The following is a 461,373-nucleotide window of genomic DNA, read 5'->3' on the forward strand; positions in this document are numbered from 1 at the left end:
TGTATTAGGCATGCCGCCAGCGTTCGTCCTGAGCCAGGATCAAACTCTCCAATAAAGTATTGAAAAGAGCGATAAGCTCATTTTGAAACTGACGATTCATTATGAATCAAAAGTTACTATCCATTTGTTCAGTTTTCAAGGAACTTGTTGTCCGTTTGCGTTGATGCTTGTCAACCGGACAGGAATTTTATCTTATCATGTTGACTAACTAACTGTCAACTCTTTTTTTCGTCAGCGTTCAAAGCGTTTCGACAATCATTCGTTTGAGGCGACAAGAAATAATATATCATGATCTAATTCATTTGGCAAGCACTTTTTAACAACCTTTATATAAATACTTTATAATCCACATCGCCCGCTAACTGAGACTCCTCTCAACTACATCAATCGACAGGTGGTTATATGAATCCAGAAGGTGATGTGTTCACCCTTCCTTTTGATGCAAGTGATCCAAACGCTCTATAATAAGGTATATATAATATAGAATAAGGAATGAATATGATACTCCCGTTCAGGTAGTCAATGACACAATAATCAATGTCAATGATACCTAATTCAGAACCCGCTCTCTAAACACAATCGGCTTCATTTATATCAAAGATGCTCTGATCAATAACCTATATGGGGTGAACGCATATGAAGCAATGGCTGAAGAACATTCGAAAGGGTTATGGTAAAAAACTCGTTTCCATTCATGCCTGGAATGCCTGGATTGTTGTCATCCTCGCGGTAACAGGCCTTATGTTGGTTGATGGTTTCTGGCGCGAGTTACTCGGGATTGGACGCGTATGGTTAAAGTGGCTACATATTATCGTCGGGCTAGCTATGCTGGCACCAGTGGTGTATTACTTAATTTTGGCCGGAAAGCACTGGAAACAACTTCGTAATAGGCCATGGCAGAGAGCAAATACAATCGTTGTTCTTGCACTGCTGGTAGGGTGGCTTTTATCAGGTATTGTGTTATGGCAGTTCAAGCTCGCTGGGCCGAGATGGTCGAATGCCGCGCTTCTGGTTCATGATTTGCTGACTTGGGTTGGCCTGCCTTATATTATCTACCACTCCATCACGAGAACGAGATGGTTAAAAGATCCTGCACGCCGTGCAGTAAAAACAACGACAGTTGTAGCAGAGGGTAGAAATATGGTGCATCCAACTGATGCTCCTGATGAAAATACGACACCTGCAGCGGTAGTTTCTACCGAATCTATACGTACCACTAAGGAAAGTCCTCTCCATCAAGAAGAGAAACCTCAACCCGTGTATACACGGCGGGCATTTATTCGGTCTGCTGTAGGCGTGGGGCTAGCTGTGACTTTGGGGCCTACTTTTATATCATGGGTTGGACGGAACCTCAATATAGACAACAGTATTGATAGCATGCTGGAGAACGATCCCAATCACATGGTGCCCTTACCACAAGCATTGCCTGCTTCTTCACCGCCAGTGGGAGGCGGAGCAGAAGGTCATTTTCGCGTATATACGGTAACACCGATACCTTCCTTTTCCAATGCAAACTGGTCATTCCGGATCGATGGGCTCGTTGAACGGGCGCAAGTATGGAACTGGGAGCAGTTCGTGCAGCTTGCACGTACCGTTCAGGTCAGTGACTTTCATTGCGTTACAGGCTGGTCTGTATATAAGAACACCTGGGAAGGCATATCTCTTAAGCAACTATTGACCCAAGCCGGAGTAAAACCCGAAGCGCACAGCGTCAAGTTCTACTCCGGCGATGGTGTATATACGGACGCCATTACGATGGATCAGGCACAGATGGAGGATATTATGGTAGCTGTCATGCATGACGGCAAACCGATCCCGGCAGATCTGGGCGGTCCGGTACGATTGGTCATTCCCCAGATGTATGCCTATAAGTCCGTCAAGTGGCTGAATCGTATTGAACTGATTGACAGCGAACATATCGGTTACTGGGAAGAACGAGGATACGACAAGGATGCATGGCTTACTGGTGCTTCACAGACGCGTTCCTGATTTGAGTTACTGCCGATATACAGTTGAGTTTAAATAAATGTGCAAACAAAAGACCCCCGTTCCACTTATTCGTGGCACAGGGGTCTTTAAGTTATCTATTACTTGCTCGAGTAACACTGCGATCTAATCATAGTCTACTCCACATTCACGATCTATCCCTGTTGATTCAAAAGACGTACAAGTTCGTCCTCATCCTCAATGGTAGGAATGCCGAGATCATGAGCTTTGGTCAGTTTAGAGCCAGCCTTCTCTCCGGCGATAACAAGGTCTGTTTTTTTGGATACACTGCCCGTCACCTTCGCTCCAAGTGCTTCCAGTCGTTGTGTTGCCTCTTCCCGCGTGAGTTGATGCAGCGTTCCAGTCAGCACGACCGTTTTGCCACTGAAGAAGGAATCTTCCACAATCGCTGCTGGTGCCTCAGGCGCCTGAGCTTTCACGCCCAAATTCAGCATCTTCTCAATGGCCGCCTGTGTAAACGGGTCTGCAAAGAAAGTCACAATGCTCTCGGCCACAATGCCGCCTACATCTGGAAGTTCAACGAGTTCCTCTGCCGTTGCATTCATAATGGCATGCAGGTCGCGGTAATGGTCAGCCAGCATACGTGTAGTCGATTTACCTGTATTCGGAATACCCAGTGAATATAGGAACGAAGCGAGGTCACGATCCTTGCTCTGCTCCAGTGCAGCAATAAGGTTGTTTGCTTTCTTTTCACCAAACCGCTCCAGCTTCACCAAATCATCGAATTGCAATGTATACAGGTCAGCGGGCTCACGCACGTTCAATTCATCGTACAACTGAATCGCCGTTTTTTCGCTGAATGTCTCGATGTCCATTGCATCACGGGAAGCAAAATGAGAAATCCGGGCCACCGTCTGCGGTTTGCACGCCAGCTTGTTGTTACAGAACAAATGCGCTCCACGCTGTTCCAGCGGGAATCCACATGCCGGACATTGCTCAGGGAACACAATTTCCTCGCCGTCACTCTCTTCAGTCACTTTGCCCAAGATTTCAGGAATGACATCATTGGAACGACGGATAAAGACACGTGTACCCAAGGCAAACTTCAGATTTTTCCGCTCAATGTCGCCCACGTTATTCAATGTACAGTTCTGTACCGTCACTCCAGCTAGCTCAACCGGTTCAACTCGAGCAAGTGGAGTCACTTTGCCGGTACGACCCACATTCCAGACAACGGAGTTCAGAACGGTCGTGGTCTCTTCCGCCTCGAACTTGTACGCTACCGCCCAACGAGGGAATTTATCCGTGTAGCCCAGTGCCTCACGGGTACGCATGTCTGTGATTTTGATAACAGCTCCATCAATGAGATAGTCCAGCTGACCTCGGCTCTCCTGTATCGCTGCAAGCTGCTCCATCACATCATCAAACTCATGGAAATACGTAATGGATGGATTAACTTTGAATCGATTCTCACGGAGAAAGTCCATCATCTCCTGATGGTTGGCAAACTGAATATCATCCGAATAACCTACATTATAGAAATAGGCATTCAACCGCCGCTCAGCAGTAGTCTTTGGATTCAGGTTGCGCAGCGCTCCTGCCGCGGCATTCCGGGCATTTTTGAGCGGCTCTGCTGCCGTTTCATTATATCGATTCAATACAGACAGGTTCATGATGCCTTCACCCTGGACTTCAATCGTGCCGCCTGTATACGGTATTTTGAGGGGAACCGACTTAATCGTTCTAACCTGAGCCAAAATGCCCTCGCCTACGGTTCCGTTTCCCCGCGTAGAGGCTTGAACTAACTCACCGTTTGTGTACGTTAGATTCAGGGTCAAACCGTCAAACTTCAGTTCAATCACATAGCCGGGTTCGAGCAACGGATTGTCCGGATTTTTGGTGTTGTAGTCATTGACCAGCTTGAGCACACGAGTATTCCAGTTTCGCAGCTGCTCTATATTCTGGGCTTTGTCCAGACTCCACAATGGGGATAAATGGCGATGCGGTGTAAACCCTTTGAGCAGTTCACCACCCACACGCTGTGTCGGAGAATCGGGCAGAACCATGCCACTCTCCTGTTCCAGCGCAACCAGTTCATCGTACAGAAGATCATACTCCTTATCGCTGATCTGCGGCTGATCCATCGTGTAGTACTGATAATTATGCTGGTTCAGCTCGGTAACGAGTTGCTCCATCCGGTGCATCGGGTCCATACAGGGCCATCCCTCCGTTATTATAATTTGGATCTATGTAGAACGAGCGTCAGAGCAAGCTCTGCGTTCGTTCATGAATATCTATTCCACTTTGGTAATTGGAGCAAAGCCTGCAAGCAGACGTTTTAGGCCAACCGGGGCAGGGAATGCGATCTGAAGCTCTGTGTCATTACCTGTGCCTTTCACCCCAACAATGGTACCTGTTCCCCATTTGCCGTGTTGTACTTTATCTCCGGCTTTGAATCCGTCAGAACCAGCTCCGGCAGCGACCGGTTTAGATGCCGACGACGGGGCAGGCGTGCTGGATGTGCTGGACGACGTACTCATGGTAACCCGTGAGGAAGTAACTGACGAAGCGGAAGAACCGCTTTGGCTTTGACGATCAAACAGCTTGCTTGCTCCGCCACCAAAGTTGCTCCCTCCACTGGCACCAAGTCCACGACCACCATATGATCCTCCTGCGCTGCTACCACGACGGTAGCGGTCACGAGCGATTGAAGTATCTTCTTTTAGCTCATCTGGAATTTCATCCAGGAAGCGTGAAGGCGGGTTCGCCGTTGTGCGTCCGAACAAGGTACGCATTTGCGCGCAAGACAGGAAGAGTTGTTCTTCCGCACGCGTAATGCCCACATAAGCCAGTCTGCGTTCTTCCTCCAGCTCCTCGTTATCCATAAAGGCGCGGCTGTGCGGGAAAACTCCTTCCTCCATACCAACGATAAAGACGACAGGGAATTCCAGACCTTTGGCACTGTGCATCGTCATCAGGGTAACTGCATCACTCTGATCCTCTTCATCATCGTTCATGCTGTCGATATCCGCAATTAATGCAAGATCGGTGAGGAACGAAACGAGCGTTTTGTCTTCATTATTTTTCTCAAATTCCATGGTAACGGACAGGAACTCATCAATGTTCTCCAATCGTGCACGGGATTCGAGTGTGTTTTCATTTTGCATCTCTAGTCGGTACTGGCTCATCTCGAGAATCTTCTCGGTCAGTTCGGTCACAGAAAGATATTCAACCATCTGATGCAGTGCGGCGATCATGTCATAGAACTCCACCAGCGCATTCCGCGTTCGACCGGCAAAACCAAGATCGTCGACGACCTGAAGTACACGGAATATTGAAATCCCCCGTTCTCCTGCCGCAGCTGCCAGCTTCGCTACCGTTGTATCACCAATGCTGCGTTTTGGTACATTAATAATCCGGGTAAGACTGATGTCATCGTCAGGGTTGGAAAGCAGACGCAGATACGCCAGAATGTCCTTGATCTCTTTACGATCATAGAACTTGATGCCGCCAACGATCTGATACGGAATATCAGACTTGATCAGAATTTCCTCTATAACCCGGGACTGAGCGTTTGTACGATACAAAATGGCATGATTCTGATAGGATTTGCCGTTCTTCACGTTTTTACTAATCTCGGAGGTTACAAAGTATCCCTCATCATGTTCGGAATCCGCACGGTACACCTTGATCTTTGAGCCACCCTCTTTGTCCGTCCACAGTTTCTTCGGTTTGCGCCCAGTATTCAGGCCGATTACCTCATTTGCTGCATTCAGGATATTCGAAGTGGAACGATAGTTTTGCTCCAGCAAAATCGTACTTGCTTCAGGGTAGTCTTTCTCAAAATTCAGGATGTTGCTGATATCCGCTCCACGCCAGCGATAGATCGATTGGTCACTATCCCCTACAACGCAGATGCGGTGGTGACTATCAGCGAGCATGCGGCAAAGCATGTACTGCGCACGGTTGGTATCCTGGTACTCATCCACGTGAATGTACTGAAATTTCTTTTGGTAAAAGTCGAGAACTTCCGGTACCTCTTTGAAAAGTTGAATGGTCGCCATAATAAGGTCGTCGAAGTCGAGCGAGTTGTTGGCTCTGAGCCGTTTCTGGTACATCTTATATACCTTCGCCACAATGCCTTCGAAATAATCAGCAGCCTGCTTCTCATATTGCTCCGGACTGATCAATTCATTCTTCGCGGTGCTCATCATCGATTGAACGGCTTTTGGTTCAAATTTCTTGGTGTCGATGTTCTGGTCTTTCATACAACTACGAATGACAGATAATTGATCAGATGAGTCCAAAATGCTGAAATTAGAGGTGAAGCCGATGCGTTCTATGTCACGGCGCAGAATACGCACGCACATGGAGTGGAACGTCGATACCCAAATGTCACGACCCTGAGAGCCACCAACCAGTTGGGATACCCGATCTTGCATCTCGCGTGCCGCTTTGTTCGTAAACGTAATAGCCAAAATGCCCCACGGGGGTGCTTTCCGTGTTGCAATAAGATAGGCAATCCGGTGTGTGAGCACCCGGGTCTTTCCACTGCCCGCTCCAGCCATTATCAACAGCGGTCCATCCGTCGCCTCGACGGCTTGCCGTTGAGGGGTGTTAAGCCGTGCAACGGCATCATGTATATTTACAGGTTGCATGCATGCATGCTCCTTTCGTTGGTTGAAATCGATATAAGTTGTACTAAGGGTTACACTCGTCACTACGATGACAGAATAATCTTCCGATCGCCGTTATTCCCGGATTTTTCGAGCTACTTTTTCAAAGTGAAAATCCGGTAATAAATGCGAGCACTTCGTTTTTCCAGCTTATTTCTGTCCTCTTCGTTCTCGTGTAAAAATTAGTTTAGCTTATATTTAAGGGTAGTTGAAATTACAATTGAACTGCAATTACTATCTTTCAGTTGTTGAAAGAGAGAACGCTCCGCTTCTTCAGATTGGTCCTGCTGTCTCCGTTGTAGTGTAAACAACATTACGTTTATACAACTTGTTTAATTAGTAAGGTCAAAGTTCTATTTTAACAGATCAGGAGGGGAAATTGGGGGAATGGTAAACTAAACCGATTAAACGGATTGTTTCACAGCTTGGACCGTCTCCAGCGCCTTGTGCAAATCACTGTACACAATGTTTCCAACCACAACGGTGTCTGCGACCTGAGCGGCTTGTCCAGCTTTCTCCGGACTATCAATCCCGCCGCCATAGATGAGATGCGCCTTGGTGAGTTGTCTGTGCGTCTCTCCAACCAGCTCCATGTCTCCAAATGTTCCGCTGTACTCCATGTATACGATAGGCAGGTTAAGCAAACGTTCCGCAGCCTGGGCGTAAGCAACCGCAGCATCAGTCGTCAACTCCGTATCCGCTCCGGTCATTCGGGCAACAGTGGAGTCGGCATTAAGGACAATATAACCTTCTGCAATAACTAGGTCCCATGGTATTAGATAACCGTAACGCTCGATGGCTTGCTGGTGCTGTCCAATCATCCATTTGCTATCCGTTGCATTCAGCACCATCGGAATCAGATATCCGTCAAAACCGGGCACAACTGCCTCCAGATCAGATACTTCAAGCACACAGGGCAGCTCGTAGCGACGTACTCTGGACATCAGGTCCACCGTGTTGTCATAGGTAATTCCCGAAGACCCGCCAACAATAATGGCATCGGTTCCCGACATGCAGATCAGGTCGAGTGCTTCATCCGTTATTTCCCGGTCAGGGTCTAGCTTAAATACATGTCTCCACTGCTTAATCATGTCTATCAACGAACATTCCTCCAGAGGTTCTTCTGCATCCTAAAAAGCTTGTAAACTAAGTCTAAGTCAGCAGGGAGTGAGTGTCAATGTTCGTATAAAAAGGGGAACAAAAAATCACAGACTTTTCCCTGGAATTGCAGGAGAAGCCTGTAATTTTAAAAGCTAGGGATGAGATGCAATAGAATTTAAGTCAGCGCCTGGTGCCAATACGAACACCCATATAATGAATAGAGCTCCAACGTCTCAAGTAGAGACCCTGCATCCCTTTGAATCATAATTTAATACTCACGGCTTCCAGGCAAAACGTGTGTTCATTTCATCCAGTTCCTGCTCGGTCAATACATCCGAATACACACCATACACGCCCCATTTCTCATAGTTCGCTACCTGGTCGGTGTCATTAATGGTATGCACGTAGGTGACGGCTCCTGCCTGCTTCAGCTTGGCAACGAAATTCTGGTTTACTTTATATTCCGGCATGGTTACGGCATCGATATCATTCTTTTGTACAAAATCAACAACTTGGGCTTCCGTATCCTGCGTAGCGTAAAGTGTATAGATAATAGAAGGAAACGCGTAGATTTCTTTCACGGTTTCGAGCATCGGCTCGTTATAGATCTGAACGACAACCCGATTAAGAATTGTAGGGTCATGTTTCTTTGCTGCGTCCACGAGTGATTTCAGCACCTGCTGAATATCTTCGTCCTTCTGTTCTTTTGTATCGGTTACGATATACATATCCGGGTACTTGGCCAATACATCCATAATGCCGTCAGCGTCCATGGGTTGGTACATGCCCAGAATGGGCGTATTCATAAATTCATCATGTGTCAGCGCACCAGCCTGTTTGTCTTCGGGTAACTCCTCGTCCTGTCCAAGCATTTTGCTCATGTTGGCGGTCCATTCATGTCTGGCTACTGCTTTGCGGTCCGAAGTCAGCATAAAGTCAATCTCAAACACACGTGTGCCCTTCTCATAATTGGCAATCATCGCCTCATAGGCGTTGGTGTAAGGCTGCTCACGGATACTTCCCATCGCATGGGCAATCAGTCGATAGGCCGTAAACCCATCGTGCTGCTCCTCACTTTGACTGTCATAGGCAAAAAAGAGTGTGCCCACGGTTACGATAAGTAGTGTAATGACGGCGGCAATTCGTTTCATATGGCGTTCACATCCTTAGTAGGGTGGTAGGAAAGAAAAAGAGTATGATGATCATGATATGACGAAGCATGTGCGCTTTTTCCTTTTTGATAGCTAACTACCCTGATTGGAGAGGTGTAAAACAAAAAGCCGCCCGAAGGCGGCTGTTAAATCTAGGGATGCAGTATTTCGGATGGATAAAAAGCCATCTATTCGGTTTGTTGTACACTCAATTCATTCAGAAATGCGATCAAAGCTTCTCGCCAAGCTCTCATGGGTGGCAGACCGTTTGTACGAATAGCGAGATGATCCATTACGGAATATTGAGGTCGAGGAGCAGGACGTGGGAATTGCTCGGTGGTACAAGGCTCGAGAACAGCACTCTGTTTGAATCCGGATTGCTTGGCTGCTTCTTCCGCAATGGCCTGTGCAAATTCATACCAGGTGCATGTTCCAGAATTAGAGGCATGGTAGATGCCATATTTTTCAGTTAATGAAAGGTTACTCACGAGTCTGGCTAAATCCACAGTATATGTGGGCGACCCTTGTTGATCATGAACCACCTGAAGTCGGGGACGCTTCTCCAGAAGATCCAGCATGGTTTTGACAAAATTACTGCCGTGTACTCCAAATACCCATGATGTTCGTATAATAAACCATCGCGTGCAGAGACTCTCGACCAGTCTCTCTCCAGCAAGCTTTGACTTGCCATACACAGTCTGCGGATTCGTTAGATCAAATTCCTGATAAGGTCTCGTTGCGGTGCCATCAAATACATAATCGGTACTAATATAAATCAGTTTGGCTTTCACTTTCTCTGCAGCAACTACTATATTTCTAGTGCCTGTTACATTGACTGTGTACGCCATATCCTCATCTGTCTCGGCCAGATCAACGGCTGTATAGGCAGCACAATGAACTATGATGTGAGGCCGGAAAGCGTTAATGGTTTCTCTGCATTGCTGTTGGTCGGTAATGTCCAATTGATCCCTGTCACAGGCCATAACATCATGACCACCTGCTTGAAATATCTTTACAACATCGTATCCGAGCTGTCCCGCAGCCCCTGTCACCATCACTCTATACTTCATTCTGTAGGATCACCCATTCGATCACCATACTGAAGTCTTACATAATCTTGATACGTACCTGATTGAATTCGTGTCCACCATTCCTGATGGTTCAGATACCACTGGATGGTTTCCTTAATCCCTGTCTCAAAATTGTGCACGGGCTTCCAGCCAAGCTCAGTATGCAATTTGGTCGGGTCAATTCCATAACGTCGGTCGTGGCCCAGTCGATCCTGTACATATTGAATCAAACTTGAAGGTTTGCCCAGTTGTTCTAGAATCTTTTCAACAATATATATATTGGTACGTTCATTATTTCCCCCGATGTTATATATCTCTCCAATCTTGCCATTATGAATGACCAGATCGATAGCACTACAGTGATCTTCCACATAGAGCCAATCACGAATATTAAGCCCATCGCCATAGACAGGAATAGTCTTATCATTTAATGCACGAGATATAATAAGCGGTATAAGCTTTTCCGGAAATTGGAAAGGTCCATAATTGTTCGAACAACGTGTAATATTTACAGGTAAACCAAAGGTTTCATGATACGCTCTTACAAGCAAATCCCCACCCGCTTTACTGGCAGAGTAAGGACTGTTCGGCATCAAAGGCGTCTCTTCTGTAAACAAACCTGTTGGACCAAGTGAGCCATATACTTCATCCGTAGACACCTGAACATATTTGGTAACCTGATATTTCTTCGCCGCATCCAGCAACACCTGAGTTCCGAGTACATTGGTGCGCACAAAAATATCCGGGAACAGAATGCTGCGATCCACATGAGACTCAGCCGCAAAATTGACGATTACATCGATCCCTTGGGAGATAATTTGTTCCATCTGCTGAACGTCAGTGATATCCGCTCGGATAAACGTATATTGAGAATTCGATTCTACGGATTGCAAATTCTCAAGGTTGCCCGCATACGTTAAGGAATCCACGTTAACAATTTCATAATCAGGATGCTCACGAAGCATATACATCACAAAGTTGCTGCCAATGAATCCAGCCCCTCCAGTAACGAGCAGTTTCATGTTATCTCTCTCCTTCTGCCCCCAGATACTGTACGATCCGAGAAGCCTGTTTTAGTTAGCCAAAATTCAGTTCCGCCCCTTGAAGTAAAGGGTGCTTCTGGTCTTTCTCGGAGAGAATGGGATCCGACACAGGCCAATCAATTCCGAGCGCTGGATCGTTCCACAAAATACCCCGGTCATGTTCAGGCGAATAGTATGCATCCACCTTGTATGTCACCTGTGTATGGGGCACCAGTGTACAGAATCCATGAGCGAAACCTTGGGGGACAAGCAACTGCCGCTGATTATACTCACTGAGAATGACACTTTTCCACTGTCCAAAGGTTGGTGACGAGGTACGAATATCTACAATAACATCATAGATGGCTCCGGATATAACTCTGACCAACTTGGTCTGTGCACTGGGCTGAAGCTGGTAATGAAGTCCGCGAAGAACCCCAGCTTCGGCGGACAGGGATTGATTGTCCTGAACAAACACATGATGTATACCATTTTCATACAGAACACGCTCATTATAACTTTCCATGAAATATCCCCGATGATCGCCATAAACCTTAGGTTCCAATATAGCTGCGCCATCCATAAACAGCGGAATCACCTTCATGTTATCCCTCCGTTATTGCTATTAACAGCATTTCTTCATATTAATCTATGTATATGTAAAGCATCGGGCAAGTGATCGTTCATTGGCCTGGTTAAATCATGATATTTCAATACGTTGTTCCATAAAATAATCAAAACCCAGCCGTGTTTAACTTTCGGCTGGGTTTAATAATAGCGACTTCTCTATTTGTTCTGTACAATCTGCTCCAAATACTTCAACAAATCCTCCCGCAAATCCGGGCGCTGAAGGGCATAATGAATCGTGGTTTCAATAAAACCAAGTTTCTCCCCAACATCATGACGCAGGCCGTCAAAGTGATAGGCGAGAATCTGTCGTTGGTCGTTCAGACGGGACAAGGCATCCGTTAACTGGATTTCTCCACCCACGCCAGCAGACTGCTGACCAAGGATATCGAAGATATCCGGCGTCAGAATATAACGTCCCATAATAGCCAGATTGGAAGGTGATTCTTCCGTCTTCGGCTTCTCGATCAAACGACGCGCGCGGTACACACGATCTTCGGTGCGAGAGACCAATTCCCCGTCCACAATCCCGTAACGTGACACTTCGCTCCAATCAACTGGCTGTACACCTACGATCGGAGATTGCAATTCATCATAGACTTCGATCATCTGCTGAAGACAAGGATGATTGGACTCTACAATGTCATCCCCCAGCAGGACGGCAAATGGTTCATTTCCGATAAACTTGCGGGCACACCAGATGGCGTGTCCAAGACCCTTCGGTTCCTTTTGACGAATATAATGGATGTCTGCCATCTCGGAGGGCTTGCGAACCTCATTCAGCAGATCCCACTTCTGTTTACCAGCCAGGTTCTGCTCCAGCTCGAATGAATAGTCAAAATGATCCTCGATGGCCCGTTTACCTTTACCTGTTACGATAATGATATCCTCAATGCCTGAAGCCACAGCTTCTTCAATAATGTACTGAATCGTCGGCTTATCGACGATTGGCAGCATTTCCTTGGGCATCGCCTTCGTGGCAGGCAAGAACCGGGTACCGAGCCCGGCTGCTGGAATAATTGCTTTACGGATGCGCATGCTGAGCCCACTCCTTTGCTAGAGTCATAATTTAATATATTTAATGATGGCAGACTCCAATATGATTGGACTTCATTATACCATCAACAGCTCCCGAATATCCTGCTCGGATAAAGTAGTTGATCCCCCATCTCCGGGTTCAATGACTTCGGCAATCAAATCTTTTTTGCGCTGCTGCAACTCCAAAATCTTCTCTTCAATTGTTCCTTCCGTAACGAGGCGGATAACCTGTACGACTTGTTTCTGCCCCATACGATGGGCACGTCCGATGGCCTGTTCTTCCACGGCGGGATTCCACCACAAATCATATAAAATAACAGTATCTGCACCCGTTAAATTCAATCCGGTACCGCCAGCCTTCAAGGAGATCAGGAACAGCTCAGCTTCACCTTCGTTGAATCTGCGGCACATTTCTACCCGACTCTGGGCAGGTGTCTGACCATCCAGATAGAACAAATCTCTCCCCTGTGCAGCGAGCGTCTGTCGAATCAGATTCAGCATGCTAGCGAACTGGGAGAAGATGAGGATCCGCTTGCCAGCAGCCAGACAATCCTGGATCGTCTCCAGCAGCTGTTCCATTTTCCCGGAATCCCCTTGATAACCCTCCACAAAGAGAGCCGGATGACAGCACAACTGGCGCAGGCGTGTAATACCAGCAAGTATTTTAATACGGTTCTTCTGAAAACCGTTCTCTTCCATATCCTTGGATGTCTCATCTTGAAGCTGTGACAGGTACGCGGCATACAGTTTCTTCTGTTCGTCCTTCAGCTCGGAGCGCTGAACGGTTTCAATACGATCCGGCAGTTCTTCCAGCACATCTTTCTTCAGACGGCGGAGAATAAACGGACGGACCATTCGCGCAATGCGCTCAGGAGGCAGATCCCGGAATCTGCGATAGCTTGGGAACAAGCCCGGGAATACGGCTTCAAAGATCGACCATAACTCATCCAGTGAGTTCTCCACGGGTGTTCCTGTGAGAGCGAAGCGACGTGGTGCCTGAATCTGTTTAACAGCATGAGCTGTCTGGGAAGAAGAATTCTTGATCGCTTGGGCTTCATCCAAAATAAGCGTATGAAACGTTCTTCCGAGATATGTGTCCAGATCACGACGCAATAGCGGGTAGGAAGTCACAATAACATCTGCGTCATCCATACCTGCGAGCATACTTGCACGTTCGTCTTTTTGACCCGCTGCAATCAGAACTCGCAAATGCGGCGCAAATCGGGCAAATTCATTCGCCCAGTTGTATGTTAAAGAAGCTGGTGCAACGACGAGTACTGGAGGATGAGCAGTATGTTGGTCCAACAGTCCGACCTGTACTTCATCTGGGATGTTACTCCCGAAAGTTCCCTCATCGACAGTCTGACTCGCATCATCAAGACTGCTATTGTGCTGTTGCGGCTTTTCTTTCAGTTCTGCCGCGATATAGGCAATACTTTGCAGTGTTTTACCAAGTCCCATATCATCCGCCAGTATACCGCCAAATCGGTAAAATGCGAGTGTACGCAGCCACTGATATCCACTGGCCTGATAATCACGCAGCACAGGAGCAAGCGCATCCGGCAATGCAAAATCCATCCGCTCGGGGTCACGAAGATCATCCAGGAAACGTTTCAGGGAACCGCCCCACTTCACATGTCCCGAAACCTCGTCCCGGCCAGGAAGCTGCAACGCTCGAACTGCTGGCAGCCGAATATGGCTGTCCTTGATATCGCCCGACGCAAGTCCAAGCGAGTCCGCCATGTGTGCGAAGCTGTCCGCCCCTTCATTTTCGAGAGAGACAAACACACCGCTGCGCAAGCGGAAATACGGTTTCTTTTCCACAATGCTGCGCATAATCGCCTGAAGCTCCTGCTCGTCTACACCTTCCATCTCGAATGAGATCTCCAGCCAATCCAAGCCTTTGCCCAGATCTGCCCGAACTTTCGGCGGTGTCGGATAGGATTGCACCATGGCCTTCACCGCATTCGGGATATAGATATCCACCTGCTTCTCAAGCTCCGGCAGCAGATGATACATCACATCGTATATCGCATCTTCTCGTTCACTTGCCCATACACTACCATCCCGTTCCAGGAAAGAGCGATCTAGTCGGTCGATCAGATTACGCTCCGCATGACGGTCACGTACCAAAATCACCTTTTTCTCTTCCTCATCGATCAAATACTCGGCCAGCGGATTAATCACCATTACACCATAATCAAACTCCAGACGCGCGGTAATCCGTTCCCGGTAGAAATCGATATACAACTTTGGCGCAAGCTCCGGCTCTGCGATACGTTCTCTCACCTGGGAGTCGATGGACAGATGTCCAAGTGTACGTAGTTCCGGCACTACATGCTGCACAAATTCATCTACCTGTTGAGCAGAAATATCGATACTTTCCTTAATTCCATAAGAAGTGAGCGCTCTGCTCAAATCCTCCAGACTTCGCATCTGCATCGGCTCCAACATATGCAATTGCCCTTCCACCACGGCAGCATCATATGCTGGAAGAAGAATCAGCTCACGCAGTCCGGAGATTTCAAGCTGATAACCTTCATTAGTCCCCTGCGCAATACGGTAAAATAAAGGCAGTGCCCCCTCGCCCAAAGTGAGCGGTCCATTCGCTAACCCTGTTCCCTCCATCCGGCTATCTGCCTGAAGCAGCAAATCCAGTAGAGGCTTCCAAACCAGAGGAGCAATCAATATATCTCTTCCGTCTGAAGCTCCCAAGTAACCCGAGATGGATTCGCGGTATGCTTCCTCACTTTGCCTCATCCGAATAAGCATAGACAGGATCGCCTGATCCTGGGGACTAAAATAATGTATCGAAGGATCGTAGAAAAACAGCTTGGTAAACGACATCGGTTCACCATTCTCAATGCAGTTCAGGAATTGTTTCACTTTCTGAACTACATACAGGCGTTTATTTCCTACCTTCAGTTCAAGCGCGAGTTTGGCTCCGCCTTTGTGAACCTGCACAAGCTTGCATATAAATTGGAGCTGCAGCTCCTCCCGCAATGAAGACCGGGTTACAGGCGCAGTGTATTTACGATCATTTGCATGTAAGGGGCTGCGTTCTTTGGCAAACATGGAAAGAATCTGATCCGCTGTGCGGTACGAAGGTTTATCTGCTGATCTTCCCCATCCAGGGGCCGAGCTTGGACGACCAGCTTGAGCGAAATGTACGGACGGACGATCCAAATCCGAATGGTCATCAAGCTTGGAATTGGAAGGCAAAGGCCCCGCTGTAAAGGCGTGAGCAGATGAGGTCGAATGTGACCCCACATTCAATACTGAGTTGGTATTTGGAATTGAGTTTGGGCGCTCCCACTCATTCTCCTCCACCAGCGTTCCTACTCTGGAGCTGGAGCCACGATCAGGTTTAGACACCGGCTTGGACGATGTTTGAGGGCCCGTGTCGCGCTGTTCTCCCCATTCATGGACCGCCAGTAAAACGGCAGCCACATGTTTGCAATAGTCATAATATCTCCCATCGCCCGGACAACTGCATCCGGCAACAACCTCACCTGCATCATCCAGATCAACCGTTACTTTGTATCGTTCTGTACCTCGAACCACAGCTTCGTAATGACGTTCATCCTGACTGGCGACCAGATTGGTCACCCTGCCAGATTGGTTATACGCTTCTCCCCGTTTGAATGCCGTGACCCCGCACAGCAATTTGATATCCATCATCGTGAATGGCGCCACGGTCCTTCGCCTCCTATATCATGATGTTGTAGTTTTCTCGCAAAAATTTATAAATTTCACACACCGATACAAACTTTTCTCTGACAAACAAGATACCACATATGAATCTGATCTCGGTATAGTTCAAGTCTCTTTTATAGAAAAAACCCCAAGAGCTCCGTAAAGCAGAGATTGGGGTTGCTTCATACTTCATGCCTGTTGCTGTTTGTTCCGGTTTCGATCTATTATTTCACCAGTTGACCACGCGTTACGCCAAGCTGGTTCGTTGCTTTCAGTGTTTTCCAAACTTGTGTACCACTGATCTCGCCACGCAGAGCACGGTTATACAGATCAATAACCTCGCGCACCTGCTCTGGAGTTTCCTCCAGGAATTCCACACGGTAGCGGGATACACCTAAATCCATAAAGTTGGTCAAATATTCTGCACCGGATTGTTCCACTGCATTATACACGGTATTACGGCAGCCTTCGTCCACACGTACCGGATGGGACATGCCGATCCGGTCTTGCAAGGAAGCCCGGTGATCTTCACATGGACGTCCACAGTTCGTAAAGTCCGTTCCTTCACTCATAAACGTACAGTACACACAGTGCTCGGTATGGAACATCGGCAGATGCTGGTGAATAACGACTTCCGTCTGATTTGTACGGGAGTGTCCCAGCAAATCAACCATTTGCTGAATGTTCAGGTCATAAGAAGGCGTAATCCAGTCACAACCTGCTTCCAGGAACAGTTCCACTGCTTTGTGATTGGCAATGTTGAGTGAGAAGTCACCGATCAATTCCGGGTGCTTCGCATCTGGATTCTCCATCCGATGGCGCAAGTAGAAGTACAGTGCACCCGTATTACGTACAAGCACAGCATCCGGCTGCAAACGCAGGATGTTGTTGTGATACCCGTTCTCGCCAGGCATATGAATGCGTGGTGTCGCCAACGCAATCTTGCGACCTGCGGCGCGAACAGCTTCCACTGCTGCCGGGAACTGCTTGATAAACTCGAAGTCGGCGTAGATCATGCCGACACCTGCTTCCAGCGCTGCCTCCACTTGTGGCAGGCTGCGGCAGAGCGCGGTCAGCTCCGCATGACCGCGAGCAACTGGCGATGCCGGTTTAACCGCATCGCCGTAGACTTCCACCGCCCGTTTCACGTAGACGGGCGGTTTAGGGCGCTCGCCCGCGAGTTGTTCCACCGCCTGACGGCGAATGTTATTCAACTCGCGCATCGGAATGATGACGTCACCATGCAGGTTGACGTCCAACTCTTCCAGCTGGAACACAGTGCCGCCCAGACGTCCGAATTGCTCTTCGAGCAGTTCGTGCGTCATTGGACGCTTCTGGGCAATATCCAGTTCCATCTCGGAATTCACACGGACCGTCGTGCCCTTCTGCACGTCCGTCCACCATGTGCTAAGCGGCTGCCCTGGGCTGCCGATGACTTTTACGTTTACCGGGAAGATGCGATAAGGCTTCTCGGTTTCAAAGCTCTGACGCAGACGTTTATCCAATGCCGGATCATTCGTTTTCCATACTTTGTCGCCAACGTTCACGCGGCGCAGGTCCACGTCACTACGGCCTGGTACGACGTCCACGATCCAGCCTTCCTCCGCTTCGCCTTCAAGCTTCACGCCTTTGCGACGTACATCGTAGACACGTCCGCCTTCTTCCTTCTTCGTCGGATCTCCGGCATCAAATACGATTCCGTCTCCACGTTTCACTGGTGCATCGAGCTTCAGGACGACACCATCACGCAATACTTGGTCTACACGACCCAGATAGACACCACGGCTTTTCGGGAACGTACCGTCAACCAGTTGTTTATTGTTCGTTCCGTCCAGAAAACCATGCGTGAATCCACGAGAAAAGCTCTGCTGCAATTCACGAACTTCTTCTTTACTCGGCGGAGTGTTATCTCCATCAAAATAACGGTCGATCGCTTTACGGTATTTACTAACTACGTTCGCCACGTATTCCGGCGTTTTGAGACGTCCTTCGATTTTGAAGGAAGTTACGCCCGCTTCGATCAGTTCCGGCATCAAGTCAATCGCAGCCAGATCCTTCGGAGACAGCAGATACGCTACATCGCCCATCGGTTTATGCTCGCCATCCACCATCAGGTCGTACGGCAGACGACAAGCCTGTGCACATTCCCCACGGTTGGCGGAGCGTCCGCCCCACATTTCAGAAGTCAGACATTGCCCGGAATAGGACACACACAATGCACCGTGAACAAATACTTCCATCGGCAACTTCGCCTGTTCTCCGATCTTCTGAATCTGCTTCAGGTTGTTCTCCCGTCCAAGCACGACACGTTCCATATCAAACGGCTTCGTAAACTCCACCGCTTCCGGTGACGTAATCGTCATTTGGGTTGAACCGTGAATCGGGAAATCCGGCGAGATCTCGCGGATCATTTTGACGAGACCCAAATCCTGTACAATTACGGCGTCCACACCTGCATCGACACAAGCGTCGATCAGTTCTTTGGCATCCGTCAATTCATTTTCAAAAATCAATATATTAAAGGTCAAAAAACCTTTTACGCCATAACTGTGCAAAAACGCCATAATCTCCGGAAGTTCGTCCATACGGAAATTGTTCGCCCGTGCCCGTGCATTAAATTTTTCGACTCCGAAGAAAATCGCATCCGCACCGTTCGCTACCGCCGAACGCATACAGTCCCAGTCACCTGCGGGTGCCAGAAGCTCAACGTCTTCTCTTCGTATTGTTGCTGTTTTCATGTGTATCCTCCCCATAACCGGCATAGCCGGATTTCATCCCTATACCCTGTAAGCTAAATCCTGTTCCTTGATTCCATAAAGCCTGCATTGTCACTGTATCGCTATATCTATACATTATGTCTGTATTGCCTGATTCCCAAGCCTACAGTCATTCTTATTTTTCAGAACAGCAGTCATAACTCCTGAACTAGTATAGTGTACCACTTCTGCAACGACTCTTCTACGCTTTCCTGAAAAAACCGTTTACCATTTTCATTTCCATCTCCGCACCTATAGATGCACACTACATACATTGATCTAAAAAATATTACACTTGGCACTCCGAGAACAGAACAACCTTCCGATCACTGTTATCCCCAGATTTTTTTGATTCCTTTATAAAGGTGAAAATCCGGGGGATAAAGGCGAACGCTTCGCTTCTTCAGGTTATTTCTGTCCTCTCCGTTCCAGTGTAAATGTTTGGTTCAATTTACATAGACCACTCCAGTTGCAGTATCTATATAAAAAATAAAAAACCGGAAGGTTTTGTGACCCTCCGGCAACATGCATCTCTGCTATTTCAGCCTTTGCATTATTTGATAAAAGTAAATGAGTTCACGGCTTTTTCCAGCGCTGCTGCCTGGACTTCCGTCTTGTTGGCGTCATTCAGCCCGCTCGTAATGGTATACGTCGTTCCGTTCTGTTCAAATACGATCTGTCGTCCGGTATACGGCACACCATTATCCACTTCATGATAGATGAAGGAAAACGCAGGTACACCCGCAAACGTCAACTCCTCACTGCTAAGCAATTTGAAGTTTTTACGCGTTTTGGTTGCTTCCGCATACGCCTCTCTAAGTTGACTGACGGTCATTTCAATGGATTTGTCCTCACTCGCGGCAATAGAGAATTGACCACCTGTGAAGGTATACACGACAGGAGAATACTCAAATCGATCATTGTATGGCGTCCAGTAACGCGGAATATCAACACTGTAATGATAACGTTTGGACGTTCGTGTCACGGCTTTTGTTTTATCCGTCAAATACGGGTCTTCATCCAGCTGTCCGAAATTATCAGATACGGTATCAAAATCAATCTCAACACTCTTCATGATACTCTTAAACCATTCACGGTCCTTTGTCTGCTCTTCAGGGAACGTATACTCTGCATAATAACGATAGCCATTTTTTTGCAAAAGAACATCGAACTCCGTCTGCCATCCATCGCCAAAGTTATAACGGAACTCATTCACCTCGGCAGTCTCGCCTGATACATCCATCGTATACGAACCTATCGGCTCATAACTTTCCGTCGTGAACGTCTCACGCATCCACTTGTCCAGTTGGCCGCTCCACTCTTTGACCGTCGCACCTTTCGGTGCAGATGTAACACGCAGTTGCAGATATGCACCATCCTTGGCTTCGTATATCATCTGGGTGTTGTCCATGGACCAGCCTGCTGGAATCTTCAGTTCAATGCCATAATCGTCATTCCAGGTAGAACGCATACCCTCATCCACGGTTGAAAGATCCTTGATTGTACGATCCGATTGAACGTAAGTAGGCTGGAATGAATTGAGCAGCGCTGCACGTTTGCTCAGATCCTTGTAATTCAGAGCTCCATAATCCGCGAGGTATACGTCATATTGGCGACCATCATTGATATATTGGCGCATTTCCCATAACACCCCATCCGCATCTTTAACCACAATCCGGGCATAAGGTGTCTTCCCTTTGGCAATCGATTCCCGATCGAGCACTGTATCTCCGTTCTCTTTCGCTTCCTGAACAAGTTGTTGCAACAAATCATCCGAATCCAGATTCACATCCTGGTCACTCACATACACTTCAAGATAATAACTGCTGTCCTCCGAGCCAAAAGTCATCATACGCTCCTGCTCACCCGTTTGCAGAATCATGAGGTCTGATGGATAATTAATGGACCAGCCGTAATAACTGTTACCAATTCTCGTTTTGCCTTCATCCAGATTAATGCCGCCCTCGTCGTCATCCGTCGATTCATCCGTTTGCAATAAACGAATGACCATTTCTCCTGAGCTGCTTGGGGCAAGTGTAGCGCCAATCCCCGCAGCTACCGGGCGGAGTGGTACCATGAGCACCCCATTCACCATTTTTGGGGCTGCGCCCATCTCCTTTTTGACTCCATCCACCCAGGCAATCGAACTGCCAATCGTTAAGGTGACAGTATGCGGACCTTCCTTAACTTTAACCACATCATTCTTCTCCAGTCGGATCTCGCTGCCAAAAGCCTTCTTGAATACACCGACAGGAACCATCGTAACCCCTTTGAATTTATATGGTTTGGCGATTGCCTGCTTGCTACCGTTGATGTAGGCGCTCGTACTACCTGCTGTGATCCGCAGCTCACTTGTCGTAAGATCGGATGCCCACGCAGGCAATGTCGCTCCAATGCTCAGCATCCCGGCTAACACACCCGTGCTTAGCACACGTAAAAATGATTTTTTCATTCCGTTCATTCGTCCTCTCTGGATCCGGATTGCTCGCCGGGCTTTATTGGTCTTCATCTACAGGGAACTGCTCATCTTCATCGTCTTGGATATCCGCTCGATCAGCAAGGACCACCGTACGAGTGACAATATCGCCGTCCGTTTGCATCAACAGTTTGACCTTTTGTCCTGGCACATACTTTTTGAGCAACTCATTGATATCCACCACAGAGGACACACGTGTGCCTGCCACACTGTATAACACATCCCCCTCTTTGATTTTAGCTTTCTTTGCTTGAACTGACAGCACGCCCGTAATCGTCAAAGGATCATCTGTAGGCAGGCCCACAATCGCTGACCAGCTCTCTTCCAGTTGCAGGCCAAGGCTTGCACGCTTGATTTTCCCGTATTCAAAGAACTGATTAATAATATACTGAACGGTATCTACTGGAATCGAAAATCCCATGCTCTCGATACCCACTGCTGAAAATTTCATAGAGTTAATACCGACGACTTCACCCTTGAGGTTGACCAGCGGTCCGCCGCTGTTGCCTGGGTTAATGGCCGTATCTGTTTGAATCAACCGATAGGTGGCCTCCACGCCCCGATTAAGACCACTGATTACGCCTACTGTCGCCGAGTTACGCAAAGAGAAGGAGATCGGTGTACCGATGGCAATGACGGTTTCTCCAACGGTGGTTTGTGAAGCTTTGGCGAAGGTCGCCGGTTTAAGAGATTTGGCATTAATTTTGATCAGAGCGATATCGCTTAGCGGGTCACTGTATGTTTTGGTGATTTTATATGTATTGCCATCGGTCGTCACGACCAACGGATTGATTAATCCATCAACCACATGGGCATTCGTCACAATCCAGCCGTTGGAGCGGATGATCACGCCTGTGCCATGAGCCAGGTTATAGCGATCGGATGTGACGCCATCCTGTGATTCGGTAGATTTGCCGATGATGCCTACAACAGACGGAGATACTTTTTCAATTACTTTCGGGACTGCTTCACTACCCTTATACTGAAACGTTCCGGATTTGGCGTCATATTGCCCACTACCTCCGAGCGCTTTGACCAAATCTTTTGAACTAACATATACTTGTCCATCTACCACTTTGGCTTGCATTCCTGATGAAGACTCCGCTGCTCCAGCCGTTGCTGCAACACTGATCGAGAGTACAGCAGCCATCAGCATGGCTACGCCCTTTTTCCCCAACACTCTCATTCTCTCACCTAACCCTCTCTACATATCCTCCGTTATGCAACCAAACGTTACGATCCATTGCTGAATCTCTTTCTCTATTATCTGCAATACCGGTATCCTCCAATTTAACATACAAATTATTCCTGCACAATCGCTTTAAGACCTAATTTCTATAGAGAAGACCGTATTATCCGAACTACTCTGCAAAACACAAAAAAACACCCTCCTTAACTCCCTGGAAAGTGTTTGTCTGTTCTTCTAATTGCTGTTTTCAAATAAGTTCAGCGGTGTCTCTACGAACCAAACCAACCGGTAATCATGGCATAGTCCGTCAAAAGGAATACCAGCAGACTGACCACTGCAAATCCGATAGCAAACAAATTCTTCTTCGGTGCGCGAATCAATCGGACCACTCCGATGAAAATCAGGATCGTAAACAAGATGACAAAAATATCAAACGCATTAAAATTCGAAGTACTCGCCGCGACAGCTTCTGCAAACAGCATGGATAGACAGACCTCCTCACCATAGTTGAACATGCACTTTGCATAAATCCAATGATTGAATTCCAATCAGCAAGAAGTAAATTGAGATGAGGCTCTCATTTACAACTTGTACCCAGAACCGATTCAAGTGATGCAAAATGCCGAATGCTAACGCATACCCTAATATCTTCCTCTATGTTATCTGTACCCTGCTTGTAATGCAAGCCCTATCATCCAGAAAAATGAAAAAAATCCAGTTTGGCAGTAGATTGATGGAATGCTTGCTCTACCGCATATGTAAACACTTTCACCGGGTATCATATTGAGATTGGCACAACGGCAAAATATCACAAAACCCTTCTCCTCGGAAGAAGAGGACATCAGATCATACATCGATGCCTCACACTTCGTAAAAAGAAGGGTTAGCTATTCACTTAGATATTCACAAGCAACCAGTAAACCGGAGCATTTACTCCGTTAATTGTAACGTCTTGCTTCGTTCCGTATCCCGCTCCAATACTGGTTTCAAGTACTTACCGGTATAGGAAGCTTCCACTTTAATAATATCCTCTGGCGTACCTGTTGCAACAATGGTTCCGCCACCACTGCCACCTTCTGGACCCAGATCAACGATATAATCGGCTGTTTTGATAACGTCCAGGTTATGCTCGATAACCAGTACCGATTCTCCGGAATCCACGAGACGGTGCAGGACGTTCAGCAAGCGATCAATATCATCCACATGAAGACCCGTCGTTGGTTCATCCAGAATATAAATGGTTTTACCCGTGCTGCGACGATACAGCTCGGAAGCAAGCTTCACGCGTTGTGCTTCACCACCGGACAAGGTTGTTGCAGGCTGCCCCAAGTTAATGTAGCCTAGACCCACGTCAAGCAAGGTTTGCATTTTGCGATGAATTTTTGGAATGTTCTCGAAGAACTGCGTTGCATCCTCTACCGTCATTTCCAGCACATCTGCAATATTTCTATTTTTGTATTTGACTTCAAGGGTTTCGCGATTGTACCGTTTGCCTTTGCAGACCTCACAAGGCACGTAGACATCTGGCAGGAAGTGCATCTCAATTTTGATAATGCCGTCCCCGCGACATGCTTCACACCGTCCACCTTTAATATTGAAACTAAACCGGCCTTTTTTGTATCCGCGTACTTTGGCTTCATTGGTCTGTGCAAACAGATCACGGATGTCATCAAATACGCCTGTATAGGTAGCCGGGTTGGAACGTGGGGTCCGTCCGATTGGTGACTGGTCAATATCAATGACTTTATCGATATGTTCCAGACCCCGAATCTCTTTATGCTGACCTGGGCGTACCCGTGCGCGGTTCAAATCACGAGCCAGCGTTTTATACAAAATCTCATTAATTAGCGTCGATTTACCCGAGCCAGATACACCCGTTACTGCGGTAAATACACCCACCGGAATTTTTACATTCAGGTTTTTCAAGTTATTTTCCTTCGCTCCACGCACTTCCAGCCAGCGGTCCCCGACACTACGGCGTTCGGTACGTACCGGAATAAACTTGCGCCCACTCAGATATTGACCCGTTAACGAGTTCTCGTCATTCATGATTTCTTCCGGTGTTCCCTGCGACATTATAGTACCACCGTGGATACCTGCCCCCGGACCAATATCGATAATGTAGTCTGCAGCAAGCATCGTATCTTCATCATGCTCAACCACGATCAGTGTGTTACCGATATCCCGCATATGAGCGAGTGCGGAGATCAGACGATCATTATCCCGTTGATGCAAACCAATACTTGGCTCGTCAAGAATATACAGCACGCCCATCAGACTGGAACCAATCTGTGTCGCCAGTCTGATCCGCTGGGCCTCACCACCGGACAACGTTCCTGCAGCACGGCTCAGAGTCAGGTAATCCAGTCCTACGTTTACCAGGAAGCCGAGACGGCTGTTGATTTCTTTTAAAATAAGTTTGGCGATTATTTCTTCTTTCTCACTCAATTGCAGCGAATCAAAGAAACGGCCAGCTTCTCCAATGGACAAACTTGTCACATACGCCATGTTGTGATCGTTAATCGTAACAGCAAGGCTTTCACGTTTCAGTCGCTGTCCTTTACATGTTCCACACGGCTTGGCACTCATATAACCTTCAATGAATTCACGGATACCTTCGGATGCTGTCTCACGGTAACGACGCTCCAGATTATTCACAATACCTTCAAAGGTAACCAGTGCTTCTTTCCGTTGTCCAAAATCATTCTCGTACCGGAAACGAATTTTCTCCGTACCTGTACCCTGCAAAAGCTTGTTCATTTGTTCAGCAGGGAGATCTTCTACAGGTACGTTTTGCGGAATGTTAAAGTGTTCGCATACCGACTTGAGGAACTGCGGATAATAGGTTGATGTGCCACCTGTCCACGCATCAAACGCACCGTCTTCAATTGTTTTGCTGCGATCCGGCACCAGTAGGTCCGGATCAACAATCATTTTGACACCTAATCCATCACAATCCGGGCAGGCTCCAAATGGGCTGTTGAACGAAAACATGCGCGGCGCCAGCTCTTCGATACTGAATCCGCACACCGGGCAGGCAAAGTTGGAACTGAAACGCAGTTCTTCTTCACCCATAATATCCACCAGCAACTGTCCCCCGGACAGATTAAGTGCAGTCTCGATCGAATCGGCCAAACGTGATTGCACATCTTCCTTGATCACAATCCTGTCAACGACGACTTCAATCGTATGTTTCTTGTTCTTTTCCAATTGGATATCTTCGGACAGATCACGTAATTCCCCATTCACCCGAACACGGACAAAACCTTGCTTGGAGATATCGGAAAACACACTTTTGTGTTCACCCTTACGCCCAGAGACAATCGGTGCCAAAATCTGTAGCCGGGTCCGTTCAGGGTATTGCATCACGCGGTCTACCATCTGCTCTACGGTCTGGGAAGTAATCTCCACACCATGATCCGGGCAATGGGGATGTCCCACACGTGCAAATAACAGACGCAGGTAATCATAGATTTCCGTAACGGTTCCGACGGTAGAACGCGGGTTACGACTTGTCGTTTTCTGATCTATGGAGATGGCCGGAGACAATCCTTCAATGGAATCAACGTCCGGTTTCTCCATCTGCCCCAGAAACTGCCGTGCATAAGCCGATAATGATTCCACGTAACGTCGCTGTCCTTCGGCATATATCGTATCAAAAGCCAGCGAGGACTTGCCTGAGCCACTCAGACCGGTCAATACGACAAAACGGTCACGCGGGATGGTGATATCAATGTTTTTGAGGTTATGCGCTCGCGCGCCTTTGATGACAATGTTCTCGCTCGCCAATGGTATTCATCCTTTCAAAATCAAAGTCTTTTTCGATCCCTCCCAAACCCTCCCTTCCAAGGGAGGGCCCCAGAGGGCGCAGCCCTCTGGACACCCGAAACAGGCGGTGCGTGGTGAATGGTCGGGTCTTGCTATGTGAAGGTTGTCGTGTACCCGCAGCCTCGTCCAAGATTCCGGCCGATTGCCGGTCTCTTGAACGGCCGCTCTACAACGAGAGGACGCTCACGGCTTCGCCTTGTTCGCGATGGTCGCCATTGCCTTTGGCTCGGCTCCCCTTAAACACCGGACGCTCACGACTTCGCCTCGTTCGCGAAGGTCGCCATTGCCTTCGGCTCGGCTCCTGGGTACACGACTTCCAATTGTTTTCCTATAAACCTTTTAACCAAATTCAACTATTCTATCAGTATAGACCTGATTTCAGGTTTTCAACATGTCTAATTATCGATAGATATCACTGATTTCTTTACTCAACAAGAGAACGGCCACCCGGCCGTTCTCTTGTTGCAGATCTATCCTTGCTGCGACACATTCATTACTGTGCCTCTATCTTATATCTCTACAGTCTGCCTTCATAAGCTTATTCTGCGCGTAGTTCCAACAATGCATCGCGAAGTTCAGCAGCACGCTCAAACTGCAAGTTTTTGGCTGCGTCTTTCATCTCTGCCTCTAGGCGCTGAATAAGCGACTGACGATCCTTCTTCGACATCTTCTCGGCAGCGCCTGTAAGATAGTCTTTCTTTGATTCGGCAACTTTGGTTGCTTCAATCACATCACGCACTTTTTTGCGAATCGTCTGTGGCGTTATACCATGCTCTTCGTTATATTCAATCTGGATTGCACGACGACGTTCTGTTTCCTTAATCGCCTTATCCATCGAATCCGTCACTTTGTCACCATATAGAATGACTCGACCTTCGCTGTTCCGCGCTGCCCGGCCAATCGTTTGGATCAGTGAACGTTCCGAGCGTAGGAAACCTTCCTTGTCGGCATCCAAAATGGCTACCAGAGAAACTTCTGGAAGATCCAGACCTTCCCGGAGCAAGTTGATCCCGATCAGCACATGGAAAACCCCCAGCCTGAGATCACGCAGGATCGCCATACGTTCCAACGTCTTGATCTCGGAATGCAGATACCGTACCTTGATTCCAATTTCCTTCAAGTAATCTGTCAGATCCTCGGACATCTTCTTCGTTAGAGTGGTAATCAACACACGCTCGTCTTTCGCAATCCGGTCGTTAATCTCACCAATCAGGTCATCGATCTGTCCCTTCGTCGGACGCAGTTCAATAATTGGATCAAGCAGACCGGTTGGACGGATAATCTGTTGTACCATCGTATCCGTATGCTCTATCTCATAGGGACCTGGCGTTGCCGATACATAGATAATCTGATCCATCTTGCCTTCGAACTCATCGAATTTAAGCGGACGGTTATCAAGCGCAGATGGCAGACGGAATCCGTGATCAACCAGTACAGTCTTCCGTGCTTGGTCACCGTTATACATCGCACGGATCTGTGGAAGAGTCACGTGGGACTCATCGACCACAATCAACATATCATCCGGAAAATAGTCCATTAACGTGTAAGGTGTATCGCCCCGTTCACGGAAGGTCAGCGGTCCGGAATAGTTCTCAATCCCCGAACAAAATCCAACTTCTTTCATCATCTCGATATCATAACGTGTACGCTGCTCCAGTCGCTGAGCTTCCAGCAGTTTACCCTGTTCGCGCAACACTTCAAGTCGCTCTTCCAGTTCACGCTCAATGTTCACCAGCGCAACCTTCATCGTCTCTTCTTGGGTTACAAAGTGAGACGCCGGGAAGATCGCAATATGTTCACGTTCGCCAACCAGTTCTCCGGTTAACACGTCAATCTCCGTAATTTTCTCAATCTCATCTCCGAACAATTCAACCCGAATCGCATGTTCACCCTTAGATGCAGGGAAAATTTCAATGACATCCCCACGAACGCGGAATGTCCCCCGCACAAAGTTAATGTCATTCCGCTGATACTGGATCTCCACCAGACGAGACAAAATCTGATTCCGCGGTTTCTCCATGCCTACCCGAAGTGACAGCAACATGCTGGAATACGAATGTGGTGAACCCAAACCATAAATGCAGGACACGCTCGCTACAATGATGACATCCCTGCGTTCAAACAATGAACTTGTAGCCGCATGGCGAAGCTTGTCGATCTCTTCATTGATACTCGAATCCTTCTCGATATACGTATCCGAGGAAGGAATATAGGCCTCTGGCTGAAAATAATCGTAGTAACTGACAAAATACTCAACCATGTTGTTAGGGAAAAAATCTTTGAACTCACTTGCAAGCTGCGCTGCCAGCGTCTTGTTGTGCGCAATAATTAGCGTCGGACGCTGCAGCTTGGCAATCGTCTGTGCAATGGTGAACGTCTTACCCGTACCGGTTGCACCCAGCAGCGTCTGATATCTCTTCCCCTCCTGAACACCCTTCACCAATTCTTCAATGGCTGCAGGCTGATCACCTTGGGGAGAAAACTCTGACTCGATTTCGAACGTTTTGTCGCTCATTATAATATCGCTCATTGCCGTATCTCACCCTATCGTCTAAAATAATAGTCACTATATATTGTCGAAGTTCCCCGAATTTACATATGGGAAAACTTATATTAATAGGAATATTTGTTCCCGTTTAATTATACCTCGTCTGTGCAAGTGATGCAATCGCGAAGTAAAGATAGGAGTGGGTTAATTTATGGATATTGCGACACTTATCGGCATTATTGCCGGGATTGCCGCAGTCATTAGCGGTTTTTTATGGGAAGGTGGTCAATTATCCGGTCTGATGCAAAAGACGGCTGCTCTAATTGTATTTGGTGGTACAATTGCCGCAGTTGTTGCCAGTTTCCCTGCACATCGGCTGCGTACGATTCCCGCTGCCCTCCGCATGGCCTTTGGGCGTAACAACAATGACTCAAGCCAGTGGGTTGAAGAACTTGTCGATATGTCTTCAATCGCTCGCCGCTCAGGCGTGCTTGCACTGGAACGAAAAGTGATGGACCATCCGCATCCATTTTTACAAGATGGTATTCAGATGGTTGTCGATGGCACAGATCAGGATGTTGTTCGCCAGATCATGGAGATGGAGATTGATTCCGTCGAACAAAAATATGAAGGTTATGCCAAAATCTTTGAATCAGCAGGCGGTTATGCTCCAACGATGGGTATCATTGGTACGGTGATGGGACTTATTCAGGTACTCGGCAGTCTGACCGATCCTACCGGACTCGGACCAGCAATTGCTGTTGCCTTTACCGCAACCCTTTATGGGGTCGCAAGTGCCAATCTTATCTTTTTACCCATTGCTTCCAAAATTAAATCCCGTGGAGCAGACGAAATTCAGACGATGGAAATGCTGCTCGAAGGCGTACTATCCATCCAAAACGGAGAGAACCCTCAGCTCGTGCGTAAACGGCTGGAGTCCTTCACACTCACTCACCGCCAGATCACACGTCCTGTAGTGAAGGAGGGATTGGATGAGTCGGCGCAGTAAACGGCGCGGAAAACGTGAACCTGGAGATCATCGAGATCGCTGGATGATTACCTATGCCGATCTCATTACCCTGCTACTGATCTTTTTTGTGATCATGTATGCCATGAGCCATCTGGATTCTGGTAAATATGATGTGGTTACTCAATCGTTGCAAAATACATTTAACCAATCCAATTCCCTGCTTGATCAAGGTGAAGGGATTGCTGGTACAGCAGGACAAGCCATTACCAAAAATCCACCTTCCGAGATTCAGGGAGAAGACCCCGGAGAAGGTGAAGGATCACCTTCCGGCTCCGAGACAGGTACGCCAGAAGATGACGATCAGCCACTTACGGAGCGGGAAGAGCAATTCAGATCACAGGAGCAGGAGCTGCAAAATCTGTTCAATGTGATTACCCAGTATATCGAGGACAATAAACTGGAAAATCAGATTTTTGTTGCGGACAAGCCGCAAGGCATCTCCATCACACTCAGTGACCGCTTCCTGTTTGATCAGGGAAAGGCCGCACTCAAAAGTGATGCCGCACCCACACTGAGCAAATTGGCAAGCCTGTTCCGTGATCTGAGCACAGTTGTCAGCATTGAAGGACATACGGATAACGTTCCTGTCGGGGCGAATGCTACCTATAAAGACAATTGGGAGCTTTCCGGTGCACGCGCACTGTCTGTATTGCGATTTTTTCTCGACAAAGAAAAGCTTGACCCTGACGGTTTTCAATATGCCGGATACGCGGATACCCGCCCAACTGGCGATAATACCACCGCCGCAGGGCGGCAAAAAAATAGACGTGTGGAAATCACCGTCTTGCGTCAACTCCAGCCTTAAAACTTCGATATTTCGTATGAAGCATCCTTGCTCTATTATAAAAAGCACGTTCTTACTGAATTTGATTCAGCAGAACGTGCTTTTTGTTTATAATTCTAATTTTTATTGCTAAACGACAGATCCCTTATTTTCTTCGTTTTACAATAATGGCACACGATGTGATTACCTTCATCATACAAACGATTTCACATATTATGCATCTACGCCTGGCTGGCTGGGACGAAGAATCACAGAGCCCACCGTCAGCAAAATGGCTGCCATGCCAAACAGAATCAGCAGCGGTAGTGCAATGTCCGACAACGTACCGCCAGCAGAGATTGTTTCCACCGCTTGAATTGCCCATTTTTGCGGAACAAAATTAGCGAGTTTTTGCATGTAATCCGGCATGATCGACAGCGGCCAGAAACAGCCGCCAATCATACACGTCGGTGTGATAATCAGTGAATTCAGCATGTTTGCATTTTTGGATTCACGAATCAAGCCGGCAACGGTACTCGCAATTCCCATGGAGACCAGCATGAATGCGGCCAGAATGAGAAGATGAATGCCAAATGGAATTCCCGCCTCATAATGAAGCACCCATCTGCTAATCCCCAGTACCAAAACAATTTGGATCAAACCGATCGCAAAACTCCCCAGAAAATTGCCCAGTGCGATTTCATAAGCGCGGACCGGAGCCGTGTAGATTCTTGTCATCGTACGCTGCCTGCGGTCTTCCATAATAACAGCAACTGTACTGGTCAATAGACCCATCATGAACATGATCGTAAATCCGGTCACATTGTTCAGACCCGGTTTGGGATACATCTGCAGCTCAGTTGCTTCACCCGAAATTTGATGTTTGCCCAGTTCAAGTAACAACTCTTTAAATTTTGCTTGGGCCAAAGCTGGATCACGAGTTTCACCCGAAGCCGCATCTGTCGCTGCCAATACTGCCGAAGCAGATTGATTCAGTCCCTCCGCCATGCCTTCAACCGCAGCTCTCAGCGTATAGGAGCTTTCACTGACACGAAGTTCTACCAGTTGGACTTCAGGCTGTTTGTCTTGCAGTAAGTTTTCCGTATAATGCGCTGGGATAACAAGTCCGGAACTCCCCCTTTGCTGCGCGATGGCTTCCTTCACTTCCGCAACGTTGTTCATGGGCTTGAGTAGATATTCCTCTTTGCGACCAAGCTCATCCAAGATCCATCTGCCTGCTGCACCCTGATCCTCATTTACATAAGGAATGACCGCACGTGTTCCCTCCTCGCTCCCAAACAGCGCAATTGTTCCTGTGACGACAAGGCAAGGAAGAAGAAAGAACGTGATGAAACCCCGTTTGCGCAATATCGTACGCCGGATCATCAACCAGGCAATATTCAGGCTATTCATAGCGATATCCCGCCTTTCTATAGATCAGTCCCGCTGCCGCCACCATTACCGCACATACCGCACCAAGCATCATGATGCTGTACATAATCTCACTTACGGGAGCGTTCAGCATCATCCGCAGAAAACTTTGCAGAGCCCAGTGATTTACTGTAAATTCGCTTATTCGCTGTACAAAACCAATGGCAATGGGTGTAAATCCACCGCTAATAAATGTCATGGCAATAATGATGCCTTGGAGAGCGGCACTTGCCGATGCGGCATTTTTGCAAACCAGGGCAACAATCACGCCGAGAGTCATGGAAGCCAGCGTAATCAGCACACAGATCAAAACAATTAGCCAGGGATGTGTGCCCCAGTTCACACCATATAACCAGTGCGTCATCAGTACAATGATGATGGCCTGCATGAAAGCAATCAGGCTGTTGCCTGCAATTTTCCCTGCAAAAATGATCTCATTGCCGATTGGAGCTGCCTGTAAGCGAGTTAACGTTTTTTTGTCTCTCTCACCAAACAGGCTGTTGCTGGTTGTCATGCCCGAGTAAAGCATGAACATGGCTAGCATGGAGGCCGCATAATATTGTGAAGCACTATAAGAGGTGCCCACTTCTCCGGGACTGCTGACAGCTATATATGAAGAGCTCGCGCTATTGGTCTGTGAACGCTCAGCCATTGCAGCCACTGCGTCAGGACCTAACACTTTCGCCGCAGCGACCTGTCTGTTCAGTTCATCCGTGAACCGCGTAAACAAAGTCTGACCCACGACATTGAGCGTTCCATCTTTCCCCAGTATCCATTGCAACCTTGCCTCTTCCCCTTTCATGATCCGCTTCTCCAGATCTGATGGGACTATTACGGCAAAATCCAGGTCACCACGTCGCAGGGCACTTACTGCCTCTTCTTCCGTAGGTATGTTCTGTACCTTCATCATTTCGGCTACCGCCGGAGATGTCACAAATGTATTTAAAGCTTTGCTGATCGCACCGGAACCGGAATTTCCTTCAGTCTGAATGATCCCTACTCTCACCGGGTCAGGAATGGCTTCTTTTGCCGTCCCCATTGTACTGGAAAGTGCAGTACCCAATATAAAAATGAGCAGCAGCGGCAGAATAAACAGATTCAGCAGAACCGAGCGAATTCTCAGAATCCGTCTCAACTCAAAGATGCAAATATGCCATATGTTCATCTGAGATCCTCCTAGTCCCGAAGCGTACGTCCGGTCAGATTGAGGAAGAGCGTTTCCAGATCAGGCTCTTCGACCTTGAGCGATTGAATAGAGATTTCATGTTTGCTGCAAATGAAGAGCATATCTTGCAGATCCTGCTGCGCGGAAGGCAGCGTAACGGTCAATGTATCTTCTGATACTTCTACCGCCCGCACACGGGGGTGAAGCTTTAGCTCCTCCACAACATCGGGACCAATGCCCGAAGTGGTGAGCACTATTTTTTCCTCAGATGCAACCCGTTCTCTCAGCTCTGCTTCGGTGCCGCAGGCAATGATATGCCCCTGATCCATAATCGCTACCCGGTGACTGATTGCAGCTACTTCCTCCATGTAATGACTTGTATAAATGATGGTTGATCCCATCTGATTAAGCGTACGGACCGACTCTAAAATATGATTCCGCGATTGCGGGTCAATGCCCACTGTTGGCTCATCCATAATGATTAAATCCGGCCGATGCATAATGGCACACGCAATGTTCAGCCTGCGTTTCATACCACCAGAAAAAGTCGATGGGGCATCCTTCGCTTTGTCCTGCAAACCTACAAATTCGAGGGATTCCTGCACTCTTTCTTTAAGCATTTTTCCACGGAGTCCATACAACCGGGCAAAAAAAGTTACATTCTCCGCAGCGGTCATCGTTTCGTATAGAGCCAGATCCTGTGGTACCAGCCCGATTTTGCGTTTCACTTCAAGCGGCCGCTCCTTGACCGATATGCCATCCAACCGAATTTCACCTTGATCCATATTTAAAAGACCGGCAATCATGCTAATGGTGGTACTTTTCCCTGCTCCATTGGGTCCAAGCAATCCAAAAATTTCACCTTTGCCTACACTCAGATTTAAATGATCCACCGACAGCTTGCTACCGTATCGTTTCACGACATGATCCACTTCAAGCATAGCCATAGATTATACACTCCTCTTCCGTCCAGCTTCCTGGGACTGGATTTCATATCTGTATTGTAACGAATTGTGATCTTCTGCGAAGGTACGAAAGGTCATGAAACAAAGGTGACTTAAGTCATCTTCGGTTGGGAAAACTGCCTATGATATAATCCACATAGATTACCGGAAGGTATACCTTCACTTCTAAAATAAAGGATGTCTCTGACATATGCCGATGCGGTTGCTGCAATACGGTTTACTCATAGTTCCTGCTGTCCTGTACGTTCTGGTGCTACCACTGGAACAAGAAGATAGCTATACTCTGTATATTATCATTGCAATTGGACTCGCGGTGTCGAAAGACTTCACCCGTTCAGGTATGCAGCGTTTGCTGATCGCGGCCGAAATTCTCTTCAGCTGCTGGCTGATCGCTCTATATGGCCCATTTATGTTTTTCCTCTCCTTATCTGCGCTCTATGTGTACATGTACAGACTGGATGGGGCCCAGCGCTGGTTAATGCTCGCAATTCAGCTTATCGCCAGCAATATCGCGTTACATTGGTATTACACCCCACCAGAGGAGCTTCATGCATGGCTTGCACTTCACCCAAACCCTGCCATTCCTTTTACCTTCACCCAAGAGACAATCGCTCGGGTTACAGGTAACTTGCTCCTGCTCATCACCGCAGCACTCTCTTGGCAGGGGTCTAGAACTGCAAGCAGCCGTGGGCAGCTTGAACAGGTGTATGATGAGCTGCGCAGTAAACATTACGAGCTTCAGGAGGCACGCGAACAATTGCTGCAATTCACGAAGCAACTTGAAGGGGCTGCACAGGTTGAGGAGCGTACCCGGATATCCCGGCAGCTTCATGATGATATCGGTCACCGCCTGATTCGCACCAAACTGATGTCTGAGGCAGCCCTTCTGACCCTGCCAATACATCCGGAACAGGGCACGGAAATGGTGAAGCAGATTCGAGATCAATTGGCTGCCAGTATGGATGACATGCGAACCACGCTCCACAAATTGCAGCCTAGCTCTTATATATCCGATGCCTACGCACTAGATCGTCTGCTTGAAGACGTTGGCCGGGAAACGGGTGTGAAGACGCGTTACGAAGTGCGTGGGCATTCACATGTACTCTATCCCAGTATGCAGATTGTCTTGTACAAAAATGCCAAAGAGGCCCTGACCAATGCCCTCCGTCATGGAAATGCCACTACGATTACTGTGGAACTGGCATTTGGAGAAAGAGAAATCTGTATGGCCATCAGCAACGATGGGAAGATCCATACCCTTTCCACCAAGGAACAAACGAAAGGAAGACATGAAGGATCTCGTGCTAACCAGAGCGTAAAAGCAGAGTCTACAGGACTCGGCATAGGGCTTGAAGGAATGCGCCTACGCACACAGTTGGTTGGTGGGAAACTGGAAATCAAGTCGGACTATCCCTATACGGTGATTACACGACTGCCCATGACGAACAAAGCTGAACTGATCTGAAAAAGGAAGTGATTTGCTCATGTCTGACCTGAATGAATTAAATAACTCGAGCCATTCTGTCCACCCTCAGTCGATTCGGCTGATGCTTGCGGATGATGATTCCTTTATCCGTGAAAGTCTCAAAGTCCTTCTCGGACTCGATCCCGGTATTAACGTTACAGGTACAGCTTCTAACGGACGAGAAGCTCTCGAACTGCTGGAGTCAGGAACACCTGCTGACGTTGTACTTATGGATATCCGCATGCCCGATTGTGACGGAGTTGAAGGTACCCGAATCATTAAGACACGTTTCCCTGACGTTCGTGTACTGATGCTTACCACGTTTGACGATGATGAGTATATTATCCAGGCTTTGCAAAACGGGGCCAGCGGTTATTTGCTCAAAAATGTGCCCCCTGACCGGATCATTCAGGGCATCAAGACTGTACATAACGGGGATATGTTGATTCATCCTGATATTGCTCGTAAGCTCGCAAGTCTGCTCCGTCCTGCTGCAGCACCTCAGTCACATGAACCCATTGATTCTTACGGATTAACCCGCATGGAACTGGCTGTTGCGGAGGCTATATCGGAAGGGCTGTCCAATAAAGAAATTGCCGCAAAACTATTCTTGAGCGAAGGCACGGTCAAAAACTATGTTACGGATATTCTCGGCAAGCTTAGTTTGCGTGATCGGACTCAAATCGCCATTTTCATGTTGAAAAAGTAGCAAAAAGGATATTTCCCTCGCCTGATATGGCGGAGGAAATACCCTTTTTTCATTACATCTCTATAGATCTTTGCTCCCCCGCTGGGGCGGGCGGCAGTGCTAGTGGAGCTTCAACATCAAGCTGATCTTTCCGACGTCGTGCGAACAACTTGAGACTTACGATATGAAACAGGGTGAGCGGACGTAAGCGGAGCGCCCAGGCTTCATGATTATCCGGGGCCATGAGTACCCCAAGCTGGTGATGCTCACCTTCATAGATCGCCCGTTGCATGAACTTGCTCTCACCCTGATGATTGCGTACTTCCAGCTTACAAAAGGCCGGATTCATACGCAAAGCGCGATGTAATTGCTCAGGCGAATGCACCAATACGCCATTCACCTTGTACAAGGTCTCCCCTGCTTCAATCCCCAGTTCTTCCGCAGGACTATCAGGAATGACGCCCAGCACCTTCAGGCCGTGCTCTGGGTGTACAAATAGCGGGCTGCGGTTTTGTTCCTCGAAGGCACTGTACCACACCAGGAATTCATGCCCAATGAAAGCAGCCAAGGCTGCGACAACCATGAGTGGAGACCACCACGCAGCCAGGAGGCTGAGTACAAGTAGCCCTGTCCCGTATAGCAGCAATCGCTTTGCGGAAATCTGCACCTTTTTCCCAGGGAGCATACTCTGCGTAACTTCTCCGAATCCCAGCATAATCGGCAGCGCAACCAGCATGTAGCCATTTCCTCCGCTGATCAGGGCGGTCCATGGCAATGTGGCCCCGCCCGTAACTGGAACTAGAATCAGCAGCGGAATCGGCCAGAAATGCTGCAACTGGTATCCTCCAACGAGCTTGCCGCGTTTACCCTCGAAGAGCAAAGGCGATGCCATGGATACCCCTTGCATGCGTACCATCAGTGCTTCACCGATATGTAATACAGCTGCGAGCACAAGAAGTGCAGGCATATCCAGCGCACGCAATGCTTCAGTGACACTTCCCATCCATCCTTCCGGCTGCCAGCCGGAAGCCATATTTAAACCAAACTGCAACACGCCAAGCAAACCTGCAGCATAAGCAAAACATAGATATCGGATACGGAATAATGCCAAGAATAACGTAGCTGCCCAAATACAGATCAGGCTGCCCAGTGTAAGATATGCCCCAAGAAACAGCGACACGACGGAGACCATTACACCGATCAGAATACCTCCAAGCACTGCACGAATGGTCTGTGTTATCGAGCTTTGCAGACGAACGTGGAACAATTTACGTTCCTGCAAGAGTTGACGATGATAAACGAGAGCAATCAAAATTACCGCAATATAATAAAACGGCTGAATAAACAACTGCAACAATGCTTCCCCTAATGTGGTCAACCATGGCCAAGCCCATTCCATTGTGGACGGTCACCCCTCTCCTTCAGCCGGTTCAGAAAAAAAGAAGGCTGAAAATCAGCCTTCTTTATGGCTTCGACACTGCGGACGAAATATCCTTTGAGACCTTTTCGATCGCGCGCTTCAGCTGTGCATCATATTGAGGATTGGCAATGCGTTCAATCAGAGCCGCTTCCAGTGATTCAGCGGTTTTCTCGTCAATCTGGCCTGTTGCCTGAATGCCTTTTTGTTTCTGGAATGCTTTGACCGCTTCTTCTGTCTTCTGGTCATAGTATCCGTCCACACGATCCGGCTTAAAGTCAAGTCCTCTCAGCATCGTCTGCGCACTTTTCACATCCGCGCTATTGCTGTCGTATTTCAAAGGTAATTTTTCTTTGTTGATTGGTGCCACCGAGAAGTAATCCGGCTGGTTCACCGCAATATCCGGTTTGATGCCTTTTTCATGAATCCAGTCCCCATTCGGAGTCAGCCATTTCGCGATGGTGATTTTCAGCAGGCTGCCATCACCCATCTGTTTGTCATAACTCGTCTGTACGGTTCCTTTACCAAAGGAATTTTCTCCAACCAGCGTTGCGCCTGCCGACTGTTGCAATGCACCGGCCAAAATCTCCGACGCACTCGCGCTTCCTTTGTTCATCAATACCGTAATTGGATAGGATTTACCTGATCCGTTCGATTTGCTTTGTTCCTTTTTACCATTCTTGTCTTCGACTTGAACAATAACTTTGCCTTTCGGAACAAATTGCTCTGCAATATCAATAACGACCTGCAAAACACCACCCGGGTCATTACGAACATCAATGATCAGGCCCTTCATGTTCTGCTTCTCCAGCTTCGCCAGTTCTTCTTTAAAGCGATCTCCTGTGTTCAGTGAGAATTGGGTGATTGTAATAACACCAACACCGTTATCCTCCATGTGGGCGTACACCGTCTCCAGATCAATGTCATCACGTACAATGACAAATTCAATCAGTTCGGAAGATCCGGCACGTTTGACCTGCACCTTCGCTTCACTGCCTTTTGGACCTCTGATTTTGTTAACGGCTTTGTTCAGTTCCAAACCTTGCAGGGATTCACCATTCACGGACATGATCATGTCTTTCGCGCGAATACCCGCTTTCTCGGCAGGCGATCCTTTGATCGGTGATACTACTACAACATTTCCGTCCTGTGAGGATACCTCTGCGCCGATTCCGGTAAATGAACCTTCAATCGACTCCTCGAACTGGGCTGCTGTTTCCTGCCCCATATAGTTGGAGTACGGATCACCAAGGGATTCCATCATGCCGTTGATCGCACCATCAATCAGTTTGGTTCGATCCACGTCTTTATAATAGTTGCTTGAGATCAAATCCATCGCGGTTTCAATCTTCTTCAAATCGTTCTTCTGCTGCGAACTGCCAGTAACGCTGGCGAGCAATCCTTCGCCAGGTGTCGTCTGTGCCAAACCAGGGGAGCTCATCAGCACCAGCGTAAGCAGGCTGCCTCCGAGAAGGGCTACAATGACAAGCAGCAGGGCCGATCTTTTCTTCATCATCCGTTTGTCACCGCCTTTAGTATTGAAGCGTGTCAAATTCAATTGTTCTGTGAATCATTCCCTGAACATGCCAGCTTAGTATATGCCTAGCTTGTACGGAATATGTTTGTTCCATTCCAACGGTTAGCTAAAAACTACAAATAGTTAAATGGATTCACTGCTGTTCCATTATCACGTACTTCAAAGTGCAAATGCGGCCCAGTGGAGTTGCCTGTATTGCCTGATTCAGCAATAATGTCGCCACGGCTTACCGTGTCACCCTTGCTAACCTTAAATCCGCCTTCACGTAAATGACCGTATAGCGTCCACAATCCGCCTCCATGGTCAACAATGACGGTGTAACCATATCCGCTATACCATTCAGCCATGATGACGATCCCGCCTGAAGCGGCATGAACGGATGTTCCTTGAGCAACAGCAAAGTCTACACCTGCATGCATTTTACCTACTTCACCCGTAATCGGGTGAATACGAGGTCCAAAACCGGAAGATACACGTGCACCTGATACTGGCATGCCAAAGATGCCGTTACCACTGGAGTATGAAGTGCTGCTACTGCTGTTGGAGCTGACCTTGGTCGGCGCCTTTGCAGCTGCCGCCGCACGTGCAGCAGCTGCTGCTTTTGCTTTGGCCGCCGCCGCCGCTTGCTGCTCACGCAATTTATTTTTCTCTTGCAGAAGGGCCGAACGCTTGCTGGCAATCTGCATCAATACGTCTTCCTGTTCTTGCGTCAGCTCTTCCGACTCTTCAATTTTAGCATCATAGGAAGCGAGAAGCACTTGCTTCTCCTGTTCCTTCTCATTTAGTTGGGACTTACGCTGTTTCTTCTGCGCATACAGACTCTTGGCTTCTGCATATTGCACATCCAGTTCTGCTTTTTTGTCCACGACGAGCTGCTTGTCCTTTTTGTGTTCATCCAGCAGATGCTGATCCTGATCCACAATCGTTTTTAGTGAATCGGCACGAGTCAGGAAATCAGAGAAGCTTGTTGAAGTTAACAACACATCGAGATAAGAAACGGCACCGTCTGTATACATCAGCCGTACACGTGATTCAAGCAATTTCTCTCTTGCAACGATACGTTCTTCTGCGGCTTGCAGATCTTTTTTTGTTGTCCGAAGATCCTCTTCCGTATTTTCAATCTGCAAGGATACGTTTGCCAGCTCATCACTAACCACATTGATCTGCTCCATGACTACTTTCAAGTAAGCATTGGTCTTGTTCTTGTAATGCTGGGCTTCCTTTTTGTTGCTGGCAGCCTTTTGCTGCTCCTTTTTGGCCGAAGCCGCTTTGCTCTCCAGTTGCTGAATCTGCTGATCAATGTCGCTAATGCTACTCTTGGCATATCCGTCAGAAGGTTGAAGCGTCAAACTGGCCAATAACGTTAAGGCCAGCAGCGAAGCTGTTTTTTTCAAAATGTGATCCCCCATCCTATGAATTCACAAGAAAGCAACCTGCACAGGTGGTGAACAGCATGTTCTTTGCTTTCTTTACCTAAAGGCTCCGTCTTTACTACATATCGTCAAACAGCGTTCAGTTGTGAACCTGCTTTGCCATTCTATTTCGATTAAACGTTAAGAGACTTGCGGATGGACAATGTACTTCCCAAAATACCAACCAGCACACCCAGTCCGATCAACAATGTTCCAAACAACAGCCAAATATCGCCGAGTGGAATCAGGTTAAGCATCTGCATGAATACATCCTGACCAATCGTGGCCATCAAGCGGCTGTAACCGAAGAATAGTACCGCTACCGTAATCGCCGAACCGATCAATCCAATCAACGCCCCTTCAACAAAGAAAGGCCAACGAATAAACGTGTTGGTTGCTCCAACCAGTTTCATAATACCGATCTCCCGGCGCCGGGCCAGAATCGTTACGCGAATCGTATTCGAGATCAGGAACATGGACATCAAACCCAGTCCCCCAACAAAAATAAATCCGATATTCCGGACAAGCTTCGTAAATTTGAACAACACTTCCACCGTTTCCTTGCCGTAGTTCACTTTCATGATCGGCTTCTCCGGGTGTTTATCGTTCAATGCTTCGATTTTTTGCGCCACAAAAGTGACGGTTTCCGGTTCAATGACCTCTACTTCAATGGTCTCCGGCAGTGGATTGTTGTCCACATCGAAACCGCTCAGCACATTGTCTGCACTTTCTCCGAGACGTTCACGGAACTCTTTGAGTCCTTCTTCTTTGGAGACAAAACGAATTTCACTGACTTCAGGCATCGCACTGATTTCCTGCTCCAGCGTGTTACGCAGGTTCTCATCCACGTTCAGCTCGAGAAACGTACTAATCTCGACCTGACTGTCCACTTGGTTGGCCATGGAATTCACATTGAGCACCAGCAGCATGAACACGCCCAGAATGAGCAGTGACACGATAATGGACATGATGGAGGCCACGGACATCCAGCCGTTGCGGAATACGTTTTTGAATCCCTCACGTAAATGGCGCAAGAGAGTACTAAAATTCATAACCGTATTCCCCTCTCATCTGATCCCGTACAATCTGTCCCCGTTCAATCGCAATAACCCGTTTACGCATCGTATTGACGATATCCTTGTTGTGGGTCGCCATGACAATGGTTGTCCCGCGAAAATTAATCTCATCCAGCAGCTGCATAATGCCCCATGACGTCTCCGGATCAAGGTTCCCCGTAGGCTCATCCGCGATAATAACAGACGGATTGTTCACGATGGCACGTGCGATGGCAATACGCTGCTGTTCCCCACCCGACAACTGTGAAGGTTCACGGTTCGCCTTACTGCGCAATCCCACCAGATCAAGCACTTCCATCACTCGTTTCTTGATGTGACGCTTCGGCGCTTCAATAACTTCCATGGCAAATGCCACGTTCTCAAATGCCGTCATGCGTGGCAGCAACCTGAAATCCTGGAACACAACGCCGATATTCCGGCGTACATAAGGAATTTTGCGTGGCTTTAACTTTCCGATATTAAATCCGTTAATGGATATTTGTCCTTTGGTCGGAACTTCTTCCCTGTACATCAATTTCATAAATGTCGATTTGCCTGCGCCGGACGGACCGACGATATAGACAAATTCATTGCGGTCGATCTTCACCGACACCCCTTGTAATGCGTGGGTACCATTGGCGTAGGTCTTCCACACGTCCTGCATTTCTATCACATCATCACTTCCCGTTGCATAGTTAGCCATTATCATTTCGACACAATCCCGGCATTTCCTTTAAAAAGACCTGAATTTCATCAGGGAAAATCCATTTCGCCCCTTTTTCGATGGTGAAGCATGGATTCATATGAATTTTATTGTAACAAATTTGTTACCTATTGAGTACCCGAAAGTTTTCCATCATTGGATCATATATATGGAAAGTGTTACGAATTGCGGAACAACAGAAGTACAAAGGAGCGTACGGATATGAAAAAAATACATTTGACGGTCATTGTGCTATTCTCCATCCTCTTTATCGGTTCCGCGTCCTATGGATTGCTGTATATGTACGTGAACCAACCAGCCCTACCGGAAGGTGTACGTATTGGGGAGTGGTCGGTTGAGGGCGTGAAACGCAAGGAGGTTCTACTGGCACTGGATGAACGATTAAAACAAATGGAGGCATGGCCGATCACCCTGGAGGTTGACGATCCTGCACCAAAAACGATGATGTTCACGGCCGCCCAGACAGGCGCAAGCTACAGTGCTGACGATTTCCGGACAGCTGTGCAGCAATTGGATGAAGGCAATCTGTGGGAGCGTGCTTACGCCCGATATCATTTCATCAAGGAGTGGTCCCTGAAGCTGAAGTACAATTCAAAATCACTGAGAGAGCAGCTTACCCCTGCCTGGGAAAAGGAAACCTTCGGTACACCCGCGAACGCTGTTCGCCGCATTACCGCAAGCGACAAGGTTCAGTACATCATGGAAAAGGGCGTCCGCCGGATCGCCTGGGATGAACTCGCGAGCCTGATGCAGGCTAAACTGCACCGGGATTTCGCTCCACTGGACCATGATGCGAAGCCAAACCCGCTGTTGGTTCAGCTGCCGTTGTATACGCTGCAACCCGAAGTAACACTCGATTCGCTGCGCCAAGAGGGAATTGACCGGAAGATCATTCAGTTCTCTACTGGCCTTGGAAACAGCAGTGCAGGCCGGATACATAACGTCAGCGCAGCAGCGCAAGCCGTTAACGGCATGATTTTGCCGCCAAATGGTACTTTTGATTATGAGAAGGTCATTCGTAAGGCCGAAGAAGACTATGGTTTCCGTGAAGCCCCGGTCATCGTGAATGGGCAGCTGACCCCTGGCATTGGGGGCGGCATCTGCCAGGTATCAAGCACGGTCTATAACGCTGCCCTGTTGACCGGACTGGACATTGTAGAGCGCCGCAACCACTCCCTGCCTGTCAAATATTTGCCGAAGGGGTTGGATGCCACGTTTGCCTCAGGTTCCATCAATTTTCGGTTCAAAAACAATACCGGCAAGTCTCTGCTCATTCATGCCAAAGTGGAAGGTGGAAGCTTAACGGTCAAATTTTTCGGCACCTTCCCGGAGAACGTCAGTTATGCACTGGAATCCCGTACAATCGAGACATTAAGTGCTCCCGTCAAATATGTATCGAGCAATGTACTGCCTGACGGTGCACAGCAGGTGCTCCAGGACGGTCAACCGGGATATATTGTGGAGACGCTGCGCACCAAAAAAGTGGATGGAAAAGTCGTCGAATCCAAGACCATTACACGTGACACGTACAAAGCCCAGAATCGCCTGATTGCCCGCTCTGGTCATACTAACCTGCCTGATCCTCAGGAACCTTCTATTGTGGAGGATGGCATCAGCGACACGAAGCAGCCTTAATCTTTCTTTCACTTACGTAGACAGGATAGGCAACTCAGCAAAAGTAACAACAAATAGAAAAAGACACATCTCCCTTTCCCATACTGGGTCCCCTGAGAGATGTGTCTTTGGTTTGTTTTATAAATATACATATTGTTTATTGATTAGACTGAAACCTTTTAATGTCCGCCTGTGTACTCTTTCTGCTCCTCGCCTATAACCATCTTCTCATTACCCATGAAGAAAGCAGCAATCAACGCGAGTGCAGCCGGGATCGCAGCCCAGGCAAAGAGTTGCACGATGGATGAAGACAACGCGTGCGTAATGGTGTCCAGCACCTGAGGCGGAATTGCCTTTCTCAGCTCTGGCGACAGCAACGCATGTGGATCGCTCAGATCCACTCCCTGAGGTACGCCGCCTGCAGGAGCACCAGCGCCCCCCGCTTCCGCCGCTGATCCAGCGAGGGCATCATTCATTTTGCGCGTAAATACCTGGCTCTGCACGATACCAAAGATCGTAATACCCATCGTCATCCCAAGTGAACGCAAGAAGTTAAGTGTGGAGCTAGCTGCTCCGCGTCTTTGCGGTTCAAACGCGTTCATGGCTGCATTGCTGAGTACCGAGAACGACGCCCCGACACCGAGACCAATCATCACCATGAATATACGTATCGTCCATAGAGACGAAGTTTCATCCAGCGTCGTCAGCAATCCAAGACCAACCACCAGCAAGGCCAGCGTAGGAATCATAATGTTGCGATACTTGATTTTGGTCATCAGTACCCCACCCATGGAAGCCGTCACAACGGACCCCAGCATCATGGGCAATAACACGAGACCAGAGTTGGTCGCTTTGCCACCGAGTACCCCCTGGATGAAGATTGGAATGTACACGGATGCTGTAATAAATGCCGCACCACTGAACATGCCAATAACGTTACTGGACCAGTAGACCCGGTTGCGGAACATCCCGAAGGAGATGATGGGCTCTTTGGCTCTCGTTTCTGCAAACAGGAAAAGCAGCGCTAGCACCACGAATCCGGCAAACAAACCGAGGATCTGCCACGAGCCCCAGGCATACGTTTTGCCACCCAGTTCAAGCCCGAAGATGAGACAGACTACCGCACCAATCAGTGTGATTGCACCCAGCCAGTCAATCTGTTGGGATTGATGCTGATGGGATTCCTTGTAGAAAAATGCAATAAACACAAACGCAATCAGACCAAGCGGCAGGTTGATATAAAATACCCATTCCCATGTCGCGTACTGCGTAATGTAAGCACCCAGCAGTGGACCAAATACGCTGGATAAGCCGAACACGGCTCCGAACAAACCGCCCAATTTACCCCGTGACTCTGGTGCGACCACATCAAACATGATCGTGAAGGCAATCGGCACCAGTGCACCTGCACCAATACCCTGAATAGCTCTGTACATCGTCAGCTCAACGATCGATGTTGCTGTTCCACATAATGCGGATCCGAGCATAAATACCAGTATTCCAAATACAAAAAACTTCTTCCGCCCATACATGTCGGATAACTTACCGAAGATTGGCATACCCGCCATCTCGGCCACCATGTAAGCGGAGGTCACCCATACGAACTTGTCGAGCCCACCCAGCTTCCCGACAATGTCGCCCATAGCTGTTGCCACGATGGTATTGTCCATCGAAGCCATCAGTATGCTCAGCAGTAGCCCTGCCAGCACCAATCCAATATTATTTTTACGTGTAGCCATTGTACTCAATCTCTCCCATTCACATCCGATTCATATGACTGAATTAGTATATCCGAAAAGTTACGGCGGATAATCAGTCCAAGGACCGATTGCTTTGCACCAAAACTTCCGATTGCGGATGAATTTGCAGAGAAGAGCGGTATTCCACTGTACCAATCCGGCAGCCTGGGCCAATTTTTATTTTATCTCCTCGTACAACCTCGGCCTCTGTGTTCTCAAGTTCAATTTCGTCACCTTCGATTAAGTTGGCCTTGAGAATAGACTTGTTTCCAGTGAACAAACCCTCCAGCAGTTTTCCCCGCGAACTCTTCACTGAAATGATGGAACCGCCCATTTCCCTGACCTCGGATGGACCCATAATTTTGAGTGTCATGTGTTCGGCACTGAGCATACCCGCTATCGTAAAACGGCCATTCAGCTTCATACTTTCCACCTGACAATCGCCTGATACATGAAGCTCGCCTACTACTTTCATATGTTCAGCTTTTGCATACAGGTTAGAAGCATAATTGCTCTCCTGGTCTTCGTCGCCAACAGAAGCCCGCTCTTTCAGGGTAAGGGTTCCCGTAGTTTTGATATCGGTTGATTCAAGAGATCCGTATATGACCGATGTGCCGGTGCATTTGAATTGATCACAGAACAGATTATCATTAAATGAGGAATCCCCCACTACCTTGATCTTGCCGTACACACCGCCAGAAGAACTGCCGTCGCCGATGATGCTAATGTCGTGTTTTTTATCCAATGAACCAGCAAAATGGTTATTCAAGTCGATCACATCCCTTTCTCTTCATATCCAAATTTAAATCCGCTGACTGCTGCCCACCTTGGCATCTGGATCAACCTCTAGTTCACCTGAATATTCAACCAACCTGATGTTACAGCCACGACCGATATGAACCTTGCTGCCACGAACAATATCAGCCTCGGTATCTTCCAGCACGATTTCATCCCCTTCAATCAAGGATGTCTTGAAGGATGGGGTACCGCCCAGGCCAATACTTTTCCAAAAACCAGTCTGTTCCTTACGACGAATATCGATGCGTTCCCCGCCGATCTCTTTGGCCGAAGAGGATGTATGCAGCCTGATCTCTACCGTTCCCGCATTCAGGAAGCCACTAATTTTAATATTGCCCTGTACGTTCAAAGACTCACATTGTACATCACCTTCAATATCGATCACGCCGCCAATATCAATCCGTTCCCCATCAACCCGTCCGCGTACAGTACATTTCCCGTTAACTTCGAGCTCAGGGCTTCGGAGGTCTCCGTTAATGGTTGTCAAACCATCCACACGAACACGAGAACTGATCAAGGGGCCGTTCAGCGTACACATACCGTTGATTGTTGCACTCTCTGCGCTCAAAGCTCCATGCATCTTCAATGTTCCATTCACATTCAGGGAGGTACAGTCCAGGTTACCGTTTACCTTAGCCATGCCATCAATGGATACCCGGTGAAAATTCCCGCCTGCCGTTTGGCTCATACCCGCTACGTTCAGATCATTGCGCAAATTACGTTCCTCCATATATGATCCTCTCCTTATCCCAATTTGAGTTTTAACTCTTCCATAAACGTCCCCATTGGCTGCCTGAGAACGACCTTCACACCATTGTCAAAATAAAGCTCTGTTCCTGCCGTTACCAGCATGAATGAAGGGATACCCATCTTGCGAATAAGCACCAGTTCGCTTGGTTTGCCTGTGAAACGATAATAATGCTCGGACATGACATCGATCAGTAACGTACCCTCCTGGCGGGTAATATCTCCGCTCATTAGCAGCTTATCGAGTACATAAAGCATCATGATCTGCTCCAAAGCATACAGCGGCCGCTCCCGTCCTGCTTCTTTCAACAGCTCAAGCGAAATGTTCGAAACAATGTTTCTCTCTAACAGCTGCTGAGCGGACATTTCCACTTCACCCAATGTTGGTGAAAACACGTCTGCCAGTTCATCCAGCGACAATCCGTCTTTCATATTGAGAATCTTGTCAATCCGCAGTAAAATCTGTTGCTTTGGAAAAAAAGTCTCTTGTCCCGTATAGGACGACTTCCGAATAAACCATTCCTCCGGAATGAGATTCTTCCGCTTCCAGCGGTACAACTGGCCGTAGGAGATGCCCGTCAGGTCCAGCAATTCTTTTTTGGAGATCAAATCATCCGTCATATATGGCCCCCCCTTTGTGTTGAAAACAGTGTAACATAACATTGTTACGCTGTAAAGAAGGTGAAAAACAGTGGTGAATCGAACCTCCGTTTTCTATTCATAAATATTGCTCTCATATAAAAATCTTCATATTTTCGGAAGCGTTTACTTCCTTCGTCCTTACAGCGAACCTTGTTGTTGCATCGGAAGAGATTTACGTATAACCTGTTTACTATAAACACTTTGGAGCCATGACGGCTCCAGATCCCATCCCTTGTATCAATCAGAACACTTCGAGAATGAATTATGAGAGGGGTTACTTAACGCATGGCACTTATTCAATGTAATTTTTACTCGGACACGCTTGGTTTAAGCACCAGCATGCATGTCATCCTGCCACAACAAACCCACAATCAAATTGGCATGGAGAACGTATCCGGCCAGGGATTACATCCCACGCTTTATTTGCTGCACGGTCTATCGGATGATGACTCTATCTGGTTGCGCCGCACATCCATTGAACGTTACGTCGCTGACTTGGGGATTGCTGTGGTCATGCCTCAAGTGCATCGCAGCTTCTACACGGACATGGTTGAGGGCGGATCTTATTGGACCTTCATCAGTGAGGAACTGCCGACAATCGCCCGCTCGTTCTTCCCCTTATCTCATCAAAGGGAGGATAACTTCGTAGCCGGCCTGTCTATGGGGGGCTACGGTGCATTTAAACTAGCTCTGAGTAAACCAGATCAATATGCTGCGGCAGCAAGTTTATCCGGGGCACTCGACATGACGGCACATCTGGATAATATGAATTCCAGCCCACTCTGGCGGGCCGAAATGGAACGTATCTTTGGGCCGAAGATTGCAGGCTCGCAGAACGACCTGCTCCAACTACTGAAGGATAACCAAGCGAGCAGCGGACCTCGGCCATTGCTCTATCAATGCTGTGGGACGGAAGACTTCCTGTATGATCAGAACCAATCCTTCCGTGAAGCCTGTGCGCAGACCGATCTCCAATTGACCTATGAGGAGGAACCCGGTGAACATGAATGGGGCTATTGGGATCAGAAGATTCAGAATGTATTGAAATGGCTGCCTCTGCGTGAGCGTAAATAAAAGAAATATCCGGTGGAACCCGCCAATCCATACTTAAGCGGAACCGTTCATTCACTGAAACATCGTTCGTAACATAACAAAAAAAGCAGGCCTGAGAAAATTCTCACTGCCGGCTTTTTTGGTTTTATTTCAAAAGGAAACCTTAAAATTAACCTCGATTGGTAATCCATTGCTCTGTAATTTCAAGCACCTTCTCACTACGCCCAATCGCCTCAGCCACTTGATTCGAAGCTGTTCCACCATACACATTACGGGCATTTACAACCGCTTCCGGTTGCAGCACGTCATAGATACGCTCATCGAACAGCGGAGAGAATTGACGGAATTCATCGATGGTCAGATCCAGCAAATATTTGCCGTTCTGGATACAGTACAATACTGTTTTTCCGATAACTTCATGCGCCTGACGGAATGGCAAACCTTCACCCACGAGGAAGTCCGCAATATCTGTAGCGTTTGAGAAATCCTGATTGACCGCTTGACGCATCCGTCCTTTGTTGACCGTCATTGTTGCAATCATCGGAGCGAACAATTGAAGTGCACCCTCCAGCGTCGCTACCGTGTCAAACATGCCTTCCTTGTCTTCCTGCATGTCCTTGTTGTAAGCGAGCGGCAGAGATTTCAGTACTGTCAGCAAACCGATCAGGTTGCCGTACACACGTCCTGTTTTACCACGAACGAGTTCCGGAACGTCCGGATTTTTCTTCTGTGGCATAATGCTGCTGCCCGTGCAGAATGCATCATCCAGTTCAACAAAACCAAATTCCGTGCTGCTCCACAGGACCAACTCTTCGCTCAGACGGGACAAGTGCGTCATGATTAGTGAAGCGGCTGCCAGGAACTCCACGATAAAGTCACGGTCACTGACCGCGTCCAAACTGTTCTCGTATACACCGTCGAAGCCCAGTTGTTCCGCTACAAAATGACGGTCAATCGGGAACGTTGTGCCTGCAAGGGCACCTGCACCCAGCGGCAGCACGTTAATACGTTTGTAGCTGTCCATAAGGCGCTCTGCATCCCGTTGGAACATCGATACATAGGCCATCAGGTGATGGGCGAACAGAATCGGTTGTGCACGTTGAAGATGCGTATACCCCGGTACAATTGTATCGAGATTATCTTTGGCTTGTCCGATCAGCGCTTCCTGCAACGAGTGCAGCATACCGACAAATCCAACCACGCGCTCACGCAAGTACAAGTGCATATCGGTCGCCACCTGGTCATTCCTGCTGCGTCCTGTATGTAATTTGCCACCTACAGGGCCGATGGTATCGATCAGGTTTTTCTCAATGTTCATATGGATGTCTTCATCCGATACGGAGAATTCTACTTCTCCTGCACGGATTTTATGCAGAACGGTGATCAAGCCTTCCTTGATCGTCTCTACATCCTCTGCCGGCAGAATGTCGCATTTGCCCAGCATCGTTACATGAGCCAGACTTCCTTGAATATCTTCCTCGGCCAACGCTTTATCAAAGTTGATTGACGCTGTGTATTCCTCAACCAGGTGATTGGTTTGTTTTGTAAAACGTCCTCCCCACAGCTTACTCACAGTGAGTACTCCCCTTTCGCTCATGGACAAAGCCGCTCCTGCCAGATGTGCAAGAACGGCCCGCCTTGTCAGTTATAATCGTGATGCTCTATATGCATATTGAAATTAGTTTTTGTTTTGCTCCACACCGGAGTTTACTTTCAAACGCAATGCATTCAGGCGGATAAAGCCCGTTGCATCCCCTTGATCGTACGCTTGCGTTGGATCAGCTTCCATCGTAGCAATGTCCGGATTGTACAGGCTGACAGGACTTTTCACACCTGCGCCAATGATGTTGCCTTTATACAGTTTCACACGAACGGTACCTGTTACATTTTTCTGGCTTTCCGTCACCAGTGCTTGCAGCGCCAAACGTTCCGGTGCGAACCAGAAGCCGTTGTAAACGAGTGTGCTGTAACGTGTGATCAGGCTATCACGCAAGTTCATAACTTCGCGGTCCATCGTGATGGATTCCATTTTGCGGTGTGCCGTGAACAGAATTGTTCCACCTGGTGTCTCGTATACACCACGGCTCTTCATGCCGACAAAGCGGTTCTCTACCATGTCCACACGGCCGATACCATGTTTGCCACCCAGCTCGTTGAGTTGCTCCATCACTTGCAGTGGGCTCAAGCGCTCACCATTCAGTGCAACACAGTCACCTTGTTCAAATTCAAGTTCAACATATTCCGCTTGATCCGGCGCATCTTCAGGTGCACTGCTGAGCAGGAACATGTCTTTGTTCTCGTCCGCACTCGGATCGAACCAAGGATCTTCGAGCACGCCGCTCTCATAGCTGATATGCAGCAGGTTACGGTCTGTGGAGTACGGTTTAGCCGCCGATGCGGTTACCGGAATGCCGTGTTTTTCAGCGTAAGCGATCATCTCGGCACGTCCTGGGAACTGGTTGCGGAATTCTTCCAGACGCCAAGGCGCGATGACTTGAATGTCTGGTGTCAGCGCAGCTGCGTTCAACTCAAAACGAACCTGGTCATTTCCTTTACCCGTAGCGCCGTGAGCAATCGCAGTAGCGCCTTCTGCACGAGCGATATCCACCATACGTTTTGCGATCAGTGGACGTGCGATACTTGTACCAAGCAGGTATTGTCCTTCATAAAGGGCACCTGCCTGAAACATTGGATAGATGAAATCTTTGGCGAACTCGTCGCGCAGATCGTCGATGTACACTTTGGAAGCGCCTGTAGCGAGTGCTTTTTCCTCGAGGCCATCCAATTCATCCTTTTGTCCGATATCCGCCGTAAATGCGATAATCTCAGCATCATATGTTTCTTTCAACCATTTCAAAATTACAGATGTGTCCAACCCGCCAGAATAAGCGAGTACGATTTTTTCCTTAGCCATGTTCAATGGTCCTCCCCAAGTTCAGTTGCGATAAGTTAAACAAGTTGTTCATCCACTGAGCACTACGAATACAGAAAACCTTTCGATCGCTGTTATCCCCAGATTTTCTTGATTCCCCTTCTAAAAGGGGCAAATCTGGTGATAAAGGCGCACGCTCCGCTTCTTCAGGTCTTTTCTGTATTCTCCGTTTTGGTGTATGTTTCAGTTTAACTTATTAAGATTTTATATTAAATCTATCATCGCGAAATCTGTGCCTAAAATCAACCCATTCAGGCAAACAGCATCTATTCGCTCATTAACGCAGCCATCAATGCTTTCTGCGCATGCAGCCGGTTCTCCGCCTGATCAAAGATCAGGGAGTTTGGACCGTCAATAACCCCAGCACTCACTTCTTCTCCACGGTGAGCTGGCAGGCAGTGCAGGAACATATAATCCGGCTTCGCGCCTTTCATCAGTTCCTCATCCACCTGATACGCAGCGAATGCTTGTTCACGAATCTTCTGTTCCTCTTCAAAACCCATGCTCGCCCATACATCCGTATACACGATATCTGCATCTTTCACAGCTTCCTGTGCACTGTACGTTACAGTCACCTGTGAGCCGCTCTCCTGTGCAATGCTGCGCGCCTGTTCTACAACTGCGCTGTCAGGCTCATATCCTTCCGGAGTCGCTACTGCAACATGCATACCCATCTTGGCTGCACCAAGCATAAGGGAATGCGCCATGTTATTGCCGTCTCCGACATAAGCCATTTTGAGACCTTCCAACTTGCCTTTGTGCTCCAGCACGGTTTGGAAGTCTGCGAGTACCTGGCATGGATGTGCTGCATCGCTCAGGCCGTTAATAACCGGGACATCCGCATGTTGTGCCAGTTCAGTCACATTATGGTGTCCAAAGGTACGAATCATGATGCCATCCAGGTAACGTGAAAGGACTTTGGCTGTATCATGTGTCGTTTCCCCGCGACCGAGTTGGATATCGTTTTTGCTCAGGAAGAGCGCGTGTCCACCCAGTTGGAACATGCCGACTTCAAAAGATACACGTGTACGTGTAGATGATTTTTCAAAAATAAGTCCAATCGTTTTGCCTTGGAGCGGCTGATACGGCACACCGTTTTTTTGTTTGCCTTTAATCTCAATCGCAAGGTCCAGCAAATAGCGGATTTCCTCCGCTGTATAATCTGTAAATTCAATAAAATCACGGCCTCTAAGATCGACCTTCTGTACCTTCTCCGTCTGTTGCGCTTGTGTCATGTTTATATTGTCCTCCTTATTTCCGGTTCCCTGCACCCGCATGGGCAGAAGAGTGTAGAAAATTGAGATTTTGCCATCCGGCTACTCACTTTCATCTTCCGCTAGTTTACCGCGCGGCTACAGGGATTCATGATTCATCTTTTTGTTCCGCTTCGAGGCCCATGAAGGCCCCGAGTCAGAATGGTTGTATATAGCCTTATTAGGCGTTCTTCGCAGCCACATGCTCTTCAATCAACGTAGCAACCAAGGATACCGCCTCATCGATCTCTTCCTTGCTCACATACAGATTCGGAAGCAGACGAATGACATTCGGTCCTGCGGATACAAAGAGAATGCCTCGCTTCTGACCAGCAAGCACGATATCGCCTACCGCTTCAGCACATTCGATTCCAACCAGCAGACCCAAACCCCGAACTTCTTTCACAAACGAATTACCAGCCAGACGCTCCCGCAGAGAGTTCATCAGGTAATCGCCCATTTCAGCTGCACGCTCTGGCAGGTGATCTTCGAGCATGGTTTCAATCGTTGCAATGACCACGGAGGAAGCGAGCGGCGTACCGCCAAACGTTGTTGCATGGCTGCCCGCAGTAAACGCATCCTTCAGATAACCTTTACCCAGCATCGCACCTACAGGGAAACCACTACCGATGCCTTTGGCTACTGTGAAAATGTCCGGTTCAATGCCATAATGCTCATGCGCGAACAGTTTGCCTGTACGTCCCATTCCTGTCTGCACTTCGTCTACAATCAGCAGCAGTCCGTGCTCTCCACACAGTTTCCGCACGTGGTGAACAAAATCTGGTTTGACCGGATGTACCCCACCCTCGGCCTGCACCATCTCCAGCATAATCGCTGCTGTATTGGGTCCGATCGCAGCTTCCAGAGCCGCTGTGTCATGCAATGGTACGGTTACGAACCCGGCTGGCAATGGCAAAAATCCTTCTTTTACTTTATCCTGCCCAGTTGCTGTCAAGGTTGCGAGTGTGCGTCCGTGGAAGGATTGGGCAAATGTAATGACTTCGTACCGCCCAGTGCCTTTTACCTTCTGGTGATAGCGACGCGCCAGTTTGATTGCTGCTTCATTCGCTTCTGCACCACTGTTACAAAAGAATACGGCGTCTGCGCACGTATTTGCTGTCAACAAAGCCGCAGCCTTTTCCTGACCGGGAATCTGGAACAGGTTAGATACATGCCACAGCTCATCAATCTGAGCTTTCAGCTTGGCTCCGACTTTCTCGGGTGCATGGCCCAGACTCGTTACAGCCAACCCGCACATGAAATCAAGATAACGATTGCCCTGATCATCCCATAGCCAGCTGCCTTTACCCTTGACCAAACTGATTGGATAACGCGCATACGTTTGGAAAAGAGAGCTTTCCGTTTGTGCCGCTGCACCTGTCGCTGCTACGCCCGCTACTGCTGTGCCAGAACCTGGCTGTTCATTGCCTTTTGCCATCACCTATCACACTCCTATTCCTTTGTATGAGTACACTAGGCAAACCATTTAAGCTAACCCTACTTTCCACAAGGCCACTCCGACTGCAGTACCATCTTCCGACCGCTGTTATCCCCGGATTTTTTCGATCCCCTTAATAGCGGGTAAAATCCGGGGATAAAGGCGGACGCTTCGCTTCTACAGATTGGTTCTGCACTCTCCGTTTTCGTGTCATGTCCAGTTCATCTTATATAAAAAATGCCGTGTACAAAATGTTGATTACTTAGTTATTACAAGATCGCCTTACTGCATACGGATAATTCGGGTTCCGATCGTTTCTCCGCCAAGCACACGGCTCAGGATCTGTGGTTCGCTGCCGTCTACGATGACGACCTCACGCACTTTGCCGTGAATACAAGCTATTGCTGCACGCACCTTTGGAATCATGCCGCCATAGATTTCTCCGGTTTGAATCATATCCTCGATCTCCTGTACGGAGACGGATGGCAGTACTTTTTTCTCGCCTCCTACGGTCTTCATAATGCCAGGGACATCAGTCACTACGATCATCCGACTCACTCCGAGATGGGAAGCTACCGCACCTGCGGCTGTATCCGCATTGATGTTATAACGCTGACCGGATGCATCTACGCCAACCGGCGCAATTACTGGCATATAACCCATGTCTACGATACCTTGAATAATCTCCGCATTAACGCCATTTACGTCACCTACCCAACCTATCTCTGCATGGTTGCTTACAGGTTTCGCCTGGATCAAACCACCGTCCACACCCGACAAGCCCAGCGCACGTCCACCGACACGTTGGATTAAGCGTACGATCTGTTTGTTAATACTCCCCGCAAGAACCATCTCCACAACGTCCAACACGGGTTCCGTTGTCTTGCGCAATCCGTTCACAAACTCAGTCTCAATGCCCAGCTTCGCCAAATTATCCGAGATCGCAGGGCCACCACCATGTACGATGACAGGCTGAGTTCCTTGGGACTGCAAGTCACGCAGATCTGCAAAAAAGGATTCAGGCAATGCCGCCAGCGTGCTGCCTCCGCATTTCATTACAAACGTCTGCTTCTCAGCACCTGCCTCAGTGCCGGTACTCTTATTTTGCAATGTTGAATTCATGAGGGCACTCCTTTCGTTTTAAAATTTTATTTAAACAGATTTAACACTTCATAGATGCTTGTCAGAAAGCGGCTGACCGTTCCGAATCCGGATCGTTCTTTTGATCGCTGTTGTCTCCAAGTTTTTTGGGATCCCCTTCTCTAAGGGGAAAACTCGGCGACAAAGGCGAACGCTACGCTTCTACAGAATCGATTCCGAATCCTCCACTGGCTTCGCCAGTTGTCAAACACCAAGGATGAGTTTAAATCTCATATATAATTTTCAACATATTTTACGAAGCAGCTACTCATAGGAAAGCTGCATTCTCCGTTAACGTGTAAATATCAATAGTTGCTTATTACGTGCGGTATGCCGCGTTAATTCGTACATAGTCATACGTCAGGTCACAGCCCCAAGCGATGGCTGTTCCCTCGCCGTGGTGCAGATCGACTACAATGCGTACGGTATCGGTCTGCAAGTAGGCCAGCGCCGCTTCTTCGTCAAATACGACCGGACGGGATTGTGCAAGTACAGATATCTCTCCCAGACGGATATCAACCGTCTCCGGGTTCACCGGCTGTCCTGCGCGCCCTACGGCTGCAATAATGCGTCCCCAGTTGGCATCAGCGCCGAACATGGCGGATTTCACCAGGCTGGAACCAATAACGGTCTTTGCAATAGCTTGCGCAGATTCATCACTTACTGCACCCGTTACCTGTACTTCTACCAGCTTGGTTGCTCCTTCACCATCGCGCGCAATGGCTTTGGCAAGCACTTCACACACATAAGTAAATCCGGCAGCAAAAGCTTCCCAATCCGGATGTTCCACAGTCAGTTCTTCGTTACCTGCCAGACCACTGGACATGGCTACCAGCATGTCGTTCGTGCTCGTATCTCCATCCACTGTAATCATGTTAAATGTATGATTGGTCGCCTGGCGCAATAAGCGCTGCAACGCTTCTGCGCCAATGACCGCATCAGAGGTCATAAAGGCCAGCATGGTCGCCATATTCGGATGAATCATTCCCGATCCCTTGGCAGCACCTGCAATCGTAATCGTTTTGCCGTTCACCTCAACGGAGACGCAGGCTTCTTTTTTCACCAAATCGGTTGTCAGGATAGCTTGGGAGAACTGTTCAGCCTCATTCACTTCGCTACCCAAACGTGCCGGAAGTGCGGTAATTCCCGAGTGTACAGCGTCCATCTTCAGCAGTTCACCAATGACACCTGTGGAAGCGACAGCAACGTCCTCTTCCGCTACACCCAATTCACGTGCAGCCGCCGTACGCATGGCGTAGGCATCCTCTTCACCTTGTTGTCCAGTACACGCATTGGCATTCCCGCTGTTCACGATGACTGCCTGAAGGCGTCCATTGCTCAAGCTCTCACGTGTGACTTTCAAAGGTGCGGCCTGGAACACGTTCGTTGTATACACCGCAGCTGCAGTTGCCGGAACGTCACAGCGGATCGCTCCGATGTCGTTACGAGAAGTTTTTTTCAACCCGCAGTGCAGTCCGCCAGCAGTAAACCCGCGCGGGGTTACAATCGTTCCGTTCTCAACTATAGTAAAAGCTTTTTGCTCTACATTCGTTCCCATATGTTATCCCCCGTTATGCGTTCGGCTGCATGCCGATTGTCCGCTTGCTTTGCCTGATCCGATCTACCCCACATGGTTTCGGAATTGCGTCTAGACGCTCTCCCAATGATTCAAACCTTATGGATATACCGGCGTCATGTTCAGCCCGAGGTTCTCCTCCCATCCCATCATCAGGTTCATATTTTGAATCGCTTGCCCGGATGCACCTTTTACCAGGTTGTCGATGACCGAAATAATGGTCAAACGACCTGTACGAGGGTCAGCTGCAAATCCGATATCACAATAGTTCGATCCGTACACTTCCTTTGTTGAAGGCCAGATCCCCGGCTCACGTACACGCACGAACGGGCGATTTTCATAATATTTGCGGTACAGATCAACGATTTCACGGTCACTGTGTTCGCCAGTTAGATTGGCATACATGGTACTCATGATCCCACGCGTCATGGGCACCAGTTGAGTTGTGAACGTTACTGTGACTGGTGTTCCAGTGATATTCCCCAGCACTTGCTCAATTTCAGGAATATGCTGATGTTTATTCAGTTTATATGCTTTGAAATTCTCATTCATTTCTGCATAATGATTCATCAGACTTGTTCCCCGTCCTGCACCCGATACGCCGGATTTTGCATCAATAATGATACTGGAAGGATCAATCCATCCCGCCTCAACAGCTGGAATCAATCCGAGTAACGTAGCTGTTGGGTAGCAGCCTGGGTTGGAAATAAAGTTCTTGCCCTTTACTTCGTCCCCATACACCTCTGCCATGCCGTATACCGCCTGTTCCAGCAATGAAGCAGATGGTGCCGGATGTTTATACCACTCTTCATACACCGTTCCATCCTTGAGTCTGAAATCTCCAGACAGATCAATGACCTTTAGACCTGCTTCAAGCAGGCTCGGAACGAGCTTCGCGCTTACACCAGACGGGGTTGCTGTGAACACCAGATCTGCACGACTTGCGATCTCAGCCGGGTCTACGCCGTCGAGTGGCCTCAGAATCACGTCCGTCAAATGCGGGAATCCATCTGCGATGGACTCACCACTGCTGGATGAAGAGATTACCGAAGTAATTTCAACCTGCGGATGGTTCTGGAAAAAACGAATCAGCTCCACCCCGCCGTAGCCGGTGGAACCGACGATTGCCACTTTTAATTTGTTATTCACTCTCGCTCCCCCAATCTTGTCGTATGCGCTACTTATACTGTTCTCCTGCTCCCAATGAGCCTTCATACAGCAATTCCGTCGCTTCTATGCATATTTGTGTATTATTATACGACTCTAGTTATATAAATACAACACTCTATCATCAATTTTACATGGATTCTCATCGCTTCCGAACATATCTTTCCAACATCTGCGGACGAACCCGGATACTTCTGCTAAAATACGTATTATAGGAAACATTACAACCATGGTCTAATTCATAATCAATCTACACGATGAAGGGTTTATGAATGGATTCATGATGGTCATTATGAGACATGGGGGACTACAGTGCATATCGAATCCATTTTACTTGTTGTACTCCTGGGCCTGAATATTATTTTCGCTGCAGCGGTCGTTTTCTTCGAACGAAAGGATGCGAGTGCATCCTGGGCTTGGCTGCTCGTCTTGAACTTTGTTCCGGTGTTCGGGTTTGTACTCTATCTATTAACAGGACAAAATCTGACGCGCTACCGGCTTTTCCAGTGGAAAGAGCGCAAGAAGCTCGGGCTTGAAGAACGAATTGCTGCCCAGCTTGAACAGCTTCAAGACAACCGAACACCGTTCCGTAATCAGGCGACAGAGAGTAGTCAGGACATGATTTATATGAACCTGAAGCAAAACGATGCTCTGTTGACCGAAGACAATGCGGTCGAGATTATTACTGATGGGACAGACAAATTTCAGCGGTTGCTCGATGATATCGAAGCAGCGCAGGATCATGTTCATGTGCAATATTACATTTATAGAGGTGACCGACTCGGTAAAAGAATCCGGGATGCACTCATCCGCAAAGCACGGGAAGGTGTCAAAGTTCGTCTGCTGTATGACGCGCTGGGATCACGGCGGGTATCCAAACGCTTTTTCAAAGAATTGCGCGAAGCAGGCGGTTTGGTTGAAGTCTTTTTCCCATCCAAATTCAGTCTGATCAACCTGCGTATGAACTACCGAAATCACCGCAAAATCGTCATTATTGACGGCAATCTTGGATATACAGGCGGGTTTAATGTAGGGGATGAATATCTAGGTTTGAATTCCAAGTTCGGTTACTGGCGCGATACTCATTTGCGTATTCAGGGGAATGCTGTTCATGCGCTTCAGACCCGTTTTCTCCTGGATTGGAATGAAGCGTCCAAGCAGCACGATACCCCGTACGTTCCGGCACATTTCCCTCATATTGAGGGCACAGGAACAACTGCCATGCAGATTGTATCCAGCGGACCGGATGCAGAGACGGAGCACATCAAGAACAGTTATTTGAAAATGATTAATGGAGCCAAACATTCGATTCTGATCCAAACGCCTTATTTTATTCCAGATGCCAGTGTATTCGAAGCCATTCGTCTTGCATGCCTGTCAGGAATCGATGTTCGCATTATGATCCCCAATAAACCGGATCACGCTTTCGTATATTGGGCTACGCTATCTTATATCGGTGAGCTGTTAAAAGTGGGGGCAACCGTGTTCATCTATGATAACGGCTTTATTCATGCCAAAACGCTTATTATCGACAGTATGGTCGCATCCGTGGGAACCGCTAATATTGATTACCGCAGTTTCCGACTGAACTTTGAGGTAAATGCATTTATGTATGACGAAGCGATTGCGACTACTCTTGTGCAGACGTTTGAGCATGATCTTCTTGTTTCCCGTGAGATGACGCTGGAGGAATACAATAAACGCAGTGTGAAGATCCGTTTCAAAGAAGCGATCTCTCGTCTGCTGTCTCCGATTCTGTAGATACAGTAGTACAGTGATTATCAGTCAAAAGACAAAACAAAAAGCAGCAGGTACTTCCTTTCCAGCCATGTCTGGTGGAGGAGTACCTGCTTTTTTAGATTATATTATTTACTTGCTTATAAGTTAAACGAATGACCTCTACACTGCTCCCGTTATCATTGAATGTTAAGTTCAATTATAGAGTTCCTCTACTCGCTGTACCTTACAATTCCCCACGCTTAAAGCCTTCACCCAGTACTTCATGCGCATTGCTAATAATGACAAAAGCCCCCGGGTCCACGGACCGGATCAAGGCTTTCAATCTCGGCACCTCATTCTGTCCAACAACCACCATCAGTACGGTTCGCTGATCGTCGGTGTAGCCACCTTTTGCCTCCAGCTTCGTCAGTCCGCGATCCAGATCATCCAGAATCACCTTCGTAATCGGTTCGGTCTGGTTGGAAATAATATAAGCAACCTTCGAGTTACCAAGCCCCATCTCGACGGCATCAATGACTTTTCCGGTAACGTATAACCCGATCAGAGCAAAGAGCGACTGCTCCAATGACAATACAAAGGCAGCCATAATAATGACCGTAGCATCCATAATTACCACGCAAAGAGAGTAACTTAGTCCACTATATTTTTGTACGATCCTGGCAAGAATGCTCATGCCCCCTGTTGAACCTCTACCCCGGTATACGATTCCAATCCCGAGACCAACCCCAATTCCTCCATAGAGTGAACCGAGCAGTGGATTCGTTGTTGGAATAGCCCAATCTTTCGTAAGATATACAAACAGTGGCAGTACAATGCTGCCGAGTACAGAACGTATTCCATACTGCTTGCCAATTAGGAGAAACCCTGCGATCAGAAGCGGAATATTAATAGCCCATTGGGTGTATGCAGGCTCAAGCCCAAGCCAATGTTTGCCCAATATCGATAACCCGGATACCCCACCTGAAGCAATCTGGTTCGGTAGTAAAAATAAATTAAAGGCCACGGCAATCAAAAACGAACCTAATATGATGGATACGGTATCTACAACGTTTCTCCATGGGCCGTTCAGGGGAATGAGAGTAGTTAGCCTCTTCTTGCGGTTATTGTGTAACTGCTGTTGCTGTTGCATGTCATCTTGCTCTCCTTTTTTGTATATATGCTCAAAAAAAAGCCCCTGTATACACCAGCATACGCCTACACGTATCGGGTCTATACAGGAACTTTTGATTAATCGGTATCTACTTTAATCTGGCTGCGCAAATAACCATCGATGAATCCATCGAGGTCGCCATCCATTACTGCTCCTGTGTTTCCAGTCTCTACGCTCGTACGGTGATCCTTTACCATACTATAGGGATGGAATACATAGGACCGAATCTGGCTACCCCACGCAATATCCGACTGTTCTCCTCGGATTTCGTCCAGCTGTTGTTTTTGTTCTTCAATTTTACGTTCATACAATTTGGAACGAAGCATCGTCATCGCTCGCTCACGGTTCTTAATCTGTGACCGTTCATTCTGACACGTTACAACCACACCTGTTGGAAGGTGAGTGATCCGTACGGCTGAGTCGGTGGTATTGATATGCTGTCCACCCGCGCCGCTCGCACGGTACGTGTCGATTTTTAGATCTTCTGTTCGAATGTCCAATTCAATCGTGTCATCAATCTCAGGCACCACATCGCAAGATACGAAGGAAGTATGCCGGCGTCCTGAGGAGTCAAAAGGTGAGATCCGCACCAATCGGTGGACACCTTTCTCAGCTTTCAGATACCCATAAGCATTGTGCCCCTTGATAGATAGCGTGACACTTTTGATTCCTGCTTCATCTCCTGCCAGATAATCCAGCACCTCAACCTTGAAGCCACGCTTCTCGGCCCAGCGTGTATACATCCGCATCAGCATCTGTCCCCAGTCCTGTGACTCGGTACCACCAGCACCCGGGTGAAGCTCCAGAATCGCATTCATCTTGTCATACGGCTGATTCAGGAGAAGCTGTAGCTCGAACTCTTCTACCTTGCTCACGATGGCTGTCACGCTGTTGCCGATCTCAACGGCCAGATCATCGTCGCCTTCTTCATCAGCCAGTTCTGCCATCATGACCGCATCGTCATAATCCTGCTGCAGCTTGGTGTATTGGTCCACAGATCCCTTCACCGCGTTCAACTCGGCGATTAAGGATTGTGCCTTATCATTATCATCCCAGAAATCCGGGGCGGACATCTTCACTTCGAAGTTCTCAATCATCTCTTGCTTCAGATCTAAGTCAAAGAGACCCCCTAAGATTTGTTAGTTTCTTGCCTATTTCACGCAGGTCCTGCTTAACGCTTGGATCGATCATGTGCAATTCCTCTTTTCATTAAGATAAGCTCCCCGCATCCAGGGCATTCCTCCAGATCAAGTATCCGATGCTTCACCTTGGAGTCTCGGTTACCTTTATATCGGCAATCCTCTTCTCCATAGTCATGGTCACATAGTTATAACTATGCACCAATTACAGGTTATGCATCCTTCACTTGATCATTTGGAATACCCGGCTGCAAGGAGCCGTTCATGTCATTCTATTTAAGTTGAGCTAAAGAATATTTACACTTGCTACTCCGATGACAGAACAACCTTCCGATCGCTGTTATCCCCAGATTTTTTGATTTCCTTTTTCAAAGGTGAAAATCCGGGGATAAAGGCGAAGCGTATGCTTCCGATGCAGCTTTCTTTCAGAAAGCTTTTAGCTCCGCTTCTGCACTCTCCGTTATGGTGTAAAAAATTCAGATCCAACTTATACACAGGGTATATAAGAGAGTCGTTTAACTACTCTTGGCCGTGACAGTGTTTAAACTTTTTGCCGCTACCACATGGACAAGCATCGTTACGACCGATTTGGTCAGACACTTTTACCGGACGTTTCTCCGTAGGTTCGCCGCTTGTGGAGATCTGACTTTCGTCAACAACCGCCTGACGCTCCTGATTGCTCTCGATTTGTGCTCTCATCACATAGGTTGCCACTTCTTCCTGAATCGAAGCAATCATCTGATGGAACATTTCGAAGCCTTCGAACTGATACTCACGCAGTGGATCTGTACCGCCGTAGGCACGAAGGTGGATACCTTGACGCAATTGATCCATCGCATCAATATGATCCATCCATTTGCTATCTACTGCGCGAAGCACAACCACTTTCTCGAATTCACGAACCATCTCTTCACCGATTCGCTCTTCACGTGCATTGTACTTGTTCTGAACTTTCTCAAACAGGTAGTCGATAATCTCTTCTGCTTCCTTGCCCCACAGATCATCCTTCGTTACTGAGCCTTCATCCAGCAATTTGCTGTTCATGTAGTCGGCAACTTCCTGCAGTTCCCAGTTTTCCGGAATATCGTCACTGCAATGAGCTTCCACAATGCGTTCAATGGAAGGCTTGATCATATCCATAACGATCTGTTTGATATTCTCGGACTCGAGCACCTCGCGGCGCTGTTTATATATAATTTCACGTTGTTGGTTCATGACATCATCATATTGGAGAACGACTTTACGTACGTCAAAGTTATTACCTTCAACCCGTTTTTGTGCCGACTCTACCGCACGGGTAATCATCCGGCTCTCAATCGGTTGGTCTTCTTCAAAGCCAAGACGTTCCATCATGTTCAGTACATTGTCTGCACCAAAACGTCTCATCAGCTCATCACCCAGTGACAGGTAGAACTGTGTAGAACCCGGGTCACCCTGACGTCCGGCACGTCCACGCAGCTGGTTATCAATCCGGCGAGATTCGTGACGCTCTGTACCGATGATATGAAGGCCGCCCACTTCAGCTACACCTTCACCCAGGATAATATCCGTACCCCGTCCAGCCATGTTCGTTGCAATCGTTACTGCACCCGCTTGTCCGGCTCCTGTGATGATCTCCGCTTCTTCAGCGTGATATTTGGCGTTCAATACTTGGTGACGGACACCGCGGCGTTTCAGCATATCGGAAATACGCTCGGAGTTTTCGATGGAGACCGTACCAACCAGAACCGGCTGGTTCTTGCTGTGACGTGCCACGATTTCTTCCACAACCGCTTTGAACTTACCATCAATGCTCTTGTACACCACATCAGCCATATCATCCCGTTTATTTGGACGGTTGGTTGGAATCTGCAATACTTCGAGACCGTAGATTTTTTTGAATTCTTCTTCCTCGGTCTTCGCTGTACCCGTCATTCCCGCAAGCTTGCGGTACATCCGGAAATAGTTCTGGAATGTAATCGTAGCAAGGGTCATGCTCTCATTCTGTACTTCAATGCCTTCTTTGGCTTCAATCGCTTGGTGCAATCCATCGCTATAACGACGTCCTGCCATCAGACGGCCTGTGAACTCATCGACGATCAGTACTTCTTCATCACTCACCACATAGTCCACGTCACGACGCATGATTACGTTCGCTTTCAGACCCTGTACGATGTGATGGTTGAGCGTAACATTGGCATGATCATACAAGTTTTCGATACCAAATGCTTTCTCCGCCTTGGCCACACCAGCTTCAGTCAACGCTACGGATTTCACCTTGATGTCCACCGTAAAGTCTTCTTCCGGAACCAGACGTTTCACGAAACGGTCAGCTGCATAATACAGGTCCGTCGATTTCTGAGCTTGTCCGGAAATGATCAGAGGTGTACGTGCCTCATCGACCAGAATGGAGTCCACTTCATCAATGATACAGAAGAACAATGGACGTTGTACCATCTGTTCTTTGTACAACACCATGTTGTCACGCAGATAGTCAAAGCCAAATTCGTTATTGGTTCCGTACGTAATATCACATGCATAAGCATGTTGTTTCAAAGCATGGTCCATACCGCTCAGGTTAACCCCTACCGTCATGCCCATGAATTCATAAATTTGTCCCATTTCCTGGCTATCCCGTTGAGCCAAATAATCATTGACCGTTACCACGTGTACACCTTTGGACGTCAATGCATTCAGGTATACCGGGAGTGTTCCTACCAGCGTTTTACCTTCCCCCGTCTTCATCTCTGAAATCCGGCCTTCATGCAGTGCAATGCCTCCGAGCATCTGTACGTCGTAGTGACGTTTGCCTAGTACACGACGAGATGCCTCACGTACAGTTGCAAATGCTTCTGGAAGAAGTTCGTCCGTTGTTTCTCCCTTTTCAATACGGGCACGGTATTCATCCGTTTTGGATTTCAGTTGTTCATCAGACAGAGCCTGAAATTGTGGTTCCAGTTTATTGATCACATCGACTGTCTTCATCAGACGTTTAACATCACGTTCGTTCATGTCGCCGAAGATCTTTTTGACAAGTCCTAGCATGGTATACCCCTTTCGTGCAAAACAGAATAGACCCCCTGCTGCCGCCACGCGACACCATCGGATGGATATGTATCCACTTACCCGGGGGTGACAAACGATATAATTTGAGCTTACTGAAGGTTACACTCCATTACTCAGCTGGCAGAATGTCCTTCCGATCGCTGTTATCCCCCGATTTCTTTAACTCCTTCTCAGAGGTAGAAATCTGGGGATAAAGGCGAACGCTTCGCTTCTACAGGTCATTTCTGCCCTCTTCGTCATCCGTGTAAAAATCAAATTCAAATTATATGAGAAATAATAATATAAGATGAATCAACTCCAGGCTTGCCAAGGTTCCCTCATGAAGCTGATTCGGTATTCAACCGGATCCGGTTATTAGAAATAAGCCGAATACCGAGCCTTATGAATCATGTTCATGGTGCTGTGCCTGTCATTGATTATGATTAGCGATCATTCGTTGACAATTCCCCATCAGGACAATGATTCTCTTGCATAAATTGTAACAGTTTGTAAGGGTCGCCGCAACACGCCACGGCACACTTCTTTGAACTTCTGAAGCCTCTCCGATGGAGTTTAAGTGCAAAAAATCATAGTCGTTAGCGGAAGCCCTAGATTCTATCGTTTCATTTTCCGGTTAGATAAGGCATGTTAACGAATTTTGGTGGTAAATTTGGATGAAAATCTCAATATAGAGAAAAAGAATACATCTTTAACGACTTCTCCGCAAGCACTGAAAATTTTGCATTCAATTTGCACGGATTTGTCTCATTCCTACTATCTATTAGACGCAGTAGCATAGGAAATAGTTTCACAAACTTGCTTCAGCGACTTTTTTCCAGTCCAACCACGCACAAAAGAGCCCCATCCCATAAAGGATGGAGGCTCTTGTTAGTTTAATCCAATACAGGAATCCAAAGCATCCCTGTCTTCATTCGTTATCATTAAGGAATCATTTTTCATTTCAATTCATTGGTTTAACCTTGTTCAATCAAACCGTATTTACCATCGTTCCGTTTGTACACAACGCTGACTTCTTCGTTCTCAATGTTAGAGAATACGAAGAAATTGTGGCCGACCATGTTCATTTGGAGGATGGCCTCTTCCACGTCCATCGGTTTCAACATAAACCGTTTCGTCCGCACCACTTCCAGATCATCATCGTCCGTATCCACGTCCAGTTCAGCAGTAGCTACTGTACCTGTCGGATCTTCAACGAAAAGTGTTTTCAAACTGCCTTCTTGACGGAACTTACGGTTAATTTTCGTTTTGTGTTTACGGATCTGACGTTCCAACTTGTCCACCACGGCGTCAATGGAAGCGTACATATCGTCACTCTCATCTTCAGCCCGGAGCACAATGCCTTTTAAAGGGATCGTCACCTCTACTGTATGCAAGCCTCTCGTCGTGCTCAGGGTAACAGCACCGTCAGAGTTAAGGGGTGCATCGAAATACTTCTCGAGTCTACTCAACTTTTTGTCGACATAATCCTTCAAAGCATCGGTAACCTCGATTTGTTGACCTCGAATACTTAAATTCATAGGGCACTCCTCCTTTTCCTTTGCCACTTCATTATAACACGAATGTAAGCGCCATGTAAAAACTCCCGGTGACCGAATAATGACATCTGTTCAAGCCACATCAGCCAACATAGGCTTACCGCCATATTTCGCGATATTTCACCATTTTGGGGCACAATCATTCATTAACATGGACTGTCTTATTAGGCGCTTGATGATGTAATTAACCGTTTCCGAGAGCCTTCAATCTATGATGTAAAATGAACTTCAATCTATGTCTTGAATCTACCAAATCCATACCAATATTATCCCTTAACAAATCCGCAAATCTCGAATCTATTAAAACAAAAAAAGACCCCGGAAAGTACCGGAGTCTGATGCTAGCGATAATTCAATTGGTAACCATCTAACCATATATGTAGGTCGGATTGTCCGGATGATTATAATTTGATTACGTTAGCTGCTTGCGGTCCACGTGCGCCTTCGACGATGTCGAATTCAACGGATTGACCTTCTTCCAAAGTTTTGAATCCTTCAGATTGAATTGCGGAGAAATGTACGAATACGTCGCCGCCGTCTTCAGTTTCAATGAAACCGTAACCTTTTTCTGCGTTGAACCATTTTACTTTACCTTGCATGCACTAACATTCCCTTCGTCATCAAATGAAGTGAAGCTTCGGCCTTAACCTTGCCCACAACTCAGATAATACCATCCAAAGTTATCCATTGTCAATTGGAAACGTAAATGTTTTCTTGGTATTTTTTGTAGATTATTGTTGCTTAATTTCTAGACGGATACTCCTTTAATGTTATAGCTCATATCTGAGCTCCAGTAACTCTCAACCATTACCACAGTAGTTAGTTTAAATCAATTTTTAATTAGTAAACTTAAATGTCCCATAGAAGAAAATTCTTTCTCAGTAAGAAAATCAATTATATTTTTCACATATACATTTGTATGTTCAGATATCTTAGTAAACGATTGAATAAGTTTTAGGACCTTATCTGTTGTTAATCCTTTATGTTTAATTGACATACCAATGAGAAGGAGCTTTAACAATACATAATGACTTACCAATACTATATATACCTTATAAACATTTTTGCTCTCACTCTTAGGGAATAAGTGTGAATAGATAAAGTTAACAGCATAATTTTCAAAAATATACTCATATTCATCCATGAAGGGTTTATAATAAGAATGATAACCCTTTTGATAAAAATTAACTAAATCTATTTTATCGTCTGAATCTTTGTGCTCATTGAGTCCATCCAAATAATCTTGCACACAAGAAGCAAATCTTGCATTTGAACCTATGCTTCCAAGATTTTTAGAGATAATATTGTTTAGTGCAATAAATTGAAATTCATGATCCTGGGGAAAAGTTCCATAGTCCTGTAACTCCGCATTGTTATTGATCATCTCTTTGAAATTTTCAATCAGACCTTTAATATCACTTTCACTTTCTAGGTTTTGATTGATTAACCGTTGCAGTTGTTCACAGAACAAACCCATTATGATTAACCTATGTGGAAAACTGTAATTCCTATTTTGAATAATTTCAATAGTGAAAATTCGGATATCCCAGAAAAAATTCATGAATGTGGGATTTGGCTGATCAGTAAAAACCTGACCTTTCGATTGAGCGTTTTTTTGCAGCATGGCCTCAGTATGTGTAAACTCCATTTTTTCAGGGTTCAACAATGCTAATCTGGCCGCTTCTGGACACGACATCACTGCAGAGATTTCCTGCTCGTTATTTACCCAGAATATATTACGTGGATATGTAGCACATATAGGCGCCAAATATCTCTCTCCAAGCGAAGCTTGTATAGTACATAGCTTTTGGTCGTCTAACATGGAACAACATCCGGTGTTACCATCCATTTTCATTCTTGCAAACTGTTCATTGGTTCTTGAAGGGGTTTCAACCTTTTCAATACCCGATTTAAAGCTATCCCTTAAAGCTTTTTGTGAAACACTCGTTAGATTGGTATAGGTTGTTTTATCAATTTGCACTTTCCATCCTATACAGCAACTATCCTCACAATCAGATCCAATACACTTAAAATCTAACATATATTTTGGAACAAGCGCAGCTGCAGTATTCATAATCATTCCACTCCCTAAATCACTTTTTTTTGATTATTATATTTGAAACAGGTTATAATTTATTTTGCAAATATTCAAAATTTCCTAGATATATTTGATAGCCTTCTTCCTCTTCTTCCTCTATGAGTTTAGTTTCAAATGAGAATTTGACTAATATAAAAACATCCAAAACCATTATTTAATATATCGGCATAAATGATCCAGAAAATTAACTCATTAGTATAGTAGAAAAATTAAAAAACCGAATTTTCTATGAAAATTCGGTTTTCGTTGTCACTTTCTGTCATCAATGAACAGGCTATCTGGAATGTAAGCTGTCTGATACGCAACTTGCTGAGCTTTAATTGCCCCCTGCTTCTCCAGGAAATTTGAAGCTTCGTTTTTAAAAAATTCCATACGAGATTTTATCAGAGGATCGTAACTAAGAATAGACACAATCTGATCCTTTTCATCTTCTGTCGGCTTCTCTTGGAGAACTAAGAGTTGTTGAACAAGTACTTCCCTCTCCCCAGTAAAGTTTTCCAACTCTTCATATGTCACTTCACTTAACTTAGCTACCATTTGGTCAGTTAATAAGGTTAATTTAATGAGGATTTGCTGGATACTCATGTTTAGCCCTCCGCTGTCATTCCGGGTGATCTGGCTGCCTCTGACCATGCCTCTCTTAGTTCAGAAAGATGCTCCAACACTTCCATAGCTATATCCTTGTTCTTTTTAATATTAGCTTCAACAAGTCTATTCATCATATACTCATATATAGACAACAAATCGGTAGAAATTGAGTAATTAAAGTTCAGAGAAGCAATTAATTCATTAATAATGGCCTGAGCCTTACAAAAGTTATTGTTAGCCTTCTCTATATTCCGTTCTTCCACACCCTCAATCCCTATATTGACGAAACGAATGGCTCCATCATATAACATAATCAGTAATTTGGGTTTAGAGGCCGTCTGCGCCTGCGTCTGTTGATACTTTTGATACGGTGAAGTAATCAATTATAAGCCCTCCTTATAATCAAGACAAGAACCTGGTAAGTGAGCCAGATACACTATTATACTTGTTAATCGCCACTTCCATGGCGGTGAATTGTTTATAGTACTGTGTCTCCTTCCTTGTCATAAGACTGTTCATAGTCGTAATTCGATTGTCAATATTTCTAAGTTCTACTCCCATCAAACTGGTAGCCAGAAATGATGAATTCAGATCACTGTTTGTTTTGGAAGTTCCCGCTTTTTGAGCCATGCTTTCTAAAGAAGTTGAAGAAATTTTCCGCAGTCTTGTATAAATACCATCCGTGGCATCATATCTTTGACTTGTTCCAGATGAACCAATTTTCCCTGAACTAAACGCATTAGCAACAATATTTGGGTCTGAAGCGATAGCCTGCTTTAATTTATCTTCATCCAAATAAAGCTTCCCTTTTTCAGACCAAGTTCCTGTAGTAATACCTAAATCGGTAAGATTTATTTTTTTTCCATTGCCAAGATCAATATCCTCGATAATTGAAGATCTCATGTCGGAAATTGCTTGTTTTAATATACTATCATTCTTCAGCATCCCGCTCTTGGCTTTATCTTCCCAGAGCTTGATCTCATCTTCTTTCATACCCTCTTTTTGTTCGGAAGTTAGCGGTGTATATTTCAAATACCTTTCTTCATCACTCTTGCTATTAAGTGCTGCCAATATTTCATTATATGCAGTCACAAATTGTTTAACGTTATCTACGATTTTATCAGTATCCTGTACCACTTCAATTTTGGATGATTGCCCAGTAGTGTGAACTCCTGTCAAGTTAATTTCTACACCATTCAATGTGAAACGATTAGATGATTGCTGCATACTAATTCCGTTAACTGTTAACTTTGCATTCTGACCACCCGATGGTGTTGCCAGATTGAATTTATCAATAATATCACCACTAAAACTGAGTTGTGCATCAGCTCCTGTGGCTTTGTTTGTTAAAGAAAGCTTGCCCAGTGTTGGGTCATATACAGCTGTCACCCCAGCTTCCTTGTTGTTATTGATTTTAGCGATCATAGAATCAATTGTATCTGTAGCATCAATGTTTATATCAATATCGTTTATTGTAATCTTCGTTTCAGTTGAAATGTCGGAAATGAGAGTGGATCCTGGTTTATTACCAATTCCAGTAGTACTTACAGTACTCGCCGCCTTAGCTAATTGTTGTACACTAATATCAAGTGAACCCGTGCTTGCCGATCCTGTGGCTGAAGCAGATAATACACCGGCCGTTCCACTAACTTCAGCCTTTTTCGTTTGAGTTGAGCTACTCAGACTCAAATTCATTAATTTCGTATTCGAGAATGTAATGAACTTTGAACTAATTTCTCTATAACCTTCACGTTTCCATTCAACCAATTGCTTTTGTTGATTAAGCTTATCTAATGGTAACCTTTGGGCTTTCATTAGTTTAGCTACCGTTGCATCAACATCCATACCTGAAGCAAGACCTGTGAGTCTCATAGTTTGTTATCCCCCTTAGATTTTCTCATCAATAATCAATCCCGTAATTTCCATCATTCGTGCTGCTAGATCCAAAATTTTTTCCGGAGGAACCTCACGAATCAAATCCCCACTTTCCTTATCCAACACTTTGATCATAATTGTGTGAGTTTGTTCATGCATAGAAATCTCAAATGCCTTCTGAGGCCCTTGAATTGCACGAATAGCTTTCTGAAGATCAGCAATTATTTTTTCTTGGTCCATAGGAGCATTGCCTGTAGTAGAGGTTCTAATCTTCTGGTTTTCCTTTGAATCAGAAGCAGGAGATCCAGTTGATGAAGCGGACGAATGGCCAATTGAGGGTATAGAATTTAATGAAGTTTGTGTTGATAATTTCGTATCCATATATCATCCTCCTATTATCATCATGGATTGATCTAAAAATGTGCCGGTATGTAGTTCCAATTACTATATATATCGGTTAAAGCTCGACTTAATTTAGGCTAATATAGAGAAATCCCAAAATTCATCTTTCAAGCACAACAAAAAAGAGGCCTTGAAAATCAAGACCTCTGAATTGATTGTAAATCTTAACGAAGCAAGGAAAGAACGCCTTGTGGTGCAGAGTTGGCTTGCGCCAGCATGGATTGGGAAGCTTGCAACAAGATGTTATTCTTGGACAGAGCAACCATTTCCTTAGCCATATCTGTATCACGGATACGGGATTCAGCTGCAGTCAAGTTCTCAACAGTAGTACCCAAGTTGTTGGAAGTGTACTCCAGACGGTTTTGAACAGCACCAAGTTTCGCACGTTCAGTGGAAACCCCTTTAATAGCTGTCTCAATATCTGTAGTAGTTTTAGCTGCAGTCAGTCCTTTGAACGTACTTGTATCAATCGTTCCAATAGCAATTTTTGTAGTACCGTCATCGCTAACGATGATATCCGCACCACCAGTGATCGCTTTACCATTGAATTTAGTCGTGTCAATGATTTGGTCGATCTGACCGGACAATTCAGTCAACTCTGAATCAATGTTAGCTTTATCTTCTGTACCATAAGTACCACTCGCTTTTTGAACATTCAGTTCTTTCATACGAGTCAGCATGGAGGATACTTCGTTCATCGCACCCTCAGCTGTTTGTACAAAAGAAATTCCGTCTTGAGCATTACGTTGTGCTTGCTCCAGACCACGAATTTGGCCACGCATAGACTCGGAGATAGACAAACCAGCAGCATCGTCAGCAGCACGGTTGATCCGCAAACCTGAAGCGAGTTTCTCCATGTTTTTGCTTGCAGCAGTGTTATTCAAAGTCATGTTACGGTGAGTGTTCAAAGCTGGTACGTTGTGATTGATAATCATTGTTTATTTCCTCCCTGAAATGGTTATATGCCCACATCCATGTGGTATTAGCGTCTTCACAGGTCGGCCGCCCTGAAGATTACCGCCTTAATATATATATCGACGACATGACATAATTTGTTTATAGTTATCTCAACTTTTTTTCTAATTTCTATCAAACATTTAGGATTGAAGTAACTTTTGAGTAGAATCATTTGTTTTTCCTAAACTCTTTTATCGATTTTTGCAGTGTTTCCAGATGCATCGCCGCATCTTGATTGTTTTGTTCAATCGCGTCGAGAACTTCCTTACGATAAATATCAATATCCTTCGGAGCTGTTATACCAAGTTTCACATTCTCTCCATCTACGGACAGCACCGTCAGCACGATATCATCTGAAACGACAATAGATTCACCCTTTTTGCGTGTAAGTACCAGCACTAGATGTCACCATCCTTGCTAAGAGAATCTTCATCTCCCCATAATGCATGTTTAGTTGTGTATTCTGTATTTTGCAGCACAATCTGTTTGCCCATTTTTTTTTGTTTATTGAACACAATTGGAGCCAGCAAGTTTGCGGTTGCGTTTCGAATCTCATCGTGTAGAGTGACAATACAACGAACCCCTACATCTCCTGGATCTGTTACGGCCAAATCTTCTACGTTTTCAAGAGAAAGTTCAAACTCATATTTCGGATGAAAATCGAATGGATTTACGGTTACAAAGGCTACAGCTGGTTCTTCAACTGAACTGAAGAGACTAAAAACTTCGTCATGCTGTAACAGATCAAATAATTTCAGTTCATCAAACCCTGGAATTCCTTTAGGAAACGTATAAGTTTCTTTTACGATCTGCTCTCCAGTTGTATTTACTTCATTTTTCTGTTTCATTTTGCCATCCTCCTAAATTAGTAAAAAAAGCTATGGACTGTTCTATGTCCATAGCTTACGGTGTTTCTATAATCAAAATCAAATATTACCTCATAAAGTCCATCAAGGAAGGTTGCATAATTTGAGCAGAAGATTTAAGAGCTGCTTCATAAATGGTCTGTGCGGACGAAGCCTGAATCATCAAGCTCGCAACATCAGCGTCCTCAACTTTTGATTGAAGAGTAGTAAAATTCAAGCTCCCATCGCTTAAACGATTCTGCACCAATTGAACTCGGTTACTACGAGCACCGACTTCTGATAAGCTGGATTGCATTTTTACTGACCTAGATTCTATGTTCTTTAGCTCTTGTTGTGCAGCGGCCTGGTTACCACTTGCTAACGCGGTCGAAAGATTATCAATAACTTTAAATATGTTATCAGCTTCACTTTTATCCCCAAAAAAATCTGAGCCAGAAGTGTTGATTTGAAAACTCACCTGCTCACTGATAGAATACATAACTGCTTCATTATCCGTCTCTACGTCATAATACTCTGTTACGTTAGAAGATAGTTCATAAGGCTGTTTATCATAAGTTTGTCCGTTAAAAATATACTTTCCACGAATTTGTGAGTTTCCAATTTCTACAAGATGTTTCTTTAATTCTTCAACTTCAAGATTGACGGCTTCGATTCCATTATCCGGAAGAGTACCATTAGAACCTTGGACAGCCAACTCCTTTAACCTTTTCACTACATCAAGCGCTTGCTGCATATTTGAATCCGTTGCATCCAGCCAGCTTACCGCTGCATCCGTGTTTGATTGATATTGCTCGTTGGCCGCCAACTCTGCACGGTAACGGAGCGCGTAAGTCACACCAACGGGATCATCTGATGGTTTATTGATTTTGCGACCGGTGGAAATCTGGTTGGACATGGTGTCCATACGATTCAGGTTACGGTTCAGGTTGCTTAGCATCTGTGTGCTCATCATGCCTGAGGTTACGCGTATAGCCATTATTGGTTACCCCTTTCTACGTCTTAGCGACCGACTACACCGGTGCTGTTAATGAGTTTGTTTAGCAATTCATCGTAGGCAGTCATAAAACGGGCAGCTGCACTATACGCATGCTGAAACTTAATCAAATTACTCATTTCTTCATCGAGAGATACGCCACTTACGGATTGACGATTTAAGTCGACCTGTTCCGTGAGAAGTTGAGCATTTTGGGTTTGACGTTTAGCCTCTTGGGTCTGGACACCAAGTTGTCCTACAATCGCTCCAAAAAAGTCATCTACCGTAGTCGGTTTGGACAGTCCTGAACCAAAATCGAATTTCACATCTTTTAAACCAGCCAAGGCCAACGCCAAGCCGTTATTCCCCAAGACTACACTCTCACTTGTACCCGTACCGGTAGTACGCATCGAAGTCGCGATGTTATTCGGATCTTTTTGGATATCTGTACTTAATGTAATATTCCCAGCCGTGATCGTTCCTGAACCGTCTTTGGTTGTGAAGAAGTCCCCGCCTGCTGTTGGAGTATTGCCGCTAAGCGTATAACCCAGTTTGTGCAGCCCATTAATACCCTGAACTGTAACTTTTAAATCTGACGTTAACGTCCTATTATTATTGGCATCGGAATACGTCACGTTGTTGAGAACCGTACCACTAGGCAATACGGATCCAGCAGGAATGGTAATCTCAATATCCCCGGTTGCGAGCGTATTAGCCAGTTGATTGATCTGATTGCGATAGTCTGCTACATATTGATCACGGGAATGGATCATTCCGTAGACTTCGCCGCCAGTTAAAGTCCCCGCTTGATATGCGTTCTCCAAAATATCAGCCGTAACAGGAACAACCGCAGCTCCAGTGACTGCTACCTGTCCTGCAATAGTTACCTGGTATCCACTATCCAGTTCTGTTATCTGAACGCCTGCAATCTTGGAAAGCTGATCTACGGCATAATCACGCTGATCACGCAAATCATTGGCATTGTCTCCGAGTTGCTCCACTTTTACAATGTTGTTGTTCAGATCCGCTATGGACTGCAGATAAGAATTGATTTCGGTCGTTTTTAACGAAACATTGTTCGTCAGGTCGCTAGTTAGCGCATCCAATTGAAGACTGATTTGATTCAAACCATCTGTTAACGCTAACGTTGTTTCCTTAACGATCTTGCGGTTGGTTACATCCTGCGGATCTTTGCTCAAATCTGACCAAGAGTTCCAAAAGTTATTTAGAACTGTACGAATCCCCGTATCTGAAGGCTCATTCATAATCGTCTCGAGCTTTTCCAATGTACTGTTCCGGACAGTCCATCCTCCAAGTGATGTATTCTCATTACGAAACTGGCCATCCAAAAAAGATTCACGAACACGCATAATCGAGTTGAACTCTACACCCGTTCCAAGCTGACCTGGTGCTGTTGTACGGTAAAATGCCACTGCATCAATTGGATCTGCTGCCGTCATGTTGACGACTTGACGTGAATAACCCGGTGTATTCGCATTCGCAACGTTATGTCCTGTTGTGTTTAAAGCGGCCGTTTGTGTAATCAGACTGCGTTTGGCCGTTTCAATTGAATGAAATGTTGAAGCCATATTGTTTTTCCCCCATTATTAAGCCCGTGTATCAAATAATCCAGAACGAGTCATACCATAGGGCTTCTCTGAAGGATTCTGATACGTGGCTTCTGATTCAGAATGAAATGACATTGTCTCAATAAAAAAGTCGATGTACGAGAGCGACTGCTTAATAAGCTGTTGATTGGCTTCATTAAGATATTTCACCCTTTGCAGCACATCTGTTAATGAAGTTTGAGCTTGAAGAAGTCTCTTTTTCTCTGCGGCATCAAAAACCAATCTCGTCAGCTCCCTAATGGTCAGATTTAACTTGGACTTAATACCACGCCCCTCCAGAAACTGGTGGACTGCCTGAAGTCTTTGCTGCTCGATCAACTCAATCCTTTTCAGCAGTTTGGATTCCTGATTAATTAGAGAGATCAGTATATCAACTTTGTTAGCAACAACAGCTTCCTTCTTCCGTTCTCCCAGCTCAAGCATATCCACATGTGCGGCTTCCAGCTGTTCAAGTACATCAATTATCGATTCAATTGCCATGTGTCCTCCTATTGATTAGGGAAGTTCTTAAAGTATGGAGCGAGCTTCTCGGCAAGCTTCTGGCTGTCTACTTGATAAGTTCCCGAATTTACCTGTTCCTTTAATTCCTGAATACGTTGTGTACGGCCTGCATCCTGTGTACGACCTTGTTCCTCAAGCATCTTCATCGCCTCCGGAGAAATGGATACTTCGTCCTTACGGCGGCTCTTTTTGGCATCAGCCTGCTGATTGGATTCAACGTTCCTCTGATAGGAATTGATAGCACCAATTCTATTCGGTTCATTGATTTTCATACGAACTACACTTCCTTCACCTTAGGATTTTTACATTATCATTATGTTAACGAACAATTAGGATAATAAAAAAAACCGATAATCTTTAATAAGTTTATCGGTACGTTCCAAAACATTTGTTATAGCAAAACCTGTATTTAAGCCCTCATTCCTATGAATCGCGCAGTTTGTCGACAGCATTGTAGGTTCGTCCGCCTATATTGCCGTTATCCTTCTGGCCTACCTCACGTGCTGCCCCAGCCAAGTCCTTCGTTAAGCGATTTCTACAAGAGTCACACATATGTCCTTCGCGTATCAACGTTCCGCATATTTCACAAGGATACATCATATTCGGGGCGTTTTCGATGGAAATCCGACCCTCCCGAATGAAGCGGGTAATTTGCTTAATCGAAATCTCCGTTGCATCAGATAATTCCTGTATATTGGTACCCTTATTCTCACGTAGGTAGTCTACACATGTCTGGTATTCCTGCTCAATTTCTTTGATACAGTTCGAACATACATCCCGAAAATTCAACGCATATAATCTGCCGCAGCGAGGACAATTACCCAGATTCATTGCTAAAACGCCCCTCTCAAACTTCTACTACGTATACTTTACTTTATAACGTCTTTTCAAGTCTACTTTTTAATATCATATCAAAAATATGAGAAAAAGGCTGCGTCAATGCGCAACCTGTTCCTCAAAATGGACTGTTTATTTTAATGTCTTCACGTTAAGTAACGTGGTCCAGTCACTTAAATTCGAACCGTTTATTGCGCGAATACGATACTTGTGTGCACTCGCCGCAACTAATCCAGAATGCACAAATACTTGTTCATCTGTGATCCCTGCGATATTCCCATCTGCTTCAATTTCATATAATGTAGCGCCTGGGACAGCAACCCACGTCAGTGTAATTGACGCATTCGTCTGATTCCCTTTTAATATCGGCGTTACAAGTTTGGTTAACCCCAATACTTGTTCGCTCCATGAGCTTACGCCTGCTGCATTTTTGGATCGGATTCGAAAAGTATGATCCGTGTCAGGTAGAAGATTGCTTTTAATATAGCTTGTACCGGATACAGAAACAGTAACGCCATCCACTTCTAAATCATACGCAGTTGCACCTTTAACAGCACTCCATTTTAGTGTTATGGATTTATTGGTAGAGGCAGTAACGTTTAATCCAGCTACAACGTCGGGATGCGTAACTTGAGAAACGATTCCCGTCCAAACACTATCGTTTGTATCACTTACAGCACGAATGCGATATTTATGGGACTCACCCGGATTTAAACCCTCAACAATGTACGTAGGATCAATAGATCTGCCAACTACGCTTCCATCCATCTCTATTTCATAATATGAAGCCCCTTTAATGAGTTGCCAAAATAATTGAGTGTCGTTTGATGATAAAGAACTTGTCTTAAGTACAGGGGTCGCTAATTGGGTCAAACCCAATACAGAATTGCTCCAGCTTCCTACTTCCAGTTTGTTTTTGGTTCTTACCCGGAAAGTATGCTGCGAATCAGGTGTAAGTCCTGTCTTCGTATAGGATGTGCCTGATACTGCAACTAATTTTCCGTCGATCTCCAGTTCATACCCCGTGGCACCACTCACAACCTGCCAACTGACTTTAATTTGGTTGGATTTAGCTTCTAAGATCTTCAAACCACTCTCATAATCGGATACAGTAAGTTGTGTATAGGTATTACTCCAAAGACTCTCGTTTTCAGATGAGAAGGCCTTAAGTTTATAGGAGTGTATGGACCCCGGAATCAAATCTACATGATCATATGAATTCGTATTATTCAGCTGAACCGGTTCATCCTCATCAATTTGCAACTGGTAGAAATCCGCATCTCCTATAGTTGACCATTGAATTGTATTTTTCCTTGCCACTGGAATAACGTTCAGAGAAGGCTTGCTTAATAATGTTTTTACTGAATAAGTATTACTCCATTCACTTACTCCAAACGAATTCACTGCTCTTACTCTATAGTCATAGAATGAGTTCGGATTCAAAGAATTATCAACCCACATATTTATGTACGATTGTCCTTTTATAATTCCATTCACTTCTATTTCATAAGCAGTTGCTTTATTTGATTTATTCCAACTAAGATCAACCGAACCATCACTCACTTCAGCTACCAATCCAGTCGGGATTTCAACTGGAATAGTAGGTTCTTCCACTTCTACTATTTCAGGAATAAACGAATAATTCTCCTCATTTGAATGATAGTATGGGTTAATGTTGGAAATCAAATCTACAACCTGACCTGTTTCCGCATTAATCACCAGACTCAAAGGTTCGACTTGCGTGTCATAAACATCAATCGGAGTCAGGTTTCCTAATGGATCCGTTTCAGAAAATACCCAATCTCCGTTTACAAAATCTACTTGGTGATATTCCTCCCAAAGTTTATTGAATTCAACAACAAAAGCATGCTTAACTTCTCCTGTATAAGTTGAATGGTATGTCCCAAAAGAAACTTGAGAAATATCGTTAGTCTCCCCTACAATTAACTGGCTTTTAAAGGAAGGTAACGTTGATGTTGGAATATTCTCAGATCTTTGCCACCTTAATTCAACTTGATTCACATTTGATTTTAATTTACCTTCTTGGACATACAGAACAAACTGAGAATCATTACTAGAAGAAAGTACACCTCCTTGAACCGTTGCGGCATGTGCCCGGTTCCCCCCGTACACGCCAAACTGTCCGAATACCAGTATTAGCACCAGTAAACGGACGGTCCATAAGTAAAACCCATTTTTTCTTTTTCCTGCAACCACCATTGTTCTCCCCTTCAAAAGATATGTTGTGCCACTCCCTGTGCTGTCACCTATGGTGAACGGCAGAACTATCTATTCTACACGGCAGAACCAATTCCTCTTTTTTACATGTAAAAATATTCTTGTATAATTCATGTTCATAATTTCGTCAAACAACCAATATACAAATCATATGTATGTATATGAAAATCCACAAAAGTGATAACGCTGTACATATAAGAACGTACCTTCCCTCCCTATATAGAAGTTATTAATTATTATCATCATATAACTTGAGTACGATAGTCATTTATTAAGTGCATATGCATATATTCCGGTCAGGATCTGGCCAAGGTCAGCGTGTAAATCTCGATAGGAAGGTTCATGGAAGATGCAGCATTCAAGATCACCTGTCCACAAGCATCCAAGGTGCTACCCGTTGTGTAAATATCATCGATTATTAGCAATCTTAAGGGAGGAATCTGCCAACCTTGTGAAGTTGGTCTGATATTCGAAGATACTTCTTGTCCAATCGCGTATGAATTTGCTGCTTGTGAATACAAGTTTTTTTGAATGGATTGAGAGGCGGCTTTATAGAGTCCAAGCATCATCTCCGTTCCACCTGGCTGAATTGCAAATGCATCCTGCATCGTCTGGATACGCTCGCCGCGTGTTTTGAAGCTTTGTTTGGTGGTGTTGATCCGACGCTGCAGCAGATCAACAACAGGCAGGCGGACGGCGGCGGCAAGTCCTGCTGCGAGCCGCTCGGCCTGGTTGAAGCCGCGCTCGGCAAGGCGTTCGTCGCTGACGGGGACATAGGTCACGGCGTCTGGCCGCCATCGCGGCTTATTGTTTTGGAGCAGCGACTGGCGGTGGCGCGTCGCTGCTCCGGGATGAGCGTGCGTGTAGTACGCGTCTGAGCTGTGGCTGTTGTGTTGCGCGTGTATATGCACGGGCGCTAACGCGGCAGGTAAGTGAACGGGCGCGTGTATTGTTGCGTGCCCGTCAGGTCGGTGAACGGGTGCGTTGGTTGACGCAATCGAGCCGGGTGGATGTGAATTGGCAGCCACCTGGTATTGAGCAGGCGTGGCGGGATGAGCCACGGGAGCCAGGGTTTCTTTTGCCAAAACAGGGTTGAGTTCTTCACTCATTGCTTGAAATGCTTGAATAATAAGTGCCGTTAAAAGTGGTGCATAGCGCTCGTGTCCTCTGAATTTGTACATCCCAATCCATTCCTTCATAAGAGCGTTATACTGCACGGCGCTGCGGTTGCATATGAATGAACGGTTTTGCATGTGAGGGCGGACGCAGTCCGGGCAGCCGATCCCTCGACCACAACGCATACAGCGGATGGAACGAATCCATGGAATTTGCTGCACACAACGCGGACAGATGCCGGGGTAAATCGGAGACAATATCGCACGTGTACCACAGGTTAGACAAGTCGCTCCGGGTGGGGCGAGTAATCCATGCAGGCGATGGGTGAGTTGGTGCAGGTGGTCAGTGATGCTGCTTAGCCAGTTCGACATTCGATTGTTGCCTCCCTCAGTATCTATTAATGTATTGGCGGGTGAAGGTAGCCTTTGCGGCGGGCGATGGTGTTCATCTTTTGGATCTGTGCCACCGCTTTTACCTGAGAACGTGTACGACGGGATGATGCAAAGACTACCCTTCCTGCAGGATCATCCATGGAGCGGCCTGCTCTACCCGCCATCTGTACCAGAGAAGCTTCGTCGAAGAGGCCGTTATCCGCATCCAAAATGAATACATCGCTGCGCGGAATGGTGACGCCCCGCTCCAAGATAGTGGTGGTTACGAGCAGACGTATGGTCCGTTCGCGAAAAGCAATAACTTTACTCGCACGATCAGGATCTTGGGATGATGTTCCTTCGATATGGATTTGCGGAAACATGCGACGCATGAGATTTACAAATGCCTCAATCTGAGCGATCCGTGTCACAAATACAAATACCTGAGCTTCGCGCAGCAAAGAGGTTTGGATGTTCTTTTTTAGAGTAGCGGGCAGTTCCCGCTTCCGAATACATTCAGCGACGGTAGGCATTTTCAGTAAACGTGGCACGGGCAAGGGATGGCGATGGAAACGTACCGGAACTTTGGCGTGAGTGAGTTTCCCTTGCGCTGCTTCCCGCTGCAGCCTAGCTGGTGGTGTAGCAGACAGATAAACAAAATGACCATCAGGCTTGCATGAAGACGCAGCTGCATGAGCGAGCATGGGATCATTGTGGTAGGGAAATGCGTCGAGTTCGTCGATAATGACCAGATCGAATCCCTGGTAAAAACGCATCAGTTGGTGCGTGGTCGCGAGTGTGAGCTGCGCGTCTTTCCAGCGCTCGGTGCTGCCTCCGTATAGCGTAGCAAGTGAGATGTCAGGAAACGCCTTCGCGAGACGAGGGGCAAGCTCCAGCACGACGTCCCGGCGCGGCGTAGCGACAAGCGCTCGTCCACCACGCTCCAATATGTATTGGAGCAGCGGGAATATCATCTCGGTTTTGCCGGCCCCGGTCACGGCCCACAGCAAAAACCGCCCCGGCCCATCCCCTGCGGATGGCCGGGCCAAAAACGCCAGCGCCGCGGCAGCCGCCGCGCTCTGCGCAGGGCTAAGCCCCCACCGGGCAAGTCCGCCCTCGGTGGGGACAACGGCCGTGCCACGACGCGGTGCTGCGCAGCAGCAGCGCACAGGCACGGCTGCGCCCCAGCGCGAGGCAAGCCTCGCAGTAGGCGCACGCCGCCAAGCCGCAGGCAGCGCAGGGCACGCGCTGCCCGGCAAAGCTGCCGCATCGGCGGCAGCGGGGCGCGCTTTGCGCGCGACCAAGCCACGCGAGGCGTTGCCGCCGCGTGGCAGTCCCTTCCAGGGCGGCTGCTATGATCAGCCGCCCACGCAGGTGTGCGAGCTGCGCAGCCGCGCGCCAAACCGAGGCAAGCTGCGGCGCCGTGTCCGCCAGCAGCGCCTCTGCCTCGGCCGCCAGCAATTGGCGGCCGAGAAGCCGCTCAGCCAGCAGGGCCGCGCCCCGCTCCAGCTGAGCCCACTCTCCGGCGGGATACGCCTCTGGCATCCCGCCCACCTCTACCCTCCCCGCAGTAACTCCCTCGTTGCCTCCAATCACTCCCCTGGCTTCTTGCTCGCCCGATGCCTTTTCAATCAAAACGAGTTTGCGCTGCATATACGCCTGCCAGTGCTCCTCTCCCCACTGATCCATCCCTCGCTCCATCTCAAAATTCTCTACCATCCACGAGGCCTGACTTAAAGGTAACTCCCTGCCTAACAACAACCATCGCAACACCCCTTGTCCGCTCACCCCCTCAAGCCACCACGCTACATCCACTCGGATATCCAGTGACAGCACCATCTTCCACTCTTCTCTCACTCGGCACACATACAACCCAACCTTCATCCGCTCTCCTCCCTCATCCTCCATGTCCCAAAACGCAAAAAAGCACATGCCAACCGACTATTCGTCGGAGCATGTGCTTCATGTCCATATCTCATTTATTCAATATCCATTTGTATTATCACTATATCAATTGTGGAGTCGTCCCACAAGTCGTTTAGTTTCCAAAAGCCCATTTTACCAATTCAATTAGTAGCGATAATCTTTCTTTGACCAATCGAAACTTTTTCCAATCTGCATCGTCTATACTTTTAACTTAAGAGTTCTGAATTCAAAAAGGTTCGTCCTGTCATCTCAACAAGGCTCCAACCGGGTCAATAACCATAGATTGCATAAAAACCCATATTTAATTTAACAGCAAGCTTGGCTACAATGACAAAAAAAGACTACAGCATCCGCTGTAATCTTCAACCTCGAACATATGGAATCCAAGCTTAACTCGGGCACATAGCACTACTGCTTTGGATCACGCAAATCGATAAGACGAATAGCACGGTTCCCGGTCTGAGTCACCTGTTCCATATCGGAAGGGACAGCAGACAGGTAGGATAGCTCCATTCCTTGCCTAAGCATAAGCTTTTCAATAATACGAACCGTTTCCGCTTCTGTACGATCAGCGACAACCGTCAATGTGAAGCTCTTTCCACGGTAAAATAATTCCCGGCAAAGCGCTCTTACAATGCCTTCAATCCGCTGCTCCTGATTGGAAGGAATGAGCATAATTTGCTCGTAGCCTTCGGGGTCCGGACGGGAAAGATGGCGCTGGTGCATGGCATGAACGGCCATTGCCGCCAGGAAGTATATGAGCAGAATCATAGTCAGATGAGCAACCATGGCAACTGCACCTCCTCGGAAGGTCATGCTCACCCATGGCGAACATCCCTGTATACAGCAGTATATGCTGCATTCCCCGAAGGGTTACACTTGCAAATTCTAAACGCGCATATTCCATTCTGATCGACACCGGACGAAGAAGACAGGCCAGGTCGTTCACTCATTCATGCCGAAGCTTGAACATAAGTTCTCCTAACTTCACACTTTGCTTATTTGCAGTAATAAAGTCCATTAACCCGCTAACCAGTCCAACATTTTGGAATGGGCGCGAGTAAACAGAATCCTATAATTGCTAAAATCAAACTGCATCTAAATACAATCGTATATTAGAGGGTAACCCAACCATATTTGATCGAGTTGATAACCGCTTGCGTACGATCGTCCACTTCCATCTTCTGCAGAATACTGCTGACATGGTTTTTTACCGTTTTTTCACTGATGAACAGGAACTCACCAATCATTTTATTGCTCTTACCTTCAGCCATTAGACGCAAAACTTCGGCCTCACGACGAGTAAGCGGATTATTGTCGCCAGCGACAAATTTAACGCCTGCTTCTTTCGAAGCGCCCTCACTCATTGCCCCTGTCTCATTAAGGTACGTCATCCGACGCAACTGCATGATCAGTTTGCCCGTTACTTTAGGGTGGATGAATGCATGCCCTTCATGAACGGAACGAATCGCATTAATCAGGGACTCGGCCTCCATATCTTTCAGCAGGTATCCGTTAGCACCTTTACGAAGTGTCTCGAACACATAACTCTCATCATCATGAATAGACAAGATAATCACTTTGACATCCGGGAACAGCTCACGCAATTTCTCCGTCGCTTCAACCCCGTTTTCCACCGGCATGTTGATATCCATCAATACGATGTCCGGTTTATCCTGATTACAGAATTCGAGCACCTGAATCCCATCGCCACATTCGCCGATGACCTCAATGTCGTCCTCCATATTTAAAATGCGTTTCAGACCTTCACGGAACAGCTGATGATCATCAGCCAAAAGAACTTTAATTGATGCCTTACCAGTATCACGGTTTTCCATCCTGCTACTCCTTTCCCTTATCCACGTTTGTCGGGATATGAATCACTATTTTGGTTCCTTGATTTTCCGCGGATTCGATCTCTATTCTTCCTTCTAACAGTTCAACCCGCTCTCTCATCCCAATCAGACCGAAGTGGGTATGATCCTTGCTCTTCTTCGCAAGAAGCTCCGGTTTGAACCCAAGCCCATTGTCCTGCACGACAATCTTAACGAGCTGAGCCTGGTATGTAATTTCCACTACAACATAAGTGGGATAAGCATGCTTTGCAGCATTGGACAGACCTTCCTGCACAAGGCGGTAGATCGCAGCCTCCATTGCCGAAGACAAACGGTGTTCCTTGCCTCTCGTTTCAAAAAGCGAGCGGATTTTTGTTTTTTCTTCAAAATCCTGCACGTACTTCCGAAGCGTTGGAATCAATCCCAGGTCATCCAGTGCCATAGGACGCAAATTGAAAATAACTTTTCTCATTTCTCCAAGACTCGAACGAACCTGGCCTTTCAAATCTACTATTTCGGCCTGGACCATCTTAAAATCCTGCTTTATGAGCATTCTTTCTACAATTTCCGTCCTAAGCACTAGATTTGCGAGCATCTGTGCAGGTCCGTCATGGATCTCACGGGCAATACGTTTCCGCTCTTCTTCCTGGGCCAAAATTATTTTCAAACCAATCATTTGTCGATTTTTGGCGGATTCAATGATGCGGGTCACTTGACCCAGCTCACCCGACAGATACTCCAGTACAACCCCCATCTGGGAACCGATCGTCTCGGCGCGCTCCACGGAAGCTTCCACATTCTTGGCACGCTTCTGCAGATCATCCCGACGGGCTTTCAGATACATTTCCTTCTCACGGTAAATCATTAGATCCAGCTGTAACTGCGTCGCTTTCTCATACGCCTGCTTGATATCATGCTCGGAATAACGGACGAAGTCACGACTAACCTCAGTTAGCCGGATCCGGGAGCGGCGGTAGTTGAGCTCCAATTGATCTACTTTCTCGATCGTTTCCGCCGTCTCCTTCAGAACCGACTTCAACTCCTCGTTCAGCGTTTTTAGCTCATTCCGAGTCGAGTCCATAATCTCAAACATTTGATATTTACTGTTTTCCATGACTTGTATGGCGTTTTTTATGACGCGGTCTATGGCATCGGCTTGTAAATCCACGTTTGTTCGACTCCATTTCTATCGTTTCCGGTATATATCATACCATATCACGATGAGATGGTAACGGTCTTCGTGTTCTGTTCCCATTTTACAATCAGTCCAAGCTGCTCTGAAACGAGTCTGAGAGGGACTAAAGTCCTACCACCAGATACGTAAGGTGCTACTGTTGCACTTTGTCTTTTGCCATTGATAATGAATTCTTTCTGGCCTACAACCAGATCAATCAGCTTGCCACCGCGCACGACGGTAACTCGTTGATTTTTGCTATCCCAGCTCGCCTGTCCGCCAAAGGCATCCAATACATGCTTGATTGGAACATATGTTGTACCATTTTTCAGTACTGGCGCAGAATCGATTGCCTTTTTCGTTCCGTTTACGGTCATAGATTTCTGTCCAAGCACCAATGAAGCAGTTCCTGTAGGCAAGCCCACTTCACTGGATTTGGATGGCATGGTGAAAGCAATGTTGTCAAAAGCAACCGTGCCTGCCTTCGAACGCTCATCCTGACCTTCTTCCACATTCACCACATAAACACGTTTCAGCTTCGCCGGATAAGAAATATTCAGCCCATTCAGGTCCACGTTTAGCTTTTTCCAACCATCCCAATCAATTGCCTTAGCGAGATCGGCATATACCGTTTTGCCATTGGCATCGGTAAATTCGGCACGCAGCCAGTTGAGGCTCTTATCTCCCATAACATCCATTGACATGGATGTCGCTGTTGCAGATACCTCTTTACCAGTGGAACCATTCAATTGGGCATAAGCATACATTTTACCTATTCCTGCGGTCATGTCATAGCTCAGCTGCAGCACCTTGGAGCCCGCTTTTTCACCTGTTCCAGCTGTCACGGAAGCCGATCCGGTTACACCTGCTGCGTTGGTCGTGAAGTTGATCGGGTAGCTTACATTCTCGAAGTTCTCCCATATCGTTTCACTTGCGGCAGCGGAGAGCACAACCACGGTACTGTAGCCGTCATAACGACCGATTGCGTAGCCAACTTGAGCGCCAGAGTTCACGGAGGATACGGTTAATTGGTCTGCAACCACTTTACCTTTGAAACCGATAAATTCCCAAGTCAGCGAGTCCGCCGGAACCGTTACACTTTGCCCGTCTTTGGTCTTCGCCGTTACCGGAATGGAAATCGTTGTGCCCGCTTGGAGCGATCCCAAGCCAGACCCTGCTGTCAGCGAAGCCAGTTCACTTCCGCCCAGCACGGTAACTTTAATGGAAGATGAAACACCGTTACTTGTTGCAGTCAGTGTCGCTGTACCTGGTTTCACACCTTTGATCGTTCCATTGCTCACACTCACGATGCCGTTGTTGCTCGATTTCCACGTCATCTTGATATCGCCTGTCGCAATCGGGTTGTAGTAGGTGTCATATCCTTTGGCTGTATACTTGCCCTCTTGCCCTACCAGCAACGTTTGGCTGCCACTCACGGCAAAGCCCTTCAGCTTGCCTTCCGGCGCCGTAGAGAACACGCCCAGCGTGTTTACGACCTGACGCTGCTCTGTACCGTACTCCGTGTTGAACGTAAGCCCTGCTGTCTCCTCGCCAAGCGGACGAGTTACCATCGTTGTGGAGCCGCCTCCGTCCAGATTCATGCCTTTCCATACACCAATGCTGGTCATGAAGGATTGCAGTTCAGTCAGCGACAAGCCGCTGCTGTTACTGTTTTTCTCCGCTGCAATAATGTAGACATACCGACCGTCCTGAGAGTAGCCGACCGCTGTTCTCGCACGAATGCCACCAATGCCGGAAGCAACAATATCGCGGGAGAAAGTAGCCGCCTTGCCACCATTTACCAGAATGGTATGACCGCCAATCATCATTTGCAGGTTGCTCGGATCAACGGTTTCCCCGGTTGTTTTGGCTTTTAGCTTGTAATCCGCATTCAGCGTCTGCCCAACCGCCAGGTGGGTCATAATCCATGTCGCTGCCGTTCCATGCGCACGCAAAATATACCCATCTGCCGGCACCGTCATGTTTAAGGCCTTTTTATCCGAAATTTGGGTGATCACACCGTTCTGCACAAGTACCTCGGTTGGTGTTGTGGAAGGATCATTAGGCCGCTTCGTGGACGTCCAAGCCGGTGTATAAATATACATCGAATTGGCGTGGCTGTATTTCACCGAGCTTGATTCAACTGTGTAGTCCTCTTTATTTATCCCACGCAAAGCAAACGTTGAACCATCATCCGCCTTCACAGTGCCATCGAATGAATATTCATCAATCATCGGCTTGCCGTCTTTGGTTACGGTGAGGGCATACATGCCTGACAATTCCGATGGTGTAGATACGAGGACCCCGTCAGAGACCTGTCCACCTATTGGGGCAAGTTCTCCGGATACATTAAAATAATCACCGTTCACGGCGGCTACTGCTCCGGTTTCCTTAGCCATGCCACCCGTGCTTTGTTTACTGTTCAGATTGCCGCCCTTACCTGTCATGACGTCCAGCTTCACATAAGGATTCTGCAAATCCACTTGAATGACGTCCGCCAATACGTTCACCTTCGAGCCGGAACGTGTCGTTGTATAACTGTATTTCATCAACTTCGCACCCGAAGTCAGAATTTCTTCACTCAGTTTGCTTGTCGTTGTAGATGCCGCAGCGGCTACTGACTGCCATGAACTTCCCGACCAGACCTGTTGTCCCGCTCCCAGAACCGGTGCAATCCAGATCACGCCTGCCAGCGTCACAATCGCCCATTTCTTCGCCTTGCTACCCTTAACGTCGTTCAGCCGTTTCCCTTGTTTCCCCAGCATGTTTGAAACGTCTCTCCCATCTTGTATATCAATCTTAGATATCACGATCTCTACCACATGGCAGCAGATAGCGAGATTTCTAGTATACTCTTCTATTAATAGACTACTTTTTGTGGAAAAAGTTACGCCCGGAGCCTGAATTCAGGTATTTATTGGGTTATGCGACAACTTATGATTATGTTATACGAATAACGTATAGAGCAAATAGACTTCAGCTATGCCTAGTTCAGCACAACAGAAGTCTACTTGGCTTAGATTTAATTTTTGAAACCAATCCCGGAACCCAATCAACTCTTACATGTAACTCCATTTGACATGATGCTATTATTCCCCTGACGATCTCGACATGATAAATTCACCGATAATTGTTGTTCCATCTTTCTCGTACACGGGTATGCTTTGATCCTTCTTTTGCTGGCTCTGCCACTGCAAAGCTTCTTCAGGGGTTTTGTGATCTGGACCCTGTAAATCAGACTCCAAAACATAACCAATAGCCCCATTAGTGGCTTCAGCCAATACCAGATCTGGACCTACAGGCTCCTTTCCATAATCGCCAGAATTCCCTCCGTACGTCTGACCTGCCTGATTTACTGGATAGGTGGTGTTACTTCTTTTCTCTCCATCTTCATTCTGTGCAGAATTAGCAGCGTCGATATAAACAGCCCCCGAAATACTTACTACTACGGCCATTATAGTTAATATAGCTATCAGTGATTTCTTTATTTTCATCTTATCTTTTGCCTCCCTAACGATTCCGTATGCCATCACAATGTAAATCTCATATTCTCTCACTATTGACTAGCGTACCACTCCAACTACAATAATGTAAACATTTTCCTCTTTCAAAATTAAAAAGGAACACCTCAAGAAATGAACTTTCTTGAAATGTTCCAACCTTGTTACATATCGTTACCTTTACCATTCCTGAATAAAATGAGTGCTATTAATATCTCGTTTTTACAAATATCCTAACTTATCCAGAACACGTTTCAGCATTACTGCTGCTTGTGCACGAGATGCATTCCCCTGAGGTTCAAATGTCTTTGAAGTCATTCCCTGAATAATGCCTTCCTGCACCGCTTTGGCGACAGAATCCTTGGATTGGATTTTTTTATTATCCTTAAACTTAGCTAATGTTGATGCAGCTGAAGAATTCAATGCAGTTGGCTGACCTCCATAATTCAAGGCACGGACCATCATGATTGCCATCTGCTCACGCGTAATTGGACGATCCGGCTTGAAGGTACCATCGGTATTGCCTGTAATGATTCCCGCTTCAGCTGCAGCACCGATATAGGCACTGGTAACACTGCCACTACGTACATCCCGGAAACGACTTGCTGCGTTTTGCTCTCCATTCAGCCCCAGACCTCTAGCTACCAATTCTGCGAATTCTGCACGTGAAATGTTCTCATTTGGCCGATAGAAGGAACCATTCGACGCACTAATAATCCATTTAGCAGAGAGCTCATTAATAACTTCACTAGCCCAGTGTGAATACGTATCCTGATAACTAACGATGTGGTTAACAGGAACTACTGATTGATTGCCATTCAGCTGTCCTTGGACAACCACACCCCCAGCAGTACTTTTAAAAGAACTTGGTACATTAGATAACATAAAGGTAACCGGATCGATATACGTAAATCCGGATGTTAATCTAGGTGTATTTGCAGACAATTGCATGGCCAACTGGCTTTTGATATTCTGCTCCACACGTTGATCAGCATTTCCATTACTAGCAAACACATATACATCCGTATAATTGCCAAGCTTCTGCGCCCCTGCACCTGCAATCAAACCTTCGATTGAACCGGATGAAGATACAGGAACCGTTTCTAACTGAACGTACAAGGATGGGGCTGCAGCTCCTGTCGTTGTACTTGTGTTGATTGGCGCCCCAACGTTCTGGCTCATAACTGCTAAATTCAGATTAGACAGCGGCACAGTCCAGAGCCGATCCCCATATTTTACACCGATTGTACCCGTTCGATGACTTGCCGCAATCTGAATAAGTGCATTCAATGGGAACCCAACATACGCAGAGGATTCGCTATCTGGAATCTCAATCACAACAGGCTGACTCATTTTCCCGACGGTTGAAGCATATTCAAAAGTCTGGATCAACTTGGTCGCATCCACATTAAATTGACGAGTCGAACGATTATTACGTGACACCGCAGATACGGCAGAAGCCGTATTGTTGTTCATCACAAGTAAAGACTGACCATAACTCGAAGAATCTAATTCCTCCAACCAGGCAGGACGTGTCCCCGTCTGACCACCACTACCCGAACTATTGCTCGTTTGTTGCAGCGTAAGAGGCCCGAATGCTGCTATAGTAACATTCGACGAGTCCCTTAATGGGACTGCACCAGGCATATAACTAACGGTTCCTGTCTGGCTAGCTGTAGTAGATGATGAAATATCTAATTTCAGTGTCACCACAGATCCAGAAGCTGAAGCCGACAATACAGTTGTGGATGAATTGCCAAGCACCACACTGAACTGAGCTACCGTTAATGCCGCCTGAGACTGAATTGCATCACGGAAGTTTATCTGAACGGTGTCTCCTTGGAGCGTGGCCGACAGAATTTTACCATTTCCGTAGGTGTACGTTACTGGAGTCAGATTGAGATAGCCCGCAGGGTTATTATTCAGATCCGTTAATCGCAGGGCTCCAGGTACATACGATAACGATATATTTTGTGTATCCTTCACGGCCGATGCCAGTGTCAACGTTACCAGATCATCTTCAATGATGGAATCCGTTACGTAGATTGGCTTGCCATCCACAAGAACAGAATATTGGCTATTGAGCGGCTTATTCGTCGTTTTCAGTGGTTCATTGTATCGAATCCATAATTTATTCCCACTGACCTCAGCGCTCTTGAACTCAGGCGGTTTGGTATCAATCGTATTTCGGACATAGAAGCCACTGAATCCAGCAAGAGCCTGTCCACGAGTATCTTTTACAGGCCATGAACCTGGCGTGTACGCAACACGAACGACTTCACCATCCGTAATAGACCGACTGAGATTCAATGTCACAACGGAACTATTATTGACCGATATGCTATTAATGCCTACAGCTGACTGATCGGCAGTTACACTGAATTGTCTCACTGCATCACTTGAGGTAATGTATACCGTCTCAGGGTAATACAACGTAATTGTACTGTAATATACACTACCTTCTCGCGGCTTGGACATGACGGAGTCCAAACTGTTCTCCACATCCCGTGCACCAAAAGCAGCTGCAGCATTCAGAGACTGATCTGTAAGCCGATTACCTGTACCAGGCGCATAAGTAATCCGCACGACCTGTCCTACCGCTACACCGGTATCCAATACAACATATACACTATCACCTGAAATATAGGTGGAACTAACGTTCCGATTCTCTCCATTTACGGTGACTGTATAACTGCTACTGAGTGAATTAGTGCTGTACAACCATTCATCGTACGTTAGACGAATAGTGTTATTGCTATGCATTTTCGCTGTCTTAAGTACAGGAGCCTTTGTATCCGGGCTGAGCGTCCGGAATGTCCATGACGTTGCGCCATTCAGACCAACGAACAAGTTCCCTGTCGTATCCTGCAAAGCCCCGCCTGCGATATCTACAGTATAGCTCGTATTGCTAGCCAAACTGGTGGTTGGGGTTATGCGCAGCTGCCTTTTGTTAGAACTGATAAATGAAGGAGTAGTCGCTATAATTGAACCATTAGCATTCTTCAGCGTAATCCGTCCAATAAAGCTCTGATCCAAGTCCTTGTTGAACGTTACAAGTAAATCGCCAGTTAAAGCAACGTTACTTGCTCCGTTGGCAGGGGATAAAGTCGCTACAGTCAACGCAGCCGGATCGGATTGGAATGCCGTAAAAGTCCATTCCCCCTGTTGGATTGCCGATACGTCATTGCCTTGTTTAAGGTCTCGTAATGCACCTTCTGGAACAATGACTGAGTATGTAGCCTTGTTTTCGAAGTTTTTGGACGGCGTAATTGTAATGGAACTATCACTTATACGAATCCGGTTGGAGTCCTTGACATTGAATTTCTCAAACAGGGTATTGCCCTGCATGATCTGGATTTCTCCTGCTCCAGCTCTAATCGGTTCACTGTATGTCAGTTGAATATTCGAAGCAAGAGGAACCGAATTAGCCCCTTTCGTCGGAGAAAACGCTGTTGCTTTCGCCGTACCTATTCCCTTTGTAGTAAACTTCCATAGGCGATTAGACGGAGAGCCTATTCCTATGGTGTTCGCTGCAGTGACGAAAGCTCCTACATCATACATCACATAATATGTACCACCTGGCAACTCTTTGTGTTTAATAGTCACCTCAGTCCCAGTTCCCTTACTGCTCGCAGGTATCGCCGGATCGGCAGAAGGGTCACGGATTAGAATATCCTCACTATTAATGAAGATCATTTCCTCTGCTTCACCATCTTGATAACGAAGGATATACAACTTTGTAAGGTCACTCTCTGCTTTTCTCACTGCTTCCTTAAAATGTATAACCAGCGGCTCCTTACCGTCTACTTCCTTAGCGTCAACTGCTGGAATGGTTGATTCAATAAATATCTCATCCCAACGCGGATCTTCTGCTGCATATGCCTTATTTTCCGCATTCAGGAATCCAAGACTGCCTTGGACTGCCAATAGTGAAACCAATAAGACAATCATGCTTTTACGAGCCAATCTTAATATGCTCACCTTTTTCTTCCCCCTCATCCGTATCAAATGTCCCTAATTTTATTATGTAGACCTCATTGTGTATATCGGGTTTAGGAGCGTTTTCCTTTAGTAATATGGAAAATAACGTAACAAAAAACATTTAATCGTAATGGTCAGCTAAGCACAAAAAAAAGCCTTAACCCCTTTTAAGGGATCAAGGCTCTTATTAATTTCAACCATTTTGAATTACAGACCTGCTTGCTCTTTCAAAAGGTCTGCTTTGTCCACTTGCTCCCAGGGTACATCGAGATCTGTACGACCGAAATGACCATAAGCAGCCGTTTGTCTGTAAATTGGGCGACGCAGATCCAGCATACGGATAATACCAGCCGGACGAAGATCGAAGTTGTTACGCACAAGCTCAACCAATTTCTCTTCGCTGACTTTGCCTGTTCCGTATGTATCTACGTTGATCGATACCGGGTTGGCTACACCAATCGCATAAGCGAGTTGGATTTCCACTTTGTCGGCAAGACCTGCAGCAATAAGGTTTTTCGCTACATAACGAGCCGCATAAGCTGCGGAACGGTCTACTTTTGTTGGATCTTTACCGGAGAACGCGCCACCGCCGTGACGTGCATAACCGCCGTAGGTATCTACGATGATTTTACGTCCAGTCAGGCCTGCATCTCCTTGAGGTCCGCCAATAACGAAACGTCCAGTTGGGTTGATGAAATATTTAGTCTGCTCGTCCAGCAATTCAGCTGGAACGACAGGCAAAATTACATGTTCTTTGATGTCTTTTTGGATCTGCTCCAGTGTGGTCTCTTCAGCATGCTGAGTAGACACGACGATTGTATCAACACGTACTGGTTTGTCACCGTCGTATTCAATCGTTACTTGAGTTTTACCATCCGGACGGAGATATTCCAATGTACCGTTTTTACGCACTTCAGCCAAACGGCGAGCGATACGGTGGGATAATGCGATTGGCAAAGGCATGAGTTCAGGTGTTTCGTTCGTTGCAAAACCAAACATTAGACCTTGGTCACCAGCACCAATGTTCTCTGTCTCGCGAGCCATTTGTTCCGGGTCACGGTTCTCCAGAGCTGCGTTAACGCCTTGTGCGATGTCAGCAGACTGCTCGTTCAGAGAAGTCAGGACTGCACAAGTATTATAGTCGAAACCGTATTTGGCACGAGTGTACCCGATTTCCTTAACCGTATTCCGAACGATGGACGGAATGTCAACATATTCAGAAGCAGAGCTGATCTCACCGATGACAAGCACAAGGCCTGTAGCTACGGAAACTTCGCACGCTACACGAGCATTTGGATCATTCGTCAGGAACGCATCCAATACGGCGTCCGAGATCTGGTCGCAAATTTTATCCGGATGTCCTTCAGTTACAGACTCCGATGTGAATAGATGTCGGCCTTTAATAGACATTGAAGTTTCAACCTCCCATAACGAGTAGTATGGCGATTGCCCGAACAAAACATTTACGTTGATTCGTTCACTGTACCCTCGAAAGCTTTCCGGGCGGAATAAGGACGCAGGTCCGCAGTTACGAAGATAAGGATTTTTCAGGTAATGGCCTCAACAAAAAATCAACCTTTCCCTAGCGGAAAAGGCTGCGTACCTCAAATGCCATCTTAACGTATTTGTCAAGACGTGTCAAACGATTGCGGATAAAGGAAAACACCCTATAAGTGCTGCTGTGCCTGGCGAATCAGCCTTTTCGTAATCTCTCCACCGACCGATCCATTCTCACGGGAAGTCAGATGGCCCCAGCCTTTATACTGTCCATAGGAGTGATCACTCACCTCACCCAGCTCAGAACCAAATTCAGTATCTGCACCAGCAAGACCTCTACCGCCATATCCCACATTCAGACCAAACTCAGCGGCAATCTCATACTTCATTTGATCCAGCATCTGACGACTTTCGGGTACCACTTTGCGGTTGTTTCTAGCCATGATTCCTGCACCTCCGGTTATTGGTTGTGTACAGTTATAGAGTGAGCAGGAACAAGGCTGGCTAGCCGTATTAATGTTTGTTAGAACTGGTTAATCTCAGCAATCTTATTACGTAATATTGAATAATTTCAGGTTATAATGCTCAAACTACTTCAAAGAATATCCACCGCGAACCATAACGGTCAGACTGTATTTGTTGCCATCGAGAACTGTAATGCCTCGACCATCCTTTGGAAAAGAGAGCAGGTGATTGTTCGGCGCTTCCTGACCATTCGTCAGGTCTACCCCGTCCGTCAGATCGGCTACACCATTCGTACCCTCACTGACGATCACAGCCTTACCGCTACGTACGATGAACTCCGCGCCAGTTGCACCAATCAACTGTTGACCCGGCTTCACCGTAACGATCTCAAGGGCATCTGAAGCACCGGATACTAGTGGAGGAAGCGTGGTATCGCCACCAGTGCTACCTGAGTTTCCATTTCCAGTTGAGCCAGTATTGCTACCATTGCCTGCATTACTGTCTGCACCACTACTGGTATTACCACTACCCGTGGAGATCTTGCCCCCCAGCGCCTGCTGAATTTGTTGGTCTACATAACTTTTAGTGACTACAGGATCATCTGCTGTTCCTGGTTGAATTGTGCCTGCACCTATTGCCGTATTGCTGTATACAGACCCAACCCACACGCCAACACCAATCGCGAGCGCAGCCAGGGATACTTTCATATAAGGTTTCATGTGATTTATTTTCCTCCTCTGGAAATCTATTAACTTTAACTATAGAGAAAAAATGTTGTGGGGACAAGCAAAACCTCGCTCCCGATTTCTCGGAAACGAGGTTAAGTCTGTATTCTGAGTATAGTAGTATAGAGAATCTATCTACTTATTATTTTGTATTGTTGTTCCCGGAACCCTCTTCCGGAAACTCTGGTTCTTCTTTTGGCAGTTTGGATACATCGTAACTGTACCCTTGTTCTGCAAGGCGAATCCGTTGTCCCTCGAACACATCATACAGGGCAACGCGATACGATCCACCTCGGATTTTATTAAATACCGTATCATCAATGCTCCAGTTCAGCGTCTGATTAATACCCGTTTTCAGATCGGTTCCCGGCGTGAGTTCTTTATCAAACACTTTACCCGATCCATCTGTGAGAGAAAGAATCAATTTGTGTCCGTATTCGCCGCTATCTACTGCTTCTTCCTGGGTTAACGAGTAGATCATCTCAATCTGTACCGATGTACCACCTGTGAGATACGCTCTGATATTGCTGCCAGAGAATTTGTATGGGTACAAGTCAATATCGTTCAGAGAAGTCAGCACTTGTAATGTTTTTGGCTGCACTTCAAATGCCATCGCATTAACATAAGCGGTAGCTTCTCCTTCACCGGATATAAATTTGTTGTCAGCTACACCTTCACCCACGATCAGTCGCATATCGGATGTTGACGTTACACTCTTCGGTACTTTGGCCCAGAAGGTCACAACACTCTTCTGACCCGGTCCTGGTACACGATCAGCCTGTTTAGCAGTTGCCTTGTAATACTGGCCATCTGCTGTTTTATAGTATCCTACCAATTTTGCGAGACCACTCTGACGCAATGATTTGTTCGTCATTTCGAACTCGGTATAGACAATATCGGACGAAGATCCCGGATATACATAGGTTCTGCGTACACCCAGCTCGGTTTCTTTTTCGGCAGTACCTTGAGTAAAGGTCTTCCCTGCACCTACATAAGAAAGTGGCTGGATTAAACCGGATGTACTGAGCGTAATCCAATCATTCGTTTCTTGTTCACTTACTTTCTCCAACAAAGTCACTTCCAGACGGCTCATGTTTAGATTAGATGGAATTTTCGTCAAGAGATAAGCTTCTGTTGTCATACCTGGGCCGAGCAACTTACCACCTTGTGCCCGAACCAGCTTCGTATCTCCATCAATCCGTGCAGAATCAATGGTAAACATGGCTTCCAATTCAGGCAACTGAACCGTTTTGGCCGATGCGTTACGAATGGTTACCTTGGCAGCAATAATATCACTGTCTGTCCATGGCAGGCGTTGAAGAGAGCCGACAGACACACCGAATGTTCCTTTGCTATTCTTAATTACCGTCTCTGTCGTAAGTCCATCCCCGCTTGTTACGGACTCAGGAATAGCGTAGATGCCTACCGGATAAGAAAACTCAAAACCGTTAGCACTTGCACCTGCGCCTGTTTCGCCTTCTTTGCTCTCATCCTTGGTCGTCGGTGTCATCACATATAGCTTGATTTTACTGGTATCCCCATCACCTTGAATGGTAGAGATTAGCTTAATGGTCTTCGTCGCACCTGGCTTCAGCTTCAGATCATCCAATGCCTTCGTCTCAATCGGGTAAGCTGTACCATCCCCTGTTCGAATCTCTAATGCATATTTAGGAACCTTAACTTCCTTCTTACCTTGGTTCTTAATGACAATTTGCATAGTCAGATCATACTCTTCATCCTCTGCACGAACACGTGCGGATTCCAGAAGGGTGGATACAGGTTGTCCATCAATTGAGATGATATTCGGTTGATTCGCTGCCGTATCTACATTCGTCTGCGATGCTTCTGGCAGTTGCAGTGCAGCCACCGGCAGGGCCGTCTTCTCTTCACCTTGTTCTTCCACAAGTAGCAATTCGGACCTTTCGAGTTTCAACGCTGTGGGCAAAGAGGCCATTAAGCTCAATGTTTTATTGGCCTGTGCCTGAATGCTGATGCCCGTACTATCTTTGTCCGGGGTTAATGGATAGTTCGTACCACTCGGTGTACGCAAAATCCATTTGATATTCGGATTATCCAACAACTTATAACTAATGTTATTGAGGTTCACACCAACTTTGACGTATTGCTTCTTATCTTCACCCGGATATACTTTGATTCCGGACACCTTAACCTTGACGGCTGAATCACTCAAACGAACGGTTTTTGTCTTGCCTACGGGTGTTGTAATGCTATATGAAGCAGGAACGTTGAATTTCCCCAATGTGCTTTCATAGTTGGGTTTACTGAAATCCCATTTTACGATGAGGAAGTTCAGGTCGCTTAGCTTCAATTCGTGTCCAACCTTCATGACGTATGTGAGATCTACGGTGGAACCCGGAGACACCGTCTTCTTCTCCTGATCCTTGGCGATCAGTTTGGGAGAGAAGCTTGTCCCTCCTTTGGTCTTCACTTTGCTCCAATAATCGAGCATCATCATAGGTTTGCTGTCATTATTTTGATACGTTAACGTATATGTCACTGTGTTCCCATCATCTTGAGACAAGATATTTACGTCAGTTAATTTCACGGTACTCCGCGCAGTGACTTTCACTGCTGGAACGTTGGCCAATGTATGTACTACTTTTGATACTGTGGATGTTTGTTCTTTCTTCGTTGTATTGTTAGTTGCATTGTTTTTCGATGTTTTATTTGAACTCGTCGACGTATTCGCAGCTGCTGCGATCCCCCCACTTGAACTAATGAATAACATGCTTGCCAACAAAGTCATCATGACCTTTTTATGATCCACTTCCAAACCTCCCATAAGTTGCTTGTTGCTTTATAGTATAAACGTTTGAGAGGGAGAGAAAGTTACGATGTTGTTGGTTTTTAGGCAAGTAAAATGAGGATCTGCTTATTCCTCTATTAATTGAACATTTCTTGTTGTCGTGAACACCTCTGACTGTGAAGCTGGAATTCCATTGGCACGAATAAAAAAGGAGTCCCTAACTTGTACGGAATACTCATCGGTGTAATCTACTAAAAAAGTTACAATTAATTTGTTACCTTCAACAGCACTAGTGTAGTCTACCATTGGTATCAATGTTGGGATATTTGTTTTCCCAAGTTGTTTGATCACTAGGTCATATGCATATAATTCTTGATTAGTGGTATCCAGTGCTTGTGTAAATGGTATTTCTATCTGTTTGTTGATTTGGGGGATTTCCGTTCCAATTTCAAGATTTACCTTAGGAGATTCCGCAATTACTGGATTGTTTCGTGTTGTTGTATACACCTCTGACTGTGATGCTGGGTTTCCATTTGCGCGAATAAATAAAGAATCTCTAACTTGTACAGCATATTCATCTGAATAATCTACTAAGAAAGTTACAATAATTCTGTTTCCTTCAACTGCAGTAGTATAGTCAATCATTGGAATCAACGTTGGGGTATTTGTTTTTCCAAGTTGTTTGATCACGAGGTCATATGCATATTGTTCTTGATTAGCTTTATCCAATGCTTGTGTAAATGGTATTTCGATCTGCTTATTGATTTGGGGAATTTCCGTTCCATTTTCGAGATTTACTTCTAAAGCATCCACGTTAATATTTTCTACATTTGTTTCATTCTTGGATGCGATCATACTCACAGAATAGGTTCTTGCCATGTTCTCAGATCTCTTCAGGATTGTATAACCGCCGTGTAATGAATCACCCGATACGCTATTCGTATTCGCAGCTGTTGCAATTTCTCCACTTGAACTGATCAACAACATGCTTGCCAACAAAGTCGTCATGACCTTTTTATGATCCACTTCCAAACCTCCCATAAGTTGCTTGTTTCTATATAGTATAAACGTTTGAAAGGGAGAGAAAGTTACGATGTTGTTGGTATTTGTATACTCATTTTAATACATAACAATCTTATATCCTTCATTAGCTGTTGTGAGAACATCAATATAATAGTAGCTCGATCTTTCCAAATCCTAGATCACCAAACCCTAGTTTCCTAAGATATACTCAACTTGAATAAAATATTTATAAACAGCAAAAAGGCTGAGGAGTTATCCCCAGCCTTTTACTGTAATTGCATGTTATTATTGAAGATTCAATGCGAAGCTTACAGTTTTAACAGAACCACCATCAGCAATATTGAACTGAATGTTTTTGTTATTCAGAGACGCCTTAGTAGCTGCAGCAGTATTCACTTCAAGTACAGAAGTACCAGCAACAGTGTTCAAAGTAGCACTATAAGTTACAGAACCGATAGTTACTTTGTAATCTGCAGGTGCAACACCAGTTGGATAATTAACAGCTTTGCTAAGTGTGAGTTTCAACTCACCGTTTGCTGCTGCCGCTCCACCAGTGAAAGTGAAAGGAGTACCTACAACAGCACCTTGAGCTGGAGCAGCATATGTTCCCTCAACTACAGCTTTATAAGGTAGAGCTTCAATGCCATTGATTACATCAGCAATAGCTTGAGCACTAGTTGCTGCATTAGTTACAATTGCAGTTGCAGTTGCTGCTACAGGAGCAGTTGCTGCAGAATCTTCTGTCCAAGTTACATTAGTTAAAGAAGTAGCTCCTGCATTTTTAGCAACCAATTTAATACCATTAACAGCAGCAGTTTCTGCATATGTTGCATCTGTAGCTGCAGCAAATGTAGTAGCACTTAATTTAACATCATCAACAACATTTCCAGAAGGAGCAACTACTGTGTAAGTGTCAGAATTAACAGCTTTTACAGTACTATTTGCTGCAACCAAGTATTTAGCATTCTCTACTTTTACTGTTAAATCTTTTTGGTCAAATTCTGTTGTTTGAAGTTCCACAGTTACTTTGTTATTAACAATAGCAGTTACTTTGTAATCTGTTCCTGGTTGCAAAGCAGGCGTGTTAGTTTTTGTAGCATCTCTAACAACTACATCACTAGTTACATCGCCAACCAAAGATGTTGCAGAAGCAACGTTGTTCACGAATGTGATATCAAATTGTTGTTTTCCACCTACTGTTGTTCTAGTAGAAACTTTGTCTACACGCGGTGCAACAGCATTACTAACGGTAACTGTTGTGTTGCTCGGCAAATTCAATTTAGTGTTGGAATAAGTCTCAATAGAGTTATTTGCAAACACTGTAACTGCTCCGCCACTAACTTGATCGCTAGAAGTTTTCAACGTTACAACGTTGTCGTCAATGCTCACGGAAGATGGATACACACCGTTAATTTGGAAATCTCCAACATTAGCATTAGCAATAACTTTGTTGAATGTCAATTCAAAAGTTCTAGCATCTGTTTGTTTAGTACCAGTCCATTGAACTTGGTTAGCAATTGCCGCATCCAATTTAGTAGTGTCCAAAGCTACAACTTGACCTGTTTTAGATCTCAATCCAGTAACATTTACTTCTTGGATAGAACCATTAGGACCAAATGTAATTGGTGTTCCATCAATATGTTCAGGGAATGTAAGTACAACAGACTTACCACCATTTACAGGATTAACAGTCACTTCATTTGGAATTGAGATAAAGTTAGCAGAACCACCTGTTTTTTGGAACTTCACATAGTAGTTACCTTTAACTTGAACTGTAGCAAGATCCATTTCACGACCGAAATTCAATGTCAGTTTACGGTTTGCTTGATTATAATCTGTAGAAGAAATAGATGGATTAGCAGTATCGTTAGCTACAAACGTACCATTGTATTCTACAAGAGTATTTTTCAAAGCAGTAGTATCTTGAACATCAGCTACTTTAAGGTTGTAAGTACCACTAGCAAGCGGGTTAAAGAAATTCACATAGAAGATTTTACCTGATGCATCAGCTTGTGAAACATTGCTTACTGGGATTACATCATTTCCTTTTTTAACTGTGAAGTATTTTTTGTCAGCTGCATTAACAGCTTTGTCAAAACGTACTGTCAAAGTATTAGCACGATCACCGAAAGTAGTTTCAACTACTTGTGGACGAACCAAGTCAACAGTTGCGTTGATTTTGTGTTCTTTAACAGCGTTAGCGTTACCGGAGTAGTCTTTCACTTCTACGAACAAAGTGGACTCATATCCTGGCAGACGGTTATCTGTGTTAAATACTACTTCATATACATTGGAAGCAATTTGAGTCACTGTTCCAGTCTTTTTGCTATCGCCATTCTTCCAGTAGAAGCTGTCGTTAGTTACAGAAGCTGGATCGATCTCTTCATCGAAAGTAACAGTTACTTTTTCCAAAGTAGCGGAGATTTCAGTCACTTTAGGACCTTCAGTATCAGCTGCTACAGTGAAGTCAGTAGTTGCTGCCAAAGATTTCAGACCAGCGAAGTCTTCAATCATGGAAGTTGTAAGTTTGTGAGCACCTTCAGAAATTGTTCCTGTGTAGTCACGCAGGATTACTTCACGTTGGTTAGCACCTGGAGTTACAGAACCGACAAATGCTTTGTCATCCAATTGGAAGTTGCTGCTTGACGGAGCTACAACTGGCTCAGAGAAAGTTACTTTGATAACTTTAGTTCCCAGAGCTTTAACTTCTGTTACGGTAGGCAGTACATTGTCAGCAGATGTGAAGGAAACCTCACCTTGTGGCAATACAGTACCTGTAGAAGACTTCACGTTTTTAACAACTACTTTGTAAGTTGTTCCTTGCGTGAATTTGCTGGATTCGTTCAACAACAGGCGAGCTGTTTTACCGTCAGCCAACAAAGTGATGGATTTGATTCCTTTAGAGTTGTTATCTACAGAGTAGTTATTTTTGTCAGTTGCAGTAGCTTTATCTACTTTACCGTCAAAAGCAACGTCTACTTCTTTCAAGTTAACAGAAGAAGCGGATTGTACTTTAGTTGCAGCTTCTACAACATAAGTAACTTTTTCAGTGAAAGATTTATCTTTGTAAGTAAATTTCACTTCAGTTTCTTTGTTAGCTTCAAGAGCTTTATCCAAAGTAACTTTTACAGTTTCGCCGTCACTGATTGTGAAAGTAACGACTTTACCGCCTTCACTTACTTCGTATTTTGTAACTTTCAAGCTTTGCGCTTGGTCAATTGCGTAAGCAGCGCCTACAAGCAATTCACGGGAAGCGTTAGCACCGAAGTTAGCTTTAGAATCGATCAAACCAGCGTTGATTGCTGCTTGAACGTAACCTTTAGCCCAATCAGCTGCATTGTTGTTAGTTTCAGCTGGGATTTCCAGGTCAAGTGCACGAGTCAAGATGGTAGCCATCTCGGAAACAGTTACTTTACCGTTGAAGTCGAAGATTTTCTTCTCAACGTTTTTACCTTCCATGATACCCGCAGCAGTTACTGCTTCGATGTAAGGTACAGCCCAGTTTTTAGCTGTGTAGTTTTTGTCAGTGTAAGAAAGAGTTCCAGTGATCTCTTTCAGACCGAGCAATTTAGTGATGACTTTAGCGAACTCAGCGCGAGTCATGTCTTTATCCAAACCTGCAGTACCATCTGGGTAACCAGAGAAGATACCTTTTGCTTTCAATGCATCAAACTGTTGTTGTGGTGAAACTGCTGTGTCACCGAATGCTACAGATGCAAACATCGAGAATGCCATTGCTGTAGACAATGCTACGGATAAAATTTTCTTCATAACCTTTTTTTCTCCTCCTTGGGTGTTCATAACATTTGAATTTTCTTTAATAGGGTCGCTCGTATTCCTCATATATTGTTGCACCCCCTTTCCAGAGTTGTGAGCAAGTTAATATAAATGATGTCTGTGAGCATATCACAGAAACTTGTAAACTAGGTTGTAAAGCAGAACCATACGAAAATAGAGTAGTTTCCTAATCCTACCTACGTATTATACAATGGGTCTTCCGAGTCGTAAAGCAATTTTTTCTAATAAATAGACAAGATTCTTCACGAGGTCAATCTTGGTAACAGGCCCAATGTTTTTGACTCTACATCTTAAACGCAGCAGATTTCAAAAAGTTGCGGATTACACAAAAAAAGTTTTGAATTTATTTATGTATAGCTACAGTGCGGGTGCGAAAGCCATTCAAAACCTTTTTAAAACATTGATCCTACTGCGTTCTTTCAAATGTAAAAGGTGCTTCTTCTATGTTGCCAACGTTTATTTATACCCAGAGTTTCACACTATGAAGCGACAAAATCCACAAAAAATAAAATAAAAAGCATCCCATTCTGGGATGCTTTTCGTACTATTCTGGTTATATAGGGTTAGCGAATTTTCATCGCAAGATCGATAATTTGAGCACGCATCTGCGGATCGCTGTTCAATCTCAGATACATATCATCGATTGGTTGTCTGTTCTCACGGTACGTTTTCTCATGCTTCATCGTCGTGTGAGACCATTCAATCAATTCATTCTCAGCCAGAACCAGATTGTTATACGCATCATGGAAGCCAGTAGTCTGTACAAGCCCTTCCATCACTTCCTGAGAGATCTCCTCCGTCTTACGTGTATCTTCCAACTTTTTCTCCAGAATGACTGCCTGCTTCTCGAACTGTGTCTTTGCCTTCATGTAGCCCAGCTGGGCTCTCGAATAAATCGGTTTCATTAGCTAACTTCACCCTCTAGATCATTGTGTATTTACCGTTATTGTATCTTAAACTCTAGCAAATTACAAAAATAGTTATTGGTAAAAAACAGATTCCTACTATTATAAAAGTGTTCTTTATCAGTTACATAACAGTCATAAAAAGAACCTGCCCCTTTAGCGCAAGGGACAGGTCCTTCCTAAAATGCATCGATGCTATCACATAAATTAACTCAAGTTTTTAGGGAATACTTTGGTACTCTTCTTGAGCAATTCAACCGCGATCTTACCTGCTTCTGCACGAGTCAGGTTTCCTTTCGGGTTAAATGCATACTGTGGTTTGCTTTGACCGGCAACTGTTACAGGAGATCCTTCCATGATCTTCGCTTTGGTAACGGCTTGCACAGCAGGACCCGCGTAGTTCTCCATACTGCCCGAGTCGATGAAAGACTTGGCCAATGCACTTTGGAGCTTGTTGTCATTTGCAGCTAACTTGAGCTCAAGTGCTCTCGCTATCATGACCGCTGCCTGTTCACGTGTGAGAGGACGATCCGGCCCAAACACACCATCGGTCAAACCTGTAATGATACCCGCTCTGGCGGCTGTCTCAATACTGTCATAATCCCAAGTAAATGAACTTGTTCCAGGCGCCACGTCTGTAAATGTTCTTCTGCTATCAGAAGTAATAGGAAGATTCAATCCTTTTACCAAAAGTGTGGCAAACTCTCCTCTGGAGGTACGATCATCTGTTCCAAATTGTTCAAAACGCAATGGTGCCATAAATCCTTTGGCGTATAATGCATTAAGAATATTTCTGGCCCAACCGTGGTTCGTGATATCGTTATAACTTCTTCTAAGCTTCATGACTTTATAGTACCCGAAATTATCGAACGGAACGGTTACTGTATGCTTCTTGGAATCCACTTCTCCACCAATGCGTTTCCATTCTCTACTTGAAGAGTAGTAGAATACCGAAATCGTGGAGCCCGCGTCATCTACCACATTAGAATCGTAAGTCAATGTCAATGTACCACGTTGTGATGGTTTGATTTTGCGCTCGGTAGGTGTTAATGGATTACCATACAATGAATCTATAGTGTATGGACCTATCCCATTTGTTGGCTCTTTGTAGTTGTCAGTGCCTCTTGTGCCCGACTCCCCTAAACCTCCACTAATCCAGTAAATGTCTGAAATCGGACTAAAGTTCACAGAATCTCCCGTGATCGCCGAGAACCTTCTGTAATAATCATCCGGTACGCTTAATGGATTGGGATCTCCATCTTCTGTTTTGAAGCCAACAATACTTCCGTAATCGTTACGACGTTCCACAATACCGGTATTCGGATCTGCAATACCAAACAACAGTTTGTTATTAGGATAAAACTTTGCGATTCCACTGGTGTCTAAACTTTCCATTACCGTCCCTTTCGGGAAGCTTAGCTCAAGCTGTTTATTGAAGGCAGAGTACTTAGTGGCTACTTTAGGAGCCATATACTGTGAATCCACTCCGGTAGCACTAGTATAGTACACTTCAATTGTATTCGTTGTTTTTACACCATTACGATCAATTGTTAGTTTAATTTTGTTCACTTTATCGGATTTGAGTCCGACATAATCAAGAGCAAAACGGTCCGTTTCTGTTCCTTGAAGCTTTTTAGCTGTCTCTTTATCAATAATAACGGAAGTTGCTCCCTCTGCCTCAATATCAAAATGAACAAAGTTTTTGTTGACAACAATTTGACTACCTGAAGTAGGTTGCGGAGCTATAATACGGTAACCTGCAGCTTCTCTGACCACTTCTACTTTCTGACTAGTTTTCGCACCTGTTTTGTTATACAGATCCAGTGTGTAGATGTATGTTCCTGGTGTCTCAGCTTTCAGGTCTCTCAATCGCACAACAAAGTCCTTCTGACTTCCGGCACGATCCACAATAACATTACCATTGTTCAGCGCATACTCAGGAGAAATTGTTGGGTCTTCCCAAGTTGTATTACCTGCCGATCCTTCTGGTATATTCACGTCAAAAATAGTTTGAGTACCCATACTCAGGCTCATTCGAGTAGCCCCTGCACCACGTATTGCCAAGTCAAAATTTTTAAGGCTGGTCGTGTATTTCTTGTCGGCAAATGTGAAATCCGTGGACAGGTTAAACAGGTTTTTCACCCATTGATCATCCGGGTTATACGGATCAAGAAATGTGGAGCGATTTTTACTTGGTGCCGGCTGAAAATTGCTGATTGTCGATACATTATTATCATTAATGTAAATGCGCAATTCTTTGGTTACTTCATTCAGCTGGCCTTTATCTCCAGTCCCTGTACCCGTTAATACGATACGGTTTTCCCCGAAGAATAGAGGTCCCTTGTCCCCGTCGATATCAATTTCAACGTCTTTGAAGCTTCCATCAGCGCCCAAAGTCAACTGTTTTTGAGTCGTGTTCGCTGCAGGATGTGTCGAATACACTTTTACACCGTTTGCGAAAATCTCTGCTACAAAGTAGTTGCTATCTAATGTTGCAAAGTCAACGTACTTACCTTCAACCAACAATTTATCTGTTTTTTTGGAGTTCATGTCATACGTCTGACCATCCGTCAGGTTGCTCACAAAAATATAGTTTTTGGATGCAAACGAGATCGTTGCGTTTCGGCTGGATGCTGATCCAGCAAATTTGAACTGAACGGTTTGATTTCCGTTTTTGAAGCCTTTGATTTGATAGATGTATTTAGTTGGCGATACTTGTATCGGTGGTGACAGTTCAATCGGGCTTGTGCTTCTTGGAAGATATTCGGCTGTCAACACACTTCCATTAGGATTTCTGCTGGTTTCTACGAGGATATAAAAATCCGCAGAAGTGACACTTGAACCCGAAAGAGGTACCCCTTCTGGTGCTACACCAGTACCACTGTAGTCTTTAAGATACCTTAAATCCGTAATGACCGTTTCATTCTCTAGATATTGAAAATTCATATTTACACTTGCTGTGTTTTTTCCATACTTCACACTCAACGAATGATTTTGCAAGCGATCGATCGTAGTATCAGGGGCAGTTCCTGATTCTGTAAACTTCAATGATGGAATTTCAAACGAAATCAGAGCATATGAAGACGTGTTGATTCCCACACTAGGAATGGGTTCGATTTTTGGAACAATGCCACTCAATGCGCCATCTACCGAGATTTCAGGAACAGCATTTGTTTTATCATCCGGCAAAAGTAATTCAACAGTCACACTGGCTTGTGAAGGGTCACCTCCATAAGTAGGTCTTTCCGAGAGCATACTCTGCGACAGTCCGCCTGAACCCTCCTTCAAATCCAGTTGAGAGAACGGATTTTCCTCATCATAGTAGAGCAGAGAATAAGTGTATTTATTTTTGTCTACGCCGCTTTCAATAGTGACGACAAGATCATTCTTGCCTGCCTTCAATCGAAGCATTGGCGAGAAAAATGTACCGTCTTGTTGAGACAGTGATGTTGGTAATGCCTCACCATTATTCAAAGTTACTGTTACTTTAGAGGAGTTGTGGGCTACACCTTGAATAGTCACATCACCCGTATCTACAACAACCTGTGATCCTTCATTCAGATCAAGGTTATCGGCTCCACCCAAAACTTGCAGCTTTTCAATGTATGGTACAGAGTCATACAAGATATAGAAGCTTTCAGAACGTTCGCTTGGTCCCTGGGAACCGGTAAACGTTACTTTGTTCATACCGGGAAACAAGGTAAGTGTTGCTTTAAAACGATTGTCTGGCCGATTTGGATCAACCGTTACAACCGCTGGTGCTACTCGCGTGCTGTCTGGAACCCAAGTGCCATCCTTCAGATTCATCAGTTGAACGTTGGCACCCAATGTAGAGCCTGTTACGTTAGTGAACGTACCCGTTACCGCCTGTTCACTGCTAGTTACAACAAACGCAGTTGAACGCGATAGCACATCCAAGCCAGTTCCACTCATTTTGAGACCTACTGTATCTTTCAATTGGACGTTCCCAGCATTATCAGGAGTAAAATAACTCGTCTGTCCTGCCGCCGATGCGACTGGTGCAAGGCCTGCTGGTATTAGAGATACAACCAGTGCCACCATCATCAGCCAAATCATCGGCTTCTTCGTACGCTGCATGCAATCATCTCTCCTCTTTTTAAGTCAGTTACCGTTATATATCGGCCGAAAGGTTCCAATTATTTAGTAAAAACAGCAAAATAAACAAAAAACCTTGTCCACGAGGGACAAGGTTTGGGCCTGAAAGAATATTCAATAATATCAGTAAACGAGCGTTTCTATTTAGGATTTCGAACGGGTTTCCGGGTTCATCTTGACGCGCATGCGCATTAGGAAGTTAATGACGGGCCTTCTGGTTTTGCTTACAAGTCCGATGACTTCTGCTCCCACCTGAAGGAAGAACATCATGATACAGATCACGACGAACGTTACCCAGTTGGCTTCGAACATCGCAGCAGACGATTGGATAATCGCAAGTATACCGAAGAATGCGGCAATACCGTAGATGATCAGTACCGTCTGACGGTGACTGAATCCAAGCTCACGCAAGCAGTGATGCAGGTGACCTTTATCCGGTGAGAAAATCGGTTTCCGTTGTACCGCACGGCGAATGATCGCGAAGAAGGTATCCGAGAGCGGCACACCGATAATGATCAGCGGTGTAATGAAGGACACGACAGCAATTTGTTTGAATCCAAGCATGGACAGCATGGCCAGAGAGAAACCAAGGAATAGTGATCCGGTATCTCCCATGAAGATCTTGGCCGGGTGGAAGTTGAAGAACAAGAATCCAACAATACTACCCAACAGCACAAGGCACATCAAGGCAATCATCATATTACCCATCAAGAAGGACATCACGGCAATGGTACCAATGGCAATACCGGATACACCAGCAGCCAGACCATCCAGACCATCAATCAGGTTAATCGCATTTGTTACACCAACAATCCAGAGAATCGTCAGCGGAATGGACACCCAAGCTTCCAGTGAGGAGTACGCATCCTGAAAAGGAATATTTACGAAGTCTACACGGATGTTAAATCCGAATACGACTACAGCAGCAGCAACAATTTGTCCAAGCAGCTTCACTTTGGCTGACAGTTCAAAACGGTCATCCAACGCACCAATCAGTACGATGATCGATCCACCAATCAGAAAAGCACTGACAAAGCTCATATCTCTTGTCGTAAACCATGCTGACACAAAAGGAAGCAATGCAGCAACCGTAATGATAAAGGCCAGGAAAATTCCTAGACCACCAAGACGTGGCATAATCCGAGTATGCACTTTACGCGCATTCGGCGTATCCATTGCACCGATTCTGACTGCGAACTTTTTGACAAGCGGTGTCAGGGCAAGAGCCAGTCCCATTGACACGATAAATCCAATGATAAAGATCGCTACCATTTGAACATTCGACCCCCAATTATAATACCTGTAAGAAATTATAAATCCCCTGATCTCTTTCTATATATAAAAAATTATTGTTAGTCATTTTTGAATACTTGTTACACGATAACGAAGAGAGCAAGGAAAACCTGAAGAAGCGAAGCGTTCGCCTTTATCACCTGATTTCACCCTTATAAAAGGGTAATAAAAGAAATCTGGGGATAACAGCGATCGAAAGGTTGCCTTGCTATCGTAGTTGCTCAGTGTAACGTTTTAATTCAAGCAGTACGACACATGTAATCCGGAATGAATTATACGCTGATCACAGGCGAAATGCCAACCTCAATTTTTAGCAAAAACGTGCATTTTACTCGTAATAGCCTAATTTTAACGGACTTTAGTCACGTTTTCTTTGTCCCGCATCACTTTGACAGCGAATTTCGGAAGCGCAAGCATTCGGCCAGCCCGACTAGGATCGCGAAGCAGGCGATAAAACCATTCCAGTCTTAACTTTTGGAACAGTTTGGGTGCCCGTTTGGTTTTGCCCGAAATCACATCAAAGCTGCCTCCAACCCCCATGGAAACAGGAACCTGAAGCGCATCTTTATACTTGTGAATCCAAGGTTCCTGCGTGTCTGCCCCACGTGCAACAAACAGTAGATCAGGTGCAGCTTCACGGATGGAAGCGACAACCTGCTCGTCCTCAGCCGGACCAAAATAACCGTCGCGATAACCTACAATTCGAATCGCCGGATATTGCTCTTGTAACCGAACTGCCGTTTCTTGAATCACCTCGGGTGTGGAACCGAGCAGATACACGCCCCACCGATAGTTTTCTCCAACACGCAGCAATTCATGTAAAAGCTCAAATCCAGGCACCCTCTCTGCCACAGGCTCCCCACAATAATTGGCAGCCCATACAACGCCTGTTCCATCGGGAACAATCATTTCAGCAGACTGCATAACCTTCATCATCGTCGGATTCTCCAGCGCGGCCATGACCATGATGGGATTGGCTGTAATGACCTGGTGCGGCTGCTTTGTAAGCACTGCTTCGCGTAGAACCTCCACCGTTTCTTTCATCGTTAGTTTGGAAAAAGGAATACCATAGATTGAAACGGTAGGTATTGGTCCGGTCTGATTCATCTTATTTCACCCTTTGCGGCCTAAATATTTAATAATTTGCTGAGCAGGCACTTTGGCTTCCTGCTTCAATTCGGTAATGCTTTCTTCATGTTCCTTCAGCCACTGTGAACGCTGATCCAACAGGCTAGCCACCGTCTTCGCCAGTTTATCCCCATCCAGCGCATCCGTACTGCCCACGGTTTCACTATCCAGACGCAGCATGAACTGATCAATCTTCGGATCATACGAGATACCAACGGGTGGAACATACTGTGATGCTGCATAGATCAGACTGTGCAGACGCATGCCGATAACGACATCACAATTGCTTACTTCCTGCAGCATCAGCTGCGGATCGGTGAGATCCTTGGTAATGCTGACTTCGCTACCTTTGTTCCCCAGATCACCGAGCATTTCCATGACAAACCGTGAAGCCTGCTCATCAATAGGCAAGTGAAATGGCATAAAGCGCAAGTGAACGGCCTTTTTGGAGCATAACTTCTTCAATCCGGCAGCAATGGCTGTAAGCTCTTTACGATCCGACTCCCAGAAACGTACGGAAACACCGATCACAGGGAGTTTGGTATGAACGCTTGCACCTTGAGCATTAAGCTTGAGCTTCTCGGAAGAAGATGATTGCTCAGATGATTCTTCAAATGGAGTTTCAGTTGAGTTTGAACGTTCAATGTTCGATTTCACTGAACTTACCTCTTCCGCTTTGGTTTCAGGCAACGGCAGACCCATCACCGGGTCAGGGACTACATGAATCTGATTCCACTGCAATCCGAGCCCACGCAAATATTCAGCGGATTGTTCATCACGCACAGATACATAATTACAGGCCTTGAAAACCGAACGAATCATTGGATTGAAAATTTTGCGATTTACAGGTCCAATGCCCTGCGCATAGATAAAAGTTGGTTTTTTCAACCATTGTGCCAGTTTGATGACACCCAGGTAGTAAGGGATGGATTTCAGTCCGGTTGCATCCTGCAACAGACTTCCTCCTCCGCTAATTAAACCGTCACTTTCCTTGATCGCTTCGCGAACCTCCTTCAATTTCATCCGATGTACTGAACGTACACCGTACATTGAAGTGGTCGACTCCGGGTCACCGGAGAGCACAATCGGCTCAATCGTGACATTCGATCTGAGACTCTCCTCTTCCAGCGCCGTCAAAATTGACTTTAGTACCGCTTCGTCTCCGCTGTTGCGGAATCCGTAATATCCCGAAATGACTAACTTTTGAGAAGTGGTGACCATTTTTTCCAACATCCTTCCGCTACTTGCCACACACCCACAGCAACGATACCGAAGATTAAGCCAAGTCCCAATCCCATCACTCCACGAATGAGTGACAACACAGCTGGCGTATGGATATGCGCGAACGTATCCACCATGGACAATTGTCCAATTGCTGCAATAATGAGCACAAAGATGACTTTACGATATTTTAAAGCGGCGAACACGCCAACGATAAACAGCGGGTGTCCCAGCATAAATTCTTTGAATCTTGGTCGCACACCAAACGTGTCTTCCAACACGACACGCAGGAACATCTCGAATGGTGTAACCGAACCCGAGTTGCCTGTACGGCTCAAATAATAGTATCCAACCACAGCAGCAACCAGTGCCAATACAACCATCAATACGTTAATCGGTGTACGAAGAATATCCTTAATTTGTTTAATGGAGAACGTACCCGAACCACGGTAAAACAAAATATAAATCGCAACAAGCCCCATTGGTGCAAAGTGTAGCAGACTTACGCCTCGGAACTGGTTGATGACCAGACTGTACGTAATGCTGTTAAGCAATGCGATGACAAAAGGCACCGCCAGGAACGAAAGAATCGATGTTCTTACATATAAGAATATCGTTTGTGCCAACCGGCGACCCGCAGAGGCGTCTGGCTGACGCTGTTGCTGATAGTTCACTGTACGAACCGCCAGCACCATCGCAATGGTTGGCGCGCTAATTGCGACCAGCAAGGCAATGCCTTGCTCCAGCAACGTCGGTTTGAGCAAGAATAATCCGGCACTTCCCACCAGAGCCAGAGCAAATACCAGCAATGTCAGCAGTGGAACAAAATAGGAAACCATAAGCGTAATCATTGCGATTGCACCAATCAGTGCAACCAGCTTGGCATAACGCTGAATGGAAGAATCTTTAACCGTGAACGCTTCAGCTTGTCCCAGTTCAAAGCCGTGTTTGCCCATACGTTCAATCGCATGACCTGGCTCACCCAAACTGTTGATCAGATTATCAATTGGATTGGTAATCATGGCTTTGGCCGTATTCCGACTTGGCGAAGCATTCATATAAAGCATACGAATGTTGCGGTCTTTGGTAGCCAAAACAAAACGGTCAGCAATGGTGTCTACATCCAGATTGGCATCCCCGTCACTTAAGGAGTACAGACGAGTTACATTGTAGTCAATTTTATATGAGAGAGTCTCAAAACCGGATTGCGGTTTCTTCAAATTCTCAATAGCAGCCAGTCCAATATGGTGCTTGTTCAGCAACTGGGCAAACATATCGAGACTCTTCATCTCTGCATTATCATTGTACCCTTTCACAGCATCGCCATCAAACAAGATGCGCTTTACCCCATTCTCTTCGAAGAAGGTAAGCAAGCGTTCCATGGATTCTTGATTGTAAGGAACACTGTCTGCAATCCGTGGCAAAATGTAAAATCCTTTATCACGCAGCATCTTCACGGCAACCGGATCTGGCTGCAAAGGCTGCATGTTCGCATTCTCCGGTGGAGTCTGCAATATTAAGCCGCTACGACCTTCATATTCCCATGGAACCACAGGTATCTCCCGATCGGCGAACGTTTGTTCAATGATAGGGGTACACGTTTGTGCATTTTCCTCATTTGTGAATAGCACATACGTGTAATTATCATTAGAAGGAATGACATTTTGGGTCATGTTTGCAAGGTCCTGCCCGCTATATACCATCAGACGGCGGGACTTCTTCAACTCATCCAGTGTACTTTCGAACACCGCCATGGTTGTCACTCCGGCATCTTTCAAACGAGTCAGTTGTTCATTCATGAAGTCTTGCGGATGGGCCTGATACGCCGAGATATCCAATAGACCCCGATAATTGAAGACAAGCTCCACCTTTTTGGCGGAAGATTCCGTCTGCACCCGATCACTGATGACAGGGATGGAAGCAATCAAACCAATAATGACAACAATCCACAGCCACTTCCGGGAAGCGGTATTCCAATAAAGCCATTTTTGACGCACTACATGTACCTCCTCAAGTGTTGGAACCAAATACACGTTCAGCTCATGATTTTCATTGCAACATAGTGAATAAATACCGGATACACACAGCTTGTGTTAACCAACGTGCATCTATCCGCAATTCATCCAAAATAGACGTAGACATTCACCCTTTTTACCTAAAAGAAAAGCCCCTCCGCCAACCAACCTTACGGTGCGGAGAGGCTTTCTCATGTTCTTGCTCAGTACTGCATTCGTATTTATTGTGCGTCTACACGCGTCATCACTGTAGTCGCCAGACGATCGATACGGCTTTCGGCGTCTTCCAGACTCTCTCCGCGCACGGCGAAGTACACTTTAATCTTCGGTTCTGTTCCCGAAGGACGCAGGCAGAACCATGATCCGTCTGCCAAAATATATTTCAGAACGTTCTCTTTAGGCAAGCCATCCAAGCCAAGGGAGTAATCCAGCACATCTTGTACAGCGATGCCGGCTACTTCTTGTGGCGGATTGGAACGCCAGTCGGTCATTTTCGCCTGAATTTGAGCTACGCCATCCTTGCCTTTCAGCGTACGGGACTCCAGCTTCTCGAGGAAGTATCCGAATTGGCTGTACAGCTCTTGCAGGACATCATAGAGCGTTTTGCCTTGGTTCTTATAATAAGCAGCTGCTTCAGCAATAAGCATTGCAGCAAGAACTGCATCCTTGTCACGAGCGTAGCTGCCTGCCAGGTAGCCGTAGCTTTCCTCATAACCGAACAAGAACGTGTGACTGCCGGTTGCTTCGAACTGATTCATTTTTTCACCGATATATTTAAAGCCTGTCAGGGTGTTCATTACTTCTGCACCGTAATGCTCGGCAATGACCGCCCCCATCTCGCTTGTTACAATCGTTTTGACAACCGCGCTGTTTTTCGGCAGTTTACCTGTCTCTTGCAAACGGCTCAACACATAATGCACCATGATGGCTCCGGATTGGTTACCCGACAGTACGAAATACTTGCCATCATTGTCTTTCACTACCGCACCCATGCGGTCTGCATCCGGATCTGTACCAATGAGAATGTCTGCACCCACGGATTCACCCAGCTTCATTGCGAGCGTAAATGCTTCTCGCTCTTCCGGGTTAGGGGATTTCACTGTGGAAAATTCAGCATCAGGCTGTTCTTGTTCTGCGACAATGTGAACCTGCTCAAAACCGATCTGTTCCAACACACGACGTACAGGCACATTACCTGTTCCGTGCAGTGGAGTGAAGACGATTTTGAAATCACGGCCGACGCCGGATTGAATCAGATCACGACTGAGACTTAGGCTAGCAACTGTATCAACAAATGCCTGATCTTCCTCTTCCCCAAGCCATACGAGCAATCCTTGGGCTTCGGCTTCTTCCTGCGTTAGCTTTTTCACATCCGCGAGGGAAGGAACTTCCTGAATGTATTGAATGACCTTCTCTGCTTCGTGTGGTACCAGTTGACCACCCTCGTGGTTGTACACTTTGTAGCCATTGTATTCAGGAGGATTATGACTCGCCGTCACCACAATGCCGCCGGTTGCTTGCAGATGACGTACACTGAAGGAAAGCTGAGGTGTAGGACGCAGGGAAGTAAACAACTTAGCCACAATACCATTTCCAGCCAAAACCAGGGCAGCATCCAGTGTGAACTCAGGTGAGAAATGACGGGAATCATGTGCGATCACTACAGAAGGCTTACCTTCTTTGTCGCCATGCTGCTCCAACAAATAACGGGCAAACCCTTGCGTTGCACGACCCACGGTATAACGGTTCATCCGGTTGCTTCCCGCTCCGATCACACCACGCAATCCACCTGTACCAAACTCCAGATTTCTGTAAAAACGATCCTCCAGCTCTTTCGGCTGATCCTGCAAATCACGAAGCTCCTGTTTCGTCGCTTCATCAATCGAAGCATCCTCCAACCACTGCTGCAATGTTTGTGCTGCTGTTGTGCTTAACTGTTCCATTCCTGCAAACCCCTTCCTTCTATATAAAATTCAATTGACTGCTGAACTATACAATCATTAGCTTGGGTCAGACAGTGCGAACATGATCTCGCCTTCAGCTACCACTTTATCGCCTACTTTGGCTGTAGCTTTGCCTTTACCAATTGAACCTTTGAGACGCGTAATCTCCACTTCCAGCATCAAGGTATCTCCAGGCACAACTTGTCCACGGAATCGGAAATTGTCCAGTCCCGCCAAAAAGCCGATTTTGCCTTTGTTGCCTTCCAAATTAAGAATGGCTACTGCACCGACCTGTGCCAGTGCTTCTGTAATCAACACACCCGGCATTACCGGATACTCTGGAAAGTGACCAATGAAGAAAGGTTCATTAATGGTTACATTTTTCAAACCAACGGCACGTTTGCCGTCCTCTAACTCTACAATCTTGTCCACCAGCAGAAACGGGGGACGGTGTGGAATAATCTCTTGAATCTGTTTGATATCGAGCACAGTATAATCTCCTCTCGGGATGTTTATATGAGGTTTCTCAATAATAGTTGGCCGTGTGTGCGGATGGTGGCCGTTACGGTTACGGATCGTTCTTTCGATCGCTGTTGTTTCCGAATGTTTACTGAACTATTTTTAAATGTATAACATTTGGAAACAAAGGCGAGCGCTTCGCTTCTTCAGAATCGATTCCGTCCCCTTCACTGGTTCCAGCGCTAAAATGGACACCCCTATTATGAAGTCGATGCTCATATAAATGGGTTTTAATTTTAATTTGTATGAAAAACACTTTTTGGGTTAACACTAGTTATATCCTTCATGACTGCAGTAGTGAAGGTTGAGATAAGGGGTCTCTCTTCGCGATGACGAATGTCTTTCGCAGGGGAGGCCTCTTTTGACGTCAAACGTCATCCATCATTATACTGTTTTCAACGCCAAAAAGAAAACTCCTGCCTGCGCAGGAGTTTTCGCATATATCGTTCATCTACGGAGCGAACACCAAATCATATACATGTTCCCATGTACTCCACTGCAATACGGAACCGATATCCTGTTTGCCCAGTACCACGTAGCCAGCCACCAATCCGCCAGCGAGGGCAAGAACAAGCAGGACCGGAACCAGAAACCATCTTGCGATGCGCCATCCACTCTTCTTCTTCTTGACTTTCGTCTTATCCGGCTTGCTGTTCTGCTGCTGTGTATCTGTCATCACATTCACCTTTTATGCTCTCATATTGTTGGCAAGACCCGCCATGGAATCACTGGATGTCAGCGCACGTGCCGCCAGTTGGTAAGTCCGCTGTCCTTGCATCAGCAAAGCCATTTCCTGTGTCAAATCCACGTTGGATTGTTCAATGTAGCCTGCATGGATCATGGCTGTCGCTTCGCGTGTAGCTGCATTGGCTCCAAATACATCATCCTCGGTTAGGCCCGCATTCAGACCAAACAGGTTATCCGCATACTGCACAAGCCCCTCCGGGCGCTCGATATCTACGAGTTGCAGTTGGGCTCCAATCGTTGCATTGGCTTCATTGCCACGACGGATCAACAGATTGCCTTTTTCATCAAAAGCAACCTTGCTGTTATTCGGTGCTGTAATGCGATTACCTTGACGATCCAATGCAAAGTAGCCTTCGCCATTGACCAATACCATCATATCTGGTGCATTGGGATTCGTTTTGGGTCTCGTGTCAGGAACAAAATGGAATGCACCCTGACGCGTCCACATTTTCTCACCATTTGCTTCAACGGCAAACATCGCATTGCCTTCAATCGCCAGATCGGTAGGATTGCCTGTCTCATTGAGCGTACCCTGAGTCATATCCTTTGTCACATCAGCCAAACGTACGCCAAACCCGAGGTTGTATCCCATCGGGGTCGAGCGTCCATCCAGCTTGTACTTGTCCGGCTGCTGCTGCACACGTGTCAGTACATCTTCGAAGGCTGCTTGCTTACTCTTATAGCCTGCCGTATTTACGTTGGCAATATTATCGGAAATGACATCCAGACGCTGCTGTATTCCGGTCATGGAGACCATTGCACTAATCATGGAATTATTCATACGGTGGTTACCCTCCCTGTTTTCACCCTCCCAAACCCTCCCTGGTAGGGAGGGCCCCAGATGGCGCTGCCCTCTGGACGCCCGAAACAGGCGGAGTGGGTGCGTGGGGTACGATCTTGCTAAGCGACGGTGGTATGTGTGCGCCGCGACTGCCCAGCTAATATTTACGCCATGGTTTAACATGGCTAAATATTAGCTGGGCACGCTCTTTGTGCGGCAGGTAGCTCCGCGTGGCCTCTCCTTGCTTTGCTCCGCAAAGGACTGTCGAGGCCGTCGCTGCGCTTGGGATAATGCTGCGCAATCCTCGCACAGGCTCGGCTGCGTCTACGCTTTTGCGCTCCGCGTGGTCTCTCCTTGCTTTGCTCCGCAAAGGGCTGTCGAGACCGTCGCTGCGCTTGGGATAATGCTGCGCAATCCTCGCATAAGCTCGGCTGCGCATAGTCTTCGCTTCACGTGAGCCTCTCTGCTTTGCTTCGCAAAGGGCGTTTGGCTCTCCGCTACGCGGCTATATGATTATGTCGGCGTTATACACGCCCAACTTCATTGACGGCTTTATCCAGACTGCGGTCGTAGAATTGTACGACCTTCTGGTTCGCTTCATATGCACGGAATGCTGCGTTCATATCTACAGTTGCCTGTGATGCATCCACATTCGAACCTTCCAGGTAGCCCTGACGGATCTGCACATTATCACCGGCAGCCATCATCCGAGCGGTAGCTCCATTCTGATCATTCAGGCTGAAATTACCATCGCCTTGACGTACCAGTTGGTTGGGTTGATTGATGACGCTGATTCCCAATGTAACTCCTGTGGGTGCACCCGTCTCAGCATTGACAAGACGACCTTGCTCATCCACTTTAAATTGGTCTACCGAGCCTGTCAACACAACAGGTTGTCCATTATTATCCAGAACTTGTGAACCTGTTGAGCTGAGCAGCTGTCCAGTTCCTGTAACCTCGAAGTGACCATCACGCGTATATCTTGTGTTGCCTTCTGCATCCTGTACCGTAAAATACGCCTGAGGTTGGTAGGTTACTGTGCCATCTGCTCGTACAAATTTGCCTGAACCGTCAAACGGGACAGGTTGTCCTGTCTGTGGATCATTCACGGCCAGATTGGACGAAATGGCAAAATCACTCTTTTGCCCACTTTCCATAATGGCTCCCTGCAAATTCATGGACAAACTTTCTTCAGCGAACACACCCGTGTTCAGCTTGCCCAGCCGCTTTGTCGGAAGATTGGCATCTCCGCCTACCAAAGTAATGAGCATTTCAGGGAAAGAACGGCTTACGCTGTTCACTTGTTTATATCCCGTTGTGTTCATATTTACAATATTCTGCGTTGCGGTGTCATGGCGGCGTTGTTGCGTTATCATTCCCGCGGTAGCGGTGTACAGACCTCTTAACATGAATTAACCCCTCTCCTCAAGCGCCCTGCATCACAGGATGGCTGCTTGTCCGTTCTGCTTCCCGAGCTTGGGCGAACCTTTGCTTTTTATATCGGCAGATTAGAACTTTTTCTTAACCACTTGATCCAAATTATTCAGCATAATGCCAGTCCCCTTCACGACACAATGCATCGGATCCTCTGCAACCCACACCGGTACATGCAATTCATTGGACAACAGTTCATCCAGTCCGTTCAGCAAAGCGCCTCCCCCTGTCAACACGACACCTCGATCAATAATGTCCGCCGACAATTCTGGTGGCGTCCGCTCCAATACCGACTTGGCTGCAACGATGATGGATTGCACGGAATCCCATAGCGCCTCCTGCACTTCATTTCCCGACACCGTTACGGTAACAGGCAAACCGGATACCATATCCCGACCGCGAATGTCCATCTCCGTTTGACGTCCGCCTGGATGCACGGAACCAATCGCAATCTTGAGATCTTCGGCTGTACGTTCACCGATCATGAGCTTGTATTTAGCTTTGATAAACTTGATAATCGCTTCGTCGAACTTGTCCCCTGCAACTTTAATAGAAGAGGCGGTGACTACGTCGCCCATTGACAGGACTGCAACGTCAGTCGTTCCGCCGCCGATATCCACGACCATATTGCCGCTCGGCTGAAAAATATCCATTCCCGCACCGATCGCTGCCGCTTTCGGCTCTTCTTCCAGAAATACTTCTTTGGCACCGCTGCGCTCAGCAGCTTCACGGATAGCCTTCTGCTCCACGGAAGTAATGTTGGTTGGTGCACAGATCAGAATCCGCGGGTGGCTGTACCAGCTTCTTGCTCCCACACGATTAATGAAATGTCTAAGCATTGCTTCCGTAATCTCGAAGTCCGCAATAACACCGTCACGCAGCGGTCTAATGGCAACAATGTTACCTGGAGTACGCCCCACCATACGACGCGCTTCTTCCCCAACAGCAAGGACCCGCTTCGTATCGCTTTCAATGGTCACGACGGAAGGTTCATCGAGGACAACCCCACTTCCTTTCACGTGAATAAGCACGTTCGCCGTGCCAAGATCAATACCGATATCCTTGCTAAACATAAAAGAGCCCCCAAAGTGATATTATTTGGTCAGCGTATCCTGTGAAAAAGAGTCCCTTATCACGTCACCGCTCGTTCGACAAAGTGCAACATATATATGTAAAAATCGGGCTGATAAGATGTCATAATTCGATCCTGTACCAGCTTTTAACATATCATACTTCAGGGGAGGGATTCAATGCATGTGTGAGCTTTTTGGCCTACGTCTTTCCGCAGGTCCCTACGATTTAGCGGAAGCCAGCACCTCGCGTTTTTTACCGCTTGTTTTTTTGTATTTAATTTTGGTCGCTTCACCGCCCCGCAAATGACGGATGGACTTGTGATACTCCAGAATGTGTTTCACCTGGTCAGCAAGATCAGGGTTAATTTCCGGCAGACGCTCCGTCAGATCCTTATGCACAGTACTCTTTGACACGCCGAATTCCTTGGCTATGGTACGGACCGTATTCCTCGTCTCAACAATGCAGCGACCAATTTTGATGGTCCGTTCCTTGATGTAATCGTGCACGCTCCCGCCTCCCTACTGTGTGGATAGTTTGGTACATTATATGAGGAGCATGCCTATATATTCGCGGTTTAAAGGTGTGACAAGCTTCGAAGGTCCCATTATTTTCTGAAAAGCACAAAAAGAGCAGAGGAGAATTCCCTCTGCCCGTCATGTTGCTGCGGTAAAAATCATTTATTTTTCCGGAAGATATCCTTGCGGGTTAACCGGTTGTCCGTCTTCGTAAACTTCAAAGTGAAGGTGATTGCCCAGCGTTTTTTCCAGTTCATTAACGCCAGCCGATGCAATTGCATCTCCTTGCTTCACTTCATCATCCTGCTTCACTTTGACGTCAGCTAGGCTTTGGTATACGGTCTTGAGGTTATCACTGTGTGTGATTTCCACAACTTGACCTGTCAGCGGATTTTGTTCGACCCGGGTAACTTTGCCGCCGAGTGCTGCTTTGACTTCGAACGTTTTGTTATCACCGCGTGCCAGATCTACACCCGTGTTCGGAATAAATGTGTCATTGTACTGCACCATCGCTGCTTCATGTTCCTCAGTTGAAGCTTCGTTGTCATAGAAAGGTTTTACTACCGAAATTTCTGACGGAACCGCTACCGGCCATACAAAATTCTCCGACTTTGCAACAACCTCCACACTTTCCTGTTCTCCGTTAACCGCTGTTCCTTCTGTACCCGATGCGCCCGTTTCTACTACCCCACTTGTAGGGTCGGAGTTCAGCGTTTTTTCGCCTGTGCCCTGATAGACCCACACTAAGGTTAGTATAATGCCTGCTGCTGCGATGTAGGCTGCCGGGAAGACCCAACGTTTGGACATTGCTCTTTTCCATGAAGAGGGCTGGCTAGCCGGTACTCCTTGAGTTGTTTTAGGAGTTTCTCCTTGGACTGTTTTTTTGTTTTGTTCATTCATCATGATCACCTCAGTAACAAGTGTTACCGGGTGCAACTCTTTTATACACGCGCGACTCTAATTATTTTCACGGAACTTTCAAAGAGTGCTATATAAGTTAGGAGATGCGCTCAGTTTGTGCGCCGCTTCGGGGCCAGAAAACCTTTCGACCGCTGGTTACTACCGGATTTCTTCTATTACCTTCTTCAAAGGTGAAATCCGGTAGTAAAGGCGGACACTTCGTTTCTACAGGTCTTTTCTGTCTCCTGCGCTCCCCGTACGTCTGGCACACTCTCCGCATATATAGCCAAGTCTTGAAAGCTCCGGAAGGGGTGGTGGACAGAAATACATGGATTGGATTTAACAGCCAATCCTTATAAATTGAGTTTGTTAGATTCAAAATGGCTTTATAGTTTTAAGTTCATTGGTAGAGCAAACGGTGGGTTTTGATTTTAGGTTAGCAACTTCATAGATTGCCTGCGATGCCTCGCTTTATATTATCAGTGACCCCATTACTGCTAATAGACTAACGTTTGGTCAAATCAAATGGCCTGGACGATACCGACTTCCATGTTGGCCTATTTGGAGGCTAGCATCTTGGATGCCTGTCCGAAGGAGATGCCGGTGTAGTAGTGTTTGAGAATCTGGGTCGCGGTGTGACCCTCCTGTGCCATGCCGTTGGCTCCCCATTGGCTCATGCCGACTCCATGACCATATCCATACGTTGTAATCTGGACCTCGTTTCCATCGGTCTTCCAGCTGAACTGGCTGGATCTCAGCCCAAGCAGCTTTCGAACCTCCGGCCCACTAAACGTTTTACCAGCAATCTGTATCTCCTTGATCCGATGGCCTTGCGTTGTAGACAATACTTCCATCCAGCCACCGTTCTGCTGCGCGCTCACAGGGATGGCATTCACCCCCAGATTCAACTTTTGGAGAATCTCACTGCGCTTCATCGTGATGGTTTCTTCAAAGCCCGGAGCCAGGTTTTTATCCCACGGACTCGCTACACTTTGTAAATAGGGTACAGGGTTCCCCCAGACATCCTCTGCATTTTCCGTATATCCATTACTTGTGGAGAAAAAGGATGCGGTAATCGCCTTGCCTTGATATGTCATGACGGCATCCTTACTTTCGCGGACAGCCTGTTGCAGCTTCTCCCATTCCTTCGCTTTCCCTAGACGCGTCCAGTCCGCTTTCACTTGTTCTGGTGGTATGAACACCTGATGACTCACGGTATCCGTTACATCAGCTTCTCCTGAAGGCACACCACTTGTATCGTTTGCTGCCAACCTTCTCACAATAAATGTCCTTGCAGCAATGGCCTGTGCCTTCAGAGCTTCCAATCTGAACTCAGCTGGCATCTCGGCAGCGACTACTCCGGTAACATAATCTTCAAGCGGAAGATTCATCGTCGTACCGGTTGCAGACAGGTACACCCTTACTTGAGGTTCAGGGTAGGTAACGGGTACAGCTGGAGAAGGTGCTGGAGTCGTTACACTGCCTGTACCTGGCGGGACAGGGATCGGCTTAATAGGATCATTCGTCCGCGGCCAGACCAGAATGGCGGGGATCAACAGCGCAAGCGCCAGTACTGCCGATACAGCCGCTGCTGGCTGCCAGCGAGTGTTGTTCTTACCCCATCTGCGACCTCGGCCGAACGTACGCATTCGGCGGCGCTTCACACGACGAAACTGGTCTAATTCAATGACAGGCATGTGTATCCGTGCCGCAGTGTGTTGAGCTGACTCCTGTTTCGAGCCAGGCCGTCTAGGAGATGTTGTTATGGGCTCTTCTGGAACAGTTCTGATGTTCGTTGAAGCAAGCTTGTCTTTTTCCACACCGAAATCACCAGCAATCTCTTCTGGTTCCTTCACTAGTGGACGAGGGACAAGAGGTACCTTAACCTGCACACGGGCTTCTTTCATTTTGATATAACCCTCCGTTGTCCATGGCCGGTCAAGCGCCGGTCCTTTTGTTCAAATCCATAGTTTAGGGTATGAGCTGGTTGGATCTGATAGAACCTGATTTAAGAGAAACGAAGGCATTCCATATGTGGCGATTTCTAACTTACTCCTGCTATGTATTATTGAAAAACGTTGATCTGTCGCGGAATCCCGTTCCATATGGAACCACCCGTCCCTCAAAAAGCATGCTCTTTCATTCTGTTCAGAATTGGTACAGAATACGATGTTATGCTATATAAGTTAGGACCAGCTATTAATAGAATCAGGTACTGATCCAGTTGATCGTTAAACACAAAAAAAGCCAAGCCGGATGGCTTAGCTTTTAATCTTTAATTACATGACAGTACGTATGCTCTCATATCCGCAATTCACAACTGATGTGCGATTCATACTACAAGAGCAACGTCCATTGTCCTATTCGAGGTTAAGCCCAAGTCGGTTGTACTTTGAAAAGCGGTACTTCTTCCCCGACTTTTTCATTCGATGCTTTAACTGCATCCAGCTTAGGCTCTTCAACCGAAATACGATAAATATCGGCTCCAAGACCGTTAAGCTTCTCAGCGAGATGTACGTAGCCACGGTCGATGTGATGAACACCGCCCACTTCCGTTGTACCTTCAGCAACAAGACCCGCGATAATAAGTGCGGCACCCGCACGCAAATCGGTAGCTGTTACTTTTGCACCCTTCAGCTTGGCATTGCCCGTGATGATGGACAAGCGTCCTTCAACTTTGATCTCCGCATTCATCAATTGGAATTCATCCACATGCATGAAGCGATTTTCAAAAACAGTCTCTGTTACAACACTGGTTCCTTCAGAGGCAAGCAAGAGCGCCATCATTTGGGATTGCATATCAGTAGGGAAGCCTGGGTATGGTAATGTTTTTACATCCACAGCCTTGAGCGGGCGATCCGCAATAACGCGAACGCCATTCTCGTCAGGATGAATGGTTACACCCATCTCTTCCATCTTCGCAATAACAGAACCCAAGTGGTCTGAAATCGCACCTTCGATATACACATCACCACCGGAAATTGCAGCAGCAGCCATGTAGGTACCTGCTTCAACCCGATCCGGAATTACGGTGTGCTTCACGCCAGACAGTTTCTCCACACCTTCGATGCGAATGACTCCTGTTCCGGCACCCCGTACTTTTGCGCCCATTCCATTCAGGAAATTGGCAAGATCCACGATTTCTGGTTCTTTTGCCGCGTTCTCCAGAACAGTTACACCTTCAGCCAATGTTGCAGCCATCATAATATTTTGAGTGGCACCTACGGAAGCCACATCCAGATAAATTTTCGCGCCACGCAACCGTCCTTGGCTGCGAGCTTCTATATAGCCTTGGCCCAAGCTGATCTCAGCGCCCATGGCTTCAAAACCTTTCAAATGCTGATCAATAGGCCGTGTACCGATGGCACATCCACCAGGAAGCGAAATTCTTGTATGACCCATACGCGTCAACAATGGCCCCATGACCAGAAAAGACGCCCGCATTTTACTTACCCATTCATACGGTGCCTCACAGGAAGTAAGTTTCTCCGCATTTACGGTAATCACTTCGTCCCGGTATGTAACACCCGCTCCCAGCGATTCCAACACCTTGTTAATCGTCATCACATCGTCTAGAGGAGGAGCGTCAATAATAACGCTTTGTCCTTCTTCCCCTAAGAGAGAGGCAGCGATGATCGGAAGAACAGAATTTTTAGCGCCGCTAACTTTGACACTTCCGGTCAACCTTTTGCCACCGCGGACGATAAATTTGCTCATCATGGTTCCCTCCGCGCTTTTATTCCCTTTTCTTCATTCCGGAATACGTGAGCCCTTCTGTAATAGAAAAGACTGTTGCTGTGTGTGGAATTTCGACATAGCCTGGCAAATAATGCCCTTGATGTCTATTCAGAAAAGAATTGGTTTATGATCCATATCGATGATACCACGTGCGTTGCATGATGCCCTCCGACTTGTAAATGTAATGCCTTACAGGCCAGCAAGCATCTGAACAGACAGATTGGGATGATTATTAGCCGGATTCAACCGGATATCCCGTTTATAACCACAAAATAAGTGAACAATTATGAATTCCCTAACTTCCATCATAACATTGATGAATTGTACGATACAAGCATTTTTACATAAACCATCTCAAATTCATTCAATTTCACGTCACACTTTTTTCTTAATTTCTTTGCCGACAACTCATACTCTAATTGTTAACACAATTAATCGATGTTATTCGACATTACACTGCTTGAAGAACCTAACAGATGATTAACCAACCATCTCAAAATTAAAACAAATGGCGCAACATTTGTGTCCATGACAAATAGTCAGTGACAAAGCCTGATACAGCATGCCCAAGTATAATGGCTAACAGTAAATGTAACAGTCTTCCCTGTGCTCCTCGTGGCTGCCTAATGATTAAATCCAGCTTGAGATTCTGCAAAGCCCACCACGACAACGCTATACATAAAAGAGAGACGATAATCGAGACTAAGCCATTTGTACTTAATGTCTGGTTCAACTGATTCGTCAGGTCAGTATCCATATATTCATTACCTCCACATTTGTTGCAGCGATCAGCATAATTATGCCTGGCATCCATAACTTGTTAAAACAATGGAACGACTTGAACACAACACACTGAGCCTACTGTCAGACTTACTCCTGCTATGCAGGAAATCTGGATGCCCAATCACGGAGCAGCAACAATCTGGCTGTGAATGACTATGGAATTCATCAACGCAGCTTCCTGCATCTGCTGACTCTATGGAATATAGGCTCTTTCATCATACATTGTCAATTACATTGATTTCCACTTTGATAATATTTTAAATTCAAAATGCCGGGATTTTGTGACTAAAACGACATAAAAGAGCGTTATTTCGATATCGATCCTGTCATTTCCTCGGAAATAATTTAGATTTCCGTCGTTAAAAATGGTTCCACCAGTGATCATTATCGCCAAGACTTTAGTCCTACATTCTATTCAACTGCCCATAAACGGTGAATACAATTAACTTTATTTTCCGTTAAATCAAGTGCTTCAACCGAAGAAAATGTCCATATATTTTACTGTAAATGGAAAAGATAATGCTCCGAAAACTCAAAAAAGCCCGGCAGACTAAGCCGCCAGGCTCCAATGAATAGGTTTATTTACCGTATACGTTGATCCGGTTAACCGCTTTTTGCAGAGCAATCTCTGCCCGGCGGTGATCAAAGTGGTCCTGATTGCTTTGGCTGCCGAGCCGACGTTCTGCCCGCTCTTTCGCTGCACGCGCACGATCCACATCAATGCTTTCCGGGAATTCGGCACTCTCTGCCAGTACAACAACCTTATCCTTACGGACTTCGATAAACCCGCCACCAATAGCAACGCGTTTGTTTTCTTTTCCGTTTTTGATATAGATCGGTGCGATCTGCAAAGGTGTAACCATAGGGATATGGCCAGGCAGAATGCCCAGTTCCCCTTCAATACCACGAGCCGTGATACTATCCACTTGTTCTGAATATACCAGACGCTCAGGTGTTACGATTTCCAACAAAAAGGTGCTCAATTCCATCCCTCCTGAAACTATCCGAAGGATAGCTCGCTTCATAAGGACAATCCTGGATTCAGATTATACCAGTGTTTTGGCTTTCTCCACTGCCTCTTCAATCGTACCCACGAAGAGGAAAGCTGCTTCCGGAAGATCGTCGTGCTTGCCTTCGAGAATTTCTTTAAAGCTGCGCACCGTTTCTTTAACCGGAACGTATTTACCCGGAATACCGTTAAATGCTTCAGCAACGTGGAAAGGCTGGGACAAGAAACGTTGAATCTTACGAGCACGGTAAACGAGCGCTCTATCTTCCTCACTCAACTCGTCCATACCAAGAATCGCAATAATATCCTGCAATTCATTGTAACGCGCCAAGATGCGTTTAACGCCTTGAGCTACGTTGTAATGCTCTTCGCCTACAACCTCAGGGGACAAGATCCGGGAGCTTGATGCGAGCGGATCTACCGCAGGGTAGATACCCATCTCGGAAATTTTACGTTCCAGGTTCGTCGTTGCATCCAAGTGGGCAAACGTCGTTGCTGGAGCCGGGTCAGTATAGTCATCCGCAGGCACGTAGATAGCCTGGATGGATGTTACGGAACCTTTTTTGGTCGAAGTGATACGTTCTTGCAGTTGACCCATTTCCGTTGCCAACGTTGGTTGGTAACCTACCGCGGAAGGCATACGTCCGAGCAAGGCAGATACTTCTGAACCTGCTTGGGTGAAACGGAAGATGTTATCGATAAAGAGCAACACGTCACGGCCTTCTTCATCACGGAAGTATTCCGCCATGGTCAGACCTGTGAGGGCTACACGAAGACGTGCGCCTGGAGGCTCGTTCATTTGTCCGAAGACCATCGCTGTTTTGTTGATAACGCCGGAATCACTCATCTCGTGATACAAGTCATTACCTTCACGTGTACGCTCACCAACACCTGCGAATACGGAGATACCACCGTGTTCTTGTGCGATGTTGTTGATCAATTCCTGAATCGTTACTGTTTTACCTACACCGGCACCACCGAAGAGACCGATTTTACCACCTTTGGCGTAAGGAGCCAACAAGTCGATAACTTTGATTCCTGTCTCCAGCATTTCAGCCTGGGTAGTCAGTTCATCAAATGCAGGAGCCGAGCGGTGAATCGGTTTTTTATGTTCAGCAGCTACAGTGCCACCAGTATCAATGGCTTCGCCGAGTACGTTAAATACACGACCCAGTGTCGCTTCCCCAACAGGTACAGAGATTGGAGCTCCTGTATCTACGGCTTCCATACCACGAACGAGTCCATCCGTGGAGGACATCGCGATACAACGTACCCGGTTGTCACCCAGATGTTTCGAAGCTTCGAGTGTCAGATTAACACTTACGCCGCTTTCGCTTACTGTAGTGATCGTAATGGCATTGAGGATTTCCGGCAGACCGCCGCGATCAAACTCGACGTCAACAACCGGACCCATGATGCTCACAACGCGTCCTTTGTTCATCTTAACGTTCCCCTCCTACAAGCCTGCTAGTTTTGCAGAAATAATGTTCCGTTCTCTTTTATCTCTGCACTGCAAGCCTTCATTAATAAAAAACGGTTAGCCTTGTGCTGCGTTGGCACCTGCCACAATTTCCGTAATCTCCTGCGTAATCGCCGCTTGACGGGCACGGTTATAGGTCAATGACAAGTCGTTGATGAGTTTGGATGCATTTTTGGTTGCATTACCCATCGCCGTCATTTTGGCACCCAACTCACTCGCCTTACCATTCAGAAGTGCACCGTAGATCAGCGTTTCCGCATAACGCGGTAGCAAAACTTCCAGTACAGCCTCAGCTGAAGGTTCGTATTCGTAGCTTGCCGTCGGTCCTTCCGCAGCAGTTACCTCAGGTGTATCCATCGGAAGAAGACGTTCTACCGTAGGAATCTGGGTCAACGCATTCACAAAGCGGTTATAACAAATGTACAATTCATCAAATTTAGCCAGCTCAAATCCTTGAACAGCCTCGTGTGCAATAGATTTGATATCTGCAAATGATGGTGAATCGGATAGATCCGTTGTAGTGGATGCGATCGCAATTTCGCGCCGTCTGAAATAATCGCGTCCTTTACGCCCAATGACGAACAATTCGTAGTCATCCTGAGAGTTGTGTTTTTCTTTGAGTGTCAGATTGACCTGACGCAAAATGTTAGCATTGTAACCACCCGCAAGACCACGGTCCGATGTAATGATTAGATAAGCTGTCTTTTTAACCGGACGACTCTCCAGCATCGGATGTTGGATTCCCTGCGTGCTTGATGCAATACTAGCCACAACTTCTTTCAGTTTCTCCGAATAAGGACGAGCTGCTTCCGCTTTTTCCTGCGCTTTACGCAGTTTTGCGGCAGCAACCATCTCCATTGCTTTGGTGATCTGCTTGGTGCTTTGTACGCTTTTAATTTGCCGCTTTATTTCGCGCATGCCTTTTGCCATGATTTCACCACCTTAAAGTTTTGACATAGTCAAAACTACTTCGTAAGCATATTGAAACTTTGATTGATCAAAGTTATACATGCAGACATGCGGAATCGGTTAAACAACTCCGCAACTGCATATCATCTATTTAGACGGAGACAGAAAAGCTCTTTCTGAACTTCTCGATAGCGCCCTTCAGAGCATTCTCATTGTCTGCAGTCAATTCTTTTGTATCACGAATGGATGCAAGAATCTCAGGATGGCTGCTCTCCATGAACGCGAGGAATTCTTGTTCAAAACGAGTCACATCACCTGTAGGAATTTCATCCAGGAATCCTTTAACCGCAGTGTACAAGCTGACTACCTGTTGTTCTACAGGCAAAGGCTGATTCACGCCCTGTTTCAGGATTTCCATCATGCGAGCACCACGATTCAGGCGAGCCTGAGTCGCTTTATCCAGATCGGAACCGAACTGGGAGAACGCTTGAAGCTCACGATACTGAGCGAGGTCGAGACGCAGGGAACCTGCAACCTTTTTCATCGCTTTGATCTGAGCAGAACCACCAACACGGGATACGGAGATACCTACGTTGATCGCCGGGCGTTGTCCAGCATTGAACAAGTCAGCTTCCAAGAAGATTTGTCCGTCCGTAATGGAGATTACGTTCGTCGGAATGTAAGCAGATACGTCGGAAGCTTGTGTTTCAATGAACGGCAGTGCGGTTAAAGAACCACCACCAAGCTCATCATTCAGCTTCGCTGCACGCTCCAGCAAACGGGAGTGCAGGTAGAAGACGTCACCCGGATAAGCCTCACGACCCGGTGGACGGCGAAGCAGCAAGGAGAGTTCACGGTATGCGGAAGCTTGTTTGGTCAAATCATCATAGATAACCAAAACGTGCTCACCTTTATACATAAAGTACTCACCCATCGAACAACCGGAATACGGTGCGATGTACAACAATGGGGATGGGTCAGATGCTGCTGCAGTTACAACAATCGTGTACTCCATTGCGCCTTTACGACGAAGAGTTTCTACGACTTGTGCAACTGTAGATTGTTTTTGACCGATAGCAACGTAGATACATTTCATGCCGCTGCCTTTTTGGTTCAGGATAGCATCAATCGCGATTGATGTTTTACCTGTTTGACGGTCACCGATGATCAACTCACGTTGTCCGCGACCGATTGGAACCATTGCATCAATGGCTTTGATCCCTGTTTGCATCGGCTCATGAACTGATTTACGATCCATTACGCCTGGTGCTTTACCTTCAACCGGACGGAATTCCGTTGTAGCGATTGGCCCTTTGCCATCCACTGGAATACCGAGCGGGTTAACAACGCGTCCAATCAATGCTTCGCCAACAGGCACTTGCATGATTTGACCGGTACGTTTTACTTGGTCGCCTTCACGAATATCATAGTAAGGTCCCAGGATAACGACACCAACGTTGCTCTCTTCCACGTTCATGGCGAGTCCCATAACACCGCTTGGGAATTCAACCAACTCGTTGGACATTACGTTCTCAAGTCCGTATACACGAGCAATACCATCACCGACCTCAATAACTGTCCCGACTTCGACTACATCGATATCGGTTTTGTATTGTTCGATCTGGCTCTTAATTAATGTACTGATTTCTTCTGGTTTGATACTCAAGTGTCCTCACCCCAATCTACTGTACTCGTCTGTTAAAAGACTGCTCAAGACGTTCGAGCTTGCCAGCCAAGCTGCCGTCATAGATCGTATCGCCAATGGCGACTTTCAATCCGCCCAGCAGAGTCGGATCAACAAAATTCTCGATACGAATCTTTTTATTCACACGGCCACCGAATTCACGGGCAACCGCTTCTTTTTCTTCATCATTCAATGCATAAGTCGAGTAGACGCGCGCATCAGCTATGCCAAGCGACTCGCCTTGGATCTTCAGATAATCATTCAGCAAAGCTTCGAGCAATTCAACGCGTCCGCGCTCAATCAACAGCAGAACAGTGCGAAGGACAGGCTCGGACACCTTTCCATCAAGGCTTGAATGAAGGACATTCTGCTTTGCTTCGTCCGAGATGTTGGGAGATACGATGAATTTTTCGATATCAGCATCCCCGGTCAATGCACTGACAACCACACGCAGTTCCTGTTCAACTTCAAGTACCTGCTGCTGCTGGAGAGCAACTTCGAACAATGCTTTCGCATAACGCTTGGCAACTATCGTATCGCGGCTCATTGTCGGCCTCCTACCTCATTGAGGTATTGGTTCACAAGTTCCTCTTGTGCAGGACCGTTCTCAACTTCTTTTTTGATCAGCTTGGAAGCGATTTGAACGGAAGCTGTACCCAGTTCGCTGCGAAGCGCTGCGACCGCTTTGTTCTTCTCACTCTCAATCTCACGTACAGCATCGTCTTTGAGACGATTAGCTTCCGCTTTCGCGTCAGCCAGGATCGATTCGGCTTGTTTGCCGCCCGTTTGTTTGGACTGTTCAATGATGTCGTAAGCATCTTTGCGCGCTTGCTCCAGAGCTTGTTTTTGTTCCTCCACATAGGCAATGGCCTGTTCCCGAGTCTGCGCAGCCTCATTCATCTGCGTCATCACGAGTTCACGACGTTTTTCCATAATGGAGAACAAAGGCCCGAAAGCATAACGGCTAAGCAGCCAATATAAAATTGCAAATGCAATAATCGCAAGAAGCGTATTTTCCCATACGAAACTCAATCTGTTCACTCCTTCCTGGAGGTATCCTTGAAACGTCATCCGTTAGAACGGACATTACCTAAAAAGAAGGCGCGGATGGCTATGGCCTTCCCCGCCAAACCTGTATCGATTTAATTAAGCCATACCGTAGAACATGAACGCCAGTACCACACCGATGATAGGCAATACCTCGATCAGACCTACACCGATAAACATTGTTGTTTGAAGAGTGGATTTTGCTTCCGGTTGACGGGCAATACCTTCCACCGTTTTGCTGATTACCATACCGTTACCAATACCTGCGCCAAATGCGCCCAGTCCTGCAACAATTGCTGCTGCGATTAATGCCATTGCTCCCATTTGTATATCCTCCTTAAAATGTTAAATCGAATTTTTTATTGTTCAGCCTGGTGAAGAAATCTTCGTAGGGCTTGAAACTTAATGTTCTTCATGCGTCTCGATGCTCTGTGAAATGTACACCATCATCAAGATTACAAATACAAATGCCTGAATCGCACCGATAAAGATACTAAAGCCCTGCCATACCATAAGCAACGGAATCGCTGCAATGGCACCAAACACTTTGAACGTGGTCAGCTTCAGGATCGTTGTAATCAGTACCTCGCCCGCGAAGATATTCGCGAACAAACGCATTCCGTGTGTCAGCAGCTTGGATGCCGTCTCTATCAGGTTGATCGGCAAGAACAAGGCGAACGGTTTAAGATAATGCTGGAGATATCCTCTTGTGTTACGGAACAATCCGAGTCCATGAGATACCAGGAATGCTACGAGTGCCAGTCCCATCGTTACAGACAAGTCGGCTGTCGGTGATTTCCACCAAGCCAGTTCAACGTGTGGATGTGCTTCAGGGTCCTTGGCATGCGCTTCGTTAAACGCATCAACAGCAGTGACAATCGGTTGATTGAACACCTGCGCCTGACTGACCTCCGTAACTTCAGTAACCGCCTGAAACGGAAGACCTAGCATATTACCTACAAAAATGAACATAATCATGGAAAGAGCGAGAGAGATAAAATGTTTCCCTTTCTTCATATCCATCGTGCTGGAAATCAGATTGCGGACGAATTCTACTGCCCACTCCATAAAATTTTGCAGCTTGCCGGGATTTTCAACGGATAATCTCCGTGTTGCCAGTACAGCAAAAATAAAAACAAGTGCACCTGTAACAACCAGCATCAACAGAACCGATAGATCCAGTCGAAATCCGCCAAGCATAATAATTGGAGCTTCATGCATATTTTTCTCACCCCTTTCTCGACTTGAAAGCTGCAGCACCTAACATCATTCTGCTCTGCGGGAATAGACGATCCCTATAATCAGTAAGGAAAATTGTGCAATGACCAGACCGCCTGCAACCGCATATGTATTGAAGTACTGCGGAAAGCGCATCGATATGAAGATACCGAGCACTGCGAGTGCCGCTCTTGTCAAAAATCCCAGGTTCACACGCTTCAAGTTACCTTCTGCCGCATCATCAGACATTTTCCTTACTTTGAAGCCCAGGTAAAATGCATTGATCCAGCTAATTCCTGTACCCAGGGCCAGTCCCAAAGCAATTGTCTCCACACGTGGCATAAAGGCCGCTGCGAGAAAACAAATCATAAGAAAGTACATGATGAAAACAGTCATCATTCTGCGGTATCTGGTTAGTTCACTCATCACTTTCCCCCATGAATTTTTTCGCGATAAAGTAGATGCTTACGCCGCCTGCTGCCAAAAAAAAGAGAACGCTTACGGCGATCCATATTCCGTTACCCCCGATGGTCTTGTCCAACCAGGAGCCAACGTAATATCCGGCAACAGCGAGAATGGCAATCTCGATTCCAAAAGCTGTCACGAGCCCCATTGCTTTCCACACATTATCATCATGGTTACGGGATGAATTTGGTTTGTTCGAATCGGCCATTTTCCACGCCACCCTTGCAATCCCAGTTAATTTTACTGAATGATGAGAGCCTTTGTCAATTGAATGATTTTAGCGTTTTAAAGGGGGAAACGACGGGATTACAGGCCATCAGAGCCCATAAACCCGCGTAAACCGTACAGTTTAACTGTATGCTGTACCCTTTAATAATCCGTCAGAAAAAATGAATTATTTTTTGAATTTTCTGTGAAATGATTCCGGACGTTCACTATTCACACCAAAATGATGCAAAATCGCATTGACAATTCTTTCCGAAGCATGTCCATCACCATAAGGATTGGCAGCCTGACTCATGCTTGCATACAGTGTTTCGTCTGTAAGCAGAGCTTTGGTCCGCTCATATACACGTTCCTCTTCGGTACCCACCAGCTCCAGTGTTCCAGCCTCAATTCCTTCCGGACGCTCCGTTGTATCCCGAAGAACGAGAACAGGCACACCAAACGAAGGCGCTTCTTCCTGCAAACCGCCTGAATCTGTCAAAATCAAGTGAGTATGCGGGTAAAAGTTATGCAAATCCACCACGTCTAGTGGATCAATAAGTTGAATACGGGGGTGATTCCCCAAAATCGCGTGAGCCGGCTCCTTCACAGCAGGACTTGGATGCACCGGATACACGATGGCAATATCCTCAAACTCGTCGGCAATCCGTTTGACGGCCTGGAAAATGTTACGGTGAGGCTCGCCTTGGGATTCACGGCGGTGAGCTGTCATCAGCACAAGACGCTTGCCCTGTGCCCAATCTAGTACCGGATGTGTGTAATCCTGCCGTACTGTATATTGAAACACATCTGTTACCGTGTTGCCTGTGACATACGTACTAGACTCCGATTTATTTTCTTTGGCAAGATTGGAAGACGACCAGTCCGTAGGCGCAAAATGCAAGTCAGCAAGCACTCCGGTTAACTGACGATTCATTTCTTCCGGGTATGGAGAGAGCTTGTTCCACGTGCGAAGACCTGCTTCCACATGACCCACCTGGATCTGCTGCAGGAACGCAGCATAGCTGGCTACAAACGTTGTCAGCGTATCACCGTGAACCAACACGATATCCGGCTTTGCTTCACGCAAAACAGGCTCCAGGCCTCCCAGCACACGAATCGTAATTTCATTCAACGTCTGGCGATCTTTCATCACATCCAGATCGTAGTCTGGATGAATATCGAATACTTCTAGAACCTGATCCAGCATCTGACGATGCTGTGCAGTAACGCATACGATCGATTCAATAGATTCGGGATGTTTCTGCAGTTCCAAAATAAGCGGAGCCATCTTGATGGCTTCCGGGCGCACCCCGAATATCGTCATGACTTTAATTTTCTTGGACATTGAAGCAAAGCCCCTTTTCTATTCAGCATGCAATATGCTTATTTAGTGCCGTACAGACGGTCTCCTGCATCTCCCAGTCCGGGAACGATATAGCCGTGATCATCCAGACGATCGTCCAGTGCAGCAACGTAGATGTCTACATCCGGATGTGCATCCTGAACAGCTTTTACTCCTTCAGGAGCTGCAACCAGGTTCATCATTTTAATTTGCGTGCAGCCGCGTTTTTTGAGCACGTCAATAGCAGCAATGGCAGAACCGCCAGTTGCCAGCATCGGGTCGATGACAATCAACTGACGCTCTGTAACGTCCGTAGGCAGCTTGGTGTAGTACTCAACAGGTTGCAGGGTTTCCGGGTCACGGAACAAACCTACATGTCCAACTTTTGCCGCCGGCAGCAATTTAACAACACCATCCAGCATCCCAAGGCCCGCACGCAAAATCGGAACCAGCCCAAGCATACGTCCAGAAATTACTTTTCCTTGTGTTTCAGCTACTGGTGTCTGCACATCAATAGTCTCCAGCTCAACATCTCTTGTAATCTCATAAGCCATCAGTGTAGCCACTTCATCCACCAATTCACGAAAATCTTTCGTATTCGTACGCATGTCACGTATAAACGTCAGTTTGTGTTGAATCAAAGGGTGATCACATATTACTAATTTTCCCATCTAATTTGTCCCTCCGGTATGTTCTTCATGTTCAGCATTACCAAATATGCCTAATCATCATTCATAGGCCCGATAAATCCTGTATATTATATCATCACCTACTCCGAATTACACCATCAAAGGGCACTTAATCATTACAGAAAACCGAATCCTATAAAAATAGGACCGGAAAAATGAGTCTTCCGGTCCTTTTTGCTCTCGCTGTTATGTAAGTTGAGTTGATGAAATACATGTAAACACAATGATGCTCCGCAAACAGAATGATCTTCCGATCGCTGTTATCCCCTGATTTCTTTGATTCATTTATTGAATTGGTTGAAATAAGGGGATAAAGGCGAGCGCTTCGCTTCTTCAGGTTCTTTCAGTTTGCTCCGTCTGAGTATTTACATAAGAACATCTCAAATACAAACACCAAGAGCAATCTTTTTTAGTATTTAAGATCTGTGTACAGTGGGAATTGATCGGTAAGCGCCGTTACTTCAGCACGGGCTTCGTCCAATTTAGCTGTATCTTTAGGGTTTTTCAATGTTTTGGCAATAATCTTACCAATAGCCACCATAGCTTCTTCGTTCATACCACGGGAAGTAGCTGCAGGTGTACCGATACGGATACCGCTCGTTACAAACGGGCTAGTTGGGTCAAACGGAATTGCATTTTTGTTCACGGTAATGCCGATGGAATCAAGTACATGCTCGGCTTCCTTACCTGTGATATTCACGCTGCGTGTGTCGATCAGCATCAAGTGGTTGTCTGTACCGCCGGATACGATGTTCAATCCTTCAACAATCAGCGTTTCAGCCAATACTTGTGCATTTTTCACCACGTTTTGTGCATACGTTTTGAACGAAGGTTGCAGTGCTTCACCGAATGCTACTGCTTTGGAAGCAATGACGTGCATCAGAGGTCCACCTTGGGAACCCGGGAATACCGCTTTATCAATCGCTGCTGCCCAAGCTTTGCGGCACAGAATCATACCACCACGAGGTCCACGCAGCGTTTTGTGAGTTGTTGTCGTTACGAAATGCGCATGTGGAACCGGGCTTGGATGCAAGCCTGCAGCTACCAGTCCTGCAATGTGAGCCATATCCACCATGAACAAAGCACCTACATCATTAGCAATGGAAGCAAGCTTTTCAAAATCAATGATACGCGGATATGCACTTGCACCTGCAACGATCATACGAGGACGATGTTTAAATGCCGCTTTGCGCACTTCATCATAATCAATCAGGAATGTATCTTCTTGTACACCGTAAGCCACGAAATTGTACAGCAATCCGGAAGCATTAACCGGGCTACCATGTGTGAGGTGTCCGCCATGCGCAAGGTTCATACCAAGCACAGTATCACCTGGTTTCAGAGCCGCAAGGTATACTGCCATATTCGCTTGTGCACCGGAGTGAGGCTGAACATTCACATGTTCTGCTCCAAACAATTCTTTGGCACGATCACGCGCGATATCTTCTACGATATCAACATGCTCACAACCACCGTAGTAACGTTTGCCTGGATATCCTTCAGCGTACTTGTTAGTAAGTACAGATCCCATTGCCTCAATAACCGCTTCGCTTACGATGTTCTCGGATGCGATCAGCTCAATGTTGTTTTGTTGACGTTTCAGTTCAAGATTCATCGCTTCCAGTACTGCCGGGTCATTCTTGCGCAATTGTTCCATGATTAAATTCCTCCCAGGTATAAGTGAAGTTATAAAGCGAAACTACAGTGGTTACACTCCTGACTTCGATTGCATCACCATCTTCCGATCGCTGTTATCCCTGGATTTTTCTGAACTCCCTTATAATAAGGGGAAAATCCAGGGATAAAGGCGAACGCTTTGCTTCTTCAGATTGGTGTTGCACTCTCCGTTTTCGTGTAAAGTCTAATTTGGCTTTATACAGGTTGAAGATATCAGTCACAAAATGTTGAATCTGGTTGTTCTTCCATACGATACACTGCACGCTCGCCGCCAATCAACTTCGGACGGGTCAATGCTGTAGTTACACGGGCATCACCGATGTAGCGGAGTGCTGTTCGGAAAGGTACTGCCACATGCCGCAAGTGCATGCCAATCATCGTCTCCCCAATATCCAGTCCCGCATGGGCCTGCACATGTTCAGCCAGGCATGGATCAGTCAGCGAGCGATACGCTGCGGATGCCATGGAACCACCTGCTTTGGGCACGGGTACTGCACCAACTTCAGTCAATCCAAGACGTGTAAGCAGTGAACGCTCCATAACCAGTGCACGGTTCAGGTGCTCACAGCATTGGAATGCAACATCAAAACCGGACTCCTGCTGCACCTCGCGTATACCCGCAAGAAGCTGCTGCGCCACTTCAACCGCACCGCTTGTACCAATCCGTTTGCCTGCGACTTCACTTGTACTTGTCCCGATCACAACGATCTGTCCAGGTCCAAGCTGTCCGGCAAGCGCCAGTTCACGCAGAATGGATGCGGTCTGTTCATGCAATCCGGGTTGTTCCGAATCTAACTCAATAGTCATCCTATCGCCTCCCGATAAAATCATGCCCGGCTTCCTCTTGGCTGCCCGTGGTATTCTTGCATGGCATTTCAGGTACTATTATAGCGAATAATCAGATGAAAGACGAAAAAAAGAGCAGTCTGCGGGTAACGCAGAATTGCTCTTTTGCCCAGGCGACCGGCCGTTTGTTCCGGTGCTCCATTGTGGTTGTGCCCACTTCGTCGCCAGTTACACCGGATCCCTGTTTTCCCCTTCATCATAAAACAACCTGCGTTTAAAATCAACGGGTAATTTACATCCCGTGTCCGTTTTTATATGGAAATCCAACGGCAGCTGCGAATGATAAAACGAATTAAATTAATCCAACTTGTCCAAAAGTCTGTCGAGCGCGGTCCGAATCTCTGCCGCAGCTATGTTGTAATCGTCACGACTGCCGCCAAACGGGTCCGAAATATCAAAGCTCGGAATGCGTTGTCTGATCTCGATCGCCCGCTCACGTTCAGATGCCAAAATTTCCTGACCTAGCGCACGTTTCATCTCCAATGTGGCAAACAGGCTGTCCAGCTCCTGAAGATCATTCAGGACTTGCTCGTCATTTTCCACATACTCTTTCAAGGTATACGTCTTGTGTACCGAGTCAGGAAAAACCTGCATGACATGTTGTTTATGACTGCGTGTCAACGTGAGAATCAGATCGGCCCAACCGACCAGGTTTGAGCTAAGGAGCGTCGAATGAGGTGGTCCCTCAACGTTGTGATCCCTTAGTACGGCCTCCGCATGACGGGAAATCGGCATGCCCGTAGTTGCGGCTACACCCGCGGAACGAACATCCACCTGAATGCCCCGCTCAGACGCCAGTTTACGTAAAAGTCCCTCTGCCATGGGGCTGCGACATGTATTCCCTGTACATACAAACAAAATATGTTTCATTATGGTTAGCCTCCCCATTTTGCAAATGTTGTCGAATCATGTTTGAAGCTCCATCTGATCAATGAACCTCATAACTATATATTGAAGACTGCACCAGGCTGTAATCATGGTTACGTTGTTTTTTAAAATATAAACAAAAGTCCAAAGGCGAGCAAGATCGCTCCGCCGGCCGCTTCCCCGTAATCCCCCATGTTCTGGCTCACACGTCGTCCCAACAGCAGACCCATGACGGACATCAATCCACCGCATACGCCAAAAGCCAGCACCGTTAATACCAAATCACTGCTGAACATGCCGAGAGAGACTCCAACGGAAAATGAATCCACACTGACACTCAGTGAGAACAGAGTCACACCGAGCAGAGATCGATGATCCACCAGTTTGGTGTCTCCCTCCCGGAAAGCGTTCAATATCATATGGGCGCCGAGCAGGACCAGCAAACCCCCAGCTGCATACGTCGTAATGTCACCAAGCAGGGAACTGACGTACTTGCCTGTATACATGCCGATGAGCGGCATGATGATGTGTAACAGGGCCGTTACGGTACTGATTCGCAATACGTCTCTCAGACGAATACCCTTCATGCCAATCCCGATTCCAAGTGAGAACGCGTCGAGTCCGAGAGCGACGGCCATAATCAAAATGGTTACCAACTGCCCTACATGGGCAGACACATCCCACATCCCCATACCCCCAAGTCACGTAAAGGTTCTTGTACACCATATGCGGACAAGATCATAAACATGACCTGAGAAGACTTTTTGCAATCTTGGTATTCAAAGTGTAAGAGAATTGCTGGTCTTGGCTTAAGGGCGGGTGTCAGAGGAAACTTTTTATGGCAATATTATGGAAAAAGGGAGCTATCGGTTACCGACCTGAATGAGTCGGTGACCTGCCGCCTTGAGCAGCCGGTTCATGACGGCTGCTCCCAGTCCTTCGCGTGAGCAGGCTTCAGCCACAATATATGTGGCGCCTTGCTCATCGCAGCTGCGCAGCGCGGCGTACAGCCGACGCGCTGCTTCTTCCAGCTCGCTGGCTTCGCCCAGCGAGAACACGGCATCGGCGCGGTACTGCTCCGCGTGCTCGGCGAACGCCAGCACCGCGGTGCGCTCCCCGCGCTGCGCCGCCTCTGCGAGGGCGGCGCTGATCCAGGCCGCCACCGCTGCGGGCGGCCCCTCCACCACGCATAGCGCACCTGCGGGCGCGTAGTGCGTGTACTTCATGCCCGGCGAGCGCGGCGCCGGGCTGTCATCGCCACCGGGCCCCTCGGCGAGCAGCGCCGGGTCCGTGGCGACACGGGCGGCTACGGCGGACAGTTGTTCCGCCGTAATCCCGCCAGGGCGCAGGATGGTGACGGTACCGTCGTCACCGACCTGCACCACCGTGGACTCGACGCCCACCCCGGTGGGGCCGCCGTCCACGATGCCGCCGATGCGGCCTGCGAGATCCTCGCGCACATGTGCGGCGAGTGTCGGGCTTGGCCGCCCGGAGCGGTTGGCGCTCGGCGCGGCGACCGGGCATTCCGCCGCCGCGATCAACTGCAAGGCCACCGGATGGTCCGGCATCCGCACGGCCACCGTGTCCAACCCGGCGGTAACCCGCGGGGACACCGCCCCTGGCCTAACCGGCAGCACAAGCGTAAGCGGCCCCGGCCAGAAGGCCGTCATCAGCGCCTCCGCTGTGCCATTCACTTCCGTGACCAGTGAATCCAACTGGTCACGCTGGGCAATATGCACGATCAGCGGATTGTCTGAAGGCCGCCCCTTGGCTGCAAATACAGCTTCAACCGCTGCTGTACTGCGAGCATCAGCACCCAGACCATATACCGTCTCTGTCGGGAATGCCACGGTCTGCCCTTGACGAAGACAGGCTGCGGCATCCTGCAAGTCAGCGAGGGCCTGTTTATACGTACTCCCTTTGGCCACGTCTTCCGTGTTCTCATTGGTTAGCAGTACATGGACATCCCACATGCTCGTAACCATTTCCTCTGTACTTTCATCGTTCTCCATGCCTTTCATGGAAGACTGATGCAATTGCTCGTTCTCTCTTGTCATATATCCATCATTCCTAAACTTCAGTAGGGTAGTTAATGCAAGACATCCTGCTTCCGCGATGCCTTATTCACTTATGTTTTCTGATTCCTATAATTATAACATATCTGCTCTACCCAAGAATGCAGTCTGATTCTCCCCAGCGATTAACATCATTGACTCAAATCCATAATAAGACAAAAGGGCACTTCCCTGAATCGAAGTCCCCCTGATAAAGCTTATATCCAGCAGCATGTTATGCAAACAATCCCGTCACCCAATCCCACAATTGGACCGCCATATCCCACAGGAAGAAACGCGCTTCCGGCGTAGCTGCCTGCACAGATGCTTGTGCATCCCCAGGCTCCGCAGCTGCTGCTGATGCTGTTGCAGGCTTCGCCAGTGCATCACCTGTTCCTGCATCTATGAAGCATAATGGTGGAAACAACACACACCACCAGTTTTGTCCATCACCTTTTCCCAGTGTTATCCGCACTGCTTCGTAATCTCCAGCCGGATATACGGTACCCCCATATAATTTGGTTGGAAACGGAACAACCCCGAGTTCCACCTGATACGAATAGGTTAAGCCACGATTGGCAAGCTCTTCTCCTACACGATCCTCGATTTCAGATAAATGCTGACGAATGACCCCGCGCGCTTCTTCCAGACTTTGCGGATTCTCCAGTTCGGTTACCCACTCATCCATTTGGGCAACGACCGCGTCACGAATCTCGCGTTTGACCAACTGATCTCCCGCTGCATCCGAGTTTGCGAGAATACGCAAGCGAATGGATTGTTCCGGAATCGCTGTGGGCGCCACAGCTGCATCCGTTTTCTGACCTTCCCACATCATAATGATCATCATAAGACATACAATAATAAGTCCAATTTGTTTCACGATTCTTCTGCTCATTCCGTTCTCCCCCTCGGCTCCCGTGATCATGATCCCAGTAACTCTCTCATGTCTATCAGTATGCCCGGAAGAGATGGAAGTAAACCTGCTAGATTACAAATCTACTAAAAATTTTAATAGGAGGGTTCGACTTAAAACGAAAGGTCTGTTAGCTCGCTCATGAATGACGAAAATCAAAGAAGCGCCTGCCTATGGAACGCTTGTCGGCTGGCACTTCCTTGAAAAATCTAAAATTCTAGCCTACCCTTGATGCTCCAATTTGGCTTGCTGCATGGATGCCCTTGTTTCTCGGTTACTTATTCACCCGGATAGCTTCCCAAGCCCCGCCAACCGAATTGCGGCTCGCTACAAGCTTACCGCCATTATTCAGATCACAGGTCACCACATACAGATTTATTCGCGAGTGAAAGACCGAAATAGCATACAAATTACATACTGCTCCATAACACACTCCGCCTTCCTCTCAACGGGAAGATGGATGTCCATAGCAGAGTTGAATCATACCAAAGTTCAAGATTACGCTGTTGTCTTTTCTTTTTTGACCATACTCCATAAGCGTTCCAGCAAGTTAGGTCGTTGTTCTCCCATAAGAAGCTCGTCCTCGTCTTCCTGACCATACAATTTAATGCTCATCACCAGCCCGATACATGCCATATTAATGAGCAACGAGGTGCCTCCATAGCTGATAAATGGCAGCGTAATCCCCGTAAGCGGCATCAGTCCAAGGAAAGCACCAATATTTTCAAACACCTGATATAACAGCATGCCGATAATACCTACAATCACGACAGGTCCCGCCCGGTCTCTACAGTGTAAAGCGATTAACACCATACGATGAATGAGGATAAAATACAGTAAGAGCAGAACAGATCCACCCACAAAACCAAACTCCTCGGCAATGACCACAAAAATGGAATCCGAATAGGTATACGGTACACGCCCCGATTGGACAGATGTTCCCTGCATGTAACCTTTGCCTGTTATGCCCCCCAAGCCTATGGCAAGACCCGCATTTTTCGTATGCCAGGAAGCCTTCGACGTTGCTTTATCCGGTACAAGCCAGGGATCAATTCGCTCGGCCCAATGCTCCCGGTTCGCCTTTTCCAGAAAGGTGAAAATCTCATCGTGATACGACGTATACGCTTTGACGAATCCAAAAAAGGTTACTCCCACAATAGCAAGAGCAATTAGTGCATGAGACAGCTTGATATTCCCTATCCATAACACAGCGACCAGAATCACGATGTATCCGAGGGCGTTTCCCAGGTCATTTTGAGCCATCACGAGCGCAAAGGGAACGAACGTCCATAACCCGATGGGCACAACATCTTTCCAGAAACGAAGCGTAGAATTTTTTCTTTTGACCAATACATGCGCCAGAAACAGAATCAAGATCATTTTGAACAATTCTGCCGGTTGAAAAGAAAGATTCTCACTAATCTTGATCCAGCCATTCGCATTATTGATCGTGCCACCTACAAAGTTGACAAGAATCAGCAGGACGATCCCAATCCCGTAAATATAAAACGCATATTGGATATACAGTTTATAATTGACTAATCCAATACCGATGACGGCTACGAATCCAATCCCGTAAAACAACAAGGTTTTGATATGATGATTCCCAAGTTTCGGATCGGACTGAATCGCACTGTACACCGTAAATACACTCATGACCATAAGCAGCAACAACACAAACAGAATAACCCCGTCCATCTTCTTCAGCATTCTCAGCATGTTCCCACGTATCCCCCTGAGGCTCAATACCCAATAATTATTTCCATTAGTCTTTAATATTACCATTGTATATAATTGGAAGACAAATTGGAAATCTTGTAACCACCCGTATTGAATATACATATCACCCAGTAGCCTATCGGGACGTGAGGACCGTCTTTCGCAGCCTTCAGAAACTTAGTCCGATCCCTGAACTCACTTCAGGGATCATTCCATTTGAAAAGACGAAAAACCCTGAAACCCACAGATCTATCTTGCTCTGATCTGTCGATTTCAGGGTTACATTTTTAATAACACTTTGGCAAAGAGTCTATCCTTGAATAAAGACTATTGCTCCTGCTGCGACGGTTTGCGTCTGAATAGCTTCATGACAATATCCGTAATGCCCGGCTGTTCCGCCGAACCTAGAATATCCTCGTTCTCTTCTGTATGCACCTTGATGCTCATCACAAGCCCCATGCTGAGCATGTTGAGGACAAGCGAGGTCCCCCCGAAACTGATAAACGGCAGTGTAATCCCTGTCAGCGGCATCAGACCAATAAACGGACCAATATTGACAAAGATCTGGTAGAGCAGCATCGCTATAATACCGACAATCAGATAGGGCCCTGCCCTGTCCTTACATTCCAGTGCAATCAGCACCAGCCTGTGAATTAAGATAAAGTAGAGCAGCAGCAGCACCGATGCTCCAACAAAACCAAATTCTTCACCAATCTGCACAAAGATCGAGTCCGCGTAGGCCAGCGGCACCCGATTCGACTGAATCGTGGTACCTTCCATGTATCCTTTACCGCTAATACCTCCAGAGCCTATAGCCAACTTGGCATTGTAGGTCTGCCAGAGCACATCCCTTGACGTCTGATCCGGCACGAGCCAAGGATCGAAACGATCTGCCCAGTGTGAGCGACCGATGTCCTTCAAAAACTTCACGACTTCATCATGGTAATGAATATAGGCCTGTGTCCCAGCGATCAAAGCCGCCACCGCTATGACAAAGCCGATCAGGGCATGCGTGAATTTGATATTGCCTATCCAGAGCAGCCCCACAAGGATAACGACATAACTCAGCGCATTCCCCAAGTCATTTTGAAGCAATACGAGCAACAACGGGGGAAGCACACAGAGTGAGATCGGGATGACATCTCGTCCAAAAAACAACGGCCTGTTTTTCTTCCTCGCCAGAAGCGCTGACAGGAAGACAATCAGACATAGTTTGAACAACTCGGCAGGCTGCAAGCTCAGTCCAAATATGGATAGCCATCCTTGAGCACCATAATACTCCTGTCCGATAAACATGACCAGAACTAGCAGAATCATGCCTACGGCATAAATATACAGATAATTTTTAATGATCACTTTGTAGTTAATCATGGACATTCCGAAAAAAACAACGAAACCTATAATATAAAAAATTACAGCTCTTTTGGGGAAGGCTTCCCATTTCGGTCTGCCGAAGGTGGTACTATAGATCGACAAAATACTGATGACCATCAGAATGAGCAATATAAAAACAATCGAATAGTCTATTTTTTTGAATTTATGCAGCATGTAGTTATGTTCCTCCAAGCATTCAGCAATCTTCGGTATATCTCATTGTAGAGGATTTCACGGCAAAAAGAAAACCCGCGGAACCTTACATTTTCGTCACCTGTTCCGAAGTGCGAACACCCAGTACATGCCTTTCAATGCCTGCAAGGTCCGGCACGATGATAATTTCCGGCCAATGTCCGGCCAATTCAAGCAGAGATGCGATGTCGCGAGCCTGTCCCTGCCCCAGCTCAAAACCGATGACCTGTGGCGGTGCAGGCAGCAGCGCAAGCTGCTCCAGCATGATGCGGTACGGCCCGAGCCCATCCGGGCCGCCGTCCAGTGCTGTGCGCGGCTCATGATCGCGCACCTCGGGCTGCAACCCGGCGATATCTGCCGCCGGGATGTAAGGCGGGTTGGACACCAGGATGTCCACCCGTGCCCCGGCGAACGGGGCCAGCAGATCGCCTTCACGGAAGTCGATCTGTACCCCGTTCGCGGCCGCGTTGCGCGCGGCCACTTGCAGGGCAGCCGCCGAGATATCTCCGGCGCCTACCTGCCAGTGCGGGCGCTGCGAAGCCATCGTCACTGCGATGGCGCCGCTGCCCGTGCCAATGTCGACGGCAAGCGGAGCGCCGCCGGGAAACACGCGGTCGGCTTCGCGCAGCACAGCCTCGACCAGCAGCTCGGTCTCCGGCCGCGGGATCAGCACGGCCGGCGTGACCTCGAACGGCAGCCCATAGAATTCCTGGCTGCCGATAATGTACTGCACTGGCTCACCCGCAGCCTTGCGCGTGACGGCGTCTTCCCAGCGGCTGCGAAGCTCGCTGGGAAAGGGTTCCGGCTGCATCATATAGTACGCGGCCCCTTCGCGGCCGAGTACATGTTCCAGCAGCAGCCGGGCATTGTTGTGCGGCTCGTACACGCCACACTTTTCCAAAAAAGAGGAAGCCTCCACGAAGGCTTCCCGACAGCTCTGTTCCGGCGTCATGACAAACTGCGCGCGGGTCACAGATTATTCTCCTCTATCCATCATATCCGTCTGCTCGGCAATCGTCAGTGCAGACACGATATCAGCAATCTCACCATTCATGATTTGATCCAGCTTGTGCATCGTCAATCCGATACGGTGATCCGTAACACGGCTTTGTGGGAAATTATAGGTACGAATCCGCTCACTGCGGTCGCCTGTACCTACTTTGCTCTTCCGTTCACTCGAAATTTTAGCTTCTTCTTCCTGACGCATCATATCGAAGATACGTGTACGCAAAACTTGCAATGCTTTTTCCTTATTCGAGTTCTGGGATTTACCATCCTGACACGTCGCCACAATTCCCGTTGGAACGTGAGTTACCCGTACAGCCGATTTCGTGGTATTAACCGATTGTCCACCGGCACCACTGGAACAGAACGTGTCTACACGGATATCTTTATCATGTATTTCAATATCGAAATCTTCGGCTTCAGGCATAACCGCTACTGTGGAAGTAGAGGTATGAATACGACCGCCGGATTCCGTGGTCGGAATACGTTGCACACGGTGTGCGCCACTTTCGTATTTCATCTTGCTGTACGCTCCGCGTCCATTGATGAGGAAAACAACCTCTTTGAATCCGCCCAGATCATTTGTGTTGACATCCATCAGTTCCACGCGCCAGCCTTGTGTATCGGCATAACGTGTGTACATCCGGTAGAGATCAGCTGCAAACAGCGCTGCTTCATCTCCACCAGCAGCTCCACGAATTTCAACGATGACGTTTTTATCATCATTCGGGTCTTTTGGCAGCATGAGAACACGAATCAGATCGTCCAGTTCCTTCTGACGAGTGCTCAGTTCATCAATTTCCATTTTGACCATTTCACGCATCTCGTCGTCCAGCTTCTCGCCCTGCATTTCTTTGGCAGCTTCGAGATCCTGACTTACCTGTTTGTACTCATTGTACGCTTCATAGGTAGGCTGCAGATCCGATTGTTCTTTGGAATATTCCCGCAGCTTCTTGTTGTCACTTGCTACATCCGGGTCACACAGCAGCTCGCTGAGTTTCTCGTAACGGTCGGCTAACGCCTGTAATTTATCAAACATATATAGTCACCTCACGCGTTATTTTCGTTCCAGCATTTCAACATCCATTCGATTCCGATAGGCATTCATTTCATGCATCATCAGACCATTTATATTTCACAAGGCACGGAGTTCTCAGAAATCCCTGACCGTAACATTCACTTTATGATCGACGTATAACATCGCTACAACGTCATCAAATCCTTTACTTTTAAGTTATATAAAAGAAATCGCGTACCCGGTATCAAACCCGCTACAACTCATTAAGCCGAGCGTGAAATTTAACATAGGTATACGACTCTTAATTATAGCACATTCTTATGATTCTGAATAGTAACTATTCCGCTGTCGGATGAACTAATTTTTCCACTGCGAATGCGAAAATGAAATTGTTTTTCGATGTTGTTCCGGAATGTTCCTACTGTGGTATAATAAAAGTATAGCAAGTGTAAAATAAACAAAAGCCACGATGCTGGACACATCGTGACTTCTCTAACAAAGGCCGGTGGGCGACCACGGCGAATTTCAATCAAACCGATGAAAAACCACCGGATTGCTAGGCTCCCAACCTAATCCCGGTGGTTTTTCTTGTTCCGCGCTGCTTTCCACGCACTGCATAAGGCTATTAACCCCACTGCAATACTAACTAGCTTATCGCTAATTTCTAGGAAATGCTGCACTACTGCAAGAAATGACACGGCGTCACCCCCTTTCGGGTAACTTCACCATGTCGATAATCCCACCGGTTACTTTGTCTTCTCTATTATACCATAATAAGCCTATTTTAAGTTCTAATTCAGGTGTTGATTTTGATTTTGAAAACAAGAATCAGTTTCTCATGGAAGACTGCTTTTTCGTAGCATACCCGGCTACAGAACTCCCAAGTCAAAGACCCCACAATCTCCATGAGAAGATCGCAGGGTCATCGCTATTGATTCTGCATTTTAAACCATTGGATATGAATTCCCCACTCCTGCGAGCAGAGGACTCTTACACGTTTGGACACATGATACCATTATATAGGTCTAGAACGAATTAAACATTGAAGCGGAAGTGCATAACATCGCCGTCGTTGACAACATACTCTTTACCTTCAAGACGAAGTTGTCCGCGTTCTTTCGCACCGTTCATGGAACCGGCAGCAACCAGATCGTCGTAGGAAACAACCTCTGCCCGGATGAATCCGCGCTCGAAGTCGGTGTGAATGACACCCGCTGCGCCAGGTGCTTTTGTACCCTTACGGATCGTCCAAGCACGAACTTCCTGTACGCCTGCTGTGAAGTACGTGTACAGACCCAGCAATTTGTACGCAGCTTTGATCAACAGGTTCAGACCGGAATCCTCAATGCCGAGTTCCTCCAGGAACATTTGTTTATCTTCGCCTTCAAGCTCCGAGATCTCTTCTTCCACTTTCGCACTGATCGGCACCACTTCTGCATTTTCAGCAGCTGCGAATTCTCTTACTTTTTGCACATAGGCATTGTTTGCCACATCGCCGATTTCGTCCTCAGCTACATTGGCTGCGTACAGAACAGGCTTCAGCGTAAGCAAGTGCAGATCGCGCACGATCAGACGCTCTTCGTCCGTAAGCTCCATGCTGCGTGCTGGCTTGTCTTCGTACAGAACAGCCTTCACTTTCTCCAGTACTTCCACTTCCTGAGCAGCTGACTTGTTGCCGCCCTTCATGTTTTTCTTGGAACGATCGATTTTTTTCTCAACACTCTCGATGTCGGCCAGGATCAGCTCCAGATTGATCGTCTGGATGTCGCTTACCGGGTCAATTTTTCCATCGACGTGTGTAATGTTCTCGTCTACAAAGCAACGTACTACGTGTACAATCGCGTCTACTTCACGAATGTGGGCAAGGAACTTGTTACCAAGACCTTCGCCTTTGCTCGCACCACGAACAAGACCAGCGATATCTACAAATTCAAACGCCGTTGGTACCGTTTTTTTCGGTACAACGAGTTCTGTCAATTTGTCCAAACGCTCGTCCGGTACTTCAACGATTCCCACGTTAGGGTCGATGGTACAGAATGGATAGTTTGCCGATTCGGCACCAGCTTGTGTAATTGCGTTAAACAGTGTGGATTTACCAACGTTAGGCAGGCCCACGATTCCAGCTTTCAAAGCCATGTATATGACAACTCCTCATTGATTACTTGTTCGGTATGGATAATCCTATACATTATATATGACAAACCCCAAGGCATCAAGGAACTTCGCCAATTCGACCAGAGCACCATCCGCTTCCCGAAATCCCCGGTTACAGCGGATGATTCGTTTTGCGTAGATCATACGTTTGGCTTAGATTATCCGTTTTTAGGTTTACCCTTTGATTTCCTTGTACATCGTCAGATCGGTTACCTCATACCCCATCTTGCGATACAGGCTGCTTGCCCGCACATTATGTCCAAACACATGCAGACCAATGCGATCCACGCCAAGACTCAAGGCTTCCCTTTCAAGTGCCTCCATCGTCTCTGTACCATAACCCTTGCCCCGATAGGCTTCTTCGACCACAATATCTAGCAAAAAAGCGTCTTTGCCACGGCGGTTATCCGTAACGTTAAACCAGATATAACCCACATTCCCGTCAACGGCATGTACCAAATTATAGAGGTAAGCACCCGGTGTATTCAGCCCTTCAGGCAAATATTTATCGTAGGATGCCTCCGCAAGTCCCTGCGCCTCTTCCGCAGCCCAAGTACCCGCCTCCACTTTCTCTTCTGCAAAATCTTTAATCGAGCGAATACGGAAATTTGCATATTCTTCTTGATTCATTGGGATCAGTTCCATTGGTTTCCCTCCTAGTTCGAGTGTTCTATGTATGATCTCTTTGCACTCAATATTATTGTATCTTGTTATACCATAGTCTGCATGATGCAATTCAAGCCAAATCCTATACAACTTTTGGTTACCTCACTCTGTTTATACCTATATGAAAGAAAGGAGCAGATTACTTATGAATACGCGTCGTCCCTTTTCAAAAAGGAAAATAATTATCTTATCTACAGTAATTCTCTTCATTGGTTTAGTTGTTTCTATGGGTTACCAGGCGCTGGAACCCTTTAGACATTTAAGGATCACGATTCACAATCAGTCCGATTATGATCTTTCAAATATCACAGCACGCCTGAGCAGCGGCATTGAATCGTTCAATACAAACAAAGAGGGTACAATATATACCTTAAAGAAAGGTGTACCCAGCGGTGAACAAGTGAAGTTCGCTCCACAGCTGCGACTCTCCGGTGAAGGATCTATCTATCTGGAGTTTACGGACAGCCGTGGTGAAACCTATAACAAGACGGTATGTGGCTATACCGAATACTTGTCTGGCAACTCCTATGTGACTGTAACCAACGAAAAGATAACCGTGAAACAGGAATGTATGTAATGCTACTTAAAAATTTTTCACTATAAATAAAGAAATGCATTCTCCGATATCGGAGAATGCATGGATTATACACTATTTTCTGCAATTTCTACCATATCTACCACAATTGAAATTGATCATTATGTGTGGGAGTATGAAATGGTGAATATCCTGAACTTCATTTCTTGCTAAGCAACAGGTTATATATTATCAATGCTGCTTCCTGCCGGGTTAAATGTTCTTTTGGCATAAACTTTCGATCAGGATATCCCTTCATAATAGCTTCCTGAGCTACAAGATTAATACTATTTCTAGCCCAATTAGAAATCATTTGATTATCCTCATACCATGTGAATGATGATAATACATAACCTTGTTTCTTCATCACATTCTCAATCATGCTTGATGCTTGTTCTCTTGTAACGTACGCATTCGGTCTAAGCGTACCATCATTGAATCCCTTAATTATCCCCTGCTCCAGTACAGGAGCTATCTCTGAATAATACCAAGCACTAGAGAACACATCTGTAAACTCATTCTGAAAAGGAACAATAGAGTTATATCCAAAAGCACGCTTTATAAAGATTGCAAATTCCGCCCTCGTTACTTTTTCGCTTCCACCAAACGAACCGTCCGAATAACCTTTGACAATTCCTTTCTGTGCCAAGTAGATAATAGCTTCCTTCGCATAGCTCTTTTCTATATCTCTAAAAGTAACACTTGCTGGATTTTTCACTTCTCCATTAGACCCCACGACTTGGGTATCAATTGTAATGCTGTCATTCCCGATTCCCGTATTTATACCGGGATTTGGGATATTATTTACATTTTGATAACCAGGATCAGGATAATTATATCCATATACCGTCGCACCACTTCCATCTGCGGGAGTTGTCACTGCAACCGTTTGCTTCCCAATGACTTCTTCTGATCCATCGGGTCTCACGCGTACAGCAATGACATTATACTCATAATATTTATTTCGTTCGACGCCCACTTCATTAAACTGCAACTTACCGTTCACAGCAGTCACCATACCCTCATCACGTGTTTCTCCAGTGGCAGTATTCAAATACGTCTTACGGTAAACACCATTTCCTAGAGGCACGTATTTGGTTTGTGGATTACGTTCAACATAATGAACTGCTCCTTCAATGGGTTGATACTCAAATGCAATCGTTGCATTTGACGCATTCATTGGAGCCACATTCATCGGTTGGGGGATTCCTGCCGTTTGTACTTCAATTGTACTAGATTCAATTTTTCCATATTTGTTGCTCGCTACAACCCGATACGTATATGTTCTTCCTGGCTGGAGCGTGTACGCAATCATGGTATTTGAATGACCTGACCATACTTTGTTCACTTGATCCTGGTAGATCTCATACTGGGTTGCGCCCTCTACCAGATTCCATTGCAGGTCCACTCTATTATCGTACACTCGATTGACTCTGATGTTAATGTGACCTTTCGGTGCCACGTCCTCAGTCACCTTAGGGATCTTCACACTTTTAACTGCGGGTGGACCTTCGTTGTCTCCATCCTGGCCAATCACTTTATAGATGTACGTTGTGTCAGGTGTCACATTTACATCCTCGTATGAGGTTGACTTGGTCACCGCCAATGGCTGATCATTACGAGTAATCACATACTCTACGGCATAGTCTGCCTTGCTCCACGTAAGTCTAACTTTGCTGGAATCCAGTGCTTCAGCTCGGAAATCCGGTGGATATGGTATATAATTTTTAATTCCGATTGTAAACTTCGTTTCTTCACTGTAAACATCGCCTTTGCGAGCTACTAATGTATACTTTGTGATCGAATTGAAATTCACACCTTCATGCAGATATTCTAAAAGTGGACCCTCATATAGAATTTCTGAACCACGTTTGAGAATATATTGTTCAGCACCTTCCACTGCATGCCACTGCAACCTAATCGCATTTTTACCCACAGCACTTGACTGGGAGTATCTAGGGCTATCAAGTTTTGTGATTACAGGTTCCCCATCAGCTAGCGTAGGAATAACGTAAGGATCTTCAGGGGTTCCCTGTCCTTTAAATTCAATATTATTTTTTAACATGGCTTTATATCTGAAGTTTTGTAACGTCCCTGCATCAACAGGGGTCATGTGATTATTTGGAAATGTATTTGAATCGGACGCATTCTCTGTAAAAACAAATCCCTTATTCCCGGATTTTCCTAATGCACTTTCATATGTACTGGGATTAACCAAAGCAAGGCTAGGAATCATCCGATTAGGTTCCTTAGGGCCGCTCAGAACAATCCCTGTATACTTTTCCAAATCTTCCTTGGTAACAAGCCCCACAGGAGATGAATAACCATAACTATACTCACCATTATCAAATGCATTCACTGTCCACCATTTCGTATAAAAAGGGGACTGTTTATCACCATTTATTCTACTTAAATCATAGCCAACACTATCTATGAACTTAGAATATGTATCCACTCTCCACGTTGCAGCCTCACCCTGTATATCGATATATTTTGATACTGTATCTTGGGAGATTAATGTTTGATCATCAACAAGGTACCATTTACCGAATTGCTTGAGATCAACGATTGATCCAAATTCCGCCTTCATATCTCCTAATGTATAAGCATCTGGAGCTGGAGTTGTGATAATAAACTCTAATGAACTAATCTGAGACGGATCTACAATACTCGTCCAAGCTAATCGGATTACATTTTTCTCTCCTGGTTTCAGACCACTAATATGAGCATTTGAACTCACTTGGCTTGTCAATTTTGTACTTTTAACATCATTGACGTACACTTCTGCCTGAGCAATTCCCTCTAGTTTGTAGAACAAACTGATTGTATTGGCGTTCACAAGTCCCCAGTTTACATAAGTGAAGCCACCATCAACACTATCTAATTTACCTGAACGTTTCCCCGTAAAATCGATTCTTCCGGCATCATCATATATTGGTGCAGGCTCCTTCAATCTAACAAAGAGTATTTCTGGTTCTCCGTAGTTCGTTCCGTCATAGCCAAAAACCATAATTCTGTATGTTATTTCAGGTAACGCCCTCGTTATCGTGTATGTTGTTTGATTATTGACCTGTGCGGTATCACGATTGACATTAACAACATATTGGGTTGCACCAGGAATTTCATCCCAAGATACCTTTATGGAGTTATCCGTTGTGGTTACCGTTATGTTAGGTTTCGGCAAATATGACGTAGTAATAGTGTCACTTATTGTTTCAATTGATGTAGACGTACTAGTGGTGTTGGTATTATACAAGTCTATAAAGTTATCATTCGACTTGGAAGTCACAGTAATTACTCTATCTGTACGGGGCTCATAATTCGCATGAGCTACTTCTGTCCCTCCTCCCCAAAACAGCATATTACCCAACACTAGATTAATAACCAACACTAAAATTAACAAACTCTTAGATTTCATATATGTATCACCTCTTAGAATTGTATATCATGCCTCATACTGTTTTATGTAGATCGTCTACTCTTCCAATTTAGATAATTTCTCATGAATATTAGCTACTTTTAGTTCCACATTTCTAATCTATATTTCTAATCTATAATCTCCAAATAACTCATCCTCTCCTCATAATAAACTGAGTCTTTAAACCTAATAATCTATTCCAAAACACTCCTTAGGACTCATTAATCATAATGTGTAATGTATTAACAAACAATAAAAAATTTTACTCTGAATTAAATCTTCATCTTATTTAACGATATAAAAAAAAGCATATCGGTTATTATCGCCGACATGCTAAACACAAGTGATAGGTTATAGCTTTATACTATATTTATTTGAAGGCATATCAACCTCGTCATATTCTCAAGTTAGAATTTAACTCTAGAATAGGTTCAGGGGTTAAACCCCCGGCCTAACGCCGTTCTACCAGACGTGTCGTCTGCTTCAAATCCTCAATCCGACCTGCGCCAATGCCAAACATCACGGTACGCAGCTCGAATTCAACCTGTTCCAACCGCTGATCCAATGCTTCTTCCGAAGCTACAGCGGATTCAAGTAATGATCGGCCGAAGCCAGCGAGATCCGCACCAAGCGCAAGGGCTTTGGCCGCATCCACGCCTGTGTACAATCCACCGCTGCCAATCAGAACACCTTCCGGGTTCAGCGCTCTCACTTCCTGAATACACTCCGCTGTCGGAATGCCCCAGTCGGCAAAAGCTTCTGCTGCCGCACGACGTACCGGATTTGAATTCCGAAACTTCTCTACTTGCACCCAGCTGGTGCCACCTGCTCCGGCTACATCGATAAAAGCCACACCTGCTTCGTACAATCGCTGTGCCGTTACTCCATCGATGCCAAAGCCCACTTCTTTCACGCCAACAGGCACATCCAACTGACGACACAAATCTTGGATCCGATGAAGTAATCCGCTAAAATCCGTATTGCCTTCAGGCTGGAAAATCTCCTGCAAACTGTTCAAATGCAGCACCAGCATATCTGCGCCAGCAATCTCAACCGCCCGCTGGAAATCAGCAGTGTTGAAGCCGTAATTCAGCTGCACCGCACCGAGGTTCGCGATGACCGGAATGTCCGGTGCCCAGCGACGCACATCGAAGGTCGCTGCCAGTTCCGGCTGTTCCACGGCAGCCCGGATGGAGCCCACACCGAGCGCCCAGCCTCTGGCGTTCGCCACACGGGCAAGCCGTTCATTGATGGCGCCCGTTGTTTTGCTTCCGCCTGTCATCGAACTGATGAGCAGGGGTGTCCGCACATTTTTGCCCATGAAAAAAGTGTCCAGAATTACATCGTCAAAATTCAGTTCAGGTAACGGGTTATGACGAAAAGCATACCGCTCCATTCCGCTGGTTACCCCTTCTCCTGCCACATTCTCTTCAAGACAGAGGCGCACATGCTCCAGCTTCCGTTCCCCCGTAGCCACCTCGGGAAGCAGCCGTTTGCCGGCTCGCTCTTGTTCATTCATGATGAGACCTCCTTATGTGAGAATAGTGCTGATGGACAGGATAATTGCCAGTTTCGGCTATGTTCCGTTCAGGATTTTGCCCAATGCAGCAGAGAGATTCTCGGAAATATTAATTCTGATTATGTATCGTACAAACGGTATGATTTGGATCTATATTATAAACGATATTCACATACAACGCGTCAACTCTACCAGTATAACGTTCCGGCCCAGCTATGGAAAGGGTGCCCCGAAACCCAATCATATGTTGAATTTCGAGGTTCAACTTATATTGCTATTCAGAATATTTGGAGGTTGGATCAGTCATTCTGTTATACGAATTGCTTCTATAACTTAGAGAACAATTTCCGATGCAAGCTGCCCGGATAACGTCACAATGGGTGTCCCGCCGCCCGGATGCGTCGTTCCGCCCACGTACCACAGTCCTTGTATATCCTTGCTTTTGTTACCGGGACGCATGGTTGGAGGAGATGCCGTAGATCGACCCTTGATGGGCGAGTGTATCCCGTTCTATATGCTGTGGAGTGTACCGGATCAACACATCTGACTGCTTCAATCCCGTAACGCCCCGCTCGGCCAGCTTTTCCAACGCCAACTCACCGTATTGATCCATCTGTTCATCCCAATTCCATGAGTCCAACAAAACTTGGAGGCAGGAAAAACTGATGCGTCGTTGCATCATCCCAAGTTTTGTCTACGCCTGCATAGATCAACACACATCCCGATGAGGGACGATATGGCTTTCGTTTGCGTGAACCTTCAAGCGTTTGACCAAGCAAACCCGACAGGTGGGGGAAATCGCCATTGTAGATAACTGCATCCACACTTTCTGCCCCTGCAGCGGTTTCTATACCTTCACATACACCATTTTTAATAATTCAGTCCCATCCCTGGCGATTCAGCAGCAACGCTGAAGTTAACCCACCAATACCTGCACCTACAATAGCTGCCCGCTTCATGAATGGCCTCCCGCTGGTCAAATTCCCTGATAAGATATTTTAGAATACAAAAAAACACCCTCCGCACTCTTGCGTCAAAGGATGTCCTGTATACCCAAACCTATACATTCTATTTAAAATACATTTTCAAAAAGACACGAATCAGTTATCTTCGCCCAGGCGATTGTTCAACAAAATACTCACGTTCCATCCACGATTGCCAATTCGCTGAATTTTTGGGCATAATCCACTGCGGATAACGTGCACTCTCTGCACGCTCATACCCCTTGTCCCCAAGTACAAAGCGCATATCAGGGAACTCGTCCAAAATTCGCCCTATGAGTTGATCACACCGTTCAAGCAGTTCTGAACTGGTAACCGAAAGACAAACCAACCGGATGTTCTGCTCCCGGATAATTGGGTATATTCCTTCTTCGGGTGTGTCGGCTCCGAGATAGAGCACTTCAGCACCATTTTTACGCATAAACAGGGAGAACAACAATAATCCCACCTGATGATGCTCCCCTTCAGGGCACAAGGCCAGAACTTTGGGCAGATGCGGATAGATCGGGAACAGATGGAAAAACTGATAAAAGCGCTGTGAGATCAATTGAGTCATAAAATGCTCTTGAGCATGCGTACCGCTTCCGAAATATTTGTCTGGTGCTGCTACCTGCTCTTTTAACCAGCGCAGATCTGCAACATTCTCTTCTGTGTACAAGCGATAACCCGATTCCGTCCGCTCAGGGGTGACCGCGCTGTACCGATTCTCCCAAGCCCGGAGCGTTACCGTCGGAATACCCAGCATGGCAGCGACTTGTTTGATGGAATATACCTTATTACCCACTTTCTTTCCTGAAATAGCCAGACTTTCGCAGGTTAAACAAACCCTTATCCCGTCCTTGTCAGGTATATGAAAAATCCGAACATTCCACAAAAATAATACACTCATTATACACAACGGTCATATCCATGTCGATTGAGTCGATTGAATCGATTGAATTGGTTTTGCTTTGCCCGACTCCATTAAATAATCCGTCAGTCACTCTGCGTCAATGTTGTCATCCGGGTGGTAATAGAAGTCAGCACGCACAGAAAGGGGAGTTACTGTTGTTTTCTTATCGCCGCCAGACATCAGACCGCAAGTCTTCACGCGGCAAATTTCCATACATACGAACAGGTCTAGGATTACTGGTGTTATGGCTCATCGCCGTCATGCTCTACCAGACCTATAAGCCGTTACCACCCGGCATTGCCTATGAAAGTCCTGAATACCGAGTGGATCAGGTGCAGTTTCTGAATGATCTGACCTACCCCTCCGCTGACGGACAGATGAAGCATGCACAGCAGATCTTCCAGCACATGCTTCAGGTTATCGAGGATGCGGAGCAGTTTGTCGTCGTTGATATGTTTTTGTTCAATAACTACCAGCACAAAGGTCAGCAATTCCCACCCATCAGCACAGAGTTTACGGAAGCACTGATTGCCAAAAAGCTTCAGAAGCCGAATATGGACATGTGGTTCATTACGGATGAAGTGAACACCAACTACAACTCTGCACCCAACCCGTTACTGGAGCAGTTGAAACAAGCCGGAATTCACGTGGTCATCACAGATGTGGGCCCTTTACGCGACTCCACCCCTGTCTACTCCGCTGTATGGCGTACCTTCTTCCAGTGGTTTGGACAATCCGGGAATGGATGGATTCCGAACCTGATGGCAACCGACGGACCGGATGTCACCGTGCGTTCATACCTCAAGTTGCTTAATGCGAAGGCCAATCATCGCAAAGTGGTGGTCAGCGAGAAAACGGCTATTGTCTCCTCAGGCAATATTCATGACGCCAGTGCCTATCATTCGAACATTGCTTTTGAAATAACCGGACCGATTATCGGAGATATCCTTGAGTCGGAACAGGCTGTGCTGAATTTCTCAGGCGGGGGAAGGCTCCCTTCCTACACGGCTCCTTCCACAGATCCGAATAAGGGGAATATGCGAATTCGCTACCTGACCGAGGGCAAAGTAAATGACGCGGTGCTCCATGAGATTAATCAATCGGCAAAAGGTGATACCATATGGATGGGCATGTTCTACATCGCTTCACCCAAAGTATTGGACGCCCTGCTCGAAGCATCGAAACGGGGTACCGAAATACGGCTTGTACTCGACCCGAACGAAAATGCTTTTGGTCAGGAGAAAACCGGCATTCCCAATCGACCTGTAGCTACTGAGTTACATGATAAATCGGATAGTAAAATCCAAATTCGCTGGTATAACACAACCAAGGAGCAATATCACACCAAGATGATGTACATTGCCAAAGCCGCCGGGGATCATATCGTCCTTGGAGGATCAACCAATTTCACCCCCAGAAACATGAATGATTATAATTTGGAAAATGACCTCTGGGTTGCGGCCCCACCAGACAATTCATTTACTCAGGATGTGGCGAATTATTTTGACCGTATATGGAATAATGAAGATGCCGAATTCACCCTGAACCTGGATGAATTTCAGGAGAAGACCACATTTTTGAAAGAAATCGTATATAAGCTGCAGCTGATTTTGGGTTTAACGACCTTCTAAGTGAAAATGAAATTCCAAACACAAACCCGCCTGTACACTATCGTGCAGGCGTTTTTTGTGCCTTGACAGCGAATGTAAAATGTGAAAATATAGGTTACCTAACGACCGTTAGGAAGGTGGTATTAATGACTGCACATTCGATTCGGGATGCAGCCCTGTTCCATTTTGCAAGAGATGGATATGAAGGAGCTTCCTTAAGAGCTATCGCTGACGAAGTCGGGATTAAAAAACCGTCCATATATGCACATTTTAGCGGCAAGGATGACCTGTTTTTGCAAACCCTTGCGCATGCGTTCAAGGATGTTCAGCGTCGAACGCTGGAATACTTCCGTGATCACGCCCATCTTCCACTGGAACAAAGGTTGAAGGGTTTGCTGATATGGTTTGAGCAGGAGTATAACAGTAACGCCTCTGCTCGCTTTATGCTGCGTATGTGCTATTTTCCACCGCTTTCGCTATATAGCGAAGTGATGGATTTAGTTTATCCGTTTCTGGACGGTATGGAGCGGTCACTGACACGGCTGCTGCAAAGGGCGACGCGCAAGGGGGAACTGCAGGCTGTTCCGGCTGAACAAGCTGCGATTGCTTTTATGACTTTTCTCGATGGCATCACGGTTGAGATTATTTATGGAAGTTCACGTCGATACAGGAGACGGATTGAAGCTTCCTGGCCTGTCTACTGGCATGGCATTCATCATCTGAAACAAGAGGCACATCCCGTTGTGCCGAAAGGAGATTCATCATCATGAACCGCAACTGGTTATATGTATTTGTCGGAGGACTTATTGAGATTGTATGGGTAAGTGGGCTGAAACACGCCTCCAATGTTTGGGAATGGGCTTTGACAGCCCTGGCCATCATCCTTAGCTTTGGATTAATTATCGCTGCTTCCAAAAGATTACCTGTAGGTACGGTATATGCCGTATTTACGGGAATTGGTACCGCAGGTACGGTACTGACCGAAATGCTACTATTTGGTGAAGCATTCTCGCTTGCCAAGGTTTTGCTAATCGGCCTGTTGCTATGCGGTGTGGTGGGACTGAAACTGGTCACGGATCAACAATCGGCAAAAGGAGGTGAAGCATAATGGCTTGGATGGCAATTGTGGGTGCAGGCATATGTGAAATTTTTGGTGTCATCGGCATTAATGGTGCTTCTTCCCGGAAGGGCTGGCCTTATATCGTGCTCATGCTTGTATCGTTCGTATTCAGCTTCTCCCTGCTATCCTATGCGATGACTTCTATTCCCATGGGCACAGCGTATGCCGTGTGGACTGGAATCGGTACGGTGGGCAGTACGTTAACAGGTATGTTCCTGTTCGGTGAGCGGAAAGAAGCCAAGCGCCTGCTGTTTATTGCCATGATTTTGGTGGCGGCGATCGGACTGAAACTGATTACGTAAATTACCTCCATGATATATATTCTATATTAAAAAAGACGACTTCCGGTCAGGAAGTCGTCTTTTTTTGGGATATGATGTAAATAGGAAACCTCCCCACACTCTGTTACGTAAGAAAGGATGTCGTGATGATGAAGAAATTGTTCGCGCGTATGGGTTCTTTTACCGGATATATCTTTCTGTTCGCTGTGGGAGCCTTTTATTTGATTGCTCTTGTAGCCATTATTCTTCTAGCTATTTATGTCTTTAAGGGCGGAGCCTGAAACTAGATCATTTTGAACTCATCATGCTCGGCTGCTCGCCCTAATTTGAATACTCATGATTATCGTACATATTGTAATGAACATATTGTCACTCATTAGCCAGCCTTTATGGCATCTGCATGACGTAGGAAAAATACTCCACCCCCTTATAATACACTATCTTCTTTTACCATTTTCCTCCCATTTGAATTCCGTAGTATTTATCGTTTATACTTGGTTTGACCCTAAAGTCAATTCAAGAACTCATAAGTTCCGCAGGTGAGGTGGACGTATCGTTAATGAACCCTATCCATGAAATGAATGAGAAGAAAAAGCTCATTATTACCACAGCACTCAAACTGTTCTCAGCCAAAGGAAGTGCTGCAACCTCCATGCAGGAGATTGCAGAAATATGCGGGATGTCGAAAGGCAGCCTCTACCTCATGTTCAAATCCAAAGAGGAATTAGAGGCCAGTACGATGGAGTACTGCATATTTACGCTCATGGACGAAATGTCCCAGATCGAACATGAAGCTGGGCTCACTTCAAGAGAACGTCTGCACAAGCAGATTGAAACACTGCTTGTCCATGTATCCGAGCTGAAGGAATTTTTGCGCGTGCAAATGCGCAGTATGATGATGGATGAAGAGCAGCATCGCAAGGAAAAGTGCAACCCGCAGCACAAGGATCTGGAGATCCGCACCCTGCACTGGTTTAAGGACAAACTGGAGGATCTGTACGGACCGGAGATTGAATCCTATACCATAGACCTTATTTTGCTTACACATGGTCTGTTCCTCTCCTACGTCAAAATCTGGTTTACGGAAATGCCTTCTCTTACCGTATCCAAGATGGCAAGCAACATGCTGCAAACAATCGATTATGCAGCTCGCGGATTGTTAGATCAACGGCCTGCTCCTTTGGTTCCTTTGGAACATTGGCCCGCATGGAGCAGCGATTCAGATACAGATTCTACAGTATTGCGTCATCCCATTCACATCATCAAACAGATGAAGGATATCATCACTTCTGATATGCCTCCAGGACAATTGCGCAATGACGCACTGGAGACCATCGCCATTCTGAGACAGGAAATGATGGAATTCACACCGCGACGTGCCATTATTCTGGGCATGATGCGTAATCTGGATCACATTCCTGACATCCAGCCATTGCACTCCGAGCTTCAGCACATTATGGATGCCATGTATAGCCGGTTCATCCAGGCTGACTCGTCACAACAATAAAGAAATACAGGGAAAAACAGAGAGGAGAAGAAACCATCGTATGAAAGGGATTATTAATTTTTCACTGAACAACAAGTTTGCGATCTGGATTCTGACCATCATCGTTTCCTTCGCCGGTTTGTACAGCGGACTGACGATGAAACAGGAGACCATTCCAAACATCAATGTGCCATTTCTAAGTGTTACGGCCATTGACCCAGGGGCAGCTCCAGAGGGTATTGTGGAGGATGTCACCAAACCATTGGAACAGACCTTAAGAAATGTAGAGGGAATTAAGACACTCACTTCCACTTCCATGGAGAATGCCTCCTCCATCACCCTCGAATTTGATTATGGTACCGATCTGGATAACGCTACCGCAGCGGTACGCGAAGCACTGAATGAGGTGCAGTTGCCGGACGGTGTACAGAAACCAACCATTTCGAAGTTCAGCATCAACTCCTTCCCGGTTGTCTCGCTCAGCTTGTCTGACAAGGATGGCGGCGATCTGGAACAATTGACTCGACTGGTTGAAACGGATATCCAGCCTGCACTCGAAGATATTGACGGTGTAGCTCAAGTCCAAGTTTCCGGCCAATTCGTTAAGGAAGTTCAACTGAAGTTTGACCAGAAAAAAATGAGTGAACTAGGGTTGACTGAAGATACAGTCAACGGTATCGTTCAAGGTTCTTCTGTCCGTGTACCACTGGGACTGTTCGAACTGGACAAAGCACAGAAAGCTGTTGTTGTTGACGGCAATATCATCGATCTGGATGATCTGAAAAATCTCGCCATTCCGGTTGTACCAAGCGGTGCAGGAGCAGGCAATGGTTCAGCCACAGCACCACAAGGCGCCGGCGCACAAGCTGGCGGAGCGGCTCAAGGTACAGCACCAGGCTCTGCACAAGGTTCTGACCAGGCTGCAGGACAAGCCGCTGGCGGAAATGCCAGTGTGGGCAGCACTTCAGGTGCCGCTAACGCACCTGGAATCCCAACCGTTAAATTAAGCGAAATCGCCAAGATTGATGTCATTGGTCAGGCGGAATCCATCTCCCGGACAGACGGCAAGGAATCCATCGGGATTTCCATCGTTAAGTCCAATGATGCCAATACAGTTGATGTCGTTAAGGCGGTCAAAGACAAAGCGGAAGAGTTGCAGACGCAGTTCAAAAACGCCGAGTTAACTGTTTTGCTCGACCAAGGTAAACCTATCCAGGACTCCGTAAACACGATGTTGTTCAAAGCGATGTTTGGTGCTTTGTTCGCCATTTTGATCATTCTGTTGTTCCTGCGTGATATTCGTTCCACCATTATTTCCATTATCTCCATCCCGCTCTCCTTGCTCATTGCATTGACTGCACTGAATATGATGGACATTACGCTGAACATGATGACCCTGGGTGCTATGACGGTCGCGATTGGACGGGTTGTCGATGACTCCATCGTTGTTATCGAGAATATCTATCGCAGACTGACACTCAAGGGAGAAAAACTTAAAGGCCGTGATTTGATTCGGGAAGCCACCCGGGAAATGTTCATTCCGATCCTTTCTTCCACCATCGTAACCATTGCGGTATTCCTGCCGCTGGCACTCGTGAGTGGTATGGTCGGTGAGCTATTTATGCCATTTGCCCTGACGATGGTCTTCGCTTTGCTGGCATCCCTGATTGTGGCTGTTACGATTGTACCGATGCTGGCACACACGCTGTTCCGCAAAGGTCTGAAGAACAAGAAGAATCATGAGGAAAAACCAGGCAAGATGGCGGAAGGTTACAAACGCCTTCTGAACTGGACATTGTCACACAAACTCATCACCGTTGGCGCTGCTGTATTGCTGCTCGTCGGCAGTTTGTTCCTGTATCCGTTCATCGGTGCAAGTTTCTTGCCGGAACAACAGGATAAATATGTGACGATTACGTACAGCCCGGAAACTGGAGCTTTGCGTGAAGATGTAGAAAAAGAAGCACTCGTAGCCGAGAAATGGTTGCTGACGCAGCCAGGTCTAGAGAAAATGCAGTATTCCATCGGCGGCAGCAATCCGCTGAGCAGCATGGGTGGAGGCAGCTCCAACTCTGCTCTCTTCTATATCGAATATAACGAAGATACGAAAGACTTTACAAAAGTGAAAGAACAGCTTGTGGAAGGTCTGAAGAAAGAAGTTACTGTAGGAACCTGGAGTGAGCTTGACATGTCCGGGGGTCTGGGAGGCAGCAGCTTGAGCCTTTCCATCTATGGTGACAATGTAGATCAGATCAAACCTGTCTCGGATGAAATCCTGAAATTGGTTGAAGCAGATACCGAATCCTTTGAAAAAGCGGACACCACACTCTCCGATACCTACGGGCAATACACGCTCGTCGCGGATCAGGAGAAACTGAGCTCGCTGGGTCTGACTGCAGGCCAACTGGCCATGGTGCTTAGCCCTGCACGTGAACGTCCTGTGCTCACGGAAGTGGATATCGACAACAAAACGTATAAAGTATATGTAGAGACAGACAAAAAGACATTCAACAGCATTGCTGATATTGAAAACGAAAAAGTTACTTCGCCGCTCGGCATCGAAGTACCAATCAAAGATGTCGCGAAAGTGGAAGAAGGCACCTCGCCGAACTCCATCATGCGTATTGATGGCAAAGTCGTTGTTCAGGTGTCAGCCAACATTTTGGCTTCCGATGTGCAAAAAGCTTCATCCAACTTGCAGGCGAACATCGATAAGCTGGATCTGCCTGATGGTGTTGAAGTGAAGTTTGGCGGTACAACTGAACAAATCAATGACACGTTTACCCAACTTGGTCTTGCGATGGTAGCAGCCATTGCAATTGTGTACTTTGTGCTTGTCGTTACGTTCGGCGGTGGACTGGCGCCATTTGCCATCCTGTTCTCTCTGCCGTTTACCATCATTGGTATCATGGTCGGCCTGTTCGTGGCTGGTGGTACGCTTGACGTATCTGCCATGATGGGTGGATTGATGCTTATCGGGATCGTGGTCACCAATGCCATCGTCCTGATCGACCGTGTTATTCACAAGGAAAAAGAGGGAATGCCTACTCGTGAAGCCTTACTGGAAGCCGGAGTAACGCGTCTGCGTCCAATTCTGATGACAGCTCTAGCTACCATTGGTGCCTTGCTGCCACTGGTTACAGGACTTGAAGAAAGCGCAGGGATCATCTCGAAAGGTCTCGGAATTACCGTAATCGGTGGTCTGATCAGTTCCACGCTGCTGACTCTGGTTATCGTGCCAATCGTGTATGAATTCCTGATGAAGTTCAAAAAGAAAAGAATTGAAGATTAATCGACCCCTTCTGTTGATTGAATTAGATCATCATTCAGAATTAAGATGAGCTACTAACTTAGAACACCCCTTAGTCCACATTAGAATGGTTTGTACATTCTGATATCCGGCTAAGGGGTGTTTTACATTTAGATATGAACTCTTAGCATGGTCACAGCAATATTTACATGTTAGATAGGTCTACATAGGGATAAACACATTTGTTTTATTTCATAAAAGGAATAGATTTTTTTGTGAAATAAAACAAATTAACGTGAGATTTCAGCCCATCTGCTGTGATCAGACTTATAATATGGCTTAATTATGTAAGTTCACGGCTTCCAGTCAGGTGATGCTTTCGATACGTCACATCATAACAAACGCTCTTCAGAAGCCCGACTGACAAAGCGGGTATGTACAACTGCATGTATTTGTGGGAAGGACGGGGGTTGTGTGGGGGAAACGACGCTACATATTCAGATGAGAGACATGCTGAAACGTCCGGTGTTCCGCAAGGCTGAGGTACTCGCCAGTGAACGGGCCTTGGAGCGATATGTGCGTTGGGTGCACATCATGGAGGTTACCGAAGTAGGCAATTTGCTAAATGGCGGGGAACTGGTGCTGACGACCGGCATTGGCTGGCAGGATGATGAGAAGCAGGGGCTGTCTTTCCTGCGCCAGTTAATTGCCCGCGGAGCTGCGGGACTCTGTATCGAACTCGGGGCTCACACCAAGTCACAGCTTGGACCCATGAAGGAACTTGCAGCAAAAGAGGATTTCCCTTTGATCTGGTTCCACGAACAAGTACGTTATATCGATATAACACAGGACCTGCATTTCGCCCTGATTCGCAGCCACCAGCGTATGCTTGCCGAGCTCGACAGCCTTACCACCTCGTTCAACCAACTTCTCTTGAATGGAGACGGTGTACAACCATTGCTCCGACTACTGTCTCGAACAACCGGTTACCCTGTAGCGTTATATCCACTGGACGGTGAAGCAAGTGCCGTTCCCTACTGCCCTCCAGCCCAATTGGAGACTCGTCGGCAGGAATGGTTAATACATCGTGGTTATTCGGACGATGGGAATCATTTGATACGCACGAAACATTCGGCGCATTCACTGGATGCACTCACCCTGCCTGTTCAGGCGCTTGATTACGCATTTGCCGATCTGGTGCTGATGCTCGACAAGCTGCCGGATCACGAACCGGAATCCCCTAACAGACCCTCTGATGAGTTCATCATCCAGGCAATGGAACGTTGTGCAGCCGCCATTGCCCAGGACTGGATGCGTACCAAATACATGGAGGAAAAACGACGCTACAAGGAAGATATGTGGATCATTGACTGGCTTAACGGACATCATTCTACCAAAGAAATTCATGAATATGTATCTGCTGCCAACGCCCAGCTTGCTACCGGAAAAGGCACCGTCATTTTGTTTGATAGCAATCCCAACTACACAGACAGTCTCAAGCTACAGAAGCTGTTAATTCAACGCAATATCGTTGCCCGGTCCGTTTTTTCCCGCGAGGGCTTTGCCCTGTATAGCACGGTTCTAAACCACCAGATCATTCTGATTATTCTTGACCCTCTACCTGGATCTCAGCGGAAAAGCAGTCTATGGCGCTGCATTGAACAGTTGCAGCAGCATGAACAGGAACAGACCCATCGCCTCTTCTCGGGTCTGTTCGGCATCGGTCACAGCTGCGCTGATCTATCACGTCTGAAAGACAGCCTTGAGGCAGCCAAGGATACCCTGCGCATTCAGAAGGACATCGGTGTGATGCTGCAGCCCTTTTATAGCAATCTTCACTGTTACCGCATAATTTCCAGCATGAAGCAGAGCGGCAGTCTGGATGATTTCATTGAGGAATATCTCGGGCCGGTCATTCGTTATGATGCCGAAAAAGGCGGCCAGTTGTTACGTACGCTTAAACAATATTTTATTCTATGCTGCTCCAAGCAGGAGACGGCAACGGCTTTGTTTATCGTCCGACAGACGTTATATCACAGATTACACAAAATTGAGACACTCCTGGGTGACGATTATACCCTCCCTGAGAAACGCGTCACCATCGAACTTGCCATCTATGCATATGAATACGTTCATGGACCACTTGCTTGACCTTCTACGCTCCTTTTTGCTCCTGAAGCTGCCTGATCAGGATATGACTGAACCACTTCCGTCCAGACGCCGTACCCACATATTGCTCCTGTTTCTCTCCGGGAAGATCGGGGTGCCCCCACACGACATGAGCACCCTCCAGATGTTCCCGAACGGCATAGATGCGATAACCTTGCGCCACCATTCGTTCGATCGCCATCTTTTCCGCCTCAAATACATCATGGTCAGACATTAGCTTCACCCTCCATTCACTGCTGTCACAGGCTGTCTCACAGGTAATGGTGCACCAGCATCATATTTATCACGCTTCACATACTGACCCGCGCCTGCCATCCCGGCAAACTGCCGATCCCGAATCACATATTCCCCGCGGCATAGCACTGTCACTGGACATCCCTGAACCTGCATGCCTTCAAAGGCGCTATAATCTACATTCATATGATGGGTATCCGCCGAGATCATTCTTGAGATAGATGGGTCAAAAATAACGATATCTGCATCTGTCCCCACAGCAAGGGTCCCTTTCTGAGGAAACAAACCAAATAGCTTGCTTGCCCGTGTAGAGCATAAATCCACCCACTGATTAAGCGAAATCCGCCCCTTCACTACCCCTTCGGAATATAAAATGCTGAGCCGATCCTCAATGACAGGTCCGCCATTTGGAATTTTGCTAAAATCATCCCGTCCCAAATCCTTCTGTCCCTTAAAGTTAAACGAACAATGGTCCGAGCCAATCGTCTGCAATTGACCGTTCTTGAGTGCATTCCACAGCACTTCCTGATGATGGGCTTCACGCAGCGGTGGGGACCAGACATACTTCGCGCCTTCAAAATCAGGTTGATCCATCTTCGATTGATCCAGAGTTAAGTACTGCGGACAAGTCTCGCCCCAGATTCGATAGCCCATGTCTCGCATACGCGCGATCTGCTCCACCGCTTCGGCACAGGTGACGTGCACCACATAGAGCTGTGAATCGGCAAGTGCTGCCAATCGGGCCGCACGCCCTGTAGCCTCACCCTCCAGCATGGATGGTCGGGTAAGAGCATGGTGGATCGGCTCCGTTCTTCCATCCGCCAGCGCCTGCCGGACCAGCAGATCAATAACATCGCCGTTCTCGGCATGTACCATGACGAGTGCACCGTACTCTTTGGCCTTTTGCAGCGTCTGAAAGAGAATGCCGTCATCGGCCTGGAACTGGTTTTTGTACGCCATGAACACCTTGAAGGAAGACACACCCTCTTCTTCAATGATCTGCGGCAGTTCCTCCAGCACCTGATCATTCATCTCGCCAATCATCAAGTGAAACCCGTAATCAATGGCGGCCTTACCCTCGGCTTTGGCATGCCATTCCTGAAGGGATTCCAGCAAAGGTCGGCCTTTTTGCGTCAAACAGAAATCAATGACCGTCGTTGTGCCGCCAAAGGCAGCAGCTGCGGTTCCCGATGCAAAATCATCCGCCGTCACTGTTCCGCCGAATGGCATATCCAGATGCGTATGCGGATCAATCCCGCCAGGGATGACATAACAGCCGGACGCATCCACAACCTCCGTTCGTTCATCCGGCACAAATCCCATGCCAATCTGCACGATCTTTCCATTTTCAATATAGATATCAGCTTCAAACGTATCCGACGCCGTGACCAACATTCCATTACGAATCAATTTGCGGGTACTCATGATATCGCCTCCTTGGTGGATTGATCTCTGACCGATTGCAGCAGGGCAATCGCAGACTGACGGTCATTCCAGGTTAACGGTTCTTGTTCATGTGCGATCTCTACCATCTCAATTGCGCCGTCCACCGGACAGACAATCGAGCACAGGTTACATCCAACGCAATCCTCTTCTACGACCTCCAGATAGGAGCCCGAGGGATCAGACAACATATCAATGCATTGATGCGAGGTGTCTTCGCAGGCGATATGGCATTTGTTGCAATTGATGCAGACGTCGCGATTGATGCGGGCTACCACTTTGTAATTCAGATCGAGATTGCCCCAATCCGAATAACGCGGAACCGTCTGACCAATCAATTCGGATACACTGCGCAAACCTTTCTCCTCCAGATAATCGTTCAATCCATCGATCATGTCCTCCACGATACGGAAGCCGTGATGCATGGCTGCGGTACATACCTGGACCCCCGTCGCGCCCATTAGTAAAAACTCTGCGGTATCCCGCCAATCAGATATGCCTCCGATGCCGGAGATGGGCACACCAACTGCCGGATTGCGCGCACACTCGGCAACCATGTTCAGTGCAATCGGCTTCACAGCCGGACCGCAGTACCCGCCATGCGCCCCTTTGCCACCTACATGCGGCACGGTATTCCAGGAATCCAGATCCACACCCGCCAAAGAGTTGATCGTGTTGATCAGGGAAATTGCATCTGCCCCGCCACGTACAGCCGCCCGCGCAGTGGCCGTAATATCGGTAATATTAGGCGTCAGCTTCACAATGACAGGTGTCGTCGCCACTTCCTTCACCCACATCGTCTGTAATTCGACCAGGTCCGGTTGTTGACCAGACGCAGCTCCCATACCACGCTCGGCCATGCCGTGCGGACAACCAAAGTTCAGCTCCAGCCCGTCTACCCCGACAGCTTCGACTTTCTTCACAATCTCATGCCACTTTTCGCGTTTCGGTTCCACCATGAGAGAAGCAACCACTGCCCGATCGGGAAAGCGTTTCTTGGTCTCGGCAATTTCACGCAAATTCACCTCCAACGGACGGTCGGATATCAATTCTATATTGTTAAAACCCGCAACGCGCTGCCCACCAAAATGAATGGCTGCAAAACGCGAAGAAGTATTGATGATCGGCTCGCCCAACGTCTTCCAGACGGCACCACCCCAGCCTGCTTCAAAGGCGCGCTGAACCTGGTACCCGGTATTGGTCGGCGGCGCAGAGGCCAGCCAGAATGGATTGGGCGATCGAATACCTGCCAGATTAATGGATAAGTCAGCCATAACGATCCCTCCTTGGTGTGGTTTGAACTCACAATGGTGTTTATTTTAACTTCACAAGTTATACTGGAATCTCACGTACGATCGAGGAATGCTGCATCATCACGTTTGATTTGAGCAATGGTGTTAAATTGGTGTTGCCCATCTGTTGCGTACACTGTAACGAACCGTACACGTCCTATTTTGCGGAAATGCGATAGGATGAGTGTTTAACGAATCGTAGAAGGCTTATTTTCCTGTTTTTGCTCATTTCCTTCCGTCTGCCACGTTACTCCATGGAATAACGTGGCTGTGGTTCGTTAGATTCCACCATACTCGCTAATCGCTTCAATAAGGTGCATAGGGTTCGTTAGCACAACTCATGCCGTCTCTTCCACCTGTCCAGGCAACGCCTTCATCACCGATGCAGCCGCCAGCTTGCCCTGCTGTGCTGCGGAGACCACCATCGCTTCGCCCTGCCCCTGTCCGAAGATAACATCTCCTGCCGCATAAATCTGCGGATGTGAGGTACGGTACGTCTGTGGTTCCACCTCAACAACGCCCCAGTTATGACGCAAGCCAAATGCCTCAATTAATGGCAGCAAACGGTTCTGTCCAATGGCTCGAACAACGGTATCACATTCGAGCATGAACTCCGATCCCTCAATCGGCACAGGCAATGCCGGGCCGCCTCCAGGTGGAGTAACCAGCTTCATTTTCACACATTCAATAGCCTGAACCCGACCGTTCTCGTCTCCAATAATGCGCTGCGGCATGGTAAACCAGCGGAACTCCACACCTTCCTGCTTCGCAAATGTATATTCAAAGGCATAAGCCGTCATCTGCCTCTCCCCGCGTCGATAGAGCATCTGCACACGCTCGGCCCCCAAGCGTACCGAACAGGTCGCTGCATCCACCGCCGTATTGCCCGCACCAATAATCGCAACCTTCAGACCGTTCAGCGCCGGAGGCACACCCTGCTTCGTGGATTCCACCAGCTCAATGGCATCATAGACACCTTCCAGCGTCTCTCCTTCAATGCCAAGCATCGGGACAGCCCCCATCCCGCAAGCCAGGATAACGGCTTCGTGCTGCTCCAATAACTCTTCAGCGGATACATCCACCCCGATGCGTACACCATAGCGAATCTGCACACCCAGTGCCTCCACCTGTTCGACTTCCCATAAAGCTACGGATTCCGGCAGGCGAAAGGACACGATACCATACGTGCCCAGCCCTCCGCCTTTGGATTTGGCTTCATAGATCGTCACCTCGTAGCCTGCTCGACCCAGTTCTCTGGCCGCAGACAGCCCTGCCGGCCCAGCGCCCACCACCGCAACGCTTCTTCCGTTGGCAGGCGCTGCCTGGAACAATGGCTCGTTCTTCGTCCGTGCCCAGTCGGTGGCGTACCGCTGCAAGTTACCGATTTGAATCGGTTTGGATGATTCATTCAGTACACAAGCGCCTTCACACAGTTCCTCTGTCGGACAGACCCGTGCGCAACTTGCACCTACCGGATTAGCCTCCATAATGGTCCGGGCCGAGCCTTTAAGGTGGCCCGTTGAGATTTTTTTGATAAACGAAGGAATATTAATATCCGTTGGACACGCCTTGATACAGGGTGCATCGTAACAGTACAGACAGCGGTTCGATTCCTCCATCGCTTCCTTGCCCGTCATTGCAGGCTTCATTTCGGCAAAACGGCTCTCCCATCCGTAATCGGACAACGTTGCTCCTGCGCTGTTTATCAATATCATGCACCTCCAAAAGGTTGATCACTGTTCATTCTTCGCCGACGGATAAAGCTGAACGACTGACGTGCATCAGGAAACGGGGACAGCTCAGCTCAATCCCAGTTAAATGCCGTTACCTCCAATTCCATTCCAGCTTTTTGAGCACCGGAGCCCCTGGCCTCGGTTACAGGTTAACCAGATGTTCGTAGGTTTCGGGCCGACGATCCCGGTAAAACTGCCATACATTGCGCACTTCCCGAATCAACTCCGTATCCATCTCGCCAATGATGACCTCATCCTGGTCCCTGCTGCCCATGGCAACCATCCGGCCTCGCGGGTCCACCAGATACGATTGACCGTAAAACTCACCCATATTCCATGGCGATTCCATCCCCACGCGGTTAATCGCTGCCACATAATAGCCGTTAGCCACCGCATGGGCAGGCTGCTCCAGCTTCCACAGATATTCCGATGTTCCGGCTACCGTTGCGGAAGGGTTGAATACAATCTCCGCACCAGCCAGCCCAAGCAGCCGTGCTCCTTCCGGAAAATGACGATCATAACAGATGTACACACCCACTCTGGCGTAGGCTGTATCAAATACCGGGTACCCCAGGTTACCGGGTCTGAAATAATATTTTTCCCAGAACCCATTCGTGCCTTCGCCCGCTTCCACATGCGGAATATGATGTTTGCGGTATTTCCCCAAGTAGGAGCCATCTGCATCAATAACCGCAGCCGTATTGTAATACGAAGCGATTCCTTCTACCTCGTATACAGGCAAAATGATCACCACGCCAAGCTCCTTTGCCAGCTCCTGAAAACGCCTGGTCGTTGGTCCTTCCGGCACCTGCTCGGCAGATGCATACCACTTGGAGCTCTGTTCCGTGCAGAAGTACGGTCCGTAGAACACTTCCTGCAATCCAATAATTTGTGCTCCCCGAGCAGCTGCTTCACGCACCAGCGCAATGTGTTTCTGAATGGCGGCCTCCTTGTGCACTTCAACTGGTGCCGAGCCTTCAACCTCGTGTGAAGCCTGGATCATTCCGATACTGATTTTACCCATAATGTCACCACGCCTCCTATGGAAAATGATTTGTTATATGTCCTTCCCATGATTTATAGCTTCCGCGCTCGTGCTGCACATCTGCCTGATCGTGCGGTACAACACTTCTGTACCGAGAGCAATATCCTCGGGCGAAGAATACTCACTCGGATGATGGCTGATCCCATCCTTGCTGCGAACAAAGATCATGCCATAGTCACACACGTAAGAAAGGGCCAGCGCATCATGGAACGGACCACTCATCAGCTCCGGCAAAGGCAGGCCAATCTCTTCGGCAGACGAGCGAATGGCATTCTTGATCCTTTCTGTACAATATCGCGGCTCGCTGTTGGTATCTTCGGTCCAGGAGTAGGTCAGGCCGTATTCCGAGCTAACGTCATCCAAGAGGCTCATTAATCTTCCTTCGAGCCGATTTCTGCGCTCCATCTCCATATCTCGTAAATCGACCGTAAAGCTGACTTGCTCCGGAATAATGTTGCGTGAGTCGGGGAAGACACCGAGGCTTCCCACGGTCCCTACGGTCGGAGCATCCGGATCTTCCCTGACCATATCGTCAAAAGCTGCAATCACCTTGGCGCTGCCCACCAGCGCATCATGACGCATCCCCATCGGTACAGAGCCAGCATGGCCTGCCATGCCTTTCATCGTCACCGTGAGCCACAGGGGGCCCGAAATGCCTGTCACCAGACCTACCGGAGCATCCAGCGATTCAAGTACAGGTCCTTGCTCAATATGAAGCTCCAGATAACTGCCAATCGAACCCTCCGGATAGATCGCTTCGGCAAATTGTTCCGGCGCACAGCCAAAGGCCTCCAGTGCCTCACGTCGGGTCACCCCATTTTTATCCTGCCGCTCCAGTTCTCCCTCTTCCAGCTGTCCGGTTATGCCGCGTGAGCCAAATAATCCTTTGTTAAAACGGGAGCCCTCTTCATCACAAAAGGCAATGACCTCAATCGGCATCTGCGGGCGAATGCCTTGTTCCATCAGACACTGCACAGCTTCCAGCGCACCAAGGACGCCGATAGCCCCATCATACCGACCCCCATAAGGCTGGGAATCGATATGTGAACCAATCATGAGGATCGGCAGGGACGAATCGGTACCTTCAAGGCGACCAATCAGATTGCCAAACGGATCAAGGCGAGTCACAAGTCCGGCCTCTTCCATCCAGAGACGAACCTGAATAATGCCCTCCATGTCTTCCGGAGTAAGGGCCAGTCGGCAGACACCCGTCTCCCCAATTCGCCCAATACGGGACAACTGTTCAATTCGATCATCCAGACGTAGCTGATTGATGATTTTCCCGGTGGTGGTCTGCATCCTCCTTCGCCTCCTTACGCGAATTTGATAATTAGAAGCTCGGCTTTCCCACGGTACACTCTTCTCTTGTTTCTTCTTCCAAACCACTCTTGCTTGCAGCTAACCTGCATCCAGGCTGTGTAGTGCAGCCAGCAAACTGCCAGCGATCAGATCCAATTCCTCCTCGGTGGTGACAAACGGCGGAGAGATGGTCAAAATATTCGCAAATCCCGGCACCGTATCGCCGTTCTTGCCAATCAGGATGCCGTCCTTTTTGCAGCTTGCCAGCACTTTCATGACCTTATCCGCATGAGCAGGCGAACCATCTGCTTCAATCAGCTCCACCCCGCAGGCAAAGCCAAATGTGCGGATATCTCCGACCACCGATAACTCCAGCAACGGCTCCAGCTTATCCCGAAGCAGGTATCCAAGTTCATCGGCACGGCTGACCAGATTCTCTCGTTCCAGAATTTCGAGATTCGCCAGTGCCACGCGGCAGGATACAGGATTGCCCCCGAACGTATTTACATGACGAAAGTGTGAATCAGGTCCGGGTTCTCTGAATGTTTCATACAGATCTGCTCGAACGGCTGTCGCCGATAGTGGGGCGTACGCACTCGTCATGCCCTTTGCCATCGTAACGATATCCGGCTGCACCCCATAATTCTGATGACCGAATTTTTGCCCGGAGCGGCCAAACCCGCAGATGACCTCATCCACAATCAACAGCACACCATAGCGCTGACAGATCTCCTGCACGGTGCGCATGTAATCTGGAGGCGGAACAATCATGCCGCCCCCTGTAATGACCGGTTCCATAATGACCGCAGCTACCGTCTCCGGTCCTTCCCAGCGAATGACCTCCTCATAGATGGTGGCGCATTCCAGTCCGCATCCCTCCTTGTTTCGTCCAAACGGACAGCGGTAGCAATAAGGAGGCGGTACATGAGAAAAGCCTACACCCAGCGGCTCGTATTTGATTTTGCGGGCAGCCTGCCCCGTGGCGCCCAGTGCTCCCATGGAGTTACCGTGGTAGGCACGGTGACGGGAGATGAATTTGTGACGAGTTGGCTCACCATTCTGGTGATGAAACTGACGGGCTATTTTGAACGCCACTTCATTGGCATCTGAACCTGAGTTGGAAAAGAAAATGCGATACTCCCCCTCCAGCCAGTCGTTCAGCTTCTCTGCCAGCAGAATCGCCGGCTCATGGCTCTGGGTCATGGGCACGTACGCGAGTGCTTTCATCTGCTCATAGGCACTTCGGGCAATTTCCTCGCGTCCATGCCCCACGTTCACACACCACAATCCCGACATCGCATCCAGATAACGCGTGCCATCCTGATCCGTAATCCAGCTACCCTCCCCGCTTACGGCAATCATCGGATGATCGTTATGAGGCGAGATGTGATGCCACACATATTTGCGATCCTTCTCCAGCCACTCTTCCTTCGTACCGCCAAGCGGCTGGGGTTGCTGATCCACTGAGCTCATTCATCATCCTCCTCTCCAAGCCGAACCTATAGACTTTACACTTGACCACTTCGATTGCAGTACCCTCTTCCGAACGCTCCACGCTTATTTATTTCGTCACATCCTTCACCGCTTCTTCATAGATGCTTTTCTCCAGTGCTTCGTCCAGATTGGCGGCTTTCTTGATCAGGCCATATTTCAGGGCAATATCCGCAGTTCGGGTAAACGATTCATCCACAAAACTGCCCACCTGTTTCTCCGTAAACCCTTCCGGGCGAATCAGCTTCGCAATCTCTTCAAGCATAGTCACCTGATGTTCACGTGTCGTACTGCCATCCGTCACATTTTTCATGACGATATCCACCGTTTCATTCTGATTGTCGATGGCGTAGTTCCAGCCTTTCAGAACGGCCCGGGTCACTTTCACCGCAAGCTCCTTATTACTGTCCACCCAATCCTTCTTGGCGATCAGCGTATCCTCCAGCATGCCTACCCCGGCATCCTCAATGTTAAATACATCCAGGCCGGACTCCTTCGTCCCGCTCTCCAGCACCACGTGATATTCGTTATAGATCGTCGCCGTGGCGACATCCACCTGATCGTTGAAGAACTGATCCATCGTGAAGCCCTGCTTCACCAGCTCAATATCCTTCTTTGGATCAAGACCGTTCTTCTCCATAAAAGCGAGAACCTGAAATTGCTGACTGCCGAACCATGTGCTCACTTTCTTGCCTTTCATCTGGGCGGGATCGGTAATACCTGCGGACTTCTTGGCAATCAATCGATAACTGCTCTTCTGCGAAATCTGGGCGAGGGCGACCAGCGGGAGACCGTTATCCCGGCTGACCAGCAAACTGTCTACCCCGGTGATGCCTACATCAGCCGCGCCGTTGACCACCTGCTGTTCAATCACGATATCCGGGCCTCCCGGAATGATCTCGGCATCAATTCCTTCATCTGCAAAAAAACCTTTCTCCTTGGCGGCATATATCCCGGCGAACTGAGCCTGCGGCACCCATTTGAGCTGAATTTTCACTTTGGTTAAGGGCTGATCTGCCCCTTCCGCTCCCTCCGAGCTGGCAGCAGCAGGAGTGACAGACGGCTCCGACTTCGCGGAACACGCCCCCAGCAGTGCAACGACCAACAGTACCAACACCAGAAAACCCGGTTTTAACGTTTTGTACATGTACAGAACAACCCCCTGTTTATATAAGGATTTTCAATCAGGTACTGTGAAGCCCTGCTTCACGCGTCAATCAATCTGTGGATGGTTGGCACCTTGCTGAGCTTTACGGATCTGTACGTGCACGATTCCACGGGATCAATCGTTTTTCGGCCCAAACAACGGCTTCATACAGCACAATGCCGAGCGCGGCGGCGATAACAATACAGGACCACGCAAGCGGCATGTTGGCCAGTCGAATCTGATCCGAGAGCAAGTAACCCAGCCCCTGGGAGGCGATGAAAAATTCACCCACAATGGCACCAATAATGCTGGTCGACATATTAATTTTCAGGCCTGCGAAGAGGGAAGGCAGTGCATGAGGCAAGCGCAGCTTCGCGAAAACCTGCATCCTGCTGGCGGCAAGACCACCCATCAGATCACTGTATTGCAGCTGAATCGAGGTCAATCCCTTGAATAAACTCACAGCCATGGCGGCCATCGTAATCACAGCCACGACGGCGATACGGGACCATATTCCGTCCCCAAACCAGTTGTTCATAATCGGCGCCAGAGCAACGATCGGAACGGCGTTCAGTGCTGACATCACGGCAACCGCCGCCCTGCCACTTGTGGGGAAGAAGGATGCACCCGCAGCAGCAGCGGCTCCCAGCAGGGAGCCGAGCAGAAAGCCACCCAGCATCTCGATTCCGCTGTACATGGCGTATCGGAAGAGCATCTCTGCATTTTCCCTGATGGATGTTACAATCGCTGACGGCACAGGCAGTTGGTAACTTTCAAGCGAGAATAACTGATGGAACAATCGAAGCTGCCACAGGGTAAGAAATAAGGCTCCGGCAAGCCAAGGTAACAGGCGCAGGCCAATCGAGCTTTTACGAACACTTCTGCCCAGCCTTCTCTGTCCGGCTTGTCCCTGTTGTCCATGGATATCCGATCCTGAAGCAGATGGCACCTTAACCGAATCCCCGATAGACTTCCCAACGGATGCCGTGCCAGAGACAGCGACCGCTGCCCCGTCCTCACCATTGCGGCTGACCACTACACTTTCATTCATCATGCAGCACGCCCTCCCTTGGCTCTGAATTCAGGCTGCCAGGGGGTCAGCCAGCGCTCAGCGAGGCTGATGGCAAGATACGAGATGAGCCCAATGCCAATGCTGAGCATGATGGTGGCCCAGAACATGCCGATTTGGGCACTTCCGTAATACAAGGAACTGACCATCAGCACGCCAAGTCCATCCGGGGCTCCCATCAGCTCCACCACAATGGAGGAAGTGACTGCAAGTGGAGCAGCTATTTTCATACCGGAAAACAGACCCGGCAGCGCAGAAGGCAGCAAACATTTGATATAACGCTCAGGCAAGGAAGCTCCACAGGAACGCATAAGCTCCAGATGCTCCGGTGCTGCACTTTTCAATCCTTTGAGTGTGTGAATGATAATCGGGAAGAACGTAACGTAAGCCGCCATAATAATTCGGGCCCACTCAGCGTTATGGATAATGCCATAGATAATGGGCGCAAGACCGATAACGGGCACCATCTGTGAAGAGATGACATAGGGAGATAAGGTACGCTCTACCCAATTCGCCACACTCATGAGCAGGGCCAGCAGCATTCCCAACACGGTTCCACCTGCAAAACCAATTGCTGCATTCCCAAACGTTACGGCCCCCTGTTCAATCAGTGTGCCTGAGTAACGAAACAGGGCTGCGAGAACTTCATGAAGATAAGGTAGACGGGATGCTGCCTGCTGGGGTGACATGAACAAATGAAGAATCCAGGCGACACTTTCCCACAGCAGCAATACGGACAAAATCCAGATCACTACCCAGGAACGAAAACCCAGCTTACTTGTGTACAGGAACATGGATTGGATCACGCTCCTCATAGAAACAATTGCGGATGGTGGTCATCATACGGTAAAAGGCTTCCGTTTCCCTCAGCTCTCGATCCCGCTCGGCAGGCAGGTTGACGGAATGAATGGAGTGCACCTGACCAGGGTGTGCGGAGAGGACGATGATGCGGTCAGACAAAAATACGGCTTCAGGGATACTGTGTGTGACGAACAGAAATGTCTTGCCTGTAGAACGCTTAATATCAAGAAGTTCCAGTTGCAGCTTCTCCTTCGTGAATTCATCCAGTGCGGAGAAAGGTTCATCCATAAGCAGCAATGGCGGATCAAGCGCAAGTGCCCGTGCGATGGAAACACGCTGCTGCATACCCCCACTGAGCTGCCATGGGTAATGGTCAGCGAAGCGGGTCAGCCCGACCATTTCAAGCAGTTCACCACTCATGCGGCGGCATTCCTTCCGGCTTATGCCGAGCAGCTCCAGTGGAAGCTCCACATTGTGGCGTACCGTGCGCCAATCGAACAGGGCTGGTGTTTGGAAGACAATACCGAACTGTCGTTGCAACCGTGCCCGCTCCGGTTCTTCCCCGGCAACACGGATGCTGCCTGTCGTTGGCTGGAGCAAATCGGCTACGAGTCGCAGCAGTGTGGACTTGCCACAACCCGAGGGGCCAAGCAGAGAGACAAATTCATTGGAATGGATCTGAAATGAAACGTCGGACAAGGCGGTAACCTGTTGTGTGCCACTGCCAAATACAACAGACACGTGATCCAGCTCAATATGGCAGGTATCGGGGACGATGATGGAGGACATGGGCATTCTCCTTTTCGCGGGAAGTTGGCAATCTGTTCACACCAAGGCTGAATGGAAGGTTTATATACACGAACGTAACAGGTTTTGCTTGTTAGGTAATACTATATATCTTTGGGCAGGGATTACATTATACAGACTGTTTTGAGTATGGGCCTGTTCATGTTACACAGTGTAAAATGATACCGATTCTCAGTCCTAAGCATGTTAATTTCCGTGTATGTTATCTAACATCTGCTTCACTCACACAGAACTCTTGCATTGTTCAAACCATATTAACTGTGAAATGAGCTTTACCATTAAAGACGCATAATCATTTGTATTTATTGAATAAATATTCGGAAAATATGACATATACCCTCGTATTCTTGGTGATTTTCTTGTATAAACATTGATAACAGCATTTTGATATTTGGATTTATGCAAAATGCTCATATAGAAGGACGTGAACTCTCGCCCCGATACGGTGTTTGGTTCTGGGATCATGAAGGCGGTGTCATGGATTCCCGACCACCACCCATAGTGGCTGGAAAATCGCGTTTCCGCACAGTCTCGCAAAGGATTTTTAAAATCAGAAATCGGGGTGGTCCGTATGTTTGATTGGCTGGGATGGAGAAAAGGGTGGCCGCTGTGGCGGTCGTATCGGTTGAATGCAAATATTGAACAGGACGTGGAGGAAATCTTTGAGGGGATCGCCGAGACCCGGCGGCAGCTTTTGATGGATTGGGCTGAGGAGCAGTGGAATCATCTGGATCGATTGCTTCAGCAGGTACGGACTGTTCATCCGCAAGGTGTGCTGCAAGGCACAGAAGATGTACATGGATTGGAAGTATGGTTCGCAGCAAGTTATATCCGCGCTACGGATAGTACTGAGCTTTTTATGCTGAACGAGCAAAACCAGGTTGTATTTTCTACATACAAGAAACATATTGGACAAGTCTACGAAGATGGAAATGCTCTAATTGGGCCAGGATTGAGGTATACCCAAGCGGATATCAACGGACAAAAGTGTCTGTTTGGACCTTATTCTGATCCACTCACACTAGAAATTGGACCACGTTCTTCCACTTTTCACGATGATGTAACCTTGATGTTTATCGTACCTATCATGGAAAATGGCCGTTACATCGGTTCCCTGTGCAATCGTGTGCCTAATGATGTATTAGGCGATCTGATCCAGCGTGAATCAGGCCACATCTACCCCGATTCCGGGGATAATTATCTTTTTATGGCCGAATCAAGAATTCGCCCCGAACTGCAGCCTGGAACCGCATTGTCCCGCAGCCGCTTCGAGGATCATACGTTCACCCATGGGGAGAATCTGAAAGACGGCGTAACCACCGAATGGGGCATTGTATCCGTTAAAGAGCATACCGAATTGGAACTGATGTTCACCGATCCTTCCACCAACGAACTGCATCCCGGTGTAGCGAATACGATTCACAATGGCTCCAATCTGTTTGTAGCATTCCCGGGTTATTCGGACTATCGTCATATTTCGGTTATTGGCAAAGGCATCACATTCCAGCTTCCCCACTGTCCGGATCTGTGGGGCATGATGTGTGAAGGCGATCTGGAGGAAGTGTATCGGATACGCAGCATTGGCTGGCGTCAATTCAAGCAGCACAGCCTGTACATCCTATCATCAGGTATTGTGGGGGCGGCACTTATCTACGCGCTGACCGGAAGTGTATGGAGTGCAGCAGCCATTGCGGCCTTCAATGTCATCTACGGATTCATAGCCGCAAGCCAGCTGCAACGAAAACATGTTCGCCGGGTTCATGGTGATTTACGCCGAATCAGCCGATTTATTCGAATTAACGCCGAAGGCAAGGGGGACCTGACCCAGCGTCTGGACACGTCGGCTTTTGCCCAGGATGAATCAGGCGAACTGGCGAAATGGATCAACAACATGATCGACTCTCTTGAAGGAATCATGCTCAAGGTACAGCTCGCCACCGTGGATGTGATGAACAACCAGCACCAGATGCGGGCGTCAACGGAAACTACACAGGGGACAACCGAACGGGTAAATCTCAAACTTGGCTCCATGATTCAGGGGATACGCAAGCAGCTTGAGGACCTGGATCAGGCCAAAGTAGCCGCCGACGAAATGCGTCTCACCCTGCAGCAGCTTGAAGTGTCTGCCACAGAGCAGATTGACGTTGCCCGTCAGGAAGTGGAGCGCATCGGGGACAAAATGACCCAGATCTCGGGAGCCGTGTCCGACACTAACCATACGATTCTATCCTTTATGGCGACCATGCAGGACATCTACCGCGCACTTGCTGTCATTGATGAAATTTCGGCACAGACCAACCTGCTCGCACTGAATGCTTCCATTGAAGCAGCCCATGTTGGCGAACACGGACGCGGATTTGCCGTCGTAGCCGGTGAAATCCGCAAGCTGGCCGAATTATCCCGTTCCTCCACGGAAGATATTCATCAGATTCTGGATAATATCTCTGTGGCGGCAGGAGCAGCCTCGCAATCCATCAAGGAAGGCGATCAGGTGCTGGCTGAAGGCACCACGCTCGTTCAGGCTGCTTCGCGGTTACTCCAAAGTGCGACGGCTGAAGAACCCCAAAGAACACAGGTTGTGGATCAGGTTGTGGTGTTGATGGAGAATATTGCCGCCATCAGCCACAAAAACCGTTTCACGTCTTCCGAGGTGGAAGCCGAGATGGTCGAGCTTATTAACGACATGCTCCACGTTCAGCATTCATCGCACAATGTGGAAGCCATTACGGTCTTTTTGCAACAGCTTGTGGGACAATTCCAACTGACTCATCCCCATAAAAAGGCTATCACCTGACGTCATCATTGACGCGGATTGGAGAAATAGCTAAAATTTGATGCAACTGTTCGTTTAGATATTGTCAGTTCATTTATTATAGAAGCTTTCCAATCTGAGGTATGAAAGGGTGGTCTGCATGGAAATGCTCCAGGATTCTTTTGGCAGAATACATGACTACATCCGTATTTCTGTTACGGACCGCTGTAATTTGCGTTGTGTGTACTGCATGCCCGAAGAAGGCATGGAATTTGCCCCGCATGACCAAATTATGAGCTACGAGGAAATCGCCCAGGTGCTCAAAGTGTTGGCTCCAATGGGAATGCGCAAAGTCCGCCTGACCGGAGGCGAGCCACTGGTACGGAAAGATCTGCATCAACTCGTAAGTATGATCTCGGCCATTGACGGGATTGAAGATATTGCTTTGACTACCAATGCATTGTTGCTGGACAAACAGGCACAGGCCTTGAAAGACGCTGGTCTGAACCGGATTAACATCAGTCTGGATTCCTTGCAGGCGAGCCGTTTCTCCATGATTACTCGCGGCGGAGATGTAAATAAGGTGCTGAAAGGCATTGAAGCTGCCACGGCAGTGGGACTTGCGCCGATCAAGCTGAATGTCGTCTTAATGAAGGGCATCAATGATGATGAGATCAAGGATTTCATTGCCATGACCATAGATCAGCCACTGCATGTGCGCTTCATTGAATATATGCCGATCGGGCAGGCTTCAGATTCATGGCGCAAATCGTATTTGCCCTTGGAAGCAGTCACGGATGTATGTGCGGAAGCGGGCTGGACGGTGGAAAACACGGCAGGTCCGGCAGGGAATGGTCCATCTCGAAATATGAAGATTGCCGGTTCACAAGGTACATTCGGATTGATTCATCCGGTCAGTGATCACTTCTGTGACAACTGCAACCGTCTCCGCCTGACTGCAGACGGGCATATCAAAGCTTGTCTGTACTGGTCGGATGAATACAACGTGCGCCGCTACGTCGATGCTCCCGATGCCATGGCAGCTCTCTTCCTCAAGGCTCTTGGCACAAAGCCAAAGAATCATGAAATGGCGCTTGCGCTGGAGCAAAAAATGCAAAGTCATACGCCGACGGTACGACGCATGTCCCAGATCGGCGGATAGGCAAGTTTGATCTGGCGGGTAACACATCCATATTTATGTGCATCAGAGCGATTTACTTCATGATTGTAACAATCACCGTTGTACCAAAAGCTGCTGAGGACGTTCTGTCTTCAGCAGCTTTTTGGATTATGTATTTATCTTTTTTCTGTATATGTTCAACTAAACATTACACTATAACGGAGAGGACAGAAATAACCTGAAGAAGCGAAGCGTTCGCCTAAAAGCTTTCTGAAAGAAAGCTACATCGGAAGCATACGCTTTATCCCCGGATTTTCCCCTTTGGAAAAGGGAATCCAAAAAAATCTGGGGATAACAGCGATCGGAAGGTTGTTCTGTCATCGGAGTACCTGTGTAATATTCATTAGTTGAACTTATATAGCGCATTGTCTATCCAATCTAACTGATTCCAAATTAAAATAAAATTATTCTGCCATATGTCCTCTTTAGGCCTTCAAGAATCCCGCAATTCTGACGATGAATATACAATACATCAAGATAATACGCACACATATATAGGAGTTGATCCAATTGAATATTGTTGAAGCCCTCGTTGCAGCCAGTCCGTATTTTAAAATCATGCTTAAAGAACACAATCTGATGATTGCTGTGACAGACACCGAGAAATTCTGGTATTATGTGCCCAGTGAAGATCTCGATCTGGGTATCAACGCAGGGGACCCCATCTCGCTTGATGATCCTACATTGCGCCGGGCCCTTATCGATGGTGAAACTTCAGCCAATCGTATTGAAGCGCATCACTACGGGACTGCCCTCAATTCGACAGCTACACCGCTTCGCGATGAAGCAGGGAATATCGTCGGTGCACTCGCAATTGGATTTTCACTCCAAAATGAGGAACAACTGGAGCACTTCACAGAACTGATCGGCAGCATCAGCGACAGATTGACGGATATGGTTCAGACCGTAGCTGCTCAGTCCCAGCAACTGACCGCTTCATCTTCACAGATTTTGGACAACACACGGATGGCGGTGCAAAATTCCAGTGAAGTCACCAAAGTGGCTTCATTCATTCGTGAAATCTCGGAGCAGACGAACCTGCTAGGTCTGAATGCTGCTATTGAAGCGGCTCGAGCAGGAGAAGCAGGAGCTGGCTTTGGCGTCGTTGCTACCGAAGTACGCAAATTATCCACCGGAACCAAAGAAGCCACAGTGAACATTGAACAGTCCTTAAAGGAAGTACAGCATTCCATTCGTCAGATGGAACTGGAGATTACATCCATCGCCCAATCCAGTAACCAGCAAGCCGAGCTTGTCACCGAGTTCAGCGAGGTGATTGATCAACTGAACAACGCATCCAAGGATCTCAAAGCTTTCATTGGATCCATGCTACTGAAGGCAGAATAAGATAGAATACTCATTTGGCGTATTAAGCATAAGGCCAGCATATAACAGTCCCCGCACGTTTAACGTGAGGGGATTCTTTTCTATTTTTACGAGAGGATCAGCTTCCACAGCATCATGCCCGCCATTCCGACCATGACTACAGCCGACAACCGATTGAAGAAAACACTGACCCGACCTGTCTGATCTTTTCTACCTACCAGCCTGCCTGCACCTGCTAGTCCCAGAAACCATACCCATGATACCGCAGCCGCCGTTATCGCAAAATAAAAGCGTGCCACCCCTTCGTATTGAAGTGAACTGGTGCCGATCACGGCTACCGTGTCCAGCAGAGCATGCGGGTTAAGCAAGGAAACGGAAGCAGCAAAGGCGATTTGTCGTCCCGCAGACAGCACTTCTGCCGAACCATTCACAGCCCCGGATGATCTCCAAATGCTCCATGCCATATAGAGCAAAAACACACTGCCTCCTGCATACAATACATTCGCCAGCATCGGCCATTGCAGCAAAACGAGGGACACCCCTCCTACCGCTACTCCAATCAACAACGTATCACTAAGGCCTGCGGTTACTATAGCTGGCAGCGCCCGCGCATAACTTCGCTGACTCATGCCCTGATTAAAAATAAATACGTTTTGTACGCCGAGTGGCAAGATCAGGCCAAACGCCAGCACCACCGAATGAATAATTACACCCATCGTTCATCCCCCTTAGACATGTCTCCATAGTAGTAGAGATAACGTCAGGCGTAACCAACCACTTGGATGGCATTGAACCCAACCAAATGATATAGTGTTCGAAACAAGAGAAAACGTAAATCCCATCACTCATTCTATAAAGGAGGCAAACCTGCCCATGAATCGTTCCGATTCTCAACAGGGGGGCAGCTGGAAGCCGGACTCCTCCCATTCCCTACCTCTGTACCGACAGATTGAAGTCTATATCAGCGAGAAAATTACCGCCGGGGAATGGACAGCAGGATATCGGCTTCCTTCACAACGAACATTGGCTCAAACCATGGGTGTGAATCGCAGCACGCTGGTTACTGCACTGGACAACCTGGCCGCCGCAGGCATGATTGAAGGCAGACATGGTGGCGGAACATATGTCTGTGGCTCTGGCTGGCATGCGCTGGCTCACGGAGCCCTGCCCAACTGGGAAGAAGCCATCGAAGAAGGCTGGTATTATCCCAATCTGCCAGAGGTACAGCAGATTAACCGGGCTGAATTCCAACCAGGCATTATCAGGCTTGGTACAGGTGAGCTTGCCCCTGAGCTGATGCCCCAGGAGGCTTTTAACGACATCCTCCATGCGTTATCCAGTCGTTCTCGTACACTAAACTACCTCGAACCTCAGGGTAGTCTGGAGCTCCGGCAGGCTTTGTCCATTTACTTGCAAGCAAGTGGCATCCAAGCCTCCCCTGACTCCATTCTGATCGTATCCGGCTCTCTCCAGGCACTACACCTTATTTCAGTTGGGCTCCTGCCCCGCGGATCGGCAGTCCTGCTGGAGAAACCATCTTATCTGTACTCCATTCATGTCTTCCAATCCGCCGGATTGAAAATGAGCGGTATTCCGATGGATCCCGAAGGATTGCACACTTCACGTCTGGAAGATGCCGTGCAGAACAATGCAAACAGGGACAGCATCTCACTGCTCTATACGATTCCGAGCTTCCACAATCCTACCGGCTCCGTCATGAGTAACAGCCGCAGGGAAGAACTGCTTGCCACAGCGCGGAACACCGGCATCTCCATATTGGAGGATGCCGCCTACAACGACCTGTGGCTGGACGAGCCCCCGCCGCCAGCGCTGAAGGCGCGCGACAAGGAAGGACGGGTGCTGCACATGGGCACCCTCTCCAAAGCGGTCAGCCCCGGTCTGCGCCTCGGCTGGCTGGTTGGGCCGGAGCCGGTCATCCGTCGCCTCGCAGACATCAAGATGCAGACGGATTACGGCACCAGCTCCCTTGCTCAGGAGGCCGCTGCGCTCTGGTTTGCGGAAGGATATCACACGCAGCATATGGATCGTCTGCGGCCAGAACTGCGCAGACGCAGAGACTTCATGATCCAGCTTCTGCAACGCAAATTCAGTGAACTCGCCGAGTGGAGTGTACCTGCCGGAGGCTTTTATATCTGGCTCCGATTTACCGTCAGTCCCCTTTCCATTCGCGAACTGTTCCATGCCTGTCTGGAGGAGAATCATGTGCTGATTCATCCGGGGTATCTCTATGACCGCCTGGATGCAGACCACATTCGTCTGTCCTACGCCTATGCTTCACCGGATGAGATGGAGCGTGGTCTGCACTTACTGGCACAAGCAGTCAAAAAGCTGATGACATCATGAAATGAAAAACCGCCTTGACCGGAAGGAATGACATCCCTCAGATCAAGGCGGTTCTTTTGAATTTTTGTATTAATAAGACAGATACGTCTAGGTCGCAGGTTTTCCTTACCCTTTTACCGCACCTTCTGCAATACCCTCCATGATGAACTTTTGGAAGAACGCATAGATGAGAACTACCGGAATCGCGGTAAGTACCAGGGAGGACAGAATCAAAGGCCATTCCTTGTTATACTCGCCAAACAGCATGTTCGTGGACAAAATCAGCGTATAACGATTCACATCCGTCAGCATGAGCAGCGGCAACAGGAAGTCATTCCAGATCCACAGGAAGTCCAAAATGGCGATGGTGACCGTAATCGGCAGCAACAGTGGGAAGATAATCTGGAAGAACGTCTGGAACTCATTACATCCATCCATCTGTGCCGACTCTTCCAATTCACGCGGGATAGACTTAACAAACCCGTGATACAGGAAGATAGCCATGTTCACACCAAGTCCGATATAGATCAGGGCCAATCCGTATGTGCTTCCTTGGACGTGAAGTCCTTTGGCAACCCGTGTCAGCGGAATCATGATCGAGTGAAATGGAACGAGCATGGATGCCACGAACAGGAAGAAGATCAGGTTGCTTAATCTGCCCGAAGTACGCGACAGCTTATACCCGGCCAATGAAGCGCAGAATACAATACCGCCAATACCCAGGAAGGATACAATCGCCGAGTTCAACGAGCTGCCCAGCAGGTTGATTTTGTTAAATGCATCCGAGTAGTTTTCCCAATGAAATGTCGTTGGGAGAGCTATAAAGGACTGGAACATTTCGCCTTGTGTTTTGAATGAGTTCACAATCGCCATGTAGATTGGCAGCATTGCGACGAGGGAGCCCAGCACCAGCAGCAGTCGAATCAGGTAGCTGTTAATTCGTTGCATCCTCATGCTTCCACCTCTTTCTTCTTCATCACCGTAATCTGAATGAGCGTGAAGATGAGCACGATGACGAATAACACAACCGACTTGGCACTGGCATATCCATATCTAAAATTGTTGGAGAATGCCTCTTCATAAATATTCATCGTAATGACCTGAGTGGCTCTGCCTGGACCTCCACCTGTCAAACCGTACACGACTTCAAATACTTTGAAGGCTCCGTTCAGTGTCAGGAAGAAACAGATCGTCACGGCATGAGTAATCATCGGCAATACGACATTACGCAGTACCTGGAACGCATTGGCTCCATCAATAACAGCCGCTTCCTTCAGACTCTTCGGTACACCCTGAAGTGCAGCCAGATAGATGATCATCATATACCCCACACCATTCCAGAGCGATACGATCAGGATGGAGTAGAATGAAAATTTCGGATCACCCAGCCACTGTTGGTCCAAGAAGGAGACGGCCAACTTCTCGGCCAGCTGCGGCAGCACCTGGGAGAAGATGAATGTCCACATAAAGGCGCTGATGATTGTACTGATCATGTTCGGCATGAAAAACAGGGTCCGGAATAACCCCTTGCTGCGCGTCCGTGTCTCAATGAACACGGCGAGCAGCAAGGCAATTCCATTTTGCAGAATCAGCATAAACACCACATATTTTAACGTGAACCACAGGGAATTCAGAAAGTCGGGATCTTCCTTGAACAGCTCCACGAAGTTCCCCAGACCGATAAAACTGTAATCCCGGTTCAGACCATTCCAGTCCGTCAAGCTGTAAAACAAACCGCTAAATGTGGGATACAGCAGGAAAATGGCATAGATGACAAAGGCAGGCGCAGTGAACGCTAGCAGCGACAGATACTTCTTGAATACATTCGTAGCCATTGGTTCTCCCCCTTTTCACTATAAGCAGACTCGCGGAAACGGGGGAACGAAGACCGTTCTGCCAGCCGTTTCATCTGCTTACTTGTTGACTTTGTTGTAGGATTTCCACGCCTTGTCGAGCGCATCAATCACCTGCTGCTGATCCAGTTGTCCGGAGTAGTAACCTTGCAGCGCTTTGCCTGATTCATCCTTAACCGCTTGAGGAATGGATGGATCCTGATACGCTTTGCCTTCATTAACATATTTCAGGGCGTCGTCTACCCAAGGGAAACTTTTGAAGTCATGAATTTTGGCAACCGGATTGAATTTCAGTGCTTCATAGAATGCACTTGAATCCTTGTCATCGAGAACATAGTTTACGAAGTCGAGTGCCACTTCCTTGTTTTTGCTGGAGGAAGATACGGCCAGTGAAGTCGATGTACTCAGATTGATTTTGGTATCATCCGGGTTGTCATTGATCGGCAGTGGAGCTACGCCGAAGTTGATATCCGGATTGGACTTCAGGATGGTTTCCGCGAACCAAGGTCCTTGAATCCACATTGCTGCTTTGCCTGTTGCAAAGGCTGCTGAACCATCATCGCCGCCCACTTCAAGCGCTTTCTCCGTTCCATTGGCATTGACGAGATCGAAGATGTCGAACAAGGCTTTCATATCCGAGAAGGAACCTTGATCCTGATTCATCTTATCCAAGAAGTCTTTATGTTCTGACTGAGTCAGTGCACCTACTGTAAGTGGCAGGAAGAGTTGTGGAATCCAGGCCTCTTTGTACGACAGTTCAAACGGGGTGATGTTGGCTGCTTTCAGCTTTTCCACGACCGCCTTCATTTCCGTCAAAGTTGTAGGTACCTCTATCCCCTGTTCTTTGAAAATATCCTTATTGTACAGGTATCCCCAAGATAACGTTTCCAAAGGAACGGCCACGACTTTACCCGACGCATCCGTTACGGAAGGCTTCACGGAATCCAGTAATTTATCGACAAAAGGTTGACCCGACAGGTCTTCCAGATAACCCGCTTTGCTGAACGGTGGAATTTCATTGACCGCATGAAGCGCGAACACGTCTGGTGCATCATTGGAGGCAAGTCGTGTTTTCAGAATCTGCGGTGCATTATCTGCTGGCGGCATCTCCAGTTGTACGTTGACCTCAATATTCTTTTCGGCTTTCTCCTTGGCTTTGAACTGTTCTATATATTTATCGTAATGTTCTTTCAGCCGCGGCTGTGCAATGAATACTTTGAGGGACACCGTACTGCCCGATGCAGTCCCCTCCGCATTACCATCCGTACCCGCATTGGAACCGCAGCCTGCGAGCAGAACACTCACAAGTACCGCACTTGCTACGCTTTTCCATACTTTCATCTCTTATGACCTCCCGGTGTAACTGGTTTGTCTTTCATAGGATCATTATATATCACGAAATGAAAGCGCTTCATTGGACATTATTAGACTCGTTTATTGGATTATTTTAAACCTTAATCCAATAGTAAACTCTCTGTGAATGGATTATTTGGGGCTGTTACCTGATATTCGAGGTTGTCCTTTTCGCATCTCCCCAGGCGAAACTCCGAAGTGTTTCTTGAATACCCGGTAAAAGTACGATACATCCTCATAACCCGTCATCTCGGCAATATGTTTGAATGGAATCTGATCATCGAGCACCCATTCCTTGGCTCTTGCCATGCGTAATTGAACAATATAGTCGGTCACATTCACGCCGTATTCTTTTTTGAACACCTTGCTGAGATATTCTTTGCTCACAAAAAAGATCTGCGCGAGCTGCTCTAGCGTAATCATCTCCATGCAGTGCTGCTCGATGTATTGCTTCACCTCATCCAGGTTCAGCTTGTTCTTGAATTTGCGCTGCGCAATCAGCTGCTCCAACGAAGTATAGTAGGGCGCTGATAACCAATCCACCGCCGATGTGATAGACGCCAGAGCCGTCGGCGGCGGGAGCACAGCTGCTACAGGTTGCTCGCATAAGCCGTTGGAAACACACAGCTCGCCCAGCAGCGTCTGCAATTCGTATGCGACCCGCCCAAGCTGTTGAGGTCTTCGGATATCACTGGTATCGAGCCGGTGCTCCAGCTGTTGGAACAGTTCCCGCAATCCCGGAACGTTCAAGTCGTTAAAACGCAGGCGTGCCTGCTGTTGGAACAGCGAGAACTCGCCAGAAAAAGCGGAAGGATAAGGTTCCCAGGACTCCGGTCCGGACTCGGTCTTTTCCAATTCTCGTTTACACTTGGCCAGAACGTTATTCAATTCATCGGGATTCACCGGCTTGAGCAGATAATCGGCCGCACGGTGACGAATGGCATGTTTCGCATAATTGAAATCATCATATCCGCTGACCACAATCACTTTGATATGCGGATATTGCGCACTCAGCGTCTGGAGCAGTTCCACGCCGTCTGTACCCGGCATACGCATATCTGTAATGATAATATGGGGCTGATGCTGCTCTACCAGCCGGATCGCCTCTCCGCCATCCTCTGCCTCACCTGCAACCACCATGCCAAGCTCATCCCACGTGCCCAAATTGCGCAAAATATCTCTGTTCCATGGCTCGTCGTCCACTATTACCACTCTATAATGATCCTTGTTCACGAGATCTCGCCTCCTGTATGGCAAGGAATTCGAACAGTGACACGGGTTCCCTGTCCTTCCCCACTCTCCATGTTCATGCCGTATGCAGGCCCAAAGTGCATCACGATGCGTGATGCGGCATTGACCAGACCAATGCTTGTCCCCGAGCTCCATACCCTGTCTCCTTGCTGGGACAGCTTGGACAGTCTGGATTGCATCTCTGCCAGCCTCTCTTGATCCATGCCCACCCCGTTATCGGAAATGCAGATGGTTACCTCATGATCCAGTCGGACAACTTCAATGTTCAATTTCCACTCTCCCTGTTTTTTCTCCAGACCATGGACAAATGCATTCTCCACAATCGGTTGCAGGGACAACTTCGGAATGTAGCAGTCACCCAGCCCGCCTTCAATCATTAGTTTATATTCAAGCCTGCTGCCAAAACGCTGCTTCTGGATGAGCATATAATGCTCCAGCTGGTCCAATTCAGACTGTAATGGCACGAGACCATCCGGTGCTCTGACAATATAACGGAACATCTCACTTAATGCACGAATCACTTTGTAACTGTCTGCAGGCTTCTGTGAGTACACCATACCTCCGATCATCTGCAACGTATTTTGCAGAAAATGCGGGTGAATCTGGGACTGAAGCGCTTTGAGCTCGGCAGTCTGTTTCTCCAGATTCATGAGATAGTTATCCCGGATATGCTCCCGAATGCGGCTTGCCATACCATGCAGATTTTTTTCCAGCAGGCCAATCTCATCCACCCGACCACTGCGCACCACTTCCTTGTCCTTGATCAACTGGATTCCCTTCATGGAATTCGCCAGTCTGACAATCGGTTTGGATGTTCGCCAAGCCACAAATGCTGCCAACAACACCGAAACCACCGTAGCCAGTCCACCCACAACAAGGCCGTATTTCATCGTTTCCAATGCACTCTCATTGATGACATGGGAAGGTACAATTTTGATCAGACGCATTCCTGACGGGTCAATGGCATGATAGAATACATATTCCTTGGCTGTTCGAATGAAACCGGAACTGTCCTTCGTAGCTGCGAGCCTTTCCAGCGCCTCTGCTGAAGGCTGTATCTCCTTGTTTGGCTGATAGACCGGACTTCCCGTACCATCCGCGATATACACCGCATAATCTCCCCGGCTGTCCAGCAATTCCAGCGTCTGATTGAATTCAGCCCACTTGACTTCCAGACTGATCGCGCCGATCTGCGCCTGATCCTCAAAACGGTTCATGCTGCGGGTCATATGAAACTTCTCCGGATCATTCGGATCATTAATAATCGTAAAGTCCTTATGCTGCTCAAAAAGTTCATGATATGCCGAAGGAATGTCCGAGACCGATCGGATTCGGCTTTCCATCGAGTTGAAGGTGAACAACGTGTCCAGTTCCTTTAGGTATAATTCCACGCCAAATACATAGTTGCCAGCCGAATAATATACACTGTTCAGCATGTTGAACACAGCCTTCTGCTCATCGAATCGGCTGGCAGCTGGGGCATCCTGGTTCAATGCCAAATACTGATGCAGCTCATCACTGATCTGAATGGAATAGATGAGATTGTTCATCCGCGCGAATTGTTCACCCAAATAGATGGAGGCCCAATTCATATTCGCACGGTTGGTCTCCATGATCTCTTCTTCCATGGAAGAGCGGGTATTTTCGGCCGCTACAACAGTCATGGCAATTACGGGCAGAATGGCCAGAAACGTCATGGTGAGTATTAATTTGTTGCGAATGCTGCGTTTGAACGGATCAATAAGCTTCCGATATAATTCGGTAAACACGAGGCATCCACTCCTGAGCTATGAGCTAAAATAAGATAAACGCCCCAGCATGAAGCCGAGGGCGCTTTGGTCTTGGTATTCTTTTTATAATCATTGAAAACAGACTTGTCAATTCATTTATGATTTCCCATTATTGCTCAATAATGCAGAACCCCCACGGTTCCAGGTCTATATTTTGCCCTCCGGACACCGCTGTTCCTGCCAGAAGTTCCATTCCGTCTCCGTAGGCATTTACGAACGAAGTCGCCTGATCGGAGTAGTTAAAGAAATACCGAATCGTATTCCCTTGATCATTCACTCCGCTCTTCACGATGATTGGATAAGCCAATTCCTGATCGGTTCCCCACAGTCCGACTTCCTTCATGACACGCTCCAACACTTTGCGAATCACCGCGGAGCTGGTATAACATCCAACGTATGTTGCTTTGCCCTTGCCATAGGCATTCTGGGTAATTGCCGCATATTCTCCCCAGTGAGGATGATCATACCAGGCCAGCACTTCTGCAGTTGTTGGTGTGATGAGTTCCATCCAGGTGTGAATCCGATTCTGTTCCTCTCCAACCTCGAACGGATCATCTCGAAGCGACACATTTTTCGGCTCAACGAACAGGTTGTAACTGATGCCACAAGCCTCACTGATCAGTCCAGGCTGGCGGGTAGAGCGGACTTTAATATGCTCATTGGCGAATCCGCTCTTGAAGGAGTAAACGACATGCCCACCATCCTGTACAAATTGATTCAGCCTCTCAAGCAATGCATCGGAAGCAGCGTACAAAGCAGGCACAACAATCACATCATAGCCTTCATAACTCTCCACAGACGGATCAATCAGATCACAGCCCATGTTCATTTTGTATAATTCGTCATACATCCAGCGCACAACGTCATTGTATTTTTTGTCACTGGTAAAATTAAACCCGAACCATTTGATCGACGTCAACGCCGCATTGCTGAACAGCACGGCTACCCGATTCGTTTTCTTCAAATTCACCAGTTGCGGGCTAAGTCTGGCAAAATCCCGGCCGATCGTTCTCGCCTCGTTGTACACCGGATTCGGTTCAAAATCATGGCTCAGTAATCCTTTCCAATACGTCTCGAACGAATTATGCAAGGAATGCCAGTGCCAATAGGCGACCATGTTTGCTCCCGAGGCCAGATGGCTAAACGCCTGAAGGCGAAGCTGTCCCGGATAGGGAACCCAGTGCCAGAAAGCCTGCGCTTCTGTCTCCAGTACGAGATAGTTCGATTGTTTGGTGGAACGTGCCACGTCACCGCCGAATGAAATCTCAATGCCGGTCAGATCGTCCTGCGACGGATGGTAGATGTCCACACTGGTGATGTCAAAAGGTTTGGAGGCGGCAAAATGGTCCACATCCCCCTGGATGCCGTACGAATATCCACGCCAGTCGAAGTCAAAATTCTGGGTGACAAACTGACCTTCCTGTTTGTACTCATTTACAATTCCGACCTGCCACGCTAGAAAATGAGTTACCAATTGGCGCTGGAATTTGGCAAATTCAGCTCCCAGACTGCCGTTGATTGTACCAACAACAGACGGGAAGTCCTCCCAGCTATTGATGCGGTTACTCCAATAGTCGAGACCAAATTCCTTGTTCAGATCATCCAATGAGCTGAACTTGTTACGCATATATTTGACGAATTGCAATTGTACGTTATCTCCGGCAGTATTGTAATGCTTCGTTTCGTTATCCGTCTGATAGCCGATCACGGCAGGGTGCTTGCTGACACGGGAGATCAGCTTGCGAATGATGCGTTCCGCATAGAACAGATACGTTGGATGTGTGATATCCATGATCTGCCGCGCTCCATATTTCCCCGGTCCCTGTACCGTTGTTGCCAGAACATCCGGGTGCTCCTTGACCATCCACGTCGGAACAGCATACGTAGGTGTACCCACAATAACCTGAATGCCCGCCGCATGCATGGCATCCAGTACACGATCTACTGAGGAGAAGTCGAATACGCCATTCTGTGGTTCATGCGTACTCCAGGTGGATTCCGCAATCCGCACCACGTTGATGCCTGCATCTTTCATCATCTGAATATCTTTGTCCAATCGCTCATAAGGCATATATTCGTCATAGTAGGCTACCCCGTACAATAACTTGTCCATGTTAAAATCCCCTTTTCATCCGGAAGTATGAAGCTCTTGCATTTATACAAAATGAAATGATTCAATTGAAAAATGATAACGTTTACATTAATATCTATTGAAGTACATTAGACACTTAGCAATCTGTCGAACGCTCTCCTTTTCTGCAATTTTTCAATGTTGGCGTTAAACTGATTATAATAAAGTATACTTTGGGTGCCGATTGTACAAGGCGAGTTGTTTTTACCCTTTTCCGAGGTGAATGTCATGGATATCCGATCACAGCTTCGAGAAATGCCACATCATACACTGGCTCACTGGCTGCCTATTATCGACTGTAACATTAAATTCTATGGAGCGCACAGCCAACAAGTTCCATACGGTTGGGCGATGCCGGAGGAATCCCATCCGGGCTTTGAAATTATGCTGGTTATTAAGGGGACTCAGGAGAGCGTGATTCACGGGTATACCTATACGGTTGAGGAAGGTTCCATTCTGCTGATTCCACCGGGATTCAGGCATACGAACCAATGTGTATCATCAGAGGGCATGACGTATTTCAGTGCTCATTTCAATGTGGATGATCCCGTATTTACCCTGAAGCTGATGTCACATCACAGCCGAATCTATGAGGCAGGTACCACAGATAATATGCAAATGCGTCCCGTCCTGGAGAACTGGATGATCATGATCAGAACATCGGAGGCATACACTTCCACAGACAAATTTATAATGCAGGCACGCATGTTTGAATTGTTTGCCCTGCTGTCCCAGGCGGCTGACCGTGAACCACTGTCCACCCGATCTGATGCTTCGCTTAATGCTCCAGCTCCCGCAGCCATGCATTATGCTGGGGCCATCGCAGAAGCCATCAAACAGGCGTTCCATACGCAGCTCCGAATCAAGGAGGGCAATGTATCCACCGTCAAAGTGGAGCAGATCATATCCTCGTTTGGCATCAGTCCGGGATATGGGCTGCAGATCTTCCGCAAGGTGTACGGCCAATCTCCACGGGCCTATCTGTCCAGCCTGAAGCTGCAGGAAGCCAAAGTGCTGATCGAACAACCGAAGCTCTCTTTGGGTGAAATTGCATGGAAGCTGGGCTATACCCACCTGTCACACTTCAGCAGGCAATTCAAACGATGGACTGGCCAGAGTCCGCTTCAATATCGCAACGCCGTTCAGGATATATCCAACGAATCGATTTCATTGGACCAGAGTTGGGGGACCGAATCGGACTGAGAAAAGTATGAGATGATGAATGAATTGATGGGTTAGGGGCCGTATGATCGGTTACGAATATGCTCATACTCTTCCGGAGTATTCATATTACTAAGCTGAATGGCCACATCATGGACGCCAGCGCTTTCCAGCTCATCCACATCGACATATCGGCAGCCGATCTCTTCAAGCCATTGGGTTACCTTCAGTCTATTATCTATTAAGCGCTGTTCAAGTTCGGGGAGAACACGTCTATGATATACACCTGCAAGCGGATGAACACGACCTGCCAATCGTGGAACGATCGCATGATGCTCTTGTCCTGATTCGGTGAGTCTCTTCATGCCTTTGAAAAAGGATGGCTCTAGCATCGGCATATCACAGGCGCAGACGAGGTTCCAGTCCGTCTCCGAGGCTTCCAGCGCAGCATGCAGTCCTGCAAGCGGCCCTTTCCCCGGGTAATCATCCTGAACGCAGTCGTAGGGCAATACGTTGTATGCAGCCGTGTTGGTTCCTGCGGAAACGATAATGCGTTGTACCGCTGGTGCCATCGCTTGGATGACCTGTTCCAGCACGCTGGAACCATTCCATTCCAATAACGCTTTATTGGAACCCATACGGCGGGATAAACCTCCCGCCAATATAATACCTGTCCATTCCATCGTGCTCACGGTAATCCTCCTCGTCTAATAAACGTATTCTATACATTGAATACCCTTTCAACAAATGATACATTGAAGAATATGATTCTGAAAGGAATGGCTCTATTGGACAGATATGCACCCGGAAGAGGCAATCCCTCTTTGGTTTCGCTGAAACTATATAACTTTTTCATTTATGGAGCCATTTCAATCTTCGCCGGTTTTCTTCAGTTGTATTTGCAGGAAATCGGGATGACCAAATTGGAGATTGGCAGTCTGATGGCGATTGGTCCGTTTGTATCCTTGTTTGCTAATCCGTTCTGGGGCTTCTGGAGCGATAAATCACGCAATATTCGCATTATCCTGATGATGATGATGGGTGGCACCTTTGTGCTTGCTCAGGCCGTATTCTATGCGCCTACGTATGCCTGGATCTATGCAGCCATGATCTTTTTTTATTTTTTTCAAAGTCCATTGTTTGCCCAAACCAACAGCCTGATACTCGGTTATATCGATGGTACGACTCAGAAATTCGGTACGTTTCGGCTCTGGGGATCGCTGGGCTGGGCTCTGACCGCTGCGGCTGCCGGACCTCTCATTGATCGCCTGGGGGCGGGCAGTGTATCCCTTGTCTTTGCCTTCATGATTGTCATTGCCTTTGTCTTCGCCTTGTTTCTACCCAGACAGCCGATCGCTTCGGATACTCCTGTAGTGAGCTTTCGACGTTTCGGCAGGGTAATGTTCAATCCGTACTTTATGATCTTTATAGGGCTTGGGGTGCTCGTTTCCGTACCCAACGCCATGAACAGTACATTTATGTCATTATACATCGTGGAGATGGGTGGCGATAAGCAGATGGTTGGCTGGGCCATCTTCACATCATCCATACTTGAAGTTGGTGTATTCTTGCTCCTGGACCGTTTTCTCAAACGCAAAATGAGCATGCTTCTCTCATCTCTCATACTGATCAGTCTGCTGTTCGCCATCCGCTGGCAGCTCATGGCCCTGGCAAACAATCCGTTAGAGATTGTGTTCATCCAGCTCATGCATTCCATTACGTTCGGCGGGTATTTCTATGTCGGGACCCAGCTAACGATGCTGTTCATTCCAAGGCCGTACCGCTCCTCGGGTCAGGCCGTGTATACGATGGCCTGGGGCGGCCTCTCTGGTGTCATTGCCGGTCTGTTCGGCGGCTGGTTGTTCCAGAGCTTCGGTGCTGAGGTAATGTATAACATCGGAGTATTCTTCTCCCTGATTGGTGCCGTTGGTTTTGCAATCATGTGGTTCTCGAACCGCCGCAATGGCTATCAGCCAACAGTGCTGACGGAGATGGGTGAAAGGTAATCTTTTGTTGGCAAAGGTTGAACCTTTCAAGATTTACACTGGAGCACTACGAGGACAGAACAATCTTTCGATCGCTGTTATCCCCGGATTTTTTTGATTCCCTTTATCAAAGGGTAAAATCACGGTGATAAAGCGTATGCTTCCGATGTAGCTTTCTTTCAGAAAGCTTTTAGGCGAACGCTCCGCTTCTTCAGGTTTTTTCTGTCCTCTCCGTTATGGTGTAACATCAACGTTTAAAAAACCGAAACAAAAGATTATGAATAGTAATAGTAAATAGAAAGGCGTCTCCATTGGCTTGTTGCCCTGGAGACGCCTTTTACGTTTATAGATTTAAGTTTACAGCTTAAGTTCATAATCCTAACTCGTAGCTTTGACCATAAACCTTTTAACTTTACCTTTGCCTACCTATAGGTTTCACCTTATGCTTTTGGCAGTTGGAACGAGCTTTTCAGGGATACGACCCGGTTAAACACCGGACGGCCTGGCTCGGAATGTTTCGGATCCACGCTGAAGTAACCATGACGGAAGAACTGGAATTTATCCTGTGCTTTCGCTTCCTTCATCTCTTGCTCCACAAACCCTTGAACGACTTCAAGAGAATTTGGATTCAATTGATCCAGGAACGTTTTCTCCGGTTGCTCTTCCACAACCTCAGCCCCTGCTACTTCCACTTCGGCTTCAGCTTCCGGTGCTTCTGCGGAGATCAGAGGTTCATACAGACGGAATTCAGCCGGAACCGCTTGGCTTGCTTCCACCCAATGGATCGTTCCTTTAACTTTACGGCCTGTGAAGCCGCTGCCGCTCTTCGTCTCCACATCGTAAGTACAATGGATTTCAGTCACATTGCCTTCCGCATCCTTGATTACATCGTTACATTTGATGAAGTACGCATGTTTCAGACGGACCTCGTTGCCAGGGAACAAACGGAAATATTTGTTGGGCGGATTTTCCATGAAATCGTCCTGTTCAATGTAAATCTCACGGGAGAACGGAATTTGGCGATTGCCCATCTCCGGATTCTCCACATTATTCTCTGCTTCGAGCCATTCGACTTGCCCTTCAGGGTAATTCGTAATGACCACTTTGAGCGGATGCAGAACAGCCATCGTACGCGGAGCTTTCAATTTCAGATCTTCACGGACAAAGTGTTCCAGCGTTTGCAGATCGATGACACCTTGGCTTTTGGAAATGCCTGTTTCGAATACGAAATCACGAATGGCTTCCGGTGTATATCCCCGGCGGCGCAGACCGGAAATCGTTGGCATGCGCGGATCATCCCATCCATCCACATGGCCTTCGTCCACGAGCAGTTTCAGCTTCCGTTTGCTTGTTACCATTTGTGACAGGTTCAGGCGACCAAACTCATATTGATGCGGTTGGTTCTCCATCTCACATTCGGCAATAACCCAATCATAGAATGGACGTTGGTCCTCAAACTCCAGAGAGCAGAGAGAATGGGTCACTCCTTCGATGGCATCTTCGAGCGGGTGAGCGAACGCGTACATCGGATAGATGCACCATTTGTCACCCGTATTATGATGATGTGCATGAGCAATACGGTAAATGACCGGATCACGCAGGTTGATGTTCGGTGAAGCCATATCAATCTTGGCGCGCAGCACTTTCTCACCGTTCTGGAATTCGCCTGCACGCATGCGTGTAAACAGGTCAAGATTCTCTTCTACAGTGCGGTCACGGTACGGGCTGTTCTTGCCCGGCTCGGTAAGCGTTCCACGCATAGCACGGATTTCGTCGGCGCTTTGGTCGTCGATATAAGCTTTACCTTTTTGGATAAGCAAGACCGCGCAGCTGTACATTTCATCAAAATAATCGGAAGCAAAACGTTTCTCGCTCCACTCATAGCCGAGCCATTTCACGTCTTCCTGAATCGATTGGACATACTCTACATCTTCCTTGACCGGATTCGTGTCATCGAAGCGCAGATTCGTTTTGCCGCCAAATTCGCCACCCAGTGCAAAGTTAATCCAGATCGCTTTGGCATGGCCGATATGCAGATAACCGTTCGGTTCCGGAGGAAAACGGGTAATGACTTTCTGGACTTTCCCTGACCGGAGATCTTCGGTAATAATATTTTTGATAAAGTTAGGTGGGGTTGTACGATTGTCCACAGGTATCAAACCTTTCATGAATTGATTGGAACTTTCAGCATTTACAATGCGTTTCATCTAAATATACCTTTAACGAGGGACGAGTTCAATAAATAACGGCACCAAAGTCATGACGGGCTGTACACAAGATAGGCCCAAAACCATTTTGACGGGTTCGCACGAATCATGTAGCATGATAGAAAAACAGAATTTAAGGGAGGGTTTCCCATTGAACGCGCTAAAACTGTCCAAAGAACAACAGGATGAAGCCATACGTACCATCCAGTCGTATTTCGAAGAGGAACGCGGCGAAGAACTGGGCGATCTGGCAGCTTGGGGTGTGCTGGATCTTTTCATGACCCAGTTGGCTCCCTACATATATAATCAGGCACTGGGTGACGCCCGTACTACGTTGAATCAACGCATGGCCTCGATGGAAGAAGACCTGTTTGCACTGGAGCGCAAGCTACCAAAGACTTCCCGATAAACCATTATTTCAAAGAAAGAAGGTTGCACTCATGTTTACCTATTCATTGGATGAATATACCGAACTCCGCCCACTTGCCATGGAGCACACTAAACCGTTGTTCGAACTCACGGACCGCTCGCGGGATCAGTTGAGGCATTGGTTACCGTGGGTGGACAACGTTACCGAGATTGAGCATACTTCGAATTTTATCAGCAATGCATTGAAACAGGGAGCTGACAACGGCGGTTTCACCGCAGGTGTCTGGCTGAAAGGCGATCTTGCAGGCATCATTGGCTTCCACGAAATCAACTGGACCAACCGCTCGGTAAGCATCGGATACTGGCTTGGCAAAGGTTTTGAAGGTCAAGGTTTGATGACCAGCGCATGCCGCGTTCTGGTCGACTACGCTCTGGTCACTCTGGATCTGAATCGTGTCGAGATTCGCTCTGCAACCAACAACAAGCGGAGCCGGGCCATCCCTGAACGGCTTGGATTCGTCCTTGAAGGTGTTATTCGCCAGGCCGAGAAACTGCCTAAGGGCTATGTTAACCATGCGGTGTATGGCATGCTGCAGCATGAATGGGAACTTTTGCGCTAATTAGACTTACATAATTTAAATGGTTGGAGGGCCAACTCCTACTGCGAAATATGGCCCTCACAATGCATGCATCAACTCTTAAAGCCCCTCCTACTCCACAACGCGTGGAGAATAAGGAGGGGCTTTATCTTATTTGCGCATTTATGCATCCGTATCACTTGAAATTTCTCGATCAGGCTTCTTCCTTAGAGCGCACGTACCATGCCACCATCCACCACAAGGGATGTACCTGTAATGTACGTATTCGCTCCTGATAAGAGGAACACAACCGCTTTGGCAAACTCCTCGGGTTGACCATAACGTCCCAGTGGAATTTCCTTACGGAATTGTTCGGCAACTTCTTCCTCACTTATTCCATTCTGCTCTGCACGCGCAGCGTCAAGTTCATGTATCCGATCCGTTCCAATTCTACCTGGCGCAACCGTATTGATCAGAATGCCGTATGGCGCGAGTTCCTGTGACAAGGTCTTGGCCAATCCGAACACACCCGTACGGAACGTATTGGACAGAATTAGACCGGGGATCGGCTGCTTCACAGAGGTGGAGGCAATGTTCACGATATGTCCGCCATTCTCCTTCATGTAAGGAAGCGCACCACGAATCAATCTTACATAGCTAAGTACATTTAATTCAAATGCCCGTTCCCAATCTTCATCAGTTAATGACTCAAATGTTCCAGAAGGCGGACCACCTGAATTGTTCACCAAAATATCAATCTGCCCAAACTGTTCGCCTGTCTTGCGAATCAGGGCATCAATATCTTCCTTGCTTGTCACATCGGTTGCACAATATTCGATACGTCCGCCACCACCCAGCGCCAGCAGCTCCTGTTTCACCGCTGCAAGCTTCTCTTCGCTCCGGCTGGCGAGCATGACATCAGCGCCTTCTGCTGCCAATTGAGCGGCTACCGCTTTGCCCAGTCCTCGACTCGATGCAAGCACCAGTGCCTTTTTACCCTGAAGTCCCATGTCCATTGTTGTTCCTCCTTCTACTTTGTTCTATCCTTTGGGCTGGATGAAATAACTCATAAGAATATCGTCCACATATTTGCCTGCGATATAAAATTCAGAGACCAGTCTGCCTTCCGTCACAAATCCGCACTGTGTATAAAAAGCAATAGCCCCTGGATTGCTGGATAACACCCGCAACCTAAGTTTGATGATCCCTTGTTCAAAAGCATGCTGCTTCATGGCATCCATCAGAGCTGTGGCAATACCACAGCGCCGATCATGGGGATGAACGGCGATATTAATCTCGTATACATGGCGGTTAACAGGCATTCCTGTCGGCAGATAAAAGCCCACATAACCACATACCCGCTCTCCCTGAACGGCAATCAGCTGACTGCCTGGAGGACAATGCTGCAAATATTGTTGTCTGGATCGCCACTGAAACGGGGCCGGAGAGGTATGCTTATCCCATACCAGTGCATCCAGTTCCATCAGTTGGGCTGCATCCTTGATCTCGGATGGCCGAATGGTATACGTATGGCTGATAAGCATAAAAATTCAACCTTTCGTGCAATAGTCAATAACACTGCGCAAAGCAGCGTTCTGAAAAAATGGCTTGTTCCTTGCTCGTTTCGACATTTTGCAGTTGAATATGATGCAAAATGCTCCTTTGCTTTATATTGTAGCATAGCCTCAGGCTTGACTAAAATTTCACTCGGTGGAAAGAAATGAACACTTAACCTTGCCGTAACGTCATCGTTTATACTTAATTGATAAGGAGGTGCGCGTGATGAACATCAAAGAAGCCGCGGACAGACTCGGCATATCGGCTAGAGCCATTCGCTTTTATGAGGAAAAGGGACTGATCTCCCCCGTCAAACAGACAAGTAACGGATATCGTACATATACCGAGAATGACATCTGGCGACTGCAAACCATTGCAGCCCTGCGCGAAATCGGGATGTCACTTCAGGATATCACTCAAGCGCTCGGAGAGATTGACCAGGGCAATCAGCAGCGGCTGGAAGAATATCTGGAGCTGCAGCAGGCGGTCATGTATGCCCAGTGGGTCGAGCTCAAACGCATGCTGGACACAACCCAGCGTATGATTGATCTTAATCGCCAAGACGGGCCACTGGATGTCAGCCATCTGCATGATCTTGCAGACAGTGCGCGCCGTCTCAGGGAAGCCCGGCAGAACTGGCATGACCGCTGGAATTACGATATGCAAGCAGCCATCCACGATCAGCGGGTACAGGCAGCGAATGGCCGTGTGCCCGGATCACATGCCTACAAAGTCACATCGGATACGGGATCTGAAATCATGAGAGCAACGGATACGGAAGAGTTAGATCAGGAAGGTGAAGGCAAGACAGCAGCACACAGGACAAATGGCGATACAACGTATCCAGAACCTTCAGGATCAAGATTGGTAGAGTTGGAAGTAGGAGCAAGTGTAGGTACAGGTACAGGTGCGGGACTGTTCAATATGTATGAAAACTATGACGAGGCGCTGGACCAGACCGCAAACTGGATATCTCCTGTGCCCGGCGAAATAGGTCTTGATATTGGCACAGGTACGGGGAATTTGGCAGGCAAACTGTTAGAGCGCGGCGCAGCGATGACCGCCATCGATCAATCCCGGGAGATGCTGCGTACATGCCGCACCAAATATCCGGAGATGCATATGAAGCTCGGCAACTTTCTGGCGTTGCCCTTCACCGACCATTCCTTCGACTTTGTCGTATCCAGCTTCGCCTTCCACCATCTGAGCCCAGATCAGCAGCAGCTGGCATTACAGGAGATGCAGCGAGTGTTAACTCCACGTGGACGGATCTGCCTGACAGACCTGATGTTCGCTAATGCAACTGCTCGTCAGGCTTATATCCGGCAGGCTGAAGCAACAGGCCATGCGGAGCCATTGCAAACGATCAGGGAACGTCATTTCCCGCTGCTGGACGGACTGTGCGGCTGGCTGGAGCAACAGGGCTACGTGACGAAGCATGTGCGGCATAATGAGCTGTTGCATACGTTGCTGGCGGTTCCACTGCGGTGAGCAACGAATCGCCCAAGAGATTACAAGTTGAAAGAAATTGAGGTGTACAGTAGATAAACGAATATTTATGTATTTCTAATTTAAATTGACTCAGTTGAGTGGCTTTTTGTTCTTGGGGTAACCAAGGTGTCTGACTCATTCATCTGGCCTCGCTATACTCCTCATGATTTCTATTAGATATCCATCCTTATATGAATATGCTCTGGATTATTTCGAAATAAATACTGACTGGGAAACTCTTCAAGTTCGTACAGTATCCATTTAATATTCTCAATAAAGTTTTGGAACAAGCTCTCTGTAAACGCATGGTTAGTAGTTTGTAAAACAAAGTGAAAAAAAATCATTGGTTAAACACTTTGCATCTGTGAAATCTCAGAAAAGGTCCATCTATTTACATCAAATAATCAATATACCATTTTTTTATTTTGTAAGATATATACAATCGCATTGAAGTTTTTTTAAATTAAAATGTATAATAATGGAAATAATTAAATTTGTAAAACTAAAGTAAATTCTGCGTAAATATTAATTCCTAAATTTATAATAAAGGTGGCGTGCTCCTTTAATGACGGAAAATCATCGGAGAATTAAGTTTGAGAAACAGCTGTTATTGAATTTTATAAGAGATGTTAAAAAACAGTTCCCCAAAAAAGCGTATGGCTACTTTTTATCAAAAGAGTCAGATGGCGGTCCTTCTGAGTACATAATTATGCAAGAAGATGTAAGAAGTTCTTTTTTAGATTACTTTTCATCCTATGGAAATTACTACAAAGATCATGATGATGCCGGATTTTTAACTTCTCCAGAAGAAACAATTAAGATCGAAAAGTATATTCGGCAAAATAAGTTATTCAAAGTGGGGGTATTCCACAGTCATCAACGACACCCGGCTATATTAGCAAGAGTAGATGTTGATCTACATCCCTCATCAAGTGTTTGGCATCTTCTAATCTCTTTACGAACATTAGAATATCCCCAAATCAGAATTTTTGAAGTAAGTCCTGATAAACAAGTAAAAGAAATTAAAATTGAGTTGGCAGAACAGGAGGATGGAAATGAAGCAAGCTATACATTTTACTGAGATAGGTAAATCTTATAATGAAAATGAGCTTTTCCAATTTCTTAAAACAATCTTCTCTGTTAATCGATTTGGAAAACCTTTAGTGACAAATAATCATGTTCTTTATGAAGCTTACCAGTTGCTTAAAGACTTACCTATACACATTAAAGAAGAAATTCTTTATAAAAGATTTTATAAGGATAATGAAAAACGCTATAAAGAATTGATATCTACATGGATGATTGAGTTACCTGGGGGCACATTTACTATGGGGAATCACAAAGACGCTAAATACATCTATTGTGGAGAAGAGCCGTTACATGAGGTATACCTCTCACCCTATAAAATAATGTCAATTCCAGTTTCAACTAGTTTGTATAAAGAATTTGATCCTGATTATCAAGACGCTCCACAAAATTATCCCGCTACTAATATAACTTGGTACGACAGTTTTATGTTTGCACTTTGGTGTAATACTGATCTACCAACAGAAGCAGAGTGGGAGTATGCAGCAAAAGGAGGTGAAAATAATCACTATCCAATTGAGGAACATTCTCTAATTGATTATGCATGGTTTAGTGATAATTCTGGAGGTAAACTGCACGTAATTGGACAAAAGAAGCAGAATAGTTATGGCTTATATGATATTAACGGTAACGTTTGGGAATGGTGTTTGGACACTTATAACTCTAATTATTATTCAAAAACCGCTTCTCATAACCCAGTGAATATAAATGATGGGGAAAACAGAGTATGCCGAGGAGGAAGTTTTCATTCATTTATAGATATGTGCAGAAATAATTTCAGGCATCATGAACCTGCATCGTTTCATGCTTATGATCTCGGTTTTAGATTAGTTAAACATTAAGGAGGACAATTTAAATGATTACAGTAATTTTGCCGCAATTTCTAACATCTTTAGCTAGAAATCAACAAGAACTACAGGTAGAAGTAACAGACTTCGCAGAACTCAAAAATTATTTGGCATCTAGCTTTCCAGCATTAAAGGAAAAGTTATGGGAAGCAAATGGCACTACTAAAAGAAATGTTTTGTTTGTTTTAAACGATAATTTAATTAAATTTGAAGATTACAAAGCAACTCAGTTTAAGCAAGATGATGAATTAAATATCATTTTACAGTTTGCTGGTGGTTAATATGAGCAATCCAAAAATATTAGATTCGAGAGTTCTTCCTCAAGAATATGTTGAAGAAGCTCTAGGCTATGTATGTTATGAGCGAACGTATCACTATCTATTTACACAAGTATATCAACTAGAGAGCTACCCACTTCTTTACTTGGACAGATTTGTAGGGTGGACTTTTAATACATCAGGCGAGCCGTTTTTGCCTTTGGTTAATGGGCTAGAGGAGTTTCTAAACAAGTATATTAGGCAAGTACATCTGGCAGAAGTAACGGAAGTAATAGAACTTCTCTATAAGCTATTCTCCCAGAAGAATTATGTTTCTTTGACTATGGAAATGAAACACCTAGATGAGTCCATTTACTATACTACCGTATTCATCGAAAATATTCAGGATGAACAAATTGTTTATACACATATCAACGAAGCTAATCAAACTACTAGGAGATGTATGGATCTAAAAACTTTCAAAACAAAGCTTTATATTGATAACAACCTAGTAGAACTATCAGCATATAAATATTCTGAAGTACTGAATAGAATGAAAAAAAATAATATAATTGAGAATATTAAGTTTATCTTTCTCAACCTTTATGGGTTAAAGATAAATAATGAGGGTATAGAAAAAAACTTAATAAAGATTCCTTGCGCGCTATCCGGATTTCATGATCTTAAGAATTTTGTTGAAGAGAATGCTTCTAGATTTTTAACTTCATCTATTACAAAACTTGAACAACAAATTTTAAGTAAACAAATAAAGACTAAGATTCATCCACTTGAGCAATTGATCAAGTATATACTAAGATCAAAAATTCGTATAACAAAGAACTTTAGAGAAATTCTTGAACATCAAGTTCAAAGTGTCAGTGATTCTCTAAATAAACTCCAATTTTTTTCTAGTTTGGTTGTAAAGAAACCAGGCCAACAATCGCTTGATTTATACCTTAAGTCCTTAGACAAACTAATGTTGAATATTAGTTATTTACAAGAATCGCTTTTAGTGGTCTTAAAGGCATTGGTAGAGGGAGAAAATTATGAAAAATGATGTGCTGGACCTTCTTCACGGGCTTATTCCAGAGGATGTGCTGAAAGAAGTTGAGAATAATTTCGAAAACTATATATGTACTCCTCTAAATCAGTTAGGGTTTGATTCTATGTCCACAATATCACTTGTAATGAGGCTTGAGGAACAACTACAAATCGAGTTTGATTATGAGCAATTCGATCCTTCTTCAATTAATAGTATAGAAGGTCTATTGAAATTAATAAGTGAGAAAGAAAGTGATTTTGTTTGGTTTTATGAAATATAATAACAGCCGAAGGGGTTGGAATGTAAATGACAACAATTAACTCACTAACAGAAGAAGAGAAACTGCGATATAGAAGACAATTAATTTTGCCGGAATTTGGAGAGGAAGGCCAAAAAATTCTTAAACAATCCAAAGTATTAGTGATCGGGGCAGGAGGTATTGGTTCTCCCTTACTTCTATATTTGGCAGCCGCAGGTATTGGTTACATAAAGGTTTACGACAATGATAATGTTGAACTAACTAATTTGAATAGACAGATCCTTCATGGATACACAAATATCAATCAAAACAAGGCGGAGTCAGCCAAACAAACATTGAGTGAACTTAATCCGAATATTTTAATTGATATCTCAAGAGATAGACTTGTGAGAGAAAACGCTCTCCAAATTGTCTCAGAATTCGATATTGTAATTAACGCTGTAGACAATTTAGAAACTAGATATATGTTAAATGATATATGCGTAGAGCATGGAACACCATTAATTGAGGGAAGTATCTTTCATTTTGAAGGACAAATCATGCTCATCGAACCTGGAAAAGGGCCTTGTTATCGATGCCTATATCCTGAATTACCAGTAAACGTAAAAAAACAAGAGTTTGGTGTAATTGGTATGACACCAGGCTTGGTCGGAGTTCTTCAAGCTACAGAAACAATAAAGTACTTACTAAAAATCGGTGAACCTCTTACTAATAAATTGATCTATTTCGATCTATTATCTACAACAATAAGAAAAATTGATATTAAAAAGAACCCTGAATGTCCTACATGTTCTCATAAATAATACATCAAAGAAAGGAAATTATAAGTGAAAGAAGTCCATACTCCAAACGCCTCGAACGTTAATCTATTGTTTCAGAAAACATTATTAAAGAATTCGAGTAAATTGGCAATACAAGATGAAAATAATTTCTTATCTTATAATGATCTTGATAGATCTGTTAATAATTTGGCAAATTGGCTAAAACTTAAACACAATTTTAAAAAGAATGAAGTCGTCGCCATTATTAATGAGCGCTCTGTAGAAACTATCACTGCAATGCTGGCTGTTCTGAGAATTGGAGGGATCTTTTTACCGATTGACCCTTCTCTTCCACTTGCAAGAATTGAATATATGCTTACGGACAGTGAAGCAGTGCATATTTTAACATCCCAAAAATTAGAATTAAACTATCAGAATAGAAAAAATAGTTTCGTTTTCATTGATGATATATTAAAGCTTCCCCAATACAATGAGTTATCTTTGGTAGATATCAAAACATCTGATCCAGCTTATATTATCTATACATCTGGTTCAACAGGAAAACCCAAGGGGGTAGTAACAAAACATGAAGGTCTAAGTAATTTGATATCTGTATTTACAAATGATTTAGATATACGCCAGCATGATAAAGTACTACAATTTGCTAGTATATCTTTTGATGCTTCAATCTGGGAGACATTTATGGCCTTTTTTACAGGTGCTAGCCTACACATTGTCCCACAAAATACTATTATGAATCCTAGGCACTTTGAAACTTATCTAAACATTAATAAAATATCAATAGTAACCCTTGGACCCACGTATCTCGCATACCTTAATCCTTCTAACATAGAACACTTAAACATGGTTATTACGGCTGGTTCGCAAATTTCTTCAGATCTGGTAAGAAAATGGTCTAAATTTAAGTATGTGAATGCTTATGGACCCACAGAAACAACGATATGTGCCACTTTGTGGAAGCGAAGTACTATGGAAGAAATTGAATCTATACCAATCGGCAAAGCTATACAAAATTGTGAAATTTATGTCATGGATTCAAATCTGAATGAGTTACCAGCCGGACAGGCCGGTGAGTTATGTATTGCGGGAATTAACTTAGCAATCGGCTACTTAAATAACGAAGAAATGACTAATAAAAAATTTGTATTCAGTGAAGCTTTAGGTAAACGATTGTATCGAACAGGCGATCAGGCTAAGCTCACTAAAAACAATGATTTAATCTTTTTAGGTAGAATTGATGACCAGATAAAAATTAGAGGTTATCGTATTGAAATAGGCGAGATTGAGTATTATATAAAAACATATCCTGAAATATTGGATGCATGTGTAAAAGTAGTGAAGGACTCTCAAAATCAAGATCATATATGCGCCTATTACTTATCTGATGAAACCATTAATAATATTCAACTAAAAGAGTATTTAAGTTCATATTTACCCAGTTATATGGTTCCCAATCATTTAATCAGACTCGAAAATTTTCCATTAACTATCAGTGGTAAAGTTGAAAAATCTCATTTAAGATCTCCTTTTTAATCAATCTTTCTGCTTGAGCAACGTACTATAGGAAATTTAAGGAGTAACACTTCTTACGCCCTGCAAGAGCGAACACCTTAACATAAAAAGTTTACTACAAAGGTGGAAATACTTGATGAGTTCTATTAAGAAAAGCTTGCTTGATTTAAAAGGATTCCACCCTATGATCTATATACTATTGATTGGTACAGCACTTGCTAGAGCAGCTAATGCTATGAGTATCCCATTTCTAGCTATTTATCTGAGCAAAGAAACGGATTTAAATGCCATTTTGATTGGTCTAATTGTTGGTGCAGGAGCATTATCAAGTGCTTTGGGTGGCTTTTTTGGTGGAGTACTATCAGATCAGTTTGGTCGTAAAAGGATTATGTTAATAGCACTTTATATATGGGGACTTGTTTTCATTGGATTCTTCTACGCCCATGCTACTTTAATTTTCTTACTTCTAAACATTCTTAATGGACTATGTCGCACTTTTTTTGAGCCGGTGGCTCAAGCGTTAATGTCTGACCTTACACCAAGTGAAAAAAGAGTTCGAATCTTTTCTATGAGGTATCTTGCTATAAATGTAGGAGTAACAATTGGACCATTATTGGGAGCTTACATCGCTCTTGAAGAAAGTTCAGTAGCGTTCTTACTTACTGGATTGTTCTATATTCTGTATGCTATTGCATTATCTCTCCTGTTACGCTTTTTTAATATAAACGAGATCAATAAGACAAAGAAAGAAAGTGTTACGATTATTTCAGCTGCGAATGTTATATTGAGAGATTCGTATTATCGCAGGTTGTTGATTGGCGGTATTATTGTTACTATTGCCTACTCGCAATTAGACTCAACTCTACCACAATATTTAAACCACAGTTTCGTGACTGGTGTTGAATTTTATGCGATCATGCTAAGCCTCAATGCACTATTAGTAGTAATATTTCAAATACCTTTAACTTCATGGATTGAAAGTAAAGGTTCTCTGTATGCAATTATTTTAGGTAATATTTTTATATCAATAGGGTTTATTGGTTTTTGTTTTTCTCCTAATTTAGTATTTCTTATTATATCTATGTTTGTATTCACTATTGGAGAAATTTTCTATTTCCCGGCTGCTAGTGCTATGGTTGATAAAATAGCGCCGGATCATCTAAGAGGTACATATTATGGTGCTCAATCATTTTTATATTTCGGAAAATTTATAGGGCCCATTCTAGGTGGTTTTTTATTGAAACAGCTAGGTGGCTCAGGTCTTTTTGTTACAATGGTTTTCTTAACTATGGTTGGTACCGTATTTTATCGTGTTAAAGTCGAGAGGAATTTAACGCAATTTGAACACAATAATCCATTTTGAATACTTAAAGAGGATGACACTGAATTAAATGCCATCCTCTTAGCTATTATATTTAAATGATAGCCACATATTGATTTATTTTTTGAGAACACTAATGTGTCTTAAATTTATCCAAGAGCTATTCTGATGTGTATAAAAAAGCTTCTCTTTAAAATGGCCAATTTCCAAGATTGTAAAGTATTCGAAGTGTTTCTTTAAATCATCCTCCGTAAAAAAATGAGCAAACTTGCCTTTTTTATATTCGTATGTATATGGTTCGATCTGATTCCCTTTTTCATTGTTGCTATCCTCGTCTGAAAATACAGAAAAAAAGCCTAATCCATTTTCGTTAAGGAGTTCACTACATTTGTTTATTATTAAATGTCGTTCTTGTCGCTTGAATAAATGAAGAAGATTATAACAAAAAATAGCGTCATATTTCTTTTCTAATTCCATATCAAATATAGACGAATGAATAAAGTTAGATTTAGGATCAAATTCCTTTGCAAGTTCGATGGCAGTAGACGAAAATTCAATACCATCTACATCAAAAACTTTAGATAATTCTTTAGAATTTCGTCCATATCCAGCTCCTAGAACTAGTACTTTTTTTACATTAAACTGCTTATATAGTGATATTGCCTTAAATACCATTTCGCTAGGATCTTCTCCCCAAATTTTCCCTTCCATTTCAAATCTATGTTCCCAATAAGATCCCATTTATCGATCTCCCCTTCCGTTGGAATTTCCCGCCTTGAACTAAACTGATTAAATTACTAAACAGATTAATACAGTATATAATTCTATAAAAAGAATTGTTTACCTTTGTTATTTAATACGATAACTATAAAAAACACCCCTTAGTATCTCATTGGATAAAGAATATTCCAATGTACATTCTAAGGGATGCTTTATAATATGATAGATTGTTTAGAGAAAGATCACTGTCTGAACTTTTGTTTCTTACATATAAATTTCAACAATCGTGCGCTCCGAAGCATTACGCGCTTGTTTGAACTCATCCAGCGAGATACGAGCCCCACCTTGACGGTAGCGGTTCGCCGTTTGTTCGGTGCGGATGTCCTTGCCATTTACCGTTACACGGCTAACCGAACCTTCGTTCAGATGGTAGATAAATGTTACTGGCTCTCCTGCATATTCGAATTCGAATTGCATACCATCCAGCTCAGCCGGCAATACCGGGTCAATAACCAGATCTCCGCCTTCCTGACGAATGCCAAGTGCGTTCGAGATCAGTTGGTTCATGTAGATTCCAGGGCCGCTGGAGTAGATTCTCCATCCACCTTTCACCTGTACTGTTCCTTTGCGTAGTTGGTCAAAATGCTCCTGCGCCTCGTACCGCGTGTTGAACTTGCCGTCGGAACTGCTGAAATACGCGTTCGCCTGACGAATCTCTGCATTAGGTACAACTTCGCCGATGCCAACCGGGTTAATCATGGCAAGACCATTCCACACTTGATCCGTCTTACCAAGCTTCGCCATCGCTTCAACGTAACGGATATGAGCGTGTACATACTGCAAACCGATCTCGCGACCAAAGTTGGACGCTTGCTCTGCCCGTTTGAAGTGGCTGCTCACACCGCCTGCATATTGAGCTGGACGATTCATCAGACGTACCCCATCCGGGCACAGGAACTGCTCACGAATCAGCGCATAATGCGATTCTGCCTGTTCTGCATTCAGCAATTCACCGATCATGCTGCGCGTCATCGGCAGAAGGCGATATTGAATGCCTGTCTCCGTATCTGTTGGGTGAAGCATCAGCTTCGCCTGATCCGCTTCTTCCATGTATACGAATCCTGGAATCACATCTGTACCCAGCATGTAACGATTAAAGTCTTCACGGATGCCTTGAGCCAGAACGTCCAGCTCCTGTGCAAATGCAGCGTCTTTATGTTGCAACGCTTGTGCGAGCACATTTACAGACTGATAAGTCAATGCAACGGTCCAGCTGCTCACCATATATTGTTTGAGCTGTGCATTGGCTGGCTGGAGCGTATCATCCCAGTCCCCATCACCGTAAGAAGACAGGAATGTGTCGTGCAGGAAGTGTGAGCGGATATATTCGATCTCTTTTTTCGCGTGATCTAATACAGTCGCTGTTTCTTCCGTGAACCCGAAGCTGTGCTTAACGGTATACGGCACTTTCTCATCCAGAATCGCATAGTCGCGAGTCGCTGTCAGGTAGTCCGCCAGCACTTTCAGCGGCCATACGATGATGTCACCGTGGCTCTCTTCCTGTTGAATTGCAAAGTACTTGTCGAACATGAACCATTGCGGCCAGTTGCCATCATCTTCATATTGGTGCGTATACACCATTTTGATGATATCGCGAACCTGCTCATATTTTTGCGTTGCCATGAAGTATTCAACCGGACCTTGGCACACATCTCGTGTACCCCAAGCCGCGCCGCCGTACTGCTCCAAACCGTGTGGCACGGAGTAGTGAACCAGCATGTTGTGGGTGTACCACCAAGCCAGCGCATTTACTTTGAACAGATCCTCTGCACTCTGACTTTCTCCACGGGACAAACGGAAACCATTCATTACGCCTGCGAAGAATTCGCGGTACGCCTGCACTTCCTCTTCAAAAGTAAGGCTGGAGCCTGCTGCCACAGAACCTTCTGCTTCGTTTGCTTGACCTTCCAATACGCCTTGTACCTTCAGTGTCCATTCGGCACTCTCTTCCAGGCTAAGTGTAACCATCGATGCAGATCCACTGCGGATGCCACTCGCCAGCAACGTTTCGTCTCCAACATTTACGGCTGCGCCATCCACCGACATACGGTATTGCAGGTCAGGATACGTTCCAGCACTAATCGCTTGTGGATCAGCCTTGAAGATCAGCGTATTGCCCTCTTGCGTCATATGCAGCGGATACTCGTATTCATTTACATTCATCGTAATTTGGTTGGTTACCAGGTAGCGATATGCTTTGCCACTTGTCGAGCGTACGTTCATGCTCACTTCAGTGGTGTGTGCTCCAGTGTAGTTGGTCACAATAATGGTATCCGATTCGGTTTTGTAGATCCAACGCACATAGTTGAAGCCAATCTCGAACAGGGAAGGCATCGTCAGCAGACGATATTGTCCGTCCATTTCCACATAAATGCGTTGTCCAGCCGTCTTCGGCACGTTCAGTGCGTTGCGGGCATTACTGATCATTTTATTAAAATTGGTGTTACCAATAACGAGTTGTGAGTTGAAAATACCGTACATATACGATGTCGTCGTAATAACCTGCGCACCAAGCTGTACATTGCCACCGCTCATCAGGATATGGCCGTGTGGACGCTCAACGAGCAATTCTTTCGCTTTCAGGACGATATGTTCATAACTGCCCGTGAAGAAGGATAACAGTGAATCACCGCTACGCTCTTCCTGATGGCGATCAGGGAACAGATCATTAATCTCATCTTGTGTCAAATCAAGCGCAGCAAGCGGTTCACCCAAGAAGGATGACAGTTTCACCTGTTCCAACGTCTCGCCTTGCTGAGCAGTCAATGCTTGTACTTCGTTCCATGCTGCAGTCACTTCATCCCCGAATTCCAGTGCGGAGATTCCGGCAGGATGATCTGCTTTGGCCAGTCCGTAGAAGACCACTTGGGCTTCCCCGTCCAAGTTTACGCGCTCCGATTGCAACGCTGTGTAGGCAAATTCATACTGGTACGTCTCATTTGCCAGTGTATTATGGCTCAGGCTCTCAGGCTGGTTCGTTTCCTTGTAGGACAGACCGAAGAATTGGAATCCGTCTGTGGAGTAACCAACTGCCTTAGTCAGAGAACCTTGTTGCATGTATGGGAAAGCACCGCCCTGAGGCTGGTTTTGGCGGGAACATACCACATATCCCTTCGCTTCATCCTCGAATACCGTATGGTCAATATACTGCGACAGATAGGCTTCATTGCTGCGTACTGCACCTGGATCAGCAAGCCCTACATCTTGTCCATATACCACGTCAACGTTATGTTGTTGTCCTGTGAGCTTCACATCCCAGAACCAGACGCCTTGCGTTGTGGCTGTAAACACAACCTGATAGCCAATGCCTTGTTCTTTGCCTTCAAGCTGTACTGTCCCTTCCCAGATCAGTTGATTGCCGGATTGCGCTTTGCTTGTGATCACTTTGCTGTTCGAACGCACACCCAGCAGTGGGAACGAGCTGATTTTCTCTCCCTCGTGTACACGCAAATAAAGGTTATTCAAAGATCCATCGATCTGGTTGCTGAGCAATTGATTCAACATGGTCGTACCGGACTTGGCCTGGTACAGGTCCCCACTGTTCAAAAAGGTAAAGGATAAATCCCCGGCAGTCAGCCGGATTGGTTCATTAATCATCGTTGTCATCCTATTCACTCCTTCAATTAGTATAAAATCGAAACGTTTCGATAGATCTGAAAAAGAATAGGGGTCCTCTGCGAAGTGACCTTTGACTGGCCCATTCGGACGGTGATCCCCATCATTCAACTTTCCATTCAAAGAGGGTTAATCCCTTGTGCAACCATACGAGTTGGAAAAGAAAAACTTCACAAATGCAGGCAGATCGGATATGGCATGACTTCTGTATGCAGTATCCAAACCATATCCCATCCGACGAGTTACTTCTTAGGCCGGCTGGTTTCCTGACTCTACCTGTATTGATCGCACAGACTCGCGCTCCACCAGATCAATGGTTAACGTATACGATGTATTCACAGCTTCACCGTTCAGCATCTGGAAGAGCAAATGCCCTGCCAATGAACCTGCTTCATGCTTGGGCTGCCGCACCGTTGTAAGCGGAGGATGAACATATTCGGATAGTTGAATATCATCAAATCCAATTACCGAAATGTCATTCGGTACCGAAATACCGCTCTCTTCAAATGCTTTCAGTCCACCAATCGCCATCTCATCATTCCCGTAAAATACGGCAGATGGAAGCTCGCCCTGCATAACCATCATTTTGGTTGCACTATATCCACCCTCACGTACAAAGTTACCGCTTAGACGCCATTTGGACTTCTCTTCCAGGCCCGCCTCTTGCATTGCTCGCAAATATCCTTGATAACGCAGAGCATTATCATAAGAATTGGATGGCCCGCTGATATAGGCGATGGTCTTATGCCCCTTCTGAATGAGGTGACGTGTAGCCAGGTAACCGCCTTGCTCCCCATCTACCAGCACGTTGACCAGGTGGTTACTCGACAGCTGCCGATCCATCACAATGATAGGGAAACGTTCCCCGGCAGATTCCACCAGAATATCATCATGGATGTTATGAGCCAGGATAATAGCGCCATCCACTCTTTTTTCCCGCAAGAAACGAACCGCTGTGGAGTCGCGTCCTCCCATAGAGCTGCAAGCAATCAGATCATATCCGTTAGCCAGCGCTACGTCCTGTACGCTGCGAATCAATTCCGAGTAATACGGACCCGACAGATCTGTAAGAATCAACGCAATCGTGTTCGTCCGGCTCCGTTTCAGGTCCATGGCAAAGCCGTTTTTGCGATAATTCAGTTCCCGTGCTGCCGCCAGCACTTTTGCCTTGGTCTTGGCACTTACCTTGCTGTCCCCATTCAGTGCATAGGAAGCGGTCGAGAGCGCCACGCCTGCCAGCTTTGCCACATCCTTAATCGTTGCCATTCCACGTTCGCTCCTTCTAACTTTCTTGTTACCTATCATTTTATACTGTAAATGGTTGCAACAACCACACATTCCTATGCATTATCCATTTGAAGTGGCATCAATTCTCATTTATCGAAACGTTTCGAAGTGTTTTCAAAAAAAATCTCTCTTCACGTCTTTTAAGCATCACTGCTGAATCATATACCCTTTAATTCTAGAAGGATCTTGGTCGATACACAATATTTCAATATTGGACTAAAGAAAGGATTCATTATAAATCATAATGAACACGCCTGTAAACCATAGATTGAAACGTTTCGACATTTTCATTATAGTCGGTGTTGATAGCGATTTCAACCTCTTTATCCATTTTTCACAGAAATATGTGAAGGGTATGATTCGAGGAGTCCCCCGTTACACCTTTGTGGTATTATACTGCTTATTAGTCCAATCCTCTATAAGGAGTCCGTTATGTTATGAGCAATCTGGATTTAGGCTTTCATAAATCATCCCCGAACAACCCTGGCCGCTTGCCGCAAATCACAACTGTCCCTCCGGCAATGTTCAGACTGTGTCATCTGGTGCAGCTCCATGATCGGGAAGCCTTCTCCCGTATCGATGAACTGTGGAGCAGCAAGCACGTTCTTTATGTCATCACCTCTGGTCAAGCAAGACTGATCAGTTCGAATGGTCAATTGATGGTAAATAGCGGATCAGCTGTCGTACGCCAAGCTGGAACCCTGCTTCAGCATGAAAGCAAGCGTGGTTCCCTTTCCCCGGTTCAGGGTATTGCAATGGCCTTTGATTTTGCAGATAACGAACAAAGGCTCTGGCCGTTCGGACATCCTGTTCCCGTTACGAGCCGTCTTATTGCCGAGCTGATCTCCGAGTTGGTTCAGTCCAGCTCGAAACGCGATGAGTCCGGACCATTCAAACCTCATATCCTGTTTTATCAGCTGCTGGATACGTTGCGAGATCATGCTGTGCGTTTGGCTCATGAAGATCATTCCTGGCTGGACATCGTCCTCGCGCACATCCATGAAAGTGTTACACATTCCTTTACACGTGAACAATTAGCGAGAGAGGTTAATGTGAGTCCGGAGCATTTTTCACGAGAATTTAAGAAATACACCGGATTTACATTCGTGGAGTACGTTACCCGGCTAAGAATCCGAATTGCCCAGGAACAGCTGCTGTTTGCCAATCCCACATTGCAGGAGCTTGCGAAGTTGACGGGATACAGGGACACCTTTTATCTAAGTCGAAAATTTAAACAAACGGTAGGTTGCGCACCGACTCACTATCGGAAAACGCCAAAAAAAATCGTAAGCCTTACATACAACTACACCGCTTCCTTGCTCGCACTGGGCCATATCCCTCATGTCGGGGCCGTCGCGGAATGGATGGAAGCAAAGATCCTTGAGCTTGGACCTGAACCATTTAAGAAGTATTCAGAGCATGAACTCATTAATCATATCGATCTAATCGCAGACGCTCATCCCGATGTCATCCTTGGTTATGCACCTCATTCCGGCATGGATGAATTACGGCAGATTGCACCAACTATTTTGATGCCTTTTGAAGAACTTGACTGGCAGGAGCAATTCATTCATTTGGGACGCATCACTGGCCTGGAAGCCAAAGCTCGTGTGCTGTTAGACCATTATGATACGTTTCAGCAAGAGGCCAATCGTACACTTGATCAAATGATGGGTGTGCGTGGATCAGCCGTATGCATATTCATGATTGGTGAGAGTGGAGCGTACATCTATGGTCACGGATGGGGTAGAGCTTCTCATATTTTGTATCAATCGCTGGGCTTCACCCCTCCTGCACGGATGAAGAAGGATGGACAACTGCTCACAGGTTACATCCATGTTCCGCTAAATGAAATTCATTTGTATGCGGCAGATCATATTTTTATTGACTATGCCAGGGAATCATCAGAGCAGCATGCTGTAGACAAGCTCTTCGCTCAGGAGTCCTGGAACACCTTGAGTGCTGTTCGGGAAGGGAGATTGTACGAGATTGATGCGGATATGTTTTACGGGTTCGACCCACTCTCGGTTATAGAACAGTTACAGCACATCATGCACCAACTGACATCACATCTGTCCATGCATTAGTCATCATAGATGTCCATGTACAAATGTTACGTCATCCTCTGTGTTATTAATGAGAATAATAATCATTATTGATTATATACACAGGGGGAACAATCATATGTTTACTGCAAAAAAACGCTTTTCCGGCTTGCTGCTTATGCTCGCCATCATCATGATCCTGGCTGCCTGTAACAGTGGCACGGGTTCGGGCACAACGGAACCAGCAGCGGCGGGTTCGGAATCGACAACAAGTTCTACCGAAACAAACACCGAATCTTCGGATGCTACGCGGATCTACAAGTCATTAAGTGGAGATGTGGAAATTCCGGCTGAACCGAAACGGATTGTTACGGATATGTACGTAAGTGATCTGCTCGCACTCGGTATAAAGCCCGTTGGCTCTATTAAATATTATCTGGAAAATCCATTCTACGCCGATCAGGTGGAGGGCATAGAGAATATTGGCGACCGGGGTGCCGTATCCCTGGAGAAGGTCGTCGCGTTGGACCCGGATCTGATCATTACCTACTCTGATAAAGCCGAAGAAATTGAGAGTTATCAAAAAATCGCACCAACCGTGGTCATTCCCTACGGCACGTTTACCAATGTAGAGGATGAAATTCGGGGCTTCGGAGAACTCATGAACAAATCCGAAGAAGCCGAAGCCTGGCTGAAAACGTACGACGAACGTATTGAAGCCGCTCGCGCCAAAGTAAAAGCAGTCATTAAACCGGAGGAAACCTTCTCCATCCTCGAAGTATCAGACAAGAGCTATTATGGTTATGGAGACAACTTTGGTCGCGGTGGACAGGCCGTTTATCGTGCTTTGGAACTTGCACCACTCGAAATCACCAAGAAAGAACTGATGGGCGATACCCAATGGAAAGAGATTTCCCGGGAAGTCGTTGGTGATTATGCAGGAGACCATATCTTCTTAACCGTAGGAGAGAACAATAAAAATTACCAAGGGGACTCCATCTGGCAATCACTCCCGGCTGTGAAAAACAATCAAGTGTACGAGCTGGAAGAAGATCGCTACTGGTACTTCGACCCGATTGCAATTCAGGGTCAGGCTGAAGAATTTGCCGATATGATTGTAGAACGTGCACAGCAAAATCGTAAATAACATATGAAAGATGCTAGTGTCTGGTCAGGCTATGGAGCCTGTCCGGGCATTTGCGTTATATGGAGGAGGACCAACATATGCTTCGCCGTTTCATGGCTTATTATCGCCCTTATCGAGGGCTCTTTATATTGGACTTCTCCTGTGCCATTCTGGCTGCACTGCTGGAGCTTGCTTTTCCCTTGGCTGTGAACAAAGTTGTCGATCAGCTGCTTCCCGCAGGCAACTGGTCCATGATTTTATCAGCCTGTGCCGGATTGCTGGGTATCTATCTGCTCAGTTCCTTTTTCCATTATGCAGTCACCTACTGGGGGCATAAGCTTGGCATTAACATCGAATCCGATATGCGGCGGGAACTGTTCCAGCGTGTGCAGAAGCAATCCTTTCGCTTTTTCGATAACAACAAGACGGGGCACCTCGTCTCTCGCATGACCAACGATCTGATGGATATTGGTGAGATTGCGCACCATGGACCCGAAGATTTGTTCATTGCCCTGATGACGTTGGCTGGAGCCTTCGGCATAATGCTCAATATCAACTGGCAACTGGCTGTAATGACCTTCATCATCGTACCGCTGATGATCTTCCTGTCCCTCTATTTCAGCCGCAAAATGTCCAAAGCGTTCAAGCGTATGTTTGCGGATATCGCAGACTATAACGCACGCGTAGAGAACAATGTGAGCGGAATTCGTGTAGTACAGGCTTTTGCCAATGAAAAGCATGAAGTGAAACGTTTTGTCGAAAATAATGAACGCTTCCGTCTTACTAAACTGATCACCTATCGGATTATGGCGTGGAATTCCTCGCTCAGCTTCATTCTGATGAAATTCGTCTCACTATTTGTTCTGGTATGCGGTACGTGGTTTGTCATTCAGGGCAGCATGACCTACGGAGAATTTATCGCCTTTGTCATGTTATCCAATGTGTTTCTTGGACCGATTCAGCAGATCAATTCCGTCATCGAAACGTATCCCAAAGGTATCGCCGGATTCAAAAGATATCTGGAGCTGCTGGAAGCGGAGCCTGATGTGGACGATACTCCACAGGCCAAACCGATTCCGCATGTAAAAGGCGACATCGCCTTCCATAACGTTTCATTTGCTTACGGCGAACACAAACCTACCCTGGATCAGGTCAATCTGGAGATTCAGGCAGGACAAACGGTCGCGCTGGTTGGTCCTTCGGGTGCAGGCAAATCTACGCTATGCAGTCTTATTCCACGCTTTTACGATGTGGATGCGGGACATATCTCTATTGACGGGATTCCGGTAAAAGATATGACGTTGGAGTCGCTGCGCTCTCATATCGGGATTGTGCAACAGGATATTTTCCTGTTTGACGGATCGATTCGCGAGAATATTGCCTACGGCAAACTGGATGCACCTGATGAAGAAATCTGGCAAGCCATTCGCCGGGCTCAACTGGAAGAGTTGGTACAATCTCAACCGGAAGGACTCGATACTCTAATTGGTGAGCGTGGCGTCAAATTGTCTGGCGGACAGAAGCAACGTCTATCCATTGCTCGCATGATTTTGAAAAATCCGCCGATTCTCATTCTGGATGAAGCGACCTCCGCACTGGACACGGAGACGGAAGCCGCCATTCAGCTGGCTCTATCCGAGCTGGCCCAGGGACGTACTACGCTGATCATCGCCCATCGACTCGCAACGATCAGACACGCGGATCGCATTGTGGTTGTGGAGAACGGCGGCGTAGCTGAGCAAGGCAGCCATGATGAACTTCTGGCACGTCAGGGCTCGTATAGCCGGCTGCATCAGGCCCAGTTTGGATAAGGTTGGAGCTATATATGGTTATCCTTACACTTGGTCATTACGATGACAGAACGTTCGATAGAAACGAATAAACAACCTTCACTCTGGGTACAGGGTGAAGGTTGTTTGAATTCAGTTCATATTCTGTCGCAAACTCATGATGAATAGGATTTTATTTTTTTACTGCATGGATAAAATGGATCGTTTCGAATGCAGACAGGTAATCGGTCCGATCGCTGAAGTATCGATTCTGAATGTTGTCTGGCGACAGGTGTTCATAAATCAGCAATCCCGCCTCGGCTAACATGCGCTCGATCTCATCATAAGTGAAACAGGATTGCATCGGTTCTCCGCCAACCGCAGCCATCTTCACCATATTCTCCACCCGGTTGGACAACCCTTTTTCCTTAAAGAGCCGTTCGTCCGCATAATCCAATACAATGGAGCTTCCGGACGGGAGCTCGGCAAACCAGTGCCGGATCAGATGGCATACGACCTCCTTGGTCAGATAATATGAAACACCCAAAAAGCTGAAGAACGTTTTCTGGTTCACGAATCCCTCATCCGTCAAACGGGTCAGACTTCCATAAGAAAGCTCCTGGGTGAAATCCATGGGAACGAAATGCAGATTGCTCGGGATGGACAAATCAGCCTCATTCAGCCTGTTCTTCTTGAGCTCCTGGGTAGCCGGATAATCCACTTCAAAGATGTCCAGGCTATTGTTCATTTCCGGGTGCCTTACTGCAAACGTATCCATACCGGCTCCAAGGATGACATACTGCTTCACTCCCAGCGCAACTTCGTGAAGCAATACCTGTTCGCAATACGCAGCACGTGCCAACGTTGTCGGAGATAGCTGAACTTGTGTGATCCATTTTAAAATTTCATCTGGATCATCCTGAACATGTTGAGCCATCTCCTGGTTAAAAAAATGGATACCCTGAATCATGTTCTCACGGATACTTGCAAACTCTTGTGGGGTAATGAGTTCTTTTGCTATAAAATCATCAAAAATTTTAGGGGTGTCATAGTTGCTGTGATACGCTCGGCCAAAGGCCGATATCAAAGAAGTTATACTGGGCTCATTTTGTTTCATAGCCTAATCCTCCCTCATAAGAAGATCGTCTATCGATGTACATTCCAAAGAAGACAGACCGCATTTAGCGGAAGTTTTTCTTGCGATATCAGGATACTCATACTCCAAAGTTTGTACTTTCTGATATCTTAAACAAAAATAAGATTCCCCCTGGCCAGGAGAACCTTAGTATATACGGAAAATTATAATATGTAAATTATAGCATAAAAATATTTTTTTGTCAATTTAAATTTACGGAATTAAAGACACCTTGAAGTGATATTTCCACCTTAAGCTCAAAGTGCCTTTTCAATTCGTTATTGCGAAGGGTTACTATAGTTGTGCTGGTTGAAACATTTTAGCAAACAAGTATGCGGCTTCTTGACGAAGCATTGGACGGTTCGGTTCATAATTGATGGTTCCGTCTGCCGTGACCTTCACCTCCGGACCAAACAAGTTCGCAGCAATGACAAAGCTCACTGCATCCTTCGCCCAGGAAGCCGGTTGTGTCCCTGCTATTTTCACCTCAGCCGCAGGAGTCGGCATGGACAATTGTACATATTTCCACAAAATCGAAGCGGCTTCTTGTCTTGTAATCTCTCGATCCGGTTCAAAACGTCCGTCACCTGCCCCCTGCACTCCCAAAAGCTCCGCAACTGTCTGGATTTCCTTGGCTAACGGATGCCCTACGGTATCTTTGAAGATTACAGGATGATTAAGGGGCTTTATTCCGGAACCTTTAAGTAACATTTGCACATACTCGGCACGAGTCATTGCTTCTTCGGGTCTGAAGGTGTTCGAACTGTCGGCACTAATGACCTCCAGCTTTTTCAACAGCTGAATCGCAGAGGAATAAGGACTTCCAGCCGACACATCGCTATACTGCTGCGGTTCGGATAATTTCTGCATGAAGCTGTCTTGCAAACTGTAATAATAATGACTGATCTGACCATTGTTGTCTTCCTTGAATCCTACCAACGTCCCTTGCTCATCCTGAAACAACAATGGTTTCAACTGAGTTAACTTATGAACACCTGTCTGGTCAGCTAGGTTCAGGGTACCATCCATCCCAGCTGTAACTTTCGAGTTTAGCATGGATAACCGCAAACCTCCGTATGTACCTTCGAACTTGCTAAGTTGTTCCCTAGAAAGCTTCATAGGTGTGCCTGCAGGTCTCTCATCCGGGAAAAACTTCTGCATAAATCCACTGAACAGCTCCATACGGGGATCAATGGCTTCACCATTAACAATAACTATTGCCCCAACGTTCTGTTCTGGCAGCAGCCACATCCAAGAGTGATAACCTGGAATATCGCCACCTTTTCCAATCACTGTCTGGCCATTATACAGTTGTGTATATACGGACTCGAATCCGTATGACATTACCGGCATATCAGGGTTAATGCTGTACTGGGGAGCCTCCATATCTCGAACAGTTTCTTCCTTTAACAAACTTGTATCTCCAATCTTGCCTCCGTTCAGCATCGCAATCATATAATTAGCCATATCGCTGCCGGTGGAGTACATGCCTTTGGTTGGATCAACTTCCGGATAGCTGATATATTCAGGAAATGCATCACCTGTAACATTATGACCTGTTGCAAGCCTTGAGCTTATCTCGGAATTCATTACAAAGCCTGTGCTTGTCATCCCAAGCGGCTTAAATATGTTGTCGTCCACGTACGTTTCGAATGGCTGCTTGGACACTTTCTCCACGATGTAACCTTGATGCTGGAATGCGAGATTGTCATAACGAAAGGCACTTCCGGGCTTTCTTACTACAGTTGGAGCATTTTCTTTAATAAAGCTGTCCAATGATACGCCTTCTGTTGTCCCAAAAATATCTGAAAAGTTATATCCGGTTGTATGAGTCATCAGATTTCTCATGGTAATCGGTGTACCTGTTTCGTTTTGGATCATCACGCCTTCCATATACTTGGAAATGTCCTGATCCAAATCAATTTTACCCCGCTCGGCTAATTGCATTACAGCCGTCGTTGTAAATAATTTGCTTATCGACGCCATGTGAAATACCGTAGTTTCAGGATCAACGGGCTTTTTGGAAACCATGTCCTCATAACCATAGCCTTTGCTCAATATCACTTTGCCATCCTTAACAACAACGAACACCGCTCCATTAAGCTGCTTTTGTACGTCAGGTTGAGAAAAATATTCATCTGCGAACGCCTCTACAGACTGCGTTGTCATTGCATAGTTTGAATTCTGTGATGAATTAACCTTGTTATCAGATGTTATTTGTAGTTTTTCGGGGACTGGAGTTGAATCCTTTTCCGCATAGACTCCCAAACCAGGAACCGCTGCCGTTAATGTCGTCAGCATTACAGTAGCAAGAAATACTCGCTTGGTTAGAGGCTGTTTAATTTTTTTCATTTGTTCTCCTTTTAATATGGTTTATTTTCCCTTCTATATTTTATATTTTCACGTCTAATAACAACAACCTACCTCAGCCCAGTATCCTTTATTACCCAGAACTAGGATGACACCTGTACCAAAGTAGAGGTATCCCCCCTCCTTTAGTCGGGTTTGTCCGAATTCAAATGCTCCCCTAAAATAAAAGGCACTTCCCGTATTGAGCTTCTCCGCTCAACCGGAAGGTGCCTTCTCAATTCATTATTGCGGCAAGAAAACAACATTAGGCGTCCAATCCATACTCCTTGACCTCGCGGTGGCGGTTCAGTACCGCATGCAACACAAAACCGAGCAGCGCCACACCCGCCATCGCTGTCGCCAACCAGGCTACAGAAATTAACCCTTGCTTATCATACATGACACCCATCGCATAGGGACCGATGACGCGCCCGACCGATCCAATCCCACCGGATATCCCGATGTAGAAGGGTGCCGACCTTCCCGCATGCTCTGAGATGAATGCCGGCGTAGCAGGCGAGATCAGCATTTCCCCAAAGGTAGCCAGTACCATCGCAAGCACCATCCCCGGATAGCTATACATGGTGATCATGACGATGTAGGCCATGCCGTAGAACACCGCACTTGCAGTCATCTGAGCAGTCGATGTACGGGCCATCGTGCGCTTGACCCAGTTGGTGAAGGGTTGTCCCACAAAGATCAGCACCCCGTTAAGAGTCCAGAGCAGACCGTACATTCTTTTCTCCATACCCTCGGAAATGATATACGGAGACACACCTGTATTCCAGATGGAATTACCGAACAGCAGGAACAGCACGCCCAGGCTCATGAACAGATATAATCTGGTGTTGCCCAGCAGCGCCCAGACGCCCGGTCCACCTTTAACCGTTTTGCGTTTGGTCAGATGCACTTCGCCCTGATCCGGTTCTGCTCGCGACAGATAATACCAGAAGAAGATGGCAAACCCGGCAGAGGTTACCCCGTTCAGTACAAAGCTGAGGTGATAGGAAAAGTCAGCCAGGAAACCACTGAGGGCCGTACCAATCGCCACACCGATATTGTTGGCGACATAGATCACATTGAACAATTCCCCGCGTCGCTCCGCAAACCGGAAGCCAATAAAGGCCTGAATCGCTGGCAGCGACAATGAACTGAACAGGCCAATCCAGCCCATAGCACATATAAACACAACCCAATACGCACTGATCCACGGCAGAGCAAACAGCCCTACCGCGTTTAACGCCAGCGATCCGATGATCAGCTTCTTGACCCCCACCCGGTGGTACAATGCCCCGCCGAGCAATTGCCCGAAGATGCCGCCCAGCGACTGGATCAGAATAACAAACCCCGCGTTCGCCATCGTGCGTCCAAGCTCGTCAAACACATACATCGTGGTCAGCGGCCACATCAAGGCACTGCCTGTCGCATTGACCAAACTTGCCAGCAAAAATATTTTCACTTCTTTTGGATACGTATCCAGCCATCTCATCATCTTGTTTTACTCTCCTTAGTACCTTCAAAAAGCATATTGCCAAAAAAAACAGACCCTTGCCCTGACGGCATGATTAGCCAGAGCGAAGGCCACTTGAATTTTGAATTTAGAATTTTGAGTTCTGGATCTTGCTCTTTGCCTTCTGCTTACGATCTATCCACTGTTCATCTTACCTGAAAAGATCCGATCTGCAAGCACATTCATTGACGCTTCACTTCGACAGTGGCCGAGAAGAATGTAGCCCCGTTGCCCATGTCAGACAGACGATTGGACGTGAGCGAATTCGCCCGCTGTTTTTTGCCATTGCCATCCCACCATAACCCTTGGCTAATCACCGTTCCTGGCAGCATGGATTCACTTACCTTGGCGGTTAGTTCGATCCGGCCACGGTCGTTCCATACAACCACCGCATCTCCGTCTTCCACCTGTCTGCGGGCGGCGTCCTCCGGGTGCATTTGCAATAAGGGCATCTTCTCCAAACGTTGATGTTTGGCCGAATTGGCAAAGGTGGAATTCAGGAAATTATGGTTAGGCGGCGACAGAAACATCAGCGGATAGACATCCGCAGGTCCAGCCGGGTTTTCCCCGTCGTACCCCTCAACAAGAGCACTGTACGTAGGCAACGGCGGCAATCCCTTCTGTGCCATCGTTTCCGAATACAGTTCAATTTTCCCCGAAGGCGTAGGCAGCTGATCCAAATAGGACACATGGGAAGACATATCCAGCTTGACGAAATGATGCTGCTTCAGCCCCTCCAAGGTTACTCCGTTCATGTAGGGATTGCCCGTACCCTGAAGTGCTTCCTCGATCATCTGTTCCGGTGTCTCACCGAAAATCTCCGGGTCATACCCCATCGCCTGTCCAAGCAAAGAGAACAATTCAACATTGCCCTTGCTCTCACCCAAAGGCGCAATGACCGGCTCTTGCAAATGAACATACTGATGCCAGTAGGACGTATACAGATCTGTCGTTTCAAATGAAGACGTCGCAGGCAGCACAATATCCGCGTATTTCGCCGTATCTGTCAGGAACAGGTCATGGACAACCGTGAACAGATCCTCCCGTGCAAAACCTCGCTCTACCCGCTCGGTATCCGGTGCCACTACCAATGGATTGCTGCAATAGACCATCAACGCCCGAATCGGCTGCTCCGCTTCCAGCAGCGCTTCGCCAATCCGGTTCATGTTCACCACGCGCGGCTCCGGATTCTGCCTTAGCTCCGGACGCTCCAGCGCATCGCTATTGGTGCTCGCGTAGCTGTTGGTACGAATGGCACCACCGCCGCGCTTCAGCCACTGGCCTGTAATGGCAGGCAGACAGGCTACGCTGCGCACATTCATGCCACCGTTGTCGTGATGCTGGAGGCCATTGCCGATATGAATATGGGCTGCCTGTGCGTTGCCATACAGCTCAGCCAGCTTCACGATGTCCGCTTCCGGCACACCTGTAATACGTGCAACGCGCTCAGGGGTATAGCTGCGGACATGATCACGCAGTGCCTCATGGCCGACGGTATATTTTTGCATAAAAGCCTCGTCCGTCAGTCCCTGCTCGAACAGTACATGCATTAATCCGAGTGCCAATGCACTATCTGTACCCGGGTAGAGTGGAATGAACCAGTCGCCCCATTGGGCGGTCCGATTGCGATGGACATCGATGACGACGATTTGGGCTCCCTTTTTGCGGGCTTTCTCGGCCAGAACAACCTGATGCATATTGGTGCTGACGATGTTGCCTCCCCACACCAGAATGACATCTGCATGCTCCGTATCCTCGGGCAATGTTCCCCGGTTCGCACCCATCGTATATTTCCACCCGGTATTTCCCGCTGCATTACAGATGGTCTGTTCCAGCATGCTCGCACCTAGCGCATTGAAAAATCGACGATCCATGCCATCCACACCAAGAATGCCCATGTTTCCATAGAAGCTGTATGGCAGAATACTTTCCGGTCCGTAGGTATCCGACAGCGAACTGAATTTCGCCGTAATCTCGTGGATGGCTTCGTCCCAACTGATTCGTTCGAACTTGCCTTCGCCCTTGGCACCGATACGTCGCATCGGATATTGCAGCCGCTCGGGGTGATACACCCGCTCCGTCATATTTCGGACCTTGTTACAGATGGCGCCTTTTGTAATTGGATGGTCCGGATTGCCCGCTACCTTCACGATTTTACCGTTCTCCTTATGAAGCAGCAGGCCGCAAGTATCCGGACAATCGAGCGGGCAAACTGCCGGGAATACGCCATTCTCCTGGTCGATCATATACAAGTTCCTCCCCCTTCAAAAGCTATCTTTATATCATATCTTCTTCATGGTAATCACGTAAAGAGAACAGTCTTTTTTCACCGCCACAACCGCTTCAAATTTTTTTCAAAAAATCTTTTTTCACCTTGATTCAATCTCGAAATTCAGGGGTAAATTAAAAATAAGGCATTAGGCTAGTGTTTCCCCACTTCCTCCTCATGCCATATCATGGACCACTCCCGAAATTCGCCATGAACAGGTTTCGTTCCCCCGAACCTTGTCATGGCGAATTTATTTTGCGTGGATATTTTTGCATTAAAAAAGGCGGTTCCTTTCCCGCGCATCACAGCAAACAGCCATGACTTGAACGAGATTAGAATCGCCTTCCCTGTTTACTTAGCACTCATCTTTACACGCCTTTGCACTCATACCACGGTTATAACTCTAACTCGGGTACTGGGCAAAATACCGCTACGCCTGCTTGCTCCACATCGGTCTGGCTTCCGTCTCCACAGGCTGGACCGCCGCCATTGCCACCTCAGGCTTCACTTCCGGCTCATGCTTGCGCAGGTACACCATCCAGTAAGCAGCTGCCACAAACAGCGCACCTCCTGTCAGGTTGCCAAGCCATACCGGAATGAAATTCATGACGTATTGCCCCCACGAATAATGCCCTTCGAAAATCGCCGCAGGAATCAGGAACATGTTGGCGACAACGTGCTGGAATCCAATAGCCACAAAGGCCATCGTTGGGAACCAAATGCCCAGTACTTTTCCGCTCATCGTATCCGATACATAAGACAGCCAAACCGCAAGAGCTACCAGCCAGTTACACCCGATCCCGGATATAAAAGCCTGAAGGAAGCTGTCGTCCAGCTTGTGTCCAGCCATATCCACCACTTTGGTCAAATAAGCCCCCTCTGCCGTTAGACCGAGCACATGCCCAAACGCATAGGCCACAAAGAGCGCCCCAAGGAAGTTACCTATCGTTACTAAGGTGAGATTCTTCAACATGTTGCCTGCGGACAGTTTACGTGCAATCGTCGCAAGTGGGACGGCCATCATATTACCTGTCAGCAGTTCCCCGCCGCCAATCAGCACCAATATTAAACCTACCGGGAACACTGCTGCACCAATCAAATTAACCAAGCTGCCCCACTCGGCCGGAGCAGAGGCAATGACCCGAATATCCAACAGAAATCCGAGCGCAATAAAAGCGCCTGCCAGGAAACTGAGTATCAATACGGAGGATACCGGATTTTGAGCTTTCTTCATCCCCGTATGCGCCGTATATTGTGCAACCTCAAGAGGTGTTTTTGCTGCCATAACGATCCTCTCCTTCACAGTTCATGAACATCATAATTCAACTTGTTTTGTTGATATGTTCATTGTATAGCGAAGGTTTCAAGAGGTTTGTTACTTTTATCACAAAGTCTGAAAACTACATTTTAATGCTTCTGTTTTGTCTTGCTTGATGTGCAGAAAAAAAGAACTACCACAGGATGACTGCGGCAGTTCTTAGATATTTTGGTTATACCATTGCTGGTGTTTTCACTTCTACTGGAGGCAGCGCCTGAAGACCAGCCGAGTTCAGGAAGTTCCATGGTTTGTTGTAATGTGGCTGGAAGAAGAAGTCGATGAAGGCCAGCTCATCTACCGTCATGTTGTTCTGGATGCAGAGGGAAATCGTATTGATCGACTGTGTCAGATCAGCCTGTGACATCACCTGCGCGCCAACAATGCGGCGCGTAGCCTGCTCATAGATTACTTTGAGCAGCAGCTTCTCTGCCGTTGGCATGAACTCCGGACGATAAGCATCTTCAAGCGTTACTGCTTCAACAACCAGACCTTCATCCGCAGCAGATGTTTCCGTCAGACCTGTACCTGCAATATTTTGCTCATAAATTTTGATACCTGATGTGCCTTGTGTACCCATGTACGGTGTCGTAGGACGAACCAGGTTCCGCGCTACAAGTGTACCCATCCGCACGGCGTTGGTTGCCAGTGGAATGTATGCTGCCTTGCCGGTTGGGTTGTAATGAATTGCACAGCTGTCTCCAGCAGCGAAGACGTCTTTTTGGCTGGTTTGCATATATTTATCCACGATAATTGCGCCGTTCGGCAGCATATCCACTTGGCCTTTGAGCAGTTCGGTGTTGGGACGGAAACCAATACACAGAATAACGAGGTCTGTTTCGAACTCTCCCTTGGAAGTAATGACCTTGTTTACTTTGCCATTCTCTCCAGTAAATTTCTGAACGGTTTGGCCCAGCGCCAGCTTGATGCCGTGTCCAGTCAACGTTTCTTCAATGGCATCCGTGAACTCGGGATCGAGATATTTGTTCAGAATCCGGTCCACACTATCGATTAGCGTAACTTCCTTGCCATTCATTTGGAAAGCCTCCACCAGCTCGATGCCGATGTATCCTGCTCCAACCACGGTAATGCGTTTGGCATGCTTGGCTTTCTCAATGATGGTGTTGGAATGGTTGTAGTTTTTGCAAAGTAAAATGTTGTCCAGCTCAATGCCTTCCAGCTTCGGTACGACAGGCCATGAACCCGTTGTCACGATCAGCTTGTCAAAGGTATCTTCGAATTCTTCCCCAGTTTTCAAGTTTTTAGCCTGAAGTTTGTGACCCGCAGCATCTACTGACGTCACTTCATGAAGCATTTTGGTCACGACACCAAGCTCGGCCAGTTGGTTTGGCGAAGAATAGAACAGTCCATCTGGATCTTTCACCACGCCACCCACATAAAGCGCAATCCCACATGATAGGAAGGAGATATTGTCATTGCGCTCATACACTGTAATGGTAGCATCCGGGTACAATTTGGCGGTGTTAACGATGGCTGCGGTTCCTGCATGTGTACATCCGATAACTGCGATTTTCATAAAAAGTTCCTCCTCGAAATATATAAATAAGAAATTGAATATAACGTCATTGTAGTTGTGAAATATTTCACTTCTTAACGAAAAGTTCTTATGTGATTTATTTCACTTTATACGCTTATTATAATGTGATATTTTTCACATTGCAAGAGGTTAATCAAAATAAATTTTGTCGATTACGTTATTCTTTACGATCAGTCGAGTTATTGGCTTACCTTCATTGACTACAGTTTTCCCTGCAAGTGGCTGATTTATGCTCTCCCAAAAGCGCACTAACATCCTGCAAAAAACCTATACAGCAAGCAATATTGCGGTTTTTTTACAACCTCTAAATATTAAAAAAAGCCTGCCCTCCAAATCTGAGGCAGGCTTCTTCGTTCATTTTATACACCAAGCAGCTTTTCAATCTCTGCAGTCATGGCTTCAGGGGATTCTTTTGGTTCAACACGCCCTACAACTTCACCTTCACGATTCACGAGGAATTTGGTGAAATTCCATTGGATGCTGTTTTCTTCGCCAACACCAGGTTGCTGCTCACGCAAATACTTGAACAATGGGTGCGCATCCTCACCATTTACGTCGACCTTGGCAAACACCGGGAAATTAACGCCATAGTTGATTTGGCAGAAGGATTCTGCTTCCTCACTGGTACCCGGCTCCTGGCCGCCAAACTGGTTACAAGGGAATCCCAGTACAACCAAGCCTTGATCACGATAGCGATCATAGAGCTTCTGCAATTCACCGTATTGTGGAGTCAGTCCACACTTGCTGGCAGTATTGGCGATCACCAACACTTTGCCTTGATACAGATCGAGTGGAACTTCCTGATTTGCGGTCGTTACCGCCTGATACGAATATACGGACATGACTGATTCCTCCCATGAGTATGATGTAGGTTGGGCTGCTGTATGTACTGTACTGAATGACCATGCGGTACACAGCCTGTCTCCATATTATAAACCTGAGGCGATCAATTACCAAATCTGCGAATAAAAACTGCCAAAGTGCATACGTAGAAGTACACTTCGTCCATCGACATGGACATATCCCTTTTTAGCCTGACTTCGCAGCCAAAATAGCATCATACCGCTCTTGCCGCTCTGCCTTCGTCAGTTTGGGACAACTGTAGCAAAAATTCTGACCGCCATACACCTGATGGTGCAAGCAGCAGACTGGCTTCATCAGCATGGTTTCTCCAGGTTGATGCGGATTATCAATCTCCACCGGCTTGAAGGTTAACAGGTTCTTTTTCAACCCAAGAATCTCTGGAGGCATAGCAATCACATGCTCATACCCTTGTATAACCGCTTCACGTTCCGTCTCCGTGATCTTCATCTGTAACGCTGTCGTTTTGAACCATCTCAGCATGGATGCGAGCTGGGCCCACATCTGACCTGGATTCGCTCCTCCAGCAACAGCCACCCCTTCAATCATTGGACGAAGCTGGTCACTGTAATATTCGGTCAATACATCATTCCGCCAGGAGGATGGAACGGCATCAGGTCCGGCCACCAGATTCGGATGTGATTGCTCGGTTGCATTGTTCAGTTGAAAACTAATCCCCGGACGGCCATCCTTTACCTCCAAATGCATATCTATGTTCTCCAGGGACAGATCCAGATAGGTGTCACATAACGCCGTCATGTAATGAACCCCAATCATCAGGCCACGAACTGAATGCATGAAATAAACAGCAGCTGAGCGAAGAGAATCGGCCCGAAGATGCTCGTTATAAGCTTCCAACATAAGCTTGGCCTGCTCTGGATGTCTTAATTCCCTCAAATGCATGCTAAAGACCGGTTCGTCAATCGTCCCGGTTGTTATTCGTCCATATTGCTGTAACCAGGTGTAGTTGATTTCTCCCATTCCTGTAGACCTCCTAGAATGCGAATGAGCCGCGTGCATAATGCACAGCGGCTTCATACTATAGTTTAGGACCACATATGGCCCGTTTCATTAACTTCCTGTCGCGTGACGAACACGTTGCTCTGTCCGTCCTCCAGCATGAACCATTGCACTGTTCATGACCATTTGTTCTGGAGGTGCTGATTGCTGGCGTTCACCCGCAAGGGCGTAAGGTAAGCAAAGCGGTACACCGGAACGTGGATCAATCACGATATCAGCTTCAATGTTAAATACTTCACGAAGCACATCGGAGTTCATAACCTCTACAGGTGAACCTGTAGCGATGGCTTTACCTTTTTTAATACCAATCATGTGATGCGCATAACGGGAAGCATGGTTCAAGTCATGCACAACCATAACGATCGTACGGTTTGCTGTGGCATTCAGTTGCTCCAGCAATTGCAGTACTTCAAGCTGGTGAGCCATATCCAGGAACGTTGTTGGCTCGTCCAGGAACAGAATGTCTGTCTCTTGTGCAAGAGCCATGGCAATCCAGGCACGTTGACGCTGTCCACCGGACAGTTGATCGATTGGACGATCATGGAACTCCGTCATGCCTGTCACTTCGATAGCCCATTCAATCATGCGTTTGTCTTCAGCACGCATCGATCCAAAACCTTTTTGATAAGGGAACCGTCCGTAGGATACCAGTTCGGTTACCGTAAGTCCTTCGGGCGCTGTTGGATTTTGTGGCAAAATCGCAAGCTGCTTGGCTACTTCACGTGTGGACTGCTTATGGATGGACTTCCCGTCGAGCAATACACTACCTGCTTTTGGATTCATGATCCGTGCCATCGTTTTCAGGATGGTGGACTTCCCTGAACCATTGGCTCCAACAAGTGCTGTAATTTTTCCTTGGGGAATTTGAATATTCAGATCTTCAACAATCAGTCTTTCCTCATAAGCGATATCCAGCTTGGACGTCTCCAGACGAAACATGCGATCATCCCTCTCTCATTTATCCCGGTTATGTATTCCGGCTATGACAACGAAAACGAAATTGTAGTTCAGCGTATTTCCGGCGCAACAAGATCTTATACACTAAAGATACTGATAATCATTATCATTTGTCAACACCAAATACCAAATTCCTTGATGGTTGGGAGCTATTTTTGAAGTGTTTTACTAGAAATCGGTCAGATTGTCCGCTCTTTATGTGAGAGCTTTTCTCATCGTGTACGTGCATTTCATCGCTTTGCGTATGTTCATCCTTGCCCAATATCTCAATAATGTGTCCGAATTGTGAAAAATAGACCTATATTGATTCATTTTGTATATGTCATTCTCCATCGCTTGAACGAAAACAAAAATACAGCCCCTACGAAATTCCTCGAGGTGGCTGTATTCACATTAATAACACATTCAAGTAATGCTGCTCAGAGCTTCGGTTCCGGGACTAGGTTGATCTCGGTCGTTCCACTCTGAACACTCAGGATGTTCTCCAGATCGATATCGGCTGGAAGCTCCACTTGGTGCCCATAGGGATATAAACGGTCTGCTTCGGCAATAGTCAGATTTTCCACTGAAGATGAATCTGCTCCCGTAGACTGAGACGAATCTGAAGGCGTGCCGCCTGCTGCTCCCTGTGCAGAACCTTTATCCGTAGTGTCAGAGGCTGTACCAGTCCCATCCGTCGATGTGCTCCCTGCTGCTGGATCTGAAGGAGTGCCCTCGGTTGTGGCTGAATCTGCCCCTTGCTTGACTTCTCCGCTCTGCTGAGTATCGTCCCCAGTATCGGTAGAAGAACCTGCAGAGCTTCCTTCTGGCGTGCCCTCTGAGCTGTTTCCAGCCGCATCTTCCCCATCCGGCTCCTCATTTCGGTTGAAACTCTCCCATTCACCCTCAGCATGGAGCTGCTGTGTAGTACCATCTTTTAACTTCCATTGGAGCGTGTCCGTTTGCAAAGCGTTGCTGTCCGTTTCGTTTCTGTAACGGATCACCAACCGGGCAGGCGTCTGTTTCCCATCGTCCGCTTCGGATGCCGGAACGAGGTAGGCAATCTGCTCAGCGAGCTGTACCTCAGGTTCAGCAGGAACAACGGGCTCCTGTGTCAGTGGAGGTGATGCCGCTGGCGTCTCCGCCTTATCCCCCATCAAAGCATACGTGCCTCCAGCAATACCAAGAATCAGGATGACAATGACCGATCCTAGAAAAAGGTTTTTCCTTTTACCTGTCAGCATGCGCACCAGCGGGGAAGACAACTCTGTTTTGGCGCGGTCGTAGGCCGGCTTTATCGTCTTGCTTGCTCTGGCATAATAGGGTTTGAAAGCTGACTTTGACTTAAAGGCTTCGCGGTCATGGGCCTTGAAATAGGCCAAGATTGCATCCGAGTATCCCTTATGTGCGTTGGAGCCGCGAATAAACAAGCGTTGATTCCCCGACCACTCCATAAATTGATACAACACTTCTGTACGTCCTGAACTACTGTAGATAAATTCAATCAGGCCTGGATAATCGAGCCTGTTGCTGCTACTGCCACCTCGATAAAAAGCCAGCGGCAGTGCTTCAAATACAGCCGTACTTGGAAGCTCACGCAGCTCTCCAGCAAGCCAGCGGCGAGCCCACCGCTGAAGCTCATTACGTTCGGCCAAGGAGAGGGATTCCAGTTCCTCTTCATCACGCCCCTCACCGCTAAGCCATGCTCGCGCTGCCAGCATCATGTTTGTACGCGCAGATACATCTGAGCCCTGACGAGCAGCCCAATCCCGAACCTCGTTTCCGTGCAACAAAATATCAATGCTTAACAGCTGCTCACGGTTAACCCGCTCCAGATCGAGATCCTGGATCATAAACAAGTTAATAACGTAAGCCAGCTTGTCTGCGAGCCGGGTTAGATCCTCCTGGTAAGCCGGTGCTTGAACAGCGGACTCAGGTCCACCTTTCCGGTTAGCGCGGACTGAAGCTCCAGACTGCCCAATCCGGGCGGTAATCCCCGTGTCTGAGGAGCCTGCAACTGGTAGACGATCCAATACACTAACCCGCTTAAGTGCCTCATTGGCGGACTGAACAGGGTTGGGTGCAGAACACAAACGTTCACGCAGCTCGGTTGCTGTCCGTTCCAGCAAAAAACTATTGTGGATGGCTGAAGGGTGAGATGTAATCCATCTCTGGATCACTTCCACGACGTCGGCAGCTGATTCCGTGCGTTTCAACTGATTATCCAGATAGGGCTCGAACAACAGCTTGGTCAGTGATTCGTTCGCCAGCACTTTGTCGAAGAAAGCACGGCTTAACAGGCTGTCCCGATCCAGCAAGCCATACAGTTCCTGCACGGCACGCATACGTTTCTGCGAACGGGCGTTATTAACGCCATAGATGAAATAATCGACGATTCGGGACTGTACAACTGGCGCAGCGACCCGGAAATACTCCCCGATGCGTGCAGCAACCGATTCTTCGGGTACATTCTCCCGTTTGACGCTGTCCAGCTCACGACTGAGCAACGTCAGGAATAACTCGTTCAAACGTGAACGTTGCTGCGCTCCACCTTCCGGTTTCAAGTAGGTAAGCAAGCCACTCAGGACATGGCTTTTGTTATCCAGGTACAGATCTTCCCTGCCCTGCTCCAGACGATAGAACATGGAAAGTTCACCGTATGCTTCAATGGAGAGCTCCCGTCCAGGTTCCATTCCGGACAGCATCTCATCCGCAAAAGCATAAAATGGATCGGCAGCCGCAGGTTCGTGCAGTAGTGACCAGGCAAATTCCGCATAAGGAAGCTTCGCCACAGATGCATCTGCATGGGTAACTCTGCCCGATACCAGATCAAAGGTGAAATCCTTCTCCGTATTCCGGTCTTTCGGACGCAGCGTGCCTCGCTCCACGAACTGGATGTGGATGCCTTTCTTCGCCTGCGGCTCCTTCGCAAACGTCATAAAGCCGAGCTGCCGCCGGAACGCGTAAGGCAACGCCGTAAATAACAAACGCAGCAGTCCCTTGGCTCCGGCTGTAACTTCCTCGGCGGGCACATCCAGCGCAATATATACCTTCCGACGTGTCGCTACAGCTTGCATGACAGCGTAGAACAGACGCTTGAATACCACCTCGTCCATTTTCAGAGCACCAAGGATCTGGCTTGGAGAGCTTTGTCCAACACCAGCTGCTCGTGGCAATTCATTAAGCGATGGCAGCACTGTGCCTTGTTCGATGTCATAGGACGTGGCGAACACAGCATCCAGCCAGCCGCCTTGCTTCATCTGCTCTTCCGAGCGTTCAGGAGACAAGACATAGTTATGAGCGAAAAAGGCGCTGCGCAGCCCGGTGAAATCGGCGGATTGGTACACATTTTGCCCAAGAATCGTCTCCCCGCTCTCCAGATGCAGCAAGTGAATGGATGGGGGGAACTTCGCCTCATCCTTCTCACTCCGCCCCGTCAGCTCCGCTGGAGCGTCATAAACGCAGTAGGGATGAAGCACTTTTTTGATAAAAGAAGGGTCCAGTCCCGGCGATGCGGCAACCGTATCGAACCCCTCCGTTGTGCGAAACACCCCGCGCCGCTCTCGAGTATACAGCTGTTGTTCAATTGGCGGGGTTATGGAAGAACGCATCATCCCACTCTCCCCTCAATGTACTTCAGCTTGTACAGCAGCCAGAGGAATGGCTCATCGACACGGATTGGGCTGACCACGCCTTGCAGCTTCATATCCACCGGATTACTTCCCAGCGCAGACACCGCAAAGTAAGCCGTATCCTTAAAGTACACATCCATCGTGCCTTTAAACGGACGGTCCACCTTCTCGATAAAACGTCGGATCTCCCCGTCGATATTTTCGAATTCGGTCAGGTCAAACCAGTCGCGGTGCACCATGTTGCGGAACACATTGCTGTTGGATTTGATATAATCGCCCTCTTCGTCCTTGAGGGAATGCAGCATGTCACTTTTGGTGAGTACAACGGCTGTCGGAATATTCGTCTTGGCTTTGTCCTGGTATGCGATAAAGTCACCGAACATCGTTAACACCACATCACGCGGCTCATCGTATCTTGGCGTCCACTCACCCGGCTCGTTGCCAAGGTTGATGCGGATTTTGTCCCGAATGGAACGAATCTGAAGCGGGTCCACCATAAACAGAATACCTGCCGAGTTCTTAATATGCTGTCCGTGAAGTCCCAGATAGTCCTGCTCCACCATACCTTCACCAGCGACGTCAAAGAACACCAGTGTCAGCGGAGCTTTATCTTCATCCTTGAATACAAATTGGAAAATAAACGGCTCCTGCAGCTTCTCTTTTTGCGTTGAATCCAGCAAATCGCCCCGCTCGAATAGCGGTTCTTCATAATCGGCGCGGAACCGGCGGCTAATCTCCGCGTTCAGCGGCATGCAGGCCGCATCAAAATGATCGGCTGTGTAATGCTGCAAGGTATGAATCAATGAAGTCATGTAGACGGATTTACCTACCTGGGATGCCCCGATAATGGAAATGATATTGCTTGGTGCCTTGCCTGCCGTGACAGGCAGTTCGTTATGGCACTGTGGACACAGCCGACGCCGCGTAACGACACCATAACGATCGTTCAGTCCCATCACAATGTTATCCGAATAGATGCGATGTTCCTCAGGTACATCATGCGGAGCCAGCACGGCCTCCATATCAAACACCGTATCCAGTCCAAACCGTTCGCGATACCGATTCAGCTTCGCATCTTCCCCAAGTGCGTAGTCCTCATCATCGTCGCGATGATGCGCAGCCCGGAACACAACCTCCTCCGGTGAAAACTTGCTGAAACAATACGGACATACGATATCGTAAAACAACAACCGCTCCTCCGGCTGCTGTCTCTTCAAAAACCGACTAAAAAAGCTCATAGCCACTCCCCTCCCCTGATCAGTCAGACTAAAAGCCTAACCATCTAATCTGATATGAGCCGATAAGCGGCTCCGTATTTTGGTCCGTCCGTGAAGAACAACCTTACATAATCGTCCTTGGCTACCTCGACGGGTGGCATTTCATTTCTCCCGGGAGTAAAATCACTCACAAAAGGGTACACTGTGCCATCTTCCTTATTCAGCGGGACCCCGCCCTGCTTGCGAACATAACAGAGCGCTTCCTTCGGAACAGATGCTTCCGTCGTGACGGTCATCAGTACACTTTTTCGTTTCTGAAAAAAACCGCTCTTGTACCGGATCGAAAAGCGAATATCCGCCTTGCCTGCACTGGCAACTACCGTGTTGTCCCCATCACGCTGATGCACCAGAACTGGCCCGTCTTCCTGCATCTGACACACATACACCGTGTACCGGATGGCACCAAAACCCGTGATTCGATCCATATATCCATTGCTTGCCTTATATTCTTCTTTCGTGTATAACTTCAGCTTGCCCTGTGCAGCCTGTTCCCCGGTACGATCATCACCCATCATATCGAGCTCCAGCCGTTCAACATATACAGCTTCCACGCTCTCTGGCCAGAGCCAGCGAAGTGTACACTGGCTCTCGTCCACTGCAAGTGTCAGTCTGCGAATCAGGGGCGCTGAAGGGTCTGCATCCGTAAAACGCATCTATCGCCTACCTCCAGACGTTAAAATCCTTTGCTGCGCGTATCTCTTGCCCGCTGACCGAATCCGTCCACCGAATTGGTTCCCCCACCAGCCTCACGGCGCCCACGAGTCTTCCGCGGTGTGTTCTCCTTGATCGGAATGATCCAGGTGAACAGGGTTAACACACCAGACAAGATGAGCATCGCTCCAAATCTTACAAATGCATCACCAACCGCAGATCCGTCCAGACCCCATTCGAGCAGAAGTCCTGCCAATAAACCAGACACGGCACCGCCAATTCCGAAACTGAGTGCGAGATGGCGGTTATCGAATACAAGTCCGAGCGACACGCCCAACGCTACACCAATCAACAGTAAGGCAGCCACTCGGAAAATAGCCAGATACGTACTGTGCTCCATCATGCCTGTACGTTCGGTCACCAGCGTTCGTTCATCAATCGTATCGTAAATTTGCTGGAATGCCAGATTAAGTCCGCCGGAATCCGGTACATCATAATACATGCCGCCAGTCTGCAGTGCAATATGACGCAATAAGTCGGTTCCGGAAGGATCCACGAGACTCAGACCCACCGTATTGACGGCAATCTGTTCATTCGCATACTCGGACAAAATGGCGGATGTGTCTGCATCACTGAATCCATCGGATAGCAGGATCGCTACCGTTCCGCGTTTCGGGTCCTGTTTGCCCTTAATCTGCTCCATCGCTTCCCGCAGCACTGCATCGAAATTGGTTCCACCCGAGGTCGTCACGATGCCGTCAATTTTGCTGTACACCTCATTCTTGGCAGCTTCGCTGTCCAACGGGGTGAACGGCTGTAGCAGCTCGGGTTGATCATCAAAGGTAATCACCGCCACCTGTTTATCGCTTTCCATTTGGCTGATCAGTGTTTTGGCTGCTTCGAAGCGACCGTTATCCGGGTCCGTTTCCGACATGCTGCCCGAATTATCGATCATCAGTATAATATCTTTGACTTGCTTCACACCGCCTGGGTTAATCTGATAGAGCAATTGCAGGGCAAGTCCGACGACAAACAACAGCGCCAGCGTTCCCGGAACAAGCAATTTCCAGGATAGTCCCAGATATCGCAGCTTCCAGGAAGCCCCGTTCAGCTTAGGCGAGATCATCTCTGCGAGTAAACAGAATAACCCCACACTAAGCGCCAATACGCCAAAGTATAATCCCATCAGCAATAGACGGGGCATTTCCCCGAGCCACTGACGCAGCATGATTTCTCCAGCCGCAAAGCCCACAGCTCCGCCAATCAGGCTGAACAGGACCAGGAGAAGATTGATTTTTCGCTGCATGTTTGCATGCATCCTTTCCAAACCAGCCGATGAACGGCTGAATTAATACAAGATGGGTTGATGAAAAATGAACGTTAATGTACTGGACGGAAACAGATGGTTCTATCTGTACCTCCCTTCCGTCCATATAAGATGCAGCCTTATGTTTTAACGCATGGGTGACAGCTTCTCGGCCAGATCGGAGGGATGGAGCTCATAACCATTCTCCGTATACGAATCGTAATACACCCGGCCATTGCGATACACCATCAGGTCTTCCAGATGGAAGCCTCCCATCAGATTCAGCTTCTCCACACCACTGCTTCGTTCTTCGTACACCACACCCAGCTTATAGATCCGTGACGTTTCTTCGGCATGCGCCGCGTAGTCCATGAAGGCACTGTGATGATCACCAAAGAAATATTTTTCTTCGTAACGATGTTCCTGTGTATAGTCGAATACTCTTACCCGAACGACCGCCTGCTCCTCCAGTGTTCGATACAATCGGCGGAACAAATCATCGCGGGTCAGTACATTTTTGTCGCCATAGGTAATTGTAACATTCGCTCGTAACAGCAATTCTTCTTCGAAAGGTACCCGAAGCGGTTCTGCTGTAAGCAGCATCACATGACATACTTCCATCAGGCGTTGCAGGAGTTGCTCATTTCCTTCTGTGGCAAGCCGGTTCATATCCCCCATATGGCGGTCCTCGAACCAGACATCCCGTCCACGCTTCGCCTCCAAATCTGCAATCAGCGCTTCCGTCACTTTGCCGTAGTACTCCATTACGTTCTGACCGATATATTCATCTGCAGCCGCTATGCTCTCTACCGCTGTCTCACGCAAGACACGTTCCAGCATTGCCAGTGTTTCCGTTACATTCCGGCTGAACGTATGCAGTTGTTCCATCTCCGTATCGTAGACACGAAGCAGCTGCAATTCATTCTCCAGACGCAGCAATTCAACTTTGGGCACATACACGCGCTCCAGCAAACAATCGATCAGGTTGCGCACGTTCTGTTTGTCACGGAACAACGCCCGTTTGAACGACTGATCCTCTACTCGCTCTTGTTGACGCTGCTCAAGCAAGGCACGTGCGGATTCAAGCTGCACCGATTTATCACGAATCAGTCCAAGCAATGCCTCACGCACACTGCCGAACCCATTGTCACTCCAGGCGGCCCACTGAAAATATCCAACCTCAGGATGCTCCGTGCGCGATTGCTCAGCCTTACGACGAAGGGAACCTTCTGTGCTGCGCTGACGTACTCGTTCCTCGGCAAGACGGACCACGTTATCACGGAAGTACGCCTCTGCCCCATGGCCGAACAGTGCTCTCTCCGCTTCACGCAGCGAGAGCGGCTTCAGATCGGTGAAGCTGACGTTATGCGTCATAATGCCGCTCATGCCGCTCACCAGATCCTCATCGGGCAGTATCCCTTCCACTTTGCGCTCTACCGAAGCCCCGTCCAGTCCGAAGAAGGCGATCTTGTCCTTGATGCTCCACTCGGGTTCCTGCCGCATCCGTTCAAGCAGATAACGATACAGATGATACAACACCGCGAGTGCAATGGGTTTGTTCGGCCGTCTAATCTCGGCAAAACCTGCACTGGCATAACCATGCTGATCCGAGGTCGTACGAATGTTATTTTTAAACGACGTATTGTTATACGTGTTGGCCCCTGTGCTTGATACGGAACCGGAACTGTCGGGATCCTGCTTCCGGTTCTTGAGCAGACAGATTCGGCAGATGATCTCGGCATTTTCGATCCAGCCGCCAGGTACGCCGGTTCCCCGCTCGTTCTTGTCTGACAAAATATATACGAGATCGAATAACGGAGAAGCAGGATGCGTAACCGGAATGGAGATACCGTCCTCCGTAACCAGCAGATTGCCACTGAACGTATAGTCCAGCCCCTGCATGTAATCCAGTTCCCGCAGAAAAGCGAGTCCCGCCGCGCTTGCATATCCAAAGGAATCGACCTGCTCCATCTCGCTGACCAGCACATGCAAATCGGTCTGTACCGACTTGAAGGATTGAGCCAGTATCGTCTCGGTCAGCTTGGTAAGCTCCGGCAACAATACATTCAATGGATCATCTGCCCTGGTCACGACGGTCACGTAGATTCGATCGAACGATGAATATAGCCGTCCGTATTCGGCAATACGATTACTCACCCGCCGCAAGGTACGATTCAGACCAAAGAGTGCCTGATCTGAATCGTGGAAACTGCGATGCACGTCCTTGCGAAGCGTTTTGGAAGGTCGATCTGTCTGTATGGTGGACAAGGGAAGCACGTGACGGGTCACCTGACCATCATCAGAAGTGCTGCCATTCCTTGCATCACTCAAGCCGTTAACACGCGCATATCCTGAATGAGCACCATCGCTGTAATGGTCATGCTTCGTTTGCACGGGGTCATGGTCACGATGACGGGCATGCTCCTGATTTTCTGTTCCAATCTGTACATAAACTACGCCTTCTCCGTTATCCCACTTCAGCCGGTTGATTTCCTGGACAGCAGACACTGCCGGAGCGACCTGGTCACCCACGAACAGGAACAACGCGGGGTAATGGATGCTGCTGCGACCATCACCCAAGCTGCCTTGACGCTCCTGCTCTGTTGCATACTGTGCTGCATACTTCTCCAGATTGCGCTTCAGAGCATTGTTCGAGCTGAACTCCATCCCGGCCGCCATCTTACTTCAGCCTTCTGCGAATGTCATTCAGTTTCGATGACATCGTTCTGTAGAACTGGTAGATGTCTTCCCCGTTTGCCAGTTCCACTCGCTCGTATTCCAGACGATCACGGGATTCCATGAACAATACAGCCAGATCATCCAACTTCGTAAGCAATGGCGTGATATCTTCCGATGCGGTCAGGTCGTTATCACGGCGGGAAGCTTTGCGCAGCAACGTGCTGCGATCCTTCTCTGCCAGTCCACGGAAGTTGCCAAACACTTCATATTCAGCAAAGTTACGGCTCTTCATCAGGTTCGCAAACGGCTCCCACGCGTCTTCTTCCGGGTCACGGTCATAGACGTACAGCGCACCTTTCTTCACGATGGTGTCCGTGTATAGTGCTTCGATGAAGCGGTCATACCATTGCTCCTCGTCCTGATGCTGGGCGAGAATGCCTTCCAGCTCGGCGACTTTGACCGAGATGGCGTTCATCTTCGCCAGCTCTTCACGTACCCGCGCGATCAGCTGCGGAGAACGCACCAGGTTTTCTTTGGCCATATCTTCATTAATACTTCCGAAAATGTCCTTCACCGACACCCGTGGCAATCCTTCGGATTGCAGGCGTTTCAATTCCATGACTGCCCGCTTCACTTCACCCAGGTTCGGTGTGGTGGACGTCAGGCGCATGTCGTAGGCACCGAGCTTCGCGGACAAGTCGAACGGTTCGGTCGTAACAACTGCATAACGGTTGCTTGTATTCTCATCGATGGATTTGGCTGTCACAATGTTGTATCCGAGCGCCTGCTCGAATTCGGCACGCACGCGGGCATTGTATTGCTTCACCCGGGCATTCTCGTACACATCACCCCAGGACTTTTCCGGAATTGGCGATGGCAGATAGGTCCAGTTATTCTTCTCGGTTTGTACCAGATGGCGGCCGATACCTTCTTTGTCCAAGATGGTACGTTCATAACTTTCCTCATATACTTTGAGCGGTGTGTACACAAACAGTGGTACCCCGTTGCGAGTGTTCAGCCAGAAGATCCGGTTACGCACTTCACTTTCCTTGACGGTAAAATGAGATTTGCCCACCGCATTGTTCTGATAGTTGCGAATCCCTCTCAGAATGCCCGGCGCCTGAGCCGGCACCGATACGAATCCCCAGGAAGGGAAATGCAGACTGCCTGTGCTGTTGCTCAGATTGAATACCGGAACCGCCTCATCATCCAGTTTGCCTGCAATGAAGCGTTCCACGAATTTCTCGACCGACTCATCCTGTCCATATTTGATCACCAGGAAGTCCTCCATCGAGCGGGTAATCAGATCCCCAAACTTCTCGGTCAGGAAATCAGAGATGGAGCTGACGATATCGATCTCGTTTTCTTTCACCCACTGGCTGGAGTTCTCCAACAATTCACGCGAGAAGTCGCGGATCAGGTCATCCGTATCACGCTTGTCCAGCAGTCCATCCACCACACTGACGATATCCGGCACACTTACAACGTTCCAGTAATACGTTTTGTTGCCTTTGTGATCGGACTGTTCTTCGCCGCGTGTCAGGATGTCCCCGTTTTTGGAGAAAATCGAGCTGAGCGCGTTCAGCGTTTCGGTAAATACGTTATAAATGCGGCTGTTCTCCTGGTTCAGCAATTCGTACAGGTCCTCGTAGAACTCGATCATCTGATCATTGCGTTCCACATCGGCGTGCAGCCAGTACTCATGAATTTTTGCTTCAATATAAGCATTCTTCTTCTTCTCTTTGGAGACAAACGCACTCTTGGCATCGCCCAGCTTCTCTTCGGACTGTTCCTGAGCGGCCTCAATGTCACGCGGAATGCGGAAGGCATTCTCACGCAGGGTTTCAATGTATGACTGAATCATCTTCAGTACACAGAAGCCTTTTTCCGTGTAGATCAGACGGGAGACATAGAACGGACCCTGTTCAGGATGCAAAAACATACGCCGGATCTGTTCGGTGAACTGACCCGCAACCTCTCCCGGCAGTTGCTTCTTCGCCTTGATATATTCCTCACGGGCACGAGCCAGGAAGTTCTGCTCCAGTTCGGTGTCCATGTTCACCACCTGTGATTTCACCACATTGCCATAGGACAGACGCTCGCTGTTCTGGTAACCTGGCAGCGGCTCCGGCACACGGGCTTCAAAGGACTTGACCACACTTTCGAGATCAATGCCGAGCTTGCGGGCAAACTTCTCGGTATCTTCCTGGTTCGGCGCTTTGGAGAACATGGTGCTCATTTTGTCGAACATGCGGTAAGCCAGATAGGTTGTCATTTCTTCAATAGGCAGTACCGCCGAGGATGCACCGATAATGTTGTAATCATAGTTGGCCGGATAGGCTTTGTTCATCTGTGCAATGTTCGTACGAATGTTGCTAATATAATCGTGGATGGCAAACTCCTCGCCGGATTGCTTTTCCTCACTCGCCATAAAGTTGGTGATGTTCTCGGCGGTGACGTTCATGCAGTAATCATAAGCGTTCTCCAGCAGTTTGCCTTCCGTGTTGGTTGCGGAAATCAGATGACACAGGTTAAACGGCGGCAGCGGTGAATTTACGGTCAGAATATTGCCGTATTTCTGAGAGAAACGCTCGCCCCGGCTGTCCACGTTCATCCAATAATCCAGTTCCTTGAGTGCAGCATATCCATTCTTGCGGATATATTCACGAGTGTGCTCACTCAAGCTTTTGTTGGACAGGTTCACGTCCGGAGTGAACAGATATCCAAGCGTGTTCACGCGGTCAATCCCGGCAGAGCCGTGATCGCGTTCGATAATCCCGCGCACGATATAGGAGATATCGAGGAAGCAACCACTGCCGGTACCGCCGGAAAGACCTGTCAGCAGGAACACCATCAGTTTCTTGTTGGTGCCTACAGATAACGTTTTGATCTTTTTGTCGATCGCCTGCACGACCTGGTTAATCTTGGTGAAAAGCAGCAGGCGTCCTGCCTGACGCACCCCTGCGGCGCCATTCATGCCATCGGTGATGCTCAGCTCCGGAGACAGCCAGTCCGTAATATACGGCTCCAATACGCTGCGGTTCTGAAGCAGTCCACCAATCTCGGCATTGGACAGCAGTACGAATTCATTAATTGGATCAAGTCCGATGCCTTTATACTTTTTGGCGCGATCCTGTTCGTTCGTTTCAAAAGCAAGAAACTCCACGTTGGACGGTTTATCCATTTTTTTCTTGGATACCGGGTCCTGTGGCAGCTTGAAGCGTCGGTTAATCTGGTATTTAAGGCGCAACAGCGCATCAATACCTGTTCCTCCAAGACCAATAATCAGAATCGGGTTATCAATCGTATCGACTCTGATTTTCTCACTGACAATCCCTCCGCCAAGCGATACATCCAGTTGCTGAATATGTTCTCTAACAATCGGTTTCATTCCAAGTCCTCCCTTTGGTTAACGCTCATATGCTTCCATCTATATAATTTGAACTAAAGAATATTTACACTTGCCACTCCGATGACAGGGTGAAATCCGGGGATAAAGGCGCACGCTACGCTTCTTCAGGTTATTTCTGTCCTCTACGTTCTCGTGTAAATGGTTAGATCATCTTATATAGCTTACATTCACTTAGCCATAATTCTTCACACCAGATACTCAATTAAAATAGTCTTGTCCGCCTGTTGCAGCGGGATGCTCAGTCGGTCACCGTTCTTCAGTTCAACGCCTGAGCTTGCATCAACGGCACGGCCGGATTTCTCCAACGTTCCGCCTGCAGTGTTACGAATTATAATTCGATCCCCATTGCTGGGCGTAAATACATATTTCTCGGTTTCCTTCAATTCAGGGTCCAGCTGTAACAGCTGGTGCAGATGGAATCTGCCCCGGAAGGATGCCAGCTTTTTATATTGCGGGTATGATTTGTCCCCGGTATTCTCATCGCGAATTTCGACGATCATCTGTCCGACAAATCCACGGTTTTTGCGTTTCAGCCAGCCTAGCAGGAACCAGACACCCACAGCTACCACAATCAAGGCGATCACGCCCAAAATAACAGGCATCCATGGAAACGGCTTGTCCTGCTCGCCCGCAGGAGTCGTTGGCTGAGTTCCGCTACCGGTTGCTCCGCCCGCATTGATCGTAATCGGAGCACTTTCCCGGTAGAAGCTGTCTTCTTCTGCACGGATAACAAGTTCGTAGTTATGGTTGTCCGGCACTTCAAACGTTCCGGCGAACCCGGTGCCCGTGTTTTCGAGTGGCTGTTCTGTGCTTTTGCCTGTATCCTGATCGTTTACGACCAATGTCGCCTTCATATCGGCATACAGGTCATTATCCTGCAGCGGCTGTCCTCCATTCTCCAGCTTGGCGGTCAGATCCACTTTGTCGCCCTTCGTATAGGACTTGGTCTTAATTGGGTCCACGACGAGCTGGAGATCATAGTTGAACAACAGGTTGATATCGATACTGTCTTTCGGAGCCCCTTTTACCCGAAGTTTCCAGTCGCCTTCCTGAGGCTTGAGCAGCTTCACCAAGGAATAACTTTTTGAAGTGGAGAGCTTGGCTGCATCCGAGTTTAGGTCTACGGCCTTGCCCGAAGGATCGGTTAATTCAATCTGCACTTGTTTTGAAGACATGATCGAGATGTTGGCTTCAAGTACACTGTCGTTCGGTACGTTCACGGTAACTTCCTGATAACTGCCGTTTCCAGTAATGGAGGGCAGCTTCACGACATTCAGTTTGGCATGATCGGCAAAAATCTCACTTAGAATCTGCGGCAAATCATCCGGTGTATCAGTGATAAAGGACTTGCCGCCGGTCTGCTGAGCCAGATCTGCAAGTGCGTCCTTGTTCAGTTTGCCGTCTGCGTTCAGTCCAATCGTATAGACGGGAATCCCCTGATCCTGTGCTTCCTTGACTGCCTTTGCCAGATCCGCATCGGACTGAGCCTGGGTGCGACCTTTGGTTTTGTTAAAATCGTTGTTGCCGTCAGCCAGCAGTACGATCATTGGCGAGTGAGATGCGTCTGCCCCATGGTTCAGCACATTCACCGCTTCAGCCACCCCAACAGAGATATCGGTATATGGTCCTCGGCCGAGCTGATCAATAAAATCTTTCAGGCTGCTCTTGTCCGCATCGGACTGAATCTCCAGCAATGCCTTCTCACGCTCCACCTGATCGGTGTAAGCGACAATCCCTACCTTGTCCCCCTGGACCGGCAGCATATCAATAAACATTTTCATGGCTTCATTGCTGATCTTGTCACGGTCACTTGTATTCATTGAATTACTTACATCGGCTACAAGTACCGCATCGATTCCGCTTGTCTGTGCCTGAGCCGCTGCAGCATGTGGCAGCAACGCCTGAGGTAACAGCAGCGTTAGAAATGCCAGCAGAACCAGAGTTCCGCTGAGCCAGCGTATTTTGCTTGTCCGCAGCATTGGGTGTACTCCTTCACGTTTGAGATTAAAATGGGAATAGTTTATTATAGGCGTCAAGCCTTAAGGAAATCTTAACAGTCTACTAATAAATTCTGAAAAGCACCCCTATCTTCAGTTACAGTTTTGTAATGACTGACAAAAATCGACGAATTCACGTCATTAACTGGCATGAAAGTTCCAACTATGGAAATATGATATAGTTATTGCCAGCAAACTGCAATATAACGACGCTTGATCAGTAAACATTATCGTTTATAAGATGAATATAAGAATCACACGCTAACGGAGAGGGCAGAAAGAACCTGAAGAAGCGAAGCTACAAGCTTTCTGTAAGAAAGCTACTTCGGAAGCAAAGACCTCGCCTTTATCACCGGATTTCTCCCTTTAGCAAAAGGGAATCAAAGAAATCTGGGGATAACAGCGATCGGAAGGTTGTTCTGCCATCGAAGTGGCTCGGGTGTGCAAACAATAGTTCATCTTATAATATAAGCAAAATGATCGAGCCATAGAAAGGAACGGATTATGGTTACATACGGATGCCTCGCCATATTGTTTCTTTTTGTCAATATAAAGGGGATTGCGTTCCTGCTTCATCGGCGCAAACCCGTTTCCCGGGAAGATGCGGATCGAACCCTCTACACTATTCTGAATGGCGAGCGTGATTGAGCATGAGCACTAAACAAGTTGTATCCATCAGACCTTTTATAAGAACGACGCATGCGTTTCAAAAGTTGCGTGTCTGCAAGCGGTGCGGCCAGTATACCTGCCTGTGGGAGGATCAATGTACCGCCTGTGGACGGGGCACCCTTGCCACAGCGGAAGAACGTGCCTCTTCCCGCGTCAAACGCCGGATCGCACGCGACCTGTTTATTACGGTAATCCTTGGTGCAGTTGCTACCTATTTTGGCGAAAGCATAGACCAAACGATGGCGGCGGCCAGCGTCTCCCTGCTGCTTCTGGCTGGATTGATCTTCATGCAAAGGCGATCCTTCCAGGTCGAACAGCAGCGCGAACTTAAACGCATGCTGCGTCAGGATGAGGAAGCGATTCGCCAGGGCATTAACCGGAATTGGGCTCTTGTCGCAGAAGCGCGCAAGCAGGATGAAGCGCTAGCCTATGAAATGCTCAGGGAGATCGGTTCACTCATCTATAACGACCGGATTCGTCTGCAGCAGGTTGCGCTGCTGCAATCCTTCGTACTGCGCAGTGATATGGACCTGCAGCTCAAACCTCTGCTGCTGCGCAGCTTCGAGCGGCTGCTCGCTGAATATATCGGTGAAATCGCACGGCTGAAGCCGGAATTGGTCCGTGAAGATGCGATCCGATATGTCGCCACGTACGAAGTTAATATTTTGCAGCTGCACAACGGGATTCAGATTCTGACGGCTGTAGCCGCCGCTGCTGTACGCAAAAGTAAATATATTGAGTTGTTCCCAAGTCTTATTACCCGCTACGCGCGCTTTATGCCCAAAGATCGGTTTATGCGGCTCTATCGAACTCTAGAGCTGTATCCTGGTAAAGCCCGCGGTGGTCTGGCGGAATCGGTTAGTCGGGTGTATAACGAGAAATATCGGGATTCGTACGCAGATGTTCGTGTGTAGAGCTGTTGTATATGGACTCGAAATGTAAATTAGTGCAAACTCAATCCCTGTATATAGACGAACCAAAATTCGTTTACCCCTGCATGCGTACTGGATTCACGCGTGACATTGTATAGTTTTTATCATATAAGCTTCGACGAAAAAACACCCCATCCTTAGGTCTAGGATGAGGTGTTTTGATGTTTGGAAAATCTATGGTGTTCTTCCAGATTACCTGCCATGTGGCTTATCTTCGTATTTCTTGTGAAGCGACGCTCTCGCCATGCCAATCCTGCGGCATGGCGCAAATCCAATCGCTCAGCGCGGCTGTACCGCCGCTGGCGTCAAAGCTTTACCGTCCGCGACGAGAATCGCGGCGGTCGCTCTTGGCCGGACCGCGTCCTGCGGAGTCCGGCCGGCGGGAGCCCTCGCGGCCCTGCTTGCTTGGGCCGCCTTCACTGCCGCGCCCAGAGCTGCGCTTGTCGGCGCTACGGCCGCCCCAGCCGCTGCTGCGCTCATCGCCGCTGCGACCTGCACCGCGCCCGCCTTGACCCGCTGCACCGCGACTGCTGTCGCTGCTGCGCGCGGAACCACGGCCTGCGCTGCGCTCGTCGCCACTGCGGCCGCCACTACGACCACCGCTGCGTCCACCTTCGCCGCCACGGGAACCACCACGACCGCCACGTCCGCCTTCGCTGCGGCCGGTACGACCTGCGCCGCGACGGGCACTGCCTGTCCCAGCGGAGCGTCCGCCAGAACGTTCTTCATCACCCTGACTGTTGATGGAACGTCTATTTGCTCCAGTTGATGCTACCGGACCTTCACTTGTCCACTGGATACGGGACAGCTTCTGATTGGTGCCTTCCTCAATACGAGCAAGCTCCGGTCTGTCGTGCTGTGTTGCAAATGTCACGGCAAGGCCCGTGCCGCCAGCACGACCCGTACGGCCGATCCGGTGGATATAGCTTTCCGCATCATGTGGCATATCGTAGTTGAATACGTGCGTTACGCCTTCAACATCCAGTCCGCGTGCCGCAACATCCGTAGCAACGAGGATTTGCAATTTCGCATCGCGGAATGCTTTCATTACGTTCTCACGCTTGGATTGAGACAAATCACCATGAAGTTCATCGCTCGCATAACCTGCTTCACGCAGATCTTCGTTCAGCTTGGATGCACGGCGCTTGGTCCGGCAGAAAACAATCGCCAGGTACGGGCGATACGTATCAATCATGCCGCGAAGTGCCTCAAGTTTGCCACGATCCGTGCACTCCAGCACCTGCTGGCGAATCTGATTGATCGGAATCACGGACTTGGAGGATACCTTCACATCCTCTGGGTCTTTCATGTAGTTCTTCGCCAGGTTGCGAATGCCTTTCGGCATCGTTGCCGAGAACAGCATCGTCTGACGCTTGTGTGGCAGTTCACGAAGGATGGTCTCCACATCATCCAGGAAGCCCATGTGCAGCATTTGGTCGGCTTCATCCAACACCAGTTTTTTCACATTGTCCAGCTTCAACGTGCCACGACGCAGATGGTCCAGGAGACGTCCCGGCGTACCAATCACGATCTGTGTACCGTTTTGCAGTTTGCGGAGCTGTTTGTCCACATCTTGTCCGCCGTATACCGCGAGAACATGCAGCTTATCGTCGTTTGCAGTCAGCTTCTTCGCTTCTTCCGTAATTTGCAGCGCCAGCTCCCGCGTAGGGGCAATAATCAGTGCTTGCGGCGAGCGGTCAGATACGTTAATTTTCTGAATAATCGGCAGCAAAAAAGCCAGCGTTTTCCCTGTACCCGTCTGTGCCTCAGCAATAATATCGCGCCCACCCAGCAATACCGGAATCGAACGCTCCTGTACCGGAGTCGGCACGGCGATGCCCTGATGTTTCAGGATCTCGCACCATTCCGGGCGAATGCCCAGTTGTTCAAAGTTTGCCAATCGTTACACCTCTGTATATTCATTTAGATAAGTCCATTTCATAATTGCTTTCACTTGACTTCAATCAAGACTAGTTTTCCGTATATCAATCATGATTATGAAATGAATTTTTTAAAAAGCAATCGGTCCGTTGCTCTTCTTCTCCATACCCTGTAGTTTACACGTTAGTCAAGCAAAACAAAAGGGGATACAGCGTTACACCCTAACTTGTAGCACAAATTCTCCGAAATCCATATTGTAGCAGGCTTCCCGATCCAGGCAGACTGGCTGCAGCCTCTAGTTTTGAAGATGGTTATGAAATGGCATTAATAGTCGCTGGGTAACTTTCATTGCATTGAGTGACTTTGGATGACTTTGGGTGACTTAGGAAGATATTGAATAGCTTTCATTAATTTAAGTGATATTAAATAAGGTGCGTTCTAACGAATCGAGCACACCCTATTCCGGCATATGAAGTAATTCCGGATTTCTAACGAACTCCAGAAACCCTATTCCTTGGTGAACCTGTGAAAACAGGGCTATATTAGTGATATTGTCAAATTAGCGTGTCTGTGATTCGTTAGAGTAACGAAAGGTCGAAATAGCCCTAAATAAGACGTGCTGAGTTCGTTAGAAGGCAAATCACAGCGATTGCGACTGTAAAAGAACAGGCAACACAACCATAGCAGAATATGTATACCTCAATCTCTAAAACACAAACAGCGGCGTCTTCCCCGGCTGAAACCCGGAGAAAAGTCACCGCTGATCACATGCTGCTGTTATTACACACTGCAAATACACACTGTTCTCAAATCAGTAAACCCTATATACAGATGAAACTTCATAGGAAGCGAGCGAGGTCCATTCAATTCAGGAAGCTCCACATAATCACGTTATGAACCGTGTCCATGCCCTCCCGCAGTTGCAAATCCGCTCTTCTCAAGCAATCGAGAACTTTCCTCATTCAGTCCGCGCAGATGTACAGTTTTGCCCAGCTTCGCATATTTGAACTTCACTTTACCAATGGCAACAACCGCCGTGTTATCCCAAATATGTGAACCACCAAAATCAATGATGATTTCCTGCGGATCAGCCTCGGCATTGAACTCATCGACGAAACGGGAAGATGAACCAAAGAAGAACGGCCCGTGAACCCGGTACACCTTCTGCCCTTGCTCCTCATTTGACTGAACTCGAATCTTGGTCTGTTTCCAACCAAAATGAAGCACACTAAGCACAACGCCGACCATCACACCGATAGACAGATCATGGGTAATCACCACAATAGCAACCGTAACTACCATAACGAAGGCCTCCGCCCGTGGCACACGCGCAATGTTCTTGATAGAACCCCAGTCAAACGTACCGATGCACACCATGAACATGACACCTACGAGTGCACCCATTGGCACCTCTTTCACCACACCACTGAGCAATAACAACAATATGGCCAGAAAGGCTCCAGCCGTAAATGTCGATAAACGACCTCGACCACCCGACTTCACATTAATAACCGACTGTCCAATCATCGCGCAGCCACCCATGCCACCGAAAAGGCCATTAACAAAGTTGGCAATCCCCTGACCACGCACTTCACAGTTTTTGCTGCTCTTGGTCTCGGTCATTTCGTCCACAATCGTTGCTGTCAGCAAAGATTCCAACAGACCTACCAGAGCCATCGTGAACGAATAAGGCAGCAGGATCATTAACGTATTGAGGGACCAGTCGATATTCGGCAGATGGAACATAGGCAGGGTACTCGTGAGATTTCCCATATCACCTACGGTTTTTACATCCAGATGTAAAAGCGCCGTAATGATCGTCATAATTACAATGGCAATCAGTGGAGCCGGAACACTTTTGAAAAACCGTGGCAAAATATAAATGATCGCCAGCGTACCCGCTACCATCGCATACATAATCCAGTTAGCGCCCGTGAAATGGGTAAGCTGAGCCATAAAGATGAGAATCGCCAGTGCGTTCACAAACCCGGTCAGTACCGAATGAGGCACAAATGTAATAAACCGACCCACCTTGAAAATCCCCAGAATGAATTGAATGATACCTGTCAAAATTGTAGCGGCAAACAGATATTCCACGCCATAATCCTTGACGAGTCCCACCATCAGTACCGCCATAGCGCCCGTTGCTGCCGAGATCATGCCCGGCCTACCGCCCGCAATTGAGATCACGATGGCAATCGTAATTGAAGCGTACAATCCAACCATCGGATCGACACCCGCAATGATCGAGAAGGCAATGGCTTCCGGAATAAGCGCGAGCGCTACCGTAATACCTGCCAGCACGTCTCCGCGAATGTTACCAAACCATTGTTGTTTTAAAGTATTCATATCTTCCTTTGCCGGTCCTCCTACGTTATTGAAACTCAAATTTGTCTTATCGCCTGAATGGCAATGGAACGGTTCGTCACTGACCAAATTACAACAGACAACACAAAAAACAGCGGAATACCCTCCCGCAAAAATCCGTCTATATAAGTTGAATGACATGTTGCATTGACCATGGTCCAAATATGTTCTCCGATATCATGTCTGCACATGTCTCATCCGTTCCAGTGTGTACCTCTTATTTCCACTACAACATTCAGGTGTTTTGCTTTCGTGGCAACGTGAGCTAATCATGATGTCTCTAGGTTTTCCCCTCTCAGAAAAACCGGGCCCGTTAATGTACTGACCTATTATTATAGACATAGGAAGTGATATGTACTAACACAATTAAACTGAAAAAACAGAAGTATATCTCGGGATATCTTACATTTTCGTTATTTTACTCGGCAATACTCTGTTCCAAAACAAAAAAATCTACTCAAGAGAGTAGATGATTATATAACATCAGGGTCGTACTCAGAATCATTGCATCTGCCGAAGCAACAGGTGTTTTGACCATTAATTCAAAAATATCATCTACGACTTCAGAAGAACATTCAAACAACACCATTTGCTTAATGAACCCTTTAATTTTAGAGATAGCTTCAACATTGTATCTTTTTAGAGTTTCAGGTGCTGATTTGATAACTATACTACTTCAATCCCCTTTGAACGATTTTTGTTTTTGTTTGTAGGTTCTGGGTGTTTCATCCGGGTTGGTTTCTTTAAATGCTGTAAGTCGATCATCGATGTATAGAATCCTGGCTAAAGAATTAATAAGTTCGACTACTACTATTTCTGAAGTACATAGCATAACTTCATTTTAAATTAAATATGTAAGAAATAAAAAACAGGGGAGATGCTTTATATCATTCTCATAAAAATAAGCTACTAAAACATTGGTATCAACAAAAAAAGCATCTTCCCCAGAATGAACAGGTAAAATGCTCTTTCCAAAATCTATTTCAGATAATGGCATTGTTATTTACCCCTTACTTCTCTGCAGATTTCCTGGGCATCAATATCATTCCTCGTTTTTATTGATCCACCCGCCTGTATCATCTGTTTTTTGCTTTCTGCGGAGATTTGTTTTCTTTTCTCTGCAATTTTTGCAACGGCTGTAGGGGACATAGCGGCACCTCCTTTGATTCGCTTCACCAAAGACACACCTCCAAGTAATCTTGGATTAATTTATGCCCAGTGAGACAAGTTTCAATCCAAAAAACGAGCTATCTAATTTTTTCCTTATATTGTATTACGCCACGAAAATCTGTATGTGTGTCACAGTAAACAAGAAGGATCAAAGCTGAATTTTGATAAATGATTACCACTATTATTGTTAATCTGCAAAAAAAGTGCCTATACATAGCCTAGGCACTTTTTCTTTTGCTTATGCTAAAATCTCCCAGATTTAAATATCGAATAGAGCAGGAAGGCCACCATCAGAATGGCTACCAGAAAACCGATCTCAATGACCGGAATATCCCACAGCATGGTGGACTGGTGACTGATCGAGGAACCGATGATTAACCCGACCATAATGATACAAAATGCGAGCAGTACAATACTGAAAGACAGCCGATTACTGATCTGGTCCATTCTGCGCATGAGCGCATCCAGTTCAGGAACACTGATTTCCAGCCTCAGCTTTCCTTTGCTAATAATGGAAGACAATTGCCTTAACTGCCCAGGCAGACCCATAACACTCTCAGCCATATCGGCCGCGCTGCGGAACAGACGATTCCTGATCCTTCCAGGATTAAAGCGTTCCTTGATCAGCTTGCGACCAAATGGTTCTGCCATATCCACGATACTCAAGGAAGGATCGAGATGTTCGATAACACCTTCCATGGTAAGCAGCGACTTCCCTAGCAGCAGAATGTCGGCAGGCATGACGACCCTATGTCGCTGGGCTACACCGAACAGATCATTCAATGCTTGACCCACGCTGATTTTGGAAAAGGGAATATCATAATATTTGCTGCGCAGCTTGTCCAGATCGCTATGAAGCCCTCGCAGATCCATATCATCCGGCATCATGCCCAGCTTCTCAATCGCCCGGATCATGCTGTCCGTATCTTTGCGCATCAATCCGATAATGAGCGAAGCCAGATGCTGCTTCATCTCATCACTCAGACTGCCCACCATACCGAAGTCGATAAAGGCAAGCCTGCCATCCTTCAATACCATCAGATTGCCTGGATGTGGATCGGCATGAAAGAATCCATGAATAAAGATCTGATTTAACAACGAATCCACCAGTCGCTGTGCAATGTTATTCAGATCATGCCCACGTTTAATCAACTCGTCACGGTCATTCAGCTTGATACCTTCAATGTATTCCATCGTGAGCACACGAGAAGACGTTTGGTCCCAGTAGATCACCGGGATTTTCACTTTGTTGTCCTGCTGATATTGCTGTGCAATCTTCTCCGTATTACGGCCCTCAACTGTATAATCCAGCTCGGCCATCAGTGCCTGAGCGTACTCTTCTACCATTTGCGGAATCTGATATTGCTTCACCCAATCCCAGCGTTTCTCCGCCATGGCTGTCAATTCTCGTAAAATATCCAGATCTCGCTGAACGATACGCGATATGCCGGGCCGCTGGATTTTAATAGCCACGGCCTCACCACTTCGGAGCTTGCCCAGATGCACCTGTCCAATACTAGCCGCAGCCACAGGGGTATCCTCGAACCGGGAAAAGATCTCCTCCAGCGGTGTATCCAATTCCTGTTCCAAAATACCCCGTGCCGTCTCCGAGGAAAACGGCGGGACCTGATCCTGCAGCTTCACCAGTTCGCGGATCACAGAGTCAGGCAACAAGTCTGCCCTTGTGCTTGCCAGTTGCCCCAGCTTGACGAAAGCCGGCCCCAGCTCCTGCAGCACAAGTCGTATGCGTTCACTCAGCGTCTTGGTGGTGTGGGCTTCACGCGACATCCACCGCCGGGGTATAGCCAGCAACTGGAACAATCCCAGCTCCTCGACCATATAACCGAAGCCATGACGCACCAGCGCCATGGCAATTTCCCGGTATCTGCCGACATGTTTGATTCGCACAGCCATCTACTCGATCTCGTTTCCTTTGAGAGGAGGAACTTCAAGTGGAGCTGGGGATACATCAGGTTGAAGCTGTGGTGTGTGACCCAATTCCGCAAGCTTTTTCTCAAGGACAGCAACACGCTGTTCCAAGCTGGTTACATCACTCTCGGATGGAACGCCCACTTCCTGAAGGACGCGCTTGACCTGCTCGTGAATCATTCTTTTGAATTGGCCCTGCTCTTCATCGCCCCGTTCCATCAGGCGTTCGACCAACGCTTTGGATTCACCAGGGGCCAGTTCCCCGCGCTTGACCAGATCATCCACGGTTTTCTCAATTTTCTCCTTGCTTACAACAGTAAGACCGAGCCCTAACGAGATTGCCTTTTTGAACAAATCGCTCATTCTTGTCATCCTCCTCTTCCTTGATCTCTATAGTATACCCCTAATCAGCTGCTCACAAAAGAAACGGTCCGGCTATACGTAACGCGCAGCCCATTTTCCTGCCTGCAGAATTAACTGACGATAGGTTTCATGTGCAAATGAAGGTACGTGATGTCCTGGCATCAGGTACACAATGCGTCCAAGACCATATCTATGTGCCCAAGCTGCGGGCTTCGGCCCTTCTTCGGATTGATACTCCAGCAGAACTTTCGTTTCGGCAAACGAACCGAACTCGAACTGATAAGGCTCTTCCTCCATCGTAAATCCGGAAATGCCTTCCGTCACCGGATGACTCTCTGCCGTTACTGTGAACTCCAGCGGTGCATAAGGCGGATGATGCAGGAATTTGGCACCGATCATCTGCTTCAGCTCATAACGATTTTGGAGCGAAATTCCGTTATGTATAATGACCAGTCCACCTCCATTACTAACATAGGACAATAAGCCTGCTGTCTGCTGTGGAGAGACTTTTCCCTTCCAATCGTCCATGTAACAGATACACACATCAAATCCGGTTATATTTTCTTGCAGCAGCATGTTGCGATTCTCACTGCACTGCACAGTCATAGTATCGTGAAAAATCCGACTGATCTCCGCATCCACACCTTGCAGCGGATGCCAGTCCGGATGAGTATAATCACCAAGTAACAACGCTTTTTTACGATGATCCATCAATAAAAACTCCTTTCAAATTACCTATAACAGAATTACCAAGGAAGTACATCCCCCTTGTAATCTACATACGCAGGCTGATCTCCCATGAACTCCTTATGGCGATCGATGAGTGCTGTGATATGCTGAGCCGATTGATCTGGCGCAAGGTCTGCAGCGGTATTTAATTCCCCGCTCATATAACTCTGTACCCACCCGGGATGAATCAGCATCACTTGCCCACCCTCATTCTTCAGACCGTTATGCACGAGGCGGGCCTGCATGTTTAACGCAGATTTGGACATACAATAGGCAAACCATCCATCCCGGCTGCACTGCTCAATACTGCCTGCCTCCGAAGATATATCGACAATTAGCTTGTTTGTCCCTTGAAGAAGGAGGGGCAGCAAGGCATGAGTCACACGCAATGTCCCCAAGGTATTTACGTTAAATACTTCTGCCATCTCCGCCATGTTTAACGGTCCGCTGATATGATCTGTAATACTTCCTAGTATAGCCGCATTATTAATAAGCATATCCAGATGCGATGTATCCAGCTTAAGTGTCTCCGTGAACAAGGCTACGGACAGATCATCCCCAATGTCCAGTTCGATGGCGCGTAAATGTATCGGATAAGCATCCTTCAGAAGACGAATCCCTTCGGACTCTTCCATGTCCACCCCCGCCGCATAAACGATATAACCTCTCTTTAGCATTTGTGCCGTCAGAGCCAACCCCAATCCCCGGGCCGCCCCGGTTACACATACGGTTTTCATCATGTTGTCCCTCCCTCACAAGCTTAATCTGTCTTTAATTCTTTCCACATTATTATCCAAAAACCTTTAATTATGAATGGGTACGACTAACTTCACGACCAAAGTCTCAGGTGAATCCCCTTGAATCAGAGTCGTTCAGCTTATAGAGAATGCAAAAAAGTTCTGACCCCTATATCGGATCAGAACCGGGAACAGCTTGGCATCTTCAATTCGTTTCAATATGAGTCCACAGGCTGGATTTATTGCAAAAGATGAGCCTTAGTCCGCAGATCGGGCAGCGTAATAACGCCCCAGTTCAACGATTAGTGCCCCCATCTTTTCATCCTCCGGAACCACGAGCGCCTCAATACCCTCTTCACGCATCGCGTTTGCCGTAACTCTGCCCACCGAAGCGGGCACCACGCCTTGTCGGAAAGCTTCCTGCATGGATTCGAGCTTGCCCTTTGACGCCGCGTATTCAACCAAAAACCGCACTTGCGGTCCACTTGTAAACGCGACAGCATGCACCTCATGCAGCAAAATTTCATTCAACAACTGCTCCAGCTCGCCCTCTTCGGGCGGAACGTGACGGTAAGGAAGCACCTGACGTACATGAGCCCCTTGTTCCTCCAGCCAACCGACCAACTTGGGCGCAGTTTCCCCGTGCAGTTGCAACATGACCTTCTGTCCCGCAAGTTCATGAGGCGCAAATTCACGAATCAACCCGTCTGTGCTGCCATCATCATCCCGCACCAGCGGGGTTAGTTTACGTTTTCGGAGTGCGTTGACTGTCTTGTACCCTCTTGCTGCAATCAAGGATTCGGATAATATGTCCAGCAATTGATCAGCAATCTCCATATCCTCAGCCATATCAAAAATAGCGTCCAATCCCATACCCGTGGTTAATACCGTCCAGTCTGGCGGGTCGGATATCCAGGATACCAGACCATCTCGAATATTACGATCATCCAGAAAAACAGTTCCCTGCGCGGGCCGAACTAGTGGAATCCCGCCCATTTTCTCAACCAGCAAGGACATCTCCTTGGATTTTCGTGGTCCTGTCAATGCTACACGTATACCTGCCAAATGTTGAGCCATCCATGTTCCCCCCGTTAATTCAGCCGAATGTCATCAGTCTGACTACAGTATACAGGGTACTTCTATGGAGGGAAACCGAGTTTCCCCTCTTTTCGGCGGTTCATCTATAACGATTTTTGATGGAATATATCAGGAAGGCTGTAGTTCTCCACCCTGAGGCCCCTCACGTTTGCCTTTGTCAGGTTCATCTCGTGTCTGTGATGCTTTTTCTTGTTTATCCTCTTTTGGTTGCTTCTTTTGCTTCTGCTTATCTGTTGTCCGTCGACCATTCGCGCCTTTTTTGCGGGGACGAAGGAACACGAAAAGTATGATGGGAAACAGCACCTCGAACACAATCGCAATCCATGTCCATTCCCTTGTAAAGCGAAAAAGCTGGATCGCATTTTTGAAAAACCAGAAACCGCAGACAAACCCTACCAACGCAATCGGTCCTGTCATGACTTTGCCCGAAACCTTCGGAATTATTCGTTTCAGTCCCCAACAGACAAAATACAGATCAAATGCAATCTTCGTAATCAACGCGGGTAATGTTGCCGCAGCCAGAGCCAGATCAAACCGATCCAGGAAGTCACTGATTTGCAGTTGCCTTGCCAGCTCATAGGAGGGATATACCAGCCTGGATGCGATCGGCACGCCAATCGCCGCAATGGTTTCGGTGATAATCAGCATCATTAACAAGGCTGAAATGGTAATACCCCACATGACCGATTTGAAGCGAAAATCACTGCCTTTGATTACAAAGGGGACTGCAATCATCTCTCCAAAAAAGGAAAATATGTACCAGCTGCCCTTACCTACTCCTGCAACATCGACGTCAAAATAAGGCATGAGATTATCCATGTTAATTTGCTGAATAAGCATAAACGGCACAATCAACGAATTCAGCAGAAACAACGTAATATACAGCTCGGACATCCCGATTAAGGACCCCAGTCCTCCCCTCACGATAAAAACAGCCATGACCATCAGGGTCAAAACAATGATGGAGATCGGGGTCGTTTCCAGCAAAGTAATACTTATATAGTCGCCCATTAGACGAATATCACGGGCAAATACAAAGAGAAAAAACATGGTATACAGCATCCCTGTCACACGACCCAAAAAGGGAAACCGTTCCACCAGAGATTCAAACAGATCCTGATCGGGGAACCGTCGCTGAACACGGCTTAACATCCATAGTGATGCAACCATGACAAGAAACACAGGGATGTAGGATAAATAAGCATGCTGTTTTGCATAAAAAATGGCCTGTGCATGGGGCTGCATCAATGTACCTGTCACACTGAGCAGCATAATAAGCAGCACCAACTGACGATTCGTCACTCCCTGATTCATGGGATACCTCCTCTCTGTCCTATTCATCAAGTGAAATGTATTAAAACTAGCTTAGGGTAATGGCAACCAGCGTTGAATCAATTGAGTGAGCCACGTGGTGACAAAAACGGTTTTGCTTAAACTCGTTACATAGAACCATATCCCGGCGCTGACTACGATCAGTCCGTAGGATAACCAGCGATTAATGACCGCTGCCTGCTTCAAATGCTTGAAATCCATGATGATTACGGCAACAACCATACCCAAATAAGTGAACAGCAGCGGCTTAATCATGGACAATATCCTCCTCTGGCACTCCAAACGGTTTGTTGATAACACCAACATTTTCAATAATGATATGCGGTTCAACCTTAACTTTCACATCCGGGTAAATATCATCCCAGCGATCCTTGATCTTGGCCCATTCTTTGGGCAGCTGTTGATGAATGGAACGACCCAAACCCAAAATATCGGCAGGATATTCTTTCTGAATCAGCCGGATCCCTTCCTTAATATCATCTTGGATTTTCTGATGAAGATCTTGATTCATGTTCTTAATCTCCTGGTCTCGCAGGTTACCGTAATTCGATTCGTTGTCTACCATGACTCCCTTGGCATAAAGCCTGATTGTCACCGATACTTTTCCATTATCAATATGAGGATGCAATGAAGAGTTGTTTTCGTTCAGCTTGATAAAAAAATCACCCTTCCCACGAGGCGCTTTAACCATAACTTCCGGCTCGTTGGCTTCACCCATCGCCAATATAAGTGCATCGGCGGGCGCTTTTTCAATCATCCCTATCAATCTGTCCTTTTTGAATATGGCGAGACCATTCAACTTAATGTTGGTTTTGACGTCCTTCCAATTGCTCGGTACATTGTCAACGGTCGAGGCGACAGGCAAGAATGGATCTACCCCCTCGGAAAGTATCGCATCCGTGAATGTCTTGAGGGAACGTGGTCTTCTCATATTCAGGAAGCATAATTCACGAACCATCTCCGAAGGGAATTTTTCAATCGGCGCATCAGTATCGAGTACCTTGTAGGCAGAACCTTTTGTGACAACGGGTAGTGCAGAAAATCGGTTAAGCGGGAAACGTGTTAGTAAATCCAGCATGGGGGCAACGCCCTCACGTGCAAGCTCCTCTCCAATCAGCATGGTACGTCGATGTGCATAATAAAGCTCACGGGAGAGTGACTTTTGGCCTTCGATAGATGTTCCGCGCAAGGTTTTGGCTGTATTGGATAACATGAACCAGGATTTGTCACCACTTGTGCCCCCACCGCCACCTTTACTTCCGGAGGAACCAGACTGGCCGGGAAGAGCAATTTGCAGACTGGTCCTGTAATTATCCTTTTCCTTGTCGATGGCCAGACCAATCACAAAAGCGATATCATTAATTTCCTTTCGATCCCAGCATCCGGATATAAAAATCGTACACAGGAGCATGATGGCTACTGCATGCCGTCTATGGATAAGAAACATGTGCTTACCACCCCTCCTCAGCTTCAGGTGAACCATTAATCTTCTCATTCATCCGCTGCTGGTCACGATGAACCGTTGAAGGACGATTGATCATTTTCCACCATGGGGCACGAATAAGAATATCCTTGGTATCCGTCTTGCTATAGGGGCTCAGACCTGACAGATAAGGTACCCCAAAAGAAGTCATTTGCGTCAGATGTACCGAGATCAGCACCAGTCCAATGACAATGCCATACAAGCCAAGTGCCCCGGCAAGCAGCATAATGGGAAAACGAAGCAGACGAACCGTAATGGCAAAGTTAAAGCGCGGAATCGTGAACGACGCAATCCCTGTCATGGATACAATAATAACCATCGGTGCGGATACAATCCCCGCCTGAACGGCTGCCTGTCCTATAACAAGCGCCCCCAGAATACTGACGGCCTGACCTACCGTTTTGGGTAACCTGACCCCCGCTTCTCGCAAGGCCTCAAATGACAGCTCCATGATGAGGGCTTCCACCAATGCAGGGAATGGAATGGCCTCCCTTGCCCCGGCAATGCTCAGAATCAGTGTGGTAGGCAGCATATCCTGATGGAACGTTGTAATCGCGATATATAACGCGGGTAGGAATAGCGCAATGGCAACAAACAGAAATCGAATCCACCGCACCAGATTACTGATAAAGAATCGTTCATAATAATCCTCACTGGCCTGAAGCATCTGCCACATGGTCACTGGCGCAATAAGGGCAAACGGACTGCCATCTACAAAAATGGCAAATCGGCCTTCCAACAGGTTACCCGCTACTGTGTCCGGACGTTCGGTATAATGCATCTGCGGAAAAGGGGAATACGGATGATCCTCTATCAATTCCTCAATATACCCGGACTCAAGAATCCCATCGATATTAATCTTGTTGAGACGTTTTTTGACATCTTTAATTAGCTTGGGATCGGCAATATCGTCGATGTAGCTTAGTACAATATTGGTTTTGGTCTCGGTCCCAATTGTCATGCTTAACATCTTAAGCGCAGGTGTTTTTAGCTTGAAACGAAGCAGAGCTGTGTTCACACGCAATGTCTCAGTGAAGCCTTCGCGTGGCCCGCGGATAACCGACTCGGTCTGGGGTTCCTCGACACCGCGCCGCACACCGCCCTTGACGTTAAATAGCCAAGCCTCCTTGCTTCCGTTGGTCAACAGCAGCGCGGAGGATTCCAGCACACCATCTGCTGCGTCTGCCCAGGTATCCACTTTTTTCACCTGCGTCAGGGCGATTCGTGTATCATCCAGAGGGGCAGCAGGTTCATCGGTTCGTTGCTCAATCAGACCGCGAATCAGAGGACGGAGCATATGTTCCTGAATATCTGTCGAATTCACGATGCCCTCGATGTACACCAACAGTCCCTCTACTTCAGGTGAAATCTTGACATTACGGAAGATCACATCCGAACAGTCCGAGAAAATGTCTTCCAGTGCCAACATATGGCTTTCATGTGAAAGGCCTATCGGCTGCCGCAAAATGGGGGGAGACGGCAGCCCCAAGGGGATGTGCTTTTTCTTTTCTGAATCTCGGGAACCCTCTTTCCCTGATGTCTTGTCCGCCATATGCCGCCCCTCCGTTCCTGTTTTTTTATACAAGGTAGCTTGTGCCAGATCACGCGGAATTATGTGGTCTTTTTGTAAAATCCCCAATGGCTTCTTCAATTCAAACAACAAAAAAGGCCCCTGTATGGATAACAGAGACCTTGGATTGTTTAGGCAAGCTTGAATTTTTTGATTTACTATGCTGATCTGCTCCGATTTAGTCGGCAAAATAATCTTCTGGAACATAGCGGATCTCAGATTCCGCATATATGGTCAATGTATGGCGTTCTCCGTCATACTGCACCCGATCCCCCTGAACGTAATACCAGTGCTTCACCAAGGGTTGATCCTTACGCTGTACAAAGCGGAACACGTTGAGCTCCTGTCTAAGCTCCATAATGCTATCTACCACCTGTTGTTCCAGACCAGTCACGGTAAAAACAAATCCAGTGCCCTCTCTTTGATAGCGATAGGACATCGAATCAGTTTTGCTGTTTACCAGCCCTCGCCCAGTCACTGCATGCTTAACCATGAACCATTCCTGCTGCGTCATAAAAATACATCCTCCTTTGTTCTTGGAGTTCCATTACATTTCGGTAATCTAGGGCAGATCGATCAACATATAGAAAGCGTCCTCGCTTGCATCCAAATTCATGGATGTCGTCTGTTCCACACGAGCCGTATCCCCTTCATTTAGCTGATACTCTCCGTTCAAGCCAAGCTTGCCTTCTATAGCAAAAATGTACATGCGGCGATCTTCTACCTGTTCATATGTTAATGTCTGGCCTGCGGCCAATCGGCCAAGATAGATGGTCATATCCTGATGAATGGATGCGATACGCGCACCACCTTCATGGGATACCACAGGTACGAGTGCTCCCGCAAGCGCGTCTGAATCAAAAGAAGTTGTCTCATAAGACGGCTCAAGCCCTTTCGTATGTGGCATGAACCAGAGCTGTAATATACGCACTTCTTCAGAATCCGAGGCATTGTGTTCGGTATGGATCATGCCACTGCCTGCTGACATGCGTTGAATTCCACCGAATGATGTAACAGCCACATTACCCAGGTTATCTTCATGACGCAACTTCCCGTTCAGCACGATAGACACAATCTCCATATCACTATGCGGGTGTGCCCCGAAACCACGACCAGGGGCAATTACATCGTCGTTGGCAACCCGCATGGGTCCGAACGCAGTATTCTCCGGGTCTTGGTATTCACCAAAGGAAAAGCTGTGATTGCCGCGCAGCCAGCCCCGGTCGAAGCTGGAGCGGGAATCGGATGGAATGACGTTAATCATAAAGTGCACCCTCCTACATGTTCTCTTATTTTTTCTTAGTAGCATACTTATTCTCATTGTACCAAATCAATGGGCTAGTCGTCCAAAACAAAAAGCCTTTTCCCGGTTCGAACGGTTCACACGGAAAATCGCACGTGATCCGGACTAGCGAGAAAAGGCTTCTATGCAAGATATACCTAATTATTAGAAATGGAATTGTTATCCATCCCTATTGGATGGTGATAGACTTGTTATGCTCTCAAATTCTGGCGATCGTTCCCTTGTCTGGAGAAGAAAAGATCCACCGCCAGGAAACGGCTGCCTGTGAAGAGCAGTGTCAATGAACCCGCCAGCAGCAGGTAATCAAACTCGGTACCACTCATGAACGGCTGTCCCACTTTGGCAGTAAGCAGAACGCCTCCCATTACTACGATGAACAAGGCTGCAAATACACGTGTTCCCAATCCCAGAATCATGGCTGCGCCACCCACCAGCTCAATGATGGCTACAACCGATGCCAGAAAACCAGGAATACCGATACTTTCAAAGAAACCAACTGTACCGCTAATTCCACCTTCGAATTTGCTCCAACCATGTAATACAAAGATGAGACCAATCATGATCCTTGAGAAAAACAAGCCAATTTCCACACTTCTATTCATATTCATCTTCCTCCTTGGAGTTTAAGTTCAACGTTACATTTCACCCAATTGACCAAACAAACAAGACAGACAGCAGCAGGATCACTGTGGCAGAAATGAATACCGCATAGCGGGGAAGCGTCAGCGCAACATCCTGTTCCGGGTCTAATAGACGGGAAATACGTACATTCACCGAAGTATCGGCAAAAGACGATTGAATAGCTGTCTCTCTAATCCTCCAAGGTTCAGGGCAAGCCCGGATCAGTTTAAGCAGTGCACTGCCAATGCCCGCGGCGTTCCCCGTACGTTCAATCGCTTCATTGTCAGCCAGAATTTCTCTAATGATATTGTAATGTTTTGAAGTATGCTTCAACACCGGAATATAAGGCATCATGACGGCAAATACCGACAGCAATGTCGTCTTGAGTGGATCACGATGCCACAGATGATGCACCTCATGATACACAACCGCTCTTTCTTCTTCAGCATCCAGCATCGTGAGCAGCCCTGTGGATAGCACAATACAGGGTTTCCAGAGACCAATCGTAAATGCAACGGGTGACTGCTTGTCCACCACAATGAATCCAGGTTGTTTCAGATGACGGTACCGCGCCTCAAATTTCCGAGACATGGCCCCATCTTCAATCGACCGAAGCTTCCGTACCGCTGCACGTGTCTTCATCATCCGCTCCATCAGCAGCCAGCCTGTACCTGCAAACGTCAGGAGCACCAGTGCCATAAGAACATGCCCTACGGATAACCAACCCAGCCTGCTCATCCAGTGATTACATAGCCAAAGCAGATTAAACGGAATGTCCCAACCGAATATTTTGTACATCGCGTACATGAACATCTGCATGAACACGAATAACGGAATGCCAAACCCGACGGTAAACAATAACTTCGAGCGGGCCTTCCACATGTCAATCGCTATCCTTTTTCCATTGCTTAATCTTCTGCTCCAGACGCTCAATCAGCCCTGCATCTGCTTCATCCAGCGCATCCAGCATGTGATTCAGAGCAAGTGCCCCGAACTCATCCACCAGCTCATGTGACAATTCCTTGGATTGGTCGTTCATAAACTCCTCCCTGCTCTGTACCGGATGGTACAGTGACGTTCGGCCCTTCTGCGACTTGCGAAGCAGCTCCTTGTCCACGAGGCGATTCATCACCGTCATGACGGTATTGAAATTAACGTCTTTATCTTTTTCTAGTGCGGTTTGCACTTCGCGAATGCTGCTGCCTGGACGCGCCCATAAAATGTCCATAATCTTCGCCTCCAGCGGACCAAAAAACCGGTTCAGCCCACGCTCACCTACTTTAAAATTGTGTATTCTCATGTTCAGACACCCCTCACACTACCCATTGTAGTGCCAACAAACGAGAAGTCAACCTCTATGTCAGCTATTTATTGTAAATGATTTGTAAATATGTTTTCCATTTCAGAACATTATTTTGATGCACAAGGTCTGATTATAGGTAAAAAAACCTAAAGACCGGGCAGATCTGCTATGCTGCAGTCCCACCCGGCCTAATTGATAAATCGATTATTCATTTCTGAAATAATGATGAAATTAGTGCTTTATTTGCGATCCTGAGAGGGCATAAATGCGGAGATATCCACACCAAGTCCATGGGCCAAACGACCACCGAGCTGTCCATCTGCCTGGAAAAAATGGCATAAGGCACGCAACTGTATCTGTTCCGGTACCGCCTTCAGGTCATTAATCAGGTTATCGAGCAAATGTTGTTGCTCAACCGCCGTGAATGAACGGAACAACTCCCCTGATTGCGTATAGTTATCGGTCTTCTCAATTTTCTCACGTGTAACATGACCCTTTAACGGAGCTTGACTGTCACGGTATTCAGGCGCTTCCTCCGGGCTGTTGCCCGAGCTGTTCGGTTCATAGTTCACCGGAGATGGGTCCTGACTCACGTTCATCAATCCATCACGCTGATGATTGCGAACCGGAGCATAAGGACAGTTCACCGGAATCTGTAAATAGTTCGGTCCGAGCCGGTGGCGCTGTGTATCTGGATAAGAGAACAGACGGCCTTGCAGCAATTTATCTTCGGAAGGCTCGATTCCAGGCACCAAAGCGCTTGGTGAAAAGGCTGCTTGCTCTACTTCTGCGAAGAAGTTTTGTGGATTACGGTTCAATGTCATGGTTCCGATCGTCTGGAACGGCAGTACATCTTCCGGCCAGGTCTTGGTTGGGTCGAGCGGATCGAAGGAGAAATCGGCCATCTGCTCCGGCTTCAGCAATTGTACCTGTAGCTTCCACTGCGGGTATTGTCCGTTTTTGATATGCTCGTGCAAATCACGGGTGGCATGGTTGAAATCCTGCCCTTGTACCTCAGCTGCCTCTTGACGTGAGAAGCCTCGTACGCCTTGAGCCGATTCCCACTTGTATTTCACATAATGGACTTGCCCTTGAGCATTAATCCATTTGAAGGCGTGTACGCCGAATCCATCCATTTCACGATAACTTGCTGGCGTACCCAGATCGGAGAATAACCAGGTCATCATATGAGTCGACTCGGGTGATAGTGTCATGAAGTCCCAGTAGCGTGCAGGGTCCTGGATATTCGTATCCGGCGCAGGCTTCAAGGAATGAACCATATCCGGGAACTTCATCGCATCACGGATGAAAAAGACGGGCAAGTGATTACCCACAATATCATAGTTCCCTTCACGGGTGTAGAATTTCACGGCAAAACCACGTGGATCACGCGCTGTCTCCGGTGAACCCGTACCGTGAATTACGGTAGAGAACCGCACCAGTACATCCGTCTCTGTGCCCGGGTCTTGTAAGAAATCGGCTGTCGTATAAGCCTTCATGCTCTTCTCCACCGTAAACACGCCATGTGCACCAGCACCTCTCGCATGAACGACCCGTTCCGGAATACGTTCACGGTCAAAGTGTGCGATCTTCTCAAGCAGATGATAATCCTCAAGTAATGTGGGGCCTCTTCTTCCTGCGGTACGGGAGTTCTGGTTGTCACCTACGGGTGCGCCCTGATTGGTTGTCATGCGTTCTGTCATATCGTTATCCTCCTCATGTTGGTCTCATGCCTGCTGTATATACTCTATTAAAATCATATTCGCCATCGGTTTAAATATACATTTAGACTTGATCTAACTGTTAAATTGATTCTAACATGTCCCAGTTGCCTCTTGCATGAGGTTCGTATGAGATTAAGATGAGTTTCTCACTCATTTCATGAATGAAATATGAACATAACTTAGAGAAAGATGAGTATTCATCCATTTCAATTGGCTTGATCTACCCTATCTATTGGATATACCCGCATAGGAGTGACATGAACAGCATAATGTGTCCACAAAAAAAAGCGGACTAATCCGCCAGGCGGTAGCCCACTCCTCTTACCGTTACTATATATTGAGGCGAAGCCGCGTTATCGCCAAGTTTTTTGCGTAAGCTTTTGATATGAACATCCACGACATTGCTTCCACCCGTAAAATCAGTCTCCCAGATATCGCTGAGCATCTCCTCACGGGAAATCACTGCACCTTTGGCATCAATCAGCTTCAGCAGCAGATCATACTCTGTCTTGGTCAAATGAATGCGGTCATTATTCCGGTGCACGCTCATCCGCTCACGATCCAGCCATAGATCCTTGAAGCCGATGCGATGGCCTTCCTGAGGTAAAAATCCGCGTTTCGGTGCTGCGGGACTATTGCCAATCATGCGTTGCACACGATACAACGCTTCCTGTGGACGGGCCGGCCAGACCAGTAATTCCTCCTGAAGCATCGGGCCACTGGCACTGCCAATCATCTTCTCCCCCACCAAATATAGACATGGTGTTGCATGTTCCGCTTCACGATTCAAACGGCTGCTGATGCCGGCAAAAGCATCGATGGTTCCAGCAACAGACAGGTCATAGATCAACAGATCAAATACAAGCCGTTCATGCAAATCAGGCTCCCAGCGGTGGAACACCAGCACATCGAAGCAACTGTCAGTCAAGGCCTTGACCAGTTCATGTACTTGCCCTGGCATCGGACTGATCAGAATGACCCGTCTCGTGACCGGGCAGTTATCCACGAGGGGAGTTGAATCCGCAAGGGCAGGCTTGACCCGGAGCGGCAAGCGACGACCGGACAGGTTGATTTTTACTTGACCCGTTTGTTTCTGCATTCCGCGCAGACACCTCCAAAGACCACATGAGCGTGATCAATCGCATACCCGGTTTCCTCTGCTACTTGCTTCATCCATTGCGGAGGAACTTCCGTCATGACTTCATCCACCTTGCCGCATACCTCACACATAATATGTTGATGATCGTCCATGCGGGCATCATAACGACTGGCCGTCTCACCCAACTTGAGCTCCCGGATCAATTCTTTATCTGTCAAATATCGAAGCGAATTATATACCGTACCATAAGCCAAATTATAACCTTGCTCCACCAGACGGTTCATCACGTCTGCTGCGGTTGGATGGTCTTCGGAATGACGGACTACATCGTAAACTGCTTGACGCTGTATCGTCAGATTTAGAGTTCTCACCAGCATTTCTCCTTTATTTACCCATTCAATAGTATATAAGATGACACAACAATCTACTGATTGCTATGATTCCCAGAAACATCAAAATCAATTTTGATTTAGATTAAGTATAAATCTCATTGTATAATGAAGTCAATATCCGACTATTTTATTCATGAATAGTGATAGTCAAACCTTCTTCTACGCAGCCGTTACCCCACTTGGGATAATATGGTTCGCTACTATACTGCTTTTCAGCTAAAATATAGTAATGTGTGCGCTAAAGGGGGGATGCTTGTTGCTAAGCACGTTTTTCGTCAATCTCTGTGTCATGATCACGTTCATGTATGTGTCCGGAATCATTGCCAAATTCTATCGTATCCGCGTGCCCTTTCCCTCGATGCGTGTTCAGATGATCGGTGGTCTGCTGTTCGGGATCTATGGAACGGTACTGATGAACTATTCCTTTCCTTTAAATGAAACTACCATTGTGGATTTGCGTCATTTGGCTATCGTCACAGCAGCCGTATATTTAGGAGGACTGGCTTCGGTCATCTCGGGACTCGTCATTTCCATCCTGCGTATTGTCATGTTTGGAATGTCATCCGCTGCTATCGATGCAGCATTCGTCATGACGATCATCGGACTGTCCGGTGTATATTTTGCCTATGCTCCCTGGCCCCGATTAACCAAAATTATAACCATGAACCTGCTGGGTATGACGCTGATCTTTGTGATCCTGATGCTGAATACTACCAGCATGAACTCATTATTGAAAGTATATCCTTTACAGATGACCATTTCTTTTGTCGGTGGAATCTTTATTTATTTCATCGCAGAATTCATTAATAAATCGAATGAGATATTGTTCCTGCTCGAACGAAAAGCGACCACCGACCATCTTACCAACCTCAGTAATCGCAGACAATTTGAGAAATCACTTGAGTTGGAACTGGAACGGGCACGTGAGTACAAGCAAAAACTATCGCTATTGGTTATCGACATCGACCGGTTCAAAAAAGTAAATGACACTTTCGGTCATACTTCAGGTGATGCAGTCCTGAAACAGCTCGGACAATTGTTCATTGAGCATGCCCGCTCAGCGGATATAGTATCCCGAAACGGGGGCGAGGAATTCGCCATTTTGCTGCTTGATTGTGGTCATCACCAAGCCATGGCCATTGCCGAGTCAATCAGACAATCGGTTGAGAAGTACCATTTCGCGCTGCCTGATGGCAATACGATCCGGCTGACCATCTCCATTGGGGTCGCTGTTTTTCCAGATCACTGCGACGACCGGGATGATAACGATTTCTTTGAACAGGCAGACCGTGCATTATATGAAGCCAAGAATACGGGCAGGAACCGGGTTTGTGCCATTCCGCTGCGTTCCAGGTCGTTCTCCGGCGGCAAAAGCCCATTCTAATCTCAAACCAAAAAAGGGATGTCCCCATAGCCTATCAGGCTAGCCAGGACATCCCTTTCTTATCTCACCATTTTGCAGCATTTGAATCAACTCGCTTACGGGTACAAGAACAACCTGTGAGGTTGAGTTTGCCTTAAGCTAAGATTTGTTCAATTTCTTCAACGATGGCAGCATCCAGCTTCACACCGGAAGCGGCTGCGTTCTCTTTCACCTGTTCAGGGCGGCTTGCTCCTACAAGCGCACTGGACACGTTATTTTGGCGCAGAATCCACGCCAGAGCCAATTGGCCGACCTTCAGGTCCAGCTTGTCCGCTACTTCAATTAACTGGCGAACCTTGCCGATCCGGTCAGCGTTAATCTTCCCTTCATCCCATCCCAGCTTCGCTGCCCGGCTGTTCTCGGGAATATCGGACACCGAAGTGTATTTCCCGGTCAACAATCCTTGTGCCAACGGGGAGTAGACGACTTGTCCAATACCTTTACGCTCACCCAACGGGATGATTTCACTTTCGATGTAGCGGTCAAACATGTTGTACACTGGCTGGTTCACCACGATATGATCCAGCAACAGGCGGTCAGCGGTACCCAGCGCAGCTTCCATCTGTGCCGCGGTCCATTGACTAACACCTACGTAGAGTACCTTGCCTTGACGTACCAGATCGTCAAGTGCTCGCAGTGTCTCTTCAATCGGTGTTTCGGTATGATAGCGATGGCAATAATATATGTCTACATAATCAACACCCAGCCGTTGCAAGCTGGCTTCGCATTGTTCCTTAATATGTTTACGTGATAACCCTTGGTCATTTGGACCGTCACCCATTTTGCCAAAAACTTTGGTTGCAAGAACATAGGAATCGCGGGAATACGCTTTCAACGTCTGCCCCAGCAGTTCTTCTGCTGCACCCCGCTCGTACACATTGGCTGTATCGAAAAAATTGATACCTTCATCGAATGCGGCTTCAATTGATTTCACCGCGTTTTCACGTTCCACATATCCTCCGTATGTCAGCCAGCTACCCAGGCTGATCTCGCTTACTTTCAGTCCGCTTCCACCCAATCTACGGTATTCCATTGAATGCACATCCTCCTCTAAACTGATTAATGATGAAGTTCCCTTTCTATTGTATCGTATTCGGCTCGGATTAAAAGGGCTTTGGAGAACAATTTGGGAAATAGATAGGGATGCATATGAAAGGCTCCGCTAAATAAGCGGAGCCACTGTACACGTCAAATATTACCCAGTCACCACATTTTAATGCATGGACGCCAGTTTGGCTTAGTTAGCTGTTACGATAAATTGTTCCCATGCTCCACCCACAGCGTTACGATTGGCGTACAGCACACCTCCGTTATTCAGATCCGCACTGACATATTTACCGTTCGCCACGGATTTGAAGGCAACCAATCCCCCGCCCAGATCTTCACGGGTAAACTTCTCCCATGTCGAAGGGTATGTGGCCGAGGCAATCAAACGCCCGCCGTTATTCAGATCAGCTTGCACATATTTGATGTTGCTCATCGACAGGAAGGATACCGTTCCATCCGAATTTTGGATGATCTTGAACCGCTCCCAATGTCCGGCAGTATCCCGATTGGCTACCAGTGAATCTGCACCGCCATTCTCTGCGCTGACAAAAGTGCCGTTGGCGTTGGCTTTGAGACTGGACCATGTCTCTGTAAACGGAGCCGTTCCCGTATGTTTCTTGACCACATTCTGGAACGAAGTATTAGAGGCAAAGTTCGCCGTTGTGAACTTGCTCCATTTTGAAGCAATCGTTGCCGCGCTGTCCGTATTCAGATTCGGTGCCGGATTGTTGTTATTATTGTAATAGCCCCAGGTTCCGCCCCCTTTAACCTTATAACTCCAGTTCGTCCATGAAGCATTCAGTGCATTCAGACCGGACAGCCACTTCTCGGTCAGATCATCCTGACCAAACGAGAATTCGCCTGCTAACACCGGGACGTTCCAATTCTTCTGATAGGACGCCATATCCTTCAGCCAGCGATCCATCTCCGAATTGGTCAAATCCCAATTGTTATAATCCGTGAATTGATAATGGTGCGTCTGATACATCACATTCGTCCAGCCATAGGTTGTTGGTGGTGAAGCTGCCCACCAGTCGAAGAATGCCGCGATAATGATCATGTGATCAGCATCCTTGGCACGGACGGCTTTGTACATCCGGTCATAGAAATCCATCTTTTGCTTGATTTGAGCTGCATTTTCACCCGTTCCCATGGTTACCAGAGGTTCATTAAGCAGGTCGTACGCGGCAACAGTTGGGTTGCCTTTGTAACGTGTTGCCATCCGTTCCCAGATCTGAATAGTCCAGTTCTGGTATGTAGAGTTGGTCCATAGTTGGTTGGAATTCTCCTGACCGCAGGAGTGCCATGGACAGGCTGCTCCCGGAGCCCCGTGCAGATCAAGAATCACATATAAATTTCTTTTGCCCGCTTCATCAATCAGCCAATCCAGCTTGCGGAACGTAACCGAATCAGGTTTCATGACACCGCTGGTGTTCATAAAATCCTCCCAATAGATCGGCACACGCACAACATTCATGCCCCAGTTCTTGATGTTTTCCAGATCGCCAGCCTGAATCCAGTTGTCCTGATATCCATTGATCAGGCTCTGTGCACCCGATTCTCCAAAACGATTCGTCAACGTGCGACGCAGCGTGTACTCATCTACCGCCCCGGATGGCGTCATCCATTCTTCCTGCAACAGCCAGCCACCCAAATTTGTTCCCCGCAGATTTACCACGTTGCCTGTACCCGAATTTTTACGAACAACCGTCCCATTAGCCTTCAGGAAATCACCTGATCCAAAAGCCGCGCTGGCCTTCGGTGAACCTACGGCCGAAGCCAGCAGTCCCAGCAGCAGACAGCTGCACAATAGCATGATAGTGCTCTTCTTCAACATGTTGACGCCTCCCTTAAATGGTCATATCTTGAGGTATGACTGAACCAGGATGCAGCACGCACGACGGGTAACGGTAATGCTATAGAAACAGCGGGTATACGAGGGTAAGATCCATGGATGGCTCCGCTATTATCACAACTGAAGGGTAATGAAATCGATTACATTTTATTCAATATTAAGCCCTTTATTCCTCCACTATCCCCAATTATTGTTTCAATCGGTTATAACTTGTAATCGTTTTCAATTGGAATTATAATGAATTTGAATTAATTGTCAATCACTTATTTGGAGTTGTGAAGAATATGGATGTCAAAATCATTGATGTAGCTGCCATTGCAGGCGTGTCCCCGGCAACCGTATCGCGGGTCATTAATCAGCACAGCAAAGTTAGCACCAAGACCAAAGATAAGGTGATGCGCGCCATCGAGCAATTGGGGTATCATCCCAACGCAGCAGCCAAGAACCTTCGTTCACAGAGAACCATGACCATTGGCGTCATCGTTCCGGATATCAACAACTCCTATTATGCGGAAATTATCAAAGGCATTGAGAACATCGCCTACGCCCGCCATTACAAGGTCATTATATGTGATGCCCATAACCTGAAAGAGCGAGAAGTCGATTATCTCAATTTGCTGCTGGATCGGACCATTGATGGTGTCATCATTATCACTCCCATGCTGGCGGATGAGGAATTATTCCAGCTTGCAGATAAGGGGTATCGCATTGGCATCGTTGGCAAATATATCGAACATGATCAGATCCCGTGTATATACACGGACAACGTGAAATTCTCCCAGGAGGTTGTTCAGCATCTAGTTGAGGCCGGACATCGAAATATCGTTTTCTTAAACGGTTATCCTGAAGCGATAGATAGCTATGAACGGCTTGAAGGCTATTTGAAGGCCCTGCGCAAACATCAGATTCCGTTCCGTCCCGAGCTGATTGAGAATGGGAACTTCAACGAGGAAGGCGGGTACGAGGCCATTAAAAGACTGTTTAACAAAGGCTTGTCCTTCACCGCTGTGTATGCGGCTAATGATGAAATGGCGCTAGGCGTGTACAAAGCATGTACGGAATACGGGATACGCATCCCCGAGCAATTGGCTATCGTAGGTGTGGACAACAATAGAATCAGCAAATACATCCATCCTACGCTAAGTTCGGTGAACCAGCCCAAGTATACGATGGGGGCCATTCTTATGGAGAAGATGATTGACACGATGAATACGAATGAGTTTCAGGACAAACGTGTATTTAAAGTCGACTCGGAGCTGCTTGTTCGAGGATCCTCTTCTTTCAAAATAACAACATAAAGCGCACCCGTGACAGGTGCGCCTAATTTAATATATTTTCTCATGTTCTTAATGCACAATGATGCTTAACGCATTCAGCAAATCAGCCTGCTTCACCGGCTTGGTCAGGACCGCATCGAAGACTTCCGCTTCATGCGGATCGATATGCATGCCATACGGAATCAGAACAATGACCGGTGAATCTGTAACCAGACGTTTCAGCTTGTGTACAAAATCCACAGCACCACCCTCCAGCAGTCCCATATCCACAACGGCCACATCAGGCTTAAAGCCCTCCTGAATCCAGTCGTACGCTTCGGTCGTAACCGAGGTCATATGCACATCCATCTCCCATCTGCGCATCAGTGAAGAGGCCCCTTGCAGAATGTCAGGGTCCTTGGCAAGCAGCACCTTTTTGCCCTTCAGTCGATGCTGAATACTGGCAAGCTGAGGCAGTTCCCAATGTCTGCGGAGCGGCAGCCTGATCTCAAATTCAGTCTCCCTGTCCCCCATGCCATGCACCTGAATACGGCCGTTCATAAGGATGGCAAGGTTCTGGCTAACCGCCAAACCGAGATTGGTTCCCACCAGCTTCTGTGTACTAATATTTCCGTCCAAATTGTTAAATGATCTACGCTTATTGTCCGATGACAACATGCGTCCGGTGTACTTCACATGGAGTTGAAGCGTACCCGCTTCCTCTGCATCTCCACCAACTACAGTTGCCGTAACCAATACCGAGCCTGTCCGTGTTGAATCTAGAGCATACTGAATGACATGGGCCAATAGTTGTCCGATCTTAATTTCATCCCCAACGAAAACCTGGGACACATTCAGATCAAGGTTCAATCCCAGCTCAATGTTCTTGCTCAGCGCCAGTCCAGCATAGAGATAAACGGTATTCTCAATCGTGGCTACCAGATCAAATGGATCATCGTGTACGACCGTTCGGCCTGCGTCATTGACGTTAAAACTCATCATGTTATTCAGCAGGGAGAGCAGAATGTTACCGCTGGTTTCAATCATATTCACATATTCTGTCTGCTCGTCCGACATATCCGGTGTGCGCATCAGGTCCGTTAATCCCAGAATGCCGTTCAGGGGATTACGAATCTCGTGGCTCATCAGCGACAGCATCTGCGTTTTGGTCATCGCCTCAGACTCCGCACGTTCCTTCTCTGCCTGCAATTGCTCTTGCAGTTGCTCCGAATCACTCAGCTTCTGTTCCTGAACTTGCAGCGTATCTTCCAGATCCACGACATACCCGAGAAAAACGGCCATCGCTTGCAGTGTTTTCATATCCGTTTCACTGATCACATAATCAGGATCATCCATCAGACAGATTGTGCCGAACGTTTCCCCGGACCTCCGCATAATGGGAATCCCCACAAAGAAACGATTGCCCAGTCCGCTTGTTACGTCCATGGATTTCGTAAGGGGATGTTCACATGTATCCGTGATGATCAGACTGCTGCCCTTATCTCTTAATACCAGGCTGCAATATGACGCTTCAAATGGAAGTTCACTACCTTTGGCAATCAACTCTTCCTCGCGGTTAAAAGCCTCCATAATAACATTGGTCACGCCATCATTCGTAGCAACGAAGATGGTGTTCACCTTTAAGATTCCGCTTAATACGTCTACAATATGGGACGCGGCTTCCTGTATATTTTCATAGAAGCCCCTTGTAATGCTTACCGTTCCCATGACTCACCCCTCTTGTCTTAGCTGCATTTCAAATCCGTATTCCACAGTATGATTCAATCGATTAACGAGGGTTCAAAAGTTCCGAAACAGCTGTCACAACCTATACATATATAAGGTTTTCTATCCTTGTTTCAAGCATCGTCAACTGTACTTGCATGGTAAATAGAAATTATACGCTTACCCTCCAGCTTTGAAAACCTTTATCATTCAGGGCTATAAATCACGACAGTCGATCAACCTCTCACATGTGATCATTATCACACCCAAATAACAATATATAGTTTATAAATGGATAAAGAAACTCTACATGTAGTGTTCAATGATTGGACATTATCCCTATACAATTTCAATTTCATTATTTAGGAGGAACCGATATGAACATGCTTGAGTATGCCTCTCCACCGGCATCCGATCTGCTATCTGACCTGGGAAGACGAATTATTGGTGCTGAAGACGGAGATACGCTGAGGGAGAATGCCAATCTGAACGGAGACTCGTTCAGCGGCAAGATGAGCAGGCTCGGTTCGGAGACCGCCAAATGGCATGCTCTGCGTCATGTGCTGCCTCACGAGCTCGCTGTATCTGTGGAGAACGGAGATCTGTATGTACACGATCTGGATCAATATGCTCTTGGAACGACCAACTGTATCTTTATCCCGTTTGACCGGCTGCTGGCTTCCGGATTCAACACCGGCAACGGTTCGGTTCGTACACCACAGACGATCATGTCTGCCATGGCACTCGTCGCCATTATTTTTCAATCCCAGCAGAACAGCCAGTACGGCGGCGTATCCGCCAATAAAATCGACTGGGATCTCGCTCCTTATGTGAAGCGTTCGTTCCGTAAGCATTATCGGAAGGGACAACGGCTGTTTGGGGAGAATGACCGAATTGACGATGAGCAGCTGCATCTGGATAGCGATGAAGCAAAGGAGAAGTGTCCTCGAACCTTTGCCTTTGCCTGTGAAGAAACGGAACTGGAGACTGAACAGGCTGCGGAGTCCCTGATTCATAACCTGAACACCATGAGCAGCCGTGCTGGCGGACAGATTCCTTTCACTTCACTGAACTACGGACTGTGTACTTCAGCCGAAGGTCGGCTCGTGTCCCGGTCGTTGCTGGAAGCGACCATTCGTGGACTCGGTAACGGGGAAACTCCCGTGTTTCCACAGCATATTTTCCAGTGCAAGCAAGGAATTAACCAATCTGAGGGAGATCCGAATTACGATCTGTTCCGGCTCGCTGTGACCTGTTCCTCACGGCGCATGTATCCGAATTTTGTCAATGTGGATGCTTCCTTCAACCTGCCCTATTATCAACCGGAAGATCCCGATACGATCATTGCGACGATGGGATGCCGGACACGCACACTGGCTGATCGCTTCGGACGCAATCGTCAGAGCGGCAAAGGGAACCTGTCCTTTAATACCATCAATCTGGTCAAGCTCGGCATTCGATATGGGATCTGCCAGGGAACAAGAGCCATCGCTGACCGGGCGGGCTTCTATACGGCATTGGAATCCGTCATGCACAATGCTACGGATGGACTGCTGCACCGGTATCGAATTCAGATGAACCAGCCTGCCAAAGCATCGGACTTCATGATGCGGGAAGGAGTGTGGGAAGGTGGTGAACAATTGGCTCCGAATGAACCGGTAGCCGACCTGTTGAAGCATGGTACGTTATCCCTTGGTTTTATCGGGCTTGCTGAATGTATGACCGCTCTATATGGCCGTCACCATGGACAAGACCTCCATGTACATCGTGAAGCTCTAAATGTTATTCGTACGATGAGAGAGTTCTGTGACCGGATGAGTGAGCAGCATAACCTGAATATCACTTTATTTGCTACGCCCGCCGAGGGTCTATCCGGCAAATTCACCAAGATTGATCGTGAGCGATACGGCAGCATCGTTGGGGTCAATGACCGGGAATACTACACCAATTCATTTCACATCCCGGTCTATCATACCCTTCCTGCCTATCGTAAGATTGAATTGGAAGCTCCCTTCCACTCATTATGTAATGCCGGGGCGATCTCTTATGTCGAACTCGACGGGAATGTAAGGGCCAATACCGCAGCTTTCCAACGAATCGTGCAATACGCGCTGGCCCAGGACATCGGGTATTTCTCCATTAATCATCCGATTGATCGCTGTCCTTCCTGTGGCTATGAGGGCGTCATCGGAGATGTATGTCCTGGATGTGAAGCTCATGAAAACCACGTGCATTTCCAGCGACTGCGCCGGGTGACGGGATATCTGACCGGTGACTATAAAGTACGCTTCAATACGGCGAAGCAGGCCGAAGTGCGAGACCGGGTGAAGCATCGGTGAATCTGTATGGTTATATCCCGGAATCAGTGAATGAAGGTACGGGCCTGCGTGCTGTGTTGTTCATCAGCGGATGCCGACATGCCTGTCCGGGCTGTTTCAGTCCCGATTCGTGGAGCTTCCGGGCAGGTGAACCTTTCACGGCGGAGCGGCAGCAGCAGATTTTACATGAAGTGACTTCGCACCCCTTGCTGGAAGGGGTTACCTTATGCGGGGGTGATCCTTTTTTCTCTGCCGCAGAGTGCACCTCCTGGGTTCGGCAGCTTCGGACCGCTCGGCCTAATCTGACCGTATGGGCCTACACGGGGTTTGTATATGAAGAGCTGATTACAGACCCGTCACGGGCGGAGTTATCCCGGCTATGCGACGTCATTATCGATGGGCCTTATATCGCAGCTGAGCGTGATGTGTCTCTTCCTTTTCGCGGCAGTCGTAATCAGCGCATCATCGATGTGGGTGCAACGATGGCTGGCCAGACAATCGTTACCATGCAGTTAGATGCATGGTAACGGTTTTTTTATTGGGTTGAATCAAGCATTAGCGTGGGCGATGATTGGGTTCATTTTAAGGAGTTTTTTTAAGAATTCAATCTGGCAATAAACCAAGGTTTCATAGGGTTCTATTTTATTTCCGATCGGATTAATGTTATATGTTGCAAGCCCGTAGGTTATCGTCTATGATTGGTAGCATAAGAGCAAGTATACGACGATTGCATCATTATACAATCTATCCTATATGCTTGGTCACCAATTTCATAGCCGGAGATGTGTACGCACATTTCTGCACACGGAAACAGGTGCCGACCGCGCTAAACGCGTGGTCAGGCTTAAAAGGGAAGCACGGTGTAAGTCCGTCGCGGTCCCGCCACTGTAAACGGGGAGTCTGTACATAAGCAATCCACTGGTGTATCCACCGGGAAGGACATGTACAAGACCATGATCCGTAAGCCAGGAGACCTGCCTGTTTCGACAGCATCGCATGACCTACGGAAGATAGGGAGGTGTTAGAGCAACCGCTACAACTACTTATAGCAGGTGTTCTTTCCCATTCTATCTTTGTGCACAGTCGTCAATCTTGATGCCTGTTTCTCGGGGTATGGAATCGGAAAGAATGCCTTTTTTTGATGCTTTCAAATGAAACACACCACAATAGCTTCAACTTGATGAGTTTATTTATTATAAATGAGGAGGAATTTTACATGTCGCAATCACAGCAACAACAGGCACAAGTACTGACAGGCAACCTCGGTTACCCCCGCATCGGTGCGGGACGCGAATGGAAAAAAGCACTGGAGTCCTTCTGGGCCGGTCGAATCGATGAATCCACGCTTCATCAGGAGCTAACCACGCTTCGGTTGCAGGATCTGAAGAAACAGCAGGCACAGCAGCTCGATCTGATTCCTGTGGGCGACTTCTCCTACTATGATCATATTCTTGACGTATCCGCGATGTTTGGCGTCGTTCCTGAGCGTTTTAACCATTCAGGCGGACCGGTATCCGTATCTACCTACTACGCCATGGCCCGGGGTAATGATCAGGCAACCGCCTGTGAGATGACCAAGTGGCTGAACACCAACTATCACTACATCGTACCTGAGATTCATAATGACACTGCATTTGCATTGCTTGAAAATAAACCCCTTGCCGCCTATCGCGAAGCGAAGCAGGAGCTTGGGCTGGAAGGTAAACCGGTCGTTGTCGGCCCGTACTCGTATGTACGGTTCGCCAAAGGCTATGACGCGGAGCGCTTCGCAGAGATCGTCACACGCCTCGTTCCAGTATACGGCCAGCTTCTGTCCGAACTACAAGCAGAAGGCGTACAGTGGGTACAGATCGATGAGCCTGCTCTGACGCTGGCGGTCTCTTCCGAAGATGAAGCCTTGCTGCAACAGGTGTATGCTGCCTTGGCACAAGCCGCACCGGAATTGAAGCTGCTGCTTCAAACGTACTTCGAATCGGTGGAAGCTTATCCGGTCGTGACAGCACTGCCTGTAGCCGGAATCGGCCTGGACCTGGTCCACGGCTATGAAGGCAACCTGGCCAGCCTGCGGGAGTATGGCTTCCCGCTGGATAAATGGTTGGGCGCCGGTGTCATCGACGGGCGCAACATCTGGCGCGCCGATCTCGCGGAGACGGCGAAGCTGCTGGAGCAGGTGGCTGAATTCGCAGCCGAAGGCAAGCTGATCATTCAGCCTTCCTGCAGCCTGTTGCATGTACCGGTTACTGCCGCTCAGGAGAGCGCGCTTGATCCGGTACTGCGCAATGCCCTGGCCTTTGCCGACGAGAAGCTGGAAGAAATTGCGACGCTCGGCACGTTGTTGTCCGGCGGTGCGAAGCAGGCGGACCAAGCAGCGGCTTTGGCTGAAGCCAGCCGCCGCGCCCAGGCGAGCACCGAAGCGGTGCGCCTGCTGAGCGTGTCCGAATCACGGACACGCCTGAGTGGTGCGCCTGCAGGGGTGCACGCTGACGAGCAGCTGCTTCGCAACGCGTCATTCCAGGAGCGACGCGAATTGCAGCAGCAAAAATGGTCGCTCCCGCTGCTGCCAACAACAACCATTGGCAGCTTCCCGCAAACGGCAGACGTGCGCAAAGCACGCGCACTCTTCCGTAAAGGTGAATGGAATGCGGAGCAATATGACGCTTATGTGCGTGAACAGATCCAGGAATGGATTACCATCCAGGAGGAAATTGGTCTGGATGTGCTGGTACACGGTGAGTTCGAACGTACCGATATGGTCGAGTTTTTCGGTGAGAAGCTGACCGGATTCGCCTTCACCAAAAATGGCTGGGTACAATCCTACGGCTCACGCTGCGTGAAGCCACCTGTAATTTACGGAGATGTGCTGTTCAATGAACCGATGACGGTGAAAGAAACGGCGTATGCCCAGACACTGACCAACAAACCTGTGAAAGGCATGCTCACAGGCCCGGTAACGATTCTGAACTGGTCCTTTGTCCGCTCGGATATTCCACGCAGCGAAGTATCCTACCAGATTGCTCGCGCCATTCGGGACGAGGTTGAAGCGCTCGAGCAAGCAGGCATTGAGATGATTCAGGTTGATGAGCCAGCTCTGCGTGAAGGACTTCCACTCAAACGAAGCAAGTGGGATGAGTACCTGCAATGGGCCGTGGAATCCTTCCGTTTAGCTACTGCAACCGTAAAACCAACAACGCAGGTGCATACCCACATGTGCTACTGCGAGTTCGATGATATTATTGATGCCATCAGCGACTTGGATGCAGATGTTATCTCGATCGAAACATCCCGTAGCCATGGGGAACTGGTAGGCAGCTTCGAGCAGAATACGTATGACAAAGGCATCGGACTCGGTGTATACGACATCCACAGTCCGCGTGTTCCAGGCAAGGACGAGATGTTGAATATGATTGAGCGTGCACTTCAAGTACTGCCAGCAGATCTGTTCTGGGTGAACCCTGACTGCGGCCTGAAAACACGTGGTAAAGCCGAAGTCGTAGATGCATTGAGCATCATGGTAGACGCTGCTCGTACGGCAAGAGAACGGGTAACCGCTGACTCCTCAATCTAATCCGCGTTTTAGCTTTCCAATAGTTAGATTACAAACAAAAAGGGAAGTCCCAGTCATGACATGACAAGGACTTCCCTTTTTAGCGTTATTTCTTGTTTAACGAACCGGGCACATGCTATTAGCTGCAATTTCCATAGGTCGACTTAACGAATCTCGAAATGGCTGACACGGACTCCTGCGGACAACACAAGATAAACATCCTGTTGACCTGATACGCCTTGAAGGTCTGCCTTAACCGTGGACCACTGCTGTGCCTCACCCTGTGCCAGTTCCACGCGTCCTGCCAGTGTACCGTCAGGTGCGCCCAATCGAACTTCCAATGCCGCATCTGCCTGTTCTGCCGATACACGAGCTTCAAGCGCTGCTGCTCCGCTGCCAAGATCGGCATCCTTGAAGGCAATCCATCCTTGCTCTCCAATCACACGGACAGAAGTTCCGCCTTCCTTGCTCTCATCCAGATCCACACCAAAGTATGAATCGTAATTCTCAGCGCGAGTAGCCACACCAAGGTTACGTGAAGGAATGGTTTCCCCTTGTACCGTCAGGTCAGCAACAAGCTGAACATCGGCGGAAGATTTGCCCACCATAATGGAGTACGTGCCGCTTTCGACCACATAACGATCACGGGTTACATCCCAGATCGCCAGTTCTTGAACTGGCAGTGTGAAGCTGACTTTCACTGTAGCCCCAGCTTCAATATGAAGACGACGGAAACCTTTTAACGTTTTGAGTGGACGTTTCACACGGGACTGTCCGGCACGCACATACAACTGCACAACCTCATCACTGGCGATCGTTCCTGTATTCGTCACGTCCACATGCACAGTGATGGTCTCATCCACTCCAGCCTGAGCCGGATTCAGCTCCAAATTGCTGTATTTAAACGATGCATACGTTAATCCATGTCCGAATGGATACAGTACATCACCTTCAAAATACTGATACGTACGTCCCGATTGAATGATATCGTAATCTCTGATATCGGTCAGCTGATCTGCGGATTGTACCCACGTCATATTCAGGCGCCCTGCTGGCGCATAATCGCCATATAATACGTCAGCCACAGCGTTCCCCAACTCTTGCCCTGCATGGGATGTATACAATACAGCCGGGATGTTCTCCTGCACCCAGTTGGACGTGAACGGGTAGCTTCCCACGATAACTACAACGGTATTCGGATTCACTGCATACACAGCTTCAACCAGACGCTGCTGGGATTCTGCCAGATCCAGACTTGGACGGTCGATCTCTTCTTTACCATTCACAAGCGGATTGTTGCCGACAAATACAATTGCTGTCTCCGCTTCCTTCGCCGCCGCTACCGCTTCTTCCAATCCATTCACCACAATATCCTTTTTGAACGTTTCCGTAGCACCGAAAGATTTCAACTCTTCGGATACCGCAAACGCATCGCTTTCACCATTGGGTGCCGTTACTGTTTTACCGTTCCAGGTGGTCAGCCCCACGCTTCCGTCCTGTTGTGGCAACAGATGGAATACTTCCTTCACAAACCAGCCATATACTTCATCCGCCGATGCCGTAACCGTTTCTTCGTCCGTCGTCAGGTATTTGCCATTACTGTCCGCTTTCAGCGTGTAACTGCCAAATCCCCAGTCACTCAGTGTAAATGTCTCGGCATCTCCTGCAGCAATGATGGATGATTTCTCATCTCCAGCCAGTCCGACAGCCTTGCCGCTTGCCACGGAGGTCAATGTAATGCGGTCATTACCATCCTTGAATGCAACCTTATCGCCGCCTACTTTGCCGCTGATCGCTTCAAGCGGGGATACGCTATATGGCATGGTGCCTGCATACCAGTCACGATAGACTGTTCCGCCCAGTTGACCAATAACAGCCACTTTGCCGGATTTCGTTTTATCCAGTGGAAGCGTGCCTTTATCATTTTTGAGCAATACAACTTGTTCTCTCGCTGCTCTCAATGACAGGGCCTTCGCCTTCTCCGTCATCATCGCTTCTTCGCCAATCGAAGCATATGGATTGCCCTCAGCCGGATCGAATTCACCCAGACGGAAACGCACACGGAACGTATTGAACAACGCCAGATCGATATCTTCCATCGTGAGTGTGCCCTGCTCCAACCCTTCACGCAGCGCCTGCTTCGACAGATCCGCATCATCGGTAATGCTGTCAATACCGGCTTTGACGGACTCGACTGTTCCTGGTGTGTGCGAATCATAGTATTTATGATCGTTCTTGATCCCCATGACATCCCCTGCATCACTCACGATGAAGCCATCCATGCCCCATTCGCCCTTCACAATCTCGTTTACAAACGGATGCAGCAATGCCGGTGTACCATTAATAGAGTTGTATGCGGTCATCATGGACTGCGCGCCGCCCTCTTTGAACGGTTTCTCGAACGCCTTCAGATAATATTCACGCATGTTGCGCGGATCAATGCTAGATGAACCACTGCCACGGTCCACTTCATTATTGTTTGCAAGGAAATGCTTCAATGTGGCAACCGCCTTGTAATACTTCGGATGGTCGCCCTGGATTCCCTTAACCAAGGCCGTTGTCAGCTCAGCAGTTAGTTCCGGGTCTTCACCATAAGCTTCTTCGTTCCGACCCCAACGCGGATCACGCTCCATATCAACCGTAGGTGCCCACAGAGTCAGACCGTTTACTGCTGGATTGCGTTTGTAAAATACACGTGCCTCGTCTCCGATCACGGAGCCGATCTCTTTCATCAGGTCCGCATCCCAAGTACACGCCAGCCCTACCGGCTGCGGGAAGGAAGTAGCTTCGCCAAGCCAGGCCAGACCATGGGCTGCCTCTGTGCCGTGTTTATATGCTGCAATACCCAGTCGTTCTACTGCGGGTTGGTATTGCAGCATGGATTCGATTTTCTCATCTTCTGACAGACGGGACACGAGGTCCTTTACACGTGTATCCAGTTCGAGCGTTGTATCCTGGAAAGGATATTTCGTTTGGTTGGTCATGATATGGAATCTCCTTTAGACTTTCGATGGTTTATTTGGAATGATAGCGGATACATAATACATAAATTAATACGATGTAAACTTGATGTATACGACCTCACGATTCGAAGATTTAACCTTTTAGAACAAGCACTTTATGAGCCATCGTTAACTCTTCTTTTCATTTACTAAAACGGTTTCGATAAATCTATCATATAGCATATTTAGCAAGAAAAACAAGGGTGCTTCACAGGAAAATGTGAACTTTCCTCAGGAAAGTATGAGGACAATCGTTTTATTCTGGCACAGTATGGTAATCATGGATAGGAGTATAGATATGACGTACTTATTGAACTAAGCATAGTCCTTAATGAAGAAGAATATTGAAGGAGGAAAATTGAGTGAGTGAACATCAACAGCCCCCCACGGGTATGCCTTCCATTCCGGAGTCGCTGTGGAGAGCAACAAACACATTCAATGAATATCCGAAACTGACAGAAAATACAACCGCCGATGTAGCCATTATTGGTGCAGGAATTGCAGGTATCACAACAGCCTATTTGCTGGCCCAGGCAGGAATGCGTGTAGTCGTGCTTGAAGCCGGAAAAGTACTGGATGGCACAACCGGCCATACAACAGCCAAAGTATCCGCGCAGCATGGCGTGATATTTGATGAATTGCTTCATCATTTTGGAGAAGAACAGGCCCGCATGTATTATGAAGGCAATGCAACAGCCGCCAAGTGGATGCGTGATCTGGTAAAAGAGAAACAGATTGATTGCCAGTGGGCTGAGGAAGATGCCTATGTCTACATTCAATCCGAGGAGAATCTCAAGAAGCTGGAGATTGAGCTGACTGCCTATGGCAAGCTGAATATTCCTGGTCAATGGGTTGATCCCCTTCCAATCGCCGTCCCATCCAGGGCAGGTATTAAGATGCCGGGACAGGCTCGCTTTGACCCGCTCCGTTATTTACATTACCTGCTGGAATCCACAGTCAAGCAAGGTGTCCGCATCTACGAACATACAACAGTAACCGATGTGGAGGAAGATGCCTCGCTACATGTGCGGACATATGAGAATGGTCCATCCGTAACGGCCGAACATGTCGTTGTAGCCTCCCATTTCCCGGTCTATGACCCTGGATTTTATTTTTCAAGGCTGCACGCTGAACGTTCCTATGCTGTTGTTGTTGAACCTCAGAAACCTTTCACCGGTGGCATGTATATCTCTGACGATGAACCCTATCGTTCCCTGCGTACTGTCATTCATAAAGGGAAGGAACACATCCTCTTTGGAGGGGAAAATCACAAAACTGGACAGGGCATTTGTACCGTCGGTCATTATGAAAATTTGGAGCGCTATGCTGCCGAAACATTTGGCATTCGCAACATCCCATTCCGCTGGTCTGCTCAGGATCTGATCTCCATCGATAAGGTCCCTTACATTGGGCCAATTACTGGACGACATGAACGTGTCTATGTGGCTACTGGCTTTGCCAAATGGGGGATGACCACAGGAACGATGGCTGGACATATCCTTACAGACCGGATTACCGGACGGGACAACGCTTACGCAGCAGTATTCGATCCTGCAAGATTCAAGGTAGACCCTGGTATGAAAAACTTCCTTGTAGAGAATGTCAATGTAGCTGCGGAACTGATCTCTGGCAAAGTCGGCATTATTCACAAAAAGACGGGAGAACTCGGCAACGATGAAGGGGCTGTCGTTCGCCATGACGGTAAACGGGCCGGCGCCTACAAGGACCCCACTGGAAAACTCTTTCTTGTGGATACCACCTGCACCCATTTGGGATGTGAAGTGGAATGGAATGCTGGAGAACGTTCCTGGGATTGCCCTTGCCATGGCTCACGCTTCAATTACGCAGGCAAAGTCATTGAAGGCCCTGCCGTTAAAGACCTTAAAATGCTGGAAGCACAAGAATAAACTAAGCTGATACCCCCATCGTTGTATACCTTCATCCCATAGACCCGGATCGGAATCCGTCTGCAGACGGAAGTAACCGATTCGGGTTTTGCGTATGCTGATCTATAGATAAATTAGCGAGAAAACGAAGTTAGTTCAACTCAGCGGGACATCGAGATACGGAACTATTTTAAAATCACTACCTTGCATTAAACAGTACCGGATGCTATGATGAATTCACGACTACTGAACAATACACACTAGTGATTGGATAAAGCAACAAGGAGGAACCCAAGTGAATGTTAATATTCAATTCAAAAAAGGGGTGCTGGAACTATGCGTCCTCGTGCTGATCAACCGCCAGGATCGTTACGGCTACGAACTGGCTCAGGCCGTATCCCAACATATTGAAGTGGCGGAAGGCGCGCTATATCCCCTTTTGCGGAGATTGGTCAATGACGGCTATTGTTCGACTTACCTGCAGGAATCCAGTGAAGGCCCACCACGTAAGTACTACAAACTGTCTGATACCGGCCGTGACTATATGAAGGCCCTTACGAATGAATGGAATAGTTTTGTGCGCAATGTCGCAAATCTTATAGAGGAAGGTACCCCCCAATGAATAGACAACAATTCATGCAGGCAATGGAGATTCATCTAAGACCGATGGACCGGCTGGAACGGGCAGAATTGCTCGCTGATTATGAACAGCATTTTGAGATGGGATTGAGAGAAGGAAGATCGGAAGAAGAGATTGCACGTGAATTGGGGCATCCGATCGAGATTGCAAAAGAAGCGCTCGGTGATCGGTATGATGCACAGACGCCAGGATCTGATCCGTTTTATGCACCAACATTCGAAGAAATGCGTTCACAGCAAAGGGGAAAGCGAGCTGCACGCAACTTCTTCACGGCAATCGGACTTTTTTTCCTGAACATCATATTGGCCATTCCGCTAGGATTGACTTTGTGGTCGGTATGGCTCACAATTGCCAGTTTGTCGTTGCTGGTATTAGCCCCGGTTGCTGCTGCTGTGGATTTCTTATATCTCGGTCATTTCGAGTATTCTGAATTGTTCGTTTCGATTGGAGTATTCGGTATAGGCATTCTATTCGCCATTGCGACAAAATGGGTTTTTAAAGCCTTTAAGTTGATCACTCTTCAGTATATAAGATGGAATCAAAAGACGATGAAAGGAGATGCCTAATTATGAGCACCAAAAAATGGATCGCTTTAGCCATACTATGTATTGGCATCGGTTTGCTCGGAACCTCCATATACGGAGTTCAGTTCGGAGACCAGAGAGAACACTACTCCAAACGTTGGGAATTCAAAAATGATGAGCTGCACAACATCAGGATGAATGCCAACTTAAGCGCAGATATTGAATTCGTGGTCAGTCCGGATTCCAATGGCTACATTGAAGTCGACGGGAAGTGGGACCCGGCCGTAATTGAAGGTTTTGAACAGGCCTCGATCACGGATGGAACCTTTACGTTAAACCAGAAAGAGCGCTTGCGTTTGCAATTCTTCACCCTTTATTGGAATAATCAGCAGCAAACGATCACGGTTGCGCTACCTGAAGGACATCAGCTGGACGAAGTTAACATCGTCTCTTCTTCCAGTGATCTGGATCTGAAGGGCCTGCATGCCAATACCTTGGACCTTAACAATACGTCTGGAAGCATTCACCTTCAGGACATTACCGTACCAACCATTCAACTCGATCTAACTTCAGGAGACATTAAAGCTGCGGCAATTGCGGGAGATATGGAAGTCAAACAAACTTCCGGAAGTTTCACGCTGAATGGCATTGATGGCGATGTGACCCGAAGTGTACAGTCGGGAGATACCAAAATTACGCAATTGAACGGTGCAGCAAATGTTAAGTTCACTTCTGGTAGTGTGAAGATCGAGCAAGAAGTCTCCGGTCCAATTGATGTATCGGGACAGTCAGGAGATATTTCCATACAGGCGGCGCCCGATTTTGACGGAATTTACGACGCACAGGCCATTTCCGGTGATGTAAATATACCTGATTCCCCAATGGTAAGCCGTGAGGTCATCAAAGCTCGCACTACCTCAGGCAGTATCAAAATCAAACAATCATGATGAAGCAAATATTCGAACTGTGGGTAATATAGTATAATTAAATGCTAGTCCAATTCTAAGGAGGAGTTACCCACATGGAACTTAAAAATAAAACGGCTGTCATCACTGGCGCCGGTAAAGGTATTGGCCGCGCCATTGCTGAAGCACTTGCCAAGGAAGGTGTACATCTCGGACTTATCGCTCGGACAGCCTCCGATCTGGAGGCTCTCCAGCAATCACTGAGTCAGGAATATGGTGTAAAAGTAACCAGTGCCATTGCGGATATTTCCGATCGTACCCAGGCCGAAGCAGCTGTAGCTGCCATTGAGATGGAGCTTGGTGCAGTCGACATTCTGATCAACAATGCTGGTATTGCAAGCTTCGGCACACTGCTGGACATGAACCCGGAAGAGTGGGAACGTATCCTGCATGTTAATGTCATGGGTACATACTACGTAACTCGTGCTGTACTGCCAAGCATGATTAAGGAAAGCAGCGGCAGCATTATCAATATCGCTTCCACCGCAGGCGAGCGTGGATTCGCTACAGGCTCTGCTTACTGTGCTTCCAAATTTGCACTGCTCGGCATGACCGAATCCCTGATGCAGGAAGTGCGCAAATCCAATATCCGGGTTACTGCGTTAACACCAAGTACAGTGAACACGGAACTGGCAACCAATGCCGGACTGAAAATTGGAGACGAAGACCGCATGATGCAAGCGGAAGACGTAGCTGAACTGGCTTTGGCAACACTCAAACTGTCGGACCGTGTATTTGTTAAAGCCGCAGGCATCTGGACAACTAATCCACAGTAAGCAGGAGTAGTCAGACCATTTATAAAGAACAATGAATGACGGAAGCAACTATTTCTGATGATGCAATCCGTCGCCATCCGGCCGCCCGAGAAACCTCTGGGCGGCCTTTTACATATTCAGCAGCCGCCATCATGTCCGAATACGATTCATCACGCTGATTCTCTATCCTTATGATTAATGCAGCGTTACTTCTCTCCTTCTCCATTCCACTATCCTCTGTTTATGCGTTCCACAAATGGTCCAGATCCAGCTCCTTGGACACGGCGATCAGCACCACTGCTGGCTCCTCACCAATGTTGGTCACTTCATGAGGAACGACGGCATTCCAGCTGAATGAATCTCCCGCTTCCAGAATCTCCACATCCTCACACTGCTCTGCGCGAATTCGGCCTTGCAGAACCAGATGACTTTCTTCTCCGGCGTGCTTATTAACTCCAGTCGATGCACCTGCCGGCAGCTCCACAATGGACATCCGCATGGCGCCCTTTGCCGTTAGATGCTGTACCTTGATCTGCCCGCTTCCGGCAGTTGTCTCCTTGCGCTCATCCTTTCGCACCACGTTCATCCGCTGCTCCGGTGACAGCAGCAAGTATGGCAGTGGCACTTCCAGATATTCCGCAATACTTTCGAGCGTAGCGATGGACGGTGATGTTTTATTATTTTCCACGTTGCTGATAAACCCCTTGGACAGCCCCGTACCCTCGCACATTTGCATGATGGTGATTTGTTTTTGTTTGCGGATCGTACGAATGGCTAGACCAATATCCATGCTGCAATCCTCCCCCTTTGATCTGTATATCCAATACCCAACTTATTTTGCGTTAGGTTCATAAAAAACAATGCGGTTGCCAAACGGATCAATCACTGTCATTTCCCTTAGATTCCACGGTGTGTCGGTAATGCCAGGTCTGGAATGCTTGTACTTTTTCCGATTGAGCACCTCACATAAGGCATCGAGCGCATCCGTTTCTATTCGTAAAGCCGCTCCAGGAGTACAATCGCCATGATGCCCAGATAGATGCAATGGAATGGAATCCAGAGATACCTGCATATATAGCGGCAAATCTGACTCAAACCGATGTTCCCAATCCAATCGAAAACCCAGATATTCCAGGTAGAACTCTTTCGCCTTGTCTTCATCAAAGATCCTCAGAATGGGCACGATTCCTTTAAGCATAATGATCACGTCCTTGGGAGTAATATGTGGAATACTTTGGCGATCCGCCTGCTACATCGTTATAGAGCATTATAGATTTCTTATACGGAAACATATTTTCATAATACAAAAAAAATATTGACCCTACAATGGAATCATGATAAATTTTGTTCATAAATAAGAATATTAATTTCATATTAGTGAACTTTATTTTTGATTACTCATTTCTTATCAGGTGGTGGTTGCATTGAATTATTCATTGACTTACGAGGTTCGGCTTCCTTCCAATTACAATACAGAACAACAATATCCCGTTATCTTTGCCTTGCATGGCATGGGTTCAGATGAACAGGATATGCTTCGCTTAATGGAGCCTCTTCAGTCCGATTTTATTATCGTCGCCGTACGAGGCCCTATTGTTCAGGGTAGCGGCTACGCCTATTTTCAAATTAAGAGCATTGGCAATCCCGTCCGTGAGTTGTTCGACACCTCTGTTCAGGGACTGCAACAGCTAATGGTTGACTTGTCCGCCAAATATGCCATTGATCCCGCACGGCGTTATATCGCCGGGTTCAGTCAGGGAGCCATTATGGCGATGACGCTCTCGCTGATTATGGGAGATGCAATCAAGGGAATTGTAGCTATGAGTGGTTACATTCCGCAATTTGTAAAAGACGAATACAAGATACAGCCCAACTCGGAGTTATCTGTATTTATATCGCATGGCGATCAGGATCATCTCTTCCCGCTGCGACTTGGTGAAGATAACGCCAGCTTTTTCCGTGAACAGACCACTAACGTTACGTACGTTCCATATCACGGTGGACACCAAGTCACCCCCGACTTATATCAACAATTTCAACAGTGGCTTCGGACGGATGCCAAGCTGGCTGTCGAAGATCAGAAAGGACTGAATTCATAATGATGCCATCCCTTTTTATCGCTCACGGTGCACCATCACTCGCACTGGAGGAGAATGCATACACTGAATTTCTGCAAAAACTAGGACAGGAACTGCCAAAACCCAAAGCAATCGTATTGTTCTCTGCTCACTGGGAATCCACAACTCAGTTGGTTTCTTCGGTAGCGAATTACGAGACCATCTATGATTTTGGCGGCTTCCAGCCAGAGCTGTATCAGATCAAATACCCTGCTCAAGGACATGAAGAGACAACAGCGGAAATTCAGCGCCTGTTCGCGAATGCTGGTATTCCGGTAGAAAGTGACTCCGTTCGTGGTCTGGATCACGGTGCTTGGGTCGTCCTTCGTCTGCTTTATCCGAATGCAGACATTCCGGTCGTTGCGTTGTCTGTGAACCGTTATCTGTCCAATGAACAGCAGTATCAGGTAGGACAAGCGCTGGCTACTTTGCGTGAGCAGGATGTTCTCGTCATTGGCAGTGGTGGAACAGTACACAACCTGCGTCAGTTAAACTGGGAAAGCGCAGGCGTTGACCCTTGGGCCATGGCGTTTGACAACTGGCTGCATGACAAACTGGTGAGCTGGGATACAGCGTCCCTCTTTGCCTATGACAAACTGGCACCATCAGCCCAAGCAGCCGTGCCTACGCCAGAGCATTTTGTACCATTGCTGCTCGCCATGGGTGCGGGAGATCAGAACAAGCAGGCATCACTCCTGTTCAAAGCCTATCAGTATGGCAACCTAAGCCTGTCTTGCTGGAAATTTGATTGATACATTGATATAACAATTTATATAAAAATAACGAGACACCCGTGCGAACTCGCACGGGTGTTTTTAGTGATATGACCTTTTTTGCATAATGCTGGGAGTTGTAAAGCAAGCTATAATAACATTTAGTGGAAATGACTAAGCTGTAATTAAGGAATACTCTTTCTACACCTATCACATCTTTCTGGGAGGAACATTCGAAGTGGCTGAACAACCAAAGTCTGAGAGCTTAATGTCTCTCGTCAAAAAGGGGAACACATCCTCGGCTGTAGCTATGGCAGGAAATGCTGTACTTGCACTGTGCAAAGGAGGAGCCTTTCTATTCAGTGGCAGTGGCGCCATGTTCGCCTCGGCGATGCACTCTTTGGCCGATGCCATCAACCAAGGGTTTGTCTTTGTCGGAAGTGTGTTGTCCGAGAAAAAACCTACACGCCGCTTTCCGACCGGATTCGGACGAGTCATCAACATTTTCTGTATGATCGCCGTTATTGTCGTTACCATTATGGCGTATGAGACGATCCATGAAGGGATTCACCTGTTACTGCATCCTGCTGCTCATTCCGGCGGTCTCTGGATTAACATCGGCGTGCTGGTGCTTAACATTGTGATCGATGGAGCCATTTTGATTAAAGCGATGAAAGAAATTCTAAAAGAAGCACGCGTGCCCAAAGCGTCTGGCCTCGCCCTGTTCCCTGCTGCGATTAAAAATGTAGGACGTGCCGCACCGCCAACACGCCTTGTATTTTACGAAGATATTGTAGCGGTACTCGGTGCGACACTCGCACTGATCTCTGTCGTTGTCATTGCACTGACCAACTTTGCATTGCTCGATGGAATCGTGACGACCATTATTGGATGTCTGATGATCGCTGTCGCTTTCCGTGTCGGTTATGACAATATGATCGGACTGATTGGTGTGGCGGCTCCACAGGATGTTGAGGATAAAGTATCCCAGACCATTCTGTCAGACTCTCATGTTGCAGATATCCAGATGATGCGCATTATTCAGGAAGGCCGTTATTACCATGTCGAGGGTCTGATCGAGCTGACCAAAGGATTGAGCCTTGCCGATGCAGATGATATCAAGTTCCGTATCCAGGAGAAGTTAATGGCCGATCCCGACATCGCCGATGCGGCCATCTCCATTATTGAAGATGATGGCGTGAACAGCTGGAGCAAGAAGGATTCTGATGTATTGAAATAACGGATTGTCCTCTTTTTTTATATTAGAAAAAACGGCCCACTCTTCCCGGAGGGGGCTTCTTTACATATCTAACTACGTGACATAGTTAACTACATGGCGCTACAGGTTGTCTCAACTTGTTGGTTGATATTCACGGACTGACCGTCATGGGTTTACTTCTGCCCACCCTGCTTCATGCCCATTTCCATCAATTTATCCAGCCATTTCAGACGGAACGCCTCAGTGGAACCTTTGATTGGACTAATCTCGGTTACATGTACTGGGGAGACTCCGCAGAATTTGAGAATATTGGATTTCATGACCCGGTGCCCTGCATGTCTGTAAATGAATCGATTGTACCAGCGTGGTCACAATGATGTGGGCAGACCTTCCTTTCAGCAATTTGTCCCATAGGGGAGAGTTCTCCCGATCTTTCATCGCGAATCCGGGCAAAAACACCCGATCAATAAACCCTTTCAAAATAGCAGGCATCACTCCCCACCACGTCGGATATACAAACACCAGATGGTCCGCCCATCGGATCAATTCCTGAGCTCTCACCAAATCAGGCTCCAATTCCGTCCGCTGACGGTACCCGTACTGAAGATTGAGATTAAACTGAATATGGCTCAGGTCGATCAGTTCCACAGAACTGCCCGATTGCCGGGCTCCTTTTACATAGGCTTCTGATAGTGCTTTGCAGTAACTTTGTGGATCAGGATGTCCATTAATTACCAAAATATTTGATTTCATACATCTGTTCCTCCTGTATAATAAAGTTCATGAAGGCCGAAGAAGCAGGCATATCACAACCATAGAATGAACGCGTACATAAACAAATGATCAACGGCGCCGAAACATTGCTGATTCGCGCAAAAGGGGGTAGCATGAACAACCATAATCACGGTGTGTCCATTTCCATGTTGTATCCGATTATGAAGACGCTGGTGAACAAAGGGTACGAATCGGAAGCGTTTTTCGAGTACGCCGGCTTAGATCCTGCTATCATGCAAAATCCGGAAGCCCGTCTTCCAGTTGAGGAATTGGAACGGATTATGCAGTATGCTGCCCGATACTCGGATGATCTGTATTTTGGATTGAACCAGGGACAACTGCTGGACTTTGCGGACCTCGGCCTTCCCGGTTACGTCATGATGCACTCCAAGACGATTGGAGATGCACTCGCTGCATATCAACGATATAACATCATTTTATATAGTGGATTTAATCTGGATTGGGAGGTAGCCGGAACCGATTTGATCCTTCAATTGTCTTTGCAACATTCGGAGAAGCAGATGTCCCGTCATTGTGTGGAAGATATGGCTGTCTCCATGGTGTATTTGATCAGCAAACTGGCGAATCGCCGGGTGGAGTTAAAAGAGGTTCAGTTTAGTCATCAAGCCCCTGCTGCTTCAGGCGATCTGTCTCCTTATGTTGGCATGTTCGGAATAGAGCCGCGATTCGGGGCTACCCGTACACTCCTGCGAATGCACAAAGACATTCTGGATCAGCCCGTATTATATTCGGATGCAAGAATGCTGAAGGTCTTTGAAACCATGGCTCAGGAAAGCAAAGACGAGCTTCATTCGTCTCAACCGTTCTCCAGCAAAGTAAGTCGGTGGATGACTGATAGCCTTCCAACCTTCTTTCCCACATTACAACACACCGCAGAGCATCTGGGCGTGAGCATACGCACACTCCAGAGCCGATTGCGTGAAGAAAATACAACATATCATGAAATATCCGTTCAGGTACGCAAGGAAATGGCATTGCGATATTTGCAGAAGGGAACCTATTCGGTGGGGGATATTGCCTATGCCCTGCATTTTTCGGAGCAAAGCGCGTTTCAGAATGCCTTCAAAAAGTGGACCGGACAGACGCCCGGGCAATACCGTTCGAGCCTCAAACAGCCCATGCAGCCCGTGGCTGAATAATTACGAATCCAATCCTTCTAAGGGGAATATGGATTGCATGTTTTTGAACCTAGACTTTAGTCTAGGTTCAGTTTAACTCCAAAGACCGAGGATACCCTTTTGCGGTTCATGGTATGCTGTGAATAACGAGAAAACATACTCCATGATCGTTCGGGAATTGATCTTGTATTGAAAAGGAGAGATATCATGGCTAAACGCACCATCCTTGCGCCTGTGCTTATTTTGCTCGGCGTGTACCTGATTTTGAACCAGGGAGGTTCACTCGGTCCGGGTACAATCTTTGCCACGTTCTGGCCCACCCTATTTGTAATTCCATTGGGGCTATTCTTCCACTGGCTCTACTTCTCTATGATTGGACGAGGGGTCGGATTGCTGGTTCCGGGAGGCATCTTGCTTACGGCAGGTATTGTCAGCCAGATCGCTATGCTCTTTGGTAACTGGAGCACCATGTGGCCCGGCTTCATTCTTGCGGTAGCCGTAGGTCTGTTTGAATTGTATTGGTTCGGTGGCCGTAACAAGTGGTTGCTGATTCCGATCAACATTCTGACGGTTATCTCCCTGTTATTCTTCTCCGTCATGTCGATTGGCACGATGCTGAACAGTCTGTCCTATGTCCAGCCGTTCGTGGCGATTGTACTGATTATGGGCGGGGCATGGATCATTGTGGGTCGCAAAAAGCGCATGTAGTGGCGCGATATAAGATGAAAGGCTGGGATTACACGATTCCACTCCGCGTGCAGAATAATCTTCCGATCGCTGTTATCCCCGGATTTCTTTCATTAAATTTTTTTTAAAGGATGATATCCTGTGATAAAGGCGAACGCTTCGCTTCTACAGATTATTTCTGCCCTCTCCGTTAACGTGTGATCTTTAATGTTCATCTTATATGGCACTTCAAGCGCTATCGCTCTGAAGTAAGTAAAAAATATAGGGGTGCTGCTCGTCATTCAATTGAAATGACGAGCAGCACCCCTGTTTATTCCTTTTGCAAGTCTAACGAACTGTACACACGCTATTGGCGGTGATGTACGGCCATTGGATTTTTAACGAATCAGAGAGACGCTATACATCTCACTCAAATACCTTTTATTTGCTATGCATTTTAAATTCGAGGAACAAATCGTTATAATGCGAGAGCATTTTTTTGCCCAGATTATCGTAGACCTCCAGTTTACCCGTCAGTGTCTCATCTGGATAGAATCGCTCATCCTCCGAAATATCCTCTGGCAGCAGCTTCAATGCCTCGGCATTCGGTGTAGAGTACCCGACATATTCAGCATTACGAGCCGCATGATCCGGGTCCAGCATGAAGTTGATAAACTGATGTGCCCCTTCAATATTACTCGCGGTCTTCGGAATAACCATGTTATCAAACCAAAGGTTCGAGCCTTCCTCAGGAACCACGTAATCCAGCTTGTCGTTCTCATCCATAATTTCTGACGCATCCCCGGACCATACGAGTCCAACGGCCGCTTCCTCGTTCGCCAGCAGCATTTTGATCTCGTCCCCGACAATGGCTCTGACGTTAGGCGTCAGCGTGGACAGTTTCTTCAAAGCTTCCTTCAGATGGTCTTCGTTCGTATCGTTCAGCGAATAACCGAGGCTGTTCAGCCCCATGCCGATGACTTCACGGGCACCGTCAAGCAGCAGGATTTGATTTTTCAAACGCGGGTCCCACAGGTCATTCCAGCTCTCAAACGTTAACCCGTCAACCAGTTCAGGATTGTACACAATACCCACCGTTCCCCAGAAGTAAGGGATGGAGTACTTGTTGTCCTCATCGAAGGACAGGTCCATAAAACGTGGGTCAATGTTGCTCAGATTGGGCAGCTTGCTATGGTCCAGTGGAACGAGCAGGTTCTCTTCTTTCATTTTGCTAATCGCATATTCGGAAGGAATCGCCACATCAAACGTCGTGCCGCCCTGCTCAATCTTGGTTAACATCGCTTCGTTCGAGTCAAACGTCTGGTAGATCACCTTGATGCCAGTCTCTTGCTCAAATTCTTTCAGCAAATCCGGGTCGATATAATCGCCCCAGTTATAGATGGTCAGCGTGTTTCCGCCGGAATACCCCTGACTCTTGTTCAGATACGAAGCGAGAATCATCAGGGCAAAGGCAGCCACAAATACAATCGCAAATGTCCGAACCAGTTGCTTCATGGACGCAGCCCCCTTCCCGCAGGCGTACGGGCGACACGGCGGTTAATGAAGTAATACCCAACCACCAGCAGCACCGTCAGCAGGAATAGCAGAGTTGACAGAGCATTGATGGACAATGACACACCCTGCCTTGCTCTTGAATAAATCTCCACAGAGAGCGTGGAGTATCCGTTACCCGTGACAAAGAATGTTACCGCGAAGTCATCAAGCGAGTACGTCAATGCCATGAAGAATCCGGCAAAAATACCCGGTTTAACGTATGGAAGCACGACACGGGTCAGGATCTGCCACGATCCAGCTCCCAGATCGCGCGCCGCATCCATCAAGGTCGGACTCATCTCCTGAAGCTTTGGCAATACCATAATCACGACAATCGGCACGCTGAATGCGATATGAGACAACAATACCGAAGTGAATCCAAGCTTGATGCCAATCATGGTGAACAGAATCAGAAAGGATGCACCGATGATGACATCCGGACTAACGATCAGCACGTTATTGAGTGACAGCAACGTATTCTTGGTCCGTTTGCGCCGCACATGATAGATCGCCAGTGCGCCTGCCACACCGAGCATCGTAGAGATCGCCGAGGACAGGAGTGCGATAATAAACGTATTCAGTACAATGATCAGCAGCCGAGTATCGGCAAATACTTCCCTGTACCATTCCAATGTAAACCCTTCGAAGCCGCGCATATGGCCGCCGCTGTTGAAGGAATAGAAGATCAGATACGCGATCGGTGCGTACAGTATGGCGAATACAACGGCCAGATAGACGTTAGACAGCTTTCCGTTTCTTCCCATTACGCACCTCCTTCTTGCCTGATCCAGTCAGGAACATAATGATCGCCATCGCAATAATCAAAAAGACGGCAATGGTTGAACCCATCCCCCAGTCCTGGGTGACGAGAAAATGCTGCTCAATCGCTGTTCCCAGCGTAATTACCCGGTTCCCCGCAATAAGGCGGGTAATCATGAACAAGGATAGCGCCGGAATAAATACAGCCTGACAGCCGGATTTAACTCCGCTGAGCGTCAGCGGGAAGATAACCCGGCGGAACGTCAGCCATGACGATGCCCCAAGATCCCGTGCTGCATAGATCAGCGATGGATTCATCTCTTCCAGTGCGTTGAAGATCGGCAGGATCATGAACGGAATGAAGATGTACACCGAGACAAAGATAAAGCTGAAATCGGTGAATAGAATCTGTTGCGTGCCAATGCCCACCACTTCAAGCAGGGAATTGGTCAAGCCATACGTGCCGAACAGGCCGATAAAGGCGTACGCTTTTAACAACAGATTAATCCAGCTTGGCAAAATAATAAGCAGCAGCCACAGCTGCTTGTGCTTCGTACGAGTCAGTAAATACGCCGTCGGATACGAGACCAACAGCGAGAACACCGTAATCAGAAATGCATACCAGAACGAGCTCAGGGTCATCTGCATGTACACAGGTGTAAAGAACCGAGCGTAGTTACCCAGCGTGAAATTGCCCTCCACATCGAAGAACGAGTAATATACCACCAGCAGAACCGGAGCAACTACAAACAACACCATCCATAACACATATGGAATCAGATACGCATTGCGTGTACTCGCCTTAGTCTGCATGAACGGCCTCTTGATAGGCTTCCAGACGTTTATCGAACTCTTCTTCCGTCTCGTTAAAGCGCATGACGTGGATGGCTTCCGGGTCAAAATACAGTCCAATACGGGCGCCTACGACGGCTTTCTTCGTGGAATGCACCAGCCACTCATTACCCGCATCATCGTATGTGGATATCTCGTAATGCACCCCACGGAACAGCTGGGAGTCCACGTTGACCTGCATCTTGCCCTGTTCCTCGGTTGTAATCTCCATATCCTCTGGACGAATCACAATCTCAACAGGCTCGTCCCGCTGCAAACCCTGATCGACACACTCATACTGTGCGCCAGCGAATTCCACCACAAAGTCCTGCTTCATTTTGCCGGATACAATGTTGGATTCACCGATAAAGTCCGCTACAAAACGGTTAATCGGCTCATCATAGATATCATTCGGTGTGCCGCTCTGTTGAATGACGCCGCCGTTCAGGACAAAGATCTCATCCGACATCGCCAAGGCTTCTTCCTGATCATGCGTGACAAAAATAAACGTAATGCCCAAACGCTGTTGCAGCTCGCGCAGTTCATACTGCATTTCTGTCCGCAGCTTCAAATCGAGCGCCGAAAGTGGCTCGTCCAGCAGCAAAATCTCGGGTTCATTGACAATCGCCCGCGCGATGGCGACACGTTGCCGTTGTCCGCCGGACATCTCGCCAATTTCACGGTTTTCATAACCGGAGAGATTGACGAACTTGAGTGCTTCCAGCACTTTGCTGCGTATCTCAGCCGTTTTCATCTTTTTGATCCGCAAACCAAAAGCTACGTTCTCAAATACGTCCAAATGTGGAAATAACGCGTAATCCTGAAATACGGTATTCACTTGCCGCTGGTGAGCCGGCACTTGGTTAATCAGTGCACCGTTAAAATAAATACTGCCCTGTGTCGGCTCCGCAAAGCCGGCGATCAGGCGCAATATCGTTGTTTTACCGCAGCCTGACGGGCCGAGTAGCGTATAAAATTTACCCCGCTCAATCTCGAAGCTGACTTCCTTCAATACGGCTTCATCCTGATCGTATTGCTGGGTCACCCGGTCGAACCGGATAATCGGTTGTTGTTCTAACATGCTTCATTTCGCCCCCTTTAAACTTGAGGTATACCCCTATTGCTTATTCTTCTTGCAGGCCTCTTCCATTACAAACCCAACCTATTATACACGACTTTGTCCCAGCCTTGTTTCTTATAACGTAATTTATATCCTTTTTTCTTTCGTTTTAAAAGATCTATTCTACACCGGCTCTTATGAATTGCCTAAAAAAGTATTGACCATTGTAAAATTATAGTATTATATTTGATATAAATGGATTTTAATGCTAAATTGTGGATTCAGAAAAAGGGCGGTGTCTTGCATGCTGAATAACACCATACGAACAGAAGTGTTGCAATACATACAAGATTATCATTTAACGCAAAGCCAATTCTCGGCACGAGCCAATATCAATTCAGGCTCATTCAGCCGACTTATCAATCAAAATAAACCATTCTCCATGAGTCAGCTTGACGGCATTACAAAAGCTATGGGTGTGAAGGAAGACCATTTCTATTCACGATTTGTGGGAGAATGCTTTACACTGACAGCGCCGGATTGGCGAAGATTACGCCCTTTCTTAACCCGCTGTGCAGAAGTGGGGCGTCTGGATTGCATTGAATTAATTTTGAGCAATCTCTTAGACAACACCAACTATGGCACTTTGATTTTTGAAGTTGCAGAGGAGTTGCTCCATGATCAGTACAACGAGGCCGCCGGGTTGCTATATGAGGGCGTGAGTGTAATCGAGAAATACCAGCATTCCGAGCGATTGGCTCTGTGTCGCTATCGACTATTCCTTCTCTCATTAGGTGATAGCCTGACTCAAAATTTGCGGGCCGCCACATTGTTCGAGCCTTACGCGAATCGCCTGGAGGAAACCGACCAATTGGAGGCGCTCAAACATCTGGCTCACGTCTATGTTTCGCTACATGAATGGCACAAGGTGGATGAACTCTCGGAAGAGATGTTCCGTCTCGCTTCCATTCAGTACGAGCTTTCACTTCACACGAAACGAAAAGCTGCGGAGTATAAACAGCCCGTTCAACCTTTTTATTTCTATATGCTGTATGCACGCCTGCTTCAAACTGCAGTATATGACAAATATGAAGACTACCAGAAAGCACTTGAGTATACATTTTTATATACCAACGCAGACAAATGGATTCATGATTCTTCCGATGAGGCCAAGGTCATTATTAATCAATTCAATGACTTTTCAACGGCTAACCAATATTTAATCCGATTATTCATGGGAGAACTGGATGATCTGCCCGATTATATTGAGTACATTGCATCGCGGCCTGACGAAATTTTTCATGCACTCTGCAACATTATCAAGATCGCCAACAAGTTTGATATCAACATTGATGTTATTCTGGATCGTTTCCAGGATCATATTCCCTATAAAACATATAACTGCGCGTTTGGTGAATACAATAAACCGATCAAGGCGGAGGAATACGCATCATTTTTAGCCGATTTGGGAAAGTACCATTTACATCGTGAACGTACCCAAGGCATCGATATTTTACTTGAGGGATTAGAATTTGCTGGTAATATAAGTAGTGACTCTAATACGATCAAATGCCTGACTCTATTCAATCAATATAGAGAATGGGCGAGTCACGACCAGTTGCAGAAATTCAATAACCTGAATAGTGAGGTGTACCTGTCGCATGAAAAAAATCCTTTCAACGCTGTTAGTAAGTAGTTTACTGCTCGCTGTTATTCCCCCTATATCCAATACATTGATAAAACTTATGATACACGGTGTTGGAGGAGGTTGATATCCGTTATTACGATTAAAGCTTCAATACCAGACACCCAAGTGGTGTCTTTTTTGATTCAACAGTCAACAGGAGGATATTCCATCATCAATCGCATTCTTCACATTTCGGAGTACCGTTCCTTTAATTTTTCAGTGTTTTTTATTTGTCCTAAATATAAATTACAGCCTATATGATTCAGCTATATCCGCAATGGTTTTGATGTAAACGCCATGTGTTATTTCTTCTTATTCTCATAAATACAGCATACATTACGGGTATATGTCGATATCTACGCATTCAGGTAGAGCGATTTCATGAGGCTTTCGGAATCAAGTCATGTGAAAGGAGTCCTGTTCGTGGATATTCGCCGTAACCTGCCTTTGCTGATGATCATTTGTTTTCTTAGTCAGATGGGCGGTTTCATGATCCTGCCCCTGTTCCCTTTGTTTATTGAGGAATTCGGCCTGTCTGGCTGGATGATGGGGGTTATTTTTGCACTCTTTTATGTCGGTAAAGTGATTGGCGGGGTGCCCGCTGCGGCACTCTATCGGAAAATCGGAGGCAAACGGGCGCTTATTGCCATGCTGCTGCTGCTCGCTGTTTGTATGGGCGGTTTCGCGGTATCTTCTGCCGCGTTAGTATTCGGTCTGTTGCGACTGCTGCAAGGGCTCGCTTCTACCGGACTTACGGTCGTCGTTCGTTCCATTATCGGGGACGAAGGCAATGTCGACAACCGGGGGCTGTACAACGGTTATATCAGCAGCAGTGAAGGCGGGGGTATGGTGCTGGGTCCAGTCATCAGCGGATGGCTCTCGTTGCACTGGCCGTTGTCGGTGCCTTTTTTACTCGTGACCGTGTGCTGTCTGATGGCTGTGGTTGCGGCTATGGGGATGAAGACAGCAGCAAAGCCCAATCCTGTATCTGGAAATGTGGTGGACGGTCACACCTCAAGCGAGTCTCCAACTGATGCAAAACAAACGCAAACGCCTGTGGATTATACCGTTTCTCCAGTAAACGATACTCCTAGCCCAACCATTCCAGAACCGTCCACCGGACTTACCCGACGGCAGCAACTGATTGGCTACGGTACCGTCCATTTCCTGGAGATGAGCGCTTATGCCGTGTTTCTGACTTATTTTGCGTTGTATGCGGCTCATATCATGAACTGGGACCCGTTTGCGATCAGTCTTGCCTTTACGGTTGTTGGCATCTCCACTCTCGCGGCTGCTCCGGTAGCAGGTTACCTGTCTGATCGGATGGGTGATCGTCTGCTGCTCTGCATGTTCGGCATGCTGATGATTGGCATCGAAGTGGTCGTTTTTCTGAGCACATCTTCTTATGTACTGGTTTACGTGGGCATGCTGATGGGCGGTGTAGGCGGTGCATGTTACATGGATTCGTTCTTTGCTCATATCGGGGATCATATCCCGGACGAGAGTAGGAGCTCCGTCATAGGCAAAATTGTCTCTGCAGCTGAGATCGGCTCGATCGTATCCCCTCTGGTGGCTGCGCTGCTTGTGGAGCATGGATCGCTGTATACTGTGTTCGTGTTTAATCTGCTTCTGATCGCTGCCGCCATTGCCGTTCAGGCAGTGATGCGCAGCCGTTACAGATCGAAACGAGGGTAACCGCACAAGACTGCCCACACCAGTGGGCAGCCTCCATTCATTCAATCATTCATTCATTTATTTATCCCTAATAAAGTTGCTATATGTAGCGTATTTTCTTCAATTTTTCTTTTTAAATAAGGGTCTGTGTTCTCAGGCAATTCCGTCGGTTTGTAAAACTTTGCTTCAAGAACTTCCACCCCATCGGGCTTCAGCTCGCCTTCGAACTCCGTGCAAATATAACCAATAACCACATTATAATATTCATGCCCGATTCTTAATTTCGTATATAACTCTTTCCCGGAAAAGACGCCGTATAGCTCGAGTTTCTTGATCTGTATTCCAATTTCTTCTTTGACCTCTCGCCTCGCAGACTCTTCCACCGATTCGCCCAACTCCATAAAGCCACCCGGTACTCCCCAGGTATTATCCACATGTCGAACCAACAAAATTTCACCTGATTTATTCAATATCAAAATACTCGGTCTCACCAGAATAACTGGTGCATTGCCAACCATTTCTCGAAGCGATTCAATGTAACCCATGGGTAACCCTCCTATATTTAGTCATGATCCTTATTATAGAAGTGCAATTAATTTCCATATAGAGAAAGAATCTTCAGCTTTATTTCCTATTTTAGAGCCTGTGCTTTGATGAAAACACAGCAAAAAACAACCCGCTCGCACATCAGTGTGCAAACGGGCATTTCATTGGTGAGTTCTCAGCCTTAGGCTGGTGATCTGCCTGTGTAACCAGCTGTTCACTGCTTCGCGGCTCAGCGCCAGATGCCACGCCATCTTTCAGCTTATACGCCTGATCCTGACGGAAAAAGTTGGGCTTCACAATCTCATTGCGATAGGAACTGTGGAAAATATGCGTCGTTGCCGGAGACACTGGCGGAATCAGCCAAACCCAATCGCCTGTCAGCTCCCGCCCGGCCTTCTCTTCCCGCTGCTCAAATAAGGCAAATTGCGCTGCCGCCGTGTGGTGATCCACTATGCTAACGCCTGCTTTCTTGAACGAATGCAGCACAGCTACATTCAACTCTACCAAAGCCCGATCCTTCCACAACGTCGTTTCACTCGACGTATTCAGACCAAGCACTGCCGCTACCACTGGCAGTTTATTATACCGAAACGTATCCGCCAGATTGCGTGCGCCAATCTCAGTACCCATATACCAACCATTAAACGGCGCTGCCGGGTAGGATATGCCGCCAATCTCCAGCCGCATATCGGCAATCATCGGTACTCCGTACCAGCGCATGCCCAGTTCGGCAATTTCCGGACGTTCCGGATGTTCAATTCTCACTTCCACGATGTCTTCCTCGGGCACAGGATACCACTCTGGAGCTTGTCCCTGAGCCTGGATAATCAATGGCAGCACATCATAAGGGGTACCTTCCCCCTGCCAGCCAAGCGACATTGCTGTCTTCGTTATCTCAACGGATGCAGGGTCACCTACAATGCCTTCCGTCGTCTCATATCCGGCATAACGGATCAGTTGGTGATTCCAGATCCGCACGGGGGCTCCCTTCGGTCCATCAGGTGGAAGGATCGTAATCATCGGAATGATCTTGCCTCCGTTGGAGGCCGCTCGGATATGCGTCATCACAGCATCCGCTGCCTTTCCAACCGTATCTGCATGACGTGCATCAACGATGCGCAGTTTATCCCAGAATAGCCGCCCGATGCAGCGATTGCTGTTCCGCCATGCCATTTTACAGCCATGTTCCAGTTCATCCGGTGTATGCACATAGGTGCCTGTGTGCTCAATCTCGTTCAAAACTACAACAAGCCGGGCCTGCGCGTCTTCACGCGAATGGCCCAGCTCTTCATAACATCTATATATAAACCGTTCAGCTTCATCCCGCAGTTCATCCAGGTCTGTCCGCATTATTCACTCCACCAATCTATACATCTTGAATGCCATCATTATACGGCAAGCACACCGGATTTGTAAGCGAACGGGCACTTTGTTCACGGACTCTACATATCGTTGTTCAGAATGCAGACTAACTTAGCTTATTTGCCCAGAAATGCGTTTAACATCCAGACCTCTTTATCCAATGCAGCAGTGAATCCAATCAGCATATCTTCGGTCGCATTATCCTCAGCTTCGCCAGCTGCTTGAATACCCTGATTAATTACATTCACCATCGCTTGTAGATCAGCAACTACGGTTTCTACCATTCCTTCAGCGGACAACTGTCCCTGTGCTTCCTCAACAGGTGACAACCTCATTTGCTCAGCCATTGTTGCGACCGGACGTCCACCAATGGCCAACAGACGTTCTGCGGCTTCGTCCATATTCGCCGTAGCCAAGTTATACAACTCTTCAAATTTGGCATGCAGTGTGAAGAAATGAGGACCTTTCACATACCAGTGGAAGTGGTGCAATTTGGTGTACAGTACAGACCAACCTGCGATCTGGCGGTTCAGGACCTCTTGAAGTTCAGTGGCATGGTTTGCAAAAGTATTGTTTCTAGTTTGAATTGTGCTCATGGAATTTATCCCCTCTCGAATACGATATAGTTTTGATTTTGATAACGTCATTTAACTTGCTTTCGTTTATTTAATTTAGACTTAATCTAAATCTTGTTTTAATTATAACACCGCCTTTATCCTTTGTGAAGGCTTTAGCTTACTCTTTCGAATGAAGATTCCATGAAGCTAAGCTTCATCTTTGGCCCGTATTGGAAGACCCTTTTAAACACCTTTACACACAGTATCTATACCTCGATTTCCACCGATGTACAATGACAATCCTCACGTCGTATACAACAACTAAAACAGCCCTGATCCTCAATGAGGAGTCAGGACTGCACCGACGCACATAGCACACGCTTTATTGTTGAACCAACTCGCATGTAAGGATGCGGCTTACCTCTTCATAACTGCGCGCAACATGATGAGGCCGATGTTCTGATTCTGGCAGAGCCCCACGATGGTTGAACCAGATTACTTTCCATCCGGCATCCACTGCACCTACAACATCATTGCGCCATGAATCGCCGATGTAATAACTGGAGTCGGAATCTGATCCCGTCCGCCTGCTTACATGATCAAATAATCTGCGATCCGGCTTGGCGTAACCAAGGGTACCCGATATGAAAATCCGTTCCTCGGGAATAAGGTTGAATACATCCAGCGCTTCGAGCTTCCGCTGCTGATGATTCCCTTCTCCGTTGGTAATTAATCCTACCGTATGCCCTTCTGCAAGAAGTCTTCGAATAAGCTCATATGCTCCCTCAAAGGGCTCGATCTGGAACTGTCTACTCAGATACTGTGCTTGCAGTTCTTCCGCCTGACCCGATTGTAGGGGATGTCCAAATTCCGCCATGGTCAGCTCAAATCTGCGATGACGCATGCGTTCCACCGCTTCGGGTTCGGGTACAGCAGACAAGTCTTCTTGGGCAGACAACCAGTCGCTATAATAACGGAAATGATGGTATGCCTCCCCATAAGGGAAATCGTCTGGTAAACCAAGAACCTCCTGTAGTGCTCCTTTCAGCGGCTGCAAGTGGTCGTACAGGGTATCGTCTACATCGAAAAAGATGGCTTTTGGGGCGTTGTCATTAAATAACATGATGGATCTCCCTTATTCGATCTCATAAATTTAATTAATAATTACAATAATGTGGAAATAAATCCTGATAAATGCTAGCATATTTCTAAAACGAATATTGCAAGGAGGTAGGCTATATGGCATTCTCCTTATATCCCAAAGAACACAAGCGAAAAATATACAACTTAGTCTTAAATCTCTTCCTTTTTGTTGCTTCGGCATCAGTGCTAATTTATGTTCATTATAGTTACAGTACTGTTCCAACATACAGCAACTTAATAATCATGGGTCCTATGATCAGTTGTGCCATAAGATCAGTGTACTATGCAGTAACTCTCAAGAAAATGAAGACGCTTTGATAATTCACATCGAAAATATAAATGTTATCATTGCCATAAATGAGCTTCAAAAAAAGGTAGGTGCACTGTATTCTTTCTCTACAGTATACCTACCTTTTTCTAATTCTTCACTTTAACTTATTAACACTATTCCAAATCAACAATCTAATTAGAGGTATACCTACGAAATGTGTGTATTTGAATTAGATGATTAACGGTACAACCTTGCCTGCATTCACATCAATCAGGCCGTGATCGGTAATTTTCAGAGCCGGACTTACCGCAAGGGAATGGGTACTGATGGACATGATCGGGTTATAGTGCACATAACCAAGAGACAACATCGCTGCACGCAGCTCTTTCACTTGGTGGGATACTACTGCCAGCGGTTCTTCCGTCAAAATACCACCCACAGGAAGTTCGAGATGAGACAACACTTTGCCGTCTTCCACCACACAGAACCCACCCTGGCTCGAAATCACCGTGTTAGCTGCCAAGATCATATCTTCACGATTGCGCCCTACGACCAATAGGTTGTGGTTATCATGTGAATATGTTGTTGCAATGGCACCTCGCTTGATCGTGTCTCCACCAATCAAACCGTGTGCCCGATTGCCATTCACACCATAACGTTCAAAGGTCGCAATCTGTCCATATTCGCTCTCTTCCCAGAGCAGTTCACCATTCGCAGCCTGAACCTTTGCAATATGCTCTTCCACAAAGGTTGAACCATCCTTCACCATCATGACCCGGCAGCTGTTTAAACCATTTTCAGATAACTGCGCATCTGAGTCAGATGCTTCACTTTGCCCATTCACCTTCGGATCAGACAAACGGATCGCAAAATCCTCGGCTCCCAGCAGATCCAATTGCACGCTCTTGTAAAAGTGAGGTGGGAACTGTCCACTAATTCGGTCCTGCTTGTACGGTTCGTAGTCGTCATAAGCTTTACGGCCATTTTTGTATACCTGCTCTACTGCAAGTGTATCTAAGTTGGACAGCAGCACATAATCCGCCACTTTGCCTGGGGCAATGCTACCTCGATCAGTCATTTTCATACGGGATGCAGGGGTTGAGGTTGCGGCGTAAATCGCATCTTCGGGGCGCATACCCATCCGAATGGCCTTACGTACGATATGATCCAGATGTCCCCGTTCCACCAGAGAATCCGGCATAACATCGTCCGTTACGAAGCAGAAATGCTGAGCGACATCATGCTGAATCAGGTACTCCATGACTTCTGGCGTCATCGATTTTTCCTGAATTTCAATGAACATGCCTGCCGCAATTCGCGCCTGCAAGCCCTCAATGCTCTGATGCGTATGATCGGAATCGATGCCCGCATAGATCAGTCGGTGCAGATCCAACCCAAGCAATTTCGGTGTATGACCTTCGATCACAAGATCGGGATAGTTTTTGCGAATATGCTGAAGAATCTGGTTGGTCTTGCATTCCGGATCGCGGATGACGTCCACATAGTTCATGATCTCACCCAGACAGATGATCTCTCCAGTAGCGAGCAGCACATCCATGTCTTCGATTTCGATTGAACCACCTGTTGTTTCCATCGGCGTCGCCGGAACGGAGCTTGGGATGGCGTAGAACATGTCCACCGTTGTCTCGCGACTGGCCGACATCATCTCCTGCACACCTTCCAGCCCAAACACATTCGCCATCTCATGCGGTTCCGCCACAATGGACGTTACTCCGCAGCGGATCAGGCCATGGGAAAAGGTTGCCGGTGTCACCATCGTACTCTCAATATGCAGATGAATATCAATAAGGCCCGGAATCATATAACGCCCGCGTGCATCAATCACTTCATCGGCTTCAATCATCTCCGGTCCGCCTGGACCAACATACATAAATCTACCGTCCAGTACAGCCACGTTGTTCATTTCAAATCGTTTATAATAACTGTTATACACATGTACATTCTTAATTAGTTGATCTGCACGCATGGGGCATAATCTCCTTCTTCATGAGCATCTTACAGCGATCCAGAGCAGCAGCTACAACTAGCTATGTTGCTCTGGATTCAGCTGATAAAATACCTCTTTTGCTGCTTCTGCTTCCTGCTGTTATTCCACAAGGACAAGTTTATCCTGCGGGAAAATCAGATTAACCCGCTGTCCGCTGAGATAAGGTGTCTCCATCTCCTGATTGGCTGTGAAGTCCCCAAGTTCTGTCTCAATGACGTACTGATAACTGCGTCCAAGGTACGTGCTTACTTTAATAATCCCTGGCAAAGCATTTGCCATGTCCCCAGAGGTATCTCCACTAACCATCAGATCATCCGGGCGAATCGCACCTTTGCGTGCACCGGGACGTGCTGTTCCGGGATGCGCAGTTGCCGTGAACAAGCGACCACCCGCTTTCAGCGTGATCACCTCTCCTGCATCACTACGCTCTGCGAATTCAATAAAATTGTGGAAGCCGATAAATTGGGCTACAAATTCTGTGGCCGGGTATTTAAAAATCGTCTCCGGGCGGTCGAGCTGCTCGACTACACCTTTGTTCATAATCGCAACCTGATCCGAGATGGAGAAGCACTCCTCCTGATCATGAGAGACATAAAGTGTCGTAATGCCCAGTTCCTGCTGAATCCGGCGGATTTCAACCCGCATATTCAGCCGCAGGTTGGCATCCAGGTTACTGAGCGGTTCATCGAACAACAGCAAATCCGGTTCAATGACGAGTGCGCGGGCAATCGCCACACGCTGACGCTGTCCACCGGACAGTTCCTGCGGGAAGCGTTTCTCGAAGCCGTTCAGGTTCACCACTTCAAGGATGCGCATTACGCGTGAAGAAATATCCTTGTCTTTTACCTTGCGCATCCGCAGGCCGAAGGCCACGTTGTCATAGACAGACAGATGCGGGAACAGCGCATAACTCTGAAATACAAATCCGAAATTCCGCTTGTTTACCGGAACCTTCGTATAATCCTTGCCGCCGAACATAAACTTGCCCTGTGTTGCTTCCAGGAATCCGGCGATGAGGCGCAGCGTAGTTGTTTTGCCGCAACCGCTCGGTCCGAGCAGGGAGAGCAGCTTACCTTTTTCCAGCTCCAATTGAAAATCCTTCAGGATCGTCTGGTTATCGTAAGCCACCGATACGCGATCCAATGTCAGCAATGCCATAGCGTTCTGCGCCTCCAATTAACGTTTAGTAAAGTATGAGAATCCGCCCATGATCCGTTCGATCACGAACATTAAAAGTCCAGTTAATACCATCAAGAGCACGGAAATGGCTGCAATGGTTGGGTCAAAATAATTTTCTACATAGGTCAGCATCTGAATGGGCAATGTGCTTACCCCCGGCCCGGTCATAAACACGGAAATGTCCACATTGTTGAACGACTCCAGAAAGGCAATCAGCACCGCCGCGAGAATTCCTGAGCGAATGTTGGGCAGCACGATCTGGAAGAACGTTCTAACCCGTCCCGCGCCGAGACTCAGGGCTGCTTCTTCTACTGCGAAGTCAAAGCTCGACAGACTCGATGCGATAACACGAATGATAAATGGAAGCATAATAATCGTGTGACCAATCAGCAGACCCAAATACATCGGCAGATGATAGATCACGATCAGGTATTTCATCAATGTAAAACCAAGCACGATTCCCGGAATGAGTACCGGGGACAAGAACAATGCATTCAGCACGGACTTGCCTTTAAAATCGTAACGACTAAGTGCATACGCAGCCGGAACCCCGAGCAACAGCGCCAGCAAATTCCCCAGCAGGGAAATGATGATGGACGTCTGGAACGTGCGGAGGAAACCGCCTGTGTTGAAAATATTCTCGTACCAGCGGAGGGAGAAGCCCTCCGGAGGAAATTTGAGTACCGTCCCCGGTTCAAACGAAGTCACCGAGATGATCAGAAGCGGGCCCAGCAGAAAGATAAAGACCAGCAGACTGAACAGGCCCAGCCCGATATGTTTCTCCCGCATATGTCTACCCCTTCGGATTTAAAGTTTTGGCCATTTTGTTCATGACACCGACCACGACAAACGTAATGACAATCATAATCGCGGCAACGACCGAGGCCAGATACCAGTCGTTCAGGGTCATGGCGTTCTGATAGAGGAACGTCGCAATTACGCGCTGTTTGCCTCCCAAAAGCGCAGGCGTCGTATAAGCCGTCAGGCTTCCGACAAAAACAAGTACGGCTCCGATAACAAGCCCTGGCACAGCCAGCGGGAACACCACCCGGCGGAATGCCGTGAACCGGGATGCACCCAGGCTCTGTGCTGCCTTGAGCAGATCACCATCGATGTTCTCAAGCACACCGACCAGGGAAATGATCATAAGTGGCAGGAACAGATGGGTCAAACCAATCATCATGGCTGCCGGCGTATACAGAATATCCAGCGGCTTGTCCACGATACCAAGCCCAACAAGGGCGTTGTTGATCAGCCCTTTGCGTCCGAGAATAATCATCCAGCTAAACGAGCGCACAACCGGGCTCGTCAGAAGTGGGAAGATTGCCAACGCGAGCAGAATACCTTTGCGGCGCGGCGCTTTCTGTGAAATATAATAAGCTGTCGGGAATCCGAGCACCACGCAGACGATCGTGGTGACCACGCTGACCTGCAGCGTCGTAAGCAATATTTTCAAAAAGTAAGGGTCTCTGAAAAAATGCATGTATCCTTCAAACGTGAAGGAGTTTTCCTGAAAAAACGTCGATCCGATCGTCAGGACAATCGGAATGATCATAAATGCCGCCAAAAACACAAATCCCGGCAGCAATAGCCAGTATACTGATTTCTTCATCGCGGTACTCCTGACATAAGAATTAGAGATTTATACTCGGATACTCCGATTGCAGTACCGTCCTTCGATCCCTGTTATCCCCCGATTTTTCTGATTCCTTATCAATGGAGAAAATCGGGGGATAAAGGGGAACGCTTCGCTTCTCCAGATCGGTTCTGCACTCTTCGCAATCGTATAAATATCTTATTGGGTCGAGCAATTAAGAATTTAACGCGTTGATAAACAACTCAAGGAATGCTTCGGCGTCTACCGTTTCGCAGACGAGTGTGTTGGGTTGTTCGCCCAAACGGTTTTGGAAGTCACATACCATCTGGCCATCGCACAGGCGGCTGGCTGTCTCTACATCGACGTAATACGATTTGCGTCCGACCAGTTCCGGGGCAAGTGCGACACCAACGGCCAGTGGATCATGCAGGGCACAGGCGCGTATCCCGTTCATTTCTTCATACCGCTTGATGTAAATCTCCGTGCTCTGTGCCACGTAATCGCGCAATACCGGATCAGTTAATCGTCCGATAGCTTCTTCATTCAGCAGCGTTTGGCGGGTAACATCCAAGCCAACCTGGGTAAGCTTCTCGAAACCTGCATGCAATACAATGCGTGCGGCTTCGGGATCGGCGTACGTGTTGTACTCCGCAGTAGGTGTAACATTGCCATGTCCACGAACGACGCCACCCATAAAGATGACTTCCTTCAATAATGTAGGCAGCTCAGGACACTTCATTAACGCAAGCGCCAGATTTGTTAACGGCGCAGTCATAATCAGTGTCAGTTCTCCTGGGTACAACTTCGCTTGTTCAACGATAAATTCCGGCGCAAAACCTTCATCTGCCTGCTTGGACACGGCCGGATCGGGCAGCGCACCACCCAATCCGTCTTGCCCATGTACTCGGTGCTCATAGTGAGACTTGCGTGTGAGTGGCCCAGCCGCTCCGGCAATGACCGGAATGGAGGGTGCTCCCACCAGCTCGAGAATTTTGCATGTATTATCCGTTGCCTGCTGGAGCGATACGTTTCCACAGACCGTGGTAATTCCGAGAATGTCCAGCTTCCGACTCTTCACAGCCAGCAAGATCGCCAGCGCGTCATCAATACCAGTATCCACATCCAGAATGATGCGATTTCCTGTTTCACTCATACATTCCCAACTCCTCTGCCGTTAAATGGTTGCTTGCTGCAAATTTTTGTTAGTTGAGCACAATCTATACCGCTTCTAAATCTTATCGTTCTAACGCTAATTATGCTTATTGTGCAATCTCACGGTTCCAACGATCTGTCCATGCTTTGGCCTGTTGATTCACGAATTCCATATCCAGCTTGTTCAGCTTGCCAACGACTTCTGCACCATACGTTACGCCTTCAGCTTCTTCGGCAGTCAATTCAACTTTCGTATTAACCGGGGAGTCCACTTTGGCTTTGGCGGATTTGGCTTGAACATCCTGGCTTAGCTGCCAGTTGATGAATTCTTCGGCGAGTTCTTTGTTCTTGCTGCCTTTCACGACGTTGATTGTATTCATAACGGCATACGCACCTTCGCTAGGTGTAACAAATTTCGCATTTGGTACTGCCGCTTTCAGGTCTTTGAAGTACATTTCCATAATCGGTCCGCCAGCAATCTCTTCCTGGGAGAACATGTTCACGAATTCGGATGTTTGCGTGTAGAATTTAACAACATTGCCGCTTAATTTTTTCAGTTCCGCAAATGCTGCATCTTCATTAAACGTATCGTTTCCGGCTACACGGGAAGCTGCATCCAACACCATTGGGCCTGCTGTTGCCGTAATGTTCGGAATGGTCAGGTTATTGGCAAACGCCGGGTCCCACAGATCAGCCCATGAAGTGACTTCTTTGGAAACGAGGTCCGGGTTATAAGCGATTCCGAGCTGTCCAACCGTGTAGGCCGGGCCGTAATCTTCGCCAAGCGGTGCTTTGGCAATATCATAAATATCGTTCACATTCGGAATTTTGGAGCGGTCAATTTTCTCAAACAACCCTTCATCAATACCTTGCTGTGCATAGTAATCGGACAAATAAATCACATCGACATTGGATGTACCTTGGCGAATTTTGTTCAAACGCTCAGCGTTGTTACCCACTTCAAGCACGATGTCTACATTATGTTCTTTTTCAAATGGACCAAATACTTCTTCATTGAAGAAATCTTCCGAGAACCCCCAAGTGGAGATGACCAGTTTGGTTGGCGCCGTGCCTCCGCTACCTGATCCGCCTGTTGCATTCTCTGTACTGCTGCCGCAACCTGCTAGTAATACCGATGTCATTGCCACTGCCGCCAAACCGCTAATCCACTTCTTCATCATGATCCTGATTCCCCCTGATATGTGTGATTTAACAACCCAAACCATTAAGTTGAACTAGCTTGATAACGCATTTCACGTAGAAAACAGAAAGAACCTGGAGAAACGAAGTGTTCGCCTAAAAGCTTTCTGAAAGAAAGCTGCTTCGGAAGCATAAGCTATCACAAGATTTCTACCTTATTAAAGGGAATAAAAGAAATCTGGGGATAACAGCGATCGGAAGGTCTTCTGATTTTCGAAGGGTGCATGCGTTATTTAGGGCTAGTTCAACTTAAAAAAACAAAAAGAAAAGCATTCTTGTATAAACAAGAACACTTTTCTTCGTAAACAAAGGAAAGCGACACCCGCTGCCGGTACATCATCGGTTTCTGCTTCAGAATCAATCCGAAGACAGACGCCATCATATGAAATTGTTCGGAATCAGAATCATGAACTAGAACCGTATGCAACGCATGAATCGAACCTGTCGATCCATCCTATGCCTGTTCCAAAATCACATTCGTAATGGCCCACTGCGTGGACGCATCGTAATCCCGTAATACAGCTTCGATTGGCAAACCCATGTGCTGCTCCAACTTCTCCCTGAATTTCTTCTTATACAAGACAGACATGCGGAAGTCCACTTCCAGCTTCAAGCCGGGGGCCTCCCCTTCCAGGGCGTCAGAGCGCGGTGAACGTCGGTGCTTCGCGTAGAAGGTCACGATGTTCTGATCAATGGTCACTCTCAGGAGAGTGGTCCCAAAGCCGAACAGTTCCTTCGAAATTTCGTTATAATACTGGCACATCTTCTTCTTGCTCTCATTGCTGTCCAGCAGTTCCATGAACTCACCCACATCATTTACTACCGTACGTTCGACGTGTTAACACGATTGATTATACATATATCTACGATTTTAGGCAACCCAAAAGATATAGTTAACATGCAAATAACACATAAAAGCGAACGATAGGTATAAACTAGCGAAAACAATTCGTAAATGTTAACCGTGAGCGCGCTTGGAGATACCTGCATCCCTTTTCGCTATTATTGTTACTTAAAAACCCACTTTTGATACTCGTCCTTTTGACGAAACTCATCCATTACCAGCTCCACACCATCCTCGGAAATGCCAAGTGCTTTCCCGTTATGAGCACTTGTAATGCGCATCGTCCCATCCTCATTCTTTGAAATGATCCAGCGTTGATTCGCATAACCCAGATACGAATAGAGCTGAATACGATTCTGTCCTACATCCCAATCAAGAGACATTCCGCCTAAGGTTCGAATAGAGTAAGAGCCGGAATCATCGCCTGTTGGTACAAGTACCCATTTGAAGCCTTCACTTGCATTCTCTGCCTCGTCAACAACCTTTATCACTTCTCCTGCTTCAGATGGAACAGCCTGCATCGCAACAGGACGTCCTGCGTTATGAATCATCACCTGCTCCAATTCTGCTTTCTTGCTATGGGTTGCATTCACATTCTGGAAGGACGCATTCCCACCAAATACGTGAATTCCAAAATGTCCTTCGGCAAACGTTCCATCCTGAAGATCCATGACTCGCTCACCGTCCACATCAACCTGGATCCGAGGACCGTTCGCCTGAATCTGGATGTGATACGTATGATCCTTACGAATGAATCTCGGGATTTGAGCAAGTACCTGTCGATTTTCGAATTTCCCATTCACTTTATAAAATAGTCGGATGGACTTCAGGTTAGGGTCAATATTCAAGTAGTAGCCGCTTCGTCCATCCTCACTTGCACGGAATACCATGGACCCCGCTCCAGCCTGACCACCCAGCGTCAGATCAGCATCATATTGAAAATCCCCTGCCGTTTCCTGTGCGATATATTGTGTATCTCCACTATAGTTGCCCTGTATGCCTTGTTTGGAAACAAGCCATTGGGCAGATGATTTATCCGACTTCCAGCCAGATAAGTTGGTATGGAATATGCCACTGGATACCGTAATCGGTATTTGGGCAGAAGCTTTGCCGTCTGCCGTTGATACCATTACTACTGCTTCGCCTCCACCCACAGCTCGAACCGTCGCTTTCATTTTATCAGAATAAACGATTTGCACCACTTTAGGATTGCTTACCTTCCATTTCAACGGTTGAGTGGCACCTTTTCCGGGTCTGCCTTCCACCGCGGCGTACAGCGTTTGTGTCTGCCCAACATTCGCCGTTCTTCTTTGCATATCTGCAATAACCTGAGACTTAGAGGACGTGCTCTTTCTCCAGATGTTATCTAAGGCGTACACCTTCATGGAGCTCACCTTCACTTCCCCACCAAGGCTGTAAAAAGCCATCTCCCTTCCCGCCGGATCTGGAAAAATGACATCCGAGAAGACAACCTTGCCATCATTGCCAAAGACCTCAATAGAGGATTCATCGACGAATATACGTAGCTTCACCTTTCGATTTTCCGGTTGTAACGAAGCCTCATGAACCTTGGTGAATAAGTCGGAGAAGCTTACGTCACCAGAGGTGGTGCGATCCACGAACATGTTCTGCGTATTCACTCTGTATCCTACAGTGGTTTTCTGCCCTTCTCTTTGACGCAGTTGAAAACCAAACTCGGTTACAGAACTGTTTGCCGGAATTTCCACTTCAGCTTCAATCTCATACGCACCCGCCGTGAGGCCATCCAGCGGATTTTTTGAATTTGGTCCAATCATCATTTGTTGTGCACTATAAAGGCTATGCCGCAGTGTCTGGAGTTCAGCGATTGGTTTTTGTACCAAACGTACTCCTTCATCCGTGGTTCGAAGAGAGACTTCTCTCGGTATGGTCAGTTGTCCTTTCCATGAGGAAGTTGGGAATTCAAACGGATAATCCCAGTTCGTCATCCATGCAAGCATGACTTTCCGCTGATCAGGCATATTCGCAAAGGACATCGATGCATAGAACTCCTTACCAAAGACCGTTCTCAACACGTGCCCTGCCGGATGATCGTTCAGGAATTTCCCATCAGCGGTTAGTTGGCCTACAAAATATTCCGCATCTGATCCTTGGGTTTTCGGATTAGCCCCTGTACTGATCATAAGCACCCACTTACGTTGACCCGTTCCATCTACAGGCAGTTGAATCAGATCGGGACACTCCCACACACCACCTCGAACATAATCGCCATATCCGAAGTTATCGGTTAAGGTCCAATCGAGCAGGTTGGTTGAAGTAAAGAACCGGATATGATCCCCTCCGGACACCACCATCACCCAACGGTTGTGATCTTCATCCCGGACGACCTTCGGATCACGGAAATCCCAGCTTCCCGGATCATCATCATTCTGGCCAGGGTTATCAATAACAATCGGACGATCTTTAGCATATTGCCAATTCCGGCCTTGATCGGTACTATAGGCGAGGCCGATACGCTGATTGCCACCAGGTTTATCCGGATGATAGGAAGTGTAGTACGCAATCAGACCTTTTCCGCCCGAATCCGTGAATAGACCGGAGGCATTATTCAGATCAGCAATTGCTGATCCCGACCACACATGGCCCTGATCATTCCATGGCAAAGCGATAGGTAAACGCTTCCAATTCGTAAGATCAGAACTGACTGCATGAGCCCAGGTGCCTCCATCCTGATGAAACAGATGATATTCTCCTTCGTAGTAAACCAGTCCGTTCGGATCACTTGCCGATCCCCGAATCGGAGAATAATGGTACTGGGGACGATAGTTTTCCTTGTAATACACCGACTCTTCCGTCACATAGATATCCTGAAAATAAGCCATACCTTGTTGAACGACTAGTCCAGCATTTCCACTAGAATAGCTTTTATCTGTGACTTCAAGAGCGGCAGGCGTGTACCCATCCACATAGACCTTAATTAGGCTACCCGAGGCTATAACTTCGATGTGATGCCTCACCCCCGATTGACTTGGATACTTACGATTCGAGCTGGCGAGCACGGTTCCATCCGCTTTTCGAAGTTGTACCCGAACTTCTAGTCCTTCCCGAATCAGGGCTGCTTCATATCCCTTCGTTCCATCTGCATTTGCCCTGAATAGCAGCGCTGCTGAGGTACTCGCATTGGCCAGAGATATATTTCCTTCATATACAAAATCAGATGCCGCTTTCTCGTAAATGACTCTTCCTTTCCCCTTCGCGTTTGCTTTCCCTTTATATCCTTTCAAATCCGGCTGCCATTCACCTACGCTGCTAATCGGTTTGCCGATATTGCCATTCATGGTACTAACCTGCACATTCTGGAACAAAGCCGACCCATCCCATACATGGAGCCCCAGATTCCCTGACGAGTAGGCACTGTCTTTCACATCAATCACCGGGTCATACCGATTATCCCAATATACCTGAAGGCTCTCTCCGTCCGCTTTCACTTTCAGATGATAGATGCCTCCAGATTCCAGTTTTGCTTTATGTTCTACATTTAACGTTCCCGGCTGTCCACTGGCATCTCTTAGACGTATCACACCAGCCTGAGGAACCACTTGCAGCATATATGAAGACCAACCTGTATCATTGGATCGAAAAACAAGGCTCGTATCCGCTTTCATATCCTGAATCATCAAATCAGCTTCATAGATAAAATTATCGGCTCGTGTGGCCGATATGGCCATCACATTCTCCCCGGCGTCCGAAGTCAGACGGAGTCCTTCATCGGTATCTTCCAGATTGCCTCTACCCTGCAATGTCCAATCTGACAAATTCGTTATTGCCTTAGACACTTTGGTTAACATTTGAACCGCCTCCCCCTGTTTTGCTGATTCCTTGGAGGTCTGCTCTATCCTTTGCGAGACATTTGTCTCCATAACAGATGCAGTGGAATAGGCTCCAGCAGAAGAAGATCCAAGGACACATGTTAATAGAACACAACCGATGGAACGGAAGATGAATTTCATGAGCATTACCTCTTTTCACATAGTAGATCAGACAAAAATCCCACAAAGGACGGCGCAGTCTCTTAGATAAGTGAACCTGCATCCGCCCCTTCTGGGACGTCTATACATATCAAACACTATGAAGCATAAGTTTCATGTTGCAATGCCTCTAAACCCAATGCGAGGGCGCCGCATAGTCCTGCGTGCTGGCCCAATCCAGGCTGGACAATATATTGGTCAATGTGTTGCGTTATTGGGGCTGCATTCACATAACCATTCAGATTCCGTACAACCTGATCGCGGATCATGGGAAACAGATGACTTTGCTGCATCACCCCTCCGCCCAAGATGACCTTTTGCGGGGAGTGAAGCAGAATGGCCGTTGTTATGGACTCTGCAATGTAAAAGGATTCGATCTCCCAGGCCGGGTGGTCTGCCGATAGTTCGCTGCCAGGGCTCTGCCAGCGGGCTTGAATGGCTGGCCCCGCAGCCATTCCCTCCAGGCAATCGCCATGATACGGACATAATCCGGCAAAATGATCCTCTGGGTGCCGTCTCGTCCGGATGTGTCCACCCTCTGGGTGCAGCAATCCATGCACACGTTTACCTCCTGCCACAAGTCCAATCCCAACACCTGTGCCGATCGTATAATACACACAATTGTCCAGTCCCTTTGCTGCTCCCCAAGTGACTTCTCCAAGGGCCGCTGCATTCACATCCGTATCCCATCCGAAGGGAATCGGGAATTCGCGCTTCAATGATCCAATAACATTACAGTTTGCCCATCCTGGCTTGGGCGTTGTCGTAATGTAACCATAGGTGGGACTATCCGGTTGCAGATCAATCGGACCAAAGGAGCCGATCCCGATCGCCGCCACTCCTTTGTCCCTGAAATAGTCGATGACCTTCGCCAGTGTGGTCTCGGGATGTTCCGTTGGAAAGCTGCACCAATCTTCAATTTCCCCTCGCTCGTTACCTACACCACATACAAACTTCGTTCCACCCGCTTCTATTGCTCCTATACGCATCTTACTGTCCCCCTCACGATCATTCCGACTGACCTTCAGCTCGGATGGGGGATAGCTCGTAGATATGAAGCGAAGCGAATACTAAATCCTTATTTCCGGACTGAACAGAGATTCCCTTGGAACCCGCATCCGGATAGATCAGATCGGTAATAACCGCCTGACCGTCATTGGCAAATACCTCTACGGATGAGCAATCCACAAAGATACGCAGATGTTGGTTGCCGTCCACTGCTTTTAATCCAGCTGCATGGCGACCCAGGAAATGTTCATGAAAATCGGTAATACCCGATCGACTGCGATCAACATATACCTCATTCTGACTAGCGTCCACGCCTATGAGCGTTTCGTTGTCCGCTCCACTTCGTAATGCAAATTGAACAGATTGATCAGAAGCCCACTCCGCATGAATCTCATAGTTTACAAGGTGTAAGGCGTTCAACTGCTCACTCACTTGTCTGATGGAAGCATCCTGTAAGGACAATACTGGTATACGGGCTTGTTCCAGTTCGCGCGCAGGACGCTGAACCAGCAGGACTTCTCCGTCCCTTTTCTCCAATGTCAGCTCTCTCACAATGGTCATCGCGCCGCGGTAACCTTCCGTTGGCGTCTGATTGGCATACATCCAGTTGCTCATCCAGCCCATAAACAGACGTCTGCCGTCTTCTGCCGGAATGTCAGACCAACTGACCCCTGCATAGTTATCCCGACCATGATCAAGCCAGCGAACGGTATGTGAAGCTTCATCAGGAACAAATGTAATCCCATTAAAATCTCCGGTGAAGTATTGCGTTCTGGAGCCTTCCTTGAAGGCCGGATCTGCACCAATGCTGACGAGCATCACCCATTTCTCCTGGCTCACATCTCCATCCACGGCTAGCGGGAACAGATCAGGGCACTCCCAGACGCCATCATGCGAACCGATCCCGGCGCCGAATTCACTGCCCAATGTCCAATCCTTCAGATCGGGAGAATGGTACAGACATACCGTCTGACCACAAGCGATGATCATCATCCATTCCTTGGTCTGCTCATGCCAGAAAACTTTGGGATCACGGAAATCCACGAATGACTCATGCTCCAGTACCGGATTGCCCTCGTATTTAATCCATGTTCTTCCGCTATCCTTGCTATATGCGAGGCTCTGCCGCTGAATCGGATGATCGTTTGGCACCTCCCGATGATGGGTGAAAATAGCCACCAGTCCTGGCTCATCGTCAAAGAATCCGGACGTATTATTCCAATCCACCACGGCACTGCCGGAGAATATCATGCCATGTTCATCCGGCGCCAAAGCCACAGGAAGCTCTTCCCAGGTAACCAGATCCTTGGTCACCGCGTGTCCCCAATGCATCGGTCCCCATGTTGTGCCAAACGGATGATGCTGATAGAACAAGTGGTACTCACCTTTGAAAAATACCATGCCATTCGGGTCATTCATCCACTTCTCCTTGGGTGAGAAGTGATAAACGCCCCGGTAATCGGTTGTTGAAATGGTAGACATATTGGTTTACTCCTTTGAATCAAACCGTTGAAGAGGAGAATTTGCTTCGCTCACGCACCCTAAAGCTATGTACGGCAAGAGTCTCCTCATCCAGTTTGTTTTATTGGGTGTTGCGGTCATATCCCGCTTGTTTAATCTGCAGCCACTCTTGTAATCCCAGACGATCCAGCTCTTTCAGATAAGCGTCCCACTCCTGATCGATCTTTCCATTCTGATACCATTCCGTGCGCATACGCAGCACATAGGCGAACAGATCAGTCTCAATGGTGGAGAGGCGGTCGAGTTCATCGATCGAGAAGAACACGCTTGGATAGACGTTTTCTGCTTTCATGTGTGGAACCATATATTTATCGAGCAGGTCCATACGCCATGCGGCATCTTCCGGTTTGGTCGTGTATTTGTCATAGTAACTGTCGAGGATAGCCAGTGGTCCTGCAATACTCGTTTTCTGTCTGAGCTCTACAGGTGCAGCGCCTTCCAGCGGCAGATGCTTCAGCATGCCTTTGGCTTCATCCAATTCAAAAATATTCTGCTGTGTCTCATCGCCGTAAGTTCCCCAGTTGTTCTGTACGGATTGGAGCGGATCGTACAATTGGTCCACCCACTTCGCTGTGGATTCCAGATTTTTATTGCTGCTCGTAATAACCATACGTCCCCGGTCGAGACCGATACCGTTTGTACGTGTGACATTAATCTCTCCATTGGGACCAGCAACCGGAGGCAGAATATCATAGGTATCATTCATACCTGTAATGTTGGCCTTATCCCAAGTAAAGTACATGCCATACTTGTTGTCTTTGCCCTTGGCCAGATACGTATTCCAATCCTGCTGATATGCTTCCACATCCACAAGACCTTCCTGAACCAGTTCGTGAATGTATTTGACCGCTTCCTTGTAGCCTTCATCAGCTGCCGTGAAGACCACTTTCCCATCGTTGGTCACCACGGTGTGGTCCCAGTTCTCCCCAAGTCCAAATGCTGCAAATAAAAATGTCAGATCTTCTCCACCCGGCTTGTTAATGAAAGACAACGGAATTTCGTCAGCCTTGCCGTTGCCGTTCGGGTCCTGGGTTTTGAACGCAATCAGCACTTGTTTCAGTTCTTCGGTTGTTGTTGGCATCTTCAGTCCAAGCTTGTTCAGCCACTCCACGTTGATCCAGGGCAAGTCATCAACCGCCTGTATGCGCTGCTTGCCACTTCCGAGCTCCTCAATCCAGGGAAAGGAATAAATATGTCCGTCTGGAGCCGTAATCATGCTCTTGTATTCGGGAGCTTCCTCCAGCACCTTTTGCAGGTTCGGCATGTATTGCTCAATCATGTCCTCCAGTGGAATGATGGCTCCATCCTTCGCCAGTTTCAGGAGATCATAATCCCCATAACCTGCGTCAAAGATGGCATCCGGCAAATCACCGCTGGCTACCGCCAGGTTTCTTTTCTCTGCAAACACATCACTCGTATAGTTCTTCCAGTTGATATGCACATTGGTTTTCTCTTCGAGTCTCTTGTTAATCAGCTTCTCGTTCGGATCGGCGGGAGCCAGTGGAGAACTCTGTGTTATAAAATTCAAAGTCACTTTGCCATCAGGTGATTGGGCTTCACTCGCCGCACCGCCTCCTCCCCCACCACACGCCGAGAGCAGGAGCATGGCTGACAACATGGAGATGGATGCCGTTGTAGCGGCTTTTCTGGACTTGTTCACTTTTTTCATAATAATGACCTCCGTGGATTGTGTTGGGTCGAACGTTCTATGTTCAGGCTGTTCACTATTTGAGTGAACCTACCATGACGCCTTTTTCGAAATATTTCTGAAAGAATGGATACATAATGATGAGTGGCAGACTCGAAATGACAATGGCTGAATATTTGATCATTTCCGAGAGCCGTTTCAGTTCCGCCATCGCAAGCTGATCACTGATCATGCCTGGCGCAGCCTGATTCTGAATTAGAATGGAGCGCAGAACGAGCTGTAACGGGTGGAGGTTCGGATTATCCAGATAGATCATGGCGTCAAAATAGGAATTCCACTGCCCTACAAACGCGTACAACGCGAGGACAAAAATGATAGGTTTCGACAACGGAATGACGATCTGGAAGAAAATCTTCATCTCGGAGGCGCCATCCACATTGGCGGCTTCTTTCAGTTCTCGCGGTACCCCTTTGAAAAAGGTTCTGGAGAGAATGATGTTCCAGACGTTGACTGCGCCTGGGATGATAATAGCCCATACCGTGTCCAGCATGCCGAGATTACGAACAAGCAGATAGGTAGGGATCAAACCGCCACCGAAGAACATCGTGATGATAAAAATAATCATGAAAAATCCTCGCCCAGCCAGCCTTTCATCAGACAAGGCATACCCTGCAAATATCGAAACGGTCACCGTCACGAGTGCAAAGGAAACCGAGTACAGCACCGCATTGGCAAACCCTCGAATCATGGCCGGATTGGACAAAATCATCTGATACCCATCCAGACTCCAATCGGACACATTGAAGGACAGTCCACGGTTCAGCAGCACCGTTGGGTCCATGAATGAGGCAACAACGATATAAATCAGGGGGACAACCACAACCAGTACGGCACAGGTGAGAAAGATCGCGTTCAGCGCGAGGATCAGACGATCCAGTCCCGTATGTTTGACTACCATGGATAACACTCCTTTCCTAATAGAGGCCTTCGCCTTCATTCAATTTCTTCACGATCAGATTCACAGTAACCAGCAAAATGACATTGATGACGGAGTTAAACAATCCCACTGCCGCAGAATAAGCGTAATCTCCGGACTGCAAGCCCACCTTGTAGACATACGTGGCAATAATCTCGGAGGAAGGCAGGTTCATGGACGTCTGCATCAGGTAAGCCTTCTCAAATCCAATGGACATGATCCCGCCAGCAGCAAGAATAAATACGATGGCCATAATCGGTCGAATCGTCGGAAGGTCGATGTGGCGAATACGCTGAATGAGATTCGCTCCATCCAGGTTGGCTGCATTGTGAAGTTCTGGATCGACATTGGCCAAAGCGGCGACATAGATGATGGAAGCCCAGCCCGCTCCGGTCCAGATATCGGACAAAATGTATATCCAGCGGAAATATTCCGACTCGGACATGAACATGATTGGCTGACCGGTAATCCAAGTGGCGAACTGGTTAATCGGCCCTGTCGGGGATAGAAAGATAAACAGCATACCCACAACAACGACGACGGAGATGAAATTAGGGGCGTACAGAAACAATTGGATATTTTTCTTCACTCCGGCTTTACGTACCTGATTGAGCATGAGAGCTAGCAAAATGGGTACCGGAAAGCTGAATATCAATCCAAAAAAGCTGAGTTTAAGCGTATTCATAAAAATGACATCAAAATTGGGCGAAGCCAAAAACTTTTCAAAATGCTTCAAGCCCACCCACTCACTGCCCATGATGCCTTTGATCGGGCTAAAATCCTTAAATGCGATAATGGCTCCGTACATCGGGATGTATTTGAAGATAAGGGTCAGGATGAGAGCGGGTGCGAGTAACAAATACAAAAAATAATTCTTTTTGAACTGCTGCATCTTGTGACCGGTTGATGTCCTCTCTTTCAACGCCCTTCCTGTACCCTTTTTGGTATCCACCGTGTTATCCAACACATGACCTCCGTTCATTCCTGAAGTTGACAATTGTTTGCAGTAAGGGCTTTCAATATTTACAATTGCTCATTTAATAATTTACAATTTAGCAGGTAATCTAGGCGTTAGTCAATACGTAATGTAAAAAATAATTGTGCATTTGATAACATTTTGTGTGTTTTTTAAGTTCTGAATGTGCATTCCATTGTATATATAACGTTTATTTATTCCCCTTCAACCTGTTATCCCCTTATTAGTATTGGGATATATCGAATGAATCATCATTTTTAACGAAACTTCTGAATATATATAAAAACGCATAATCTGAGTTATAAATGTAAACTTAATTGTGCATATGTAAAATTAAGATTGCTATTTGTTTCGATCTATTATACATTTGACTAAGATAATACTATGGACGACCATATGATCATTAGAGGTGAAGCACTAGATGGCAAGAGAAAAAGTCACGATACAGGACATCGCGGATGCTTTGGGCATCTCCCGGAATACAGCTTCCAAAGCCTTGAATGATAGCGGAAATATCCCGGATGAGACACGTAATCGTGTAATTAAAAAAGCAATTGAACTTAAATATAAACAGTTTGCCTATATGGAAAATGAGCATATTCTAACCAAAGCTCCAAGCAATATCGCCCTGTTAACGGAAAATCTGCCCAATACATCCCACTTTGGTTCGATGTTAATTAGTGGTCTGGAGAAAAGAATCAGCGCAGAGGGGTACAATCTCTCCATTCATATCGTGCGTGAGGTTGATCAGGATTCACTTACACTTCCCAACAATTTTGATATTTCCAACGTGGACGGTATCATTTGCATTGAATTGTTCGATCTCAAATATACTCAGCTTATTACCGATCTCGGAATTCCCACGATCTTTATCGATAGCGCTTCCGACATATGTTATCCGGAATTTCATGCCGATTTGCTGCTAATGGAGAACGAGCATAGCACGTATCAGTTAACCAGAAAATTAATTGAGAGTGGCTACAACCATATTGGATTTGCCGGGGATTACAATCATTGCAAAAGCTTCAATGAACGTTGGGTAGGATATCAGCGGGCCATGCTGGAAGCGGGGTTGCAGGTCGATCCATCCCAATGCATTGTGGATGATGACCGCCTGTTCTTCTCGAAGCCAGGCTGGTTGAACGAGCGGGTAGCCGAGCTGAAGTCGTTGCCTGATGCGTATGTATGCGCCAACGACTTTATCGCAGTCGATTTGATTAGAGCATTGAGAGCGAGGAATGTTACAGTGCCGCAGGATATCGTCATCTGCGGATTCGATAACGCGCCTGAATCACGGATTATTGAGCCTCCATTAACAACTGTTCATATTTACAGCAACGAAATGGGCATCAAGGCTGCCGAGATGCTGTTATCCCGGATTGATAATCCGTCACAGCCTTATCAGGTCTCTCATATTGTGACCAAACCGATCATCCGGGAGTCCACGCCCACAATGATGACGGCCAATCCACAAACCGTTTAACTTATCTCATATACTTCTCAAAAAATAAATAGCCGTATCTTTCACGCAGAATAGAACGTGAAGGATACGGCTTTTTTTATAGGGCCTTATAGTTGCCCTTTGTATGAGGCGGTCACAATATGACGCCAAAAGGACGCAGCCTCTAATCAGGATTCGTAACTCCATGCTATACGGATGCCTTGGATGCTCCTTTGGCTGAACGTACCTCTGTACGAATCAAATTAAAGATCATAAAGATCAGAACAACGAGTTGTGGAATAAAGGTCTCCCATGTCGGATACATGCCAAGCCAGCCAACTGTCGGCAGACTCGGTGCGACATGAGCCCCAAGGGTTGCCGAGACTTGAAGGGAGTGAATACTCTCTCCAAGGAAACGAAATACCAGATAATAAATCAGCAGCGTAGCGGTCAGGAAAAACCATCGTACAGGCAGCCGTACACTGAACTGAATAATGGCCACTGCCAGTACAATCAGGATGAGCAATGCTGCCCCCATACCGATCAACATCTGCGAGGTCTCAATTGCAGGCGCCATGCCGATATAGAAGATTGCGGTCTCCGCACCTTCTCGCAATATGGCGAGACCTGCCACAGCGAAGAGAGACCACAGACTTCCCCGGGCCAGTGCACCGCCCACCTGTCGCTGTACATAGCTATTCCAGGAGCGGGTATTCGATTTGCTATGCATCCATTGTCCAACCGTCAACATCAGTACAACGGCAGCAAGCCCCGTATACCCCTCAATCATCTCCCGTGTGCTGCCCGATGACGCCACAGCCAGGGTGAGCGACAGTACAACAGCCAGCGCCGCACTGAGCAGCAGGCCACTACCAGCTCCCGCCCAGATCCAGCGCCGGGCCGCAGTCTCGCCACTCTTCTTGGCATAAGCGAGCAATGCAGACAGTACCAGAATGGCTTCCAATCCTTCGCGAAGCAGAATCAATGCCGCATCCCAAGCCGTGTATGAGGTGGTAGCCGTTAACGGCTCCAGCCGATTGATCATGCGGGTTACAACCTCGGATGCCTTCGCCGTATTTGGCGGATTGGAGACGACATACCCGGATGCTTCCGCCATTTCATTCTCAATAGCCGTATATGAAGCTGGAGATGATATCTGTACCTGACCTTCAACCAAAGGCCAGGCCACGATAAACTGCTCCAATCCCGCCGCAGCAGAAGTGGCATCCCCCGCCTGGATCTGCTGCTCTATTTGCTCCAGTAATTTCAGCAGGTCGGACAATGAAGAAGCGTCTGAGGATGCTGATGTATCCTCAACTTCCCCTTCCTTGAGCGTCCCTGCACTGTAGTCTGTGAGCAACGTGACCAGTTCCTGCATACGCTTTGTTGCCTGTTCTGCCTTGCGGGGCTCGGCCTGCATTGCAATTCGAACTAGGCTGATGTCTTTCTCCAACTGGCTGTATACGCCAAAATGATCCTGACGAATTGGAGCTTCGGTGCCTTTCCAGGCCGTAACAATCCGTTTATAGGCAATCTCTGCCTGGGTCCAATCGCCCTGTTCCATTGCACTCAAACTTTTACGTGCGTCTGGCAGCAGCCTTTCGGCCGCTTTACGGCCTGCATCACTGCTCTCTTCCGCACCCTGAAACGCCTCAATGTACTGATTGGTCGCACGGGCCAGATCGGCCAGTGCCTTCTTGGCAGCATCAGAATCATTGCCAGACAGTGCCTGTTCGGCTTTGGACAAGGCATCACCTACAACGCTGGCGGTCGTCGCAACCTGATCTGCATTCTGCTCCGGCACCAACGTGCTGGCATCATTCCACAGTTGCCTGAATTCGGCTAAGTCCTCTGTGGCTTCTGTCAGCTTGCCCTGTCCCGCTTCAACCAAGGCGCTGCCCACAGGCGGCAATAGACTATCCAGTTGTTTTTGCACAGACTGATTATTGTTTTGGAGCCCTTCAGCAGAAGCGTGTGGTATACCCAGTAGACGAATTACCCCGGACCCCACCATCAGGAACACCAGCAGCATCAGAAAGGAGCGCATTAACCATCCTTTGTACAGCCGCTTCTGCGCTTTCCGATCTGCGATCCTGCCCATCATTGTCATCCTCCCCATTCCTCTGAAACCGTTCAGTGCCGTCTAACCTTTTATTAGATCAAGGTGTCGCCAATATATCCGCCATTCGTAATCCCGGGGAAACAGGCAAATACAGCACTGCCCGTGTGCACGGTATATTCGTTCAGCTTGTCGTTCTTTGCCAGTCGTTCCTGAATCGGAATAAACTGCTTCTCCAGGTCCCGTTGATAGCTAATGAACAGTAAACCTGCATCCAGCTGTCCGGTCTTGGCATCAAGTCCACTGGAATACGAGTAGGAGCGGCGTAAAATCTGCTGACTGCCGTCACCCTTGGCGAGACGCAGATGTGACGTTGCCGGAATGACAGGCTGCCCATCGGCAGACTTGGCCTGCAGATCCACCGGATCGAACTCGCCGCGGCTACCGAGCGGCGCTCCGCTGTCCCGGTGGCGTCCAAATGTCGCCTCCTGGTCTTTCAGTGTGGAGCGGTCCCATACCTCCACACGCATGCGAACCCGGCGGACGGCCATATAGCTGCCGCCGGCCATCCACCCCGGACCGTCAGCCGGCTGCGCCCAGACGGTCTGGTCCATCAGCACGGCATCCGTGGTATCCGGATTGCCGGTGCCATCCTTGAAGCCGAGCAAGTTGCGCGGTGTTCCACCGGCAGGGTCAGCTCGGCCTGTGCGCTGGAAACCTTCCTGCGTCCAGCGCAATACCGCATGCCCGCGTGCGATGCGCGCGAGATTGCGGATGGCATGGAAGGCGACCTGCATATCGTCTGCGCAGACTTGCACGCACAGGTCGCCACCACACCACTGTGGGTCCAGCGCATCTCCGGCGAATGCCGGCAGATCGCGCAGGCCCTTGGGCTTCCGGCCCTGCAGCCCGAAGCGCCCGTCAAACAAAGAGGGCCCCACACCAAACGTCAACGTGGTTCGTGACGGTGTCAGGCCTGCCGCTTCGCCCGTATCGGTCGGCGGCGTATTCAGCGTTGTATTATGTTCGCCTATCATCTCTCCGACGGCCATGGCAGCGGAAGCCGCCGTCCAGTTCTTGAACAAACGGCGGAGATCATCCGCGCTTCCCGCCGTCACATCAAAGGCGGCAAAGCAGATGAAATCCTGAGCCGGGCTAATAATACCCGCCTGGTGCTTGCCATAGAAGAGCAGTGCTTTGTCCGGCGTGGTCTCAGCCAATGCCGCCGGACTGCTTTTGCGGCCCAGCGCCATCAGACCGCTGGTACCGCCTCCGCCCAAGAGCAGACCCAGTCCGGCCACGCCGGTCAGCTTCAGCATTTCACGCCGTGACAACGGCTTTTTCAGCGAATCCTTGTTCTGTTTAGTCATCGTTCTACACTCCCAGTACCTGTCCCATGTTCGACAGCGGCTCGGCCAATGCATCCAGGTTCTGACTCAGCTTCTTCACTTCTTCATCCTTCAGCTTCTCATAGGAAACGTACCCGTCTCCATCCTTGAATGGAGCAAGTTCTTTCTCGAGCGCATCGAATCGGTCCGCTATCTGCTGATTCAGATCTTTGTCTTTGGCAGCCAAATCATCCTTGAGCAGGTTATAGATCTCGCGAGCTCCCTCTACATTCGCTGCAAAATCATACAGATCCGTATGGGAATAACGTTCTTCTTCACCGGTTACCTTGCTGGAGGAAACCTCATTAAGCAGTTCTACCGCACCCGTTACCATCAGACTCACATCGATGTCCATCGTCTCGACTTTGGCACGCAGGAGCTTCGCATCACTTAACAAGGTATCCGCAAATTCGGTCATGCCTTCGGTCGTCTTGTCTTCCCATAGTGCCTTCTCAATCCGGTGGAATCCGCGCCAGTCGGCAGCCTCCACATCTCCGTCACGTGCATCGATATTCGGGTCCAGATCCCCAAGTGCCTCGGCTACCGGTTCAATGCGTTCATAATACATACGAGCTGGTGCATATAATGATTTGGCAGTCTCCAGATCACCAGCTTTCACGGCGTCCGTGAACTTCTCCGTTTGCTTCACGAATTCATCGATCTGCTCAATTGCAAACACGCGATAGCCATCCACTGCGGTTGTATAATCGCTCCCGGCCGCTTCCTGATCTGCTGCATCCGTGGTTTCTGTGGAAGTTTGATTTTCGCTTTGAGCAACAGATGTCTCTGCCTGCTTGTCCGAAGCAGCTTCATTATTGCCGCAAGCGGCGAGTAAAACCGAAGTTGCCAGCACAACAGCCGGCAATGCCAATATTTTTTTCAACACGATACACTCCCCATTGGTTAGACTGATTTGTCTATACTCCTGCGATTAATATGTCGATGAGTACAAACCCTTGGATTAACGTTCATTTAATGATAATGATTATCAATTTCGGTAATGACATCATAATTCCAGCGTATACTTATGTCAATATGAAAATAAGAGGATCGGTTTAATCCCATCCTCAGGTGGAAAATACCGGGTATTAATTCCTTTGAAAACATAGACAAACTTCGTCATCAACCGTTAAAATGAGACAAAATGTCTATATGATCTTAATTTATGAAATTGGAGGCTCATGCCATGAAATGCCCAGTATGTAATCATGAAAATGGAAATGCCAGTTTTTGCGAGAGGTGCGGTTCTAATCTGACTCCTTCCTCCCCTACTGCAGATACCGCTCGGGATCAACAATCGGCTGCTGCCGAACCCGAATATACCCGTTGGTCGAGTACCCAGGCGACATCTTCTCACACTCCCGTTTCATCCAACACACCTTCTGCTCCCAGATCTGTACAACATGTATCCGACTCTTCCAGTACAGATGACCCTTCATCTTCAGGAGACAACAACGCCAATCAGTGGAACAACATCGTACAAAATGAGAAAGTTCAGCAAGCCAAAGAAGTAAGCAAACAGTATCTATCCTATTTCCTTAGTGTGCTCACCCGTCCTTATCAAACCATGAAAACCGTCGGTGAACAGCATTCCCTTAACGGCTGGATCACGATGGCTCTGATTGCGATTCTATCCTCTACATACGTTTTGATTACATTCGGCCGGATGGATGTGGACGGATTGTTCATTGGCGGGTTTATCAGACCGCTGTTGTTCACCGCCATTACCTTGATTGTTGCGATCGCATTGATCTATGCCATATTGAAGATTGAAAAAATAACGTTCCGTCCCAAAACGCTGGTTGCCCAGTTCGGTACATTACTCGTTCCAGCTGTAGCGTCGCTGGTTCTGGCAAATCTGTTTATTGTTATCTCGTATTCCATCGCTATCTTCTTCCTTGTTGTCTCGTATTTGATTATCTTTGTATCGCTTAACGCGGTGCTGTTCCAGTACCCGTTGAACCGGACCAAGGCAGCCATCGACAGCATGTACAGTGTGCTGATTGCCAACGTTGTTTTGTTTTATATGCTTTATCGCTTGCTCGGCGGTACGATCATTGGCTTGATTGGCCTGATGTATTCTCCATACGGTCGTCTGTAGTATCTAGTTCAAAAGCTCTTACGAAGGCTCTCCCGCTTATGCGAGGAGGGCCTTCTTTGGTTTTCAACGTCAGCGGATTGCACTCGTTACGTTTCATACACTATAATGTGTAGTGTAAAAGGTATGTTCTTTTTTACGTAAGGATATGAGGTGAGAAACACTCCATGCTTATATGGGACCTGTACCATTGTCATCAACACTACATAATGTAGTGTAAAATTCATCCATCTTATTAAGGAAGGCAGAGGAAATCGATATGGACATGAATCATATGCAAATGGACCACGAGGCAGGCACATCCTACCTGTGGCTTATCATTGGGGCAGTCGTTCTATTGCTCTCCATCGCAGCTTATATCTGGTCTTCACGCACCCAGAAGTCTGTACTAGCACATATGAAGAAGAATGAACGAGCTTTGATTAAAAAGAAAACCCGATCCATCCGCCTGGCTGCTCATGCACTACTGGGGGTGTCGATCATTGCGTTTGTTCTTTTCTTCATGCAGGGCGCACTTACCAAGTATGATGTTACGGATCTGAATGCTGGTGCTGCGATCGACGTGACCGACGATGAATACTACGGAGCCGATCATACGGAAGAACCGATTCAATATGAGATGACCATCCCGACGTCGGGGCCTCATAACCCGCATGATATCAAGTTTGGATTTTACACCGATTTCCCCGGCTATCCATACCTGGTACATAATCTGGAGCATGGGGATATCATCATTTATTATCGTGAGAACGCAAGTGATGAGCTGAAAGAGCATTTGAAGTATCTTGCCAAGTTCCGCAAAGCTGGATCAGGTATTCTCGCTGTACCGAACAAGGACATTCCCAATGGCAGTGAGGTCGTCGTGACGGCATGGACCAAAACGATGAAGCTGGACCAATTCGATGATGCCAAAGTAGGAACCTTTATTAATAAATATATTAATCAGGGACCAGAGAAGATCCCTGCCTCCATTCGTCAGGGTGGCGGGACGATGTAATGACCTCTTTGTAGTAACAACAGCAAATGGTTTCTGCAATCATGGGGAGTCCATGGGATGGGATATCCATTTATACGTTTCAAACAAGATAAGCTCCCTGATCTACTTGATCCGGGGGCTAATTCTTTATCATGCAGATGCCGATATTTTAAATAGAAATGAAATACATATACGTACGTTAGCAAAGAAGGAAACGCAGTTCCAATAAGACGATTCATCCAGCTTCAATATAAGAATTTATAGTCCTACATATCAAGGGGGAACATTTCTACTAATGAACAGTTTGTTTATGCGTATCTTTTTATTTTTTTCCTGTCTGATGCTGGCGGCAGGAGCCGTTCTTGGCATTACCATGTATCGCTCATCTGCACAGCTGGTTGAACAATCGATGGGCATGCAGGCACAGGCTGTTGCCGAACGGGCAGCACAATCCATCGACACCTCCCTGTATGCGCCGCTAAGTACAGGACAGGATCAAACCGAGTATTACGACACATTGCGCGAACAATTCAGCCAGCTTCGTCAGGCCAATGGGTTGAAGTATCTGTATACACTTGGTAAGCGTGAAGAGAATGGAGCCGCATCGTATTATTACGTGGTGGATGGCGCTGCTCCGGATGTGGAAGAGGATGATTTCTCGCCATACGGGTCCCCTGAAGAGAATCAATATGCAGGAATGCTGCAAGCCTTTGAACAAAACGAACCTTTCCGGGGCGATCTGACCCAGGATGAATACGGCGCAACAATTACAGCCTATGTGCCGATTCATGGGGCCAATGGGGAATTGCTTGGTCTGGTTGGTGCCGACCTGGACTCCACCGCCGTCTACGAGCTGATGACACGTAATCGGATGACCATGATCTGGACTGCCCTTGCCATCGTATTGCTCAGCGTGCTGCTGGTCTATGGATTTGCTCATTATTTGACCCGTCCTCTGGTGAAACTGAAGAAGATCATTGCTGAGGTAGGCAAAGGGGATCTGACCGTTGATGTCGACCTTGGACGAAAAGATGAGGTTGGACAGCTGGCTTCGGAGTTCAAACATCTGGTCACGGATACACGGGATGTCATGACGGGCATCCGCAAAAGCTCCGATTCCCTGCTGCAAGCAGCCGAAGGAGTATCCAGATACGCGCAAGCGACAGCGGAAGCCAGCCAGCGCATTGCCGAGCACACTGACCACACAGCCAAAGGCGCCGCGGAGCAGGTTGCACGCGCGGGAGAAGTTACTGTAGCGATGGAGGAAATTACACGCAGTATGCAGCATATTGCTAATTCTTCTTCCATGGTGGCTGATGTATCCGAGGAGACGACCCATAACGCGATACAGGGTCAGACCAACATCAACACAGCGATCGACCGCATGGACAAAATTCATCAGGCCAACACCCAGATGGAAACCTCCACCTCCCAGCTTGCGCAGTACTCCAGCAAAATTGAATCGGTAGCCCACATGATGAAGGGTATCGCTTCCCAGACCAGTCTGCTGGCATTGAATGCAAGCATTGAAGCTGCTCGTGCCGGGGAACATGGCAGTGGATTCGCCGTTGTTGCTTCCGAGGTTCGGAAGCTTGCCGGGGAATCGGAGCAATCGTCCCACCATGTGACTGAACTGATCGCCGAAATTACGCGCCAGACTGCCGTTTTATCTTCGCATATGTCAGCCAGTACCTCAGAAGTTCAGGCCGGTCTTGCTGTTGTTCAGGAAGCAGGACGTTCGTTCACGTCCATTCATTCCGGCATTGAGACGATGAATGAACGTCTGCACGAAGTGTCCGCCGCTTCCGAGCAGCTCTCCGCCAGTGCAGAAGAAGTATCCGCTTCCGTTGAGGATATGGAACATATCTCGCGCAAGTCCTCTTCCAGCATTCAGGAGGTTTCCGCTGCAACTGACGGGCAGCTGCAATCGATGGATGAGATGAGCACGTCTGCAGAATCCCTTCGTATGTTGTCCAGTGAATTGAACGGGTTGATAAGCCGATTCAAAATATAAATTCGATTGCAGATGGGCAATCAATGGAGCCCACCAGATGAATACAAAAAAAACCGCAAGGCAGGGAACGGGAACATGGGAATTACCCCATTCCTGTTCACTCTGCCTGCGGCTTTTTATTGTTGTCCTTTTAATGGAGGCTAGCCTCGCGGCTGCCTGAATTAATAACGCTGCGGAGCAGCTTTTTTGCCCAAATCCGTCATGTATGTGAAGAACGCTTCTGGATCGGTATCATACACGAGTTGTACTGGACGTCCATCTGCTTGTTCCACCGTACGGCCTTGGCTTGGACCATCCGGGATAACAGTACAGTTCACTGTTTTCTTCTTCACGATGTCCTCACGTCCAACGGAAGCCGTAGTCAACACATCCCACAGATAGTACGTGGAATTCGTTTCACTGTACACCAGTGGCGGACATCCTGCGTAACAGTTACCCAGGAAGTCAACGCCTTCAAAGCGACGCTCTGCAGCCCAACGGTTACGTACAGCAGGTGTCAGAGGTACTTTGTTTGTGCTTTCCAGGGCTACCAGATCAATCTGGATGCCGCTCTGCCATACACGGTAAGCCGCTTCCGGGTCCCAGAATACGTTCCATTCTGCTGTACCATCATGCTCAGGCTCTTCGACGTTCCCTCTTTCGAACGTACCACCCATCCATACAAGCTTGTCGATTTTCTCTTCAATGTCTGGTGCCTCGTCCAGTGCACGCGCGAGGTCAGTCAGCGGTCCTGTGAACAGGAGCAGCGTTTTGCCTTCAGTGTTGCGCACTTTCTCAATCAGATGCTGGTGAGCCGGAACGGCAGACAAAGGAGCTTCCATTTTGCCGGATTCGTTCAATACTGGAAGTGCATCTACATAGAAGGAGTGCAATCTCCACGCCGCAGGAAACGGATTTTTACCTCTGGAGTTGGATTTCGCTACCTCTACGGAATATGTGCCGAAGCGATCGATAATTTTACGGCTGGCATCTGTAGCTGGCTCCAGATATCCGTCTGCCGGAATAACCGATACACCGGTTACATTTACATTGTCCATTTGCAGAAGCATGAACAGCGATACGAGGTCATCCACGCCGCCGTCATGGTTAAAGTACACATTAAGTTGGTTCGTCATGCTTGTTTTCATCCTTCCCCCTGGTTGTCCCATTGATGTTCATCCCGTCCGTCTGCCTGTGGCTGACGTTACCTCTATTATGTCCCAAAACCCTTGGCTACGTAAACCTTCCACACATAAAGAAAGCAGGAAACACGCCTTATTCTGCGGATATTTTACAGTTTCACCATTCCATCTCAGAACTTGCCCCGTCTAACCTCCAGTATTGAAAATGGTAAAAAGATAAGGACAGCAGGCTTGTGGCCTCACTGTCCTTGTCTGAATCCATCCTTTATTACATAGATTGATTTTGTTTCTCTTTGACCTTCTCTGCAACAGGCACATACTTGCCTGGCCAGAAAGCCCATTTGCCTAGCAACGTTGTAATGGCTGGTACCATGAAAGGACGAACAAGGAACGTATCAAGCAGGACGCCCGCAGCCGTGATAATACCGAACTGCACCAGCACCTGAATCGGCAGTGTTGCCAATACGGCAAACGTACCTGCGAGAATCAGACCTGCGGAAGTAATAACAGATCCCGTTTCACCCACGCCTTCCTTGATTGCTTGGCGAAAGGGCATCGTTTTTCGTTTTTGCCAGATGCTTGAGATCATGAAGATGTTATAGTCCTCACCCAACGCCACAAGGAATACGAAGGAATACAGCGGAATCGCTCCCTGAATGGCGTCTGCCCCCAGCCCATAGTGAATAATGAGCCAACCCAGACCCAGTGCGGAGAAGTAGGATAGTACTACTGTCGCAATCAGGTACGCCGTCGCTACGACGGAACGCAGGTATAACAGCAGCAGCAACGTGATCATTCCGATCACCACCGGGATAATGATGCTGGCATCCCGCTCTCCGGTGACTTCGATGTCATACTGTTCAGCCGTCTGACCGTCGATCCAGACGTGGCTGTCCACGCTTGTTATTCCGGCGTCTGTTAACGCCTGTTCGGCCATTGCCCGCAGATCCGGGATATGCTGCATCGCCTCCATGGAGTATGGATTGAGATTGAACTCTACATCATAGGCGGTAATGTTTGCATTCTCGGCACCCTGCTGTTCGTCACCCACCTTGCTTACGTAATCCAGCGATTCCAGACGCTGTTTCAGATCCGTCTCGTTGCCCTCTGTATCGATAATCACTTTCGCCGGAGCGAGTTCACCTTCCGAGAACTGTTCTCCAATGACTTTGAAACCTTCACGGGATGCAACATTCTCTGGGAAGGACGATAGCAAGTCATACGTGAATTTGATTTGGCTAGAGAAAGCAGCCAGTCCACCCAACAGCACCAGCGTAATCGCCAGAACTGTCCAAGGTTTGGTTACCACGGTACGGCCAATCCAGCTTTCCTTGATTTTGCGCGGAGCAGGCGCTGGTTTGCCTTTTTTCTTCGCACGTTCCACTTCCATGTCGTGCGTACGCGGTACAAACGGGTAGAATGAACCCCGACCGAAGATCGCCAGCAATGCCGGAACCAGCGTCAGGCTCGCAATAAACATGATGAAGATGGACAGACTGAATGGTACGGCAAAACGGTGATAGGCACCGTACTCTGCGAACAGCAGCACAAGCAGTGCCGCAACGACCGTAAATCCACTCATGGCGATCGCACCGGACGATCCGGTAATCGCCTGGAAGAGTGCTTTCTTTTTATCCGGCTCATGATAGAGAATTTGACGGAATCTGGAGATCATGAACAGGCAGTAGTCCGTTCCTGCACCGAACAATAGCACTGTCATAATAGAAATGGACTGCGCGTCGACCGTAATCCAGCCCTGATCCGCCATAAATCCGAGAATCGGACTGGTGACCATATAGGCGAACCCCACCGCAATAATCGGGATAATCGCCAGTACAGGCGAACGGTAGATTAGCAGTAACAGCACCAATACGAGCACAACGGTTGCAATCAGCAGAGATACATCCGCGGATGAGAACAGTCCACTCGCATCAATGGATATCCCCACCGGACCTGTCACCCGTGCACTTAATGCGTTAGCATCATCAATGGCAACTTCGAACGGGTCGGAACCGAAAATGTCTTTCGTTTTCTGCTCAAGTGCTTCAATGCCTTCCTTCAACTGTGAAGAATCAGCTTCCTGATTGAAAAAGAGTGGCATAACCAAGGTGCTTCCATCTTCCGAAAGTTGGCCTTTCAGAGCTTGTGGCGGCAACTGATATAGTGGTACCACCGATTGCTGCTGCTCCACCGGATCTTGATCCAGTCGCTCGGTTAACGCCTGAATGTTCTTAATTTGTTCATCCGTCAGCCCACCAGCTTGACGCCATACGATGAGAGCAGGAACTCCTTCGCCGCCGGGAAATTCTTTCTGGGCAACCGCTGCTGCCTGTACCGATGGCTTGGAATCACTCAGATCCTGCGCGTTATTCGTTTCACGGTCACCTACAGCAGGCCACACCACACCAAGAACAACCGCGATGATGATCCATACCAACAGTGTAATCCATTTGCTTCGTTTGCCGGCAACCCAGCGGCCGTAGCCCGAACCTTCTTGCATTGTCTCTTCATCTCCCTATTTTGGTTCTATGAAGCCGTTTTTATGTGATAAATATAGAAATGAACCACGGGTCATAGTATAATTGACTTAATTATATATACCGGAAGGTTAATATTGCAAATACTAATTTTATGAACACTTTTGTACAGCCAACATGATAAGTAAAGAGGTATACAACCATGAGCAAAAAAACGAACCCTCCCCGCTCACCGGGCAGGCCCAAGGCCGGTGCCGATCAGGCATCAGCCCAGTCGAAAATACTGATGACCGCCTCGCGGCTATTTATGGAATACGGGTATGAGCCCGTCTCTCTCCAGCAAATTGCCACGCTATGCGGTGTGACCAAAGCATCGATCTATTATCATTTTTCCAGCAAACCACAGCTATTCACCGTCGCCATCACCAGTATGATGGCCATGGGCATGCAGCAAACAGCTCTTCGTATGGATGCACCCGGTACATTACAAGAGCGGCTGGAAAAAGTTGCGGAAGGACGGATGCAACACTCCCACGTCGATACCGAGACCATGATGCGTGAAGCCAATACCTATCTGGATGCAGATCAGCTCGCCCAGATCCGTGATGCCGAAGTCCGCATCTATGAAGTCCTCGCCACCCACTTCAAGCGGGAGATGGACAGAGGTTATTTGCGATCTGCTAATCCGATGCTGCTTGCCCACGCGTTCACGTCCTTGCTGATGTTGGCAAACCGTGAAGGCGTGCGCGACATGCATGCGACCATTGCCGATCTGTCACGTGAACTGGTAGCTTTATTTTTGGACGGAGCCGCTCACAAGGCGTAAAGATCTCTCCAGGACTTTGCCAATGCGGCGATGCCCGGCTCAATGCGTTCCGTCTCAATACCAGCAAACCCTATAATAAATTCCCTTTTGCCATCTGCTGGTTCACTCCCATCCGTCCACAAGTATTCTGTTGAACTAATCTGTATACCAGCGCTTAACGCCGCAGCCACCAGCTCCGCGGCTGTTTGTGTTGAACCAATTCTGAGCACCAGATGAAACCCGGCATTCTGACCAATTATTTCAACCTTTTCTCCGAAATAATGTCGAATTGCCTGAATGATCAAGTCATGTTTGCGTTTATAAACGTTGCGCACTTTACGGATGTGTTTACCCAATTCTCCCTCATGCATAAACATTTCCAAAGTGCGCTGATGAAGACGTGAAGCTGACTGTTCAAACAGGATCGTCTTGTACATTTCCCGAAAGGATACCATCAGCTTCTTGGGAAGTACCATATAATGAACACACAGTGCAGGTGCGAGAACTTGGGAGAATTCGCCCATATAAATCACCCTACTGCCCTCTCGCAAACCCTGCATGGAAGGAATAGGTCGTCCATGATACCGAAATTCGCCGTCATAATCATCCTCAATGATGTATGCCCCCGTTTGCTCCGCCCAGTCCAGTAAAGCCAATCTTCTGGCAATAGGCATGGTCATGCCCAGAGGGAATTGGTGCGAAGGTGAGACACTTATTATTTTCACTCCCAAACGATCCAGTTTTGATATATCTAATCCTGCATCATCTAGGGAGATTGGAACCACTTGATAACCATAATTTCGGAATGTGCCCGGCAGCAGCCGATAGCCCGGATTTTCTACGCCTATAGATTGTAGTCCATTCGCGTGAGTTAACGTCTGCACAAGCAAACACATTAACAAGTGTTGCTCTGCACCCAATACTACCTGCTCTGGAGAACAGTTTACGCCCCTGAACTGTCCAAGATAATTAGCAATTTCACAGCGTAGGCCCCACTCGCCCTGTGGATCTCCGTAGAACAATAATTCTTCTGCCTCTTCGCGCCAGATGCGATTCGCATACTGGTGCCACTTGCCAAACGGGAACAGGCTGAAGTCATTGCGTGACATGTGAAAATCAAATTCGACCACTCTTGTTGGGCGAATCGCATTTCGCTCTATTTTTCGTTCGTTATGGTGGTGTTCAGGAATTTGCATATCCTTTTGCTCGGTTCCCACCGGAATTTGAATTTTCCTGTAACTATCTGTCATGGGACGCACCCGATATCCTCTTCGCGGCTGGCTGTATACATAACCTTCGGCGATTAATTGTTGGTATGCCCATTCTACGGGAGTTGTACTTATGCCCAGCATCTCGGCCAGCTTGCGTACAGAAGGCAATTTGTTATGCTCCACCAGTTCCCTCTGAATGATTTCCTTTTTGATGTGATTCGAGAGCTGTACGTAGATTGGGATGCTGTCGTTTCCCTCCAGTTTCGGCAATTGATTCATGACTTGCACCTCATCTGTCCTGTTGAATTTGTCCAAACTGTATATTTGGAAGTATACAGTAATCAGCTATACTCATGGCATGACGATTTGAAACCACAGGAGGAATAACCCATGTCCCAACCAACACTATCCCCACGCATCCCCCGTCTATTGGAAACGAAACGTATCTATCTGCGTCCATTTGAATCGACTGACGTTGATGCCTATTTCCCCGGATTGTTTGACGCCGAGATGCGCAGACTCACCGGGACACAAAACAGCTTCACCCGCCCCCAAGTAGAACGCTACATTGAAAATGCGGCCCAGGATGACTCACGCTTGATGCTGCTGATTGCCTTGCAGGAGAATGACGAGATCATCGGTGACATTGCCCTCATGGACATACATACCAAGAATCGCAGTGCGCACATTCGGATCGCCATTGATCATACAGAGCATCAAGGAAAAGGCTATGGCAGCGAGGCATTGCTGCTTATGTTGGACTATGGCTTCGGCATATGCAACCTGCACCGAATCGAGCTGGAAGTTTACGCCTTCAATCAGCGAGCCATTCGTACATATGAAAAGCTCGGATTTCAGCGCGAAGGCGTACGGCGAGATGCCTTGTATTACAATCATCAATACCACGATGCCATTCAGATGAGCATGCTGGAGAATGAATTCCGAGAGCGACACGTCAGCAGACTTGGATAACGAAGACTACTTGCTACTGGGAGGGAATCTCATCCGGTTGGTTTACGTTACCGGCAAATAACCATGCTCCAGTGGATTTATCCACTACAGCAACCATAAATGGACGATTGACCTCCATTTTGATCCAATCTGTGGGTGGAGCACTTCCAGCCTCCATTCCCACTATTGTTGAAGCCGCTGCTACGGTACCTTGTTCGCTCACCTCCATCACCGCACGATGCAGTACCTGACCAATGTATGCTTGCAAGTTCGGCCCTGGAGAAATCATTTCCGTGAAATTAGCGGCATAAGGATCAAAGGCCATATCCATCCCCATCTGCTGCAACGTCTCTTTCAGGCTCATGCCATACTCCGCACGAAAACGTGGCAAGGACAGCTCAACTAACCTGTATTCGGAGCCGCGATCAAGCCGTTTTGGGTCATCCAGCAACTGCTGCTGAATCTCATCCAGCGTACGTCCCTCTCGCGGCAAAACGACAAGCAGATGCATCTGGCCATCTCCGTAAGGCACCCTAACCGCCTGCCAATCCTCATTCTCCGAATATTGGAACTGCTTTGTCTGATGCATCATCCGCACAGAAAGCCCCTTTCCATTTGCCAGCTTGAATTCTTCGTCCGTCGTGTATTCCGGGTCAAACTCATCCATCCAGTTACCATCAAATGCGATGGCATTCACGAGAATCATCAGGGCTTCCTTTTCAGGCGGCTCCTGCATCAAGTTTGGAATCATGCCTTCGGTGTGCTGCTTCACCCATTGATTGATCTCTTCCTTTGCTTGTGTTGGTTGTCCATTGAGTGTCCTGATCTCGGCTTCATACGTTTGCTGTACCGTTGTTTGGTACGTTTCCTCTACCGGGATTCCGTCCTTCATCCACATGGAGTTCGCAATACCGATCTGTATGCCTTTTCCCGGATGGGTCAACAACTGCTGCAAAGCCGCTTGAGAAGCATTCACTTGCTCCATTTCTAGCCCCGACCAGCCCATGACCTCTGCTATCTCTCGCCTAGTCTCACCTACGCTGCCGTTATATGCCATGCCCATTGCAGCCGTAATGCTGTAAGGAGAGATCAGCAGATTATTCCCATCAGCTTTCTCTTTGGTACCCATCTGTTGAAGGATGTGCAGCCCCATGGTGTTCATGGATTGGATTGTTTCGGGTTCGATCTCTTTCAGAGCAGTTTCTCGTTCTGACTCGGATAGCTCCTGATTCGAATTGGATTTCATCTGGTTCGGTTCCCCCTTTGCTGAACAGCTCGTAATGATCAGCCCACTTATACAGCATAATAACAGTAACACTCTTAACCGTGCATGCATCGAAATGCCCCCTCATCCGTAATACTCAGATACCGTCATAGCAATTCACTGATTTCCTTTTTTTACTAGACGTACGGTTGAGGAAAAAGGTTACTTTACACTCATATGCCAAGGTCACCAATTTTCACTGTAATAAACACCATTCAAAACGAGTCAAAACGGTTATATCTATACCATATACGAATGGAGGGATTCCCTATGATTCCGGCAACGTTGGAACAATTGGAGCAAGTTCGCAAGGAATGCCGCACCATGGTCAAAAAGAGAGCTACCGCTTCCGCAGGTACAACACTCGTTCCTCTTCCAGGTACAGACGTCCTGGCTGATGTGGGAATGCTCATGCAGCTACTACCTGCCATTAACAATAAATTCGGATTATCGCAAAAGCAGCTCGACGGTATGGACCCTGAGACCAAATCCATGATCTACGGATTCGTCATGTCCATCGGAAGTAAAGTCATCGGGCGTATGGTTACCAAAGAGCTGGTGGTACAGGTGCTGAAAAGGGTCGGAGTACGCGTAGCTACCAAATCGGTCGCCAAATTTGTCCCTTTTGCAGGTCAGGGATTGGCAGCCGCGCTCAGCTTCACCGCCATGCGGTATGTCGGCAACAAACATGTCGAGGACTGTTATGAGGTCGTGAAACGCATGATCGAGCAGCGTGAATTGATACCGGGTGAGCCGGCACCTTCTGCGATTGAGGAGACAAACGAAGATCCAAAACTGGAAGTAAAGACGTCATCCAGCGACAACGCAGATGTACCTGCGAAGGAGTCTGACGATCAGTAAATAAATAAATGATTCGTGATAGCAGTGAATCCACGTTTAACGAACCGAGCACATGCTATTGGGCCAATTACCACCATTCCATCGGTTTAACGAACCTCAGACGCTTTATTTCCTCATTCTGTGCTCCGTTCGTTAGCTTTGGCATTCCACGCTATTCCCCGATATAAGGTGTCCTCGATTCGTTAGCGTTGGAGACGAGGCACCATCCCTTGCATCGTACATTGCATCGCATGATACACTGCATCTTGCCCTGAATCACACCATTCACAAACAAATAGCCGGGATCACCCAGAGGGTGCCCGGCTATTTTTAACGCTGTCAGCAATCAGATTGCCTGTGGCTGTTGCTCCGTGAACTGACTGTTGTACAGATCGGCATAGAAGCCCTGTTTCGCCATCAGTTCCTCATGATTGCCCTGCTCAATCACGTTACCATGATCCATAACGAGAATCAGGTCGGCTCCGCGAATGGTGGACAATCTGTGGGCAATGACAAAGCTGGTACGATCCTTCATCAGATCATTCATCGCTTTCTGGATGAACACTTCGGTCCGTGTATCGACACTGCTCGTTGCCTCATCCAGAATCAGAATGGCCGGATTCGCCAGAATTGCTCTCGCAATGGTCAGCAATTGCTTTTGCCCCTGTGAAATGTTCGATGCTTCTTCATTCAGCACCGTGTCATATCCATCAGGCAAGGTACGAATGAAGTGATCGGCATGGGCCGCATCGGCCGCTCGGATGACTTCCTCTTCCGTTGCGCCTTCTCGGCCATAGGCAATGTTGTCACGGATCGTTCCGTTGAACAGCCATGTGTCCTGAAGCACCATCCCAAACAGGCTGCGCAGCTTGCCGCGCTCCATATCCACGATATTAACGCCGTCAATCGTAATTTGACCGTCCTGAATTTCGTAGAAACGCATCAGGAGGTTGATCAGCGTTGTTTTACCCGCTCCAGTCGGCCCGACAATGGCTACCGTCTGTCCCGGTTTTACATCAATATTCATATTTTGAATGAGTAACTCATCCGCTTTATATCCAAAATTCACACCATGGAATGCAACGGCACCCTGTGGTTGCTGCAATTGTACTGGTTTCGAAGACTCTGGGACCTCTTCCTCTTCATCCAGCAATTCAAATACCCGTTCCGCCGAAGCGATGGTGGACTGAATGATATTCGAGATGTTGGCAATCTGGTTAATCGGCTGAGTGAACTGACGGGAGTACTGTGTGAATGCAAGGATATCCCCGATGGAGATGGCACCACGCGTAACAAAGATCCCGCCGACCACACAGATCAGCACGTAACCAAGGTTACCTACAAACGTCATCAGTGGCATGATAATACCCGAGATAAACTGGGCTTTCCAACCGGATTCATACAGTTCTTCGTTGACTTTTTCGAACTGCTCTACCGAATGTTCTTCCCGTCCAAAGGCTTTGACCACCTTATGGCCGGTGTACATTTCCTCGACATGCCCATTCAATTCACCAAGTGATTTCTGTTGGCCTGCAAAGTGTTTTTGCGAACGGGATGCCACCAGCATCACAACAACTACGCTTAATGGCAGTGTCAAAATGGTAATGAGGGTCATCCATGGACTAATGGTTAACATCATGATGATAACCCCAACAATGGTAACTACAGACGTAATGAACTGCGCCAAACTTTGCTGGAGCGTATTACTGATGTTGTCCACATCGTTTGTCGCCCGGCTTAATGTTTCCCCGTGGGTACGGGAGTCAAAATATTTCAGTGGCAGACGTCCAACTTTGGCGCTAATCTGCTCACGCATGTCATACACAACTCGCTGAGCTACACCAGCCATCAGGTATTGCTGAATGTACATAAAAGCTGCACTAAACAGATAGAGTCCCACAAGCAGATACAATACTTTCATCAAGGCAGGAAAATCAACTCCGGCACCCTGCACACCCTGAAGGATGGCAATGGCACCTTTACTGAGAATATCCGTCCCTTCCGCCATAACCTTTGGACTGATAATGCTGAACACGGTACTTAGAATTGCAGCGACCAGCACACCCAGCAAACGATAGCTGTGGGGCTGAAGATAACGCATCAAGCGTCGCAGTGTGCCTTTGAAATCCTTCGCTTTCTCCACGGGAGGCCGCATGCCCATTCCGCCTCCGGGATGACCCGGTCCGCCAGGGGGACGAGGTGACTTGCGTTCTGTACGTTCACTCATGCGATCTCCTCCTCTGTCAGCTGGGAGGATACAATCTCGCGATACACTTCATTGTGCTCCAGCAGCTCTTTATGTGTTCCCGAACCAACAATTTGTCCCTCATCCATAACCAGAATGCGATCCGCATCCATAACCGTACTTACACGCTGAGCTACAATTAGCACTGCTGCTTCAGTCGTTTCAGACTTCAGGGCAGCACGAAGTTTGGCATCCGTTTTGAAATCGAGAGCCGAGAAGCTGTCGTCAAAAATATATACTTCCGGACGGCGAACCAGTGCGCGTGCAATGGACAAACGCTGCTTCTGTCCACCCGATACGTTGTTACCACCCTGCGCAATGACGCTGTCGTAACCGTCTTTCATCTCCGTAATGAAGTTCTCTGCCTGGGCCGTTTGAGCGGCTCGAACAATTTCCTCCATCGTAGCATCATCCTTCCCGTGGCGGATATTCTCCGCAATCGTTCCGGTGAAAAGAACCGCTTTCTGCGGTACAAATCCGATTTTGGCCCTCAGATCTTCCTGCCGTAGCTCACGGACATCTGTTCCATTTACCCGTACACTGCCCTCCGTTACATCATAGAAACGCGGAATAAGACTGAGCAAAGTGGATTTACCTGAGCCCGTACCCCCAATAATGGCTGTGGTCTCACCCGGGCGTGCCGTAAATGAAATGCCTGACAACGCAGCATTCTCTGCACCCGGATAACGGAATGTCACGTTATTGAATTCAATCGTGCCTTGCAGCGATTTCATATGACGAGGCTGCTCTGGATTGCTGAGATCCGGATGCATATCCAATACTTCGTTGATCCGCTCTGCCGAAGCCGAAGCTCTTGGAATCATGACAAAGATAATGGAGACCATAATGAGGGAGAACATGATTTGCATCGCATACTGAATAAAGGCAATCAGTGAACCAATATCCATATTCCCACTGTTGATACGCTGTCCACCGAAATAAAGGATGGCAATCATTGAAAAGTTCATCACCAGCATCATAACAGGCATTAATGTTGCCATGAGCACATTCACTTTAATGGAAACGTCTCGCAGATCCGTATTGGCTCCATTAAAGCGAACACGCTCATGTTCCCCACGATTAAAGGAACGAACCACCCGAATTCCTGTTAATTGCTCACGCAGAACCAGATTGAGTCGGTCGAGTTTTTTCTGAATTTGTTTGAACAAAGGCAGACCCTTTGCACCAATCAGGGCAATCGCTCCAGCCAGGACAGGCAGGACAACCAGGAAAATAGTCGATAGTTTAGCATCCTGGGATACCGCCATGAAGATACCACCGATACACATCATGGGCGCCATAACCATCATACGCAGCATCATCGTTAATACGTTCTGAACCTGCGTAATATCATTTGTAGTACGGGTAATCAGCGAGGCTGTACCCAATTTATCAAATTCCTGCAGCGAAAAGTTCTCCACATGGCGGAACACTCTGCTGCGCAGCTGTTTGGCAAATCCACCCGCTGTACGGGAGGAAAGATAACTGGCTGTCACAGAACAAGCCGTGCCTGCTATAGCAATCACCAGCATCCAGCCACCAATCTGCCAGATGTACGGAACATCCCCTTTTACTATGCCGTCATTAACGATATCCGCCATCAAGGTTGGCAGATACAGCTCGGCTAGCGACTGTAACAACACCAAACCCAAAATGAAGAAAATGGGGATTCGGTAAGGCTTAAGCATGCGAAACAGTTTCATCATAGCTTATCATCTCCTTGTGTAGGTGCTTCGGACTGCTGGGGAACCCGCATATCAAAAAAGGTATACACCCTGGTCAACAACTCGGCTAATTGCAGGCTGTCATCCTCGCCCAAATGCTCAACGAGCTTATTGAATATCTCCATGCGCTCCTGATGAGCAGCCCGAATAATCTCTCGGCCTGCGTCGGTAATGGTGATGCGAACTGCGCGCCGATCCTCCGGGTCCATGGTTCGTTCAACCAGCCCTTCGTCTTCAAGCCCCCGAATGACAGGAGTAATCGTCGGTGATTTCACACGCAACAAAGCACTGATTTCCGATACTTTCAGTCCAGGATGATTTGAATGTATCGTATCATTGAAATTAGGCGGATTATCCTGCCAATTCAATCGTTCTCCCGGATGCATGCCGTGAAGCAAACAACCCAGAACCATGATTTCATTATGATTGCGCCCGTGTGGTTTATGTTGCCGCCATTTGCCTTTATTAAACTGCATGATGGAATACAAAAGCTTCTGGGCAACCGGATCTATGCCAGTCATTATTGTCCCTCCCTTACCTTCATTATCATTTCCTAGAAATACAACACCATAGGACATCTATTAAATAGTATTGCAATTAAATAGCCAATCAATTAATTAGGTGTACTAAGTATATTCCTGCAAAAGTTGAATGTCAAACAGCAAATTCATACGTAAATTTAACACCCCAAGAGCCTATATTGACTTGGGGTAATGGGTTTGTCATTTTCCCGTCATTGGCGGCAGATATACTTGTTTTAAAAGCAATTAGTCACAATTTGAAGGAGATGAAGGTTCTAAATGAACAGGTTTACAGTAGGAAAAACAGGCTTGGTGCTGGCTTTGTTTGCAGCCTTGCTAAGCGGTTGCGTGGGGAACTACTCTTCCGCAAAGGTTGTTTTTAAGAATGATAAGCCGAGTGCGGATGAACAGCTTTATATCCGTTATGCGGATGGAACTGTAGCTGACGTTCCAAATCCAGAAGCCGATACCACCGTTACCGTTCCACTCGATATTAGTAAATTAACGGTCGGTGGATATATTGAAAGCAACGGCATCGCATGGGTGCCGGAATATTCCTATGACACAAGTAATTTTTCAGATATTAAACTGAATATCGACGCCATTGCGAACACAAAACCTTCCATGTCCGCTCATCATGTGGATTTCACCGAAGCGCCGAAGATGGATGCTTCTCGTCCTGGATACGTAAGCGTTACGCTTAGCGTATATAACGGTCAAGATAATCTCGTGGATGGTCAGACCGAAATCTTTTTGAAAAGCGATACTTCGAACCTATCGTTTTATAACACCAATCCGCGGATGAATAGCGGACAAATGACAGCCAATGGAGGATTTTCCTCGTATACGACAAACGGATACATCACGTTCCTTATTCAAGCCAATTCTCCTCAAATCGATAAAAAAATTAGTGTATATTCCGGATCGAAGCTTCTGACGGATAATCTCTTTCATGTCGTGACCGACATCAAGTTATACAGCACGAACGTCGCCAATTCTATTCCAACGGGCCAAACGTTGTCCCTGAATGCAGAGGTGACCCCAACGAACGCAATTAATCCTACCGTAACCTGGTCTGTCACCAATGAGACAGGAACAGCAACCATCGACTCAGAGTCAGGTGAATTGACAGGCGGAGATCAGGGAACCGTCTTGGTATATGCTACTGCAACGGATGGTAGCGGAGTCGTTGGCAGTGTTCGAGTTACGATCACCCCACTTCCCGTTCTGGTGAATTCCATTACCCTAACAGGAAACACCTCTGTACAAGTGGGTCAATCCATTCCGCTGACCGCGAATGTTCTGCCAGATGATGCAACGAATTCTTCGGTCATATGGACAGTACAGAACGGAACAGGCAAAGCGACCATTGATACGAACGGAACACTGACTGGGACTTCGGCAGGAACCGTTCTGGTTCAAGCCAAAGCTATAGATGGCAGCGAAGTATTGGGTAACGTTGAGATCACGGTTACACCTGTTATGGTCCAATCCATTACCGTAAGTGGAAGCAATTCTGTGCAATCAGGCCAGTCCATTCCGCTGACCGCGAATGTTCTGCCAGCCGACGCTACCAATCGTTCGATCGTATGGACAGTACAGAACCGAACAGGCAAGGCGACCATTGATACGAACGGAGTACTGACTGGAACTTCCGCAGGAACCGTTCTGGTTCAAGCCAAAGCAGCAGATCTTTCAGGCGTGTCCGGAACAAAAACCGTTGAGATCACCGCGATCAACAATGGTGGTACCGGAGGCAACTCAGGTGGAGGTACTGGAGGTAGTTCAGGTGGCGGTTCAAGCTCAACGCCTACCACCACCCCAACACCAGCACCAACACCTGTCGTAAAGCCAGAGCCGACTACCGAGCCAACTACCACACCAACCGTTGTACCAGGGCCGAAATTCAACGAGCAGGTCGTGAATTTGGATAACCTTATGACGAGCCTCAACCAAAAAATTAAAGCAGCACAGTCTAATCCCGCTGTACAATTATCGGATACAAGCACACACTGGGCTGCAACGACAGTGAATACCTTCGTGAAGCTGGGAGTCGTAACAGGGTATTCCGATGGCTCCTTCCACCCGAACGCCAGCATCACACGTGCCGAGTTTGCAACGCTGATCGCCAAAGTATTTGATCTGTCCAGCAGCCAAGGCAGTGCAATGAGTGATGTGTCCGGTCACTGGGCGGAAGCTTCCATTCGTTCCCTGCAAGGTAAGGGCGTGTTGTCGGGCTACCCCGACGGAACATTTAAGCCAAACCAGGAGATTAAGCGTTCCGAGATGATCGCCATCATTTCCCGCATTATGGATCTGACGAATGTAATCACGACGGAAGCCCCTGTCTTCACGGACCTTGAACAGACCTGGAATAAAGAGCAACTTCAGCAGGCTGCTGCAGCCGGAATCATCACAGGAGACGGAAAAGGAGAGTTCCATCCCGCGAACTCAGCCTCCCGTGCTGAAGCACTGACGATTGTGCTGCGAGTGCTCCAATCCAACCCCGAGCTTGGTACACTATTGGACTCGATCCAATAAGTCTAGATCACATCAGTCCGCTCGGCCTCTCGAAGGCAGAGCGGGCTTTTTTTCAAACAAATAAAATTTTAAATTCCCCCTTTCAAACACATATGTTTTTGATTCTCTTTCTGATAAAATTAAATGCATATAATGCAAGAATATGACTTGATTAAAGGCGGCTCATCTATGAATTATAATCTGTACTTATCTGCACTGCTGATGGCTGCAACCTGCTGTTCTTTAATGTTGGCTTACCTCTCCTACAAAAGAAGGAACCTGCCCATTGCCGTTAGTTACGGCCTCGGGATGTTTGTCAGTTCCTTTTATACATTCGGATACGCATTTGAGATCGTTAGCGGGAATCTGGAACATATCCGGTTCTGGCTTCGAATCGAATATATCGGCATCCTGCTCGGCCCCGTCTTTTTCTTTCTCATGGTGCTGCAATATACGGGCCGAGAAGCCTGGGTACGCAAGCGTAACGTTATATTGTTGCTAATTGTACCTCTCCTTACGTTTATCGCACATATTACCAACGAGTGGCACCACCTGTACTACAAGAGCATGACGATCGATAACTCCGCAGGTTTCCCTCTGTTCTCTTTTGAGAAAGGGCCCTTATATCAGGTTCATGTCCTGTTCTCCTACACACTATTTTTTATTGGTGTTTTCTTCCTTGTACAGATGTTCCGCCGTGCTATACCACGCATGAAAAAGCAAATCGCACTGATGATTATAGGTTCCTGGGGGCCATTCGGTTTTTCTCTTGTTTACTTAAGTGGCGTCCTCCATTCACCCATCGATATCTCACCTTTTGGATTTATCATCTCTGGTGTCTTCTATATGTGGGGAATCTTTCAATTCAACATGCTTCGTTTGGCTCCGCTGGCTTGGCAAAAGGTATTTGAGTCCATGCAGGATGCTGTCATTGTCTTTGATCTGGACCACGTATTAACCAGCTTCAATCGCTCTGCACGTGGAGTTATTGAGGGACTGCACCCCAAAAATATTGGTCAGCCCGCAAGTCTTGTCCTTGCTGATTACCCACTGCTACTGGAGAAATTGATTGAGCAACCCTCTTTTGCCAGCAAGGTTCAGCTATCCGGCGTGCAAAGTAACAAATTTTATAATGTGCATTTTTCTCTGGTAACACACCGCGGCGGGAAACCCATCGGCAGAATGCTCCTGCTCAGCGATGTGACTGAAGCTATCCGGGCAGAGGATAAGCTGCGGGATAATGCCAGACAACTAACTGAATTGAACACATTCAAGGACAGAATGTTCAGTGTGGTCGCCCATGATATTCGTGATCCCATTGCCGTTCTTGTCAATCTGATGGATTTGCTCGAAGAAGAAATACAGGACTTCGGCGGGGATTCGGAGGAGATTGTTCAGGAGATGAGGCAACAGATCCAGAATACGTTCGCTTTGGTGGAAGGACTGCTCGAATGGTTTCGCAGTCAGGGCGGAGGCCAGGTCTTTCATCCCATGGAGCGGAACCTGACCCATTCCGTTGAAGTGAGCATTCGTCTGCTTCGCTTGCGCAGTGAAAATAAGCAGATTCAGATCATTTCAAACATTTCGCCGGGGATCTCCGTATATGCAGACAAGGATATGCTCGATCTAATCCTTCGAAACCTGTTATCCAACAGTATCAAATTCACCAATTCGGGAGGACAAATCACATTAAATGCTGAACGGGTGGATCAGCATATTGTGATATCGGTCAGCGATACCGGGAAAGGCATCTCGGATGAACAAGCCCAATCTCTTCTACAGGACGAGTATCCGATGTCAGCCACAGGCACAGCTGGAGAACGAGGGATCGGGTTTGGATTGAATCTGTGCAGAGAGTTCGTGCGCTTGAACGGTGGCGAGATCTGGTTTGACAGCAAACTCTCACAGGGCAGCAATTTTTACTTTTCCGTTCCGGTTCCTCCTGAAACCACAACAGCACAGCCACTATTCTCTATGAAGGCGGGGATTGGCGCATGAAAGTCATTCTGGTGGATGATGAGAAAGCCATGCATCTCATTATGAAAAAAATGCTGGCCAAGATCGGGAAAGTCCAGATTGTGGGCGCATTTCTGGATACCACGGCCGCAACAGCATATATGGCCGATCATGAGGTAGACTTGATTTTTGTAGATATTAACATGCCCAGGGAGAGCGGACTCGAATTTGCAGAGGGGCTGCGAAAGCTGGGAAAACAGACGCGAATCGTCTTTATCACCTCTCACAAGGAATATGCCTTATCGGCTTTTGATGTCTTCGCCTTTGACTATATGGTTAAACCTGTGGATCAGAATAGACTTCAGCAGACTGTTCACCGAGCCCTTGCGGAGTGGCGTAAACACCCGGTGGCTGAGAACACGGAGGTCTCACAGGCTGGACCTGTGGAATTCAATGGTTTAGGGAGAATTGAGATCCATAGTCCCCAAGGCATCAAAACCAAATGGAAATCCAGCAAAAGCGCAGAACTGTTCGCGTATCTGCTCATTCATAAAGGCCGGCTGGTGTCCAGGGCACGACTGGTTGAAGATATTTTTGGAAGCATGCCGCAGAAAAATGCGGAAGTCTATCTCAATACGACGGTCTATCAACTACGTAAACTGCTGGATGCGTACGGATTGAAACAAGTACTTCACACGGACAACAACCATTACGCCCTGAATTTGACGGATATCAACGTAGATTTTCTTCGTTTTGAAGAGGGTTGCAAGAAGCTTTCTGTCATTCAATCCGAGGAGGACATCGAACAGGCGCGAACACTGGAGCAATTATATGTGGGCGATTTATTCGGGGATAATGTCTATACCTGGGCCTGGAGTGAGATCGAGCGATTGTCAATCATGTATACCGCGTTATCCCGTCGATTATGTCAGACCCTGCTGAGAGTACGCGACATCAGCTCAGCCACCCTTTTACTCAAGAAGCTCCTCTCTCGCAACGAATTGGACGAGGAAGCATTAATGCTGCTCATGCAGGCGTTAACTACACAGAAGAACAGAGAGGCGCTGATCGAACAGTACGCGCATTTTGCGAATCAGTTGCTTCAGGAAATCGGTACAGGCCCTTCTCCTGAAGTGTCTGCTCTATACGCCCAGCTGCTGTCCGAGCTGGAATAGATGTGGGATAAATGGTATGGACCCACATGAAAGAAGCTCCCTTCAAGTCGTCAGGTTGATACTTTAACCCGAATACATTAGGGGAGCAATTTATTACCCGAAAGAGTCGGGTTATATGAGTTAAGAAAGACGTTTATTTTACCGAATCAGGACTGCGAAGCAGAAACAGTTTTCAACGCGGAAGCAAAAGGAAAATATTCCTTCGCATTGTTGTAGGCGATGCCTTGTACGATCTGTCCAAGCAGTTCCATATCATGCGGTACCTCGCCCTGTTCGGCCCACTCACCGATGAGGTTGCAGACCAGGCGGCGGAAATACTCATGCCTTGTGTAGGAGAGGAAACTGCGGGAATCGGTTAGCATGCCGACAAAACGGCTGATTAGACCTACATTCGCCAACGCCTTCATTTGAGCGAGCATGCCGTCCTTCGTATCATTGAACCACCATGCTGCACCAAGCTGGATTTTGCCCGGAACGCCGCCGCCCTGGAAGCTTCCGATGATCGCTGCGAGCACTTCATTGTCTCGAGGATTCAAGGAATACAGGATTGTTTTTGGTAACGCCTGTTCCTGATCAAGTGCATCCAACAGGCCGATGACTGCCGAGGAAAGCGGCGTATCATTAACCGCATCATATCCGGTATCCGGACCAAGCAGGGCGAACATCCGACTGTTATTGTTGCGGGCAGCATTGATATGGAACTGCATCACCCAGCCCCGATCTGCGTACAGTTTGCCGAGGAAAGTCAAAGTGACCGTCTTGTACTTATCCTCCTCCTCACGGCTAACCTTATGCCCAGCGAGAGCCTTGGCAAATATAGCCCCTGCTTCCTCCCGTGTAGCTACACCGAAAGGCACATAGTCCAGTGCATGATCCGATACTCTGCCACCTACAGAATGGAAGAAATCCACCCGGGATTCAAGTGCAGCAAGGAACGAATCATAATCGGAAATCGCCGTTCCGGCTGCCTGCGCCAGCTTGCCTACCCATTCCGAGAAAGTATCGCGATTCAGTTCCAGCCCTTTATCCGGACGGAAGGAAGGCAGTACAGCAGTATCAAATCCTTCAATCTCCTGAATCTTCAGGTGATATTCCAGGGAGTCACATGGATCATCAGTTGTGCATACCACGGTAACATTGGATTTGGTAATGAGATCACGTGCACCGAATCCGTCACTGGTCAGCTTGGCATTTACTTTTTCCCAGATGGCCGGGGCGCTTGTCTCATTCAACACTTCATAGACACCGAAATAACGCTGTAATTCCAAATGAGACCACGCGTACAGCGGGTTACCAATCATCATCGGTACGGTTTTGGCATACGCCAGAAAACGATCGTAATCCGTTATGCCCTCTCCACCCGTAATATACTGCTCCTCAATTCCGTTTGCGCGCATCAGCCGCCATTTGTAGTGATCACCGTATAACCAGGCCTCTGTAATATTGCCAAAGGTTTTATTCTCGTAGATCTCCTGTGGACTCAGGTGGCAGTGATAGTCAATAATCGGCAAGTCCTTCGCATAGTCCTCATATAACTTGATCGCCGTTTCATTGTGCAGCAAAAATTGTTCATCCAGAAAAGACTTCATTCGCCTCGCACGCTCCCTTTAGGTGAGTTTACGTTCATATGGGTTCACTTCCCAATCTTTACGCTACACTGTTTGCCCACAAAGTTCAATATAAAATGATAGCGTTATCACAAAAGGTTGATTTAGGCATATTTCCTGGAACAAGGTATACTGGTTTTAATCTAATTGATGCTGATCTGAAGATGATAGAAGGAGATGAAATGGATGAAAATAACATTTCTCGGTACAGGAGACATGTTCAGCGTGGAGCAACATCACAACAGTATGCTGGCCGAATTCGGCGATACACATCTGGTGATTGATTTTCCGGAATCCAATGCAAAAGCATTAAAGGAATACGGCTTTCCAATGACGGCTATCCACAATGTGTTTATTACCCATCTGCATGAAGATCATATTAACGGAGTACAGATGCTCGGCTATTATTCACAGATTGTGGGCGACCGCAAGCCACGTCTGTTTATCCACGAAGAACTGGTTGATCCGTTATGGAATATTTTATCCCCAGGCATGCGTTATACAACCGATGGGGAGCGCACGATGAGCGACTATTATGATATCGTACCTTTACCGGATGGAGGCACATTTGAGCTGGGGGGCGTGACGTTTGAGACTTTTCGAACACAGCACGTGCCGGGTATGGTCAGCAATGGACTTCTTGCAAAGCCCTACTTCTACTATAGTGCAGATAGCACGCTGGATCAGGAACGGGTCGAGCAGGCCGCTGCAGGCGTACAGCTTATTTTCCACGAATGTCATATGCATGATCTGGTCATCAAATCACACACCTCACTGAAGGATCTGCAACAGCTTCCAGCCGAAGTAAGACAGAAAACTGTGCTCATGCACTATCATGATGAATATGCCAATGCGGACAAGCGTGCACAGTTCAACCAAGAGCATGATCTAAGAATGGTAGGTACGCTGGAGTCATTTGAACTTGAAGTGTAGTACGCAACCCGAACTATATGTATCACCAAAATAAAGAGGCAGCATCCATTCAGGTTCCTTTGAAGGGGCTTTTCGGGTGCTGCCTTTCTATTGATCTGTTTTCCATGATTTCATATATTCAATAGTTTCAGGAGATGGTTTGGCTTTAACATGAACGTAATCTTCCGTACGCTGATCATTTGGTCCGTAGGAAATTTTGATATACATATCCTGATAAGTTTTAATGATATTGCTATGGATCTCCGCTTTGGGCTTCAAAATATAATCTCTGAGTAAACTCAATCCCAACGGTTCTTTTCCAGGACCCAGAGTAGTCTCGTGCGTATTTCCCGCATTGGAGTTGAGGAGCTCAGTGGCGTTAATGCTGTTCATCAAGGATGGATCAAGTGTAAAAGACTGTATTACATTGACCATCGGTACCCGGGCCTCTTTAACAGAAATCTCATATATAATGCGGTCCAGATCAGATTCATGATGAACTCTAACAGTAGCAGTCAAGCTATAATCATCTGGCAAACGCTCCTGAAAGGAATCCGAATTTTTCAGCAAACGTTGGGTCAAATCTCTTCGCTCGGTATTCAACGTATAATCATCCGTTCGCTTCGGTTCCCCCCTTGGTCCTTTGTTTGTTCCCAAATCGCAAGCCCCCAGACAAACCGCCATTACAAGCAGCCACAACCCCAAGTGTAGTTGTTGCCTCACCCGATTCCCCCCTCGGTATGATCTATCAAAGATGATCACTAATCGATATTAATTGAGATCATTATATTGGTTTATTATTCCATATAAGGATAACACGAATAAGATTAGTCCACCTAACATAAAAAAACCACCTGCCTGGCAGATGATCGCCAGTTCAGGTGGTTTAACAGTCTATATGAAGATCCACTGATCCTCAACGTATTATTGAGCGGAAGATTCCTCGCCCTGATCCGGAAGAGCCCATACGGAGACGCCCCCACCACATACATGGAAAGTGGCCCAGCCGTCTTTCTCAATAGTAATGCTGTCCTCACAGCTGTGCGTCAGATCGGTCCAGACTTCGCCAGCACGGTGTTCGCCAACAAACATCCTTTTCTCACCATCATCACCATTCGAGATAACTACTGCACAACCGGAGCCTTCGATTTCTTCCACCCCACGACGTACCCATCCAATCGTGTTCGCGTGGTCGAAGTAATCCTCCTGCTCTCCATACGCTTTGTCGTAACGGGCGGACATCAGAATGTCCAGAATGTCCTTCTTGCCATCAACAGGTTCAGGACCCCCAATGCCGTAATAATCACCGTAAAAGACAACCGGGTAACCGTCACGACGCAGCAGCGTCAGCGCATATGCGCTCGGCTTGAACCAATCACCCACCCAGGATTCCAGTGCTTCATGCGGCTGGGAATCATGGTTATCGACAAACGTTACAGCATGCGTCGGATGTGTCTGCACCAGGGTGTCATCAAAAATCTTGGAAAGATCAAAGTCCCGGCCTGCCAGAGAGGCTTCATGAAGTTTGTAATGCAGGGACACATCGAACAGATCAATTTGATAATCAACCGTATCCAGAAATTCACGACATGCATCAAGGTTGGAGTTCCAGAACTCACCCACAATGTAGAAATCCTGCCCCCGCTTGCGGATCATCTCGGCGGCGAATTCCTTGATGAATTCGTGGTTGATATGCTTGATCGCATCCAGTCGAAAACCGCTGCATTGCAGCGTATCGATGAGCCATTTTCCCCATTGGAGCATTTCCTGCCGGACATCCGGGTGATTGTAATCAATATTTGCGAACATCAGATAGTCATAGTTTCCGAACTCATCGTCGACATTCTGGTTCCAGTTCTTGTTCTCCCCTGCAATGCGGAACACACCGCTCCGTTCTTCCTTGGCATCAAAGTCGGTACCGTTGAAATGTTCGGCATTCCATTTGAAAGAGGAGTATTGATCCCCGCGGCCCGGAAATGTGAATTTGGTCCATCCCTCAATCTCGAACGGTTTGGAGATTTCTTTCATTCGATCATTGGGATCGACCTCAATCACCTTGAAGACTTCCTTGTCATCTGCACCCGCCTTATGGTTCATCACCAGATCCACATAGACGGCAATGCCTTTCTTCTGGCACTCGGCAATCGCCTCGACCAGTTCCTGCTTGGTGCCATATTTGGTGCGCACGCTGCCCTTCTGGTCAAATTCGCCCAGATCGTACAGGTCATATACGCCGTAACCGGTATCCTCAGGAGATACGGCTTTGGTCACGGGAGGCACCCATACCGTATCAATTCCTTTCGATTTCAGCTCAGGAGCCATTTCCGCCAGTCGCTTCCAGTGGTTTCCGTCTGCGGCCAGGTGCCATTCAAAAAACTGCATCATCGTATGATTTCTCTTCATTCCCAACCGACCTCCTTGATTGCTTTCGAAGCGGACCACGGCACGCATTGTATCGTCCTTGTTCGTTCGTATGCTATCCAAGTAATACCCTTTTCGGCCTATCCTTCAATCATGCATAGAAAAGAAAGCTGAAAAAGTCTGCGATTGATCTTTATCTAAATATCATTATTGGGGTGAAATCCGTGTGTAGTCTTGCCATTCCTCGGGCAGCAAGGATCGATACGGTTCCTCGGTGAATCGATCGTCGACCAGCACCAGCACGCCCTTGTCCTCTTCCGTACGTATCAGCCTTCCACCTGCCTGCAATACCTTGTTCATGCCGGGGAAAACGTAGGCATAATTGAATCCGTTGCGCCCTGTACGACTATAATAATCGCGGAGTACGTTGTTCTCCAGACCAATCTGGGGAAGTCCGGCCCCGACCACCACAACTCCATTCAGACGATCACCCGGCAGATCCACACCTTCGGAAAATACACCGCCCATAACGGCAAATACCAATCGTGTTCGTTCAGGATGCGGCTGGAACGCGTTCAGAAACGCTTCCCTTTCCTCTTCACTCATGCCCTGCTCCTGCATCACGACTTCTGCCTCGCCCGGCTGTTCCATATACGTCCCATGTACTTCGCGCATATATGGATAGGATGGGAAAAAGACGAGCAGGTTGCTATGAGGCCACTCGGCAACCAACTGGCGCAGCATATTGGCAATAGGCTGTCTGGAACGTTCACGATCCCGATATCGAATCGATAACGGCAGCAATCTCACATCCAGCTGCTCCCGCTGGAAAGGTGAAGGAATACGAAGGGTATAATCCTCTTCCTCCGCGCCTAGCATATCCCGGTAATAACCAAGGGGTGACAATGTCGCAGAGAAATGAATGGTGGAGCGGAATCCTTTGGCAGTCTGTCGCAGCAGCACGGATGGATCCAGGCAGAACAGCTTCACTCGTACTTCACTTCGTACACATTCCGCATAAGTAATGAAGCGTTCATCGTACAGCTTGGCAATACGCAGGAAATTCTGTGCGGTGAAATAGGCTTCCAGCAGCAATTCATCCGTTTCGGCATTTCCCGAACCACCTTCAACAAGGCATTGCTCCGCAACCATGACAAAAGGCTCCAGCAGTTCAATCAGTTCCTCCGGCGCCTCCTGTTGCAGCAATTTGCCCTCATCCCCACCATTTTTGCGAAGCGTAATCAGGTATTTGTCGATGGCGCCTGTACGATCCGCGATGGCTTTGGCGGCGGTCACACTGCTGCCCAGCGTTTGGAACTCCCTTTTGACATCCAGAAAGACGGCCTTCTCTAGCTCCGCCGAAAACATCATTCGACCCCGATCGACCAGATTATGTGCCTCATCGACCAGTAATACCGTCTTGCGCTTCTGCTCCTCCAGCATGCGTTTGAGAGAGATACGCGGGTCGAAAATATAGTTATAGTCGCAGATCACCGCATCGGCTGCATACGCAGCATCCAGTGAAAATTCAAACGGACATACCCGATGCTTGCGTGCGTACTGTTCAATAACCGGGCGTGTCATTAACGTCTCATGTTCCAGCATATCCAGCACGGCCCCATTAATACGGTCATAATATCCTTCGCACATGCCACACTGTCCCGTATCACAGGCTTCCTCTTCCTTGAAACAGATCTTGTCCTTCGCGGTCAGACTGATCACATGCATCTTCAATCCTTCCGCCTGCATCCGGGCAAAAGCCTCTTCTGCCGCAACTCGCGTCGTCGTTCTTGCGGTCAGATAGAACAATCGTTTGGCTTCCCCTTCACCAATTGCCTTGACCGTGGGAAACAGTACTGACATCGTTTTGCCAATCCCCGTTGGTGCTTTCGCCATCAGTCCCTGTCCCTCGCGGATCGTCTTGTATACAGCCCCTGCCAGCTTGCGCTGTCCCTCCCTGTATTTGCGAAAAGGAAAAGGCAGCTCTCGCACGCTTATATCGCGCTTCTCTTCATAAGACACTATCATCTCTGCATACGGCGCGTAGCCAGCGACCAGCTCTGCTGCAAACTGTTCAAGCTCCTGCCGTTCCAGCATCCGCCGAAACCGTCTTTCTTCATTATTCACGGTGTGCACGTACGTAAGCTGTACCTGCATACGTGGTTCATCATGCTGAACGGCGTACATATAGGCATACATCATGGCCTGCGCCCAGTGTACGGGGGCCCCGTCGCCCAGATCGTCCAGATTTGCCGCAGTTGATTTGATCTCATCCACCGTCAGCTGGCCATCCAGACGAATCAGCCCGTCACATCGTCCCTCCACCACGTACGTCAAGTCTCCGTGTTGCAGCTCCACTTCGAGAACCACTTCTTTCAGATCATCTTCTGTGTAATCCTTCTGCACCCGCTGGTGTATCCGGGTTCCCTCCTGCATCGATGCATTGGTGCGGAACCCTGGACGTATGCTGCCACTGCGGTACACATATTCCACCAAAGGCCTGACTGATATTCGAATTGCGGTTGTCATGCGATCACCCGTTCTGATTGTAGTCTCTATACTTTATCACGAAAAGCGGTGCTCAAACCAGCCAATCAGCGGATTGGACTCGCCCCTTCCCATATGCTATGTTGGGGTGTATAAGTTGAACTAGATAGTGTTACACTTGCTACTCCGATGACAGAACAATCTTCCGATCGCTGTTATCCCCAGATTTTTTTGATTCATTTTTACAAAAGTAAACATCCGGGGATAAAGGCGAAGCTTATGCTTACGATGCAGCTTTCTTGCAGAAAGCTTTTAGCTTCGCTTCTCCAGCTTATTTCTGTCCTCTACGTTCTCGTGTAAAAGTGTAGTTAAACTTATATAGAATGTACGTAAATGAGGAGGCAGCTTCTATGTATATCTATTTGGTCCCTTCACCGATTCCGGATGCACTTGCTGCATATCCGCATCTGACTTTGCGCAGCGAGGAACAGGTTCGTTTGGCCATTGAATCGACAGAACGTCTGATGAACATCGAGTCCGATGACAACGTAGCGGCGTATGAAGCCTTCGATGCCGCAGGCTCCTGGACAGGCGGCGGTTATGCCGTTCTGAACAATATACCTGTAACAGAAGACGGACGGAACGACTTCGAGCAACGTTTCAAGAACCGTGCACGCAAAGTGGAAGACGAGCCCGGCTTTGTCGGCATTCGTGTGCTTCGTCCGCTAAAGGACGATACGTATGTAGTACTTACACTTTGGCAGTCCGAAGATCACTTCAAAAACTGGCAGCAGTCTCAAGCCTATAACCATGCTCACCGCAACCGCAGCACGAGTGAAGGGCTGACAGCTCAGAAGCCCACCATGTTTCCAAGACCTTCATTCGTCACGACATTCACCATAGAGTAAACGAAAGGGAGCAAACCTGATAGTATGCTCCAGAATCTGTATACAAGTTTACAGATATACTGTGATCACACTTTGGGCAAGCATCATTTGTATTCAAAATGACAGCCCTTCTGCCTCTTCCTCAATGGAAGGGGCTTTTTGTATACGCGAGGTCATGAATGAATCCAAGCGCCTCCCTCTTTTTTTCTAATAATCGAGAGAAGCGAGCAGCCAAGAAGTTCGGTGCTTTTGACACGACATGCCATGAGATAGCATAATACTTGTTAAATGAAACTTCGGAAAGGAAGGAAGGCGGTAACTTGTCACGCAATTCACTCACCCGGTTTCTAAGCGGACCGTTTATAGTATTCACCGTTATTATGATGATCAAAAGCTCTCTGGCCTGGATTGTGATCTTCGATGACATCCCCGTCTGGAAACCACTGCTGACAGAGTTGCCGCTGATCTGGATCTGCTTCTGTCTGATTGAGTGGTTCGCAGCCAAGCGACGGATGTGGTTATATCTCGGACTTAATCTGGTGCTATCGGGCATCTTCTTCGCAGCCATTATGTACTACAAATATTATGGTGTCATTGTCAATTATCACGCGCTCGCACAGGTTAATCAGGTAACCTCGGTCAAGAGCAGCATGTTCTCTTTGCTCGATCCGTATTATTTGTTTATTTTTGCAGATATTCTGGTGATCGCGGGGATTCTGGTTCGTCGGCGGATCAAGCTCGGCGGGACCGAACGCCCAGGCAGAGTGCCGCTTGAACGAAGCACCAGAAGACGGATTGCCTCGGTCATTCTGATTCTGTCGATGGTGCTGTGCATGCTCAACATATACCCTAATCGGGCGAGTATGAGTGAGATTACACAGGCTGAGCAGATGGGGATTCTCGGTTACGAAGCGTACACCATCCTGGCGGATCGGCCTGACAAACCCGTACCCCTCGATCAAATCGATCAGAATCATATTGACGAGATTAAACAAACGACAGAACTGCCCGCTGTTGTGGAAGAGGGGGCGGCTAAGGGACGCAACGTCATTGTCCTCCAGCTCGAATCATTCCAGAACTTCCTGATCGGATTGCAGTTGGACGGACAGGAAGTTACACCCAATCTGAATAAGTTGGCTGGACAAAGCCTGTATTTCCCGAACTTTTATCAGCAAGTCGGACAGGGAAATACGTCGGATGCCGAGTTTGTGGTAAATACATCGTTTTACACACCGCCCAACGGGGCTGCAACTACCGTCTATGCCAATAAGGAGTTGCCAAGTCTGCCCAGACTGATGTCCGCGAACGGTTATCAGACAGCCACATTCCATACGAATGATGTACACTTCTGGAATCGCGATCAGTTATACAGGGCTCTTGGATTCGATCAGTATTATGACATAAATTATTTCGGAACAGAGGATTCCATCGCCTTCTCGGCATCAGATGAAGTATTGTACAGCAAGACACTGGATAAACTCGAGGCCATGCAGGCAGCGGGGTCACCTTTCTATGCACAAATTATCTCCATGTCTGCGCACCATCCTTACCATTTGCCAGAAGATAAGAAAAGTCTGACGTTGCCGGAACGGTACGTTAATACGTTGCCAGGGGATTATCTTGTCTCCCAGCATTATGCCGATCAGGCGGTGGGGCAATTTATAGAGGGACTTAAGGAACGCGGACTATGGGAAAATAGCCTGCTGGTCGTTTACGGTGACCATCTGGGTCTGCCTATCTACTCGCTGGATCGGACTGACGAGAAGCTGATGCAGGAAATCTATGGTAGGGAGTATACTTCTGCGGACATGATCAATATTCCACTCATCGTCACGGCTCCTGGCATCACGCCAGCAGCTCAACTGGAACAGATCGGAGGACAGGTGGATATTCTGCCAACGATCGCCGGGTTGACCGGTGCCTCTCTCCAGAACCAACTGTATTTCGGGCAGGATTTGCTGCGTGAGGGAAATAATCTGCTGCCAGAACGCTATTATCTGCCCTCCGGTTCCGTATTGAACGATGCTTCACTGTTCGTTCCTGAGACGGGATACGGTGATGGTACTCATTACTCTCTTGCCGATGCCGGGAGACAGAATGTAGTTCTTACAGAGCTTGATCAGGGGACGAATCCGAACAGTCTGGAGGATGAACCGGCCGTGCCCGCATCTGTCATGCCGATTGAAGAGAAATCGACCTCTTCCGCATATATTACGAAGGAACAGTACGAGCAGGCTTTGGATCTTCTACACTTATCCAACAGTTATCTGAGTCAGTTACCGAATCGAAATGCAGTAAAATGATCAAATGATCCAACATGCAAAATGAACTTATTTTTTACTTTTAACAATTTTAATCCATGATGAACACAGACAAGAGCCCATGAAAGGTCAGATTACGACCTGATTCATGGGCTCTTTCCATTTGGAATTTTAGATTTTATTTGGCGTTACGACCCTGTTGCCCCCTCTCCCCATTTAATAGGAGCAGAGACATCATCTTGCTAACAGCCAATTGATCAACCATCGCGATTATTCACTCAGCATGGACTGTGTGAAACTGATCCACTCCCGGGTTGCGAAGGATAAATATCGGTCCTTCCGCCAGATCATGCCGAGCTGCCACGGAATCACGGGTTCCATTACGGGTATAATGCGCACACGCATATGATCCACCTCACGGCAGATCGTTTCTGGCAGCAACGCAACACCCAGATTGGCTGCTACCATGGCACTGAGCAGATCCCATTGGGAGCTCTCATACACCACCCGGGGCTGGAATCCCGCATGCTGGCACGCGGCGATAATCCGGTCATGCAGCGCAAAATCTTCCCGGAACAGCACGAACGCATCATGTTCCAGTTCACGCAGCGCGACAGACTCTTTATTCGCGAGTGGGTGCGAAGGATGTACGAGCAAATTCAGCTTCTCTTTTACAAAAACGAAATGATCCACCAGTTCATCCACCGTTGGAAGAACGGCAACACCGATATCCAGTGCACCGCTGATCACGTCGGCCTCCACCTTTTTGGCACCATCCTCGAAGAGTTGAATGGTCACCTGAGGGTAAGCTTTATGAAATTCACCGATAATCATCGGGAAAAAGCTGGACCCCACCATCGGTGGCAGACCAATCCGAAGGTGTCCTTTCTTCAGATTCATCAGATCGTCCAGCTCGGACGACAGGCTGCGAAATGATTTTTCAATCTCCAGCGCCTGTCGGAAAAAGACATGCCCCGCATCCGTTAGCGCTACCTTCTTGCCATAACGATCCAGCAGCGTTACACCTAATTCATCTTCCAAGCTTTTGACTGTTTTGCTAATCGTCGGTTGTGTAATGAACAGCACTTCGGCCGCTTTGGTGAAGCTTTGCTGCCGAGCAACTTCCAGAAAATATTGCAAATGGCGGATATCCATCGCCTGATCCCCATTTCTCATAGATAAATGGAATGGTAAACATTCTTAATATGCATTTTACTCATGAAAGAATGCGATGTAAAATTTGTTATATCAAACAACGTTTCCATTCATTTTCATAAACAACACAATATTATCACGTTAATTATACAAGGAGGGATTGAAGTGAAGAAATGGGGCCTTGGCATTTTGCAAGTTGCGCTCTTGATGGCCTTTTCACTGCTCATGGACCAGTTGGCCCGTGCTTTCCATCTGCCTGTACCAGGTTCCATACTTGGCATGATCGTGCTGTTTATTTTGCTTCAAACCCGGGTCGTGAAGCTGCGCTGGATCGAAATTGGAGCTGCCTGGCTGCTCGGTGAGCTGTTGCTGTTTTTCATCCCGTCAGCCGTCGGCATTATGAACTACATGCCAATGCTGGAGCAAGACGGACTGCAAATTCTGTTTATTGTTCTGCTTAGCACATTTCTGGTCATGGCCTGCACAGGCCTTGTTGCCACCCGAATCGCCAAACGAAAGGAGCGTCACACCGGATGATTGGATTCCTCTGCCTCTTGTTAACCGTAGGTATTTACTGGGTCGCCAAACGCATGTATCGCAGCCTGCCCAAAGTTTATCTGTCTCCGCTGCTGATTACGCCGCTTCTTGTCGTCGGGGTGCTGCTCGCAACAGGTACGGATTATGCAGCCTACAGCAGTGGTGGCAAATGGTTAAGTCTGCTGCTTCAACCGGCAACGGTGGCCTTCGCCATACCGCTCTATACGTTTTTTCATGTACTCAAAAAACATATTTCCGAGATCGTCTTCAGCGTTATGACGGGCTCCATGGTGGCAGTTCTCTCTTCTGCCCTGCTCGCCAAATGGCTGCGCCTGGACTCCGGACTCATTCATAGTCTGATCCCGAGATCGATCACGACCCCTATTGCCATGAATGTATCGGCTACCATTGGAGGCATTCCGGCCGTTACGGCGGTTTTTGTCATCATGACCGGTCTGCTGGGGGCGATTATGGGACCATCCATTGTGAAAATGCTGCGCATTGATGGCGAGATTGCACGTGGGACGCTGCTTGGAACCGGTGCCCACGGAACAGGCACATCCAAGGCATTTGAGCTCAGTTCACTGACAGGAACCATCTCCAGCATCTCCATGGTACTGGCCGCATTGTTCACATTGGCGGTTGCACCCGTGCTATCCAAACTTATTTTCCCATAATAGATGGAATTAACCCTATTTCTTGAAATATTATTGTTGTATTAAAGCCCTTTCTTCCTTACAATAAGGACAGGTTTTAATTGTGAATATTGCGGGGGAGATGCGATGAAAAGAACCGGAATGAAGAGATCTCTGGACCGCCTTGGACGAATTGTCCTTCCCAAAGAAATGCGGGATACGATGGAAATCCATATCGGCGATCCGCTCGAGTTTTTCATTGAAGGGAAAGAGTTGATTTTGAGAAAGTACAAATCAACGTTGTGTATTTTTTGCGGTGATGTGGATACGGAAATGTATTTCAAAGAGCAATTCATCTGCCGGACTTGTGCAATTCAATTAAAACACCCGGATGACACTCCCGAATGGTTCGTTCCTCAGAACAAACAGGCTCCTGCACCCGTGGAGCGTCCTGCTACCGAATCCGCCACTGTCTCATCTCCTGCATGGGAAGAGGGGACTACAGCTGCCAACCAAGAGTACCCGGACCTGCGGCCAAAGACGGCACGCATGCTGCAACAGATGAAGGAAATTGTTGAACAGAATCCCGGTTTGGCTCAACAGCAAATTGCGGAAAAGCTTGGCATTAGCCAAGGACGCGTCTCCCAACTTAAAAAACTACTATAATAGGAATTTATTCGATTATTTATAATCAGGAGACCTTCCGTTTTCAAGAAGTCCCGTTGCAAGAGAACCCTTTGAACTCGTGGGTTCTTCTTTTTTTATATTCTTACGGTAATGGAAAGGAGATGTATGGATAAAATTCTTTATTTATCACAATTCAATCTGATGTTCTCCTTGTCCGAGGCAGACCTGATCGAAATGGACAGTATGACGTCCATCACAACCGTGCCCAAGAATATGCCAATCCAGACACCGGATACAAGATCCTGACCCACTGATCCGACGGTTTGCCATAGAATCGACAAGACCCCACGGTGTGTGGGCCAAACATATTCAGGAGTTAAAAGAAAATCCTGCGATGGCCCTGCCTCTACTCAACCATGTGAAATCGGATGCTCATAAATATGTGCAAGACTCTGTCAGCAACTGGCTGAACGATGCTGGCAAAACCAACCCGAATTGGGTCCGTCAGGTATGTGACACTTGGATTCAGCAATCGGATACCAAGCATACGCTGCGAATGATCACACGTGGTTTAATCTCTGAGTAATCCTTTTATGGGACACTCCCTTCGGCAATAAAACACGAAAAAGATGACCACTGCAGTGGTCATCTTTTTCGTATTGGAACATTCCGAATCGATCTCTTAGACCTGCACGAGATCCATATCCATTTCTTCTGCTTCAAGTTTACGCATGCCCATAATAAGAACGACAATGTTGGCAACCAACAGCACCGCCGGGAAAGGAACAGCCGCATATTGTCCGTAAATCAGATGACTTCCCACAGCCCCAATCAGAATAAACGTCAATACTCCTGAAGCCAGAAGACGAGTACGTGGAATCAACAGACCCACCGCACTGAGCAGCTCTACTGCACCAATGAGATACATCGTCCATGTAGGATAGGAGAAACCTTCGAAAGTCTGTACCATCATCTCTGCTCCACTAACCTTGTTAAACCCTGTCATTACAAATACACCTGCAAGCACAACCAACGCAATATATCCCAAAATTCTTAAGCCTTTGTTCATATGTATAATCCTCCTGAAAATGAATGTCCATATCCATCTGTTGTATAAAAAGCAATCTATGTAAAAGTTACAACGTAACTCTATTTTTAAAAATTAGCAGTTTGCACTGCGAAATTGGTATGTGCTGATATTATACACATTAATAATCATTAACTTACTTTTATGAAGTGAGTATATAATAATAACATTATTTATTCAAGTAATTTTTTGACGAATAGTGTATAATACATACAAAAGGTATGTTACAGTACATTTCGTAGTAACATGTTGACTTCATTGTCCCTTACTTTGGTCAGAGCGGCAGAAAGCCACGCACTTTTATATATACGAAGAAATTCATCCATACTTGAATCGAGGTGAACACGTTGAAGCTGAGAAAAGTAAAATCGCCAAGTCCCTGTCTCATTACTCAAGCCATGGATATCATCGGTAAGAAATGGGTACTGCTCATCATGTACCAACTGTTATCCGGACCCAAACGATTCACAGAGCTGGAAGCTGAAATGGCGATTAGCGGTCGGTTGTTATCCGAACGTCTGAAGGAAATGGAAATGGAAGGTATAGTAACCCGGCATATGTATCCTGAAATTCCGCCTCGCGTAGAGTATGAATTGACGCCTAAAGGCAGAGCCATTGAACCTGTCATCAATCAGATATACAACTGGTCCTCAGACTGGTTGAAACAGCAGCAGTCTACTAATAAGTAGCCAGATTCTGATTCACGTACAACACAAAGACGCCTGAATTGAACTGATCTTCGGATCAGTCCACATTCAGGCGTCTTTTTCATGGGTTACGTTTCTGGTTACGTCATAAAAGGATTAGTGAGAGAGATGTTTGGAACGCTGGAGCTGTACCGGCAATCCCGAATCTGCCGAAACCAATGCCGCCGTTGTAATTTCCTGCGTACGGCAGGCATCCGCATAATCGGACAAAATCCCCGAACGATCTCCGGTACGAAGGGCGTGAATAAACGCTTCATTTTCCCGCTCATACGGGTTATGCCCTGCTGGAATCTCCTGACCTGCCATTGCATGAGGGGCAGCACTTGGCAGAAGAAGACGTTCAGGGGTCCAATCCCAGACTCCGGCATCTGTGTAGAACTGGAGCCCTGCACCGCCCTCACCATCTGGCAGCAGGCAGGTGTTGGCAATGCTTGCGATTGCTCCACTCTCCAGCTTGAGCGTTACATTCGCCACATCAGCTACCGTGACATGCTCATGCTTCTCATGCATGCTGCGCTGGGCCGCTACAGCGTATACCTCTGTCACTTCACCAGCACAATACCGCAGCAAATCCACGATATGGGTCGTTTGTTCCACAAACTGTCCCCCGGAGCCGTCCTGACGACGCCACCAGGCGACTCCCGGCATTCCGCCCATCCAGCGCCCAAGCGCCATACCGACGGTCTGCTCTTTCATCGCTTCTTTCAGTACCTGTGCAGCCTCCTGATAACGGAAATGATAACCTACCGAGGTCAACAATCCGGACTTCTGTACCTGATCCAGCACCTGACGAGGAATATCCATGCCTGTACTCAGCGGTTTCTCCACTAGGAACGGGATACCCCGACGAATCAATTCGGCTTCAATCGTTCCATGAGACATCGGGGGTACACAGATATAGACTGCATCCAGCTTTTCAGTATCTAACATATGTTCAAGTTCACCGTAGCCAACAGCATCATAGACAGAAGCCATGGCCTCCGCCTTCTCCAGCGCTGTTCCGCAGACAGCTGCTACACGAACGCCTTCCATTCGTGCCAGAATATCTGCATGTACCTTGCTGAACCAACCTGTTCCAATGATTCCGATCTGTAAAGTCATAGATGTAATCCCCTCTCCTTGTTACACGCTTACATGTTCCATTCGACCCGCAGATGCGAAATCCTGCATTAAATTTTGCCCGATGCTTCCAAGAGTAACTGATCCAGTTCATTCGCAAACCATGTCGCCTGCTCCTCCGGCCAACCCAGGCGTCCAGCCATATACTGAATAACCGCTGCCTTATACTGACGAACTTCGTCAATGCGGAAAAACAGGTCTCCGGTGCGTCTCACAAAAAAGTCTGCCGGTGTCACAGCCATCTCCTCTTCGATGGCATAACTCAGCATCAGCAGCAGTTCCTGTGGCATGCCATGCAGCTCGGCCTTTGCCCGTGGATCAGGCATCCGCTCGTACAATGCATCTACATTGGAACCATATACTCGGGCTAATCGCTCCGCAGCAGATCGATCAAGTCCAAGTGCGACGCCGTCCTTGATCTTGCGTTCAGCATATGCACCAAATCCGGCGGAACCGCCGACATGGCCTCCGGAGATAGGCATCTCTTTCGTTATACATGGTCCAACGGATCTTCCCCTCTCCTGCTCCAACTGGCGGGCAGTCAGATCAACAACCATTTCGGCCATTTTGCGGTACCCGGTTAATTTGCCCCCGGCAATGGTGATTAACCCTGAGGGAGATACCCAGATTTCGTCCTTGCGCGAAATTTCGGAAGGTCCTTTGCCTTCCTCATGAATAAGCGGACGCACACCCGCCCAACCGGATTCCACATCCTCGGCACAAATCCGTACGTCCGGGAACATGACGTTGACGGCATCGATGACATAACCCCGGTCTGCCTCGGAGATTAACGGGTGTGCGGGATCATCTTCGAAGACGGTATCTGTTGTTCCTACATAGGTTTTGCCATCCCGGGGGACAGCAAAGACCATTCGTCCATCCGGTGTATCAAAATATACAGCCTGCCTTAACGGGAAACGTGTACCGTCGAATACCAGATGAATGCCTTTCGTCATCTGCAACGTTTTGCCTTGGCGCGAACCATCGATCTTGCGCAGCTCATCCACCCATGGACCGGAAGCATTAATCACTTTGGTTGCCCGCAAATCATAAGATTGACCGCTGATCTGGTCCACAGCCCGGATGCCTGTAATAACCCCATTCTCCTTCAGGAATTCTGCTGCCTTTACATAGTTCACAGCCTGTGCACCGCGCTGCACCGCTTCCTTCATCACTTCAATGGTAAGCCGGGCATCGTCTGTTCGGTATTCCACATAGCGTCCACCACCTAACAACCCATCCTTGCGCAACAAAGGTTCACTGTCTGAGACGGCTCCGGCATTTAACATTTGGCGTCGTTCACTACGCCTCACTCCGGCAAGCCGGTCATACACCATCAGGCCAACGGACGTACTGAAGCGGCCAAAGGTACCATCCGTAAAGATGGGGAGCAGCATCGGTTCCGGTGTCGTCACATGCGGCCCATTCTCGTACACCACCGCTCGCTCCCGCCCCACCTCAGCCACCATTTTCACTTCAAATTGCTTCAGATATCGCAGACCGCCATGCACCAGTTTGGTCGAACGACTGGATGTACCTGCGGCAAAATCCTGCATCTCCACCAGTGCTGTCTTCAATCCGCGGGAAGCTGCGTCCAGCGCAATCCCGGCACCCGTGATTCCCCCGCCAATAATCAATATGTCAAAATGTGCATTCGCCATCCGATCCAAATTTTCCGTACGCTTTTTCGCCGAGAACGATGCTGTCATCCCGATTCCTCCCATTCATTACCTTTGTTTTACTCACAAAAGCAAAAAAAAAGACCACGTCATTCGCTTCAGCAATTGCTGAGCGGTACGTGGTCTCTCCCGATCTCCAGACATCATTTTTTAACTTGTGAGTTAATCCTATCACACATTTCCGGCGGCGTGAAGGCCTGAAATGACACATTATTCAAAAAAATTTCAAAAAGTTGTTCTGCCTGCGGATGGAATTTCAAACTGATCCACTAATCATTTATTTTTCCTTTTAGTGGATATATGTTTTCTCTTCTCAAGGAAAATAAACCCTGTAAGTTATGCCTCATTTTCCACCAATAAATATCATTTATTGTAGATGTTTAACGAAAAAGTACAAATGTCCATATGAAGTATGATTCACTCATTTGAAAACCATCGCTGCCTTGACCGCACGTTGCCACCCTGCATACAGTTCTGTACGCTCTTCCTCAACCATAACCGGATGGAAGACACGTTCCGTATTCTCGTGATTCGCCAATTCATCTGCGCTATTCCAATATCCTACTGCAAGTCCTGCCAGATAAGCCGCACCCAATGCCGTCGTTTCGTTCACATTGGGACGCTCAACAGGAATATTCAAAATATCACTCTGGAACTGCATCAGAAAATCATTAGCCGCCGCTCCCCCATCGACGCGCAAGGCATTCACCGGAATACCTGAATCGGATTCCATGGCCGCCAGTACATCCTTGGTCTGATACGCCAGCGCTTCCAGGGTTGCACGGATAAAGTGCTCTTTGGTGGTTCCCCGCGTCAAACCAAACACCGCTCCCTTAACTTCACTGTCCCAGTAAGGGCTGCCCAGACCCACAAATGCAGGCACCATATAAACGCCATCTGTAGAGGGTACACGTGATGCATAGTCCTCACTGTCTTTCGAGGAACGAAGCATCCGTAAGCCGTCACGCAGCCACTGTACCGCCGAACCTGCGACAAAGATGCTACCTTCCAATGCATACTCGATCTTGCCATTAATGCCCCAGGCAATCGTTGTAATCATCCCGTGGTTGGACTGCACCGGCTGTTCTCCGGTATTCATGAGCATAAAACATCCGGTGCCGTACGTATTTTTCATGCTTCCCTTTGTGTAACATCCCTGACCGAATAATGCCGACTGCTGATCTCCTGCTGCTCCGGCAATCGGAATCCGATGACCGAAGAAGTGGTAGTCAACCGTATGTGCGTACACCTCGGAGGAACCGCGCACTTCCGGAAGCATCGCTTTGGGAATGTCCAGGATATGCAGCAATTCCTCATCCCATTGCAGATCATAGATGTTGTACATTAAGGTGCGAGAAGCATTGGATACATCGGTGACATGTGTACCGCCGCTCAGCTTCCAGATCAGCCAGCTGTCGATCGTACCAAATAGGAGTTCACCCTTCTCTGCGCGCTCCCGGGCACCAGGCACATGATCCAGAATCCACTTTACCTTGGTTCCCGAGAAATAAGGGTCAATGAGTAGACCCGTTTTACGATGAAAAAGGTCACTCAGTCCCTTCGCCTTCAACTCATCACAAATATCAGCCGTTTGTCTGGACTGCCAGACTACTGCATTATAGATGGGCCGGCCCGTTTCTTTGTCCCATACCACAACCGTTTCCCGCTGGTTCGTAATACCGATGCCGGCAATCTGGACCGGCTTGATTCCACTTTCGGCCAGACATGAAGCCATCACCGCCAGAATGGAGCTCCAAATTTCATTAGCGTTCTGCTCCACCCAGCCTGGCTTGGGAAAGTACTGCGGAAATTCCTGCTGTGCAATATGCACAATCTCCCCGCTCCGGTTAAACAGAATGGCCCGGGAACTCGTCGTCCCCTGATCAAGGGCCAATATATATTTTTCCATACAGACAACCTCCTGTATCGCATGTTGCATCTTTGGATTTCACACAAGCTTGCCTTAATGCCAAATGCTCGGCCTAATGATTATTGTTCCGGTTTTGTAAGCGATTCCCCAAAGTGTCGGATCAGGTCGAAGTTGGACGTGGTAACAGCCGTTGCCCCGGCTTCCAGCGCCAGCTCCACCTCTTTCGGTGTACGGATCAATCCGCCCGCAATGATGGGTATTCCTGTTTGCTCCGCAACCTCCGTAACAATATGCGGAATCACGCCGGGAAGCACTTCAATAAAGTCCGGCTGTGTCTTCGCCAGCAGATGATAGCTTTTCTCCAATGCATTCGTATCCAGCAGAAAGACTCGTTGAATGGCTGTAATCCCTTTTTGTTTTGCCTTCTGAATGACACTTGCCCGCGTCGAGATCAATCCTGCCGGACGAATATGCTGACACAGATACTCTGCTGCGTATTCATCATTCTTCAACCCCTGCACCAAATCGGCATGCAGGAGTATTTTTTTGTTTCGCCGCCGTGCCTCATCGAGCAAACTCTGTAGCTGTGCTATATGGGTGTCCAGCAGAACCCCATACCTGTAAGGACCGTCGATCATCGCTTCAAACTGCTTCATGCTCTTGGCAGCCGGTAACATGCACTGTCCTTCAAATGGCACCTGCGTTCCTCCTGCATCCATCAGATTGCCTATATTGTATAACCCAATGTGTTCCGACAGCAAGCCGTATTACAGGCCATCATGATGTATTTGGGCAACCATAAGGAAAAGGTCATTCTGATTTAAAATATCAAACGACTTATATGCTATCCGATGTAAGCCACCTGAATGAAGCCGGGTTCTGGGAGGTTTTGGAACAAGCCGACTATCCCATCGCCAGTCATTCCAATGCCAGAGGTATATATGATCATCCTCGCAACTTGTCAGACGAACAGGCCCGAGCACTCTTTGCCAAAAAAAGCACTGTTCACATACTCTATCTTCCTGACTTTCTGAAATCCGATCAGGACGGAGATGCATCGATAGATGATGTCCTTCGACATATTGACCACTTCTGTTCCATTGGAGGCGTGAAGCATATCGGTTTGGGTTCCGATTTTGATGGCCTAATTCATTATGTGGAAGATCTGGAACACGCCGGGAAAACACAAAATCTGATTGATGCCCTGCTCAAACGATACACCGAACAAGAAGTGCTAGGGTTCGCTTCAGAAAACTTCCTGAACAATCTTCCTTATTCAATTAAGGAAGGGCAAGGATAGATATCTGCTATCCAAAATATTCTTGAAGATGAAGACAGCAGACTTTACAATACAAAAATCCTTTCGTTGTTTACCAACGAAAGGATTTTTTGTGTTGCTTTCATGCTAATGGCAATTTCAACAGCTTTGCGCCATTTCTATGCAGTACCTTTTAAGGGGCTTCAATAATCATCGGAATGGCTCCTTTGAATGGTTACTGAACATCCCACTCGTTTACGTTATTGAACATGCCGATATTGATCGGCTTACCTACCAGAACATTTTTGGATACAGCCTGCAGCCTTTTCTCGGAATAGATGCTTATGGTCGGCAGGTCCTCATGCAGGATTTGCTGCAGCTCGTTATAGATCACGTGACGCTTCGCTTCATCAGCCTCAACAGCACCCTCCTTGATCAGTGCATCCGCCTTCGGATTATTGTATCCGATGAAATTATTGGCATTCCCACTGGAGAACAGGGAGAAATAGAGGCTTGGCTCAATATAATAATCGCGATTGAAAATGGTCAATTCATACTCATTCTTCTGTACTTTCTGGATGAGTGTTCCGAAATCATATTTCTGTACCTCAACGTTAATGCCGACATCCTTCAGATTCTGGGTCAGAATATCTGCGGCCTGCTCCCGGATTTTGTTTCCTACCGGAATCAGAAAACGAATGACTTTCTTGGAATCCCAGCCAGCTTCGGCAAGCAGCGCCTTGGCCTTCTCCGGATCATAATTATAGAGCGGCAGGTCCTTGTTGTAATAAGGGTTGTCACTCGGCACACTTCCGTCAATTACCTCGGCTTGACCTTTGAGAAGCTGTTCCACAATCAGCTGGCGGTTCAAAGCATAAGCGATAGCCTGACGAACTTTGGGGTTATCAAATACCTTATTGTTCAGGAACAGCTCGGCTGGCTCAGAAGGGCCACTGGAATCCAGATTAATATTGGGCAGCGCCTTCACCTTCTCATAGTCCGTAATCGGAATCAGACCAACCGGTAGCGAATTCATCTGTATGTCCCCTGTCTTTAACTGGGCGATCAGATTGGTGGCTGGAAGCACTTTGACATAAATTTTGTCCAGCTTCGCGATGGGGCGGTAATAATTCTCGTTTTTAACCACTTCCATATATTGATCTTTCGCAAAAGCAGCGAATTTGAATGCGCCGACGGTTACCTCAGGCTTTTGGAAGTAGGGATTAACGGCCAATTGGTCCACAGGAGCGTCTTTGAGAATATGCTCGGGTAAAAATTGAATTTTGGTCGCGAACGTTTCTTTGAAAATATTCGGGTCAATTGCCGTTTTGGTTTTGACTGTAAACGTGTGATTATCCACAATGTTCAAGCCCGAAATATCAGTTGTGCCTTCAGCAAGTTTGCCTGCATCGTTCAAGCCTTCGATAAAACCAAGTCGCAGCGACGTCTCGACCTTCGGATTCAAAGCCGTCTGCAAGGTAAACAGCACATCAGCCGTTGTAAACGGCTGTCCGTCGTTCCACTTGGCGTCCTTGTTCAGTTTGATCGTATAGAGCTGCTTGTCCTGCGTCTCCACAGAATCGGCCAGTTTGGGCTGAAATTCGAAGGAAGAATCGATATCCAGCAAGGAATCGTTAATTAACGCGAGTACATTCTTCGACGCGGAGTCCCCTTGATCATTGATCTGATTCAGAGTAAGAGGAGAATTGACGATGCCGATCGTGACTGTCTTATCCTTGGTGGAAGATACCGTGGCGCTTGAGTTGGCAGCCTGGTTATTTCCCGTGCCCTCTGCCGAATTCTCTACATTACTGGCTGTATTGGAGCCGCAGGCACTGATGACCACCAGCACCAATAACATAACAAAGGACAACCTCTTCCGATGATTACTCTTCACTGTAAATCCCCTCCGATTTCATATATAAAATGTGTGTAAACAATTGTCATAAACAGCTCTCTTTTGCCGAATAAGTGCTACTCCTTAGGGTCCAATGCATCGCGCAGTCCATCCCCCACGAAGTTAATGGACAATACCGTAATCAGAAGCATCAGGCCTGCCGGTATCCATAGCCATAGCTGATCAGTCAGTACGGTCAGGGATTGGGCATCACTCAGCATGTTGCCCCAGCTTGGCGTAGGCGGCTGTACACCCATGCCCAGGAAGCTGAGGCCCGCTTCGCTCAGTATTGCGCTGGCTACGCCAAATGTCGCATTAACGATAATCGGACCGAGTGTATTCGGCAAAATATGTCCAAACAGAATGCGTCTTGATCCAAGACCGAGCGCAGTGCCTGCCCGCACATAATCCTGCTGCTTGATGGTCAGCACACTGCTTCGCACCAGTCTCGCCACCCCAGGCCACGAAAATAGAGCAAGCACGATGATGATGGTCTGCAAACTTGCCCCCAGCGCACTTACAATGACCAGAATCACCATGAGAAAAGGGAAGGCCATGAACATGTCCGTAATACGCATGATGACTGTGTCCAGCCATCCTCCAACATAACCCGAGATCAATCCGATGAACGTACCTGCCGTAACATAAAGGGCAACCGTGGCAAAGCCAACAAGTAAAGAAACTCTCGAAGCAACAATAAGGCGACTAAGCACATCCCTTCCGACCTGATCCGTCCCAAGCCAGTGTTCACTGGAAGGAGCGGCAGAGAAATATGCGGTTACCCGTTCAGGAGACTGCGGCGCAAGCCATGGTGCAAATAATGCCATGATTAACAGCAGCAAAATGACAACCAGACCACAGACAGCCAGTCGGTTACGTACAAAGCGCTCTGCTACTTGCCTAATATGACTGTCCTCTTCCGCATTCAAACGTTGTTCCGCGTTCTGGGCCACGGTGGTGCTTGTTTGCAATTGGAGGTCGGATGCTGTTCTCATGCTCTCTTCCCTCCCGGCTTAGTTATATTTGACTCTTGGGTCTGCGACAGAGTAGACGACGTCTGTCAGCAAGTTCGTAACCAGCACAATAACGGCTGCGACCAGATTCAGCGCCATCAGTGTTGGATAATCGCGCGAAAGAATGGACTGCATGGTTAACTGTCCTATACCTGGCCACTGAAAAATCTGTTCAATCACGATGCTGCCACCCAGCAACAGGGGAATTTCCATGCCAAACACGGTAATGATCGGTAGCAGCGCGTTCCGCAGTGCATGTCTGTGGGTGACCATGAACTCGCCAACTCCCTTGGCTCTTGCGGTTCGAAGATAGTCCTGGTTCAGCACATCCAGCATGCTTGCCCGAACATAGCGTATTTTCTTTCCAACAATTCCTACCGCTAGAACACCAGCGGGAAGAACCAAATGAAGCAGCGTGTCAAGGAAGCCCCCATCCCCTCCAAGCACACCCATACCGCCGGAGGGCAGAAGGCCCAGCTTCAGCGAGAAAAGATAGATTACCCCCAGTCCAAGAAAAAACTGCGGCATGGAGGTCCCGACAAAGGACAATCCGGTAAGGATATAGTCTACTTTCGTATTATGCTTGACCGCACTATAGATCCCGGCCGGGATCGCTATAATGAGTCCTATTAGTAGTGCAGTGAATGCAAGCAAAAGCGTCGGCCCGATTCGCTCGGTGATGAGGTCGGAGACCGGTGCGAAGGAACTAAAAGAATATCCGAGATTACCCTGAAGCAGATTAAGCATCCACTTTCCGTATTGCACAATCGCCGGACTGTTCAAGCCCAGCATCTCTTTCTTGGCTTCCTTCAATTCAGGAGAAGTATTGGGATCAATATACATGTCCACCGGATTACCCGGGGCCAGGTTGATAATGATAAAGTTAATGATGGTAATACCAAGTAATACAGGGAGTGCAATCAGAAGCCGACGAACGATATACGGAACCATTTGACTTACACCCCCTCTGCCAACGGATAATGACAGGCCACTTTGTGAGAAGATGTACTGGAGCCTGACAATTCAGGCTCTTCCTCCCTGCACTTTGCATCTGCATATGGGCAACGGGTATGAAATCGACATCCATTAGGCGGATTCTCCGGACTTGGAACATCTCCTTCCAAGATGAACCGATCCTGTTCCCTTAGTTTTGGGTGTGAAACGGGATTGGCAAGCAAAAGGCTGTGTGTGTAAGGATGCTTTGGACTCGCAAATACATCTTCCTTCGTTCCGATTTCCACAATTTTGCCCAGGTACATGACCGCAATCCGGGTACTGATATAGTTAACAGCCCCAAGGCCATGCGCGATGAATACATAAGTCAGGTTCAGCTCTTTCTGCAGATCCCGAAACAAATTAAGAATTTGGGCCTGTATGGAGACGTCCAATGCGGATACAGGCTCATCGCACACAATCAGCTTGGGATTCAGCGAGAGCGCACGTGCAATACCGACACGCTGACGCTGTCCACCTGAAAATTCGTGCGGGAAGCGACTCTTGGCCGATTGTGGGAGTCCAACCAGTTCCAACAACCGACTTACTTGAATCTCTGCTTCACGCCGTGAAGCCAAGCGGTGGGCAAGCATGGGCTCTGCAATAAGATCTCCTACTCTTTTTCGTGGATTCAGTGAAGAATACGGGTCCTGAAATATGATTTGGAGTTTTGTCCTTAACTTTTTCATTCTGCGGTGCGAGTAATTCGTAATGTCCTCGCCTTCGAATACAATGCGTCCCGAATGAGCCGGTTCCAATCGAAGCATCGTTCGTCCTATGGACGACTTCCCACAGCCAGACTCGCCAACCAGACCGACCGTTTCACCTTCAAAGATGTCCAGATCCACATTGTCCACCGCCTTGATATGCCCCGAGGTACGACCCAAAACCCCTTTGCGAATCGGATAATACGTCTTCAGCCCCTCAAGGCGAAGCAATGGATCTTCCGTGGAAGCAACATGATTCATGCTCATACTTTATCCTCCTGCTGCCTGAGATTGTGGCTGATGATGTGGGAGCCAGCATCTAACCAGATGCCCTGTTCCCACTCGTTCCAGTTGCGGCTGCTCCTGCCTGCAAGGCTCGGTCACATAGGGACAACGCTCCTGAAATCTGCAGCCCGCGGGCAGATCAGCAAGTGAAGGAACCGTTCCGGGAATCGGCACCAGACGTTCAGTTCCCCCATTCAGCGAAGGGACCGATTTCATCAAACCTTGCGTGTATGGATGCACAGGTTTGTCGAACAAGGAGTTCACATCAGCCTGCTCCACAATCTGTCCTGCATACATTACCGCTACCCGATCTGCCATTTCCGCCACGATGCTCAGATCATGAGTAATGAGTAAAATGGCCGTATCGTTGTTCTGGCGAAGCTGTTTCATCAGATTTAAAATCTGTGCCTGAATGGTTACATCCAGCGCTGTAGTCGGCTCATCGGCAATGAGCAGCTTTGGCTTGCATATGAGAGCCATCGCAATGACAATCCGTTGTCTCATGCCGCCGGACAATGAATGGGGATACTCCTTCATTACAGCCTCAGGCCTCGCAATGCCTACATTTCGCAACATTTGCAGAGCAGTTTCCGCGGCTTTTCTGCGCCGTGTTCTGGCATGGACACGTACCACTTCGATTAACTGATCCCCAATTGGAATTACAGGGTTGAGCGCAGTCATCGGTTCCTGAAAAACCATGGATACCTGCTTTCCTCTGACTTTTCTCAATTGGGTCTCGCTCAGTCCGGTAAGTTCAACGTTATCCAGACGAATATGACCCTCTGTGATTCGCCCTCTTGATCCGAGGAGCCCGGGAATAGACAACGAGGTTACACTTTTACCACTGCCCGATTCACCAACTATACACACCGTTTCACCCGGATTTATATCCAGACTAATGTCATCTACAGGCGTTATCTCTCCTTTTGGCGTTGTAAACGTGACCCGCAGATGTTCAATTTCAAGCAGCTTGTTCATTTCATCACCTGATAGCTTTCCGGAATAGCTCCCTGGTCTATATTGATTTGTAGGATAACATCAACTTTCTCATAATTCCAATTTAACTCATAAGAATTATAAGCATTAGTGTAACATGTCCTTTTGCCTTCATTTCATAAAAATGTTAAATACAGATATAGAAAATTCCAATCGGACAGGCTGTGAACCTGTCGGTTTATAATTTTTTCATAACAAAAAGCTGCTGTCATACCCCAAATCATGTCGGGTGTACAACAACAGCTTATGATGATTTTATATTTTGGACGGCATCGTTGCTCCATATGCCCTGAAGTCAATCATATTGTAAGATTTGATGTAGTGCTCAAGCCTGGGCATGCGGCAGCAAGTTTTCTCCGCCAGCCCATCCATCATTTTCTGCCAAGTGACCGGAACGGCTCACTTTGGTCTGCAAGTATTTTTCGTTGAAGGACGAACGATCTCCCCACAGTGGAACACGTCCACCTACATTCAGTCCCGCTTCCTGCAAAGCAGCGAGCTTACGTGGATTGTTGGTGATCAATGTAACGGGTGCTGAACGAAGCGCACGCAATACGGCAATCGCATCATCATAATTACGCGCATCGTCTGTGAACCCAAGCTGCAGGTTGGCATCAACGGTATCCAGACCTTCCTCTTGCAACAGGTACGCCATCGCTTTGCTGAACAGACCGATGCCACGACCCTCATGGTTTGCCAGATAGAACAGTGCGCCTGCTCCATGGGCAGCAATCATCTTCATCGATTGCTCCAGCTGGAAGCCGCAGTCACAACGTTTGCTGCCAAAGATGTCGCCTGTATGACAGATGCTGTGCATCCGAATCAATGCTTCCTGAGCTTCGGCAAAGTCACCGTACACCAGTACGCTGGATTGCTGACGTTCAGCCAGTTCGGCAGTAGCGAGAGATTCAATCAGCTCGCCGCTTTCCATAGCTTTCTCCGATTTCATCCAGCTGTACCACTGGAAGGTATGTGTCTCTCCATCGAGGTTCACCGGAAGCTTAATCGGCCCAACGAGGTATATGAAATCTTTTCCACTCGGAAAAGTCTGAATTTTGGGGGCAAGCAGTTGAATAATATGTGAATTAATCATTAGTAAGTTCCTCCTGTTAAGCCATCTTGGTTATGAATTGATTCGCATCCAGACGTAAAATGGATCACTGGATTGCATATCATACGTATCGGAGCATTTTGCATAAATCCTTAAAGCGTCCTCCAATCAGCAAGATATAGATCGAAGTGATCCTATTCGTCTATACCTTCTACCCGTTAGCGATGGGAATCGAATTATGCAAAATACTTATCTATATTATTGTCATCATCATTAGTTACTTTATGTAAGCAAGTTTAAAATAAAAATTATATTGTGTCAAGTAACTTTTGTTTCTAAAGTAACTAATAAATTTATGATACGTAACCGACACAAATTTGTGTTTCATTTTAGGAATATTGGGTATGAGTTTATAAACTGCTCATACACTTATGTTGTAGTCCATCGCACTTCATGCCTCAAACTTAACGATGAGGGGGTTATCACATGATCCGCCGGAAAAGAACATGCTGGACAGCCATTCTGCTAGTCTGTGTCATGCTGGTGAGCGGATGCTCCATATGGCCGGGACAGAACGATTCAATGAGCAACAAAAAGGTAGCGCTTACATTATGGTACTGGAACCGTTCAATCGATGATAAGCTGATTGCCAAGGCCAAGGAAAGGTTCCCCAATATTGAACTGACCGCCCAGAAAATCGGTGGTGATTTCAAGGCAAAACTCAAAACGACACTCGCTGCGCGCTCAGGTGAGCCAGACATTGTCGCATTGAACGATTGGATCATGGAGCTCTTTCCCAGCGAGGACCGTTTCTATAATCTGTATGATCTTGGCGCAGGTGACGTCGAAGACCAATATCTGGATTGGAAATGGAAGCAAGGCGTTACACCGGACGGACAGATGATCGGTTTCCCTATGGATACGGGACCGACAGCCCTCTTCTACCGTGCAGATCTGTTTAAAGAGGCCGGATTGCCTTCCGAGCCTGAAGATGTGGCTCGTCAGATCAACAACTGGGATGCCTATTCTGCTGCAGGAGAAAAGATCAAGGAAAAGTTCGGAGGCAAGGTATTTCTAACCGACAATATTGGAACCGTTTACAATCAAGTGTTATCGCAAGGAACCGAACGGTATTTCCGTCCGGACGGCTCGTTTATCGGCATGGATTCCCCACTCGTCAAGCAGAGCTGGGATACCGCCGTATCCTTCAAGCAAAAAGGGCTGCTCGCTAATGCAGACGGCTGGACCCCGGGCTGGAACGCAGCGATGAATAATGGTGAGATTGCTTCCTTTGTGGGAGCGGTCTGGATGAAGCAGGTACTGCAGGAAGCTGCACCGGATACATCTGGCAAATGGCGGGTCACCCGCGCTCCTGGTGGAGACGGCAATAACGGCGGATCATTCCTGTCCATTTTGAAGTCGAGCAAACATCCAAAAGAAGCGTTCGAAGTCATCCAGTGGTTGCAAAGCCCGGAAAACCAGCTTGAACAGTATAAAACGTTGAACCTGTTTCCTTCGGCACCTGGGGTGTTTGATACACCGGCGATGAAAGAAGAAGAACCCTTCTTCGGCGGACAGGCAACAGGGCCTGTATTTGCCGAATCGGCACAGCATGTGCCAGAGGCTTTCTTTGGCGAACGATACCCTTCAGTGCACAACATCATTACTCGGCGGCTGAATGATATTGCGAAGCAAAATGCCAACCCGGAGCAGGTCTGGCCCGATACGGTTCACCGTGTTGAGCGGGAGTTACAGCGTTAATTCAGACACTCTTATGAGATGGCAATCCGCAAAGGAGGAATTCATATGGCTGTAACCGAACCTCGCCTCACCCCAGATCCCGGAAAGATAAGTCCGGATTTGGATCGGCAGAAATCACTCTTGTCCCGGATGTGGGAACATCGTGCACTCTATGTGGCGATCTCCCCGTTTTACATTCTGTTTGCCGTGTTTGGACTGTTTCCGATCGGTTTTTCCTTATATCTGGCCTTTCACAAATGGGATGGCATTGGTGTGATGACCTATAACGGACTAAACAATTTTAAATATATGTTGACCGATGCTGAATTCTGGCAAGCGGTGGGCAATACATTCATGATCTGGATTTACGCTACCATTCCGATGCTGTTCTTTGCCCTGATTATTGCGTTTCTGCTTCATGCACCGTTTGTGAAATTCCGTACGCTGTTTCGGGTAGGCTATTTCCTGCCAAACGTAACGTCCATCGTAGCCGTCGCCATTATATTCGGTGCCCTGTTTGCCAACAACTACGGGTTTCTCAATTATCTCCTGCAATCCGTCGGACTTCCCGTGGTGGAATGGCTGAATGCACCCTGGGGCATCAAGGTGGCGATCTCCTCCATGGTGGTCTGGCGCTGGACAGGATACAACGCAGTCATCTATCTGGCCGGACTTCAGAGCATCCCGCAGACATTGTACGAGGCTGCCAAGATTGACGGCGCATCCGGGATACAGTCCTTTTTCCGAATTACGATTCCGATGCTGCGTCCTGTCATTCTGTTCACTGTGATCACATCAACGATCGGCGGCATGCAGCTATTCACCGAACCTCAAATTCTCGTGGGGAACGATGGCGGTGCAGGCGCGGCCGGGATGACCATTGTATTGTACCTTTACCGTGAATCGTTCATTAACAACTACTTCGGCTATGGTGCTGCGGTTGGCTGGGGCATGTTCCTCATTATCGCCCTGTTCTCGATTGTGAACTGGAAGCTGGTTCAAGGCAAGTCATCCTGATGTGACAAGGGGGGAGCGCTCATGACGTCCAAATCTCTCAAATCGCTGGTTTTGTATACCGGTCTTATCGGGGGCATGCTCATTTCCATGTTCCCGTTCTATTGGCTGATTGTAATGTCTACCCGGACGACGTCCGACATTTATAAGTTCCCACCTCAGCTCTGGTTCGGAGGCGAAATGTGGAACAATATCAGTCGAGTGCTTCAGCAGATTGACTTCTGGGGCGCATTTATGAATACGCTGTTTGTGTCCGGCCTGGTGACGGTACTGGTGCTATTTTTTGATTCACTGGCGGGGTTTGCGTTTGCGAAGTTTGAATTTCCGGGTAAAAAATGGCTCTTCGTCCTGCTGCTCGCCACCATGATGGTGCCTTCCCAGCTGTCGCTGGTCCCTTCCTTCGTGCTTATGGCCACGTTCGGTTGGGTCGGTTCCTTCAAAGCCCTCATTATTCCGGGCATGGTGAACGCCTTCGGCATCTTCTGGATTCGTCAATATGCCACGGAGTCCATACCGAATGACCTGCTGGATGCCGGACGAATTGACGGTTGTAATTTCTTCAGGCTGTATTGGAACGTGGCGTTGCCCATTCTGCGGCCTGCGTTTGCCTTCCTCGGCGCGTTCACGTTTATTGGCGTATGGAATGATTATCTCTGGCCCCTGATTGTCCTGACGGATGCGCGAAAGTATACGCTGCAGATTGCGCTGTCTCAATTGAATGGACTGTACAATACGGACTACGCGATGGTTATCGCGGGTACATTGCTGGCTGTTATTCCGCTGATCGTGATGTTCCTGTTCATCAGCCGCCAGTTTATCTCCGATATTGCCGCAGGAGCTGTGAAGGATTAAGGATAGCAGCATTTTGATCCATCCCTCAAGTCTGATATTCTTATCTATAGATAAATACCAGATGCATATAAGTTGGATGAATAGCGCCACGTGGGCGGAGTGTAAACGTGTAACAGCATTCATTTCACTTATATATTCAAGGAAGAGGGATGACAAAATGGCTTCTTCACCCTATATGATCGGCGTAGATATCGGCACCACCTCCACCAAGGCCGTCCTGTTTGAAGAGAACGGAACCATCGTGGCTCAAGGCGGTGCCGATTACCCGCTGTATACCCCTACTCCTGCGATTGCAGAGCAGGATGCGGAAGATATTTTCAAAGCGGTAGTAGAATCGGTTAAACAAGCGACCTCTAAAGCCGGCATCAAACCGGATGAAATCCTGTTTGTATCGTTCAGTTCAGCCATGCACAGCATTCTGCCTGTTGATGAACACGGCAAACCGCTGATGCGGGCGATGACATGGGCAGACAATCGAAGTGCCCAGTGGACGGAAGCACTCAAAACCGAAATGAACGGTCACGAAATCTATTTGAGAACAGGTACACCGATTCATCCGATGTCACCTCTGACCAAAATCATGTGGCTAACCAGAGATCAACCTGAACTGTTCAAACAGACGCACAAATTTATTTCAATGAAAGAATACGTCTTTTATAAATTGTTCTCCGAGTATGTGATTGACCATTCTATGGCCTCTGCTACGGGATTGATGAATCTCGAAAAGCTCGACTGGGACGAGGAAGCTCTACATGTCGCAGGCATCACTCCGGATCATCTGTCCCGCCTTGTGCCAACGACACATGTACTTAAGAAAGGCTTGAATCCTGAGTATGCCAAGGAGATGGGTATTGCGGATACGACGCCATTTGTCATCGGGGCAAGTGACGGCGTGCTCTCCAATCTGGGCGTAAACGCCATTGATCCAGGCGTCGTGGCGGTTACCATCGGTACCAGCGGAGCGATTCGTACCGTCGTGGACAAGCCGGTCACTGATCCGAAAGGGCGCTTCTTCTGTTATGCGCTCACTAAGGATGCGTGGGTGATTGGCGGTCCGGTCAACAATGGCGGGGTTATATTCCGTTGGATTCGGGATGAGTTTGCGGCATCCGAGGTAGAGACAGCGAAACGACTCGGGATTGATCCGTATGAAGTATTGACCCGTGTTGCCGAAAATGTACCACCAGGCTCGGAAGGCCTGCTGTTCCATCCGTACATGACGGGTGAGCGGGCTCCACTATGGAACCCGAGTGCACGCGGCTCATTCTTCGGCCTGACGCTGCATCACAAGAAGGAGCATATGATTCGCGCTGCTCTCGAAGGTGTCTTGTTTAACCTGTACACCGTCATGCTGGCGATTGAAGAGAAGATCGGACGTCCCAAAAAGATTCAGGCGACGGGCGGCTTCGCCCGCTCTGAGCTATGGCGCCAGATGATGGCTGATATTTTCGACCAGGATGTCATCATTCCCGAGAGTATCGAGAGCTCTTGTCTTGGGGCAGCCGTACTGGGGCTGTATGCCCTTGGCCGCATCGATTCCCTCAGCGCCGTCTCCGGCATGATTGGATCGACGCATCGGCATCAGCCAGACCCGGATAGCGTTCGCATCTATCGCGAACTGCTGCCAATCTTCATCCGCATCTCACGCAAATTTGAAGAGGAGTATGCCGATATCGCTGCTTTTCAGAATAAAACGTTGCAGAAGTAAGTGGATTGGGTGAGTGAGTGAGTAGGCAAGTGAGCGAGTTCATCACAGGCCGCGCCTTCCTTCTGCCAAACGCCATAAGCCGTTCACCCTATCCATGCTATGGATGGCCACTGGGAACTGCGCCCGGTTCGTAATAACATATGACATCCCGATGACCAGTCTGATGCATATTCATGAGGGCCGTCCCCGAGTGCAACGGGGGACGGCCTTTTTCATGCAGGCTTTTTTTTCACAAAATATAATAAGAATGATCCACGTTACTCCTCCGCTCCCTTTACACTTAATGACGTGCTGATGAGCATGTTAAGCAAAATAGTGGCAATCAGCATGCTGAATAAAAAAACAAATGATTGACATATGGGCATAACAAAACTCCACAGCATGAAGCTGCTGTGGAGTTATAGGTTGTCTACAGGTACCTGAGAATTACTGGTTATATTTGCTGAATGCATCCTTATCTGCCTGCACATTTTCCAAATATACAATCTGTCCCGCCTCATTCACACGAGCAATATCGATGCCTGTTTTGGCATATACCGTTCCGTCCGCAGCTTGTCCACATACCGCCCAGTTCGTTTGATAGCTGCCGTCCGGTTGAAGCTTCCATTCGTCCCACATGTGTTTCACATCGCTATTGTATTCATAGAAAGCCTTCATAAAACCATCGAATCCTGTTCTGCTGGTGCCGTTCAGCACAATCTCTGCATCCGCTGTAAATAGGGACAACAGATCCTGCATCGCACGTTCGTCTGTACGGGAAGCGTCAAATAAACGAAAATAGTTGTTTAACATTGTCGTCGTGCTTGTTGTGCTCATTCGTATTCCTCCTAAAGTATACAATCCAGTTTTCCATCTTATAGTTCGAAAAATTTCAAACTAACTGAAATGAAATGTACCACACTTTCCATCCCCAGAACAACCATCAGTTCGAAAAAAATCAAACATTGAAAGAGATTGTCGAATATGCTACCGTCATAGATATGAAAACTCCAACGATACCTATGGCTTCGGAATTAAATCTGACCACAGTCTGCAACGCACTGGGTGATCCGGTACGGATGAAAATTGCACACTGTCTGGCTAGCTCTGGCGAGAAAAACTGTTCCGCCTTCGAAGTAGACCATATTTCCAAATCAACGTTGTCTCATCACATCAAAATCCTGCGTGAAGCAGGCCTTATCCGTCCCCGCATTGATGGCAAACAGCACTTTTATTCTCTGCGAAAGGAAGACTTGAGCACCCGCTTTCCCGGTCTTGTTGAACTGATTCTGAATACAACCGAGGAATATGCACATTAAGGAAAACTAAGCTTGATTCATGCGATACATCATCTTATGGATTGTATAGAGGAGGCTGATTGCTTGGATAAAAAAGCGGCAAAAATTCTGCTGGGCACCTTCTGGGGAAGCGACGGCTGGAAAACAATATCGGCTCCCTTCTCGGGGGATGACTTTGAATATGCCAAGAGCAAAGGTGTGATGTTCGATCCACTGACCATTACCCATGATGAGATCGTCGCACGTTTGCATGAGATTCATCAGGACAACTCCATCAAGCGACGGGTAGTATCGGCATTTTTACACAGTTTGTCTACAAAAAAAGTGTACCTTCGCAGTGCGCTTTCCAGCTGGGCTTTAACATCGCAACTGCCTTTGCATACCTACGAGGAACGCCGTGCGCTGCATGCCAACACCAGCTCCTGCGGGGATTGTAACTTCCTGCGACTTCAATCGGACAAAACGTATACAGACGTTGATCTCAACGTATTGAACTTTGAACGGGTCAAATGGGGCGGAGTCCGCCACAACAACCTGTTATACTGCCTGATGGATCTGGATCTGCTGCTGACCAACAAGGAAACCATCTATGAAGTGACTGACACAGATTTCGCTATACTTGTGAGCATGCTTGAAGCAGCGCAGACCTGCGAGCCGCATGAGAGCGCACGCGGGCTAGAAAAGCGGTGGAAAGGTTTGTTGCCATCCAGCAAACAGGAACGCGACGCAATCCTCGAAATCTGGGGAGCATCCGGTCTGCTTGTTCCGCAGGATACGCCACGAAAAGGCAGAGGTGGGTACAGCGACTTCCACTTTGCCGCAACCTGGCAGGGCGATGACGGTTATAGCGCAGATGCGGCAATTTCCATCTTTGGCTCCTATCTGCCCCAGAAACTTTAAGCTAGAATGCTCTCCTTCGAGTTTGAATGAAGCTTAGGTTACAATAATGACATCGACAGATTTCCTGTTTAGCTCGTATAATAGGGGGAAATTGGTAGATAGGAGTGAATCAAGCGAATTTATGGTATACATACTGGCTTTTATGCTGTCTTTTGCTGTCGTGGTTCTGCTTATTCCGCCGCTTGGTCGACTGGCACATCGGCTCGATTTTGTGGACAAGCCCCGGCAAGACGTGGAGCGCAAGCTGCACAGGCAGCCCATTCCACTGACGGCGAGTTACGCGATATTTACTGGATTCTTCCTGACATACATTGTTCTGACGAAAGAAATTTCATGGGAAACCGCGGCCTTGGTCGCTGGCGGCATGCTGCTGTTAACCATTGGCACCGTCGATGACTGGTACAAAACCAAAGGCAAAGACTTCCCCGCCCTGCCCAAGATGGTTATTCAGGTCTCGGCGGCAGTGCTCGTATTTGCTTCCGGCATTGCGTTCACGGGATTCGTGAATCCCTTCAACTCCGAATACATCATGCTCCCGATCTGGCTGCAATTCATTCTGACGATCCTGTGGATCTTCGGTGTGACGACAGTTATTAATTTCACGGATGGCATGGACGGACTGGCAGGCGGTTTATCTGCCATCTCAGCCATTACACTGTTTATCGTTGCAATGACCAAAGGCCAAACCGATTCTGCCCTCATGGCCATTACGCTGGTCGGTGTAACCCTTGGTTATCTGAAATATAACAAAGCTCCAGCCAAAGTGTTTATGGGAGATGCAGGGGCTACATTTCTCGGCTTTATCCTGGCGGTAATCGCTCTAGACGGTGCATTCAAACAAGCGACCATGCTGTCCATTTTCATCCCTATTTTGGCGCTCGGTGTGCCGATCTTCGACAACATTTTTGTGGTCATCAAACGTTTCATTCAAGGCAAAGCCATCTATCAGGCAGATGCAAGTCAAGCCCATTATCGCTTGCTGCGTGCAGGTCTGAATCACAAACAGGTGGTTGGCGTCCTGTATCTCATCAGCACTTGTCTTTGCCTCTCATCCATTATTTTGATGCTGGTAGAAATGTAATATTAGAAACAAACGTTACAACATAAGGTTGTAACAAAAGAGACGAGCCCACTGATCCTGTGGCTCGTCTCTTTGCTATGTCGCTGATGATGCGAACTAACCTTTTAATAGGGTAGCAGCTACCGTGTCGTGCGCAAACCTCTGGCTTCGCCCTCTACCCTTTTCACTACACGCCCTGCAACTGACCTTATATTCGCTCTTATCTGAAAGCTACAGGTGGCAGCGGGACCGCAGGTTTCTGCCCATCTGCCCAACCCGGTCGATCAAGTTCAACGAGACGGCGATAACGCTCTTCCCTGACTAGCAATTGTTCGTGAGAACCCTGCATGGTAATCTGTCCATTTTCCATAAAAATAAGTTCGTCCATCCGTTCCGCTCCCATCAGGTGATGAGTGACCCAGATCATTGTTTTGCCCTGCATGCTGTCCAAAATGGTTCGCATGAGCGCTCGCTCCGTCACAGGATCAAGCCCTACCGTCGGTTCATCAAAAATAACGACAGGCGTTTCGCGAAGAAGTACCCGGGCCAGCGCAATCCGCTGCCTTTCTCCACCGGAGAAACGAAGCCCTGTCTCCAGCATCGGTGTATGATAACCCTGCGGCAAAGATTCAATAAGGTCGGATAGACCTACTTGCGCAGCCACTCGCTGGATTTCTTCGTCTGTTGCATGTGGACGACCGATTCGCAAATTGTTGGCTACCGTTGTATCAAATAGATGTGGACTTTGGTTCAGTACCGCAATGACATCCGTTACATTTTCGCCCAACGTTTGTACCGGAAGATCATTGATAAATACGTTTCCGGCGGATGGATGCAGCACTCCCTGAATGAGCTTCAGAAGGGTTGATTTGCCACCGCCACTGCGACCGAGAATAGCCAAGCGTTTACCCTGAGGAAGATGAAGAGACACCTCCTGCACCGCATACGGGGCAACTGGCGTATAACGATAACTCACCTGATCGATCTGAATGTCGGCTCGCAGCCTGGGCGGAATGCGCAGGCGGATGCGTCGATCCGAAGCTCTTTCCGTACGATCCGGGGAACCCAGCTGCTGTCCAGCTACCAGATTGCTGTCTGGTACACCTGTGGTCATATCCTTTTTGGCTCCAGCTGCTGCATTCGCTTCTTCGGTTCCAGACTGTTCTGGCTTATTCTCTTCACCTTCCAAGTGCTGCAATCGTTCCAGCGATTCACGATACTGCGGGATATGGTCCACGGCATCTCCTACAGGCAGCAGTGCTTCCGTGAGTGGAAACAACACCAGCACAAATGCAGCAATCATGACCGCAGGCAGCTGTCCGGCAGAAGCCGCACTTCCCGCCCATAAGGTCACCGATACCACCATCAGTCCGATCACGCATTGCGCGACCAGATCACGCCAGCGCGTCCATTGCCGCAAGCGGAGTCGAATCATATCTGCCTGTCCTTCAGTCTCTTCCTGCCGACGCACAAATTCTTCAGCTCGTCCACTCGCTATCCAATCCCCGAGGCCAAGCACACCATCTGTCAGACGAGTGTACAACTTGGCATTTTCCCGCTTCAGTCGCACCCGCAACTTCCACGTCACACGGAGGGAAATGGCAGGCAGCACGGCAACCAGAAACAGCATATACAACCCCATCCACAGTGCAAACCCCAGATCAACGCTGCCAAAAGCCACAACAACGCCACCGTACATCACGAGTGCCGTAACCGCTGGAAATACCGTCCGCAGGTAAATATCCTGCAGTCGTTCTACATCCTCTGCGAGAGCACCGAGTACGTCTCCTGTCTGCATGCGGGAGCGTAGGAACAGTGCCTGCGGCTCCAAAATCCGATACAGCTTCACGCGCTGATCTGCAAGCACACGCAAAACGGCATCATGTCCGGCCAGACGTTCGGCATACCGAAATACGGCACGGAAAATCCCAAATGCACGAACACCCACAATAGGTACATATACCATTAAAATATTTTCAGGACGGAGGGCCGACTTGGAGATCAGAAATCCGGAGGTGAAAAGCAGCAGCACAGCACATAACGTAGCGCATATCCCCAGCGCAATGACTGCCACGAGTCTCCAGCGGTACTGTGCCATGTACGGAGTGAGCCAGCTATTCTTTTTGTCACCGCTCCGGGCTGTTTCTGTCTGCTCATATCCGGCTTTCATCTTACACCGCCTCCATTTGGGCCTGAATCATCTGGTAATAAACACCTTGTCGGGCCAACAATTCCTCATGTGTTCCTGTCTCTGCAACCGTACCGCCATCCATCACGATAATGCGGTCCATATGCGGCATCCAATGCAGTCGATGTGTTGCCAGAAACACCAGCTTACCCTCAAACAGCGGCAGCATCGTCTGTTTCAGTTCATACTCGGTCTCCACATCCAGATGCGCAGTCGGCTCATCGAGCAGCAGGATCGGGCGGCCACTAAGAAGAGCTCTCGCCAAAGCCACCCGCTGTTCCTGCCCGCCGCTGAGCTGCCTTCCCCCAGCCCCAATCGGCTCCTGCAACCCTTTCGGCAATGAGGAGGCAAGCTTATGCAAACCGGCTGCGTGAATAGCGTCAGCCACCTCCACATCCGAAGCTTCGGGCATATAGAATCGAACATTATCCGCCAGACTTCCACTGAAAATAGTTGGATGCTGCGGGATGGCCGCCGTTTGTTTTCTCCAATCTTCCATCATCTCTGGAGAGAAGGGCTGGCCGTTATATAAGATCTGGCCTGAAGTAAACTGCTGGAAGCCTGCCAGTACATCAATCAGGGTTGATTTCCCTGCTCCGCTCGCTCCGATAATTCCTACTTTGCCAAGGCCGGAAACCTGAAACGTTACATCATTCAATGAGCATGGCACGTCTTCCTGATGCCGTACCTGTACGTTGGTGAGCGCCAATCTGCTCGTCGCCTCCCAGAAGGTTTTCGATGAGGAGGCAGCGACGCCACTTCGGCCATTCACCTCACGCAAGACCACCCGTATGGTGGATGGAGAAATATCGCTTGGGCCAGAAGAAGACTCAGGCGAAGAGGATTCTTCGTTCTTTTCTGCCACACCCTGTAGAACAGCACTCGTGTATGCTTCCTTTTGCTTACGTTCGGCCAATTTCCCCCGTTCAATCATCTGGCTGATTGCTTCCCCTGCCTCTTTGCCGTCCAGTGTGGCGTGGTAATCTGCGCCTACCATTCTTACAGGCAGGAAGTATTCGGGCGCGAGAATAAGTACGGTCAGCGCTGGCCCAAGCAGCATATGTCCTTCCGTCAGGCGCAGCCCCAACCCAACCGCCACTGAAGCCACCGACAGCATGGTGAAGAAATCGAGTGCGAAGGAGGACAGAAAAGCCATACGCAGAGTAGACATCGTAGCCTTGCGATAACGCTGACTGACCCGAATGATTGTTTCTCCATGCTTACCGCTTTGTCCCAGTGTTTTGAGTGTTTCCAGTCCACGCAGCGTATCCACAAAATGGTTGGCCAACGCTTTATACGACTTGAACTGTCCATCGATCTTGCGCTGTGCAGCCAGTCCCACCAAAATCATAAACACGATCAGGATCGGCAGTGTCAGCGTCAAAATCACCCCGGACATCATATCCAGCTTGAAGACATAGAACAGAATAACCATTGGCGTGAACCCCATCCCCAGCATGCGGGGAATAAACAGTTCAAGATACGTCTTATACTGGGCTGTTCCTTCGCGTGCCAGCGTAACCAGGTGCCCTGTTCCTTCCGTTTTGGCAAAACGCGGTCCCAGCCGGAACCACTGCTCCACCATTTGTCTGCGCAGATCGTTTCCTGTCTTCTCCGCGTACCGCGAAGCGATGAGCTGCAACCAGAACGATAGGGCATAGCGGGCGGCAAAAGCGGCCAGGAAAAACAGCAGCACCGGGTACTGCTCCGTTACGGGTGAACCTTGAAACAATGCCGTAATCGCCTGTGCCAGCCATTTCGCCTGCATGATAATCGTCATCGCCTGTAACAGTACCAGCGCTGAGGCCAGCGCAAGTACTGGCCGGATGCCCGGCAGCTTCAGCAGCCCCCGTCCCATATCAGTACTCCAGGTGATGCTGATCGTTCAGACGTTTGCGGAAAATGTAATAACTCCAGATCTGATAGCCGAGTACAAACGGAAGCAGCGTACAAGCCACAATCGTCATCACTTTCAGCGAATATGCACCGGATGCCGCATTGTAGACCGTCAGGTCAAACGCCGAACCCATAGAACTTACCATGACCCTTGGAAACAGACCGATAAACACGGAGGCAAACGCAATGGCAATTACGGCTCCCGTCATGCCGAAGGCCCAGGCTTCACGTTTCTGACGTACGAAGTAAGCCGCCAAACCCAATGAAGCAGCGCCCAGGACAACCATAATCCAGAGTGCCCAGCCACGTACGGCAAATACATCGGTCATGAAGTATGTCATCACGGCGTAGACCGCGAGAATTGCGGCCAGCGGAAGCATCAGTTTTTTGGCCGTATTCAGGGCACGCTCCCTGAGGTCACCGACAGTCCGCAATGAAGCAAACAGCAAACCATGCACCAGACACAACAATGTCACGCTCAACCCGCCTACCACCGTATACGGATTAACGATGTCCAGGAAGCCTGGACGAAGCTGCATCTGCCCATCAATAGGCAGGCCTTTCATTAAGGTAGCGAAAACAACCCCGAACAGGAATGGCAGTAACGCACTGGAGACTACGATGATGATGTCCCATGTTTTGCGCCAGCGTTCATGTCTCATCTTGCTGCGGAATTCAAAGGCAACGCCGCGGCCGATCAAGGCCAGCAGCACCACGACCAGCGGCAGATAAAAACCGCTAAACAGCGTGGCATACCAGTGCGGAAAGGCTGCAAACATGGCACCCCCCGCCGTAATCAGCCAGACCTCATTGCCATCCCAGAACGGACCAATCGAGTTGATCAGGGTACGACGTTCACGATCCGTTTTACCGATAATTGCAGTGGACATGCCCACACCAAAATCAAAACCTTCCAGAAAGAAAAAACCAACAAACAGGACGGCAATCAGCAAAAACCACAACTCACTTAGTGACAACAGAATAACCCCCATCCACGCCGAACGGATCGGCCGATTCATCATGCTCCTCCGGCTTCTCGACTGCATATGGCCCTGCCTTGATTTCACGAACGAACAGATAAACCATCACAATTCCGAGAACCGTATAAGCTGCTGTAAAAGTAATGGTGGAGAACAAAATCTGGCCTGCGCTTACGTTCGGGGATACCCCTGCTGAAGTTGTCATATAACCAAATACCGTCCACGGCTGCCTTCCCACCTCAGTCATAATCCAGCCCGACGTATTGGCGATAAACGGCAGGGAAATGGCAAACACCATCAGACGCATAAACCACTTGCCTGCTCCCTCCAACTTCCGGCGCATCGCCAGGAATGTACCGTATAGAGCTAGCAAAATCATCAATCCGCCCGCAGCAATCATGATGCGGAAGCTCCAGAACGTCGTCCGTACCGGTGGAATATAGTCCCCTGGTCCATACGTTTGCTCATACTCTGCTTGAAGTTCCTTCATGCCTTTGACACTGCCAGAGAACTTGCTATAGGACAGATAACTGAGCAATCCAGGGATTTTGATCTCGCCGGAATTCTCCTGTTTGTCCGGGTCGATAAAGGCTACCACCGTCCATGGTGCAGGGTCTTCCGTCGTCGTCCATGTTCCTTCACTGGCCGCCATTTTCATCGGCTGCGTCTCCACCAGATATTGCGCCTGGAAGTGACCCGAGAAGGCAACCCCCAGCGAGGAAACCAAGCCAATAATGATGGCAATGTTGAACGATTTGCGGAAAATCTCCACATCCTGCTTCTTCATCAACTTGTAGGCACTAATCCCGGTTACCACAAATGCGCCTGTCATCAGGGCACCAAAGATCGTATGCGGGAACTCTACCAGCAGTTGACCATTCGTAATCAGTGCAAAGAAGTCATTCATCTCGGCTCGGCCATTATTAATCTCGAAGCCAACCGGATGCTGCATGAATGAATTGGCTGCCAGAATCCAGAGCGCGGACAGGAATGTACCGACAAATACCAGCCAGATACAAGCCAAATGCACTTTTTTGGACAAACGATCCCATCCAAAAATCCAGAGTCCAATAAAGGTAGACTCCATAAAAAACGCCAGCAAGGCTTCAATCGCCAGTGGCGCACCGAACACATCCCCGACAAACCGGGAATACTCGGACCAGTTCATGCCGAACTGGAATTCCTGAAAGATACCTGTCACCACACCGACGGCAAAGTTAATCAGGAACAGCTTGCCCCAGAATTTGGCCATCGTTTTGTAAACTTCCTTACCCTTCACTACGTACAACGTCTCCATAATGGCTATCAGCAGCACAAGACCGATGGACAGCGGCACAAAAAAGAAATGGAAAATCGTTGTGAGCGCATATTGGATACGCGATAACATGATCGGATCCATACCGTTACCCCTTCTTTCTGTTCACATCACAGTTTTCGTATTTGGCATTGAAGCCCCTTCTTCAGTTTCTGTCAGCCAAACACGTATTGATGAACGTATTGTGCCAGATAGACTATTTTATACATGTGACAATTATCACAAACCCTGCCATGACAGCAAAAAAAAGTGACGATGGTCACACAATAGAAAAAAACAAACCTAATCTTAGGGCTTGCCAGCTTCGTCTATTCACGGAAGATGCTCATGTTTGGGACGGAACGCCCATATGTTAGTGTCAGGCATAAAATACGCTGGGTAACAAAGGCATTACATATTGAATTATTGGCTTCATTGATATCATTCAAAGCGCGCCAATCCGATATTCATCAGATGGTGCTGCTTCAATCCATGAACGGACAAAAATGTAAATCAAGTGAGGTGATTCATCGATGGAAGAGCTGTCTCCAATCCCGGACCCGGAGCCTCATCAAGGGGTAGATGCAGAACAGTCAAGTACGGCCCTGCCTGCCTTTCGTTATGTTCTTTTCCCCCGGAAGGGAGGATGGTCTGCTTTTCCCTATTCAGACATCGCTGCTCTAATGGTAGCGGAAGGGCCTGTCTATTATGTCAGCAGTCTGGAACGCTCCGAGGAAATGCCTGCGAATATCACCGTCATCACCCTTTCCGAAGCTGAACAACTGTTACAGGAGCCCCGTACGGTTGCAGTGGTTGCTCATCCCTACTGGCTGACTGCCACAGCCTCGCTCCATCCGGAGCTCTGTATTGTACTTCTCCCCGAGCCGGTTGGTGAAGAAGCAGAATCCCCCTTATGGGAGAGCTGCATTTCAAGACTGGTCGGAATCGCCGATCTTGTGGGCACCACTTCAGAAACACGCTATATGAAGCTGGTATTCCAGGGCGTATGCGCCATCTGGCTGAATGGAGAGGATACCTCTCCTGCTGGTGTCATGCAAAAGAATGACCTCGAAGTCCCCCTCCGGGACTATGAACTGCTATTCCTGCATGCGCTGCGACAAACACTCTCGGGTGTTCAGAATACGGTCACCCAGCTGCAATGCAGTGTGCGTGCCGACTTCTATCGTCAGCTTCGATCCAAAGCAGGAGCGCATGAGACGATTTCCTTTTTGCTGGCAGCCTATGAATATGTGCTTGAAGATTCCAGAGCGGCCGCTTCACTTAAGGAAGCCTTCTCTCACGCAGTATTAAACGGGCGCAATGATTGTGTAAGCTCCCACTATCGATTCCTCTCTGCGATTCATGCGAGGACCGGAGAAATCGAGAACGCGTTGCAAGTTTATGGAATCAGCGCAGGCAACGAGCAGGAACGGTACCATTATGAACAACTCTGCCGCTGGCTGGAGGCCGGGGAGGAGCAGCTCGTCCGGGCAGAACTGCTACGTCTCAATGATGATTATGGAAACGCATTGCATATTTTGGATGAACTCGGAGGCGAAACGGCACGGCATTGGAAATTTCGTATCTATCGGGAGACTGGACGTGTTGAAGATGCATTAGATTTGGTGCACGCAGTAGATATTCAGGATAACCCCAGCCGACAGGATTATCGGCAGCTGTCGGGTCTAGCCCTGGCTCTGCGCGGAGAACGTCACGGGGCTGTGAGACAATTTTTGGAGACGGCACTGGAGGATGAAGATGCTCTTGCACGAATCGTCGAGATGGAACTGTTGGATCAAGCCGTCCAGCAATTGCTGGGGGAGGTGCCATGATGCTGGACCCGAAGAAGCGCAGACAACATGTGAATGGACCGATAGTGCATAGGGATATCCGATCCGAAACAACACATACTCCAACTGAAACGCTGGAATCGCTGCACGCTGACCCAAAGGGCCAAGGAGATCAGGATGCTGTAAAACACCAGGAAACAGACCTATTTAGAGAGCCGTTTTCCGTTCGTCGGGTTCGTAAAAGTCAGGGCAACAAACTGACCGCCATGCTTCAGGTACGTAACGAGCGTGGGCGATATCTGGAGGAAGTGCTGGACGATCTCAGTGAATTCGTGGATGAGATCGTCATTGTGGACGATGCCAGCACAGATGGAACACCCGATATATGCAGAGCCTATCCAAAGGTCGTTCGTCTGGAAGTGCTGGAGAAGCCTTTATTTGCGGAGGAATGGCGATTACGGAATGCTTTATGGCAGGCAGCGGCAGGTACCTCGCCGGATTGGCTGCTCTCGGTTGATGCCGATGAGCTATACAGCACGGAAGCGAAGAAAGCGATACGCGCTCTGATTAACCAGGAGCATGCGGATTGGATCGCTTTCCGTTTCTACGATATGTGGGGCGGACGAACTCACTACCGGGAAGATGACCTTTGGGGGCTTCACCGACGTCATACCGCTTCCCTGGTCCGCTATATGCCGGGTTATCCCTACTTTTATCCGCAGCAAAATCATCATGTTCCCCGCCTTCCCTTGCCCTGCACCGTATTGCCCGGAATCAGCACGGAATTGAAGGTGCAGCATCTTGGCTGGGCAGGAAGTCTGGAGGATCGGGTTCGGAAATATTTGCGTTATAAACGAATTGATCCACATGGCGAGTGGGGAAGCCTGGAACATTATGAATCGATTCTTGATCCGGAGCCCCGACTGATTCCGTGGAAGGAGGAGCAGTGAGATGGGCGTGGTCAGCATATTGACACACAGCTTTACCGATGGCTATAACCGGGAGTTCAGCCGGGTGTTCGGGGGCGGTCTGGAGCGTTACGTCCTTGATTTGTGCAGCGTCATCCGCGGATTGGGACATATCCCCGAGGTTCATCAGTTGTCCTATTTTGAAGCTTTTCAGACCCGCACGGAACAGATCGATGTATACGGGTATGCCTACGATATGAATGATGTGCCCGAAGCTTTTACCCGAATGGCCGCCGCCGCACGAGGGCCTGTGATCTATGCAAGCTGCCTATGGCAGCCCATTGCCTACAAGCCCGGCAGTCTTGGCATCTGCCATGGAATTAACTGGGATCGTCCCGCGCTGCCGCTCGAAACCAAGCAGCAAGTCGCTGAGCATATTCAGCTGGCACTGGATGGACTTGTACGCATCGTGTCAGTCGATTCGCATTTTCAGACCTTTTGCCGTGCTGCTTGTACGTTTGCCGATCCCGGTCAGGTTGTGCTCATTCCCAATGCAGTGGATACCTCCTATTTCACACCTGCTCCGCCAAGGCGTACGTTAGAGCTTGAACAGGAAGAAGAATGGCTGGCAGCATGGAAGAAAGATCTTGCAAGCCATGAAGATCATGCTGGAGTTGTCATTTCGGGGTTAAATGCTACGTCATTCGTTAGGGAAAGAAACGATGGAGACGGCGTGGTGCGGGCGGACAGATCCGAGGTGACAGTAATTGCTGAAGAACTGGACTCGGCAAATATCAGACAGGGTCCAGCTGGTCTGCAGCCAAGTGAGCTGATAGGTGTTCATTTGAAGGAACAGGGCGATGACACAACGGCTGCGACTTATGTGAACCCTTCGCGCCCACTGCGCATTCTATATCCTCGCCGCATCAGCATGGAGCGGGGCATTATTCCGATGATGCTGGCAGCTGACCGACTGCTCGGGGCCTTTCCCGATCTGGAGGTCGAATTTGCCGGCGAGCTGGTCGAAGGCAGTACGGTGGGCCGATCCTTCCGTTATTGGCATCGCACGCACCCCCATGCTGATCGAATCAAACATCGCACGTATGATTTTCGGGATATCCGCGAGGCCTACCATCAGGCAGATATCGCCGTGATCCCAACTGTCTTCTCGGAAGGAACGTCCTACGCTTGTCTGGAGGCGATGAGCTGTGGGCTTCCGGTTGTTGCTTCCAATGTTGGCGGACTGAATGATCTGATTCAGGATGGCTTCAACGGGCTGCTGGTACCTCCAGATGAAGAAGCGCTGACCGCTGCACTGGTGCGTCTCGTTCAGGACAGGGCCGAGCGGGAGCGGCTGGGTATCTATGCCCGCGAGACGGCGCTGTCCTACGATATATCCCAGTGGCGGCGCAGGTGGAGTACGGTATTGGAATCTTTTCTGTCAGAAGCAGGATTAAAGGAGGGAATTCGGGGATGATGGATACGCCAAATGCAACGGATTTCATGGAATCAAGATACATTCGGGAGGGTGACCCCAAAACGGATACATTGGTTTTTCCACTGCATCCTGCGTGGTGGAGCCGTCCGTACGAGTACGAATGGGCACGCCAGTTTGCACGTCAGGAAGATGTCGTACTCGACGCTGCCTGTGGTATATCCCATCCATTCAAATTCTGGCTGGCAGAGTACTGCCGGGAAGTCCATGCCTGTGATTGGGATGAGCGCATTTTGTCCAGAGAAGCGATCCGGCTGGATATCGCTTCTGATTTTGGTGAGCAGGCCGCACGTGATCTGCCAGAATCAAGCCTGGACCGACTGCATCTTGCGCAGGCCAATCTGGCTCAGCTTCCGTATGCATCCGAGATGTTTGACAGCGTATTCTGCATCTCTGTGTTGGAGCATCTGGATACAGGAACGATGCTGCGGGCCTTTCGCGAATTCGCCAGGGTGCTAAAGCCGGACGGACGGTTGATTGCCACGTTTGATGTGCCCGAGATGCGCCCTGATCTGCTGGAGACCATTATGGCTGTCACTGGACTGACGATCGAGGGCAAGCTAAGCGTGAAAGAACCAGAGGATGCCATCTGGTCTGACATGTATGGCCCGGCAATCCGTTGTTTTCGTGCTGTTATTCGTAAAGAGTAATTGGGATGGATAAACGGATCATAGAACAAGATCAACTCTAAATTCTTTGATTACCAAAGTCGTTAGAGATGAACCAGCAGCATTCTGCACTGGTTGGCGTATGCTTCGGTGAACGCTGCGCCGGGTGATGTCAGGCGCAGCAGGGTGTGCAGGCCCGGCGGGATTGCCGCCGCCGGGCTGCCGGAGGCGGCAGGGTGCCGTGCAGTGACTTGGGCCCATTCGGCCCAATCACGCGCAATGCGCTGCCGCCCGGCGAGCAAAGCGAGCGTGCCCGCCAGTACCATGGCGGGCACTTCGTGCGTGAAGGGCTGCTGCGCGCCATGCGGCGTGCCGAACAGCGCAAGCAGCCCTTCACGCACGCTCGCGGGCGCGCGCAGCGGGCCGCAGGCGGAAGCGCCGCGAGCAGCGCCGGCGCCTGGCCGGGCGGCAGGGCCTGCAGCAGGCGCAGCCATGCGGCCCAGGCGCCTACGCGCGCGAGCGCCAGCGCCGCGGCGTGCACGGCCTGCGGCGCTGGCGTGGCGCAGCTGGCCGGGGCACCGCGCAGCAGCGCTTCGGCTGCGCGGGCTGCGTCGGGCGTGGCCGCCTGCTGCAGCCCAGCCGTTCATGGGCCATGCCTTCCAGAGTCAGGCTGCGATACGTTCCGGCACCGGAAACGGACGTATATCGACTGGCTGTGGAAGCTGCCGCTTTGGCCTGCTTGAGCAAGTCGAGCGCCGCAGTATCCCGTCCCTGATCGAGGGCCAACACAGCACCAAGCTCTAGCAGATCGGGGAAGTCAGCATACATCGGCCTTCATTCCTCAACGATAGCGAGTGCTCTCTCTGGGCGGCGACGTTCCCGCCAGGCATAGGCCGTTTTTTACCTCCCCCGGCATTGTGGCTCCACCTGAGAATAATGCAGGTAGTACCGGCAATCTGTACAACGCAGGTTCAACCAACTCTACAACACTAGGATTGCTGGGTGGCAGTGTTATTGCTACTGTACAACTGACCAACCCCGCCGGGAGCGGTAAAACTGTATATATCTCACGGCTCTCCGGTGGAATCACGGTCGCGCTTAACTTGCTTTCTACCTTCACCGGTTCCATGAATCTGTCTGCAAATGGAACACTGACATCACCGAGTGCACTCACACCAGTAAACAACAATTTATCAAGCAGTAACACCAGTATTGCAACAGTACGATTCTCTTCGGCTGCTCCCACAGGTGTTACAACCTTATTGGCTTTGCCCTAGCAGGTAGGTCCTTTTCTATCCGATGAACTAGGACGCTACGTGGTTCCTCCCGGTCAGTCCATTAACCTGACCGGGAGCGGTTCACTCACTGTTGGGGGGCTAATGGCCTCCACGTCCTATTTCTCTTGGTGGGAAGCATGATGTACTGCTCTAATACATGGAAATAGCCGCTTAGGATAAGTAACCGTAGCGGCTGTTCATGGTTCATCTGCATTTTATCGTAACGATGGTATTCATGGTTGTCTGACCGACTTCTGTCCAACTTCTCCTGTCGACTCTGCCGGATATGGTTGTTTCCCCTCCCATAAGATCCGTTGCAGCAGCATGCCTGCCAAGCCAATGGCCAGTGTCGCCATCCCGATATATTGAAATGTGGGACTAGGCCCCACGCTCCGAATCAACGCACCGCCAGCAAGTGGAGCAACGACCAGCACGACACTGGAAAGCGAGTTTTGAATACCGAATACACGGCCTACATAGGCAGGAGGGGTTTCTTTTTGCAGCAGGTAATTCAACGTCACCATAAACAGGCCATTGCCCAGTCCGATGCATAACCCCCAGATGATGATCCAGAGCTCGGACGTTTGGGAACTGACCCAACCAAGCGCAGCAATTCCGGCACCAATCAGCACATATCCTCCACCCAGCCCCCAGCCATATCCGATTCGGGGAAGCCGATTCAACAACAGAATAATTACAACTGCACCTGCCCCAGCAGATGATCCCAGCCAGCCGATCAGGGCTTCGTTACCCGGCTTGATCTCCCGAAACAGCGTCGTAAACTGGTAATCGATCATGAGGATCGCCATTAATCCAAAGCAACCAAACAGAATCGTACTCAGAAGGGTGCGGCTGCTCTGAATAAAACGCCAGCCCTTCTGCCATTGGCTGAATAAGGACTCCGTGGTCTCCCCCGTTTCCAAAGGACTGCCGTCCGATGCAGACGGTTCCGATTCCTCGGTTAGACGCCGTAAAGGCCATAATACGGCTCCGGACAACAAACGTGTACAAGCATTGATTAAAATACAGACTTGCGGTGAAAATACGGCCACAATGACTGCACCCAGCAGTGGTCCGGCAACTTTGGAGCATTGGTTCACAAAACCGTTCAGCGACGATGCCTGAAACAGATGCTCCTCTGCTACCACTTGGCGTGTGAGCGCCTGCTGCGCAGGAACATGGAATACCCCCATCATCGCTCGCAAAGCAAGAAGCGGCAACAGCCATGCCGCACTTGGCGCAAACAGAATTCCAATCGTTAGCAAAACGGTGATCACATCACATATCATCATGATTTTCACCTTATGCAAACGATCAGCCAGTGCACCTGCCACCGATCCAAGTACGATACCCGGAACAGCCATACATACCGGAATAAGGGCAATGATCAGTGGATCAGCACCCCAACGATAAGCGACCATGACCTGGATGGCGAGCGCGTCAAACCAATCTCCAAAGGTCGCGAGCGAATACGCAATAAACATCCGCATGAAGCGGAAGTTGGTCCATAGGCTTTTGGATGAGCCATTGGACGAAATGGATGATGGATTGGGTTCATTTGAAATGACGGTCATACGTTATACTTCCTCCCCTGATTACAGCCTTGTTGCTGACTTGTATGTTCCTTGGCTGTAATCATAAGGGTGTTATATCAGAGGAAGATCAGAGGATGGGGAAAACGGGGATAAAAATGTGCCGATTTCTTCCACAATTTGCTGTCCATAAACAGGCACGCCGTAACTTTTGGAGATATCTGCATGAACTTGACGGTATTTAGTGCAAAGACGCCCCTCTATCCGGTGGTGTGCCATGAACAACAATATCTGGTAGGCCGAATTGAGATATAACGGAGCGTTCAGTGTCATTTTCAATACGTCCAGACCATCGTCCATTCTCGGCTCTGCCTCTCGGATTCGCCCCTGTCTGAGCAGCCATAGACCTTCCATAATTTGAAAGCGTCCGATTTCCCGCAAGTATGGCGCATCTTTCAACCCGGAACGCAGAGCAGCCATCTGATTCTCTACCGCTTCGCCGCTGCCCCCCCACAGCTCCACATACAACTCTGAGAGCTTTACCGGAAGTCTGAAATGGACTAGTTTATCTTTCTCCATCACATGATACGTTTCAATGAGTCGAGCTTTGGCTCGTTCATACTGGCCCACTTCTGCGTAGACTTCAACAATGTTCAGAATACGAAGTTCACGAAGCTGATCTGCAGACAATGCGGATGAATTCAGAGCCTTTTCATACAATGGCAAACTCTCCGACGGTTCAATCAGGGTATGTGTAAAAATCAGTAACCAATATAATCGTTCCTCGAAGGGAATTTCCGTCGTTGTAATCAACCATTCCAGATCTCCCTGAATAAAGTGGATATACAACTGATAAAATGGATCAATCTCAATGCCCAGCGCTTCTTGCTGATCCAGCAGCGTGAGCATCGATTTGCCCTGCCCATACAGATGATATTTGCGGAACAATCCATGAATCGCTTCTCGCATCTCCTGATCTTGAGCAGAAGGATTGGAGGGCAGTATCGCCATATTCGATCGAATGGTAAGCCGGTAACCATAACCACGCACGGTCTCCAGTGCAATTTCTTCCCAACGTTTCAGTTTCTTGCGCAGACGGTATACATGGTCGTCCACGGTGCGTTCAACCGGATATTCCAGGGGCCATACCCGGTCCAGCAGTTGGCTGCGAGTAAAGGCTTTTTCCTTGTTCTCATACAGAAAATGCAGCAGTGCAAATTCCTTCGCGAGCAGGCGAATGGAATCGGTACGCCGGGTTACGGTGTATGTTCCTTCATCGAATTGTAACGACATGCTTGGCCCTCCTATGTATGCTTACTAATTGTGGTCCTTATTCTGTTTCAACATACCACAAAAACCCTTTGCGAGAACGCAAAAGGTTATGTAATGAGATGTACTGGCTCTCTTCGGTGATCGCAAGGTGCTTCCTGGATTTAACCCAGCACCACGCGATCATCGGCCATTTTTTTGCCGCTGATACGTTCAAATTCACCCAATAGCTCAGGTACAGTCAGCGTTCGCTTGCGCTCTTCACTAACGTCCAGAATAATCCGGCCTTTGTCCATCATAATTAGACGATTGCCCAGACGTATGGCCTGCTCCATATTGTGTGTGACCATTAGGGTTGTAAGTCTCATCTCTCGTACAAGCGTCTCAGTCAGCTTCGTGATCAGCTCCGCACGAGAAGGATCAAGCGCAGCCGTATGCTCGTCCAGCAGCAAAATTTGCGGCTGGGTGAATGTTGCCATCAGCAGGCTGAGCGCCTGGCGTTCACCGCCGGACAGAAGGCCCACTTTGGCATTGGGGCGTTTGTCGAGCCCAATACCGAGCTTCTCCAACTGGGCGTTGAAAATCTCCCGTCTTGCACGGGTAACTCCAAAGCCCAGTCCACGGCCCTTGCCGCGTTTGTACGCCATCGCCATGTTCTCCTCAATGGACATATGCGGTGCCGTACCCGCCATCGGGTCCTGAAACACACGGCCAATCCAGCTGCTGCGCTTATGCTCAGGCAGGCTTTTGATGGAACGGTCATTAATCAGCACATCGCCCATGTCGGGCTTCATGACACCTGAGATAATGTTCATCAACGTTGATTTCCCCGCTCCGTTACTGCCAATTACCGTCACAAAGTCTCCCGGATTCATCGTCAGGTTTACGCCAACCAGCGCAGTCTTCTCATCGGTCGTTCCCGGATTAAACAGTTTGGTCACTTGTGTAATCTCAAGCATGATCACATGCCTCCCTTCGCCTGTTGGCTCGACGACCCCATAAGCTCTTCGGTTCGTTTGCGAGCCAGGCTTTTCTGCTTCATGGAGCGCTGCATCGTCGGGAAAACAAGTGCAATAATAACGATCACCGCGGTGATCAGCTTCAGATCGGATGTGTCAAACCATTCGACCTGGAGTGCGATCGCAACCACAATCCGGTAAATAATTGAACCGACGACAGCCGCAAGCGTGGCCCAGAATACGGTTCTTGCACCCAGAATGGCTTCACCGATAATAACGGAGGCCAGTCCGATAACGATCATCCCAATTCCCATCGTAATGTCTGCAAAACCGGATTGCTGCGCAATAAAGGCTCCAGACAGCGCAACGAGTCCGTTGGACAGACTAACACCAACAATGGTGGTCACATCCGTATTCGCGCCGAAACTGCGAATCATACGTTTGTTGTCACCAGTTGCACGTAGTGCCAGTCCGATATCTGTTTTCATGAACAGATCCAGCATAATTTTGAATACCAGCACAACCACGATAATGATGATCATGACATGCTCCCCGAGAAGGGATTGTCCATGCCCATAATGGATTTGTTCGGTGCACCCAGAATACGCATATTAATTGAATACAGAGCAATCATCATCAGGATACCGGATAACAGCCCGTTAATTTTGCCTTTGGTGTGCAGCAGACCTGTACAGGCGCCAGCCACCATTCCTCCAGCCATTGCTGCCAAGCAAGCGAGCCAAGGAGAGAAGTCGTTGGATATCATGACCGCCGCGATTGCGCCTCCAGTTGTAAAACTTCCGTCTACGGTGAGATCGGGGAAGTCCAGTATGCGGAATGTAATATATACACCCAGTGCCATCAGTGCATACAACAACCCAAGCTCGATTGCCCCTTCAATTGAACCCCAAGTCAAATTCACATTGCTTCCTCCCTGTCTATCGAAAAGAATGAGGCGAACCCGCCTGCACGTCCGCCTCGCATCCGTACTGCCGGAGGATCTTCCGGTCAGATTATTGAATAATGTTGTTATCCTGGTCCTTCACTTCTGCCTTCATCTCATCGGTAACGGTGATGCCTTGAGCCTCAGCAGCTTTCAGGTTCAGAATCAGATCCAGCTTGTCCGGCACGGTGACTTTCATGTCACCCGGTTTCGTACCATTCTTCAAAATGTCCGCAGCCATTTCACCAACTTGGTATCCGTGATCGTAGTATTTGAAACCTACAGTTGCGAAAGCCCCTTTTTCCACGGTATCCCGGTCACTGGAGAAGAACGGAATTTTATTTTTGTTCGCTGTCTGGATGATTGTATCCACTGCGCTAACTACCGAGTTATCCAGCGTGATATAGAAGGCATCCACTTTGCCAACCAGAGAATCGGTTGCCTGTTTTACTTCGGACGTGTTCGTAACTGGTGCTTTGACCAGCTTGATATTATGTGTTGCCAGCGCTTTTTCGGCATTGTTCGCCATTACAACCGCATTCGGTTCGCCCTCGTTAATAACCAGACCTACCGTCTTCACATCCGGCAAATATTTGGCGATAAAATCAGCCAATTGCACGATCGCTTCCGGATTCGTATCCGATGCACCTGTTACGTTACCGCCTGGCTTGTCCATGTCACTCACCAGCTTAGCACCCAGCGGGTCCGTTACCGCTGCGAACAGCAATGGCTTGTCCTTTACTTGTTGAGCCAGAGCCAGTGCGGATGGTGTTGCAATCCCAAGGACCAGATCATTCTTGGAATCCCCGGCAATCTTCTGGGCAATGGACAGGTTGTTCGTTGAATCCCCTTGTGCGTTATTGTAATCAATCGTCAAGTTCTTGTTCTCTTCAAGGCCCGCATCCTTCAGCGCTGCAATAAATCCTTCACGTGTGGCATCCAGCGATGGATGCTCGACAATCTGCGAGATCGCGATGCGATACGATTTTTCTGCTGTACCTTCACCTGTTGTGCTGCCTGACCCCTCGGTCGTTGTGCTACCGCCGGTGTTATTTCCGCAACCAGCCGCTACGATCATGGATGCAACCATCATCAGAGACATTAACAACTTCTTTTTCATGTGTGAGAACCCCTCTCCATCTTCTAAAATATTGATACCCTCATCGTTATCCAAGTGACACGATAGGGCGGGATAAAACGAACGCTTCAACGCATTGTTGCTTTGACCGACAAAAGCAGACAAATATAGACTTTTCTCATGCGACTGAGGTCCATGACTCGTGTTGATATTTCATTGTTTCCCTAATATTAAAGTGCGACCTGTTTTCCGTCAATGGTTGAACCGCTTCCAATTTGGTTCCATTGCAGATACGTGAGAGAAAACTTTACATAAAACAAAAAAAGCCATCCACAACATTGTGCAGATGACGCCTTTAGCTTTTTTATATATTGAATTTTGCTAACGAATACGGAGTCTTCTTCTAATCTCTTTTATAAGCAAAACCTTTTCCTCTTCGGATATCCCGTCGGCAACCAGTTTGCGTGCTGCAACAGGAGCAATCCAGGGTTCAATATCTGCATAACTGATGCCAGACAATTTCTCGTACTTCTCCATAAACAAGCGAATGCTGGTCTCCCTCGTAGCATCGAGGGCAACACTAGCCTCATTTGGCAGATGCGGAGGCAAGATCGCATATCGAATCATAATGACATATTCAGCCAAGTCAGCTTCCGGATTTCCGGTCGAGGCATTGTTCCAGTCGATAATGACTGCATCATCATTCCTGAGCAAAATATTACCTGGATTTGGATCTCCGTGACATAGCTGCTGCCTTATGGGTAATCGGTCCAATTCGGCGATCACGGCTGCCTTCTCCGCTTCCGTCAAATATTGCGCTCTATGGATATCATTCCTGATATTTTCCCGCTGGCTCGGCATATCGGCCACTGAATGGGAATGAATTTGATGAAAAAGTTGTGCTGTAATCTCGGCGTCAACGTAATCATCCATTATATCTATGGGTTGCTGCAGTCTGGACTGCTCTACTGCTCTGTCCACAAATCGCTTTATAATGGGCTCACCATAAATCCGTTCAAATACAACACCTGATCGGCCTTCAACGTTCACCAGGTCATAGGGTCGTGGAACTGGTAGCCCACATGCCCAAGCAATTCGACAATGGTGTAGTTCAGCCTGTATAGCAGCCGGGATCGTGTTAGGCTTAGCCAACTTAATGATTTTGCTTCCATCCTCCCATTCAAATACCTCCGCGCATCCACCTTCTCCAATTTTGTTACCGAGCCCATGGACCATTATGCTCACTCCCTCTTCGGATTCAATACGTGAGATTTTCCTTATGCAGCAACATCTCATACATTTCCCGGATCATCTCAATCGCTTCGTTCATGTCCAGCTCCAGGGTATGAGAATTCAGTAACGTTCCAATGCCGATTAAATAGATCGTTAGTTTTAAGAAAATGCGCTTGAGTTGCTCGTAGGAAACGTCCTGCAATCGTTTGCTGTATCGCATATAATACGTGGTCAGTTCTTCGCCCAGAAACTGATCGGTGTGCGGGTTGTATTGTCGATAACCTGATAGATACAAGGCTCTAAATAGCTGTTTCTCGTTTTGCGCGAAGTACAAGAAACCGATGGTCAGGTTCAGGGCAGGAGAATTGGCGCTGTCCTTATACTCCATCATGCTATCGCGAGCAAATTCGGCAGCTTTGTCATACACACTTGCTTTCAGTTCTTCAATCTTGTTATAGAGGCTATAGATCGGTTGGGTAGAGCAATGGAGCGTCTGAGCGACGTTTCGTGCAGTGATCGCCTCAAACCCTTGCTCCCGCACAAGCTCGAAAGCGGCGGATAACACTTTTTCCTGCGTAATCTCAGATCTTGGTGGCATTTCTTTCTCCTTTTCTTAAAAATAACATATGTTATATAACGTATGTTATTGCAACAAGATACATGTGTCAAGTGTGCATGTACGATAAGATTTCCTCGTACATAACGTTTATACAAAAAAAAGAGACTGTTTCGAGTGATCGAAACAATCTCTATACATTCTAGTTCCCTGCCGCTTCGCGAATCTGATACGTGCACTTCTTGCCGCCATCAGCGTAACATTCGGTGCGCTCCACATCGGCCTGCAACAATGAACGGAACAACTCCAGTTCACAGCGACAAGCCTGCTTGTATACACTTGCCACCTGCACAATGGGGCAGTTCAGCTCGGTAAGCACATAGGTGCCATCCTCTTCCTTGGAGGCATCGGCCATATATCCATTTGCATTCTGAATGCGTGCAAGTTCCTCGACACGTCCAGCCAGGTCCTGTCCTTCCATCTGGGGAAGTCCAATGCGAAGCAGTTTGTCCCGGCGACTCTCGAACAATGCATCCACAACCCCGCTGCCTGCTGAATCCGACAGTTCCTCCAGCAGTTCCAGGGTCAGTGACGAATATGATTTGGGAAAAAAGCTGTCCCCGCGCACCGTCAGATGGTACACCGAGGACGGACGTCCAGCTGTAGCTCTGGCTTCCCTAACCTCAATCCATCCATCCTGCTCCAGTGCCGTCAGGTGACGGCGAATTGCCATGCCAGTCAGACCAAGCTCAGCTGTCATTTCCCTAGCAGTCATTGTGCCTTGCTGCTTCAGCATGAACAAAATTCGTTCACGCGTCGTTCGTTCCTCTTCGCGCTTCACGATCAGCACCTGCTCTCCCTGCTTATGCGGTTACCGGCGCTGCCTCCCGGCAGGCATCCGAGCAAAAGCGGTTATGCGTCTCTTCGCAATCCTCACAGCTTACGTGCTGCAGGTTGCAGGTTGGACAATTAATATATCGATCATGTGTCGTTCCACAGTGATAACAGCTGGAAATCACGATATCTTCATCCGTCCGGTTAATCGGCACGGAAATACGCTCGTCAAATACATAACATTTGCCATCAAACAAACGACCTTGTACTTCCGGGTCTTTACCGTACGTGACAATGCCGCCTTCCAATTGGGCAACGTCCTGGAATCCTTCTTTCATCAGGAAGCCAGTCAATTTCTCACAGCGGATACCGCCAGTGCAATACGTAATGACCTTTTTATCCTTCAGATCACCCAGGTTCTCACGAATCCATTCCGGGAATTCACGGAATGATTCCACATCAGGGCGAATCGCTCCCCGGAAATGACCGATCTCATATTCATAATCGTTACGGCCGTCGATGACAACGACATCATCCTGCTGAAGCTGTTCATAGAACTCCTTCGGAGACAGACGTTTACCACTGAGTACGTTCGGGTCGAGTTCTTCTTCATAACGGAATGTAACCAGCTCTGCTTTGTGACGAACAAATATTTTTTTGAACGCATGCTCTTCGACATCATCAATCTTGAATACCATATCGCTGAACAGCGGATTGGCGTGCATATCCTTCATGTATTGCTCGGTTTGCTCTGGTGTACCGGATACGGTACCGTTGATGCCTTCCGAGGCAATCAGAATACGGCCTTTTACCCCCAGGTCCTTGCAGTATTGCAGATGCTCTTGCGTAAACGTCTCAGGGTCTTCAATCTTCACGAACTTATAATATAAAAGCACGCGGTACGCGCTGTTACACATGTGTATCACCTGTTCCTATTCCATGTTGTTATTGGCCGGATCATCCGACAAGACTCCAACGTTGCAACCTTGCTCATAAAAAAGAAAATAAACAGCCGTTCGAAACATGGTCTCGAACTACTGCTTTGAACATTCGACTTTTATTCCTGCATTCTAGTTTATCGGAAGCGGAACAGCTTAGTCAATATAAATGTATAGAAAGGGATGAAAGATATGGAACATTCCATACATATATGATGTGCATCTGGAAAATCTGAAGATTTATTTTAAATTCGAACAAAAATTTTATTCTTTTTTGCATATGGATCATTTAAACTAAGCTCATCATTATATGGCTTACCACTGTGAATTAGAAAAGTACGGTGGACGGGAATAAGCATGACGTGAACATATTTTAGAAGGAAAATGGGGATGAGATCGTGAGTGTAACACTATTCAAGAAAGTAAGCATCGTTTGGTTGGTATTCCTGATTGGATTAAGTGGTCTATGGAACAATTACAGCATGGTACAACGGGCACACGCCGCAGCGGTACAACCCTATATTGGTGAAATTCAATTATTTCCTTACAATGGGGCCCCTTCCGGTTGGATGTATGCTAAAGGACAGACCCTATCGGTCACCCAGAATAACACTCTTTTCTCACTGCTTGGCACCAACTTTGGCGGCAATGGTACTCAGACGTTTGCAGTGCCCGACCTCACGGATGCCGCACCCAAGGGAATGGGTTATTACATAGCCATGACCGGGACCTTCCCTTCCCGTGACGAAGATCAGTCTCAGGTCGTAGCATCGGTATTGGGCGAAGTTCGCTTATTCCCTTATGCCTTTACACCCTCCGGCTGGCTCGCTGCAAACGGTCAGTCCCTTTCCATCTCTGAATATACCAACCTGTATCAGGTGATTGGCACAACTTTCGGTGGAGAGGGGACTTCATTCCAGTTGCCCAATTTGCCCAAACCCAAGGGGGATATCCTTCATTATGCCATCTCCAACAACCCCAAATATCGTGCTGAAAACGGAGGTACAGGAAGCGAGTATATAGGCGAAATCATTCCCCTATTGGTGCAACTCCCTTTGAATAACTGGATATTGGCAGATGGCTCCGCACTCCCCATCAACAACAACCAGCAATTGTTTAGCCTATTAGGCTACAGGTTTGGTAGCAATGGTTCAACCGATTTTAAAGTACCTGATCTGAACAGCGGCCAATCACCATTGGTTTATTATGTTGCCAACGCAGGAGCATTTCCTTCATTAGAAGGCGGTATCCTGCCCAGTGCAGTAGCAGACAGCTACACAACCGGACAAAACACCACCCTGACCGTAGCTTCGCCAGGCGTGCTATCCAATGATAGTGATGCTTTTGCAGCCGTATTGAGAAGTGGGCCCATGAACGGTACACTAACCTTCAATCCTAACGGTTCGTTTATATATACGCCGAATAACAATTATGTGGGTAGTGACAGCTTTACCTATGCTGCAACCAATCCAACGGGTGCGAGTGACCCAGCGGTTGTTATCTTAACTGTTGAGCAGGGCTCTACGCCAATAGTCAGCGGGGTAGGTGACAAGGATGTGTACAATCACACGGTCACGCCTACATTTAATAGCGGTACAGCACTCCTAAATGGGGCTGCATACACTAGCGGCACTGCCGTTTCGGAAGATGGAGATTATACATTGGTGGTAACCAACAACATTGGCAGTACAACAGTCCACTTTTCCATTGATACGGTCCCTCCTGTTGTAACGGGAGTCGCAGATAATGGAATATACGATGCAGGCCCGACAATCTCCTTTAATGAGGGAACAGCCAAACTCAATAACGCACCCTTTTTGAGTGGGGATACCGTAAGTATTGAAGGTGAACATGTACTGGTTGTCACTGATGCGGCAGGCAATACTACAACCATTCATTTCAGCTTTTATGCGCCACGGACTCTGACGTTTAACAGCAACGGTGGTTCTGAGGTAACCGAACAAACGGTAAATTACGGCGACAAGGCCATTGCACCAACTGATCCAACCCTAACAGGCCACACCTTCGTTGGCTGGTATACAGATTCAGGTTTGAGTCAGGCCTTCGATTTCAATACTACAGGCGTAACAACGGATATGACCTTGTATGCGAAATGGGCTGCCGACACATACACCGTTTCCTTCAATACACTTGGAGGATCTGCAGTAGCCGATGTAATTGTAGAACACGGGAAGAACCTTTCTGCCCCTGCTTCACCAAGCCGCTCTGGCTATACGTTTGCAGGTTGGTATTCGGACCCGAAACTTAGCACGCTATTTAACTTTAGCCAAACGGAGATTGCTGCCAATCTGACCCTGTATGCCAAATGGAGCATTAATCCTACGCCTCCGTCAGGCGGTAACGGGAATGGCAATGGTGGGTCCAGTAACCAGAACAACAATGGCTCCTCCGGTAATTCTACGACACCTGGCACGATTACTTCATCCGATAATGGCAGATTAACCCTTGCAGCAGGACAGGCGGGACTAGTAAGCTTGGGCAAGGAGATTGCTTTATCCATCCCTGCTGGAGCAACGAATCAGGGACTGAAGGTCACGATTGACAAGGTTGCAGATTCTTCAGACCTGCTGACCAATCAGACAATACTACTTAGTCCGGTGTACGAATTGATCAAGAATCTCACACAAAATTTCAATGTACCTGTAACAGTAACGCTGACATTTGATCCATCGATATTGAAAAGCACTCAGCAGGCGGAAATATTTTACTTTGATGAACAAGACAAGATTTGGGTCTCTGCGGGAAAACCTTCTGTTGACGGTGCTCAAATCAAGGTGGACGTAGACCATTTCACTAAATTTGCCGTATTTGCAGTGGATCAACCCAAGACTCCAGCAGAGTTTGCGTTTAATGATGTCGAGGGTCATTGGGCGGAAGATGTCATCCAGCAAGCTGTCCATGAGGGTATTGTGAAAGGGTATACAGATGGATCATTTAAACCGGAGGCATCGATTACGCGTGCAGAATTTACGGTGATGCTGATGAACGCACTGCACACACAGTACACGGAAGCGACACTTTCTTTTACCGATCATTCACAAATAGGAGCTTGGGCCCAGTCTGCTGTAGCACGTGCTGTGCAAGCGGGATTCATTCAGGGAGATACCGACGGAGCTTTCCGTCCCAATGACGCCGTAACCCGTGCCGAGATGGCCGTCATGGTGGCCCACGCTCTGCAATTCAATTCAGAATCCGGCGCCAGCTCCACCTTTGCAGATGATGAACAGATTCCGGTGTGGGCCAGAGCAGCTGTCGCTGGCTTACAAAAGTCCGGGCTACTGAACGGTAAAGGACTAAACACCTTTGCTCCTAGAGATAACACTACGCGTGCAGAAGCAGTGAAGTTATTACTGAGCATGTCGAAATAACAAGCCATAAATAAAAGCTTGCGTTCTGGAAGTACCCTCTCAAAACCGTTTGAGAAGGGCTACCACAGAACACAGGCTCTTTGCTTTTTTAAGAATACTGAATGGCATTGGCAATAAGCATAAATACAATTCCCATAGCGATCCACATTACCATCAGCGGCCAGAAGAATCTAACCCATTTCTGATACGGAATGCCGGATACCGCGAGACTGCCCATCAAGGCAGAAGACGTTGGCAGAATCATGTTGGTGAATCCGTCTCCGAACTGGAACGCCAGTACGGCAGTCTGACGGGTAACCCCGAGCAGATCCGATAATGGAACCATAATCGGCATCGTTGTTACGGCCATACCTGTACCCGAGGTGATGAACACGTTCATGATATTTTGGAAGAAATACATGCCCAATACCTGCACGGAGGACGGCAATTCGCCAACCGCCGTGGACATTCCGTATACTACGGAATCAATTACGTTACCCTGATCGAGGACAACCATGATGCCTCTCGCCAGACCAATGATAAAGGCACCATAGGCAATACTGCTTGCACCTTTGACGAATTCACTGGCAATTCGGCTAGGGCCAAATCCGGAGACAAGACCAGAGATCACACCCATGCTCAGGAAGAGAGCCGCCAGTTCCTCCATCCACCAGCCTTCTTTGGATACACCCCAGATTAACAGGGCAAAGCCAGCTACAATGGTAATGATGGTCAGGATATGTGTGATACGAATCGTTGGCAATTTGTTCAAATCTACCGCAGGTGCATCTGCTGCTTGTTCTTGTTCCAATTCATGCACCAAACCGCGAGTTGGATCGGACTTCACTCTGGACGCATACCGCATAATATAGATACTTGTCACAGAGATGAGACACACTAGGATGATCGCGCGCAGCCACATGCCTGAGAAGATTGGAACTTCTGCAATGGCCTGAGCCAGTCCCACGTTGAACGGATTAAGCAGTCCCGCGGTAAAACCACACGAGGCCCCCAGCGAGATCATTGCCGTACCTGTTAGAGCGTCATACCCCAGCGCACGCGCGATGGCGATCCCAATTGGTACAAAGACCATGACCTCTGTGGACATACCCATCGTGAATCCACCAACAGAGAACAAGGTGATGAATACCGGGATGACCCACAATCCCTTATTGGCGAACGAACGGGCTACCCTGCCTGTAAGAGCTTCAATCGTTCCCGTACTCGTAATGATCTGAAATGCTCCGCCGATGATGAAAATAAAGAATACAACGTCAGCAGAGTCAACCAGTCCGCGAACGATGGACTTGGGAATATCCCATAGTCCCGTTGGATTGGCCTCTACATGATGGTATGAACCTGGAACGAGCAAGGATTTGCCTGTCGCTTCATCCTTAACCCGATCAAATTCCCCTGCGGGAATAATGTAGGTCAGCACGGTAGCAACCAGTACCAGAATGAACAAGATGACGAAGGTGTGAGGCATCTTGAACCATTTACGCCGTTGTTGTGGTTGTTTTGTTATATTTTCCAATTCATCATCCCTCGTCCTTCTGTTGTTTCCACGCTTCAAACTCATCCCGTACCTGCTGCAATGCTGCCTTGTCTGCGTACAGATCAAACGCCGTAAGTGCAAGTGCCTTCGCCGCACGGTTTAGTTCAATCATGCCTTCCTCTGCTCCGGCAAGCCGGGCAAATTCAGGTGTGTGTGTTGTCGCGTCACCTAACCGAATATATGGATGGATCGCAGCGGTGATTTGGCTTACGTTACCGATATCCGACGATCCCACACCGCCTGTTTGCGGTGGATCATGCACTTCAATGCCCATATCCTCCAGGTTCTGTTGGAACAGACCCGCCAGAGTCTTATTGTTATTCCGCTCGGCATAGATCAGGCCTTCTGTAATATCTACCGTAGCCCCAACGCCTTCCGCAGCATGGCATACGACCCGATAAACTTTGTCCATGACGATTTTCAGCTCTTCAACTGTCTTCGCCCGAATGATATATACGGCTTCAGCCAGCTCAGGGACCACGTTGGGCGCATCTCCACCCTTGGTGATGATCCCGTTAACCCGAACGTCATCCTTCAAATAAGGACGCAGCGAGTTTATTCCCGCATACGCGTTGACCAAGGCATCCAGTGCACTAATGCCCTTCTCAGGAGACGAGGCTGCATGTGCCTGTTTGCCGTGGAACGTAAAGGTTGCATCCACACAAGCCAGCGCACCTCTCAGTACCATCGTTTTTTGCTGCGGGTGACACATCATGACGGCATCAATCTCATTGAATACGCCATCGTTCACCATAATGATTTTGCCGCCGCCTTCTTCCTCCGCCGGTGTGCCAAGAACGATGATCCGTCCCGGAAGATCAGGACAAGCTTCCTTGAGCGCCAGTGCTGCACCTACAGCAGAGGTTCCGATCAGATTGTGTCCGCAAGCATGTCCGATGCGGGGCAGCGCATCATATTCAGCGAGCAGTGCAATCGTGGGTCCGCCTGGCTGGCCTTCCCATACAGCACGGAACGAGGTGTCGAGGCCTGAAATGCCTTTTTCCACCTGAAATCCGGCTGCTTCCAGCGGTTCGGTTAACCATTGTTGTGCTTGGACTTCCTGAAAGCTAAGCTCAGGGTTAGCGTGAATGCGCAGGGATAATTCCCGCAAATCGGGGTCTAGCCGATCTACGGTTTCTTTGATTTTTTGCTTCATATGAGCAGGGTCAGGATACATATTGTTTTGCCGCCTTTCTCCAAATACAGCATTTCTATATTCAATTCAATCGAATAAATATACAATCAGATTGGATATATTGTATGTGTGACCAAGCCATAAGTAAATTCAAAAAAATTAAGGAATAGCCCATAAAAAATTTTATGGACTCGCTAGATAATAACATATGGATATCATTAGATGTCAGTATATTACTGGTTCATTTCCATATTAGCCAAGACAACCTCGGTATACATTTTGATCTTATGTACATCCTTCGAATGGGTACTCCCGATGAAAACGACACTGCCCGATAGCAATAAAATCCCTTTTTTGATAAGAAAATATCGGATAATTATGCATGAAGTAAGGCAATTATTCCGCTATGTCTGTATCTAGCCTCCGTCCACAACATGCTGTGTTCCTGCCGTTTTCATCAAATCAACAAAGCGACCCACCGTTGCCTGTTGCAGCACACTTTCCTTATACACCAACCACGTATTACGCCGCACTTCCTGTCCATTCTGTCGGATTAGTCCCTGCTGATGAAGGCCATCCGAAGCAGATACGAAAATACCCGGAATAATAGCATAACCAAGCCCATAACGCACCATTTCCTTGCATGTCTCATAGCTGTCCACACGCATCGCTACGGTTGGTGAACATTCATAGCGCTCATACCACCAGGATGCTACGCCCTCTCGGAATGGGCTCACGGGAGAACCTCCCGTTTTCGTCAAGGGCTCCTGAAATGCAATTTGCGGAAGCTCGGGAAGTTCATCCAGATTAATGGGCTCACGGGATACAATGCAGACCGGTTCATCGTGCAGCAGATGTTTACCCTCATACCATGGATGCTCCCCCCGTATGACACCCACCTGAATTTCATCCCGCATCAACAGTTCCACAACCTCTACACTCAAAGCGCAGGTCACAGCAAACTGAACCTCAGGGTACAGCTCCTTGAACTGTTTTAACAATGGAGGAAGCTTGTACAACGAATAATGATTGGCAATCCCAAGGCGCAGCGTTCCCTTAACCTCATTACGAATGTTCGACAGCTGTTCCTTGACCTGGTTAAGCTCATTGAGCATTTTACGGGCATAGATAGTGAGATGCTCTCCTTCGGGAGTGAATCTGGCACCTTTTAACGTTTTATCGATGAGTGGCACGCCAAATTCCTTCTCCAATTGCTGCAAACGGTATGTCAAAGCCGGCTGGGTCATAAACATGCGCTCCGCAGCCTTGGTCAGACTGCTTTCTTCGGAAACGCTCAGCAGCAGACGGCAGTCCTTTTCATCCATGATCGTTCCCCCTTTACTTCTCGTCTCTTCAGTATAACCCAGAAAACCTGCGTTAAAGGTACAGAAAAAGCCCAACTCGATATGAGCCGGGCCCACCTGCTAATTTGCTTCTTCTTCGATGATGATTTACTGCGATGATTACTGCGAAATCGTAATGACCGAGGTAACAAAGTGGTACGATTCATTTTCCTGCACTGCCTGTGACAGCAAAATTCGATTGCCTTCCGGACTCCAGCTCAGCGGATCAGATGCGTTATCCATATCGGCCGAGATCTGGAACTGCTCCGCCGATTCCGTATTGGAGACGAACAGCCCTTTTTCATCATCACTTTCAGAATTGATTGTGTAGGCGATTTTGGAATCGTCACCGGACCAGCTCGTGCCGAAAATCTGCGTGCCTCTGGCAAGCGTGGCTTTTTCATTCCCTTCCAGATCGGTCAGCACCAGCGCCCGTTTGGTATCGGCTGTTTTTTTCACAATCGCCAGTCTTGAGCCATCGTTGGACGGAATGACCCACTCTACACTTTTCAGCACCTGCTTCACTTCAGCGGTCTTCGTATCGTAGGCATTCAACTGTCCGTCCGTGCCTGTGATGTAGTAAATCACATTACCCGAAACGCTGACGCTGCTTATATTGAAGTTCCCCGTCTTGACCAGCACTTTGGTCGTTCCATCCACACTTGCAGATACGATATCCCCATTCATGTTTGGGAAAACCACGTGCTCCTTATCCAGCCATGCCCCTTCGAAGACAAAGCCGTCGTCCTTGCCCGCAGATATCACTTCCCCGTTGTGCAGATTCAGAATGAAGCCCTTGCCTGTCGATTCCTCTGGTTCTCTGTAAAAAATATACTGACTATCCGGGGACACAATGGGTGAGCCCAGATTCACTTCACTTTCCTTCACGGGCGTGTCAGTACCCTTCGTAAGATCATACATGTATAAGTTATGCGGGTAACGTTTCTCACCCTCAACCGTGACAGGCTTCATGGACTCGTTTACTTTATCCGACAAAATCCAGTCATTGCTTAGCCACGCTACCCCGCGCATATTCGACAGTTTATCGATTTTCTCCAGCTTAAAGCTCTGGTATACCGACGTATTGGTATTGTCCTTCACCGTAATATCCGTGCCTGATTTCCCGTTCTGTGTACTATCCCCTGGTTTCGTTGTTCCCCCGCATGCTGTTGCCGATAATAGGACGATTGCCCCGAGTGTGCCCAAAGCCGCCTGTTTCCAATTCATCATGGTCCCTCCTGAGTGCTTTCTATAGACCAAGCATACACATCGCATACTTCCAAAGTTATTCAGACTTGTTTCCAACTTGTAAACTTGAATGAGCCAAAGGGAAAACCAGCTGGAACGTCGTTCCTTCCCCATGTTTCGGATCGCTCGGCAACAATGTGATGGTACCGCCCTGCTTCTCTACAAATTGCTTGACGAGTGATAGTCCCAGCCCGGTTCCCCCGGTTTTTCTGGCCCTGTCTTTGTTGACGGTGTAAAAGGGTTCAAAGATTTTCTCGCTTGCCTCATCCGGAATAGGCGTACCCGAGTTGAAGATGCGAATAACCGCTTGTCGCTCCTGCATTCGCAGTTCATTGCTTACCCGGATGACACCTCCCGGCACATTATATTTGATCGCATTATCCAACAGATTGATGAAAATATGCATCAGGCTCTCCCGATCGCTGCGGATCACCGCAGGCAGTAACGCCAGCTCCATGTTCAGCGCAAACTTCTCGGCTTTGCCCCGCATCCGGCCACAGGCATCTTCCAGTAGAGCACGAACCTCCACGTCTTCCGCCTGATTCTCAAAATCATATTTCTCCAGGGCAGATAAATGTAATACCTTCTCAACCATTTCGTACAGCCGCTCGGTTTCCTTACCAATATTGCTTGTAGCATCATCCAGCAATTGTGGATCATCCTTATACATGTCCAATAGCTCCACGTACGCCTTAATTGACGTAAGCGGCGTCTTGAACTCATGGCTGATGTTGCCGATATATTGTTTCTGCTGCTGCTCCAGGGCCTGAAGCTTCTCGATGGCGAGCTGAAGCTTCTGCTGTTCGGCATGCATGGCTTCAATATTTTGCTGAATCGATGTGCTCATATAATAAATGCCCTGTCCCAGCTCACCCAATTCATCCTTGTGTCTCACAGGTGATTCGGTAATATAATGCCCTTCACGGATGGAATCGGCAGACCTCTTCAAGCGGGTTATGGCAACGGCAAAACGGTTGTAGAAAAGATAGCCCAGAATGAAGCTTAGTCCAACAACCGCAATCCCCGCCCACATAAACAACTGAAGGATACGAGCATAGAATTCATGATAGCTCTGAACCGGATACTGCATGCGCACAGCACCCATCTGTCCACCCGGTCCGTCCAGCGGTGCCATATATAGCAGGGTATCCCCCTGTTCATGGTAAGCAATTTTATTTTGCAGCGCATAGTTCAGCGTCGCTGTGATATCCGCACTTTCCTCAGACATGATCGATGAACCGACCTGCTGTCCCTTCATATCATAAAGTGCGATGGGCAGACCTGTGGAGCTCGCAAGCTCCTGCGCCAGCCTGCGGCCATTTTGCTGTAAAAAAACCTCCTGCTCCAGACGAACGGACTCGGTATAGTAAGACTGCCGCACATTCAGATTCACCAGACGGGTTTGCTGGGACAGAATGGTCTCGATCTGCGTCTGCTGGTTGCGCTCAATACCTCGCAATACCAGGGAGCTGAGCACAACGACGGTCAGGATTAGCAATGCGGCCAGAAAAACGCTGAACTTCAGCTTGATGCTGACTCTCATACTGATCCGCCCGGTTCAGGGGCTGCTGCCTTATAGCCAATTCCGTATACCGTCTGCAATTTTTGCTGATCGGTGTCACCGATTTTTTTGCGCAGCCGCTGAATATGAATATCCACCGTGCGTGTGCCCCCGGCATATTCCATGCCCCACACCCGGTCCAGCAGATCATCCCGTGTGTATACACGCTCGGGGTTGGACATCAGAATGGTCAGCAAATCGAACTCTTTTGGCGTCAGATCCAGCTTCTCCTCATTCACCGTCACGGTGCGGTGAGCGATATGGATGCGTAGTGTTCCATTGACGATAGTCTGGTTCTTCTGGTCGTCAGGGGACGGGCTGCTTTTCTCCACACGGCGCATCAGTGCCTTTACCCGGGCGAGCAGCTCGCGGATCTCAAAGGGTTTGGTCATGTAATCATCCGCGCCCATTTCCAGGCCAACGATTTTATCCACGATATCATTTTTGACGGTCAGCAAAATAATGCCAATATCCTCCCGGTCCTCCAGCCTGCGGCATACGCCGTATCCATCCAGTTTGGGCATCATGACGTCCAGAATCATGACCTGCGGATGGAATGAGGCTACCTTGACCAATGCTTCTTCACCGTCATTCGCTGTCTCTACTTCATATCCTTCGCGCCGCAGCGCGTAAGCAATGGCACTGACGATGCTTGACTCGTCATCCACGACCAGTACTTTTTTATTCATCGGAATCATCCTCTATATATGTCATGAGTTATCGTATTCTTTGGATCTATGTTAACAAGGTATCGCCTGATTTGCTATGGAGGACTTTACGATTTTACAAGAAACGCTTTTATCCTCTCAGCTTGGACTTCGCTCCACTTTTTTTATACCCCAAACACAACAAAAAGAGCCAACCCGTGATTGGATCAGCCCTGGAAAGTGTAATTTCAGTTTCATATCACTGCTTAGGCAGCAGTTTTTTGATTTCCTCTTCAGAGAGTCCAGAGGCTTTCACCACAGCAGACATATCAACGCCTAATGCAAGCAGCTCACGCGCCATTTCTCTTTTCCCTTTGGCTTCTCCCTCAGCACGCGCACCTTCTATCATCGATTTTTCATCGCTTAGTGCTTTCATCCGTGCATCATAAGCCATTCTCGTAGCTGCATCCTGACTCAGAAATTCCAGCGTGTCCATCGCCTTTTTTAGCATCGGTTCATTCATCGCCAGCACCTCCCAGTTTGATGGATCAATCCCTTTTAAGAATAAAAGCCAGTTCACCAGTCCGCCCTTGTCCATAGGGACAGGGTGTTGATCCAGTTTGGTCAATTCCATTACATGAATTTCTATATCATCTGTCAAACCAATACCTGTATGATCTTCGCGTAAATGAAAAACATTGTGATATCGTTCATTGTCCAGACATGAGTAATTTAAAATATTGATCGTCACACATTTTTTCAAAAGATTATAGTTTTCGCCCTTCTTGATCTGGTGAGAGTACATTTCGCTCCAGTAGAACAGCGTCCTTTTTTCCATATTATACGGATTAAACAGCTGCATCTCAATGTTGATTAACTTGCCCTCCACCGTACGCGCTTTGATATCCAAAATGGATTGTTTATCTTCCGGACTATCTTTGTCCGTAAACGTGTTAATAAGTGTAATCTCCGTAAGAGGCGACTCACCGGTTTCAATAAACGTGCTGTTAAGGAAAGCTAACAAAACATCTTTACTTTGTTCACTTCCAAAAATACGTTTGAATACAAAATCCACTCGTGGATCGAGCAAATCCGTCATCCAGCATCAGCTCCATTCTTCACCAGGATTATATCATAATTCCCATACTTCCTTCAGCTTAACGTTGAACCTGCATTCATATCTGATCACTCTTCAAAAGACAAATTCATTGGCTCGTCCGACATCTCATACTCTGTCTCCATATGAGTCAATGGTGTATTCGGATCAACCTCTTCAAACCGGAAACTATCCACCCAAACTTTGCCTTTGCCGTTTAAAATAACCCCGAATGAGATGGTCGCACTGCCCTGTGGAACATCGAGTACAATATGGTACTGATTCCATGGCTGCGTTCCTGTAATTGGCCGATCATGCATATTATCGAATTGGAGTACATCCTGAGCATTGTTATCCACACGCATCCATAATCCGCAGAATCCTTCAACGCGATCTGTCTTCACAAAACCGGATAATTTCATCCGTTTATCCACGTACCTGTCCGCTTTGAACTGCTGCATCATGGTGGCAAACTCATTACTCTCCATCGGCGTAACAGCTTTCAGATAGCCCGATGACTTGCCCTGATGCACTTCAGCAGGATCAATACCCATCTCATAATTTTGTGGATGACTTCCGGTCAACATCCACCCTTTGATCACTGACAACTCATTCATCTGTATTTCTCCCCCTCTGGTTTTTCCTTCAAATAATCTTAGATCGAACAATTTGCGAAAACGTCCAGGCGGCATACCGTATATTTTTCTGAATGCCCGAGTAAAAGCTTCCTGACTATCAAATCCGCACGCCAGAGAAATGTCCAAAATACCCACGTTGGTGGAACGCAGTGCAGCAGACGCATAGCTCATTCGGCGATGCCGGATATAATCTACAACGGTCATGCCAACCTCCCTGCGGAAAACCCGATGATAATGATAGGGTGACAAGAGAGCCTCAGACGCCACTTCTTCAAGCCCTATATCCTCGTACAGATTCGTTTCAATAAAGTAGAGACTTTGCTGAATCATTTCACTGTATGAATTCAAATAAAGTCCAGCCCCTTTCCATATCCTTACTATACGTGAGCCTGCACATCTCGTTTTGATCATTTTTGCTAACCTGTTCTGGTGACAACCTCCGATACAGACCCAACCTATTCTCTGAACCTCTCTGGGATAACAGGGTAATAATGCACAAATAACGAAAAAAGAGCCAATCATCAGGAGGAATGCTCCATCCCATGATTGGCTCTTCTTTAATAAGACTAACGGCTCCAAGTGCGGCGCCTTTTTATTTCTATACCCCGCTCAAATCGAAGTTATTTTCCAAAACAACATTATACTGCCGGCACCGGCTGAGCTCCAACTTCCTCCTCATGATCCAACAGATCATGTTTCTCCCAAGCCCGGCTCTTCCAGCGGAAATACATAATGACAGCACGTGTCCACTCGTCTGCGGCAATCGCGAGCCATACACCAGCGAGCCCCATGTGAAGCTTGAACACCAGCAGGTAGCCCAGCGGCAGACTCATGCAGACCATGGAGATCAGTCCCATGTACACCGGGAACTTCGCGTCACCTGCGGCACGAAGGGAACCAATAATCACAATATTGCAGGTTCGCCCGGTCTCCAGCAGAAGACTGAGCAGGATGACCTGTGCACCCAGCTTGATAATTTCCGGATTATCCGTGAAGACACTCATCAGTGGAACACGGAAGAGAATAATAATTACATCGATCACAACCGTGGCGAGCAGTGCCCACTTCACACTGTCAAATACGCGTTTGTATGCATCGTTCTTGCGGCGCGCACCGACCAATCGGCCAACAATAATGGATGTTCCCATTCCGATAGCCATGCTGAACAGATAGATGTAGCTTGAAATGTTACCCGCATATTGCCGGGTTGCCATCGCTTCAGCACCCAGATAGGTCACGTACAGTGTGAAGACGAGCTGGCAGGACTGATATACAACCGATTCCAGCGCAGATGGAATACCAATTCGCAAGATTTTGCCGATAAACTTCTTCGAAAGTTTGATGTAATAGCTAAACTCCACCCTTACATCCATAACCCGATAGAGCAACCAGAAGAAAATAATCAAACAAATCAGACGGCTTCCGACCGTGGAGATCGCTGCCCCTTCTACACCAAGCTTCGGCATGCCGAAATGGCCAAAAATGAGAGCGTAGTTACCAATGACGTGAATCACGTTCATCAGAACGGAAACATACATCGTCTCTTTGGTGTAACCATGCGTACGAATCGTCGCGGCCAGCGCGTTAATCAGCGCCTGAAGGAAGATCCCGCCTCCGACAATACTTATATAAGAACAGGCAAAATCGTATATTTCACCTTGGATATGAAGCAGTGTAAGCAGATGTCCTCCAAACAGAAGAAAGCTTCCGCTCAGGATTAGTCCAACAATCAGATTAAGCGTAATCGCATTACCTGTGACCTGTGCCGCCTCACTCAACTTCTTCGAACCAATATATTGTGCCACAACAATAGCAGCGCCATGACCAATGACTTCCAGCACAAGAATCGCAATGGAAATAATCTGGTTGGCTGCTCCGACCCCGGATACTGCATTATCGGACACCGAACTGAGCATGAACGTATCCACGCTCCCCATCAACATAAACAAGAAGAGTTCCAGGAAAATAGGCCATGTTAGCCGAATCAGATTCAGATCCTTGGCATCCGAACGCAGGGACTCTTTGGTTGAGGATATTGCTGTCATTTTCTCACCTTTCCCGTGTGGGCTTTAATTCTTAGGGTATGTTAGCACAGGTAGTTTGAAAATGCAGTAGTTTTGCGAAAAAACTTGAAAGTTTTTTGAAATTCCAATAATAGGTATTTTCATTTCTTTCATTTTAGTTGCGCTATAGGCGATGAGCAAAAACCCTTACATATCCCTTTTGGATCGGGATATGTAAGGGTCCAAGATTTAAGCTAGCCAATGACTGATGTGGAATACTTAGGTCTATCCTTTTACCGATCCGGCAGCGATGCCCTCCACAATCCGGTTACTCAAGACGAGGAAAGCGATCAGGATGGGCAGGATGCTGATCATCAGTGTGGCACCAATCGCTCCCCAATCCGTTGTGTACTGTCCAATAAAGTTCTGCACCCCAACGGTCAGCGTCTTGTACGCATCTGTGCTGATGAACGTATTCACGAAGATGAACTCATTCCAGTCATATATCATGTTGATAATTGCTGTCGTGGCGATCACCGAAGATGTCATCGGCAGGACGATGCGGAAGAAAATCCGATGGACAGAGCAACCGTCCATCACCGCTGCTTCCTCCACTTCCCGTGGAAGGGCGTAATAGAAGCCAAGCAGGATCATAATCGTGATCGGCATATTAAACGCGATGTATGACAGAATGATCGACAATGGATGATCCGTAAGATGAAGCTTCAGGAACAGGCTGAACAGCGGAATCAGCGTAGAATGCACAGGGATCATCATACCCACCATGAACAATCCGAGCACCAGAGAACGCCCTTTCCAGCGCATGCGGGTTATGGCGAAGGTGACCAGACTCGCGAACAGCACGGTGAACACGACAGACACCACCGTGATCCAGACACTATTGAAGAAATACAAACTGATGTTGCCTTCCGTCCACACCTTCACATAGTTTTCCCAACGCGGAGTCGCGGGAAGGGCGAACGGTGCCATATCGAATACTTCCTGATTGTTTTTTAGCGAGAACAGCAGTAGCCATATCAAGGGCAGAATCTGCAGCAGCGCCACCAGAATCAACAGGCTGTAGAGCAGGACATAGCCGAGCCTTCTCAGCACAGTGGGTCCCGTGCCTGTTCCCGGATAGGCTGGCAACCGAACCGTGGTATCGGTTTTCACAGGGATGGACCTCCTTTCATTTCACTTCACTCAAGAATACTGAATGGTGTCCTTGGATGCCGTAGCCTTCCGCAGTAGCCAGGTTACGACCAGACATATCACGAGCAGGAAGAAACCAACGGCACTCCCATAACCAAAGTCGAATCCACGGAAAGCCTGATGATACATATAGGAAGCCATCACTTCACTGGAGCCATTCGGTCCACCGTCCGTCATCACATAAATGAGGTCAAAGTACTTCAGTGAGCCGACGACAGCCAGCACGATCGTCACTTTGATCACTTCCGTGATCAGGGGCAGCTTGATTCGAAAGGCAATCTGCCAAGGGCTCGCTCCATCAATCCGTGCTGCTTCAACCAGCGATTCCGGGATATTCTTGAGCGCAGCGTAGTAGATCAGAATATAGAATCCGGCATACTGCCACAAAATCGGTACGAACAGGGCATACAGCACCAGGGATGGCTCCGCCAGCCAGGCTGGCGGATTGGCAATCCCGATTGCTTCCAGAAAGGAATTAAGCACACCGTTGCTGGGATGGTAAATTTTCAACCACAGCTGGGCAATCGCTACCGAGGACAGCAGCATCGGAATCAGATATATTTTCCGAAACAGGTTGGCTCCCTTAATTTTGCCTGACAGCACAAGGGCAATTATAAGATAACCGATCAGGCTCAGTGCAGAGAACAAGGCCAGCAGAAAGGTATGATATGCACTCTGCCAGAACGTTGCATCATGAAGCAATCTTGCATAATTTTCAAAACCGATAAAGGTCATTGCGCCGATCCCGTCCCACTGCATCAATCCGTAATATCCGGTCAGCACGATCGGGATATAGATCAGTACCAATAACAGCAGCAGTGCGGGAAGCACGTACAACGCAGCGACTAAACGGTTGGACATGACTTTATCCATCACAATATCCTCCCTATGAGCGTTGTACGTTAGTTGCCTTTATCAATGGCTTCCTGATGATTTTTCACAAATTCCTCAGGAGTGACCGCTTTTCCGAACAATGCCTGGATCATGTCCAGATGGACCTGGGCTGCCGTCGGTTTCATCTGCACGTCGGCGAATAATGTCAGGCTGCTGGCCTGATTCAATTCATTCAGCAGGTCTGTATAAAGCTGGGGCAGTTGTACCTCGGCTGTGTCTACTTTCGTTGCCGGAATAACACCCGCTTCGGTTACAGAGCTTTCGCCCCATTTCTCCACAAAATATTGAACGAATTTCTGAGCTTCATTCTTCACCTTGGAGTTTTGTGCGACGAACAAGCCTACACCCGGGCCGCCGACCCAACTGTTAATATCGCTTTTGCCGCCATCCATCGTCGGGAATTTGAAAAATCCGATTTTATCCTTGAACTCCTGCGGTACATCCGGATTGGTGGTATAGTTCGGCAGTTCCCAGGTGCCCATGAGGTACATGGCAGCTTTCTCATTCATGAATTCCGATTTGCCTTCATCATTGGACAGGCCGTTGTAGCCCTTGTTAAAGGCGTTCATATCCACCAGCTTCTGTACTTCGGCTGCCGCCTGGATCAGGGCAGGATCGTCAAACTTGCCTGTGCCATTGATGGCCTTCTCCAATGCATCCCCGCCTAAGCGATTGGCCAGATACATATACCAGAGAGATCCGGTCCAACGATCCTTGTTGCCGAGAGCGATGGGAACCACACCATTGTCTGTCAGCGTTTTCACAACATTCAGGAATTCATCATATGTGGCCGGGGGTTGCAGATTGTATTGAGCAAAAATGTCTTTGTTGTAATAGATCGGAGATATATTCAGCTCAATCGGGAGCGCATAGGTTTTCCCGTCTACGGCATATGCCTCGGTTGTTCCGGCAATGAATTTTCCTTCGAGTGAACCACTCAGAAGGTCATCCAGCGGAGCAAACAGATTGCCCTTCACGTAAGGCTCTAGAAAACCCGCAGCCCAGGTTACGCCTACATCCGGGAGTTCATTGGAAGCGGACAGGATTTTCAATTTGTTCTTATATTGCTCATTCTCCAGTACTTCCTGTTTGATGGTCACGTTGGGATGATCGGTCTGGTATTGTTTGATGATCTCATTGACCAGCTTATTCTGCTGTGCAGAGCTGCCTGCTGGCCAGAGATGCATAAACTTGAGGGTCACTTTTCCGTCAGAGCCACTGCCGCTCGCTTCACTCTCTCCATCAGAACCTGAATTGCTGCATCCGGATAAAAACACGGCGAGGATAAGTGTCAATGTCAGTAGCATGGCTATTGGCTTTTTTCTCATATTCCTAACCCCCTGTAATGGTTATTCGGTTGATGTAACCGCTTTAATAAAATTGTAGCATGGGTACATCTCCCCCATAAGACCAGGATGATTTGGAAAAACTCCACTATTTTATGGTTATTTAGTCTCTTTGCGAAACGCAATGGAATGACGATATTTGCTTGGGCTGAGCCCTTCCAGGCTTTTAAATACCTTGATAAAATATTTATCCGTCTGGTAGCCGACCTGTTCGGCGATCTCCGAGATGGGCAGGGCCGTCTGTACGAGTATCTCCTTCGCCCGCTGAATACGTGTACGGGTCAGATATTCGCTAAAATTGATTCCTATCTGCTCCTTGAACAGAACGCTAAAATAACTTGAGTTCAAGTGCAGCATATCAGCGATTTCCCGCAAGGTAACATGTTCGCTCAGATGGGCTTCCACATAAGCAACAGCTTCACTGATCTGGGGATTAAGCCTCTGGTCTCCCCGTTCCTTGGCATCCAGCAGCTTGGGGTCAACCAGCTTCTGCATCGTTTGAATACGCCGCTGCTGGTCACCGAGTTGCAGCGCTTTCTCTACTGTCTGAATTAACTGTTCCTTCTCAATCGGTTTAAGCAAATAATCTACCACGCCGAGCTTGATGGCCTGTTGGGCATATTGGAAGTCGGCATGTCCTGACATAATCAGCACCACCGGCTTGCTCGGAAACTGCTGAACAGCTTCAACGAGGGACAGTCCAGAGAATTCCGGCATGCGAACGTCTGTAATCAAAAGGTCCGCCGTCTGTTCCTGGAGCCATGCCGCTGCCTCTACTCCACTTGCCGCAGTTCGAATTTCATTACGACCAGCCGACCAGCCTTCCAGCGTCTTGCGAATTCCTTCTCGTGTACGCGGCTCATCATCAACGATTAGAATCGTTCTGCCATGAATCATATGCACCCTCCGTATCCTTCGGAATTTCAAAGCAAAGGACAGTCCCTTCACCAACCTTGCTCGTAATGAAAATTCTGCACAATTCGCCAAGCTGACTGCCAAAATAAAGCTTCAACCTGCGATGCACGTTAACCAGCCCCACACCTGTTCCCTTGTCGGAAACAGCAGGTCCACCATTCAATGCACGAACGACAGATTGAAGCCGAGAATCATCCATGCCAGGTCCATCATCTCGAACCTCGATGCGGACCAGACCCTCCTGCGCTGAAGCATCTACATGGACGCTTACCTTTCCCGGTTCGATTTTGCTCTCGATCCCGTGAAGAATGGCATTCTCCACCAAGGGCTGTATGAGCAATTTGGGAATCCTCACGGTGCGCATCGCATCACTCAGTCTGATCTCCCATTGCAGCCTTTCTCCCAGCCTCATCTCCATAATTCGAAGATAACGCTCCGCGTGCTCCAGTTCATCGGCAATGGTAACCCATTCATCCTGATTGGGACTGGAGATGATGTAGCGAAATAGCCGGGACATTGCCACAACCATACGCGCCATTTCCTCGTCTCCTTTGTCATCAAGTGACCAATAGAATGCCTCCAGTGTGTTAAACAGAAAATGAGGATTGATCTGCGACTGCAGAGCTTTCAATTCTGTTCTTGACTGCATGATTTCCTTCTCGTATATCTCCTGGGTCAACTCGTTCAGCCGATATACCATCTGATTGTATACTTCATTGAGCCTGTGAATCTCCATCGTTGAGCTGAACATAATATTGGGCTTCATGGCCCCCGGACGTGCACTGCGCATGGCCCTCATCAGTCGGGTGATAGGACGTGTAATCATGGTGGACAAGAGAAAAGACATAATGAGGAATAACACGACGCCAAACAAACCGGAAATAAGCAGTGCCGTCCGAAGAATGGAGACACCCTCCGTCGTCTCGCTCACAGGAGTAAGAACCGCGAGCGTCCATCCCGTCATTTCGGAATGCTGTCTAACGACGATATAGGGCTCATCCCGGGTCTGGACTACAGAGCTGTCACTGCTCAGGAGTGCCTCCACATCCAGACTAGCCTCCAGATTGGATGTAACTACGCTTCCTGCAGCATCCACCAGCAGAATAGAATCCTCCACATCGTCCTCAGCATCCAAATCATTCAGTTGAAAAAAGCTGCGCTGCATCCGCACCACGACATAACCGCCAGGTTCGAAATCCCGATCCATCAGGCTGATTCGCCGAATAGCCATAATGACTCCGGGATCTTCCGGGTCGGGACCAACCCAGACCAGTCTCCCCTTCTCGGCGTCTGCTTCCGCAATCCAGTTCCGCCCGAGCCTTCCATCCAAAGAACGGTCATCCATGGGAAAAATTCTGCTGTAAGTTGTCGTATAGATTTCCAGACTCTGCACACCGCTCATAAAGGACGGATAGCTGCTCACAACCTGCAAGAGTGCTTGACGTTGATTAAACGTAGCCGGTTCCCCAGCTTTCTCATGGCTTAGCAAACGCTGCACGTAAGAATCATCTGCCACTTGGGCTGTCAGAGAGTTAACCTGTGCGATTAAGGCATCCAGTCTGCCATTAGCCTGAACAGCAGTTTGATGGATATGCTTCTCCGCATTGGTCTTCAGCAAACCGGATACCCGGTCATAGGCGGCGATTCCCGCAATAAATAACACCACCAGCATCACCAGTACAAAACCAACAAAGATCTGATTGCGTAACGAGTTCCATCTGCCCAAATTGCCTCGCAAACCCCATTCTCCTCCCCACATGTAAAAGAAATCGCCACCCGTTTCTCATCTTGGGTGACGATTGAGTGTGCAAGACTTATTAAGGCCAATCATCGCCAGAGATTATAATGTTTACATCTGTGGCTCGCTGAACTCCTTCATTGCACTTTGTTTAGCGATTAAACTAACGACTAGAAAATACCATAGTTTTCTATCTTAATCAATCACTTCAATCCAGTTTTGCTTCATAAGCGGAAGTTTGTATAAATCAAAAAAGGCGGGCTCAATGAGCCCGCCCGCTTCTTCGTCATTTCACTGAACCTTGCGTCACACCGTTGATGATCCACTTCTGTGCAAACAGATAGATGATAATCATTGGCAGCAACGCCAGCAGGTACGATGCAAACGCCAGGTTGAAGTCGGTATTGAATTGACCCTGGAACACATATTGCACCAGCGGTAGTGTGTATTGTGCCGGATCACTAATAATAATGAGCGGCAGCAGAAAGTCATTGTAAGTGGACAGACAGGTCAGAATACCAACCGTTGCACTAATCGGCGCCATCAATGGGAAAATGATTTTCCAGAACGTGCCCCAGGTTGTTGCTCCATCTACGAAGGCTGCTTCCTCCAACGCTACCGGAATGGACCGAATGTAACCTACATACACAAATACGTTAAAGGCAAGACCATACACCGTATGCAGCAGGATAAGACCCAGCAGATTGGTCATTTCCAGTGATGCAGTCAGCTTAACAATCGGCAGCATGATAATCGGAAACGGAATAAACATCGCGCTGACGAAGTAATAGTACAACCCTTTGAAAAACTTCCGTTTTTCCATATTCCGCGCAATCGCATAAGCAACCATAGAGTTACTGAGCAAGGTCAGGATGACTGTTGATGCAGTCACAATGGCACTGTTACGGAATGATTGGAAGAAGTTTGTCATAACTATTGCACTTGCAAAGTTCTCCCAGTGAAGCGTTGTCGGAATAGCAAATACCGATTGGGCCATTTGCTCCGGATTCTTCAATGCGATCGTTACCGTCATATATAAAGGGAACAGAATGAACAAAGTACCCAGAACAATTAACAACATAACGGGCCAGTTGGTACGTAAACGGCTTCTCATTACAGATCCGTCTCCCTTCTTTGCAGGAACCGGATTTGCAGAATCGAAATCACCGCGATAACGATGAAGTAGATAACCGAGTTCGCAGATTGATACGCATATTCGCCGCCTTCAAAACCACCCGTGTAGATCAGATGGGAGATGGACTGTGTTGCCCGTCCCGGCCCACCATTGGTCAAGGCCACGATCTGGTCAAAGACCATCAATGAGTTTTTCATCGCCAGCACCATATTAATCGTGAAGAACGGGGCAATAAGTGGAAACGTAATGCTCCAGAATTCACGCCATTTGCCGGCGCCGTCCAGATTTGATGCTTCATACAATGTCGTAGGGATCGTTTGCAAGCCCGCCAAATATAGAATCGTATTCAATGCAACTGATTGCCAAACGGCCACAATCACGATCCCAATCCATGCCAGGCTTTCGCTGCCCAGAATGTTCGTGGATAGGGCGTTGATCCCCAGGTTTTGCCCCCAGATCGGGAATACGTTGGAGAACAGGTAGTTAAATATGTAACCTACGATCAATACACTCAGAATATTCGGCAAGAAGTAGATGCCACGGAAAAAGTTACGAAACTTAATCTTGGCATTTAGCCCGAGTGCAATGAGCAGGCTTAGAATATTCGTCAGGATCGTTACAACGATCGCAAACTTGAAGGTAAACCAGTAGGCGTTGCCTACATTATCATCCTGAAAAAGATTGAAATAGTTTTTGAATCCAACAAAATCATAACCTTTACCGAATCCGTTGTAGTTCGTAAATGAATAATAGATCCCCTGGAGGGCCGGCAGCGTCATAAATACGAAGAACAATACTACCGCTGGAACCGTCATCCAGTAATAGGGCGCGATGCGCTTGTTCATACTCCATCCTCCTTCGGACAAGGCGTTATCGCCGATTCGCTACCTTGTCCCATTCTTTGTCGAGTGTATCCAGATAGTTGTCGATGTTCTTGTTCTGCAAAAAGGACTGTACGATGGAATTCAGCTGCACCGCAGCCGGAATATAGTGATCGGCGAAGTCGATAACCTTGCCCTGCTCAATGTAAGGTGTCAGTTCCTGTACAGCAGGATCATCTTGTTTTACACCCTCCACCGCAGAGAACAGCGTCTGTTCCTTAATGTACTTGCCTATATCTTCAGGCTCCAGCAGAAACGCGATGAACTGCTCGGCCTGCTCCTTGTTCGGTGTATCCGCTGCAATGGTAAACAGGGAGTCGATTCCGTTCACCAGCTTAATCTGGCTCGGATCGTTGCCTGTCGGGAAGGGGAAGAAACCAAGGTCCACATTCGGGTTGGCTTTGCGAATTTCAGAGATTGCCCAGGTACCCTGGATGTACATATATGCTTCGCCATTGGCAAAGGCACGGTTACCATCCGAATACGCTTTACCGAAGTTGTCGCCGTGACCGTAATTCATCAGCTCCAGCTGCTTCTCCGCAACCTCGCGGTATTTCTCCTTGAAGGTCACTTTGTTCTCGCGACGCTCCAGATAGAAATCAATACCAACCAAGTTAGGCCCGAGTGCATTGAACGGCAGATTTGTCTGCCAGTCATCCTTGTATGTGAAGTAAAACGGAATTTTACCCGCATCCTTAATTTTTTGGGCTGTAGCAATCAGCTCATCCCAGGTCTTGGGTACGTCCAGACCCATTTCCTTAAACAACGTTTTGTTGTACATGATGCCGTTTGCATTTGTTGCGTAAGGAACACCAGTCACTTCATCCATGCCCGTGACATCCTTCAGCATCTGTATGTAATTGGGATCGATCGTTTTCAACAGTGGACTGTCGGTCAAATCGGCGAAAATATCACTCTGTGCAAGAATGGAATAGGTATCGGTTGCCCCCATCGCCATAATGTCTGGCACATCGTTCTTCACCACACGTGTCTTCAGCACCGTCTCCGCGTCGGGTGGATTTACCTGAGTGACCTGAATATCGGAGTGTTCGGCGTTAAATGTTTTGATTAACTCGTCAAAGGTTCCTTTGGCTTCGGGTTTGTTCTGAAAAAATTCAACCTGCACTTTGCCGTTGGCATGATTCCCGCTGGTGCAGGAAGACAGAAGTACAGCCGTTATTCCACAAAGCAGCATTAACCCGAGTGCCTTGGTAAGCGATGTTCTCATGTTGTACCTCCCTCAGCTTATATACGTAAAGATTTACCCATTAAATTAGTGAAATAACCATGTGGTTAATCCTTCCACCGATTCATACTAAGAGCGTTGACTATAATGTGTCCTATTATTCCTAAAACGGTTTCGGTAAAATTGAATCAGGCCCATTGACCGCGAGCCCGGTCATCGACATAACAAAAAGGGACATCGGAATTTATCCAATGTCCCTCATGTATTCAGTTACCACTGCTTACATCAAAGCTGTTGTTAACTTATTATGAGCGCTCTATTTTCGGCAAAGCATTACGTAAACGCTTGGCTCGGTAACTCTGAAATGCACGAATCAGCATGCCGATGACCAGCATAACCACACCAACATTTATCGCTACATCCGCCAAATTGAGAATACCACGTCCCGACGGAAATACGAGAAAATCCGTTACGCGTGCGTAGATAAAACGGTCGATTGCATTACCCAAGGCACCGCCGACCATGAAGCCGGCACCCGCCTGCATCCAGAAACCGCGAATTTCACCTTTTCTCCGATAATATAAAATGCCCGCCACGAACAGAATGGCGACCACACCGAACAGACGCGCATTCCCTTGAAAAAGGCTGCCTGCCATCCCACTGTTCTCATAATGCTGCAACTGCATGCCCGAGTCGCCAAGTCTCATCGTGTCGCCAACTTCCATATACATCCTCACTGCCATCTTGGTTCCCTGATCAACCAAGGTAACCAGCAGTGCTATAAAATAAAATAACATGTGCCACTCCTCCTGCCGGACTTCGCCATAACCTATGTAAACCTCGAAGGTTTCTGGTGTAACGTTCCCTTTCACTTTAACACAGGCGAGGCAATGTCTCCAAATGAGCAAGCATACAGAACCATATATAACGGGTTAAAACCCACCTTGCCCTCCTGTCTGCATGCAGCAGGTACCCTAATGATCGACGTCGAATGTAGACATTAACCACACACGTAAAGGAGCTGTCCGTAATTTGAACCTAACGATGACAGAGAAATTAAAGGAAATGCAGCAGGAAGAAAAGGAATTGATATTTTGGACATTCGATGCTGAAATAGCGCTCAAACTCGGACTACGTTTGGTCGAGGAAGCGAAACGTCGTTCACAGGCGGTTACAATCGACATCACACTCAAGGGGCATCGTCTCTTTTTGCATGCCATGGAAGGCACCCATCCAGACAACGAAGACTGGATTCGACGCAAGAACAACGTTGTGAATCACTTCTCTTCCAGCTCTTGGCATACAGCCCTGAGACTGAGAAGCGAGGATAAAACGCTTGAACATGATTTTGGTTTGCCTTCCTCTGACTATGTTTTGGCTGGCGGTGCTTTTCCACTGATTGTGGAGGACAAGGGACAAATCGGCACCATTACCGTATCCGGGCTGCCAGATGAGGAAGACCATGAAATGGTCACCTCCGGAATTCGCTCTTTTTTGTTACAGCAAAACTAATTCGGGCAAACGAAAAAAGTCCCCCTGATCCATATGTGATCAGGGGGACTACACGTATCAGCCAGCTTGAACTTATTGAATAGCGGAGAGCACATCCAGCAGCATGGATTTGAATTTCGGACGGTCAATGGCCTCGCAGACACGTACATTCGGCTCTTTGCCGAAACGCCCGTTAATATCCACAACGCTATATCCGCGTGTTAACTCTCCTGCTGCTTCTACATCCACATAATACTGACCGGATTTGGTCATGAGCGACTTATCTGCGGCAACAGCCATCAGCAACGTATCCGGGTGAGTGGTGCCATTCAGTTTATGTACCGATTTGTTGAACTGCATAACCACTTTGTTGATGGCGGTGAAGAAATCCGCACCAGATGTACCCAGTGCTGCAATCTCAGCATGATCATCATCATCCATAACGGAATATTGGGTACACATCTCCCAGCCAACCATGGTGATCGGAATGCCCGCGTGCAATACAATTTTGGCTGCTTCCGGGTCCACATAGAAGTTATACTCCGCGGCTGGCGTAATATTGCCCAGTGCATTATTCGTTCCGCCCATGATGTAGAGGTGAGCAATCTCCGGAATAATGGTTGGGTCCTTCTGAATGGCCATCGCAATGTTGGTCAGGGGTGCAATGGCCAGAAGCGAGATCTCGCCCGGCTGTGCGTGTACCTTTTCAATGATAAAATCAACTGCATGCCCTGCCTCTGGACGCTGGTCCGCCTTCGGGAAATGGGCCCCGCCCATGCCGTCATCGCCATGTACGTCTTCCACCGTGCGGTGTTGGGCCTCACCATAGGCCATCAATGGGCGTTCGCACCCTTTGTACACAGGCACCTTGCCGCCATGTCCTGCAACCTGTACCGTGTACAGGGCATTTTCAACCTCTTGATCAAACTGTACGTTCCCGCCTGTAATCGTAATGCCCTCCACCTGGAAATGGTGCAGTGCCGTCAGGATCGCAATCGTGTCGTCTCCTGCTGTATCTGTATCGATGATGACTTTTCTCATGATGCCGCGCTCCTTCTTCGTTAAATATTCAATCTAAATTATCGTTTATCGCTAGGGTTTATTTTACATCAAAAACGTACCGATGACGATGGAAACGCCGATGATAATCGAACGCAGCAGCTGTGCTACTGCCATATTGCCTCGTGCGATTTCGTCACATACCCGCATCTTGGGAATCAGGAAGTCAAATATAATATAGACCAGACACAAAATAATGATTCCAAGCGCCGACCAGAGCAGCATATCCAGCCAAGAATGTGTGGAGAAGGATACCATACCCACAATGATACATAGGCCCAGCAATTTGCTGCCCATATACATGCCTGCCGCCTCGTTGCCTTTCGCAATTTCCTCGCTATCGTTATACCGGGTCAATTGGCTAAAAGCGAAGTACCCACATACCAATACAACCAGCAAAATGCCTACACCTACCGCTACATTCAGCAGGTTCAATCCCAAATTGTCCATTCCTTATCCTCCTCGTCATCCATCCGTTCATTGATCACAGCCGCACAATAATAGGCCATATCTCCGGTTACCTTCTCTCCGATCCGGGGCAACACACCGGCAAAACGTCCACCGATGACAAACACCCCTGTAAGCAAATAACCGCTGTATTCGCCATCCTCTGTCTGAATCACGGCCTGTTCCATCGGAACCAGCTGCTGATAAATTTTAGGCTGATTATTATAGTAGGCTGCGATTTCCTCATCTTCTTGCAGTTCGTCTATTGTGTTGGGATTCTTGTGGGCGTACAGCTGATGAGATGCAGCCGTTTGGCCCGCATGATGATCCGATCCCTCACCCAGCAGCGAGGTGCCTCGACCTTCGCGCCCCCAATAGCTTTTGGCCACATAAGGCATTGCGCTCCATTCAAAAGGTCCGGCTTCGAAATAGGTAGGTAGCAGATACCGTGAAATGGAAGCTAACTCCGCATCGTTAAACAGCCGAAATCCACAATATTCCGGGGTTTGTTCGTTGCGTTCATAGAGTGACCAGATCGCCGCCATGAAGCCCTTGCTCTGCATCAGCACATGCTGTGCAGGATTCATCAGGCCCAAGCGCCCATCCTGCACCAACTCAAGCAGAGCTGCGCCGATGTCCACCCCGGTCGTTTCATCTCGATCATCGATTAGATATTCCAGGGGATAGAGGCGGTACAGCAGGTTGATCTCGCGTCCTTGATGGTAGAGCGCCTCTCCCGGAATAATCTCCAACTCCTCCAGTGGAGCATAGAACGTTTCATAACCCGCCTCCTGACACAGCTTCATCAGATACTCCGTATTGGTCCGATCCTCCACATGCTCCCCAAATGAAGTAAAGGTCACCGGGCCCTGCAACCCCTGCCGCGCATAAGCGCCCAGCCAGCTGCGAAAGCATACCCGGATGCGATCATCCATTTCTTTGGATGGAGCATGGAACGATGTTTTTTCAGCCATCCCCACCAAAATACCTTCCAAAGCAGCTGCTTCAGGTATGCCGGTTGGGGTATCGGTGTTATTTTCAATACATTTAGGTCCCGCTTCCCCAATAATCCAGTCCTGCCGAGTGATCCCGCCTGTCACCATCTCCATACGCGCTGCCGGAATAAGGCCGGGATGAATGCCCAACTGCTGCTCCAGAAAAGAATCGGGCATATATCGCTGGATAAAACGCATCACCTTGCAAAAAATCCCGTCTACAGCCTCGACTGCTGTACACAGTTCCTGCATCTCCGCAAGGGAATAGACCGTCAATGCAGGTACACAATATTGCTTGCCATACATTCGGTGATAGGGAACTTGCTGCCCTGCTTCGCCCCTAAATACTTCTTCATGGCTGAATGGCAGCTGGTATACATGCCTCATCAGGTTCTAACCTCCCGAACTGCGGAAGAAGCTGCCAAAGCCGCTCGATTTCGAACTGGATTTGCTATAGGAGCTGCTGTCTTTGTTGCTCCGATAGGACGATCCGCCACCGTAGTAATAGTGCCCACTGCTGGAGTCATATTCACATCCGGTATCGTATTCCGGGTCACACTCGTCGCTGTTACTGCTGCAACCGGATAATACGGCTGGAACCGCAAGTATTAGCGAGAAGGCAACCAGCTTGGCACGTGATCCGGGTTTGGGTTTAGGATTTTCGCCCATTACAGATCCACCTCCTTCGCAAAAAACAACACTTTCTTGCGATCCGCATCCAGCACGGAATATACAAATTCATAGGTCGTACCGCCCCGGACCATGTAATGGTCCAGCAGTTGCTCGGCAAGCTCCATCGTGTACGAGGAGGACTCTGCCAAGTCCAATTCCTGAAATGCACTCCCATTCCACAGCATATATTCCGCGCTGTACATGGAGGACATTTTGCACATCGCCAGTGCAGCGTCCGCAATCGCTGTGCCGTATTCCACAGGTTTTTGATTGTGATACTCGGTCACGTAGACTGCATGCTCCCGACGATCCTCACATTCATTGGACAGATGCGCCCAGAGCTTATTTTTCATCAGGGTAGCATCGACCAGCTTACGCATGAACAGTTCATCGCGAGTGACCGAAACCTGCTCCAATACCCCCGTCTCCACCTGCCGGTCATCCGACCAGTTCCGATAAGTCAATGAATAATAAATAACGATAACCTGCCTTTCTGTGAGCTCTAAGAGGAGCCGTTTCATTACACACAAACGTATTTAACGCACGCGAAGGAAAAAAGTTACACTATTCCCGATGACATGTAAAAAAGAACAGGTTACCGATCTCGTTCCCCAAGCATGGGGTTCAAGCGTTAACGAATCGCACAAGCCTTATATGGTGATTACATGTGAAATACAGATTTTAGCGAACCTGATAGATGCTATTTCGGAAAAAAACAGCCTCAAACAACGATAACATCCACTACATGAGGGAATAACATCTCTGTGGTTCGTTAGATATTCGGTGTGTGGATTTTGAAGCCAATAGGGTCTCCTCCATTCGTTAGGATGTCGGATACTTGAATCCGTCGAATCATTGGGAGTCGTCCCTGAAGCGCAAAAAACTGTCCCAAAGCCAATGCATGACTTATGAGACAGCCTCCTTGCTCAAGCTGTTGCTAGCTCCTATTGCTGTTGCTGTTTCTGTTGCCAATGACCTTCCAGCTTACACATATGGCTTATAATTCGGCCCACTTGGTGAGCAGTTCATTGTATTCTCCTGATATTTGCTCTCGCTCATTCCACATCTGTTCCAAAGCAAGCGGATCATTCGCCACCGTTTCGAGTTGTTGATCCAGTTCCCGGAGCCGGGTCTCCAGGTATGCCATAACCTGCTCCAGCTTCTCCGCAGTACGCTCGCTATCACGGCTCATTCCAGTTTTCCCAGCCTGGAAGAAGGGTGAATTGTTCAGCTTGCCTGATCCCGCAGCAGCCGAAGTCCCGCGGGAAGAAACTCCTGCTTCTGCCCCAGCGGCAGTACCCCGGGGTGACGCCTTCGCTCCTGCTGTCGCCTGATTTGCCACCGCTGCACGGGCTTGCAGATCAAGCTTCTTCTCGCGATAGGCTTCATAGTCTCCCAGATACGCGGTCATCCGCCCGTTCTCCAGTTCCCACACGCGGGAAGCGAGTCGATTGACGAAGTAACGGTCATGCGAGATGGCAAGCACCGTTCCTTCAAAATCAACCAACGACTCTTCGAGTGCTTCCCTTGAAGCGATATCCAGATGGTTGGTCGGTTCATCCAGCAGAAGCACATTCGGCTTGCGCTGAACCAGCAGAGCCAGCCTTAGCCGTGTCCATTCCCCGCCAGACAACTGTCCTACCGAGCGAAATACATCTGCTCCATAGAATAGATATCGGGCCAGAATCCCACGTGCTTCTCCTTCTTCCACGCCCGCTTCCAGTCGGAAATACTCCAGCACATTCAGTTTCGGATTCGAAGGTTCCTCCTGCTGAGCCAGATAGCCAACATCCACACGTGCACCCCACTCCAGGTTGCCTGCACTCGGTTGTTCCTCTCCCAGCAACAGCTTGAACAACGTTGTTTTGCCTGAACCATTGCGTCCAATAAGGGCAATTTTATCGCCATATTCGAGTAATCCCGAAACACCACGCAGAATTTGGCGTTCTCCATAAGCCTTTTCGACCTGTTCCATAACAGCCACCCGTTTTCCCGTACGGTCTGTAGGACGTACATCAAAGTCGGCATTACGCCGCTCCAGTACCGGGCGTTTCACCTGTTCCATTCGTTCGATTGCTTTACGCATTGAGGCAGCGCGCCGAAAGAACTTTTCATTGCCCCCAACTCGGCCCCATTCTTCTAATTGGCGGATCGTTTCTTTCATTTTTTTGATCACCTTCTGCTGCTCCTTGAACTCCTCGAATTGCTGCAACAGTCGTTGTTCCTTCACTTTCATGTATTCCGTATAACCGCCAGCAGACGTTTCCGCTTCTCCATCTTCCAGCTCTAACGTTCGGGATGCTACGCGGTCCAAAAAGTAACGATCATGTGAGATCAGGATAATCGTACCTGTGTACTCGCACAAAAATCCCTCCAGCCATTCCACCCGCTCCAGATCAAGATGGTTGGTCGGCTCATCCAGCAGCAACAGATCAGGCCTTACAATCAGTTGTGAAGCCAGTACAACCCGAGTCTGTTCACCACCAGACAATGAGCCAAACCGCCATCCGTAATGCTCCTTCGCAATATCCAAACCGTCCGCCACCTGATCAATCCGGGCATCCATTTCATATCCGCCTTCGCGCTCGAACTGGTCCTGCAATGCCGCGTACCTCTTCAACAGGCGTTCCAATTGATTCGGATCGGCCGCACAGTCCGGATCGGACATCTGCTGCTCCATTTCCTTCATTTGACTCCGGCACGCCATAAGCTCCCTGAATCCAAGACTCAGCACATCCAGCACCGTGTAATCATCCATTCCTTCCGGCACCTGAGCGACGTAACCGATACGTGTATCCTTCTTAATCATCAATTGTCCTTCATCCGGCTGGTTCAGCCGTGCCATCAGACGCATCAATGTCGTTTTACCGCTTCCGTTGCGGCCGATCAGGGCGACCTTGTCGCCTTCCATAATTTCAAACGTAATGCCGTCCAGCACCAGATGTGCTCCGTGGTATTGAGTCAGTTCTTGTGCGCTAATCATCATCATAATAAGGTTCCTCCTATGGATTGGAAGATCCTGACCGCAACACAAAAAGAGCCGCAGGAGGTTAGCTCCGCGGCCCTTCAGAATTCAAGCAGTTATGCTTATCGTCCGAATGAGGTCAAGGCAGGCATCTTCTCGCAAATGTTAATTTCCGTATATTCAAAATTGGACAGACTTCTCCCATTGGTTGGAAAAGTATGAACAATGCCAGCCATAGCAATCGGCAGCTGGCTAATACGGTTGTTAAGCATCTCGTGATTCACCTGTCTTCACCTCCCTTTTCATAATTAGTGCCAATATATCACAGAAGAATGCATTCCTGCAACTATCCGATCGCCCAATTTACCCTTTGTAAGGCGACTCGTCCCGACTAGTTCCTTCTGCGCCGCCGTATAACCACATCCACAATAACGACCGTGATCAGGGTGAGCAAGCCGGAAGTTGCAATCGATACCCCCATCAGGGCATAGCCGATCCCGTTCCATCCGCCAATATCTACACTAATCATGATAATAATGGCTCCGCCCAACACCGCCACACAAGGCAGAATATATTGGGCCCATGTCATCCGCCGACCTTGCAATCGATAGATGAGCCATCCGATTAACAGCAATGCGACCCAAACAAGGAGTACCAATAGAACAAGACCTGCCACCTATTACGCCCCCTTCTCCTCCGCTCATTTCTTACAAATCACCACTGACGCTAATATTCTGAATACGTGTAGAGTTTATCACATTATTAAGCCCTCTTTCACGATAAATCGAATTCGTGAAAGAGGGCTTCAAGGAGGTTTCAAGATATGAAATTGGCACATTTCTTATGGTACCTTGCACCCGCCAGCAGGCTTAGTAAAGGCTCACGCTTTCAGCCTGGCGTTGTTCATAACGCAGTCCCTTGTATAAATCCGCTTTGCCAACTGAATTGAACAGATTCATTTTATGGCGAATGACGCTTTGGGCCTCAGCAATGCATTCCGGATAGATTGCGTTAGGGTCCCATAACTCTGTTGTGCTTAAAATTTCACGAGCTTTTTTGAAGTATGAGTACTTCATATCGCTGGAAATATTAATTTTACAAATGCCTAACTGAACAGAGTCGGAGACCTCCTGATCGGGGTTTGCGGAGCCCCCATGAAGAACAAGAGGGATGTCTACCAATTGGTTGATTTCTCTTAGGATATCCATTTGCAGCTCCGGTTTAATATGTTTGGGATATATGCCATGGGCTGTACCGATAGCCACCGCTAACGTGTCGATACCCGTACGTGCCACAAAATCCTCCGCCTGAGCCGGATCCGTGTAAGTCACCACAGATACGCCGCCTTCGATAGAGTTACCCGTCTGCCCAATCGTCCCCAACTCCCCTTCAACAGATACGCCAGCAGCGTGTGCAATCTCCACCGCTTGTTTTGTAATAGCCACATTGTCTTCGTAAGGGAGCAGAGAACCATCAATCATGACGGAAGTAAATCCACACTTGATCGCCCGGATGATATCCGCAATGGACCCGCCATGATCGAGATGGATAACCAGTGGAACATGGCTGGCATATGCACGTTGTTTGGCGTATGCGAAAAATTCATCAGTCAAAAATTCAAGTTCCGTGGGATGGATGGCGATTATAGCCGGTGAACTGGAATGTTCCGCCTCCTCAATAACCGCTCTTAAAAATGTGCTGTCCGCCACGTTAAACGCTCCTACCGCGAATTTGTGTTCTTTGGCTACCTTAAGCAATTCCTTCATCGTAATCAACATAAGTTCACATCTCCCTTGGATTGTATCCGATTTAGTAGTGAAACGTTATCATCTTAAATGGGCCTTACTCAACTTTGAACACAATGTCATCGAAGCTTACGCTTTCGTCTTCGGTATCGTCGAATTCTTCATCCACGGCCGTTACTGGTTTCTTTAAAAGAGATAAGGTTATTCCACATATCCCCGTTCCAATGAGGAGAGATATCATAAACAGCCATGGATGTGTGAAGAGGGGTACAACGAATAATCCTCCGTGCGGCACCGGAGCCTCAACGCCCCAGATCATAATCAGTCCACCAGCTACCGCTGAGCCGATGACACAGGAAGTCACCACCCGGATCAGATCCCTTGCCGCAATCGGAATCACTCCCTCCGTAACCATGCAGATCCCCATTGGAAATGCGGCCTTCAATGATTCCTTTTCCGCTGCTGTGTATTTGTTTCTCGTCAGGAAATACGACAGGGTAATCCCCAGTGGTGGAATAATGGAGCCGACAAACTTGACAGCCTCAGGCCCATAGATCCCTTGGACCAGCATTCCATCGGCAAACAGCGACATCGTTTTATTAACAGGTCCTCCGAAGTCAAAGGTAGCCATCATGCCCAGAATGGCCCCGAGTGCAAATTTGGAACCACCCTGCATCGATTCAAGCACATGGGTGAGGCTGTCCTGCAGCCAGACAATTGGCTGACCAATCACAAGGAAGATACATAAACCGGAAATCAGTGTGGCCAGAAACGGAATAACGAGGACGGGCATTAATCCCTGCATCGACTTCGGCAGCTTCACATATTTTCGGATGCCGAGAACGACGTAACCCACCAGGAATCCTCCCAACATACCACCAATGAACCCAGCCTGAATCTGACTGCATATAAAACCAACAATTAATCCTGGAGCAATGCCTGGTCGGTCGGAGATCGAATAAGCAATCGCTGCGCAAATTAAAGGTACAACCAGCCCCATTCCCCAACCGCCGATCTGGTTAATCATATACGGAATGGTGCCTTCCGCCTTGCCCACATCCGCTCCTCCCAAAATTTGACCCAGCGCGATACACAGCCCTGAAGCAACGATCAAAGGAATCATATAGGAAATTCCCGTTAACAGATGGCCTTTGATTACTGAACCTGCGTGATTGGATTTTGCGCTCATCGTCTCGCCTCCCTTTTTATGAGGAAATCCCTAAAGACTGCTCCACCTTTTCAATGAATTTAATCGGGGCTTTAATGACCGTTTCGGTTTTCACTCGGATGATCCGTTTGCCTTTGAATCGTTCTTCTCCACCGATCTTGATATCTGCGGCTACAATGACAATATCAGCAGCTCTGATCTCTTCCCTGGAAAGCTCGTTTTCTGTTCCTATGGTGCCTTGGGTCTCCACTTTAATCTCATGCCCGCGGGCTATCGCACCCTTGATCAATTTTTCCTTGGCAATATACGTGTGGGCAATACCAGCAGTGCATGCCGCTACGGCTACAATGTTCATCAGTATCCCTCCAAATGATGTAGGTGTGCTCCATTTTATTAAAATCCATAAATTCCCTTAATCTACGATACGCTCTCCCTGCGGGCAAACAGATCCATAATCTGCGCCGGATCAGGCTCATGCAGCAAACGTTCCAACACCTCTTCATCGGCAAGCATACCAGCCACCTGGACCAACAGCTTCATGTGGGTAGTATTCCGGTCCACAAGCCGTACTGCAAACAAAATAACGACATGGACAGGTTTGCCGTCCAGCGTCTCCCATTCAAGCGGATGCTCTGTCCGCCCGATGGTTAGGGAGGTTTTGAGGACAGCCGCCGATTTGCCGTGAGGAATCGCAACATGATTCTCCAGGCCGGTCTGACCTTCTTCCTCTCTTAAATAAACGTCCTTGATAAACTCTTCCTTGGAGGAAAGGGCGCCATCCTTTTCCAGTAATTCTGCCAGTTCCTCGATGGCTTCATCCTTGGTTCGTGCTTTTAGATCCAGCTTAATCAACCGTTCGTTGATAATCTTGGTTATATCCATAATGGTCCTCCTCCTGGTCATGCTTGGACTGTAATATCTCGACTAGCTCCAAAGGTGTAGTCACCCTCATGATCTGTTCATACATATGTCTGCACATCAACAGGCTCTGTATTTCTATCAGTAATTCAGTTATTGGTCCATCGTCAAAGAAAGCGATTACAATTTCCAGTTTGCTATTTTCCGATTCGCCTTGAATAATATTAAAACCGACGATCGGATTGACGTTCACATCACTGCGGATCAGGAAAACGGACAAACGTTTATTCAGCTTGGCCTCGGCAAACGTTCGGTTCTCAATGTCAGCGCCTGCGTTTTTGAGTACAGATGCAAACAGCTTCAGACGGGACGCTGTCCCTCCTGCGGACTGTTCCTTCGTTTTTGCTTCAATCTGCAAATAAGATGGGTGGAAGTACGCCCCGAGCAGCGGAAACGAAAACACCTTGTTTGGATGTTGATTCATCCTCTCCTCGTTAAACTTGGCCTTGATTAAACTGACATCCATGTCATTTAAGAGCGCCGACACATACACAACCGGCAGATCCTGATGCTCCAGTTTAACGGTAGATATGATCAGATCAATTTCCGTCCAATCCTCTATACGCTTAAACCAGCTTGCCGAAATGACATCAACAACTTCCCATTCGGGAAATGAACGGTTAATCCGGTTTTTCAGCAAATGAGAGGTGCCTATTCCAGTAGAGCAGACCAGAATAACTCTTTTCTTTTTATTGTGTTTCTCAATGGATGCCTGAAAATAAAGTACCAGGTAACTTATCTCATCATCACTAAACGAATTCAATCCGCAGGCTTGGGCAATTGGCAGCATTCCCAAACGGACCAGAGAGAAGATCTCAGCATACGCCTTGCGTATATCCTCCAGTAGAGGATTATTAATGGAAATGTTGTATTTTAGACGGTTCAGCATCGGTTTGAAATGAATAATCAGACCTTTATACAACTCCTCGTCTGTTGTGAGATCCCGACGAATCATACCGGAGACTGTCTGAATCAATTCTTTGACCATCGCCTTGGACTCCGGACAAGCTTTGTCCATCAGACCTGACAACTCAAGGTTAAGGGAGGGGATACTCATTCCTGACGAAATCAGATATTGATAGATGAAATAGATCTCTTCCCTTGGCAGATCCAATCCGCATTGTTCCCTAATCCTTTCAGCCATGGCTTTTGCGATGGAATGCACATTTGGTTCAGTTACTGGATGATCGGGAATCCCGTCAGCCAGGCGAATTACTTTGCCACTTTTCAGTCTGCGGATACAAATCAACAGGTGAGTCAACATGTTGATGTAATATGGATCACCTATGGTATATCCTAATTGCTGCTCGGTTTCTTCCAGAATGCGTTGAATCCCTTCTACAGGACCGGAGCCAAAGTGTCTTATCAATTCCCCCAGTGTGTTGCCATCAATCCGGGACTCATGCTCTTGTTCTCCCTTCTGCTCTTCATTGACAAGTTCATTAATCAGAGAGGCCATGGCTTTACGGATATCGATCTCCGAACCGATCAGACGGGTGCCGAGTTGGCTTTTTTCCAGTCGCAGATGAAAGGGTGCAATCCTTTCTTCAATGGCCTTGAGATCATTCACAATCGATGCCTTACCAATAAAGTATTCTTCTGACAGCTTGTTAATCGAGGTTTCCTCAGGAGAATCATATAATAAATTCGTCAATATTTTGATTCTCCTCGCCTCTACGGAAAAGGTCGTCACCACCTTTTTGCCTGGAATCAATTGTGTCCTCCTCAGTTCCATCGTCTGTTCCTGGGTTAAAGCCAGTGCAATACCTGTTCCCGGCTTCCGTTCAAGGCGAATCCCGCGAATATCCAAATTGTTCTCCAAGGCGTTTAGTTCCCTGTAAATGGTTTTTTCGGACCAGTTCATGTGACTGGCTATTTCTTTGACCGGAACGAAATCCCTACGCTCCAATAGAAAATGCAAAATCTGATATTCTCTCGCAGACAGCGCTTTCATTTGGGAATCACTCCTTCCTTACGCTCACAGCATAACACCCCTATTTTTTTTGATAAATACTAAAATATGTCCATTTCATTCGGGTCAAAATAATATACCCCCTGTTCAGAACACAATGTGACATCCATTTATTCCAACGCAAAAAGGCTTCTATTCGGGCCGAAAACCCCGATCAGAAGCCTTTTTTCTCCGTTTCAATGCATCGGATGGATGCTCTTACCGGGACCCGGCACAGTTTATACCGCACCTAAATGGGTTACCCCAGCCAGCGAGAGAAAAACTCTCGATATCCCTCTTTCATAATCGTGCGTGAAAAAGCACCGAACGCATACTCCCGGTTGTCTTCCGACACACTGCGCGGCGCGGCCGCCGCCATGTTCACCAGTTCAAACCAGTTATCCTCATTGCCTGCAAAGGCATGCGTCGAACGAATATGGCCGTAGCAGGCGTGCTCCGGCTTCACCACCATTTTGCCCATCGCCATGGCTTCGGTCAGCGGCATCGCAAACGTATCAAAGGCCGAACAGCTCCAATACACCTTGGACGAATTCATCAGGGTGAATACTTCATCCTGCGTCAGCGCAAATTGCAATTTTACGTTGTCCGGAATGTTATATTTCTTCATGCTTTCCTCGTAGCGACGACCACCGAATACCATGTACACTTCCTTGTCCGGATTCTGCCGGGCATATTCCAGCACCAGATCCGGGCGGCGATTCGCCTCATCCCGACCGATCCAAAGTACACGATTATGCACGACCTGACTCGGGTCGTAATGGCGGTGCGCCAGCTCTTCGTTGAAGCCGATCGGGATGACGCTCACGTCGTGTACGCCGAAATTGCGGCCCAGTTCTGTTTTTAGGAACTCCGTCTGCACAATCGCTTTATCCACCATCGTATAAAATGGCTTCATCATCTCATAACCCGTCAGCGCCGGGTCGGGAAAGCTGTGCGGGAACAACACGCTTTTCGGTAAAAACATCTTCAAAAACGTAAACCCGGATACGGTGTAGATGACATGCTCTATATTTTGGCTATATATCTGGTCCAGTACGATATCATAGTTCACCAGGTCGCCTTTCTCATGCTCATAACCCGGCAACCAGTCATACCCGCTGACATGGCGCTCCGGCGAGATGAACACAATCTCTACACCCAGCTCCAGCCCGATCTGCTTCAGTCGATCCGCAAATACGCGCGGGCCCTGCGCCTCCGTGAATTGAATTTTACGCATTACGAGTCCTACTTTACGCATGTTCTGCACCCCTCATTTCTATTCCCTACAACATCCGTTTCATGCACTGTTCCAGCGTCATTGCCGTCTCGTGCCACTGGTTCCGCAGCTGTTCCTCGGGCCATACACAGTCTGCACATCTCAGATCCCCATCAATCAGACGCAGCATCCAGAGCGAGAATACAATGGCATATGCACTGTACCACCTTTTAAAAGAAACCCGGTCAACCTGAACGCTATGGCGCTCCAGCCCGTCCAGATAAACATCAATAATCCGCTCCCGCAGCTCAGGCGTAACGGTTCTCGGGAACAGCGGATGCGATAGATCCACCAGATGATACACGTCCCACAGAGCCGTATTCAGGTGAGCATGCTCCCAATCGATAATCACCAGCCTGCCATTCACATCCGCCATGTTGCCGGGATGCAGATCACCGTGACACAAGACACGAGGTAACTCCTCCTCTGCCGTATGGATTAGCGCGGCGATGTTGTGCCAATCCGATGGGAACAGCGTGATCTCCAGCTTGGACAACAGATCAGCGGTGGATTCCTTTTGCCCAAGCAGATCATCCAGCATGTCCCGGATTGGTGGTTTCTGACCCACCCGGGGCAATTCATTCCAATCAGCAACAGATAACGTGTGCCACTCCGCCATATGTACAGCAGCAGCCAGCATCGTCTCTTCCCGCGAATCATGCACCAGTTCGCCCAGATCCTCATAGATGATCCAGCTCTGTTCCGCGTCAATCTCACGGTCTGATGCAGCAATTAGTGCTGGATATATAGGGGGCAATACAGATAGCACATGCTTGGACATCCATTGCTCTCGCCCATATTGTGCAGGATTGGTCAGCGGTTTGAAAATATAACTTTCCCCGGTATGAACAGTGAAACGCTCCACGCACTTACCATTCATCCCTTTGTAGAGCCGTTCCCGGCTTGTTATATATTGTTCATTCAACGTCCCTTCGGGAGTCACCCAGCGATACGCCTGCACGTTTTCATTCACGCCAATCACCATCCATTTCGTTCCCCAGACCTGGAGCTGGCGCCGCTGATGTTTGCCTCTGCAGCTCTTCTTCGGTCCATCCTCCATGCCCGTCTATCCGATTATTATTTCTATCCATCATACGTTGCCGTTCACAAGCCTGCAAGCTTTGAGCGAAAGCACTTGTCGTAGCGTTAAATAAGAGATTTAGAAATGCCAGTTGCAATTTAGTTAGTAATCACTTACTATACAATCATGAAGAACAAACCTCATGTAGACAGCAAAAAGAAAGACATCCTACAAGCGGCGATGCGCTTGTTTGCAACCAAAGGCGTTGACGGCATTTCCGTCAAAGAGATCGGTGACGCCGCTGGAGTAACGGATGCGGCGATCTACAAACATTTTAAAAACAAAGATGCCGTTGCTCTTGAGGCCTTCACCCAATACTGCGCGGACTATACCGCCTTGATTGACGGATATGTTCATCAGGATGGTCCGGTGCTGGAACGTTTCCGACAACTAATTACCGAGGTTCTCCACCTGCACGATGAAGATCCCTACGGACTGCTGCTGATTTCACAAAATCATGAAATATTTATTGAAGTCGGAAGCAGTGAAGATTATCGCCAGCCGCTGGATGCGTTGATTGACCTGATCGATCAGGGAATTATGCGGGGTGAACTGCCGGATCAGGATTCACGGCTCACGGCTGTTCTGGTCATTGGTGCCATTACGCGCATGGCTGTCTCCAGTATGCAAGGTGAACTGCCGGAGCTGCTTGTACCGTATACCGGGGAAACCGTTCATCGCCTTGCGGCCATGCTGGGCCAGCTTTCAGGAAATTCCTGAGTGTTTACCAGGTCATTCGTGACCTTTTCTTTTTGCACATGAGGTTAGTGTTCATTAACTAAAAAAGTCAGGACGTGTCGTTTTCATGAAAAACATATTAATTATCCAAGGTAATCCCGTCTCCCCAAGTTACAATGGCGCAATCGCCGAAGCTTATCGTAAAGGTGCTGTGCAAGCAGGTGCCGAGGTTCGCATGATCACCCTCAATGAGTTGGATTTCAACATGAATTTAGCCGGTGGATACCGCAATAAACTTCCACTTGAACCTGACTTGTTGGAAGCTCAAGAGGCAATTAAATGGGCAGAACATCTCGTATGGGTGTTTCCAATTTGGTGGGGAGGACCCCCTGCCCTGTTAAAGGGCTTCATTGACCGGATCTTCATGCCAGGCTATGCCTTCAAGTATCAAAAAGGAAAACCTTTCCCGGATCAACTGCTCAAAGGTCGCACCGCACGCATGATCACCACCATGGACGGTCCGAGCTGGTACTACAAATGGTTCCAAGGTGAACCTGCACACAAAATGATGAAAATCTCCACGTTTGGACTCACAGGCATCAAACCTGTGCGCATAACAACTGTAGATCTGGTGGGCAAGCAGTCCGAGGCGCAACGGAAGCAGTGGCTGGAGAAGATCGAGCAGCTTGGGCGGAAGATGGCTTAAACCATAACTTATTATAAATTATTTTAGGAATCGCCTATGTCTGTCTGGACACAAAAAAGGGAATGTCCCATACGTCATGCTCATGACGGGACGCCCCTATTTAGCGTTAATTATGGTTTAACGAATCGTAGAGGCGTTATTTCCTCGATCTGCATGTCCTTTCGCAGGTTTGTACCGGAATAACTTCACTGAGGTTCGTTAAACTTTGCATTCCACGCTAACCAACAAAATGACATTTATCAATTGCCATCTACCACTTTAAACAACGGTTAGTCAAATGGTATACGACTCGATGGATGCTCGGGCAAGATGGATGAAACCAACTGCTGCACAGCCGGATGTTCTGACTGTAAAATCGACTCCTTTTCATCCCCGCAATAGACCAGC

Annotated in this window: 365 protein-coding genes, 5 pseudogenes and 2 riboswitches (1 of these 372 only partly in view); of the genes and pseudogenes, 91 read left to right on the plus strand and 279 right to left on the minus strand. The window is 47.8% G+C overall.

Annotated features, from left to right (window positions below):
• Window positions 1-636 precede the first annotated feature (636 nt).
• On the plus strand, window positions 637-1,989 hold the full coding sequence (locus ACFVQB_RS07300) for a molybdopterin-dependent oxidoreductase (RefSeq protein ID WP_379436414.1): 1,353 nt from the start codon (window positions 637-639) through the stop codon (window positions 1,987-1,989).
• Between the two features lie 152 nt (window positions 1,990-2,141).
• On the opposite strand, the gene ligA is transcribed toward ACFVQB_RS07300, so the two are convergent.
• The 15 genes from ligA to uvrB form a co-directional block, all read right to left on the minus strand.
• The gene (gene ligA / locus ACFVQB_RS07305) at window positions 2,142-4,160 is read right to left on the minus strand and encodes an NAD-dependent DNA ligase LigA (RefSeq protein WP_379436416.1); all 2,019 of its coding nucleotides are present in this window, start codon (window positions 4,158-4,160) and stop codon (window positions 2,142-2,144) included.
• Window positions 4,161-4,241: 81 nt separating this feature from the next.
• Window positions 4,242-6,605 (minus strand): DNA helicase PcrA, encoded by a 2,364-nt coding sequence (pcrA, locus tag ACFVQB_RS07310; RefSeq protein WP_379436418.1) that lies wholly within the window; start codon window positions 6,603-6,605, stop codon window positions 4,242-4,244.
• 422 nt (window positions 6,606-7,027) lie between these two features.
• Window positions 7,028-7,714 (minus strand): heptaprenylglyceryl phosphate synthase, encoded by a 687-nt coding sequence (gene pcrB, locus ACFVQB_RS07315; RefSeq protein WP_379438042.1) that lies wholly within the window; start codon window positions 7,712-7,714, stop codon window positions 7,028-7,030.
• 285 nt (window positions 7,715-7,999) lie between these two features.
• Entirely contained in the window at window positions 8,000-8,875 is an 876-nt protein-coding gene (locus tag ACFVQB_RS07320) for a phosphatidylinositol-specific phospholipase C/glycerophosphodiester phosphodiesterase family protein (protein WP_379436421.1), read from the minus strand.
• Between the two features lie 188 nt (window positions 8,876-9,063).
• Entirely contained in the window at window positions 9,064-9,945 is an 882-nt protein-coding gene (gene rfbD, locus ACFVQB_RS07325) for a dTDP-4-dehydrorhamnose reductase (RefSeq protein WP_379436424.1), read from the minus strand.
• Window positions 9,942-10,967: a dTDP-glucose 4,6-dehydratase gene (gene rfbB / locus ACFVQB_RS07330; RefSeq protein WP_379436427.1), complete on the minus strand. Its 1,026-nt coding sequence runs from the start codon at window positions 10,965-10,967 to the stop codon at window positions 9,942-9,944. Before rfbB ends, rfbD begins: the two co-directional genes overlap by 4 nt.
• A gap of 55 nt (window positions 10,968-11,022) precedes the next feature.
• Complete coding sequence (gene rfbC, locus ACFVQB_RS07335; protein WP_379436430.1) at window positions 11,023-11,571, minus strand: dTDP-4-dehydrorhamnose 3,5-epimerase; 549 nt, start codon at window positions 11,569-11,571, stop codon at window positions 11,023-11,025.
• A 182-nt stretch (window positions 11,572-11,753) separates the two neighbouring features.
• Window positions 11,754-12,632, minus strand: a complete 879-nt coding sequence (gene galU / locus ACFVQB_RS07340; RefSeq protein WP_053779572.1) for a UTP--glucose-1-phosphate uridylyltransferase GalU — start codon at window positions 12,630-12,632, stop codon at window positions 11,754-11,756.
• A 75-nt stretch (window positions 12,633-12,707) separates the two neighbouring features.
• Entirely contained in the window at window positions 12,708-16,328 is a 3,621-nt protein-coding gene (locus ACFVQB_RS07345) for a DEAD/DEAH box helicase (RefSeq protein WP_379436434.1), read from the minus strand.
• 224 nt (window positions 16,329-16,552) lie between these two features.
• The gene (locus ACFVQB_RS07350; protein ID WP_379436437.1) at window positions 16,553-19,066 is read right to left on the minus strand and encodes a U32 family peptidase; all 2,514 of its coding nucleotides are present in this window, start codon (window positions 19,064-19,066) and stop codon (window positions 16,553-16,555) included.
• Window positions 19,067-19,637: 571 nt separating this feature from the next.
• A complete protein-coding gene (locus ACFVQB_RS07355) occupies window positions 19,638-21,536 on the minus strand; it encodes a stalk domain-containing protein (protein WP_379436440.1) in 1,899 nt (632 codons plus the stop codon).
• Between the two features lie 43 nt (window positions 21,537-21,579).
• Window positions 21,580-22,746: a S1C family serine protease gene (locus ACFVQB_RS07360; protein ID WP_379436442.1), complete on the minus strand. Its 1,167-nt coding sequence runs from the start codon at window positions 22,744-22,746 to the stop codon at window positions 21,580-21,582.
• A 272-nt stretch (window positions 22,747-23,018) separates the two neighbouring features.
• Window positions 23,019-23,231 (minus strand): hypothetical protein, encoded by a 213-nt coding sequence (locus ACFVQB_RS07365; RefSeq protein WP_379436446.1) that lies wholly within the window; start codon window positions 23,229-23,231, stop codon window positions 23,019-23,021.
• Between the two features lie 448 nt (window positions 23,232-23,679).
• Complete coding sequence (uvrA, locus tag ACFVQB_RS07370) at window positions 23,680-26,538, minus strand: excinuclease ABC subunit UvrA (protein ID WP_379436448.1); 2,859 nt, start codon at window positions 26,536-26,538, stop codon at window positions 23,680-23,682.
• 577 nt (window positions 26,539-27,115) lie between these two features.
• Window positions 27,116-29,107 (minus strand): excinuclease ABC subunit UvrB, encoded by a 1,992-nt coding sequence (uvrB, locus tag ACFVQB_RS07375; RefSeq protein WP_379436451.1) that lies wholly within the window; start codon window positions 29,105-29,107, stop codon window positions 27,116-27,118.
• A gap of 169 nt (window positions 29,108-29,276) precedes the next feature.
• Here uvrB and ACFVQB_RS07380 point away from each other — a divergent pair, with 169 nt between their 5' ends.
• Both ACFVQB_RS07380 and ACFVQB_RS07385 read left to right on the plus strand, forming a co-directional pair.
• Window positions 29,277-30,074 carry a flagellar motor protein gene (locus tag ACFVQB_RS07380; RefSeq protein ID WP_072733566.1) on the plus strand — a complete coding sequence of 266 codons (798 nt, stop codon included), beginning with the start codon at window positions 29,277-29,279 and terminating at the stop codon, window positions 30,072-30,074.
• Window positions 30,058-30,900, plus strand: coding sequence for a flagellar motor protein MotB (locus tag ACFVQB_RS07385; RefSeq protein WP_379436455.1), 843 nt, complete (start codon window positions 30,058-30,060; stop codon window positions 30,898-30,900). Before ACFVQB_RS07380 ends, ACFVQB_RS07385 begins: the two co-directional genes overlap by 17 nt.
• Before the next feature lie 192 nt (window positions 30,901-31,092).
• On the opposite strand, the gene ACFVQB_RS07390 is transcribed toward ACFVQB_RS07385, so the two are convergent.
• From ACFVQB_RS07390 to ACFVQB_RS07400, 3 genes are read right to left on the minus strand one after another with little or no spacing between them, the layout of a single operon-like run.
• Window positions 31,093-32,271: an ABC transporter permease gene (locus ACFVQB_RS07390; RefSeq protein WP_379436458.1), complete on the minus strand. Its 1,179-nt coding sequence runs from the start codon at window positions 32,269-32,271 to the stop codon at window positions 31,093-31,095.
• On the minus strand, window positions 32,264-33,454 hold the full coding sequence (locus ACFVQB_RS07395; RefSeq protein WP_379436461.1) for an ABC transporter permease: 1,191 nt from the start codon (window positions 33,452-33,454) through the stop codon (window positions 32,264-32,266). The genes ACFVQB_RS07390 and ACFVQB_RS07395 overlap by 8 nt, the downstream gene beginning before the upstream one ends.
• 11 nt (window positions 33,455-33,465) lie before the next feature.
• On the minus strand, window positions 33,466-34,401 hold the full coding sequence (locus tag ACFVQB_RS07400; protein WP_379436464.1) for an ABC transporter ATP-binding protein: 936 nt from the start codon (window positions 34,399-34,401) through the stop codon (window positions 33,466-33,468).
• A 208-nt stretch (window positions 34,402-34,609) separates the two neighbouring features.
• Between ACFVQB_RS07400 and ACFVQB_RS07405 the strand changes: the two genes are divergently transcribed.
• Window positions 34,610-35,884 (plus strand): sensor histidine kinase, encoded by a 1,275-nt coding sequence (locus tag ACFVQB_RS07405; RefSeq protein WP_379436467.1) that lies wholly within the window; start codon window positions 34,610-34,612, stop codon window positions 35,882-35,884.
• Between the two features lie 19 nt (window positions 35,885-35,903).
• Window positions 35,904-36,593, plus strand: coding sequence for a response regulator (locus ACFVQB_RS07410; protein WP_379436469.1), 690 nt, complete (start codon window positions 35,904-35,906; stop codon window positions 36,591-36,593).
• 52 nt (window positions 36,594-36,645) lie between these two features.
• Here the strand turns inward: ACFVQB_RS07410 and ACFVQB_RS07415 are convergent, their stop codons facing one another.
• From ACFVQB_RS07415 to ftsE, 5 genes are all read right to left on the minus strand, one after another.
• Window positions 36,646-37,971 (minus strand): PDZ domain-containing protein, encoded by a 1,326-nt coding sequence (locus ACFVQB_RS07415; protein ID WP_379436472.1) that lies wholly within the window; start codon window positions 37,969-37,971, stop codon window positions 36,646-36,648.
• A 64-nt stretch (window positions 37,972-38,035) separates the two neighbouring features.
• Window positions 38,036-39,505 (minus strand): S41 family peptidase, encoded by a 1,470-nt coding sequence (locus ACFVQB_RS07420; RefSeq protein WP_379436475.1) that lies wholly within the window; start codon window positions 39,503-39,505, stop codon window positions 38,036-38,038.
• Between the two features lie 134 nt (window positions 39,506-39,639).
• Entirely contained in the window at window positions 39,640-40,920 is a 1,281-nt protein-coding gene (locus ACFVQB_RS07425) for a murein hydrolase activator EnvC family protein (RefSeq protein ID WP_379436478.1), read from the minus strand.
• Between the two features lie 152 nt (window positions 40,921-41,072).
• Window positions 41,073-41,990 carry a permease-like cell division protein FtsX gene (ftsX, locus tag ACFVQB_RS07430; RefSeq protein ID WP_063567509.1) on the minus strand — a complete coding sequence of 306 codons (918 nt, stop codon included), beginning with the start codon at window positions 41,988-41,990 and terminating at the stop codon, window positions 41,073-41,075.
• Window positions 41,980-42,666, minus strand: coding sequence for a cell division ATP-binding protein FtsE (ftsE, locus tag ACFVQB_RS07435; protein ID WP_024631580.1), 687 nt, complete (start codon window positions 42,664-42,666; stop codon window positions 41,980-41,982). Before ftsE ends, ftsX begins: the two co-directional genes overlap by 11 nt.
• Before the next feature lie 252 nt (window positions 42,667-42,918).
• Here ftsE and ACFVQB_RS07440 point away from each other — a divergent pair, with 252 nt between their 5' ends.
• The gene (locus tag ACFVQB_RS07440) at window positions 42,919-44,352 is read left to right on the plus strand and encodes a VanW family protein (RefSeq protein ID WP_379436482.1); all 1,434 of its coding nucleotides are present in this window, start codon (window positions 42,919-42,921) and stop codon (window positions 44,350-44,352) included.
• Window positions 44,353-44,510: 158 nt separating this feature from the next.
• Here the strand turns inward: ACFVQB_RS07440 and ACFVQB_RS07445 are convergent, their stop codons facing one another.
• The 4 genes from ACFVQB_RS07445 to ACFVQB_RS07460 all read right to left on the minus strand — a co-directional run bounded on the left by ACFVQB_RS07445 (window position 44,511) and on the right by ACFVQB_RS07460 (window position 48,236).
• Complete coding sequence (locus tag ACFVQB_RS07445) at window positions 44,511-46,070, minus strand: MDR family MFS transporter (protein WP_063567511.1); 1,560 nt, start codon at window positions 46,068-46,070, stop codon at window positions 44,511-44,513.
• 73 nt (window positions 46,071-46,143) lie between these two features.
• The gene (locus tag ACFVQB_RS07450) at window positions 46,144-46,839 is read right to left on the minus strand and encodes a hypothetical protein (RefSeq protein ID WP_379436486.1); all 696 of its coding nucleotides are present in this window, start codon (window positions 46,837-46,839) and stop codon (window positions 46,144-46,146) included.
• Between the two features lie 33 nt (window positions 46,840-46,872).
• Entirely contained in the window at window positions 46,873-47,598 is a 726-nt protein-coding gene (locus ACFVQB_RS07455) for a polymer-forming cytoskeletal protein (RefSeq protein ID WP_379436488.1), read from the minus strand.
• A 14-nt stretch (window positions 47,599-47,612) separates the two neighbouring features.
• Window positions 47,613-48,236 (minus strand): YhbD family protein, encoded by a 624-nt coding sequence (locus tag ACFVQB_RS07460; protein WP_379436491.1) that lies wholly within the window; start codon window positions 48,234-48,236, stop codon window positions 47,613-47,615.
• A 306-nt stretch (window positions 48,237-48,542) separates the two neighbouring features.
• Between ACFVQB_RS07460 and ACFVQB_RS07465 the strand changes: the two genes are divergently transcribed.
• Entirely contained in the window at window positions 48,543-49,331 is a 789-nt protein-coding gene (locus tag ACFVQB_RS07465) for an alpha/beta hydrolase (protein ID WP_379436494.1), read from the plus strand.
• A gap of 148 nt (window positions 49,332-49,479) precedes the next feature.
• On the opposite strand, the gene argH is transcribed toward ACFVQB_RS07465, so the two are convergent.
• The 7 genes from argH to argC form a co-directional block, all read right to left on the minus strand.
• Window positions 49,480-50,883, minus strand: a complete 1,404-nt coding sequence (gene argH, locus ACFVQB_RS07470) for an argininosuccinate lyase (RefSeq protein ID WP_379438044.1) — start codon at window positions 50,881-50,883, stop codon at window positions 49,480-49,482.
• A gap of 105 nt (window positions 50,884-50,988) precedes the next feature.
• Complete coding sequence (locus ACFVQB_RS07475) at window positions 50,989-52,224, minus strand: argininosuccinate synthase (protein WP_063567516.1); 1,236 nt, start codon at window positions 52,222-52,224, stop codon at window positions 50,989-50,991.
• 284 nt (window positions 52,225-52,508) lie between these two features.
• Window positions 52,509-53,477, minus strand: coding sequence for an ornithine carbamoyltransferase (gene argF, locus ACFVQB_RS07480; RefSeq protein WP_053779581.1), 969 nt, complete (start codon window positions 53,475-53,477; stop codon window positions 52,509-52,511).
• 199 nt (window positions 53,478-53,676) lie between these two features.
• Window positions 53,677-54,933 (minus strand): aspartate aminotransferase family protein, encoded by a 1,257-nt coding sequence (locus tag ACFVQB_RS07485; protein ID WP_379436499.1) that lies wholly within the window; start codon window positions 54,931-54,933, stop codon window positions 53,677-53,679.
• Between the two features lie 282 nt (window positions 54,934-55,215).
• Window positions 55,216-56,055, minus strand: a complete 840-nt coding sequence (gene argB / locus ACFVQB_RS07490; RefSeq protein ID WP_379436501.1) for an acetylglutamate kinase — start codon at window positions 56,053-56,055, stop codon at window positions 55,216-55,218.
• 337 nt (window positions 56,056-56,392) lie between these two features.
• The gene (gene argJ / locus ACFVQB_RS07495) at window positions 56,393-57,631 is read right to left on the minus strand and encodes a bifunctional glutamate N-acetyltransferase/amino-acid acetyltransferase ArgJ (RefSeq protein WP_379436504.1); all 1,239 of its coding nucleotides are present in this window, start codon (window positions 57,629-57,631) and stop codon (window positions 56,393-56,395) included.
• 117 nt (window positions 57,632-57,748) lie between these two features.
• Window positions 57,749-58,798: an N-acetyl-gamma-glutamyl-phosphate reductase gene (gene argC, locus ACFVQB_RS07500; protein WP_379436507.1), complete on the minus strand. Its 1,050-nt coding sequence runs from the start codon at window positions 58,796-58,798 to the stop codon at window positions 57,749-57,751.
• Between the two features lie 330 nt (window positions 58,799-59,128).
• On the opposite strand from argC, the gene cls reads away from it, so the two are divergent.
• Window positions 59,129-60,577 carry a cardiolipin synthase gene (gene cls, locus ACFVQB_RS07505; protein ID WP_379436510.1) on the plus strand — a complete coding sequence of 483 codons (1,449 nt, stop codon included), beginning with the start codon at window positions 59,129-59,131 and terminating at the stop codon, window positions 60,575-60,577.
• Window positions 60,578-60,779: 202 nt separating this feature from the next.
• On the opposite strand, the gene ACFVQB_RS07510 is transcribed toward cls, so the two are convergent.
• The 74 genes and pseudogenes from ACFVQB_RS07510 to ACFVQB_RS07875 form a co-directional block, all read right to left on the minus strand.
• Window positions 60,780-61,685, minus strand: a complete 906-nt coding sequence (locus ACFVQB_RS07510) for a YitT family protein (RefSeq protein WP_379436513.1) — start codon at window positions 61,683-61,685, stop codon at window positions 60,780-60,782.
• A 98-nt stretch (window positions 61,686-61,783) separates the two neighbouring features.
• Window positions 61,784-62,897 (minus strand): peptide chain release factor 2 gene (gene prfB, locus ACFVQB_RS07515; protein ID WP_099859210.1). Its coding sequence is split into 2 segments (ribosomal slippage): window positions 61,784-62,824 and window positions 62,826-62,897, totalling 1,113 coding nucleotides; the frame shifts between segments, so codons are not numbered across the junction.
• A gap of 467 nt (window positions 62,898-63,364) precedes the next feature.
• Window positions 63,365-65,869, minus strand: a complete 2,505-nt coding sequence (gene secA, locus ACFVQB_RS07520) for a preprotein translocase subunit SecA (RefSeq protein WP_379436517.1) — start codon at window positions 65,867-65,869, stop codon at window positions 63,365-63,367.
• 974 nt (window positions 65,870-66,843) lie between these two features.
• Window positions 66,844-67,407, minus strand: a complete 564-nt coding sequence (gene hpf, locus ACFVQB_RS07525; RefSeq protein ID WP_379436520.1) for a ribosome hibernation-promoting factor, HPF/YfiA family — start codon at window positions 67,405-67,407, stop codon at window positions 66,844-66,846.
• Between the two features lie 419 nt (window positions 67,408-67,826).
• Entirely contained in the window at window positions 67,827-68,024 is a 198-nt protein-coding gene (locus ACFVQB_RS07530; RefSeq protein ID WP_024631599.1) for a cold shock domain-containing protein, read from the minus strand.
• Window positions 68,025-68,254: 230 nt separating this feature from the next.
• Entirely contained in the window at window positions 68,255-69,499 is a 1,245-nt protein-coding gene (fliB, locus tag ACFVQB_RS07535; RefSeq protein WP_379436524.1) for a flagellin lysine-N-methylase, read from the minus strand.
• A gap of 273 nt (window positions 69,500-69,772) precedes the next feature.
• Window positions 69,773-70,108, minus strand: a complete 336-nt coding sequence (gene fliT, locus ACFVQB_RS07540; protein WP_379436527.1) for a flagellar protein FliT — start codon at window positions 70,106-70,108, stop codon at window positions 69,773-69,775.
• Between the two features lie 2 nt (window positions 70,109-70,110).
• The gene (gene fliS / locus ACFVQB_RS07545; protein WP_379436530.1) at window positions 70,111-70,494 is read right to left on the minus strand and encodes a flagellar export chaperone FliS; all 384 of its coding nucleotides are present in this window, start codon (window positions 70,492-70,494) and stop codon (window positions 70,111-70,113) included.
• A gap of 19 nt (window positions 70,495-70,513) precedes the next feature.
• A complete protein-coding gene (gene fliD / locus ACFVQB_RS07550) occupies window positions 70,514-71,983 on the minus strand; it encodes a flagellar filament capping protein FliD (RefSeq protein WP_379436533.1) in 1,470 nt (489 codons plus the stop codon).
• Window positions 71,984-71,998: 15 nt separating this feature from the next.
• Window positions 71,999-72,367, minus strand: a complete 369-nt coding sequence (locus tag ACFVQB_RS07555; RefSeq protein ID WP_379436535.1) for a flagellar protein FlaG — start codon at window positions 72,365-72,367, stop codon at window positions 71,999-72,001.
• 185 nt (window positions 72,368-72,552) lie between these two features.
• Complete coding sequence (locus tag ACFVQB_RS07560; RefSeq protein ID WP_379436538.1) at window positions 72,553-73,323, minus strand: flagellin N-terminal helical domain-containing protein; 771 nt, start codon at window positions 73,321-73,323, stop codon at window positions 72,553-72,555.
• Window positions 73,324-73,513: 190 nt separating this feature from the next.
• Window positions 73,514-73,744, minus strand: coding sequence for a carbon storage regulator CsrA (gene csrA / locus ACFVQB_RS07565; protein WP_379436541.1), 231 nt, complete (start codon window positions 73,742-73,744; stop codon window positions 73,514-73,516).
• A complete protein-coding gene (fliW, locus tag ACFVQB_RS07570; RefSeq protein WP_379436544.1) occupies window positions 73,744-74,193 on the minus strand; it encodes a flagellar assembly protein FliW in 450 nt (149 codons plus the stop codon). Before fliW ends, csrA begins: the two co-directional genes overlap by 1 nt.
• A gap of 85 nt (window positions 74,194-74,278) precedes the next feature.
• Entirely contained in the window at window positions 74,279-75,187 is a 909-nt protein-coding gene (gene flgL / locus ACFVQB_RS07575) for a flagellar hook-associated protein FlgL (RefSeq protein ID WP_379436547.1), read from the minus strand.
• 23 nt (window positions 75,188-75,210) lie between these two features.
• Window positions 75,211-76,773: a flagellar hook-associated protein FlgK gene (gene flgK / locus ACFVQB_RS07580; protein WP_379436550.1), complete on the minus strand. Its 1,563-nt coding sequence runs from the start codon at window positions 76,771-76,773 to the stop codon at window positions 75,211-75,213.
• 18 nt (window positions 76,774-76,791) lie between these two features.
• Window positions 76,792-77,292 carry a flagellar protein FlgN gene (locus ACFVQB_RS07585; protein WP_379436553.1) on the minus strand — a complete coding sequence of 167 codons (501 nt, stop codon included), beginning with the start codon at window positions 77,290-77,292 and terminating at the stop codon, window positions 76,792-76,794.
• A gap of 8 nt (window positions 77,293-77,300) precedes the next feature.
• Window positions 77,301-77,585, minus strand: coding sequence for a flagellar biosynthesis anti-sigma factor FlgM (gene flgM / locus ACFVQB_RS07590; RefSeq protein WP_064641918.1), 285 nt, complete (start codon window positions 77,583-77,585; stop codon window positions 77,301-77,303).
• Window positions 77,586-77,736: 151 nt separating this feature from the next.
• Window positions 77,737-78,144 (minus strand): TIGR03826 family flagellar region protein, encoded by a 408-nt coding sequence (locus ACFVQB_RS07595; RefSeq protein WP_379436557.1) that lies wholly within the window; start codon window positions 78,142-78,144, stop codon window positions 77,737-77,739.
• Window positions 78,145-78,282: 138 nt separating this feature from the next.
• Complete coding sequence (locus ACFVQB_RS07600) at window positions 78,283-80,370, minus strand: fibronectin type III domain-containing protein (protein ID WP_379436559.1); 2,088 nt, start codon at window positions 80,368-80,370, stop codon at window positions 78,283-78,285.
• 314 nt (window positions 80,371-80,684) lie between these two features.
• Window positions 80,685-81,569 carry a ComF family protein gene (locus ACFVQB_RS07605; RefSeq protein WP_379436562.1) on the minus strand — a complete coding sequence of 295 codons (885 nt, stop codon included), beginning with the start codon at window positions 81,567-81,569 and terminating at the stop codon, window positions 80,685-80,687.
• A 332-nt stretch (window positions 81,570-81,901) separates the two neighbouring features.
• A pseudogene (locus ACFVQB_RS07610) lies at window positions 81,902-83,759 on the minus strand (helicase-related protein).
• Window positions 83,760-84,209: 450 nt separating this feature from the next.
• A complete protein-coding gene (locus ACFVQB_RS07615; RefSeq protein ID WP_379436565.1) occupies window positions 84,210-84,590 on the minus strand; it encodes a hypothetical protein in 381 nt (126 codons plus the stop codon).
• Between the two features lie 326 nt (window positions 84,591-84,916).
• Window positions 84,917-85,639: a response regulator transcription factor gene (locus ACFVQB_RS07620; protein WP_024631627.1), complete on the minus strand. Its 723-nt coding sequence runs from the start codon at window positions 85,637-85,639 to the stop codon at window positions 84,917-84,919.
• Window positions 85,640-85,643: 4 nt separating this feature from the next.
• Complete coding sequence (locus ACFVQB_RS07625) at window positions 85,644-86,804, minus strand: sensor histidine kinase (protein ID WP_024631628.1); 1,161 nt, start codon at window positions 86,802-86,804, stop codon at window positions 85,644-85,646.
• Window positions 86,805-86,851: 47 nt separating this feature from the next.
• Window positions 86,852-89,575, minus strand: coding sequence for a stalk domain-containing protein (locus tag ACFVQB_RS07630; protein WP_379436569.1), 2,724 nt, complete (start codon window positions 89,573-89,575; stop codon window positions 86,852-86,854).
• A gap of 324 nt (window positions 89,576-89,899) precedes the next feature.
• Window positions 89,900-90,343, minus strand: coding sequence for a hypothetical protein (locus ACFVQB_RS07635; protein WP_379436572.1), 444 nt, complete (start codon window positions 90,341-90,343; stop codon window positions 89,900-89,902).
• Between the two features lie 189 nt (window positions 90,344-90,532).
• Window positions 90,533-94,291: an Ig-like domain-containing protein gene (locus tag ACFVQB_RS07640; protein ID WP_379436575.1), complete on the minus strand. Its 3,759-nt coding sequence runs from the start codon at window positions 94,289-94,291 to the stop codon at window positions 90,533-90,535.
• A 207-nt stretch (window positions 94,292-94,498) separates the two neighbouring features.
• Window positions 94,499-95,701, minus strand: a complete 1,203-nt coding sequence (metK, locus tag ACFVQB_RS07645; protein ID WP_379436578.1) for a methionine adenosyltransferase — start codon at window positions 95,699-95,701, stop codon at window positions 94,499-94,501.
• A gap of 257 nt (window positions 95,702-95,958) precedes the next feature.
• Window positions 95,959-96,231, minus strand: coding sequence for an alpha/beta-type small acid-soluble spore protein (locus tag ACFVQB_RS07650; RefSeq protein WP_379436581.1), 273 nt, complete (start codon window positions 96,229-96,231; stop codon window positions 95,959-95,961).
• Between the two features lie 147 nt (window positions 96,232-96,378).
• The gene (locus ACFVQB_RS07655) at window positions 96,379-96,972 is read right to left on the minus strand and encodes a hypothetical protein (RefSeq protein WP_379436584.1); all 594 of its coding nucleotides are present in this window, start codon (window positions 96,970-96,972) and stop codon (window positions 96,379-96,381) included.
• A gap of 148 nt (window positions 96,973-97,120) precedes the next feature.
• The gene (locus ACFVQB_RS07660) at window positions 97,121-99,766 is read right to left on the minus strand and encodes a hypothetical protein (protein WP_379436587.1); all 2,646 of its coding nucleotides are present in this window, start codon (window positions 99,764-99,766) and stop codon (window positions 97,121-97,123) included.
• Window positions 99,767-99,871: 105 nt separating this feature from the next.
• Complete coding sequence (locus tag ACFVQB_RS07665) at window positions 99,872-100,771, minus strand: hypothetical protein (protein WP_379436590.1); 900 nt, start codon at window positions 100,769-100,771, stop codon at window positions 99,872-99,874.
• A gap of 282 nt (window positions 100,772-101,053) precedes the next feature.
• Window positions 101,054-104,611, minus strand: a complete 3,558-nt coding sequence (locus tag ACFVQB_RS07670; RefSeq protein ID WP_379436592.1) for an S-layer homology domain-containing protein — start codon at window positions 104,609-104,611, stop codon at window positions 101,054-101,056.
• Between the two features lie 518 nt (window positions 104,612-105,129).
• Entirely contained in the window at window positions 105,130-105,471 is a 342-nt protein-coding gene (locus tag ACFVQB_RS07675; protein WP_091001292.1) for a hypothetical protein, read from the minus strand.
• 207 nt (window positions 105,472-105,678) lie between these two features.
• Window positions 105,679-109,569: an S-layer homology domain-containing protein gene (locus ACFVQB_RS07680; protein ID WP_379436596.1), complete on the minus strand. Its 3,891-nt coding sequence runs from the start codon at window positions 109,567-109,569 to the stop codon at window positions 105,679-105,681.
• A gap of 162 nt (window positions 109,570-109,731) precedes the next feature.
• Window positions 109,732-110,859: a glycosyltransferase family 4 protein gene (locus ACFVQB_RS07685; protein ID WP_379436599.1), complete on the minus strand. Its 1,128-nt coding sequence runs from the start codon at window positions 110,857-110,859 to the stop codon at window positions 109,732-109,734.
• Between the two features lie 369 nt (window positions 110,860-111,228).
• Complete coding sequence (locus tag ACFVQB_RS07690; protein WP_379436602.1) at window positions 111,229-111,987, minus strand: WecB/TagA/CpsF family glycosyltransferase; 759 nt, start codon at window positions 111,985-111,987, stop codon at window positions 111,229-111,231.
• Between the two features lie 6 nt (window positions 111,988-111,993).
• Window positions 111,994-113,229: a polysaccharide pyruvyl transferase CsaB gene (gene csaB, locus ACFVQB_RS07695; RefSeq protein WP_379436605.1), complete on the minus strand. Its 1,236-nt coding sequence runs from the start codon at window positions 113,227-113,229 to the stop codon at window positions 111,994-111,996.
• Entirely contained in the window at window positions 113,205-115,226 is a 2,022-nt protein-coding gene (locus ACFVQB_RS07700) for a DUF5693 family protein (protein WP_379436608.1), read from the minus strand. Before ACFVQB_RS07700 ends, csaB begins: the two co-directional genes overlap by 25 nt.
• A 239-nt stretch (window positions 115,227-115,465) precedes the next feature.
• Entirely contained in the window at window positions 115,466-117,187 is a 1,722-nt protein-coding gene (locus tag ACFVQB_RS07705) for a phospho-sugar mutase (RefSeq protein WP_379436610.1), read from the minus strand.
• Between the two features lie 57 nt (window positions 117,188-117,244).
• Window positions 117,245-117,676: a 3-hydroxyacyl-ACP dehydratase FabZ gene (gene fabZ / locus ACFVQB_RS07710; RefSeq protein WP_063567749.1), complete on the minus strand. Its 432-nt coding sequence runs from the start codon at window positions 117,674-117,676 to the stop codon at window positions 117,245-117,247.
• A gap of 481 nt (window positions 117,677-118,157) precedes the next feature.
• The gene (locus ACFVQB_RS07715) at window positions 118,158-118,382 is read right to left on the minus strand and encodes a DNA-directed RNA polymerase subunit beta (protein WP_024632706.1); all 225 of its coding nucleotides are present in this window, start codon (window positions 118,380-118,382) and stop codon (window positions 118,158-118,160) included.
• Window positions 118,383-118,394: 12 nt separating this feature from the next.
• Window positions 118,395-119,234: a flagellar hook-basal body protein gene (locus ACFVQB_RS07720; RefSeq protein ID WP_379436615.1), complete on the minus strand. Its 840-nt coding sequence runs from the start codon at window positions 119,232-119,234 to the stop codon at window positions 118,395-118,397.
• A gap of 524 nt (window positions 119,235-119,758) precedes the next feature.
• Window positions 119,759-120,643 carry a flagellar hook-basal body protein gene (locus ACFVQB_RS07725; RefSeq protein ID WP_379436617.1) on the minus strand — a complete coding sequence of 295 codons (885 nt, stop codon included), beginning with the start codon at window positions 120,641-120,643 and terminating at the stop codon, window positions 119,759-119,761.
• Window positions 120,644-120,742: 99 nt separating this feature from the next.
• On the minus strand, window positions 120,743-121,741 hold the full coding sequence (gene mreB / locus ACFVQB_RS07730) for a rod shape-determining protein (protein WP_076287598.1): 999 nt from the start codon (window positions 121,739-121,741) through the stop codon (window positions 120,743-120,745).
• A 219-nt stretch (window positions 121,742-121,960) separates the two neighbouring features.
• Window positions 121,961-122,248: a sporulation transcriptional regulator SpoIIID gene (spoIIID, locus tag ACFVQB_RS07735; protein ID WP_024632710.1), complete on the minus strand. Its 288-nt coding sequence runs from the start codon at window positions 122,246-122,248 to the stop codon at window positions 121,961-121,963.
• A gap of 171 nt (window positions 122,249-122,419) precedes the next feature.
• Window positions 122,420-123,157: a peptidoglycan DD-metalloendopeptidase family protein gene (locus ACFVQB_RS07740; protein ID WP_379438047.1), complete on the minus strand. Its 738-nt coding sequence runs from the start codon at window positions 123,155-123,157 to the stop codon at window positions 122,420-122,422.
• 557 nt (window positions 123,158-123,714) lie between these two features.
• Window positions 123,715-125,064, minus strand: a complete 1,350-nt coding sequence (gene spoIID / locus ACFVQB_RS07745) for a stage II sporulation protein D (RefSeq protein ID WP_379436622.1) — start codon at window positions 125,062-125,064, stop codon at window positions 123,715-123,717.
• 463 nt (window positions 125,065-125,527) lie between these two features.
• A complete protein-coding gene (murA, locus tag ACFVQB_RS07750) occupies window positions 125,528-126,874 on the minus strand; it encodes a UDP-N-acetylglucosamine 1-carboxyvinyltransferase (protein ID WP_379438050.1) in 1,347 nt (448 codons plus the stop codon).
• Between the two features lie 520 nt (window positions 126,875-127,394).
• Entirely contained in the window at window positions 127,395-127,652 is a 258-nt protein-coding gene (locus ACFVQB_RS07755) for a DUF1146 family protein (protein ID WP_379436625.1), read from the minus strand.
• Between the two features lie 604 nt (window positions 127,653-128,256).
• Window positions 128,257-128,661: a F0F1 ATP synthase subunit epsilon gene (locus ACFVQB_RS07760; RefSeq protein WP_053782848.1), complete on the minus strand. Its 405-nt coding sequence runs from the start codon at window positions 128,659-128,661 to the stop codon at window positions 128,257-128,259.
• A 63-nt stretch (window positions 128,662-128,724) separates the two neighbouring features.
• Complete coding sequence (gene atpD, locus ACFVQB_RS07765; RefSeq protein ID WP_379436630.1) at window positions 128,725-130,128, minus strand: F0F1 ATP synthase subunit beta; 1,404 nt, start codon at window positions 130,126-130,128, stop codon at window positions 128,725-128,727.
• Window positions 130,129-130,224: 96 nt separating this feature from the next.
• Window positions 130,225-131,097 carry an ATP synthase F1 subunit gamma gene (gene atpG, locus ACFVQB_RS07770; RefSeq protein ID WP_379436633.1) on the minus strand — a complete coding sequence of 291 codons (873 nt, stop codon included), beginning with the start codon at window positions 131,095-131,097 and terminating at the stop codon, window positions 130,225-130,227.
• Between the two features lie 130 nt (window positions 131,098-131,227).
• Window positions 131,228-132,742 carry a F0F1 ATP synthase subunit alpha gene (gene atpA / locus ACFVQB_RS07775; protein ID WP_379436636.1) on the minus strand — a complete coding sequence of 505 codons (1,515 nt, stop codon included), beginning with the start codon at window positions 132,740-132,742 and terminating at the stop codon, window positions 131,228-131,230.
• A gap of 16 nt (window positions 132,743-132,758) precedes the next feature.
• Window positions 132,759-133,307, minus strand: a complete 549-nt coding sequence (locus ACFVQB_RS07780; protein WP_076287592.1) for a F0F1 ATP synthase subunit delta — start codon at window positions 133,305-133,307, stop codon at window positions 132,759-132,761.
• Window positions 133,304-133,792 carry a F0F1 ATP synthase subunit B gene (gene atpF / locus ACFVQB_RS07785; RefSeq protein ID WP_024632720.1) on the minus strand — a complete coding sequence of 163 codons (489 nt, stop codon included), beginning with the start codon at window positions 133,790-133,792 and terminating at the stop codon, window positions 133,304-133,306. Before atpF ends, ACFVQB_RS07780 begins: the two co-directional genes overlap by 4 nt.
• 114 nt (window positions 133,793-133,906) lie before the next feature.
• The gene (gene atpE / locus ACFVQB_RS07790; protein WP_017691934.1) at window positions 133,907-134,131 is read right to left on the minus strand and encodes a F0F1 ATP synthase subunit C; all 225 of its coding nucleotides are present in this window, start codon (window positions 134,129-134,131) and stop codon (window positions 133,907-133,909) included.
• Window positions 134,132-134,209: 78 nt separating this feature from the next.
• Window positions 134,210-135,028: a F0F1 ATP synthase subunit A gene (atpB, locus tag ACFVQB_RS07795; protein ID WP_379436641.1), complete on the minus strand. Its 819-nt coding sequence runs from the start codon at window positions 135,026-135,028 to the stop codon at window positions 134,210-134,212.
• A 45-nt stretch (window positions 135,029-135,073) separates the two neighbouring features.
• Window positions 135,074-135,451, minus strand: a complete 378-nt coding sequence (locus ACFVQB_RS07800) for an ATP synthase subunit I (protein WP_076287590.1) — start codon at window positions 135,449-135,451, stop codon at window positions 135,074-135,076.
• A complete protein-coding gene (locus ACFVQB_RS07805; RefSeq protein ID WP_079350324.1) occupies window positions 135,444-135,698 on the minus strand; it encodes an AtpZ/AtpI family protein in 255 nt (84 codons plus the stop codon). Before ACFVQB_RS07805 ends, ACFVQB_RS07800 begins: the two co-directional genes overlap by 8 nt.
• Before the next feature lie 186 nt (window positions 135,699-135,884).
• Window positions 135,885-137,042, minus strand: a complete 1,158-nt coding sequence (gene wecB / locus ACFVQB_RS07810; RefSeq protein ID WP_379436646.1) for a non-hydrolyzing UDP-N-acetylglucosamine 2-epimerase — start codon at window positions 137,040-137,042, stop codon at window positions 135,885-135,887.
• 38 nt (window positions 137,043-137,080) lie between these two features.
• Window positions 137,081-137,710, minus strand: coding sequence for a uracil phosphoribosyltransferase (gene upp, locus ACFVQB_RS07815; RefSeq protein WP_053782842.1), 630 nt, complete (start codon window positions 137,708-137,710; stop codon window positions 137,081-137,083).
• A 427-nt stretch (window positions 137,711-138,137) separates the two neighbouring features.
• Window positions 138,138-139,385: a serine hydroxymethyltransferase gene (locus ACFVQB_RS07820; RefSeq protein WP_379436651.1), complete on the minus strand. Its 1,248-nt coding sequence runs from the start codon at window positions 139,383-139,385 to the stop codon at window positions 138,138-138,140.
• Between the two features lie 233 nt (window positions 139,386-139,618).
• On the minus strand, window positions 139,619-140,212 hold the full coding sequence (locus tag ACFVQB_RS07825; RefSeq protein ID WP_379436653.1) for a TIGR01440 family protein: 594 nt from the start codon (window positions 140,210-140,212) through the stop codon (window positions 139,619-139,621).
• Window positions 140,213-140,351: 139 nt separating this feature from the next.
• A riboswitch (ZMP/ZTP riboswitch) is annotated at window positions 140,352-140,433 on the minus strand.
• Between the two features lie 115 nt (window positions 140,434-140,548).
• Window positions 140,549-141,121, minus strand: coding sequence for a low molecular weight protein arginine phosphatase (locus ACFVQB_RS07830; protein WP_376039231.1), 573 nt, complete (start codon window positions 141,119-141,121; stop codon window positions 140,549-140,551).
• Window positions 141,122-141,243: 122 nt separating this feature from the next.
• Window positions 141,244-141,804 (minus strand): manganese efflux pump MntP, encoded by a 561-nt coding sequence (locus ACFVQB_RS07835; protein WP_379436657.1) that lies wholly within the window; start codon window positions 141,802-141,804, stop codon window positions 141,244-141,246.
• 177 nt (window positions 141,805-141,981) lie between these two features.
• Complete coding sequence (locus ACFVQB_RS07840) at window positions 141,982-143,091, minus strand: L-threonylcarbamoyladenylate synthase (RefSeq protein ID WP_379438052.1); 1,110 nt, start codon at window positions 143,089-143,091, stop codon at window positions 141,982-141,984.
• A 316-nt stretch (window positions 143,092-143,407) separates the two neighbouring features.
• Window positions 143,408-144,067, minus strand: coding sequence for a stage II sporulation protein R (gene spoIIR, locus ACFVQB_RS07845; RefSeq protein WP_379436659.1), 660 nt, complete (start codon window positions 144,065-144,067; stop codon window positions 143,408-143,410).
• A gap of 516 nt (window positions 144,068-144,583) precedes the next feature.
• Window positions 144,584-145,804, minus strand: coding sequence for an FtsW/RodA/SpoVE family cell cycle protein (locus ACFVQB_RS07850; RefSeq protein ID WP_379436662.1), 1,221 nt, complete (start codon window positions 145,802-145,804; stop codon window positions 144,584-144,586).
• Window positions 145,805-146,131: 327 nt separating this feature from the next.
• Window positions 146,132-147,352, minus strand: coding sequence for an FtsW/RodA/SpoVE family cell cycle protein (locus tag ACFVQB_RS07855; protein WP_379436665.1), 1,221 nt, complete (start codon window positions 147,350-147,352; stop codon window positions 146,132-146,134).
• Window positions 147,353-147,437: 85 nt separating this feature from the next.
• A complete protein-coding gene (gene prmC, locus ACFVQB_RS07860) occupies window positions 147,438-148,322 on the minus strand; it encodes a peptide chain release factor N(5)-glutamine methyltransferase (RefSeq protein WP_379438055.1) in 885 nt (294 codons plus the stop codon).
• A gap of 24 nt (window positions 148,323-148,346) precedes the next feature.
• Window positions 148,347-149,414, minus strand: coding sequence for a peptide chain release factor 1 (gene prfA, locus ACFVQB_RS07865; RefSeq protein WP_063566965.1), 1,068 nt, complete (start codon window positions 149,412-149,414; stop codon window positions 148,347-148,349).
• A 1,014-nt stretch (window positions 149,415-150,428) separates the two neighbouring features.
• Window positions 150,429-151,529, minus strand: coding sequence for a redox-regulated ATPase YchF (gene ychF, locus ACFVQB_RS07870; protein WP_062321666.1), 1,101 nt, complete (start codon window positions 151,527-151,529; stop codon window positions 150,429-150,431).
• A gap of 192 nt (window positions 151,530-151,721) precedes the next feature.
• Window positions 151,722-152,192, minus strand: coding sequence for a GNAT family N-acetyltransferase (locus ACFVQB_RS07875; protein ID WP_379436669.1), 471 nt, complete (start codon window positions 152,190-152,192; stop codon window positions 151,722-151,724).
• A gap of 166 nt (window positions 152,193-152,358) precedes the next feature.
• Here ACFVQB_RS07875 and ACFVQB_RS07880 point away from each other — a divergent pair, with 166 nt between their 5' ends.
• Window positions 152,359-152,790 carry a hypothetical protein gene (locus ACFVQB_RS07880; protein ID WP_379436672.1) on the plus strand — a complete coding sequence of 144 codons (432 nt, stop codon included), beginning with the start codon at window positions 152,359-152,361 and terminating at the stop codon, window positions 152,788-152,790.
• A gap of 157 nt (window positions 152,791-152,947) precedes the next feature.
• Here the strand turns inward: ACFVQB_RS07880 and ACFVQB_RS07885 are convergent, their stop codons facing one another.
• From ACFVQB_RS07885 to ACFVQB_RS07905, 5 genes are all read right to left on the minus strand, one after another.
• Window positions 152,948-156,205, minus strand: a complete 3,258-nt coding sequence (locus tag ACFVQB_RS07885) for an S-layer homology domain-containing protein (protein ID WP_379436675.1) — start codon at window positions 156,203-156,205, stop codon at window positions 152,948-152,950.
• A 451-nt stretch (window positions 156,206-156,656) separates the two neighbouring features.
• Window positions 156,657-157,724, minus strand: a complete 1,068-nt coding sequence (gene fni / locus ACFVQB_RS07890; RefSeq protein WP_379436676.1) for a type 2 isopentenyl-diphosphate Delta-isomerase — start codon at window positions 157,722-157,724, stop codon at window positions 156,657-156,659.
• A gap of 445 nt (window positions 157,725-158,169) precedes the next feature.
• Window positions 158,170-158,337 (minus strand): hypothetical protein, encoded by a 168-nt coding sequence (locus ACFVQB_RS07895; RefSeq protein WP_379436678.1) that lies wholly within the window; start codon window positions 158,335-158,337, stop codon window positions 158,170-158,172.
• Window positions 158,338-158,341: 4 nt separating this feature from the next.
• Entirely contained in the window at window positions 158,342-158,548 is a 207-nt protein-coding gene (locus tag ACFVQB_RS07900; protein ID WP_379436680.1) for a hypothetical protein, read from the minus strand.
• Between the two features lie 280 nt (window positions 158,549-158,828).
• Window positions 158,829-159,509, minus strand: coding sequence for a MerR family transcriptional regulator (locus ACFVQB_RS07905; protein ID WP_379436685.1), 681 nt, complete (start codon window positions 159,507-159,509; stop codon window positions 158,829-158,831).
• 263 nt (window positions 159,510-159,772) lie between these two features.
• Between ACFVQB_RS07905 and ACFVQB_RS07910 the strand changes: the two genes are divergently transcribed.
• From ACFVQB_RS07910 to ACFVQB_RS07945, 8 genes are all read left to right on the plus strand, one after another.
• A complete protein-coding gene (locus ACFVQB_RS07910) occupies window positions 159,773-161,248 on the plus strand; it encodes a phospholipase D family protein (protein WP_379436688.1) in 1,476 nt (491 codons plus the stop codon).
• Between the two features lie 125 nt (window positions 161,249-161,373).
• A complete protein-coding gene (locus ACFVQB_RS07915; protein WP_379436690.1) occupies window positions 161,374-161,997 on the plus strand; it encodes a TetR/AcrR family transcriptional regulator in 624 nt (207 codons plus the stop codon).
• Window positions 161,994-162,335 (plus strand): DMT family transporter, encoded by a 342-nt coding sequence (locus tag ACFVQB_RS07920; RefSeq protein ID WP_379436692.1) that lies wholly within the window; start codon window positions 161,994-161,996, stop codon window positions 162,333-162,335. The genes ACFVQB_RS07915 and ACFVQB_RS07920 overlap by 4 nt, the downstream gene beginning before the upstream one ends.
• Window positions 162,335-162,649 (plus strand): DMT family transporter, encoded by a 315-nt coding sequence (locus ACFVQB_RS07925; protein ID WP_090903482.1) that lies wholly within the window; start codon window positions 162,335-162,337, stop codon window positions 162,647-162,649. Before ACFVQB_RS07920 ends, ACFVQB_RS07925 begins: the two co-directional genes overlap by 1 nt.
• 125 nt (window positions 162,650-162,774) lie before the next feature.
• Window positions 162,775-162,909, plus strand: coding sequence for a hypothetical protein (locus ACFVQB_RS07930; RefSeq protein WP_379436695.1), 135 nt, complete (start codon window positions 162,775-162,777; stop codon window positions 162,907-162,909).
• Between the two features lie 278 nt (window positions 162,910-163,187).
• Window positions 163,188-164,135 (plus strand): TetR/AcrR family transcriptional regulator, encoded by a 948-nt coding sequence (locus tag ACFVQB_RS07935; RefSeq protein ID WP_379436698.1) that lies wholly within the window; start codon window positions 163,188-163,190, stop codon window positions 164,133-164,135.
• A gap of 40 nt (window positions 164,136-164,175) precedes the next feature.
• Complete coding sequence (locus tag ACFVQB_RS07940) at window positions 164,176-167,406, plus strand: efflux RND transporter permease subunit (RefSeq protein WP_379436701.1); 3,231 nt, start codon at window positions 164,176-164,178, stop codon at window positions 167,404-167,406.
• Window positions 167,407-167,838: 432 nt separating this feature from the next.
• Window positions 167,839-169,515 carry a PucR family transcriptional regulator gene (locus ACFVQB_RS07945; RefSeq protein WP_379436704.1) on the plus strand — a complete coding sequence of 559 codons (1,677 nt, stop codon included), beginning with the start codon at window positions 167,839-167,841 and terminating at the stop codon, window positions 169,513-169,515.
• Window positions 169,516-169,519: 4 nt separating this feature from the next.
• Here ACFVQB_RS07945 and ACFVQB_RS07950 read toward each other — a convergent pair whose 3' ends face one another.
• From ACFVQB_RS07950 to ACFVQB_RS08000, 11 genes are all read right to left on the minus strand, one after another.
• Window positions 169,520-169,747: a hypothetical protein gene (locus tag ACFVQB_RS07950; protein ID WP_379436707.1), complete on the minus strand. Its 228-nt coding sequence runs from the start codon at window positions 169,745-169,747 to the stop codon at window positions 169,520-169,522.
• A 5-nt stretch (window positions 169,748-169,752) separates the two neighbouring features.
• Entirely contained in the window at window positions 169,753-171,192 is a 1,440-nt protein-coding gene (hydA, locus tag ACFVQB_RS07955) for a dihydropyrimidinase (RefSeq protein ID WP_379436709.1), read from the minus strand.
• The gene (gene preA / locus ACFVQB_RS07960; protein ID WP_379436712.1) at window positions 171,189-172,484 is read right to left on the minus strand and encodes an NAD-dependent dihydropyrimidine dehydrogenase subunit PreA; all 1,296 of its coding nucleotides are present in this window, start codon (window positions 172,482-172,484) and stop codon (window positions 171,189-171,191) included. The genes hydA and preA overlap by 4 nt, the downstream gene beginning before the upstream one ends.
• A gap of 356 nt (window positions 172,485-172,840) precedes the next feature.
• A complete protein-coding gene (locus tag ACFVQB_RS07965) occupies window positions 172,841-174,217 on the minus strand; it encodes an NAD(P)-dependent oxidoreductase (RefSeq protein ID WP_379436715.1) in 1,377 nt (458 codons plus the stop codon).
• A gap of 160 nt (window positions 174,218-174,377) precedes the next feature.
• Window positions 174,378-175,259: a nitrilase-related carbon-nitrogen hydrolase gene (locus ACFVQB_RS07970; protein WP_379436718.1), complete on the minus strand. Its 882-nt coding sequence runs from the start codon at window positions 175,257-175,259 to the stop codon at window positions 174,378-174,380.
• A 33-nt stretch (window positions 175,260-175,292) separates the two neighbouring features.
• A complete protein-coding gene (locus ACFVQB_RS07975) occupies window positions 175,293-176,579 on the minus strand; it encodes a M20 family metallo-hydrolase (protein WP_379436721.1) in 1,287 nt (428 codons plus the stop codon).
• 99 nt (window positions 176,580-176,678) lie between these two features.
• Entirely contained in the window at window positions 176,679-178,052 is a 1,374-nt protein-coding gene (locus ACFVQB_RS07980) for an aspartate aminotransferase family protein (protein ID WP_379436723.1), read from the minus strand.
• Between the two features lie 88 nt (window positions 178,053-178,140).
• Window positions 178,141-179,217: an ABC transporter substrate-binding protein gene (locus ACFVQB_RS07985; protein ID WP_379436726.1), complete on the minus strand. Its 1,077-nt coding sequence runs from the start codon at window positions 179,215-179,217 to the stop codon at window positions 178,141-178,143.
• 103 nt (window positions 179,218-179,320) lie between these two features.
• Window positions 179,321-180,271, minus strand: a complete 951-nt coding sequence (locus ACFVQB_RS07990) for an ABC transporter permease (RefSeq protein WP_379436729.1) — start codon at window positions 180,269-180,271, stop codon at window positions 179,321-179,323.
• Entirely contained in the window at window positions 180,268-181,092 is an 825-nt protein-coding gene (locus ACFVQB_RS07995; RefSeq protein WP_379436732.1) for an ABC transporter permease, read from the minus strand. The genes ACFVQB_RS07990 and ACFVQB_RS07995 overlap by 4 nt, the downstream gene beginning before the upstream one ends.
• On the minus strand, window positions 181,061-181,876 hold the full coding sequence (locus ACFVQB_RS08000) for an ABC transporter ATP-binding protein (RefSeq protein ID WP_379436734.1): 816 nt from the start codon (window positions 181,874-181,876) through the stop codon (window positions 181,061-181,063). Before ACFVQB_RS08000 ends, ACFVQB_RS07995 begins: the two co-directional genes overlap by 32 nt.
• A gap of 589 nt (window positions 181,877-182,465) precedes the next feature.
• On the opposite strand from ACFVQB_RS08000, the gene ACFVQB_RS08005 reads away from it, so the two are divergent.
• The 3 genes from ACFVQB_RS08005 to ACFVQB_RS08015 all read left to right on the plus strand — a co-directional run bounded on the left by ACFVQB_RS08005 (window position 182,466) and on the right by ACFVQB_RS08015 (window position 187,173).
• Window positions 182,466-184,688 (plus strand): methyl-accepting chemotaxis protein, encoded by a 2,223-nt coding sequence (locus tag ACFVQB_RS08005; protein WP_379436737.1) that lies wholly within the window; start codon window positions 182,466-182,468, stop codon window positions 184,686-184,688.
• A 118-nt stretch (window positions 184,689-184,806) separates the two neighbouring features.
• Complete coding sequence (gene moaA / locus ACFVQB_RS08010) at window positions 184,807-185,808, plus strand: GTP 3',8-cyclase MoaA (protein WP_379436740.1); 1,002 nt, start codon at window positions 184,807-184,809, stop codon at window positions 185,806-185,808.
• A gap of 528 nt (window positions 185,809-186,336) precedes the next feature.
• Window positions 186,337-187,173 carry a methyl-accepting chemotaxis protein gene (locus ACFVQB_RS08015; protein WP_379436742.1) on the plus strand — a complete coding sequence of 279 codons (837 nt, stop codon included), beginning with the start codon at window positions 186,337-186,339 and terminating at the stop codon, window positions 187,171-187,173.
• An 86-nt stretch (window positions 187,174-187,259) separates the two neighbouring features.
• Here ACFVQB_RS08015 and ACFVQB_RS08020 read toward each other — a convergent pair whose 3' ends face one another.
• Window positions 187,260-187,868 carry a LysE/ArgO family amino acid transporter gene (locus tag ACFVQB_RS08020; RefSeq protein ID WP_379436745.1) on the minus strand — a complete coding sequence of 203 codons (609 nt, stop codon included), beginning with the start codon at window positions 187,866-187,868 and terminating at the stop codon, window positions 187,260-187,262.
• 157 nt (window positions 187,869-188,025) lie between these two features.
• Here ACFVQB_RS08020 and ACFVQB_RS08025 point away from each other — a divergent pair, with 157 nt between their 5' ends.
• Window positions 188,026-189,516, plus strand: coding sequence for an aminotransferase-like domain-containing protein (locus tag ACFVQB_RS08025; protein WP_379436747.1), 1,491 nt, complete (start codon window positions 188,026-188,028; stop codon window positions 189,514-189,516).
• 105 nt (window positions 189,517-189,621) lie between these two features.
• On the opposite strand, the gene ACFVQB_RS08030 is transcribed toward ACFVQB_RS08025, so the two are convergent.
• The 6 genes from ACFVQB_RS08030 to ACFVQB_RS08055 form a co-directional block, all read right to left on the minus strand.
• Window positions 189,622-190,449 (minus strand): carbohydrate ABC transporter permease, encoded by an 828-nt coding sequence (locus ACFVQB_RS08030; RefSeq protein ID WP_024632759.1) that lies wholly within the window; start codon window positions 190,447-190,449, stop codon window positions 189,622-189,624.
• Window positions 190,446-191,330, minus strand: coding sequence for a carbohydrate ABC transporter permease (locus ACFVQB_RS08035; RefSeq protein ID WP_064641854.1), 885 nt, complete (start codon window positions 191,328-191,330; stop codon window positions 190,446-190,448). The genes ACFVQB_RS08030 and ACFVQB_RS08035 overlap by 4 nt, the downstream gene beginning before the upstream one ends.
• Window positions 191,331-191,408: 78 nt before the next feature.
• Window positions 191,409-192,689, minus strand: coding sequence for an ABC transporter substrate-binding protein (locus tag ACFVQB_RS08040; protein ID WP_379436752.1), 1,281 nt, complete (start codon window positions 192,687-192,689; stop codon window positions 191,409-191,411).
• Between the two features lie 144 nt (window positions 192,690-192,833).
• Window positions 192,834-193,934 carry a response regulator gene (locus ACFVQB_RS08045; protein WP_379436754.1) on the minus strand — a complete coding sequence of 367 codons (1,101 nt, stop codon included), beginning with the start codon at window positions 193,932-193,934 and terminating at the stop codon, window positions 192,834-192,836.
• Window positions 193,931-195,721 carry a sensor histidine kinase gene (locus tag ACFVQB_RS08050; RefSeq protein ID WP_379436757.1) on the minus strand — a complete coding sequence of 597 codons (1,791 nt, stop codon included), beginning with the start codon at window positions 195,719-195,721 and terminating at the stop codon, window positions 193,931-193,933. Before ACFVQB_RS08050 ends, ACFVQB_RS08045 begins: the two co-directional genes overlap by 4 nt.
• Before the next feature lie 130 nt (window positions 195,722-195,851).
• On the minus strand, window positions 195,852-197,855 hold the full coding sequence (locus ACFVQB_RS08055; RefSeq protein ID WP_379436760.1) for a beta-galactosidase: 2,004 nt from the start codon (window positions 197,853-197,855) through the stop codon (window positions 195,852-195,854).
• Window positions 197,856-198,101: 246 nt separating this feature from the next.
• Here ACFVQB_RS08055 and ACFVQB_RS08060 point away from each other — a divergent pair, with 246 nt between their 5' ends.
• Window positions 198,102-199,076 carry a helix-turn-helix domain-containing protein gene (locus tag ACFVQB_RS08060; protein ID WP_379436763.1) on the plus strand — a complete coding sequence of 325 codons (975 nt, stop codon included), beginning with the start codon at window positions 198,102-198,104 and terminating at the stop codon, window positions 199,074-199,076.
• Between the two features lie 32 nt (window positions 199,077-199,108).
• Here ACFVQB_RS08060 and mobA read toward each other — a convergent pair whose 3' ends face one another.
• Window positions 199,109-199,717: a molybdenum cofactor guanylyltransferase gene (mobA, locus tag ACFVQB_RS08065; RefSeq protein WP_379438058.1), complete on the minus strand. Its 609-nt coding sequence runs from the start codon at window positions 199,715-199,717 to the stop codon at window positions 199,109-199,111.
• Window positions 199,718-199,813: 96 nt separating this feature from the next.
• Here mobA and ACFVQB_RS08070 point away from each other — a divergent pair, with 96 nt between their 5' ends.
• Window positions 199,814-201,040 (plus strand): MFS transporter, encoded by a 1,227-nt coding sequence (locus tag ACFVQB_RS08070; RefSeq protein ID WP_379438061.1) that lies wholly within the window; start codon window positions 199,814-199,816, stop codon window positions 201,038-201,040.
• A 419-nt stretch (window positions 201,041-201,459) separates the two neighbouring features.
• Here the strand turns inward: ACFVQB_RS08070 and ACFVQB_RS08075 are convergent, their stop codons facing one another.
• The gene (locus tag ACFVQB_RS08075; protein ID WP_379438063.1) at window positions 201,460-203,187 is read right to left on the minus strand and encodes a glutamine--tRNA ligase/YqeY domain fusion protein; all 1,728 of its coding nucleotides are present in this window, start codon (window positions 203,185-203,187) and stop codon (window positions 201,460-201,462) included.
• Between the two features lie 190 nt (window positions 203,188-203,377).
• Here ACFVQB_RS08075 and ACFVQB_RS08080 point away from each other — a divergent pair, with 190 nt between their 5' ends.
• Window positions 203,378-203,635 (plus strand): DUF2164 domain-containing protein, encoded by a 258-nt coding sequence (locus tag ACFVQB_RS08080; protein WP_144424569.1) that lies wholly within the window; start codon window positions 203,378-203,380, stop codon window positions 203,633-203,635.
• Window positions 203,636-203,666: 31 nt separating this feature from the next.
• A complete protein-coding gene (locus tag ACFVQB_RS08085; protein ID WP_076287542.1) occupies window positions 203,667-204,215 on the plus strand; it encodes a GNAT family N-acetyltransferase in 549 nt (182 codons plus the stop codon).
• A 185-nt stretch (window positions 204,216-204,400) separates the two neighbouring features.
• Here ACFVQB_RS08085 and ACFVQB_RS08090 read toward each other — a convergent pair whose 3' ends face one another.
• Both ACFVQB_RS08090 and ACFVQB_RS08095 read right to left on the minus strand, forming a co-directional pair.
• Window positions 204,401-205,189 (minus strand): SDR family oxidoreductase, encoded by a 789-nt coding sequence (locus ACFVQB_RS08090; RefSeq protein WP_379436767.1) that lies wholly within the window; start codon window positions 205,187-205,189, stop codon window positions 204,401-204,403.
• Between the two features lie 24 nt (window positions 205,190-205,213).
• Window positions 205,214-205,717, minus strand: coding sequence for a GNAT family N-acetyltransferase (locus ACFVQB_RS08095; protein WP_113052950.1), 504 nt, complete (start codon window positions 205,715-205,717; stop codon window positions 205,214-205,216).
• Between the two features lie 238 nt (window positions 205,718-205,955).
• Here ACFVQB_RS08095 and ACFVQB_RS08100 point away from each other — a divergent pair, with 238 nt between their 5' ends.
• From ACFVQB_RS08100 to ACFVQB_RS08140, 9 genes are all read left to right on the plus strand, one after another.
• Window positions 205,956-207,221, plus strand: coding sequence for a methyltransferase domain-containing protein (locus ACFVQB_RS08100; protein WP_379436771.1), 1,266 nt, complete (start codon window positions 205,956-205,958; stop codon window positions 207,219-207,221).
• Between the two features lie 565 nt (window positions 207,222-207,786).
• On the plus strand, window positions 207,787-208,302 hold the full coding sequence (locus ACFVQB_RS08105; protein WP_379436773.1) for an MPN domain-containing protein: 516 nt from the start codon (window positions 207,787-207,789) through the stop codon (window positions 208,300-208,302).
• Window positions 208,277-209,149, plus strand: coding sequence for a formylglycine-generating enzyme family protein (locus tag ACFVQB_RS08110; RefSeq protein ID WP_379436776.1), 873 nt, complete (start codon window positions 208,277-208,279; stop codon window positions 209,147-209,149). Before ACFVQB_RS08105 ends, ACFVQB_RS08110 begins: the two co-directional genes overlap by 26 nt.
• 14 nt (window positions 209,150-209,163) lie before the next feature.
• On the plus strand, window positions 209,164-209,436 hold the full coding sequence (locus ACFVQB_RS08115; protein ID WP_379436778.1) for a MoaD/ThiS family protein: 273 nt from the start codon (window positions 209,164-209,166) through the stop codon (window positions 209,434-209,436).
• A gap of 1 nt (window position 209,437) precedes the next feature.
• Entirely contained in the window at window positions 209,438-210,469 is a 1,032-nt protein-coding gene (locus tag ACFVQB_RS08120; RefSeq protein WP_379436781.1) for a hypothetical protein, read from the plus strand.
• Entirely contained in the window at window positions 210,459-210,734 is a 276-nt protein-coding gene (locus tag ACFVQB_RS08125; protein ID WP_379436783.1) for a phosphopantetheine-binding protein, read from the plus strand. The genes ACFVQB_RS08120 and ACFVQB_RS08125 overlap by 11 nt, the downstream gene beginning before the upstream one ends.
• Window positions 210,735-210,760: 26 nt before the next feature.
• Window positions 210,761-211,516, plus strand: a complete 756-nt coding sequence (locus ACFVQB_RS08130; RefSeq protein ID WP_379436785.1) for a HesA/MoeB/ThiF family protein — start codon at window positions 210,761-210,763, stop codon at window positions 211,514-211,516.
• A 24-nt stretch (window positions 211,517-211,540) separates the two neighbouring features.
• The gene (locus tag ACFVQB_RS08135) at window positions 211,541-213,028 is read left to right on the plus strand and encodes an amino acid adenylation domain-containing protein (RefSeq protein WP_379436787.1); all 1,488 of its coding nucleotides are present in this window, start codon (window positions 211,541-211,543) and stop codon (window positions 213,026-213,028) included.
• A gap of 115 nt (window positions 213,029-213,143) precedes the next feature.
• Window positions 213,144-214,370, plus strand: a complete 1,227-nt coding sequence (locus ACFVQB_RS08140) for an MDR family MFS transporter (RefSeq protein WP_379436789.1) — start codon at window positions 213,144-213,146, stop codon at window positions 214,368-214,370.
• A gap of 75 nt (window positions 214,371-214,445) precedes the next feature.
• Here the strand turns inward: ACFVQB_RS08140 and ACFVQB_RS08145 are convergent, their stop codons facing one another.
• The 3 genes from ACFVQB_RS08145 to ACFVQB_RS08155 all read right to left on the minus strand — a co-directional run bounded on the left by ACFVQB_RS08145 (window position 214,446) and on the right by ACFVQB_RS08155 (window position 219,989).
• A complete protein-coding gene (locus ACFVQB_RS08145; RefSeq protein WP_379436791.1) occupies window positions 214,446-215,069 on the minus strand; it encodes a class I SAM-dependent methyltransferase in 624 nt (207 codons plus the stop codon).
• Window positions 215,070-215,312: 243 nt separating this feature from the next.
• Window positions 215,313-218,714 (minus strand): GH36-type glycosyl hydrolase domain-containing protein, encoded by a 3,402-nt coding sequence (locus tag ACFVQB_RS08150; protein ID WP_379436794.1) that lies wholly within the window; start codon window positions 218,712-218,714, stop codon window positions 215,313-215,315.
• 258 nt (window positions 218,715-218,972) lie between these two features.
• Entirely contained in the window at window positions 218,973-219,989 is a 1,017-nt protein-coding gene (locus ACFVQB_RS08155) for a LacI family DNA-binding transcriptional regulator (protein ID WP_379436797.1), read from the minus strand.
• A 458-nt stretch (window positions 219,990-220,447) separates the two neighbouring features.
• Here ACFVQB_RS08155 and ACFVQB_RS08160 point away from each other — a divergent pair, with 458 nt between their 5' ends.
• From ACFVQB_RS08160 to ACFVQB_RS08170, 3 genes are all read left to right on the plus strand, one after another.
• Window positions 220,448-222,097 carry an ABC transporter substrate-binding protein gene (locus tag ACFVQB_RS08160; RefSeq protein WP_379436800.1) on the plus strand — a complete coding sequence of 550 codons (1,650 nt, stop codon included), beginning with the start codon at window positions 220,448-220,450 and terminating at the stop codon, window positions 222,095-222,097.
• 97 nt (window positions 222,098-222,194) lie between these two features.
• A complete protein-coding gene (locus ACFVQB_RS08165) occupies window positions 222,195-223,202 on the plus strand; it encodes an ABC transporter substrate-binding protein (RefSeq protein ID WP_379436803.1) in 1,008 nt (335 codons plus the stop codon).
• A gap of 77 nt (window positions 223,203-223,279) precedes the next feature.
• A complete protein-coding gene (locus ACFVQB_RS08170; RefSeq protein ID WP_379436806.1) occupies window positions 223,280-224,992 on the plus strand; it encodes an ABC transporter ATP-binding protein in 1,713 nt (570 codons plus the stop codon).
• 151 nt (window positions 224,993-225,143) lie between these two features.
• Here ACFVQB_RS08170 and ACFVQB_RS08175 read toward each other — a convergent pair whose 3' ends face one another.
• The 16 genes from ACFVQB_RS08175 to ACFVQB_RS08250 form a co-directional block, all read right to left on the minus strand.
• Complete coding sequence (locus tag ACFVQB_RS08175; protein WP_379436809.1) at window positions 225,144-226,067, minus strand: class I SAM-dependent methyltransferase; 924 nt, start codon at window positions 226,065-226,067, stop codon at window positions 225,144-225,146.
• Between the two features lie 312 nt (window positions 226,068-226,379).
• Window positions 226,380-228,437 (minus strand): serine hydrolase domain-containing protein, encoded by a 2,058-nt coding sequence (locus ACFVQB_RS08180; protein WP_379436812.1) that lies wholly within the window; start codon window positions 228,435-228,437, stop codon window positions 226,380-226,382.
• Between the two features lie 262 nt (window positions 228,438-228,699).
• Window positions 228,700-229,923, minus strand: a complete 1,224-nt coding sequence (locus tag ACFVQB_RS08185; RefSeq protein ID WP_379438066.1) for an MFS transporter — start codon at window positions 229,921-229,923, stop codon at window positions 228,700-228,702.
• 203 nt (window positions 229,924-230,126) lie between these two features.
• Window positions 230,127-232,190 (minus strand): molybdopterin-containing oxidoreductase family protein, encoded by a 2,064-nt coding sequence (locus ACFVQB_RS08190; protein ID WP_379436815.1) that lies wholly within the window; start codon window positions 232,188-232,190, stop codon window positions 230,127-230,129.
• A 453-nt stretch (window positions 232,191-232,643) separates the two neighbouring features.
• Window positions 232,644-233,498 carry a formate/nitrite transporter family protein gene (locus tag ACFVQB_RS08195; RefSeq protein ID WP_379436817.1) on the minus strand — a complete coding sequence of 285 codons (855 nt, stop codon included), beginning with the start codon at window positions 233,496-233,498 and terminating at the stop codon, window positions 232,644-232,646.
• 205 nt (window positions 233,499-233,703) lie between these two features.
• Window positions 233,704-235,065, minus strand: a complete 1,362-nt coding sequence (locus ACFVQB_RS08200) for an FAD-dependent oxidoreductase (RefSeq protein ID WP_379436820.1) — start codon at window positions 235,063-235,065, stop codon at window positions 233,704-233,706.
• A 380-nt stretch (window positions 235,066-235,445) separates the two neighbouring features.
• Window positions 235,446-235,928, minus strand: coding sequence for a glutathione peroxidase (locus ACFVQB_RS08205; protein WP_379436822.1), 483 nt, complete (start codon window positions 235,926-235,928; stop codon window positions 235,446-235,448).
• 187 nt (window positions 235,929-236,115) lie between these two features.
• Complete coding sequence (locus ACFVQB_RS08210; RefSeq protein ID WP_379436825.1) at window positions 236,116-236,928, minus strand: ferric iron reductase; 813 nt, start codon at window positions 236,926-236,928, stop codon at window positions 236,116-236,118.
• A gap of 90 nt (window positions 236,929-237,018) precedes the next feature.
• Complete coding sequence (locus tag ACFVQB_RS08215; protein ID WP_379436827.1) at window positions 237,019-237,906, minus strand: ABC transporter ATP-binding protein; 888 nt, start codon at window positions 237,904-237,906, stop codon at window positions 237,019-237,021.
• Between the two features lie 437 nt (window positions 237,907-238,343).
• Window positions 238,344-241,517 (minus strand): GAP1-N2 domain-containing protein, encoded by a 3,174-nt coding sequence (locus ACFVQB_RS08220; RefSeq protein ID WP_379436830.1) that lies wholly within the window; start codon window positions 241,515-241,517, stop codon window positions 238,344-238,346.
• Entirely contained in the window at window positions 241,514-242,773 is a 1,260-nt protein-coding gene (locus tag ACFVQB_RS08225; protein WP_379436833.1) for a TRAFAC clade GTPase domain-containing protein, read from the minus strand. Before ACFVQB_RS08225 ends, ACFVQB_RS08220 begins: the two co-directional genes overlap by 4 nt.
• A gap of 44 nt (window positions 242,774-242,817) precedes the next feature.
• Window positions 242,818-243,465: a beta-mannanase gene (locus ACFVQB_RS08230; protein ID WP_379436836.1), complete on the minus strand. Its 648-nt coding sequence runs from the start codon at window positions 243,463-243,465 to the stop codon at window positions 242,818-242,820.
• A gap of 20 nt (window positions 243,466-243,485) precedes the next feature.
• On the minus strand, window positions 243,486-244,769 hold the full coding sequence (locus ACFVQB_RS08235; RefSeq protein ID WP_379436838.1) for a vWA domain-containing protein: 1,284 nt from the start codon (window positions 244,767-244,769) through the stop codon (window positions 243,486-243,488).
• 147 nt (window positions 244,770-244,916) lie between these two features.
• Window positions 244,917-247,448: a transcription initiation factor TFIID gene (locus ACFVQB_RS08240; protein WP_379436841.1), complete on the minus strand. Its 2,532-nt coding sequence runs from the start codon at window positions 247,446-247,448 to the stop codon at window positions 244,917-244,919.
• Window position 247,449: 1 nt separating this feature from the next.
• Window positions 247,450-250,839 (minus strand): tubulin-like doman-containing protein, encoded by a 3,390-nt coding sequence (locus tag ACFVQB_RS08245; protein WP_379436843.1) that lies wholly within the window; start codon window positions 250,837-250,839, stop codon window positions 247,450-247,452.
• Window positions 250,840-251,045: 206 nt separating this feature from the next.
• On the minus strand, window positions 251,046-252,839 hold the full coding sequence (locus tag ACFVQB_RS08250) for a vWA domain-containing protein (RefSeq protein ID WP_379436845.1): 1,794 nt from the start codon (window positions 252,837-252,839) through the stop codon (window positions 251,046-251,048).
• A gap of 668 nt (window positions 252,840-253,507) precedes the next feature.
• On the opposite strand from ACFVQB_RS08250, the gene ACFVQB_RS08255 reads away from it, so the two are divergent.
• Window positions 253,508-254,440, plus strand: a complete 933-nt coding sequence (locus ACFVQB_RS08255; protein ID WP_379436848.1) for a C1 domain-containing protein — start codon at window positions 253,508-253,510, stop codon at window positions 254,438-254,440.
• A gap of 331 nt (window positions 254,441-254,771) precedes the next feature.
• On the opposite strand, the gene ACFVQB_RS08260 is transcribed toward ACFVQB_RS08255, so the two are convergent.
• The 21 genes from ACFVQB_RS08260 to ACFVQB_RS08360 form a co-directional block, all read right to left on the minus strand.
• Window positions 254,772-256,358, minus strand: coding sequence for a DEAD/DEAH box helicase (locus tag ACFVQB_RS08260; RefSeq protein WP_379436851.1), 1,587 nt, complete (start codon window positions 256,356-256,358; stop codon window positions 254,772-254,774).
• Window positions 256,359-257,230: 872 nt separating this feature from the next.
• Window positions 257,231-258,688, minus strand: coding sequence for a SulP family inorganic anion transporter (locus ACFVQB_RS08265; protein WP_379436854.1), 1,458 nt, complete (start codon window positions 258,686-258,688; stop codon window positions 257,231-257,233).
• Window positions 258,689-259,547: 859 nt separating this feature from the next.
• On the minus strand, window positions 259,548-259,703 hold the full coding sequence (locus ACFVQB_RS08270; protein ID WP_379436857.1) for a hypothetical protein: 156 nt from the start codon (window positions 259,701-259,703) through the stop codon (window positions 259,548-259,550).
• Window positions 259,704-259,705: 2 nt separating this feature from the next.
• A complete protein-coding gene (locus ACFVQB_RS08275; protein ID WP_379436860.1) occupies window positions 259,706-259,855 on the minus strand; it encodes a hypothetical protein in 150 nt (49 codons plus the stop codon).
• Between the two features lie 264 nt (window positions 259,856-260,119).
• Entirely contained in the window at window positions 260,120-261,790 is a 1,671-nt protein-coding gene (locus tag ACFVQB_RS08280; protein WP_379436863.1) for an ABC1 kinase family protein, read from the minus strand.
• Window positions 261,791-262,168, minus strand: a complete 378-nt coding sequence (locus ACFVQB_RS08285) for a phasin family protein (RefSeq protein WP_053782782.1) — start codon at window positions 262,166-262,168, stop codon at window positions 261,791-261,793.
• Between the two features lie 72 nt (window positions 262,169-262,240).
• On the minus strand, window positions 262,241-262,879 hold the full coding sequence (locus ACFVQB_RS08290) for a ThuA domain-containing protein (RefSeq protein WP_076287510.1): 639 nt from the start codon (window positions 262,877-262,879) through the stop codon (window positions 262,241-262,243).
• Between the two features lie 35 nt (window positions 262,880-262,914).
• Window positions 262,915-263,637 carry an SDR family oxidoreductase gene (locus ACFVQB_RS08295; RefSeq protein WP_379436868.1) on the minus strand — a complete coding sequence of 241 codons (723 nt, stop codon included), beginning with the start codon at window positions 263,635-263,637 and terminating at the stop codon, window positions 262,915-262,917.
• Window positions 263,638-263,892: 255 nt separating this feature from the next.
• Complete coding sequence (locus ACFVQB_RS08300; protein WP_379436871.1) at window positions 263,893-264,711, minus strand: uroporphyrinogen-III synthase; 819 nt, start codon at window positions 264,709-264,711, stop codon at window positions 263,893-263,895.
• Between the two features lie 129 nt (window positions 264,712-264,840).
• Complete coding sequence (locus ACFVQB_RS08305; protein ID WP_379436874.1) at window positions 264,841-266,046, minus strand: GerAB/ArcD/ProY family transporter; 1,206 nt, start codon at window positions 266,044-266,046, stop codon at window positions 264,841-264,843.
• A gap of 51 nt (window positions 266,047-266,097) precedes the next feature.
• Window positions 266,098-266,319 carry a hypothetical protein gene (locus tag ACFVQB_RS08310; protein WP_379436877.1) on the minus strand — a complete coding sequence of 74 codons (222 nt, stop codon included), beginning with the start codon at window positions 266,317-266,319 and terminating at the stop codon, window positions 266,098-266,100.
• Entirely contained in the window at window positions 266,312-267,511 is a 1,200-nt protein-coding gene (locus tag ACFVQB_RS08315) for a Ger(x)C family spore germination protein (RefSeq protein WP_379436880.1), read from the minus strand. The genes ACFVQB_RS08310 and ACFVQB_RS08315 overlap by 8 nt, the downstream gene beginning before the upstream one ends.
• Window positions 267,512-267,515: 4 nt before the next feature.
• Window positions 267,516-268,976, minus strand: a complete 1,461-nt coding sequence (locus tag ACFVQB_RS08320; RefSeq protein WP_379438068.1) for a spore germination protein — start codon at window positions 268,974-268,976, stop codon at window positions 267,516-267,518.
• Window positions 268,977-269,295: 319 nt separating this feature from the next.
• Window positions 269,296-269,631: a hypothetical protein gene (locus ACFVQB_RS08325; protein WP_379436883.1), complete on the minus strand. Its 336-nt coding sequence runs from the start codon at window positions 269,629-269,631 to the stop codon at window positions 269,296-269,298.
• A 48-nt stretch (window positions 269,632-269,679) separates the two neighbouring features.
• Window positions 269,680-270,381 carry a pirin family protein gene (locus ACFVQB_RS08330; protein ID WP_379436886.1) on the minus strand — a complete coding sequence of 234 codons (702 nt, stop codon included), beginning with the start codon at window positions 270,379-270,381 and terminating at the stop codon, window positions 269,680-269,682.
• A gap of 230 nt (window positions 270,382-270,611) precedes the next feature.
• Window positions 270,612-271,022 carry a DoxX family protein gene (locus ACFVQB_RS08335; protein WP_379436889.1) on the minus strand — a complete coding sequence of 137 codons (411 nt, stop codon included), beginning with the start codon at window positions 271,020-271,022 and terminating at the stop codon, window positions 270,612-270,614.
• 40 nt (window positions 271,023-271,062) lie between these two features.
• A complete protein-coding gene (locus ACFVQB_RS08340) occupies window positions 271,063-271,923 on the minus strand; it encodes a M56 family metallopeptidase (RefSeq protein ID WP_379436892.1) in 861 nt (286 codons plus the stop codon).
• Between the two features lies 1 nt (window position 271,924).
• Window positions 271,925-272,341: a BlaI/MecI/CopY family transcriptional regulator gene (locus ACFVQB_RS08345; protein ID WP_379436901.1), complete on the minus strand. Its 417-nt coding sequence runs from the start codon at window positions 272,339-272,341 to the stop codon at window positions 271,925-271,927.
• Between the two features lie 242 nt (window positions 272,342-272,583).
• Entirely contained in the window at window positions 272,584-274,047 is a 1,464-nt protein-coding gene (locus ACFVQB_RS08350; protein ID WP_379436903.1) for a catalase, read from the minus strand.
• A 313-nt stretch (window positions 274,048-274,360) separates the two neighbouring features.
• A complete protein-coding gene (locus tag ACFVQB_RS08355; protein ID WP_379436905.1) occupies window positions 274,361-275,167 on the minus strand; it encodes a winged helix-turn-helix domain-containing protein in 807 nt (268 codons plus the stop codon).
• Window positions 275,143-275,538, minus strand: a complete 396-nt coding sequence (locus tag ACFVQB_RS08360; RefSeq protein ID WP_024632818.1) for a Fur family transcriptional regulator — start codon at window positions 275,536-275,538, stop codon at window positions 275,143-275,145. Before ACFVQB_RS08360 ends, ACFVQB_RS08355 begins: the two co-directional genes overlap by 25 nt.
• A 277-nt stretch (window positions 275,539-275,815) precedes the next feature.
• On the opposite strand from ACFVQB_RS08360, the gene ACFVQB_RS08365 reads away from it, so the two are divergent.
• Window positions 275,816-276,943, plus strand: coding sequence for a GGDEF domain-containing protein (locus ACFVQB_RS08365; protein WP_379436910.1), 1,128 nt, complete (start codon window positions 275,816-275,818; stop codon window positions 276,941-276,943).
• A 133-nt stretch (window positions 276,944-277,076) separates the two neighbouring features.
• On the opposite strand, the gene ACFVQB_RS08370 is transcribed toward ACFVQB_RS08365, so the two are convergent.
• Window positions 277,077-278,015 carry an aldo/keto reductase family protein gene (locus tag ACFVQB_RS08370; RefSeq protein WP_063567219.1) on the minus strand — a complete coding sequence of 313 codons (939 nt, stop codon included), beginning with the start codon at window positions 278,013-278,015 and terminating at the stop codon, window positions 277,077-277,079.
• A 204-nt stretch (window positions 278,016-278,219) separates the two neighbouring features.
• Entirely contained in the window at window positions 278,220-279,866 is a 1,647-nt protein-coding gene (locus tag ACFVQB_RS08375) for a cellulase family glycosylhydrolase (protein WP_379436914.1), read from the minus strand.
• Window positions 279,867-280,168: 302 nt separating this feature from the next.
• Between ACFVQB_RS08375 and ACFVQB_RS08380 the strand changes: the two genes are divergently transcribed.
• The gene (locus tag ACFVQB_RS08380) at window positions 280,169-281,182 is read left to right on the plus strand and encodes a LacI family DNA-binding transcriptional regulator (protein ID WP_379436917.1); all 1,014 of its coding nucleotides are present in this window, start codon (window positions 280,169-280,171) and stop codon (window positions 281,180-281,182) included.
• Window positions 281,183-281,230: 48 nt separating this feature from the next.
• Here the strand turns inward: ACFVQB_RS08380 and ACFVQB_RS08385 are convergent, their stop codons facing one another.
• A complete protein-coding gene (locus tag ACFVQB_RS08385) occupies window positions 281,231-282,868 on the minus strand; it encodes a hybrid sensor histidine kinase/response regulator (protein WP_379436920.1) in 1,638 nt (545 codons plus the stop codon).
• Window positions 282,869-283,242: 374 nt separating this feature from the next.
• Between ACFVQB_RS08385 and ACFVQB_RS08390 the strand changes: the two genes are divergently transcribed.
• The 3 genes from ACFVQB_RS08390 (at window position 283,243) to metE (ending at window position 288,748) form a co-directional block, all read left to right on the plus strand.
• Window positions 283,243-285,204: an anaerobic ribonucleoside triphosphate reductase gene (locus ACFVQB_RS08390; protein WP_379436923.1), complete on the plus strand. Its 1,962-nt coding sequence runs from the start codon at window positions 283,243-283,245 to the stop codon at window positions 285,202-285,204.
• On the plus strand, window positions 285,201-285,710 hold the full coding sequence (gene nrdG / locus ACFVQB_RS08395; protein WP_379436926.1) for an anaerobic ribonucleoside-triphosphate reductase activating protein: 510 nt from the start codon (window positions 285,201-285,203) through the stop codon (window positions 285,708-285,710). The genes ACFVQB_RS08390 and nrdG overlap by 4 nt, the downstream gene beginning before the upstream one ends.
• 268 nt (window positions 285,711-285,978) lie before the next feature.
• Window positions 285,979-286,179, plus strand: a riboswitch (cobalamin riboswitch).
• Between the two features lie 220 nt (window positions 286,180-286,399).
• Window positions 286,400-288,748, plus strand: a complete 2,349-nt coding sequence (gene metE, locus ACFVQB_RS08400; protein ID WP_379436929.1) for a 5-methyltetrahydropteroyltriglutamate--homocysteine S-methyltransferase — start codon at window positions 286,400-286,402, stop codon at window positions 288,746-288,748.
• 143 nt (window positions 288,749-288,891) lie between these two features.
• On the opposite strand, the gene ACFVQB_RS08405 is transcribed toward metE, so the two are convergent.
• Window positions 288,892-291,711 (minus strand): glycoside hydrolase family 3 C-terminal domain-containing protein, encoded by a 2,820-nt coding sequence (locus tag ACFVQB_RS08405; protein ID WP_379436932.1) that lies wholly within the window; start codon window positions 291,709-291,711, stop codon window positions 288,892-288,894.
• Between the two features lie 410 nt (window positions 291,712-292,121).
• On the opposite strand from ACFVQB_RS08405, the gene ACFVQB_RS08410 reads away from it, so the two are divergent.
• The 5 genes from ACFVQB_RS08410 (at window position 292,122) to ACFVQB_RS08430 (ending at window position 296,520) form a co-directional block, all read left to right on the plus strand.
• On the plus strand, window positions 292,122-293,636 hold the full coding sequence (locus ACFVQB_RS08410; RefSeq protein ID WP_379438070.1) for an FAD-dependent oxidoreductase: 1,515 nt from the start codon (window positions 292,122-292,124) through the stop codon (window positions 293,634-293,636).
• A 274-nt stretch (window positions 293,637-293,910) separates the two neighbouring features.
• Window positions 293,911-294,237, plus strand: coding sequence for a PadR family transcriptional regulator (locus ACFVQB_RS08415; RefSeq protein WP_379436934.1), 327 nt, complete (start codon window positions 293,911-293,913; stop codon window positions 294,235-294,237).
• A complete protein-coding gene (locus ACFVQB_RS08420) occupies window positions 294,234-294,821 on the plus strand; it encodes an HAAS signaling domain-containing protein (RefSeq protein WP_379436937.1) in 588 nt (195 codons plus the stop codon). The genes ACFVQB_RS08415 and ACFVQB_RS08420 overlap by 4 nt, the downstream gene beginning before the upstream one ends.
• Before the next feature lie 2 nt (window positions 294,822-294,823).
• Complete coding sequence (locus ACFVQB_RS08425) at window positions 294,824-295,726, plus strand: DUF4097 family beta strand repeat-containing protein (protein WP_379436940.1); 903 nt, start codon at window positions 294,824-294,826, stop codon at window positions 295,724-295,726.
• 74 nt (window positions 295,727-295,800) lie between these two features.
• Window positions 295,801-296,520, plus strand: a complete 720-nt coding sequence (locus tag ACFVQB_RS08430) for a 3-ketoacyl-ACP reductase (protein ID WP_379436943.1) — start codon at window positions 295,801-295,803, stop codon at window positions 296,518-296,520.
• 220 nt (window positions 296,521-296,740) lie between these two features.
• On the opposite strand, the gene ACFVQB_RS08435 is transcribed toward ACFVQB_RS08430, so the two are convergent.
• Together ACFVQB_RS08435 and ACFVQB_RS08440 are read right to left on the minus strand one after the other, a co-directional pair.
• Window positions 296,741-297,289, minus strand: a complete 549-nt coding sequence (locus ACFVQB_RS08435) for a helix-turn-helix domain-containing protein (protein ID WP_379436945.1) — start codon at window positions 297,287-297,289, stop codon at window positions 296,741-296,743.
• A gap of 42 nt (window positions 297,290-297,331) precedes the next feature.
• Complete coding sequence (locus ACFVQB_RS08440) at window positions 297,332-297,697, minus strand: glyoxalase superfamily protein (protein ID WP_379436948.1); 366 nt, start codon at window positions 297,695-297,697, stop codon at window positions 297,332-297,334.
• 226 nt (window positions 297,698-297,923) lie between these two features.
• Here ACFVQB_RS08440 and ACFVQB_RS08445 point away from each other — a divergent pair, with 226 nt between their 5' ends.
• From ACFVQB_RS08445 to ACFVQB_RS08455, 3 genes are all read left to right on the plus strand, one after another.
• A complete protein-coding gene (locus ACFVQB_RS08445) occupies window positions 297,924-298,598 on the plus strand; it encodes an alpha/beta hydrolase (protein ID WP_379436951.1) in 675 nt (224 codons plus the stop codon).
• Entirely contained in the window at window positions 298,598-299,368 is a 771-nt protein-coding gene (locus ACFVQB_RS08450) for a DODA-type extradiol aromatic ring-opening family dioxygenase (protein WP_379436954.1), read from the plus strand. The genes ACFVQB_RS08445 and ACFVQB_RS08450 overlap by 1 nt, the downstream gene beginning before the upstream one ends.
• A gap of 199 nt (window positions 299,369-299,567) precedes the next feature.
• Window positions 299,568-300,569, plus strand: coding sequence for a cation diffusion facilitator family transporter (locus ACFVQB_RS08455; RefSeq protein ID WP_379436957.1), 1,002 nt, complete (start codon window positions 299,568-299,570; stop codon window positions 300,567-300,569).
• A 152-nt stretch (window positions 300,570-300,721) separates the two neighbouring features.
• Here the strand turns inward: ACFVQB_RS08455 and ACFVQB_RS08460 are convergent.
• Window positions 300,722-301,301: pseudogene (locus ACFVQB_RS08460) on the minus strand (NAD(P)H-dependent oxidoreductase).
• A gap of 134 nt (window positions 301,302-301,435) precedes the next feature.
• Here ACFVQB_RS08460 and ACFVQB_RS08465 point away from each other — a divergent pair.
• Complete coding sequence (locus ACFVQB_RS08465) at window positions 301,436-302,482, plus strand: AraC family transcriptional regulator (RefSeq protein WP_379436960.1); 1,047 nt, start codon at window positions 301,436-301,438, stop codon at window positions 302,480-302,482.
• A gap of 186 nt (window positions 302,483-302,668) precedes the next feature.
• Entirely contained in the window at window positions 302,669-303,169 is a 501-nt protein-coding gene (locus tag ACFVQB_RS08470; RefSeq protein ID WP_379436962.1) for an NfeD family protein, read from the plus strand.
• Window positions 303,170-303,568: 399 nt separating this feature from the next.
• Here ACFVQB_RS08470 and ACFVQB_RS08475 read toward each other — a convergent pair whose 3' ends face one another.
• Genes ACFVQB_RS08475 through ACFVQB_RS08490 form a run of 4 tightly spaced genes read right to left on the minus strand, consistent with a single transcriptional unit; the run spans window position 303,569 to window position 307,352 of the window.
• Window positions 303,569-304,642, minus strand: a complete 1,074-nt coding sequence (locus tag ACFVQB_RS08475) for an ABC transporter substrate-binding protein (protein ID WP_379436965.1) — start codon at window positions 304,640-304,642, stop codon at window positions 303,569-303,571.
• The gene (locus tag ACFVQB_RS08480; protein WP_379436968.1) at window positions 304,639-305,445 is read right to left on the minus strand and encodes an ABC transporter permease; all 807 of its coding nucleotides are present in this window, start codon (window positions 305,443-305,445) and stop codon (window positions 304,639-304,641) included. Before ACFVQB_RS08480 ends, ACFVQB_RS08475 begins: the two co-directional genes overlap by 4 nt.
• A complete protein-coding gene (locus ACFVQB_RS08485; protein ID WP_024632841.1) occupies window positions 305,420-306,253 on the minus strand; it encodes an ABC transporter permease in 834 nt (277 codons plus the stop codon). Before ACFVQB_RS08485 ends, ACFVQB_RS08480 begins: the two co-directional genes overlap by 26 nt.
• On the minus strand, window positions 306,243-307,352 hold the full coding sequence (locus ACFVQB_RS08490; protein ID WP_379436973.1) for an ABC transporter ATP-binding protein: 1,110 nt from the start codon (window positions 307,350-307,352) through the stop codon (window positions 306,243-306,245). Before ACFVQB_RS08490 ends, ACFVQB_RS08485 begins: the two co-directional genes overlap by 11 nt.
• Window positions 307,353-307,635: 283 nt before the next feature.
• Between ACFVQB_RS08490 and ACFVQB_RS08495 the strand changes: the two genes are divergently transcribed.
• Both ACFVQB_RS08495 and ACFVQB_RS08500 read left to right on the plus strand, forming a co-directional pair.
• A complete protein-coding gene (locus ACFVQB_RS08495; protein WP_379436976.1) occupies window positions 307,636-309,027 on the plus strand; it encodes a transcriptional regulator in 1,392 nt (463 codons plus the stop codon).
• Between the two features lie 414 nt (window positions 309,028-309,441).
• On the plus strand, window positions 309,442-310,713 hold the full coding sequence (locus ACFVQB_RS08500; RefSeq protein ID WP_379436978.1) for an MFS transporter: 1,272 nt from the start codon (window positions 309,442-309,444) through the stop codon (window positions 310,711-310,713).
• 53 nt (window positions 310,714-310,766) lie between these two features.
• On the opposite strand, the gene ACFVQB_RS08505 is transcribed toward ACFVQB_RS08500, so the two are convergent.
• From ACFVQB_RS08505 to ACFVQB_RS08585, 17 genes are all read right to left on the minus strand, one after another.
• On the minus strand, window positions 310,767-311,237 hold the full coding sequence (locus ACFVQB_RS08505) for an NUDIX hydrolase (RefSeq protein WP_379436981.1): 471 nt from the start codon (window positions 311,235-311,237) through the stop codon (window positions 310,767-310,769).
• Window positions 311,238-311,379: 142 nt separating this feature from the next.
• Window positions 311,380-312,588 (minus strand): nitric oxide synthase oxygenase, encoded by a 1,209-nt coding sequence (locus tag ACFVQB_RS08510; protein WP_379436984.1) that lies wholly within the window; start codon window positions 312,586-312,588, stop codon window positions 311,380-311,382.
• Window positions 312,589-312,716: 128 nt separating this feature from the next.
• Window positions 312,717-313,196, minus strand: coding sequence for a Dps family protein (locus ACFVQB_RS08515; protein ID WP_379436987.1), 480 nt, complete (start codon window positions 313,194-313,196; stop codon window positions 312,717-312,719).
• Window positions 313,197-313,539: 343 nt separating this feature from the next.
• Complete coding sequence (locus ACFVQB_RS08520; protein WP_379436990.1) at window positions 313,540-314,280, minus strand: HAD family hydrolase; 741 nt, start codon at window positions 314,278-314,280, stop codon at window positions 313,540-313,542.
• Window positions 314,281-314,800: 520 nt separating this feature from the next.
• The gene (locus ACFVQB_RS08525) at window positions 314,801-316,558 is read right to left on the minus strand and encodes an adenine deaminase (RefSeq protein ID WP_379436993.1); all 1,758 of its coding nucleotides are present in this window, start codon (window positions 316,556-316,558) and stop codon (window positions 314,801-314,803) included.
• Between the two features lie 120 nt (window positions 316,559-316,678).
• A complete protein-coding gene (locus ACFVQB_RS08530) occupies window positions 316,679-317,737 on the minus strand; it encodes an ABC transporter ATP-binding protein (protein ID WP_063567191.1) in 1,059 nt (352 codons plus the stop codon).
• An 18-nt stretch (window positions 317,738-317,755) separates the two neighbouring features.
• A complete protein-coding gene (locus ACFVQB_RS08535) occupies window positions 317,756-318,547 on the minus strand; it encodes an ABC transporter permease (RefSeq protein WP_024632851.1) in 792 nt (263 codons plus the stop codon).
• A 4-nt stretch (window positions 318,548-318,551) separates the two neighbouring features.
• Complete coding sequence (locus tag ACFVQB_RS08540; RefSeq protein WP_063567190.1) at window positions 318,552-319,370, minus strand: ABC transporter permease; 819 nt, start codon at window positions 319,368-319,370, stop codon at window positions 318,552-318,554.
• 199 nt (window positions 319,371-319,569) lie between these two features.
• Entirely contained in the window at window positions 319,570-320,508 is a 939-nt protein-coding gene (locus tag ACFVQB_RS08545) for a nucleoside hydrolase (protein ID WP_379436998.1), read from the minus strand.
• Between the two features lie 106 nt (window positions 320,509-320,614).
• Window positions 320,615-321,685, minus strand: a complete 1,071-nt coding sequence (locus ACFVQB_RS08550) for an ABC transporter substrate-binding protein (RefSeq protein ID WP_379438072.1) — start codon at window positions 321,683-321,685, stop codon at window positions 320,615-320,617.
• A 476-nt stretch (window positions 321,686-322,161) separates the two neighbouring features.
• Complete coding sequence (locus ACFVQB_RS08555; protein ID WP_024632855.1) at window positions 322,162-322,506, minus strand: Na-translocating system protein MpsC family protein; 345 nt, start codon at window positions 322,504-322,506, stop codon at window positions 322,162-322,164.
• 209 nt (window positions 322,507-322,715) lie between these two features.
• Window positions 322,716-326,540: a GH32 C-terminal domain-containing protein gene (locus ACFVQB_RS08560; RefSeq protein WP_379437002.1), complete on the minus strand. Its 3,825-nt coding sequence runs from the start codon at window positions 326,538-326,540 to the stop codon at window positions 322,716-322,718.
• A 116-nt stretch (window positions 326,541-326,656) separates the two neighbouring features.
• A complete protein-coding gene (locus tag ACFVQB_RS08565) occupies window positions 326,657-327,547 on the minus strand; it encodes an ROK family protein (protein ID WP_379437005.1) in 891 nt (296 codons plus the stop codon).
• Window positions 327,548-327,566: 19 nt separating this feature from the next.
• On the minus strand, window positions 327,567-329,048 hold the full coding sequence (locus tag ACFVQB_RS08570) for a glycoside hydrolase family 32 protein (protein WP_379437008.1): 1,482 nt from the start codon (window positions 329,046-329,048) through the stop codon (window positions 327,567-327,569).
• A 100-nt stretch (window positions 329,049-329,148) separates the two neighbouring features.
• A complete protein-coding gene (locus ACFVQB_RS08575; RefSeq protein WP_379437010.1) occupies window positions 329,149-330,756 on the minus strand; it encodes an ABC transporter substrate-binding protein in 1,608 nt (535 codons plus the stop codon).
• Between the two features lie 55 nt (window positions 330,757-330,811).
• Complete coding sequence (locus ACFVQB_RS08580) at window positions 330,812-331,693, minus strand: carbohydrate ABC transporter permease (RefSeq protein ID WP_024632860.1); 882 nt, start codon at window positions 331,691-331,693, stop codon at window positions 330,812-330,814.
• Window positions 331,694-331,709: 16 nt separating this feature from the next.
• The gene (locus ACFVQB_RS08585; RefSeq protein WP_379438075.1) at window positions 331,710-332,603 is read right to left on the minus strand and encodes an ABC transporter permease; all 894 of its coding nucleotides are present in this window, start codon (window positions 332,601-332,603) and stop codon (window positions 331,710-331,712) included.
• Between the two features lie 505 nt (window positions 332,604-333,108).
• On the opposite strand from ACFVQB_RS08585, the gene ACFVQB_RS08590 reads away from it, so the two are divergent.
• Window positions 333,109-334,170, plus strand: coding sequence for a LacI family DNA-binding transcriptional regulator (locus ACFVQB_RS08590; protein WP_379437013.1), 1,062 nt, complete (start codon window positions 333,109-333,111; stop codon window positions 334,168-334,170).
• Between the two features lie 166 nt (window positions 334,171-334,336).
• Here ACFVQB_RS08590 and ACFVQB_RS08595 read toward each other — a convergent pair whose 3' ends face one another.
• Genes ACFVQB_RS08595 through efeO form a run of 3 tightly spaced genes read right to left on the minus strand, consistent with a single transcriptional unit; the run spans window position 334,337 to window position 338,458 of the window.
• The gene (locus ACFVQB_RS08595; protein ID WP_379437015.1) at window positions 334,337-336,232 is read right to left on the minus strand and encodes an FTR1 family iron permease; all 1,896 of its coding nucleotides are present in this window, start codon (window positions 336,230-336,232) and stop codon (window positions 334,337-334,339) included.
• A 50-nt stretch (window positions 336,233-336,282) separates the two neighbouring features.
• Entirely contained in the window at window positions 336,283-337,557 is a 1,275-nt protein-coding gene (efeB, locus tag ACFVQB_RS08600) for an iron uptake transporter deferrochelatase/peroxidase subunit (RefSeq protein ID WP_379437018.1), read from the minus strand.
• Between the two features lie 4 nt (window positions 337,558-337,561).
• Window positions 337,562-338,458: an iron uptake system protein EfeO gene (gene efeO / locus ACFVQB_RS08605; RefSeq protein WP_379437021.1), complete on the minus strand. Its 897-nt coding sequence runs from the start codon at window positions 338,456-338,458 to the stop codon at window positions 337,562-337,564.
• 303 nt (window positions 338,459-338,761) lie between these two features.
• On the opposite strand from efeO, the gene ACFVQB_RS08610 reads away from it, so the two are divergent.
• The 3 genes from ACFVQB_RS08610 (at window position 338,762) to ACFVQB_RS08620 (ending at window position 342,663) form a co-directional block, all read left to right on the plus strand.
• Window positions 338,762-339,676 (plus strand): hypothetical protein, encoded by a 915-nt coding sequence (locus tag ACFVQB_RS08610; protein WP_379437024.1) that lies wholly within the window; start codon window positions 338,762-338,764, stop codon window positions 339,674-339,676.
• Window positions 339,677-339,932: 256 nt separating this feature from the next.
• The gene (locus ACFVQB_RS08615; RefSeq protein WP_379437026.1) at window positions 339,933-340,670 is read left to right on the plus strand and encodes a thioredoxin-like domain-containing protein; all 738 of its coding nucleotides are present in this window, start codon (window positions 339,933-339,935) and stop codon (window positions 340,668-340,670) included.
• Window positions 340,671-340,944: 274 nt separating this feature from the next.
• Window positions 340,945-342,663 (plus strand): methyl-accepting chemotaxis protein, encoded by a 1,719-nt coding sequence (locus ACFVQB_RS08620; protein ID WP_379437029.1) that lies wholly within the window; start codon window positions 340,945-340,947, stop codon window positions 342,661-342,663.
• Between the two features lie 161 nt (window positions 342,664-342,824).
• Here the strand turns inward: ACFVQB_RS08620 and ACFVQB_RS08625 are convergent, their stop codons facing one another.
• Together ACFVQB_RS08625 and ACFVQB_RS08630 are read right to left on the minus strand one after the other, a co-directional pair.
• Window positions 342,825-343,778, minus strand: a complete 954-nt coding sequence (locus ACFVQB_RS08625) for a nucleoside hydrolase (RefSeq protein WP_379437032.1) — start codon at window positions 343,776-343,778, stop codon at window positions 342,825-342,827.
• A 274-nt stretch (window positions 343,779-344,052) separates the two neighbouring features.
• Complete coding sequence (locus ACFVQB_RS08630; RefSeq protein WP_379437035.1) at window positions 344,053-346,284, minus strand: MMPL family transporter; 2,232 nt, start codon at window positions 346,282-346,284, stop codon at window positions 344,053-344,055.
• Window positions 346,285-346,463: 179 nt separating this feature from the next.
• On the opposite strand from ACFVQB_RS08630, the gene ACFVQB_RS08635 reads away from it, so the two are divergent.
• Window positions 346,464-347,087 (plus strand): TetR/AcrR family transcriptional regulator, encoded by a 624-nt coding sequence (locus ACFVQB_RS08635; RefSeq protein ID WP_379437038.1) that lies wholly within the window; start codon window positions 346,464-346,466, stop codon window positions 347,085-347,087.
• On the opposite strand, the gene pdxR is transcribed toward ACFVQB_RS08635, so the two are convergent.
• Window positions 347,075-348,556, minus strand: coding sequence for a MocR-like pyridoxine biosynthesis transcription factor PdxR (gene pdxR / locus ACFVQB_RS08640; protein WP_379437041.1), 1,482 nt, complete (start codon window positions 348,554-348,556; stop codon window positions 347,075-347,077). The two genes, ACFVQB_RS08635 and pdxR, sit on opposite strands and share 13 nt — an antisense overlap.
• Window positions 348,557-348,667: 111 nt before the next feature.
• On the opposite strand from pdxR, the gene ACFVQB_RS08645 reads away from it, so the two are divergent.
• A complete protein-coding gene (locus tag ACFVQB_RS08645) occupies window positions 348,668-349,249 on the plus strand; it encodes a GNAT family N-acetyltransferase (protein WP_379437044.1) in 582 nt (193 codons plus the stop codon).
• Between the two features lie 13 nt (window positions 349,250-349,262).
• Here ACFVQB_RS08645 and ACFVQB_RS08650 read toward each other — a convergent pair whose 3' ends face one another.
• Complete coding sequence (locus ACFVQB_RS08650) at window positions 349,263-350,474, minus strand: serpin family protein (protein WP_379437047.1); 1,212 nt, start codon at window positions 350,472-350,474, stop codon at window positions 349,263-349,265.
• A gap of 288 nt (window positions 350,475-350,762) precedes the next feature.
• On the opposite strand from ACFVQB_RS08650, the gene ACFVQB_RS08655 reads away from it, so the two are divergent.
• Entirely contained in the window at window positions 350,763-351,353 is a 591-nt protein-coding gene (locus tag ACFVQB_RS08655) for a hypothetical protein (protein ID WP_379437049.1), read from the plus strand.
• A gap of 325 nt (window positions 351,354-351,678) precedes the next feature.
• On the opposite strand, the gene ACFVQB_RS08660 is transcribed toward ACFVQB_RS08655, so the two are convergent.
• Genes ACFVQB_RS08660 through ACFVQB_RS08670 form a run of 3 tightly spaced genes read right to left on the minus strand, consistent with a single transcriptional unit; the run spans window position 351,679 to window position 355,822 of the window.
• A complete protein-coding gene (locus ACFVQB_RS08660) occupies window positions 351,679-353,559 on the minus strand; it encodes an ABC transporter ATP-binding protein (protein ID WP_379437051.1) in 1,881 nt (626 codons plus the stop codon).
• Window positions 353,556-355,283 carry an ABC transporter ATP-binding protein gene (locus ACFVQB_RS08665; protein ID WP_379437053.1) on the minus strand — a complete coding sequence of 576 codons (1,728 nt, stop codon included), beginning with the start codon at window positions 355,281-355,283 and terminating at the stop codon, window positions 353,556-353,558. The genes ACFVQB_RS08660 and ACFVQB_RS08665 overlap by 4 nt, the downstream gene beginning before the upstream one ends.
• On the minus strand, window positions 355,280-355,822 hold the full coding sequence (locus ACFVQB_RS08670) for a MarR family winged helix-turn-helix transcriptional regulator (RefSeq protein ID WP_379437055.1): 543 nt from the start codon (window positions 355,820-355,822) through the stop codon (window positions 355,280-355,282). The genes ACFVQB_RS08665 and ACFVQB_RS08670 overlap by 4 nt, the downstream gene beginning before the upstream one ends.
• Window positions 355,823-356,101: 279 nt before the next feature.
• On the opposite strand from ACFVQB_RS08670, the gene ACFVQB_RS08675 reads away from it, so the two are divergent.
• The 3 genes from ACFVQB_RS08675 (at window position 356,102) to ACFVQB_RS08685 (ending at window position 361,473) form a co-directional block, all read left to right on the plus strand.
• A complete protein-coding gene (locus tag ACFVQB_RS08675) occupies window positions 356,102-358,363 on the plus strand; it encodes an S-layer homology domain-containing protein (RefSeq protein WP_379437057.1) in 2,262 nt (753 codons plus the stop codon).
• Window positions 358,364-358,531: 168 nt separating this feature from the next.
• On the plus strand, window positions 358,532-360,340 hold the full coding sequence (locus ACFVQB_RS08680) for a sensor histidine kinase (RefSeq protein WP_379437059.1): 1,809 nt from the start codon (window positions 358,532-358,534) through the stop codon (window positions 360,338-360,340).
• Entirely contained in the window at window positions 360,337-361,473 is a 1,137-nt protein-coding gene (locus ACFVQB_RS08685; RefSeq protein ID WP_379437061.1) for a response regulator, read from the plus strand. The genes ACFVQB_RS08680 and ACFVQB_RS08685 overlap by 4 nt, the downstream gene beginning before the upstream one ends.
• A 146-nt stretch (window positions 361,474-361,619) precedes the next feature.
• Here ACFVQB_RS08685 and uxaC read toward each other — a convergent pair whose 3' ends face one another.
• Window positions 361,620-363,062, minus strand: a complete 1,443-nt coding sequence (gene uxaC / locus ACFVQB_RS08690; RefSeq protein WP_379437063.1) for a glucuronate isomerase — start codon at window positions 363,060-363,062, stop codon at window positions 361,620-361,622.
• A 204-nt stretch (window positions 363,063-363,266) separates the two neighbouring features.
• On the opposite strand from uxaC, the gene ACFVQB_RS08695 reads away from it, so the two are divergent.
• Entirely contained in the window at window positions 363,267-364,013 is a 747-nt protein-coding gene (locus tag ACFVQB_RS08695) for an MBL fold metallo-hydrolase (RefSeq protein ID WP_379437065.1), read from the plus strand.
• Window positions 364,014-364,100: 87 nt separating this feature from the next.
• Here the strand turns inward: ACFVQB_RS08695 and ACFVQB_RS08700 are convergent, their stop codons facing one another.
• From ACFVQB_RS08700 to ACFVQB_RS08710, 3 genes are all read right to left on the minus strand, one after another.
• Entirely contained in the window at window positions 364,101-364,715 is a 615-nt protein-coding gene (locus tag ACFVQB_RS08700) for a hypothetical protein (RefSeq protein WP_379437068.1), read from the minus strand.
• 201 nt (window positions 364,716-364,916) lie between these two features.
• Complete coding sequence (locus ACFVQB_RS08705; protein ID WP_379437071.1) at window positions 364,917-366,395, minus strand: alpha-amylase; 1,479 nt, start codon at window positions 366,393-366,395, stop codon at window positions 364,917-364,919.
• Window positions 366,396-366,560: 165 nt separating this feature from the next.
• Complete coding sequence (locus tag ACFVQB_RS08710) at window positions 366,561-368,882, minus strand: helicase C-terminal domain-containing protein (protein ID WP_379437074.1); 2,322 nt, start codon at window positions 368,880-368,882, stop codon at window positions 366,561-366,563.
• Window positions 368,883-369,250: 368 nt separating this feature from the next.
• On the opposite strand from ACFVQB_RS08710, the gene ACFVQB_RS08715 reads away from it, so the two are divergent.
• Together ACFVQB_RS08715 and ACFVQB_RS08720 are read left to right on the plus strand one after the other, a co-directional pair.
• On the plus strand, window positions 369,251-369,748 hold the full coding sequence (locus tag ACFVQB_RS08715; protein WP_379437077.1) for an antibiotic biosynthesis monooxygenase family protein: 498 nt from the start codon (window positions 369,251-369,253) through the stop codon (window positions 369,746-369,748).
• 359 nt (window positions 369,749-370,107) lie between these two features.
• Complete coding sequence (locus ACFVQB_RS08720; RefSeq protein ID WP_379438078.1) at window positions 370,108-372,030, plus strand: LTA synthase family protein; 1,923 nt, start codon at window positions 370,108-370,110, stop codon at window positions 372,028-372,030.
• Between the two features lie 228 nt (window positions 372,031-372,258).
• Here the strand turns inward: ACFVQB_RS08720 and cidR are convergent, their stop codons facing one another.
• Window positions 372,259-373,143: a cidABC operon transcriptional activator CidR gene (gene cidR, locus ACFVQB_RS08725; RefSeq protein WP_379437080.1), complete on the minus strand. Its 885-nt coding sequence runs from the start codon at window positions 373,141-373,143 to the stop codon at window positions 372,259-372,261.
• Window positions 373,144-373,308: 165 nt separating this feature from the next.
• Between cidR and ACFVQB_RS08730 the strand changes: the two genes are divergently transcribed.
• The 5 genes and pseudogenes from ACFVQB_RS08730 to ACFVQB_RS08750 form a co-directional block, all read left to right on the plus strand.
• Window positions 373,309-373,680, plus strand: a complete 372-nt coding sequence (locus ACFVQB_RS08730) for a CidA/LrgA family protein (protein WP_379437083.1) — start codon at window positions 373,309-373,311, stop codon at window positions 373,678-373,680.
• Window positions 373,677-374,357, plus strand: coding sequence for a CidB/LrgB family autolysis modulator (locus ACFVQB_RS08735; RefSeq protein ID WP_379437088.1), 681 nt, complete (start codon window positions 373,677-373,679; stop codon window positions 374,355-374,357). The genes ACFVQB_RS08730 and ACFVQB_RS08735 overlap by 4 nt, the downstream gene beginning before the upstream one ends.
• 105 nt (window positions 374,358-374,462) lie before the next feature.
• Window positions 374,463-374,981: an AbrB/MazE/SpoVT family DNA-binding domain-containing protein gene (locus ACFVQB_RS08740; RefSeq protein WP_379437091.1), complete on the plus strand. Its 519-nt coding sequence runs from the start codon at window positions 374,463-374,465 to the stop codon at window positions 374,979-374,981.
• 126 nt (window positions 374,982-375,107) lie between these two features.
• Window positions 375,108-375,245, plus strand: a pseudogene (locus ACFVQB_RS08745) (Crp/Fnr family transcriptional regulator); the annotation flags it as partial.
• A 1-nt stretch (window position 375,246) separates the two neighbouring features.
• Window positions 375,247-375,528, plus strand: a pseudogene (locus tag ACFVQB_RS08750) (DNA alkylation repair protein); the annotation flags it as partial.
• A gap of 96 nt (window positions 375,529-375,624) precedes the next feature.
• On the opposite strand, the gene ACFVQB_RS08755 reads toward ACFVQB_RS08750, so the two are convergent.
• A complete protein-coding gene (locus ACFVQB_RS08755; protein ID WP_379437094.1) occupies window positions 375,625-376,011 on the minus strand; it encodes a DoxX family protein in 387 nt (128 codons plus the stop codon).
• 416 nt (window positions 376,012-376,427) lie between these two features.
• Here ACFVQB_RS08755 and ACFVQB_RS08760 point away from each other — a divergent pair, with 416 nt between their 5' ends.
• Window positions 376,428-376,718 (plus strand): winged helix-turn-helix transcriptional regulator, encoded by a 291-nt coding sequence (locus ACFVQB_RS08760; RefSeq protein ID WP_379438081.1) that lies wholly within the window; start codon window positions 376,428-376,430, stop codon window positions 376,716-376,718.
• Window positions 376,719-376,832: 114 nt separating this feature from the next.
• Here the strand turns inward: ACFVQB_RS08760 and ACFVQB_RS08765 are convergent, their stop codons facing one another.
• The 4 genes from ACFVQB_RS08765 to ACFVQB_RS08780 all read right to left on the minus strand — a co-directional run bounded on the left by ACFVQB_RS08765 (window position 376,833) and on the right by ACFVQB_RS08780 (window position 382,102).
• The gene (locus tag ACFVQB_RS08765; RefSeq protein WP_379437097.1) at window positions 376,833-377,837 is read right to left on the minus strand and encodes a Gfo/Idh/MocA family protein; all 1,005 of its coding nucleotides are present in this window, start codon (window positions 377,835-377,837) and stop codon (window positions 376,833-376,835) included.
• 68 nt (window positions 377,838-377,905) lie between these two features.
• Window positions 377,906-379,564: a glycerol-3-phosphate dehydrogenase/oxidase gene (locus tag ACFVQB_RS08770; protein ID WP_379437100.1), complete on the minus strand. Its 1,659-nt coding sequence runs from the start codon at window positions 379,562-379,564 to the stop codon at window positions 377,906-377,908.
• A 391-nt stretch (window positions 379,565-379,955) separates the two neighbouring features.
• Window positions 379,956-381,443: a glycerol kinase GlpK gene (gene glpK / locus ACFVQB_RS08775; protein ID WP_379437103.1), complete on the minus strand. Its 1,488-nt coding sequence runs from the start codon at window positions 381,441-381,443 to the stop codon at window positions 379,956-379,958.
• Window positions 381,444-381,523: 80 nt separating this feature from the next.
• Entirely contained in the window at window positions 381,524-382,102 is a 579-nt protein-coding gene (locus ACFVQB_RS08780; protein ID WP_379437106.1) for a glycerol-3-phosphate responsive antiterminator, read from the minus strand.
• 143 nt (window positions 382,103-382,245) lie between these two features.
• Between ACFVQB_RS08780 and ACFVQB_RS08785 the strand changes: the two genes are divergently transcribed.
• Window positions 382,246-382,704: a dipeptidase gene (locus ACFVQB_RS08785; protein ID WP_379437109.1), complete on the plus strand. Its 459-nt coding sequence runs from the start codon at window positions 382,246-382,248 to the stop codon at window positions 382,702-382,704.
• Window positions 382,705-382,897: 193 nt separating this feature from the next.
• Here ACFVQB_RS08785 and ACFVQB_RS08790 read toward each other — a convergent pair whose 3' ends face one another.
• The 6 genes from ACFVQB_RS08790 to ACFVQB_RS08815 form a co-directional block, all read right to left on the minus strand.
• Window positions 382,898-384,559 (minus strand): ABC transporter substrate-binding protein, encoded by a 1,662-nt coding sequence (locus ACFVQB_RS08790; RefSeq protein WP_379437111.1) that lies wholly within the window; start codon window positions 384,557-384,559, stop codon window positions 382,898-382,900.
• Window positions 384,560-384,636: 77 nt separating this feature from the next.
• Window positions 384,637-385,554 (minus strand): oligopeptide ABC transporter permease, encoded by a 918-nt coding sequence (gene opp4C / locus ACFVQB_RS08795; RefSeq protein WP_379437114.1) that lies wholly within the window; start codon window positions 385,552-385,554, stop codon window positions 384,637-384,639.
• 18 nt (window positions 385,555-385,572) lie between these two features.
• A complete protein-coding gene (locus ACFVQB_RS08800) occupies window positions 385,573-386,523 on the minus strand; it encodes an ABC transporter permease (RefSeq protein ID WP_379437117.1) in 951 nt (316 codons plus the stop codon).
• Window positions 386,524-386,528: 5 nt separating this feature from the next.
• Window positions 386,529-387,533, minus strand: coding sequence for an ABC transporter ATP-binding protein (locus ACFVQB_RS08805; RefSeq protein WP_379438084.1), 1,005 nt, complete (start codon window positions 387,531-387,533; stop codon window positions 386,529-386,531).
• A 9-nt stretch (window positions 387,534-387,542) separates the two neighbouring features.
• Window positions 387,543-388,535, minus strand: a complete 993-nt coding sequence (locus tag ACFVQB_RS08810; RefSeq protein ID WP_379437120.1) for an ABC transporter ATP-binding protein — start codon at window positions 388,533-388,535, stop codon at window positions 387,543-387,545.
• 343 nt (window positions 388,536-388,878) lie between these two features.
• On the minus strand, window positions 388,879-389,646 hold the full coding sequence (locus ACFVQB_RS08815; protein ID WP_379437123.1) for a GTP cyclohydrolase II: 768 nt from the start codon (window positions 389,644-389,646) through the stop codon (window positions 388,879-388,881).
• Between the two features lie 444 nt (window positions 389,647-390,090).
• Here ACFVQB_RS08815 and ACFVQB_RS08820 point away from each other — a divergent pair, with 444 nt between their 5' ends.
• The 4 genes from ACFVQB_RS08820 to gntK all read left to right on the plus strand — a co-directional run bounded on the left by ACFVQB_RS08820 (window position 390,091) and on the right by gntK (window position 394,918).
• Complete coding sequence (locus ACFVQB_RS08820; RefSeq protein ID WP_379437126.1) at window positions 390,091-391,365, plus strand: ABC transporter substrate-binding protein; 1,275 nt, start codon at window positions 390,091-390,093, stop codon at window positions 391,363-391,365.
• A 129-nt stretch (window positions 391,366-391,494) separates the two neighbouring features.
• Window positions 391,495-392,361, plus strand: coding sequence for a carbohydrate ABC transporter permease (locus tag ACFVQB_RS08825; RefSeq protein ID WP_090952660.1), 867 nt, complete (start codon window positions 391,495-391,497; stop codon window positions 392,359-392,361).
• A 21-nt stretch (window positions 392,362-392,382) separates the two neighbouring features.
• Entirely contained in the window at window positions 392,383-393,210 is an 828-nt protein-coding gene (locus tag ACFVQB_RS08830) for a carbohydrate ABC transporter permease (protein WP_379437129.1), read from the plus strand.
• A gap of 157 nt (window positions 393,211-393,367) precedes the next feature.
• Window positions 393,368-394,918 carry a gluconokinase gene (gntK, locus tag ACFVQB_RS08835; RefSeq protein WP_379437132.1) on the plus strand — a complete coding sequence of 517 codons (1,551 nt, stop codon included), beginning with the start codon at window positions 393,368-393,370 and terminating at the stop codon, window positions 394,916-394,918.
• Window positions 394,919-395,344: 426 nt separating this feature from the next.
• On the opposite strand, the gene ACFVQB_RS08840 is transcribed toward gntK, so the two are convergent.
• Window positions 395,345-395,734 carry a nuclear transport factor 2 family protein gene (locus ACFVQB_RS08840; protein WP_379437135.1) on the minus strand — a complete coding sequence of 130 codons (390 nt, stop codon included), beginning with the start codon at window positions 395,732-395,734 and terminating at the stop codon, window positions 395,345-395,347.
• 128 nt (window positions 395,735-395,862) lie between these two features.
• Here ACFVQB_RS08840 and ACFVQB_RS08845 point away from each other — a divergent pair, with 128 nt between their 5' ends.
• The 3 genes from ACFVQB_RS08845 to ACFVQB_RS08855 all read left to right on the plus strand — a co-directional run bounded on the left by ACFVQB_RS08845 (window position 395,863) and on the right by ACFVQB_RS08855 (window position 398,176).
• Window positions 395,863-396,216, plus strand: coding sequence for an ArsR/SmtB family transcription factor (locus tag ACFVQB_RS08845; protein WP_379437138.1), 354 nt, complete (start codon window positions 395,863-395,865; stop codon window positions 396,214-396,216).
• 63 nt (window positions 396,217-396,279) lie between these two features.
• Window positions 396,280-397,095: a hypothetical protein gene (locus ACFVQB_RS08850; RefSeq protein ID WP_379437141.1), complete on the plus strand. Its 816-nt coding sequence runs from the start codon at window positions 396,280-396,282 to the stop codon at window positions 397,093-397,095.
• Window positions 397,096-397,216: 121 nt separating this feature from the next.
• Window positions 397,217-398,176 carry an MraY family glycosyltransferase gene (locus tag ACFVQB_RS08855; protein WP_379438088.1) on the plus strand — a complete coding sequence of 320 codons (960 nt, stop codon included), beginning with the start codon at window positions 397,217-397,219 and terminating at the stop codon, window positions 398,174-398,176.
• Window positions 398,177-398,375: 199 nt separating this feature from the next.
• Here ACFVQB_RS08855 and ACFVQB_RS08860 read toward each other — a convergent pair whose 3' ends face one another.
• Genes ACFVQB_RS08860 through ACFVQB_RS08875 form a run of 4 tightly spaced genes read right to left on the minus strand, consistent with a single transcriptional unit; the run spans window position 398,376 to window position 404,618 of the window.
• Window positions 398,376-400,325 carry an amino acid ABC transporter ATP-binding/permease protein gene (locus tag ACFVQB_RS08860; protein WP_379437143.1) on the minus strand — a complete coding sequence of 650 codons (1,950 nt, stop codon included), beginning with the start codon at window positions 400,323-400,325 and terminating at the stop codon, window positions 398,376-398,378.
• A gap of 1 nt (window position 400,326) precedes the next feature.
• Window positions 400,327-402,201 (minus strand): thiol reductant ABC exporter subunit CydD, encoded by a 1,875-nt coding sequence (gene cydD / locus ACFVQB_RS08865; RefSeq protein WP_379437158.1) that lies wholly within the window; start codon window positions 402,199-402,201, stop codon window positions 400,327-400,329.
• A gap of 1 nt (window position 402,202) precedes the next feature.
• Entirely contained in the window at window positions 402,203-403,219 is a 1,017-nt protein-coding gene (gene cydB / locus ACFVQB_RS08870; protein ID WP_379438092.1) for a cytochrome d ubiquinol oxidase subunit II, read from the minus strand.
• Window positions 403,203-404,618: a cytochrome ubiquinol oxidase subunit I gene (locus ACFVQB_RS08875; RefSeq protein ID WP_379437161.1), complete on the minus strand. Its 1,416-nt coding sequence runs from the start codon at window positions 404,616-404,618 to the stop codon at window positions 403,203-403,205. Before ACFVQB_RS08875 ends, cydB begins: the two co-directional genes overlap by 17 nt.
• A gap of 428 nt (window positions 404,619-405,046) precedes the next feature.
• Between ACFVQB_RS08875 and ACFVQB_RS08880 the strand changes: the two genes are divergently transcribed.
• From ACFVQB_RS08880 to ACFVQB_RS08895, 4 genes are read left to right on the plus strand one after another with little or no spacing between them, the layout of a single operon-like run.
• Window positions 405,047-406,345 carry a tetratricopeptide repeat protein gene (locus tag ACFVQB_RS08880; protein WP_379437164.1) on the plus strand — a complete coding sequence of 433 codons (1,299 nt, stop codon included), beginning with the start codon at window positions 405,047-405,049 and terminating at the stop codon, window positions 406,343-406,345.
• Complete coding sequence (locus ACFVQB_RS08885; protein ID WP_379437167.1) at window positions 406,342-407,253, plus strand: glycosyltransferase; 912 nt, start codon at window positions 406,342-406,344, stop codon at window positions 407,251-407,253. Before ACFVQB_RS08880 ends, ACFVQB_RS08885 begins: the two co-directional genes overlap by 4 nt.
• A gap of 1 nt (window position 407,254) precedes the next feature.
• Window positions 407,255-408,688 carry a glycosyltransferase family 4 protein gene (locus tag ACFVQB_RS08890; RefSeq protein ID WP_379437170.1) on the plus strand — a complete coding sequence of 478 codons (1,434 nt, stop codon included), beginning with the start codon at window positions 407,255-407,257 and terminating at the stop codon, window positions 408,686-408,688.
• Complete coding sequence (locus ACFVQB_RS08895; protein ID WP_379437173.1) at window positions 408,685-409,356, plus strand: class I SAM-dependent methyltransferase; 672 nt, start codon at window positions 408,685-408,687, stop codon at window positions 409,354-409,356. The genes ACFVQB_RS08890 and ACFVQB_RS08895 overlap by 4 nt, the downstream gene beginning before the upstream one ends.
• Window positions 409,357-409,418: 62 nt before the next feature.
• Here the strand turns inward: ACFVQB_RS08895 and ACFVQB_RS08900 are convergent, their stop codons facing one another.
• From ACFVQB_RS08900 to trhO, 11 genes and pseudogenes are all read right to left on the minus strand, one after another.
• Window positions 409,419-409,808: a hypothetical protein gene (locus ACFVQB_RS08900; RefSeq protein ID WP_379437176.1), complete on the minus strand. Its 390-nt coding sequence runs from the start codon at window positions 409,806-409,808 to the stop codon at window positions 409,419-409,421.
• A 347-nt stretch (window positions 409,809-410,155) separates the two neighbouring features.
• Window positions 410,156-410,560, minus strand: a complete 405-nt coding sequence (locus ACFVQB_RS08905) for a hypothetical protein (protein ID WP_379437178.1) — start codon at window positions 410,558-410,560, stop codon at window positions 410,156-410,158.
• A gap of 264 nt (window positions 410,561-410,824) precedes the next feature.
• Window positions 410,825-412,165, minus strand: coding sequence for an MFS transporter (locus ACFVQB_RS08910; protein WP_379437181.1), 1,341 nt, complete (start codon window positions 412,163-412,165; stop codon window positions 410,825-410,827).
• A gap of 72 nt (window positions 412,166-412,237) precedes the next feature.
• Entirely contained in the window at window positions 412,238-413,416 is a 1,179-nt protein-coding gene (locus tag ACFVQB_RS08915; RefSeq protein WP_379437184.1) for a winged helix-turn-helix domain-containing protein, read from the minus strand.
• A 140-nt stretch (window positions 413,417-413,556) separates the two neighbouring features.
• Window positions 413,557-414,351, minus strand: coding sequence for an ABC transporter ATP-binding protein (locus ACFVQB_RS08920; RefSeq protein ID WP_379437187.1), 795 nt, complete (start codon window positions 414,349-414,351; stop codon window positions 413,557-413,559).
• A 2-nt stretch (window positions 414,352-414,353) separates the two neighbouring features.
• A pseudogene (locus tag ACFVQB_RS08925) lies at window positions 414,354-415,213 on the minus strand (ABC transporter permease).
• Window positions 415,214-415,364: 151 nt separating this feature from the next.
• On the minus strand, window positions 415,365-416,414 hold the full coding sequence (locus tag ACFVQB_RS08930; protein ID WP_379437190.1) for an ABC transporter substrate-binding protein: 1,050 nt from the start codon (window positions 416,412-416,414) through the stop codon (window positions 415,365-415,367).
• A 339-nt stretch (window positions 416,415-416,753) separates the two neighbouring features.
• A complete protein-coding gene (locus tag ACFVQB_RS08935) occupies window positions 416,754-417,608 on the minus strand; it encodes a phosphotransferase family protein (protein ID WP_379437193.1) in 855 nt (284 codons plus the stop codon).
• A 22-nt stretch (window positions 417,609-417,630) separates the two neighbouring features.
• Window positions 417,631-418,203 carry a TetR/AcrR family transcriptional regulator gene (locus ACFVQB_RS08940; RefSeq protein WP_379437196.1) on the minus strand — a complete coding sequence of 191 codons (573 nt, stop codon included), beginning with the start codon at window positions 418,201-418,203 and terminating at the stop codon, window positions 417,631-417,633.
• A 160-nt stretch (window positions 418,204-418,363) separates the two neighbouring features.
• On the minus strand, window positions 418,364-419,011 hold the full coding sequence (locus ACFVQB_RS08945; RefSeq protein WP_379437198.1) for a helix-turn-helix transcriptional regulator: 648 nt from the start codon (window positions 419,009-419,011) through the stop codon (window positions 418,364-418,366).
• 13 nt (window positions 419,012-419,024) lie between these two features.
• Window positions 419,025-419,912 carry an oxygen-dependent tRNA uridine(34) hydroxylase TrhO gene (gene trhO, locus ACFVQB_RS08950; RefSeq protein WP_379437201.1) on the minus strand — a complete coding sequence of 296 codons (888 nt, stop codon included), beginning with the start codon at window positions 419,910-419,912 and terminating at the stop codon, window positions 419,025-419,027.
• 419 nt (window positions 419,913-420,331) lie between these two features.
• Between trhO and ACFVQB_RS08955 the strand changes: the two genes are divergently transcribed.
• Window positions 420,332-423,322 (plus strand): tail fiber protein, encoded by a 2,991-nt coding sequence (locus ACFVQB_RS08955; RefSeq protein ID WP_379437204.1) that lies wholly within the window; start codon window positions 420,332-420,334, stop codon window positions 423,320-423,322.
• A gap of 88 nt (window positions 423,323-423,410) precedes the next feature.
• On the opposite strand, the gene ACFVQB_RS08960 is transcribed toward ACFVQB_RS08955, so the two are convergent.
• The 18 genes from ACFVQB_RS08960 to lspA all read right to left on the minus strand — a co-directional run bounded on the left by ACFVQB_RS08960 (window position 423,411) and on the right by lspA (window position 444,631).
• The gene (locus tag ACFVQB_RS08960) at window positions 423,411-424,835 is read right to left on the minus strand and encodes a YfcC family protein (protein ID WP_379437206.1); all 1,425 of its coding nucleotides are present in this window, start codon (window positions 424,833-424,835) and stop codon (window positions 423,411-423,413) included.
• A gap of 4 nt (window positions 424,836-424,839) precedes the next feature.
• A complete protein-coding gene (locus ACFVQB_RS08965; protein WP_379437209.1) occupies window positions 424,840-426,033 on the minus strand; it encodes a M20 family metallopeptidase in 1,194 nt (397 codons plus the stop codon).
• A 374-nt stretch (window positions 426,034-426,407) separates the two neighbouring features.
• On the minus strand, window positions 426,408-427,316 hold the full coding sequence (locus tag ACFVQB_RS08970; protein ID WP_379437212.1) for a LysR family transcriptional regulator: 909 nt from the start codon (window positions 427,314-427,316) through the stop codon (window positions 426,408-426,410).
• Window positions 427,317-427,454: 138 nt separating this feature from the next.
• On the minus strand, window positions 427,455-428,564 hold the full coding sequence (locus ACFVQB_RS08975) for a DUF5050 domain-containing protein (protein ID WP_379437214.1): 1,110 nt from the start codon (window positions 428,562-428,564) through the stop codon (window positions 427,455-427,457).
• Between the two features lie 55 nt (window positions 428,565-428,619).
• On the minus strand, window positions 428,620-430,125 hold the full coding sequence (locus ACFVQB_RS08980; RefSeq protein WP_379437217.1) for a sensor histidine kinase: 1,506 nt from the start codon (window positions 430,123-430,125) through the stop codon (window positions 428,620-428,622).
• The gene (locus ACFVQB_RS08985; protein ID WP_379437220.1) at window positions 430,122-430,832 is read right to left on the minus strand and encodes a response regulator transcription factor; all 711 of its coding nucleotides are present in this window, start codon (window positions 430,830-430,832) and stop codon (window positions 430,122-430,124) included. The genes ACFVQB_RS08980 and ACFVQB_RS08985 overlap by 4 nt, the downstream gene beginning before the upstream one ends.
• A gap of 217 nt (window positions 430,833-431,049) precedes the next feature.
• Window positions 431,050-431,889, minus strand: coding sequence for an Rpn family recombination-promoting nuclease/putative transposase (locus ACFVQB_RS08990; RefSeq protein WP_379437222.1), 840 nt, complete (start codon window positions 431,887-431,889; stop codon window positions 431,050-431,052).
• 86 nt (window positions 431,890-431,975) lie between these two features.
• On the minus strand, window positions 431,976-432,854 hold the full coding sequence (locus ACFVQB_RS08995) for a helix-turn-helix transcriptional regulator (RefSeq protein WP_379438095.1): 879 nt from the start codon (window positions 432,852-432,854) through the stop codon (window positions 431,976-431,978).
• Between the two features lie 308 nt (window positions 432,855-433,162).
• Window positions 433,163-434,569 carry an MATE family efflux transporter gene (locus ACFVQB_RS09000; protein WP_379437225.1) on the minus strand — a complete coding sequence of 469 codons (1,407 nt, stop codon included), beginning with the start codon at window positions 434,567-434,569 and terminating at the stop codon, window positions 433,163-433,165.
• Between the two features lie 243 nt (window positions 434,570-434,812).
• Window positions 434,813-435,676, minus strand: coding sequence for a carbohydrate ABC transporter permease (locus tag ACFVQB_RS09005; protein WP_379438097.1), 864 nt, complete (start codon window positions 435,674-435,676; stop codon window positions 434,813-434,815).
• A gap of 54 nt (window positions 435,677-435,730) precedes the next feature.
• Entirely contained in the window at window positions 435,731-436,612 is an 882-nt protein-coding gene (locus tag ACFVQB_RS09010; RefSeq protein ID WP_379437229.1) for a carbohydrate ABC transporter permease, read from the minus strand.
• 29 nt (window positions 436,613-436,641) lie between these two features.
• Window positions 436,642-437,961 (minus strand): extracellular solute-binding protein, encoded by a 1,320-nt coding sequence (locus ACFVQB_RS09015; RefSeq protein WP_379437232.1) that lies wholly within the window; start codon window positions 437,959-437,961, stop codon window positions 436,642-436,644.
• A 117-nt stretch (window positions 437,962-438,078) separates the two neighbouring features.
• Window positions 438,079-438,876, minus strand: coding sequence for a response regulator transcription factor (locus tag ACFVQB_RS09020; RefSeq protein ID WP_379437235.1), 798 nt, complete (start codon window positions 438,874-438,876; stop codon window positions 438,079-438,081).
• A complete protein-coding gene (locus tag ACFVQB_RS09025; protein ID WP_379437238.1) occupies window positions 438,845-440,632 on the minus strand; it encodes a cache domain-containing sensor histidine kinase in 1,788 nt (595 codons plus the stop codon). The genes ACFVQB_RS09020 and ACFVQB_RS09025 overlap by 32 nt, the downstream gene beginning before the upstream one ends.
• A gap of 286 nt (window positions 440,633-440,918) precedes the next feature.
• Entirely contained in the window at window positions 440,919-441,746 is an 828-nt protein-coding gene (locus tag ACFVQB_RS09030; RefSeq protein WP_379437241.1) for a carbohydrate ABC transporter permease, read from the minus strand.
• The gene (locus ACFVQB_RS09035; RefSeq protein ID WP_090903199.1) at window positions 441,746-442,612 is read right to left on the minus strand and encodes a carbohydrate ABC transporter permease; all 867 of its coding nucleotides are present in this window, start codon (window positions 442,610-442,612) and stop codon (window positions 441,746-441,748) included. Before ACFVQB_RS09035 ends, ACFVQB_RS09030 begins: the two co-directional genes overlap by 1 nt.
• A 25-nt stretch (window positions 442,613-442,637) precedes the next feature.
• A complete protein-coding gene (locus ACFVQB_RS09040) occupies window positions 442,638-443,843 on the minus strand; it encodes an ABC transporter substrate-binding protein (RefSeq protein WP_379438099.1) in 1,206 nt (401 codons plus the stop codon).
• 296 nt (window positions 443,844-444,139) lie between these two features.
• A complete protein-coding gene (gene lspA / locus ACFVQB_RS09045) occupies window positions 444,140-444,631 on the minus strand; it encodes a signal peptidase II (RefSeq protein ID WP_379437244.1) in 492 nt (163 codons plus the stop codon).
• A 235-nt stretch (window positions 444,632-444,866) separates the two neighbouring features.
• Here lspA and ACFVQB_RS09050 point away from each other — a divergent pair, with 235 nt between their 5' ends.
• Window positions 444,867-445,346 (plus strand): heme-degrading domain-containing protein, encoded by a 480-nt coding sequence (locus tag ACFVQB_RS09050; protein WP_379437246.1) that lies wholly within the window; start codon window positions 444,867-444,869, stop codon window positions 445,344-445,346.
• Between the two features lie 72 nt (window positions 445,347-445,418).
• Here ACFVQB_RS09050 and ACFVQB_RS09055 read toward each other — a convergent pair whose 3' ends face one another.
• The 5 genes from ACFVQB_RS09055 to ACFVQB_RS09075 form a co-directional block, all read right to left on the minus strand.
• A complete protein-coding gene (locus ACFVQB_RS09055; protein ID WP_379437248.1) occupies window positions 445,419-446,366 on the minus strand; it encodes a nucleoside hydrolase in 948 nt (315 codons plus the stop codon).
• Between the two features lie 63 nt (window positions 446,367-446,429).
• Entirely contained in the window at window positions 446,430-446,834 is a 405-nt protein-coding gene (locus ACFVQB_RS09060) for a DUF350 domain-containing protein (RefSeq protein ID WP_063567587.1), read from the minus strand.
• Window positions 446,816-448,213, minus strand: coding sequence for a glutathionylspermidine synthase family protein (locus ACFVQB_RS09065; protein WP_379437251.1), 1,398 nt, complete (start codon window positions 448,211-448,213; stop codon window positions 446,816-446,818). The genes ACFVQB_RS09060 and ACFVQB_RS09065 overlap by 19 nt, the downstream gene beginning before the upstream one ends.
• 6 nt (window positions 448,214-448,219) lie before the next feature.
• Window positions 448,220-448,495 (minus strand): hypothetical protein, encoded by a 276-nt coding sequence (locus ACFVQB_RS09070; RefSeq protein WP_379437254.1) that lies wholly within the window; start codon window positions 448,493-448,495, stop codon window positions 448,220-448,222.
• Window positions 448,495-448,914 (minus strand): hypothetical protein, encoded by a 420-nt coding sequence (locus ACFVQB_RS09075; RefSeq protein ID WP_379437257.1) that lies wholly within the window; start codon window positions 448,912-448,914, stop codon window positions 448,495-448,497. The genes ACFVQB_RS09070 and ACFVQB_RS09075 overlap by 1 nt, the downstream gene beginning before the upstream one ends.
• 422 nt (window positions 448,915-449,336) lie before the next feature.
• On the opposite strand from ACFVQB_RS09075, the gene ACFVQB_RS09080 reads away from it, so the two are divergent.
• Window positions 449,337-449,501, plus strand: coding sequence for a hypothetical protein (locus tag ACFVQB_RS09080; RefSeq protein ID WP_379437260.1), 165 nt, complete (start codon window positions 449,337-449,339; stop codon window positions 449,499-449,501).
• Here ACFVQB_RS09080 and abc-f read toward each other — a convergent pair.
• From abc-f to ACFVQB_RS09130, 10 genes are all read right to left on the minus strand, one after another.
• On the minus strand, window positions 449,496-451,487 hold the full coding sequence (abc-f, locus tag ACFVQB_RS09085) for a ribosomal protection-like ABC-F family protein (RefSeq protein WP_379437263.1): 1,992 nt from the start codon (window positions 451,485-451,487) through the stop codon (window positions 449,496-449,498). The genes ACFVQB_RS09080 and abc-f overlap by 6 nt on opposite strands.
• Window positions 451,488-451,585: 98 nt before the next feature.
• Window positions 451,586-451,747 (minus strand): hypothetical protein, encoded by a 162-nt coding sequence (locus ACFVQB_RS09090; RefSeq protein WP_379437295.1) that lies wholly within the window; start codon window positions 451,745-451,747, stop codon window positions 451,586-451,588.
• A 107-nt stretch (window positions 451,748-451,854) separates the two neighbouring features.
• Window positions 451,855-452,139, minus strand: coding sequence for a hypothetical protein (locus tag ACFVQB_RS09095; protein ID WP_379437298.1), 285 nt, complete (start codon window positions 452,137-452,139; stop codon window positions 451,855-451,857).
• A 193-nt stretch (window positions 452,140-452,332) separates the two neighbouring features.
• Window positions 452,333-453,241: a ketose-bisphosphate aldolase gene (locus ACFVQB_RS09100; RefSeq protein WP_379437301.1), complete on the minus strand. Its 909-nt coding sequence runs from the start codon at window positions 453,239-453,241 to the stop codon at window positions 452,333-452,335.
• Window positions 453,242-453,305: 64 nt separating this feature from the next.
• Window positions 453,306-454,397 (minus strand): PTS fructose transporter subunit IIC, encoded by a 1,092-nt coding sequence (locus tag ACFVQB_RS09105; protein WP_379437304.1) that lies wholly within the window; start codon window positions 454,395-454,397, stop codon window positions 453,306-453,308.
• 16 nt (window positions 454,398-454,413) lie between these two features.
• The gene (locus ACFVQB_RS09110; protein WP_379437307.1) at window positions 454,414-454,731 is read right to left on the minus strand and encodes a PTS fructose transporter subunit IIB; all 318 of its coding nucleotides are present in this window, start codon (window positions 454,729-454,731) and stop codon (window positions 454,414-454,416) included.
• Between the two features lie 62 nt (window positions 454,732-454,793).
• Window positions 454,794-455,258 carry a PTS sugar transporter subunit IIA gene (locus ACFVQB_RS09115; protein WP_379437309.1) on the minus strand — a complete coding sequence of 155 codons (465 nt, stop codon included), beginning with the start codon at window positions 455,256-455,258 and terminating at the stop codon, window positions 454,794-454,796.
• Window positions 455,221-457,248 carry a BglG family transcription antiterminator gene (locus tag ACFVQB_RS09120; RefSeq protein ID WP_379437311.1) on the minus strand — a complete coding sequence of 676 codons (2,028 nt, stop codon included), beginning with the start codon at window positions 457,246-457,248 and terminating at the stop codon, window positions 455,221-455,223. The genes ACFVQB_RS09115 and ACFVQB_RS09120 overlap by 38 nt, the downstream gene beginning before the upstream one ends.
• A gap of 256 nt (window positions 457,249-457,504) precedes the next feature.
• Window positions 457,505-458,503 (minus strand): glycosyltransferase, encoded by a 999-nt coding sequence (locus tag ACFVQB_RS09125; RefSeq protein ID WP_379437314.1) that lies wholly within the window; start codon window positions 458,501-458,503, stop codon window positions 457,505-457,507.
• A gap of 25 nt (window positions 458,504-458,528) precedes the next feature.
• On the minus strand, window positions 458,529-459,581 hold the full coding sequence (locus ACFVQB_RS09130; RefSeq protein WP_379437316.1) for a phosphotransferase family protein: 1,053 nt from the start codon (window positions 459,579-459,581) through the stop codon (window positions 458,529-458,531).
• Between the two features lie 147 nt (window positions 459,582-459,728).
• On the opposite strand from ACFVQB_RS09130, the gene ACFVQB_RS09135 reads away from it, so the two are divergent.
• On the plus strand, window positions 459,729-460,322 hold the full coding sequence (locus tag ACFVQB_RS09135) for a TetR/AcrR family transcriptional regulator (protein WP_379437319.1): 594 nt from the start codon (window positions 459,729-459,731) through the stop codon (window positions 460,320-460,322).
• An 85-nt stretch (window positions 460,323-460,407) separates the two neighbouring features.
• Window positions 460,408-460,986, plus strand: coding sequence for an NAD(P)H-dependent oxidoreductase (locus tag ACFVQB_RS09140; RefSeq protein WP_379437322.1), 579 nt, complete (start codon window positions 460,408-460,410; stop codon window positions 460,984-460,986).
• Window positions 460,987-461,255: 269 nt separating this feature from the next.
• On the opposite strand, the gene nikE is transcribed toward ACFVQB_RS09140, so the two are convergent.
• Window positions 461,256-461,373: the end of a nickel import ATP-binding protein NikE gene (gene nikE, locus ACFVQB_RS09145; RefSeq protein WP_379437325.1), read on the minus strand. 683 nt of this gene lie beyond the right edge of the window; only the last 118 of its 801 coding nucleotides appear in the window; its start codon lies off the right edge, out of view — the gene reads right to left on this strand; the stop codon is at window positions 461,256-461,258.

The sequence above is a fragment of the Paenibacillus sp. NPDC057886 genome (genome assembly GCF_042796655.1).
In the GTDB taxonomy this organism is placed as follows: Bacteria; Bacillota; Bacilli; order Paenibacillales; family Paenibacillaceae; genus Paenibacillus.

Coding starts and splice junctions, on each gene's coding strand:
- ACFVQB_RS07300 (WP_379436414.1), top strand. CDS start 637: ATGAAGCAATGGCTGAAGAACATTCGAAAGGGTTATGGTAAAAAACTC.
- ligA (WP_379436416.1), bottom strand. CDS start 4,160: ATGGACCCGATGCACCGGATGGAGCAACTCGTTACCGAGCTGAACCAG.
- pcrA (WP_379436418.1), bottom strand. CDS start 6,605: ATGCAACCTGTAAATATACATGATGCCGTTGCACGGCTTAACACCCCT.
- pcrB (WP_379438042.1), bottom strand. CDS start 7,714: ATGATTAAGCAGTGGAGACATGTATTTAAGCTAGACCCTGACCGGGAA.
- ACFVQB_RS07320 (WP_379436421.1), bottom strand. CDS start 8,875: ATGAAACGAATTGCCGCCGTCATTACACTACTTATCGTAACCGTGGGC.
- rfbD (WP_379436424.1), bottom strand. CDS start 9,945: ATGAAGTATAGAGTGATGGTGACAGGGGCTGCGGGACAGCTCGGATAC.
- rfbB (WP_379436427.1), bottom strand. CDS start 10,967: ATGAAACTGCTCGTTACTGGAGGGGCTGGATTCATTGGCAGCAACTTT.
- rfbC (WP_379436430.1), bottom strand. CDS start 11,571: ATGAAGGTGATTCCGCTGTTTATGGATGGCGCAGCTATATTGGAACCT.
- galU (WP_053779572.1), bottom strand. CDS start 12,632: ATGCGCATCCGTAAAGCAATTATTCCAGCAGCCGGGCTCGGTACCCGG.
- ACFVQB_RS07350 (WP_379436437.1), bottom strand. CDS start 19,066: ATGAAAACAGCAACAATACGAAGAGAAGACGTTGAGCTTCTGGCACCC.
- ACFVQB_RS07355 (WP_379436440.1), bottom strand. CDS start 21,536: ATGAAAAAATCATTTTTACGTGTGCTAAGCACGGGTGTGTTAGCCGGG.
- ACFVQB_RS07360 (WP_379436442.1), bottom strand. CDS start 22,746: ATGAGAGTGTTGGGGAAAAAGGGCGTAGCCATGCTGATGGCTGCTGTA.
- ACFVQB_RS07365 (WP_379436446.1), bottom strand. CDS start 23,231: ATGCTGTTTGCAGAAGCTGTCGCGGCGAGTACTTCGAATTTTAATGCG.
- uvrB (WP_379436451.1), bottom strand. CDS start 29,107: ATGAGCGATATTATAATGAGCGACAAAACGTTCGAAATCGAGTCAGAG.
- ACFVQB_RS07380 (WP_072733566.1), top strand. CDS start 29,277: ATGGATATTGCGACACTTATCGGCATTATTGCCGGGATTGCCGCAGTC.
- ACFVQB_RS07385 (WP_379436455.1), top strand. CDS start 30,058: ATGAGTCGGCGCAGTAAACGGCGCGGAAAACGTGAACCTGGAGATCAT.
- ACFVQB_RS07390 (WP_379436458.1), bottom strand. CDS start 32,271: ATGAATAGCCTGAATATTGCCTGGTTGATGATCCGGCGTACGATATTG.
- ACFVQB_RS07395 (WP_379436461.1), bottom strand. CDS start 33,454: ATGAACATATGGCATATTTGCATCTTTGAGTTGAGACGGATTCTGAGA.
- ACFVQB_RS07400 (WP_379436464.1), bottom strand. CDS start 34,401: ATGGCTATGCTTGAAGTGGATCATGTCGTGAAACGATACGGTAGCAAG.
- ACFVQB_RS07405 (WP_379436467.1), top strand. CDS start 34,610: ATGCCGATGCGGTTGCTGCAATACGGTTTACTCATAGTTCCTGCTGTC.
- ACFVQB_RS07410 (WP_379436469.1), top strand. CDS start 35,904: ATGTCTGACCTGAATGAATTAAATAACTCGAGCCATTCTGTCCACCCT.
- ACFVQB_RS07415 (WP_379436472.1), bottom strand. CDS start 37,971: ATGGAATGGGCTTGGCCATGGTTGACCACATTAGGGGAAGCATTGTTG.
- ACFVQB_RS07420 (WP_379436475.1), bottom strand. CDS start 39,505: ATGATGAAGAAAAGATCGGCCCTGCTGCTTGTCATTGTAGCCCTTCTC.
- ftsX (WP_063567509.1), bottom strand. CDS start 41,990: ATGAATTTTAGTACTCTCTTGCGCCATTTACGTGAGGGATTCAAAAAC.
- ACFVQB_RS07440 (WP_379436482.1), top strand. CDS start 42,919: ATGAAAAAAATACATTTGACGGTCATTGTGCTATTCTCCATCCTCTTT.
- ACFVQB_RS07445 (WP_063567511.1), bottom strand. CDS start 46,070: ATGGCTACACGTAAAAATAATATTGGATTGGTGCTGGCAGGGCTACTG.
- ACFVQB_RS07455 (WP_379436488.1), bottom strand. CDS start 47,598: ATGGAGGAACGTAATTTGCGCAATGATCTGAACGTAGCGGGTATGAGC.
- ACFVQB_RS07460 (WP_379436491.1), bottom strand. CDS start 48,236: ATGACGGATGATTTGATCTCCAAAAAAGAATTGCTGGACCTGACGGGC.
- ACFVQB_RS07465 (WP_379436494.1), top strand. CDS start 48,543: ATGGCACTTATTCAATGTAATTTTTACTCGGACACGCTTGGTTTAAGC.
- ACFVQB_RS07475 (WP_063567516.1), bottom strand. CDS start 52,224: ATGGCTAAGGAAAAAATCGTACTCGCTTATTCTGGCGGGTTGGACACA.
- argF (WP_053779581.1), bottom strand. CDS start 53,477: ATGACACAAGCGCAACAGACGGAGAAGGTACAGAAGGTCGATCTTAGA.
- ACFVQB_RS07485 (WP_379436499.1), bottom strand. CDS start 54,933: ATGGCAAAAGGCAATGAACAGCCAGGTTCTGGCACAGCAGTAGCGGGC.
- argB (WP_379436501.1), bottom strand. CDS start 56,055: ATGAATTCAACATTGCAAAATAAGAGTACCGGCACTGAGGCAGGTGCT.
- argJ (WP_379436504.1), bottom strand. CDS start 57,631: ATGGGAACGAATGTAGAGCAAAAAGCTTTTACTATAGTTGAGAACGGA.
- ACFVQB_RS07510 (WP_379436513.1), bottom strand. CDS start 61,685: ATGCAACAGCAACAGCAGTTACACAATAACCGCAAGAAGAGGCTAACT.
- secA (WP_379436517.1), bottom strand. CDS start 65,869: ATGCTAGGACTTGTCAAAAAGATCTTCGGCGACATGAACGAACGTGAT.
- hpf (WP_379436520.1), bottom strand. CDS start 67,407: ATGAATTTAAGTATTCGAGGTCAACAAATCGAGGTTACCGATGCTTTG.
- ACFVQB_RS07530 (WP_024631599.1), bottom strand. CDS start 68,024: ATGCAAGGTAAAGTAAAATGGTTCAACGCAGAAAAAGGTTACGGTTTC.
- fliB (WP_379436524.1), bottom strand. CDS start 69,499: ATGAATACTGCAGCTGCGCTTGTTCCAAAATATATGTTAGATTTTAAG.
- fliT (WP_379436527.1), bottom strand. CDS start 70,108: ATGAGTATCCAGCAAATCCTCATTAAATTAACCTTATTAACTGACCAA.
- fliD (WP_379436533.1), bottom strand. CDS start 71,983: ATGAGACTCACAGGTCTTGCTTCAGGTATGGATGTTGATGCAACGGTA.
- ACFVQB_RS07555 (WP_379436535.1), bottom strand. CDS start 72,367: ATGGATACGAAATTATCAACACAAACTTCATTAAATTCTATACCCTCA.
- ACFVQB_RS07560 (WP_379436538.1), bottom strand. CDS start 73,323: ATGATTATCAATCACAACGTACCAGCTTTGAACACTCACCGTAACATG.
- fliW (WP_379436544.1), bottom strand. CDS start 74,193: ATGAAACAGAAAAATGAAGTAAATACAACTGGAGAGCAGATCGTAAAA.
- flgL (WP_379436547.1), bottom strand. CDS start 75,187: ATGGCTATACGCGTAACCTCAGGCATGATGAGCACACAGATGCTAAGC.
- flgK (WP_379436550.1), bottom strand. CDS start 76,773: ATGGCTTCAACATTTCATTCAATTGAAACGGCCAAACGCAGTCTGATT.
- ACFVQB_RS07585 (WP_379436553.1), bottom strand. CDS start 77,292: ATGGCAATTGAATCGATAATTGATGTACTTGAACAGCTGGAAGCCGCA.
- flgM (WP_064641918.1), bottom strand. CDS start 77,585: ATGAAAATCAATGAACCGAATAGAATTGGTGCTATCAATTCCTATCAG.
- ACFVQB_RS07595 (WP_379436557.1), bottom strand. CDS start 78,144: ATGAATCTGGGTAATTGTCCTCGCTGCGGCAGATTATATGCGTTGAAT.
- ACFVQB_RS07600 (WP_379436559.1), bottom strand. CDS start 80,370: ATGGTGGTTGCAGGAAAAAGAAAAAATGGGTTTTACTTATGGACCGTC.
- ACFVQB_RS07605 (WP_379436562.1), bottom strand. CDS start 81,569: ATGTACAAATTCAGAGGACACGAGCGCTATGCACCACTTTTAACGGCA.
- ACFVQB_RS07615 (WP_379436565.1), bottom strand. CDS start 84,590: ATGGTTGCTCATCTGACTATGATTCTGCTCATATACTTCCTGGCGGCA.
- ACFVQB_RS07620 (WP_024631627.1), bottom strand. CDS start 85,639: ATGGAAAACCGTGATACTGGTAAGGCATCAATTAAAGTTCTTTTGGCT.
- ACFVQB_RS07630 (WP_379436569.1), bottom strand. CDS start 89,575: ATGCTGGGGAAACAAGGGAAACGGCTGAACGACGTTAAGGGTAGCAAG.
- metK (WP_379436578.1), bottom strand. CDS start 95,701: ATGTCTATTAAAGGCCGACATCTATTCACATCGGAGTCTGTAACTGAA.
- ACFVQB_RS07650 (WP_379436581.1), bottom strand. CDS start 96,231: ATGGCTAGAAACAACCGCAAAGTGGTACCCGAAAGTCGTCAGATGCTG.
- ACFVQB_RS07655 (WP_379436584.1), bottom strand. CDS start 96,972: ATGAAACCTTATATGAAAGTATCCCTGGCTGCGCTCGCGATTGGTGTT.
- ACFVQB_RS07670 (WP_379436592.1), bottom strand. CDS start 104,611: ATGAGGAATACGAGCGACCCTATTAAAGAAAATTCAAATGTTATGAAC.
- ACFVQB_RS07675 (WP_091001292.1), bottom strand. CDS start 105,471: ATGAAACCGATTTATTCGAGAGCCCAGCTGGGCTACATGAAGGCAAAG.
- ACFVQB_RS07680 (WP_379436596.1), bottom strand. CDS start 109,569: ATGCAGCGTACGAAGAAGCCGATGATTTGGCTGATGATGGTGGCACTG.
- ACFVQB_RS07685 (WP_379436599.1), bottom strand. CDS start 110,859: ATGGTAGCGATCTTTATCATTGGATTTATCGTGTCAATGGGACTGGCT.
- ACFVQB_RS07690 (WP_379436602.1), bottom strand. CDS start 111,987: ATGAATCAGACCGGACCAATACCTACCGTTTCAATCTATGGTATTCCT.
- csaB (WP_379436605.1), bottom strand. CDS start 113,229: ATGGTCACCACTTCTCAAAAGTTAGTCATTTCGGGATATTACGGATTC.
- ACFVQB_RS07705 (WP_379436610.1), bottom strand. CDS start 117,187: ATGGAACAGTTAAGCACAACAGCAGCACAAACATTGCAGCAGTGGTTG.
- ACFVQB_RS07715 (WP_024632706.1), bottom strand. CDS start 118,382: ATGACAGATACACAGCAGCAGAACAGCAAGCCGGATAAGACGAAAGTC.
- ACFVQB_RS07720 (WP_379436615.1), bottom strand. CDS start 119,234: ATGAATAATTCCATGATTAGTGCAATGGTCTCCATGACCGGAATACAG.
- ACFVQB_RS07725 (WP_379436617.1), bottom strand. CDS start 120,643: ATGTTAAGAGGTCTGTACACCGCTACCGCGGGAATGATAACGCAACAA.
- mreB (WP_076287598.1), bottom strand. CDS start 121,741: ATGTTTAGCAAGGATATCGGTATTGATCTTGGCACGGCGAACGTGCTT.
- ACFVQB_RS07740 (WP_379438047.1), bottom strand. CDS start 123,157: ATGAATGAACAAAACAAAAAAACAGTCCAAGGAGAAACTCCTAAAACA.
- spoIID (WP_379436622.1), bottom strand. CDS start 125,064: ATGAAAGAAGCCCGTGTGCAGGTTAAGGTACCTCTTGTCCCTCGTCCA.
- murA (WP_379438050.1), bottom strand. CDS start 126,874: ATGAGCAAATTTATCGTCCGCGGTGGCAAAAGGTTGACCGGAAGTGTC.
- ACFVQB_RS07755 (WP_379436625.1), bottom strand. CDS start 127,652: ATGGATACTGACCTGACGAATCAGTTGAACCAGACATTAAGTACAAAT.
- atpD (WP_379436630.1), bottom strand. CDS start 130,128: ATGAACAAAGGACGCGTTGTGAGCATCATGGGTCCGGTTGTTGACGTC.
- atpG (WP_379436633.1), bottom strand. CDS start 131,097: ATGGCAAAAGGCATGCGCGAAATAAAGCGGCAAATTAAAAGCGTACAA.
- ACFVQB_RS07780 (WP_076287592.1), bottom strand. CDS start 133,307: ATGAGCCGCGATACGATAGTTGCCAAGCGTTATGCGAAAGCATTGTTC.
- atpE (WP_017691934.1), bottom strand. CDS start 134,131: ATGGGAGCAATGGCATTAATCGCAGCAGCAATTGTTGCAGGACTGGGC.
- atpB (WP_379436641.1), bottom strand. CDS start 135,028: ATGCATGAAGCTCCAATTATTATGCTTGGCGGATTTCGACTGGATCTA.
- ACFVQB_RS07800 (WP_076287590.1), bottom strand. CDS start 135,451: ATGAGTGAACTAACCAGATACCGCAGAATGATGACTGTTTTCATCATG.
- ACFVQB_RS07805 (WP_079350324.1), bottom strand. CDS start 135,698: ATGGCCGATTCGAACAAACCAAATTCATCCCGTAACCATGATGATAAT.
- wecB (WP_379436646.1), bottom strand. CDS start 137,042: ATGTCCAAGAAAATTAAAGTCATGACGATATTCGGGGTGCGCCCGGAA.
- upp (WP_053782842.1), bottom strand. CDS start 137,710: ATGGGAAAATTAGTAATATGTGATCACCCTTTGATTCAACACAAACTG.
- ACFVQB_RS07820 (WP_379436651.1), bottom strand. CDS start 139,385: ATGGAACAATTGCGCAAGAATGACCCGGCAGTACTGGAAGCGATGAAT.
- ACFVQB_RS07825 (WP_379436653.1), bottom strand. CDS start 140,212: ATGACTATTGAGTTAGATTCGGAACAACCCGGATTGCATGAACAGACC.
- ACFVQB_RS07830 (WP_376039231.1), bottom strand. CDS start 141,121: ATGAAACATATTTTGTTTGTATGTACAGGGAATACATGTCGCAGCCCC.
- ACFVQB_RS07835 (WP_379436657.1), bottom strand. CDS start 141,804: ATGTGGGATGTGTCTGCCCATGTAGGGCAGTTGGTAACCATTTTGATT.
- ACFVQB_RS07840 (WP_379438052.1), bottom strand. CDS start 143,091: ATGTGGGATGTCCATGTACTGCTAACCAATGAGAACACGGAAGACGTG.
- spoIIR (WP_379436659.1), bottom strand. CDS start 144,067: ATGAGCAGAAGAATCGTGAAACAAATTGGACTTATTATTGTATGTCTT.
- ACFVQB_RS07850 (WP_379436662.1), bottom strand. CDS start 145,804: ATGCTGAGAATGCTGAAGAAGATGGACGGGGTTATTCTGTTTGTGTTG.
- ACFVQB_RS07855 (WP_379436665.1), bottom strand. CDS start 147,352: ATGCTGCATAAATTCAAAAAAATAGACTATTCGATTGTTTTTATATTG.
- prmC (WP_379438055.1), bottom strand. CDS start 148,322: ATGACGCCGGAACAGAGCTGTCGGGAAGCCTTCGTGGAGGCTTCCTCT.
- prfA (WP_063566965.1), bottom strand. CDS start 149,414: ATGTTTGATAAATTACAGGCGTTAGCCGACCGTTACGAGAAACTCAGC.
- ychF (WP_062321666.1), bottom strand. CDS start 151,529: ATGGCTTTGAAAGCTGGAATCGTGGGCCTGCCTAACGTTGGTAAATCC.
- ACFVQB_RS07875 (WP_379436669.1), bottom strand. CDS start 152,192: ATGGAACTGATCCCAATGAATCAAGAAGAATATGCAAATTTCCGTATT.
- ACFVQB_RS07880 (WP_379436672.1), top strand. CDS start 152,359: ATGAATACGCGTCGTCCCTTTTCAAAAAGGAAAATAATTATCTTATCT.
- ACFVQB_RS07885 (WP_379436675.1), bottom strand. CDS start 156,205: ATGAAATCTAAGAGTTTGTTAATTTTAGTGTTGGTTATTAATCTAGTG.
- fni (WP_379436676.1), bottom strand. CDS start 157,724: ATGAATGAACAAGAGCGAGCCGGCAAACGGCTGCTTCCCGAGGTGGCT.
- ACFVQB_RS07895 (WP_379436678.1), bottom strand. CDS start 158,337: ATGGATCAATACGGTGAGTTGGCGTTGGAAAAGCTGGCCGAGCGGGGC.
- ACFVQB_RS07915 (WP_379436690.1), top strand. CDS start 161,374: ATGACTGCACATTCGATTCGGGATGCAGCCCTGTTCCATTTTGCAAGA.
- ACFVQB_RS07920 (WP_379436692.1), top strand. CDS start 161,994: ATGAACCGCAACTGGTTATATGTATTTGTCGGAGGACTTATTGAGATT.
- ACFVQB_RS07925 (WP_090903482.1), top strand. CDS start 162,335: ATGGCTTGGATGGCAATTGTGGGTGCAGGCATATGTGAAATTTTTGGT.
- ACFVQB_RS07930 (WP_379436695.1), top strand. CDS start 162,775: ATGATGAAGAAATTGTTCGCGCGTATGGGTTCTTTTACCGGATATATC.
- ACFVQB_RS07935 (WP_379436698.1), top strand. CDS start 163,188: ATGAACCCTATCCATGAAATGAATGAGAAGAAAAAGCTCATTATTACC.
- ACFVQB_RS07940 (WP_379436701.1), top strand. CDS start 164,176: ATGAAAGGGATTATTAATTTTTCACTGAACAACAAGTTTGCGATCTGG.
- ACFVQB_RS07950 (WP_379436707.1), bottom strand. CDS start 169,747: ATGTCTGACCATGATGTATTTGAGGCGGAAAAGATGGCGATCGAACGA.
- hydA (WP_379436709.1), bottom strand. CDS start 171,192: ATGAGTACCCGCAAATTGATTCGTAATGGAATGTTGGTCACGGCGTCG.
- preA (WP_379436712.1), bottom strand. CDS start 172,484: ATGGCTGACTTATCCATTAATCTGGCAGGTATTCGATCGCCCAATCCA.
- ACFVQB_RS07965 (WP_379436715.1), bottom strand. CDS start 174,217: ATGATATTGATAAACAGCGCAGGAGCAACGTTGTCCGATTACGGATGG.
- ACFVQB_RS07970 (WP_379436718.1), bottom strand. CDS start 175,259: ATGGGTAAAATCAGTATCGGAATGATCCAGGCTTCACACGAGGTTGAA.
- ACFVQB_RS07975 (WP_379436721.1), bottom strand. CDS start 176,579: ATGCAGACCACCACCGGGAAAATCATCAATCAGCTACGTCTGGATGAT.
- ACFVQB_RS07980 (WP_379436723.1), bottom strand. CDS start 178,052: ATGAGCTCAGTGGATCAGCAACCCCAGCCGCTTGGCGGTACGAAGGAA.
- ACFVQB_RS07985 (WP_379436726.1), bottom strand. CDS start 179,217: ATGTACAAAACGTTAAAACCGGGTTTTCTGGTGTTGGTACTGTTGGTC.
- ACFVQB_RS07990 (WP_379436729.1), bottom strand. CDS start 180,271: ATGATGAATGAAAGTGTAGTGGTCAGCCGCAATGGTGAGGACGGGGCA.
- ACFVQB_RS08000 (WP_379436734.1), bottom strand. CDS start 181,876: ATGTCCTCCATCATCGTCCCCGATACCTGCCATATTGAGCTGGATCAC.
- ACFVQB_RS08005 (WP_379436737.1), top strand. CDS start 182,466: ATGTTTGATTGGCTGGGATGGAGAAAAGGGTGGCCGCTGTGGCGGTCG.
- moaA (WP_379436740.1), top strand. CDS start 184,807: ATGGAAATGCTCCAGGATTCTTTTGGCAGAATACATGACTACATCCGT.
- ACFVQB_RS08020 (WP_379436745.1), bottom strand. CDS start 187,868: ATGGGTGTAATTATTCATTCGGTGGTGCTGGCGTTTGGCCTGATCTTG.
- ACFVQB_RS08025 (WP_379436747.1), top strand. CDS start 188,026: ATGAATCGTTCCGATTCTCAACAGGGGGGCAGCTGGAAGCCGGACTCC.
- ACFVQB_RS08030 (WP_024632759.1), bottom strand. CDS start 190,449: ATGAGGATGCAACGAATTAACAGCTACCTGATTCGACTGCTGCTGGTG.
- ACFVQB_RS08035 (WP_064641854.1), bottom strand. CDS start 191,330: ATGGCTACGAATGTATTCAAGAAGTATCTGTCGCTGCTAGCGTTCACT.
- ACFVQB_RS08040 (WP_379436752.1), bottom strand. CDS start 192,689: ATGAAAGTATGGAAAAGCGTAGCAAGTGCGGTACTTGTGAGTGTTCTG.
- ACFVQB_RS08055 (WP_379436760.1), bottom strand. CDS start 197,855: ATGGACAAGTTATTGTACGGGGTAGCCTACTATGACGAATATATGCCT.
- ACFVQB_RS08060 (WP_379436763.1), top strand. CDS start 198,102: ATGGATATCCGATCACAGCTTCGAGAAATGCCACATCATACACTGGCT.
- mobA (WP_379438058.1), bottom strand. CDS start 199,717: ATGGAATGGACAGGTATTATATTGGCGGGAGGTTTATCCCGCCGTATG.
- ACFVQB_RS08070 (WP_379438061.1), top strand. CDS start 199,814: ATGGCTCTATTGGACAGATATGCACCCGGAAGAGGCAATCCCTCTTTG.
- ACFVQB_RS08075 (WP_379438063.1), bottom strand. CDS start 203,187: ATGAAAGGTTTGATACCTGTGGACAATCGTACAACCCCACCTAACTTT.
- ACFVQB_RS08085 (WP_076287542.1), top strand. CDS start 203,667: ATGTTTACCTATTCATTGGATGAATATACCGAACTCCGCCCACTTGCC.
- ACFVQB_RS08090 (WP_379436767.1), bottom strand. CDS start 205,189: ATGGACATGGGACTTCAGGGTAAAAAGGCACTGGTGCTTGCATCGAGT.
- ACFVQB_RS08095 (WP_113052950.1), bottom strand. CDS start 205,717: ATGCTTATCAGCCATACGTATACCATTCGGCCATCCGAGATCAAGGAT.
- ACFVQB_RS08100 (WP_379436771.1), top strand. CDS start 205,956: ATGAACATCAAAGAAGCCGCGGACAGACTCGGCATATCGGCTAGAGCC.
- ACFVQB_RS08105 (WP_379436773.1), top strand. CDS start 207,787: ATGACGGAAAATCATCGGAGAATTAAGTTTGAGAAACAGCTGTTATTG.
- ACFVQB_RS08110 (WP_379436776.1), top strand. CDS start 208,277: ATGAAGCAAGCTATACATTTTACTGAGATAGGTAAATCTTATAATGAA.
- ACFVQB_RS08115 (WP_379436778.1), top strand. CDS start 209,164: ATGATTACAGTAATTTTGCCGCAATTTCTAACATCTTTAGCTAGAAAT.
- ACFVQB_RS08120 (WP_379436781.1), top strand. CDS start 209,438: ATGAGCAATCCAAAAATATTAGATTCGAGAGTTCTTCCTCAAGAATAT.
- ACFVQB_RS08125 (WP_379436783.1), top strand. CDS start 210,459: ATGAAAAATGATGTGCTGGACCTTCTTCACGGGCTTATTCCAGAGGAT.
- ACFVQB_RS08130 (WP_379436785.1), top strand. CDS start 210,761: ATGACAACAATTAACTCACTAACAGAAGAAGAGAAACTGCGATATAGA.
- ACFVQB_RS08140 (WP_379436789.1), top strand. CDS start 213,144: ATGAGTTCTATTAAGAAAAGCTTGCTTGATTTAAAAGGATTCCACCCT.
- ACFVQB_RS08145 (WP_379436791.1), bottom strand. CDS start 215,069: ATGGGATCTTATTGGGAACATAGATTTGAAATGGAAGGGAAAATTTGG.
- ACFVQB_RS08150 (WP_379436794.1), bottom strand. CDS start 218,714: ATGACAACGATGATTAATGAACCAATCCGGCTGACTGCCGGGGATTTA.
- ACFVQB_RS08155 (WP_379436797.1), bottom strand. CDS start 219,989: ATGGCAACGATTAAGGATGTGGCAAAGCTGGCAGGCGTGGCGCTCTCG.
- ACFVQB_RS08160 (WP_379436800.1), top strand. CDS start 220,448: ATGAGCAATCTGGATTTAGGCTTTCATAAATCATCCCCGAACAACCCT.
- ACFVQB_RS08165 (WP_379436803.1), top strand. CDS start 222,195: ATGTTTACTGCAAAAAAACGCTTTTCCGGCTTGCTGCTTATGCTCGCC.
- ACFVQB_RS08170 (WP_379436806.1), top strand. CDS start 223,280: ATGCTTCGCCGTTTCATGGCTTATTATCGCCCTTATCGAGGGCTCTTT.
- ACFVQB_RS08175 (WP_379436809.1), bottom strand. CDS start 226,067: ATGAAACAAAATGAGCCCAGTATAACTTCTTTGATATCGGCCTTTGGC.
- ACFVQB_RS08180 (WP_379436812.1), bottom strand. CDS start 228,437: ATGAAAAAAATTAAACAGCCTCTAACCAAGCGAGTATTTCTTGCTACT.
- ACFVQB_RS08185 (WP_379438066.1), bottom strand. CDS start 229,923: ATGAGATGGCTGGATACGTATCCAAAAGAAGTGAAAATATTTTTGCTG.
- ACFVQB_RS08190 (WP_379436815.1), bottom strand. CDS start 232,190: ATGATCGACCAGGAGAATGGCGTATTCCCGGCAGTTTGCCCGCTCGAT.
- ACFVQB_RS08195 (WP_379436817.1), bottom strand. CDS start 233,498: ATGGCAGCAAAAACACCTCTTGAGGTTGCACAATATACGGCGCATACG.
- ACFVQB_RS08200 (WP_379436820.1), bottom strand. CDS start 235,065: ATGAAAATCGCAGTTATCGGATGTACACATGCAGGAACCGCAGCCATC.
- ACFVQB_RS08205 (WP_379436822.1), bottom strand. CDS start 235,928: ATGTCCGTATATTCGTATCAGGCGGTAACGACCGCAAATCAGGAAGTT.
- ACFVQB_RS08210 (WP_379436825.1), bottom strand. CDS start 236,928: ATGGGAGAAATCAACTACACCTGGTTACAGCAATATGGACGAATAACA.
- ACFVQB_RS08215 (WP_379436827.1), bottom strand. CDS start 237,906: ATGTTTCGTCTGGAGACGTCCAAGCTGGATATCGCTTATGAGGAAAGA.
- ACFVQB_RS08220 (WP_379436830.1), bottom strand. CDS start 241,517: ATGATGCGTTCTTCCATAACCCCGCCAATTGAACAACAGCTGTATACT.
- ACFVQB_RS08225 (WP_379436833.1), bottom strand. CDS start 242,773: ATGAGCTTTTTTAGTCGGTTTTTGAAGAGACAGCAGCCGGAGGAGCGG.
- ACFVQB_RS08230 (WP_379436836.1), bottom strand. CDS start 243,465: ATGCGTTTTACGGATGCAGACCCTTCAGCGCCCCTGATTCGCAGACTG.
- ACFVQB_RS08235 (WP_379436838.1), bottom strand. CDS start 244,769: ATGCAGCGAAAAATCAATCTTCTCCTGGTCCTGTTCAGCCTGATTGGC.
- ACFVQB_RS08240 (WP_379436841.1), bottom strand. CDS start 247,448: ATGGCGGCCGGGATGGAGTTCAGCTCGAACAATGCTCTGAAGCGCAAT.
- ACFVQB_RS08245 (WP_379436843.1), bottom strand. CDS start 250,839: ATGAAACCGATTGTTAGAGAACATATTCAGCAACTGGATGTATCGCTT.
- ACFVQB_RS08250 (WP_379436845.1), bottom strand. CDS start 252,839: ATGCTGCGGACAAGCAAAATACGCTGGCTCAGCGGAACTCTGGTTCTG.
- ACFVQB_RS08255 (WP_379436848.1), top strand. CDS start 253,508: ATGAGCACTAAACAAGTTGTATCCATCAGACCTTTTATAAGAACGACG.
- ACFVQB_RS08265 (WP_379436854.1), bottom strand. CDS start 258,688: ATGAATACTTTAAAACAACAATGGTTTGGTAACATTCGCGGAGACGTG.
- ACFVQB_RS08270 (WP_379436857.1), bottom strand. CDS start 259,703: ATGCCATTATCTGAAATAGATTTTGGAAAGAGCATTTTACCTGTTCAT.
- ACFVQB_RS08275 (WP_379436860.1), bottom strand. CDS start 259,855: ATGTCCCCTACAGCCGTTGCAAAAATTGCAGAGAAAAGAAAACAAATC.
- ACFVQB_RS08280 (WP_379436863.1), bottom strand. CDS start 261,790: ATGGCTGTGCGAATCAAACATGTCGGCAGATACCGGGAAATTGCCATG.
- ACFVQB_RS08285 (WP_053782782.1), bottom strand. CDS start 262,168: ATGAGCGATTTGTTCAAAAAGGCAATCTCGTTAGGGCTCGGTCTTACT.
- ACFVQB_RS08290 (WP_076287510.1), bottom strand. CDS start 262,879: ATGGATCATCGTAAAAAAGCGTTGTTACTTGGTGATTATACTCATCCG.
- ACFVQB_RS08295 (WP_379436868.1), bottom strand. CDS start 263,637: ATGATGAAAACCGTATGTGTAACCGGGGCGGCCCGGGGATTGGGGTTG.
- ACFVQB_RS08300 (WP_379436871.1), bottom strand. CDS start 264,711: ATGGCTCAACATTTGGCAGGTATACGTGTAGCATTGACAGGACCACGA.
- ACFVQB_RS08305 (WP_379436874.1), bottom strand. CDS start 266,046: ATGAATCAGGGAGTGACGAATCGTCAGTTGGTGCTGCTTATTATGCTG.
- ACFVQB_RS08310 (WP_379436877.1), bottom strand. CDS start 266,319: ATGATTAAGCCGCTGCTGTTCACTTATTTGGGTATGGTTGTTGCCGTA.
- ACFVQB_RS08315 (WP_379436880.1), bottom strand. CDS start 267,511: ATGTTTCTTATCCATAGACGGCATGCAGTAGCCATCATGCTCCTGTGT.
- ACFVQB_RS08320 (WP_379438068.1), bottom strand. CDS start 268,976: ATGTTGGCACTGGAAGACATTTTCTCGGACTGTTCGGATGTGATCTTC.
- ACFVQB_RS08325 (WP_379436883.1), bottom strand. CDS start 269,631: ATGACGCAGCAGGAATGGTTCATGGTTAAGCATGCAGTGACTGGGCGA.
- ACFVQB_RS08330 (WP_379436886.1), bottom strand. CDS start 270,381: ATGATTAACGTCATTCCATCCGATTCCCGCTCCAGCTTCGACCGGGGC.
- ACFVQB_RS08335 (WP_379436889.1), bottom strand. CDS start 271,022: ATGAATAGAAGTGTGGAAATTGGCTTGTTTTTCTCAAGGATCATGATT.
- ACFVQB_RS08340 (WP_379436892.1), bottom strand. CDS start 271,923: ATGTGGAAGGCCCGCTCGAAGTTATTGTTTACCGTCGGGTTTGGCATT.
- ACFVQB_RS08345 (WP_379436901.1), bottom strand. CDS start 272,341: ATGAGAATACACAATTTTAAAGTAGGTGAGCGTGGGCTGAACCGGTTT.
- ACFVQB_RS08350 (WP_379436903.1), bottom strand. CDS start 274,047: ATGACAGAACGCATGACAACCAATCAGGGCGCACCCGTAGGTGACAAC.
- ACFVQB_RS08355 (WP_379436905.1), bottom strand. CDS start 275,167: ATGCAGAAACAAACGGGTCAAGTAAAAATCAACCTGTCCGGTCGTCGC.
- ACFVQB_RS08370 (WP_063567219.1), bottom strand. CDS start 278,015: ATGGAATACCGTAGATTGGGTGGAAGCGGACTGAAAGTAAGCGAGATC.
- ACFVQB_RS08375 (WP_379436914.1), bottom strand. CDS start 279,866: ATGTTGAAGAAGAGCACTATCATGCTATTGTGCAGCTGTCTGCTGCTG.
- ACFVQB_RS08380 (WP_379436917.1), top strand. CDS start 280,169: ATGGATGTCAAAATCATTGATGTAGCTGCCATTGCAGGCGTGTCCCCG.
- ACFVQB_RS08385 (WP_379436920.1), bottom strand. CDS start 282,868: ATGGGAACGGTAAGCATTACAAGGGGCTTCTATGAAAATATACAGGAA.
- ACFVQB_RS08390 (WP_379436923.1), top strand. CDS start 283,243: ATGAACATGCTTGAGTATGCCTCTCCACCGGCATCCGATCTGCTATCT.
- metE (WP_379436929.1), top strand. CDS start 286,400: ATGTCGCAATCACAGCAACAACAGGCACAAGTACTGACAGGCAACCTC.
- ACFVQB_RS08405 (WP_379436932.1), bottom strand. CDS start 291,711: ATGACCAACCAAACGAAATATCCTTTCCAGGATACAACGCTCGAACTG.
- ACFVQB_RS08410 (WP_379438070.1), top strand. CDS start 292,122: ATGCCTTCCATTCCGGAGTCGCTGTGGAGAGCAACAAACACATTCAAT.
- ACFVQB_RS08420 (WP_379436937.1), top strand. CDS start 294,234: ATGAATAGACAACAATTCATGCAGGCAATGGAGATTCATCTAAGACCG.
- ACFVQB_RS08425 (WP_379436940.1), top strand. CDS start 294,824: ATGAGCACCAAAAAATGGATCGCTTTAGCCATACTATGTATTGGCATC.
- ACFVQB_RS08430 (WP_379436943.1), top strand. CDS start 295,801: ATGGAACTTAAAAATAAAACGGCTGTCATCACTGGCGCCGGTAAAGGT.
- ACFVQB_RS08435 (WP_379436945.1), bottom strand. CDS start 297,289: ATGGATATTGGTCTAGCCATTCGTACGATCCGCAAACAAAAACAAATC.
- ACFVQB_RS08440 (WP_379436948.1), bottom strand. CDS start 297,697: ATGCTTAAAGGAATCGTGCCCATTCTGAGGATCTTTGATGAAGACAAG.
- ACFVQB_RS08450 (WP_379436954.1), top strand. CDS start 298,598: ATGATGCCATCCCTTTTTATCGCTCACGGTGCACCATCACTCGCACTG.
- ACFVQB_RS08465 (WP_379436960.1), top strand. CDS start 301,436: ATGAACAACCATAATCACGGTGTGTCCATTTCCATGTTGTATCCGATT.
- ACFVQB_RS08470 (WP_379436962.1), top strand. CDS start 302,669: ATGGCTAAACGCACCATCCTTGCGCCTGTGCTTATTTTGCTCGGCGTG.
- ACFVQB_RS08475 (WP_379436965.1), bottom strand. CDS start 304,642: ATGAAGCAACTGGTTCGGACATTTGCGATTGTATTTGTGGCTGCCTTT.
- ACFVQB_RS08480 (WP_379436968.1), bottom strand. CDS start 305,445: ATGGGAAGAAACGGAAAGCTGTCTAACGTCTATCTGGCCGTTGTATTC.
- ACFVQB_RS08485 (WP_024632841.1), bottom strand. CDS start 306,253: ATGCAGACTAAGGCGAGTACACGCAATGCGTATCTGATTCCATATGTG.
- ACFVQB_RS08490 (WP_379436973.1), bottom strand. CDS start 307,352: ATGTTAGAACAACAACCGATTATCCGGTTCGACCGGGTGACCCAGCAA.
- ACFVQB_RS08495 (WP_379436976.1), top strand. CDS start 307,636: ATGCTGAATAACACCATACGAACAGAAGTGTTGCAATACATACAAGAT.
- ACFVQB_RS08505 (WP_379436981.1), bottom strand. CDS start 311,237: ATGGGTTACATTGAATCGCTTCGAGAAATGGTTGGCAATGCACCAGTT.
- ACFVQB_RS08510 (WP_379436984.1), bottom strand. CDS start 312,588: ATGCGGACAGACCTGGATGAACTGCGGGATGAAGCTGAACGGTTTATA.
- ACFVQB_RS08515 (WP_379436987.1), bottom strand. CDS start 313,196: ATGAGCACAATTCAAACTAGAAACAATACTTTTGCAAACCATGCCACT.
- ACFVQB_RS08520 (WP_379436990.1), bottom strand. CDS start 314,280: ATGTTATTTAATGACAACGCCCCAAAAGCCATCTTTTTCGATGTAGAC.
- ACFVQB_RS08525 (WP_379436993.1), bottom strand. CDS start 316,558: ATGCGTGCAGATCAACTAATTAAGAATGTACATGTGTATAACAGTTAT.
- ACFVQB_RS08530 (WP_063567191.1), bottom strand. CDS start 317,737: ATGGCATTGCTGACATTGGATCGCGTATCGGTGGCTTACGATAACCAG.
- ACFVQB_RS08535 (WP_024632851.1), bottom strand. CDS start 318,547: ATGCGGGAGAAACATATCGGGCTGGGCCTGTTCAGTCTGCTGGTCTTT.
- ACFVQB_RS08540 (WP_063567190.1), bottom strand. CDS start 319,370: ATGAAGAAATCAGTATACTGGCTATTGCTGCCGGGATTTGTGTTTTTG.
- ACFVQB_RS08545 (WP_379436998.1), bottom strand. CDS start 320,508: ATGAGTGAAACAGGAAATCGCATCATTCTGGATGTGGATACTGGTATT.
- ACFVQB_RS08550 (WP_379438072.1), bottom strand. CDS start 321,685: ATGAAGAAGTGGATTAGCGGTTTGGCGGCAGTGGCAATGACATCGGTA.
- ACFVQB_RS08555 (WP_024632855.1), bottom strand. CDS start 322,506: ATGGAACTGCTGGACAGCAATGAGAGCAAGAAGAAGATGTGCCAGTAT.
- ACFVQB_RS08560 (WP_379437002.1), bottom strand. CDS start 326,540: ATGAAATTCATCTTCCGTTCCATCGGTTGTGTTCTATTAACATGTGTC.
- ACFVQB_RS08565 (WP_379437005.1), bottom strand. CDS start 327,547: ATGCGTATAGGAGCAATAGAAGCGGGTGGAACGAAGTTTGTATGTGGT.
- ACFVQB_RS08570 (WP_379437008.1), bottom strand. CDS start 329,048: ATGTCTACCATTTCAACAACCGATTACCGGGGCGTTTATCACTTCTCA.
- ACFVQB_RS08575 (WP_379437010.1), bottom strand. CDS start 330,756: ATGAAAAAAGTGAACAAGTCCAGAAAAGCCGCTACAACGGCATCCATC.
- ACFVQB_RS08580 (WP_024632860.1), bottom strand. CDS start 331,693: ATGGTAGTCAAACATACGGGACTGGATCGTCTGATCCTCGCGCTGAAC.
- ACFVQB_RS08585 (WP_379438075.1), bottom strand. CDS start 332,603: ATGCAGCAGTTCAAAAAGAATTATTTTTTGTATTTGTTACTCGCACCC.
- ACFVQB_RS08590 (WP_379437013.1), top strand. CDS start 333,109: ATGGCAAGAGAAAAAGTCACGATACAGGACATCGCGGATGCTTTGGGC.
- ACFVQB_RS08595 (WP_379437015.1), bottom strand. CDS start 336,232: ATGATGGGCAGGATCGCAGATCGGAAAGCGCAGAAGCGGCTGTACAAA.
- efeB (WP_379437018.1), bottom strand. CDS start 337,557: ATGACTAAACAGAACAAGGATTCGCTGAAAAAGCCGTTGTCACGGCGT.
- ACFVQB_RS08610 (WP_379437024.1), top strand. CDS start 338,762: ATGAAATGCCCAGTATGTAATCATGAAAATGGAAATGCCAGTTTTTGC.
- ACFVQB_RS08615 (WP_379437026.1), top strand. CDS start 339,933: ATGGACATGAATCATATGCAAATGGACCACGAGGCAGGCACATCCTAC.
- ACFVQB_RS08620 (WP_379437029.1), top strand. CDS start 340,945: ATGAACAGTTTGTTTATGCGTATCTTTTTATTTTTTTCCTGTCTGATG.
- ACFVQB_RS08625 (WP_379437032.1), bottom strand. CDS start 343,778: ATGACGAACCAACTTAATGTGTACTTTAACCATGACGGCGGCGTGGAT.
- ACFVQB_RS08630 (WP_379437035.1), bottom strand. CDS start 346,284: ATGCAAGAAGGTTCGGGCTACGGCCGCTGGGTTGCCGGCAAACGAAGC.
- ACFVQB_RS08635 (WP_379437038.1), top strand. CDS start 346,464: ATGAGCAAAAAAACGAACCCTCCCCGCTCACCGGGCAGGCCCAAGGCC.
- pdxR (WP_379437041.1), bottom strand. CDS start 348,556: ATGAATCAATTGCCGAAACTGGAGGGAAACGACAGCATCCCAATCTAC.
- ACFVQB_RS08645 (WP_379437044.1), top strand. CDS start 348,668: ATGTCCCAACCAACACTATCCCCACGCATCCCCCGTCTATTGGAAACG.
- ACFVQB_RS08650 (WP_379437047.1), bottom strand. CDS start 350,474: ATGAAATCCAATTCGAATCAGGAGCTATCCGAGTCAGAACGAGAAACT.
- ACFVQB_RS08655 (WP_379437049.1), top strand. CDS start 350,763: ATGATTCCGGCAACGTTGGAACAATTGGAGCAAGTTCGCAAGGAATGC.
- ACFVQB_RS08660 (WP_379437051.1), bottom strand. CDS start 353,559: ATGAGTGAACGTACAGAACGCAAGTCACCTCGTCCCCCTGGCGGACCG.
- ACFVQB_RS08665 (WP_379437053.1), bottom strand. CDS start 355,283: ATGATGAAACTGTTTCGCATGCTTAAGCCTTACCGAATCCCCATTTTC.
- ACFVQB_RS08670 (WP_379437055.1), bottom strand. CDS start 355,822: ATGACTGGCATAGATCCGGTTGCCCAGAAGCTTTTGTATTCCATCATG.
- ACFVQB_RS08675 (WP_379437057.1), top strand. CDS start 356,102: ATGAACAGGTTTACAGTAGGAAAAACAGGCTTGGTGCTGGCTTTGTTT.
- ACFVQB_RS08680 (WP_379437059.1), top strand. CDS start 358,532: ATGAATTATAATCTGTACTTATCTGCACTGCTGATGGCTGCAACCTGC.
- ACFVQB_RS08685 (WP_379437061.1), top strand. CDS start 360,337: ATGAAAGTCATTCTGGTGGATGATGAGAAAGCCATGCATCTCATTATG.
- uxaC (WP_379437063.1), bottom strand. CDS start 363,062: ATGAAGTCTTTTCTGGATGAACAATTTTTGCTGCACAATGAAACGGCG.
- ACFVQB_RS08695 (WP_379437065.1), top strand. CDS start 363,267: ATGAAAATAACATTTCTCGGTACAGGAGACATGTTCAGCGTGGAGCAA.
- ACFVQB_RS08705 (WP_379437071.1), bottom strand. CDS start 366,395: ATGAAGAGAAATCATACGATGATGCAGTTTTTTGAATGGCACCTGGCC.
- ACFVQB_RS08710 (WP_379437074.1), bottom strand. CDS start 368,882: ATGACAACCGCAATTCGAATATCAGTCAGGCCTTTGGTGGAATATGTG.
- ACFVQB_RS08715 (WP_379437077.1), top strand. CDS start 369,251: ATGTATATCTATTTGGTCCCTTCACCGATTCCGGATGCACTTGCTGCA.
- ACFVQB_RS08720 (WP_379438078.1), top strand. CDS start 370,108: ATGATGATCAAAAGCTCTCTGGCCTGGATTGTGATCTTCGATGACATC.
- cidR (WP_379437080.1), bottom strand. CDS start 373,143: ATGGATATCCGCCATTTGCAATATTTTCTGGAAGTTGCTCGGCAGCAA.
- ACFVQB_RS08735 (WP_379437088.1), top strand. CDS start 373,677: ATGATTGGATTCCTCTGCCTCTTGTTAACCGTAGGTATTTACTGGGTC.
- ACFVQB_RS08740 (WP_379437091.1), top strand. CDS start 374,463: ATGAAAAGAACCGGAATGAAGAGATCTCTGGACCGCCTTGGACGAATT.
- ACFVQB_RS08755 (WP_379437094.1), bottom strand. CDS start 376,011: ATGAACAAAGGCTTAAGAATTTTGGGATATATTGCGTTGGTTGTGCTT.
- ACFVQB_RS08760 (WP_379438081.1), top strand. CDS start 376,428: ATGGATATCATCGGTAAGAAATGGGTACTGCTCATCATGTACCAACTG.
- ACFVQB_RS08765 (WP_379437097.1), bottom strand. CDS start 377,837: ATGACTTTACAGATCGGAATCATTGGAACAGGTTGGTTCAGCAAGGTA.
- ACFVQB_RS08770 (WP_379437100.1), bottom strand. CDS start 379,564: ATGACAGCATCGTTCTCGGCGAAAAAGCGTACGGAAAATTTGGATCGG.
- glpK (WP_379437103.1), bottom strand. CDS start 381,443: ATGGAAAAATATATATTGGCCCTTGATCAGGGGACGACGAGTTCCCGG.
- ACFVQB_RS08785 (WP_379437109.1), top strand. CDS start 382,246: ATGCTATCCGATGTAAGCCACCTGAATGAAGCCGGGTTCTGGGAGGTT.
- opp4C (WP_379437114.1), bottom strand. CDS start 385,554: ATGAGAACAGCATCCGACCTCCAATTGCAAACAAGCACCACCGTGGCC.
- ACFVQB_RS08800 (WP_379437117.1), bottom strand. CDS start 386,523: ATGGTTCCGTATATCGTTCGTCGGCTTCTGATTGCACTCCCTGTATTA.
- ACFVQB_RS08805 (WP_379438084.1), bottom strand. CDS start 387,533: ATGAATCATGTTGCTTCCACGGAAGATCCATTGCTTCGCCTTGAGGGG.
- ACFVQB_RS08810 (WP_379437120.1), bottom strand. CDS start 388,535: ATGAACAAGCTGCTTGAAATTGAACATCTGCGGGTCACGTTTACAACG.
- ACFVQB_RS08815 (WP_379437123.1), bottom strand. CDS start 389,646: ATGATTAATTCACATATTATTCAACTGCTTGCCCCCAAAATTCAGACT.
- ACFVQB_RS08820 (WP_379437126.1), top strand. CDS start 390,091: ATGATCCGCCGGAAAAGAACATGCTGGACAGCCATTCTGCTAGTCTGT.
- ACFVQB_RS08825 (WP_090952660.1), top strand. CDS start 391,495: ATGTGGGAACATCGTGCACTCTATGTGGCGATCTCCCCGTTTTACATT.
- ACFVQB_RS08830 (WP_379437129.1), top strand. CDS start 392,383: ATGACGTCCAAATCTCTCAAATCGCTGGTTTTGTATACCGGTCTTATC.
- gntK (WP_379437132.1), top strand. CDS start 393,368: ATGGCTTCTTCACCCTATATGATCGGCGTAGATATCGGCACCACCTCC.
- ACFVQB_RS08840 (WP_379437135.1), bottom strand. CDS start 395,734: ATGAGCACAACAAGCACGACGACAATGTTAAACAACTATTTTCGTTTA.
- ACFVQB_RS08855 (WP_379438088.1), top strand. CDS start 397,217: ATGGTATACATACTGGCTTTTATGCTGTCTTTTGCTGTCGTGGTTCTG.
- ACFVQB_RS08860 (WP_379437143.1), bottom strand. CDS start 400,325: ATGAAAGCCGGATATGAGCAGACAGAAACAGCCCGGAGCGGTGACAAA.
- cydD (WP_379437158.1), bottom strand. CDS start 402,201: ATGGGACGGGGGCTGCTGAAGCTGCCGGGCATCCGGCCAGTACTTGCG.
- ACFVQB_RS08875 (WP_379437161.1), bottom strand. CDS start 404,618: ATGGATCCGATCATGTTATCGCGTATCCAATATGCGCTCACAACGATT.
- ACFVQB_RS08880 (WP_379437164.1), top strand. CDS start 405,047: ATGGAAGAGCTGTCTCCAATCCCGGACCCGGAGCCTCATCAAGGGGTA.
- ACFVQB_RS08885 (WP_379437167.1), top strand. CDS start 406,342: ATGATGCTGGACCCGAAGAAGCGCAGACAACATGTGAATGGACCGATA.
- ACFVQB_RS08890 (WP_379437170.1), top strand. CDS start 407,255: ATGGGCGTGGTCAGCATATTGACACACAGCTTTACCGATGGCTATAAC.
- ACFVQB_RS08895 (WP_379437173.1), top strand. CDS start 408,685: ATGATGGATACGCCAAATGCAACGGATTTCATGGAATCAAGATACATT.
- ACFVQB_RS08900 (WP_379437176.1), bottom strand. CDS start 409,808: ATGGCTGCGCCTGCTGCAGGCCCTGCCGCCCGGCCAGGCGCCGGCGCT.
- ACFVQB_RS08910 (WP_379437181.1), bottom strand. CDS start 412,165: ATGACCGTCATTTCAAATGAACCCAATCCATCATCCATTTCGTCCAAT.
- ACFVQB_RS08915 (WP_379437184.1), bottom strand. CDS start 413,416: ATGTCGTTACAATTCGATGAAGGAACATACACCGTAACCCGGCGTACC.
- ACFVQB_RS08920 (WP_379437187.1), bottom strand. CDS start 414,351: ATGCTTGAGATTACACAAGTGACCAAACTGTTTAATCCGGGAACGACC.
- ACFVQB_RS08930 (WP_379437190.1), bottom strand. CDS start 416,414: ATGAAAAAGAAGTTGTTAATGTCTCTGATGATGGTTGCATCCATGATC.
- ACFVQB_RS08935 (WP_379437193.1), bottom strand. CDS start 417,608: ATGGTCCATGGGCTCGGTAACAAAATTGGAGAAGGTGGATGCGCGGAG.
- ACFVQB_RS08940 (WP_379437196.1), bottom strand. CDS start 418,203: ATGCCACCAAGATCTGAGATTACGCAGGAAAAAGTGTTATCCGCCGCT.
- trhO (WP_379437201.1), bottom strand. CDS start 419,912: ATGTGTAACAGCGCGTACCGCGTGCTTTTATATTATAAGTTCGTGAAG.
- ACFVQB_RS08965 (WP_379437209.1), bottom strand. CDS start 426,033: ATGTATCCTGACCCTGCTCATATGAAGCAAAAAATCAAAGAAACCGTA.
- ACFVQB_RS08970 (WP_379437212.1), bottom strand. CDS start 427,316: ATGGATGAAAAGGACTGCCGTCTGCTGCTGAGCGTTTCCGAAGAAAGC.
- ACFVQB_RS08975 (WP_379437214.1), bottom strand. CDS start 428,564: ATGATGAATTGGAAACAGGCGGCTTTGGGCACACTCGGGGCAATCGTC.
- ACFVQB_RS08980 (WP_379437217.1), bottom strand. CDS start 430,125: ATGAGAGTCAGCATCAAGCTGAAGTTCAGCGTTTTTCTGGCCGCATTG.
- ACFVQB_RS08985 (WP_379437220.1), bottom strand. CDS start 430,832: ATGAATAAAAAAGTACTGGTCGTGGATGACGAGTCAAGCATCGTCAGT.
- ACFVQB_RS08990 (WP_379437222.1), bottom strand. CDS start 431,889: ATGACGGATTTGCTCGATCCACGAGTGGATTTTGTATTCAAACGTATT.
- ACFVQB_RS08995 (WP_379438095.1), bottom strand. CDS start 432,854: ATGATTCAGCAAAGTCTCTACTTTATTGAAACGAATCTGTACGAGGAT.
- ACFVQB_RS09000 (WP_379437225.1), bottom strand. CDS start 434,569: ATGACAGCAATATCCTCAACCAAAGAGTCCCTGCGTTCGGATGCCAAG.
- ACFVQB_RS09010 (WP_379437229.1), bottom strand. CDS start 436,612: ATGGATAAAGTCATGTCCAACCGTTTAGTCGCTGCGTTGTACGTGCTT.
- ACFVQB_RS09015 (WP_379437232.1), bottom strand. CDS start 437,961: ATGAGAAAAAAGCCAATAGCCATGCTACTGACATTGACACTTATCCTC.
- ACFVQB_RS09020 (WP_379437235.1), bottom strand. CDS start 438,876: ATGATTCATGGCAGAACGATTCTAATCGTTGATGATGAGCCGCGTACA.
- ACFVQB_RS09030 (WP_379437241.1), bottom strand. CDS start 441,746: ATGAGAAGCCGTTTACGTACCAACTGGCCCGTTATGTTGTTAATTGTT.
- ACFVQB_RS09035 (WP_090903199.1), bottom strand. CDS start 442,612: ATGAACAAGCGCATCGCGCCCTATTACTGGATGACGGTTCCAGCGGTA.
- ACFVQB_RS09040 (WP_379438099.1), bottom strand. CDS start 443,843: ATGCTGCTTTGTGGAATAACGGCTGTACTTCTGTCTTCCTGCACCAGC.
- lspA (WP_379437244.1), bottom strand. CDS start 444,631: ATGTTATTTTATTTTATAGCACTGCTGGTTACCTTGGTTGATCAGGGA.
- ACFVQB_RS09055 (WP_379437248.1), bottom strand. CDS start 446,366: ATGAGAAAAGTCATCATCGATACAGATACAGCAGGAGACGACACGATT.
- ACFVQB_RS09060 (WP_063567587.1), bottom strand. CDS start 446,834: ATGGACAATTTGGGATTGAACCTGCTGAATGTAGCGGTAGGTGTAGGC.
- ACFVQB_RS09065 (WP_379437251.1), bottom strand. CDS start 448,213: ATGAGGCATGTATACCAGCTGCCATTCAGCCATGAAGAAGTATTTAGG.
- ACFVQB_RS09070 (WP_379437254.1), bottom strand. CDS start 448,495: ATGGGCGAAAATCCTAAACCCAAACCCGGATCACGTGCCAAGCTGGTT.
- abc-f (WP_379437263.1), bottom strand. CDS start 451,487: ATGATGATGATTAGCGCACAAGAACTGACTCAATACCACGGAGCACAT.
- ACFVQB_RS09100 (WP_379437301.1), bottom strand. CDS start 453,241: ATGTTGATTACGATGAAGGAATTGCTTAAGGTAGCCAAAGAACACAAA.
- ACFVQB_RS09105 (WP_379437304.1), bottom strand. CDS start 454,397: ATGAGCGCAAAATCCAATCACGCAGGTTCAGTAATCAAAGGCCATCTG.
- ACFVQB_RS09110 (WP_379437307.1), bottom strand. CDS start 454,731: ATGAACATTGTAGCCGTAGCGGCATGCACTGCTGGTATTGCCCACACG.
- ACFVQB_RS09115 (WP_379437309.1), bottom strand. CDS start 455,258: ATGGATATAACCAAGATTATCAACGAACGGTTGATTAAGCTGGATCTA.
- ACFVQB_RS09120 (WP_379437311.1), bottom strand. CDS start 457,248: ATGAAAGCGCTGTCTGCGAGAGAATATCAGATTTTGCATTTTCTATTG.
- ACFVQB_RS09125 (WP_379437314.1), bottom strand. CDS start 458,503: ATGCGTAAAGTAGGACTCGTAATGCGTAAAATTCAATTCACGGAGGCG.
- ACFVQB_RS09130 (WP_379437316.1), bottom strand. CDS start 459,581: ATGGAGGATGGACCGAAGAAGAGCTGCAGAGGCAAACATCAGCGGCGC.
- ACFVQB_RS09135 (WP_379437319.1), top strand. CDS start 459,729: ATGAAGAACAAACCTCATGTAGACAGCAAAAAGAAAGACATCCTACAA.
- ACFVQB_RS09140 (WP_379437322.1), top strand. CDS start 460,408: ATGAAAAACATATTAATTATCCAAGGTAATCCCGTCTCCCCAAGTTAC.